This is a genomic window from Halobacteriovorax marinus SJ (assembly GCF_000210915.2).
Taxonomy (GTDB): Bacteria; Bdellovibrionota; Bacteriovoracia; order Bacteriovoracales; family Bacteriovoracaceae; genus Halobacteriovorax; species Halobacteriovorax marinus.
Map to the genome: position 1 here is coordinate 749,238 of NC_016620.1, position 456,917 is coordinate 1,206,154.

A 456,917-nucleotide genomic window follows, 5' to 3' on the forward strand; every position below is an offset into this window, starting at 1 on the left:
ATTAATTAATTCTTGCTCTGATTGTTCTTAGAATCGGTCTATTTCGATTAAAAGAATTGAAGTTAAATGTGAGGTTTAGATCTCTTTGTTCCGATCTAATCTCACCATCTATAGCTTGACAGTAGATATCGATCCAGAAATTCAGTCTAACTCTCGTTCTCGTTTGAACTTGATGTGGTCTATCCCAGTGTCCGTTAGAGAGATTGAATCCGTAAACAATTTCATCATCACCACATTCGATCTTATTAAAGATGAGTGGGTTGATACTCTTAGTTTCATCTTTATAAGTATATTGAATTTTAGAAGTTGTGTAATTCAACTCACTAGCAAAGAGTTGAACATCAAGTTCTTCTCTTTTCATTTCAATTCTATAAATTGATAGATTATCTTCCCAAAGGTTTCTTACCTTCGCTCCTAGTTGATCAAGGAAGCTATGGCTTGCAACTCCTGCTTGGTGACCTAATTCGTGAACGAGGATTCCTAGCATCGCAGGAATATTATTTGCGATTAAAGTGGCTTCTTCAAGATTAACAAAGATCTTTGTCTCAGGGCTAAAGCCTGTTTTTGCAACTCTTGCTGTTTGGTCATCTTCGCTTTTAAAGAAGTCTCCAGCAATATCTTCGCTAACAAAGAGAATCGGTCGCTCTTGATTAATTTTTTCAATGTAAACTTGATTGATTTCTCTAAGGAGTAATCTCTCTTGTTCTGTATCTACACAACCGTATGAGTTTAAACATACTTGGATGGCCGATTGAATATTATAGTATGCAGACATGAAGTTTTGCTCAATAAGTCCGCCACCGTTTCCAACAATATCTCCAGACCCAAGTCTTTCTACGATCAATGCCGCTTGTCTTTCAAATTCAAGGTTGAGTAGGTCTCTCTCAGGAATTGAGACTCTCGTAAGCTTATTTGCAGAAGCAAGGTTTGGTAAAAGTAAAAATAATAATAGTGTAATGTGCTTCATTCTATTTCCTAGTGTCTTACAACTTCACGTGTATGTTTGAAAAATTGCATATTCAACTGGTAGAGTTCATCTGCTTCAGTCGTAGAAAATTTATTATTAAAGTCTTTGATAAATTCAAAGATAGCTTTTTTGGCAGCGTCTACATCCTCTGGTTTTACTCTCATAGTTACTGAAGTTACCTGTCTCTCTTTCACAGGTTGTTCTTCAATTGCCTCTAGGGCCCTATTGATCATTCCAAAGTGATGTCTTTTAATTGCGGAACTTGGCACGTCATTTGTCGTGAGAAGTCCCTCTTTTAATACTATTAATTTCCCATTCTCGTCACGACCAATGGCTTCCATTTCAGTCATTATATTTAGGGCATTTCGAATTTGAGAAGGTGTTACTTTCTTTCTTAATTTTTTAAAAATCCAGTCCTCATCTTCAATAAAACAAGGCATAGATATCAATTGTTTAATGGCCAAGAAGTACCATTCACTAATGGCAGAGAATTCCTTTAACCCAAGTGCAATAGCCGTTGAGCCAGAGTTGAGTTCAGCAATTTTCTCTAAGATTTCTTTTGTGTCTTTCTTCTTTTTATTGGCCTTCTCCAATTGGACGAGAAGCATAAGATATTGCCTCTCTTTCATATTCATCTCTAGATCTTCAGCTAGAGCGTTAATCATTTCAAAACTAGGGGAGCGTTGTCCCTTGATGACCATTGTTAATGAACTTGGAGATTTGTAGCCTAGGCGGTTAGCCCAAGACTGAAGATTATTTGAAGTATGAGAGTAGAGACCATCAGGCATACCAACTTTAACGAGGTAATCGCGATAATCATCGAAATCGAAAAGTGAAATTCTAGGTTGTTCTACAGTTTCTCTCATAATTCTCTTTTGCTTATACAGAAAAAGGCCCTTCTAAGAAGGACCCTTATTCACACTACTTATTTATTATTCACAATCTTCGATTGAAAGAGTTTTTGTGAAAAGCTTTCTTCCAACTCTATCGTCTCTATCTCTACCGTTTCTTGTAACTTTGTGTACGTCAATCTCGTGAGATAGTGGAAGAGTGTAGTTGTAAGTTTCGTAAGCAACACATACTCTGTCACCTTCTCTTCTTGATCCTCTCCATTCCCACTTAGAACATCTTTCTCTTGTACCTTCGATAGCTGCTACACCGTAGTACTCAACTTCTCTTGTACAAACTCTTGAACCGTCTCTTCCACCTCTGAAGTCCCACTCAACACATTTGCTGATTGCTTTCTTAGTCTTAAGAACGTCACCGTCTTTACATACGAAAAATGCAGAAGTCATTGGACCGTTGTCAAGCTTAACTGATGGCTCTTGGAAAGTTACTCTTGAAAAGTGTCTTCTGATTGTATCCCATGAATCGTTAGCTGTTGGCATGTGCGCAGAAGCTGAAGCTGTCATGATGATTGATGCTGCAAGAATAAAAAGTTTTTTCATTTTGTTCTCCTAATTGAGTTAGTTATTAAGTTCTTTTGAACTGTGTTTCAAATCTGAAATCAAACTAACTTTGGAAGAATGTTCCGTAAATCTAAATTCACAAAATGTTTAACAAATATTTCACAACATGTGAAACGCTTCTGTACTTTTTTTACTATCTTTTAAAATCAAGAGGTTATCTGTTTTTAAGTGAAAAATTAGATAAGTTTCAGATATTTATTTACGTTGCGCTAATGCTCGCAGAGGGATAAATTTCAAAAAAAATTTGGAGCCTATAATGATGAAAGTAATTTCTTTTCTTTTTTTGACAGCATTTATTTGCACGAATTCTCTTGCATCAATTGGAAAGGGAGAATTAATAGAGGCCATTAAGGGGCGCTATATTCTTCAAACAAATGAAGCCGGTGAAATTCACTTTCTCATTCGCTCAAGTGGAAAGTTACAAGTTATTAAATCTGATTGGTATGACTCCAATGAGAGTGCGACAACATACCCTGCAAAGTTCACTATTGAGCAAGGGGATAATGGACTGCTTAGAGGAATGCCTGTTGGACACTTGATTTTCTCTGAGGGATCAGATGAGCAGGCAATTGATTATCATTTGATTTTAACTGCGGAACAAAATTGGAATAGAGAGAATCCTTCAATTCGCTTACTCTCTTCCTTTGCCCTAGAGAATGATGGGCCCAACGAAGTGGCCACTGTGCTTTCAACAAAGCTCTCCCTCTTAAAGTATAGTGTGAAGTATAAGAAATTCATTCTCCTAAAATAATTTAAACCTTCTGCAAAGAAGGTTTTTTTTTATCTTTTTTAGAGCTAAAATATTTAAGAATTTTTCTAAGGAGAGTTTATGGATAAGAAATGGGGTTATATCGGAGCATTTATTCTAGGTGCAATCTTTGCTGGTTCAGCGACTTTTAGTGTGATGGATAATTCTCTTGAGCAAGAGAGAATAAAAATCGTTAAATTAGAAAAAGAAATTCAAGATCTAAATGATGGCATTAATATTCCCAATCCATTTCCGAGTTTGAATAAGCAGTTAAATGCAATGAAAAAACAATTCGACGAAGAGATGGAGGATGAAGAATCTTTCTTTGGTGGAGTTGCTAAAAGTGTTCAGGCCTTTAGTGCTGGAATGAATAGTGGAGAAATCACTGAAAGAGAAGATGATAAGTATCTCTACTATGATATTAAAGTCGGAAGCTCTGAAAAGAACGTCATCAATGTAAATGTTAGAGATGGCCAGCTCATGGTCTCTGGAAATATTGTTAACGAAGTAAATAATGGGGGAGTGAAGAGCTCTTTTAGTTCATCATTTACAAAATCTAGAAGTCTACCAAGCAATGTAGATCAAAATAATTTTAAGTTAGAAGAAAATAAAGAGGATGGAATCCTCACAATTAAGTTTGAGAAAATCTAGAAGGGAGAGGAGAGATCCCCCTTCTAGACTTTACTTTATTTCACTATATAAACTTCCGCTTTGTTTAAATAGTTCAATAATCTTTGGTTAAAATCGTTAGGCACTGAACCTAGCACATAGGGTTGCTCCAAATGTGCTAGGCCCAGTGTATTTAATTTAGGATAGCTTCGTAGAATATCTGTATGGAAGTGATCGTCTAGAAACTTCGTCCTTTGTAGGACTGGGAGTATACAGGTATCGGTGAGAGAGAAACCTGAATGATGGAATGTTGAACGTCCTGTAATACTTTGTTCAAGCCGTCCAAGTTGTGTTTGAAGTAATAAAATATTCTTTTCATAAGTTTCTTTGTCCTTTGCCGTCATGGCGGAATATTGAGTTATTGTAAGGGCGCTACAAAACTCAGACCAGGCTCGAAGTTTAGCCTTTTCTAGAGGATCGTCTGGGAGAAATTCTCCTCCGGTTATCTCATCTAGAAACTCGTTGATGACAGCGCTTTCAAAAATAATCTCATCATCAACTCTTAAGCAGGGTACTTTCCCAAGGGGAGAAATTTTTAGAAACCACTCTGGCTTATCCTTTAAGTCGATGTGTGTGACTTTGTGTTTAATGTCTTTCTTCAAAAGGGTAATAATCGACCTTTGAACAAAAGGGCATAAATCAAAGCTTATGAGTTCTAAGGTTTTCATTTTTTCTCCTCGTGAAAAGCTAAATTTAGTATAGGCGGGTAATTTATTTAGAGTGTTATGTCTAAGTGACCTCTTTGTTAAAATTGTGCAAACTTCTAAGGAGGTGCTATAACCGTTATATGAAAGCACAATTGACGCAAGGAGATATCACTAAGCAACTTGTCTCATTAGCTGGGCCAATGATCTTTGGTGTCTTTTCAATCATTATTTTTAATCTCGTCGATACATACTATATCGGAAAATTGGGACATAGAGAGTTGGCCGCAGTGGCCTTCACGTTTCCTATTCCGCTCATAGTTGGTGCTGTTGCTTTTGGTATTGGGATCGCGGCGACTTCATTCGTTTCGATGGCCCTTGGCTCTGGGCGCTCTCACGAAGTTGCACGCTATGCTACTGACAGTATTTCTATGGTTGTTATCCTTGGGATAATTTTGGCCATTATTGGTGAGCTAACAATTGAGCCGCTCTTTCTCTTTATGGGTGCACCCAAAGATCTCATTCCTCTTATCGCAGAGTATATGCGCGTTTGGTATCTCTCTATTCCTCTCATTGTGATTCCAATGACAGGCAATAGTGTTATTAGAGCAATGGGAAATACAAAGTTTCCTGCCATGGTGATGGCCGTTGCAGGGCTTGGAAATTTTATTTTTGATCCACTTCTCATTTTTGGTATTGGACCGTTTCCGGCCATGGGACTAAAGGGAGCAGCAGTGGCGACAGCCATCTCTCGCTTCTTTACTTTGATTGCGGCCCTCTATGTTTTAAGAAAGAAATACGATGTTCTTACGAATCCTTTTATTCCTTTTAAACAACTCTTAGATAATTGGAGAAAGATTACTCAAGTTGCGTTCCCTGCGTTTTTAAATAATTTAGTTAATCCAATTGCAATGTTTATACTTACAAAACTAGTGGCCTCTCATGGTGAAATTGTTGTGGCCGGCTTTGGAGTGGGGACGAGAATAGAGTCTCTCTTTGCTATTGTTTTAATCGGTGTTGCAGCTTCGCTCTCTCCATTTGTGGGACAGAATTATGGAGCGAAGAAGTACTCGCGAATTAGAAAGGCTATATACTTGGCCAATAAATATTCTGCTCTATGGATTTTTATTTGCGGAATTTTTCTTATGTTCTTAGCTGATGGACTCGTTCGCGTATTTAACGACAACCCAAAAGTTATTGAAGTGGCCAGTACATATTTAAAGATTATGATCTTCTCAATTATTGGTCTTGCTCTCATGCAAAACTCTGTAGCCTCACATAATTCCATTGGAAAATCTAAGACTTCGTTAACGATTAATCTTCTAAGAATTTTTGTGATCCACCTTCCACTGGCCATTGTGCTTGGAAATCTCTTCTCGTATGAGGGAATTTATTGGGCCGGCTTTATCGCCAACTTCCTTGGTGGAATCATTGGCTCTTTCTTTCTCTATAAGCTCTTTCAGAAGTTTCCAGCAGAAGACCCTATCTAAGTGTTTGAATATTAATAGTTTACCTCTCGTGTTGCTGTGCAAAAAATACAGGTTCTAATGCATTAATTTAAGGAGCTGATATAGTGGGCCCATTCAAAAGGAGCCCTTGTGCGCGTAAGCTTAATTCTACTTTCACTACTCATTCTTAGTTCTTGCTCAAAGAGCGAACAGGCCGCTAGTGGTGCTGGGAAAGAGTTGATTGCCTCATCTATTTATGGGGGCGATAGAGTTGAAGAGGGAAAGTGGAAGAGTGTCGTCTCCATTTCAAAACTTAATTATAAAGACGAAGTGACAACAAGCTTTTGTACGGGAACGCTTATTGATAAGAAAACAGTACTAAGTGCTGCTCACTGTTTTAAGCGCGTGAAAGATTACTACCTGCGCTCGGCCGCAATCACTCTAGATAATATAGACGCTAAAGAGAGAAGCTTTATCAGAATTAAGAATGTGAGAATTCATCCTGACTATACGGGAGAGAATTCTGCTAGTGACTTTGCTCTCATTGACCTTGAGAGCGAGGCAAATGTGTCTGACGATGAGATTCTTCCTATCTACACATCTACTGACTATGAAAAAGGTCAAGGTGTAGAGTTAGTTGGTTTTGGAAAAACGGAAGCTGGTACAAATGGAATAAAGTTTGAAGTCTCTACGCAGATTAGAGAAGACTTACAAACTGAGTTCAGTGCTGGTGGGAACGGAAAGGATACTTGTGCTGGCGACTCTGGTGGTCCGCTCTTTATTAAAAATGAAGAGGGTATCTTTGCACTGGCGGGAGTAACTTCAAGAACTCCCGATGATGCTAATTCCTATTGTGGTGATAAAACAATTTATGGAAAAGCTGCTCACGCGATGAAGTGGATTGAAAGTGAGAGGCTTATAGATAAAGCGCTAGCACTGAACTCTAAAGAGTCTATCGACGTTTTAAAGTTGGCAGCGAAATCTTTTCGTAAGTACTATAAAGTCTATCAGCACCTTGGAGAGTATTATCTAAAATTCTCCATGCATGATTTAGCGGAGTCAGCTCTTCTTAAGGCGATTATTCTAAGAAAGGATGACAAGAGATCGCTAGATCTTCTTAGGGAACTCTATTCAGTGACTGGCGATATCGATAAGGAAATTACAATTTTAAAGAGATTACTCTTTCTCTCTCCGGGAGAAGAGTCTTACTTTCTTCGTTTAGATTTCTTTGGTCAGACGAGTGAGGCAGAAATCACTCGAGGGCTTGGTCGCTTTAGAAGTGGTGATATCCACATGGCACTAGCTGATTTAGAACTGCACCGAGATAATAGTAGAGCGGCCTTTGTTCTTTCATTCTGTGAATTTAAGTCTAGAAATTACGAAGAGGCCAAGATCATTTTAAACTCAATAAAAGAAGAAATTCCCTTTGTCGATATCCGCGATAGTAGAGGTGATAGCTTTCTTATGGCCGCTGTGTTTGAAGGGGAAGAAGAGATTGTTCGAGAGCTTCTACGATTTAAACCCAACCTAAAGGTGAAGGATAGTTATGGAAATAACTTGGCCCAAATCGCATGGTGGGCAAAGGAATTCTCTCTTGTAAAATTAATGGTCTCCCTTGGAGTTGAGTGGAATGCCAATGACTACTTCCAACAATTTATCTACTTCATTCAAGGAGAGAGAATTTCCGAAGTTAGATTTTTCTTAGATATGGGAGTTGATATCAATTTAGTAGGGCCAAAGGGTGAAAGAGCGATTAACCTAGCTAGAGAAACCGGAAACCTTGAACTCATAAAGTTGATTGAAAACTATGGCAAAGAATAGAGAACAATATAAATCAAAAATCCTAAAAACAGAATTAATCACACCTAACCTCAGAAGACTGACAGTTGATATTGCTGGGCTTGAACATATTGATTCAAATGCTAGAGGTGGTTATATAAAGCTAGCGGTCATGAGAGACGGTGAGGAACTAAAGAGAAGTATCTCTATCGCTGAAGTAGACACTGAAAAGAAAGTCATGGCGCTCGATTTTGTTAATCACGGCGGAGCTGGTCCAGCAGCGCAATTTGCTAGAGAGGCCACGGTAAATAGTGAGATCACTTTCTACGGGCCAGGACCTAGAAGAGATGTGGACACAACATGTTCTGAGTATATTTTCGTAGGAGATATGACAGCGTTTCCCGCTCTTAAAGCTCAACTTGAATTAATGAAAGAGAGAAATGAAGCAAAGAAATGTCACGTTATCGTAGAGGCGAAATCTAGTGAGGACTTCTCATACTTTTCTAAACTAGAGGATTATGAGCACTTTGATTTTACATTCATTGAAGGGAATTTCACGGCACTTTCGCTACTTGAAAACTTAAAGAAGACTTCCATCGATACTTCTAAGAACCTCTCTCTTTGGTGCGCCGGTGAGCGCTTGGCGATCAATGAAATTCGCGGCTATCTAAGAGAGAATAGTGAGCTAAATTTTGAAGATAAGTATACGAGTAGCTATTGGCAATGTGGCCTAGATCAGAGTGAGCATTCAAAATTAAAGAAAACGGATGTTATTTAAAACTCTATAAGTTATTGGTATTAAAGACCTTTTAGGGCCGATGATTCTTTGTACGGCCCGTGTAATTTCTACACTTAGAGCTTCCCTGTGCGCGTTTCACCTTATTCTAAGGTATGCAAAATTTTAAGCGTCTACCTTCATTTATTCTTCTATTGGCCATGAGTCTCGCTCCTTTGAGTACGCTTTCGGCAGAGATCGATTCCTATAGAAATGCTCGCTTTTCGGGAGAGGGTTCAAGTTATATTGACTCTGTTATTAACGAAAGAATGAAGAGCGCAGTCCTAGAGTTAAATGATTTAGAAGTTGCTTGTCCAGTTAACGCACGAGAGGGGGATGATGTCTATGATGTGATGAAGTCACATATTTCTTCTCCTTTTATTGGTCACGCCATTGCAGTTGAATTTGATGAAACACTTCCTGAGGGAAGAATTGTAAGAACGAATTTTGATTACTCAGTCTACTCAACCATTAACTGGCTAGAAGGTGTCTCTTTAAACTTAAAAGGACTCTTAGGCGTAACAAAGATTGGTGGAAGAAGAGTTGGCGTTGATAAACTTGGACACTTCTTTGTAGAGGGCTTTGGCTTCTTTAGAAGGGCCTACGTAAAGAAAGAGGGAAGTGTTGCTAACGCTATTCGCTGGGGGAAGTTCACTGAGAACTCTTACTTTGGACTGACGACGACAGGTGTTTACTCCAATGCCGATCTCGTGGCGAACTTCAATGGTATGAGATTTTGGAACATGCTCTTTCTCTTTGAAAAGGATGCAGCTTTCAACTCTAAGAACCGCTATAGTGAAACACCATTTTTAAGTTGTGATAATGCCAAGTGGAAGTTGAATAAGAAATTTAGTATTCGCTACTTTGTTGATGATAGTTGGGATGAGAGTTTAAATTGTAATTACTATGATTCAGAAAAGATTCAAGATGCTGTCGTCAATGCACAGGCCATCCAAATGGGGTATAGCGAACTCTCTAAGAATGATGGAATGGTTTGTCCAAGAGTGAAGAGAGATTGCTCTTACGAAAAATATAAGTATGGAAAATTCGCAAGAGACCTTCTGCACGAATCATGCTTTGATGAAAAGAAAGCGTATAGAGTGAATCCTGAACTATATAATTATGCCAACTTCCCAAGCTTCTACGATGGAGGAGCTGTCTATGAATGGAGCGAGTGGAGCACCACTTCCGAGAATATCTTCAACTAAGAGCTAGTCCCTAGAGACCGTTGTTACAGGTCTCTAAAGTCTTATCGGCCTCTTCATCAAAGCAGACATGGATATGATTATCGTGACCGCGCATATGTGTGGCCGCAGTCTCTCTTTTAATTGTCGGATCGTTGAAGTAAATCGGCGAACCTCCGGCCCTTTCAAGGAGTTCGATAAAGCGCTGAGTTTTATCGCGAGAATATCTCTCCCATCCATACTTAAGTCCATTCGTCGTATCATCGTCATTCTTTCTAAAAGGTCTTAGATCGATACAATCTCCAGAGCCGTGAGTACTGTGACTTCTCCACGATCTTGGGTGATAGAGATCTCCAAACATGGCCTTACAACCTGGCTCACTACATTCTTGTTGCCACTTCTTTAGTACTTGTGTGAAAGCACAAAGAGCATTGGGCTTTAAGTAGGCATCGGAATTTGCCTTATCATCACCTCGGTAGTGGATACTTCCAAAAGGACCTGCACCGTTGCTATCAATTGGAACTTTTACGAGTTCTTTTCTTCTTTCAATTGGAGTATTTCCTCTCCAGTCTTGGTGAGAGGGAACGACTTCAAGATCTGAAAGTCTAAAGTTTGGATCGTCACTCGAGAAATTCTTTAAGATGCTTCTAAAGGCATCGAATTGATTATCTTTAATTGGCATTGATCCTTCAAAGAAATTACACTCTCTAAAATTTACGTAATTAGATTGAAGCTCATTGCTATCGTCGTCGATAACAGTCATTTCATAGCTTGAGAAACAAGTTTCAGCTTCACCTTCTGGAAGTTCTTCATCTGGTATACAGCAATTTCTTACTTTGAATTTTCCATTCTCCATATTGAGTTTAATATAGTAATTTCTATCGTCTTCAATTCCTGGAGTATCGTAGAGGGGAGAGTCCTTCTCTACGGCAAAAGTATATTGATCGACGGAGCGAAGACTTTTAATACTCATCCAGCCTTTGTCGTTCTTTTGAACTCTCGTTTGTCGTCCCGTTCCTAGGGCAACACTCTTAATATTGTCGGCCGAGCGACCTCTCGTTCTATGTTTAAGTTCATTCTCTGCTTTTTCAGAAGGAGTGGTAAGAACCTTTACAGGCACGCGACCATTTTCAGATCCTTCAAATTGTTCATAGACTTGTGGGTCGATGAAGACAATAGAGCCTCTTGGAATATACTTGTCTTTAATATTGGCGTTTTCAAGGTTTCTAAAATTCTCGTACATTTTATCACCTTGTCTATACTCATCACTAACATAGAACGGAGGGAAGTCCACAAGATCTTCGTAGCATTCATAGCTTGCAAAAACTGAAGTTGAAAGAAGTAGAAGAAGGAGTGTTTTCATTTTAATCGCCACCGGTAATTTCCATGTTCTGAGTACAAAGTATTTTCTTATTTTTTAAAATCTTAAATTCGAGAGTCCCTCCGTGAAAGGTTTGGACTTCTTCAAACCATTTCATCAATTCAATATCTGCTATTCCTTCTTCTGATATTGGCGCCTCGAGAGTTTTTGAAAATTTCATATTCTCAAGGTCTTTACCAGTATAGGTCAATTTCAGTTGGTCACCGTCTTTAAACTTAAGGCGTCCGTATTCACCATCATGAATGGAAAGAGATTTAGGGAGTTTAGACCACTTCTTTACAGGGATGGCCTTCTTGCCAACGAAATTCATACCACTTAGCTCAGCAGAAATTTCGCTGCTATCACAGGGGCCAGCAGCGTGGGCCTGCAACAAAAGTAGGCAGAATGTAGAAAAAATTAGTCCTCTCACAAAGGACTTATCGGGCATTTAGACCCAATTCTTTAAAAAAAGCTCTTTATGTGACTAGCTACTGTATCTGGGTAAAAGTACGTGAGAAGAAGGGCAATAAGCGCCGGAAGTGACTGAATAAAGAAGATTTTCCTTGAGGCCGTAAGGGCACCGTAGACTCCCGCAACGACGACGCAAATGAGGAAGAAGACCTGAAATTGGTGACCAATTTGTCCGCCTTTATAAAGTCCGTAAACGAGGCTAGCACTCAAGAATCCGTTATAGAGCCCTTGATTGGCGGCCAAGACCTTTGAGCTTCTAGCCGCTTCAAGCTTGTGTCCAAAGACTTTCAACCCAAGTGGCCTATCCCAGTGAAACATCTCTAGGATGAGAAAGAAGAAGTGCAGTAGGGCAACGAGTGCGGTGAAAATCTTTGCAGTTAGAATCATGGTGGTCCTTATTCTTTAAGTTATTCTAGTTTACTTAAGTATAGTTTATGAAGGTACTTTGCTGAAGTATTTATTTTTGGCGCGAAAGTATGTTCTATTCCTAGAACATAATTTTATAAAATGTTGAAATTTCTTCTTCCTATTTTGGCATGTGCTTTGCATTAGATACTGGGCGAATTAGGGAAAGGAGAAAAAATGAATAAGCAAATCTTAATTATAATGTTATTACTTACAGCTTCAGCTTTTGCGGAGACTACAGCTGGGAATCTTCAACTATTTAATGTGGGTTCAGGTAATTCTCGTGGAGAGTATCTAGAGTTCAATGAGTCAAAGCCAAGTTTAAAAAGAGAGATTTCTGCTCTTAGATATTTTAGCGCTGATCTTGAGATGGATAAGGATATTGCGATAAGGGGTATTAAGCAAGTTGCCTTGGTAATTAATCATACGTCTAATGGTGAAGTATCTTTTCAAGCTGCATTCCACTCTATTAAAGAGAGTGTAGTGAAGAGCGGTGTACATGATGGTTTAATTATTCCAGCTTTAAATTTGATTGATTCATATATAGTTAATGGTCGTAAGGATCTCGTTGCAAATTTAAGTCCCGTTATTTCAGGACTTAATCCTAAGATTGGTTCACTTCTAAGGTCTAACTTAAACTTAGAAACAGAATTTGATATTAGGTCTGAGCTTCAGCAAAAATTGAGCTTAGTTGATAGTGCTGACTTTTCTGATATGGAATCAGAGGAAGAGTTTTCTAGAAACTTTGGACTGACTTCAACAGTGAATCCAGATTTTAACGAAGTGAATATTGAGTTTTTCAGAACTGAAACAGTAAGAACATTAGGTGAAAATACGAGGGGACCAAGAGAGTTTGAAGGGGATAATAATACTGATATCGAAGTTTTTGCTAATCCATCAGGTCGTGGCCCTATTATGGGGGAGAGGGTTTCAAGCGGAAATGCTTGTATGAGAGGTTGTATTGGAGGATTTGTTGGAGGTGGTTTTGCTGGAATTCCTGCAGGCATTCCAGGTATTGTTTTTGGTGGTATTGGTGGAGGTATTGCTGGTTGCGTATCTTCTTGTGGGGGAGGCTCTCCAGAAGAGACTCCGCCTGTATCTACTCCACACATTGATAATCCTCCTACTATTGTAGAGCCACCAGTTGAAGATACTCCAGATGACGAAGTGCCTGAGGACGAAACACCTGATGAAGAACCTGAGGATGATGATAATCCAGATGATGATGGTGACGAGGATAGTAGGGGCTTTGGGTTATTTTCTCTAAGAGAATTTGAGGAGAATAACTTTATGAACAATGTTAGAATTAGAAATAATATAAGATTTAATGAACAAGGGTTATAAGAAATGAATAAGAATATAGTAATCGCATCTCTACTTTTTAGTATCTACGGTTCAATTGTGGGGCACTTTCTAGGGGCCCAAGAGGGACAAGCAATGGTAAGTTTCGTAGGGTTCTTTATTTCAGGATTGATTTTTTCTAAGATCACAAAGAGGGTGTTTAACTTTCCATTAGAGATCATTGTGATGGTGGTACTATTTCCTGTGGGAATACTTCTAGGGTATTCAAGTCTTTTAATCTTCAATATTCTATTGATTGTCGCACTTCAAGTGGTGGTAAAGCATCTCAGAGAAAATCAGGTGTAAAATAGACTTAAATCCCGACTTGTGGTAAATTCAAGTTTCGCATTACTTCAATGGGGGTGCCCTGGTTTCGACGGGTTGCTAGAAGTTTTGTGGGCGTGTCCAGGCTGGTGTCCAAGGTCCTGGTTAAAAGGAGACCAAACCATAATTGCAGAATCTAATTTTGCTCCAGCTATGGCCGCTTAATTTAATTAACGCCGCCGCTTTAAGTAGCTTGAGGGGTTAGCATCCAATAAACAGAAGCTAACATCCCAGTGGTAACAACTGGCTAACTTGTTACGCAGCAACTGCCATGCAATGCTGTTGAAAAAACAAGTGGGGTTTGTCGAGTTCGCGTAATTCGAACAGTCTTGTCTTCTGACGATAAATGAAGACTACGCACGTAGTCCGCACTATGGAAATCAACTCGGACGCGGGTTCGATTCCCGCCACCTCCACCAATCTTCTCTTATGTAATATTAGTTACTTAACTTTTCTTCCCGTCTTTTCCCTTTAGTTCCTTTTTCATTATTTAAGTCCATGATTTTATTCGATAATTCCTCTGGCTCGCTTCCTTTTATTTCCCATTTTTTCATTTTAAAACTCAAATCTTGGTGTACCTTGTGGTGGGCTAGGTGGTGTACTACTACGCAGTGACTACGCACTTGATAAAGATTTTCTGAAATTAGCCGAAAAATAACTACACGCTTAGTTAGGTAGTTATTAGTGAAAAAAGTTAGAAGACACCATAAGGTCATCATCACTCCCCAAGCAAAGGTCTTAAAATCTTTGCGTGAGAAGAAGAAACTCTCAACGAGGGAGGTAGCCGAGGCCCTTGGACTTTCGGGGTCATATATCTCACAGATTGAAAATGGACGAACTAATGTTCCTAGTGGAGAGCGAATGCTTTCTCTCTTAGAGCTATACGGGATAAAGCCAAAATACTTTAAACAGCTTGTTAAAGAATGGAAGGATGGGCCAAATGAATTGGTAAAGGCCCAAGAGCTTCTCTCGTCACTTCAAGAGAGTGAGTTAAAGATAGCTATAAATTTACTTGATTTATTAGCATCAAAGAAAATTGACTCAAAACAGATTGAGCTACTTGAAACTATGTTGAGTCATTTTAGTTAGAGCTTTTCTTTGTCGTGGGAAAGCTAATAACATTTTCCTGAATTTGTTCAGAGTCATCAAAGATATTGATGTCCATTTCAATCTTGTCAGTACACCCCTGAAGGTCACTTCCATCAAGCCTTATATAGCCCATTGTTGTCTTTAACTCTTTATGACCAACCATCTCTTGAACCGAAATGATGTCTTGGCCCTTTCTAAGAAGGTGCGTAATAAAGCTTGCTCTTAGTGAGTGATAGTTTGTTAGTTTGATTCCAATATGTCTCTGAATCTCTTTTAATACCTCAGCACCTTTCCCGCCTTCCCATTTCTTTATTCTTGGTAGGATAAATTCATCTTCATGCTTTCCTTTATAAAGCTTTAATAGATACTCTCTAACCTGTGAGTTCATTGGAACGAACCTTGATGTTCCGTTCTTTGGAGGCCCCCATATCTTCTCTTTCTTTTTCCATGCTCTTTGGATGAAAAGATGGTTTCTTTCCCAATCAATATCAGAGAACTTTATTCCTAGAGCTTCTCCATGTCTTAAGCCAAATTGATAGGTGACATAAAATATGGAGAACCAAGAATGGTCGACTTCTTTCATATATGTGAGAAGCTTAGTTATTTCTCCAACCGTCATAGCCTGTAGTTTACGGTCAGTCTTTTTTGGAAAAGTAATTTTAGAAGCAGGGTTGCTTGGAATTGTTCTCATGTCTACCTGCAAGTTGAACACTTGTTTTATGTATTTTAGAACTTCGTGCTTGTTGGACTCCAAGGTTGTAATAAGTCCTAAAACATCATTATAAGATATAGTCTCAATAGGTCTATCATCCCATTGTTTAGTATGTTTTTCTAAAACACACTTTCTATTGTAAAGGGTTTCAAGTGAGTTCTCTTTGTTCATGTATCCATAGTATTGCTTTTTAGCTTCTTTCCAAATGTTTGAAGGTGGATTGAGATAGGCTTGATAAAGTTCTTCTAGTTCTTCTTGTAACTCCTTCTTCATAGCCCTCCGCTGGCCCTGAGTGGAAGATAGTGGAAGGGTTCTCTTTCTTTCCACTTGTCTTCCACCAATCCTTTTTTTTACTCTAATTTTATGACTTAACTTTTTCATATAGAACCTTAAACTTGGGTATGTGCTTGATTGATATATCTATCAATCGTTTGTGATGACTTAAAGCCCATAGTTCTCATTAACTCTTTCTTATCGACACCATCTTGATAAAGATGAATGATGCGAGAAGTTCTAAGAGTCGCCAAGTTAGCCTGTGGAAAGTGCTCTTTGAACTTTTGCCTCATTTGCCTTATGAGAAGGAGTCTCTTATCTCCTATAACGGCAAAAAAACTAAAGAGTGTTCTATGGATAAAGAAAGGTAGTATTTGGGGTGGGATTAAGATTTTTCTTGGAGAAGAAGCTTCTTCACATGAGTCTATTATAGAACCATTAGGACAAGTTCTTGTATCCAACTCTCTGAAGACATCAAATTCGTTAGTTTCAGGTAAAAAAGAGTCCTCTCTTAGACCTAGGGTCTCTCTTGTCCTTAACCCTAGATAATATTGTGTTGAGAACAAGGGAAAGAGGTGAGAACCTTCTTCTTTTAAAGTAGATAGAAAGGCTTGAATCTTCTCTTGTGAGATGGCCTGAGTAGATTTGTGAGTTATTTTTTCTTTGGTTTGCATTTTTTACTCCTGTGATTAGTTTTGTTGTACTCTTCAAGGTCTTTCTGAGTAAACCTATATGGGCCTCTGTTAGAGAAAAGCCTACTTGGTTCAAGCTCTCCCTCATAAACCTTGTTATATAGAGTTTTAACTGAAACCCTGATTATCTTAGCAAACTCTTTTGCAGTGAAGTATTGAGTATCAGATGTATTATTCATTGTGAGCTCCTTTTAGAATGGTGGGTTGATAATTATTCTTTCTTCAACCCCTGTAATCTTTTTGCCTTCAAAGCGAATAGATAGCTCTCCCCATGAATGGGCTTCAATTGTCTCGTTGAGCATCTCATTAAAAACCTTTAAGGTTGCGTTTACCCTCAAGCTACTACGAAAATCTTTGAGCATCTCCTTCTCTTTTAACTTCACTTTTGTAAAAAACTGTTCTTTTGATAATTCCATCATGATGGTTCTCCTAGTTATTTTGTGCAGTCGTTTGCACGGTTTTATTAGTATTTTCTGGTTATGGTCTGCGGGAAGTGATTTGAACCTTCTTCCCCATATAGGTGGTAGCTTATAAAAAACTAAAATAATAAAGTGATGAACTGTGGTTTTTAGCGAAGCTAAGAAACACAGTAGTCCATTTCTAATTCTTGTAATAGGGTAGCTCTTGAATACAAGTAATTCTTTATTGAGGGACATTTTTGACCTCAGGGGTAGGGAAGTGATCGAACTGAGTGAAGGGGCAAGTCTGGTCTAGGGGAGGTACAAAATTGTCCTGAGTATAAGAATTAACCTGACTTCTTAAATACTCTTCACCTTCAGCATAGTTTTTTTCAAAATAGTCCAGACTCTTTTGGTAGTATTCTTGAATGGTCTTATTTTTGACCATTTCTCGCCAATCGTTCCAATGTATATGACTTGCAAGTTTACCTTTGTATGGGAGATAACGAAGGTCTGGGTCTACAACAAGATAGTGATTTGTACTGCCAGAGCCTCTACTGAAAGTGTAGATATACTTCTTCTCTCTTAGACTACGAACAGCTCTTTTAAATGTCGCTCTAGTTTTTGCGGTAAGACTTGCCATGTAATTTAGACTAGAGAAATTTCCATCTTCAAGGTTATCGGACATTCCTTTAATTTGAATGAGGGCCCTGAGTTCTCCATCTGAAATGTTGGGGTCATGGAAAGGTGGTAAATGGACTTTGTTAAAATACTTTGTTATTTCTTCTTGGCTATCATCATCCTCTTCAAGTTGTAGCTTTTGTCGCTCTCCTTTAGGTATTGAAGAGTGATAAACTGGATTGATGGTGTATAGCCATTTGCTTCTTAGAGCATCTATCTCATTGTTCATATTATCCTTCTCACTTTTATATCCTTATGAACCTTAAAAGGTTATAGGCTGATAATATGACCTGAGGTGAATATTTAATACATATTTAAAAGGGACTAAATTTACGCTTTATTTTTTAGCATAGAGTTGAGTAAGGCCAATAATTTAGGGGGAGCTTTTTCTCCTGAAGGAGTCTCGACGTAGATTTGGTCTAGCCATTTCTCAAAACAAGCTTGATAATTTGTTGTTCTTATTAATTTATATTTTGCTTTGTCTAGGCAGTAGTTAAATTCCCCAAAGGCTCCGTACTGAGAATTAATTAAGTTACTACGTTGTGGATGCTCTCGATGGTTCTTTGGGTTTCGACCTTTTTTCCTAGCGATGCCATATATCTCATCATACTTTTTGATGTTCTTTTCAAATGCCTCCCAACTTAAAGTAACCAATTCTTTATTTCTAAGCACTTCATAGGCTATTTTTCGAGGGGAATTTTCTTGTTCTATTTTATGTTTAAACTCATCTTCACTAAGTTTTATATTATATATTTCTTGGAGCTTGGACTTATCATTTAATTCTATAATCTCATTGTAAAGCAAGGGATAGTTTAGATAACAAATCATATCTTTTAGAGTCTTTGTCCCGATAGAACTCCAAGGAGATAGATTATACTTTTCGACAATACCATCTTCAATAATTAACTCTTGAACATCCTTGTTAGATAGATAATCTTTTGAAAAGAATAATAGCTCCTGTAAATATTCACTTTGCTTAGTAAACAAGAATAGTAATTCGTACAGTGCTAGTTTTGCCCTAACAAATTCACTCAGGCCCATATCGTATGAATAGCTTGATGAAAGGCGATGACCACCAACACATTGTTTTATTTCTAAAATATTTGACGGCTTAATATAATCTTTGATTGGGAAGACCTCTTCAACCTTGAACTCTTGTAACCTTAGTTCATCATTTTCGTTTAGGAGGTGAGTGACTCTAGTAAAATAACAATAGAAAATATCAATTTCAGTAATAGGAAGTGTTTCAATTAGAAGAGGTTGTACAATTTCTACTTCACCCTTATATACTTGGTAAACTAATTCAAAAAAATCATCACCAAATTCATGCCAAATTAAATGTAGTCGATAGGCAATACCAACAAAATCTTCTTTTTCAGGAATTCCAAGCTTGTATATGTCTTTGGGATAGATAAAATAGTTATCCCCCAATTCTCCATTATCTACTTTTTTTACTTTCATATTTCAGTTTAAGTGTTGCAAAAACCTTCGTTTCTAATAACTAGACTCGTGTGCAAAATACGGCCCTTTAATCACTTTATCGGATTTTTTCAGATTTATTTAAATTTCAATGGTTTATCGAATAAAGAGGGGATAAAGGATAGAAACTGAGAAAAGCTATTGGGTAAAGAGATGCTGAAAGTCTTTCCATGTTTTTTTGGGAACTGATTTGATTAAGAACTTTGTGACTCCCTGAGTGTCAAGAACAAGGTCATTGTTAATTATGCCAATTAGGAAATGGTCATCACAAGACTTTAAGACGTTGCCACGAACTTTTGCTATCGGTTTTAAATTTATGTCAAAGACAATATTATTCACACGCCAACCAATCAACTTTTTGTCCTTGTCATAGAATAGATGATGATGGTTTGAGCTTTCATTGTTCTGCATATAAAAATTGTAATACAACACTAACCTGAATTCTAGCTCCAGAGAGTAGTATTAAACTGCTCTATTATTTAATCTATAAGTATCTAAGAATTACACCTGAATCAGAGTATAGAGGACTTTGCCGTTTATATCTAAAACTCGATTATCACTTAGCTGGCCAATTATTTCTCCATCCTCTAGGGACAAAATGTTTTTTCCTACTATATACATAATTAACCTGAAGGAGGTATCGAAAATATCAGTACCTAAGCTCCAAGCAATAGGTTCATCATTTAGGTTAAAGAAGAGAAGACCTGAATTGTTCTCATTAATCAGGTCTAACTTTTCAAAGAGTGTTTCAATTTCAGATTTTTTAAAAATTGCAGAGGCCAAACTAAACCTACCTGTAATCAAGCATTCTCTTTAGGTCATCTTTGTGAGTATAAATAAACTGACGATGCTGTTCACAGTTATCGAGCTTTCCATCCTTTTCCTTTGATAATAGATGTGTATATCTTTGAATATCGCTCTCCGCATTTTGGACTTCAATACCATAAGCTTTCTTTGTGCGTTCAGGTCTTCTTCGCCCGTGTTTGGTTTTTAGAGCAATCCCATAATTATGATGAATAACTTTAAGGTTATGCTTGCTGTCTTCAAGCAAACTTTTTGCTAGGCATTTACGAAAGTTAGCATCGGACATATTTCTTTTGAGGGTTCTTCTAAGAGCGTCTTGTCTTTTTGCTCTTCTAGTATCGGATTGCTTTCTAATAATCGCATCTGTCCTTGTCTTGTAGTTTGATAGCATCTCTCTATAATTATATTTTTTTGTGCTCTTCCAACTTGAACTCCCGTCATTAATGTCACCATCAAAGATACTCATGTCTGTTTTTTTGTGAAAGTGAGAACTATCTAGTCCCAAATGAGGAGAACCTGTATAAAAATATTTCGCTGAAGACCATCCTAGTTTCTCAAAACAGGTATGCTTTCCTCTACATTGCTCTAGGCTTTTTTGAATTTTGTTTAGGCCATCAATGACAATAGACTTTTTAATCCCTGTAAACTTCACTGGTTTATTATATCTTTCCGTTATGACGTAAAAATCAAATGTATTGTAGGGACTTTCTTTGATACTTTGCACAGCCTTAGGAATATCACCCTGTCTCAAATAGGTGAGCATTTTTTCGTAGCTAGATTGCTTTCCCTTATCTACCGTCGCACAGCTAATTAATGTCATTATCAATATAAGACTAGGCCACTTCATCTTTTATCTCCTTGCTGTCATCATTTTCGTTCTTGTTAGATGGTTTATCCTTTTTATCTTCATCAAGAGGTGAGAAAGCATACCAATTCACAGCGAAAATAATTGTAAATGCAATAAGACCAACGATAATTGCACCACCCCATTCTCCTTTCTCAATGAAGCCTGAAGTAATCATATAGGTTGCATACGATGCAATTAAGAAGGCCGAGGTTGCGTAAAGTTGAGGAATAGAAATAGTTATGAGCATTGATAGTAACGTTAAACCAACTCCCCACCAACTCTCTATTCCGTGGATATTATGAATGATTAGAAAATATTCTATTAATACAATTAATTGAATGAATGAGCGTCCAATAGAATCAATAGTGTTAAGTTTCTGTGCCATTTCATTCTCCAATCTTATATGATGCAAACGCTTGCACTCTTTTTCCTACTCGTCTTCAAAGCTTGGTTTTTTTACAATTGGCCTACCCGAAGCAATTTTCTCTACTGAAATTTTGACCCAACCTTCAAAAATCTTTTCAGTGAGAATATCTTCAAGATTAATAAGCTCGTTATTACTTTTTCCAAAGAGTAGATATTCAATATCTACACCAAAAAAATCAGCAACGACTTTGAGTTGAGTCCAAGACTTAGGGTTAGCATTTGCAGACCAACTTTTTAAATTGGAGCTAGATACACCTGTGGCATCTGAAAGTTTATTGAAGGTGATACCTTTCTTCTTCATAAGTGCTGTGAGCACTTTACCAATTTTAAGTTCATCGTCATTCATACTGCCCTTAACGGTACTTAACTAATTTAATTCACTAATGGTTGGCCAACTGACTAGCTAGTTAGGTAGCCGACCAGTTATTTTTCTTCAGCTTCTCTCTTGTGTTTAGATAAAATACGACTCACAGATGATGGTGAGCATCCATGTAATTTTGCAATTGCTCTAACTGAGAGGTCTGTCATTGTTGCGGTTTGAATTATTTTTTCGTGTGAGAGTGAGCGCTTGCGACCTAATTGAATACCTTTTTCTCTGCAAGCTTGAAGGCCAATTCGGGTGCGTTCCCCGCAGATTTCAGATTCGAGAGTTGATACAGCACCCAAAATCGACATTACAAGTCGGCCATGAATGCTATTAATATTAAACGATTCTGTGAGGCTTTCAAACTCGCAATCGTTATCTTGAAGTTTTTGAATGATTGATAAAAGGTCTTTAAGTGAACGACTGACTCTTGAAAGCGACACAGTAACGATTTTACTGACAAGACCCTCTTGAACTTCAGACATCAATTTATCTAGTGAGGGCCTTTTGTTTACCGCTAATCGACCAGAGAAATTCTCATCTGAGTAGATTTTGTAATTCTCTATCCCGTTTTGTTTGCAGTAGCGTTCAAGGTACATTCTTTGCGAGACGTTACCTTTCGCTTGGTGCTTAGTTGAAGTCCTGACATAGAGTGCTACATATCTTTGTTCTTTCATATTTGTATTATAACACAATGTGCAATACATTTGTAGTGCATTTGCAACACATTGAAATATGGTTTATTCTGTCTGTATATCTTTTTCTAAAGTGAGGAAATATGGCAAAAAAGAAAGGCAACAACCCTAAAAAAGTGAAGGATTATAACATCCCTGAGTCAGGTGATAAGTTAGATGCAACCCTGAGTATTAGGCTTTCTTCAGAGCTAAAGGATAGACTTCAAAGCTACTGTAAAAAGAATGGGTTTACTACTAATTACATAGTTAATCACATCTTCAATGAGTTTCTCGACACACAAGGTGCTTAAAAATGTCTTTCTTTCAGTCTATTTCAATTGCTTCTCAGGAAAGGATTCACAGTCAGGTTTTTAGTTGGTTTTTTTCTCCTGATTGTAAAGCAACAAATGAACATAACAAAATATCCTTATTGGAGAAAATTGTTGGCCAAGGTTTCAGCTCTGAAAAAATTATTAAAGTGACAACTGAAGAAGAAAACATCGACATCATAATCTATAAGGATAAGGCAATTGTTGCATTTGAGAACAAAATCAAGTCCACCACTCATAGTAATCAGCTTGAAAAGTATGATTCGATATTATCAAAGAAGCCTATTAATCAAGTTTATAAAATTTATCTCTCGCTATTTGATGAAGATATTAATAATACCAACTGGAAACTTATTACACACCGTGATGTCTCCAAGATTTTTCAATCCATTTCTTATAATACCTCCTCAAATGACTCTGTAATTTTTCAGGATTACCTTGAGTTCTATACAACACTAGGAGATTCTGCTTTTGAATTTTTAAAAACTCCCTCAGGATTTGAAAGGGTGTTCAAAGATGGTTCATTAAAAAAGCATGAAAAAAGCATTTCTAGCTACGCTTCATCACTAGAAAGCTTTATTTGCATTAATCAACTTGAGACAATTTTTCAAAAGATGTTCTATAAAAAGCTTGCTCAAGATTTAGGTTTCTCAAGTCAGGATTATCTCATAGAAGAAACTAGGGGTAATGCTCTCATAAATCTTTATGTATCGGATTTCATCAAAGAAGAGGTTGTCTATCAACTAGGCGTTCAACTACAAAGAAACAGTATAAAAGTTATTTTTCAAGATAAGGCCTACAACAAATCCAGTCACAAAAATCTTCCCGAAAGAGTAGTCAAGTTCTTTAAGGAGAATTTGTTCTTTAAGAATAAGAGCGAGTCATTTAATCCACCTCGCTCCAAGTGTTATTTCTCCAAATCAGCAACATTTGTATGGGGAAGCCAACTTGATGAGTTAAGAAAAAGGGAAATCAGTGAATTGATTGCATCTTTGAAAGGCGATATTACCCCTAAACTAAATGGACTTATTTAAAGGTTATTTTTCCTTGGTTTCGTGGAGGAATGATGTGGAAATCATGGTGCAATCGTTCTGTAAAAACTCTATAACTAACTAAAACTTCGTTCAAAAATAGCCTATTTTTACACAGTCATTTTCTATTTGCGGTAAATTTTATGTCGTTTCTCCAAATTTTTATGTCGTTTCTTTGCGAAACAGGTGCTTTTTGGACATTTAAATTTTTAGGAAGAATAAGGATTTTATCAGTAACATCAAATAGTTATACTCGAAAAGACCGAATCTAAATATTGAAACCTTATTTTTCTTTATTAGTGAGCTTTCACGATTCCGTAATGATTTATAAACAATATCGGTTTTAGATAGCAAGGCTTCTAGTGGTCATGTCAAAAGAAACCTTGTCCTAATTTAGTGCTGAAGTTCGATAGCTTTCTGATTATGAGGTTAGCCTAAAGTCATTTGGCATTGTTGCAAAATTACCGTCTTTTAAAAACACCATTTTAAAAATTTCGAGTCTATCTACGCTAGAAAAGGTTATATTGTTTTTGTATTCGGCCTCTGAGATGTACCACTCCCAATCATCAAGAGATAGCTTATGTTGGTTATCAAATAAAAGCTTCGCTAACTCAAGCTCAGATTCTGAAGCTTTTATCAATTCATTCCATTTCTTAAATCCCACGAGCTGAGAAATAAAGTGCTGAGCATTCATTAAAGTGAAGTTTTTGTCTTCATCAAGGTCGTATGTAACGACAATGTTGTCGATGTCAAAAAAAAATGGGTTGTATCGGTGCAGGTCGCAATCTGCTACCTCGTCGTAATACTTTTCTTTAGTTTTAAAATCTTTGAGAAGGTTTTTGGCTTGTCGTTTGAAAAAGTTAATGTGATTCATAATATAATCCTTTTGATTAACCAATCTCATTATCTTGTGATGCACTCGTAATCTGTTTCGATAATAATCTTGGTCAAAGGTTATATTATCTAGGTATTGGTTGATGAAATCTTTGCACGAGTGAGCAGGCTTACCAATCAGCACAAAACCATCCTATTTTCAATCATGCAAACTGTCAATAACACAAGGTGTTAAGTGCCAGTTTAAGGTAGTTTATAGTCCCTAGTAGAGCTAAGGTGAGTTTATTAATTAACACTTATACTAAACTCCTAACTGAAAGTTCTAAACCCTACCAATATAAGTGTTCCATTAATCACCCCTTATTGCATCAAGCCTTATTCCTATCTATTATCAGATATGAAGCTTTTAAAGTTGGACATTACTATTTCTCTGCTTAGAAGCTATAAGTGTGTTTAAATGCGGAATAAAGGCCATAAAAGATAGGAGTGAGAATCGTCTTAAAGTTTATAGTTATGCTTGCTGAACTTTTCTTCCCAACGCTTGAAGTTTTTATCACCTATTTTCATATTGATACCAAGAGGGATGTTCTTGTTTCCTTTGGATGCCTTTTCGCTAAGATTGTATTTTTTCGCAAGGCCGTACTTCTTGGACTCAATATCTAAGTCCTTGCGTGAAATATAAAATATATAGTCATTTATTTTACCGCTCTCGAAGTTGCGATAATCAATGATGACAAAACAATAATAGTCTATATCTTCCCACTCCCTCATTCCTCTAAGAGTTATAGAAGAGTTTTTTAAGGGAGTTATGATTGAGGATTTTATCTCAATAAAACGATTTTGGTTCTTAGCATCTCCTTGCTCCTTTTTTCCCGAAACAGATTCCCACTTATTAACCTTGATGACTCTCTTTTCAATATCAACTCCACGAGAGCGAAGGTTTCTCATGGAAACGGCCATCAAAAAATCCTTTTTGGATAAATTATTAAGGTATTCACTTCCTTGCACATCAATCATCTCTTGCAATGACCAATGCTCTTTAAAAGTCTTTTCTAGGTTAGGTAGGGACATTATCTTTTCCTGCTTTTTCCAAAAACTCTAATACTTGACGGAAATAGCTTCTTTGGTTTCCTCGTTTCATTTTTCCGTTAGTTATTATAACAATATGTCCAAGGTCATGAGCTTTATCATATTGAGGGTAGCCATTCATATTTGCAGGAATGTTCAACATTCCGACAAATTCTCCTAAGATACCTACTGTAATACCAATATTTCTTGGGCCCGGTGTAAAGGCTACTAAACTACCTTTTAAAACTCTGCACATTGCCCTTTGAAGTTCATAGGCTTGCTTTTGATTTTCGGGTTCTCCACCTCTTAGAAAGTCATAGACTCTTGTTTCTACAGCTTTAAGTTCTTCCTCAGAACAATTACTCGGCCCTCTCATTATTGTTCTTAGGTCTTCGTGTTTAACCTTGTTTCTAAACCAATCCCCATAAACAAAGTAGCCCGCAGATAGAGCAATTTTTGAAGCTAGTTGGAGGTGAATATCTATATCCATCTTTAGAGACATTCCAATAGTTTCACCTCCAATTGCAGGTTTTATGGTTTTAGTCTTAGGGTCAAATACTTCGATATGTCTTTTGGCCTTATCCAAATTTACTTGAACAGGGCTACCATCCTCTAACTTTCCTTTTTTTACAGTTGGTACGGGTCTCTTCTTAGAATGTCCACGAGCATCGTATTCGTTTCTTCTTTGCATAACGAGAAAATCATTAGAATATTTGCCATCTATTTTTGAACCAACCTTAGAGTTAAAGACCTTATCAACGGGTATAGTAAACTCATCACATCCACCAAGAGATAGAGGGATAATATGCTCAGGCGAAGTCTGGTCTTCACTCAGTTCTTGGTTAGTATATGGACACCAAATTGCCATTACTTATTTTTTCCTATTGTTGCCTCAATCCTGTTAGATAGCCTTTCTTTTAATTCTTCATGGTTTGACCAAGTTACTAAGTTCAAATGCTTCACATCAAAGTGACAATTCTTTAGGTCTTCTTTGTTTACAATGTGAATTACTGGTAATCCTCTACCTTTGGCGTAACCGGCCTCATAATAAACACCAGTCTTTTGGTGGGTTAGTTCAGCAATAAGAAATTTCGACTTATTTATAAGAGAAACTACTTTGTCCATGATGCCATCGTTATGCTCTTCTTCGTCTACAATTTTTGTATCCCATCCTAGTCCTTCACAAGCTTCTTTTATTGAGTTTCTCGTTTCAGGCCCAAGCTCTTTCTTCTCATTGTCAGTAAAGGCCATCGCTATGAAAGCAGTATTTGGATTTTGTGAGGTTTCTTTTTCCACGGCTTGCCAACCAGAGGGAGTTAGTGAAACCTGAGGAGAAGTAAACAGTGCATCTGCAAATTGCTTTTCAAACTCTTTATGCTCTTGTTTAAGAAATGCTTCCCCTTGACCAGTCAGTCTAACGTATGACCATTCAAGAAGTGGCTTTAACCAAATGACAAACTCTTGTTTAGATGAAATCTTTAGTCCGTACATATCTCTTAGTGTGAACGGCACGAAATCAAAAGGTGCTCTTTTTTCTAACTTCTTTGCAAGGAGTAATAATATTTCATTTGATTTACTTGAATAATCATTAGGAATATCAGTGTAATCTTCAAAGTATTTTATCACTACATTCTTTTCGTTGAAGGTCTCTACATTTCCGGCCTCTTGCTCACTCCATATCCAGTATGGTGTTAATCCCATCTCATTTAACTTTACTGTCTCTGAGGCACAGTTCAGTTTAGTTTGGCTAGAAAGTTCACTGTTTCCAGTGGACATTAGTGCAGAATGATTATCTAACCAATATCTTCCGCATCCTTGGCTTCTAAAAATGTGGCCATCATAACTTGATAGCATATCAACTTCAGCATCTTCATTTGTAAAAAAACAAGGTTGTTTACCTTCCATTTAGACCTCTTCTTTTTGCTTTTCTATTCTCTCTATCTATCATATAACGTGACGTATTAGAATAAAGATTTGTTTAATTAACCTTTTATAAGCGATTGGGCTAGATGTCATACAACGAGATGGTTAGAGAAGTATTTATGAGTAAACCTTGGGAGCTTCAGTATGACGGTTCTAAGCTAATTATCAACGTAGCAAAGCTATCTGTTCAACACAATGTCAGGTGTTTTTTCTCTCATCCTAAAACAGAACACGATGCTCATGAGAGCTTATTTAGATTTTTTAATGAAGTATCGTGGTTTCAAAAAACATCAATCTCTAACATTAATGGATGTATTGTTCACGGCTCTAATGTTTATTATAACTACAACATAAACCAAGAGTCATACCTCTTAGAGTTCGAGCAGAGAGTCTTTGATAAGAAACAGCACCTTGGCCTTGGTTTTTTTAGAGAAGCCATATCGAATGAGAGTCCTTTTTATCGGTTACTATGTTTCTACAAAATCCTTGAAGTCCCTTTTGAGAAATCTAAGCACAAAGACAAAGTTGAGTGGATAAAAGAATGTATAACAACGCTAGAATCTGAGCTTGCTTGTTCGTTTAGAGACCGCAAGGTTCATTACCTTGGAGGAAAAAGTCTTGATGAATGGCTTTACATTGATGGGCGACATGGAGTGGCCCATGCCCACCTCAATCACCCAGTTAGAGACCCAAATAACTATCAAGATTGGGAAGACATCAAGTGGGCCAATACAGTCCTAGAAGAATTAGCAAAAAAGACCATAGTGCAAAAGCTAAGTGTTCAGGAATCCCTTTAATAATTCATCTCTCTTATGTTCAAGCTCATTAAGCTTTATGTCTATTTCAAGTCTCTTTTCATCCAAATTGAAGTCGAGTAACTCCTGCTCTTTATCCTTTAACTTTTTTTGAAGCTCATCTATTGATAGATGAAAAAAGTGTTCGCTATCACTTCTAAGCTCGAAACTGTATTTTAACGCTTCTTCTTGAGTGACATCTGGAATGAGGTCAATGAAGTAATAATATCTATTTATAACCTCTTTAATTGCGTGAATATCTTTTTCTATCTCACTAACTTTTTCGCTCAGTTCATTTTGGGAGTCAACAATAGATGGGATTAGTACTTCTTCGATTTCCCTATACTCGGCTTTTTGAGAAGGCGACAACTGTGCAATCGCTTGCATTACTCTTTCTTTTAAGGTCATTTCGTGTGGTTGAGTTGCAGGACTATTGAATTCTTTAAGCAATTCGACTTCTTCCCAATAGGCCTCAGTATCCATTATACCTTTTATCTTCCTAAGCTTATCCTCTTGGTTCATTTTCCAAAGTTTGAAATCAAGTTGAAAGAACCCATACTTATAAAGACTTTCTGAGTTATTTATCGCAAAGTACATCATTTGCATGAAGTGGATAAACCCGAAAGTTTGAATCATTTTCTTAATATTAGAAATATTATGAATATAGCTTTGAGATGGCCTTCGAGGTCTAGCAACATCACTTATAAATCTAGGGTTCCTTTTTTCCATTTCGGCTTCGTAGTAATCTTTAGTCGCATACCAGGCCCAATCTTTGTTCCAGTCGTTAGAAATACTATGCTTTAGCATTTGTGCAATGAACTCGCAGAATTTACCTTTTGTACTTAGCTTCCTCGTATTTATATCAAGAGCAATTTGAGCCTTGATGCGAATTGAGGTATCTCGAACTTTTAAGCCAAGTCCTCTATAGCTTCTTTTGTGATTTGATAGTGTAATTGTAGATAGTATGTATCCATGCTGAATATTCTTTAGTGGGTTATTACTTTCTTGGTTCATTAAATCTCTGTCCTTCATACAAGCTCTCCATTGTCTTAATTGTTGAGCTTTTGTTTTTCATGCGAGTTCTCCAATGTCTACTTCATCTAAGTTCCTTAGATTTCACTTTCAGTTTATATAAAAATTTGAGAGAATGGTGTGCGGGGTGGTGTACTGCGATTAAGAAATGCAGTAAAAACTTTGAGTTACACTCGAAGAATTACCTCCACCAGATCAAGCTAAGTGCTTAATAAAAAAGGGAAACTTTGGTTTCCCTTTTTTGATTGTGGCAGAAATGTGGCAAATTATGGAAATAATTGGTGAGGCATTGTTCTTCTGAGAAACTCTAAGCACTTTTCATTTTTTACTTGGTTAGTATTCTTAATTGCATCAAACCGATTAAGGTCTTCAATTAATGTATTTTCAAGACCGTATGAAGTATACATAATTCTCTTGGTAGTATCTTCAAGTAACCTTTGATCTTGAAAAAGTATTTTGTTGTTATACATATCAAAGCCATAGCCTAGAATAAATATATTATCTGCTTCTTTTATGATTTCATGAATCCTTGAGAGTTTTGCAAGATAAAAAGGGTTGTTATTGTTAGAGTCAATATTTCCTCTAATAAAGCCTACTTGTTTTGAGTTATCATAGATTGTTTTAAAGTCAATCTCTTGTTGAACATATGCTCCAGGTTGAGTGAGAATTTGCTTATTTGATTGTCTGTAGGGCTGATTGTTTAGTTTTCCATAAACATGAGTTATAAAGTCTCTGGTATTTAAAACACTCTTAGCGTCCTTTATTCCATGTTCTTTTTCTAAATGATGAATCAACTTATTCTCAAAAAACGAGTCATAGTTAAAACTTATAACCTTAGGCAAATTTTCAAAGAAGTCTTTTGTTTGGAATGATATTTTCCTGTTGAAATAGTAGTCTATCCAATTGTCGGTATGATCCATTTCCATTCGATCAAGGTCTTCGTAGTATGAAATAATAGAACTGACTATATACTTACCAAATTCTTTTTCTTCGTCACTTCTATGCGGAGAAGACAAGTATGTATCTATTGTGAATGATCCAGCAGTTCTAAAGTCTTTCTTAAACTTTTCTTTATCAAAATTAGGATTTATTTTTTTTGTAAAGTATTCGATACAAGAATTATAATAACTGTTAAAATTGTCATCATCTTCGTAAAACTTAGGGTCTTCATGTCTATAAACATCTGGATGTATTTCTATACCATCGTTGATAATGATCTTTTTTAGCTGTTCCCCTGTTGGGAAACCGTAACTTGCTGATGAGCCAGCACCCAATATAAATACGTCATTTTTCATAAATACTCCATCGTTTCGGTTAAATGTTCGGGGTTTTTTACGCAAACTTAATCGGCATAAGAGAGTCAAATATTACTTAAGAAAAACTGTAATACTTCTTATGTATAAAACCTCTTCCTTTTACAGAAGAGGTAATAGTTATTTAAAGCTAACAACCTCAGCCGCCTCTCTTAAGAAATCTTGATCTAGATGAGCGTAAATCATCGTAGTCTTAATATCTGTATGGCCGAGAAGTTTTTGAAGTGTGTATATGTTTCCACCATTCATCATGAAGTGACTGGCGAAAGTGTGACGTAAGTCGTGAAATCGGATTATATTTTCTAATCCGGCTTCACGTTGTGATTTTTTAAAGTGTCTTTGTGTAACATGGTCATAGGGAAGTGGTTTTCCTGTTTGTGTTGAAAAAACGAACTTCGAAATACGTGTTCTAAGGCGTTTTTGAAGTATATCCCTAACGATTGTATTCATTGGAACGTAACGTCCTCTATGGGTCTTTGTAGTGTTTCTAATACCATCTCTTGTTAGAGAGCGATTTATCACTAAGTTGTTAGTAGTGAAGTCAACTCTATCCCAACATAGACCACAGATCTCTCCAAGTCTTAGTCCAGTATTTAAAGCAACTATGTATAAGTCCAATAGGGGATTAGCTTTATTAAAATCTATAAAGACTCTAATTTCTTCTTTGCTCCAAAAAGTTAAATGTCTTGGCTCTTCTTGAAGTTCTGGATAGCCACGAACAGGACTCTTTAGAAGATATTCTAACTTAACAGCATCATTTAAAATTGTTTTGAACTCCATCATTACTTTATTAACAGTTCTTGCTGATTTTCCAGTTTCAATAATAGAGTTTTCTAACAAACGAGCGTGTTGGTATCGAATATGTTTAAGTTGAATTTCTCCAAGGATAGGTAAAATGTGATTTCTTAAATCACTTACGTAGGCTTGTTGAGTTTTCTTAGCCTTTCGACCTTTTACTTGTGTCTCAAACCAAGTTGCAACAAAGTCTTTAAATTTTACGTCATTTTTGATGTATATGCCGGTGTCTTGTATACCAGTCTTTTCTAGAAGCAGTTCAGCTTTAAATTTGTCAGCGTCATATTTTCTAGAGAAGGACTTTGTTATTCTTCTACCATCTGGCATTCTAACATCAATGCGGTATTTCTTTGCAGGAGGTTGCTTCGTTAGTGGTTTCTTGTGAGTTCGAGTAGATTTCTTTTTACCCGAAAATACATCATTATCACCGTTTTTTCCTGTTAAAATACCGTTTTTTTTCTCGTCTAGTTTTGGCATAAATGCTCCTTTCTTGATGAAAAGGGCTTGTTGCCTGTTACTGTCCACATTATTTGAATGTTAAAGAACAGTAGGCTTATATCAAATTGAATAAAAAATAGAAGTGTTTTCATTGTAGTTAATTCCTAAAAGGCTTAGTTTCGGCCACTTAGTCTTCGTCTAGAATTCTCTACAAAATACCTTTTAGCTGTTTGTTCAGTAATTTCCATGTTTTTACTATAAAAACCCTGTCTTTTTACTTTTTTATAAGTAAGTTCGAAGTATTTATCTATCGCTTCACTATACTTTCTAGACTTAAGAATCTTTAGTATTCGAAGAGACTTATCTAGATTGTAAAAATCATTTATTGCATAAATAAATGAGGAGATATTCATAAAAGCTGAATTTGATCTAATATCAATTAATGATAGTTCTTTATCTGGAGAGACAGACTTTGCTTGGTGAATTGCTCCAAAGACAGGTATTAAGTATCTTTGTGCAGTTCTGTTTAATATTTGAATTAGATTCGCTTGTACTTCTGGAGCGGAATCACCGTAAGAAGAGGTCGAAAAGTTATCAATATATAAAATATCTATTTTCTGTTCATTTATAACTTTAAAAAGATCTTTAACCCAAATTCTAGGACAATAGGAAGCCTCATCAGATATATCATTTCGATCAATCAAAAGAATTCTTTCTAAAAGCTCTTGTTTATCCTTCTCAGACCTTGCTTTAATATCTAGAACAGGCTCTATGGCTTCTTTAATGTCTGACTTGTTACCTTCTGAGAGAAAAAGTAATACTCTATACCCATTTAAAGAATTTTCGGCCATAAGGCTATGAATTAGAGTTGATTTTCCTTTATTGGTTCTTCCTAGAAGAAGATGTATATGGCCAGCTTGTAAACCGTTGTGAGCCTTTAGGAATTTATACTTCGTTTTAAATTCTTTATTATTTTCTGATATTTTAATTGTATTAAGGGAGTATTTATTTGGAGCTTCTTTATGTTGTTTTACTTCTTCTGGAATTTCTAACATGAATCTAATATCTTTTACTTCTTTGAACTTCCTGTTCTTCATGGTTAATCCTTATTTTTTAATGCTATTTCTTTTCTTATATTATTATTGCCTCAGTTAATGAGCCTATATAGGCTCATTATTTAAGAAGAGTTATCTCCGCATTTTTTTGGTACGAGGAGCTTATATTGACTATTTCCTGTGTATATTGAGCCTTTTTTTACTGTTAAGAAGTCATTTTCTACCAATTCTGTAATGAGCTTTCTTAAAGTATTATCACTGCCTATTTTAAGATCTTTCATAATACCTTTCTGGCTAGGAAAGAGTCTTTGGCCATTTCCACAATATGACTTATATTTGAGGTAAGCGTATATTCCTATTGCTTTTAGACTAAGAGTCTTTGATTGGAAAATCTCGTTAGGTATCTGTGTAAAGTTCTTTTTTAGAGCCATAACTGCTCCTTAGGTTCTTCATCATGTGTTAATGATTCTATCCAGTTCAATAGGTGTTCTTCGTGAAACCTTACTAAGCGTCCTATTTTAATATAGGGAATTTCTTTTCTAAAAACAGCTGTTCTTAGTCTGGATACTTTGAGTGAGAGAAGCTGTGCAGCTTCTTCAATTGTTAATAATCTTTTGTTTGGGTTGTCCATCTTGGAGCCTCCGTAAAATAAGTCAGCATCATTGCTGAGTTACTTACAAAGGTAGAGTATGTTTTGAATGGGGAGAATCCAGCAGAATTTAAAATTTAAAATAATTTATTCTGCAGTAGCTTAAAGTGAGTAATTTTCAGTGGTTATCTTGTTGTAAGTTTTTATGTATCTGTTGATTCTATCTCTATTCTCTTTTACATATTCTGATGAAAAATTGAATTTTTTGCTAAATAATTCTGGAAAGTTCTTATGGCATAAGTTGAGAAAATCAAAGTATAAGTGCCAATAGTTGGTAAGTTGGTTTTGAAAAATACCTTTGAAGGCTGTATAAAACATATATTCTGGAAAATTCTTATTCTGTGTAAATAGTGGGAGAAAACTCTCAGCCTTAGAGGTGTATGTTTTCATTTTATCATAATCAAATTGTGTCGGTATCTCTTTGATTATGTTCTCTTTTACTTCTTCACTAATTCCAAGTGATGACAGTTTTTTATCCGCTATTTCATGCTGTACTTCTTCTGCCGTAGGAAAATTTTCAATATTTTTTCTGACTTTTAAGTTGGATAGGGAATTGAAGAGAAAAGTTATTCCAAGTATTGAATGGATATTAAGCAGAATAATATTTTTTAATTCATTATGTTGTTCTAGTAGTGTGCTAACTTGATGCTCTAGCTCTGAAAGACTTTCTTTATTAAATGTAGGAAGCTCCGAGCATATGGATCTAAGCTCTTCTTCAATATCGTGATCATCAATATTCAATTCATCTTCATTTAAGAATGATTTTAAAATATTGAAGAAGTATTCAGGGTTAAGAATATCATTAAGATCTAATTCTTCTGTTTGTATTTCTTCTTTTTTCATAACTTTACTTATCATATTATTTTTTATTCAAGTTTTGTATTTTTATAGAATATTTTTTTTCGTCATTCATGCCAACCAATGAAACATCAAGAAATCTTAAGTTGTAATTGTTAAAGTACATTATAAAGCCTCGTTTGAGGAGTGTTCATTTTTTTACTAGAAAAAATGATCATCTGTACTATTTATAAATTTCAACTAGAATTATTAATGTGTAGGTGATCTAGCGTAAAAGCATATGCTTTTGGGACTTGGTATAAAGTCTTGTTTGAATTTTTAGTTTTCACGCCAAATGAAAATTACCCTGCCAAATGCGGTCGCTTTGTCCGGCTAATTTTATTTGGCTTTTATAAAAGTAGTGATCCTACACTTTTAATTATAATGATAAGCAATATTAGATATGGAAATCCTTATTCGTGTTCGTTAGTGGAAGAGTTAAATAAGCTAAAGAAATATTTGGAAAACAATCCTACACTTAGAATAGAAAAAAATGCTCCAAGAATGGTAATGATTTGCGGTGCAAATCTGTTTACTGAAGATGGAGAGTTCGTAGGACTCTCAAAGAGAAGAGAAGCATTAAAAAGTTTTATTCTTAATAAGTATAAGAATATTGTTCCTATTTTTGCCGAAGAAGTATTTGATGTTCTAGATAATCAAAACCTCTTAAATATTGAGCAGTATATGCTTGAATTTTGTGACTATATTGTAATTGTTCTTGAGAGCTATAGTAGCTTATGTGAGCTTGGTGCGTTTTCACATAATGAAAAACTTAGGAAGAAGTTAATAATCATCAATGATTCAAGGTTTAAAAATGCTAATTCATATATTAATGAGGGCCCTCTTAGAGCTGTACGAGAAGAGAATGATGGAAAATCGAGACTACTCTGGTATAAAATGATAAACCCTTCTGATCAATTAGATTCAATTAGTGATATTTATAAAGAGTTTGATAGTTTACTTTCTAAAATTGAGAGAAAGAAGTCATCAGATATTAAACAATTTGATTTAGATTTATTTACTGATATTAGACCTGATAAAGCTAATCGCACTTATCTATTCTTGGTTCACGATATGATCCTCCTCTTAGAGCCAATTACACATAAGGAGTTAATAGATCTTTTTAAATTTTGCTTTGGAGAGAGATCTTTTGATTTCCTAAAGTTTTATCTTGGAATGTTAAATGCTATGGGGACTATAAAGTATGTAGAGAAAGAAGGTAAAAAATATTATAGGGCATTAGATAGTCATGAGTATATAAAGCATAGTTACGACTACAAAAGAAGTCGCACCATTTTTAGAGTCTTTTCTCATAGATATAGGTTGAACGATGATTTATAGAGAAATTTCAAAATTTTACAATATTCCTCAAGAAGAAGTTCAAGATTTTATATCTTCCAATAAAACGAAGTATTTCAGGTTTGAAATACCTAAGCGAAATGGAAAGTTTCGTACGATAACCCATCCTAGACACGAATTAAAAATAGTACAATATTGGCTTGTGGAGAAAGTGTTTTCTCGTATGAACTATGTGTCATGTTCTTCTTATGCTTATATCAAAGAGAGAGATATATTAAAGAATGCTAGAAAACATCAAAGGAATAGTCATTTTTTGAGTGTAGATTTTAGTAATTTCTTTGAATCAATTACATTTAAATTGTTAGAGCCTTTTTTAGAAAAGTTTTATCATTCAACCGAAGTAGAGTACTCGCTAGAAGAGTTAAAAAATGTTGTTAAAAGGTCTTGTTTCGATTCATATGGTCGTTTACCGGTTGGATTTGTTACTTCTTCAATCATTTCAAATATCGTTATGTTTGATTTTGATTTAAGAATAAACGTCCTACTTATGTCGAGGAAAATGCTCGGAAGGGTAGTATATACTCGTTATGCAGACGATGTAACGATATCTACTAATAAGGAAGGTGCTATAAGAGAAATATACGAGTTATTTTGCAAAGGACTTATTTCTGAATTTAATAGTGAAATCACTCTTAATGCTAGCAAGACAAAAGTAAGGCATAAAAGATGTGGAAATGTTTTAGTTACTGGACTGAGAATAACTAAAGATAGCCGAATAACGATCCATAAGAACTATAAAGAGCGTGTGAAGAAATTAATTCATGATAACTATAAATCTGAAGACCTCTCTGTTGTTTCTCGGATTATAGGTCATCTTAATTTCATAAAATATGTAGATGCAAACTATTCTCATAAGCTGAATATTAAATATTTTAGCGAGATAAATGAGCTCAAACTTAGGTATCAAGCATTGTTTAGTGCGAAGTCTTATATCTAGATTTTCAATCTATCAGTAAAAATTTTGTTAAATCTCCTACGAAACTCCACCACTTTCTTTGTGGCAGAAATGTGGCAATCCGTAAAATTACCCTCTAATTTCAAATATTGTGGACAATAACTAACAACAAGCCCAAGTTTGTTAAGACGATAAAACTATTATGTTTTATCGTGGTTTATATTGGATTACTTACATTTGGTGTAGTTGGTAGAAATAGCACCTCCGCCGTCCCGCCACCTCCACCAACTGCAACGCTGAACGAACACCAGTTAAGCAGTTGGATGTACATTTGAAATTCTTCGATTTTCCCCAAAGTTCGCCTAGCATTCGCGGTAAAACAGGTGTGACCACTTGGGTGATCGAATTCCTTCACTTAAGAAATCTTAATCGAAAAACATTTATTGCATTTGGAATATGTTCCGATATAGGAAATTACTAATTTATATTTGGAGAATATTCAATGTCTGAAGCTGAAGAGAGGAAGCCTCGTTTAAAGAATTTAAAAATTAAAAACTTTCGTTCAATAGGAAAGACTGAAGTTTCAATTGATTTAGATGATATCGTTGTTCTAATAGGACCCAACAATGTAGGAAAATCATCTATATTGAACGCTTATGAGCTGATTATGAAAGATGGCTCTAAAGAGTGTTCTGTAAAACTGGAAGATTTTCATTTGAAGAAAGAGCCTGAAAGTGAAGAAGAATACTTAGAGATTACACTTGAAACGATTGTATATGACAATTCTCCTGGAGATGATTGGGTAGAAGAGATTGAAGATGAAAATGTTGTAAAAGAAAAGTGGATTGCTACAAAACCTGGGAAACTTGTGCGAGTGGGCTACAATGTGAAAGACAATAAATGGGCAAGTGTTGATCAGAAAAAAGACAAGGTTCCTTGGGGAGCTGCAAACGTAGCAAACTCTAGGAGACCATTACCTCATAAAATTAGTCCTTTTGATACTCCTGAAAAGCAAACAAAGGAAATCACCGATTTAGTTTCAGAAATTCTTGATGAAAAACTCAGAGAAGATAAAGAGGTTGATGGGGAAGTTGTAGAGTCAGAATATTCAAAATTATTAGAATCTATTAAATCAACCAAAGATAAAATTATTAATGAAAATAAAGAGGTTATTGAAGAACTTGAGAAAGAGTTTACAGAGTTAATAGGAAAAGTTTTTCCAAAAAATATAGTGAAATTGACTCAGAACTTAGAAAATATGTCGGAATTGAAATTGGATATTTTTAAAGAGCATTTAAGTGTTTTAATGGGGCCAGAAAATGGTTTCCTTTCGGAAATTGCTCGACAAGGAAGCGGTGCTCGAAGAACTGTTATGTGGACCGCTTTAAAAATTTTAGCTGAGAAGAAAAAGAGTGAATTGAAGAGTGAGAGGCCACACGTTTTGATTATTGATGAACCTGAAATCTGCTTACATCCCTCAGCGATTAGAGAGTCATGTAATGTCTTGTATGAAATACCAGAACAAAAAAATTGGCAAGTAATGTTAACTACTCACTCACCAGTTTTTGTAGATCTATCAAAGGACAACACTTCAATTGTGAAAGTTTACAAAGATGTTGAAAATGAAGTGATAAAATCTACAACCGTCTTTAGAACCAGTGAAGTGAACCTTTCAGCAGATGATAAAACAAACCTCAAGTTGTTAAATATATGTGACTCTTATTTTACTGAATTTTTTTTTAGTCGAAAAATTATAGTTGTAGAGGGAGATACTGAATATACAGCATTTCAATGTATAAAAAATAAAAATACAGACCTATTTAAAGATGTTCATATAATTAGAGCTAGAGGAAAAGCAGTAATTGTTTCAATTTGTAAAATCTTAAATAAATTTAATGCTCCTTATAGTGTTCTGCATGATGCAGATACAGAGTTGACGCAAAATAGTAAGAAAAATCCTATGTGGGCGATTAATGAGAAGATATATAATGAGGCGAAGAAGTCTCCAAAAAGTAAGGTGATTGCATCCTTAAGTGACTTTGAAGAGGCGATGTTTAATGAGTCAGTAACAAAAGATAAACCATTTTTTACTTACTCTAAGTTGGAAAGCTCAGTTGAATTAACAAGTAAGTGTCATTCTTTATTAAGTTACCTTATTGGAGGTGATGAGAAAATCCCAGAAGGGTTTGTTGAGTGGAATGAAATTGAGGAACTGAAGCAAAAATGATTTTTTTGGAACATTTTCAATCCCCTTAGCCTTTTTGTAGTAACCGAATGTAATTTACAAGATAGGATATTACAAAACGTGTGGTATCGCTTTTTATGAGTGAGTTGAAGTTTACATGGTTATATGCGGTATGCAAATGATCACTTAGAAGCTTAAAAAGGGGATTACTAAGGGGAGAGAGGAATGACAAGTTTAAAAGTGAAGCGTGAGATTGTTGAGAGACGAATCAACAGAATCAAAGAGTATGTTTTTGAATCTAATGAACTAGAGCAGGTATATATTGATGACCAAAAAATGATTAGTAGATTATGTGATGACACTAATTCTTTAAAAATTGCTTTATATGATTACTTCGCTAGGATTAGCTGGATTGAAATTGATAACCAATTAAATAAAAGTGAACAACTTTTTCGTAGGAGTATTTTCGGTGATATTCATATTATGGTTGAAGATATTAATTTAGGTGAGGAGTCTTCTTTAAAGGTCTATAAAACTCTGTTTGATGAAGAGCTTGAAGAGGGAATAATTCACTTTTTGCCACTCCTTGGGAAGAATAATAGAAACTTAAAGGCTGGAGTTGCTACCGAAAATCATGGTTTTGGGTATCATTATCATTATTGTAAAGGAAAAAATATTGCTCGTCATGATCGAACGACATTGCAATTTACTAATGATGTAAAAGACATTGGAAAAAATGATTTTACCATGTACTCCGGTCAGCATGGATCAGGGATAAAAGTAGTTGCAGATGAAGTTAATGGTAAAATAAGAACGTCTTTAATTAGTAAAAATAAGGATTTGGTAAAAAAGTATAAAAAAAATTGGTTAAAGGTTTCTAAGGACTTTGAGGAATTTAAATTGTTCTCGTAGTTAGAAATTGAAAAAATGGTGAAATATTTTGTTTAAGATATCTACAAAAGTAACAGGTGACTTTGATTTGGGAATTGATAAGCAATGGGTAGAAATTTCATGCCCTCAGTGTTTATTGGAAGAGTCTGTTCAAATCAAAGATTTATTAAATGAAAAGCTAATAATATGTAGAGGATGTAAAATCTTGATTCGGCCAGTTGATGAATGGGATGACGCCAAAAGACAGATCAAAAAAATAAATGAACAGTTTAAGAATATATTCAAAGGATTCTAGATGGACTATCAAATAGCTCAAAGAACAAGATACTTACTACAGACGAGAGTTAGGAGAGTTAAAAATGCTGGAGAAAACCAGTATCAAGAACAATTAAAATTTTTCTTACAATTCCTGAACTCAAACATAGTATTTTCTTCCGTTTTAAAAGAGCTTGAGGGGACAAGCACATTAGAAAAAGAGAGCTTTTTGGAAGCATTAAATAATGGGGAAGGGTATAACTTTGAATGTGAGTTAGATTATATCTTTGCCTCTTATCTTGGGTTGAAGTTCCTTGTTGATGTAGACATGAATAGATTTACAAGCTCTTTGATCGCTGCGTTTAGTACAGCGAATGGAGGAGGTAGACATCAAAGTAATATTGATGAAATGCTAGAGGATGTAAATACCTATTGGTTGAATTATTTGTATGAGTTCTTGGACGAATCAATTGATAATCGAAATAGTATCTTGTTTGTTTTGAAAAAGTATAAACAAAATGCTGAATGGTTTAGAAAAAAGCGGTTGTTGAATATTGCAAACGATGGTGCTGTCTATGGGAAAAAAGGAGAGAAAGGGCTTGCCTTAGATCTTTACGAATCAATACATAATGATGGGATAGATTTTACTATAGAACCTTCTTCAGCTTCTGGTGAGGTAGACTTAATTGCCAATCAGTCAGGAGAAGAAAGAGTCGTTCTCGATGCGAAGTATATAGGGGAAGGTGAAAGCTCTTCGCAAATAAAAACTAAGGTCGTTAAGGCTTTTAGACAGGTTCATGATTATTGTAATGATTATAATACCTCTAATGGTTATATATTATTTTATATAAATGCAGAGGTTGCATTAGATATTGAATCAGATGAGTTAGATGGTTTCAGAGTTGTGAACCTTAATGGAAGGGCTTTATTTTTTATTAATGTTGATATTTATGAGAATGAAAAGTCCGCATCACAAAGAAAAGCACTTGAGCGTGTTTCTATAGTTAAGACTGACTTGATAAAAGACAATTAAATCAAGGAATGTTTTTTATCAGTTAGTCGTTGTGTGAATTTTTCTAGAGAAGGTAGCCCCTTTTGAACTTTTATAAGAGCTTCTTTCTTGATGACCTTACTCGAAAAATTCAAAACACTAGCTCCTGTAATTATCGTAAAAATTATCGCAAGAAATATCTCAATTATTGCACGCATACTATTTTTCCTTTTTAAGTTCTCTTAATATGATGGCGCGGACAGAAGGCCCATGCCATTTGCCTTTGGTTTTGGTTAATCGTTTTTTATCATTTAAGTAATTGGCGATATTTGCATATCCCCATCCCTCGGCTCGAAGTTTAAGCATGAGTTGAAGTGTGGCCCGCTCGCCTTTGTGGGGAACGAGTTTGTTTTTCTGAACTTTTCAGCCAAATCTTGGAATGGGAGGTTTGCGAACTTCTTTTTTGATTCCAAGAAGTCTTATGGCATCACTAATGGCAGCTCGTGACCATCTTGATTTAGTTACCTTGTGAATTTGATTACTGGAAAGGTCTTTTTCAAGGTACAAAGTCCGCAAAAGCTCAGGATTTTGAATGGGCTTATTGAAGAAATGTGTTATAAAAATAGGAACATATAGATTTGCGTTATAGAGTTCGCTTAGCTCTTCGCAAGGTCCACCAGATCAAGCTAAGCGCTTAATAAAAAAGGGAAATTTTGGTTTCCCTTTTTTGATTGTGGCAGAAGTGTGGTAATTTTTTTGATAGCATCTACGTCATCCTTTATAGTCTCCTATCTGTATTATTTAAAATTTCTTGTTGAATTTTCTAAAAGCCTGTAAAGATTGAAAAAGTATTGCAGAGTTTAATGCTGAATGAAATATATATAATCCTTTGATGTTAATAGTATCGTCTTTTAAAAATTGGAAGGTTACTAGGTATTTATAGAAATCAGTAAAAATACCTAAAAAAGGTTCACTTTTTAAAAGTAGAAAACCTTTATCCCAATTTGAAAAAAGTAGACTAAAAAATAATGATAAAAATATTGGTCTTATGATGCTGAATCCATTTCCAGTTAGCTCATTAAAATTTAATATAAGTAAGTTCGTAAGTTTCTTGTATATTGGTAGCGTGGAATAGCTTATTTGTTTAACTTGATAGTGTCTTTCTATATCAAAGAAAAGTTCAGTATTTAAGATGTCCCTGTGTCGGAAGTATATATTCTTTAGATCACGATAAATATTTACTTTCGCTTCGTAAGACTCAGATTTGTCTTCTCTCGAATAAATTCGAGGGTGAGACCCCCATTCAACAAGGTCTAGATTCATCTCTTTTATATTGGAGTTAATAAAGAAAACATCTGTATTTTCTAGGTTAGTGTTACCAAATTCGGTATTAGATAAATTTGAATTAAAGAACTTTATTGAGCTTTCAGGCTCTAAGTATATTTTCCTGATATTGAGTTCATTGTTCTTCTTCTTATTAATGAAACTAAGCTCCATCTTTATTTTAATCGAACTGATTGAAAGTTCTTTGAAAGAGTTAATTGTAATTTTACTATATCCTGTTCCAAATAAATGCTCATAGTAGAGGTCCTCAGGAATGTCATCTTGAGTTAGAGATTCAAAGTGAACGATTGATCTTGGAAGCGCTAAGTCTAAAGATTTAATCGAGTTGTCAGTTAACTCTAGTTCCGTCTCGGAGGGGATGAATAACTGTAGGTCATCGCTATCAAGGTTTCTTATGTAAATATAAATTTTTTTAAGTTCTGTTTCATATGTTCGTATTTTAACGTTATCTATTCTATTGTTTGATATAGTCAGGTTACTTGAAATTCTATTTTCTATTTTTAGAGACTTGATCTTATTATTGTTTACGATGAAGACTTCTTCGTTGATAGATGTAAAATCTAAGTCAGATAGATCACATGATTCTATTATTATTTTCATATGTAAATCTATAAAGCTTAGGTTGTTTTTAAACGTACATTGATTGAACTCTAGTTTATTCTCTTCATTGCTCGAGTTATCATCTCTGATCTCAATTAAGGGTTCAAAGTGGACAGAGGAAAATTTAATATTATATTTAGAACTCTTTAGAAATAATAATCCTTTATTTTTTTCAAATGTGTGGCCAGTAATTACACAGTTTTTAAGTATAACAGTATTTTTATTTCCATTTAGTTCTAAGTGAGAAGAGCCATTAATAAAGTTAATCAAATCACTGCCTAGTGTCTGTTGTCTTTGAATATAATTTAAGTCTTCCTGTATTTTTGAAAATGGTAACGTTAGCATAGTTAGCAATATATCACTAATAGGAATAATATCTAGCTGGAAACTTGAGCAGATGCTTTTATATTCTTTAAGAAATCTTGATTTATCTATACTAATTTAAAGTCAAGAAAACTTAATTTTGTAATCCCATGCTGTGGGATTAAAATATGGTGTGTATTTACTAAAGGAAGGTTATGTCAAAAATTAAAGTCGGAACTTATTTTTTAGGTCGAGTAGTAAAATATGGAGTTCTTGATAATGAGAAATTAGTTGAGGCAATTACCAAAGGGAGTAAAGTCAGTTCGAGAAGCTATAACTGGTTAATCACTAATGTTAAACATGTAAAAAAAACTAATATTGAATATGTTTTTGGAAACCTTTCTAAATATACACCTGAAGGAGAGACAGTTATTGTTGATGAGGGAACTAGGAGGACTCACGACGACCATACTGAAAACCTTGCTCTTGCATCCGTACCGTTTGTATATTTACCTAAGTACTCTGGAATTTGCTATTTAAGACTATGGAATCAAATAGATATAAACTCCTTTAAGGGGAGAGTTGGAGACATAATTGAAAATTATTTTAGTAATTTTTTTGTAGGTGTAGAAATTAATGATATCTCAGAGAACTATGCGTTCCTAAAAAAAGCCAAAAAGTTTTCAACAATTAATAAAATAGACTGTTCAATTCAACAACCAAATCCACTATATGGTGATATCTGGAAGCATTTGAAAGAGTATCTAATTTCTAGAAACTCGAAAGAGTTAAGTATTTCAGAGGAGTCTAAAGATCAGTATGGAATAGTTACAAATCTAAATGGTGGTCATAGTGATATTGAACTCAGTTTAACAGATGCTGCAATTCGTATGGCCCTGGCGGGATATGGAAAAGGAAGTGTTACCGGGATTTTGGATGGTGTTCCTGAAACAATAAAAACTAAAGATGATGTAATTAAAATTAAATTCCCTAAAGAACCAGATCCTGAAGAATTAGCTTTAGAGGCGCAAAAGAATTTTATGAGAATTAATAAAGTGCGTGGTTTAAAGCATTGAAGCTAAAAAAAGTATGTGACAAATTTTTAGTATCACCAGAACTTCTAATTTATTTAGCTTGGACTTTTTTTCCTTCTGATCATGAGCTATTTAATCTTGTTAACAAAAAAATAATAGAACATAACGATAAATTACTAGGAATTTCATCATCATCATTTATTTTAATTCAAATTGGAGTTCTTTTTCCATTTAAAGATGGAGCAAATCTGATGAAAGGGTTTCCAAAAAAACAAGAACTATATGAAACCTGTCTAGCTGGTGCTCTCCATTATATATTATTCAGTTTACTATTAGTAGCATCATTTTTTCATGAAGTGATTGTTAAAATAGGAGTCAATAAATACTATCCTATTGTTTCAGTCTTTGGTCTTTTGGTATTGATTATTACTACAGGTATGGCATTTATACATGTAAATATTCTTCTAAGAGATAGTGGTTGAAGAGTTATTTTTTTCTAGCATTTCATTGTCATTGGTTGTCACTTGTAGTCTAATATATGAGTAAAATATTAATTATTTAGGAGTCACTTTATGAGTGAACGGTGGTTGTCTGTTGTTGAAATAGCAGAGCATCTAGGGGTTTCTAAGGAAACAATTTATCGCTGGCTTGAGAAAGGAAAGATTCCTGCTCATCGAGTTGGGAAGCTGTGGAAGTTTAAGGCCACTGAAGTTGATAAATGGATCACTGCTGGTGGAGCAGAAGAGAATTAGGGCCCGAATTGAATTGGTAATGGAATTGGAGAATTAAATGACTCAAAAAGTAACGCAAGCTGAAATTAATAAAATCCTATGGGATGCCTGTGACACCTTCAGAGGTGTTGTCGATGCAGGAGAGTACAAGAATTACATCCTAACGATGTTGTTCATTAAATACCTATCAGATACCTACGAAGAGAAGTACGAAGCCTATAGCGAGCAATTTAAGGGCAATGAGACCAGAATTAAAAGGGCCTTAGAGAAAGAAAACTTTGTACTGCCTGATGGTTGTCACTTCAATGATATTTATAAGCAAAAAGAAGAGAAGAATATCGGTGAGATTATCGATGTTGCTCTTGAGAAGATTGAAAATGCTAACAAGGAAAAACTTGAGAACGTATTTAGAAACGTAAGTTTTAACTCTGAAGCTAATCTAGGAAAAACTAAGAGTAGGAACGCTAGACTTAAGCACCTTCTAGATGACTTCAATAGTCCTAAACTAAATATGAGAAAGTCTCACATTGGGAATATGGATGTTATTGGTAATGCCTATGAGTACTTGATCGCAAATTTTGCTGCTGGGGCAGGAAAGAAGGCTGGAGAGTTCTATACTCCTTCAGAAGTATCTCAATTACTTGCGATGCTTGTTAAACCAGAGAAGGGATCGAGAATATATGACCCGACTTGTGGTTCAGGATCTCTATTAATTCGTTGTGCAGAACAGTTAACAAAAAATGGAATTAATGATTTTCAAATTTATGGTCAGGAGATTACTGGAGCTACTTGGGCTTTAGCGAAGATGAATATGTTCCTTCATGGTTTTGATCGCTCAGTCATTGAAAATGGCGATACTATTAGAAACCCAATTCATTTAGAGAATGATGAGCTAATGACTTTTGATGTGGTTGTGGCCAATCCTCCTTTTAGTTTAGATAAGTGGGGAATTGATGAAGCTAAGAGTGATTCTTATGGAAGATTTAATTACGGTATTCCTCCAAAGAGTTATGGAGAGTTGGCCTTTGTTCAACACATGGTCGCATCTTTAAACGAGAATGGGCGATGTGCAGTGGTGCTTCCTCATGGTGTTCTTTTTAGAGGTTCGGCAGAAAAGAGAATTAGAGAAGGTTTAATTAATGATGACCTTTTAGAAGCAGTTATTGGCCTACCATCAGGTTTATTCTTTGGAACAGGTATTCCAGCCTCAATCATGGTTTTTAATAAGAAAAAGTCAGCCGATAGAAAAGACAAGGTCTTATTTATTAATGGTGATCTTGAATATCAAGAAGGAAAAAATCAAAACAAGTTAAGAGACCAGGATATAAATCATATCGTCGCAAATTATGTCGAGTTTAAAACAGAAGGTCTTTATAGACATGAGGACAAGCATTACTCAAGGGTAGTTGAATTAGATGAGATTAAAGAGAATGACTATAACCTAAATATTCGTCGTTACGCTGATACATCAGCACCTCCTGAAATATTTGATGTAAAGGCGATCCTTAATGGCGGAATCCCTAAATATGAAATTGAGGATGGTTATATCCAAGATATTATTGATGGCTTTGATGTTTCAGTAGTCTTTGATGAAAGAGATAAAGAATATTATGTCTTTAAAAATGAAATAGACTCAAAAGAAAAAATTCGTGAAGTCATGGGGGATGTTGATCAAGCAATTATTTCTCAAGTAGAGAGGTGGTGGGAAAAATACTCAACTGCTTTAAGAGGTATTGAGTCTCAATGTGTTGAAGCCGAAAAAGAAATGAACTCTTTTCTTAAGGAATTGAGTTATGAGTAAAGTGAAGTTAGGGAATCACATCAAAAGCTATGCAGGTGGAACTCCTTCGAGAGGTAACATGGATTATTATCGAAATGGAACGATTCCTTGGGTAAAGTCTGGAGAGGTTTGTAGAAAGTATATCACCTCTGTTGAAGAAAAAATTACTGAGGAAGCGGTTCAAGGTTCTTCAGCGAAATGGTTTCCTGAAAATTCTGTTTTAGTAGCTTTGTATGGAGCGACAGCAGGCCAAGTATCGATAACGAAAATAAAAGGAACCTCTAACCAAGCGGTGTTATCAGTAAATGGTTTAGATGATTTTGATAATGAATATTTATACTATCTACTAACTCACTCTACTCCAGAATTGTTAGTTAAAGTGCAAGGATCGGGGCAACCAAATTTAAGTAAAAAAATTATTGATGAATTACAAGTCGAGTTAAAAGAGTTAGCTGAGCAAAAGAAAATCGCAGAAATTCTCACATCAGTAGATAAAGTCATTGAGTTAACTGAGATTGAAATAGAAAAACTTAAAAACCTTAAAAAAGGGATGATGCAAGACCTTTTAACTAAAGGGATTCGGCATACTAAGTTTAAAGATACTCCCATTGGGAAGATTCCTGAGAGTTGGGAGTGTTCTCAAATTAAAGATTTAATTAAAAATGGATTCATTGAAAAAGTACAAGATGGAAACCACGGGGGAGCATACCCTAGAGTTTCGGATTTTACAGAGAAAGGCATCCCGTTTGTTTCTGCTAAGAATTTACATGAGCATGGATATGTAAAATTTAATGAATGTCCCAAGTTGCCTGAGAGTTATCTACCAAAGCTGAGAATTGGTTTTGGTAAGCCTGGAGATGTTATTTTTGCTCATAATGCTACAGTTGGTCCAACAGCTTATGTTCCAAACTCTGGACAAGATTTTATTGTAAGCACATCTACAACCTTATATAGAAGCAATTCTGAAAAACTAGATAATTATTATCTTTATGCAAGTTTATTATCACCGCTTTTTCAGACGCAAATTTCTAAAGTAATGGGGCAAACAACTAGAAACCAGGTTCCAATTACAGCACAGAAAGAGATGTATTTGACGGTGCCACCTTTAAATGAACAAAACGAAATTAATAATGCTGTTAAAGCAATTTTGGGTACTTTAATAAGTAAAGAAGAGAAACTACAGAAGTTAGTTAGTTTAAAAAAAGGTTTGATGCAAGACCTCCTTACTGGAAAAGTAAGAGTGAAAGTCTAAACGGAGATAAATATGAACTCGATTCTATTCAAGGAAAGAATAGCCTCGCAAATACCAGCAGTGAAGCTACTAATTAATAGTGGATATAACTATTTAACTCCAAACGATTGCATTGAACAGCGGGGTGATACAAATACAGTCATCCTGAAAGATACGCTTAAAAAGTCACTTTTAAAGATCAATTCATTTTCTCATAATGGTGAAAAATTACCACTTCCTGAAGGTCTTATTGATGATGCAATTAAAGAGATTGTTGATTGGAATAACAATAATCTCAGGCAAGATAACAAAGACCTCTACTATCACCTAATAAATGGTAAAGGGCTAACTTTTCTACATGAAGGTGATCGAAAGAGTGCTCATCTTCACTTCTTTGATTTTAAAGAAATTGCTAATAACACTTTTCAAGTAACTGAAGAGTTTAAGGTTCAAAGAAATGGCCGTAAACAACACTATATCCCTGATGTTGTGATTCTTGTAAATGGGATGCCCTTTGCATCTATCGAGTGTAAGAAGCCTGGTCTGAACGACGCAGTTTTAAAAGGGATTGAGCAGCATATAAGAAACCAAAATCGAGAAGGAATAACTAAGTTCTACCTTTTTCAGCAAATTCTTGGATCAATGGCTGGAAGTACAGGGGCTAGGTATGGATCAGTCGGAACACCTGAAGAGTTCTGGGGAACTTGGAAAGAAGATAACTTTGATAATATTGAAGATGAACTTAAAGATCTTGTTAATAAGAATATTGAATCAAGTGTTAAAGATAAGGTATTCGAGTTTCGCCATCCTGCAGATAGAGCAATTATGGAACAAAAGTGGAATGAGGGAGCGAGAGAGGTTACTGCTCAAGATCAGCTTCTTTATTTCGTCTTTAGACCTGAAAGACTTCTAGATATTATTCACCACTATATAATCTATGAAAATGAAACAAAGATTGCTCCTCGTCACCAGCAATACTTTGCAGTAGGTCAAGCCCTTAAAAGAGTTAAGAAGATTAAAGATAATTCAGCAAGAGAAGGTGGGGTTATCTGGCATACTACAGGTTCAGGTAAGTCCTACACTATGGTTATGCTGGCTAAGGCCTTAAGTGCCGACCCTGAGATAGATAATCCTAAGATTGTCGTTATTACAGATAGAAAGAGTCTTGATAAGCAAATATCAGATACATTTAGAGATTGTGGAGAAGAACCTCACAAGGCTAAGAATGGAGAAGATTTAAAAGAACGTATAGAAAAGCGAGACTATACAGTTCTCACAACAATTATTGATAAATTTGAAACAGCAGCTAAGAAGTACAAGGTTAAAGATGAATCACAAAATATCTTTGTTCTTGTAGATGAGGGACATAGATCACAGTTTGGTGAGAACCATGCCTTGATGAAGAATACTTTTAAGAACGCAGCTTTCATCGCTTTTACAGGTACTCCAATTAGAAAGATGGTTAAAAGTGAAGTTGATCAAGCAACTGAAGTTCAGTTCGGTGACTTTATTCATAAGTACACAATGGAAAATGCTCTTGATGATGGAGCTGTTTGTCCAATTGTATATGAAGGGCGAATGGGAGAGTTAACAGGTGATCGTGAAAAACTAGATCGCTGGTTTGATCGTGTAACGAGAGATCTCAATGATGATCAGAAGGCCGCACTCAAGAAACGATTCTCAATGGAGCAGGAAGTTTTAAAAGCTGAAGATCGAATTAGGGCCATCTCACTAGATATAAAGAATCACTATCGCGAAAATTTCAGGTCTGAAGGTGAACCAACCAAAGACTTTATGAAAGGCCAGCTTGCAACTAACTCTAAAGGTGAGGCCTTAAACTATAAGAAGTTTCTTGAAGAGTTTGGAATGAAAGTTGAGCTAGTTATATCTCCTCCAGATATGCGTGAGGGTGCTAAGTCTATTGATGAGGATGATCGCTCAGACATTGTTAAGTTCTGGGATGAAGCAATGGTTAAATACGGTGGAGAGAGAAAGTATCTGGAAACCATAGTTAAGAACTTTAAGAAAGAAGATGAACCAGAGATTCTAATCGTTGTTGATAAACTACTTACGGGCTTTGATGCTCCAAGAAATGCCGTTCTATACGTTGATAAGAGACTTAAAGAGCATAATGTACTCCAAGCTATTGCAAGGGTTAATAGACTCTGTCCAAGAAAGTCTGAGGGGCTTGTAATCGATTATAGAGGTATCTTTGATGATATGAATGATGCCATCGACTTCTATCGACAAATGGAAGGAGCCGATTACGATCCAGAAGATATTAAGGGAACATTATTTGATAAGGCTAAAGAGGTCGCAAAATTAGACGAGATGCTTAAAGCCCTTAAAGATCATTTCTCGTCAATTAGTAATATGACTGATGATGAAGAGATTGGTCGCTATTTGGCTGATGAGAATCGTCGAGCTGAGTTCTATCAGAAGTTCAGAAACTTCCACAATATCTATAAGTTGGCACTTGGTTTTGCTGAATGGACTTATGAGACCAGTGAAGCTGATAAGAAGAAGTACAAAGATGAGTATAAGTACTTTGCTGAACTTAGAACTGTAATTAAAGAACGTTATCCTGATGGGATCAACTATAAAGACTACGTTGATGATATTAAACGTCTCGTAGATGTAAATCTTAAGTCTGATCCTCCAAAAGTGATCGTTGAGCAATTCAATATCTTCGAAAAAGAGAAATTTGAAGAAGAGACGAAGAAGAAGTCTGAGGGGGCTAGGGCCGATATTATTAGAAGTCTTGCTTCATCTCATATCACAGAGCACTTTGATGAGGACCCAATCTTCTATAAGAAATTATCAGAGGTAATTGAAGAGGCTTACGAGAAATATCGCGATCGTCGTATTTCAGAAGCGGAATACCTAGAGATGATGCAAGATGTTCGTGATCGAATTGAAATTGACCTAGAAACTGATGTTCCATCAAAAGTTGCAGAACATCAGACAACAAAGGCCTATTACAGAGTTATCGAAACTCTAATCAGCAAATTAGGTGAAATTGGCAAAGATGAAATTGCAAACTTTGCATTGAAGGTCGATGAGATCGTTAAGAGTCAAGCAGTTAAAGATTGGCACCTTGGCACAGACATTGAAAAGAAAATAATTGGTTCGATCGAAGTCGAAATTTTTTATCCATTAGAAGATAAGTTCGAAGTTACATTTACTGATGATGAGATGAAAGAAATTACGGACAATTTAATGCTGATCGCAAAAAGGCTGGATTATAGATAATGGAAAGTATTGATTTAGGTAAAAGGAAAGTTAATTACAGTTTGAAGAGGTCTAAAAGAAAGACCCTGGGGATAACAGTAAATGCTAAAGGCCAGGTCATTGTTACTGCTCCTGACTATATTCCGATGGATAAGATAGAAGAAGTAATTCAAAAGAGAAAGAACTGGATTATCGAGAAGGTTCAAGAAAAAGAGAGTAATCTTCAAATACAGCCTAAGCGTAAGTTTCTATCTGGTGAGTCTGTGTATCTTTTTGGCAGGCAGTACTATCTAAAGGTCATCAAATCCAATGATTACCATATTGAGATGGGCCATAATCGCATTACTTTCTATGTCAGAGACCTGGATGAAGCAGAAGCTAAGGTATCTGAATACCTCGGTAATGAGTTCAGGGAACTGATTGCTTATAAAACGGCTGAATGTCTTGAAGTATTCAGGGATAGATACTCAATCCCAGTAGTTCCTGAGTTCAAGATCAGAAAAATGGCTAAAAGATGGGGAAGTTGTACTAAAGATGGAGTTATCAACCTTAATCCTATGTTGGTCGCGGCTTCTGCCGAATGTATTGAGTATGTCATCTTTCATGAGCTAACACATTTGTTACATGATGATCATGATGATGAGTTTTTTAGAACGTTAAAAAGTGTTTGTCCTAAGTATAAATATTTGAAAGAAAAGTTAGAGAAAGAAACAGTATTGTTTGAGGAGTAAAAGGTGAGTAATTTTGAAGTTTGGGCCCATGTTCAGCAGCAACAAATGAGATTCTTCTATTCTCTCACAGCACTTAGTTTTACTATTTTAGGCCTTAGTGTTCAATTCTCTCCGAAGTACGGAAATGTATGTCCTTACTTATTAGTTATCTCATGGTTCGTCTTGCTTAAAAGTGGTTTGGTTGGTGGCTGGCGTTTATTAATGATACCTAACCTCCACAGACTAGATATGGAGAGCCAAGATTCTAGGAAGTTTATTAAAGATGTTGAAAAGGCAGAGTCTTGGCCGGGACCTGTTATTGGTACACCTCCAAGCAGAGAGAGTGTGCAACAAGCAAAAGATAACATTGAAAAAGCTGATAGTTATAAAGAAAAGCAAGAGAAGAAAGTATCTTGGACATACTATATCCAAGTGTATGGGTTTGTTCTTGGAGTATTTTTAAACTTGATTTTTGTTACGGTAAACTATTTAGATTAAAAAGGTAATAAATGAGTAATGCAGAGGGAATATTCAAGGATTTAATTGATAAAGAGAGTTTGAAAGAACTAATTAATGAAGTTGGTAAAGAAGATTTATATATAGACTTCAAGAGAGTACCCAATGCTTCCGAGGGGAAGTTCTGTGATTCTTGCAGAAAGAATTTAGGAAAAGGTCTTAGCGGATTTGCAAACTCAGCAGGTGGAGTACTCGTTTTTGGCGTTAAAGAAGAAGGTGATGATCTTTTGCTTGATCCAATTAATGAGGTTCGAAGTTTCGATCAAAAAATTCAAGAGAATATAAATAGGCTGACTAGTTATAATGTTCCTGAAGTCATTTCAAAAATAATAACTGAGGGGGAAAATTCTGGTTACGTTGCTGTCTTGATTCCTAAATCAGACTTAGCTCCCCACCAGCTAATTCAAGACAAGAAGTATTATCGTAGAAGTGGTGAGTCATTTAAACCAATGGAGCACTATGAACTTGAGAATATGTTTGGCAGGGCACCAAAGCCTGTACTTGTTCCAGATATTATTATTGAGAGGAATGGAGGTTCTTCTACACATCATGACTATAAGTTGATTTTTGGTATTAGAAATAATGGCAGGTTAGCAGGTACATATCCTTTTTTGGGGATAAATTTGAATAATGGTTATTCAATTGATTCTTATGAACTAGATGGCAATAGAAACCCTGGACTACCGAAGCTGAGAAACTCTAATACTGGAGGGAACAGATTCGTTGAATACGGACAAGCTGGCGATACTATAGTATTTCCAGGTCATTTCTTAAAAGTAACTTGTGCCAAGATCAAGGAAGATAAAAGAACTAATACATTTAACTTGGGCGACTTTTCTGCTGATTTTAAAGTAGCATCTAAAGAATCACTATTAAGCGAGAGAACAATTACAACTTCAATTGATGAAATTAAGGAAATGATTGCTTCAGGAAAGTCTTATTTTGAACTTTCAGAAGATAATTAAAAAATTTGTAGTACTTTGTAGTGTGCTGCACACCTAAACATTAATCAAATCAAATAGATAAGGTACCCTTCACCACCTCCACTATCGGATTCCGGTGGTGGAAGCCCTCTTTCCTTAAACATTACTAAAATCAGCTACTTAATTACAGTAACTTGCGTTTGAATCGGACGTTGAGACCTGTCTGAACTTGTCTCAAACTGTCCCGATGTGGCTATTTGTGGCTCGGAGTTTATTTACGCTTTGCGGGAATTGATGAGAGAGGGGTAACTGAGGGGCTTAACTTCTTGCCAAGTAGTAATGGGAATAAGGAAATACTTAGTTTAATTTAAGTTCAATTTGTCGCCCCTTGGTCGACATTTTGTACCTTAATTAAACCAAAAATGAAATAATAAGGACTACCAATGTGTAGTCCCTTGCGAAAAGTACTTAACTAGGTGAATGTATTAATAAATGATGTCTAAATACATAATTTTGTATTTTTATGTGGTAAGTTGTTGTAAATATTGTCGTTTGAAATGAGGTTACAAAATTTTGTAATTTTTTTATGGTGTATTGTCGATAGGGAGTTATAATGGCTAAAAAGAAGCCAGACTACGATAGAGGAAGAATTGAAACAATCGAGCTAAAAAGGTCAATTGTTTTCAATGGTAATACTATTAAAAAAGCTGTTATTGAAATTGATCATATAAATTATGGACTTAACAGCAAGACGAGAGCTTTAAATACAAAGAAACGTACGAGTTTCACTGTAAAAGATGTTGAGAAGTTCATTATGCTTCTTGATGGAGAAGACATCATCCCAGATGACTACAAAGGGAAGAAGTCTCAGTTTAGCTTAAGAATCAACTGTCCAATAGATGGAAAGTTTTTTGATAAAGAATTCATAATGATTTTTGATACGCATTATGACAAAGAAGAAGAGATTCATACAATTACATTAATTCCAGGGTGGTAATATGAACTATACAAATGATGACATTTTAAAAAGAATTGAGAATGCTAAAAAGAACAAAAAGAAGCTTACTCATGTTACCGATAAAAGCTCTCTTTCAGTAGAAGACAAAGTTAAAATGAGTCTATGTAAGCACTTTGTTCAGTTTGCTAATGAGAAAAAAATGAAGTCTAAGGACTTAAGTGATTTAACTGGAATTCCTGCTAGTCGCATATCTGAAATTACAAATTACAAAATAAAAAAGTTCTCAGTCGATCAATTGTTAAAGAACTTAACTGTCCTTGGGGAACACTCGCCACGAATTAGGGAGTACTTAATCTTTATAGAGAAGGCCATTGAAGTTCCTGCGCTTAAAGTTACTGAGACTAGGAAGCTGACTAAAGGAATTAAGACCTTTATGGAGGCAGGTGGGGGAGAAGGATTCCTTCACGCTTAAAAACAAGACCTTAAAGAATTTGTTATTTATACAGGGGAATTTGCCCCCTTCTTTTATCTACTTGTTAATTGTGTTACGAAAAATGTTGCTGGCGAATGTCGTACGAGACTTGCTGTTACAATGATGATTTAAAGTCAAATTTAAGTTGTAAAAGTTATTTACTCTGCAAAAAATTCATCATAATCGAAATCTTCTCGTTCATCAAAGTCGCTTTCTTCAAGTGCATTTACATCAACTGAGTAGATTCTTTTGTCTATTACTATCTGAACGCCTTGAAATGCAGGATCGTTATATTGTGGAAAGTTATTTTCATCCATTTGAATTTTTCTTACGTTTAAGTACGGTAGATTATTTGGATTGTACTCATAGATTTCATAGTCATAATCAGACTCATGTGTACCCATTGGAATTGCTCCAAGCCAATCTTTAAATATTTGTGTTTGAGTTTTTGGTTTTATATTTTCACAATATTTAACGATCTTTTTTATACCATTGTAGTTAATCTTTTTAGGTGGTGAATTTTTACCATCCTTATTCCGCTTCATGAAACGATCGTGCCCTGATACTTTATACGGGCCAATTAACTCAGGCATTTTTAAGTATTTATCTAGGTCAAAAGGGGCGAGTTTAAGGAAATTAAGTTCGTCTAGAAGTTGCATGTAGAATCTAAGTAGCGTGTGTCTTTTTGTTTTTCTCGTATAATACAAGTCCTCAGGCTTGTTTGGTATATTAAATTCATTAAATTCACTTCTCAATCTTTGGTTTGGACCGACTATCCCTTCATCTAGTGTAATAATAAAATCAGGGCGATATTTAATACTATCTAATTCCCCATCAAGGGTTTTCAATTGATCAGCGATAACTTTTAGTTCCCTAGAAGCCTCAAATGCTACAACTAGTCCAACTATATTAGGGGCACCTAAGCCTGTTTTCATGCCCATATTGTCATCATGAGTAAATCCTTGTTTTGGAATAATCTTTTTTAGGCTCTCTATGTTTTTGTATGCACTTTTCAGTTCCGTACTATTAAGAGATGTTTTAACTTGAATTACACAGTAGACTATTTCTATAGGGAAAAGTGCATGGCCATCTTCGTAGATAAGCTTAGGGCATTTGTCTTTATCATAGATAATAATGTCCATTTCACCGCTATGCTCATTATTTGACGTTACAACCTCACCTTTACCAAAACCATATTTACTTGGAAGCACAGTTTCTAAGAAAGACTTTATAATATCCTCTCTGTTTGTACCTCTCCCAAGTTTATGATGAGCCTCTTTTGTGCTTTCAAAGTCTACTTTCATTTTTTGAGCTACGCTCATGAATTTTTTTCTTATATTCATAGAATATTCCCTGCATGATTTTTATATAACTATAGACAAATATATTTTATATGAGAATAGGTTTTAAAATATCAGAGCATACCAAAATGAATGGATTTGAATTAACTGGCAGACAGGTTGCCTCACTCTTTATTGAATATGGATGAATGGGGAGAGGGTCAAGATATTCTAGTTTTTGTGACAACAAATGATAAAATTGATATGTTTAGGTGTGGAATACTGCTTCCATGAAGTTGCGTGATTTCAGGTGGATGGAGTCTTTTTACATGTATGACGTATTAGAATGCTTTATTTCCTTACAGTAAAATTTCATCTTTAAAAAAAAGATTTAAGCGGATTAGAAAGCGATGGAGAATTTATGAACTATTCTGACATATCAGAGATAAATGAGGCTGAAATAAGAGCACTTATCGAAAATGAAGTGATTGAAAATGCACATTTGGAATACAAAAAAGATATCCATTTTAATAATGATAAAGAAAAAAAAGAACTCCTTGCTGATATTTGCTCATTCTGCAATATCGGTGGTGGGGTAATTCTTTATGGTATCGATGAAAAAAGGGATGAAGGAAAGACTACAGGATTACCTTCTTCTGTATGCGGTTTAAGTGTTAATCTTGATGAGGTTATTCGCAAAATTGACGAATCTGTAAGACATAGTATTGAGCCAAGAGTGATTGGTTTAAAAATGGCACAGCTTGAGGTCGATGAGAAGATTGTACTTGTAATATTTATTCCCCGAAGTATTAATCCTCCCCACATGGTTACCTTTAAAGGAAGTAGTAGGTTTTGGAGAAGAGCAAATGCTAGTAAATATCAGATGGGAATGGAAGAGATAAGAGAATCTATATTAGGTGGAAATAATTTAAGAACTAAAATCAAAGAATTTAGGAATCAACGTATTGGAAGTATCCTGTCTAATGATACACCTGTTGAACTTGTAAGTAGCCCAAAAATTATTCTTCACATAATTCCAATAGATAATTTTTTAAATCCAAAGATCGACCTGTCAAAAATAAATCAGAATGATCGATTAGGTTACTTTCCAGTAACAGGAGCTTCTTGTAATGAAAGATTAAATTACGATGGGTTTTATACATATTGGGCTAGTTCTTATGAAAGTGGAGGAGAAAATTATTCATATACTCAGGTATATAGGAATGGTGTGATCGAAAGTGTCGATGCGTTTTCGATAGGAGAGAGGGGGGAAGACAAACAAAAGTTAATTCCAAGCGTTTCGTATGAAGAAGATTTGATTAAGTTCACTGATAGAGTTTTGGGCTACCTTGCTAGAGATGGAGTTTCAGGTCCTGCAATTCTATACTTAAGCCTTTTAGGAGTGAGAGGTTATGAAATGGCTATAGGATCTGGCTTTCTTCCACGTTTTAATAAAACGACCATTGATAAGGATGACTTGATTTTGCCCGAAATATATATAGAAGATATTGAAAACTTTTCAGCTTTGTCAGTATTGAAATCTTCTTTCGATCTTATATGGAATGCTTGTGGGTTCGAGCGAAGCTTTAACTTTGATGAAAATGGAAATTGGAAAAGACGATAAGAGTTTTGCTATGAGTAATTATAAAAGCTTAAGTTATATATCTAAGATCTTTTGGCACTTTCTTGGGCCTAAACCTGTAGACTATGTAGATGCGAAAGATAGACTTAGTTCATATCGGGAAATCCTGACTAGACTTGAATCTATGATCAATGACTCAGAAGAAGTTGTTTTAGAACGATATATTGGGAATGGTAAGTTTTATGAGAGACAATTTGACTTTGCCGAAGATAATTTTATGGCAAACTGGGGGACATTGAATTCAATCTCTACTCTTGATGAGAATAAAACATACTTGATCGAAGAACCTAAAGCTCTATGTTTTTGTGATATACCCATAAATCATTTACCTGAACATATGAAAAAGTATGGTGATATTGGGATTGGAGTAAGAAAAGATGTTCTTCAATCAAAAGTAAATGACTTTTTACCTGTACACTACAGGCCAATTAGAAATAAGAGTGACTTCTTAAACATGAAGGATCATTTCTCAAAGAAAGATCCAAAAGAACGTAAGTTTCGCTTAAAGAGATACTCTAAGATACCTACAGAGTTTAGTGAGTATGATGATGGTTATACTTCTAAGTCAAATACAGAAACTTTCAGCCAGATATATGAGGAGAGAGAATGGAGGACTTTTGAGAAGGTAAAGCTAAAACGAAGCGATATTAGTTTTGTTCTTTTACCTGATCGTAATATATTAAAGGGAAAAACTGAATTCAGAAAAATACAAGAATTAATAAACTCCGAAATTGGAGTTATTTATGCAGAAGAGTTGTACGGAGAATAAGTGAAAAGAAAAAATATATTAAAAGGTTTACATAAATTTCTTGCAAAACAAGATAGTGTTGGAGAGTTATTAGAGATTTTAGTGTTACCCCAGGTGGTAAACAATAGTGATCTGGACCTTCGTAGAAGTATTGTTTTTACAAACGTAGATAACCCAGAACAGCTTCTAGATAAGATAAATGATGCAGGCATTTTAATCGAAGATCGTAATCATAGAACATATCAAGACGTAGATCAAATTTTGGAAAGTGATCTCATTGACCTAGGGGATTACTCTTTAGAGAATAATTGGAGGTGTCGGATTCTTAGGGAGGGGACTGATTTCACCTTGAATACACCAAATGATGAGCTTTCTAACCTCTTGCTCAAGTCATATTGGAGGTTGGTAATAACGCGGCACGAAGATCGCTATTTTCCAAAATATAATTTACAGCCTGTCTTTTATTACCCTGGGGACAGTGTTGGTGAGATGGAGGACTTCAAGAAAGGTATATCCCAATTTGTTGAGTATATTTTAAAGTCTAAAAAACTCGACGTTAATTTTGACTATGTTAAATTCTTTTCAATTGATAGAGGAAATGAAATTGAGACATCAGAACTTAATCCATTTGGAGACGAAGATTTCTTAATGACAGATTTCCTTAGTCGAATTACTGCAGAAAAATCTCAAACGATTGATACTATATATAGTGCCTATCAAGATATTTGGAGCTAGAGCTAATAGTAGTTTTATTAACTAACTTTTGTTCTTTTTTCTCATCTTTTTAACTCTACTTCTTGAACCACAAGTTTTAGAACACCACTTTACATTAGATCGACCGATAAAGAATTTCTTGCATTCGGGACTTTGGCATCTCTTGAGCCCATCAAGCCAGCCAAGTGAGGTCATGCTTGAAAATAAGTAGCATGCAAATACAGCAGGCTCGGGATGATGTTGAAGATGTGCAATATGAGTCGTAATAAGTTTTTTATTTTCTCTACCGACAAAGCATTGGTGCCTTACCGGGTGACTTGCCTACACTTTTGATTAGTATTAAAATGAATTCACCCAAACGTTACACAAAAGAGTAGTGATAACGTTTATCGAAAGAATGGGCCGTCGTGGCTATTTTGGCTACACTTCGCTTTGTGCTCTTTATGAAAACAGAGCGTCGCTAGTCTGTCGCACCTCCACCACTTAATTTACATCCAAAACCTCTCTAGTTAGACTATAGACCTAGTATTCAAATATCGAACTGAGGTCACATGATTTACAATCCAGAAAGACATGAAGAATTAACCACTGTTAATTGGGATGAAAGAAAAGTCATTGATTGTATAGAGTCTATATATGAGGACTCTCAGAAAAACTTTGATAGTATTGAAAAGCAAACAATGTACTTTGGAAAAGCTGGAGCTTTATTTGGTCTTTTAGAAATATCGAAATTCTTAAATAGGCCTTTGTCTCTAGATCCTAAGAAAGTTATTTCTGAAGTTTATGCGGCTTACTTAAAAAATCCAGATACAGAAAGTGTTGTCCCATCTCTATATTTAGGAGAAGTAGGAATATTACTCGTCGAATACTTGGTAAATCCGTCTAAGAATTTAGAGAATAAATTATTTCACTTAGTTAAAAGCAATATAGAAAATCCAACTCTTGAGGCCCTGTGGGCAGCTCCTGGGACAATGATTGCTGCGAGTTGGTTTTATGACAAAACTAAGAAAGATGAATGGAGAGAGCTATTCGTTGAGAATGCTGAGTACCTTATTACTAAGCTAAAAGAACAGAGTGATGAAAACTTAATCTGGCAGCAGGACCTGTATGGAAAGAAAGTTCGATATACTGGAGCTGGGCATGGTTACTTTGGTAATATGTTTGGAATTTTAAAGAATATTGATTTGTTAAAATCTGACGATAAAGAGTATGTCCTATCGCATATAAAATTGGTGTTAGACGAATTAGCAATTGAAGAAGATGGCGCAGTTAATTGGGCGCCAGTATTTCCTTCGAACCCTGAACTTAAACCATTAACTCAATGGTGTCATGGAGCTCCGGGAATTATAAATAGTCTAAAGCGGTACCCTCAAAATGACCCTGTAGTAGAGAGCTTACTCGTAAAGGCCGGCGAACTCATATGGAGAGCTGGACCACTCACAAAGGGTGTTGGCATTTGTCATGGAACTGATGGAAATGGATTTTCATTCCTACAATTGAATAAAAGAACAGGGAATGAAATGTGGCTAGAAAGGGCGAGGAAGTTTGCCATGCATTGCCTTTCACAACGTAAGAACGAGTACACACTATTTACAGGTGATATTGGCTTGGCCTTATATCTAATTGCGTGCATAGAAAAGACAGATAACTTTCCATTTCTTGATGATTTCTAATCGTTTATTTGAAGACTCTGACGGACTTAATGTTTAAATGTCTACTCAAGTAGACTTTTGTTGAGAAAATCATGAAAAGGTATGTAATGTATACTGGAGTATACATATGAGTGGTGAAGTATCGCTACTCTTATGAGCCAATTTCTATATCTGCCTAACTATTTAATATTATTATAGGTAATGCTTTTGTATTTCATATTTTCTGTAATAACTTTATGTCGTGTATTATAATTGACATATATAAGTTACACTTTCTTGGTAAAGTAGTGTAATATATTGATGTCATCATATTTTTTTGACATAGGTAAGTTACATGAGTGAAAACAAAATAAAAGAGCTTAGAGACATAATTGGGAATAGAAGTTTCCAAACAAAAGATGCATTAGAGCACGGAGTGAGTTCTCGAATGCTTTCTTTTTATACAAATAGAGGTGATATTGAGCGTATAGGCAGAGGTCTTTACATATTCTCAGATTACGATGTCGAAGTTGATTATGAGTTTCATGAACTTGTACTGACAGCAAAGAGCATAAAGGGTTCTGTAATTTGCCTAGTTTCAGCACTTAGCTATTGGGACATTACTGATGAGATTCAAAAGGATTATTGGCTAGCAATTCCAAATAATCATCCTATTCCAAAAGGTCGAAAGAGAACTAGATTTATTCGACCAAGGGATCTTGTTACTGGAGTAATAAGTAAAAACATTGCTGGAGTTAAGGTGAAGATAACGACGCCTGAAAGAAGTGTCTGTGATGCTTTTAAATATCTCGACGAGGAAGCCGCGATCACTTCACTTCGCTCTTACATGAGTCAGGAAAAAGTAAATATTCCTGCACTTCTTAATACAGCAAAAAAACTTAAAGTAAAAAAGGTTCTAGAGATAATGAGAGAGATTGCTGAGGCAAGGGGCAAAGACTATCCTACAATTGATAGAGATAAGTTTAGAGACTATGTATCATGGCTCACTGATCAAAAGGAAAATACTAAATGAGTGTTGAATCAATAAGGGCCAAGCTTAAAACAATCGCAAGAGACACTGAAATTCAGCTCATAGAAGATTTTAGTATAGAGCTTAGTTCAAATTGGGAGTTATTTATGAAGAAGCTTGATAATTGTCCTGAGACTATTGGTGAGGTCATTAAAGGTATAAATAATTATCTAGGTTCAAATAGAATACTTTAAATTTTCTTACGAATATTTAGCACTTGTTGCTTTAATCTCAATGTCAAAAAACATTCACTTAAAGCAACTCACCAATTCGATGAATGAAGAGGTTCATAATTGACCAGCTTTCTTTTTGCAGTTCAAAGTAGCGCTCGTATTTATAGTCTGGCTCGTCCCTAAGAAGGTCTAGTCCCATTTCATCGTGTCCTTCGTCGGCATGCATGTGGGAGTTAATATGCTCGCTCTTTTCTTGCAGAGTATTTGCAAAGTGTGAGTAGAATAAGTGGGCGCATTTTTCAAGGACCATTTGCACCATGATGATTCGCTCGCTATTGTCTAGAAGATAATTTCTTTGAACAAACCAAGCACAACTTGACTCTAGAATTGGGTCCCAGATCTTTTCTCTCTTGCGCTCCTTTGCAAGACTTTTGTTATGACCTAGTTCTTCAAGAAAGTGTTCCATAAAGACTTTGCCATGGGCCTTAGAGTCACAAAGCCCCACTCTCAAATACATTAATCTTTGAAAGTGATCGCTCATAACCTGCAGACAATCGAGTAGGGTGTTTTGCTTTTCAAGTGAGTCGATACTTATTTTAAATGTGTGGTTATTATTGTAGAAGTCCTGTGCTATCTGATTATTTCTTTCAATCAGCTGATCAAACTTGCTTAAGAAATTCACTCTTGGAGATTCTTGATTCTCATAAAGACCTGTAGGGTTAAATTGTACTGATAATGCCCAAAATGATTGATTGGCCTCAGTCTTAAAGCCATGGTTTGCACCTTCTGGAACGAAAACAATATCACCTTTCTTTAGCGGGAACTCCTTATCTGCTGCAAAACAACCTTTTCCCTCTGTAAGAATAATCATGCTATCTTCTTGATGACGATGGGGCGCAAGGCTTTGACCATTCTCAAGCTTTACCCAGGAGCAAGAGAAGTTACTTGGAAATAATTCCTGCAAAAGAGTATTACTTGAAAAGTTTTTTAAAGTTCCAAGGTTATGGTGAACACCACCAACGATGGCCTCATGAATACTAGGGAGCTCTTCTCTGGTGATGATTTGAAGTTGTCTCTCTTCTAGAGGCACTGACTCACGATCAAAGTATGTCGTTTCAGGGTTTTCTTCTGATTCAAAAATTGCAGTTTCTTGAAATTGAATAGAGAGCGCTTTAAATCCGTTTTCACCTTTTCCGATAAAGCCGTGTAAATTCCACTCAGGGATATACACTACGTCGCCGGCCTTAATATCCACTTGGCTGTCTCCGGTACTGCGCCCTTGGCCTTCTGTAATGATGAGAACACTGGCACATGGGTGATAGTGCTCCTTTAATGACTCGCCAGATCTAAGAGCGCTCCAGCTGATAGAAATATCCTCAGGAATATGTGTCTTTAAATATGGGTGAGACTTAAAGTTTCTAACTTCACCAAGCTGTGTGACTTCTCCTTCAAGTGTAATTTCCGTCATACAGGCCAGGTCTTGTCTATTTATTGTATGGACAGCAGTTTGATTCATATTCTTCTCCCTTTTGATTAGCTTACACAGGCAGATTAACAAACTAGAAAACTTGCGCATAATTCAAAAGAGATATATAGTGATTCTAAAAAGGAATCATATGCGCCTTCGCGATCATATAGAGAAACTCAATTATTTTGTGGCCTGTGTTGAGCATGGTACTCTTCGAAAGACCTCTGCTGCAATCGGAGTCGGACAACCACAGTTAACTAAAGTCATCAAACAACTTGAAGACCTTCTTGAGACACAATTAATTATTCGCTCCCGTCAGGGAATTACAACCACAAAAGATGGGCAATTACTTTACGATGAAGGTAAACGCATTTTGCAATCTGTGGATAAGTTAGAATTTTCTCTCAATCAAAGTGAAGAAGAGCTACACGGAGAGATCACGATTGGAACTTACGATAGTATCTCTCGATATTTCTTTCCTGACTTTATAAAGTATATGAATTCTCTTTTTCCAAAACTATCTATAAGTCTCTATACTAGTCGTAGTGATGATCTACTAAGTAAGCTTAAAAAAGGAAAAATAGACTTTGCTGTCTTTGTGGGAAAGAATAGAAGTAAAGAGATAGTATCTAAAGTTGTTTATGATGATCACTTCTGCTTTTATCAATCAAATAAACTTGAAAAATCTTTTACTAAATCTCTCATCTACTTCCCATCGCCTCTAGAGGGGGACTCTATGAAGGAGATGACCAAGAATTTCGAAACTTTTCATCATTGCATGAATCTTGAAACAGTTTTGAGTCTCACGAGTTCTGGACTTGGAGTAGGGCTCTTGCCAACGAAAGTGGCGCAGGAACAAATTCTAAGTGGTAAGCTCAAGTATATTTATCCCAGTCAAAAGTTTGCTCCTCATAGTGTTTCGATCGCTAAGTCAAAGAAGACAGACTCTACAGAGGTAAGTATCGTATACGATGAGGTGCTGCGCTTTCTCAATATTTGGCTTGGGCATTAAGGGAATGTAATGAGTAAGATAATTTTAAGACATTTAAAAATTTCAGATGAAGAACAATTTCACAGGGCCAATAATGCACAATGGGGTGACTTTCCCTTTGCTCACTACTGGGAGACATTGGCTGAAAAAGACTTTTCTAGATACGTTAGAATTTTACCTGAATTTTCAAAAGGTCTTCATCTACCTAAAGGACATGTTCCTTGTACTTTCTTATTTGCCTTCAACGATAAAGGCGAAATTATAGGTCGCACCTCAATTAGGCATGAACTCACAGAGCATTTGCTTCAAGTTGGCGGACACATTGGATATGGTGTTGTTCCTGAGCATCGCCAAAAGGGTTACGCGACTAGTATTCTAGAGGAGTCATTAAAGTACATTAGAAGTAACTTAGCAGGAATTGATAGGGCCCTAGTCACTTGTGATGAGGGGAACCTTGGATCTCAGAGAACTATTGAAAAGAATAATGGTGTGTTAGAGAATATTATCGATACACCCAGTGGAATTAGAAAAATGAGGTATTGGATTTCACTGTAACTACTATGATATGCACTGCTGATTACTTCCGATCTATGTAATAATCTTAACTTTTGGACAAGGAATTGAACATGTCCCAAAAGAGAGGCCCTTTCCCTTGGACGTGTCTTGATAAAAATAAGATTTTAACTCAATAAATTTACGAATAATTTTCCCTTTCCTATAACTCAGTCATCAAACAAATATAAGTTTTTAAAACTTAATAACTAACCTTATAGGAGAGGAAACATGAAAAAATTATTAGCGTTAACTTCAATTTTACTTTCAACTGCTTCATTTGCTTATGTAACTGGAGATAAGATTCACTTTCAAAAAGATTCTACTTATGTTTCTGCGGCCTATAGTAAATCTCTATGCTTTGATGGTGAGAACTTTAAAGCAAATATTAGAAAGTGTACAAGATGGACAACAAATGATGAGAGAAGATGTACTAGATACGGTGTATTTGCAGCGACTCAACCTCAAGAGTCTACAAGAAAGCGTTGTGCAAGATGGGGTGGAAGAGATGATAGCAACTGCCTTAAGTGGGAGACTGTAAGATACTTCCAATCTGAAGTTAGAACAGTAAAGTTTTACGGACAAAATGATGATCTTAGAAAAACGGAAACGATCGTAATCCCAACTTGTATGTAAGAAGATGAGATTGTTTTAGTGTGAAGTGTGAGAGGCGTCCTAGTAAATAGGGCGTCTCGTTCTTTATTTTAAACAAAGTCTGAGGCTTAAGTGCTTGAAATTGTGACTATTTGTCTCGCGTAAATATTACATATTGGGCCATCTGATAATTGTTTAATGCTATATTTCGACTCTATGAATTTTGATACTGAAAATAGTGAGAAAACTCTTAGCGATTCTCACACCTGCTCTGACTACTGTGAGCAAATTCGACTAGACCTTGAGTCTTTTATTTCTAATTTTCCAAATAAGAGTTTTGCAATACGTGTCCTTGCTAAGGAATCTGCTATTAGTGAGAAGACCATCAAGCGTCTCTTAAAGAAAACCAATAGACCGACATACGATACGATCTTTGCTCTCTATGCAGTGATTTTGGAAACTGAGGATGAAGAGTTAATTCTCTCTAAGGTTGCTCCATCTTTAAGTAATTACTTAAATCAAATGACTGCGAGAAAACTTAAGAAGAAAAAGAATCTGGACTATGACTTCTTAGAAATGCTTAAAAAAGATCCAGTCATCTGTGAGCTCTTCGTTCAGGCAGCAACCGGTGGTGTTAATGAGAGCGCAATTGGCTATCGCTACGGTCAATACGGCCTAGAGCTCTTAGAGCGCATGAGTGAACTGAAAATTTTAAGAGCTGTAGATAAGGGAGTTTATGAACTCTCTCCTCATGCTCCTAGTGTTGAAGGGGAAGTTCTTAAGTTTATTGGACTTCGATTTAGTGAGGTTTTCTCTAAACCAACAAACTCACAGGAAACAAATAATAACGTCATGTCATTCTATGCAAATTCTCTAAATGAAGAAGGTTATAAAGAATGGCTTCGCATAGATACAGAGGCCTTCTATAAAAAGTTAGAAGTTGCAAAGATGAAAGAGTATAAAGGTGCCATGAGGTATTTTACGTTTAACGCTACAGATAGCATGAGCAAGTAATATGATGAAGTATTTTATTTTTACATTAAGTTTATTAATAGGTCTTAGCTCATTAGCAAAAGATGGTATTGGTGGAATCATTGGTGGAACGGGGAGAACCTGGAAAGAGGAGATGAGTAGTAGGCGCAATTATATAGGTTGGCCAGAGATTCATCACGCCACTAATCCAAGATCATATAAAGTTCATGAATTATGTATTAAAGATAATGAGACCCTAGCTAGTATTAAGACGCGAAAAGAATATGAGTGGAAGGTGAGTAATTGGAGACTTAAGCGAGAGCTCGTTAGAGAGTATCGTATGGAAGTGGAGCGTGTCTTCAATAGTAATAAGAACTGCGAAGCATCTTCTTATTATAATTGTCAGATTCAAGGTCAATATGTAGAGAATGTCGTTCAAGTCCCAATCTATAGAGGGTTTAATGAGAGACAAGATGGTGATAACCGTATCCAATTTCTTCATACTAATGATCCTCAAAGGGTTGAAGAATTTAGAATACCTAAATGTAAAAAGATACAATAAGAAGAGGATTAGGAATTACTACAGATTTGATGTATTTAGTTTTTAATAAGAGTTTTATCTAGAGTGAGGCCATAGACCTCACTCTTTTAATTTAAATATTTTTTTGAATTAATCGAGAAGGTTTTCATAATTTACTTTAACGCATTTTTCTACGAACTCGTTTAACTCTCTCTCTGTAGAGGCGAAACCTTCTTTGTCGGCCCATTCCTTACAGCTCGTTTCAAACTTACTATCTGTACAATCTACCCATGCATCCCACTGGTTTAATTCTTTTGTACAAGCGCTACTTTCTTCTTGAGTATCAACTTCATAACACCAGTCTCCCCAGTTCGCATTTCCATTGTTGAGAGCGAATTGGTTGATAACCATTTCTTTAGTTGTGTAAACTTCAGAGGGAGTTGTACAGTTGAGTGATGCAAGTGTTGAATTCATTGCTAAGAAGATCAGAATTGCACTGATAGATTTCATAAAAATGTCCTTTTTAGAGTTTGATGACGAGAATCTACCTGTGCAATTTTGGGAATACGAGATGGGTGTAAAAATTACTGGACCAATTAGTCTTGGGATTAGAAAAACTAATCCCTCCACCAGAATTCATTAGTAAAGTCATTTGAGAGATTTACAATTTGTCCAATCTTAGGAACGACTAAGTTGACTTCATTATTTTCTGAGAGCTTGAAAATCTCTTGCATAGGTTCATTCCAAGTGTGCATAGATAGAACAAACATTCCCCAGTGAATAGGGAAGTACTTCTTGGCCCTTAAATCTTTATATGCTTGAATGGACTGCTTAGGCAGTAAGTGAACCTCTTCCCACTTTTCATTGTATTGACCATTTTCAATAAATGCGACATCAAATGGGCCATACTTATCTCCAATATCTTTGAAGTGCGTATCATAGCCGGAGTCTCCACTGAAGTAGATATTATGATTTTCTGACTGAAGAACCCACGAGGCCCAAAGAGTTTTACATCTATCCATTAATCCTCGACCTGAGAAGTGTTGTGAAGGAGTGGCAATAAATTTGATACCTTCAAACTCTGCACCTTGCCACCAATCTCTCTCTATGATTTTCTCTTTAGAGATCCCCCAGCCCTCGAGGTGAGCTCCAACTCCAAGAGGGGTAATGAACTTAATATCTTTTTCTTTAAAGAATTTAATAGATTCCATATCTAAGTGATCGTAGTGATCATGGGAAATCAAGATATAGTCTACCTTTGGAAGTTCTTCTAATTTTAAAACCGGTGGTTGAAAGCGTTGAACTGCAAAACTCACAGGGGAAGCGGCCTTTGAAAAGACGGGATCAACTAGAATAATTTTACTATCCATATTGAGAAGAATAGTAGAGTGTCCAAACCAAATGGACTTCAACTCTTTAGAAGGCTCAAGGAAGCTTGCAAGGTCTGGTTTTATTTCTGGTAATAGCTTCTCTGGTTTTCTATTTGGATGACTTTTGAAGAAGTTGAAGATGCTTCCAAAAGTAAAATTTCGATCCATCATTTCATCGACAATATTTGGAAGTCTATTTTCAAATTTCTCTTCTTTTAAATTATAATTCTTAGAAGACTTATACTTGTCTATTCTTTCTTTACTTGGGCTTGTCCCCAGTGCGCTACATCCAACCATGATTGTTCCTAGTCCTAAAAAGCTTAAGATGATTATTGTAAGTTTCACAGCTTTCCTCTTGTTTAAAATTATTTAATACGATATGGTAAACATATGTGTTTACTTTATGTCTATTTGAGATCTGGATCAAGTTAAAAGTAAACATATGTGTGTACTTTGATACGAAAGTCATTTAGTTTCAGTAGGTTATATGGATAGAAAGAAGGTGAAAACAGATCAAATCATTGGTGCGGCCATAGAGGAATTTCTCTTAAAGGGGATGGATGCAGCTTCCATGCATAATATCGCTGAGCAAGCTGAAGTCTCAAAGAGAACTCTTTATAAGTACTTTCCAAGTAAGGAAGAACTCTACGACGCTCTTGTGGATGAGATCTTTAATCGCTTTGAAGACATGAGTCTTGAACTTTATAGCAGTAATGAGTCTGTAGAAGTTCAGATTGAAAAACTTATTTCTAAGAAGATTGAATTACTCCTTACTGAATCTTTTATAAAAATATCGCGTATTGCTATTGGTGAAATGTTTAAGGGAAGACAAATGTCTGTTGAGCAAATGGAGCGAATGACAAAGTCTGAAAGCAATTTCCTACAGTGGATTCAAAAGGCACAACAAGATAAGAAGATACGAAGTGATATTGATAGCGAAATCATTGCCTCGCAGTTCCACTCAATTCTAAAAGGCCAAATCTATTGGCCGGTTCTCATGGGACTAAAGAGTAAAGAGAGCATTGACCGCGAACATGTAAAGAAGATCACAATGAACTTCTTTATGAAAACATTTGTTTTGTAATTGGCTTACTCTAGGAGGTAGCATGTCTTGGTTATATTTAGCTCTTGCAATAATTCTTGAAGTTGCGGGAACGACTTCAATGAAATTTTCGAATGGCTTTACTAAGCTCTTTCCTTCTATTCTAATGTTTGTCTTCTACATCTTATCCTTATCGACATTAACTCTTGCACTGAAGAAAATTGATATGGGAATGGCCTACGCTGTCTGGGCCGGACTAGGGACTGCTTTAATTTCAATTGTAGGAGTACTCTTCTTTAAGGAGTCCATTAATATAATGAAAGTGGCCAGCATCCTTTTGATAATTCTAGGAGTTGTAGGACTTAACCTCTCTGGAATGAAGCACTAAACCATTATTTTACTTGTAACCCACTGTAATCATTTTAGTTTTATGAGTTTGGATAGACACGGGACGTGTTAACCTACTTTTGTTTGACTTGTCAAACAATGTCTCCTAGAGTTTTAAGTGAATCTTTACTTAATTCATAAGGGACTCTCTATGAAGCTTCACTTAATTGCACTGCACTTCTTTCTTTTTCTTAGCATGAATACATTCTCGGCAGAGAAGAGAATTATTGTCTCTGGTGCGGCAGTCGCAGAAGTTGTGAGTCAACTTGGTGAGGCAGCTAATATAATTGCTAGAGATAGAACTTCTGTCGTTGTGGAAGAGATAGCGCATTTAAAAGACTTGGGAATGCCTTCGCAAATGAATGCTGAGGTTATTATTTCCATGAAGCCAGACCTTTTTCTATATGGCTCTAAAAATAAAAATGAGAAATTGGTAGGGCAATTAAATGCAGCGGGAATCAAGTCTTATGAAGTTAGGGAAAGTGATTCTGTTAAAAATATTCTAGAGAAAATTGATTCCGTTTCATCGATTTTAGATATTGATGAAGACAGAGTAAGAAAGCTTAAGAGCGAAGTTGAAAGTAATCTTACTAAGATTTCTAAATTAAATAAAATTAAAAGTAAGTCAGCTGTTTTTATCTATGCGCGTGGAGCAAACCATATATTTATGGCCGGAAAGAAAACTCCTGCTAACGAAATGATGAACTTAATAGGAATTAGTAATGCCTTTAATGAGTTCGATGGTTTTAAACCAATCTCTTTAGAAAGTTTGGTTAAGGCCAATCCTGATTATATCATTATGCTAAAGTCTGGAGTGAGAGGACTTAAGAATATTTGGAATATTCCAGGGTTAAAGCATACTACGGCAGGAAAGAACAAACAGTTAATTGAGACAGACACGTTGCCTTTTCTTGGCTTTGTGCCAGAGACTCTTCCATTAATAATGTCTTTAAATAAATCTCTGAGTAAATGAAAAAAGGTCCTCACAACAGTCTTTCATACGAGATTTACTCTCTTCAACAAAGAAGAGAAGGCTTTATAACAAGCCTTTTTATTTTTATTTCTATAGCTTTAATGATAACTGCAACGTTTTGGGGTCCTATAGAAATTCACTTCTTAGACTTATTCTCAGTTGAGAGTATGGAGTTTGAAATTCTTTCAAATATTAGAATTCCAAGAGTGATCGCTGGATTTTTTATTGGAGGAGCTTTAGCAATTGTTGGAGCGGTTCTACAAATCATCTTCTCAAATCCTCTAGCTGATTCGGGACTGATTGGTATCTCAGCTGGAAGCATGGTTGCAGTAGTTATTGGGATTGTAATTGCACCTGTAATACCTGCACTTGATTACCTCTTTACTCAACTTGGAGTATATACTTTGCCTCTGCTTGCTTTTGCTGGCGGGCTATTTTTGGTGAGCATTGTTTATAAACTCTCTCTTCATCAAGGAAGAGTTGATGTACGAACAATGTTATTGGCCGGAATTGCGATGAATTCATTGGCCGGAGCGGTAACAGGCCTTATTATATACATGGCCGATGATACTGAGATTCGCTCTATCACATTTTGGACAATGGGCTCTCTTGCTGGTGTCACTTGGAATGGTGTCATTCCTATTTTAATTATAATTATAGTTGGAGTCTTCTTTCTCTATCATCTGAGAGAGGATATTCACTGCTATATGGCGGGAGAGAAGCAGGCAATATGTCTTGGTGTAGATGTTGAAAAATTAAAAAGAAGAGTTCTCATCATCTCAGCTCTTATCTCAGGAGCTTCAGTTGCGTTAACTGGTATGATTGGATTTGTTGGTCTGGTTGTTCCACATATTGTCAGGGGACTTTTTGGAGTAAAAGCAAGTGTTGTAATGCTTCTTTCATTTCTAATGGGAGGGAGCTTCTTGGTCTTGGCAGATCTTTTTTCAAAAACAATTGTTCTTCCCGCGGAACTTCCAATTGGTGTAACCACGAGTTTAATTGGAGCGCCATACTTTATCTTTCTTCTTCAAAGAATTAAAAGAGGCTCAAATGCTTAGGGTCGTTGATCTAAATTTCCATCGAGGAAAGAGAAAAATTATAGATAATGTTAGTCTATCTATAAAAGCGGGTGAGTTTGTTGCTATCGTCGGCAAGAACGGAGAGGGGAAGTCTACACTAGTGGATCTTCTTGCAGGTATATCAAAAGGACAGCACAAAGAGATTTCTTATAATGACACTCTCATTGAAGAGATGAGCTTAGAGGAGCTTGGAAGAATAAGGGCCCTCTTGTCTCAAAAAAGTAACTTACAATTTAGTATGACTGTCTATGAGTTTATTCTCTTAGCAAAGAGATCAAAGTCTTCTCTAAAATCAGATGACTTCACTTACTTAGATTTAATTATTGAAGAATTTGACCTAGAGAAATTTATTGATCGTGAGATCTCTTCTCTTTCAGGGGGAGAGTTTCAAAGAGTTATTTTGGCAAAGACAGTTTTTCAACTATATCCGTTTTCGAGTGAGAAGAGTGCCTTTCTATTTTTGGACGAGCCAATGTCTGCGATGGATCTAGAGGTTCAGCAAAAGATGATGAGAATTCTCAAAAGTTTGGTGGCAAAGTATAATCTCAGCATTATTGTCGTTTTACATGACTTAAACCAAGTCTCTCACTATTGTGATAGAGTTTTGATTCTTTCACAGGGAAAGATTTGTATTAACGCAGATCCTGATGAGGCATTTACAGTAAGTAATTTGAAGAAGTTTTTTAATTTAGAAGTAATGATATCTAAGGTTGAAAATAAAAAAGTGATTTTATATTAGGAGGAAAGATGAAATTAGAAGTGAATGAACAAGTGATTACGGATGCGAAGAACTTTATAAGAAGTATAGACGCCGGAGTTCTTTCTACAGTTATGAAAATTGATGAAGATACATATCCATTTGGAGCCATGTGCCCATTCGTCCTTTCTTTAGAGGGAGAGGTTATTGTACTTATCAGTGATATAGCTATGCATACTAAAAATATTAAAGAAAGTAATAAAGTTTCGTTTAGTGTTTTTACTAATCATGCAAAGAATAAGCAGGCATCTTCAAGAATTTGTATCGTAGGGGATGCTCATAAAGTTGAAAAAGAGAGTGATAAGTATAGCCTTGTGAGCAAGAGATACTTGAGATTCTTCCCAGAGGCAAAGAGTTACTTTGAAGCACATAATTTTAACTTCTATACGATAACTCCTGTAAAAGCACATTATGTACAAACATTTGGAAAGATCTATACTTTTGATGGAGCACTTTTAAGTGAAGGTCTTCCAGAGTGGGCCGGAGAAGAAAACTCTGTGATAGAGCATATGAATAACGATCATCAAAACGTTTTTTCAAAATACCTTAGTGACGCTAAGATTGATTATAGTGGTGACGAAGAAAAATTGAAACTTGTAGACTTTGATCAACATGGTTTTCACCTCTCATCGGGAAGAGGAGACTTCAATTATTTAAACTTTCCTAATCAAGCCTTAACTCTTGCAGACCTAAGAAAAGAATTTGTTGATCTAGCGAGAAGATAAAAAACATGCCTATTGAAGAGAATTAAATCCTTCAATAGGCATAATTCATTTTTACTTATGGATGTGTCATATCCTTTGGGACAACTAGCTTGTCGAACTCTTCCTCTTTCATAAGATTTAGTTCAACAATAGACTCTTTGAGAGTAAGTCCTTTCTCAAACGCATTCTTCGCAACCTTTGCTGCGTTATCATAGCCAATGTGTTGGTTTAGAGCTGTCACTAACATAAGAGAGCTATTTAAATGCTTGTCTATATTCTCTCTATTTGCAGTGATTCCTACTGCACAATTCGTATTGAAAGAGTTTAACCCGTCAGCAAGGAGTCTAATAGAGTGTAAGAGGTTGTGTATCATTAGAGGTTTGTAGACATTTAACTCGAAGTTTCCTTGAGAACCTGCAAAAGAGATGGCAGCATCATTTCCCATGACCTGAACGCAGACCATAGAGAGGGCCTCACATTGAGTTGGATTAACTTTTCCAGGCATTATTGAAGAACCAGGTTCATTTGCAGGTAAGTTAAGCTCACCAAGTCCACACCTAGGGCCACTCGCTAGAAATCTGATATCATTCACAATCTTAAGAACTGAGCAGGCCAATCTTTTTAAGGCACCTGACGTACCTACAATTGCATCGTGAGCAGCGAGTGATTCAAACTTATTCTCTGCACTCATAAAACTGTGACCTGAAATTTCTGTAATTTTCTTTGCAACAAGCTCTGCGTATTGTGGATGGGTATTTAATCCTGTGCCGACAGCTGTACCACCTAGAGCAAGCTCTCTTAAGTACTCGAGAGATAACTCTATCCACTTCTTTGCGTTTTTAAGTTGAGTTAAGTAACCTGAGAATTCCTGAGAAAGCGTTAGGGGAGTTGCATCCATAAGATGTGTTCTTCCAATTTTAACAATACCATCAAACTCAGTAATTTTATTTTGAAATGTCTCAATGATTTTAGATAAACTCGGAAGAAGAGTTTTCTCAATTTGTTCAACAGCTGCAATATGCATTGCCGTAGGGAAGGTATCATTTGAAGATTGAGATTTATTTACATCATCATTGGGATGAATTGTTTTATCTTCTCCAATGACTCCTCCAGATAGCTCAATGGCCCTATTGGCGATGACCTCATTGAAGTTCATATTACTTTGCGTTCCTGAGCCTGTTTGCCAAACGACAAGAGGAAATTGATGATCTAATTTTCCTTCAATAATTTCGTCACAAGCTTTTGCGATAAGGTCTCTTTTTGTCTCCGATAATTTATCTAATTCAAAATTTGCTAGAGCAGATGCTTTCTTTAATATTCCAAATGCTCTGATGAATTCTCTATTAAATCTATCTTCGCCAATTTTAAAATTCTCTAAGGACCTCTGAGTTTGGGCCCCCCAGTATTTGTCTGACTCGACTTGTATTTCACCCATTGTGTCTCTTTCAATTCTATAGTTCACCGCATCCTCCATTAATGTATTTACAATATGTTTGTATTTTATTACAAAAGTTTGATAGGTCAAACTTTTTATGGAGAAGTTATGAATGAATTAAGAAAATATATATCTAACCAAAGAAAATCTTTAAAAAATTATCTGAGATCTGGGTACTTTGAGTACGCCTCCCAAATGTACTTCGTCCTGATAAAGTCTATCAAAAATGAAGTCCAAGACAAGGAATATAAAGCTGAAGACTTGCGGGAGGAGCTAGAGGGAATTGGAGAAGAGCTATCTCTCTTGAAAGAAGAGGGCTACGACGATGTTTATAGCTACTACTTCTTTGAGTCTAATCTAATGTCTAAAAACCTTTCGTTAGAAATTGTGAGATCAATACAGATCTAAGCTCATGAATTTGTCCAACAGGGCACGTATGAAATAAATGCAACTAAGTTGCATTTTATGTTTTGCTGTGATATTTCTTTTTTCAATTGATCTATTATGGAGGAAATATGAAAGTTACATTTCTAAGTGCATTTATTTTATCATTATTATCTTTCGGGGCTTCGGCTTCACAAGTAAGCGGGCTAGACTTGGCCAAGGCTTTGAACTCTTCTCTAGAGGAAGCGTCTGTAGAAGTTGATGTAAATTCAATTTATGCCTTTCAATCTATTGTTGAAGATCACGAAATTGAAGTTTCATTTTTAAGCGAAGATCACCTTCACCTAACTTATGGTTGTCACTACCATGGATCAACTATGGCCTGTCACGAAGAGGGACATGATCATAAGAACCAAAGCGTATCAAAGTCTGGAGAAAAGACTTTCTCAAATATTTTAAGTGCTCACGAAAGTGCAGTTGCAAAGCTTACTAAGACTCTTACTAGAAGAGGTGCAGACTTTGGAGCAGTAAGTGCGCTTAAGGTATGGACTCATACAGATGATCACGATCATGGTCACGCACACAAGCTTTCTGATGATCACGATCACGGGCAAGATGTTTGGACAAAATTCAATTACACACTAGCTGGTAAAGATCAGGTTATCTATGTTCTTTGTCATACTCATGGTCACGACACAGAATTTAGCTGTCACTACAGTAAAACTGGTGAAGGTGAACCACAGTTCTAATTAAGCTAGGAGCTCAAATTGAAGAATATAATGAAGCTATTTCCATATATATTTGTTCTCTTATTATCAGTGTCTTGTGGTGAGTTAACTGGGGAGAGTACAGGTGCAAATATTTTAGATAAGACCTCTGATTTAATTGGTGGTTTAAGCTCTGTGTCTGCTGGAGAGAATAAGTATCTTCTAAGTGGTACGGCAAAAAATGGTGGAAATGCAGGTCATTACTTTCGTTTAAAATTTGAGCTTCCTGAATCTGAAAAAATAAGTTTCTACTTCTTTAGTTCAAGATCATTGAACACAGGTGTGAAGTACTCTTTTAAAAGAGAAGCAGGATCTGTCTTACTTACGATGTCTTTAAATGGTTTAGAAGATACTGTTGAACTTCAGTCTTTCTCTGACTCTTTAGAGGTTGATGTTGCCATTGATATTCACAATGATCACACAGACGCTCATATGTTGGTATGGGATTTCAATGGTCCAAGAGGGGACCGTGAAGATTGTAGCTTTGACGGTGGTTGTCTTTATAACACAGAAGATTTTGCATTTGATGTTTGGCTTGGCGTAGGAAAAGCAAGTGGAACTTTCTGGGGATTTGAAGGCGATAGATCATTAATTAAATTATTAGAAGGTCCACTGGATGCTATTTCAGATGTCTAGAAATATAAAAGTCTTAATTACATTTCTTTTTACAATTTATTCTTTAAATTCTCTCGCACTGAAATTTTCTGACGTAGAAATTTCAGCCGCGGGTGACTTTATTTATGAGCACGGTTTAAATCAAGAGAGTGAGGCAGGGGATAGGCTTGTCATGCGAGGAGTTGAACTCTCTGTCTTTGCACCCGTAGATAATAATTTTAGTGGAGTACTTACGGCGGCTGCCCACGATGAACATGGTGAAACAGTTGTAGAGCTACATGAACTCTACCTCTCAAGTTTCTCACTCTTTCCGAGGACAAATATTAGAGTAGGGCAGTACTTCTTGGCTATTGGTCGACTGAATCGCTTTCATCAGCATGATTGGGTTTTCACTAGAGCGCCAAAATTCTTTAGAACTTTCTTTGGAGAAGAAGGAGTTCTCGACTCTGGTGTCGAAGTTGATTATCTTCTTCCGTTTGAGAGCGTCTATAATTTCACTTTTGGTTTCACTAGTGGACATAAGTGGGGACACTCTCATACTGAGGGAAAAAAGCCAAAGACTCCAACTCACTACGCTCGCTTATCAAACTTCATTGAGTTAGATGGAGCGAATGGTGTTGAAATTGGACTCACTTATTTAGGGAGAGTCGATGCCAATGATAATGCAAATAAGTTAATTGGAATTGATACGACAGCGAAATGGAGAAGAGGAAGGCTCACAGAGTTTCTAATTCAAAGTGAGCTTTGGTATAAGAATGAGAAGGATCAAAGTGGAGAGCGAAAGGAGTATCTCGGATGGTATCTCTTTAATGAATATGGTGTTTCTCTCTCTCATAGTTTGGGAGCAAGACTAGATGCCTATAAAGATCTCTCTAAGAGAAATGCAATAACAAATAAGAAGTCCAATAATATAAGTTTGGGCGCTTCTTTACAGCATACCTATACTTCAAGTGAATTTCTAAAGATACGAACAAGTATGGCCCACGAATTTGATAGGGAAGAGGGGCTAACAACGAATAAGGACACTAGGGCCATGTTGCAATTTATCTTTATTCTCGGAAGTCATCCCGCCCACAGTTTTTAGTTCAGTCTAAATGCCTCTTGTCTAATATAAGTTTTACACGTTCATGAGACTATTTCTACGCCTCTATATATAAGTACTTAGAGGTTTTTTATGAAATTTATAATTCTAGCGATGTGCCTAGTGGCACCTGTTCATTTACTTGCCGCAGAGAGCTTTGGCGGGATCTTTCTCGACTCTTCAATTCCAAATTTTCAACTTCATGCCCTAAAGGGAGATTTAACTTATCTCTATAGGAAAGAGAAGGTTGCTGATGACGAGAGTTTTCAAACGTTATTAGAACTTGAATCTATTGATGGACCGACACTTTATAATTGGATCTACAACCGAGTGAAATATATTATCGGTGAAGAGTATCAGATTCGTGGCAGAAATTATGTGACCAGAAGAGATTTTCAATTTCCTTCTACACCTCTTCCTGAAGATGCTTTTGATAGCCACGATGCCTATGGTGGTTCTGTTATTATGAGTAATATTGGAGCAGGACTATATCTAGATGGTAAAAAGAAGAAGATCTTAAAGGGAATCAAGCTTCAGCGCAAAAAAGTTTATGCCACAACTCCAAGGGTTGGAATTCTGCAAATTGGTCAAGGCCTTTTCGCTGATAGAATAATGATCAATGACAATATAAATTCAGAGGCAAATACAATTAAGAGACTTGGTACTCTCTTCCATGAAGCTCGTCACAGTGATGGAAATGGAAATCATATTGGTTTCTACCATCATCGTTGTCCAATTGGGCATAGTCTCTATGGTTTCTCAGCTTGCGAACCATATGCAAACGGATCTTATACAATTGATGCTGTTGCCACTAAGAAATTATTAGAAGACTGCAAGTCATGTTCTTTAGAAGATCGCTCTGCTTTAGAGGCAAAAATAGCAGATTCTTTTGATAGAGTCGTTGTTCTCTCTCACTTAAAAACTGAGCAAGAACTTCTAGAGGAAATGGAGTCGTATAAGAAAGTTATCGACGTTTATACAATGCTTTTAGAAACAAGTCCTTCGACAGCGCAAACATCACAGCAAGAGCTCGAGAGATGGAGTGCTAAGTATCAAGAGTGTGCCGATCAACTTGAAGAGCTAAGAAGTAATCCTCAACCCACTTCAAGAGATTCATCTCCAGAAGGGGACTTCTCTGAGCTCACTGTTGAAGAGTCGTCGAGACTAATAGAAAACTCTCTCAAGCGTTAGTGATGAAAAGAGTTTCTACTGCCATTCTCATTCTAAGCTTTGCCTACTTGTTCAACTTTCTAGTGGGGCAAGATGAGCAATTGCTCATTAGTGAAAAGAAGACTGAATTGTCTAAGGTTGTACAAAGTAGACTCTTACAAGATTCTAGGGTCTCTAGAAAAGATGAGAGTACAGTGGACGAATTTTCTCTTAAGCTACAAGAGTTACCAACATTTTCTGAAGTTCAAAATCTCTCTAATGAAGATGTTCACCATACTCCTGATCTAGTAAAAAGAGCTGGAGTTGTTATCGGAGAGGTTCATCAAAGTGCTCAAGTAAGGCCAGTCCTAAGACCAAGTGCTTTAAAGTTCTTTACTCAGTGTGCAGAAGATGATGAAACAATCCACTCAATTAGAGCGCTCTGCTTAAAGAAAGTTATCTCTCTTATTGCTGAGTGGAAGCTTTCCTCTCCAATATCTCTTTCAAAAATTCCACCAAGAGTTTTCACTCTCGCTTCTAAAATCTAGTCAAACCTCTAGTGTCCTACAAGTTTACATTTTGAATAATTAGAGTCAGAATTTAATCAAATATTTCTATAAGGATTAGTAGGGAGAATTATGATAATTTTGTTAATAGGATTTTTTAGTATTTTCAGCGTAAATGCAGAAATTTGTAGTTTTGATGATAATAGAGTTTCTTCAAGCGATCCAAGAGTTGGAAGACTTTCTGGACTAAAGTCAAACTCTGGTTGTACTGCCACACTAGTAGGGAAGAGTTGTATTATTACATCGTCTGTTTGTGCAAAGTTAGATCGAGTTGTTGAATTTAATATTCCATCATCTGAAGATGGTGTTCCAGCACTTGCAAAAGCAGAGGACACTTACGAAGTTGATCCTTCAAGCTTCTCATATGATAATTCTGGAATTGGAAAGTTTTGGGCAGTTGCTAAGTTAAAGAGAAATGCACTCACAGGTAAGCTTCCAGGTGAAGTACAAGGTTACTTTCCTGTCATTTCTAAAAAGCCAAGAAAGAATGATAAAATTTATATTCTTCAATACGCCAATACTAATCCTGACCGTTATGACGTTATCAGTGGTGAAGTTGGTGCGAATCCAAATGGCTATTCATTAAATTATTCTCAGTCATCTGCTAACGGTGTACTTGTTAAGGCAGGTATTTTTCTAATTCCTGAAATTATATATCACAATGTAGATGTTAGTCATGGTGGGGCAGGGGCTCCTCTAATTAACTCTTCAACACACGAAGTTGTGGGGGTTCACACTCATGGTGGATGTCAGTCTGGACAAGGAAGAGGTAGAACAAATGCAGCCACTTCTATTTGGGGAAATAAGGAATTTAAGAAAGCTATCTATCAATGTTTAAATAACTAATAAAAATCAGGCCCTCTTTATGAGGGCTATTTTATTAATACTTTTCAGATTGTACGTCACGACAGTAGTACGAATCAGCAACTCCTAGATATTGGCACTGCTTATTTACACTTTCTCTTTCAACATTGCTATTAGGCTTGCAGAAGCCATCCATCGACATTTCTGTATAGATTAATTTTGATTTCATATCACCTAGAGCGAGGCTTCGATCTAGAACTATAAAACCCATCTCATAAACAACTTTCTTTGCAGCTTCTACTTGATTTTCAAGGGTGTTTATCGATATGCAATCATCAAGATCTCCTTCGCCACTAAGGCAAAGTCTATTCGCTTGTGAAAGTCTTCTCTCATAATCTTTGAGGGACTTTTTTTCATTTTCAAGTTTAACTTCCATTCTATCTATAGCATTTGACTCTCTTTTGATGAGTCTTTTCTGGTAAGTGTAGTCATCATACTTAACGACACATTCATCAACATTAATATTTGCAAATGCACTTAATGGACTAAGAATTAGGGTCATTAGTAAAATCTTCTTCATATATTTCCTCTTTATTTTTGATTTAGCTCATCATAGCTAAAATGATCTCAGCATTTAAGGGAATTGAATTCTTTTCATTTGAAGTGACTAAACTTTAGACAAAACCACGCAATAGACTAACAGCATTCTTACCAAGGTCTTTAGTGAAGTAGCCACCTTCTTGGAGAACAACGGTTGGAAGATCTAGGGAAGAGATTAACTTTCCAATTTTCTCAAAGTCACTTGTCTCAAGTAGGAAATCTCCAACAGGATCAAGTTTATAGGTGTCAAAGCCTGCGCTTAGAATAAGGTAGTCGGGCTCAAACCTTTTAATTGTTGGAAAGACTGTCTCAAGAAGTGCTTTCTTATATGCAGGGAATTTCGTTTTAGGAGGGAGAATAACATTTAAGTTATAGCCCTCTCCTTTGCCGGCACCAATCTCTGAAGAGAATCCCCAAAAAAATGGGAAGTAATCCCTTGGGTCTCCGTGAATAGAAATTGTGAGTACCTTATCATCTTTGTAAAAAACCTCTTGGGTTCCATTACCGTGATGAAAATCAATGTCTAGTATAACCACGCGCCCTTTTTTCTTTAGTAGCTTGGCCACGATGGCAGCGTTATTAAAATAGCAGTAACCGCCGTAACTATCTTTACTGGCATGATGTCCAGGAGGCCTAGAGATGGCGTAGGCGACAGAAGATCTTCCTTTATAAATTTCTTCTCCAGCAGCGTAGGCACTCGCCGCACTCCAACTGGCCGCAAGCCAAGTCTTACTATCTAGAGGTGTTCCACTGTCAAAGCAGTAGAAACCTGCGTGCTTAATATTAGTCGGGTCGGGCCTGGACTTCTTCTTGTCTGGAAAGACACTGGGGTAGAAGGCCTGTCCGTCTGGCAGAGATGCTGCCGAATTATAGAGAGTGACTAACTCGTAGCTGTGGTTGGCCCTAATGCTAGCGAGGGGAATTCTCTCTGGCTCTTTAAGATCAAAGAGTTCCTTGTGAGACTTGATGGCCTTAAAGATGGATTCCGCGCGCTTAGTGCTCTCCGGGTGTTTAATCCTATTGCCGAGGGCCCATTCATACTTAGGGTGAAATTCCATTTGCTTAGTATGAAAGTAGACGGGAATTTTTGTTTTTTCTTTTTTCACAAACTTATCTTAGCGAGAGTTTAAATTTGGGTAAAGCTCAGTTAGGATTTTATTTGAAATGCTGTGGTGCGAGGCAAGGGGTAAATAAAATAAGTGATAAGAGTATCCTAATAAAAAATATTAGTCTGGCCTGAAAAAGTTCTTGTTTTCGTACCAATTATTAGATAGTTTCCCACCATGAAAAAATTACACTACACTACACTTCTTTTAATTCTATCAATTTCTACTAGCGCTAACTGCGACATTGAAAGCTACTACTCAAAGCTGCCAACACACTTGAGCGGTTACGAGTTTAAGTCAAAGCTCTCAAGCCTCTTGGCCAAGACTCATAAGGGACTTTCTTATAGCGCACTTTTAAAGGCCTATAAAAAGACCGACAAGGATACGACTTACGACGTAGATAACTCAGTTATGGATATGTACTCTGAGCGTCCAGGTGGGAAAGATCCTTATCGCTACATTCACTCACAAAGAGTTTGTGGTTCTTACAAGAATGAAGGGGATTGCTACAATCGTGAGCACCTTTTCCCTCAAGGACTTTTTGATAAGAAGCGTCCGATGAAGACAGATATTTTCCACGTATACCCAACAGATGGAAAAGTAAATGGAATGAGAGGTTCGTACCCATTTGGTGAGGCGAAGGAAGTTCGTTGGAGTTCTAAGAATGGTTCTAAATTAGGTTATAGTAATAACCCTGAATATAAAGGTTTAGTTTTTGAGCCTATCGATGAGTTCAAAGGTGATATTGCTAGAGCAATGCTCTACTTTGCAGTTCGCTACGAAAGTCAAATCCCACGCTTTGGATATACTCCAATGACAGATGGTTCTTATGAGCAAACTTATTCTACTTGGTTTTTAAAGACACTACTTAAGTGGCATAAGGAAGATCCGGTAAGTGAGCACGAAAGAAAGAGAAACGATGCAGCTTGTGGATTCCAAAGAAATAGAAACCCATTTATCGATCACCCTGAGTGGGCCCTCGCAATCTGGGAAGTGCACTAAAATAAAGTGCACTTGATTTGATATTAAAGCTCTTTTGTAAGATCATAGTCTTATGATTAAAAAAACTAAGAATACAAAAGACAGCAAAGAAATAAAACACAAACCATGGATGCTTACTTATGTGGGAGATCATCAAGTCTCTCACGATGTTTCCATAGAGTCCCGCTCTTATGACAGAGCTTCTCTTAGTTTAAAAACTTATTCTAGCTTAGATGAATATACCTCTCATAGTGAAAGTGATACGACGACATGGGTTGAGGTCAATGGAATTCATGATACAACGATTACAAAGTCGGTTTGTGAAAAGGCAGCTGTACACGGTGTAAATATTGAAGATATTCTCAATACAAAGCAAAGGCCAAAGATAGAATCCAATAATGAATATATCTTTGTGACTTTAAAAGCGATTAGCTATAACGAAGAAAAAGAAACGTTCATTAAAGAGCAGATCAGTATTATTTTAAAAGATAATTTAGTGATCTCTTTTAGCCAATTTCCAAATGATATTTTTAAGAGATTAAAGGCCGAACTCAGTGTTGAGGATAGCTTCCTTAGACAGAAGAATGCTGGTTTTCTCTTCTATAGAATTATCGATTTAATTGTCGACGGTTACTTTAAAGTTGGTGATCAAATTGATAGTGAAATCGCCATTATTGAAGATGCCCTAGATAATAGTGATAATGAAATTATTGAAGATGTTTACTGGCTTAAAAAAGAGCTGCTCTACTTAAAGAAAGCGATTTATCCAATCAATGATATCGTTAAGCACTTAGTGAGAACAGAAAAGAAGAACTTTAGCTCTGAGACTATATTCTTTTTCAAAGATACTATGGATCACTGTCTTCAAATAAATGAATCAATAAGTCTTAATCAAGAGCTTGTAACAAGTTTCTATGATCTCTACTTAAGTAATATCAATAAGAAGACAAATGAAGTGATGATGTATCTCACCCTGTTTTCAACGATCTTTATTCCTCTTACTTATATCGTAGGTGTTTATGGAATGAATTTTAAGAATATGCCGGAACTAGATTATAAGTATGGCTATATCGCAATAATGATCGTTCAATTTGTCATTGGTATTGGAATTTATAGTTATTTCAAAAAGAAGAAGTGGCTTAACTCTTCTGAATAAGAATTAAGCCTTATAAGTTCTTCTATCAACAATAATAAGTGCAATGAGTAAAACTACTCCCGTAACAATTCCAATAGGAGTGCTCAAACTCTTATCAAAGTTTAGACCAATAGGTGCTGTGAAAATATAAGAGAGTGTCACCGCTGTTCCTACAATTGCTGGAAGACTTGCGATCCAATGGACTGTTTTCTTAGTGAATAAATACTTTGTAGCTAACCACATAACACTCGTTGAAAGTAACATATTAGAGAATGCGAAGTATCTCCAAATAAGTGAGAAGTCGATCTTCGTCATGAAGTAGGCAATCGTTAAAATTGGAATGGAGACGAGTAATCTATTCTTTATGCTTTGAGAAACTTTAAAGGCATCAATGATAGTAAGTCTTAACGATCTGAAAGCAGTGTCACCTGAAGTAATTGGAAAAACTGCTACTGCTAGAATTGCCATGACCCCACCAATTGTACCTAAGTATGAAGTGGCCACCTTATTGACTACAAGACCTGGACCTCCAAGAGCAATGACACTCTTAAGTTCAACGTATCCACCAGGAAAAGCAGAGATTCCCGCTAGGGCCCAAACCGCTGCAACAACACCTTCTGCCAGCATCGCTCCATAGTAAACAGGTCTAATATATTTTTCGTTAGTTAAGCATCTTGCAATAATCGGTGCCTGTGTCGAGTGAAAACCACTAATGGCACCGCAAGTGATAGTAACAAAGAGTAAGGGCCACACTGGAGGTGCGCCCGGTGCTCTATCAAGTAATTCATGACTGAGGTGTGAGTGCTTTAGAAAAGAGAAGACGCTTCCAACCTCAGGCAAGTGAGGTGCATTGATAAGTAGAGCAACTGCGATTGAAGTTGTCATAACGACCATGAGTAGTCCAAAAATGGGATAGAACTTTGTAATGATTTTATCAATTGGTAGAAGGGTAGCAAGAAGATAGTATCCAAGAATAACTAAGACCCAGAATGTGTTGTTGGCAAAAATAGTTCCCTGAAATGTTTCTAGATTACTTATAAGACCTGCTGGACTCATAATGAAAACAACACCAACAAAGAAGAGAAGCATCGCTGTAAAGATCAGCATGATTCCTTTGAAGTAAATATTAAAGTAGTGCCCGGCAATCTCAGGGAGACTTTGACCATCTTCTTTTATACTTAATACTCCTGAAAAATAATCGTGTACCGAGCCACCAATAATATTTCCAAGTACAATCCAAACTAGTGCCGATGGCCCATAGATTGCTCCAAGTATTGGACCAAAGATAGGTCCTACACCAGCAATGTTTAGAAATTGAATGAGAAACGCTTTTATTGGAGAAACGGCTACGTAATCAACTCCGTCTTCAAACCTTGTACAAGGTGTTTTAACAGAGTGGTCAATCTTGGCCTGCTTCTCCACAAATGGGCTATAGAACCTATAGGCGAGAACAAGGCAAATGATACAGATAAAGAATAAGAACATGTAGTTTTTCCAGAAAAAGATTTTCTTTTATTATAGCTACAATGAAAAAGAATCAGCAATGATTAAAAACCTATTAATTCTAGATATCTATAAGGCTTTCCTGTCTGGCCATAGAGAGTCTAGGCCCTTTAAAGAATACCTTAAATCAAGTATATTGTTTGGAAAGTTGAGGTTATATATGAGCACAATGAATTTTATGAGAAATATTCTCTCCCATCTACCGTCTGATTGGTTGAAATTAACGACTCACAGACTAGATATCTACAATGAAGGTCTTGCTAAAGTTGAGTTCTTACAAAAGCTAGAAGCACTTCAATCCTTTGAAGGACAAGAATTATTTAGTGAATTAGAGAAGCTTCCAACAGCTTTTGATTATATAAGACTAGGCCATCCACTCTCTTGTTTACTTGAGTGGTATATTGCAAAAGAGAAGGGAATATCCAGCGAGTGCGTTGTTTCATTTTCTTCGGGTGCGATGTCAACTCTCGCAGTTCTTAGAAAGAATCTCTTTTTACAAAAATCTACACAGATTATTTATACTGATGAGTTACCAGATTTCTTTGATGAGAAGTCCCTTAGAGAAATCTATGGTTACCAATTTGAATTGAAGAAAGTTTCCAATCTAGATGAGCTAGAAGACTTTAATGGGAGTCGTTTGCTTTTCACATCTCTTGAAAAGGTAAAGTCTGCTAACTTAAATAATTCTGTGGACTTTATTGTAGGACTTGAGCAGGGACTTGGAAGTATTATCGTTATTAATACAGAAAATAATAAAGAATATATTTCAGAAGTTCAGCACGTAAGAAGAAGAGAGTCTATTGCAATGACTCCTAAGAATTGTTTGTCTCTTTTAAAGAGAATTACCAATGAAAATGTAAGTGAAGAGAGTGGAGCTAATAGAGAAGAACTCAGCTCAATCATCAATGAAGTTACGAATACGAAATCAAAAGTCGCACTAGGTTCAAGTGGACTGAGTGTTCAGTACGCAATCATGATGGGACTTGTTGATTACTCAAAGAATACTTTTCCTAATAAAGATATAAAATTCATTGTTCCACCAAATTGCTATGGGGGAACAAATGATCAGGCGAGGAGAGTGGCCGCTTGTATCGATAATGTTGAAATTGTCGATCTTCCTGTGGATAGTGGAAAAGATATGGTTGCAAGTCTTACGCATATCTTGGATGACGTTGCCAGTAAGGATGGGATGGCGTTTATTATCGCTGAGATTCCGACTAATCCAAGAGTTGAAGTACCTGATCTGATTAAACTTAGAGAAACTTTGGCCAAGGAACGTAAGACAAGTGATTCTAAAATTGCTAGTGAAGCAGTGTTTATTTTAGATCAAACTTTTTGCCCCAATGTAAAATTTCTTGGTGCCGGTGATTATCTTCATGATGTGCCTACATTGTCTTATGTAAGTGGTTCTAAATTCCCAAGTGGAGGGCTTTGTACTGCTGGTTATTGTGTTGCAAATGAAAAGGCCTCTTCATTAATGGAGTATGTAAATAAGCACATCGAAATTTGTGATAATGGTGCAACTGATTTTCAGGTGAATACTTTAATTGAACAGATGCCTTCGATGAATAAGAGAATTGAAGATGCTTATCTAAATACGAGAGCGTTTGTTGATCATATAAAGCTAGAACTTCCAGAGGCTAAAATAAACTTTGTCTCACATGAGTTAGCAAGTGATGGGTTTACTCCATCTGTTTTTTCTCTCGACCTTCCTACAAAAGGGGAGACATACGAACAAAGAGAATCTCATAAGAGAGAGCTGAATCTATTATTAATTAATATGATGATAGAGGCCATCGCAGACGAAAGTAAATTCTGTGTGAGTTATGGACAGCTGAAAGGTTGTTACTGGACTATCCCAGCGACTTCTACACAGGGGACAACGAAAGAAGGTGATAAAGATTATATTGTGAGAGTATCTCTCTCCCCAAAATTTGATCTTGAAAAGCACAAGAGTGTCTTCACTGAGTTTTGTAAGAAATATATTAAGAATTAAGAGGGCGTTATGACAGAGAAATATACACCACCTAAAGTTTGGACTTATGAACAAGAAAATGGTGGGCAATTTGCGAGTATAAATAGACCAACATCTGGAGCGAGATTTGAAAAGACTCTTCCCGTTGGTGAAAACCCTCTGCAGCTCTATTCTCTTGGAACTCCCAATGGAGTTAAAGTCACGATAATGTTGGAAGAACTCTTAGAGCTAGGTATTAGTGAAGCAGAGTACGATGCTTTCTTAATTAATATTGGAGAAGCGGATCAATTTGGAAGTGGCTTTGTGGAGATTAATCCAAACTCTAAAATTCCTGCGCTCTTAGATAAGAATAATGGTGATCCGATTAGAGTTTTTGAGTCCGGATCAATTCTTCTCTATCTTGCAAATAAATTTAATAAATTTCTTCCGGCCGATATTTCTAAGAAGACGGAAGTTATGAATTGGCTATTCTGGCAAATGGGAAGCGCTCCATACCTAGGTGGTGGATTTGGTCATTTCTATTCTTATGCTCCAGAGAAGTTTGAATATCCTATCGACCGCTTTGCAATGGAGACTAAGAGACAGTTAGATGTTTTAGACAAGCAGCTCTCTAAGAATCAATTCATTGCTGGCGAGGAATACTCAATTGCAGACATTGCAATTTTTCCTTGGTACGGAGCTTTAGTAAAAGGGAAGCTCTATGATGCAGCAGAGTTCCTCTCAACACATGAGTATAAGAATATTATCCGCTGGGCAGACGAGCTCATTGAGAGAAAGGCCGTCCTACGAGGAAGACTTGTTAATCGCACATGGGGAGATGAAGATCAAAGACTTGCTCAGAGAAACTCTGCTAAAGATTTCGACGGGCTACGACTAGATTTTTAAACTTAGATAATTTTGTGCTATACTAATTTTGGATTTCTTCCCATGACGAGGGATGCCGTACCATGTAAGTAAAGACGGCTCTTACTATTAACTTAATAGAGGAGTCTTTATGTCGACAACAATTGCGTGGTTTATCTTAGTTTTGGCCGGTCTACTTGAAATATGCTGGGCCATCGGTCTTAAGTATACTGAGGGATTCACCAAATTTTACCCAACTATTTTTACCTTACTCACACTTGCGGGCAGTATGTACTTGCTGGCGAAGGCGAGTAATGTTCTGCCCATAGGTACCGCCTATGGTGTATGGGTTGGTATTGGAGCCCTAGGAGCAGCAGTACTTGGAATCTTTCTCTTTGAAGAGTCTGCGGGGCCAATGAGAATTTTCTTTTTGGTATTGCTCTTAATTTCCATCATTGGACTTAAGCTAACTGCTCGCTAGAGTTTCTTTGCGGCCTTGATTAATTTCTCACTAAAGATCTTTATATGATCTTGCTGGTATTCCCATTGGTGTAAGTAGAGCGGAATACTAAAGTCTTTGGAAGGGTTGAGCTGAATGAGCTTCTTTCTCTTTAGTTCAGATTCAATATCTATTAAAGGCAACAGTCCATAGCCAAACCCTCCAAGGATTGCGCGCTTAAAACTTGGCACTGAAGGCATGAGATTAATCTTAGCGAAAGTATCTAGCTTGTAGTGCTCTTTAAGATAGATATGCTGAACCTTATCATACTTGTCAAAGACAACGAGAGGAGCGAGGGAGAGTGTTTTCTTATTTACTCCTTCGCTAAAGTATTTGGCGTAGAACTCATTAGAACAAATAAGAGTGTAGAGCATATCTCCTAGATGTGTTGAAGAATGATTGGGCAGAGCTTTCTTTTGCGAGCTAATACACATATCGACTTGGCCACTCTTTAGATAGCTCAATGTATTTTCTTGATCGTCTGCGATTACTTGTAAAGTCACCGTATTTGCAACTTTTGGATCACTTAAAACATCAAGAAAGTAGAGGTCTAGACTATCTCTATTGATTGCCAATTTGAGAATAGGTCTAATATTTTCTCGCTCCTCAAGCTCTCGCTCAAGGCTTGTCACCTTACGCAGTAAATTTAAATAGGTCTTTCCTGTACCTGTCGCCTTGTAGGGAGCTTTTCTAATAAGTAACTTCTTGCCCAAGTAGGACTCAAAGTTCTGTATTCGCTGGGTAACAGCGGATTGAGATATACCTATTGCCTTAGAGGCGAGTTCAAAACTTTGGTATTCAATAACGGCCTGAAGCGCCCTAAGAGCGTGATAATCAATCATAAGTTTTCCTAATTAATGATTAAGAATATTAATTTAACTTATATCATGTTTTGCCGTAAATTAACATCAGGAGATCATTATGATGGAAGTTTTTACTGAAGGTTTTTTATTGCAGGCAAGTTTAATCTTGGCCTTGGGTGCACAAAACTTATTTATTATTGATGTTGGTATAAAAAAGAATAATCATATCTTGGCCGCAACTATTTGTGCCATTTGTGATGTATGCCTCATTCTTTTAGGTGTTCTTGGTATATCGACACTTCTATCAAGTATTCCGACCTTTAAGATTTTCATTGGAGTATTAGGAGCGTTATTTCTCTTATACTATGCAGTTCTAAAATTGAGAGAATTCTTTGTTGGTTCATTCGATTCAAAGAATAAAGCTCAATTAGTGCTCTCTAAGAAAATTATAATTCTAACGACTCTGAGCTTCACTCTTTTAAATCCACACGTCTATATCGATGCCTTCTTTTTAATTGGCGGGTACTCTACAAAATTCGATTTCATGACGGATAAGTTAAGCTTTGGACTTGGGGCCGGAGTTTTCTCTATAATTTGGTTCTATTTCTTGGCGAGCTTTTCTTCTAAGTTTTCAACTTTTCTCTCTAGTGAAAAGAATATGAGATGTACTTCACTTGCGACAGGACTTATTCTAACGATTTTAGCCTACAAGCTAGGTATGGAATCAATTGGAGAGATCCAGAAGATTCTATAATAATCTTTTTCTATTGAGTGACCATTTTTAAGCTATACTATAATAGTTAAAAATAGGTTAGAGATGATTAATAGTAATTTTCAAGGGTATAGTAAGTCACTAGTGGAGAGAATTGACCTAGGTTCTATTGAGGGACCTAGGGGATTTGATTATCTTCAATGGCTACAATTCTTTAAGGCTGATACTCTTGATGCCTTTATTCAACTACAAAAAACGTATCCACGTATTGCAAGTTTTCCATGGCCTATGAATTCTGTGATTATTTATGATCCTGAACTTATAAATGATTTACTGGTGAAAAATTACCGAGACTTCCAAAAGGGAGATCAAGTCTTAGAAGTAAGTGCTGTCATAGGAAGAGGGATTGCAGTTAATAATAATTTTAAGAGTTGGTCTAGAAAGAGGGCCATAATAGCTAAAGACTTTTCTCGTCCAAATATTGTCACATTTGAAAATGTCATTCGTAGAATAACTCAACAGAAATTTTCGTCTTTTAGCAGTATAGAAGAAGTTGAGATCTTTGATTTCTTTAAAGATATAACCTTTGAGATTTCCTGTGAAACACTACTTGGGAAGAGATTGAGCTCAGAGGAGAGTTCAAGATTCAAAGAAGCTCTTGAAGTGTGTTCAGAGATTTCATTTAAAAGAGTGTTTCAACTACTTCCTCTGCCTTATTGGGTCGCTACCAAAGATAATTTGGACTTTCAACATCACTATAAAATCTTAGAAAGTATTATTATAGAGATCATTGAGAGCTCAAACTCGTCTAACTCTAGTGGAGTGCTTCGAAGCTTACTAGGAAGTGAACATCATCTATCACAAGAAGAGATACGTGATGAACTCTTAACTCTACTTATTGCTGCCCATGAAACCACCGCCTATACATTGGGCTGGGCAATTTGTTTAATGACAAAAGAAGGGGGATTTGAGAGGGAGAATTACGAAGAGATCATCTATGAAACAATGAGGCTCTATCCAGCACTGCCACTCTTTTCTAGAAAGGCCGTCCAAGATACAGAACTTGGAAATATAAAAATACCAAAGAATACAAATATTGTAGTTCCCGCTCATGTCCTGCACCGTATGAATGAATTCTGGGAGAGTCCTGAGAGTTTTATGCCTTCTAGGTTTTCTGATATTACAATAAGCTCTCTATCTCACTACCTTCCCTTTGGTAAGGGAGCTCGAAAGTGCTTAGGTGAGTTTCTTAGTATGAATATAATGAAGGTCATACTAGAAGAGTTCTTCAAAACCTTTGAAATCGACACTCAGATATCGAGATTGCCAAAGGCGAAGATAAGCGTAGCACTATCGCCAAGTGAAGATATCTATCTCAAGCTTAAAAGAAAGTAGGCGAGTAATTTAGTTTAATGATTGATTAGATGAATTAGTCTATAATACTTCTAAGTAAAGAGGTGAATATGGTTTCTTATACAGCAATTGTATGGACATTAATTGCTGGTATTGCCACAGGTCTGGGTGCAATACCTATATATTTTAAAAAAGAATTTTCTAAGAAATCCCTAGATGTGGGGTTAGGCTTTAGCGCTGGAGTTATGCTGGTTGCATCTTTTCTATCTCTAATTATACCGAGTGTGTCTGAAGCAAAAGAAGTCTATACCTATAATGTAGGTCTACCAATAATTTTAATAAGTTTATTCACAGGCTATCTCTTTATTATTTTCATTCACGATATTCTTCCTCATGAACACTTGATAAAGCATACTGATATGAAACATAGAAAGAAGATGAGCCGAGTTGCTTTGATCGTCTTGGCCATCTCTTTACATAATTTTCCAGAGGGGCTCGCCGTTGGAGTGGGATTTGGTTCTGGAGATGAGGGAAGTGGAATAGCTCTCGCTCTGGCCATAGCATTACAAAATATGCCAGAGGGACTTGTTGTTGCCTTTGGTCTTTTAAGCGAGGGAGCTTCTAAGCATAAGGCCTTTGCAATGGCGCTCTTATCTGGATTAGTAGAGCCTGTCGCGGCCGCAATTGGTTTTATTTCTTCTAGTGTGACTCATTATTCTCTTCCAATTGCTCTAAGCTTTGCAGGTGGAACAATGCTCTTTGTAATTTGCCAAGAAATGTTACCTGAGCTTTTTAGAGAGGGACATGAGAAGCATGCCACTCTTGGAGTCATTGTTGGAGTGATGTCCATGCTGGCAATTGATTACTATTTTTAGGAAAGATAATTATGTATGAGAGTACAAGAAGATATAGAAAGAATGATTGGTGGGACCTTGTTGTTGTTATTGATCAAGTCTTAGAGAAAGATAAGAGCTTTGAGAGTTTCTACTATATTGTAGATGAGCTAAAGTGGAGAATTGTAGACTCTGTTTCTGAAGGTGGAAATTTTAAAATTAGAAGTAAGGCAAAGGAAATTAAAAAGAGATATGAAGATACTTGTGAAGAGATTGAGACATTATCTGAGACACAGAAGTGTGATATTGACGCTCTTTTTGACTTTATATTGAGTAGTAAGAATGATTCTTTTTAAGTGGATTATTGATTTATATTTAGCTTTAATTCTATTGTTGGCCTCTAAGAAGAAAGGAATGCTTAAGAGAATTAGAAAAGCACTCGTTTCTCTTAAAGAGGGTCTTTCGCAGGAAGGTGTGGAGACGAGGGAGATGTTCCAAATCTATTCTCGCTACACTCAAGGAAAGGCGACAAAGAAAGAAATGAAAGTTGCTAATGAGCAATTGAGAGATATTGTAAAGAGTCTTGGGCTAGGTGTTTTATTAGTGCTTCCCTTCGCTCCTTTAACTCTTCCTATAATTGTAAAATTAGGAAAGAGATTTGGAGTGGATATTATTCCATCATCTTTCAAGAAGCCCGAAGATGACTAATCACTGAATTGGGTGATAATTCTCTAGGATCCTCTCCCTAGAGAGTAGAGCTAGGTTTGTAATATCATCACTAGGTTCTGTTTCAATAAATTCGCTAGAAGTTACTTCAACTATAAATTCACTTTGAGAAAAGACTGAAATTAGATGAGGAAGAAAGCTCATATCAGCATACCAAAAAGCTAAATCTCTATTTAAGGTAGTTACAGGCAAGGAGTTAATCTTTCTATAATTTAAAGTCAGAGGAATAATCGTGGCACCGCTCTCTATGGCCGCAGCGAAGAGAGGTCTTTTAAAATTCTTTATGCTCTCTCCATTAGTACTTGTTGCCTCGGGAAAAACTACTACATCAATTCCTGCCGCAAGGGCCTTGGTAATATCTTTAATTTCACTAGAGAGGTGAGCTCGACTTCTTCTCTCTACATAGAGACAGCCTGCTGCTTGGCATATTTGCCCCAGAAAGGGAGTGGTCTTCATTTCAATTGAAGTGACGAATGATTTCGGCCCTCTCGCTAAAAGAATAATTGCATCCAAATAAGAGAGGTGGTTTGCTACGATAAGTCTACCTATCGCTTCTTTTTTACTCTTTATCTCTGTATCGTTTCTTATGACTTTTATAGCAAAGAGTTTCAAAGCTATTTTTGCCCAAAGGTGAGCGATGAGTGTTAGCTTTCTTATTGCGAGGTATCTATTAAAGTATCCTAAAACAAAGAAAGGAAGTGCACTAATAAAGTATCCACTAACTATGAGAGCAAATAGAATTAATTTTAAATAAGCCACTTAAAATACCTTTTCTTAAATAGAGAACTAACTTCATCTAAGTCAAGAATGGTAAAGTAATCAATACATTCAAATTCTTTATCCAATGCTGGAAGACCATGAACTTTAGCTCCTGCACAAATATAGCTCATGAGCAGAGAAGGAATATAGTCTCTTACTTCAATAGCAGATTCAGAGATACATCCACTATAATCAATTTGGTACTTCTTAGTAGGTGAGATCTCAAAAGTATCTCTGAGGTAATTCTTATTTCTTAGATAATTTGTAATATTTGATGCCATTTGGGGTTCAATGGTACTTACGCTTGAGCAACCAAATAGATAGCGTGCACCAGTTTCTTCGGCATAAAAGGCAATCCCTTTCCAAAGTAAGTCAATAACATTGCCGTTTCTATGGGACATATCAATACAGGCTCTACCAAGCTCTAGCTTAACGCCATCTAACTTCAAGAATCTCTCTAGTTTAAATTCTCCTTGAGAATAGAATGTGTCGCTATAAAGTGAGCAGATAAGTCGATAGGTTCCAATAATTTCCTGACTTTCTTTACAAATAATGATGAGGTGGTCACAGATATGGTCATATTCATCTAGATCGTAACTTAATTCACTCTCTTGATCGTCTTGTAGAAAATTAATATGTCTTAGTTTAAAAACTTCAAGTAATTCACTTGTACTTGTTGCAGTTTTTAGAAGGTAGCGTCCTGTTTCAATATGAACTCTATGTTTTGGAGTATATGAGAGAAATCTAGGTGAAAACTTTATGGCCATCTCACGTAGGGCGCTTTCAAAGAATTGCGTTTTAAATAAAGTTGTAGTGATCATCTTATTCTCCTTGAATTCTTTTAAGAAATAATTCAATAGATCTTGAGCGAGTAATCAGACTCTCTCTTTCAATATATTCATGAGTAGTGTGCATGCCTCCTCCTATTGGTCCAAGACCATCAATAAGCAAACCTTTGGAAGAGGAAAAGTAGTTTATATCAGCTGCACCGCCAGAGTGTTCACTGAAGATTTTTCTACCTTCTATTTTAGAAATTAAATTTAAGAGGAAATTAACCTCTTGGTTATTTCTTTTATTTTGAGACAGAGGAGGGCAGTCATCCTCTATGGTGAATTGGGTTTCACTCTTCAAGCTTGTATAGGGACATTGTAGATTGGAGTTCTCTATGGCCTCTAGCAGCTTTTGGTGAATCATCTCCCTACATTCTAAGTTTGAAAATCTAGCATCTAATTTAGCGAAGGCGTTATCGCAAATAGTATTAAAACCACCGTTGCCACCTTGTATGCTTCCAACATTTAACCTTCGTAAGCTCTTCTCACAATTTAGAACTTGTAGTTGTGATATGAGTAGACAGAGTGAGTGAGCAGCGTTGATGTGGGGCTGGGAGAATCTTCCAGCGTGAGCGGCCAGACCTTTCACCTCTACGTTGTACCAGCGATTCCCACTTCTAGAAGAAATAATATTGCCAGTATGTAGTGCAGGCTCTAAACCTAGGACGTAATCTGATTGGGTGCCAACTTCTTTAAAATAGTCATGAAATCCTAAGGATCCAGTTTCTTCATTAGGTGATATGATGACATTGATATTAAATTTATTTTTCTCTTTGGTTTGTAGTAGGGACTTTAAAGTACTTAGGCAAACAGCAATGCCACCTTTATCATCAGCACTTCCCGCACCGTAGATTCTCTTTCCATCAACCCTAAAGGGATTATCTTCTAAGTGAGTTACAACATCACTATGGGCAATGAAAGTTATACTTGGAAAATGGGGAGATTTAATGAGACTTGCATGTAAGAGTTTAGGTGTATCCATCAATGAATTACTTATCCATTTGAAATGAAAACCTAGATCTTTTAGTTTATGGGCAACAAATTCTTGAACTAAGCTAATTCCTCTATGATTAGCGATCTGTGAATCTATTTCTATCAATTCTTTGAGGACTTCTTCTGTAGAGTTTAGTGTGAGATCATTCTTCAGTAGATTATGTACTTGCTGCAATTTTATTTCCTGCTAAATTACAACTAAATTTGAACATAGATAAATGAGATAGACTCATTAGTTTTGTGTCAGTTGATTGAGGAAATATTTTGATTCTATGTTTTTTGTTAGAGATCTATTTTCTTAATTAGACTTTGAGGTGCCAAGGTTCAAAGCGGACTCCAAGAGTATTGCTTTGAGTGTAGCGAATATTGATATAGCCAAGGTCTACAAGTCTTTTAAACTCATCAGTTTGGGCAAAGTCTTGATCAAAATTTCTAAGACCCATATTTTTCTTACCTACGTCAAAATCTCCAAGATAGTGGAAAGAATAACCAGGAGGGGCCAGTGACCTTGATGCTTTAGAAAGATTTCCCTTTGTCTCAAGAGCTTTTTCTAGGAAGAGGTGAAATTGCTTAGCAACACCTCTAATTCCCGAAGTGAGAATAAGACTCTCTCCAACATCACGTTGAACTTTCTTAAATAATTCTAGAGATTGTTCTCTCTTTAGGAAATGCCCAGAGTAGGGAACTTTTTCAACTTCTCTCTTTGCAATTGAATCCGTAAGGGCTGGAGCAGTTTTCTCTCCTCTAAATCCATATTTGTGAGCATCGAAGTAGAATAACTCTTCCATAAAGAGCTTCTCTTTCATCGTGACTGCTTCACAATTGGGAGCACTACTGGCAAAGAGATAAAAGTTATCAACGCTAAGAAGGTTAAAATTTCCATGTCCAACATAGCGCTGTACTGCTCTAAACTTCTTAACTAATCCTTGAACTAGTAGATGATTCTCTGCCGATAGGTAAATATCGTCAGGGAAGTTTTGAGAAAAGTATTTACTCTTAACTCTCTCATCTCTCATGAGTTCTTTAACTATTTCTTCATCATTTTTTACAATAGGAGCTGCCGGAGCTTTGGGAGCGGGTGCAGCAAAAGGATCAACACAAGAGCCGCACTTTTCACCGTGAGAGTTCCTGTGAAGGTGCTTTTCAATAAACGCGCATCCGCCAAGACTGCCAGAGGCTGCTAGTAGTGCACTATATTTTAAAAAGTCTCTTCTTTTCAAAGAAATCATCCTATTGATTTTTATGCGCAAAAATACGCAACTAATCTTAATAATACACTTTTACTAATTATATAGGCAAGAGGGTGCTTAGTGACTTTAAATAACAAAGTTCTTTAGTCTGATTTTGTTGAGATTAGGCCTTTTTAACAACTGAGCACTTAAGGTACATCGAGCCATGTCCGTCAATCTTACAAGAGATATCGTGATCGTTGACTGGTTCCTCTAATAGACGAATATTCTTAACTTTTGTCCCTGATTTAATGGTGCTCTTTCCGGCCTTTAGATCTCTAATCACAGTAACTGAATCACCATCTTGTAATTGATTTCCATTAGCATCGAGAAATTTTGCGCTCGCTTCATCAGCTAGAGCATCGAGGCTCCACTCGTGAAAGCATTCTGGACAGACCCAGAGAGTTCCGTCGCTATAACCGTAAGGAGATGTACATTTTGGGCATGTTTGTGAGTCTGTAGTCATTCAAAAATAGTAGCTGCTTCATACACAGATGTAAATATGATAAATGTCTCTAACTGTGGGCAGAAAATGATTGGATATAATCACTTAGTTTAGTCCTATATAAGTGAAGAGTGTCATTATCAAATTCATAAGAGTGATATTTTGTGAGACTCATTCTCTTTGCTAGAAGCTCTCCTCTTCTGGTAACAACTTCTGTAAAAACCATAGAACTAGGATCCACTTGAGAATTATACTTCTTGGCCACTTCAATTGTAGAGGCGATAAGCTTCTTCGTTAATTTTGCAGACTCTGAATAAATTGAATAGACGAAGAGATACATTTTACTATCTTCTTCATCATTGAAGACATCTAAAGTAGAGAGGTCATTTTCTCGGTGGTTGGGGTTAATCATATTTTCGTATCCTCGTTCATTTAAAGGAATAAAGAAAATATGACCAACTTGTATATCAAGTTCATTCTTTGCAATTTGAATAAGGCCTGGATACTTTTTGGCAACAAACTCTATAACTGAGTATGGAAAGTGATCCTGGTCACTATAGAGTGTGTTCATCTGATTATAGATTTCAAAAACTTGCTCTTGAGTAGATATATTTAAAATACTATAAGACATGCTTTGTCCTAAACTTTAAGTAGCCATAGAAGGCGAGAGCTCCCGCAGGAAGTTCTATTGAAGAGAGAAGTAGAATTGGCCATTCATCCAAGACTATTCCATAGTTGATCCAAGTGACTTGGCAACAAATAAGCGAGAGAATCATCAGCATTGAAAAATCATCGGCACTCTTAGTCGTAAACATCTTATAGACTTGGTGATAGAGACCAATGATAAGTAAAATACTTGAGAAGGTAACGACGTATCTTGAGAAATCTATATAATTCATATTAACCTAATGGAATTGATCTATTAGTGGCCTGAAAGGCCGCAAGTGTTCCTACGGCGTAACTAGTCTCAAAGCAAGGATTGGCCCAGTTATCTTGATTCGCAAAGAAGATCTTATTATTTATTGGTTGGTGCGCTCGTTCAAGTAGACCTGAGGCTATATCTCCATGGCCTGCTACTGCAACGGCATGTCCGTAACGAGTGAGTCTGATTCCTTCAACATCATTCCAACTCTTATTTGATTTCTTTAGGAATGGATCGAGCGCTTTTTGAATTCTCTTTGTGTACTTCTCAAGGAGAATTGGACTGAAGAGAAATTGCTGGGCCATAGCGTAGGGAAGCGGAAGGTAGAGAGTGACGGCACTTCTCTGTGCTTGTTCTTTATTTGCCCAGTGAGCATAAGTTATATCACTAAAGACTCTCTTTTTAGAATCTTCATACTCACTTTTAGGAACATCACCTATGAGTGAGTAAATATCGTAGTGCTTAGCTTCGAGTTTATTCTTGAATAAAACATTGGCCACTAAGTAAGCGTGATAAACCATATCATCCATTGCAGAATGTTGTTTCTTATCTAGTCCTTCAATAATATGTTTTGCCACTAACTTTGGCGCAGTCACAATACATTTCTTAGCGTGAACTGCTTTTAGTTTTTGGTTTTGATCGTGATAACAAATATAGACGCCATTCTTATCTTCTCTAATATCAGCAACAAATGAGTTTGAACTAACAGTGAAGTTTGAGTTCTTCATTTTCTCTAGTGTTTTTACAGCGATCATTCCATTTCCACCTGGAAGAGCTTGTATGCCAGCTAGGTCGGCCGTAAAGAAATTTAAAAATTGTGCAGCAGAGATTTCATCGTATCCTGTACTAAAAGAAGACCAGCAGTATTGGTGAAAGTATTCTTCAATATGAGGGTGAATAGTGCCAAACTCTGCGCGTACCCATTCACTTAGTCTTAGGTTATCAAGTTTATCAAGGGCCTTTCTATCGATATCCATACCGGGAATAAGAGGAAGCTCTGGGTATGAGTGTTGATAGATTTCTTTTAGCCTCTTGTAGACTCTTGCAAACTCATCAGCATTTTTCTTATCTGTTGCACCCATCCAAAATGAATCTACAAATTCACCTTTATAAAGAATAGGGTGCTTTCCTTGAGGAACTTTTTTAAACTTTTGATGAACTCCAATATCTTTAAAGTAGCTCTCAATGAGTCCACCTTCTTCGGGAACTGTGACATAAGCAGAACCTAGAGACATATAGGTGTCTCTATACTTTTCAACTCTAGCGTTTCCACCTAGACGAGGATTTCCTTCGAGCATAAGAACTTTCTTATCTTGAAGGTGGTAGGCACTAGCTAATCCTGAAAGTCCTCCACCAACTATAACAACATCGTAAGTTTCAGTGGCCTTTGGTAAACCACCTTTCTTCTTTATAAAGCCCGGTTTATTCCAAAAAACTTCGTGGGCCTCGTCGGGAGTATCGCCACTAATTTCGCTAGTTCCCTTGAAGGCACTTAGTTCAATTAGCGGAGAGTATGAAGAAGAAATACTTTTATTTTTAAGAATCTTTGAAGCGCCAGAGAGTGCGTCCACACCAAAACTCAGATTAGAAAAAATCCCAGAGCTAGATAAGAGTGCAGATTTAATTAGAAAGTCCCGTCTGGAGTTCATTATGATTCCCTGTTATTGAATGGTTTGACTTGGCAAACATTTATATAGTACACAATACATTTATTATCAATAAAAAGGCTTCTATGAATTCTTCCAATAAGTCCCAATGGTTAACTGAGCAGAGCTTAGAAAATACAGTATCTCAATCATTTAAGGTAGTTGAGACTCTCTATGAGGGAAAATCTCCCTATCAAGATATTAAGGTTGTTTTGACAGAGCCCCTAGGAAAAGTCCTGCTCTTGGATGATATGTGCATGATTAGTGATAAAGATGAGTTTATTTATCATGAAGTAATGGCGCATATTCCACTTCTATGTCAGGAGCAGACAAAGAGGGTTCTCGTTATTGGAGCTGGTGATGGAGGAGTGATTAGAGAGCTCGTTCGCTATAAGTGTATTGAAGAGATAACTTTAGTTGAGATTGATGAAATGGTAACTACGACTAGTAGGGAGTTCTTCCCGAATGTGGCCAAGGGGCTCGATGATCCGAGAGTAAAAATCATCTTTGAAGACGCACTAAAGTTTATCGATAGAGAAGTCTTAATTCCAAATAATAAATATGACCTTATCATTTCTGATTCTACTGATCCGGTAGGCTTAGCGGAAAACCTATACAAGAGCGACTTCTATCAAAAGGTTAATTCCCTTTTAACTGATGAGGGAATCTTTATGTGCCAAACCGAATCTCCATTCTATGATGAATACGATATTAGAAGTATCTATCAAAACTTAGAAAGTGAATTCAAAATTGTTCAGCCCATTTGCGCTCCTATTCTCATTTATCCTGGAGTTTATTGGACATTTGCATATTGCTCTAAGAAGTGGCTGGGAACAGATATGAAAGAGAACAAAGTTGAGGACTATAAAAACTTTTCAGAGGATTTAATGTGGCACAACCTCAATTGGCATAGTAGCGCTTTTAATCTTCCTAACTTTGTTCTAAAAAAGCTTAAAGGTTCTTTTTAATTTCTTCTTCTAGTTCTGAGTTAAGGGGAAGAGTTTTTGAGTCGAATCTCTTAATGAATTTTCCCGATTTATCAAAGAGAAACTTTTCAAAATTCCACTTAATATCACCTTGCTTTGATTCACTTATCATATACTCAATAAGAGGATGCTTTTCTTTACCAAGAACTTTGACCTTTGTTGAAATAGGAAAACTTGCTCCATACTTTACTCGGCACATTTCAACTACTTCTTGGTTGGATTCAGGAGTTTGTCCACCAAAGTCATTGGAAGGGATGCCAATGATGACTAGTCCCTTACTTGAGTACTTCTTATAGAGTTTTTCAATATCATCTAGTTGACCTGTGTAACCACATCTCGTCGCTATATTTATAATTAAGAGAGGGCCATCTTTGTATTTCTCTAAGTTAATTTCGCTCTTTCTAGGGGCCTTTAATTTAAAGGCGTGAAGTTCGCTAGATTTAGCGAGAGTCGAAGTGATAGTAAAAAAGGCAATTATTAGCGTAAGAAGTTTCATAAGTCGTTCCCAATTATAAGCATTAAAGCCTCGTAATTTCAGAAGTTTAGTTGATATTACAAGATTAAATAAATTAAAGCTATATCATTATATGAAAATCTTTTAAAATTGAGGAATGAAATATCCAAAATTTGTAAACGATGAAACCTTTTATTCTCTTCACGATGGTTTAAAAGAAATAGATCTTTTAAAGCAATTTGCTTCTAATCTAAAAACTATCCATAACTTAACAACAAAGCACTTTCAGGACTTTGATACTCTTATTAAGGAGTATCTTATCGCTGGGTCTAGAATCTTTAATTTAGAGTTTGGAATTGTTTCAAATATCAATGGAGAAGAGTACATCGTTTGCGATGCCGTCTCTCCAGAGAACGTACTTGAACCGGGAGCGATTTTTGAATTAGAGGGGACGTATTGCCGTGAAGTAATCTACACGAAAAGAGTCATTGGTTTTCCTCATGTTGGATCTATCGAGGAGATGAAGGGGCATCCTGTTTATATAAATATGAAACTTGAGTCCTATATTTCAGCTCCTATTTTTAAGGGAAGTGAAATTTTTGGAACACTTAATTTTTCATCTACAAGCATTAGAAGAAATGGTTTTTCAGAATATGAAAGAGAGCTGATTTCTATGATGGCCAACGCAATTGGATCTTTCTTACTACTTAAAGATAGAGAAGAGAAGCTTGCAAGTGCAAACACAAGAATAAAGAAGCTTACAGGTTTTGTCGCCCATGACCTAAGAACTCCTCTGGGAAATATAATGGGGCTTGCCGCTCTCATTCCAGACTTGAATAAGAGCGAGGCAGGGGAGATGAGTAAAGAAATTATTAAAATTTCTAGTGAATCCATGGAGATGGTTCAAACAATTTTAGAATCCGCAATTCTTGGGGAGGGAAGTCTTCAGCTTGAGAAAGGGCTAGGTCTTCTTGGAGAAGAGTTTAAAAAATCGCTTAATCACCATTCCACAGCGATAGAAGTGGCAAAAATAAATTTTGATATTCAAGATGATCGTACCCAAGTCTCCTTTGATGAAAAGAGAATGTCTCAGGTCTTTAATAATCTTGTCGGTAATTGCTGTAAATATACAAAGAGTGGCACAACTGTAGAGGTTGATATTTCTAAGCAAGGTGAATTTGTCTTTTTTAAGATGAGCAGTATAATCAATAACGAAAATAAACAAGGTGATGAGAATTTCTTAATGCGAAGCTATGGGCTTGGAAATGAAATCATCGATCAGGTTTTGAAGCTTCACTCTAGTCAGTTACAAATTGAAAATGATGGAGAGAGATATATTGCTTCATTTCTAATAAAATAGGTTCTCATGTTAAAGAAGATATTCATAATTCTAAGTTCTGTTGTAATAATTTTACTTCTTACTCTTCTCTTTACTCCTTTTCATCTCTTTCAGAATACCCTCATTGATATTGTTAATAAGAAAGAGTTAGGTGTAGAACTAAGAGCGAGCAAGCCGATTTCTTATCGTCTTCTTAGCGCTAATGAATTACTGGTTGAAGATCTACAGTTAAAAGTAGATGGATTTGAAATCGATATTGAGAAAATTGATCTTGAAATTGATCCCAATTCAATCTTTGAGGATCATTTAAAATTTAGAAAATTTGATTTAATTGTAAAAAGTCTAAAAGAGGTTGAGTCTCAGAAAGAAGGGAAGAAGAAAGAGCTCAAGAAGAGTGATCAAACTCAAAAAGTGAAAGATGAGAAAAACTCACAGGGGCGATGGCAGAAAGTAACTCTTTCTAATGCTGGAATCTCAGTTCATGAAATTCTATTAAAAAAGTACAAGCTAAATGAAATAAGTATTTCCTCTAAAGAAGTTGAGGTTTCACTCAAAGATCTTCTTGTCAGCGGTGAATTAAGTGTGAGCGCTCTAACTAAGAGTATTGTAGGAGAAGTCAATCTTACTAAAAAGACTAATCAATCTGTTAAGGCAACTTTAGATGTAAAGAAATTAGAGGAAGTTCTTAAAATTTTCAAACTAGAGAATGTTAATATTTATGGAGACCTAAGAGTTGATTTCACTTCATCTATTAATAAGAGTAACGCTTTTCTAAAGAACCCAATGAGCTTAGCTGTAAATGGTAAGAAGCTTAAGTGGATTGGAAAAGACTTAGATAAGATTTTAGAAGCCTATATCGACAGTAAGAAGGTTGGGATTCTAGACGCCGCAGGCTTTCTAACTCTTGGGCCAATTGGTATTCTTGTGGCAAAAGGAGCTGATCTTGGCAATACAGGAATACGAGGGATTGTAAAAGGCGAGACTCATATTCGCGAAGTACATGTAGCAGTAAATCTTAAAGATGAGGTTGCAAAGCTTGAAGATGTCGCTCTCGCAACAAAGGAGCATAAAGTCGCCGTTCAGGGAAGTATCGACCTTTCTAAGAAAGTATTTAAAAATTTCTCTATAGCCTCAGTTGACGAGAAGGGTTGTAGTATTTTTGTTCAAAAAATAAGTGGGAGTTTATCTGATCCAGAGATAGGGGCCGTAGGCTCTTTTATGAACGAGGTCTTCTCTCCGGTAACAGATATATTTAATAAAGGACTATCCCTAGTTACAGATAATTGTGACGGTTACTACAAGGGAATTGTTAAATAAGCTTCTCAAGCAGGGGTTTCAATTCTGTCAGTTTTCTTATCTCATAAGTTTGTACTGAGTCTGACTTTGTTTCACCTTTTAAATTTATCCAACAAGAGTCGACTCCATAGTTATGGGCCCCTACGATATCTGCATCGTAGCGATCTCCAATAATAAGAGTCTCTTCTTTGATAATTCCTTTTGCTAACTTCTCACTGTACTCAAAGAAACGAATATCTGGTTTTGAAAATCCACAGTCATCAGATATTGCGATGAAATCAAAATAGGGAAGAAGATTTGAAACTTCTAATCTCTTTCTTTGAATAATTCCAATACCATTAGTAATAAGTCCAAGGCGCCCTTTTGACTTTAACCACTCACAGAGATCAATTGCTCCATCCATTAGCTCTACATTCTTAGGAAGAGCGTCTAGGTAGTAGTCGCTAGCAGTTTGTGGGTCTAGCTTCAGACTAAAATTTTCGAAGAGGAGCTTAAACCTCTCAACTTTCAAAAAATCTTTTGTAACTTTTCCGTACTCTAATTCTCTCCACAGTCCTTCATTTACTTTCTGATAGTAGCTAAAGAGTTCATCAAGTGGTGTCTTCACATCTAGTCTTTGAATGACATCTTTAAAGGCCAATCTTTCGGACTCTCTAAAATTTAATAAGGTATCGTCTAGATCAAAGAGAAATGTCTTATATTGTTTCGTTGTATTTTCCATAGCTAGATTATAATGGAGGCCCTTATAATTGAGAAATACTTTTTATATTTGTCTACGTCATATATAGTAGGGAAATAAGTGAGGAAGAAATGAAAGAGAAATATGATAAGCATGCTTACTATCTTGCTGCAGTTCAGGACCCAATTTCTGATGTGGAAAGAATTTCTAAAATATATAGAGAAATCTTTAAAAAGGATGCACTCTCTCTTAGAGAGGACTTTAGCGGAACATATGCTCTTAGTTGTTGCTGGGTTCAATCATCGAAAAATAGATCGGCTCTAGCAATAGACTTAGATCCTGAGGCAATTGCCTATGGAGATAATAGGTATAGAGCGAATCTTTCGGATGATGAGCAAAGTAGAGTAGAGTCCAGTGTCTCTAATTCTCTTCAGACAACCTCACCAAAAGATATTATTGCAACTTTTAATTTCTCATATTGTCTGCTGACTTCTAGAGCACTCCTGCTTGAGTACTTTAAGCACGCTTACTCTTCTTTAAATGAAGAGGGAATGCTTATTTTAGATATCTTTGGCGGAAGTGATAGTGAAATTCCTGAAATTCAAGAGAGAGAAGTTGATGATCACGATCATCTTGAGAGTTTTCTCTTTGAATTTGAAAGAAAGGACTTTAACCCCATTTCACGTATCGCCAATTACGGAATCCATTTTAAATTCAATAATGGTGACGAGTATCTTGATGCCTTTACCTATTGTTTTAGAATGTGGAGCATTCCTGAAATTAGAGATCTTCTCGCCGAAGCAGGGTTCAGCTCATCAAAGGTTTACTGGGAAGACTTTGATGAAGAAGGACTTGGAAATGGAGAGTTCTATCAAACTGAAAGTGAAGAAAATAGCGTAAATTGGAGCGCCTATATTGTAGGTATTAAGTAGCAGTTACTTTCTAATGCGATCGAAGTATTTAAGAATATCGATACCTAGGTACCTAAGTCCTGCAAAAATTAAGTAGACTGCTGCTCCTTCATCTAAATTACCAATGATAGGAAGAGTGTCTGGGAGTAGTTCGAAGAGTCCCATGGTAGGATTTAAAAGGTATATGAATCCAAACACGACTCCAATAAGAGCTATGACTTTCTTAAAAAATGGCTTCTTTTCTTCTTCCATAGTCCTAGTTTATCACATTTTTTTAGATAATATTTCCAGTAGGTTAGGGAATCCTTGATTGTAATTTGGCATTACTCGGGCTATGGTCTGCGCCACGAGTATATTTATGAAGAGATCATTCTATAATTTAAATTATGACGAGCTAGTGACTTCACTCCAAGAGGAGGGACTGGGGACTAGTGCGGCATCTTTACTTTATAATTGGCACTATAAGAAAAAGCAGAGTTCTCCCTGCACTCATAATATTTCCAAGGCGACTCAAAAATTCTTAAGTGACAATTTTGACTTCTCTCTTCCAGAGATTGATGAAGTCCATATCTCTGATGATAGAACTGTTAAATTTCTCTTCAAATTACATGACTCTTCAAAAGTAGAATCTGTTTTGATTCCTTTTCACAATAAGTACTCTATTTGTCTTTCTTCACAAGTTGGATGTGCAATGAAGTGCTCATTCTGTTTTACCGGTACGCAAGGACTTAAAAGAAATCTCGAAACGAGTGAGATTCTAGGACAATTTCTTGCTGCGTGGAGATGGTTGGCCGAAAATAGACCAGGTGAGGAGAGAATTTTAAATATTGTTTTTATGGGACAAGGTGAACCTCTTCACAATTTTGATGCTGTTAAAAGGGCCTGCGAGATTTTCTTATCAAAGAATGGAGCATCTATTGGAACTCAAAAAATTACAATCTCTACTTCGGGGTACTTACCTGGCCTAAAGAGATGGGAAGAAGAGATTCCAGGAGTTAATCTGGCCCTTTCTCTACATTCTCCCTTTGAAGAAAAGAGAAATGAGCTTATTCCTGTAAATAAAAAGTATTCCCTCCCAGAAGTTCTGAAACATATAGACTCTATTACTCTTCAAAAGAAGCAGTTTATTACCTATGAATATCTATTGATTAAAGATTTCAATGATTCAGTAGAAGATGCAAGGGCCGTAGGGGAGTTACTTAAGGGAAAAGAAGCCTATATCAATATAATTCCTTTTAATCCCTTCCCTGGTTCTAAGTACAAGAGACCTTCTGATAATGAAGTCTTAAGTTTCAAGTCTATTATTGATGAATACAAAATCCCTACATTAGTTCGCATAACTAAAGGTGATGATGTCTTGGCCGCTTGTGGGCAGCTCAATACCAAGAGTTAGAAAATATACTTAAAATTGACACAATCTTGACCAAGTGGTCAAAAACTCTGCTATGATTACTTATGGCAAGAGCAAGTGATTTTGACAGAGATGAAGTAATTTTAAAGGCAATGGAAGTCTTTTGGGAAAAAGGTTTTCATGGGACAAGTATGTCCGACCTTATGGAGGCTACAGACCTACATAAAGGATCTCTTTATAATGCTTTTGAGTCAAAAGAAAACCTCTTCTTACTTGCTTTAGAGAAGTATGGTGATGTTTCTAAGAGTAACTTCTATAAAGATGAATGCCCTATGCTCTATCTTAAGAAGTTCTTCCAAAGACTGGTAAAGCAGGGAAGCACAGATAAGAATTACAAGGGATGTCTTGTGATGAATACTTGTTTAGAGTTTGGTCAAGATAAGTCAAAGGCACAAAAGCTCTCTAAAGTTCTCTATGAGAGAGTAGGAGATAACTTTCTCCGTACTTTAACTATAGCTCAAGAAAGAGAGAAGTTGGAAAAGAAGGCCAACTTAAATGATCTAAGAGAAAGACTCCTCGTAGCAGCTTTTTCAATTAGAGAAATTTCAAAGTTTCAAAAAGATAAAGTGATTTTAAAAAATATCGCAAATAATGCACTAGAGCCTCTGGGGATAAGAGTGTAGATTTTTTTATTTTATATTTGACCGACTGGTCAAGTATTGGAGTTTTAGATGGAAATTAGTTTATATTTAAGTGCATTCATGGCCGGAGCGATCACATTACTGTCTCCGTGCATACTGCCAATAATACCGTTTGTTGCCTCATCTTCTCTTAAGCAGAGTAAGTTTGGGCCAATCTTTCTTGGGTTAGGAGTAGTTCTTAGTTTTAGTGTAACGACTTTCTTTTTGGCGAGAAGTGGACAATTCATTGGTCTCGATCCTTCTCAGATAAAGTACTTCTCTGGAACTCTCTTATTTATATCTTCTTTGCTTTTTATTTTTCCAAAGCTTACAGATTTTATTTCAAAGAGCTTTGCTCCTGTGATGAATAAGTTTCAAAACCTTTCGACACGTTCAAATGAAAAAGAGAATGGAAATGCAGTATGGGGAGAATTTGTTAATGGTCTTATGCTCGGACCGATTTGGACTCCTTGTAGTGGGCCAACTCTCGCTGTAATTATGGGACTATTGGCAGCACAGGAGGACTCTCTAAAAGCTCTAAGTCTTCTTGGATTCTTTGCGGTAGGATCGCTTATTCCAATGATTATTCTTAGCTATGGTGCTTCAAAACTTGTTTCAAAGATTAAGAACTTTAGTTTAAATCACGCTAAGAAGATTAAACTAGGCTCTGGGATTCTATGTCTAATGATGTCGATTATGCTCTTAACTAATTATGACAAGAAAGTAGAAGCCTATCTCTTAAGTGTATTACCAGAATCAATTATCAACTTTACAATTTCAATATAGGAGAATTTATGAAGAAGTTGTTTTTATTATTAAGTATGGCCCTTGGGCTTGTTTCAAATGCGCAGGCAAAGTTTGATCAATCTCGTTTTGATAAGCTCTTATCTGAAGGTAAGAATATTCTCATTCATGTTCATGCCGATTGGTGCCCAACATGTAAAGTTCAGAAAAAAGTTTTAGATAAGCTTGAGCACAAGAACTATACATTACTTGAAGTTGATTTTGATAAAGATAAGAGTTTCTTAAAGAAGTATAAATTATTTCAACAATCGATGCTTTTAAGTTTCTCAAAAGGAGTAGAGGTGAAAAGAGTCTTTGGTAAGACAAAAGAAAAAGATATCGTTGAATTTATAAATACATCTTTCTCTGATGACTCTCTACAAGCTGTATTAGATGAGAGAAAAAATAGCAGACCTCCATCAAAGGAGAGAATGACTATGGCAGAGGCAACTGAGAAGCTAAGAAAGTCAGGAATCTTAGATGGTGCTCATAAGAAAGGTGATTCTATTGTTGACTTCACTCTACCTAGTGCTACAGGAAAGAAAGTGAAATTATCTGATGAGCTTAAGAAGGGCGCAGTTGTACTAACTTTTTATAGAGGAGGATGGTGCCCATACTGCAACTTGCAACTTAAGGCCTACCAAGAAAAACTAGACGAAATTGAAGCGACAGGGGGACAGTTGATTGCAATTTCTCCAGAAAAAATGTCTGAGGCAGATACAACAGTTAAGAAGAATGAACTTAAATTTGAAATTCTATCTGATGAAGATAATAAAATTGCAAGAAAGTATGGACTTGTATTCCATGTTGAAGATGATTTAAAAGAAGTCTATTTAAAATTTGGAATTGATCTAAATAAGAGTCAAGGTAATAGTGCTTGGGAACTTCCAATCCCTGCGACTTATGTTATCTCTAAAGAGGGAAAAATTGTTTATTCATTCTTAAATGTTGATTACGTAAAAAGAGCAGAGCCAAGTGATATTATTAATGCACTAAAGTCTTTAAAATAATTATTCAGGCGTGAGGTCTTCCTCGCGCCTTTTTAATTTCTCTTCTTTCTTTATTTTGGCGGCCAATTCTTTATTTCTTTTTCTTAGCTCTCGGTCCTTTAGCCTTTTGGCCTCTTTCGCCTTTTCGTAGAACTCATTTCCTTTGAATTGCTTTTTAATACTGGAAGTTGTTGAGCTTTCTTTTATTTTTTTTCGAAGTTCTTTATCTCGCTCATTCTTAAGCTTCTTTGCAACCTGATAGTAGTTACTCTCTGTAATACTAACTTTAGGTGTTGCTGGCTTCTCTTTTGGCTTTTGACGTTTAACTTTCTTGATTGGCCTATCAATTTTACTTTCAATAATAGTAATAAGATCAAAGAGAACTTCTTCGTCTGACTTATTATTTATTCCATAGAGGATATCGTAATTTTCAGAAAGATATTTTCTTAGAAAGTAGATAAATATTTTTTTGGAATCAATTTTAAATTGAGCTAGAAAAGTTTCTTCTCCAATAATGTGAAGCGCGCTACTACCAGTTGTGTGATACTCATTTAAAAGTGGAATACAAAAGTAGTCTGAAGGCTTTAGTCCTGTTCCGCCATTTGTTCCAAGTCTAATGTGATGAGCGCATTGGGCCTTCTTTCCAGATACGACACAACTTTGCTCTCTCAGCCAAGCTAGATACTTTTGATTTCTATGAGCGGTGTACTTTGATAAATGCAATGCTTCTTCCAATTAATTCATTTATTTAATCTTAATAACTTTTTAGTCATTTGAAAAGAAAGCGAAGTGCTCTAACTAGCTGATTACATGTTCATATTTACTCTTGTCACTTTGAAAGATGGTTTTTAGAATTTATAGATGAACAAATTAACTATTCTTTTTCTATTTATCTTTTCACTCAATTTACACGCTTTAGAGCTCGTTCAATCAAAGGGAGAAATTCAAATTAATGCTCCTATTGATAAAGTCTTTGACCTTGTTTCGAGCCCAATGAATGACCATCTGTGGAGAAGTGAAGTGAATGATATGACGACCAATAATGAAGAGGTTATTGTTGGAAGTTGGTACCGGGAAGATGCTTGGATTGGTATTAGAAAGAACTTTATTACAACAACTGAAGTTGTTTCCATTAATGCTCCTTATAACGTTACTTTTATTACACCAAAAGAAAGTCCATTCTACTTAAAAAGTAGAAGGTTCTTCGAACACCAAAATGGCATAACTACATTTAAGTATATTGTTGATTTTGATAGAAAGATGATTAAAGAAACATTTGGCCTTAATGTCTCACCAAAGATCGTGATGAAACTCTATTCATTTCAAATGAAACGGTATCTAAAGAAACTCAAGAAAATCTTAGAACACTAATCCTTTTTCTGATAGATAATTCCCTTATTCTTTAGAATAAAGATATCAATCATAGGAAAGGTTAGAAGTGTGAGTATTATCGAGATTGCCGCACTTATAGAAAGTTGTGTGAAGCTTATCTTATCGCTGTAGTGAGCAATAAATCCTAGTGCAATAATTGCATTATTTGAGCTGATAATAGAGATTAGCTTTTTAAAGTAATTAGATAAGAGCAGTGTGAAGACTTGCTCATTCCCTTTAAAAGAACTTGAGACTTGATCAAACTTTGACTGCGAGTTGATATCAGAGCTCTTTTCATTTTGAAAATGAATTAAAAGAATTATTGAAAAGGCAATCGGAACGATACTATAAAGTTGGTAGGTTGAGAAAATGAAGCCTTGCGTTTCATTTTTTGGGATTAAATCCATGTAGGCGAGAAAGAGTACGCCTAAGTTAATAAGTATTGTTGTAAAACAGCCAAGACGTATAATAACTCTGCTAAATGATATAAAGTGGTCTAATTCGCTAGACATTTCTTCTCCTAGGTTTTCCTAGTATAGATTAGCGTTTTTGATTGAAATGACACCTTAAGATATCTCGAGGAGAAAATTGTACAATAGGCTATAAATTGCTAAAAATATTTGCTAAATAGATGAAAAACAAAACAGGATTTATATGGCCCTTACAAATAATGATATTTTAAAAAAGTTGAGAATTGCACTATCTTATAGAGATGATGATATTATTGAAGTTTTAAAGTTGGCCGACTTTGAAGTCAGTAAGTCAGAATTAGGGGCCCTTTTTAGGAATGAAGACCACCCTAAGTATATGGATTGTGGTGACCAACTGCTTAGAAACTTTCTAAATGGACTCATTATAAAGATGCGTGGTCCTCGTCCACCAAAGAGTAAGTAGGGCGAAACTAGCGGCCATAATAGGCCTTTCTTGCCCCTATACACTATTTCAATTCAATTAAATTAAAACTTCTCATAAGGCTCCGAAGAGCCTTTTATGAGAGAAACTAAGAAATTAAAATTTATTTTATTGGCAGTCGCATTACTATCTTTTTCTTGTGTAAAGGAAGATGATACGTGCGGTAATAAGAACTCTGAGACAAAGATTACTAAGTCATCAAATAACTCTTCGCTAGAAGCAGATGAGAAATGTGATGATGATAGCGGAACTCCTGATGATGGAGATAACGATACTGTAACTCCACCTCCATCAAGTGGCGATCCAGATGAGACTGATGAGGCATCTCTAAATAGACCTTGGGAGAGAGAAGACACTTCCATTGTAATTGATGCTTATGAAGGAAATGGTATTGATTGGAATAAAATGGCCACTGACACAAAGGTTATTGGTGTTATTCACAGATCAAGTATTGGCGCTAGAATTGATAAGAAATACTTTGAAAGAAAGAAGATCGCTCTAGAGAGGGGATATCTTTGGGGAGCTTATCACCTTGGAAGAAGAGGGAATACTAAGGCCCAAGCAGATCTCTTTCTCGATTTGATTGGAGAAGATGAAGATACTCTAATGATTTTAGATTTAGAGGATACAGCTTCAAGTAGTTTCATGAGTATTGAAGAGGCCATCGTATTTATGGAATACGTATACGAGAAGACTGGTAAAATTCCAACTGTCTATGCCAATCATACGACGACTAAGAAGTTAAACTCTTTGGTAAAAGATAATCCAATTTTTCAACAGTCAAAGCTTTGGTATGCGAGATTTAAGTCTCATGTCACGGACTATCCGGGATCATTGTGGAAGAATTACTTTCTTTGGCAATTCTCAAGTGAGATCAATTGTTCAAGAACTGGAACATGTCTCTACAATGTACCAGGAACTGAATACGATATGGACGTAAATGTCTTCAATGGTCCTCCAGGTGAGTTAACTGCGAGATGGAATAACGACTAATTATTCTTAATTTAAACCGAATTATAACCCTAAATAAAACGATTATTTAGGGTTTTCTTTTTATAGTACATTCTCATTATTGAGGTCTATGTGCTAAGTGAAATCTGTCTAGAGCTAGAGAATAAAGGGTGGTCCATTGTTGATCACTTTCTAACTGATTCTGAATGTCATCAATTGATGGAACATCTCTTGGTTAAAGAGAACGAGGACTCATTTAGAAGTGCTGGTGTTAGCCGTCATTTAAATAAGCAAGTAAATTCAAGTATAAGAGACTCAAAGATCTTTTGGATTAATAATTTCGAAGAAAATTCTGCGCTACAATGCTACAAGGCGAAGGTCTCAGATCTAATGATTGAACTCAATCAATACTTCTTTCTTTCAATGAAGCGATTTGAATCTCAATTCGCTATTTATGAGAGAGGAGGATTCTATAAAAAACATGTTGATCAACATCCAGAAACTCGTCATAGGCAAGTGAGTTGTGTTCTCTACCTTGAAGATTGTAAAGAAGGTGGAGAATTGGTTATTTATAATAAGTCGAATAGACTTGAAGTCGATAAGTGCGTGACTCCAAGAAGAGGGAGAATGGTTGTGTTTTTCTCTTCTGGTATTTTTCATGAAGTTCTTCGTGCCTGTGAAAAGAGGTTTTCTCTTACTAGTTGGCTTCGAGATGATGAACAACTTCCTTTTACGATTTGAAACAAATTGAAAAGAGATTTGGAACAAGTGGAATATAATATTAAATTATATCGTCCTAAAAATTAGTACAATTACTTAATGAAATTGATCTTCTTACTTTTTATTTCTCTACTTCTAAACTCTTGTGGAGATGATGATAGTCCTGCCGTTGCAAGTGGCTCTTCTCCGTCTACTGATCCTGTGACAATAATCTTAGATAGCGGTGCTTATAAGTACTCCGATCAAAGTGTCGATCGTGCGTGTAGTGATTATTATACTAAAACAAATGTTGATGGAAATTATTGGATAGATCCAAATGGAGGGAGTAGTAGTGATGCGTTCATCGCCTCTTGTGATATGAGCGGAGGTGGGTACACCGTTTTTGAAAAGAGCTTTAACTATACGAGTGCCACAGATCAAACAATAGAATTCTTTAACGCTAGCGAGATAACTCAACTTAACTCCATAAGAAATATTTCCTCTGAAATTGAAGTCACTTCCGATTTGGCCATTACCTTTGAGACAGATTCTACTGCTGGTGGATGTGGAGGCTCTCCCGTGATTGGCGCTTCTCAAATGGGGGCAACGACTCTTAGTTTAACTGATCTTTCTGATAATACTGAGACGACTAGGGAATTTAAGGGAAGTAGTGATTGGGAAGAGATGAATTTTAATAATTCAACCAATGAATTTAGCTATAGTTTTACCTCTGACTGTGGAGCTTCTACTGGTTTTGGTGTGAATGAGAAGATGATCTTTAGAAGTATTCTCCTGCGCACTATTTCACCTAGAGGCTTCTCCAACTTAAGTGGAACTTTCTATAAAATAAAATTGAAATAATTTTTGCTTCGCATATACCAATTGGAATAAGAAAGATTATTCACTCAAAACTCTTCTTGCTAGTATTAAATGCTAAGGAGAGCTCTATGAAAATATTAATCACATTTTTTATTGTTTTTTCAACTTACTCTATGGAGTGTGTAAGCCATTCTTTAAAAGAGATTGGTTTCTCATTTGCCACTAAGAAAGAGTTCTCGGTTATTGAAAGTGATCTGGACAAGTGGATTAAAGAGAATCAAGATGATTTTATCTTAGATTATCAATCGAGAATGTTCTCTAGCGTACATAAGAAATTTGTCTCAGTACTCTCTTTGGATAATATTCAAACTAGTGAAGAAGAAATGTTTGGAGACCTGATTCTTATAAGGGACCTTGCTTCTGGTGATCTACTTGAGGCGAGATGGTATAAGTACGGACTTAAAATTATTGCTTTTGATAGAAAGAAGGCGAATTGCCCTGTGGCAGTAGTACCAATAGCGGTTAATACACTGTTTTAAACTAATTTTCCCTATACTATTTATTTAAATTTCCGATATCATATTAGAAAGTAATTCGAATTAGGAAGTTTAATGGACCAAGAGCTTTTAAAGAAGATGGTATGGGAAAATGATTTTCAGTCTCTCTGTGATTGTATAGAGAGAACCATGGAAAATATTGAAACAATACTTCTCTGGCAAGCTAACTCTAAAAATCCTCGTCTTAAACACGAAGCCTTCATTCAAAAATTTTCTGCTGATAAAGGTGTACTTCAATTGATTGAAGTGGATCAAAAGGCGTTTGATTTCAAAGAGGATGAAGATATTTATATCCGATTCAATGATCGCTCGCTTTTATTTAAGGCCAATATTCGAAAAATGAGCAACTCTAAGATTCAAGTCTTGGTTCCAAAGAAGTTTAGAATAATTGAAAATAGAGATAACTCTAGAAACCTTCTGATAGAGCAAGATATCAAAGTAAAAGTTGAATTGGATATGAATAATAGATCTAGAGCAAACTCATTTGACTTCAGTGTCTTTGATTTAAATACAGATGGAATTGCTGTGGTGATGAGTGTTTCAAAAGTAAATAACTTCAAAAGAGATCAAATTATTTACTTAACTAGTTTCGGGGAAGTCACATTGGATACCCCTGTAAGATGTAAAATTGCTCACATCTCTAAGGTTGATAGGCGTGCAGAGCTTGTAACGAGTAGAGAGTATAAAATGGGGATGAAGTTCCTTGATGATATCCCTTTCTTTATGAATAGTTACGACGCCTAAAATTTCAAGTGACGATTACTAAAATCATTAGTAGAAATAGATTATGTTTCTAGTTCCATTTGTTGTTGCATTTATTTGTCTTCTCTTGTTCTTTATCTATATGAACTACTCTTTAGTGTATAAGAGAACTCGCTATATTAAGAAGATGAGAGGGGAGAGAGAGAATTGGAGAGTGCTTCTATCTAAAGACTTTTCATACCTCTCTAATCTCACTGCTGAACAACTTTCTCTACTCTTAGATAAGATGGCCATCTTCTACTGTGAGAAAGATTGGAGAGAACAAGTGTCAAAAGATCAAAGAGTACTTATTTGTGCTTTGGCCTGTCTTCCTCTTATTAATCGAAATACAAATTTCTATCCAAGTGTGCGCTCAGATTTCGAAGACTTCTCACTCTCAGATTGGGTGAAATTAAATAAGCTACAATTTGAAAAAGAAGTTGGAAAATTGGCCCTCAAAGAATTAAAGGGCCAATTTGTTGAACTCTCTCTTCTTTACCTTGAGTCTCCAAGACGAATGAAGGAGAGTGATCCAAAGAGTTTTAAAATTTTAAATCACTATTACAGATTCTCAGTGTGAGTATTTCTCTAATAGGGTTACCATCTCTTGATTGAGTTGCGTTTTAGCAACATCTACCGCTGACTTACCACTATTGTCTTTGAGCGTCTTACTTGCTCCTTTTCTGATAAGCTCCTTGGCAATTTCTTGTCTATTAAAGAGTGAGGCATACATTAAAGCAGTTTGGTTTGCATTATTCTTTTGGTCTAACTTACAATCTGTCTTCATTAATTTATAGGCGATCTTTAAGTTTCCTTTAAATATTGCACCCATGAGAGCAGTATTGCCTTTATTATCTTTTATGCAAGCATTAGCACCCTCTTTTAGAAGATAGTCTACAGTGCTCTTATGACCGTAGTAGGCGGCAAAGATGAGGGGAGTATATCCCTTCTCATCTTTAACATTTAAGTTTCCTCCGTACTTTCTATATTCTTTTATAAGAGCTAAGTTATTTTCTTTTGCTGCACGTGTAACCATTTTTATGAGCTTCGTTTGATCTTTAGAGCTATCTGCTGAATAAATATTCTGTGCAAAAACTAAGCTAAGTATAAGTAGTGTTATTTGCTTCTTCATGCCTCACTCCTTTTTTAGTCTCTAAGTTTTACTACAACACTCTTTACTTTGTTTAAGTCAGTGTTTGTAAACTTTGCCAACTTCTCACCGTACTCTTTATCTGCTTTGTAAGCGTAGGCAATCATTTGAGTCACAATTAATTTATTTTTAATTTGATTTAGTGTTCCACCAAAGTTCTTAATTAAGTGTTCTTTATCAAAATCACTATAAGATCTATAAGTTTCACCTGCTTGCTTAAAGTTTTGAGTTTTAGCAATCATTTTCTGTTGTGTTGATCCAGAGAGCTTGTGCTGGCTATACTTATATTGTTGATCTTCGTGAAGAGTTCCTCGGTCTCTATTTAAGCTTCCATCAAAGTGGTTTGGTTGATAGTTAATATGCTCTTCATTGGCTACTCTTGTTGAGAGAGAACCGTCTTGAGCGTAAGTATTAATCTCAACTTTAGCTTTATTTACAGGTAAGTATTGGTAGTTAACGCCAAGTCTATACCTCTGTGTATCAGAGTAAGCGAATAACCTTCCTTGAAGTAATCTATCCTCTGATGGCTCGATACCTGGAACAAAAACTGCAGGTGAAAAGGCCGATTGTTCTGTAAATTGAAAGAAGTTTGTTGGAACTTTATTCAATGTCATTAAACCTAGTTTTGTACATTCAATTGAACTCATTTCACACTTCCAATCTTTAGTCACATCGAGCGGGTTGAAGTCATGTTTATCTAATTGGTCTAATTCCATGACAAGAGCTACGAGTTCCCAAGATGGGTAATTTCCTTTTTTAATATTGTCGTAGAGATCAGTTGTTAAATAAGAGAAGTCTTCCCCTTGTACCTTTTGCGCTTCTTTTGCAGTTAGGTTCTTTACTCCTTGCTTAGATACCCATCTAAACTTTACATAGCGAACCTTATTGTCTTTATTTACAAATTTGTAAGCGTGAACTCCGTTTCCATCCATTGTTCTTAAGCTGGCAGGAGTTCCCTTATTAGACATGAGATGTGTCCACATATGAATACTCTCTGGGTGATGGGCCATAAAATCAAAGATTCTATTTGGATCTTGCTTATTCGTTTTTGGATCAGGCTTTAATGAATTCACCATGTCTGGAAATTTAATCGCATCCCTTATAAAGAAGACGGGTAGGTTATTACCAACTAAGTCCCAATTTCCTTGATCAGTATAGAATTTAGTTGCAAACCCTCTAGGATCTCTCAATGACTCTGGAGATCCTTTAGAGTGAATAACTGAAGAGAATCTAACAAAGACAGGAGTCTTCTTATTCTTTCTATTAAAGAGGGAAGCTCTGGTAAGCTTTGAAAAGTCTCCATATGATTTAAAAACTCCATGCGCTCCAGTTCCTCTGGCGTGAACAACTCTCTCAGGAATTCTCATTCTATCAAAGCGTGCTAACTTCTCAATGAGGTGTGCATCTTCAAGAAGAACCCCACCATTTGGACCCGCTGTTTTTGAGTTTTGATTATCTCCGACTGGGGCACCTGTTTCACGAGTAAGTGTTGTTGCATGGGCCGGTAGGGATAAAGTTGAAAGGACTACTAATGTTGTGCTCAATTTCTTTATATTCATATCTTTCTCCATTTCTTTCGAGCATTATTGGTTGATTAATAATCGCAAGAAACGGTGATAGAATAAAATATTACTTTCTTATGTCCTGATAGGATATATCTATCAGGTTTTTTATTCCTGTAGTTTTAGTGGTTTAGCTGAAGAAAATCATCTTAATTGCTACAATAGAAAGAAAAATAGCGAAGCCTTTCTTCATCTTTTGCTGAGGTAGCCTGTGAGAGAGTTTCGCTCCAATATGAGCAAAGAATGAACTAGTAATGATCACACCGATGAAAGCAGGAAGGTATATATAGCCTAGACTATGCTCGGGGAGACCTTGAACTTTTAATCCTGAAACGATGTAGGAGATTGATCCTACTATTGAAATAGGTAGTCCCAGGGCGGCAGATACACCTACAGCTTTCTTCATAGAGAAACCTCTCCATGAGAGAAAGGGAATACTAATTGTACCTCCACCAATACCAAGGATTGCAGACTTAAATCCTATCAATGCTCCAACAAAAGAGTAGAGGATTAGTGAAGTCTCTTTTTGAACTTTATCAACCTTTACATCGAGAAACATTTTTATGGATACGAGTACGACATAGACAGAGAAAACTATTTCTAAAAAGCTTGCTGAGAGCTTACTAGAGATCATCCCTCCGAAATAGGTACCGATAACTAAAGGGAAGAATATTTTCTTAAAGACTTGCCAGTCAATACCTTTTCTCTTTTGGTGTCCATAAACTGAGTTTGTCGCTGTTACTACAATGATTGAGAGGGAAGTTCCAATGGCCATATGGATGGCAATTTCAGGTGAAAATCCTAAGTACTTAAAACAGAAAAGTAAAGTTGGGACAATAACGAGTCCTCCGCCAATACCAAAAAGTCCAGAGAGTGTTCCTGCGAAGACACCGAGAAAGAGATAAATTAAGTATGTCATGATTGCTTACTTCCCATAATTGTAACTTCATTCTTATTGGCATTTAGTTGTTTAAGAATGATATTAAATGTGCATTTCTTCGCTAGGTCTTTGAACTTTGTTAAGATATTGTACCCATCACTTCCTTGAAATTTAATGGTGAAAATGAAGTTGTGGCAAAGCTCTCCAACAACCCAAGTTTCGATCAATTCAATAACTCTCTCAGGTGTGGATATTATATCTGAGACTGCCCAATCGAGTGTTTCCTCTGGTCTATATTTAAAGGCATCGGTTTGTAAGAAAGTTACCTCTGGGTCAAGCATTAAGTCCTCTCGAAGTTCTGAGCGATCTATTGCAATGACACTGGCACCATTTTTTCTCGCAATATAGGTCCAACCTCCAGGGCAGGCCCCAAGGTCAATAAGAGTTTCCCCAGCAGATATTTTCTTGCCCATAATCTCTTGAGCTTCAACAATTTTTTTAAAAGCACGGGATGGAGCTTTCTTGTCGTCTTCAACATTATTGAATCCCCCAATATAGGGAGAGTATAGAGTGCGATAGTTAGAAACTTCCTCTTTTGATTGAATAGAAATAACTGCACTACGATCATCTAAGATCATAACTTGAGCATGGGCCTTACTTGGGTTGAATTCCTTGCGCAAGATTTTAACTCTCTCTTTTCTAAGAGACTTATATATTTTGTCTTTTAAAATTTCTGCTCTACCTGTCTCTATAACACCATATTTCTGGGTCATACTAAAGACATGTAAATTTAAGAACTCTTCACTCTCGACTTTTTCTTTTATAAGTTCAACAATTTGATTGGCCTGCTTAGAGATAGAGTCCTCTGGAATAAGTTTCGTATTGATAAGTGCACTTGTAGAAAAAGCAATATATTTATTTTCTAGATTTACTGTCTCATCAATTGTTACAACAGGCAGACCTCTTAGCTTTTGTGATTGAGTATCAAGGTCTTGGATGAGCTCTCTTTGAAGAGGCTCAATCCACTGAGTATTTTTCGTAAGGATATAGTGCAAGTGAACTCCAATTTTCTTCCTAATAAGCCTAGCATTTAAATTTTAATTTAACGAGGAAGAATGCTAAACTATAGCTATGCAATTAATAGAAAAGGGAAGAACTCTTAAAATTAAAACCTCAATTATAACATTACTTTTTTGTGGAGTGATTTTTATCACAGGACTCTATCAGGTCTATAGATTTATTGATGGCCAAAATTACGATTTACTTGGTCTCTTTCTTTGCCTGAGTTTACCAATATTAGTTCTTGGATTTATTTATCCAAGAGAAATTCTTATAACAAAAGATAGTCATTTAACGATTAAGAGACTTTTTTTATTTAGAAGTGACAAGCACCAGTATGAATTGACTCAAATTGATGGGGTAATGCTCTCAAGAGGTAAAGGGGACGGTGCTGCAAGTAATTATGGTGTCATCGTCATGAAAGGTAATGCTGTTATTAAGTCATTTGGGCTTTTTTCAAAGCTTTCTAAGACAAAAGACAGAGAGACGGTATTTAATTTCTTCTCTGATATCTTGCTGCGTTAACTTTTCGCATGGCAAATACTCTAAAATTGACTTTTGTTTGACTACTCAAACATTGTCATCGTAATCTCAGCCTCCACACACTACACATATTTCTACTGGGAAAGAAGAGATGATCTTTAAAGTTTTACTACTGATTTTTGCCTCCAATTCTATCACTTTGGCCAATACTGTCTTAGATCAAAGATTAAAGTCTTATATTAAAACTTTTCAATTAAAGGCCGTGGAGAAACCGGCAGGTTTAAATGAAGTGAAGTACCTCTTGGGGGAAAAACTTTTTAGTGACAAGCTCCTCTCAGGCAATAGAAATATTAGCTGCTCTACATGCCATTCTCCAGAGCTAGGAAGTGGAGACGGTCTTCCTCTTCCAATTGGAGAAGGTGGTCACGGAGAAGGAAAGAGTAGAGTTGCGAAGAATGCTTCACAAATTATTCCTAGAAATTCACCCCCACTTTATAACTTAGGTCACGATGATATGGAGTTCATGTTTTGGGATGGTCGTGTTCATTATAGAAGTGATTGGGATGTTTATACGACTCCTAGTGAAGTTTTAAATGGAGACTATCCTGAGAGATGGGATATCACCGAAGCACTGGGGAGTGCGCTTGCGGCACAAGCACTCTTTCCACTACTATCACACGAAGAGATGCGCGGGCGAGCTGGAACAAATGAAATTGCAAATGCTAAGACTGACGAGCAGGCATGGAAGTTACTCTTAGAACGTGTTCTTAAAGTAGGTGAGTATAGAAAACTTTTTAAAGACTCCTTTCCAAGGGCCGAGGAAATTAATATTGGTCACCTTGCAAATGCTTTAGCTCACTTTCAAAAACATCGCTTCGCTGTCTATGATACTCCCTGGGATAATTACCTAAGAGGAGATCAAGGGGCCATGAGTGCTAAAGCAAAGCGTGGGGCACTAGTTTTCTTTGAAGGGGGGATGTGTATTCGTTGCCACAATGGAACACTTCTGGGGGGATTTGCATTCGCTGGTGTTGCTGCTCCTCAAACCGGTCCCGGAAAAGATGTCAAACATAATGATGAAGGGCGTTTTTTAATTACGAAAAATGCAATGGATAAATACCAATTTAGAGTACCACCACTTAGAAATATTTCTAAGACAGCTCCATACTTTCACTCGGGGTCTTACCAAACATTGGAAGATGTAATCGAGCACTATAGAAGTGGAATGAAAGGGATAGATAATTACAATGGTCGTTGGTTAGATCAGTACTTGGGAGAGAACTATCCTGAGCGCTTATTTGTTGAAACAAATCGCTATATGAACTTTAAGAAAAAAGAGATGGCCCATCCTGTAATTTCTGGACAGGTTATTAGAATGAGTGAGTCCCAAAAAGCTGAGTTACTACTCTTTTTAAAGGACTCTTTAAACCAAAGAGACTAAGGTGAGATAAAGTCTTCGATATCTTCGAGGACCCTTTTATCATAGGTAATAGCCCCATGGGCCTTCTTTGCATTGTATGAACCTTTGGGGAAGTCAATGTAGCGATTCTTTGCTCCTTGAACCTTTGATCCTAGAATAGGAACAGGGGCTTCTTCACTTAAGCCCACTTGATCTTGTTTTTGATAGAAGTTAATGGCCTTAATATTCTTTCCTTCAACTTTGAAAATACCTCTACCAGAATGATCCCCAATTCTTCCCTCTGTAAATGGATTGAGAATTCTTGCCGCTCCATTGGCAGCAGCTCTCTCCATTGGAATAACAGGGTCAATAGTAATTAACTTGATATAGAGTTTAGGGTAGGACTTAGAGAGTCTATTCGCCATTTGTAGAGCACTATATCCGCCACTACTATGTCCAATGACTGTAATTGTAGGAAGAGGAGATTCACCATAAACTTTCTTATGAAAGATGAAGTAATCCTCTAAGCACTCATTGGCCTTATCTCTGGCCTTCCCTTGAGGTTCAGAAGGAAAGTAGTTCCAGTTAGTAAGAGTGTTGGAATCTCTCTCTCGGTCAATCTCTGTAACGACACTCGCGAGAGGTCCATAAATCATGCCTGGCCAAGTATCTTGTCCCGTAGGGAGAAGGTAGGCCTTATCTTCATGCTGGTTACTATCACTGAGGTAGTCGCTTAGTTTCTTTTTATAGTTTTTACTTTGTTGATATTGAGATTGTGCGTGAAGGAGCTTGAGCTTATGCGCTTTCTTAGGGGAGTATCCGCCTGTTCCTTCAAAGACAATAACGTAATTTCTTGGGGGCTTTGAAATTTCTTTATCTCTAATTTTATCTAAATCATTTTGAGAGTACTTCTCATTTAATGTTTTAAATTCATTTGAATTGAGTAATTTTTGAAGCTCTCTCTTTCGTAGAGGAAGTTCTCTCTTTGCTCTTCTCACTTGATCATCAACTGATTTCTTATAATCGACATAGTGAGAGTAGGATTCTTTAAAAGGGGCGGTCTGAGATTTATTTAAAATATCTAAATGGTAATCTCCTTTCATTTCTTTGAGTACTGCCAAAATATTTTCGATATTATCGTGTACTCGAAGCGAGGGTCTAAGAGGCCCGTCATCTAGGCAGGAGAGTTCAATTAACTCTTGTTCTTTCAAGAGATAGCCTTCCTTTCTGCGCTCTAGCTCGGCATTATTCTGATCGAGAGTCACCATGTCAGAGAGGATTCTAATATCTTGCTCAAGACTTTGCTTCTTCTTTAATAGAGCGCGAGACTTCTTAAATTGCTCGGTTCTATCAAAGGGGATGGTGAATTGGCACCTACTTGTATAGTAGGGTTGATCTTTGGCCAAATTAGTAAAGTAGTTTTGACCCTCTAGGGACTCGGATAATTCACTAGTGGCCAGTGGCATCGCCCCAATATAGAAAGAAAAAATATAAGTTATTAATATAAGTCGAATTTTCATGCTTCCTCTCAATAGAACTTATCGGTACATATGGACTAATACATTAATTATTTAGCACGTAAATCTAACAACTTAGGCCATGGCCAATTGAATAGATCGTCATTATAATTCGCTTTTTTATAGGGAGTTGAATTAATGAATAAGAGTTTAGTTACAAATATTTTCTCAATCGTTTTAATCGCTATTGGTTTTGTCTCACCAGTTTTTGGAGAGGAGATAAAAACAATGGGGCTCTTCTCATTCTCTGGCGCGATCACTAATTGGCTCGCCATTCACATGCTCTTTGAAAAGGTACCAGGTCTCTATGGTTCAGGAATTATAACTGAGAGGTTCGAAGACTTTAAGAGCGCTATTAAAACGATGATGATGGAACAATTTTTTACAAAAGAGAATTTTGAAAAATTCTTAAGTTCCAACTCAAGTAACTTAATCCAAATTGAAGAAGATTCAATAATTCAAACAATTGATTTTGATAAAGTCTTTAATAAGCTCAAAGACGCAATCATGGAGTCACAATTTGGAAGTATGTTGGCCATGTTTGGTGGTGCGGCAGCTTTAGAGCCACTTAAACCACAATTTGAAATTAAGTTTAAAGAAATTATTAAAGAGATAATAGAAGATGAAAACTTTATTTCAAATTTAACAAAGAGTAGTGAGGGGAACTCTTCTTTAGCTGATAATGTTGAGGGAATGGTCGATGGAAGATTGAATGAGCTCACTCCACAAATGGTTAAAGAAATCATTCAAACGATGATTAGAGAGCACCTCGGTTGGCTGGTTGTTTGGGGTGGTGTCTTTGGCGCTGTGTTAGGACTTATTTCAACTCTTCTATAATTCAGGGTTAAAGAAACTAGCGACAGTATCTTTAGTGAGTCCTTGGTCTTTAAAGTGCTCTTTTAAGTAGAGAGCACTTACACCTAACTTTCCGACTTTCACAACACCGCAAATATGATCTTTAATTTTAACTATACGGTAGGAGTCTAGCTGAAACTTGGAGATAGTGTCTTTTTTCTTCGCTCCACCAAAGGCACTTGCAAGTAAGCTAGCACTAACGCTATTCTCTTCTTTAGGGGAATTATCGTCGATAATTCTTTGGGCCTTTGCCATACTCTCTAGCTTCAATTGTTCAAACTCAAGTCCATGCTTATTGAGTGTAAAGTTGTAGGGACAGTGGAGACACGATGTCTTACAGCAACTCCCTCTATTTTTAAGAAATTGACTCGTTTTAACCTGGTCACCAGATTCATTTGTATATATTAGTTCTGACATATTAAGTCCTCAAAATTATGTCTTTTCAATCTACAGTATTGCCTAGAAAGCTTCAATACTTACATCATCGAAATAGGGATTTCATTTTAATGGTGTGCCATTGCTGATTTCATGCTAATGAAGTTTCATAGGAAAGTAGACATGCTCAAAAGAATATATATTGAAATTTCCAATATCTGTAATATACAGTGCTCATTCTGCCCTGTGGTGGAGAGAGATAAGCAGATAATGAGCCTCGCAGAGTTCAATAAAATACTTTCTGAAGCAGCGCCTCTGGCACAAGAAATTTGCCTCCATCTCATGGGAGAGCCACTAGCGCACCCTAAATTTCCTGAGATAATGGAAATAACGGGCGAGTATCAAACTCAAATTCAGTTAACGACTAACGGACTTCTACTAAAGCGCTATCAAGATCTTATTCTCTCTACAAATGTTGTGAGACAAATTAATTTCTCTCTGCAGTCTTTTAAAGATAATTTCCCGCATAAGAGCTTGGATGAGTATCTTCGTCCAATTTTAGACTTTGTTCTTCTTGCCAGTGAGAAGAGACCGGAACTCTACATTAACTTTAGGTTGTGGAATCAGGACTCTGCCTATTCTGATAACTCTGATATCTTCGATTATGTAGAGAGATTCTTTGGAATAGAGATTAATAGAAATGTTGAAGTGGGAGCGATTAAATCTAAGAGAATTTGGAATCGACTCTATCTACACTTTGACTCTCGATTTGAATGGCCGTCATTGGATAATGAATATCAAGGTAAGCAGGGAAGATGTAATGGTATTCTTTCTCATATTGGAATTCATGCTGACGGCTCTGTTGTTCCATGTTGTTTAGATAAAGAAGCCGTCATTAATCTTGGTGACTGTAAGAAGGAATCTCTAACAAGTATTCTCTCTGGAAAGAGAGCGAGTGCTATGCGAGATGGCTTTAAGAATGGAGTACTGGTAGAAGATCTCTGTCAAAAGTGTTCATATATAAATAGGTTCAAGAAATAGGCTAGACAAGAGATCAATTCTCTCAACTATCTCCATAAAATAATTCTTCTTTGATTTCTTATGTTAAAATAATTTAAAAATCTATGGAGAGTTTTATGGACAATATCTTAGCGCCTCTAGCGGGAGGTGCCATTATTGGGATCGGGAGTTCTGTTCTTTTCTTAGGAATTGGGCGCATTTCGGGAATCAGTTCGATCTTTTCTCATCTTTTAAATGACTTTGATCCAAAAGAGTCATGGAAATATTTCTTTATAGTAGGTCTTCTCATTGGCGGTCTATTCTTTAAAATTTTCTTTCCATCAATGTTTAATATCGAGTTATTAAATTCAAAGTTTGAAATAATTATTGCCGGACTCTTAGTTGGGTTTGGAACTAGGCTTGGTAATGGATGCACTTCTGGTCATGGAGTTTGTGGAATCTCAAGATTCTCAATAAGAAGTATCATTGCAACTCTTGTCTTTATGGCCGCAGGAATAGTAACTGTCTTTTTAAAGGGGGCTATCTAGATGATGAACGTTGTCGCTCTATTGTCAGGTTTTCTTTTTGCTATAGGTCTCGTTATTTCAGGAATGACTAACCCAAAGAAAGTCATTGGCTTTTTAGATATCTTTGGAAGTTGGGATTACTCTCTGGCCTTTGTGATGATCGGTGCCATTGCTATTAATGTTTTAACTTTTAACTTTGTTAAGAGAAAGAAGCCGCTCTTTTCTCTAGATTTTATACTCCCACTAAAGAAGAGTATTGATTCACGCTTAATAATTGGAGCCTCTCTCTTTGGTATCGGTTGGGGGTTAGTTGGAATTTGTCCAGGACCAGGTATTGTTAACTTAATGGCCTTGAATTCTTCAGCTGCTCTATTTGTTGTAAGCATGGTGGCAGGAATGTATTTATTTAAGAAATTTGACAATTATAATAGGAGACAAAATTGAGAGCACTACTTTTATTTCTCGTTTCTTTAAGCACCTTATGTGCTCCAACAACTAAAGAAGTTTTTAAGACAAATGATATTATTTGGGGCTTTGACTTTATTAGTAAAGATCGAATCATCATGAGTTTAAAGGGCGGAAAGATTGTTGAATATGATCTGAAGTCTAAGAAGTCTCACTCTGTTGATATTCCCGATGTTAAGGTGACTGGACAAGGTGGTCTTCTCGACATTCGATACTTTGAAGTGAAGGGCACTCCTTATCTCTATTATACGTATGCAAAAGAAGTTGGAGATACAGTAGTTACCGCCCTGGCAAGATCAAAATATTCTTCTTTTAAGACAAGCGGTCACAAACTTTTATTCACTTCAAAAATACATAGCTCAACAGGAAGACACTTTGGCTCAAGAATTGAGAGAGTAGGAGAAGATCTCTTTATGAGTATTGGTGATAGAGGGGAGAGAAAGTACGCTCAAGATTTAAACTATCACAATGGGAAAATACTAAGACTCACTCTAGAAGGTAAAGCTGCTGCAAAGAACCCTTTTGCCTCTACTAAGAATGCCCTTCCTGAAATTTGGAGTTATGGTCATAGAAATCCTCAAGGACTTTATTATGACGAGAGTTCAAAAGCGCTTTACAGTTGTGAATTTGGGCCAAGAGGTGGAGATGAACTGAATCTAATTGAAGAGAAGAAGAATTACGGATGGCCGGTTATTACTTATGGAAAAGAGTATTGGGGTCCAAGTATAGGTGATGAAGCAAAAGAGGGAATGGAGCAACCTTTAACTCATTGGACTCCAAGTATATCGCCATCTGGTATGACAAAGTATACAGGGGATAAGAACTCGAAGTGGAAGGGAAGCTTTTTCCTTGCGACACTAGGGGATACACATCTGCATAGAGTGGAAATAGATAAGAAGAAAGTAGTAAAAGAAGAGAGACTCTTAGATTCTCTAGGTGAGAGAATTAGAAATGTGAGAACTGGATTGGATGGTGAACTCTATATTTCAACAGACAGTGGAAAAATTCTCACTGTCCATCAGTAATTGCTTTATCTTGAAACCCAAGCCTGCCTACAAATGGAAGTTTAAGGGCAGGTCTCCATGGGTCTAAACCAAAATTTAATCCCAGAATATTAACTTCGAATCCTTCTTCAACTCCAAGAGTAAGTCCAAAGAGTCCGTAAGCAGAGAATTGAAATCCTTTATTACTAGGACTTGAAGAAATTATATCGCTTCCCTCTAGATAATCTTTACCAATACCATTTGAAGGTAACTCAAGAGGAAGCTCTTCTATATTTCTAATAATGTGAGAAACAAATGTATTTGAATTTGGTCCAGGCCATAGGCGATAGACTTTCTTATGTGGATAGTCTTCAATCAACTTCTTTGTCTTTGCTATAACTTCTCTCGCTTTTTCACCTTTTATTTCATAGAGAAGTGTAGGATCGTTGTCGTACCACTTTCTATCGGGAAGATCTTTCGCAACTGAGATGGCATTACCACTTCTTCTAATATTCCACGAAGTCACTTGAGCAACAGTATAGCTTTGTTCTTCGGCCAGCTTCCACGAAACCCAAGGGTGAATTCCAAAGTACCCTCTCCAAGAGAATGCTCTAGCATAGTAAACTTGGAAGATATCTTCTTTTTGTAAATGGGCCTTGACGGCAATATTAGCACTTTCTCTCGAAGCACTTCTCCAATCTTTAGAGGAGCAAGAAAAGCTAAGAAATAGTGTTATAATTAAAAATAATACTTTCATAAATAAGATTTTATTGAAAATCTTTGACTAAGTCTAGAAACGCCCTCGTCCTCTTAGACAAATTACTGGTGGCCGTATAAAGAATTTTAATCGTATGCTTTGGACCTCTCCACTTGGGAAAGAGGTGAACCAGTTCTCCTGTTCTAATATATTCTTCACAATAAAAACTTGGAACAATGGAGATACCATTTCCCTCCAGGGCCATATTAAGTAGCATAGGAATACTACTTGTGTTTATTTGATACTTTAGCGCTTCAGGAGAACTCGCTGAGTTTAAATTATTGAAGTCGAAACCTTTAAATGTCAGTAATTTGTGCTGGTGTAAATCCTTTGTAGATTTAGGCAGGCCATATCTTTGAATATATTCTCTAGAGGCGATGGCCACGAAGTGTACATCTTTAAAAGATCTTTGAATTAAATTAGAGTCTTCTAACTTTCCAACTCTGAAGGCCAGATCAATATTGTCCTTGGTAAGGTCTAGGTATTCACCAGTCAAAAGTGTTTGCACTTCTACGTTAGGGTAGAGGTCATTATACTTGGCAATAATATCTAAAAGGATTGATTGGCCTAGATCTTCAGGGGCAGTAATTCTTAAGACACCGCTAATTTCTTTCTTACTATCATTTAGTGAATCAATCTCTTCATCAAGCTGATGAATCAGGTCTTTGATTCTATTATAGAAAGCTTCACCCTCAGTAGTTAGTGAAGTTTGTCTGGTTGTTCTTCTGATTAACTCCAGCCCTATCTCGTCTTCAAGCCTAGAAATGGCCCTACTTACACGAGATTTAGGCTGCTTTAGAACTTCGGCAGCTTTTGTGAAACTGCCTAATTCCGATACCTTAGAGAATGTCTTTAGAAGGTTTAAGTCCATTGTTCCTTTTTTGAAACAGTATATCTCGATTGTGTCTCCTGTTGCAACTAAAGAATTTGATCGATACTAGTTACAAGCTAATCAAAAAGGAGATTAAAAATGAAAACATTATTAATAAGCACTCTAACTTTTCTTTCACTTTCAACTTTTGCTGGAAACGTTGACCTTACTAAAAGTCAATTTACTTGGACGGGAACAAAGGTCACTGGAGAGCATACAGGAGAGTTAAAATTAAAATCTGCTGATTTAAAGTTTGGAGAGAAGAATCTTATTCAATCAGGGGATCTTGTTATTGATATTAATTCACTAACTGTAACTGATCTCTCGGGTGAGTGGGCCACAAAATTTTTAAATCACATGAAGAGCGATGATTTCTTCAATGTAGAGAAATTTCCAGAAGCTAAATTAGTTGTAAAGAAAGATACAGGATCTAAGATTTCAGGTGTTCTTACAATTAAAGGAAAGTCTAATCCAGTAGAGTTTAACTATAAGAAGAATGGAAACTCATACGAGGGAACACTTACTTTTGATAGAACTAAGTTTGATATGATTTATGGTTCTGGAGGCTTCTTTAAGAATTTAGGTGATAAAGCGATTCACAATGAAGTTAATTTAAAATTTAAATTAGTTGTAAAAAAATAATAAGCGGAGAGAAGAATGAAGACGACTAGAGTACGAAAAATCTTAAAGAATAGTCGAAAGCATTGGGTTGGTAATGGTTTCTACGTAAGCACTCTTTGGAGTCCGGGAACTTCTCTCTATGAATATACAAACCCTTTTCTGATGCTTGATTACGCCTCTCCTCTCGAGTTCTCCCCAAGAGAAAAAGAGAGAAGAGGAGTAGGGGTTCACCCTCACCGAGGATTTGAAACTGTTACTTTTTCAATCTTTGGTGAAGTTGAACACCGAGACTCAAGTGGAGGCGGAGGGATCATCTGCCCTGGAGATGTCCAGTGGATGAGTGCTGCAAGTGGAGTTGTTCACGATGAATTTCACTCCGATAACTTTACAAGGAAGGGAGGCCTATTTTCGATGGTTCAGCTGTGGGTAAATCTTCCATCTGAACACAAAATGGGAAAACCTCGTTATCAAAGTATTAAGAGCGAAGAGTTCGAAAGATTTAAAAGCGATGATTTTAATGTAAAGGTTATTGCCGGAAGTTTTGAAGGTTTAGAAGGAAAGTGTGAGACGTATACAAATATGGATGTCTACGATATTTCCTTTAAAAAAGATTCTGTTTTTAAAACTACTTATTTTAAAAACAGAAATTATATTGCTCTCATTTTAGATGGATCTTTAACTATAAATAATGAGACTTATTCTGGAGAAGTGGCCCTAAGTCTTGAGAGCTTAAATGACGAGCTTTCACTGAGTGCAGTCAAGGGCAGTAGAATTCTTCTAATGAGTGGTGAACCCATTAATGAGCCAGTAGCGTCATATGGACCCTTTGTAATGAATACCAAGGAAGAGTTGGTGCAGGCCGTTGAAGACTTTAATGCTGGAAGAATGGGGAATTTGTAATAGGCGATAAATCTAATTTTTGCTAATCTATCTCCCAATGAGAGATAAGCAAATTCATCAGATTTTAAAAGATAAGTTCGGCCACAAGAGCTTTAGGCTATCACAGCACGATATCGTAAATTCCATACTAGATGGGCACGATACAATGGCGATAATGCCAACAGGTGGTGGTAAGTCTATATGCTACCAAGTTCCAGCTCTCTACTTAGAGGGAATTACTCTGGTTGTTTCACCTCTCATTTCATTAATGAGCGATCAAGTCTCTAATTTAGCTGCTAATGGTATTCATGCTGTTTACCTAAATTCTAATCAGAGTCCGGAACAAAGACAGGAAGCTATTTCTGATATTAGATCCAAGAGAGCAAAACTCGTTTATATTTCCCCGGAAGGAATTCTCTCTGGTGGAAACTCAAGTCTCCTAGAGAGTATAGATATATCCCTCATTGCCATAGATGAAGCTCACTGTGTTTCTCAGTGGGGTCATGAGTTTAGACCGGACTACACCCGGCTTGGGCTATTGAAAGAGTTATTTCCAAGCACTCCTCTTATGGCCTTAACGGCGACGGCCGATGAGAAAACGAGAAGAGATATAGCGTACCAATTGAAGATGGAAGAACCTAATATCTATATTTCATCATTCGATAGATCTAATATTAAATATTCAATCTTAGAGAGAGAAGACGAGATAAAGCAGCTAGATGAATTTATCTCTAAAAATCATGCTGGCGATACAGGTATTGTTTATTGCCTTTCAAGAAAGAAGGTTGAGTCCGTATCTAAGAAGTTAAAAGAGAGGGGACATCACTCCTTTGCTTATCATGCAGGTCTCTCCGCTAATGAAAGAGACTTTGTTCAAAAAGCTTTTAATAATGACGATGGAATTATTATTGTCGCAACTGTTGCCTTTGGAATGGGAATAGATCGACCTGATGTACGTTTTGTGGCCCACCTCGATTTACCTAAGAGTGTTGAGAGTTATTATCAGGAAACAGGGCGAGCAGGGAGAGACGGGCAAGCGGCGAATGCGTGGATGGTATACGGTCTGCAGGACGTAATAAAACACTCTCACATGCTTGAGACAACTGAAGCTTCTGAACATTATAAGAAAGTTGCGAGAGAGAAATTAGATTCAATGCTCTCAATTTGTGAGACGACAAAGTGTAGAAGGAACTTTCTACTACAATACTTTGAAGAAGAGAGTTCTCCTAAATGTGATAATTGTGATTCTTGCTTACATCCGGGTGATGTTTGGGATGCAAGAGTTGATGCACAAAAATTATTATCTACTATCTTTAGAACCGGTCAGAGATATGGTGCAAATTATATTGTGGACGTTTTAAGAGGGAGTAAGAACTCAAAGGTTGAAGAGAGAGGGCATCACAATCTATCGGTCTATGGGATTGGAAAAGATGAAACCAAATCTCATTGGAATCTCATCGTTCGTCAATTACTCAATATGAAGTATATCGCAATTAGTAATTGGGAATATAGAACTCTCACCCTAATGAAAAAGAGTGAAGCCCTATTAAAAGGTGAAGAAGAGTTCTTACTTAAAAAGAGAAAAATTACACTAAGAAAAAGCGCTCCAACTGAAAACCAGAATCACCAACGTGATGATCTATTCAATAATTTAAGAAAAATTCGTAAAAGTATTGCTAACGAAAATGGACTTGCTCCCTTTATGATCTTTGGCGATAAGACTCTTCATGATATGTGCCATCTTCTACCTAGAGATAAGAGCGAGTTTCTTATGGTCAATGGAGTGGGGACTAATAAGTGTGAGCGCTATGGTGATGACTTTCTAAAAGAAATCAACTCATATATACAAAGAAATTAGTCCTTAAAAAATTTATTTAGAACGCGAATAAAGTCATTTACCTTTACTGGCTTAGATATAAAGTCTCTCATCCCAGCATCATAACTTGTCTGTATTTCATCTTTCATGGCTGAAGCACTAACTGCAACAATTATTGGTGCATCTTGTTTGTACTTTTCAATGATCTTCCTTGTTGCCTCTAGACCATCCATTTCTGGCATATGACAATCCATTAGGATCAGGTCATACTTCTTTCTCTCAACGGCCTCTAGAACCTCTAGGCCATTTTCAACGAGCTCTGCTTCTATTCCAACTTTTGAGAGCATTTTGGTGATAACAATTTGATTAATCTTATTATCCTCAGCAATTAGAACAGATATTGATTTAGCCCTTTCGCTTACTTCTAGAGTAGCTGTGCTAGCGTTGAAGTTGTTTTCAATTTCACTATCTGTCGCTTTAGTGAGAGAGATACTAAAGGTAAAGGTCGTTCCCTTGCCCTCCTCACTTTCAAAAGTAATATCTCCACCAAAAATTTCAGCAAGGGCCTTACTAATAGATAGACCTAGTCCTGTTCCTCCAAATCTTCTCGTTGTTGAGATATCAGCTTGAGTGAAAGATTTGAAAATATTACTCTGAGATGTTGCAGGAATACCAATCCCATTATCTTTTACAATAATTTGCAAATTAGAGATCTCCTGACTAGAGGAAAGCTCTTTGACTGTGATCTCTATCTTTCCATTCGTTGTGAATTTATTAGCGTTACCAATAAGATTGATTAGAATTTGTCTAATTCTCAGTCGATCGGATGTGTAAACTTTGGTGAGATCGTTGTCCCAAAAGATTTCAATTTTATTTTGAGAAGTACTCGAACTAATCATGAGATTCTTAATATCTTCTAATTCTTTATGAAGATCAAAAGGTAAGCTCTCTAATTCGATACCATCGGACTCTATCTTTGAGAAGTCTAAAATATCGTTAATAATTTGTAAGAGATCTTCACTACTTCTCTTGATAATATTTAGATATTCAATATTTTCTTTCTTCTCCATTCTCTCATAGAGTAGGGAAGAAATACCTAGAATACCATTAAGAGGAGTTCTTATTTCATGACTCATATTCGCCAAAAAGTTTGATTTGACTTCATTGGCGTGAATTAACTTCTTTGTTCTTTCTCTAACCTTAGCCTCTAGCTCTTCATTGGCGAGTTTAAGATCATTTTCTGATTCTTCTAATTTCTTCGTTACTAGCTTTAACCTATTCTCTTTACCCGTCACAATGAGAAGAAAAGAAGAGATAATACTGAGTACAAATAGTCCTCCAGCGAGAACATACCATGCGTACCATGTTTGATGAGTAGTATTGTCATTTCCTGTCTGATTGATAATCAACTTCCAAGATCTATTCTTAAATTTAAGATTATATTCTTTTGTAAAATCCCCATTCACCTGCATGACTGAATTTGAATTGATTTCGGGGTATTTAGATGTGTGGAGTCTATCTACATTCGAATAGATGATATTATAAGTTTGATCTGCGAGATATAGCTCTAATCCGCTAGTATCTAATTCTTTGAAAATTTCATCAATCATTTTCTTATAATTGAAGACTCCTACAACATAGCCATCAACTTCATTTAGACCATACTTCTTATAAACAGGAGTTAGTGTGAGAAATCCTTTTGGGTAGAGCTCATTTCTATCCTGAACTAAAGTAATATCAGCTGTGATAAATGTATCTCTTAGCTTATTGGCCTTAACTAATGTTTCCACTCTCTTTGGAGAATAGGAGATATCAAGACCATGGGCCAATTTATTCTCTTCAAAAGGATAGATATAGGAAACGATGACATGCTCATCTCTAGATCTAGCAGGAATAATTCTATTATCACTATCTTTTTCAGTAACTCTAAAACTCTCGTGCCCACTCTTTCTCTTCATATCTATAAAGGATTCTAGATCTTCCTTTGCGACAACTTTATTCCATGAGATTGCTCTTATTCCAGACTTATTTCTAATGATATTAGAAGTAAATTTTTCAAAGGATTCTTCTTCTACAAATTCGGAACTTTCAAAGAAGCTTTGAGTAGAGTTAATTGTATCTTCATAGTAGTAGATATAATTTCTAAACATTGTGGTGAAGGTATTAAATCTGGAAATAAAGTTATTCTCTAGTCGACTCTTTTCCCACTCTCTAGCATTTAAGAAGAAGAAAACGATAAGTGAAAATAAAAGGATTATAGGAATAGAGAAACTTAAAATTCTACTCTTCCATAGAGTATTTCCTTTTCTTATAAAGGTTAAAAAGAGAGGTGTGAAAACGAGAGCTCCAATCGCATCTCCAACCCACCAATTAAACCAAGAAAAGAGAAATGATTGGCTTGTGATTATTCCAGAAAAAAATAGTGTACTCACTCCAATAGATGAGCTTATTAACGACCCAATAGGGCCAGTGATAAATTGAAATTTTAATATGGATTCTTTTGTATCTAGCTTAAGATTGCTGTTATCAAAGTAGAGTACTGCTCTATAAACGATCAGGGATTGTAAACTCGCTCCAACCGCAATTACAAAGGCTGTTATAAATGGCCTCTGCACTAGAGAGAAGTCTTCTACTGATATATGAGGCCAGAAGTTGGCCAAAAATGATCCCAATAAAATACCAACAACAGCGCTCTCTCTAAAGTAGAAGAGACAGGCCAGCGCAATACCTGCTGGAGGCCAAACAGCACTAGCAAAACCAGGTGGAATTGCTAGTAGTAGTGAGAATCTCGCAGCAATAAAGTAGGCGAGAGCACTAAATAATATACTGATCAGGTATTTAATTTTCATAGCTTATGGAACTATTCGGAAAAAAAGTTAAATGAATTTAGTAAATATATCTTAATGTAGGTGTTTTTTCCCTCTTCTCTAAAATACGTTGCTTCTTTATTCAAATAAGCATAGTTTGTGCTTTTAGGAGAATTCATGGTTGAAATTGGTCAAATAAATAAAATGGTTATTAGTCGTGTTTCTGATGGAGGGTCATTTTTAAAGCTCTCTGATGAGATTGATGAGGTATTTATGCCCAATAACCTAGGGCCGTTAAGTCCAGTTGTGGGTCAAGCAGTTGATGCATTTGTATATGTCGATACTGCCGGAAAACTCGTTGCCACTGATCAGACTCCAAGTGCAGTAGTGGGCGAATATGCCCTTATGAGGGCCATTGAAGTTCAAGAATTCGGCGCTTTCTTTGATTGGGGAATTGATAAAGACCTACTTGTTCCTGGTAACCAACAGAAAATGAGAGTCAGAAAGTTTGAAGATCATATTGTTAGGGTTTGTATTGAAGAGGAGACTGATCGAGTCTTTGGAAGTACAAAGCTTGGGAAGTATATCAGTGAGTCTAACTTTGATATCACTAAAGGTGATGAAGTTGAGATCGTTGTCGCCCATAAGTCAGAACTTGGATATAGAGTGATTATCAATAAGAAGTTTATCGGTATGATCTATGACTCAGAAATTTTTCAAGATATTCAAGTCGGAGGTAAATACTCGGCCAATGTTAAGAAAATTAGAGATGATGGTCTAGTTGATATTTCTCTGCAACCTCTTGGCGTTAAGAATATGCTTGATTCAAAGGAAGTTATTTTAGAGTTTCTTAAGGATCAAGGAGGCTCAAGTCACTTAAATGATAAGAGTTCTCCGGAGGATATTAAACGCAGTCTAAATATGAGTAAGAAGACCTTTAAAGCCGCAATTGGTATGCTCTATAAGGACAAGAAGATAGCCATATCGAAGTCCGGGATCGAGCTTTTAAAAGTCTAACTTGTCTAAGATAAACTTATTCATTCAACTTCATAAATTAGGTTATAATTTAAAAAAAATCTAAATGGAGTTTATATGAAGAAGTTATTATTCGCCTTTCTATTTTCATCGAGTTTATTTGCAATGTCTCCTGGTGATAAAGCACCAGATTTTAAATTACTAGGACAAGACGGTAAGCTCGTCTCTTTATCTAGTCTAAAAAAACCAGTTATGCTTGAGTGGTTTAACGATGGATGTCCGTTTGTAAGAAAGCATTACGACTCTAATAATATGCAAGATACGCAGAAGTTTTTTAAAGAGGAAACTGGTGGAACTTGGGTATCTATTGTTTCTTCCGCAAAAGGAAAGCAGGGTCATCTCTCTTCTAGCTCAGTTGCAAAGGATATGTTGGAAGAGGAGAGTTCTAAGGCCGATCACATGCTATTGGACTTAGATGGAAAAGTTGGACAATTATACGGAGCCAAGACTACGCCTCAAATGGTTTATATTGGTGAAGATGGAATCGTTAAGTATTATGGTGCCATTGATAGTATTGCAAGTGCGGCAAAGAGTGATATCAAGAAAGCTGTGAATTATGTCAAAGAAGCAGTTAAAGATTTAAAGAGCTCTGGCAAAGTAAAAGTTGCGAAGAGCAAGCCTTATGGTTGTGGTGTAAAGTACTAATTAAATCGAATCTTCATAGAGGCAGTTTCTGGAAAAACATTTGTATTGTTTAACCAAAGCTGCCTTCTATTTCTATCAAGCACTAAATTACATCCAATCTCTTTGCGTAAAACTTTAAAGCCCTCGTTATATTCAATGGCCCTCTTATGTTGTTCGTTCTTTGTTGGACAAAAGGCATTCGCAGTATCTTTTACAGACATACACTCTAAGTTTTCGTCTAAGAGTGAGTGAAAGAGCCAGCCTTCAAATTTCATTCCTTTTACTTTGAACCAGTCTCCATTTTTTTCAAGAATGATTAATGGAGTGTACTTAGGGAGTGCACTAACAATTGATGAATGTGTTGTTGCATCTCCACGTAAGTTACTTTTGTACTTGATTGTGCAAGCTGCTTGCGTTTCAAATTGAATTGCAAGGAAACCAAGAATGAGAGCGAAGATTAATTTCTTCATGATCATAATTATCCTATTCTGCCTACTAGGCCAACATCTCTAAGCTGATGAACAATACTCTCTACGATATTGCTTAACTCTGGCTTATCTACTTTACTTGTTTCCTCAATTTTTTGAGAGATTTCATTTATTGAAGTTTCACCGTCAAGTGCTTCCCAGATAAATGCAGACATATAAGTGACCTGAAAGGACTTTCCTTCAGGGTTATTGAGGATTGGATTTGAACGATCTGTCGTTCTTTCTTTATTGTAATGACCTCTTTTAATAAACATTCAAACCTCCATGTTCTTTTCATCATAGGACAAAGATAGATCAATTCAAAGTTAGGAGTTCTCTTATTCGAATAATCCTAATTGCTTGTAACTCATATTGAAGAGTGAAAGGAGTTACGAGATAGTTTATAGGTCTACTTATAAGGAGTTCTATATGAGTATTTTATTAAACGAAGGTAGTGAAAGATTTATTGAATATGGAAATGAAAAACTAACGAGAGAGTTTTTAAAAGAGAGAATTACTGAGCTTAGAACATGTTTAAGCGAAGAGGATGGATGCGACCTTCTCCTTACGAAGAAAAATCTAGAGTTGAATAATCGACTATTTGAGAGCTGTTTTTCCTAACTAAGTAGTTAGAAGTACATAGCTGGTTCGGTAAAATCGAATAGGGTGTATAACATCTTCGGTATTTTGAAATCTTTAGCTATGATAGATTTATGAAAAATTACGAAAAAAAGAAAGACATTGAAAAAGAAAATTTAACAGAAGAAGAGAAGACTGCTCGTGAGAGAGATCTTGAGAATGAAATTCAAATGATGAATTTCAAGAGATCACTCGGTTCTGTGAGAACAGGTCTTAAGACTAAGAAAGATTGCTTATCTAGGTTATAAAATAATTTAAGAAGAGAGATAGTAAAGATGAATTACGACCAGCTAGAAAGCGTCGATGGCTCCCTGACTCAACATGGGAAGTATAATGATCGTCTCTATATTATGAAGCTGGCGAAGTCCGGCGATATCTCAAAAGCAATAAGTAAAATTGAAGGTCTGGCCAAGCGTAAAAACTATGGCAAAATCTTTGCGAAGGTTTCTAACCTAAGTGCAAAGTACTTTGGTGAAGGCAAGTATAGCCTTGAAGCAAAAGTTCCAAATCTATACAACGGAAGTAGGGATGGTTATTTCTTCTCAAAGTATCTCGATGATCAAAGAGAAGAAATTGATGATGAATCTATTGCTAGCGTTGTAAAGCTTGCTGAAAAGAAAAAAAATAGTTCAAAAAATATAGATGAAGAAATGACTTTTGAAGAGTTAAGTGAAGATGACGTAGATGATATTGTAAAAATCTATAAAGTTGTCTTTAAAACTTATCCTTTTCCCATCTTTGATCCAAAGTATGTTCTGGATTCTCTAAAAGAGAACGTCAGGATTTTTGGTGCAAAGGTTAATGGGAAAATCATTGCTGTTTCATCCTGTGAAATTGACTACGATGCAGAGAATGTTGAAATGACTGACTTCGCAACACTCCCAGAGTATCGAGGTAAAGGAATTTCCCATAAACTCCTCTCTTTAATGGATTTAAAGATGAAGCTGGCAGGAATTAAAACAGCTTATACTATTGCTCGTTCAAAATCGTTTGGGATGAATATTACTTTTTCAAGAAGAGATTATTCATTTGCGGGAACGCTAAAGAATAATACGAATATATCAGGCAGCATTGAGAGTATGAATGTCTGGTACAAGCGACTAAGTTTCTAATTAAATAAAACATAATATTAATTTTTAAAAAAAGGATTCAACCTATGGTGGTTTATAGTTTTCTATTTTTTCTACTTCTATTTGTATTGATAGGAGTTTCCTCAACTCTTAAAAGTAAGAAGAATAATTCAGACTACCTAATGGCGGGACAAGATATCAAACCTTGGTTGGCCGCCCTTTCTGCGGTTGCGACTAATAATAGTGGATATATGTTTATTGGTATGATTGGTTATACATATACCAGCGGGTTACAATCTATCTGGCTAATGGTTGGATGGATCTTTGGTGATTACATTGTAAGTAATTTTGTTCACAAGAAACTTAGAGTACAAGCAGAAGAGAAGAATATGCTAAGTTTTGGAGGGGTTCTTTCAAGATGGTATGGTGAAGACTTTAAAAAATTAAGGTTGTTAGCAGGTGTTATAACTGTTCTCTTCCTTGGTGTATATGCTGCCGCTCAGTTTAAGGCCGGAAGTAAGGCTCTCCATGTTCTCTTTGGTTGGGACTATAGTACGGGAGCAATAATTGGAAGTATTATCGTTTTTGCTTACTGCCTATCTGGTGGACTTAGAGCGTCTATCTGGACTGACGCTGCTCAATCTATTGTCATGATTTTTGCGATGGCAATGTTATTCTTTGTTGGTGTGAGCAATACTGGTGGATTCTCATCTTACTTATCAAATTTAAATTCTGTGGCACCAGGGTACCTGAGTGTAATCCCAACTGGACTTGCCATTGATAATTCTATGGGAGTCTTTCTCTTTATTGTTGGTTGGATCTTCGGTGGTTTCGGAATTATCGGTCAACCACATATCATGATTCGATTTATGACTATAAATAATTCTGAAAGTATGAATAAGACACGTGCTTACTACTATGCTTGGTATATTGCTTTTTACGCATTAACAATTGGTGTAGGGCTTACTGCGAGACTGATTTTACCAGAGGCCAGCAACTTTGATGCTGAATTAGCACTTCCTCTAATGAGTCAGGCGCTACTTCCAAAAGTATTAATTGGAGTTGTGTTAGCGGGAATTTTCTCTGCCACTATGTCTACAGCTGACTCACAAATTCTGAGTTGCTCAGCGGCGTTTACAATGGATATTTTTCCAAAAGGAAAATCAAATTTATGGATTACCAAGCTTACAACAGCGTGTGTGACAGTGATGGCACTATTGATTGCACTCTATGGTAGTAAGAATGTTTTTGAACTTGTTCTTATATCATGGTCTGTTTTATCGGCAGCCTTTGGTCCACTCTTACTTCTCTTTGCAATAGGAAAGAGATTAACTGAAGCGAGTGCAATTGCTGTAGTTCTCTCTGGAGTTATAGTTACAGTTATCTGGAGAGCAATTGGGCTTGGAGGAACAATGTTTGAAGTTGCTCCTGGAATGATTGCAGGTTTTCTGACATACTTTGTATTATCTAAACTTACTGAGTATGTACCTAAGGAAAGTGAATGCTAGAAGAGCTCGCCGTATACTCATACCCATTGGGTGTGAGTATAATTTTTATCCTCTTATATCTATATTTTCGTTTAAAGATTAAGAGAGCTGAAAAATTAAAGTTAAAGAATATAAAGAAAAGGGAGATTCATGGAGCTGTAGAAACAGATTCTCCCGTTGAAAATGATGAAAAAGATATTAAAGAGAGGGGGATTCATGCTATTGAAGACCGTTTCTCTTTCATCAGTAAAGCTCTACCCCTTGCGCTCTTTGGAATATGGTCTATCGTTGTCTTTATTCCTTATCTAGGAAGTATTCCCTCTGTTTATATTTCAATAATTGCGGCCATCCTCTCTGTTATAGCGGGTGTGTCTCTAAGACCTTTCTTGGAAAACTTATTCTCTGGAGTTGTGATCTCATTTTTTAAGTTTATTAAGATTGGTGATACCGTCATCATTGACGATCACTACGGCTTAATTGAAGAAATCGGCTTAACTTATTCCATCGTAAAGAAATGGGATTGGAATAGAGTTGTTATTCCAAATTCAAAGTTAATTCAAAAAGAAATTCAAAACCTCACAATTAACGATCAGTATATTTGGGCCCATATCGAGTTCTATGTTTCTCCTGAGACAGATCTAGAGGAGCTTGAGAAATGGGCGAAAGAAAGTCCATTGAAGTCCAAGTATTTTGCAAATACGGAAGAGCCGACGTTTTGGGTAATGGGACTAGAGAAGGATTCAATTAGATGTTGGGTCGCTGCCTGGGCCGATAATCCTAGTGATGCGTGGGAGCTTCGAAATGATATGCGAACAAGCCTTCTGAAGAGGCTGCAGCAAGAAGGGGTTAGCTTTCACCTTAACCATTGGAAAACTAATTTAATTTCAAGTAGTTAAGTCTTGTTGCGTTCGGTTTATCCGAATGGGTCGTTTGGTTATTGTTGTTCGGTATTTCCTCAGTTAGAATAAGATATATTCGTATTTAACTAACTGAGGAAAGTATGCATAAATTAAAAGATATTAATTGGAATCATCTCTACTGCTTTTATGAAGTGGCCAAGGCGCAGTCTTTAAAGAAGGGTGCTAAGAATATTGGAACGGCTTCTTCAACTCTTAGTGAGCAGTTAAAGAAATTAGAAGAAAAATTTAATAAGAAGTTATTTGTTAGAAGTCCCAAAGGGCTTTCTCTCACAACCGATGGCGCTCAGTTATTTGATAAGACTCGAGTTATTTTTGAAGAGGGGAGTAAGATACTTGAGCACTTTTCAGATGATGTGGTTGGCGGATATCCAGTGAATGTTGGTATCGAGGAGACGATTACATATGATCTTGCTTGTGAGTTTGCTTCCCAGTATTGGGACCTCTATACTCCCTACGGTACAGTGAACACCATTAGGCAATCAGAGCACGATATTTTGGTAGAGAATCTTATTCAAGGAAATATTGATTGGGGGATATCTCTTCGAAAGCCTAAGAGAAAGAGTTTGGACTATCAAGAGATCGGCTCGTTCGAAGTTGTCTTTTGTTGTTCGCTGGATCTGTACAATAAATTTAAGAGCGAGAAAGATATTCTTGTGAATATTCCTTTTGCAGAGAATAGCTGGGATAAGAGTTTGAATCGAACGATTTACCAGTACCTTAGAAAGAAGGGGATTATTCCTAAGGAGAAAATCTTCAGTGATCACTCTGACTTTGTAAATAAACTCTGTGATAGAGGTCGTTGTGTGATGTTTATTCCTAAGAATCCTCTAGAGGAATATCCTGGTCTTAAAACTTTCCAACTTGATGAGCCCATTAAGGTTTCTCTCTTTGCAATTTGGAAGAAGAATGATGAGGGATTGATTTCCATAAGAAAGCTTAAAGAGTTAATCCAAACAAAACTCTCATATGTTCCAGAGAGATATGAAGATGTTGATTTACAGATTGAAGTATCAGAAGTTTCAGATGATTTGTTGAAGTGATTTTAGTGTTCTAATCTCTTAAACTCTACGAGTTTTGCTTTGTTCAGTTTTTCAATGATCTCAGAAACCTTCTCTGTTAGATCGACAGAGTTATTCTTAGAATTCGCACGTAGCTCATTACAAAGTTGAGTTACGGAGGATTCTCCTGAGCAGAGTTCCCATATAAGTAAAATGGCAGAGTTTGTAGAGTAGGCCTTCCCCTCGCTATTTAAGAGCATGAAGTTCTCGTCTTTATCCTTGGCCAATTTTCCCTTTTTAACAGGGTAGAGGTTATCAAGTTGTGATTCCATATTTCCTCCTTGTTAGTACTCCCTTATCTTAACACCCCAGCAAAACACACTCACGAAGTAAGTTTTGAGCTTCGATTTAGCCGAATATCTGTAATCAGTGGGTTTTGATGCGTGGCGCGCCACTCCACAGGAGTTCAAATACATAGAAGTGTACTTAATTCATTATTTTTAGGATAAAATTTTCTAAATACTATATTAAGGTGACAAATGAATCTATCAATTACAAATGACCTTGAATATCTAGCAATATTCACACTAGTTCTTATTCTTCCAAAATTACTACTTAGGTTTCGACTCCCATCTGGAATCACGGCCCTCGTTATCGGGATAATGTTCTCGATGATTGATCCTACAATTCAGGATGATCGACTCTTTAGGTTTCTCTCTCAAATTGGCATTACTTCACTCTTTCTCTTCGCTGGACTTGAAGTGGATTTTGGAGAATTAAAGAGTGACGGAAAGTACCTCTCTAAGTATATCGGAAAATCTCTCGTTGTTATTTTGCTAATGGTTTTAGGACTGAGTGAGTTTTTTGATCTCAGCTATCCAAGTGCAACAATTCTCGCTCTGGGGATCTTTACTCCTTCAGCAGGTTTTATCATGAACTCTATGCACTCGTTTAATATGGGAGAAGACCAAGAGTATTGGGTGAAGTCTAAGGCAATTAGTAAGGAGTTGATGTCAGTCGTGCTGCTGTTCATTGCTCTGCAAGGGCACGATATTAAATCAATGTTGATATCATTGATTTTCTTCGCGGCCCTCTTTGCATTTCTTCCGCTTATCTTTAAGCTCTATTTTAAATTTATTTCCCCATATGCTCCAAATTCAGAAATCCCATTCCTAGTTGTTCTCTCCCTCACTGCCGGAGTTATTTCTAAAGAACTAGGAACATACTATCTAGTAGGGGCCTTCATCGTAGGTCTAATTGGTTCAAGATTTAAGCACAAAATTTTTAAAGACGATGAGCAAATGCTCTTTAGCGCTCTCGCTGGATTCTTTAATGTCTTTCTTCCATTCTACTTCTTTCAAGCGGGGCTTAAGATCTCTGTTGGTGAGCTAACGATGGACTCTTTTATTCTAGGTATAATTTTCATCGTGATCTTTGTGCCACTTAGAATTATTCTAACAAGCTCAAGTTTAAAGTATATCTTAAAGGAATTTATCAATAAGCCTTATCAGATTTCTCTCTCTCTCATGCCAACACTTATCTTTGGTTTAGTTGCAGCGGGAGCTCTAAGAAATAGAGGAGAGGTAGATTCAAAACTTATTTATGCACTTATTTTCTATACATTGATTTCAAGCTTACTTCCTTCAATCTTTTTCTCTCTTAGAAAAGGTGAGGCAAAACAGGTAGAGCAACAGGGGTAGAGTATGACAAAAGATCGCTTTAAGTCTGAGATTAAGCAAGTTGGTGGCTACTTAAAAGAAGTCGTTACCTTCTTTGATTCATCAGGAAAACCGATTAGTCATGTTGTAAATCCACTCATGGTTGAATTGAGACCACGAGATATCACTCAGATTTTTGTCGGAGCACTCCTAGTTTCTTCGCCTCTATGTTTTACGGAAGAAGTTTGGGTTCTGAGCATGAATCTTAGAAATGAGAATGTAATCTACCTTGGCATTTGTTCTATCGTAGTTGTGCTTCTCTTTGTCTATTTCAACTTCTACCGAGATAAGCTAAGAGGAAATGTCATTGAATTTATAAAGAGGATTATTGCCATCTATGCCATATCAATTCTAAGTATTGTCTTAGTTCTCTTTCTCATCGATAAGTTTCCAATTATGACAACTCCCTATATCGCTTTAAAGAGGGTTATTATCATCGGGTTCCCATCTATATTTGGAGCTGTGATTACAGACTCTTTAAAGTAATTTTGTTCTAGAGAGCTTTACAAGACCACATAGAAGCGCAAGTAATACGACTTGCGTTGGTGTGGTGCTAAGGTTTTCAAAGTATATGGAAAGAAATAATCCACCCACGGAGGCGAAGATACTTATAATCGCCGTACAAAGAGTATTGATCCTTTGATTTGAAAATCCATTGGCCAGTATGATAGCTCCAAGGGAGAGAAAACTTAGAGTGTAGATCAGTCCAAGACCAAAGACTCCTATGATCACTGGTATAAGTAAGAAGTATTCGTCCTTGGTCTTCTTCTTATTTCTTTGGAAGAAGCTAATTTCAAGGGAGTTCTTAGAGATCACTTTATTATAGAAAAAGAGTAGTATGAGTAAGAGCCCATAGATACTAATCATCCACATATTCTCATAATCGAATGCAGTAACCATACTTCCGAAGAGGCCGTTATTTAGATGGGTTTCTAAATTTGGAAAGAGAGAAATCATTAAGAATTGAATTGAATTTAGAACAAGGTAGATTGTAATCATTCTGGTAGAACGGTCTTTACTATTAATTCTTAGAATATCAAAGAGAGTCTTTCCTAAAACAAAGAAAGCGATACTTGTAATTAGTGGTGTAACTTCTAAATGAATAAAAGGAATAAGTAAGTGACCAACTAAATTACCTATAATGGCAAATTGGCAAAGAGTGAAAAGCTCTAGAAATTTATTTCTCCAAATAAAGTGCTTTCCGATAATAGAAAAACTCGCACTGGAGAGAATTGAAGTGATGAAGCTAAGCTTATAAAAGAGTAGCATCTCTATCATAATTCAAACTCCCTTAGTTCTAAGTCAATTTCTAAGTGAGAGACGATTAGAATGGAAAAATCGGCACTCTTATGCATAAGGGTGAGGAGTAACTCTTCAATTAACTTTCTAGACTCTGCATCTAGGTGGTTAAGAGGCTCATCTAGAATTAAGAGCTTTGTGTGCTGACTAATTCTAGATAATATTAATGTGAGTTGTTTCTCTCCTCCGGAGGCGTTGATCCAGAGCCTATTCTTTAACTCATCACTTAAAATAGAACTAATATCATTAGGGACTTCATAGAGTTCTAGAATTTCTTCAAGCGTAAAGTTGAAGTTCGTAGAGAGAAATCCTGACTGGGGAAGGTAAGAAATCTCTTTGGCCCTAAGATGCCATTTAAAGTTTCCCGACCTCTTGGATATTTCTCCTAAAAGAGTCTTTAAAAGAGTACTTTTTCCAGAGCCGTTTCTTCCTTTTATGTGAAGGATTTCACCACTTTCAATTGCTAGTTCATCTATTTTGCATAAGTCTTTCTTATGGCCGATAACTAGATTTTCAGTGGTGAGGTATTTCATTTTAGCTTCAAGAGTTGATCAATAATATTGTCTTGTAGTTTATTATAAGATTGATCATCGGTATAGTCCTCAATACTTAAAGGAGAGTAAATAATCTTAACTCCTGTTGCAGAGGCAATTTTATCTAAAACAGCTTTAGGAGCATTCGTTGTCGCCAGTATTGCAGAAACTTTATTTTCTTTAATTAAATTAATGACTTTTATAATACGAGAAGCAGAAGGAGGAACACCTGAGATTTCTTCAACACTTTCAATATTTTTCAAGTCATAATCTTTAAGAAAGTAAGTGAATTCCTTGTGGTATTCCATGAAGCTTAAAGATTTAATTCTTTGTAGGGCCCTCTCTTTTTCTTTCTTATATGAGTCTAGAGATGCAGCTAGTTTTTGATAATTTTTCTCAAAGAACTCTTTCTTCTTTGGAGAGAGAGTTGTGAGTTTATCGCGCAGCTCTTTCCCTGCCATAAGCAAGTAGCTAGGTCCTAAGTGGTAGTGAGGATTTCCCGCCGAGTGAACGTCACCATGCGACCTATCGAGTCCATGGTCAAGTTTTCCAAGCACTTCAACTTGCTTACTAAGGTCACAACTTCCCTTTGCAGCGTCTTGAATGTCTTTATTGCCAGACCTCGCTTTTACTTTTTTTGACCAAGCACTCTCAAGCTCAAGCCCTATCTCACAGAATAAATCTGCATTGGCGGCCTTGTGAATAAAGCTTGGGAGCGCCTCAACAAAGTGAGGGTCTTCCGTACCTTTAAGAAGTGCTCTTACTTTCACTTCCTCTTTACCTATTTGATTGGCCAGCCATGCAATATCAGTCGTAGTTGTCACGACATTTAACTTTGCAAAAGCTGAGATAGAGGAGAGCAATGTTAAACAAATAATTACTTTAGAATACATGAGCTGGATGACTCCCTAGGATAAATACGAGTTGTAGCATGGCCTTTGTGTCTTTGCTGACAGTATTTGCAAAGTGTCTTGAAAACTCATGAGTAACACTTGTTCTAATCTTAGCGAACTCACTTGAGTTATAGGTATATTGTCCTGTTATTCCATAATCAACTTGATCGTTACTACTTGTTAGATTCTTTAAGAAGTCTAGTCTTACACCAAGGGCAGAACTTTCAAATACTGAATACTCGTTAAAGAGGTAAGCTCCAAGCTCTTCAGTTTTTACATGATCTTCCTCTGATTCTCTGAACCAAATTTCTGATTGAAGAATAAATGTATTTGTTTTTCCAACTCTATTCTTTAGAAGGTAGTCAATTCCAGCGAAGAGTTGCTCTTCTCCGTGAGCATTTTTCTTTCTTAAGAAATTTATTCCTGTCTCCATTCCCTTTGTGGCAGAGAATTCTTTAAAGTGAGAAAAGCGAAGGTAGTGAGTTGGGTACTTTGCTTTTTCAGAGTCGTGATCGTGACCAGCATCATCTTCATCGTGATCATGTTCGTGACTAAAGTCATCACCAATTGTTAGACCTAGTGTTAGGTTGAAGATGGCTTCAGTAGGAAGAAGGTAATTGTATTCAATACCAGAATCAAAAGCAGCTTCTTCTGCAAAGAAGTTTTCATTCACAATCGGAGCATTAGTAAAGAACCAGTCGTGGCGGTGGAACCTATTAAGGCGACCAATACCCAAGAAGAACTTACCAACTTTAAAAGTTGATCTAGGAATTAGAGAAGTATTTTCAATATAGAGTTCATGGAGCTCGAAATTATTTGAGCCCTCGTGATCGTGAGAGGCAACACTAATCACTCCATTGAAGTTGTGATCAATTGGTGCGTAGAAAGTAAGCTCAGCTGAGCGCATTTCTAGTTTCTCTTTTGCTGTGCTGGACTTATTTATACCTTGCTCGTAGAGCATATCGGCAGCGGCCGAAATTTTAAGGCCACCATTATCTGCGGCCCATGATGTTGCTGTTGTTAGTAGTAAAAGTGAAAGGATTTTAAACATAAACTATCTCCAAATATTTAGAACATAATAGAGATAGTTTATTTGCAACTCAATTGCAATAAAAATGCGTTTGAGTTGCGTTTTGTCGAATATTTTTACGCAATTACAGTATCTTATTAGTCTAGGTGATAGATCTCCATAATACCTTTGAGAATTTCTTGGAAGTTAATTTCAAGATCAATCAACTTTCCAGTTTCCATATCGAAGACCCAACCGTGAACTTTGATGTCACGACTCTTTGAGGCCTGCTGGACACATGCTGTTTTAATTAGGTTAATACATTGCTCTTGAACATTTAGCTCAACCAGCTTTTTGTAGCGATCATGCTCATCTTCAATTGCATTCAATGTGTTTTTGTGAAGGCGGTAAACGTCTCTAATATTTCTTAGCCAAGGATTTAAAATTCCTAAGTCCTTGCTCTCCATTGCGGCCTTAATACCACCACAACCATAGTGTCCACAAACAACGACGTGATTTACTTCAAGATGTGTAACCGCATAGTTGAGTACTGATTGTACGTTAAGATCTAAGCTACTAACCATATTGGCAATATTTCTATGAACAAACGCTTCACCTGGGTTAATCCCCATAAGCTCTTCTGCTGTAACTCTTGAGTCTGAACAACCGATGTAGAGAATCTCTGGAGTTTGCCCTTTAGAGAGTTCTTTGAAGTAATCTTCGTCTATAGCAAGCTTTCCCTTGATCCACTCTTCATTATTTTTAAATATATTTTTAATATCCATCTTTTATATCCTCTTTATACTTCTTAATTAAATACTTCATCAAAGAAGTTATTCATCATAATAAACGATCTCTTAGCAGCAACGGGGTGATACTCTGATCGACCTTTGCGATTAGCCTCTGGGTTTGTAAAAGAGTGAACGGCTCCACTGAAGTTTACAAATTGCCAATCAACCTTTGCCTCATTCATTTCTTTTTCAAAATCTGCAATTTGCTCTTTTGGTACGGCTGGATCAATTGCCCCGTTTAGAACTAGAACACTGGCCTTGATATTTTTAGCGTCTTTAGGATCAGGTGTGTTTAGGTTTCCGTGAAAAGAGACAACGGCCTTTAAATTCTTACCTGAACGTGCAGACTCAAGAACTGCTCCACCACCAAAGCAAAATCCGATTGCGGCAATATTCTCTTGGTTCGCTTTAAGCTTTTTTCCTTCTTCTTTCAAAATGTCGATGGCCTTATTCGTGGCCTTTCTAAGAAGAGGAACATCGCTCCTCATTTTTGTAGCGGCTACCTTGGCCTCATCATTATTCTTCGGCCTTACATTTTCTCCATAAACATCGGCCAGCATGACAATGTACTTATTTGCTGCAACTTTCTTGGCCTTTGTGAGTGAGCCCTCAGTCATACCTCTCCAATTTGGGACCATTAAGACGAGTGGGGCGTTTGTAGGAACTTTATCTGAGAAGACTAATTGGCTTTTGTAATAGGTGTCTCCCATTTTATATCTAACTTCTTTGGTGATCATTTTAGAAAATGAATTGAATGCAAAAAACATTGCAGTAAGTGCAATTAAAATTTTCAAAGGAAACCTCTCTGCTAGTTAAACAAATTGTAACAACTTTCTTCTTAAAAAGTTGTTCAATGCTAACATTACAGATGCACCAAGAGAAGCGCCTATTACCCAAATTAGTGTAAGGTCTAAGTATAGCTTTGCGCCAAAAGTGAGAAAGCCAACTAGGGCGATTCCCGAAATGGCCAAATAGAAGAGTCCATTTGTTCTGCGAATAACTCTCACTTCTTCGAGATCCAAAGTATATGCGGCCACCACAGCACCAGAGCCTAGAAAGATTGCGCCGCAGATCATCATGCAGATATATTCTCCAAAATTGTGATGGAAGTAGTGGAAGAGTTGGTGATTATTGGTCAAGCTCATTTGAAACTGCGGGCAAAAGAGCATGGTGAGAATTCCAACAAATAATTGAAGAAAGAGAAGCTTTGCAAAGACTATACTCTTGTTAGGGTTCAGCTCAGCGGCCACTCGCTCTACAATAGAGTGGGAGAGAGTTCTTGGGGCAGACTCATGGGAGTTTAAGAAATTTCTATAGTCATCCTTATAGTGATTCTCTTGGAGACTAGATTGTTTTTTATCTTTCATGATTCCCCCTTGATGAGAGCTTCTTTTACTTTCTTCAATGCTCTAGAAAAAATCTTTCTAGCATTACTTTGTGAAATATTTAGAGCTTCAGATATCTCACTATAGTCTAGGTCGGAGATGAACTTTAGACTTAAGAGCTCTTTTTCTTTTTCACTCAAGTTCTTGTAGTCTTTGAGCTCTAGCTCTCCATCCACGCTAGTGTCCTCGCTCGCCATTTCTATATACTCTATATGAACAACTTTCTTTTTCTTACAAAAATCAAGTAGCTCAGATCTTGCAATGACGTATAGCCATTGCACAAAGAGGAATTTGGGGTTGTAGTTGTGCCTAGACTTATGGACTTTTAAAAAAGCATTTTGAAAAACTTCTTCCACATTATCGCTATGGGGAAGTCTCTTTTTTAAATAGCTATAAACCTTTGCCTCATGGCGCTTATACAAAACCTCAAAAGCTCTGTGGTCTCCGTTTTGGTACTGAATCATTAACTCTTGGTCGTCTAATTCTTGCATAATTTCCGGTGGAGCCACTCCTCATAACTTATTACGATGGTGACCCTCATTTTGTGACAAATGTTTAACATATTAGAATTTAAGTGTTTATTCTAAATAATTAGAGATATGTCACAAATTCTAAGTCATAATCGTAAATATTCAAGAAAATAAGATTTAATGAGTATGACGAAATATAAGGAGCATTTTATGAAGTCTATTATTTTAATTTTCTCACTACTTACCATTAACCTCAGCTTCGCTAAGGAGAGCATAGAGGAAGGTGCAAAGAATTCAATGTTAAAAGTACTGGAGAGTAACGAGGCTCTGCACGCTTCATTTTTTAAGTACAATCCTAAAGAAGTTGAGCAAAACGCTAAGAAAACTTTAGATGCTTTAAATGCCATTAAAAATCCTGAACTTAAAAAGCTCTTGGCCAAGGCAGGTGAGAAGCTAAAGCTCATTACTGCAACAGCAGAGAGGGAAGCTAATAATGTCAATTATCACCAAGCTTCTATGGCCTTTATTTATATAATTAATAAATACGATTTAGGTGAAAAGTACGCCGGTTACAGATGTCCAATGGTGAAAAAGAAGTGGGTTCAAAATACAAAGAAAATGGGAAGAGTTCACAATCCTTATGACCCATCTATGCCACATTGTGGTGGAAAAATGAATTAGAGCCCTCTGCTTTGTGTCAGAGTCCTCCTAAAAAGGCCGCCGCTTAGTGTTGTTCCCCTCTTTTACAGGGGTTCAACTTTACCTCTAGGCGGCTTTGATATATTCTAGCTCTCGTAAAATAAGACCATTTTTTAGGAGATCTAATGTCAAACAAAACATCAAAGATTATTTATACAAAAACTGATGAAGCTCCAGCTCTTGCTACAGAGTCACTTCTTCCAATTGTTAAAGCATTTACTGCAACAGCGGGAATAGAAGTTGAAACGAGAGATATTTCCCTAGCGGGAAGAGTGCTTGCAAATTTCCCTGAGAATCTTAAAGATGACCAGAAGATCTCTGATGCTTTAACTGAATTAGGTGAGCTTGCTAAGACTCCTGAAGCAAATATTGTAAAGCTTCCAAATATCTCAGCATCTATTCCTCAGCTCAAAGCTTGTATTGCTGAATTACAATCTCAAGGTTTTGATATTCCAAATTATCCTGAGAGCGCGACTACTGATAGTGAAAAAGATATAAAAGCACGTTACGCAAAAGTTCTTGGTTCTGCAGTTAATCCAGTTCTAAGAGAAGGGAACTCTGATAGAAGAGTTGCTGGTCCAGTTAAAGAATACGCAAAGAATAATCCACACTCTATGGGTGCTTGGTCAAAAGATTCTAAGTCTCATGTTTCTCACATGAACGATAAAGACTTCTTTGGATCAGAAAAGTCACACACAATGAGTGGTGCAGGGGATGTTAAAATCCAATTTGTAAGTGACTCTGGTGATACAAAAGTTTTAAAAGAGAAGACGTCACTTTTAGACGGTGAAGTTATCGATTGCTCAGTAATGAATAAGAATGCTCTAAGAGCTTTCTTGGCCGAGCAGGTTAAAGACGCGAAAGAAAAGAATGTACTCTTTTCAATTCACATGAAGGCCACAATGATGAAGGTTTCTGATCCAATCATCTTTGGTCATGCAGTAAGTGTTTTCTTTGCTGACGTTTTTGAAAAATACCAAGCAGAGTTTAATGAGCTAGGAGTAAATCCTAATTTAGGTCTTGGTGATCTTTATAATAAAGTGGCAACTCTTCCAGCTGCTAAGAAAGAAGAAATTGAAGCAGCTCTTAAGGCGGCACTTGATAACGGTCCTAAAATGGCGATGGTTGATTCTGACAAAGGAATTACAAACCTTCATGTTCCAAGTGACGTTATTATTGATGCCTCAATGCCTGCTGCAATTAGAGGATCGGGAATGATGTGGGGGCCAGATGGAAAGCAAGCCGACACTAAGTTTATAATTCCTGATCGTTGTTACGCTGGAATTTATCAACAAACAGTAGACTTCTGTAGAGAGAATGGAGCATTTGATCCAAAGACTATGGGGAATGTTTCTAATGTTGGTCTTATGGCGAAGAAAGCAGAAGAGTACGGTTCTCACGATAAAACTTTTGAGATGGCCGCAAGTGGTAAAGTTCAAGTTGTCGATGCTTCAGGTTCTGTTCTTATGGAACAAAATGTTGAAGAAGGTGATATTTTCAGAATGTGCCAAACTAAAGATGTTGCAATTAAAGACTGGGTAAAGCTTGGTGTAAATAGAGCTAAGGCCACTGGCCAGCCTGCAATTTTCTGGTTAGATGAAAATAGAGCACACGATGCGAGCTTAATTTCTAAAGTGACAACTTATCTAAAAGACCATGATACTTCTGGACTTGAAGTAAAAATTCTCGCTCCAAAAGAAGCAATTCAATATACTCTAGAGAGAGTGAAAAAAGGTGAAGATACTATTTCTGTAACTGGAAATGTTCTAAGAGATTACTTAACTGACCTCTTTCCAATTCTAGAACTTGGAACAAGTGCAAAGATGCTCTCAATTGTTCCTCTTCTTGCTGGTGGTGGATTATTTGAAACAGGTGCAGGTGGATCAGCTCCTAAGCACGTTCAACAATTCGTAGAAGAAAATCACTTACGTTGGGACTCTCTAGGTGAGTTCTTAGCGCTAGGTGTTTCTATTGAAGACCTTGCTCTTAAGACTGGAAATGAAAAGGCAAAGATTCTTGCAAAGGCACTAGATGAAGCCAATGGTGAATTTTTAAGAAATGATAAGTCTCCTTCAAGAAAAGTTGGAGAGCTTGATAATAGAGGAAGTCACTTCTATCTAGCTCTTTACTGGGCGAAGGCCTTAGCTCACCAAAGTGAGAATGAAGAATTAGCAACTCACTTTAAGACTGTTGCCGCTAGACTTACAGAGCAGGAAGGTACGATTGTAAAAGAGCTTAACGATGCTCAAGGTGTAAAAGTTGATATGGGAGGTTACTTCCACCCTGATACAACTAAAGTTTCGATGGCCATGAGACCAAGTGAAACTTTCAATACAATTCTTTCTTCAATTTAATTTTTAGAAATAAAAGAGAGGGCCTTTTACTAGTTACTAGTAGAAGGCCTTTTTTTATAGGGGTAGGTTATGATTAAGATTTCAGATAATTTTGATAGTGGAAATATTAGAGTCCTGGACTTAAGCAATCCACAAGATATTAAGCTTGAGATTAAGAATGACAATGAATCAGAGTTCTTTCAGTGGTTTCACTTTCGTGTTCAAGCACCAAAGGGGACAAAGTTAAAGCTTAACATCCTAAACGCTGGTAAGAGTGCTTACACACCTGGTTGGGAGAATTATAAGGCCTGTGCTAGTTATGAACGCAGTGAGTGGTTTAGAGTTGAAGAGACAAGCTTTGATGGAGAAACTCTCTCAATTGAGATTGAAAATGAATTTAACTCAATCTACTTTGCATACTTTGCTCCTTATTCCCACGAGAGACACTTAGACTTACTCTCACTCTCTCAATTAGATACGAGGACAGAACTTATTTCTCTAGGAGAAACTCTCGATGGAAGAGATATGAGTCTTCTAAAGATTGGCTCAGGAGATAAGAAGGTTTGGATGACTGCGAGACAACATCCTGGTGAATCTATGGCCGAGTGGTTTGTCGAAGGCTTCTTAGAGAGACTATTAGATAATACAGAGAGCTTATCTATGAAAGTATTAGATCAAGCGACTTTCTATATCGTACCAAATATGAACCCAGACGGTTCTATTCGCGGACACCTGAGAACGAATGCTCTAGGAGTAAATCTCAATCGTGAGTGGCAAACTCCGAGCTTAGAGAGGTCCCCTGAGGTTTTCTTAGTGCGCGAGAAAATGGATGAAGTAGGAGTGGACCTCTTTCTAGATATCCATGGCGATGAAAATCTTCCATATAATTTTGTCGCAGGAAGTGAAGGGAATCTCTCTTATACAAGTGAAATTGAAGAGCTTGAAAATATCTTTAAAGATTCATTTTTAGCTGCATCTCCTGACTTTCAAACGAAAGTAGGTTACCCAATCGATGCAAAGGGGGAGGCCAATATGACGGTTGCAACCAACGCTATTGGAGATCGTTTTAATTGTCTTGCTTATACATTAGAAATGCCATTTAAAGATAACTGCGAAATGCCTTGTCCTATCTACGGATGGTCGGCTCCACGCTCAATGGCACTTGGAAGAGATATCCTTCATCCAATTAGTGCGGTTTTAAATAAGCTAGCTCACTAATAAATACAGTTACTTATAGGGGTGTATAGGAAGTTTACACCCTTATAATTTCTTCAAAATCCACCTCTGTACTCCATAAATTTACTATTATCTAAGGTAATATTTTTGGAGAATTTATGCTTTTTACAAGAGATTTAATCTACTGCCTGATGGCGGTTCCTAATTGGATTGGTCACAATCTTCACAATACTTATGGAATTCTAAAAGTATTCTATATTATGTGGCTAAGGCCTTTGCGTGGAGGGCTAATTTCAAGTGAACACCCATATGTTACTGGGAAGAGTCCTGTGGATGGGGAGCTAATTTGGGAAAAGAATATAGTCTATAGCTCGAAGAGAAAGAGAGAGTTTAGTGAAAGTGATTCTCTCATCGTTAAGCGAGTGATGAAGTTTCTCTCTCGTATGGTTGAAAACTCTAGTGCAACTATAAATCATCCAAACGGCAAGAAGAATAGAATGCCACCGGCAGTTAATTATATCCACGGTACAGTTCACTATAATGGTGTTTCTTTGATCTTTGATGATTTCAAAGATGCCTTAGAGCATTTCACTGATCGAAGGTTCTACTTTGATTTTCTAAAAATGGTTATGATTGAAAAGAGAGAGCCAACTATAATTTTTAGGGACCGTGATTATGATCCAGATGAGTTTGCAATCTTCTCTTGTTTTATGAAGACAAGATTTCCTTTCTTTGGAAATCCAAACGGAAATAAGAAGAGGCTTCATTGGGGAACACCTTCACCACAGCCTGCCTTTAATTTAATTATAGGATGGTGGATAACGCCAACTCTAAGGCTTCGTTTCAAAGATAAGCATGATGATATTTTGCGCTCGCCAGTTGCCAAGCAAAAATATCTCCTACGAGATGACTATGGAGTTCTTGGTAGAAGAAAGTATCTCTTTCCTGAACTTCTTTGGTCTAGGTTCACTTACTTTAGAATCAGACTTAGAGGCGATAGAGGGGGAATGTACTTTACTGATAAAAGAAAGATCGACAACGGGTTTCTCTATGATCCGACTAACTTAATTACTCTAAAAGAGAGATTAGTAGAAAAATTCTTTGGAGTAAGTCAGTGAAATATTCCGTCAAAATGGCCACACATTCTTACGGAAAATGGAAGGTGCCTGAGGACTTTAGGGCAGGTGAGGAAGTGCTTATTGCGTTCTCTAGAAAGAATGGTCACGCCTACCTGATTGCTGGTAAGTACGAAGTACACGGTCACTTTATTTTTAAGAAAACATTCTCAAGGGGCTTTTGTGAACTTTCATGTGAGCCCCTTTTGTATATTCGTTTCAAAAATATCACTGGAGAAGATCTTATTTTAATAGAGAATTATATTGAATCCCACGAAGGAGTAAGGGAATCAAGTTGCATTAACTATTGTTTAATAACTCTATTTAACTCTCTTGGTATTCGAATAAATTCCCAGAAGAAAAATATAGTAAATTTAGAGGATTGCCTTCTTAATATTCTTCATAGTGGTGCAAGTCGAAATGAGAGGGAGCAGGAGGTTGAAGTTTACAAAACCCTGCCTTGGTCAATTCTTCAGATTGTAAATCATTTTAATCTTTTGGAGAAACGCTTCTCTCTTACACATATATGTAGTCGCTTCTTAGGAAAAATTCTCTTCTATCTAAGACCTGAGCATAGGGCCTATTACCGAGAGGTGAACTATATAGATACCTCTTACTTAGTGAGACGACTTGGTGAGAGATAGAGTCATTTTTGACATTATTGTGATTGGTGCAGGACCATCTGGTATTGCTCTAGGACATATTCTAAAAGAAAAGAATCTAAACTATCTTATTCTAGAAAAGGGAAGAGTTGCTAATTCATTCTTCAATATGCCAGATAAGCTCTCTCTTATAACACTTTGGCGATCAAATTACCTAAGAGAAGCTGATAGAGAGCTCTTTGATCTCAACTCCACTCAAACTGCTAAAGAGTATGGAGGCTACCTTGTTAAAATAGCGCAAGACTTAGAAATAGAAGAGTCATGTGAAGTTTTTGGTATTGCAAAAGAAGATATCTATACGCTTAAAACAAGCTCTGGTGATTATCAGACTAAGATAGTTGTTGATGCAAGTGGATACTTCTCATCTCCTTATATTCCTAAGTTTCAAAAAAATGATGTAACAGCAAAGATCTATCATTTTAATGACTTTAAAAATGCTGATATGATCCACTCAGATGATCGTATTCTAATTGTTGGTTCTAGACTCTCTGCTGGTCAGCTTATTGGTGAGTTAAGTTCAAGATGCAAAAACATATCCCTTTCATTGAGGAGTGAAGTTAAATACTCATCTAAGGTAGGAGTTCGGAACTTCTTTCTAAGAAATATTAAGCTTTTTGATTTTCTTATTTCTCTTTTTGGGAGGAGAAAGAAGTTAGAAGTGCCTATGGACTATGAGTATAAGCAAATAGTCTCTACACTTTCTCACTATCCAAAGATTGCTTCTATCACACATAAGAGTGTGACCTTTGAAGATTCTAGAGTCGCAGAGTTTGATTATATTTTCTTTGCCACGGGCTATGAGAATGTAGGGCAGTTTACAAAGCACTACAGCACTAAGAATTTCTACAGTATTGGTAGAGAATGTCTTTATAGCTTTAAAAGTCGTTTTCTTAGAGGCATTAGAGAAGATGTTTTTAGACTTTGGAAAGAGATTGAGGTGAATATATGAAGGCCTTATTAAAATATCTCTTTGATAATCCACTTATTACAAAGTTTACCTTCATCATCATCTTAGTAGGTGCTCTTATCGGAATGAAGAACTTAAAGAGAACGAGCTATCCTCAAGTTGATTTGCATAAGGTCATAATAACAACTTTCTACCCAGATGCCTCTCCAAATGATGTTGAGGTCAATATAACTAATAATCTTGAATATGAATTAAAGAAAGTCGAAGGCGTTAAGTACTATACTTCGCGCTCTATGGAAGGGCAGTCCACTATTACAATGGTTCTTGATCAGGAGTACGGTGACTTTCAATCCGTTAAGGATAATATCTATAGAGCATTAGGTAAGGTAAGAAACCTTCCCTCTAGAGTGACTCAAAGGCCCAAGGTTATGGAGATGAAAGTTGATAACTTTCCTATCTATGATGTTGCCTTAATTTCAAATGAGATGTCTGAAGAAGAAGTCATTGAGGTGACTAAGAAACTTAGAAGAAAAATACTACAGATACCTGAGATATATAAAGCAGAGGTAAGTGGCAAAAGGGAGAAGGAATTTCAAATTATTCTAGATCCAAAAAAACTGACTCTCTATGATATATCTTTTGAAGATGTCATTAATGCTGTAAAGGGGAATCAGATTAGAGCGACGGGTGGAACGATTGAATCATTCGTTAATGAAAAGAAGATTATTACGCTCTCTGAAATGGATACTCCTAAGAAGCTACGAAATATCATTGTTCGCTCTAACTATTCGGGAAAGAAGGTTAGAGTGAGCGATCTTGGTGAGGTGAGTTTCTCTTTTAGTAAGAAAAATATTATGACCTCATATAATGGAGATGAAGGTATTGGTCTATGGCTCTACAAAGTTCCAAGCTCAGATATTATTAGAACTATTGATAAGGTTAGAAAGGTTATTGCAGATTTTAAAGAAGAGAATAAGTCTCGTGATTTAAAAATTGTTAATACTCACGATCTCTCAAGTGAGACGAGATCTAGATTAGAGATGGTATACTCTAATATAATCATGGGCCTCATTCTTATCTTGGCCATTCTTATCTTCTTCTTTAATATTAAACTTGCCCTATGGGTCTGTGTTGGAATTCCATTTAGTTTGGCCTTTTTGATGATTGCTATGCCGCTTCTTGGCCTAACACTCAACTCGATTAGCCTCTGTGGTGTTATTGTCGTTCTCGGAATGATTGTAGATGATGCCATAATCGTTTCTGAAGCAATTTACTCTAGAGAGGGCAATAGTGAAGAATCTCTAATTAAAGCTGTTCTTGGTGTGGCACGGCCTATTTCAATTACTATTTTAACGACGATCATATCTTTCATTCCTATTTACTTTATTCCAGGTATGATGGGGCAGTTTACCGCAGAGATTCCTTCTGTTGTTATCATTGTTCTATTGGGAAGCTTCTTTGAGTCTCTTATCTTTCTTCCCATTCACCTTAGAAATATTAAAAGTGGCACTGTCGAAGAGCTGAGAGCAACTCATTTAGGAAAGAGAACGATGAATTTCTTAGAGTCTCAGTACTCAAAATTCTTAAAGAAATTAATCTCTAAAAAAGAGATTGCTCTAGTGTCTCTTATCTCAATTCTTGCTCTATTTCTTTCAATAGGAATTTATAAATTTAAATTTCAAATGTTTCCTGAGTTTCAAGCGCAAAGAATCTACCTCTATGGAGATGTCGAAAGAGGGAAGACTCTTGAGTATACAGCACAAGTTGCTAAGAAAGTTGAGTCTGTCCTTCAGAATGTAGTTGCAGGTGATATAAAATCTTTTCGAACGAGAGTTGGGAGAAACTATGAAGGACAGTATCACTGTGAACAATGTTTTTACACTAAACTCGAACTAACTCATTTTAACTCAAGAGAGCGTAGTGCTCTGGATATAGAGAGTAAAATATTAGAAGAGATTAAAGGTATTAGTGAATTGAAGAGCTTTGGTTCGAGAATAGACTCTGGAGCTCCTCCTAGAGGTAATGATTTAGAATTAGTTATTCTCTCTGATAATGAATCTAAGAGAGTAGATGTCATTAGGTCGCTAGAATCAAAGTTAAAAGAGCTTGGAGAAGTTTCTAATGACTTTATTTTAGGAGATAGTTCACTAGTCCTTCGCCCTCTCTATGAGAAGATGTCGCGAATGGGGACAAATGTTCAAGAGGTGGCCAAGAGTCTTCGCATTGCCTTTAGTGGTGAGTTCATAGGATTTATTAGTAAGGGTGATGAGAGAAATTATATTAAGGTAACATCTAATCTCTCAGATAAAGGCTTTGGTGCTCCTCTAGAAGATTTAAGTGTTTTAAATAATCAGGGGCGTAAGATACCTCTAAAAAAACTGGTGAGTCTTCAAGAAGAAAAAATGCCAGTTGTCCTCACTCACTACAATGGAGAGAACTCAAATACACTTAGTATAAATAAGATTTCGCGAAAAGATGCCAAGGAAGTGATTTCTAAGATAGTAAAAGACGTGAAGAGTGAGTTTAGTGACGTTGATATTATTCTTAAAGGAAGAATGTTTAAAGATAGAGAGGGGAGAGCGAACCTATTTCTTGGAGCGCTAATTACTTGTCTCATTATCTACTTCTCTTTAGTGATTCTCTATAAGTCTTATCTTTTACCGCTTCTTATTTGCTCGTCTGTTCCAGTTGGTCTCATTGGTATACTATTTTCTTTCAAAATCCATGGCGCACCTTTATCAGCTCTTGGCCTTGTTGGTATTATAGGTTTTATTGGAGTCGTTATAAATGACGCCCTCCTTATGGTTGAGGTGATGAAAGAACCAAGGAGTATAGAGTCAATTGATGGGCTAGCAAGAGGGGCGACCAAGCGCTTTGCACCTATTTTTCTAACCACAATAACCACTGTCTTTGGTCTTTTGCCTAGTATTTATGGATTTCTTGGTGGAACAGATGCATTTATCTCTCCAATGGTTCTCTCTATGGGAAGCGGATTGCTCTTTGGAACCATATCCGACTTGATCCTTATTCCACTCGTCTTTGGATTTATCTATAGGGATAAGCATGTTTAGTAGGAGTGTCGATTTACTTAAAAGAGTTCTTGGACTAGCGATCTTGATATACTTATGTATCTTTCTGAGTCAAAACTTCTCTCTTATTAAAAACTTAAACCCGCTCTCTCTTTCGAAATTTGCTCTAGTATTCTTTGGATTCTACTTCTTTTTAAGCATTCCTTTTTGGTTCACTCTGCTAAAGAAAGTTCCTCTCTTAGACTTATATAGCTTAAGCTTCTTAGCCAACTTCTTAAATCTCTTCTTGCCGTTTAGAGGTGGGATTATTGTTCGTGCTAGTGTTCTAAAGAAAAAGTTCTCAATCTCTTTCAAAAGATATACGAGTGTAAGTGTTCTCTTGAGTGTTAGTAGTATATTTAGCTTGGGTCTATTCTCTCTCATTTGTAGTGAGAGTGCTATTATTCGACTTAGTGCCTATTACTATTCTATTAAAACAAGTTCATTTATCTTCTTTCTTTCAGGATTAATTTTCTTTCTATTTAGCCATGTAATTGTGAAGCGATTTAAGAGAGATTATCTTTTAGATGTTTTTAAAATTGAAAATATTGTCGTAACGGTCATTTGTTACTTTGCATGTATCTTTTTATACTTTCTTCGTTATAAAATTCTATTCAATATCTTTAATATTATAATTGATGATTTTTCTCTATTTACTATAACTGTCTTCCACCTTTCTATTGGTTTACTCACAATTCTTCCTGGAAACCTTGGAGTAAAAGAGTTTAGTTTTGTTGGAATCTGCTCACTATTTGGAATTCCCTCTGACATTAGCTTGGCGATGGTGAGTTTAGATAGAGTCTTACAAGTTTTATATCTTAGTTTTGCCAGCTCTTTATATATGAATAGAATTGGTTTAAAATTTTCTAAATTACTTAATTTTAGAAAGGATGGTCTCTTTTGAAGAATGCAATTGTTACTGGTGCAAATATAGGACTTGGTCTTGAAACTGTAAAAGGGCTTGTTAATGAGGGCTATCAAGTGACTCTTGCATGCCGAAGCGAAGAGAAGGCAAGTGCTGCGATTGAAGAGGTGAGAAGGGAGTTTCCTGAATGCCATCTACAATTTCTTGCTCTGGATTTAAATGACTTCTCAAGTGTTAAAAACTTCTGTCATGAGTATGAAAAGAACTTTAAAAAACTTGATCTTCTAGTTAATAATGCTGGAATTATGATGCCTCCATTTTCACTGACGGCAAACGGTTTTGAAAGTCAGTTTGGAGTGAATTACCTCTCACATTTTTTGTTAACAGGACTATTATTAAACTTATTGAAAGAGAGTGAGAGTGCACGAGTTATTAATTTGGCAAGTCTAGCTCATAAATGGGGTGATATATACTTTGATGATATCAACTTTAAGAAGTCTTACAATAAGAAGAAGGCCTATGGGCAGAGTAAGTTGGCCTGTTTAATTTTTTCCTATGAGTTAGACAGAAGGTTGAAAAGTGAGGGGCTTAACATTCGCTCTATTGCTGCTCACCCAGGTGTCTCTAGCACTAACCTTGGACAATTCATGCCTAAATTTATGTCTATCGGGATGTCTCTTATTTCCCAATCTTCAAAAAATGGCGCGGCACCTTCATTATTTGCGGCCCTAAATGAGGATCTTAAAGGGGGAGAATATATCGGTCCATCTGGAATTGGTGAACTATCAGGTGCTCCAAAAATTGTGGATTCAAATGCTCGCTCTAAAGACCTTGCCGTTGCTAAGAAATTATGGGACGTTTCTAAAGATTTAACCGGTATCGATTTCTTATAAGGATTAAATATGAGTGAAAGTTTAAAGGACAATGTAAGTAAGCAAATCATAGCAGCAATGAAGGCCAAGGATAAAGTAAGACTTAATGCCTTGAGATACTTAAAGAAACTCTTTATTGAGAATGAAACATCTAAGAAGCCAGTCTCTGAAATGGATATTGTTATTTCATATGCTAAGAAGATGAAGGACTCAATGGGAATGTACCCTGAGGGGAGTGAGCAGCGAGTAGAGCTTGAAAAAGAAGTCGCTGTATTAAGCGAATTCCTTCCTAAGCAATTAACAACTGAAGAAGTTCAGGCGATGATAGATGAGCTTAAGGCCTCGATTGAGAATCCAAATATGGGTAGTCTTATGGGAGCCCTTAGTGCAAAAACAAAGGGCCGTTTTGATGGTAAGAAATTATCTCAAATGGTTTCGGCCTCTTTAAAGTAGGCCCTTTTCTGAATCGTAAATGATTTTAAAATCTTTAGAGTAGTAAAAGTCATTAGGGGAAATCCCTTCAATACCTTGTGGTGGTCCTAGTCTGAAATGGGCCGCCCAATAATCCCAATTCCTAGTAAAGTCCATTGGTGCAGAGCTTAGGTGCTTAAAGTTTATAAAGCGCGCCATAAACTTATAGAGAAACTCAGAACAATAGAGAGTTTCATCATCCCATCTATAGTCATTGTCAAAAGGAACTTTGTAGTATTCGCTCTTATAGGCTTGCCAATGATATTTTTTAAAATTAGTGAGATTAACTTTTGGTCGAATGACTACGTACTTCTTAGTGTATTTTAAGAATTTTTCAATTGGCATGTGATGAACAAAGCCTAGTGATTGGGCGGCGTAGAGTTCTCTTCCATCGGATATAACAACACCTGAGTGTGAAAATCTTCCCCCGCTCTCGTCTTCAATTATCTGACAACTTCTGCAATCTAGATCGAGTAAGATAACATCGCCGACTCTAAAATCGTTAAATGCATGTGCCTTAAAGGCAAGAAGTAGTAGTGTTAAAATTGTTGTGATTTTCATTTATTCTCTCTTTGAACTCTCGCCATGTGATACATCGCTATCGCACCACAAGTTCCGACGTTAAGGGAGTTCTTCTTCCCATCAAGTCTAATTTTTAAAATCTCATCCGATCTATTTAGGACGCTTTCATTTAGACCATATCTCTCATTACCAAGAACTATCGCACACTCTCTAATTTCTCTTACTTCTTCAAGTGCTTTTGCATTTTTTTCAGTTTCAAAAGCATAGATCGAGGCGCCCCTCTCTTTGAGAGCATCAATACAATCTAGGCTAGATTCCCAATAACTCCACTTGATCCACTTATCGGTACCAAGTGCTGATTTCGCAGTCTTAGAGTTCTCTGGAGTAGGCGTATAGCCACAGAGGTGAACTTCTTTGATTCCTATGGCCTCTGCTGTTCTAAAGAGACTTCCAACGTTGAAGGAGCTTCTCAAATTATCTAGAACGAGATGGATTGGATTTGGCTCATCGTTAATCTTGGCAAAATCATCTTCTGTTGTAATGAGAAAATCGCTATCTTTTAAATCCTTATTTTCAATTCTCTCTAGCTTCATTAAGAGGTCTTGTAGCTTAGGACGAGTGCTTGGGAAGTCTGAGAGAATCTCTTGTCCAAGACCAATTAGCGCTTCGTCTTCATGGGACTTGAGTGCGACGAGATTATTCTCTAATATCTCAAGTGAGTTCAGTCTAAGACTCTCGTTATCCCATTTGTCATCAACTTGCTTGAAGGCCCTATAAAGAGTATTGATGCATTGCTTGTAGCTAAAAGATAGAAAGGCTTTATTTGGTATCTCAATGGCCATAATTTCTCACTGTGTTAATGGCAGAAGTTATAGCAATATTCACTCAATTTTGCTAAGTTTTCTTCTGATTATTTATATTTGGAGCAATTAAATGCAAGAAAAGAAGTACCTCATTACGGCAGCACTCCCATATGCAAATGGACCGATTCACTTTGGCCACATGGCAGGAGCTTATCTCTCCTCAGATGTTTATAATAGACATAGAAAACTACAAGGTCACAAGACATTATTTATAAGTGGTTCAGATGAGCATGGTGTGGCGATTATGTTAAATGCCAAGAAAGTAAGTGAGCCGTATCAGGAGTATGTCAATAAATGGCATAGAGAACATAGTGAACTCTTTAAAGATTTTGGTATCGGTTTTGACTTCTTCGGACAAACATCTGCTGACTACCATAAAGAAGAGGTTATCAAGTGGTTTAAAGTTCTTCATGAAAAAGGATATATTGAGCCAAAAGATTCTCAACAACTCTATTGTAATGACTGTCATAATCATCTTCCTGATCGTTTTGTAGAGGGAACTTGCTACAAGTGTGATTATGAACATGCTAGAGGAGATGAGTGTCCTAATTGTGGTGAGTTCATTGATCCTGTTAAATTAACAAATACAGTTTGTAAGATCTGCGCGAGTCAAAATATTTCTGAGGTAACAGTTACTCAATACTATATTTGTCTCTCTAAGTATCACCCTGAATATAGAAAGTGGCTTGAGACTAAGAGTGATGAGTGGAGAAAGACAGTCTACCCTTACGTTGATAGTTTAACTAAAGAGAATCTACATGATCGTGCCATTACGAGAGATATTGATTGGGGAATAGATGTTCCTCTTCCTAATACTGAAGGAAAGAAACTCTACGTTTGGTTTGATGCTCCTATTGGTTATGTTTCAAATACCAAGAAGTATTTAGAGCAGGTTGAATCTAGTGAAGACTATATCAATGACTGGTGGAATAGCGATGATGTTGAGTTAACTCACTTCATCGGTAAAGATAATATAATTTTTCATACTGTTATCTTTCCAACCATGAGTATGGCCTCTGGAATTTGTAAACCGGCCAATCAAGTGCCTGCAAATCAATTTTTAAATTTAGAAGGAAAGCAATTTTCTAAATCAACAGGTCACTATGTTGATGCGGCGAAGGCCGTTGCTAAGTTTGGACAAAATGCACTGAGATACTATCTACTTTCTATTCTACCTGAGCAGACTGACTCAAGCTTTAGTTGGGAACAACTTCAGGCCAAGGTGAATAACGAGCTTGCCAATAATATTGGAAACTTTCTCAATCGTTGTTTGAAGTTTACGCAGAAGAATTGGAATGAGGGGATGCCTGCTAAGTATTACGAGGGCTTTACTGGCTCAAGTGCTTGTGAGAGTTTGTCCGCCGATATAAAAGCATTAAATGAATTAGTTGATGGTTACAATATTAAAAAGGGTATTGAAAAGGTTATGTTCATTGGTCAAAGTGCCAATAACTTCTTTTCAGACAATGCTCCGTGGGCACAAATAAAAGAGGACAAAGACCTTGCTGGTAAGACCTTGGCCCACTCGTCAATTTACGCTCTATGCTTAGGTGTTATCATGAAGCCGTTTTTACCAGCGCTTTCAGATAGTATTTTAAAGCACTACGAAAATATTTTAACTGAGGAACATCAGAGAAAAATCTATAGTGGAGACTTAAGTGTCATTGATGAGATCTTCTCTAAAGGTCATGTCTTAAGCGAAGAAGTGGTAGCACTAGTTCCAAAGATTGACGATGCTCTTATAAAAGAAGAATTAGAAGCTCTAGAGGCCAAGAAGTAATGGCCTCTTCACCTAAGTTTCCAAGTACAGATTGGGCGTGGCAAATTTCGTCTAAACCAAATGAGACGGCAAAGATTATTCACCCTAGTGGATTTGTATTTGTTTCTCCGGTTAAGCTTAATCGCTTAGATAGATTAGAAGGACATGAGGACTATCTCTATAAGTTAACAGAGAAAGATAGCTTCTTACTTAGTTACACTATTGATTACTTTAGAAGTAAATCTAGAGTAAAAGGTCTATCTGAACACGAGTCTATGATTCTCTCTGCTAATTTAGTTTGTTCATACCGCTTTAGAACACCTCTTGGTACTGAATTCTTCACTGATCAAAAAGCTAAGGATGATGAGTGGAGAAAGTTTGGAGAGCACCTTGTTGTCGTTGAAGGCAAAGAGTATGAAGTCTTTGTGATTGGACATAATAAGGGAACATTGATTGCTGTAACTTTAGATAAGATATCTGATGAAATAAGAAATCTTGAACTTTTAGAATTACCTAGAAGTTACTTCAAGAGAAACTTCTAGGTTTAAATTTCTGACTAAGAGAAGTAGCCAATGAGAGTTTCAACTCCTTGGCCGCTTCCACCTTTTTGCACAAGACTTGGTTTAGAACCATTAGTCCAAGCAAAAATATCTAAGTGGGCCCACTTCGTTTTACCAACAAATTTCTGTAAAAATAGTGCCGCAGTTATGGCCCCACCATGACCACTGGCCGAGTTAACCATATCTGCAAAGTCTGACTTGAGCCCGCTGAAATAAGGGTTATAAAGAGGCATTCTCCATACAAGATCACCCATTTTGTGAGAAGAGCTTAAGAGCTCATCTGCTAGAGCATCGTTATTTGAAAATAAACTTGCGATATCTTGTCCTAGAGCAACTTTTCCAGCTCCAGTTAAAGTTGCAACATCAATCATAACCTCTGGCTTAAGCTCTAGAGCTAAGTCCATAGCATCAGCTAGTGCAAGTCTACCTTCCGCATCAGTGTTGTGAATCTCAACAGTGAGTCCATTTCTTGCTTTATAAATATCACTCGGTCTAGAAGCATTTTCACTGACAGCATTTTCAGCAAGAGCTAGGTAGATATCAACATTCTTTCTTACACCAGAGCTCTCTAGCCATCTAGAGAAACCAACTAAGCAAGCAGATCCACCCATATCTTTTTTCATGTAGCGCATTCCTGCTGCGGGCTTCATATCAAGTCCACCAGAGTCAAATGTGATTCCTTTTCCAATGAGAGCAACTGACTTCTTAGATGCTCCTTTAGGTCTATATTTTAAGTGAACAATTCTTGGTTTATTGTTTGATGACATCCCAACAGAGAGGAGAAGATTACAATTTTCTTTTTGTAACTTCTTCTCATCTAAAATTGTAACTTTCATTGTCTTTGAAGTTTTAAATAAGTCTTTGACTTCGTTTGCATAGCTTACTGGGTTTAAGTCATTTGGCGGAAGATTTACTAAGTGTCTTGCTTGATTTACACCAAGAGCGATGGCCTTGGCCTTATTAACTAGAGAAGTGCTTACTTTCTTATTAAAAGAATTGAATTTAAGTGTTCCAATATTTTCTGATCCATTAAATCTATAGAGGGCTAGCTCTATCCCAACTATTGATCCAATAATCTCTTCTTCACTCTCTGTGTAGAAATTAAAAGTAATCTCTTTTGACTTATCAGCAACTAATGAATTCGTTAGTCTTCCTATTTGTTCTCTTGCACTAGCGTAAAGACTTCTCTCAAGTAGACCGCTGTGAGAGTCAGAACTCTTCGCCTCTAATTTACAAAGGTAGATTGGTCCATTCTTTCCCGTATATGTTGTTTCATTGGAGTTTTTTAGAGCACTCTTTTGCCAAGTCGAAAATTCCTTGGAAACAATACTATGTACATCTTTTTGTGTCTTAGAGTTGTAGATATAAATATTACTCTTAGCAGTGTTTAACTCTTTTGCAGAGGACTTTTTGGATAGGCTTGAACTTACCTTAAATTGCATATTTTCTCCCAATGTAAAATTATTCTAAATTTATACTAGAGTTGTCTTAAAGTGTTAAGGAGTGTTCGTATTTTCTGTCTAATGATGTAGACTAGGGGGACTATGGATAGAAAATTAGATGAATTAGAATTTGAAAATAACTTTGTGAATAACTTTAAGGGAAATGACCAGGTTTCTCGCACACCTAGTGAAACTCTTGACTCCCTTTATACTAGGGCCATGCCAACACCTGTAAGTGGGCCAAGACTCATTGCTTATTCAAGTGAATTGGCCAGCGCTATGGGTATAGATCAGGGCGCTGAAACAAGGGAGAGCGTAGAGATTTTAAGTGGTAATAGGGTCAATAGAACTATGATTCCCTATGCTGCTTGCTATGGTGGTTTTCAATTCGGGCACTGGGCAAATCAGCTGGGAGATGGAAGGGCCATAACTCTTGGTGAAATAAGCAAAGGAAATCAGATCTTTGAACTCCAACTAAAAGGTGCCGGTCAAACAGCTTACTCAAGAAGGGGAGATGGCAGAGCTGTACTTAGATCATCTGTTCGTGAATTCTTGATGAGCGAGGCCATGTTCTACCTTGGCGTTCCCACAACGAGGGCCCTAAGTCTTGTAGATACAGGGGATAAGGTTCTTCGAGACATGTTCTATGATGGCAATAGTGAGTATGAGAATGGAGCCATTGTCTCAAGGGTCGCTCCGAGCTTTCTTAGATTTGGCAATTTTCAAATCCTCTACGCAAGAGGTGAAGTCTCTAATTTAGAGGACCTCCTGAATTGGAGTGTTCAAAAATTCTATCCAGAGATTAAAGAGCAAGGGGATCAAAAGATTATTTCCTTTTTTAGGGAAGTTTCAAAGAGAACATCTCGAATGATTAGCGAGTGGATGCGAGTTGGATTTGTCCACGGAGTAATGAATACAGATAATATGTCCATATTGGGACTAACTATAGATTATGGTCCTTTTTCTTTCTTGGATAATTTTGATCCAAATTTCACTCCAAATACAACGGATCTTCCCGGTAGAAGATATGCCTTCGCTAAGCAACCTTCAATTGCTCTTTGGAATCTCCAGAGATTTGCTGAGAGTCTAATGCCTTTAATGCAGGAGACGAACTTATTAGAAGATGAGGTCTCTAACTTTAAAGAGTATTATACAACTGACTATTATCAGATGATGTCTCGAAAGTACGGTTTAAGTAATTTAAAAACAGAAGAAGGTGAGGAGTTCTTAGATCAGATGAGGTCACTTCTCTATGATTGCAAAGTTGATATGACACTCTTCTTCCAATATCTAATTGATCTTGCAAGAGGTGAGGCAAGTAGAGAAGAGGTGATGAATCACTTTAATGAGTGCTTTTATAGAGAGCTATCAGAGTCTGAACAAAGAGAGTTCTATAATCTTATTAAAGTTTATAAGTCGTTTCTTGAAAAAGACAGTCTAACTACCTCTGAGTCAAGACAGATAATGAGCGAGGCCAACCCTAGATTCATACTTAGAAACTACCTTCTTCAAAAGGCCAGTGAAGAGCTTGAAGCTGGAGACGATACTCTCTTTAATGAACTCTTCACAGCACTTAAGAATCCATACTCTAAGGGGAGTGATAGATTCTTCTGTAAGAGACCTAAGTGGGCGGAAAATAAGGCAGGATCGTCTATGCTTAGCTGTAGTTCCTAAGTAAATTCTACAAGGTTTTCTTATACTCCATAAAATCATGTTAGATTGGGTGGATGCAAAAAGCACTTATCTCTCTATTCATAATTTTGATGTCTCTATCTCTTAGTGCGATGGAGTGTGACCAATTAGAAGATGATTGCGACTACTACTCTTGTATAGAAGAGCAACGTCACTGTGGAAAACGTGGTTATCCTCTAAACTTTGGAAAGAAGTATTGTCTGAAGTTTAATAAAGAAGAGGATAGATTCTCGGAAGAGGGAAAGAGATGGATTCGTGATGTGAGACAATGCCTTATTGATCAGGCACTCGAATCAAAAGATCATTTAAGTTGTAAAGAATTTAAGAAAGAGCAATTTAAGGCCCACGTTCCTTGTTACATAAAAACAGGATACTGTGAGTTGAGTCGAGCTGATCGCTTTGCAGTAAAGAAAGTCATCTATAAATCTATGTGGCGGCCTTATTTAATTTGGTTTGGCATGAAGATTGTCATCAAGTGTAGACTATAGAAATCGATGCTTAATACTCTCATCTAGTAGAAGGCATTGAGTATTATCTTTAAAAAAACGTCTACGATTCACAGCAATGATTTTATAAATAGTATCTCTAAGAATTGGAGGAATAATTATGAATCCAAATAATAGAGAGAGAGGAAATTTCATTTTCCTGAATATTCTAAGGGCCGCGCTGGACTCATAGTAAAGCTCTTCACTTTCTTTTAAAACAACAGAGTCAAGAGTGCGATGACCTAATATTTTTCTTGAGAGATCGGAATCTAGAGGACAGAAGTAGTAATTAGGATTTTTCTCAAACTTTAAGATGAGTTGAATAAATCGACTACATAGCCCGCAATCACCATCATAGAAAACGATATCAATTTCATTTAGGTTCATATTCATTGTAACTCATTGTAATTTGGGCCTTGGCCCACAGAATCTTAATAATCTTAAACTTTAGATTCACGTGCATATGGCCTATAATATCATAGGAGTTCATATGAGAATAGAGACAAGACGCTTGATCATATCCTGCATAGTCTTATTAACGAGTAGATTCTAAGATATGAAATTTCTTATTCTGGTTGATGATTTTGCAATTTCCAAATATCTTTTTCAATTTTAAGTTATATCGCAAGTGTGAGTTTCCAATAACAATGAGCTTTCCACCTCTTTGTAGTTTTTGAAAAGAATTCTTAAACATCTGCCAAGCAATAAAATCTCCAATAGTATTGCCTTGGTGAAAGGGAGGGTTACAGAGAACGAGATCAACTTCACTAAAGTCCTCGTCTTCATAGCAATTAGTCCAATTATAAATGGCGCAATCATCAAAGCTATTTTGATAATTTGCTCTTGCACTCTTAATGGCCATATAAGACTCGTCCACAAAGTGAATTGTTGCACTGGGATTGAGTTGTTTAGCTTTAAGCCCAATGAGTCCATTGGCGCATCCGAGATCGAGAATATTTTTAAAGTCACCACGTGGAATATTTTCTAAAAAGAATCTCGTTCCAATATCTAATTTCTCTCTCGAGAATAAATTACTTTCATTTTGAAGATCTATATCCCACTGTGGAATGCTTATAGAAAGTGGGTATATACTTTGTGCTTCTTCTTTTTCGAGGTTGGCAAAAATGAGTCTCGCTTTCTTCTTTGCCAAGCTAGTAGATGTTTCACCGATATACTTATTGATTAAATCAAAGTGACCATTGGCCATATGTTTAATCATTCCCGAAAAAATAAGTGGTGTAGACTTTGGAAGAAAGCGTGTCAGTTGGATTAATATATCTTCTAAAAAGGACAAGTTCTTAGGTAGTTTTATAACGACTAGATCGTAGTCTCCTTTAAGATCATTTAAATCATTTAGAAGATTTGGAGTGGAGGGCATATTTTGTTCAATGGCCATCTTTGAAACATAGGAGTCGCTATAGCAGTAAATCTCTCTACTCTCAGAGGCCTTGCAAAGTGCTCCAAAGCTATCATTAATTAAGAGCAGCTTTTTACACTCACAATACTTAGGTGTTTTAAGGTATTCTCCTACTAATTCGTCTGAAGCATCCCATGCTTTTAAAGGGTCATTCTTTATAATGGGATAGCGCTTGAGTTTTGAAAAATCTGTCATGGGCCATTTATTAGCATAGCTTAGTGATTTAAGCTATTTAGTTAGATTTTTCTGTATTTATTTCAATATGACCAAGAGGAGAGTTGCTTAATGTTATTTCGGCCGATAACTACTTGAAAGTAAATATTTTGAGGAATGAAATGGCAAAGAAGGCAAAGAGAAGCTATAGCGAAGATATTACTCTAACAGAGTATCGCGACCACACTAAGGCATTTAACTGGTTTCCAGGACATATGGCAAAGGCCATGAAGCAGGTTGGAGAGAAGTTGAAGATGGTGGATATCGTTCTCGAACTTCGTGATGCAAGAATCCCGCTGCTATCGGGAAATGAGGATTTAAAGAAAGTTCTCGGAAATAAGTGTCGTTTAATTGTTCTCAATAAAGTTAATCTCTGTGACCCTGAAAAATTGGCCGACTGGAAGAAGTGGTTTGATGATAATGGCGAGCATCACATCTTTATCAACGTCTTAGATCGAAATGCAGTGAAACTCATTACCGAAAAATCCAGAGAAATTGTCGTTGCTAATCGCATAGCTTCAGGTGGAAGTGGTGAGAAGACAAGAAAGTTTAGAATGATGATGGTAGGGCTTCCAAATACAGGCAAGTCAACTTTAATAAATTCTCTTGGAGGAAGAAAGGCCGCTAAGAGTGGTGATAAACCGGGGCTAACTCAATCTCAACAGTGGATTAAATTAGCTGGTGATATAGAGTTACTAGATACTCCTGGGATTATGCCAAGAAAGATTGAAACACGTGAAGAAGGTATGTGGCTTTGTGCAACTCACGCAATTAAAGATCAGATTCTTGGGCAAGAAGAGGTTGCCTGCTTTGTTGTAGAGTATCTAATGAAGTACTTTCCAAAGAATTTGGAAGAAAAATATAATATTGATAAACTCGCCACTTCTAGTGGTGAAGTTCTTGAGCAAATTTCTCTTAGTCGCGGATTCATTAAAAAGAAAGGGGTGGCAGACTTCGATAGAACATTTGCAACAGTTTTATCTGACTTTCGTAAAGGTGAACTGGGATTAATTACCTTCGAAAATATTCCTATGCTATAATTTCTCTTTATCTTTAGGGAGAAATTATGGACCAAAACTTTTGGCGTAAATGCATTGTTTGTAAAAAAGAAATTAATTTCACTACGAAGTACTATAAATGCTCTGTGAGTTCATGTGATAAGAAGCGTGCTCCAGCGCAGTTTTGTTCAGTTGACTGTTGGGGTGTTCACAGTAGTACTCTCAATCATAAAAGCGCTTGGGCCGAAGAGTTTCATTCTCCGTCAAAAGAGCAGTGGAAAAGCGCTCCTAAGGTGAGAATTGTCTCGTCTTCTAAGAGTAGTACATCAGCTGATGTTGAAGGATTGCCAAAAGATATTCTAGTCGTTGTCTCTAAGCTCAAGGCCTATGTGAAGGCACGCGGAGATTTAAATACTTCGGCAGATGTGAGTGATGTTCTATCAGATATCATTCGAAGAGAATGTGACCGCGCAATTGAAAGGGCCAAGAGCGATGGAAGAAAAACATTAATGGGAAAAGACTTTTAATTCTTGGCCAATTGCATTTTCTTATAAATTTGTAATCCAACCCACGCATCACAAGCGGCATAGTGAATTTGCGCTTGAGTAAGCTTGGGTTGTTCCCAATTTGTGATCTTTGCTCTTTTAGAGAGTCTATAATTTAGAAAGATGGCACAAAGGGCCCTCAGTCCAAAATTTTTCACTCCCAATTCCTTCGCGACATCTTGTAACTCACAAAAGCTCTCTTCTTTAAAAGGATTAAGTTTTTGTAGAGATTTAATATCATCTCTTACCGCCACACCAGCTTTGACAATATTCTCATCGGCCAATAGGTCTACGAGTTCATTAGGAAGTTTCATTTTATTTAATCTAAAGAGATAGGCATCATTTTCTGTCGAAAGTTGAAGAAGGGCCACGTCATAGTTTTCACCCTTTTTAAAACTTGGTCTCGTTTCAGTATCAAAACCTAGAATCTCTTCACTACTTAGTTTCTTTGCAATCTTAATTGCCTCAGCATCATCAGTGATAAGGTGAATATTGCCTTGAAACTTAAGCATTTCAAGTTTGTTAATTTCTTCTTTCTCTATACTCTTTTTAAAACTCATTGGATTAACTTATCATGTGTGAGAGGATTCTTCTATATCTTATATGGAGAGTTAGTTTTGAAAATTCTAGTTACTGGCTTTGAGCCATTCGGTGATATCTCAAGCAATTGTACTCAAATGATAATCGACAAATTTAAGAGTGAAAGCCTAGTAGATACTCTGATTCTTCCTGTTGTCACTACTAAGTGTTTTACTGTTTTAGAAACATTTCTTGCGGGTAAAGAATACGATTTTATTATTCTTCTAGGGCAGGCGAGTAAGAGAGATAGAATATCAATTGAGCGAGTAGCACTTAATGTTTTAGACTTTCCGATTGCAGATAATGATGGAAATCTCATTGCTCATAAGAAGATTATTGAAAATGCGAGCGATGGAATTTTTACGGGCCTTCCCTTAGAGGAGTTACAAAGAACTTGTAAAGAGAAGTCGATACAGGTAGAAGTTTCAAATTGTGCTGGGACTTATATTTGTAATGAAATTTTCTTTAGAACATTATTTAAGTTTAGAAATAGTAGAACTAAAGTTGGCTTTATTCACCTGCCACTTGTTCTTGAGCAAAATATTTCATCGAATAGGGTGAATATTACAATAAATGATTTATATCAGAATTTAAAAATTGTCTTAGGTAGCCTAGTTAAGTAGTTGATTATTCAAGAGAATTCCTAGGGGAATATTTCTTGTCTATCTATTTTGCGTCGCATTTTGTTTTGTGTCTAAATATTGTTTTTTTATCGTTGCTTTATATACGCTATAATACTATAAATATGACTAATAAATTGTTGTTATATTACATAGCGACGCGAATACGTTTAAGGAATATTTATGGAAACAGGTAAAGTTAAATTTTTTGATCAAGAAAAAGGTTTCGGATTCATCACTCCAGAGAATGGTGGAAAGGATATCTTCGTTCACATTACGGGAATTCAGAGTGGACCTCTTAATGAAGGTGACACTGTTGAGTACGAAGTTGGTGAAGGGCTAAAAGGACCTTGTGCTGTAAACGTATCTCGCAAGTAAGACTTTTAATTAAAAGAATTCTTTAAAGGAGATCATCTCGATCTCCTTTTTTTTTATCCGGTTATGAATGACTCAATTTAAAGATCTCAAACTCAGTAGCAAATTATTAAAGACTCTAGCCGATAAAGGCTATTCAACCCCAACAGATATTCAACGAGAGGCCATCCCACTTATTTTAGAGGGAAGGGATATTCAAGGAATTGCACAAACAGGCTCTGGTAAGACGGGAGCTTTTTCAATTCCAATGATCGAAAATCTTTCTCGTTCTAAGCAAGTAGTGAAGGCCAAGAGAGCAAGGGCCCTTATACTTACTCCTACGCGAGAGTTGGCGAATCAAATTAATGGGCAGGTTGAGATTTACTCTAAGGGTATGAATTTGTCTTCAGCTGTGATCTTTGGTGGAGATGGTCCATTAAATCAAGTGAGAAAGCTTGCAACTGGAGTTGATCTTTTGATTGCGACACCGGGACGTTTATTGGACTTTCTACAAAGAGGTCATATTAAGCTAGATGAGTTGGAAACTTTTGTTCTTGATGAAGCAGATAGAATGCTTGATATGGGATTCATCAAAGATATCGAAAAAATTATCGAGAGACTACCAAAGAAGAGGCAGACTCTTTTTTTCTCTGCAACGATGCCAAAGGATATCTCTAAGTTAGCAAGCACGATTCTAACTAGGCCTAAGATTATTGAAGTCTCTCCTCCATCAACTCCGGTAGAATCTATTGCTCAATATTTAATTCATATTGATAGAGTACAGAAGCCAAAACTTTTAAAGAAGATCATTAATGAATCTGTTAGTGAGAGTGTGATTGTTTTTACTAGAACCAAGTACGGTGCTGATAGAGTGTGTAAGCACTTAATGAAAGCAGGAATAGAGTCTAGCTCGATTCACAGCAATAGAAGTCAAGGTGCCAGAGAGAAGGCATTGGCTGCTTTTAGAAATAAGAAAATTAAGGCCCTTGTCGCTACGGATATAGCTGCGAGAGGAATTGATGTAGATGGAATTAGTCATGTGATAAATTATGATGTTCCTCTAGAGGCCGAGAGCTATATTCATAGAATAGGTAGAACTGCCAGAGCAGGTAAGTCTGGTGTGGCCTATACTTTCTGTGATCCTGCAGAGACGAAGTCTTTAAAGGCCGTTGAGAAATTACTAGGCTTTAAAATTAAGGTTAATTCAGACTTTGAAATTACGGAAGAAACTGACACTATTCCTCCAATAAATAATCCGGGACGAAAGCTTCGAAATCCTAACCTTACAAAGAAGAAAGCGAATAAAAAATCTCAAAAGAAAGTGATTAAACCAAAAGCTCCCTCTAAGAAGAGGTTTTCAGGCAAGAAAAAACCTACCAAGTCTTAGTATATTGATTGAAATTTTTCTCCATGCTAAAATTTTAGCATGAGTAAAAAGACCTATTTAATACCAAGCTTCTCTAGAGTGATACCTAGTAAGCAGACTAGAAAACTTGCTAATCAAGCTACTCTTGGAAGATCATTAGAAGACTTCGATAATTATGGAGATTGGTTCTTCTACGGTCACGTTGATCCTGTTCAGAGATATCTTCACTTATTTGGAATGTTGACTGGAACATTGCTCTACCTTCATTCCATAATCACGCTCATAAATCAGCAGTGGTTAATTTTAGTAATTGAACTTATTCTTGCAACTTTCCTCTTTTATGGAACAGGTGTCCTTTCTCATATTATCTACGATAAGGGCGCTTCAAAGTCGGACCCTAAGTTTTGGAGTGTAACTTTTAAGGTTGTCGTCTATATCAACCTACTCACATTGGTAGGTCGCTTTGATAAAGTCTTTAGAGAGTATGTGGAGAAGTATCCCTTTACTAGAGAAGACTATCAACTCATTGAAGTCGATAAGCTTGGAATTTGGAAAACAATTTTTAAATAGGGTAGAGACTATTCAATGGCCCTTTTTGGGTGCCTATCTGGATGAATAATTCTCGAGTATGAGTCCATCTTTGGATTGAAAATAAAATTCAAAAGAACTCTAGTCCACGACTGGTATGATTTTAAATTATCGTAGTACTCAGGAGCTGCTTTTTTAAGCTCTGGTAATCGACTCCAAGGGATGTGCATAAAGTCGTGATGTTCATTGTGGTAGCCCATATTAAATGTAAGCTTATTTAAAATTCCATAGTAGGAGTATGTCTCCTGTCCCTCTTCGGTAATATAGTGTTCTTGAATCCATCTTCCACCAAGCGGGTGAAGTCCTAGAGCAAAGAGAGTTGATAGAGCTAGGTAGATAAGTGCACCTGGCCCAATAAAGAAGTAAATTGCAATATTAACGGCGACAATGACAATCGTATTGATTACAGACCAGCGATCAAGTGGCTTATAGTATTGTACTTTTAGTGGTCGAAGGGCCTGAGAGAGTGAGAATAGCGCCAACCAGAGAGCTTTTTTAAAAGGATTATTACCAATTAAATCAGCTTCTAATCTACTTGTAATATCTGGGTCGTATGAATATTCACCTAAGTGTTTATGATGAATCATATGATACTTTCTAAAACCCATGGCTGATGGAAGAAAGAGTGGTAGATCACAAATAATACCCATAACCTTATTATAAAATGCTTTCTTAAAAACAGTGTTGTGACAACACTCATGAATCATAACGTAGAGAGAGTGATTGGCCACAGCACCGACAGTATAACTGAGAATGAGAATTGCCCACCATGCCTGATCTTTAATTAAGGTCGCAAGAATAAATTGAAGAGTTACAATTAGTGAAATGTACAGAGCAGATAATGGGTTTGTACCATAGAGCTCTTTAACAGCAGGATATTTTTGTAAAATTTCGGCCCTTCTCTTAACGTGACAATTGACATCGTTAACAAGGGTGTAATCTCTCTTTTTTTCCATAGGGGCTCAACTTAATGTTTTAAAAAGCTTGAGTCAATAAAGTGTTACAAACGTGTAAGATTTAGCACAATTTTTAAATTATGATAGACAAGAATTTAATTTTAATATACCCTGTGGGGGTATTGGAGGTTTTATGAAAAAGATAGGATTTATGGTTGAAGGAATGAAATGTGGTGGTTGTAAGAGCAAGATCGAAAATGCGCTCTTAGGCAGTGATATGGCCACAAATGTAACTATAGACTTAGAGGAAAAGACAGTTATTTTAGAGTGTTCTGATGACGCCTCAACAGTTGATACTAAGAACGCAATTGAAGAGCTAGGGTTTTCGATTACAAAGTCGTTAAGAGTGTAGTTTTAAAAATAGGTTAGTCAGTAAACCTTTTGAAGAGAGTATTCTGTGGATTTAAATATTAAAATTAGTGGAATGAGTTGTGCTAGCTGTGCTTCGAGTATTGAGCGCGAAGTTGCAAGAATTGATGGAGTGACTAAGTCCTCAGTCAACTTTGCTACAGAGAGCGGTAAGTTTAATATCCTCTCGAGTGAGGTTCAAAACTTAGTTGAAAGTAAAATCTTAGAATTAGGTTATGAATTAGAGTATGAATCTCAGGGAAAGGAAAGAGGAAGTGAGATTCTCTTCTTTTGGATTGCTTTTATTTTTTCTCTGCTCTTGTTCTCTTTAGAGATGGGACCACTTAAAAATACTTTCTCTACTAAAGTTAATTACTATATTCAATTTGCACTGGCTCTTCCTATTTGGGCCTTTATAGGAAAGAAGTTTCAGCTCTCTCTTATAAATTTTATTCGTACTGGTCGATCAAATATGAATACTCTTATTGGACTCGGGACAAGTGCAGCTTTTATCTACTCATTCTTTATTACATTCTTTAGCTCTTACGCTCTAGAGTTTGGACTGACTCAAAAAGTTTACTTTGAAGCAGTAGGGTTTATTATATCTTTTGTCTTTCTTGGAAATTACTTTGAAGATAAAGCTAAGAGAAAATCAAAAGATGCTCTCAACTCCCTCTTAAGTTTAAGTGCAAAGAGTGCACTCGTTTTGAGAGATGGAGAGTTTGCTGAAATTGATATCTCAAAGGTTAATATTGGAGACACACTTAGAGTCTTACCGGGTGGCAAGTTTCCTGTTGATGGAAAAATTGTAAAAGGTGAGAGCTCTATTGATGAATCAATGCTCTCTGGAGAGCCAATCCCTGTTTTTAAAACAGTAGGAGATCAAGTCTTTAGTGGTACATTAAATGGAGATAGCGCAATTGACTTTACTGCTAAGAAAGTAGGTTCAGATACTTTTTTATCTCACATTGTGGAGTTTGTAGAAAATGCACAAAATAATAAACCAGAAATTCAAAGGTATGCAGATAAGATAAGCTCTTACTTCACTCCCGCGGTTTTAGTATTCTCTATTATGACTCTTGTCGCATGGCTCTTCGTAGGCGGCGAGAATGCTTGGGGAAATGCCATCTCTAATTTTATTGCAGTCTTAGTCATTGCTTGTCCTTGTGCTCTTGGGCTCGCAACTCCAACTGCAGTCGTGGTCGCGACGGGACGTGCTTCACTAAAGGGACAGCTTATTGGTGGAGGAGAAGTTCTTGAGAAGGCCTGTAATATAGATGCTATTATTTTTGATAAGACTGGTACTCTTACCGAGGGAAGACCTGAGATTATTGAAATCAAGATTCACAATAATATTGATGAGAATGAAGTTCTAAGTGATGTGGCATCAATTGAAAAGTTATCAGAACATCCTCTTGCTAAGGCCATTATTTCTAGGGCTAATGAACTAGGGCTTAAGTTCAATGAGCCAGACTTCTTTGAGATTCATAAAGGAATGGGGATAGAAGCAGATATTAACGGATCGACCTATGTTGTAGGTAATAGAAAGCTTTTTGATAAGTTTGAAATTGAAATTAATGAGGAAGATGTCACTAAGCTTGGAAGTTATGTCTTTATTGCGCGAGATAAGCAGTATATTGGTGTTATTACTATTGGAGATAAAATAAAGGCCAACGCTAAAGAGATGATTGAGAATCTTCAAAAGCGAGGTATTGAGACGTGGTTAATCACAGGAGATAATAAGGCAATTGCCAACTCTGTAAGAGATGAGCTTGGAATTGATAAGGTCTTAGGAAACGCCTCTCCACTTGAGAAAGCCTCTAAACTTGAAGAGATTCAAGCAAGTGGAAAGAGAGTGGCCATGATTGGTGATGGTATTAACGATGCTCCAGCACTTGCTAAGGCCGATCTCTCTATGGCAATGGGAACAGGAACAGATATTGCGATCTCTACTGCCGATGTAACAATTGTAAAAGGGGATATTGAAAAAGTTGTAACCTTCTTAGATTTATCAGAAGGGACGATGAAAATAATTAAGCAGAATTTATTTCTTTCTCTGATTTATAATACTCTTTTAATTCCTATAGCTGCTGGTGCACTTGTTATTTTTGGAGGACCATTAATGCCTCCAATCCTAGCAAGTGTTGCGATGGGATTAAGTTCAATATCAGTTGTTAGTAATAGTTTGAGAATAAGGAATTTAATATGAAAATGGAGAGTGAGGCCCACAAGAAGTTAAAGAATCGCATGAGTCGAATTGAGGGGCAAGTTAAAGGAATATCTAATATGATCGCCACTGAGAAGTATTGTATTGATATTCTTACACAGACTAAGGCCATACGAAGTGCTATTAAGAGTGTTGAGTTGGAGATCTTAGAAAATCATTTAAATACTTGTGTCAAAGAGGCGATGGAATCTGGAGACAGTAATAAAAGTAGTGAGAAATTAGACGAGATAATGTTACTATTGAAGAAAACAACTAAGTTATAAGAGTAAGAGATGGATTTAAAAAATATTTTAGGATTTGGTGTCGCAGGTAATTTTGCTGGGCATCTTGAACAAGCAAATGAGGCAAGTGACTTTAAAAATATAGAAGTTAGTGAAGTGAATCAGCCCAAAGCAATTTTCCCTTTCTATATTCCAGAGAAGGAGAACTCTTTTCTCAATGTATTTCCATTTTCATCACATCAAATCAATATGCCCGATACAGACTATGACGTACAAATCGAGCCTGAAGTTGCCCTGCTTTGTAATGTAGAATATAGAGAAGGTAAAATCTCTGCTCTAATACCAAAGAGTTTTGCTGCTTATAATGATTGCTCTATTAGAAGACCTGGAGCAAAGAAGATAAGTGAGAAAAAGAATTGGGGAGAGTGTTCTAAAGGTCTATCCAATAGCTTTATTACCATCGATGAATTTTCTAAGGGTGGAATTCTAGACCACTATAGGATTGCGAGTTTTCATATAAGAGATGAAAAGGTTTATATTTACGGCGAAGATAGTGCAGTAAAGAGCTATTCATATCTATATGAGAAATTAATTAATTGGAGTATAGATAAATTTAATAATCAGGCAGACATAGGTCCTGCAGAAAATATCAGCGAGTATATTGCTCAGGCCGGATATCCTTCTCAATTTATCATCGGAATTGGTGCGACTAGATATACTGACTACGGTGAGAATAATTTCTTATCTCGTGGTGATACAAGTGTTGTTGTTCTCTATGATGAAAGAGTTTATAGCTCTCAAGATATAGCTGTGAAAGTAGAAAAGAGAGACTATAGTGGAGAGTCTCTCTCATTTCTAGTTCAAGAAGTTAAATAAACTTAATTAATAGATTGATACTCATTAAGACTAAAATAAGCCAACCCGCTCCAAAGCTTAGCATTCTTAGGGGAAGCTTATTGGTTGTTATGTGAACGAGAGTGTGAATTATTCTTGATGCTAGAAAAAGCCACGCCAATGTCATCATTAAAGGTGTCACATTCCCTGTGACAAAAGTGATAAGACAAAGAAAGTAAAATAGTGGAGGGGCCTCTTGAAGATTGGAGAAGTTTCTTTGTGCCTGAATTGTTTTAACCGCCTCTGTCTGTCCTGTTGAATATGTCTTAAAGTGACCAGGTGTAATTTCTCCCTTTTTTAGTCCGCGCATACGTCTATTAAACATGATATTTAAAACTAGAAAAGTAAGTAGAATTAAAATTAAACATGGAACAAAAATAATTTGCGGATTTGACATAATTTTCCTTTGGTTAATGTATAATTAATTATCTATTTTTTAACTAGTGATTGCAAATTTTAGCATAAGGTGAATTGTGGAAATAAATGAACGTATTTTAAATGATTCAGAGTTTATCTGTAAGTTAAACCTAAGTGAGTTGAGACTTTTCAAAGATGGAGAGCTCGATTGGTTTATTCTCGTTCCACTTAAAGAGGGACTTATTGAGTGGTGCGATCTAGAGTTGGAAGATCAGTATACTCTAACGGAAGAGATTGATTTACTTTCTAAAGAGTTAAAGAAGTTGGGGTACGATAAAATAAATATTGGCTCCCTTGGCAATATGGTTGCCCAGCTTCACATTCATGTAATTGGTAGAAGAAAAAGTGATAGAGCTTGGCCAGGTGCTATCTGGGGAAGTCAGAGTGAAGCAGAGTTTGACTCAAGCAATATTTCTTTGTGGCAGACTAGAATTAGTAAAGCTCTTTAAGTGAATCTAAGACGGCCTCTCCTTGAAGAAAGAGGTCTTTTAAAGTTCTCGATTCTGATAGAGGAATATCTCTAATTGACTCATGGGTAAGGGAGTTTATGCCATAGTCCCTAACGAGTAGTATTCTTGACATTTTCCTATGTCCATTTGAAATATAGAATTGTCCCGCTTGCCATGGATCTCTCTTTCCAAGAGAATCTATAAAGCTTTGTTGAGTTTCAAAAAAATCTTGCCCATTAAAAGATTTTGAAACTCTGTAGATAAAGTCTTCAGTAAAAGAGCCATGCATATCTAGAGCTATAACTGGTTTCTTATTATCTTGTAGGTAGCTATCTAAATGCTTATGAATCACTTTGACTTCATCATAAGACTTCTCAGGGGTTTTTCCCCAGCTTCTATTTAAGTCTCTATTATTTCTATTATATCTTCTCTTAGCATTTGCACCATCTGGATTTACCATAGGGTAGAGAATCAATTGAAAGTTCTCATTGAAGTGATTGTCTTTAAGAGCTTTACTTAGAAATCCTTCAACGATCCAATTGGCCGTACCTTCATCACCGTGATGTCTCGCGAACATAAGAATGAGCTTTTTCTTTGGATCAATTTCTCTTGGAGTAATTGCAAAGAGGTCTCTTCCTTCAATACTTTTCCCAATTACTTGCGTTTGATAGTTTAATTGTTCTAATTGCTCACGTTGACTCTTAATGAATTCAACCACTCTTTCATACTTATAATATTTAATGTAACGATCATTATAATCTTTTGTAATCGGAGCCTGAAGTTGTTGTATGAGGTAATTACGTTGAGGCTCAATAAGTGAAATACTTTGTAGTTCATTAAAACTCTCGTCTTCCAATTGGTAGAAGGCCTTTGAGTTTTGATAATGAGTAATTTGAGAAAGCAGTTGTGCTCCACTTATAGTTGTTTCATGTACGCAGACGGAGTGTGAATTAAGTGTAAAAAGGAGTGGTAGTAAGATTTTTTTCATAATTAATTATGAAGTAATATCTTAAATTGCTCAAAGGATGTAAGAGGATATGAGAAATAAAAAAGCTCCCTTTCGGGAGCTTGATATTTAATTTAAATTTAAGTAATCGTCGTAGCTTATATACTTATCTTCTACCAGTTTGACATCGATATCAATAATTCTATTGGCCACTGTTTGAATAAATTCATGGTCATGAGAAGTGAAGAGTGTCGTACCAGAGAATTTGATTAATCCCTCGTTAACGGCAGTAATACTTTCTAGGTCAAGGTGGTTTGTTGGACCATCTAGTAGAAGAACGTTGGCACCAGAGAGCATCATCTTAGAAAGCATACATCTAACTTTCTCTCCCCCTGAGAGAACATTTGTTTTCTTTAAGGCCTCTTCTCCTGAAAAGAGCATCTTTCCTAGAAAGCCTCTAATGAAAGACTCATCTTTTTCTTCTGAGTATTGTCTAAGCCAGTCTGTAATAGAATACTTTCCATCATTGAAGTAACTTGAATTGTCGTTAGGGAAGTAGGCCCTTGAAGTTGTAACACCCCATTCAAATGTTCCAGAGTCAGCTTCAATTTCTCCCATAAGAATTTGAAAGAGAGTTGTCTTTGCCACATCGTTCTCTCCAAGAACAACAACTTTATCACCTTTATTAATAGTGAAAGAAATATTGTCTAGGATTTTTTCGCCTTCTATTGTCTTGCTTATTCCATCAACTTTTAGCAGCTCTTTTCCCGCCTCTCTAGTTGGTTGAAAGTGTACATAAGGGTACTTTCTCGAAGAGATTGGAAGATCTTCAATTTTTAATTTTTCTAATTGTTTCTGTCTTGAAGTGGCCTGCTTAGATTTTGAAGCATTGGCAGAGAATCTTTGAATAAAGTTCTTTAACTCTGCGGCCTTCTCTTCAGACTTTCTTCTCTGATCACTTCTAAGTTGGATTGCAAGCTCTGATGCCTTTCTCCAGAAGTCGTAATTACCTGTATAAACTGTAATTTTACCGAAGTCGATATCTGCAATATGAGTACATACTTTATTTAAGAAGTGTCTATCGTGAGAAACTACAATAACTGTATTAGTGAAATCCATTAGGAAGTTTTCTAACCACTGAATGGCCTTAATATCAAGGTGGTTGGTAGGCTCATCCAGAAGAAGAATATCTGGATCACCAATTAGTGCTTGGGCCAGAAGAATCTTAACTTTCTCAGAACCAGTTAAGTCTTTCATTATTTTATCGTGATATTCTGTACCGATACCTAGACCAGAGAGAAGAGTTGCAGCTTCAGACTCTGCTTCCCAACCGTTAAGCTCGGCAAACTCTGATTCAAGTTCAGCGGCTCTAATACCGTCTTCATCTGAGAAGTCTTCCTTCATATAGATGGCGTCTTTCTCTTCCATAATAGCAAAGAGCTTCTGGTTTCCCATAAGTACAGTTTTTAGAACTGCATGTTCGTCGTAGGCAAAGTGATCCTGCTTTAGTACTGAGAGTCTGTCTCCAGGCTTTATTTCAATATTTCCTGTTTGAGCTTCAATATCACCAGATAAGATTTTTAAGAAAGTTGATTTACCTGCTCCGTTGGCTCCAATTAAGCCGTAACAATTTCCCGGAGTAAATTTAATATTAACTTCATCAAAAAGCTTTCTTCCACCAAAAGCTAAACTTACATTATTAGCACTAATCATTCTTACAATTCCTATTTTAAATTTATATTTTACTTACCATATTGCTTCGCAGTAGTCACATACTATTCCGAGATAGTTTTAAGTATCTCGATTCGTATTATTACTAGTTTAGCTCAAGGGAAATAGGGCAGTGGTCACTTCCAAGAATATCTGTGTGGTGTGAACAGCCTTTAATATTTTTAAGCATGTCTTTATTGGTCCAAAAGTAATCTATTCTCCAGCCAATATTTCTCTCTCTACAATTTGATCTATAAGTCCACCAAGTGTAATGACCATTCTCCTCTGGAGTGAAGTGGCGAAAGATATCCACATAGCCAATTTCCTCAAAGTGATCCATCCACTCTCTTTCTAGGGGAAGAAAGCCAGTCGACTTTGTATTGGTTTTTGGATTCGCTAGATCAATGGGATGGTGAGCAGTATTGTAATCACCTGTAATAATAATATCTTTTTTAAATTGTTGGTGTAGTTCTTGCGCCTTCTCTTCAATGGCCTTGCAGTAGCTCATCTTATAGGGAACTCGCGCATGGTCTCTCTGACCATTTGGAAAGTAGCAATTAAAGAGAAAGAAGTTATCAAACTCTGTAATAATAGTTCTTCCCTCATTATCAAATTCTTCAATACCAAGTCCTATAGTATGCTTGTGTTCGATTCCACTTTTTACCCAAGTTGATACTCCTGAATAGCCCTTTTTTACCGCCGGCGCATAAATGGCACTGTGGGACTTTGGGTTTACAAGTTGATCGTTAAGTTGCTCAGGAAGGGCCTTCGTTTCCTGAAAGCAGTAAACCTCTGCTAGTTCTTCTAGGTACCAATCATAGAGACCTTTTTTCTCACAGGCCCTGATACCGGCCACATTCCATGAATATATCTTCATATTAAATCCTTGTTTTTACGTGGAGAGGGTAAACTATCAGATAAATGACCACTTTTGGAGTTATATTTGGCGGAGTTTAGGAAAGAAGAACAGCCACTAAGATACTGAAAAGAGGGGATAGCTTTAAGAGATTAGTCACTTTTCATGGTAGTAGGTGATAATCCTTAGATGAAAAAAGCCAAGCATCAAATAATTCAGTTTAGTCGAAATTATGAATCCTATAGCTATAGAATGACTACGAAAATCATTGCAAAGATGTTGCACGGTTTTTTTCTTTTTAAAAAGAGAAAGTGCGAGATCTTGGCCGGAGCTACGACATTCTTTGCGCTATTAAGTTTCTGTCCTGCAATGCTACTTTCTATCTCTTTAGTGGGATTTTTAACTGGCGATATTGCAAGTGCAAAAGGGATTGTTCTAACTTCTTTAAATGAGAATATTCCAAGCCTTGCTCCATGGATTATGAAAAGTATCTCGGCGATTGTTGATCAACAACTTCATACAACTAAGTCATCAAATGTCTTCAATACACTTTTTCTAGGCTACTCCTTAATAGGCTTAATTTCTGCACTAATGTATGGAGTGAGAACGATCGCTGGCTCTAGGGCGAAGGGTGGTTATCTTGTAGAAGATTTAAAGTCTTTTATGATAGGGGTTTGCATGAGTCTCTTCTTGGGCTTTCTCTTTGTGAGCTCTAATGAGGTGCTCTTTAAGGCCGTCTTTTTTTCAGGACCTGAAAAGCTTCCAGACTTAGCCAAAACAGTTTTCAATTTACAATTACTCCCAATTCTGAGTTCGATAATCTTCTTCACTGGCTTTTATAAGTTTAGTTCTGGAAAGAAAATTGCGCTTAGTCACGCTTTTCTTGGGGCGTGTTCATTTGTAGCACTCTTTGTTCTAGGGAAATCTGGACACTGGATTTATGTAAAACTCTCAGAACAAGAGCTGGCACAAAATTATGGAAACTTTTCTACAATAGTTATGGCCGTCGTTTGGGTTTACTACTTAGTTTGTTCGTTCTTCTATGGAGCTAGTCTTTCAAATATTGAAAAAGAGAATGTCTTTAAAATTGTGATTAAAGACACTCAAAAAAGTCAAAGTGAGAATCTAGAGCTACTGCCTGAGATCCCTGTGGAAGAGGAGCATTTTAAATCTGCTTCTTAGAGTAAATCTCTAAGAAGTATTGAAGGAATCGCAATAGCATTCATAATAAATTTACTCATCTTCGTCGGATTTCCATAAACATCTGCTGGTAGATTATTTTCATCTACTGCTTCATGGTTATCAATAATTCTATAACCGGCCTTAGTTCTTGAGTGAATATTGTCTGCAACTTCTTTTGTTAGCTCTGGATTTCCCTTACAAAAAATGGCCATCTCAGAGTTATAGTAGTTGGATCTATTATCTACGTTATAAGTCCCAATCATTACTTCGTCATTGTCATAGATTTGCGTCTTTGAGTGTGTTCCCCATTTCGCCGTCTTAACACCCTCTGAAATTGTTGGGTGCTCTGGAATCCACTTCCCATTGTGAATATATGGATTAACTCCCTCTGCTTGCCACTTAAAAACATCAGCATAGAAATTTGCCGCAACATAGACAGCATCGGTAGAGCCAAGGCTATTTGTATAAATTTTAATATTAATATTTTTATCTAAGAGGTCATACATCATACCTCTTGTGATTTTATTATTGATAAAGTACGGAGAAGAGATAAGAAGATCAGTTTTGATATCATCTATTTTCTTTCCCATCACTTTTCTTAGAACACGATAAGTGTCACCGTAGTCAATTCTCAATCTTTGAGAGAATCTTGCTCCTGGAAGATCTGTCGCGTAAGTTGTTAGAGGACAGTTGTAACTCTTCTTCTCCTGTAGGATTGGTCTAGAGATAATTTCCACCTTCTCTTTTATTTCTCTATCGGTGTCATTCTCAAGTAGAAAGTGCTTTGCATTTGCTTGTGCCTTTTTAAATTGCTTTAAATCACTCTCATACTTTCTTATGGCGGTGGCCCTTCTTCCTCCACGGTAGAGTGATATCTTTGAACCAGTTGGCTTAATAGGTTCTTTTGGATCTTCAACAATCTTATGCTCAAAGTATTTATCAAATGACTCTCTCATTGTTTTCACAATACTTCCCTTAACATGAATATCTCTATCCAAGAAGTTGAAGTGATCAGAGAGATCAAAATAGTCGTCGCCTATATTTCTTCCACCAGTAATGGCCTCTACATCGTCAATAAGAAAGAGCTTTCTATGAGATCTAAATTGTGTTGTAGAAAGTTCAAGAAGAGTAGCATCATTATAGAATCTTAAATCGACGCCATATTGTCTCAACTCTTTTGCGATATGATTATCCATTGCAAAGATAGGCATAGATTTATCTACTAGAATTCTAACCTTTACCCCTCTCTTTGCGGCTTCAACTAGGGCCTGTGTGAGAATTCTTCCCGCTTGGTCTTGATTATAAATAAAGTACTCAACCTCTATGGACTTCTTGGCCCTTTTAATCATGTCCAATCTAAATTGTAGGGAAGCTATCCCACTATTTAAGACTGTCATTTCATTTTGAATATTTTCTTTTGCACTATCTTGCTCGACGTAAAAGGGAGCAACTAATGGCGAGGCCTTAATGCCTGACATAGAGAGGACAAGAGTGAGAGCAATTGTTGAAAATTTCATAGAGTTTTCCTTAAAAATGTATTTAGTTCATTCTATTACATATAGGAAAAATCTAAGGGCCCATTGAAATATATTTATGGGCCGTCCATTATTTGAACACCTCTGTAATGAGGTGGTAACTATCTGAAATTAATCGGTAGTAACTTCTAGCCCCAGAGTTTTAATGGCAGCTTTTATCTCTTTGATATGAGTATGCCCTTTCGTTTCAAGCGTGAAGTCAACGGTCGTATGTCCCAAAAGGGTGGTTGTGTAAGTTCGATTATGGTGAATATCAATAATATTCGCCCCGTGCTCAGAGACTACTCTAGAGATATCTGAAATAATACCCGGTGTATCTGGAACATAGATTCTAAGCGTAGTTAAACGACCGTCCTCAGAAAGACCTCTTTCAATAACTCGAGAGAGAAAATTTACATCAATATTTCCACCTGAAATAACTATTCCAACCTTCTTTCCTTTTATCCCTGTGATCTTCCCGTGAGAAAGTGCTGCAAAAGCGGCAGCGCCAGCACCTTCTACTAAAATCTTTTCAACTTCCAAGAGCATCATGATCGATTGTGCCATCTCAGCTTCTGTAACAGTAACGACTTCATCTACATATTTGGAAACGATCTCAAAAGTATTCTCTTTAACCGTAGTCACTGCAATTCCGTCGGCAATTGTTTTCGCCTTTGGTACTTCAACAATTTTCTTGGCCCGAAGAGAGCTCTTCATGGCGGCCATTTGCTGTGCTTCAACACCAATGATTTTAATGTTTGGATTAAGTGTTTTCAGGGCAACAGAGACTCCCGATATAAGACCGCCTCCTCCAATAGGAACGATAACAATATCTAGATCAGGCAAGGATTCATGAATCTCTAATCCAATAGTACCTTGTCCTGCAATGATGTCATTATCATTAAAGGGATGAATGAAAGTATATCCATTTTCTTTCTGTATCTCTTGGGCCTTTTGGTAGGCATCATCATAGAAGTTTCCATGGAGAATAACTTGTGCACCAAATTTCTTTGTTCCCTGTATTTTTGAGAGGGGAGTCGTCTCAGGCATAACAATAGTGGCCTTAATGCCTAACTTCTTTGCGGCAAGTGCCACACCCTGAGCGTGGTTTCCAGCGGAAGAGGCGATGACACCATTATCTTTTTCTTTTTGCGATAGGTTCATTAAACGATTAAGGGCTCCTCGTATCTTATAGGCCCCAGTGAATTGAAGGTTCTCTAATTTTAAATAGACGCTACACTGCGTATGTTCACTCAAAGTTGTTGAGTAGGTACATGGTGTTTTGATGAGTTGGTCACCAATAAGCGATTTTGCTCTTTCAATATCTTTAATTGTTATCATAGAAACCTCTTTTGAATATCTATATTAGTCTATTTTTATTGGAGTGCAAATAGGATATACTTTTAGAAATCAGTGAAATAGGAAAGTAAAAAATGGCTAAATTAAAACATAAATTTGGAACAACTTATTACGAGAAAAAGGGACGAAAAGGTAAAACACCGATTGTTTGCCTTCACGGTGGTCCTGGCGGGACTAGTAAGAAGATGACGCCTTTGTTTGAACTATCAGATGAGAGAGCGGTTTATATCTACGATCAAATTGGTGGTGGCCGCAGTAGTGAGCTTGATAAGAAATTTTGGAAAATTGAAACTTTTGTTGAAGAGCTAGATACTCTCGTAAAGCATTGGGGACTAGATGAATTCTACTTAATGGGAGGCTCTTGGGGAACAACATTAGCTCTTGAGTACTATTTAAGAAAAGGTAAGAAAGTAAAAGGGCTTATCTTTCAATCTCCAATGTTCAGCGCTAGAGATTGGCAAGAGGATGCAAACCTTTTAATTGAAAAGTTACCGGCAAAGTATCGAAAGATTATTAACTATTGTCACGAAATAGGTGCAACAGATTCTAAAGTCTATAAAGAGGCAATTATAGAGTACTATTCGAGACACGTTTTTAGAGATAAGGCTAAACTCTTAGAGAACTCCAAGAAGAAAAATACCAATCCTCACGGTGAGCAGGTCTATGAGTATATGTGGGGACCAAGTGAGTTCATGGCCACGGGAACACTTAAGAAATATAATCGTGTAAAAGACCTCTCTAAAATTAAAGTTCCAACTCTCTTTATTTGCGGTCAATACGATGAGGCGACTCCTGTGACCGCAAGTCGCTATAGTGAAAAAATTAAGGATTCTCGTCTAAAGGTCATTCGAGGAGCTTCTCATTCTATTTTAAGTGAGAAACCAAAAGACATGCTTAAAGTCATGAGAGATTTTTTGAAATAAAAAAAGAGCTCCAATTGGAGCTCTCTTTTCTTGGGGGCCATGGGTGTCTTATCTAACTCGTGCTGGTCTTGTTGGACGAGTAGGTCTCGTCGGACGAGTTGGTTGTGTTTGTGCTCCTTTCTTTTCTGCGATTGATACTTGTAATTCACCTCTACTACCAAAGAGGTTTGTAGAGACTGCTGAGATTTCTAAGAACTTAACTTCTTTTGCGAGTTCCTTATTAAACTTAAATGAAGTTGGTCCTTTTACTTTACCTTCGAGTTCATCTAGGAAAACGACTTGTCCATCAGCAAACTTTACTTTAACGCTTGTGATACTTACACTACCTTTCGCTGTTAACTGTACGGCCTTAAAGTCTTTTCCTACATTAATCTTCTTTGTATCTCCTATGATTTTATCTACTTTAAAACTATTTACCATTTTAAAAGATAGGGCATCTACTTTTGAGTATGGGTATGAAGGCTCTAGTTTTGTGACTGCCTTTATAGAGTCGACTTTTATATTACCTTTAAGGTGAACTTTCCAAGGGGCTGCCTCTTGTTGAGCTCTTAAAGGAGCAGAGAGGGTGATCGCATGGAATCCTGATAAATCGCTATCAAATTGCTCTACTGTTCCTGGGATAACTTCTGGTGCTGTTTCAGAGTAGCCGATCGCCAAGTTTGCATCTGCATTTCCTTTCTTTGATTTAGCTTGTAGAACTACTTTTTGAAGTTTATGTCCCTCAATGATTCCTTTTCCAAATTTTCCATTAAGCATTCTTTTAAGATGAAAAGTTTGATCTCCTTTTGAGTGTTGCGCGTTTAAATCAATTTTTAACTTCTGAGTTACGGCAAGTGCTTGTGGCATTGTTAGTGTGGCGGCTGTGGCAAGTAGGCATAACGTTTTCTTCATTTCTTCTCTCTCCCTCAAGATAATGGACGCAATAATAGAGGACCATTTCTGGTTGACTCATACTATTCCTTAGTACTTTTAACGATAAAAATTACTAAGCAAGTGAGATGCCAAAAATAGGAGAGTAAAATAGATGTTTTTGGTGTCAGTTTGGTATAGATGTCAGAAGATGTTTAAAGCATTTTGAGACCAGTTTCACACTGGCCCTATTTTTCTTTGAACTCGGCTTCAAATACACCGGGTTCAACTTCACGATTAGTTCGTTTGCTAAACTGTTCTTGTTCAAATGGGTTGCTCTTAGATTGGTAGCTAAAACCTCCACCAAAGCTAGATGCACCAAATTTGATATTCCCACTCTTTATAGCTTTTTCGAAATAGCCTTTTAGAAAGGCCGTGAGTAGGTGTCTCGTTCCTGGAAAGACCATGCAGATTCCCATGATGTCTGTGAGAAAGCCAGGAGTAAGAAGAAGTAGACCGCCTCCAAAGACGAGAAGTCCATGCATGAGTTGGTTTGTTGGCAGAGAGCCTCTATTGAGATCATTTTGAATCGAAGCTAGAATGGCCAATCCTTGTGATTTAGCTAAGCTGGCCCCGACGATACCTGTTAAAATAACTACCGCTAACGTATTGAGTCCGCCAATCTGGGCACCAATCGAAAATAAGAGATAGATCTCTATGGCCGGAATAACGGTAAATAATAAAACTAATATTGGAAACATTCTTTCTCCTTAGGTATTTTATAGCAAAGTTTGATGAAGAACCCCATCATTCTATTGTAAAATTACTGTCAAATGACCTATTTTTGAGGATCTATATGAATAATGATGACTATGAATTAGTATACGTCAGCGATGGTTCTGGAAAGAATCAACTGGATAAGAATAAGAAGAAGAAAGAGAAATTACCTGAAATTATCCCATCGCAGACGACTTTAAAGATGAGGATTGAGAAAAAGGGAAGGGGCGGTAAGGCCGTTACTGTTTTCTATGAATTTCCACATAATCCCCCATTCTTTAAAAGACTAATGAAAGAGTTAAAGAATTACTGTGCTACAGGTGGAAGCTTTAAAGATGATACATTTGAGATTCAGGGAGATCAGAGAGAAAAGCTGAAGCCCTATCTTGAAGAAAAGGGCTTCACTGTAAAGGGGTAGGAGCTTAGTTTAAGCTAAGCTCTACCTGCTTAAAGCGTCCCTCTCCTATAGAGTTGGACTTAAATTTAGGGTCTTCACTAATATATTGATGAACAATTCTTCTTTGTGCCGGATTCATTGACTTGAGAAGGATCGCCTTTTTAGATTCTAAGACTTTTTTCTTCATCTCATCTACTAATGAGAGAATTTCTTTTTCATTACTCTTATTCTTAGGTCTGTCGTTTTGATTGTCTTCGTTAAAACATCTAAGCGTAAGTTTTACTTCATTTTTCATATGAACTTTTCTTAGTAGAAATTGCTTAATTAAAGTTTCAAATGAAATAAGTAACTCGGCTTTATTTCTTAGCAATAGTCCTAGATCATTTCCTGTGTAAGTCACCTTGAGATGATCGTCTTTAAAAGAAACTTTTACGAATAAATCAAGTTGTGCCTTTCTTAGAATACCTATTAGAAATGGAGTAAGTACTTTTTTAAAGATAGGCTTAAGTGAGTGCTTATATGTATTCTTTCTTGGACCAAAGAAGAAGAAGAGTTTTCTTCCTTCTTTAACTAACTCTGTATTGATTAAGTGAGAGTCTTTTACTGCAAAGTACTTAAGCGCTGCTGCAATAGACTCTTTCTCAGAGCTTGCTGTAGAAATAAAGAATCTTCTATCGTTTTTAAATACTTTTCCAATAAATGGAATAGTACTTGTTCTTGGCTTAACTTCTTTACTTGCTGGCTTCTTCGTATCTTTTGATTTAGAAGTTTTCTTGCTATCTCTGCTTGGTCTCTCAACGACTTGTAGAGACTTCGCATCCAGATATGGTTTAGGACATACATCAGTTGCAAAGTCCTCATCACCTAGGTCCATTTTTGGAATACTACCTCCAATAAATTCAGAGATAGGGTCTAGGTTTTCGCAGTCTTCAAAAGAGCAGAAGCTGATGGCCTGACCATCTTTTCCGGCCCTACCTGTACGTCCAATTCTATGAACATAACTTGCAGCTTCATTTGGAAGGTCAAAGTTGATGACTAAGTTTACATCCTTAATGTCGAGTCCTCTCGCCGCTACATCAGTACAAACAAGAATAGTCGTTTCCTTAGATCTAAACTCTTCCATTAAGCGAGTTCTCTTATTCTGCGGCATGCGCCCTGAAATTGGCTTGGCCTTAAAGTTCATTTTCTTAAGCCACTCTGCAACGAGGTGTGTTTGAAATTGAGTGTTACAGAAAATAATAGCGTAAGCGTCTTCGTGAGTTTGAAGCTGCTTTACTAAGAGTGGCATTTTTTCGTTCTTATCGATCATTGCAATTTTATGATCAATATTATCTACAAGGATAGATTCCTCATTTAATTTTATCTCAAGTGGTTGAGAGCCAAACTTAAATGCAGTGTTGAGAACATCCATATTTGTCGTGGCAGAAACCATGATAAGTTGTCTTGTCTTTGGTATGCCATTTAAAATAAATTCGATATCTTTTTTAAATCCCATATCAAAGAGTCTATCCGCTTCGTCAAAAACAACAGCGAGACAATTTGCAAGATCGATTTCTTTTTGCTTTGTGAGATCGTTTAGCCTTCCTGGAGTAGCCACAAGAACATGAACGCCTTCTTTTAGTTCTTCGATTTGTTTCTCAATCTTCTCTCCACCAATAATGCATGAAGATTTGATTCCTAGTTCTGCACCAACTTGCTCAAAGAACTTATTAGTTTGTTGGGCCAGCTCTCTCGTTGGACTTAAAATAACGATTTGTTGGCTTGGATTATCAAGGGCCTTTTCCTCTAGAAGGATCTCCATAATTGGAATGGCAAATGAACCTGTCTTTCCACTCCCTGTCTCTGCGAGTGCAAAAATATCTTTCTTTTCTAGTATTGGCTTGATTGTTAGGTCTTGAATTTCACTGGCTTCTTTAAAACCGTGTGAGTTAAGAGCTTTGATTAGTTCTGGTTGAAGATTATATTCAACAAATTCTTTGGTTGTTTTCATGTATGCGACTTTCCTTTTAATTATCTTAGTGTTCTACAAGAAAAATCATAAACTTACCAATTTAATTAGGTATTTCCTTAGTGTGAGTAGCGCATCAAGAGGCTGAAATTGTATAATCTCTATAAAATGAAATTAGGAATTCTTAAAAATTATTAACTATAAAGAGATGGCGCACAGCGTGGCTATGAGTCATTTATTTCTTATAACGAGTTGATTAATATGAAGGAAATAATATTTCAAGGTTAGATGGCCAGGCATGGAAAAGAGATTTAACTTCTGGGGCACACTCGAGTCCAAAGAATTAGAAAGAGAATTTTTAAATAGTAAGTGGAACGAAAATAAGAACTATATTTTCTTAACTTATTTTCTTTGTTGTTTCTTCTTTCTCTTGGCCGGAGTTTTTGGGGATTTCCAGAGAGCATTTCACATAGCTAGCGCTAAAGATCTCTTACTTTTTAGAGTTTTTCTATTGATGATATCCATGGTCTTCTTTGTTATCTATGGCAGGGTTCAAACGCGACCAAAGTATTTAGAACTTTGGTTAGATGCGATGAAGTATCTCTCCACCGCCATTATAGTGCTCTTAACTTTTTGTACACAGGGAACAAGCTTAACTCTACTTCCTGGATCAATGATGATGGTCATTGGTTTTTATATGATTCTTCCTGGTCGTATTTTCTCTTCTACCATTTGCGCTCTCGCACTGATGTTGAATTTTTTATTTCTACAAGATGCCAGACTTACTTATGGAGTTGAAGTTCATAGATATATGGCCTTTATGCTCTTTGCGATTGAGGTCCTTCTTTGCACGTTTAAGATTAAGCATGACAAATGGGCGAGAGGAGAGTTTATTTCGCAAAAAGAACTTGATGGTCTTAATAGTGCTAAAGATAAAATCTTAGCAACTATTGGTCACGATGTGAGAAGTCCTCTTGTGATCATGCTCTCTAGAGCAGAGTCGAGTCTTATTAGTCTGGAAAATAATGAGTTAGATAAAGTTAAGAAGTCTCAAGAAATTATCATGAGAACCGTTTTAAAATTAGATGGAATGCTTAGTGATATTGTGAACTGGGCAATATCAGAGCTACAACAAGGAAGAGAATCTAGAAGCTTTCTTAATATTGAAGAGAGTATCAATGAAGCTGTAGAATTTAATTTTGAATTAGCTAAAGAGAAGATGATTAATATAAAGAAGAACACGACTCCTTGTAAGTTTCTCTATGAGCATCGAATGGTCTCTATATGCTTTAGAAATATAATCTCTAATGCCGTAAAGTTCAGTCCTGGTAACTCTACAATTGAAATTAATGGAGAAAGAGTCGGTGATCACTATATTCTTCGAGTTGAAGACGAGGGACCTGGAATGGATGAGGAACTTATTACAAAAATTAAAAGAGGTGAGAACTTCAACCGTCACCCTGGAACAGAGGGAGAGATGGGAACAGGTCTAGGTCTTCGCTTAGTTCGAAATGTTTTAGATAAACACGGCGCAGAGATGGAATTAAGCCCAAGAGAAAATAAAGGAATGTCTTTCATTGTTAAATTTCCTGTTGTTGGAGAAAAGAATGCATAAATCACTCGCTCGCTACAGGGCCCGACATATTTTACTTGAAGATGTAGAGGACGCTCAATATGTCCTAGAGAAGTTACAGCAGGGAGAGGACTTTGGTGAGCTCGCAAAAGAATTATCGGAATGTAATAGCTCTCAAAAGGGTGGAGATTTAGGTCTCTTTGTCTCTGGTCAAGTTGCTCCGGAGGTAGAGCGCGCAATATATCATTTAAAGATTGATGAGATTAGTGAGCCAGTTGAATCTGAATATGGGTTTCACATTATACAGAGATTAGCATTGTAGAAAGCAAGATGTACGAGTTAAGGCCATACCAAAGAGAAGCAGTGGATGCCACTGTTGAACATTTTAAAAAGCGTAAAGATCCTGCGCTTATTGTTCTACCTACTGGAGCAGGAAAGAGCCTCGTTATTGCTGAACTCGCAAGAATTGCAAGGGGAAGAGTGCTCTCCTTGGCCCACGTAAAAGAATTAGTTGAACAAAATCATGATAAGTATGAGAGCTATGGAAATGAAGCAGGGATTTTCTCTGCTGGATTAAATAGAAAAGATCATACGGAAAAAGTTATCTTTGGCTCGATTCAATCAGTGGCCAGAGCACAGGGGAGCTTCTTTAAAGATTTCTCTCTTTTAATTATCGACGAGTGTCACAGAGTTTCAATGGAAGGGGAGACTCAATATCAGAGTGTGATCTCTCTTTTAAAAGAATATAATCCTGATCTTTGTATTCTTGGTCTTACCGCAACTCCTTATCGTCTAGGTCTTGGATGGATTTATAACTACCACTATAGAGGAATGGAAAAGAGTGAGGATGAGCGCTTTTTTAAGAAGTGTATATATGAGCTTCCTCTTAGCTATATGATTAAGAATAAATATTTAACTCCTCCTATAGTTATCGATTCACCGGTGGCGTGCTACGATTTCTCAAGCCTTACTCCAAATCAAAATGGAAACTTCTCCACCTTACAAATAGAAGAAATTTTAGGTGATCAAAAGAGAGTGACTCCAGGAATAATTGGACACATTATTGAGCAGGCAAGTAGTAGGGCAGGCGTGATGATTTTTACTTCATCAGTGAGACATGCTCGAGAAATTTTAGGGCTCTTGCCTAAAGAGATCTCGCAAATAGTCACTGGAGAGACTCCTGACTTTGAAAGAGATAGCATTATAAGTTCTTTCAAAGAAAGAAAAATAAAGTTTCTAGTTAATGTATCAGTTCTAACAACTGGTTTTGATGCTCCTCATGTAGATTTAATAGCACTACTTAGACCAACAGAGTCTGTAAGTCTCTATCAACAAATTATTGGAAGGGGTCTGAGACTTTTTGAAGGAAAGAAAGATTGTCTGGTTCTAGATTATACGGGACAGGGGCATGATCTTTTTTCTCCTGAAGTTGGCAATGAGAAGGTCGATAGTGACAGTGAGGCCGTAAATGTATTATGCCCTGATTGCGGGCACGAAAATATCTTTTGGGGTAAGAAGTCTGAGGACGGGCATATCATTGAACATTATGGACGAAAGTGCCAAGGTGCCTATGAAGATCCTGAGACATTTGAAATTTCTGCCTGTGGCTTTCTTTTTAGATTTAAAATCTGTGAGAGCTGTGGGCTTGAGAATGATATCTCTGCCAGAGAGTGTAGTGGTTGTTCTGAAGTACTTATAGATCCAGACACTAAGCTAAAAGAGGCCATGCAACTTAAAGACGCCCATGTGCTTAGATGTGATACGATGAATTTTGAAGTTGATCACGACAAAAAAGGTAGAGAAAGATTGAGTGTTCGTTACTATGATTATGATGGAGAGCACTTAAGTGAGTATTTCTATCTCGCTAGAGATGATCAGAAAGGGGCCTTCTTTCATAGCTTTGTTAGGCCCCATTTAAAAAACTCTGGTCAGAAGTTTGATATTATCTCACCAGAGCAAGTTGTAAGAATCTCTCCACTTTTTCGTATGCCCAAATATGTTATCGCCAGAAAGGTGAAGAACTTTTGGAAAGTGAGAGAGAAAGTATTCTAGCTCTTACTCTGCTTCTACAACAAAGTGATTGAGTACATAGCAGTTTTCAGGGTTTAGAATAACTGCTTCTTTAAACCAACCTGAGTGATATGAACCTGTGTTGTAAAATACAACAGTATCTATAGAGTAATTTGCCAGAAGTTGCCCTCTTGGAGTCGTGAAGTCTGTATTCGCCTCTAAAAGAATTGGCGCAGACATTTGCATCGGTCTGTCACTTCTATTACCAAAAGATCTTAAGTAGTTGGCAGCATCTAATTCACAATTTGCATGTGCCGAAACAGTTAATAATAGAAATGGAAGTAAAAGTAATTTCATAGTTAGTCCTAGATGATAGATGAATTTTGCCGTAATATAGTATACTTAGGATTTTAGGTCAAAGTATCGTCTGGAGAATTGGGGACTATGAAAAAAATACTACTCTACTTTAAGTTACAGTTAAGATTATTTTTGATTTTAATTTGTACGACTAGTATCCCTTTACTTTTAGTTTACCTTTATTCTCCCTATGAATGGGATAAGTTATACTGGCTCTTTATTACTTTTATCTTTGCTTTGAAGGTCGTTTTTTATAAAGATGCTCCTTATAAAAAGAAAATCACGCCTCTCGTTAGAGAGATGCTTACTAAAGAGTATAAGAGAGTCCCTTCTAAGATGGAGGTTGTCGCTCGTATTGAGGATATGATCAATGCAAGAGATGTGATGCTACTAAGTAGCGCTCTTTTAATCGTAGTTATTACAATTTTATTTTCAAAACTATAGGCAATATATGAATAAAAAGAAGTTACTAGCTAATTTAATAGATCAAATAAAGGTTGAGTTAGAAAAGGCGAAGGCAGCCTATGACACTTCAAAAAGTGCAACCAGAGACCCTGACTTTAAGTCGGAGAGTAAGTGGGACACTAGAAGTATTGAGGCCGGTTATTTGGCCGGAGCGCAAAAGGTTCGTGTTGATGAGTTAGAGATGGATTTAAATGTTATTGAAGAATTAGCAGCGGACTCTCTTTCAAAAAAGCCAACTGTTACTATCGGCTCTCTAGTTGAGATTAAGTTTAATAATCTAGTGAAGAAATACTTTATTACTCCTGCTGCTGGTGGATATATTGTTAACGTAGATGATGAGGTTGCTCTCACTATTTCGGTTTTTTCTCCAATTGGAAATGAAGTTCTAGACCTTGAAGAGGGTGATAGTTTCGAAGTTGAGATGAACGGTGAGTCTAGGGAGTACGAAATTATTTCATTTTGTTAATAGTAGAAGTTGAGGGCCAGACCAATTGAGTTTGTGCTCTCTGCGACTGAATAGCTTGGAACTTGCAGCTCCTTAGCATTTTTAGAATTAGTCCATTTCGTCGATGTCCTCTTAAAAAAGAGCCCCGGTTTAAAAAATGAATTATAGTGATAAGTCACTCCGGCATAGAGACTTTGTTTATAGATAGTCTCCTCACTAAAGTTCATTGGGAGGTAGAGTGCGTACCTAGCATAAATATTTATAATGGGCGCACCACCTTTAAAGAATATATGAGTTACTCCAGGTCTAAGAATAAGGGTGTTATTAGAGTTAGAATTATTTCTCTCTATAGTAGTTCTAAGCTCAAAAATATTGTCTTGGAATATTTTCTTCGCATTTAGATGAACCCCAAAAATATTTTCGCCCCTAGTTTTTGTCTCTTTCCACTTCCAAACTCCATTTTCTTTTACCCAATCATCGTCATGCCTAAGGCCGTAACTTCTCTTAAAGTTTGTCGCTATATGAAAGTTAGAGTGAAGTCTGTAGCGCAGGGAGAGGGATAAGTCTTTATCACTACTTCCTTCTTTTAGCGAAAATGTAATAAGGGATTTAACCTTTGAGTTAAATTTATGAAAGTGTCGAAGAACCAGAGACGGGTCTGTTTTACTGGCTTCTTTTGGAATATTAGAAGACCAGGCCATAGAAGAGAGTAGGAGTAGAAGGATTACTTTCTTAATCATAGTCTTGATCCAAGATATCAGTGTACGCATCTTCAATATTAACTTTATTTTCGAGCTCACTAGAGTTTTCATTGAAGTTCCAATTTAGCTTCTGTGTCCACGCCAGAGGTTTAGGAGTAGAGACCTCTTGCTTACTTTTAATTTGAACACCTTCGCCTTTTTTGACTAAGACTTTTGTCGCTTTACCTTTAGGTCTAACGGCAACTTCTCCTTCATTTACGCACATCCACTCATCTTGACCACTCTTCTTTCCGTAACTCACAAAGAATTGAGTTCCTCTCACTCCTAGGGCAGCATTCTTAGTTTTTACAATGAATTTGTCTTGTTTCATAACCTTGCTTTTTAGAACACTGAAGAATGAACTTCCGTTGAAGAGTCCAACTTGTGGAGGCTCATTCTTTGAGATTGAGACAATTATTTTACTTTCACTATTTAATTTAATTTTAGAACCATCACTGAGAGAGATGATGGCAAGGGAGTCTTTCCCTGATTGAATGATTGATTTATTTTTAAGAGGACTTCCTTTTTCAGCATTCGATACATTCTCACCTGTTTTAACCTTTACAATTCCTTTTACGTAGAGAATTTGTCCTACATCATTAGCTTGAATATTGAATATTATAAAAAGAGTGATGAATATCTTAAACATGGAAGTCGTCCTTTTGATTTTTATTTTTCAAGTTCTTCTTTAATACTTTGAAGAGTATCACTTCTCTTTTGTATGATGTCTGTAACAAATTTTTGTAAGGCCTCTTTTAGATACGGCTCGAAGTCCTTGTCATTGCAGTCTGTCGTACTAAAAAGTTCCATATATATTTTATGTGTTTTCTTTGAAACAGAGAGCGTAATTGTATTTGGATTAAGTTGGTCTTCAAGGGCCTCTCGGATGACTCCACTTAATTTTAAACCTTGTTCCATAATACTTTCGTAATATTCTTTTGGAATATGGACATTAACTCTTTTCATTTCACTCATACTTACTCCTGAGTATAACTTAGAATATTTTACTCACTATCTATTCTAACATACTGAAAATTAATTGCACGCCTCTATAAATTGCCACTTTTTAAGAAAAATGAATGAGTAAGAAAAACACTAATTTGACCCCTTAATGTGTTGAAATTATACAAAATGAGTAAAAAAGTGTATTTTTTGCGCAATCTTGCTCAGAAATACGTCATTATGAACTCAACACAGAAAACAAAGAACAGGAGTTGATTGTGAACCATTTATTTCAAAATATAATTCTTACTCAGGAGTGTTTAACAAAGGCCAGAGAGTGTGGAATTAGCATCAGGAAGATTTTTGAAACAATTACGTTCGCTAGACCCTGTCTCACAGACTTAGGAGGTCTCAGTTTTTTCTATGGTTCGATTGAAGTCATAACTTGCACTAATTTCGAATATGCTATTAATGTCATTGATCACGGGCAAAACTCTACCCACCAAATTGCCTTTGAAGATTTTGATGTTCTTATTCCCCAAAAAGTAGAGCACTTTAGTAGAGTAGAATGTATGTTGAGTTAAAAGTGTTAAAGTTCTCGCTAGGAAAAATGGATCTTTCTTAGCGAGAATTTTTTATAATAAATTTTCGTCGACTAAATTAGGTAGAGTCACTCTCAATAGAGGCTCTTTTTCCATTGCTCTTTTTATTGCAAAAGTAGCACCTTCATTTCTGGCCCAGCTTCTTCTATTTATTCCGTTATTAACGTCCCAAAAGAGCATTGACTTAATTCTTTGATCACACTCCGCGCTTCCGTCGATAACCATTCCAAAGCCTCCGTTAATAACTTCTCCCCAGCCAACGCCTCCACCATTATGTAGAGAGACCCAAGTAGCACCTCTAAATGAGTCTCCTACAAAGTTTTGAACGGCCATGTCGGCAGTGAAGCTTGATCCATCATATATATTCGATGTCTCTCTGTATGGAGAGTCTGTTCCTGAGACGTCGTGGTGATCTCGCCCAAGAACGATAGGTGATTTAATTTTTCCCTCTCTGATTGCCTTATTAAAGGCTAGGGCAATTTCAACTCTTCCATCACTGTCGGCGTAGAGGATTCTTGCTTTTGAGCCAACGACTAAGTTATTTTCTCTCGCGCCTTCAATCCAAGTGATATTATCTTGCATTTGTTGTTGGATCTCTTTTGGAGATTCTTTCATTAAATTCTTTAGAACATCTCTAGCAATTTCATCTGTAGTGTCTAAGTCACTTTGTTCTGAGCTGGTACAAACCCATCTAAAAGGTCCGAAGCCATAGTCAAAACACATTGGTCCCATAATATCTTGAACGTAACTTGGATATTTGAATTTCCCATCATCTTTCATAATATCTGCGCCAGCTCTTGAGGCTTCGAGTAAGAAAGCATTTCCATAATCAAAGAAGTACATTCCCTTTTGCGCTAATTTATTGATGGCAGTTACATGTCTTCTAAGTGTCTCTTGAACTAGTTGTTGAAACTTTTCAGGCTCTTCGGCCATTAAGCGGTTTGATTCTTCAAAGTCGACATCTGCAGGGTAGTATCCACCTGCCCAAGGATTGTGAAGTGAAGTTTGATCTGAACCAAGTTCAACATGAATATTTTCACTCTCAAGTCTCTCCCAAAGATTTACAATATTTCCTTGATAGGCAATAGAGACGACTTCCTTATTTTCTTTGGCCTTTTGAATTCTAGGAATTAATTCATCAAGGGAGCTGTAAACTTCATCTACCCAGCCTTGTTCATATCTTGTTTGTACGGCCTTAGGGTTAATTTCTGCGACCACTCCAATGCATCCAGCGATCACTGCCGCCTTTGGTTGGGCTCCACTCATTCCACCAAGTCCCGCTGTTACGAAGAGTTTTCCCGCAAGGTCTGTATCGCCCTTACTTATTTTTCTACCTGCATTTAAAACAGTAATGGTTGTCCCGTGAACAATTCCCTGAGGACCAATATACATAAATGACCCAGCAGTCATTTGACCGTATTGAGTTACACCTAGAGCATTAAACTTCTCCCAGTCATCTGGCTTTGAATAATTTGGAATCATCATTCCATTTGTGACGATGACTCTAGGAGCACCAGCATGTGAAGGAAAGAGTCCTGCTGGATGACCAGAGTAGAGAGCGAGTGTTTGATCATCAGTCATTGTTGCTAGGTATTGCATCGTTAAAAGATATTGGGCCCAGTTTTGAAAAACGGCACCATTACCTCCATAAGTAATGAGCTCATGTGGATGTTGGGCAACAGCGTAGTCTAAGTTATTTGAAAGCATAAGCATAATGGCCGCAGCTTGCTTAGACTTATAAGGATAGTCCTCAATTGATCTAGCTGAAATTTTATAGTCAGGTCTAAAGCGGTACATATAGATTCTTCCATATGTTTCTAGCTCTTCTTTAAACTCAGGAATTAATTCTGCATGAAAGCTCTTATCGAAATAGCGAAGAGCATTCTTTAGTGCGAGCTTCTTTTCAGACTCATCTAAAATGGCCTTTCTCTTTGGGGCGTGATTGATCTGTGTTTCGTAGGGTTTCTTTGGAGGAAGTACGCTTGGGATTCCTTCAAGAATTCTCTGCTTGAACTCTTCACTGCTCATCATGATTGAATATCCTTTTTACTTATAAAATTTGAGCAGACTATAACTTTAAATAGTTAGAATTTCTAGGATGAACAAAAGGTGCGAGGCACCTTTTGTTATTTAGAAGCGCGTTAAGCGATTGTTTTATTGTTAGAGATTTTCTTTGATTTGATCTTCTAGTTGTTGGTAACCAAAACTTCTAAGTGGCATACCGTTAATAAAGAAAGTTGGCGTCGCTCTTACTCCCAGCTCTCTAGCATCGGCAAAGTCTTGCTCAATAATTTTTGTCCAAGCAGGGTCTTTATAATCTTTCTTTATCTGGTCAACATCTAGACCAACCATTGGTAGATAATTCCAGATAAGCTCAGGTCTTGGTTGATGGTGATTTCCCCATGCTGGTTGATTCTTAAAGAGAATCTCTAAAGTCTCCCAGTACTTTCCTTGCTTTCTTGCGGACTCTAAGATGGCGATCGCAAATTTTGAATTTCCATGAAAAGGGACGTAACGAATAGTGAGTTGAATCTTTCCTTCATATTTCTTCATTAAATTTTTAACAAACGGAAAGAACATTCTACAACTCTCACATTCTGGGTCCATGAACTCAACTAACTTAACGGGAGCATCGTCAGGTCCCATCTGAGGAGAGTGATTTCTTATGAAGAGAGTTTCTTTCTCCTTAGCTGCTTTAGAGTCTTGCTCTTCTTGGTGTGTTTTGTAGAAAATGGCGGCGGATACGAAACCTAAGATAACGAATACAGTTGTGGCCAGAACGATTACTTTATTTTTACTCATCTTAAGTATCTCCTATAAAAGATGGTGAGAATGATTAAAATTATACTAAAGGCAAAGAAGGACATCATCGGAATTGTGATAAAGCCAAGCCAATTGATCCAAATATCTGCACAAGAAACTCCCTCTCTACATGGTGAGGCGCTCTCTGGAACAATGCCGTAGTGAAGTAAATTGTGGTAGAGGGAAGTGATCCATCCAAGAATAACTAGAGGAAGAGAGTATTTAAAGGCACTAGCTTCTAAGTTTATCAAGCTTATGACAAAGAAGATAACAAGCGGATACATGAAAATTCTTTGATACCAGCAAAGCTCACAAGGGGGGAACTCCATTACCTGACTAAAGAATAAGCTTCCAGCTGTTGCAATGAAGGCAATGGCCCAGCAAATAAAAATTAAATACCAAGCGGTTTGGTTCTCTTTTAAATCAATCATTTTTACCTCTTTAAAAAAGATAGCATGCAAATGTATTAGTGTAAAAAGAATTGAGTTAAACAGAAGGTCCGAAGAGATTCTTCGGACCGAGGAAAATTAAAAATTAATATTTTTTAAGCTAGATTCTACTGATACAACTTTTGAATCAACGGTGCTTCTACCTTTTTTAAGAGTGAAAGTATATTTACCCTCATTTAAAACAATGTGGAATGTCCCGTTTGGATTGATTCTATAGTTTTGGAAAATCTCACCCGCTTCAGTTCTCACTTCTATTTGATAAGACTCTGGTGAAGGGTAGGTTGCATCGAGCTGTCCTTTGACTCCCGATTGAGACATTCTATCTAATAGCTTCATCCATGCTGCTCTATTTCTTTGAACGGTCTTATCTCTCCACTTATCGTAATTTGGTTGAAAGCCTTGTGATCTGCTATTGACTTCAATGACATAAGGAATAACTTGATAGGCATTGTACATCCAGTCAATGTCTGAGCCATCTACTGAATAGAGTAGCTCCCAGGCTGTTCCTGCTTCGTATTGAATACTTTCACCGATTTCTTTTCCAATTTTTTCAACAACCTCTTTTGTCTGAGTTCGTGAACCACTACATCCCATAGGGTAGATAACTATTTCGCTATAAGAGTGATAACTGATATTAAAGACAGGTCTAATTGTTTTAACAAGGTTCATTAGGGCCTTAGACTCTGGCTCTGATCCTGCTGTTGGACCTCTGTAAGTACTTGACCATGTCCAACCACTAGAGCCGTTACATGTTCCCCAGAGATATGGATAGTTTCTATTAATATCTACACCGTGTCCGTAGTTCGTGTTCTTTCTCCACATACTTGAACCACTCCAAACTTTCGCGTTACCGTCAACATTTATCATAGGAACAACCCAGATCTCATTAGAGTCTACGTAGTTCTTAATTTTTGCGTCTGTTTTATAGTTGGTAATTAATGACTCTATAATATCTAGAGTAACTTCTGGTGACATCACTTCTCTAGCGTGGTGCATACTATTGAAGAGAATGGCCGATTCTCCATCCTCCTTTAAAGAGACATTATCAGAAATCTTCATAGCATAGATATTTCTTCCTTCAGAGGATTGTCCAATAATATGAAGTTTTGCAATGTCTGAATTTTCTTTCTCCCATTCTTTTAAAATAGCTTCTATTTCATCGGGAGATTTATATTTCTCATCAACCGCCTTGAGTGCTTTAGATGATTTATTTTCAATAATTCTAAAATTCAGCTCTTTTAGGGCCTTGTACTGCTCGGTAGTCACAAAGACATCAGCAATCTTATTCTTCTTATCAACACCTGTAACATCAAGATCAAGTTTTTGAATCGCTTGCATACCTTTAGGGTAGTCCTCAAACTTGATAGAAGCGTAGATACTTCTCTGGGTTTCTTGAAAGTGATTAGCACCTGAATGAGATCTCGCTGATTGAACAAAGGCAACGAGAAGTAGTAGTGCCACAATATTCTTTATCATGGGTTCCTCCTGAACTTAAATATTTGATTGAGACTATTATCGAGCTTAAAAGAGCTAAGTACAATGAATGTCATTTTATATTAGATAAACCGACTAAAACAGTTGGTAGAGTCAGATTAATTTAGTTGCGACTTGGGCGTAGATAGTATTTCATAGAATTATGAAAAAACTTCTTATGACACTTCTATTACTTAGTTCAACTTCATTTGCTTATCACTGTGAAAGCGAAATTGAATTTCTAGATACTATTAAAATTCAACAAGGGCACTGGTCTCAAACAGACACCTGCTATATAAGTATTTCTTCCAGAAAGACTTATAACTTGGAGTATCGAAACTTTCTCATTACCTCTAGAGGAAAAGTTCAGATTTTTAATTCATTTGGTCCTGGACCATCAAGTACATATACAGGGGCCAGAGAATTTCATCTCTTTCCGCGTAACGGGCTCATCTCCTATGATATTTTAGAACATAGTGTTGTTTTAACGATGGCCAATGGGAGAGAGTTTATTTTTGATAAAGAAACGGCAGAGCCTATAGAGCTTAGGGGAGGAGAGTTTTCTTTAGATCCTATTCTTTCTCCAAATAATAATGGGGGTTTTGAAATAGAGAGCTATCCAACTCTTATTCTAGATTCTGGTTTTAAATTAGGTATGTCACCAACTTGGTATCTCGATCGCTATTCAACTTTTAGAGATGCTATGGGTCAGACCTGTCGTGTAAGAAATAGTGAATTATTTGATAAAAAGTCAGACGAGATTTTTTGGATCCATGAAAATGACCGAGAGCTATACAAATATTTACAAAAGAGGTGCCCATCGCTAACCTTAAAGTAAATAAAACTGAAATTAAGGAAAGGCCATGTCACAAATATCTGCACAACATATTCTTGTAGACCACGAATATGAAATCACTGATCTCTTAAAGAAAATTGAAGAGGGAAAGACTTTTGAAGAGCTAGCAAGAGATTACTCGAATTGCCCATCGGGAAAAGATGGTGGAAGTTTGGGATCTTTTGGAAAGGGAATGATGGTCAAGCCATTTGAGCAAGCCGCCTTTGCTTTAAAAGTTGGAGAAGTTTCTGGAGCTGTCCGAACTCAATTTGGATATCATTTAATTAAGCGTACGGCCTAGAAGTATTCATGCTAGATTTTTCAAAAGCACAAAGTGTTCTCAGTAAAATTGAAGAAGATTTAAAAATATTAGGAATCAATCTTGAAGAGTATTTTATAGATCATATTTGCTATAGAGTAAGTTCTAGTATTCGCTACGAAGAGTTGAAGTTAGCACTAGAGAAAGAACACTCTCTCTTGCACGAGGCGATGATTTCAAATCGACCGATTTCAACTTTTAAACTTGCTTCACCACTTCTATATAAGAATCATAAGATTCCACTTCTTGAGTTACCTGCACCCAAGGGAGAGGTCAATTATGAGGAAGGGTTTGAGCATATTGAATGTGTTATCGATGAGAGCTTTGTCGATTTCTCTAATAAGTTCAAAAATATTGAATTCGATTGGAAAGGGGCCCAAAAGTCTCACAACCCTGAGCTTAGAATTAAACTTGGTGGACTAAGTATTAAATTCCATCATCAAAGCCTTGAAGAAGTCATTAAAGAAGAATTAAAAAAATAATTAAATTTTAGAATAGGATTTTTTATGGATTGGAAAATTAAGAGTCTAGAGGAATATGCACTGGCCTATCAAGAGTCGCGAAGTAACCCAGAACTTTACTGGGGAAAGGTGGCCGACACTTTTAAGTGGAATAAGAAGTGGGAGAGTGTCCTTAGCGGAAGTATAGAGGATGCCAATATAAAGTGGTTTGATGGTGCAGAGTTAAATATTACTGAAAACTGCTTAGATAGACACTTAGAAGAGAGAGGCGATAAAGTCGCTCTTATTTATGAGCCTAACGATCCTAATGAGCCAGCACTTGAGTATACATATAAGCAATTACATACTGCAGTTTGCAAGACCGCTAATATGCTTAAAGCACAGGGGGTAGAGAAAGGAGATAGAGTTTGTCTTTATATGTCTATGGTTCCTGAACTTATGATTTCTGTATTGGCCTGTGCACGAATAGGTGCAATTCACTCTGTTGTCTTTGGAGGTTTCTCAGCTCACGCCCTAGCGGGAAGAATTGAAGATTGTGATTGTAAAATTCTTATTACGAATGATGCTGGTCACAGAGGGGAGAAGATAATTCACCTAAAAGACATTGCAGATAAGGCATTGGATGATTTAGATAATTCTCCCGTTCAAAAAGTCATTGTTCACAAAAGAGTGGGAAATGATATTGAAATGAAAGAGGGAAGAGATCTATGGTGGCATGATCTTTATAAAGAGGCTTCTTCAGATTATCCAAGTGAGACTATGCAAGCAGAAGATCCTCTCTTTATTCTTTATACTTCAGGATCTACAGGAAAACCAAAAGGTGTCTTACATACGACTGCTGGATATATGGTCTGGGCAGCATATACTTTTGGAAATGTTTTCCAAATGAATGAGGAAGATCGCTATTGGTGTACAGCAGATATTGGTTGGATTACAGGACATACTTATTTAACCTATGGTCCACTGCTAAACGGTGTTACTACAACAATGTTTGAAGGGATTCCAACTTTCCCAAACCCTGGAAGATTTTGGGAGGTTGTGGATAAGCATAAGATCACTCACTTCTATACTGCTCCAACAGCAGTGAGGGCCCTTATGGCGTGTGACCCATCATTTGTTACCAATAATAATTTAGACTCATTGAAAGTTTTGGGCTCAGTAGGCGAACCTATTAATGCAGAAGCATGGCATTGGTATAATAAGTCTATTGGAAAAGAGAAATGCCCTATCGTTGATACTTGGTGGCAAACAGAGACTGGAGGAATTTTAATCTCCTCTCTGGCAGGAGTCACAGAGGGGAAACCTTGTTTTGCAACTCTACCGCTTCCTGGAGTCTTTCCTGCGCTAATGGATGCCGAAGGAAAAGTTATCGAAGAAAGGGAGTCGGAAGGAAATCTCTGTATTACAAGGCCATGGCCTGGAATGCTTAGAAGTATTTGGGGTGATCATGAGAGATTTAAGCAAACTTATTTAAGTGCTTATCCAGGGAGTTACTTTACTGGAGATGGATGTAAGCGCGACGCTGATGGACTATATAGAATTACTGGACGAGTGGATGATGTCTTAAATGTTTCAGGTCACCGTATTGGAACCGCTGAAGTGGAGAACGCAATTGGACAGCATCCTGATGTTATAGAGTCAGCAATTGTTGGCTTTCCTCATGATATAAAGGGGCAGGGGATTTATGCCTATGTCATAGCCAGTGAGAACCATAGTCCAGAAGAGATGAGAGAGGAGATTCTAAAAGTTATCACAGAAGAAATTGGTCCCATTGCAAAACCAGATAAAATTCAAATTGTTCCAGGTTTACCAAAGACTAGGTCTGGAAAAATTATGAGAAGAATTCTAAGAAAAATTGCTGCCAAAGAATTTGATAATTTTGGTGATACATCAACACTACTTGATCCAAGTATTGTCGATAAAATTAAAGACGGCGCTTTATAGAATAAATTGAGCGAGGCGGATCATGTGTCTAACGGCAATGATTGTATCCTCTTCGCTCTTTTCATAACTTGGACCAATTAGCTTTAGAGTTCTCTCTGGAATCATTAAAGCGTTACAGCTATTAATGCCTCCTTCAATAACTTGCTCTCTTGGGTGTCCAAAGCTATGGGCAAGCTCTCTAAGAAAATCGAGCTCATCTGATCCATCCTTAGCTCCGAAGTGAAAAACACCTTTTCCATCACGCTTTAGAACTGCGGCCATCATATCTGCTAAGTGATTTGTTGCGAGTCTATTTTGAAGAACACCGCGATCAATAGTGAGAGACTCCCCACTTAACATGACTTCTAAGAATAACTCTGTTCTAGACTGTGAGTTGGGTGCCCAACCATGGGTAGCACCAAATCTAAAAATAGAAAAATTATCACCACTTTTTTCAAGTTCAAGCTCACACTTGGCCTTAAACTGACCGTACTCTGTTTGAGAATTAGGCATCTCATCTTCATAGTGTTCACTAGAAACATTTGCATCTAGCGCATTAAATGAAGAGAAGTAATTATAGTGAAAATTTAGTGTTTGAGATTTTTCAATTAAGTATTTATGAAGAGTGAATCCATCATCATCTTCACCCCTTGTCATATTGATCACAATATCTGGAGATAGCGCAATAATTTGTTCATCGATAACTTCAAGCTGATCGTTGGAGGCCTTGAAAGTATCAATTAAATGCTCAGGCTTATTATTTAGAACACTACCGACAATGTGGCACTCACCAAATTCTTTTTTCAGTGACGGTATTAAGTAATGTGCTATCCAACTTGAGCTACCAAGGATTAATATTTTTTTCATGGCCTTGATTATAGTATTTATTACTGTGTAAGGCTAATAATTAAGATATTGTATAGTTCTGCCGGTAAGGTAAAATATGCCTATGAAGTAGGAGAACTCTATCGTTATGAGAACTAGAATTGCACCAACTCCCAATGGACATTTGCACTTGGGGAATATTTTCAACTTTATCTATACTGCTTATATGGCCAATAAGAAAGGTCTTGAGCTGGGACTTCGAATTGATGATCACGACCATATTCGTTGTAAAGATATTTATATTGAGGAAGTCTTTGAGGCGATTAAACTTTTAGAAATAGATATAGACTTTGGCCCAAAAAATCTAAGGGACTTTAAGAACAACTTCTCCCAAGCAAAGAAACATAATGAGTATTGGGATTTTCTAAAGGGGCTAGAGAGAAAGTTTAATTGTGAGTGCTCTAGGAAGAAAATCTTTGAAAATAATGAACAAGGGCTTTATCCTGGGTTTTGTAAGAATAAAGAAATTTCTTTTGTCCAAGATCTTCATGCCATTAGATATAATAGTCCAAATACTTCATACCACTTTGATGGGAAAGAGATTTCAATTCAAAGAGATATAGGAGATATTATACTGTGGCGAAAAGACAATATTCCCTCCTATCAATTAGTAAGTATTTATGAAGACTTCTCAGATAAAGTCACACATATTTTCAGAGGAGAAGACCTCCTAACTTCTTCGGCAATACAAATTGCGCTAGCAAATGACTTTGGTCTTTCGACTTTTCCAAAGATTGAGAACTTCTCTCATCACTCATTAGTTATTGAAAATGGTGAAAAACTCTCAAAGAGTCGCCATAGTGACTCAGTAATGGAGGCGCTGAGAGAGGACCCTAGTATAATTTACTTACTCTTTTCAGAGTTTATGACGCTGCAACCATCTGAAAACTTATCAGAACTCATCTCTAAGAATTAAAACTTTTGACACAAAATGAGAGTTTTTGTCAAAACTAAGGCCTTTTGACAAAAATGAAAAAAATCTGTCAACAGACTTGAGTGTAAATAGATTTTCTCTTTGCTAGTTTTCTCCTGCAAACAAACTTGGAGGAAAAAAATGAAATCACTAAAGCGTACAGTATCTAAAATTCTTTTGAACAATATGTATTTGAAGATATCTCTAGATCAGGAAGGAATGCAGCAAAAGCAAGAGGAAAACTTTGTAGAACTTAAAAAGAAGTTACACTCAACGGATATTTATCGAGATCATGGATTAAATAATATCGAAAGCTATGACAACTTTATTCAAAGAGTGAGCTCTAGTGAGTATGATAAATTTGCACCTTATGTAGAAAGTTTAGTGGGGCAAGAGAGTAGAGTTTTATTTAAGAATCGTGTTCAATGTTTTGGGCTAACTTCTGGAACTAGTGGGCAAGATAGCAAGAGGGTTCCTTATAATAAGGATATGATCGATATTTTTAAAAGAGCACAAAAGTATCAAGCAAGTGTTATCAATCATATTGTTGGAGGCATCGATCTCGTAAATTCACCTAGGTTAAGTTATGGGTCAACTCCAAAGAACTATACTGCCAATGGGGTCGAATATGGATATATCTCAGGAATATTAAGCTCCCAAACACCTAAGATGCTAAAGAAAGTCACTTTCCCTTCTCAGGAGATTCTTGAGATTGAAGATTGGAATGAGAAAATACAAAGAATTGTTGAGCAGAGTACTCTTCAAGATATTCAGATTGCCTCAGCAATTCCTACTTACTTAATTGCCATTTTTGAAGAAGTACTTAAGACAACAGGTAAGAGATATATCAAAGATATTTGGCCTAATCTTGAGACTATTATTTATGGAGCCACGCCAATTGATTCTTATAAAGAAAGAATTAATGAACTTGTAGGAAAGAGACTAAATTACTTTGGAGTTTACGCCTCTACTGAAGCTCCTATTGGAATTGGAATTAATAATGCTAAAGACGATAAGCAGCTCTATGCTTTTAATCCTGACCTCATTTATAGCTTTGAAAGCACTGAGACGAGTGAAGTTCTATCCATTGGAAAAGTTGTAGCTGGTGGAGAGTACCTTCTAAATATCACAACACCAAATGGTTTTTTAAACTATACCATGAAGGATATTGTTCGCATTAAATCTACTTCTCCAATCTTAACGTTTGAAATTTTAGGAAGACAGGGAAGTGGAATTAATTTAGGCGCTGAGAAAACAAGTGATCAGCAAGTTTTAGATACAGTCGTTGAATTAAATAAGAGCCTAGGTAAGAGTGTCGATCACTACTTTCTCTCTCCAGGAACCAGAGACGAGAGGGCCTGTTATAAGTGGACACTTTTTTCAAATCAATTAAATGTAGATGTGAAGTTTTTAGAGAGAATTCTAGATGAAGCTATGTCTCTATCAAACCCTGATTACTTAGATTGTAGAGAACAAGGAATAATCGCTTCACCTGTCGTTGAAGTTGTGACATCAGAAATCTTAGATGAATACTTTAGTCGCTTTAGAGAGAAGGGCCAGTTTAAGATGAAGACGGTCTTCTCATGTGCAGATAGCTTTAATGGATTTATTAAAAGTGTTCTTCCTGAACTTTCTGTTGTGGGGATATCAGCATGATTATAGAGATATTTCTTGTCTCTTTCATAGTGGGAGTGGTGACAACACTCCCTGTGGGTCCTGCTGGGATAAGCATTGTAAACTCTTTCATTAATAGAGGGACAGGTGAAGCCGTAAGATCATTTGGAGGGCTATTTCTAGCAGAAGTAGTTTATCTAACTCTTTCCTTCTCTCTCTATAGAAGTATGAATATCTCAGCAATATTTGATAAGAAGATTCTCTTTGTCGGTATTTTCTCCTTTGTTCTCTTTGTCATAGGTATGAGTTTTCTAAGGTCTAAAGATAAGAAGGAGATTAATTTACCAAGTGGATTTAAGGGAGTCTTTCTATTGGCCATTTTTAATCCAAGTTTAGTGCTCACATATCTCACTTTTATTGGGTTCTATGAGAGAATTTTTGGTCTGAAATTGAATCTTATTAGCTTTCTGTACGCCTCTTCATCTATGGTGATTGGAGTGGGGGCAACTCTATGTGCACTCTCTTTACTGGCACTGGCCAAGAGAGATGTTCTCTTTACAAATATGGTTCTTGTAAAAAGAGGCTTTGGGCTCTTTTTTATTACATCAGCATTATGCTCTCTAGGAGGAGCTTTATGAAATATATTTTATTTTTCTTTATCATATTAAATTTCAATATTAGCGCTTCAGAATGTGACGTCACTCACTCTGAGGGAGTAAATAAATTAACAATTTGTGACATTAAAGGAAAGAAAGTTAATTTCTTAGATATTACAGGATCTATGAACGATCTTGCTTATTACCATGGAAAGTTCTTGGCCAAAGATATTCTCTCTGGAGTTATAGCATCAGTGGCAAAGAGAAGAGATGATTCTTTTAAGGCACTTGCAAAGAAGGAGAGGAATCAATTTAAGGCCATTTATAAGTGTGTTATGAATAAATATAAAAAGTCAGTAGATCCTAAGTTCTTAAGTGAGCTTTCTTACTTAGCAAAAGGTGTGAGAGATGCTGGATATAATCTATCTGGAAGAGAGGTTATTGAAGCAACGTTGATGATTGAAATGTCTGGCTTTGTAGACTCTTTAAATCTTGAAATGGAAGAAGATAGAAGAGGAACTAATTGGAGGTTAATTAAGAGTTGTGGACTTCATATTGCGTCAGCGTCTATAAAGAATATTTTCTCTACTATTGGGGGCGGTTTTAAAAAGATGAAGAAGGGCTGTACTGGATTTAGTGCTTCTTCTGATTTTACGGTCGATGGCTCTCATCTTCATGGAAGAAATTTCGATACTGGTTTTATGGGTGTATTTGAAAAATACCCTGTCGTTATAAATCATAGAAATAGTGAAGGTGTAAATTATATGGGAATGAGTTCCGCTGGTCTTCACTATCCTGGAGGAATTTCAGGAATGAATGAATATGGAATTTCAATTTCAACACATGAGCTTAGAACTAAGAATTATAAGATAAAGTATAAAGATAGAGTTGGTATTGTGGCACCATACGCGGCCAATCTCATTCTCTCTAAAGCAAAAAGTTTAGATGAGGCCATTACTATTGCAAAGAAATTTGGCTACTTTGGTGCATGGAGCTTTCTTGTTTCTGATTCAAAAAGTGGGGAGAGTGCTAGTATTGAAATTTCAGGAGATATTGTAAGAGTCGCTAAGAGGTCTAGTGGATCAATGGGGCAGACAAATCACTTCTTACATCGTGATACAGCAAGATATAATTTTGAGTACAGTCTTAATAAGAGTCTTGAATCTAGAGCAAGGTTAAGTCTTGTTAATGATGAACTGGCGCAATCGAGAGGTCAGATCGATATAAATTGGGGAATAAATCTTCTCTCTGGTCACACTGATTATCTCGTTGGGCAGAGAAGTTTTGGTCGAACCGTATCAAAGGTCTATACATCAATGACTCATATTATGGATACAGGGAGAAATATCTTTTGGTTCTCGCTTGGTGAGAGCTACCCAACAAATCTTTCTACTTTTATTGGTCTTGAAGTCTCCTTTGATCAAGAAGAAAACTTCTTTAGGTTCAAAGGAAGTGAGCGAAATACTAGTTTTGATAACTCATCATGGAAGAAGTCTCTCGAGTATTTCACAAATGCCTACTTCGTTTATGAAGGTGATGGAGATTTGAAGAGTAGACTTACTCAGTCCTATGAACTGCTTAAGAAGGCCAGCGATTTAGCTAAAGCAGATAATATTGTTGAATATCCCTATGAGATGATGAGAGCGAGAGTGGGACTTAAAATAATGAGTGAGTTTCCAAATCTCATAAGTAGTCTTGAGCTAGACTCTGTCTTTGAAACTTTATTAAGTGAAGTAGGTAATCTTCATAACTTTGAAGTGGCACAAGTTTATGAGAGTTATGCGAGATATAACGACTTATTAAATAGAAGAGAGCAGGCATCAAAGTTCTTTGCTAAGGCGGTAAGTGAGTTGGAAAGTTTAAGAGAAGAGTTTAATAATCATTTCTATTTTAATAAACAGTATTGGACTAATTATTGGTTTATTAAACATAGATATTCTAAATATGATAATCGAGTTGAGCAGTTACATTTTGCAACTGTTGAATAACCAAGTTTGTGCATAGGGGAGTATAGAAATATACTCCCCTTATTTTGAATTAAATTGAGCTGATTTTTACTAATTGAGAGAGAACATCTTTCGCTGTGTCTGGGTTCAATTCTTTTGAATAGCTTGTAAGAATCTTTCTTCCAATAATATTACAACCGATGAATCCAAATTGTTCTTGCATCGCAGAGAGCACATGGTTACCACCTCCGCCACTATGAGTGCCTAGCACCATTGGCTTAGTATTAAGCGCATCTCTCCAGTTATCATTTCCTGAGCGACTAATCCAAGCAATTGCGTTGTTAAGAGATGGAGGAACTGATCCATTATACTCTGGAGCGAGGACGACAAATCCTTTCGCATCCATAAACTTTGCAGTGATAAATTTAGCGTCTTCAGGAGTTCCCTTTGATTCTTCTTTTGCAGTGTAGAGTGGAAGGTTTAGGTCAAGTAGATTTACAATCTCGAAATTTGCTTCAAATTCTTTTGAAATATCTAGTAGAGTATTAGCAAGTTTTAAATTATTACCATCACTCGCTGTAACAATAAGTATATTAGGTTTCATTTATCCTCCAAAATTCCTATTAAGTTCTTATATTCTCTTATTTTTTATTCTTTGACTAGTTGGATTATATTCTGTGGAAAGTCGTGAGGTAAGGGGGCGATAAATTCCAATGACTCATCACTTTGTGGATGAGGAAATGATAATTTATAGGCGTGCAGCATAGTTCTTGGGAATTGCTCACTCTTCTGTGAATAAATAGAATCTCCAATGATTGGGAATCCTAACTCCGCTAAGTGAACTCTAATTTGGTGAAATCTTCCCGTTTCTGGTTTGGCCTCTACTAATGTCATTCCCTCTTGATGGGTGATTTCCTTAAAATAGGTTGTGGCCTTCTTTCCTCCATGAGTTGTACTCATCATTTTCATTTTATTTTTAGGGTCTCGCTCTAAGAAATTTTCTACTTTTTGATCCTTGAAACTGTGATCAGGATCTTTAATAAGCGCTAAGTAGGTCTTTTTGACCTTTCTTTGTTCGAAGAGGTCACTAAAGAATTTATTTTGAGACTTCTTCTTGCAAAATATAAGTAGTCCACTTGTTTCAAAATCTATTCGGTGATGTATTGATAGATATTTTTCTTTGTGTCCACCACTTATGTAGCGAGTAAGGATAGCGTGTAGATTGTCCTGCTTGGAATTTGTTGTCGCTGTAGAGGAGAGCATAGCGGGCTTATTTGCCACAAGAAAAAGGTTCTCTTCATGTATAAGCATACTTTCTTTGAATTCTCTTTTATTTTCTATGGGAAGCGACCAGCTCTTTAATTGGGACTTACTTATTGAAATAGAGAAATTTACGCCTTTCTTGATAGATTTTAACTCATGGGAAGGAGGCGCTCCACTAATTCGAATTCTATTTTGTTTTAGCAATTCATCAAATGACTTCTGACTCAAGGAGAGAGAGAAATCTCTTTTAAGGATTTCTCTTGCATTAAAGTAGAGTGATTCCTCTTTAATTGTCGTTAATTTGAAAATCTTGTAAGGATTTTTCAATTTCTTCTCCCATTATATCTTTAAAGTACTGAGGCATTTTTGCATAGAATACTTCAGGTTCTTCTCTTAGAAGAATTTCAAGTCTATATGAATGTAATAGCATTGAATCTAATTGGTACTTATCTTTAATAATCTTTTGATACTTACCTTGGCCATATCTTTTATCACCAAGTATTTCATGTCCATTAAGAGCACAGTGCTTTCTAATTTGATGAGTTCTTCCAGTTTCGATTTTAAATAAAATCAATGTGACGTATTGGTTTGATGAAACCTTCCACCAATTAGTCAGGCAGATCTTTTGATCACTTTTCTTTCCTGCCGGATTCTTATGACCCTCGGCCTTATCTGAAAGAGGTTGTTCCCACTTACCGTTATCGGCCTTAACTTGCCCTCTACAAATTGCAATATAGTACTTAGAGGCGTTTTTTAGTTGTTGTTGATGATTTGATACTTCATTCTTTTCTTTAGTAAGCAACAGTAGCCCAGAAGTTTCTTTGTCAATTCTATGGGGAGGAGTGAGATTGATATTTCTCTGTTTAAAGTATTCGATGACACTTTTACTATCGTTGTGCACACTCATTGCACCAGGTTTATTAATGAGTATCCAACTTTGGTCTTCTGCAATTATTTCTACCATACTTAAATATGTCACAAGCGTCTTCTTTTCGCAATCTTGTGCACCGCTTGTTTTTTGAGGTAAGTAGAAGAAATTTATAAGATTTTCTTGACTTTCATTGCTATCATCTAGAGTCTACTATATCATTTAATAAATAGTTTTAAAGAAGTCGTTCATTGGATAATCGAATTAGCGAGAATATATATTTCACAGATATTTTTAGGCGCCTTGGGTGCTCAAAAGTTTGCTCTAAGTTCAAGCTACGCGAAGATCAATGGGAGTATCTTGCCAAGAGAGGATTTGATACGATCCTGCTTGAGGGAAGAACACTTATAATTAAAATTCTAAGTGAAGAGAACTCTGAACATTCATGTAAAGTGGCCCCAATTAATTCACATCCAATCTTTACTGCGCTTCATGCAACGGGTGCATGTTGCAGAGTCTCCTTAGAGAAGTGGCACAAAATTTCAAAAGATAGAGAATTAAAAGAAAAAGATATTTTCTACATACTCCTTATTGTTAAAGAGTGGATGATTAGGCAGCAAAATCCTAAGAATGAGCTTGTGTCTGAGAAGTCTCAGCTAAATCTCTTTTGCAGTTAAGTGGCATTTGTCTTTTTTTATTAGTATTAAATTTCAATTTTAACTAAGATATTTCTATGTCAGGTTGTCATCATCATCACCACCACCATCATCATCACTCTGGAAGCAAGAATATCTTGATTGCTTTTCTACTCAATTTTTGTTTTGCCATAATTGAGTTCATTGGTGGTTATTTAACAAATTCAATGGCCATCTATTCAGATGCTCTTCATGACCTAGGTGATAGCACTGCTCTGCTTATGTCCTATTTCTTTGAGAAATTTTCTAAGAAGGGAAGTGATCAAAAATATACCTATGGTTATAGAAGGTTTTCTTTATTAAGTGCTCTTTTAAATGCTGTGATTTTATTAATCGGCTCAATCTTTGTTATTAGTGAGTCTTTTGAGAGATTGATGAACCCTGAGCCTGTTGTAAGTGAGGGAATGTTTGCACTAGCAATTCTGGGAATTGTTGTAAATGGTGTTGCTGCTTTTAGAATGTCAAAGGAAAGTGGTATTAACCAGAGAATGGTGATGTTACATCTTATGGAGGATCTTCTTGGATGGTTCGCCGTTTTAATTGTGAGTGTGGTTCTCTACTTTAAACCTTGGTATATTTTAGACTCTATTCTCTCGATTCTCATTTCCCTCTTAGTCTTAAAAGGTGTTTATCAAGGGCTTAAGAGAATCGTGACAATCTTAATGCAGGCCTTTCCGAAAGATTTGAATATTGATGATGTAAAGAGTGAGTTAATTAAAATTGATGGCGTTGAAGATGTTCACTATATTCAAGGCTGGTCGATGGATGAAGAGTCACATTCTTTAACTTTCCATGTCTCTGTTCCTGATGACTTGTTGGTAAAAGATTTAGACTTAATAAAGAAAGTAATAAAAGCAAAATTATTTGATATGAAGGTTTCTAACTCTGTCATAGAGTTTGAGGGCACAGGTCATAATTGCGACCATGTTTCAAATTAAAGGATTTTATTGACTGTAGTGCCTGTCTACAGTTAACTTATTAAAGATGACTAAATTAATTGTAACTCTATTCCTCTCTCTTTCATTCTGCTTTGCTGGAGCAGTTGAGACGATCCAATGTCATGATAAAGAAGAAATAAGTACTCAATTAAGTTCTCAAGTAATTAGTCTATCTAATGCCCATACTCACTCTCACAGTGATGAAGATGATTGTGCTGATGATGCCGGTCATTGTTCTCACCATTGCTCTGGTATTCATAATATTGTTCCAGCGCTTAGATATAAGAGTCTATCTCCATTAATTTCTTATTCTTTAGATAATTGCTGGAGGTTCTTTGATCATTACAATTCTCCCATCTTAGATTCAGCTAAAAAACCACCTCTCTTTTCTTAATTTATTTCATTAATTTTTATGACTACATTAAAAGGTTAGACCTTTTATCTTACTAGGACATTTTATGTTTATTTTTAAAGTAGCAATTATCTTTGCTCTTAACGTACAACTTGTATGGTCAGCGGATGGCTGTAAAATTGAGAATACTGACACTTTATTTTCTAAATTAAAAGAAAATCATCCTCAGATTCAATACAATCAAAGCCTTGAAAAGGCCAAGAGTGAAGATCTAAATATTGCGGCAAAGTATTTAAATCCAGAAGTTGATATTCAATATGCTAAAGGAAAATCTATCGAGGGAGATTCAAGAACAACTTCTCTCTCTTTATCATTTCCTCTTGAAGTCGGGGGGAAGAGATCAGCTAAGAAAGAGGTCGCCAGTGCAAGTACCGAGATGACCCGAGAGTTTCTTAGAAATAATAGTGAACAAGCATTTATCGAGGTGGTTTTAAAATCTTATCGCTTAAGACAAATCAATGAATTACTTCCCATTTATAAAGAAGCAAAAGATTCATTAAATAAAATTCTAAGGGTGAAAAATAAGAGAAAAACCTTATCTCCAGAGGAAGAAGTTGAAAAAGAAACCCTTAGTTTAGCAACAAATGATTATAGGTTAAAGATTTCTAAACTGACCTCAGATAGAGAGAAGTTCATCAAGGAGATCTCTCTGGCGCTAGGTGATAGTTGCACGTTTGTAATAAGTTCTCTTCCAGGTGAGCTCGATTTCTCAAAGGTTGACTTACCTAAAGGAAATCTTGAGCAAGCAGCAGTCATTAAGCAAGCTTCTCAGGAAGTTCTTTTGGCCAAGGCCCAGGGAGATTTAGAGAGTGCTAAAACTTTTTCAAATATCTCTATTGGACCAAAAGTTGAAATAGAAAAAATTGCAGGAAGAAGTTTTAAGACTTATGGACTAAGCCTTAGTATGGATTTACCTATCTTCAATCTTAATAGTTCTTCCAAGAGTAAGAGACTTAAAGAGTATCGTGCCGCTTTACTTAATCAACAACATATAAAGAGACATACTTCAATTGAGCTTGAGTCTCAATTAGAGAAGTTAAATTCTCTTAGGCTTACTCTCGAGTCAATTGCTACAAAAGAGCAATTAGAAAGAAAGCATTTGAAGATCGAGAAACTCTTCTCTAGAGGAATTATTTCCACTGCAATGATTATTGAGTCTCATCGTCAGTTAATAGAATTTGCTAATACAAGAAATGAATTTGAGTTATCTGCAGTTGAGTCTATCTGGAAGATTAGAAAAATTCATGGAAAAGTTTTTTAAGGAGTTTGAAATGTTTAAATATATATTTTTAATGGTAATTCTCTGCTCTCAACCAGCATGGTCAATGGAAAGTGCAGATCATGATCACGGTCATGATCATGGTGTAGAGACACACAAGAAAGAAAAAGGTGGTCATGATCATAGTGATGAACATGATGATGAACATGATGATGAGCACGGAAGTGAGCATAATGATGGAGAACATGGACATGAAGACGAAGGGCATGATCATGGTCATGGTCATGGTCATGGACACGGTCATGGTGGAGGAAAGTCCATTGGTGAAGGGAAGGCCATTTCCGAAGTCGACGAAAAGAGAGGCTTTCGACTTAGTCCTGAAGCCTTTACAACTCTTGGAATAAAGCTTGAGACATATAGTGGAGAGAGTCAGATAAAGATCTCTAAGAAGATACTGGTGAAGTCAAAAGAAGAGAGAGGGATTTATATTATGAGAGATAAGTTTTTTAAATTATATCCCGTCTCTATAGTGAAAGAATTCCCTGAGCAATATCTAGTTAAGGTGAAGGGCTTAAAAGAAAAAGATCAAATAGTGACTTCGGGAGTGAAGCTTCTAAGGGTGAGTGACATTTATTCAACAGATAAGTCTGAATACGGACACGCTCACTAGTAGGTATAAGATGATAAATAAAATAATAGAATTTTCAGTAAATAATAGAATGTTTGTCTTCTTGGCGACTCTTTTGCTCATTATCTATGGAGTGAAGTCTTTTCAAGAGCTCTCTATTGACGCAGTTCCTGATATTACCAATACTCAGGTTCAGATTAATACTCAAGTAAAAGGCCTTGTCCCTGAGGAAGTGGAGAGAATGATTACCTTTCCAATTGAGTATTCGATGAATGGTATTCCTGGTGTTGAGAATATTCGATCTATATCTCGATATGGAATTTCTCAAGTGACAGTGATTTTTAAAGATGGAACCGATATCTATAAGGCAAGACAGCTGGCCGGAGAGAAATTACAAAATGTAGAATTACCAAGTGGTGTAACGCCAGAAATGGGTCCTATAAGTACAGGACTTGGAGAAATCTTTCATTACTCTATTGAAGCGAAGAATGTTGAAAAGGATGAAAGTAAGAGATTGCTTCAACTTATGGAACTTCGATCAATTCAAGATTGGTTTATTAAACCTAGGCTACTCACAGTAAAAGGGGTGACTGAGGTCAATACTATTGGAGGTTATGAGAAGCAATTCTTTATTCAGCCTAATATAGAGTTAATGACTAAATATGGTATTCACTTTGATGATATTGAGGGAGTTATTGAGAACTCCAATTTAAATGTTGGTGGTGGATATATTCAGCAAACAGGGGAGCAATTATTAGTTAGAGGTGTTGGTCTTTTAAAAAGTATCGAAGATATTGAAGATGTTGTTGTTAAAAGGCTTTCTTCATATAGAGTCATAAAAATCAAAGATATTGCCAGTGTTAAATTCGATAAGGAAATTAGAACTGGAGCCGCAACAGTTAACGGAGAAGAGTCCATCATTGGTACTGCTTTTATGCTCTTAGGTGAGAACTCAAGAACAGTTTCTCAAAGAGTCGCAAGCAAATTGGAGGATGTGAAAAAAGACTTGCCTGAATGGGTGGAGTTAAAAGTTCTCTATGATAGATCAAATATGGTTAATGCGACACTTAGTACTGTTGAACATAATCTTGTTATGGGGGCTGGTCTAGTTATAGTCTTTCTACTGCTTCTTGTTGGAAATATTAGGGCGGCGATAATAACTTCTTTAATGATTCCTGTCTCACTTCTTATGACTTTCATTTTAATGAAGTGGCAAAATGTTTCAGGTAACCTCATGAGTTTAGGAGCACTAGACTTTGGAATTATTATTGATGGTGCTGTGATTGTAATCGAAAATTGTGTCCATAGACTTGAGAAGCGCGGAAAGGAGCTTGGGCGAGAGTTAACAAGAAAAGAGGTTAAGCAATTAGTTATTGATTCTGCGATTGAAATTCGATCAGCCGCAGGCTTTGGGGAACTCATTGTTATAACTGTTTTTATTCCTCTCTTTGCTCTAACTGGAGTTGAAGGAAGAATGTTTGGGCCAATGGCCACAACATTTATAATGGCGCTTGGAAGTGCTCTTCTACTTTCGTTTACTGTTGTTCCTGCTCTTGCGGCGACATTTCTCAGTGGTAAGACTAGAGATAAAGTTCCTTTCTTAATGAGAGTTGCGACTAAGGTCTTTAGACCTACTTTAGAGAAGGCACTTGTCTTTAAGAAGTTTGTTTTAGGAATTGGAATTGCTGCTATTGTTGGTGGTGTATTTCTCTTCTCTAGAATGGGAGCAGAGTTTATTCCTCAGCTAGATGAAGGAGACTTTGCGATTCAATTTATTCGACCAGCAAATATTAGTACAGAAAACTCTGTTGAATTACAAAAACTCTCTGAAAGGCTAGTGAGAAGTTTTCCTCAGATAAGAGATGTTTTTGGTAGAACTGGTGCTGCTGAAGTTGCAACTGATCCAATGGGTGTCAATATATCTGACTCTTACGTCATGCTTAAACCTAGAGATCAGTGGCCAATTGACGAACATATTAAAAATAAGAAGGATCTTATAAGAGAGGTTAAAGAAAAATTAGAGCTCCATATTCCTGGACAAGTTTTGATGGTTTCTCAGCCCGTAGAGCTTAGATTTAACGAATTGTTAGAGGGGACGAGAGCGCCACTTTCGGCTAAAGTTTTTGGAGACGACTTAGATAAGTTAATAGAGTACTCCAAAGAAGTTGCAAAGGTTATAAGCTCTATCGAAGGAGCGGGTGAGGCGGAATCAGAGTCTAAAGGAAAGTCTCCCTTACTACAATATATTCCTAAGAAAGAGGCTCTCGCACAACTAGGTGTGACTGCAAGACCTGTTTTAGATGCTATTAATACAGCGATTGGAGGGCGAGAGGTTGGAAATATTTATGAAGGAGTAAAGAGATACCCCATTGTAACTCGTTTATCACAAGAACAAAGAAGCGATGTCTCTACCATTAGAAAACTTCCTGTTGGAATTTCTGAAGGGTACACTGTCCCTATAGAGGAAGTCGCTGAGATATCTTTTGTTGAAACTTTTAGTACTGTGAATAGAGAAAACTCTCAAAGAAGAATAGCCGTTTTAGTTAATCCGAAAACTCGTGATATTGAGAGCTTCGTAAATGAAGCGAAGAGAAGAGTTGAGAGTGAAGTGCAGCTACCAGAAGGATACTTTATTGAGTGGGGCGGAACATTTAAAAATCTTCAAAGTGCTAAGCAGAGGTTAGGAGTTCTTGTACCTGTTGCTTTAATGATGATTCTAGCAATGCTCTATGCTGCTTTTAAAAACTTCTCTCAGGTTCTTTTGATTTTTACGTGTGCACCTTTGGCGCTTATTGGGGGAGTTATCTCTCTTAATATTATGGGAATGCCATTTAGTATTTCTGCTGGAGTAGGTTTCATTGCTCTGTGTGGAATTAGTATCCTCAATGGGGTTGTTCTCGTCACTTACTTTAATAGACTTGTTGATGATGGAAAGTCCCCTGATGATGTGGTTAGAGAAGGTGCTCTCTCAAGACTAAGGCCTGTTTTAATGACGGCGTTAACTGATATCTTTGGTTTCTTGCCGATGATGTTTTCAACAGGACTTGGTGCCGAGGTTCAAAAGCCATTGGCCACAGTTGTAGTTGGTGGAATAATTTCAGCGACAATTCTAACTTTAATTGTTCTTCCCACACTCTATAGACTATTCTTGAAATATATGAGACCAGAGCTTAAAGTGTAATTTTAATTTATGCCAGCAGTTGAATTATTGCTGGCATTTATAAAGGAAGGGAATATGTGGTTGGCGATAGGTAAGACTTTAGTCGCAGCAGTATTAATTAGTTTTGTATCGTGGCTCTCGGGAAAGAAGACTGGACTCGCGGGGTTTTTAACGGCCCTTCCTCTTACGACGCTGCTCGCACTGGCTTTCTCTCACATGGAGTGGGGCGACTCAAACCAATCTGTTGAGTATGCAAAGAGTGTGTTTGTGGCCATCCCGGTTTCCCTATTATTTTTTCTACCTTTTTTATTGGCACAGAAGTTCGAGTTGAATTTTTGGCAGTGCTATAGTTTTGGGATCTGCCTTTTAGGGATAGGCTATTTTGCACATAGTTATCTCACACGTTTTCTCTAACTTGATGGCAAAGTAACTTAATTTCAGTAGCTTACAAGAATAAAAAATCTGACTCAACCCTTGAAAAAGTGCATAAAAACGATTAATTTCTTTAGGTTAGTTTTGTGAACATTTAAACAGGGGTGTCGTAGTGGCAAGTGGTTCTCGTCATAGAAGAAAGCACAATAAAGGAAGAAGAAAAAGAGGTTCTAAATACAGAAAGAACTTACGTCTTCGTAGAAAACAAAAAAGCTAAAAGCTTAAGCTTTCAAATTATAAAAGGCCCCTTCTTAAGAAGGGGTTTTTTATTTCTAAATTTGCTCATTTAAATAAAATTTCTGATAATTGAGCTTCATGAAAAAAGAATTAAAAAAAATCATACAATTAAGTCTGCCGCTAATCTTTGCTCAAATTGGAGTCGTTCTTCTAGGTGTGAGTGATATGGTGATGTTGGGTCACTATAGTGATACCGCTCTCAAGGCTTCTGGTCTGGCCAATGTATGGATCATTGGAACACTCATGTTCGGCATTGGTTGTAGTCTTGGAGTAGACCCCATTATCTCAAAATTAGTAGGGCAAGGTGAGAGTGAAAGAACAAAAGTATCTCTCATCACTGGAAAGGCCTTAGCTGTTGCAATTGCAGTACTAACTGGACTTCTCTGGGCAAATACAGGTGCCATTTTAGGACTCTTCGATCAAAACGCCGAATATGCAGAGCTTGCTCATAGTTATGCTCTTATTCAAATTCCCAGTCTAATTCCTTTCTTTATGTATATGGTCTTTAGACAGTATTTAATTGCTAGAGAGAGCACTATGCCAGTTGCATTGGTACTCTTACTTACTAATTTTATAAATATCTTTTTGAATTGGATTTTTATTTTTGGTGTAGGTCCATTTGAAGAGATGGGTCTCTTTGGAGCAGGTCTTTCAAGCTGCCTGATGAGGGCGGCTCAGTACATACTGCTGTGTTTAATCATTTTAAAGTCAAAGAAGTACCGCTATCATTGGGTTCCTTATAAAGCGAAGTATATTGACTCTGAGATGCTCAAGAAGATTGTTCTAATAGGTCTACCAATTGGTGCTCACTTGATGTTGGAAGCCTTTGGCTTACAGGTGACGGCCTTTATGGCGGGGAAGATTGGTGATGATGATTTAGGTGCACACTCAATCTTATTAAACCTTCAATATCTATTCTTCATTCTACCTATGGCATTCTCACTATGTGCAGCTACTAGAGTAGGAAATGAGATAGGCGCTAGAAGCTCGAATATTTTCAATGTATTCAAAGCGACTTCTCTTTTGTGCCTTATCCTATTTCTATGCTCTTCTCTTGGTATGTTCTACTTTGGGGAGAGTCTTGTAAGGGCCTATGGAACTTCTGAGGCCATCATCTTAAAGGCCAGAGAATCTTTATTTTACAGTTCATTATTTCTATTCTTTTACGGACTACAATTAGTAGGTAGTGGTTTTCTTAGAGGCGCAGGCTTAACTGTTATAACGAGCCTTTCTAATATTCTTTCATTGTATGTTATAGCAATACCCTTGGCCTACTTTCTAGGAGTTTCTAGAGAGTGGGGACTCCAAGGGTTATGGGCAGCGTTGGCCATCGGTATGGTTGTTGCCACTTGTGCAAATGCAATTTTAAATTTGCGCTATCTCTTTCGCGTTAAGTCTGAATTATCTCTTTCTCATTAGTAATAGAGTTGGAAGTATAATCAGATCCACTACAAGCGCCACAAGTAGAACAAGTGCAGTGAAGATACCAAAGTTTTTATTCGGACTAAAATTAGCAAAGATGAGTGCACCAAAGCCTACAGCTAAAATCAATGTTGTCCAAATAAGTGCTGGTCCAGTTGTGGCAAGTACCTTAACAAGAGCTTCTTTGGTGGCCATACCTTTAGACCTTAGAGCATTAAAACTATTCAGAAAGTGAATGGTATCGTCGACAACAATTCCAAGACAAACTGAACTAACAAGTGCTGTTCCAACGTCGATGGGAGTTGAGAGAATTTTCATTAATCCTGCACCAACCATTAATGGAATTATATTTGGTAGCATTGAGAAGACACCTAGCTTTATTGACTTAAAGATAATGATTAATAGTAGAGAAATACCTACGAGCGCTAGTGCAATAGATGAGAAGAATGATTTAACTACAAATGTTGTCATATTTTGGTAGATAGGAATCTTTCCTGTCACTTGTGCATCAAGACCAAACTCCTTTGCCTTTGATTCAATGAGGGCCATTTTCTCAAGGGATTCCTTTGAGCCCTGAAGTGTCCAGAGCACGGCCATTCTAAGGGAGTCTTTTTCTATACTCATTCTATCATTTAAGTCCTTACCTTGTGGTAAGCTCATGGTGTAGAGAAAGAGTAGCTCCGCAATAGTTTTTCTATTTTCTGGAACCCTGTAGTAACTCTCGTCATCTCCATGCATAGACTTATTCATTGCTTTAATAACTTCAACAATGGATGTGACTCTTGAGATATATTCTTTTTCCTCAAGCCAGCTTTGAAATGATTCAACCTTCTTTAGGAAAGCAGGATCTTTAATTCCATCATTTACTCCTGAATCTATGACAACTTGAGGGCCATAGAAACCACCTAGGTTTTTTAGAGTAAAATCATTTGAAATTCTTAGAGGAACATTTTCGGTAAAGTAGGTATAAGGGTTTGAGTTCACCTCATTCTTTAGACCTAAGTAAGTCGAGAAAATGGATACTAGTAAAGTGATGAAGGCAATTGGATACTTGTATTTATCTAGAGTATTTACGATCGACCTTGCTCTTTCCATCGCTCTTGGATCAACATCATCTTGATTGTTTTCTTTAATACCTTTCACCTTTGACTTGAGTAGAATAGGGCACATGAGAAACATGGTGAATATCCATGCCAAGATTGTACCTGCTCCTGCTAAAATTCCTAAGTCTCTTAAGGGAATAAGGTCGGAAGTTGTACAACTAAAGAAACCAATGGCCGTAGAAATTGTCGTTAAAATCGTAGGTTTAAAATTCTTAGTTATTGAAAGTGTGGTTGCCTCTTTTGAGTTATTTCCACTCTTTCTAAATTGAAAATAAGTGACAAGAAGGTGAACGCTATCAGCAATTGCTATTGCGATTAGAATTGTTGGAACCATTGCAATTAGATTATTGAATTTAATTCCTAGATAGCCTGCGAGCCCAAATGTTGCCATGATTGTAACAAGGATTGTTAAAAGAGGAAGAAGCACTAGTGTGATATTTCTAAAGATATAGGTGAGAAATAAAATAATGATGAGAAAAACTATTGGGAATATCGTTGCCACATCATGCTCTGAGACTTCTCTAAAAGTATTGTTAATATCTAAAGATCCGTTGGTGTGAATTGTGTGATCATCATTTGAAGGAAGCTTTTGTTTTATTCTTGAGATCATCTCTCTTGTCTGCGCAATAATTTCCTTATCATTTGGTGCTCCATCAAAGTGAGGTTTAATCTTTGCGTAGATATTTGTAACTGTGGCCTCTCTATTGATGAGATAGTCGGGGAGAGTCTTATCTGCAAGTGCCATTTCTTTTTTTAGCTTTAATGTTTGTGCAGAGTGATCGTTCGAGATGAAGTCTTCAATGATAAGTTCATCTTCATGAGCAGAGGTCCATTGATAATTAGTTAAGGAGTCTACGGAGATGACATCTGATACTTTCCATAGCTCATCTGTTAGCTCTTGAATGAGATCAATGGATTCTTTATCAAAGATACCATTTGGAGAGTGAATAATTATATTTATGAGATCATCATTTCCAAACTTTGCTTGAAAGTTATCGTATCTCTTAATTAATGGTTCAGAATCTCTAAACCAGATTCTATAGCTAAAATCTTGTTCAAGATTACTAAGCCCAGGGAGGAAAATAAAGAGAGTAAGAAGACCTATTAGAATTGATGTCCACGGCCTTTGTACAATGAATTGGGTAAACTTCTTTGAGTAGTTCAATGAGTTCTCCTAAATAAGTATAAATATAATTTTCTTATCGGAGGACTAATTGATTAAAAAAGTTTTTAAAGATAATACTACTAGAGGATACTAATTTTCCTCTTCGTAATCATCGATTTCGATATCATCTAAGTTCAATTGCAATCCATCTTGAGTGGACTTACATTTTGGGCACCATGAACCTTCAGCACTTTTCTTTCCCATGACCTCAAGAGCAGTCGCCTTCCATCTGTGCCCGTTTTTACACTCCCAAAGAAGGTAACTAGTAGAGTTCTTATATTCGTTGGAGAGCAGTCTGCCACCTTTGAGCTCTGCAAACTCATCTAATATATCTAAATCAAAAACTCTTCTCTGCTTACTCATTTTAATTCCTATATGTTGAGTTGGTTAGGAGACTAAACCAAAGTGGTGAGGTAAACTAACTATAATTGTATCGAATAGTACGAATATCCTAAATATGACGCGTTTAAAATAATGTATCAACTATAAATTTCATAAACCTGACAATTACTTAACAATTGATGACCTTCTCGTTGATAGATTAGCTCTATGTTTTGATCTAATTTACCTATACCAGTTGGATTCGGTCAATTACTAATGTATCAACGATGTACTAAACATAAAGAAAGGATTTTCTATGTACAATATTCAATTAGCATCATCTCTCAGTGGAATCAATGTTCACAACCTCCGTGCCTGGGAGAGAAGATATAGTGCTGTATCTCCAAAGAGAGACGAAGTTGGTAGAAGACTATATTCCAAAGAAAATATCGAAAAACTCTTCTTACTCAACCAACTCGTAAAAGAGGGGACAGCAATTAGGCATATTGCAGAGAAAACAAATGAAGAGTTAACTTCACTTGTTGAAGAGAAGGGACTCATCGCTAGTCTAGATTTCGAACAATCAAATACAGAGAAAGAAGAAATCGAGTTAACGTATAAAGCGATGGCCATGGCGATGAACTTTAAGAAGTTTGATATCGTTTCACACGAATTAAGTAAGGCGATTGATCAATACGATTTAAAGAAAGTTGTTTTTGAAATCTTAACGCCGTTTCTCTTTGATCTCAGAGATAAGTTAGATAAGAATAGAATTACTCTTGAAGAAAAGCACACGTTAATAACTTTAACAAAGTACTTTCTAAGAAGAAAAATTTATCAGAATAATTCTAATATCAATAGAAATAGTGTCGTCATTGCAACTCCAGCTGGAGATCAATATGAACTTCAGGCCTTAATTGCAGCACTTCTCCTAAGTGGTCATGGAAGGCAAGTTGTTTATCTTGGCGCCAATGTAGAGGCGAGAACAATTGTCGATACTGTGGAAGCTACAGGGGTAGAGAATATTCTTGTTTGGGGATCATGTCTGTGGAATGAGAAAAGAGGAGCTGAACTTGGTTCTTACTTTAACTCATTAAATGAGCTGGCCCCAAAAGGAACTAAGATAGGAATTGCTTGTAATGGAAAAGCACCCTATGAATTCTTTACGACTGGGACGAATATGAAAGTTCTTCCAAATTATGAGAAGCTTTCGGAAGATTTAGAGAAGCAGAGTATTTTCTAGCCCCTTAATTTAGGGGCATACTTCGTCTAGAAGAATATCAAATGAATTCTCCGTTACGTATTTCTTGAAATTATAGCTAAACGAATTCCACGAAACTTCATTATCTTCTTTAAGGTGACATCCGCTTTTAGAAATCGTTATAAGTTCACTTTCATCTAACTTTAGAGAAGAAATTTTTTGAAAGAAGGCCACGATTGAGTAGGCTTCTGAAGTTTTCAACTCCTTGGCCAAAGAATCAATCAATAGGTCACGCTGGCTTGAGCTAGCGGCCTTAATTAACTTGAAGTAAAATGTTTGCTTCTTCGCTCCTTCTAAGTGAGATGAAGTGGCAATAAAGCTCTCTAAGTCAGTTTGTGATGGATCTGCTTTTAGAAAGAGCTCAGCTGTGCTTTCAATGATACTTTTATTTTCAAGCTTAATAAGTTCACTAAAGTCTAATTCGTTCAACTCAAGCTCTCCAAACTCTAACATTTCATTCAATAGACGTAGTTCTCTAGAGAGTAAGACATGGGCCGGCGTTGAGTGCTCATCAAAGTAGCCATCGGGATCGGCTTTCATTCCACAAAAATCAACCTTTAAGCAATTAAGTAACTTCTTTGACTGCGAAGAGACATATTTTTTTACAAAATCTTTTTTCAGACCTTTTTTTAAATCTTTAATTTCCACTCTGTAGTTATTAAGACCTGTAAAGAGTTGATCCTCACTTATCTTAACTTCTAAGTTCGTTGCTAATTTTTGAACTTGATCATTTATAATTTGATCACCAGTAGGGAGAGACTCTTCTTTTGTAACTCTCTCTGAATCACTTCTCTTTGAGATTCCTTGATCAATAGATTGGTCTGTACTGTAGACGAGATAGAAAATTGCAGAACATGCAATTAGGCCAATGATAAAAACAAATATATTCTTTTTCATTTCATCATTATAGATGAAAAAATGGCCCATACAAAATTATTTATATGGGCCATATTTTCTAATTTAAAATAGCTTCAATTTTGTCTCTATTATTTTCTTCATTCTTGAAGTTGCTTATAATTTGCTCATAAGCTGATCTTGATTCCTCATTCATTTCAAATGAAGTTGAATCAAAAACTCCAATTTTTTCTAGGTTTTCAATATCTAGAACCTTATCGAGGTTTTTAAGAAATCCTTCATCGTGACCTTTGTACGGACTTCCTGAGTCAGCAAAACGACAAGTCTTATTCAGGTTACCTGAATTATACTTCCCGGCCCATGTTCCTCTAATAACTTTCTTGTAGTCAATTGAGTACTTTCTCTTAGAAGGAAAGACGTGCCATTTCTCAAGCTTTCTAAGGCACTCGACTCTTTTTTCCCAAGTCTTAGAAGTACTCTTAAAGTTATAGATAAGAGGCTTGAATCCTTCCATCAGATACTTCAGTCCGTAGGCAAAAGTTTTTCTAAGGGATTTGTGACCATCTTTAGCGAAGTAATTCTCAGTATGCCATCTAATACTTAATTGCATAGCACCCATATCTGTTCCATCACCACCTCGAATAATTTGTCTGATGACGTCGTTGTCTTGAACATTCTTACAGTCAGGGAAGAATGGGTTTTCACCAGTTTTAAAATTTTGAACGAAGTACTTGTAGTTCGTTGATGAAGACTTCTTTTGTTCAAGTTCATCAGCAGTATACTTCTCTTCTAGCTTCTCTTTTGTATAAGCAAAGATAAGATCTCCACTATTGGAGTGATCGTTACAAAGCCCTTTAGAGTCATTAGTCTCTCTAACGTGAAGATAAAGACCTTCTTGAAGAGGAACCGTAAGGGCCAGAGTCATAAAGGCATTATAGGCCTTAACATTTCCTTCATTTAATAGGAACTCAGCTTTCTTGTGGGCTTCTTGAACAAGAATTTTAATATATTCACTACCGTAAGCTTTCTTGGCCTCATCGGTATTTCTAAAAAGAGGAGCATCAATCTCAACATTTGGATTAATAGTACTCATCATTCTATCAAGTGCTGTGACTCTTTGAATTGGACTCTCGGCCTCTAGCGCATTTGTGGCGAGAGTACTTAGCACGGCGAGAGTGCAGATGGACTTCTTTACAAGACTCATATTTTCTCCTTAATCTTAGAATTAAACAGGTGAGTTGTATCGCATTGCGTTATTTTTCTCTACTAAATTCTCATATCTATGTATAATTTTCATTTATAGCAAAGTATTTGTTGTAATATCAGTAGTTTAGAGGGGCGATTGGGGAGAGAAATCACCTGACCCCAAGGATTGGATCAGGTGTGAAATTGATTTTAAAGTAGTGATTGGCAAGATTTATTTCTGTAAGAAAACTCATCTACTTCATCAAGAGGAACAATATCTATATTTTGTTTCTTGGCCTCTTTTATAAAAATCTCTGCGGCTTCAATACTTCTTTCATGAATGTCGTGAAGTAGAGCTACACCACCACCAATTGGGTGATTGATTTTATACTTTTTAATTTCGTACTTAGTATTTCCAAAAATTGTTCTACGAACTTTATGTCTATAAGCTGTTCCCCCTACAACATGGGCAAGAACATTTTGAGCAATTTGCTTCGGACTTAGCTGCACTAACCAGTCTGCAGAATCAATATCCCAGAAGGCGAAGTTAATACAATTCTCACCATAGATTCTATCACTAACGTCCTTCATGATATTGAAGTGGTGGTAGAATTTATTCTGTCCATAGGCACCGTATGGGAACCTATAAAAGCTAGAGATTTGATTAGAGTTATACTTTCTCTTTAGAGATTCAATCATACTTACTGTATCGTAGAGTTCATCTCTAAAGACTTGTTCGCTTTCACCGTTATTATTGTCGTGATCGTGATCGTGACTTGCAAGGATATGTCCCTCTTTTAGTATTCGCTCGATAATATACATATTAGAAGCGTTAACATTCTTAGTGAGAATGAAGAATGTTGCCTTAACATTTTCTCTTTTAAGCATATCTAAAAGCTTTGGAGTTCTCGTATTGTGAGGTCCATCATCAAATGTAAGTACAACTTTATTAGAATTTCTTAAGGACTTAGTTCTATACTGCTCAAAGCCGGTATCGACTTTTGGTCTATAAACATAATTATTCTCTGGAAACTGCTTCTCTACAGCGGCCATCGTATTTACTGTTAGTACTAACGAAGCAGCTGCTAAAATTGGCTTTATCATAATTCAAATCCTTGTTTAAACTTGGCGCGACAATATAACTGAAAAATTCCATTGGCAACGCGGTGTGTAAAAAGGATATTCTCTATAGTACAAGCTCAATCGGGTGAAGAACCTCAATACCTAACTCGTTTAATTTACATTGGTAGACTAGAACTTCGACCCCTTCGCCGTGGGCCAGCTTAAGAAGCTCACTATAGCGAGGGTCAATTTCAGAGGCCGGAGAAAAAGAATCCACATCCTCTCTTTGAACGATATAGAGCATACAGGCCCTGATTCCATTTTTCTTGATCTCTCTCAATTCTTCTAAATGCTTTTGACCTCTCTCGCTTACGCTATCTGGAAAGAGTGCCCTCTTATTTTCACCAAGCAGAGTTACATTCTTTACCTCAACATAGCACTCTTTAATAGGCTCACTTTTCTTTCCATTGTAGAGATAGATATCAATACGGCTTTTGCCAATTTTCTCTTCGCCTTTTATTGTTTCATAGCCTTGCAACTCTTTAATCACACCTGATTCAATAGCTTCCATTGCCAACTTATTGGGAAGGGAAGTGTTGACTCCAATCCAAGTGTCACCATTGTGAGTAAGCTCTAAACTATACTTGAGTTTTCTCTTCGGATTATCATGGTAGCTAATGAGGACATTCCAATTCTCATCCCAGCAGGTTTTCATACTACCCGTATTGGCAGTGTGAGCGACAATAACCTCTCCCTTTTTATGAAGGGGAGTGTCTTCGCTAAGTTTTATATCTGCTAAAAATCTCTTATATCTCTTAAGAATTATTCCTCTATAAATATTTGATTCAAATTTCATTTTAAACTCGACGGTTATACTCAGCTAATAGGTAATCTTAAGACATTATGGAAATATAAGAAACTATAGTCAAGTTATTGAATTAGCTAATGAATCTAATTCAAAATAATGTTAAAATTGGTAGAACTTTTTAACGATAAACTATTATGAGTCAAGCATTAATCATTTCAGATAACGAAGTTCTAAATGATCTCTACACTGTTAACTTAGAGGTCTACACTGGTACAAATGTCACAGTAAAAAGAAATTGTGATGAGGCCATTGAACTCTTAGACCTACATCCAAATATTGATGTAGTGATTACTCTATGTATGTTAGAGGATACTGATAGTGGTGCTGTTATTTATAAGCACCTTATTGAAAATGATATGGACGTACCTCTTATAGTTATTGGAAAGAAGAGTGATGTTCCAAGCGAGGTTCCTCAAGTTAGCGGTTGTTATGACTTTAAGCTTTTAGTGAGAACGGTTGCAAAAGTTTTAGAGATCACAGCTAAAGATATGGCGGTTCTCTCTGTTCCTGAATATTATCCGATTCCCATAAAGCTCTTCTACAATGTTAATGAAGTTCCTTGTGATGTATTTTTTAAAATTAAAAAATCAATGGTTGAAAGTGAATACTTAAAAATCTTCTTTAGAGGAGATGCACCTTCTCCTGGAATTAAGAAGTATATTGATGAAGGAGTCCACTTCCTCTATGTAGACTCATTGAAAAGATTAGAGATGATTAATCTTGCTAGTGAATGTATCTTAACTGAATTAAAAAGACTTAATGGTTCAGATGTTTCCGATGAGAAGAAAGTTGAAGTCATTGAACAAGGTATTGAATTAGTTGCCAATAGACTCTTTGAGACCAAAGAAGTTAATGAGGAGATAATTAAAATCTCTGAAACTTGTATGGAATCAATTAAAGATGTCGTTACTAATAATCCAAAGTTAGAAAATATTTTAAAACTCCTAACTGCAAATAGAGCAAGCTATCTTTATTCTCACTCAATTATTGCAACCTATGTAGCCACTCATATTATTAGAACTATTTCATGGGGTGGGGATAGTCATATTGATAAGATTAATTTTGTCTTCTTCTTTCACGATATGTTCTTAGCGCCAATTTATACTAAATACCCAGAGCTTCGCTATGAAGAAGAAGCTCTCTTTAATAGTAAGTTGACTGAGGAAGAGAAAGAGACTGTTCTCAGTCATGCGAGACTCGCCGCTGATGCCTTAATGAAGTACCCGAGACTACCTCTTGGGGCCGACCAAATTATTCTCCAGCATCACGGAATGACGAACGGGCAAGGCTTTGCCATGAACTTCAAAGATGATATCTCTCCACTAGCAAAAGTTATGATTATAGCTGAGGCCTATACCGAAGAGCTGATGAAAAGCTTAGAGGAAAGTGAAGGAGAGAAGGCCACAAAAGAAGATATTGTCGCCCAGTTAAAGTCTAGATATTCTAAGAGTACTTATATAAAGATCGTTGAGACTCTATCTGAAATCAAGTTCTAACCGTTTTTTCAAGAGCACTTAGAGGCTCTTTGAAGTTTCCAATATTGTAATCAACTTTTAATTGCTCGATGATTCGAATCTTATCGGCTTCACTCTTTCCTGTTATGGCGAGTCTTGATACATATGTACTGGCCAAGATAAATGCACATGAGTGAGCAGTCATCTTATTGGCCGTAACACCGAAAGGAAATCCTGTTCCATTTGGTTTCTCATGTTGTTGAGCAATGATGAAGTCAGCTTCTGAATATCCTTGAAATTGTCTGGCTATCTCTGCGGCTTGAATAGGGTGGGCGAGATATTCGTCTTGTTCTTCTCTAGTAAACATCTGTAAGTTTGGATCATCTGCACCAGTTACTTTAATTAGGTCTTCGTTACTAAGAGTCGTATCTTGTAGGAGAGAGGCCAGTCCTAGCTTCTTTCTAGAGAGGTCTGACTTCCAGCCTAGATTGTGTAGGATTGCTTCACAGTAGTAAGAAGTAAGGATTGCCTGTTCAGCGAAGTCACCATTTTTAAATGGGATTTGTCCTACAACTTCACTAATCGTTTCATGTCTTCTTATGGTCTTATCTGTAGTATCAATAATTAATGAACAAAGAGCTTGAATATCATCACTAACACCAATCGCTCTTATATATTGTTGAATAATAAGAGCACCCCTTATCTGGTTGCCAAAGATGGCCTTAAGTGAGGCTCCTTTTTGAGAGAGTCCCGCTGTCACTTTTTCAATCCCATCTTCTAACATTTTTATAAAGTCATTCTTTCCGAGATAGAGATTTTTTATATTCTTCTTTGCATAGGTTTGTATTTTAGCGTGAGTGTATGGTTGATTTCGTTTTATGATTTTAATAAACTTCGTTTGAGTTAGTTCGAGATAAACATCATAGGGAACAACTTTAAACATATAGAAGTTTCTAATTCTCATAGGAAGTAGTTCTTCTCTATCAATTTCTTCAATGGACTCTTCGAATTCTTCTTTCTTGGCCCACTCAAGAGTTGAGCTAATAACACTTTTAAAATTTTCCACATCGTAGGGTGTGTAGATAATGCCGTTTATAGGATGACCATTATATAAGTCGTTATCAACTCTATCCTTAATGTGAACTTCTGAACCCATGAAAATGATAGGTCTCTCTCCAACAGTTTCTAGAATTTTTTGTCCCAATGTCGTAGGGTTCTCTTCTCTAATAGATGCTTCAATCATAACAATGGCAAATGGTCCCTCATAGGAGAGGTGATCGAGAGCATCATTCCCATTCAAGCAGCAAATGAGTTCTACTTTAGGAAAGTTTCCCGCAAATAATCTATTGAGCGTTGTCCACTCTTCCTTATTGTCGCAAATATATAATGCTTTCATTAGAACCTTTAAAAATAAGTATTTATTAGCCTATAGAGGATAACATATATATATTATCGCGAAGTAATATCTAGTAAAAGGCTGAAAATAGGTATAGTAAATAAGCTATTTTTAGGTAGAAAAGCACCTTTGCAAACACCTGTGGGCGAATTCATGAGTGAGAGAGAAATTAATTTTAAAAGTTTAGAAATAGAGATTGATAGTGCTATTGAAAGAGCAGAAGTGACTCGTATTCTACACGGACGCGGAGGGACATATCCAGGGTTGGAGGAAGTGAATATAGACTTATATCCTCCTGCAATTTTTGTTTCTCAATTTAAAGATGAAGATATCTCAGATTTAAGGTCATTTTTAATTGTTAAATATTCCACAAGGAATACTGTGATTTTTCAGGAGCGTTTTAATAGAGAAAACTCTCTGACAAAGTTTGGTAATGATCTCCCTAATCCTCATAGTGTTAAAGAGCATAGTGCTAAGTATTTAGTGAATTTAGCTAGTAATCAAAATACTGGTCTCTTCCTGGATATGAGAGAAAAGAGAGCAGAGTTAATTGAAAATTGTAGAGGCCTCGATATTCTCAACCTCTTTAGTTATACTTGCTCTCTTTCAGTTGCTGCTATGTTGGGAGGAGCCAATAAAGTAGTAAATATCGATCAAAAGAAATCCTTTCTTAATATAGGAAGAGAGAATCATCGCTTAAATGGTATCGAGGGAAGTGTTATATATAAGAATTGGGATGTATTAAAATCTCATAATCAAATAGGGCGTCTTGGCCCTTTCGACTTGATTATATGTGATCCTCCATCCAACCAAGGAAAAAGTTTCTACTATAAGAAAGATTACGCAAAGATTATTAAAAAGCTTGGAGGCTATCTAAAGCCTGAAGGTCAATTTATGGCCTGCTTAAATTCACCCTTTGAAAGCACTCAATTTTTAAAAGATCTCTTTCTTAGTGATGAGAGAGAGTGGGAATTTTTAAGAGAGGAGTTTTCAGCTGAAGCATTTCGAGAAAAAGACAAAGCTCAGGGCCTTAAAATATGTACTTTTAAACTCTTATAGTACTTGTGCGACAAAGAAATTTGGCGATTTTAAAACTTTCTAACTCTTTTCTTCATTTTGCCTTTTGGCGATAAATTATACTAAAGTTAATAATTATAGTAAGTTGTGATATTGATCAGCGTTTCAATTACTTGTTGTAGTTTAAGATAAGTCTTACATAATTTAACTTAAAGAGAGATGAATGAATTTCTTATCACTTATTAATGAAATGAACAGAGTTTTACTTAATACTTCAGACCTAGAGGTGGGTCTGGATCGTTGTTTAAAGCTCTTGGCCACAGAGTTACGTTTGGACTGTGTTCTCATTGATAAGAATTTTTTAAATGAAGAGACTAATAGAATCTATGTTGAAAATATTTATGAGTGGAAAGTTAGCGACGAAATCAAGCGAGTTGACGATGAGCTACTCTCTAGCTTTAGTTATGAGGATATCTACGAGATCTTTTCAAATACTTTGGCCATAGGAAAACCTCTTTTTAGAAATTCAATGAGCGAAGTTGTTAACCAAACTAAGATAGGTGATTTCTTTATGGACAATGGACTAAAGTCTTTTTTCATTGCTCCTATTTATTTCAATTCTACCCACTGGGGAAATCTCTCTCTCTTTGACTACAAAGAAGAAAGAAATTGGAATGAAATTGAAGATGAACTAATGCTTGCTGTAGGAATTCTATCTTCGTTCTTTAAAAATATGGAGACGAGAGATTTATTTGGTCAGGAGCTCTGCTCAAATCACGCAGCCAAGATGGCCACCCTTGGGGAAATGGCCTCAGGGATCGCGCATGAAATTAATAACCCTCTCTTCGTAATAAATGGCTATGCTTCTAAGATTGACTCCGCTATTGAGAGGGGAATCTTAGATGTTCACGAGTTAAAAAATATCTCTCAAATGATTCAACGCCATTGTAAGAGAGTTACAAGTATTATCTCGGGGCTTCGCTTGATTTCTAGAAAGTCAAAGCTAGATGAATTAGAAGTTCGAAACTTTAAAGAGATTATTGAATCTACTATAGATATATCAAAAGAGAGAATACGCTTAGCGGGTATAGAGCTTATAAATAAGATGGACAATATTGATGATATTTCTATCGAATGTCATCCTGAACAAATTTCTCAAGTCATCGTTAACCTTTTGAATAACTCATATGACTCTCTTAGTACTAGACAAGCAGAGAGGTGGATAAGCTTAGATATGGTGGAGCTTGAAGACCGAGTTATATTTTCCTTAACTGATAGCGGAGAGAGAATTGCTTCCGAAATCGCTAAGAAAATAATGCAGCCGTTTTTTACAACGAAAGATTCAGATAAAGGAACAGGGCTTGGACTTAGTATTTCAAAAGAAATCATTTTAAAACACGGTGGGAATTTCTATTTAGATGAGCACTGTGAGAATATGCGCTTTATAATCGAACTCCCCAAGTTAGATTTTGAGTAAAAAAAAAGGCCTTCATTTAGAAGGCCTTTTACTTTTTTAATTTCTGTAAATCTCTTCTTTTTCTTGGAAGAAGTAATCATAGATCGCATCAGGTGCTTGCTCTAGACTTCCATATAGTGAACTAATCATAGACTCTAATTGATTTAAGTCTTCTGCTAATTCACTTTTTAAATTCTTTATAGTTCTCTTGAAGCTATAAGATTTAGGGAAGAAATCAAAATGTAAGAAAGCAGAGGCTCTCTTTCGAAGAGACTTTTCTCCATTTTTATAGTTGTAATAAGGAGTATAAATTCCTTGAACTAGTTCTTCTTCTGACTTTGTAGAAAAAAGTACTTTTACAAGATTTGAGAAGTCCTTATTAAAGTTATCATCTTTATAATGAAATTCTGTCGTAATATGTGGAAGAGCTTCATAGAGAAAAGATGATTCCATTTCTAGGGCATACTTCTTAGCTGCCTCATTCAACTTCTCTTCAAGCTCTGGAGTTAAGTACTCTTGGTAGTAACTCTTTGAGAGATCTAAGAAGTGAGTGATAAACATTCTATTATAGTCGGAGAGAAGTATTCCTTCTTTCTTCTTTGGTGTAATGAACTCAATAAGGTTATGGCTTAGGCCACCAATTTTAAGAAACTCTGTTTCAAGATTTGATCCACTCTTGATACTCTTCGCGCCTTTCTTCGCTCTAAGGGCTAATTCCTTGAAACGATTCTTGGCCATATAAAGTCCATCAGAAGTACCATTTAAGTAGATAGTATCAAACTTCGAAATCTTTTCTTCATGAGTGAGTTGATCATTACTTAGGAAATTAAAAGTATCTTTTAATAGTCCATGAGCGATATTTTTCATCGATCTTTCACTACCATATTTCTTTTCTTCTAAAACATTATTGAAGGCATCAAATCTGTAACAATCAAAGAATTCACCAGCATGATCATCAGTACAGAAGTGTAGATTGCTATAAGAAGATGCTCCTTTATAGGCAACATCTACTACGTGCTGATCGTAAAGTAGTGCACTCTCTTCTAATCTAATTTTTGCTCCAGCTAGGCTTGAGAAAAACCCTGGAGTGTAATCCATAACAGAACTTCCTGGAATGACTTCACTGTCAACTTCTCCAGTAAGAAGATAGTGCTTAGAGATTTTATCGTAATTTTTAGAATCAATATTTGTATCTAAGCTCGCCGCAAAGTTATGTCTAAAACCAAGAGTATGTCCTACTTCGTGGGCCACAACCTCTCTGATATAATCTGCTACATAGCGAGTATAAATAATCTCTTTTTCTTGCTCGCTAAGCTCTTTCTCTTCCATTGTTTCAACGAGAGCGTTAAATCTCTCAAGATCAGCTTCAGCTCTTTGCTCACTATTTTCACAAGTGATAGCTGATGCAAAACCTTTAAGGCCAAAGACTTTCTTATTTGTGTGGTCTTCTTTCTTGAAGCGCTCAAAGTATGTCTTAGCCGTTTGATATGAACCGATGGCAAAAGAGCTTGTCATAAAGACGTGAGCGTTTTGAACTTCCCCTGTTAGAGGGTCTGAACTCGTGGCCGCATAGGCAAAACCGGCAGTATCCCAATCTAGCCATTGAACAATATTATATCCAGGTTCAAAAATAGAAGCATCCTTTGGAAGTGCTGCTACCTTCAATACCTCTCGGCCAAAGGCCTTGTTCCAGTAAAGAACACCTTCTTCTACAGCAGCTCTCCACTTAGCTGGAGTATTATCTGTAATGTAGTAGGTTACTGGTTTTGAAATATCGAATTTCTTAATATAAGTCGCTGTGTACTCGTTAATATTTCCATCGGCATCCACTGGGTAGATAGGGTGGTTTTCAAAGTAACCAACATTGTAGAAGCCTGGGCTAGGAGTTGGAGTAAAATTTTCATTCTTTGTATATGTAGAGAAGTCGTACTTAATATGCACTGGTGAAATTTCGGCCGGCTCTTTTCCACTGGCCGGAGTTTCAACTCTTAAAAATTGCTCAATGAAGATATGCTTATTAACAAGCTCTACCTTATTTAGAAAACTCTCGTGAACAATATATGAACTCTCTTTTGAAGGGTCACTGCCTTCTCTCGCAATATAGTACGATCCCTTTAAGAAGAGAGTTTTCATTCCTTCTTCAAAGTTAAATGTGATGCTCGTATTTGTTTCATTGAGGATTGGAAACTTTGCTAAGAGAATTTGCGTCTTAACAGAGTCAGTAACAACCTTTCCACTTGTAGATTCAAACATTCCAATAAAAGGTCCACTCTTTTTAAAGAAGATAACCTTGGAGGCCATTGGATTTCCTGTTGGAGCAGGAGGTGTATCGATGAGTGAAGTCTTAAGTAAGAAGAAGTGCCCAAGGGCCTCTTTCTTAAGCGTTAAATTATAATTATCTTCAGTTGATAAATTCTTCTTAGCACTTTTTGTGCCTGCTAGAAGAGGTGAGTTTGCACTATGAGTGAGTTGCGCCCCTGAGGTTGCACTCGCAATCAGCGCTAGTGTCGTAACGATTATCTTAATCATAAAATTCCTTCTTTGATTTATTGACCCTGTGATGGAGCGAAATGTATACTTTTGCTTGAAACATAGTCAATGAATTAGGTAGGGTCTTAACCTATTTACACAAGGGGTCAAAAATGAATTGTGAGTTGGAAGTTGCTGATATTCTATTAAAAAGTGGATGCTTACAACTTAGACCATCTGATCCTTTTCACTATGCATCTGGACTTCGAGGGCCAATTTACTGTGATAATAGACAGTTACTAAGTCTCCCGGCCCACAGAAAGAAAATTGTGAAATATTTTATCGAAAAGCTGAACGAGAGTGGCTGGGGCTTTGATCAATTGGCCGGACTCGCAACTGCGGGGATTCCTCACTGCTCTTTCATTGCTCACGAAATCGACTCCCCAATGATCTATATTCGCTCTAAAGCCAAGGGTCACGGGAAACAGAATCAAGTAGAAGGTAAGTACTCAAGTGGACAGTCTATTGTTTTAATTGAGGACCTAATTAATCAAGGCAAGAGCTTACAAGATGCCCTTGAAGGGGCGATAGCTAGCGGGCTTAAGCCTGTTGGGGTCTTAAGTATTGTGAGCTACGAGATGGAGCAGGCCAAGAAGGTTATAGAGAAGTTCAACATTGAGTCGATTAGTCTAACAAATTTTTCTACAATTACATCTTTGGCCCTTGAGCAAAAACTGATTTCTGCCGAAGAGCATGTAATGTTAAATTCTTGGCAATCTGATCCAGTGGCCTGGTCTAGCTCTCTAAGCTAGACAAATGCTCTTTGGACGCTTTGCGCTCGACATTATACCTACTTACGTGATAGTAAGATGCAGTTAGAGCACTAGATTTCCTTGATTTTCATTCAAAATTCTTTGTATCTAATTTTTTAATTTATTTTTTTAAAGGAGTATATATGGCAGGTAATGCAAAACTTGATTTAGGGGATAAGACTATCGAACTTCCTGTAATAGAAGGGAGTGAGGGCGAAAAGGCGATTGATATTTCTAGACTTAGGGCCGAGACTGGCTTCATTACTTTAGATAATGGTTTTGTAAATACTGGTTCATGTACTTCTGCAGTAACTTTCTTAAATGGTGAGAAGGGGATTCTAAGATATAGAGGATATCCAATCGAGCAATTAGCAGAAAAATCAAATTTCCTAGAAGTCTCTTGGCTACTTTACTACGGTGAGCTTCCAACTAAAGCGCAACTAGAGAACTTTGAAAAGAAAGTTGCTAGTTTCAATAAACTTCCTGAAGGGCTAGAGACAATTATCTCTACATTCCCAAAGACTGCTCATCCAATGGGTGTTCTATCAAGTGCAACGGCAGCTCTATCTGCTTACTACCAAGATCACTTAGGTCCAAACCCTACGGATAATGATAAGGAAGAGCTATTTGCCCAACTACTTGGTCAAGTTAAGTTAATTGTTGCGAGATCATATAGAAACTCTCAAGGACTAGATCCAATTGAATCAGATTCAAGTCTTTCTTATAGTAAAGATTTTTTAAATATGATGTTTGGAGAAGCAGATGATGAAGTTGCGAAAGCACTAGATGTTCTTCTTATTCTTCACGCTGATCACGAACAAAATTGTTCTGCTTCAACAGTGAGAGTAGTTGGTTCTTCTCACGCGAATATCTTTGCAACAATCTCTGGTGGAATTGATGCTCTTTGGGGTCAATTGCACGGTGGTGCTAATCAAGCAGTACTTGAGATGCTAGAAGAAATTAAAAATGCTGGTGGAGATGCTGAGAAAGCTCTTGAAAAAGCGAAAGATAAAGAAGATCCATTCAAGCTAATGGGATTTGGACATAGAGTTTATAAGAACTTTGATCCAAGAGCTAAGATCATCAAAGTTCAATGTGATAAAGTTTTAGAGAAGTTAAATGTTAATGACCCTCTTTTAACAATTGCAAAAGGACTTGAGAAGCAAGCACTAGAAGATGAGTACTTCGTAAAGAGAAAGCTCTATCCAAATGTAGACTTCTACTCAGGAATCATCTACAAGGCACTAGGTATCCCAACGAATATGTTCACAGCAATGTTCGTACTGGGAAGACTTCCTGGTTGGATGTCTCAGTGGAAAGAGCTGAGAGAGGATCCTGCGGCGAAGATTTGTCGTCCAAGACAGATTTATACAGGTGCAACTGAGCGTAATTACAAAGATTTAGGGGAGAGATAATCCTTTAGTAAATCTTAAGTTAAAGTATTTTATATAGGGCCGATAAGTTTAGTGAAAGTGGGAGAAATTCTATTTTCTGGGCTGGATTTAGACTTATTGGGCTTAGTCTGAAAATAGCTATCTTAATGCTGAGGTCGACATTGTCGGCCTCTTCTTTTTTTTAGAGAGAATTCCTGTAGTATAGATCTTATGAAATTTACATTTAAAGAACTTCGAAGTTCACTTCTGGTTCCGTCTATCTCTGATCACAGTGTTGTTCAAAATCTAACGGCGGTTTCAAAAGGCTTTACTTCACAGCGATCAAAAATAAAAGAGTATGTTATGGACCGAGAAATGGTTTCTGCCTACACGCTCTTTTACTTACCTTCGAATATACCAAAATTAGAATTTGTTTTTGATATGCTAAGCGATGACGTTAAAGAGAGTATCAAGTCGTCGACAATTGTTGATCTTGGGACAGGTCCTGGGACATTTGCTTTTGCTCTTGATGAGTACTTTGACGGAGACGTGGAAGTTGTAGGAGTAGATACAAGTGAGCTCATGGTAGAGCAGGCCCAAAAGATTAACGAATGTCTTTATAAGAACCAGAAGATCTCCTTTAGATCAACTATGCCTAAGAGCTTTAAAGGTGAAACTCTGCTTCTTGGTCACTCATTGAATGAGATGGGTATTGAGAAGTTAATGGATTTAGTTAAGCTTCATGCACCAGAGAATTTAATTATCATTGAGCCAGGAACAAGTGCTATGTTCACTGAGGTGCTAAAGCTTAGAGAGCAAATGCGCGAGTTAGGATTTCAATGTGCATTTCCTTGTGCAAATATTGAGTCTAAGTGCCCTGTGCAAAAGAAGATTGAAGAAGGACAGGAAGATTGGTGCCATCAAGTTCTTCGGATGACTCATGAAGTAGATTTTGAAAGACTTTCACAGATTGCTAAGCTTGATCGCAAGACCATGCCTCTCATTGCTCATGTTTATACGAAGACAAACTTGAAAGGGCCTAAACGTGCTCGTATGGTTCGTTTTTTAAGAGAGTCTAAGTTCTCCTTTGATTGGGAAGTTTGCTTTGAGAGTGAAGGGGAGCTTAAGATGGCCACCTTCGAAGTTTTGAAGAAAACTCTGAGTAAGAAAGAAGTAAAATCTTTACAGAAGATTTCTGTCGGAATTGATTTTGATTATGAGATAATGAAAGAAATTAACTCTGGTCACTTTAAAGTGAAATTACTCTAGTGGGGAAAAAGTGTTACCTAGCTCTAATGACATACAATACTTTTTAGAAGTTGCAAAAACATTGAACTTAAGTCGATCGGCCGAAAGACTTGGAGTGACTCAACCAACGCTTACTCTTGCAATAAAGCGCTTAGAGAGCTCTCTTGGGGTTTCTCTCTTAGTTCGTTCAAAAACAGGAGTGACTCTTACAAGACATGGGGAGAGCTTTCAAAGAGAATCAAAGAAGTTCCTTGAAGAGTGGTTTGAATTAAAGTCAAAAATTATTAAAGAGAAAGATGATATTAGGGGAATCTATTCAATTGGAGTTCACCCTTCCGTAGCTCTTTACACAGTTGGAGATTTCCTTCCTGATCTTTATCGTAAGCACCCTCATTTAGAAGTAAGTCTATTTCACGACTCGAGTCGCATTGTCACAGAGCAGGTGATTTCTCATCAATTAGATATGGGAATCGTTGTAAACCCTGTCAATCACCCGGATCTTGTTATCATAAAATTAATCAGTGATGAGGTGACTTTGTGGGAGAGTTTAAATAATAAAAATAATGATGTTCTCTTATGTGATCCAGACTTAACTCAAACATCTAGTCTTATGCAGAAAATTAAGAAGCAGAGAAATGATTTTAAAAGAATTATTCACTCTGATAATTTAGAAGTTTTAAGAGATCTGGTTGAAAGTGGTGCCGGAGTTGGAATTCTTCCTGGTAAAGTAGTAGGAACATCCAATAAGAAATTAGTTAGTCTAGAAAATGCACCTGTGTTTAAAGATAATATCTGTCTTATATATAGAGCTGATAGAGTAAAGACTAGAGCAAGTGAATTACTTATCTCGACGATAAAGAAATTAAAGCAATAAAAAAAGGGCCAAGTAATTGGCCCTCTCATATTTAAGAAAATTAATTTTAAAATTACTTCTTAAGTTTTGAAGCGTATGCTCCACCGAATTTCTTTCTGAATTTTTCGATACGTCCTTCAGAGTCAACGATTTTCTGAGTTCCAGTATAGAATGGGTGAGATTCAGAAGAGATATCTAGTTTTACTAGTGGATACTCTTGACCTTCAAAAGTTTCTGTTAAATCAGTCTGGATAGTAGACTTGATTACAAATTTCTTGTCGCATGATACGTCAAAAAATAAAACGTCTCTGTACTCTGGGTGAATACCTGTTTTCATAATTATTCCTTTGTTTTCCTTGCCTGCTACAAGGTACTTATTTAATTATTTGAGGGTGTAATTTCGCTAATTTTGCCTTTCTTGTCAAGAGAGAGCGTCAAAATCACTATGTTTTTAGTGGGCGCTACAAGATGAGCAACCATCACTCTCTGGAGGATTCTCAGCATCGAAGATGCTCCAATGTCCATACCTTTTATTTATATCAGAGAGGGCATCTTCGAGCACACTGTGGGAGCTTTGAAAGATTTCCTGGTTCTCATTATCGGTAACAGTTACAAAGTATTGAATTTCTTGAGTTTTAGGAGAAGCTCCCATGGAAATGAAGGCCTTGTACTGCTGAGTCTTATAGTGTACAAATGTCCAGTTCTCTAGTGTTAATTCTTTGGCCGCTAACATATAAATTGAATCCTTGGCGTTTTTACTGTTTTTATCAATTATAGGTTGTCATGCCAATGAAAATCTAGTAGTTTTGGCATTCGAAAACTTTTAGAAACTGTATTTTGATATATTTATCCGGAGGAAAACGTGGCTAAAGGACCAAGAGTAGTGATTACACTTGAGTGTACTGAGGCGAGAAAGCTTGGAAAATCTCCATCTCGTTACACAACAACAAAGAACAAGAAAACGACACCAGATCGTCTTGAAATTAAGAAGTATAACCCTTTCTTAAAAAGACACACGATCCACAAAGAAATCAAATAGTAAGTTATTAGAAATTCTTTATATTAAGCCCGCTTTTTAGTGGGCTTTTTATATTTTGTAATATCAAATAGTTAGCCTCAATTCTCTTCTTTTTTTCCTTAATTTTCCCATTCCAATTGCCGATGAGTTTTAAGCAGATTGATTAATTGTTGCGAGGGAACTTTGGCCTTAAAAATACTACTAGCAGATCCAAACGAGACATGGCTTGAAAAAGCTTCAAAAGTTTTGAAGGAACAGTTCTATGAAGTGGTCGCCGTGAGTAGTGGTAAGGATGCGCAACTTGCTCTCTACAATGATAAATTCTTCGCAGTAGTTCTAAACTTTGACTTACAAAATCACAGTGGTCTTCAAGTTCTCAAATTTATCCAAAGAAATCATCCTAATCAAAGAGTGCTTGTTATCTTAGAGAGCCAAAGTATCTTAGATGAAGAACGAGTGACAGAGGATCAGCTTAAGAAGTTTGCGACTGTTGAAATTCTGATTAAGCCATTTGAAGTTGAATATATAAAAGAAGTTCTAGAGGGGCATCAGTCACTCGGAGACTTCATGAAAAACATTCAACGAAGAGAAGGACAGTCAGAAGAAGTTGAAGTTGATAACTCTGATGAAGAGTTCACAAAAGTAAGAATTGATGACTTCTACTCAGCAAAAGCTGTTCTCTTTGATGTCTATATAAAACTTAAGTCTAGTAAATATATAAAGATCCTTCACTCAGGAGATACATTCTCTAAGGAGAGAATTGATAAGTATAGAAATGAAAAGAATGTTGAGCATCTCTATTTTCACAACTCGGATAGAAGAAAGTTTATTCAGTATCATAATCAACTCGCAAGTAAGTTGATTGATAATAAGAAAGTTCCAACAGACTTAAAAGTTAAGATGGTTCGAAATGTCGCTGATAAGTATATTCAAGAAGCATATACTCAGGGAATGAAGCCACAAGTGGTGGAGCAGGGGAAAGAAGTCTGTGAGAATATTTATAATCTCGTAGAACAAGAGAAAGACCTCTATAAAACTCTAAAGAGTTATCAAGAATTTGATCCAACGGCATTCACTCATTCTTTTTTAGTGACGTTATTTTCAACGGCCATTATTAAACAATTTGAATGGCAATCGAAGACAACTATTCAAGCAACCGCTCTGGCCTGTTTATTTCACGATATTGGAAAAATGAAACTTCCAAAAGAGTTGATGGAGAAAAGACCTCTAGAGATGGATGATGATGAATATGCCCTCTATATGACACATCCACAAATTGGTGTTGAGATTATAGAAGAAAATAGAATGATTAATAACTCGGTAAAACAAATTATTCTTCAGCATCATGAGTATTATGATGGAACAGGTTTTCCATATAAGAAGAAAGGATCGAAAATTTTAACCCTCGCCAATATTGTTTGCCTTGCAAATGACTTTGTTCATATTATGATTGATGGTGAATTAGATCCACCAGGTGCCCTTAAGAAAATTCTCTTAGACCAAGACCAGGTGACGAAGTACAACTCTATGATCATTGAGAACTTTATTAAAGTTTTTGTGGACCCAGCTAAGATTGTAAAAGAAACTTCTCTACCTTCAAACTCTAAAGTCGTTAGTAAAAAAGCTTCTTAATTGAAAGCTTCTTAAATGATCTTTGTGACTTACTGAAAGAATTCAAGAATTGCTTTTCTATTACATAGGGATGAGGTCTATTAGAGGCCTTTACGATAAAGGTTTGTCTCTTCTCCATCTTTATGTCTGGTAGAGTGTTAATGAGATATGAGACTTCATAGAAAACTTTCTCACCGGACTTATCAAGAACTTCAACAGTGTAACTTGGGTTGGAGAAGTATCTTGTAAGAGCTTCATCTAATTTTTCAGTTCTCTTATCTAAAATAAGTGAAGACTTTAATGAGAGAAGCTCCATGAGATAATCTTCTACGGCCTTTGGCTCTAGGGTGTTTCCACTATTATCAATCCAACCATCTTTTTCACTACGAATAGAGAGTCTCTGATTTGTTGATGGAATTTTTCCTCTGTAGATTTTAAAATCTTGAATAGACTTAAGGTCTTGCGTAAAAATCTTTGGCTCAATAAAGTTAGAAAGACTGAGCCCCTCCATAGAGTTTTTTAGTGCATCCACATGGTAGATGGCATCTTTATTTGAAAAGGTTACATAAGTAGAGTTATCAATAGGATTTACCAATCCAATATTTAAATAATTCTCTTTCCCTCCAAAATATGAAATTTTTAACTTCATAAGAGGGGAGTCGAGTGAAAAGTTAGAAATATTAATTGTATCCTTTGGCAGGATTTGTCTTATTTTAATTTCTTTTAAGTTATCGAGGATAGACTTTACCGTTGAACTATTACTTGGCAGGTTTCTAGGAGAAGTTAATGACCAAGATTGAGATTTGTCCTTATCAATTTTAAAAGTTCCAAGTCTATTCTCTAATTCAATGGAGTCAATTTGATCAACTTCTTCTGGTTTTAGTAGAAGCTGATATCTGCTTAGGGCAGTATTTTGATTTAAAGGAGCTTGAAAGAATTCACTGGCCAGCCCTCCGATAAAGAGAACGAGAGCAAACATGATAATGAGAAAATTGGCCGACTTTGTGCGATCTGTCGAAATCTTAACAAGCACTTAAACCTCAAAGCTAGAGTATCCTTTTGAATTATTCTAACTTGATAAATTGAGTAAGTATAGAGATGATTAATGCCTTAAATAATAGATTTATCTAGGACACAATATGTTTGAATTATTTAATGCTGGTGGTTTTATAATGTATCCACTACTGCTTTGTTCACTACTCGTTTGGTTTGTTACATTTGAAAAAATTCGCTTCTTAAATAATCTAAAAAAAGATATCGACCTGATGTTTATAAAGGGACAGGCGCTATTAAAAGAAAATAAAATTCATGAGGCCAAGGGGCTTTCTCATAGTATCCATCCGCTTCTTAGTACACCATACTTAACTCTCTTTGAAAGCGAAGAACTTACGAGAGAACAATGGTCCATGAGACTTGGAAGAAGGCTCATAGAAACTCAACAAGGGCTCAAAAGATCTCTTTGGATAATAGGTACTATTGGATCATCTGCTCCATTCATTGGTTTGTTTGGAACTGTTGTGGGGATTATTAAATCTTTTCAATCGATTGCAGCTTCAGGAAAGAGTGGTTTTGCAGTAGTCGCCAGTGGTCTTTCGGAGGCGCTTATTGCTACAGCTGCTGGAATTATCGTCGCTGTTATGGCAGTGATTCTTTATAATTACTTTCAAAATCGACTTACGAGTGTGAATACGGAAATTAAGAATAGAATGCAAGACTTAATGGATCTTATCTAGGGAAGGAATATGTCTCTTAAATTTAATGAAGAGGATCAAGAAGAAATCATTGCTGATATTAATATGACTCCTCTTATCGATATCATGCTTGTTCTACTCATCATTTTTATGGTGACTTCATCTGTTTCGCTAGAGTCTGGACTTGATATTGATATTCCTAAGACTGTTTCTAAAACACAGAAGAAAGAAGGGGCCTCTGTACTTGTGTCCATGAGTGAAGGAGGGGAGATCTCTGTTCAAGGGAAGAAAGTATCTTGGAATGATTTACAGCAAGCTATTTCAGAATCACTTGCTAGTGAAAACTCTAAATTAGTTATCTTTGAAGGGGATAAGAGTTCTAAACTTGGAATGGCCGTTGAAGTTATGGATATTGCCAAGGCCGCTGGAGCTGAAGAGTTCGCAATTGCGGCCGAGTCGGTTAGTCATTAAAGATCGAGATCGTCGAATTCGTCGAAATCTTCCTCATCTTCCTTAGGCTTAGCTTCTATAACAGGAGCTTCTTGAACTTCTGGCTCAATAGAATGAATAAATTGTCTTAGAAGCGTTCTCTCTCCCTCTTTTAAGAAAGAGAAGTCAGCACCAATTCTATAAGGAAGTCTATTTTTAGAAATAATTCTACTTTTCATATTGTATTCACGACAGAAAACAATATTAGCATTCACTACGAACCTCTTAGGAATAACAAATTCGATTACAATACTTTGACCATTGAGAAATGGTTTACTACTGAAGAAGTAGATTCTATCCATTCCTACTTCGGCCAGAATTGTCCTGCCGATAGAGATATCATCATCGCTTAATAGGGGAGTTCTTTGAATGACTTGGACTTCTTCTTGTGGCCCTGTTGAAGAATCATCCTCACTAGGCTGCTCTTCATTGGATTCTTCTTCGCTTGCTTCACCCTCAGATTCAGCTGCTGCAAGTGCTGCCGCCATCTCATCTTCACCCGTGTCGAGATCATCATCTGACTGGAGAGGGATAACATTATCTACAACATCTCTTTTAGTGCAGTATTCTTTCTTTAATTCTTCAATAGTGAGGTGATCATCTTGAGAGTTTTTTATTTTCTCTTGAATAACCGATTTAAGCTCATCTTTTAAAGACCATATCTTTAAGGAAATTTTTTTTATGAATACTGGATCAGTAGAATTGTTATAAATCATAACTAACATTTTCTCACATTTCACGATGGAATGGGAGGTTAGGGTATAATGGTAATTATTACCTCTAGTTTATTCTCAGAGAGCGACTTAATAATTAAATACGTTAATTTATTTAGTTGATAGCTATGTATTTTTGTCAGGTTTAGAAAGAACCTTATACTCCAAGGAGGGAGAATGAAAAAATCGCATATTATGTTAGGTGCAGCTGCATTTGCCATTACTGCTTCAGGTATGGCAGCAAAGTATGTTCCAGGTGAAATGATTGTAAAAATGAAAGCTGGTTCTGAAAAGAGTGCTTTCACTTCTTTCAAGTCATTAGGTGTTGAGTTAGATAGAACAATTGATCTTACTAACGAAACTCTATTTGTTGTAAAGTTTGATGAAACTAAATCAATGAAGAGCATGACAACTCTTCTTGCTGATAATCCAAATATTGAATATGCAGAGCCTAACTTTATCTATGAAATCGTTAAGCCTGTTTCAACATTTAACATCAACCCTTATATTGCTTCTCCACTAACTGTACAGTCAGATGCATATACTCCAATTGATCCTAAGTTTGGTCAACTTTGGGGATTAGCTAATACAGGTTCTAATGATCCTACAGGTGCAGCAGGTGTAGCTGGTGCAGATATTGATGTAATGAAAGCTTGGTCACTTACTCAAGGTGATAAGAGAGTTAGAATTGCAGTTATTGATACTGGTATCGATTATAACCACCCTGACCTTAAAGATCAGATGTGGACAAACCTTGCTGAGCTAAATGGTGAAGAAGGTGTTGATGATGATGGAAATGGATATGTAGATGATATTCATGGATATGACTTTGCAAATAATGACGGAGATCCTAGAGATGGTCACTCACACGGTACTCACTGTGCGGGAACAATTGGTGCTTCTCATAATGATATTGGTGTAGCTGGTGTAATGGCCGACGTAGAATTTGTTGCAATCAAGTTCTTAGCTGACAACGGTTCAGGTTCAACTGAAGGTGCAATTAAGTCGATTGATTATGCTACAAAAATGAATGTAGATATTATGTCAAACTCTTGGGGAGGGGGCGGACGCTCTCAAGCTCTAGAAGATGCAATCCAAAGAGCAGCTGACAAAGGAATTGTTTTCACTGCTGCAGCTGGAAACTCTTCAACTGATAATGATTCAAGACCACATTACCCATCAAACTATGATGTTAAGAACGTAATCTCTGTTGCGGCAACAACTTCTTCTGATTCTTTAGCAAGTTTTTCTTGTTACGGAAGAAATACTGTTCATATTGCAGCTCCAGGGCACAACATTCTTTCAACTGTTAAGAATGGTGGATATGCTTCTTACTCAGGAACTTCAATGGCAACTCCTCACGTTTCTGGTGCAATTGGTTTATTAATTGCTCAAAACGGTAGAATGGATGTTGAAGAGCTAAGAAATAGACTAATGGCAACTTCTGAGCCACTTTCTTCTCTTAGAGGTAAGACTATTAATGCTGGTAGATTAAATGCTTATAACCTACTAACAAATACTATTCCTGTAAGAAATATGCCAAATCCAAGTGAGTGGGAAACTGTATCTCTTGATGAAGTATGGGAATCAGAGCACCCATATGGTCACAACCTTACTGAGTCTAGAACTTATAACTTCCCAGGAGCTAAGTTCATTAGATTAAGAGTAAGAAAATTAGATCTTGAAAAAGGTTATGATGTTCTAGAAGTTTCTGATTCAAGTAGAGCAATCGCTGAAAAAGTTTCTGGAACAAAAGAAGATTACACTTCTGAGTATGTTGAAGGTGAGACTATGACTGTTACATTTAAGTCAGATAGATCAGTTTCAAAATGGGGATTTGTAATCGACTCTGTAGACGTACAATACTAATTTGAATTAACTCCTATAATTTAAATTCCGCCCACAAACCCCACGAAAGTGGGGTTTTTTAATTGTCTTTACTATCAAAACAAATTAAAGTCTTGCCATCGATAGATGAAGTAGGTGTGATTCCTCGCTGTCCCGCAACGGTTATAGTCCGATCTCTATCAAAAACATTTTCCACCCGAGGAGGTATGAGATGACTTCAAATTATGAAGAAAGAGCGCGTATGTCTCAAACGCGTGTTACCAAAGCAGTTTTTCCCAATACTACTAACCACTACGACACTCTCTTTGGCGGAACGGCCATGCAGTGGATGGATGAGGTTGCCTTTATCACAGCAACTCGTTTTACTCGCTTAAAAGTTGTGACTGTTTCAACAGATAGACTGGACTTTAAAAAGCCAATTCCTGCTGGAACTATTGTAGAGTTAGTTGGAAATGTCGTTCAAGTTGGACGCACAAGTATCAAGGTTCAAGTTCAGGTCTTTGTTGAAGCAATGTTAGAAGACTCAAGAGAGCTGGCACTAGAGGGGAGTTTCTCTTTTGTTGCCCTAGGAGAGGACTCTAAACCTACAAAGATTCTTGTTTAGTGATAAATGTGGGCCTATGTAAGGTCCACACTTAGTGAATTGGTAGACAGTGAAGTTTTGCTATTGATAAGATATTCCTATTAAATAGGAGTTTCTATGCTGATAAGGAAGTTAGCTGTCATATCAATTTTGGTTGCTGTTTCAAGTTTTATTGCGAATGGTTGGCCATGGGTGCAAGATACGGTCTCTAAAGTAAGGCTGACATGGTCAGAAAACCCTTCGACAACCATGAAAATTATTTGGGATACCAAGTCTGAAAATGGAAAGGACCAGGTTCTCTTCTACGATACAATAGATCATGGTGATGATTTCTACGCTTATAGAAATAAAGTAAAAGTTCAAAAATTAACTCTCTATAAATCTATGTTCAATGCTGTTGTTCACCTAAGAGAGCTCACACCAAATACAAAGTACTATTTTATTATTAGAGCAACTGATGGAAAGCTCTCTAAGAGATATTGGTTTAAGACAATCGATGATCATGAAGAGACAAGGCTTTCAATTATTGCAGGTGGAGACTCTCGAAACAATCGAACGCCTAGAGTAGCGGCCAATAAATTAGTTTCTAAGCTTAGGGCCGACTTCGTTCTCTTTGGTGGAGATATGACCAGCTTAGACTTATCAGGTCAGTGGAAGAAGTGGTTTATAGATTGGGATCACACTATCGCAGCTGACGGAAGAATTACTCCAGTAATTGTGGCGAGAGGAAATCACGAAGCTCGCAACGAGTCGATCTCTAAATTATTTGATACGGCCAGTGGAGTTTACTATTCCGTCTCCTTTGGAAATGATCTTCTAAAAGTCTTTGTTCTAAATTCAGAAATTTCAATTAACGGAGACCAGCTTGTGTGGCTTCGTGATGAGCTCTCTCAGAGTGAGAGTTCTATTTGGAAGTTTGCTCTCTATCACCGACCAATGCGCCCACATACGGCCAAGAAGAGTGAGAATGATCGCATCTATCAAGCTTGGGCCCCGCTATTCTACGAGCATGGGATGAACTTAGTAGTTGAGTCCGACTCCCATACTGTTAAAACCACTTATCCTGTGAAGCCTAGCCACGAAGATGGACACGATGAAGGCTTTGTTAGAGATGATGAGAGAGGATCAGTCTATACCGGAGAGGGGTGCTGGGGTGCTCCTTTGAGAGATAATAACGACGATAAGTCATGGACTAGGTCATCGGGAAGTTTTAATCAATTTAAGTGGATTCATCTAGATAGAGATAGTGTAGAGATGCGAACTATTGCAGTAGATAATGCTTTTGAAGTGAGCTCTCTTAGTGATGATAACCGCTTTGCCATTCCTTCAAATTTAAAAGTTTGGACTCCTAAAGAAGGAGCAGTCGTAACTCTTAAGAGTAGGAATTAAAATGTTAGAGCAAAGAAATATCCTAGAGACTCTTCTGCGCTTTAGTGCATTCTTTGTACTTATTGGTCGCGGCATTCAGCATCTCTTCTTTGATGTACCCATTCGAATTCTTCTTTGGAATGAATCACTTCTAAGTCCATTATTTAATCTCTTTGGTTGGTCTTGGAGAAGTTATGTTACAAACCCTCTCACTGACTTCTTAATTAATCTCTTTGTTATATTAATTGGCTGCTTTCTTTGCGTTTGCTCTCTCTTTGCTATTTTAAATTTGAGAAAGGGAGAGAAGCTACTCTTACTGAGTGGAGTATATCTCGTCTTTTTGAGTGCTATTTATATGTCGGCAAAGTTCTTTATACCAGCGCAGTTTATTGAGTACTCTGCGCAGATGTTCTCTCCCTTTGCTCTACTTCTTTATTGGAGAAGAGGAGAGAGTGAAAGACTGATACTCTTTATTCGTATAGCGGTGGCATTAACTTTTATCGGTCATGGAGCTTATGCTCTTGGTATCTTTCCTGTACCTGGAAACTTTATTGATATGGTTATTAATATTCTTGGTTGTGATGAGAGCTTTGCGAGAAACTTCTTAAAAGTTATGGGAAGCCTAGACTTTCTTGCGGCCATATTGCTCTTTATTCCAATGCTCTCTCATTGGGCACTGGGGTTCTGTGCAATGTGGGGAGTTCTAACAAGCTTAGCAAGAGTTTCGGAGGCCTCTGTCTTTGGAGTCTCTCATATCTTATCGAGTATGGGTCATGAATTCATTATGCGTGGACCACACTTCATTCTTCCCGTGGTTCTCATTTATTGCGCCCATAAAAAAAGCCTTCAACGAGTGAAGGCTTTTCATATAAATTAAATTTAAAATTTTAATTTAGAACATGTGCTTATATTTCTTTAAGAACTTAGATAAAGATCCAACTTTATCAAGTGTTCTAATTGCACTTGTAGAAAGTCTTAGCTTAATAGTTTGCCCAGACTCAGGATCAAAAACTCTCTTCGTTTGAAGATTTGGCTTTTGAGTCATCTTAGTTCTATTTTTTGCGTGAGAAACTTTGTTCCCAACAAGTCTTCTTTTTCCAGTTAAATCACATACACGTGCCATATTTAAACCCTCGTCTGTACGCCTCAGCATTCAGTTTTTAATAATCATTCGTTACAGGTTCGCTAATATATACTTCAAATTATTAAAATTCAAGGGCCAAATTTAATCTCAGCTTATTTTTTCTAAGAAAAATACTGACCCTATATTGAATATTCAATAGTTTAGACTATTTAATGGCTCCAGTTAGGTGCCACCAAGCTACACCAACCAGCGATAGTTCTCCGTGTTCCGGCCTTCACTCTGTTGACCTTATGCTCATAACCATCTCTACCAGTTAGGAAAATAATGAGAGTTTCCTTTGGGGGAGGAGTGAAAGTGGTGAGTTCCTCCTCGCTTGCTCCCTTTTTTCTAAAGAGGAGTTCACCACCTGCAAGATTTGAGTCGGTGTTGAGTGACCAGGTAAAAGCAATATCTCTGGATCCATCATCGTGCCAGATTCCATTTTCATCTGTTTCACTCTCTCGAATGGCAATAATGTGCTCAGAATGAGAGAAGTCTTGATAGTAGGAAATAACTGAATTTAAAATGCCGCCACAGCATAAGTAGTTAGAAATTAACTGGTCGATTTTGTCCCAGTCTTTAAGTTCTAATGCCTTAGCAAGCTCGCTTGGAAATGGAAGATGAAATTTGAGATAACCGCGCTCTTCTAAGAGCCTTTTAGATGGGAGATTTTGCTCTAAATATGCCTTGTCTAACGTATCCATATTGGGGATGATACCTCAAAATTTTATTAGGTAAATATCGATGAAAGTAATAATCTTGCTACTTCTTAGCATAAATATACATGCAAATCTCTCTGTTTCTGAAACTCTTTTAAAGGCCTATTCTCCACTGTGCCCAAGTATTACGACGGCCCATGTTCAAGGCTCATTAATGCACGCGCAGATTATGGGAAATATTGTTAGGGAGATTAATCAAAACTCTAATTGCTTCCAGGCCATAGAGTTGGAGCGAATGTCTACAGACTATTCTAGGCTCTACGAAAATTATATGACCTATAGTGATGATCGCATGGAGAGATTGGAGCTTGAAAAGAAAATTGCACTTTATACTTCTCTCTCATCTAGCGGATCTTTGAGTCCTGACGAAGAACTCTTTTTGACTAATGAGATTTTGAATTCACAGGCCTCTCTTATTAATGCACAAGCTGGCCTTGGACGCTTTGGTGATTTTAGAAGTCGTTACGCAACAGGAGCGAGACAGGTCGTTAATAGTGTCGATGGTTTTCTGGGGACATGGTCTCAAAATCCACAATGTTTTCAATCTAAAGTTTCTTTAATTTCATCTCTACTTAGTAATTCTCTCTTGGCCACGTCGGCATTCGCTGCTCCTGGAACTAGTTTAGCGCTCTCTTCTGGAGCAATGGTGATTAGATCTCTAGGTCAATTCATCCAGCACTTTAAAGAGAATAATTTATTAGAGGATATTGATGAAGTTCAAATGCCCGCAGCACTTCGTTGTGTATCAAAAGCGTTGAGTGATCAATTCTGCTCGGCCGTTGATACGGAAAAGCTTGTTGATAGTTATAGAAATGATCCTATTACAGATGGCCCTAACTTCGAGGGGCTTACGCTTTTAAAGAATCATGTTTCAGAGTTAGCTCATTGGCTAGATGAAGTTTACGCTGGAAGTGCAATTACTTCTGAAGGGGATCTTGTAAATAGAGAGAAACCTATTTTACAGAGTGAACTTCTAAAGAAGATAAAGCGCTACTTACAAACATATGGAACTCTAAGAACAAAAGTCTTCTCTGAGATTTCAAATGATTCACAGAGAACAGATGCTATTGTTATTGGTATTGATCGTCTGGTTTCAATTATGGCCTCACCAACTCTTACGCCTGATCCAAGTGCTTGGGGAAGTAGTGGAGAGTCCTCGGTTGAGAACCCTATTTTTGTAACGAGAGATAAGTCCTTAATGCCTTTTCAAATTTTTGATCCGAGCATCACATCTATTCCTTATTGTGGAGATGATAAGTGCTCACTGATTGAATATGTGAGAAAGACAGGAGTTGAGCTAAGTATTTCAAAGTGGACTGAGTCTATTACAAATTCTCTTCTAATTGTTGAAGAAGTTTTAGAGTTAGTTAATCAAGAGCGTGCCCGTACAATATCTGTAGATGCCTACTCGGTACTAGTTGGGGCAACTCGAGACATTAGAGGAGAAACCAATGCTCTAGGTGGTCTCATTATGATTTCAGATAATGCTCAAAGAATTATTGAGTTTTTAACTGAGTTAGGATGCCAAGGACGATCAAGAGGTTGTAGCAGAGACGGAAGTATTAGTATTCTTCACCGTTATTATCCGCAAATTACAAATATTCAAAAAACAAAGGCCTTAACTGAAACGGTTATCTCTCTAGTTGAAGAAACATTTAGACCTAGAAGCTTATCTCAAGATCAACTTCCGGGTGAGTGCCGTACGGATGGGGGAAGGCCTGAGTTCTTCGGTTCTGATCCACAAGAAGAAAAGAGCTTTGAGATTACTTCTTGTATTACTAAGATCTTAAAATTGGCCGAGAGAGGGAATAATGTTTATTTCTCTAAAGTAAGAGATATGGTTAGTTATGAGCTTGAAGCTAGGTTGGCCAATAATCTCTTAGATCAGGATATTGAAGAAATTATTTTAAGTACTAAAGCTGATTTAGTAACGACTCTCTTAAATACTTACTCGCCAAATAATGAGATCAATCTTTCAGAATTAGTTCTAGGACTTAAGTCTTCTCAAAATATTGTGAGAAATACGGCCAAGAATTTCTTTGAGAACTTTGAGGACTATTTTATTTCGGCCATTACTGAAACTGAAATTTCTCAAATGGAGAGAAGTGCACTTTGCTTTAGAGTTCTACCATTTATCTACGACACTAAAGATCAGAGAAAGTTTATAACTAAAATTTATGATCGTTGTAAGAAGGCGAAGATGGCCTTCTATATAGATGGGCCAAGTATTGAATGGAAGAATTATTTAGTGCAAACAGATGATGGCAGTGGATTTGGAAAAGAGAAGTATAAATTGATGGGAAGTGCTGAAATTCGCAATTGCGCTTTTAGGAAGTATAATAGAAGAAATAAAATTTATGAGCAAAGAAGAGAGAAAGAATTAAATTCTTATGAAGAGAAACCTTTATAAAATACTTTTTATTTCATCGCTAATTATAATTGTTGCCTCAATTATATATTTCCGAAATGTTGTTAAGCCTACGAACTTAAGAGAGCATTACAATGAAATCGCTACTGAAAACAGAGAGAAGGTAAGCGAGAGAAGGATAGAGATAGAAAAAGAGGAAGAACTCTATCCCAAGAAAGTTGCAGCCAAACCTATTTTTGATAAGCAAGTTAGTGAACTAAATTTTAAATTAAATAAACTAGAAGAACAGGTCCAAGTGCGTGAAGCATATTGCCTTAAGTCTCTCAATGAGACGATTCAAAACGAAAACTATATTGATATCAAAGATTCTATGTATGAAGACTTAGATGATGTTAGATCAAAGTTTTCAACAGTTTTAAATGAGGCCATGTTTCGCCCGGAAGCCGATGAACTATTTGCAGAAGTCTATAAAGCAGTTGAAAGCGATCCAAAGATCGATCCGAGACTTCTCTTTGCCAGACTAGAAAGAATAGATATTTGTAGAGACCCTAAGGCCCTAAACTTCATTGACTCTGTATTAGAGGCCTATAGACTTAGAAAGTGGCCAACAATTGTTCGAGACCAACTAGTAAGTGAAGTCTTTACTCTAGTTAAAGAAACTGTACCTAAGAATAGATCCGTAGAAAACTTACTCTATTTCACAAATGTTCTTCTTATTATGGCCGACAATGGACTTGTTCCACTAAATTTTAGCACTGAGCTTGAAGATCTAAGTCGAAGACTAAATGAGAATCATAGTATGTTTAAAGAGGTCTTTGGTCCAAGGCAGGGTAGAGAGGCCAATTATATTTCACTAAGTGATTACTTAAGAAGAAATGAAGAACTCGGTATTGAACTAAGACAAATATCAAGAGATATAGAAAATAACTTAACTCTTGGCTATTGATTCTAAGTCGTCATCTTCCATGCAGAGATAGATTTTCTCTTGCTTTACTCCTGCCTCTAGGAGAAGTTCTTTAATCGCTGAGAGAATCCATAATCTCATTGGCCTATTATATCGAATCTTTCCATCGAAGGATTTAATCAACTCACTTGAGAGTAGCTCACTTTCAGGATAATTCTTTCTTACTTGATGATAGACATCCTTAGTAAAACGAATGACACCTACAGAGATATACTCTAATTTTTGCACAGGAAGAATTGAGAAGAGATCGTTAATTAAGTCCTGATACTTCTCCTTGAAATCATTGTCATAAACGACTGGGTCAAAGTGTATTCCTACTTTGTGACCTGCTTCGACTAATTTCTTAATTGCCACTAGCCTGGCCTTCAACGAAGGTGTTTTAAGGTCATTTTTTTGAATTTTATCTGCGGGTGATAAAGAGAAACTAGTAATGATATTCTCTTTTGGTGGGAGCTTCAGTAGTTCTTTAACATTGGCAGACTTCGTTCGAAGCTCTAATTTTGCCTGTGGTAGCCTTGAGAAGAGTTCATGATAAATCTCAAGCTCTCCTGTAATATGAGTGAGGGCCAATGAATCAGAGAATTCACCAGCATGGAACCAAGGTGTAAGACCTTTTTTGTCACAATCAAGAGTCACTCTCTCAATCTCATCACAAATCTCTCTATGATTTAGAAAGACCACGATATCTGGAGAATTAAAGTAACCTTGGAGGTAGCAATAATTACACTCGTAAATGCAATTATAAGCGTGGATGAAATAGTAGTGAGGTTCTCCAGAGAGTCCATAGGCATCGGGAGCCTCTTTAACTAATTGACCTTTTTTATTTCCAAGGAATAAGTTTAGAGATTCATTCTTTTGTAGATAAGGCTTTTTTACTCTATTGAAGATATCTTCGATTTTATCAATATACTTTACTCTGGCACTTTTAAATGTGTCGATGATCTCAAGAGCACGCTTATTCTTTTTTAAATCAGTTTCAACAAAGATTGTATCAAACATCAATCTTTCCTCTCATTATAAGTTGGTAGTCCTTATAATTGAAATTCTTCAATGACTTTGAGATCTTCTGTAGTTCAACTTCATTATCAATAGTGGCACTAATTTTAAATTGATCACTTTCTAAGTTTTTAGAGAGGGTAATTTTTAGACCACTTTGTTTTAAAGGGTGGAGAATCGCTTCGATTTGATTATTCAACTTCGTATTAAAGGGCGTAAGTAGTTCTCTGAGCTTCTCTAATAAAAGAGCACTTCTTTGTTTTGGTAGTGCTTCTATATTTAGAAGGGAATCGATATTAATTTCTCTAAGGATTTCTTCTTCTGTTTCAAATTTTGTAAGCAGCTGTGAAATAAGAGTTGTATAGTTTCTGTACTGAGAAACTGTAAAGTATAGCTCTTTATAGTTATTGATAATAAAGTTAGCTTTCTCGTTTTCTTTATATTCTATCTTTAAAAACTCTTTATAAAGCTGATCGCTATAGACCTCTGCTTTCTCTTTAACGATTTCACATATTCCCGCTTCATTTTCCTCTGCGTAGGGAAGATCTGAAATTAACTTTAAGGCCTTAAACTCTACAGAAAAATTACTTGCCGCCTTTGCTACGGCCCATAGCTCACGGTCTACTATGTGAGCAAAGCAAGATAATTTATCAGCTTCCTCTTTTGTAAGAGTTCTACTTGAACTTGTTATGCAATCTATAGTGCTCGTTGAATTTGAGCTATATGATTTAAATTCTAATTTATCGTTGATGATAGAGTAGGCAGTTCTAATTTGATAAATAGCTCCCTTTTCAACTCTTGAGTCTAGTCCTCCGGCCACACCTAGATTGATAACGGAATCAATATTGTCTAAACTTGCTAGGACCGTAGTAGCCCCCTCAAGGGCGTTAAATATTCCCTCCTTTGTTATGAGGAGGTAGGAGTCTTCGTTTTGGTATAGACTTAGACCGTGTAAATCAATGGATTTATACTGTGCTTGTCTTAGAAATGTCTGCGCTTCGGCCCTATGGGCAAAGACGAGTAACTTCATATTAAACCTTGATTTTGATTATGGGCGACTTTATAGTGGGCCTTGTATTTTGTCTAGCATTAGGGTAATGCTTTTAGGGCTCTTGGTGGTGAAATGGAACGTATTTTAAATAGTTTAGGTGATATTCCTCTCGGTTTTGGAGGGGCTTCTATAAGCGGCGAAGGTGCAGGTTATGGCTTTGGAGATATTTCTAAGGACAATGCTATTGCTCTTTTAAACTACGCTTTTGATAGAGGAGTCCGACTCTTTGATACTGCGCCTATCTATGGCTTTGGTGAGTCAGAGCGAAGAATTGGTGAAGCATTTAAATCAAATCGCGACGAAGTTTTCATTATATCTAAGTGTGGAGTTAGTTGGCATCCGTCTATGAGGGTTAATATGACTAATGATCCAAAGACTTCACTTGAGATGCTTCACGCTTCACTAAAGAGATTAAATACAGATTATATTGATCACTATATGATCCATTGGCCAGATGAGAGTGTCGATATTAGAAAGACGATGGAAGTACTCGCTAAGGCCAAGCTTCAAGGGAAGATTAAATCAATTGGTCTTTGTAATACTTTTGAAGAAGATTATATGAAAGCGAGAGAGGTCGACGAGATCACTTCTCTGCAATCAGAATTGAATCTCTTTTCCAGAGAGAGTTTAGAAGGGCCTGTGTCCATTGCTAAGAGAAATAATATTAGTTTTATGAGTTGGGGAACTTTAGATAAGGGAATCCTTACTGGAAGAGTGAATAGCAAGAGAAAGTTTGATAAGAGTGATTGTAGATCGTGGGCTCCATGGTGGAAGGCCATTGACAAAGATTCACGCTATCAAAGAGTAGAAAAGCTAAAAGAGATCTTGAAAGATTATCAATTATCAACTCTAGAGCTTGCCCTAGCTTTTAACTTATCCTTTGATAATGTTGATAAACTTCTTTGTGGTGGACGCTCTATTGAGCAATGGGATGATTTAATTTCCGCAGCTAAAAAAAATATTGATAAGAATACCCTTAGTGAGATCTTAGAGAAATTTGATGAAAATTAGTGTCATCATTCCGACATTTAACCGAGAAAAATTTCTAAGTAGATCGCTTGAGTCAGTTCTTTCACAGTCCTATACAGAGTTTGAAATCATTATTGTTGATGATGGTTCAACAGATCGCACTTATCACGAAGTTAAGAAGTATCTCAAAGATTCGAGAGTTCGCTATCTTTATCAAAGTAATCAAGGTGTAAGTAGTGCCAGGAATCTGGGAGTATTCGTTAGTTCTGGAGAGTGGGTTAGTTTCTTAGACTCTGATGATGAGTGGGATTCTAGAAAATTAGAAGAACAGCTCAGCTTTATCAATGAGCATAGTGAATACTCAATTATTCATTGTCAGGAAAATTGGTTTAGAAATAGTAAGAGAGTGAATCTTCCAAAACAGTATATTAAAAAGGGTGGAGATATTTTTAGAGATTGCCTTTATCTCTGCGCTATTTCTCCTTCTACTGTAATGATTAAAAGGGACTTATTTGAGAGGCTCGGAGGTTTCTCAAAGGACTTCATTGTCTGTGAGGATTATGAGTTGTGGTTGAGAATTTGTGTCGAGCATAGAGTGGGACTTGTTGATAAGGCCCTCGTTAATAAATATGCTGGTCATGGAGATCAATTGAGTGTTACGACGACGGCGATGGACTTATACAGAGTACGAGCACTTGCTCAAATGCTTATGAGTAGAGAATTTGAGTTGAATTTAAAAAATGAAATAATAAGTGTCTTAGTGAAGAAGTGTAAGATCTTACTAAATGGGTTTGAGAAGTATGGTAACTTTAAAAACTATGAAGAGGTGAGGGATTTACTCTCTAGATTCGAGCCTTAATAAACCATCTTTTTCATAACTATCCCCTCTCTTTATAAAGTGTGCCCCTTGAACACCATAGTTATAAAAATCTTCTTTAACTAAGAGTACAATAAACCTATTGAGAGAGATTCTGGTCACAATATAATTTGGAAATTTAGGATTCTTTAAAAAGTTAAGTGGCATACCATCAACTTTCATAGAGTCACTAATTTTATCGATTTCATAGTAGTCTACTTTTGAAACACCAACATAAGAATTCTTCTCTAGCTTGAATTGATTATCAATTTCAACTAGGATACGAAGACCGCTATTTTTATTTCCAATAAATTTATAATTCCCATTAAATTTCTCAAAGGATTTATCTTTAGTGAGTATGGGAAGTGCTTCTTTTAGAAAATCTGAGAGATTGAATTTCTCAAGTGGCACTCTCTTATTCGTTAATTCTTTCTTGATCTTAGGTTTCTCTGTGACTTCTTCTTTATTTGATTGCTCTAAGTAAACAACTTTTTCAACAACCTTCTCAATCACTTCTGGCCTTGAGTTCTCTCTATCATTACTTAGCTTTATATTTATTTTCTGCTCAATATCTCTTAAATCAATGGCAAAGTAGGCAAAGAGAAGTTGAAAGACTTTTGCGTTAATTTCTTCAATGCTTAAATTCTGATCAAAGATTTGATCAATATCTTTTTGAAAACTCGTCTTTCTCTCTACGATCTGATGATTAAAAGCAAAGTAGCTTGCACCAACTCCGATGAGAAAGAATGTTAGAGGAATAAGTATTTTCTTCATTACATTAGTATCTTAGCACTACTTTCTTCATCTGCAATAGATTCATCTAACTCAATATTGTGAGTCTTAGTGTAAAATACTTCAAGGGCCTTATCCCATGGTGTGTCCTCAATATTTCCTTCTAGAAATTCTTTAAAATGAGGTAGTAGTTGAGAGCAGAAGTCTTCACTACTTTCTCTTGGCAGTAGAGAAGGTAAGTGATCAATTGCAGTTAAGTGTAGGTCATCCAGAATTTTAATCGATGGCATATCCATAGTTGTACAATCTTTATAAATTGGAAGTGGGTTGCAAGGACCATTTGGGTCGCAACCTACATCACTTATCACAGTGAGGTTTCTCTGCTTCTTTATAGTTTCAAGATCAAGAAATGGAGCTCTTGGCTCTTTAATGAGAGCACAGTTGATTAAGATATCATAGCCAAGGATATCCTCAATTGGATGCTCACTAGCTGTGTCGGCAGAACCCCATTGAGTTGGTTCTATTCCAAGTGCGCGTAGAAATTTAACAGCGCCTTTTCCCGACCTTCCCTTTGCTCCAATAATAAGGACTCGTGGGCGAGAGATAATCTTATTCAGTCTATCCTGTACATCATTAATTAAATGCATTTGATTTTCGTAAGGAAGAAGTGGTGCCCTACTATTGTAATTCATTCCTAGCTGCGTATGAACCCAGAGGTCTAGACCAAGTGCTGCTCCAGCAAATCCGGCCCAAACGCCAAAGGCAGCAATTCGTTTCTCATCTTTATTTACAAGGTACTCAAGATCAAAGAGCAGTCCATCTCCAGCGACGAACCTTGAAAGCGTCTTTTCAAATCCGTGTTGGTTTTTAAAAACATGTGCGAAGTGAATATGCCTATGGCTTAGAGGAAAGTTTGCATCTTCTAATTCTTTTAGACCGACAATGATCGCGTTAAGAGGAGCGTTCACCCAAGAGTTCGTTTCAACTATTTTACAACCAACTTCACTGTACTCACTGTCTTCATAGACTCTAGTCGCAGAGCTCTCAACAACAACGTCATGACCTAATTCAAGAAGTTCTTTACAAGCACTCGGTGTTAAACAACATCTTTGTTCAAAAGCTTTTGTTTCGTGCCTAAGCCAGATAAGTCGTTGCATGGATTCCCTTTGTCAGTCTTATATTGTTTGATGTCAAAACAAATCATGTTTTTATGCTTTTGGCCATAGGTTGTGCGTAATTTATAGACTCTTAAATTAGTAAGTGCTTGTTTTTACATTAGAAGTGTAGACCTAAATTAAAGGAATGAATCGTTGATGCCCAAATATCATCGTGGGGATTATTGTAAGCGGCCCTCATCTTATAGTTAAAGTAGAAGTGATTCATGCGAAATTCGGGAATGAAAGTTATAAATTGGCTGTTCAGACTTAGAGAAGATCTAAAGGGAAGGTCTCTAAACTTAAGCCATGTTCCAACATAAATTCCATCAAAGAAAGAGTATCTCTTTCTCATATGTGCACCCGCATAGGGCTCTAGCCAAAACTTCTCTCCTTTTGATTTCCACTGGTGAAAGAAATGAAAGAGTGGAAAATTATCATAAGAGTAATCAGCCTTGTCTTTTAGAGTAAAAATCTTGGCCTCTAGAACCTCTGCCTTCCAGAGTCTCTTCTCGCTTTCTCTTTTCCAAATAAAGTCAAAACTCAAGGTTTCATTAGACTGATCTAAATCTTTAAAGTTAAAGATTTTTGAACTTTGTGCCAATTCGGTTTTAGTCTTAGTGATATCTTGGTCAGCACGATCAAACTTATAGAGATTAAACTTTATATGAGTGTCGATGTGTCCAGACTTAGTAATAATTGTACTTGCTCCAATTTTACTTTCTTTCTTTATATAAACACTTACCGACGGGTCCACACTGCTACTTTGATTGTAGATTGTGAAGAGTGTTCCCATATTCATATTGTAAAAAAGTGAAGGAGTGAGTCGATATCTGTAGAGATCAAAGCTTGGAAAGGGAATTCCAATTGTCGCATCTAGATCTACATACCTTTCAGAATTCATATTCTTATTTAAAATTTCTAAAATACTTAATTCTTTCTGGGTTTGTGTAGCACCTGACTGGTTGGCCTTATTCTTTACATCGGAAACTAAGTCTTTGACTCCAGAACTAATTTGTAAGTCTACATCGAAGTACTGCTCGTAGAGCTTATGAGTTAATCTCTTATTGATCAGGGTATGGTCTCTAAGGATAGTATAACGTTTTAAGTTATTTCTAAGTCCTGCTGCATAGACCGAATTGGCCAAAAGTAATGATACTATGATAATTTTCTTCATACTTTAATTATAAACAAAAAAGCAATAAATAGAATAGAAATGATTATTTATAATAAAGAATTTGATTTAAGTTTAGATAAGTTTGGAATTGAAGTACCAATTCTAGACGATCGCTCTAGTCGTTGTTTTTTTGAATTACAGAAATTAGTTCCAAATCTAAAAGAAGTAGAATTAAGTTCCCTAAAAGAAATTACCAAAGAAGATCTCTTGCGCGTCCATACCCGAGAGTTAGTAGATAGGTTATTTACTAGAGATAGAGCGCAGGCAATAATAGATTGTTATGAGCTTATTGATGACGCCGGCGAGTATCATCGATATGATCCAAATAAATCTGAACTAGAACTTGGAAATTTAGTCGATAAATTTATTCTTCAAACAAAAGGGACCTACGCTACACTAGAGGGAGCATTCTCAAATGGTTTTGCCTTTGGGCTATGTGGTGGAATGCACCATGGAATGAGTGATCGCTCAAGAGGCTTCTGTTTAATAAATGATATTATTATCTGCGCTCGTAAGTTTCAGTCCTTAGAAAAGAATTTAAAATTTTCAATTATAGATATCGATGCACATAAAGGATGCGGAAGTGCTGAGCTGACTCACAATGATCCAAGCATAGAGACATTGAGCATTCACATGAAAGATGGATGGCCTCTAAGTGAAGAGTGCGGTGATGGTCCATGGCGAATCCCTTCTACTATCGATATTGGAATCTCGGCGGGTGAAGAGAATTCATACTTAGAGAAACTCCAAGAAGGACTAGAGCAGCTGAAGAATTTAGAAATTGCGATTGTTGTTGCTGGGGCTGACCCTTATGACGGTGATGTTCTTGAAAGTGCTAGGGGAATTCAATTATCAAAAGAGCAAATGCTAGAGAGGGATCTCTTAGTTTATGAATTTCTTAAGAGTCGAAATATTCCCCAAGCCTGGGTTATGGCCGGTGGTTACGGGCCAAAGACTTGGGAGATATATTATCAATTTCTTAAATCAATTCGTGAGGAAGAACTCTCTTAATTGGTCTAAAGTATGTTCTTGGTGAGTTTTCTAAGAGATCAGAAACTCTACCCATGTAAACACAGGCGTACTTCTCAATTTGATCTGCAAAGCGGCTCTCTTCTTGACCTGCTCTCATCAATTCTCCCCAGTGAGGATTAAAGCACTTTCTATAGTTTTCTAATTCTTTTGAAATCGAATTATTTACCTTATCAATTTTCGCATAGATTTTACTTACTTCATCTTTATCGTAAGATTCGCCTCTATACTTACTCATCTCTAAGTCATCAAGATTGTCTTCTAGAACTTCCTTCTCTTGCATTAGAGAGTCAATCTTCTTTTGAGTAGGCTCACTCTTTTTTATGGCCTCAATCTCGTCTTCAAGTGGTTCAACCACGAGCGCAGTTCTCCATCCAAAAGTTTTCTTTAATGAGAGAACATCTCCATAAATATGGTCACCAAGATAGAGAATCTCAGAGCCTTTAAGACCTAAATCTTCTTGAAGCTTTCCAGCGTTTCCACCTTGATAAACCCCTGGAGTAATTGGTCCTTCATGATTCGTCATAAGGGCCGTCTCAGGATCAATTCTTAGGTAGTGATTCTTAAAGTGGAAGAAGCGTGGCTTACTAGAGAGAGTAATTGTAATTTCAAATAAATCTCTCCAGCTTTTGTGCTCTTTTAGGAAAGGATCAATTGTATACTCAAGTAAGTCTTTGCAGTAATAGTACTCAGAGTTGGTAATAATAATTAATTTCTTACCACACTTCTTATACATCTCAAGCTGGGCTACAAGCTTCTCGTCTTGAATAATATACTCACTCATATTGGCCTTTACTTGGCTCTTTAGAGAACCGTCTGAGTGACAAATATCAATGGCCTCTTTGATATGATCTGCTAGGAGGTCATATCTTGGAACTTCAACACCTTTTTCTTTTAGGTCAACAATTTGAGCGTAGAGAATACCATTTGATACAGAGAATGCTGTATCGAGAGATTGAAAACTCTCATCGCTTAGATCAATGACTCTATTGGCGTAAGCTTCATTTTGCTCTTCAAAGGAAATTGGACCAAGTCCGTGTTGCGCTTTTTTAACTTTTCCAAATCTAGAAACATGAAGAAGGTTACCACGTAGTTTATCAATCACTAGACCTTGTTGAACAAGTTGAAAGTCAAATTCTAGATCTAGAATTTCTTTTGGGTAACCTAAGACTTTAACCAAATTCTCTTTTACGAGAGAGTAGGTAAGCCTTTCAAAATTTTCTGTATTATAGCGAACTAATGTATAGTCCATATCAAAACCAATGGCCTTGATCTTTTTCATATTTAATATTCTGTTAACATAAACACTCATCTGTATGACTCCTTTAGTCAAATGAATCATTCTCCCAAGCTAGGGAACTTAAAAGACTATCAAAATGCTTGGAAGTCAGTCAATGATTACCGACTAAACAGCGAATTTGACGACTTTAGCTAGACCAAATAGGCCATAGCCCCTAACATAGATAGGGTAATTTATTTATTTTCAATTAAAAAGGTGAGTCCATGAGTTCTGTATTTAAATTCTGTTTGATTCTTATTTTATCTTTAGGTGCGAGCCATTCTTTAGCTGAAACAACTGAGGAAAAGGGTTTGCGTATCGCTAAAGAAGCTGAAGCAAGAAATAATGGCTTCATTGGTGATGAATCAGATTTAGAGATGATTCTTATTGATGCTTATGGCTCAAAAATTATTAGAAAAATGCAGGGCAAAGTTTTAGAAGTAGAAAATGATGGTGATAAGTCTCTAAATATTTTTCTTAACCCTAAAGATGTTAAGGGAACTAAAATGCTTACTTGGTCACATAAGAAAGATGATGACAATCAATGGCTCTATCTTCCTTCTCTTAAGAGAGTGAAAAAAATCTCATCAAGAAATAAGTCTTCTTCATTTATGGGAAGTGAATTCTCTTATGAAGATATTGGATCTCAAGAAATTGAAAAGTATAAATTTAACTTCATCAAAGATGGTAAATCAGCAGATGGTGAAGACGTTCATATTATTGAAAGAGTACCAGTTGCTAATAGTGGATATTCAAAGCAAGTCGTTCAGATCTCTAAGAAGCATTTAAATGCAGTTCATGTTTCTTATTACGATAGAAAAAATGAACTTTTAAAGACTGCTGATATGAGTGACTTTAAGAAGTACACAGTTGCTGGAAAAGAATTGTGGAGAGCTTCAAATATTCACATGAAGAATGTTCAGACAAAGAAAGAGTCTATCTTTAAGTGGAATAATAGAAAGCTTGGCGTAAAGTTTAAAGAGAACCTCTTCACTAAGAGGGCACTTAAGCGATGATTAAAATTGTTCTACCTGTTTTCTTGTCACTAGGTCTTGCTCTGCCTACTTTTGGGGCCGTTTCTGATCAAGGCGAAATCACTTTTGAAAATAGAACTTTTGAAAGTGATAATAATAATCTTACATACGACGATAACTTCGCTCTCTTCACTAGAGGGCAAGTTAAGTTTATTGAAGGAAACTTCACCGGTGCTCTAAGGGCCTATGCTCGAGCAGATTCTAAAGATAGAGAGAGAAATCACTATGTGATTGAAGATGCCTATGGATCATATCTCTTTGGTGAAGAGGGAAGTTTTAAAATCCTAGCGGGATGGAAGCTATTTAATTGGTCTGCCCTTGAGGCCTTTCACCCAGCGGATGTTGTTAACTCCAAAAACTTTGATGGTGAAATTGAGAACCTTGAGAAGAAAGGGGAGCTGACTCTTGAGACAGAATTTGTCGTAGGAGATGGAACATTAAACTTCTACTATTGGGCAAGAGTTGAAAATCCGATCTATCCATCAACGCGAGCGAGAACTGGTGTCAATTTTGGGATTGAATTTCGCGACCCTGTTTGGGTTAATGGCAAAGATGCGGGAACTAATTCTAAGTGGCAACCTCAGTGGGGGATTCGCTTCAATCAAACTCTTGGGGATATGGACTTTGCTCTTCAATTCCTAGATCACTTTGATAGAGCACACCCTCTTATTGGTTATACTTTTGGAACTTCCGTAGGAGGTACGGAGTTTCCATCAAATCAAAATGACTTAAGGCCTCACTTCTACCGTGTAAGAGAATTGGGTGGAACTCTAAGCTATGCTCTCGGTGATTATTTAATAAAAGTAGAGGGTGGCTATAGAAAGTTTGAGGATGAGTTCAAGACATTAGTTCCTATTACGACAACAACTTTTGAGCGCGCAAATCAAGAAGATCATGGTGAGTTGGCCTTAGGACTAGAGAATACTTTCTCGATTGATTCACTTGATCACGAAGTGACGCTGATCTTTGAGGCCACAAGTATATTTGGTGCAAATAAGGTGGCCAGAAGAAGATTGAGTACTTTTCAGCGCGATGCACTTGTTGCATTGAGATATAACTTCAATGACCTCATGGGTGCTGAGCTTTTCTTTAGTTTTATTCAGGACTTAGAGTATACGGATGAGCGTCTATATAATCTCTCATTCACTAGAAGGCTCTCTGATAATTGGAAGTATAAAGTTGGTGTGAGAGCATACCAGGCCAAGGAGCGTGGGTTCTACGGTCTCCAAGTTTATAAGGGTGACGGACAGGGTTATTTAAATATTTCTAGGTTCTTCTAGCAGACTTTCTATGGCAAGATCCATCTTTTATCTTGCCATAAACCTCTAAAAACCTTATCTTTTATTCACAATTTCTATGGGCCCTTAGCTCAGCTGGGAGAGCGCTTCGCTGGCAGCGAAGAGGTCAGCGGTTCGATCCCGCTAGGGTCCACCAGAAACAAAAAAGCCTCGACATCGTTCGAGGCTTTTTTGTTTCTTATGTACACTTATTGGATTCAAGCACCTAGTTCATGCGGAATGCATATTTCATAATCTTGGCTTACTCATCATCTAATATTATTTTCTTCTCTTTGAGACGGTCATCATATGAGTTCCTATATCCAAAAGGGGCTTTGCCTTGTGCCATACTTCTCGCGGCAGAATTATACATCGCTGATATAACTCTATTTACTAAATCCTTAGAATATTTATTCAGTTTTAAGTCATAAGTAATGAAGTGAAGCTGCATTCCATAATCTTCCACAAGGTTGTTAAGTATTTCCTTCTTATCAACTTTAAGTGCTGGTTCGACTGCTTTATATACTCGTCGAATCTTTAGTCTTTTACTTCTTGCCTACTCTCTTATGGCTTTCTCTTGTTCTTCCAAAGAAGTCCCTCTATCCCCTTGTTTCTGACTTGATACTCTGATCATTACTAAAGTATAACCCGTAGATACAGACTCAGTTTTGAGTTCTCTCTTAACTTTTAACCTCTTAATAATTTTCCTATTCTTGATTAGTAACATCGTTTATTTCCTCAATTACTTTTAAAAAGTGTAGAAAAGTCGTCCTTAACAATTCTAGGTCTTCTGAATCAAATTTGGACTCACATGGGAAAGATGGCGCTTGCAATGATATCTGTTGTAGCAGAGTTAGAAGTATCTATTACAGAAGAAAGACTGGCAGTGACTGGAGATGTGGTCGGCCTCCAATTAAGAAGTTATTTTCTCATTGGTCTAAGTCCGCTGCAAAAATCAAGAAATATTGATTAAAAAAGGTGCTTTAGTTTATTGACGCTTGGTGACTAAATATGAGAACTATAGTTATGAGGTTAATATGAGTAAATTTCACATTATTTCAGTAGGTTTTACCATCCCATTTAGTGATTATGACTATCTAAGGTTTAGTGATCAAAAGTCATTGTCCGATGCAGATATCGTTGTTTTAAGCCCTGCTATAAATGAATTTAATAATAATGAATACTTTATCGGCTCAACTTGTTTTCAAGGGCTAGATAGTTTGTCAAATAATCAAAGCTTTAATCTAAAAAGAGATACTAAGTTTTGGCAAAGAGAAGTTATCGAATATTTAAACTCTGGGAAAACGATCTTTATGGTAATGGATAAGCCTCAAGGTTTATATGTAGCAACAGGTGAGAAAAGAACTTCTGGAACAGGCAGAAATCAGAAAGTAATTAATATCGTTGACTCCTATAAGCAATTTCAAGTTATTCCTGATGAGGTTGGAAGTTTAAGAAGTTCGTCTGGGAATAAAATTATTTTAGATGATAAAAAATCGATTTATAGAAGCTTTTTTGAGAAGTTTAAAGGCTTTATGGATTATGAAGTAATTCTTGAAGACTTTCCTGGAGAGAAGGTTTTCCTCCAGAATACTACAAAGAAGTGTCTTGGTGGTCATTTGAAAGTTGGAAGCGGAAACTTAGTTATTTTACCTAGAGTTTATTTTGATGAAGAAGAATTTACAACATATGAAGGAGTTAATGAACGTTGGTCGGATGATGGAGAAAAGTTATCAAAGATATTCATCAAAGAGCTTATCGGGATTCATAAAACTCTAATTGGAGAAGAGGATCAAGGATCGATACCAGAGTGGTTGTCAAAAAGTCAGTTCTCTTTATCTACAATAGAAAAGACTGAAGATAAGATATCAGTTATAAATAAAAAAATTGAAGAACTCCAAGAAGAGAAAGAACTTCATATGGCTGAATTACACCAACTGAGGCTTCCACAGTTGTTATTATATGGGAAAGGTAAGCTATTAGAGGAAGCTGTGAGAACATCTCTAAGGAGTATGGAGTTTGATGTAACAAATTATGATAATGGGGATTCTGAGTTTGATATTGTGATAGAATCTTCTGAAGGTAGAGCGATTGGGGAAGTTGAGGGGAGAGATAATAAGCAAATTGCAGTAAAGAAATACTCTCAGCTACTTAGAAACATAGGTGAAGACTTCGAACGTGATGAAGTTGAGGTCATGGCTAAAGGAGTATTATTCGGTAATGCTTTTAGAATTACTACACCAGAAGAAAGAGGTATTCAATTTACTGAGAAATGCTTGTCGGGTGCTAAAAGTAAAGATATCGCATTAATAAATACCTCTGACCTATTTTTGATTTATCAATACTTAAGTAATAAAAAAGACAAGGCATTTGCTGCAAAATGTAGAAAAGCCATACTTAATGGAAAAGGATTAGTAAGTTTTCCTAACATCCCCAATAAGAAAAAATGAAGTTAAATGATGTTTTATTAGTTATTGGAGCAGGTGCACATGTTCCTTATGGATTCCCTACTGGTGCACAATTGAGAGAAGATATCTTAGAGCTAGAAGAAGCTGGCTTCAATTATCACACTCGTACAATATCTCATTATGCAGATGATATTAGGAAAGGATACGAATTATTTAATTCTGTAGGAATGATAGTTTATAAAGATGATGAATTCTTTAAAGATGCTGAGCAGAATAGCTCTAACTGGAAAGAAATTTACATCACAAAGCAAGTAAGGGAGTTCGTAAAAGTTTTTAGAGAGTCACAGAATCCATCAATTGACTCTTATCTAGCAACGTTTACAGAAGGTACAGAAGTACTCCCTGAGTACCGGTTGCACATTAAAATTGGAAAAATAATTATTGAAGGTATTATTAAACATTATCTTGGAAAAATCTCAGTTGGACGAAAATATGAATGGATTCAACACTTATTTAACACACACTATCCAGAGTGGACAAATGTAGAATATCATAGCTCTGCACCGTTAAATATTATTACCTTCAATTACGATACCTTTTTTGAAAGTTGCTTAGAGCAATACCTCAAACACAACTTTTTAAAAAACTACAGAAACTTGAAAACTGAACTTGTTAACATAGAGCATGTGTATGGCTCGGTTAAACAAATCGATACCTTAAAGGTAATTGGTGAAGATAGATATGCTGAGAGTTTAGAAGTATCTAATAAATTAGCTAACATCATTAATAGAGTAAAGAAAATTTACTTTCTAGGGTTTGGATTTGATAAATCTAACTTAGAACTTCTTTTTTCAAAAGCTAATCAAAGGCATTTACAAAATATATCTATGTTCTCAACAAACATTGGACTTAATGAGTTTGATACTGTTGATATTGAAAAGATTTGTGATGGAAAGTTTAGTATCGATTTTTATGAGAATGAACTTGATAAGGTTTGTAGCTTCTCATTGATTAAAGACAGAGAACCCCTGTTAAATGAATAAACTTTCAGAAATACTGTATATTCAGTCCCAGAGGCGCTGATTAAGATTTAGAGGAAGAATTATGAAGTTAGGCCTTAATCATCATGATTTACAGATTCTTGGAGAGATTGACTGGGCAGAAGGTGCTTTTGCTTTTGTTAAAACTCTAAAAGGTGTCATTGGACTTAAATATGAGGCAAACTTGCTTGGAAAAGAGATTTCAAGTAATGAACTTCAAAAAATTAAAGCTACTTTTAGCCAAGAGCTAATTGATACTAAAAAAAGAATAAGTGAGAATGGCGTCCCTAATGTCTTCATCGAGTTATTTGAGTTAACTAGAAAAAGAGACGTAAAAAAATACTGTAAAGAATTAAAGATCACTGAAAGAGACCTGTTTTTATTGATTATGAACTCTGAACAGATAGGATTTTCTCATTCTTCAAAGCATAATAGTTTTGTTCCAGAGCATCATATTTATGATAAAGACGAAATGAATAAGTTATCTGACAAAGAATCCTGCTCTAAGACTAGAAAGAAAGTGATGAGTAAAATTTCCGGAACATTTCGAGAAAGAAGAAATGTTAGTTGTCACCTCTTTCATAATGGAGCAATGTGGCATTGTTTTTACTTCAGTTATGAAGACTCTCAAAATATGCCAAATAAAAAGCAACATTGGAAACATGGAACACATATTCATTATATCTCATACATTTGGAATGATGCCAAAGATGATTTATGGCAAGCTCTAGATAAAAGAAAGATTTCTTCCACAAACTTTCATATTAGCTTTGATGGGTCCTTGAATGAGCCTCTACATATTGCATATATATATGGTAGAGCTGTAATACAAATAACTAGAGAAAGGAAGATTTAGTAACGATGGATAACAAGTCATATATTTCGATATATGGAAGGTAAGGTCCACTATTCTTTTTTATCTTCATTTTCATTAACTTGAGTAAGTAAATCGAATGGCTTTTTCCAATGATATCCGATAGCGCGATTATCTTATGCTGAGTTCGATGACATTGATTCAACCAATGTGTGGTTTTAGTAGATTATTCCTTAGTTAAAAGAGATTTTTTTCTTATGGTTAATTTTTGCTGGGTACTTTATTTTTAAAAATAAGGTTCAGCAATTCAGTTATTAATAAACTAATAAGAGAAACGAGTAGCCCAATCAATATGAGACTAAAAATTACTTGGTTTTTAATTAAAAGTCTTACTTCATTAGTTATTGGAGTAATGTCACCGTAACCAGTGGTCGTTGAAGTAACTACACTAAAGTACTCAAAGTCTGAAAGGTTTAGAAGTAGGCCTTTTTTCTCCCTGGAATGTGTTCTATATTTACTAGTGATTATAGTAAGTTTTCGAGCTGTCTCTTCCGCATCTTTTTTCGCTATTGCGTGGAGTTGATTAATATCTCCTGTGATCTTTTCATTATTCAAAATTGTTTTTTTTACACCTTCTATAAATTCTGGAGACGTGGAGTTTTTATGTCGGTCTAGAGCTTTAACTTCTTTCGTTTTTATTGCATGTCTAAGGTCTGAAAGCAGGGATGAGGCAGCTGTCTGGTTCGTGAAGTTGCCCTGTAGCTCTATGACTGTATTTCTTAAAGTAAGTAGTTTGTTTTCGTATTGTAATTTTTTAGCGTTAATTATTGAATCACTAATACTAAAGCCAGATATATCATCAAGGTAGAGGTTGTGGTACTTCTTTGCATAATGACCAATTTGATAGTAATAAGCAGCTGAGAAAATAATGATCAAAAAAGTAATGGAAGAGATTTTTTTCATTTATTTATATTAAGTGAAAATTGTGGAGTTGTCACTTCATGCTTAATTGCACTGGTGAGCGATCAGTTTTTTTATGTACACTTATTGGATTCAAACACCTAGTTGATGCGGTTGCCTACAGGATGAAGATATGTCAATGGCTGTAGAAGAGAAGCAGATCAATATTCGAGATGCTGATGTGAAAATCCATTACATGGAAATGAACTTAGAGGCATAATTTTATTCGAAAAACGCTTAATCCTTTTCGAGTCGTTAATTAGTTTCACTTATTATGTATAAAAATTATTAATTTATGTAATTATTCCCAGTAAGTTAAAGTAGTACCAAAGATTGTATCTATTATAAGCACCAATTTTGAACTGTAATGGATCTTAAAAAAGGAACCCAAAATGTTTAGACCAAAACACTTTAAAGAAGATGAAGAGGGAAAACTATTGAACTTCATTGAAGAATATCCTTTGGGGCTCTTAGTTACAGGTGACTTTGAAGCTAATTTAATTCCGATAACTATTACGAGAGAATCTGGGGATTTATATTTAAATTGTCACGTTGCTAGAGTAAATACTCAGCTTAAAAGCCTTATAAGTAGTAATAATGTCCTTATCGTATTTAGAGGTCCTGAGGGTTATGTTACACCCAACGTATATCAAACGAAGAAAGAACATGGTAAAGCAGTTCCAACTTGGAATTATTCGATGGTCCAAGCTCACGGACAGGCAACGGTTATAGATGAGAAGGACTGGATCTTAGATCAAATTAATAGCTTAACTAATAAAATGGAAGAGGGAGAAGAGCAACCGTGGAAGGTTTCTGATGCTCCTGACGATTACATAGATAAATTAGTGAAAATAGTGGTTGGAATTAAAATTAAAGTTGAAAGATTAGAGGGTGTTTTCAAAACTAGTCAGAATCAACCCATTGAAAATCGTATTGGGGTCAAGAAATACTTTAGTGAACAGGGTAATCTCGCAATGGCCGATCTCGTCTCGATAGACTAAGACCTATACTGTATAAACTATACAAGTCTTATTGTATTTGCATATAGAGTGCTATAGAAAACTCTCTATATGAAAAACTTCTTAACTACATTATTTATATTAATGTCAACTTACGTTAATGGGAAAGTCTTTAATGTAATGGCACCACTAACTGTCGATAATTTCGATCATTTTGCTTATGAGCTAAGGGAGATGAAGAAGCTTGGGGCAACAGGCGTGAGTACTGATGTTTGGTGGGGACTTGTTGAAAAGCAAGATCAACAATTTGATTGGAGCTATTACGATAAGCTAAGTTCATTAATAATTGATAGTGGTCTTAAGTGGGTTCCAATTCTATCATTTCATCAGTGCGGAGGAAATGTCGGCGATACTTGTAATATTCCGATTCCAAGTTGGCTTTGGAGTAAATACGGTCAAGGCGCAATGACAAAGAGTGAACAGGGAAATTTTTCAAAGGAGTTTCTCTCTGTATGGACAACGAAGAAGGCCATCTCTGATTATAGTGATTTTATGTCAGCCTTTAAGAATCACTTCCATAATAAGAAAAATGATATTTATGAAATTAATATAAGTCTAGGTCCAGCTGGTGAGCTACGTTATCCTTCATATAATTCTCACGATCAAAATACAGGGTACCCAACAAGAGGGGCCATACAAGCATATTCATCTTCTGCAATTCAAAGTTTCAAACAATATATAAAAGAGAAGTATAAGACCGTTGGAGCACTTAATAACTCTTGGGGATTTAATTTGAATTCATTTGAATTAGTCATGCCTCCAACACCGTCATTATTTTATAGTAAAGAAGAGCAGGAAACAAAGTACGGACAAGACTTCTATGAGTGGTATTCTAAGAGTCTAAGAGATCATGGTAGAGAATTACTTTCTCTTGCAGTTGATACTTTTAGAAATTATGGAAATGCTCAACTAGGAGTAAAGGTTCCTGGTATACATTGGAGAGTCGCTCCTGGTGGGGATAGGATGGCCGAGTTGAATGCAGGGCTTATCTCTACAGATCAAAATATTTATAGTGATAAAACTGGTCATGGTTATAATCGAATTATTTCTATGATTAGTGATCTAAAGAAAGAGAAAGGTTTTGATTTGATTAACCTTCACTTCACTTGTCTTGAGATGGATAATAACGAAGGGCCAGAGTACGCACAGAGCTACGCTAAGGCACTTGTTTTTTGGGTTGCTCAAGAGGCACAGAGGCAAGGAGTAAGAATTCTTGGTGAAAATGCTCTTGCTGGAACACTTTACTCTCAAAGGGCCTGGGATAATATTGAAAATGCATTACTCTTCGGTGGCTATGATGGAGTTACTTTTTTGAGAATGGGTAATGTACTAGGTAGTTCAACGGGGCGATCTAACTTTAGAAACTTAGTAGAAACTTTCTAGCGCTTTTTTGTATAGCGGTTAAATAGAAAAAATTGTAAGCTCTTTCCCATGGTTAGAGAAAAATTAATTACTGAAATTTGTAAAAAAATTATAAGTCTAAAATTAGATCATCCTATAAAGGTGGCCATCGACGGAGTTACTGCATCTGGCAAGACGACATTCGCTGATGATATCGCTCATGCTCTCACTCAAATGGGCGAAGAAGTACACAGAACTTCTCTTGATGGTTTTCACAATTATCGTAGGATTAGATATCAAAAAGGAAGAAGCTCTCCTGAAGGGTACTATTTCGACGCCTACAACTACACTGCAATTATAGAGCACTTATTAAATCCTCTTGTAGGTAAAGAGGAATTCTTTTTTAGAACACAAGTTTTAGATTTAAAAGAAGATAAAGAGTCACTCTCGCCGAAAGTTAAGATTTCAAAAGATGGTATACTCATTGTAGATGGTTCTTTCTCTCTTAGAGAGGAGCTATTCTCTCATTGGGATTATACTATATATCTTCGAGTTGAAATGAAGTGTGCACAGAAAAGGGCAGGGCAAAGAGATAAAGCTCTCTTTGGTTCTAATGAATTAGCAGAGCAAACAACACGAGACAGGTATCATGCAGCTCACCGTATTCATAATGAACTAGAAAAGCCTTGGGAGAAAGCAGATATTGTAGTGGATAATAATGAACCGAAAAAGGCCTACCTTATCGAGTAAGAAAAAAGTTACATTTTGATGAAACTAAAATATAATTAAGAAATGATTATGATTAAGTTTGTAAAAGTATTTTTTATACTTTTAATTTCGACAGTATTCTTAACTAGTTCTCCTCAGTTATCTGAGATAGGGCAAGTTATCGATTTGCACTTAACTGAGTACTCGGAATTTAACTTATATCATCATGATAATATCGACGACATGCCACATACTCATACACATAAGCATAGTGAAGATGGTGAAGAGCATGAACATGGTCATAATCACTCTAAGGTCACACAGACAGAAGTCAAATTGCTAGTAAATTCAGCTAATATTTCACCAAAAGTAAAATACTTAAGAATTAAGAGATCTTTTCTTGAAAAGAATCTTTTCTCTAAAGCTTATCCTAATGACATCCTTCGTCCTCCAATAGCTTCATAGTTTTTTATTAAAGATTAAATTTAAAATTAACTAGGAGGAACTATGTTTAAATTTTTCATAGGCGCTCTTACTTTTTTCTATAGTGTAAGTTCTATTGCACACGGAATTAGTGAAGACGCAAAACGTGCGATGATTGAAGGGGGATATTTAAAGTATATTATTCTCGGTGTAGAGCACATGATTACTGGATATGACCATTTATTATTTTTATTTGGAGTTATATTCTTTTTAAAAACTTTTAAAGATATCATTAAGTTCATAAGTGTTTTTACGCTTGGACATAGTATCACGTTGATATTTGCTACGTTTATGGGAATCACCGCAAATTATTGGTTGATTGATGCTGTAATTGCCACATCTGTAATCTATAAAGGGTTCGATAATAACAATGGATTTCAAAAATACTTTGGATTAGAAAAATCTCCAAATCTAATTTGGATGGTTTTTATTTTTGGTCTTATTCATGGTTTTGGTCTCTCAACAAGACTTCAGCAGTTGCCACTAGGGGAGAAGGGGTTCTCTATGCTTGTGCGTATTCTTTCATTTAATGTTGGTGTTGAGTTAGGCCAAATAGCTGGACTAATTGTTATGCTCTTAATTATTACTCAGCTTCGAAAGTTGAGTAACTTTAAAGTATTTTCCAGAGTTTTCAATGATGGAATTATTTTTGCCGGCTTTATGCTTCTTTTGATGCAACTACATGGATATCTCCATACATCTAAACCTGATGAGTTTGGATTTAGTGAAGATTATCACATACATCATCACATGAAGATAGAAGAGAAGAATCAACAAGACTATACACACGATAATTTATAGGAGAATTTTATGAAGAATATATTTTTAATAATAACGGTTTGCTTTAGCTTTTCTGTTCTGGCAGGACCTGGACATGGTCACGGGCATTCTCATTCCCATTCTAAGAACGAAGTTTCAAAAGAACGTACTGGAGAATTTGGTCGCCAGCATATACAAAGGCTTGTAAAGAAAGGAAAGCTAGACTCTAGTTGGTTAAAATCTACTTTTAACAAATCAGAGAAGAAAGTATTTGGTAAAAATACAGAATGGGTTGTTACTTTTAATAATAAAAATGGGCTGAAGGGAAAGACATTGTTCATCTTTTTAAGATTAAACGGTGACTTTATTGCGGCTAATTTTACAGGAAAGTAATGATGTGGTTAGCGATAGGTAAAGTAGTTGTCGCGGCAACACTTATAAGTTTTGTTTCGTGGCTTTCTGGAAAGAAAACTAGCTTGGCAGGGTTTATAACGGCTCTGCCTCTTACTACATTACTTGCTTTGGCCTTTTCTCATTTAGAGTGGGGAGACTCAAAGCAATCTGTGGAATATGCAAAGAGTGTATTTGTTGCGATACCTGTATCCTTATTATTTTTTGTACCTTTCCTATTTGCTCAAAAACTAAATTTGAGCTTTTGGGCTTGTTACTCAAGCGGAATTTTTTTGTTGGGGGTGGGTTATTTTGCCCACTCATTTATAACTAAGTTAGTATAGATTAATTAGAAATGGAGAAGTCCTTTCTTTTGAAAGGGCTTCTTTTATTCAATACAAAAAGTAGAAAAGGTGAGAGGAATGAGTGATTTAACAATTGAATACTTTCTATATGATCAGATTAGTTCCGATATTGTTAAGGAGATTGTATCAATGGAGCGAGAAATTTTTCCCAGTCCAATGAAGGAAGAAAAAATAGCTCGTGAATTAAGCTCTAAATTCAATATCACTATTTTGATTGCATATGAAGAAGGAAACCCTATTGGTTATAAAGTTGGCTTTGAGAGGTCTAAGAGAATTTATTATAGCTGGATAGGAGGAGTGATCCCAATCCATCGAGGAAAGGGGATTGCTAGTGAGTTAATGAGGAGACAGCATCAAATAATTACTGAGATGGGTTATAGAGTAGTTTGTACTCAAACAAGTAATTCTTTTAAGCCTATGGTTATCCTAAATTTAAATTCTGGTTTTGATATTAAAGGAGTTATTCAAAGTACAGGTGATGATTATTTAACTATCGTTATGGAAAAGGCACTCTCGTAATAAAGAAGAAATCATAGACAACTTTGTGTTGGAAGAGGCGTGCAGTTAAATACATTTCTTAACTGAGGAGAGGATAGAAAGATTGTATTAAAATCTAGCTCCTTAGTACTCCAGTTGTTTGCGTTTTTACCTTTAATAGAGGCCATACTTACTTCCATTAATGCAAGCTTTTGAGAAGTTGAAATGGGAGGATATTGTTCAACGTACCTGCCGGTTACTTTAGCAGACCATATTTGAGCACCCCTTTCCGAGAAAGTCGTATCCGCGCACATCTCACTTATAGTTGAAGGTATGGGGGATTGGTGAAAGTTTTCTTCTAAGCATTTTTGAGCGCTTGTTAGAGGACTCCTTTCTACAGGTATACCTTGATCAATTTCGTTTACAACACCTTTAGACTTTAGTCCTTCTAAATAGTTTTCAAACGCTTGGATATTTACTCCACCTCTGGAATTGGGAAGGAAGTCTAATTCGTGTCCTCTTGAGTTAGAGCTGAAGAATTCATTTAAACTTAATTGAAAGTTACTAAACGTAGAGTCGACCCTGCTCTGAGATAGATTAGGGTTATCTCTCATAAATTGTTCTCTAATTGTATTTTGTTCCTGTGAGGTAAGTTCTACTTTAGAGTTATGAGTATGGCCGATACATTTGGAGGACATTCCACAAAAATCAACACTATGACCAAGTTCATGTGCGAGTAGTGGAATCATAGCATGTTCAGGTAGTTTTAAAATAGCTGAGCATGCGTTTATATTATAAGTTAGGTTTTCAAAGGCTGCCCACACACCACCTTCACAGAATTCATCATTAATATTAAATTGAACTTTGCTGATCCTCTCAACAAGTAGCTTTTGATCTTCGCTCAATGAATCAGGCTCTGCTCCATTAGTAATTTCTTCTATAAATAATGATCTCACTCTTTCAAAAGTATCGATAGCAGTTTGAGGGGCTCTACCAGAAGTTTTCTTCATTAAGTCTAGGACTTTCATTGTTTCTTTTGTCTCTGGTGAGTAATTACTTTGTCCGCTAAAGAAAACATTCTTTAGTACACTTCCATCTGGAAAGTGAATATATTCTTGATCCTCTGGGAATAGATCTTGATGTTTTCCTAGAATTTCTCTCGTGTTACAAACTGGTCTTTGAACACTTGCTTCCCTAAGTTCAGTACATTCCTGGTTTATATTTGACAGTGGTCCACCTGTTGTGAAGTTGTTTTCACTCATGAAGTTTATGAAGTCTGTATATGGGTTAGCTCTCTTCTTACCTTTTGCGGCCATTGGAGAGTTAATTAATAGAGTGAATAGAAGAATGAATATATTCATAAATTTTCCTCAATTATATAAATAATATCTGAGGTTTTAATTTAAGGATATGAAGAAAAAATAGCTCTAAATTAATATCGAGATTTCAGTAGCTTAGGGTGGTGATGTTAAGAGAAAAGTGTTGCGTCCTTTGCCTTTAAAAGGACGCAGATGATAGGGGGGACTTATTCAACTTCGAAATATGTACAATATGAGTCTTTACTCCAGCTATCGCCTAGAAATTCTCTATAGGATCTATGCATATCTATTTGAAGTCTAATTCCCTCAAATTCAAGCGCCAATCTATTAAATGACTTAGATGTTCCTAGTCTTCCAAACTTTATAGTCTTTTCAACAAAGAACTTATTCAGTCTACTAACTGCTACGTATTCTGTTTTAGATGTCGTTCCATGTGAAGTATTTCTACTTTCTATTACTTGTTCACCTTGATCTATATTCTCAATAAGTAAATCCCCAGCACTTGAGTCTTTATTGAAATAGGCACCAATTTCGCTTGATAGATTCATTCTAATTTCAGTCTCGTTTTCAATAACAGTTATATTTTGTGGACACTCATTATTGTCAGAGTTTGTTAGCTTATAATCAGTAATATAAGTTTGTGCGCTTGCAGATGATGTCATAAGAATTAGTAGAATTAATTTCTTCATTGTTTGTCTCCATGCTGTTTTAGCTTTTCTATCACAACTAACTTCTTCGCTGGAAAAGTATGTAAAAATAACTCGTCTGCTATTCTTTATAAAATCAAAGTGTTATCTAGAGTGAAAACGAGGGGTCTTATGAAGAATTTATTATGTGGCATTTTATGTATATTCTCTTTTTCATCATCTGCAGTGATTTTATCACCAGGGCAAGTCGTAGGCTTTTCTGATTCAAGCTTTAGATACAACTCTAGTGAACAAGCACAAAGCGCAAGGTTTTGTTTTTGGAATGAGTTTAGTTCTATTTGTAATGAGATTAAGGCCGCTGCACAAAATATGAATGGTGGATATGCTGGCGGTAATCACGATAAAATTGAAATTTTAAGTTGTACTCTTAATTATGGTGATTCTCACTATGGAGAAGATAAGGCCGTTGTCTCATATATTCTAAGTGATGATTATGGTAGCGAATATAAGGTTAAAAGAGTTATCAAAAGCTGCGCTGTTAGTTCTCACCTTTAATTTTTAAAACCCAATTAAGATTCTTTCTCTAATTGGGTTAAACGAAACCTTTATAAAGCATAACTCCGCTAAAGAAAATCATAGTCGTTTTGGCAACCACAAGAAAAGATTGATCGCTAAATCTTGTGAGGATTTTCTTACCAAAGAGGCCTCCTAGGAGTGGAGTGATAAGTGCTATAGAGTATAACTCAATAGAAATGTCACTATATTCGAAATTAAATAACTTAATAAAATAGACTGTCTTTAGTGCGTGACCGAAGGCTTGTGTAAATGCTTTTGTGGAGACAATAGAGAACCTTCCAATAGAGCTTGATAGATAAAATAAGTCTAGAACACTTCCAGAAACACCAGCTACCACTTGAGTAGCACTTACAAAAATTCCACATAGAAAAGATCTACCTTTTTTCTCGATATCAAAAAATGATGACGTTCTCTTCATTATTCCAAGTAATGGCATCAGACCAAGAAGGATAAAGATCACTTTCTTATTGGGTTGAAGTTGGAGTAGTTCAAAGACTCCATAAGAGATGATTGCTCCAAGGGCATAGGGAAGTATGATAGAGAAGTTTAAATGTTCTCTATTGATATAGGCCCTAAAGCCATTGGAACTAAATTGAGTAAGTCCGTGAAGAATGAGCGCAATTGGTAACGGAAAGACAAGTAAGAATATGGCCAGGAGAATTGCTCCACCGGCCATCCCAAGGGCACCTGAAAGAGTGCTCGTTAAAAGTATATAAATAAAAGCAGCTATTAAACTCATAAAATCTCCTATTTGTATTATCGTTATAATTGATAGATAATTAAATAGAATAGATGGAATAGAATCTATTCGCGGGAGGAATATGTTAGATGAGTTAGAAACACTTAGTGCTTTGGCTAAACATAAAACGATGGGCAGAGCTGCGACTTCTCTTCGAATTACTCAATCTAGTGTGAGTAAGAGAATTCAGTCTCTAGAACAAATTTCTCATAAAGAATTAATTGTTAAGAATGGTCGATTTGTAGAGCTTACACCGGCCGCATTTGAGCTTTTAGATAAGGCACTGCCTCTTCTTTCTGAGTTGAAGGAAACTGTCCAAGGTGAAGAAGGTTTACATACTCTTAGAATCTCAATTGGATTTTCAGAGTCGATACTTTCTTCTTGGGGGGCACATTTAATAAGTAAGCTCTCTCGAAAATTTCCTGAGAATATATTTGAACCTCATGCTCATAGAACACCTGTGATTGTCGATAAGGTTGTATCCGGAGACTACAATATTGCTATTGTTGGAGGGGAGCCAAAGAATTTTCCAGGGCTTTATTTTGAGAGGATTGGAGAAGAGGAGATGGTTGTTGTTGGAGAGACAGGCGATCTCTTCTGTGCTGAGGTTACAAGTGGCACATGGGCTTCAATTGCAAACGAAACCGCTAAACAAGGTTTGAGAATAGATGAGAGAAGTGAATTTCTCTCTCCCATAGCTAAGATGGCCAAACATGGATTTTGTAGAGGATTAGTTCCATTTGCTGTTGCAAAGAATGCAGGTTTCTCTAAAAGAGAAATGATTTCTACTGGAATCAAACGACCTATATATGCAGTGGGAAGAAAAAGAGCATTTCTAAGAAGTGATATTCTCAAGATTTTAGAATACACAAGCCAGTTTTTAGAGAAGATTTAAGCTAGGAATAGAGAATGAAGAAAAGATTATTACAAAAGCCTGTCTTTCACTTTAGTGGTATTGGAGTAGAGAAAAAAGTTGGATGGCTGGAGCTTTTTTACGATCTAATGTATGTGGCATCGTTTATTCAGCTTGGGAATATTTTTTCTAGGGATATTTCATTATATGGATTTATTAAGATAAGTTTAATTTTTATAACTTTCTGGGTTTCTTGGTCTGGATTTTCTCTTTTTTCAAACCGCTACACTATAGATGATTTTCTACATAGAGTATTAGTCTTCCTTCATATGTTTACTGTTGCTTCTTTAACAGTGTTAGCACCTCGGGTCTTTAATGGTGATTATTCTTATTTTACAATTATTTTTGGTATATCACAGCTACTAGTGGCCTTGCTCTATTTAAGGGCCTCTATTCAAACAGAATTTGGTTCAAAGTATACTAAGTTTTGGTTTGGAGCATTCTCCCTTTCTGGTTTTACATGGTTGAGTGCACCTTTTTTTCCAAATAACTTAACCCCTCTTGTTTGGGCAGTAGGGGTTGCGATTATTCTCATAACGCCAATTCTTAATAAAGCTCGTAATTTATTTAATGAATTCCCATTTGACTATGAGCATTTGTCAGAACGCTATAGCCTTTTAACTATTATAGTAATTGGTGAATCTTTTGTGAAAGTTCTAACAGAGTTAGTTGAAAGAGACTCAGGTATGAATTTAGTTATACAAGCTTGTTTCTCTCTTCTCATAGCATGTTCAATTTGGTGGATTTACTTTGATGATGTTGCCGAGTCGAAGTTAAAGAAAAGTCTTTTAGCTTTTCCTGTGTGGCTTGTTTCCCATTTACCATTGCAAATGGGAATTGTTCTTATGGGTGTTGGAATAAAGAAAGTTGTTAGCTCCAACATGGCCCATTCTCTTCAGTTAAATGATGCTTATCTCTTAAGTTTTTCAATTGCCCTTATATTGGCATTTGTTGGTTTGATTGATCTTGTTACCGTTGGTAAAAGTGGTGAAGAGAATTCTTTTATTAGAGTACAATTGAGATTTTTTATTTCTTTTATTTGTGTGTTACTTGGTATTTTCTCTCAGTCTATGAGTGCTCTTTTATTTGTATCAAGTATTCTAACATTAGGGCTTATTCAAATTATTATTAATATTATTCTAGATCTAAGAGCTAAAGCTGCACAATAGTATTGGAGTACTATTTTTTTCTTAAGTATTTTAGGAAAAATAGTGCTCTCTTATGTTTTTTTGAAAAGTATCTCTGAGATTGGTAGATACCATTGTGTCCTGAAAAGTAGAAACTACTATAACAAGCAATAAAGGCGTACGGAGCAATTTGTATACCAAATGTTTCGATGGCCATAATAATACATGCAATCGGTGCGTTGGATGCTCCTGCAAAAACGGCTACAAAGCCAAGAGCTGCAACAAGTTCAAAAGGGATTGGGCCAAAACCTCCTAGAAAGCTTCCTAGAGTTGCTCCAATAAAAACTAGAGGCGTGAATTCTCCTCCTTTAAATCCAAAAGAGAGAGTAAGGGCAGTAAATATCAATTTTAAAAGAGGTACACTCCAATGCATTGGTTGAACTAGTGATGTTTGAATTGTCTCTAAGCCAAGTCCTGCGTAGAGAAAAGAGCCTTCAATGTTATAAAGGACAATAATAAGCAGTCCTCCTAGAAACGGTCTTAGTGGAGGATATTGAATAAATCTCTTTATAGCTTTAGTTAAAAGGTGAGTAGTTTTAGAGAATAGATTTGCACTGACTCCAAATGCAATTCCAAAGAGAATTAGATAAATTAAGTACTGGAAATGGAAGGTTGGTATTTCAACAGATGGATAAAGTGTGTGGGGAACTTTGAGTAGGTGAGTTGTCTGATAGCCTATGAAAGAAGCAATTAAGCATTGGAAGAAAGCGTAGAGTCTTAACTTTCCAACAGTGATAATTTCCATTCCAAAAATTACACCTGCCCAAGGAGCTGAGACGGCAGCGCCAAGTCCTGCTCCCGAGCCCGCAATTAATAATACTCTTCTTTCATATTTAGAGAGCTTGAAGAAGTGTGAGATTCGATCAGAGAGAGCGCCACTCATTTGTACTGCTGTTCCTTCTCGCCCAGCTGATCCTCCAAATAAGTGAGTCAATATTGTTCCAAAGAGTACAAAGGGAACCATTCGCAGAGGCAGGACTTTCTTTGGAGAGTGAATTTCATCAAGGATTAAATTATTCCCTTTCTCTGCCTCACCAGCGAATTTATAATAGATTAGACCAATAAAGAATCCTGCTATTGGAAGAAAATAGATTAGCTCATGATGATCTTTTCTATAAGCAGTTGCAAGAGATAATAAAGTTAAGAATAGTGCTGAACTTAAACCCGCCATTAATCCTGATAGAGTACTTAAGAATACCCATCTTGAAACTTTATATAAATTAAACTTATTAAACATTCTCTTAGCCTTTTTTCTATTATAAGGGCTAAAATAATAATTCGTCATTTATTGAATAGGATTATTATTAAAAGTATGAAAAGAATTTTGATTATAGGAATTAGTTGTAGTGGTAAAACTACTGTAGGGATGAAGCTCTCTAAAAAATTAAATATTCCTTTCCATGATTTGGACGATCTCTACTGGAATCCCGGGTGGATAGAGACTGATAAAGAAAAATTTAAAAATAGTGTGACATCTTTATGTAAAGAAGAGTCATGGATAATTGTAGGCAATTATAATTCAGTACAGAGTTTAGTCTTAGAGGAATGTGATACTGTTATTTGGCTTAACCTTTCAAGGGCGAGGGTGTGGTATCAGGCAATAGTGAGGTCAATGAGAAGAATTCTCTTTAGTGAAAGGTGTTGTAATGGAAATATTGAAAGCTTTCAAAGAACATTTCTTACTAAGGATTCAATCCTACTTTGGGTTTTAAAAGACTATAAACGCAAATATATTAAATACTCTAATATGAGGGATGATGGGGAGTTTTCTAAGAAAGAGTATATTGAGCTTAGAAATACAACTCAAATCAATAATCTACTAATCAAAGAATAAAGTATTTCTCGAAGCTGTAGTAAAATACTCGGGCAAATCTTTTAAATTAAATTTCTTTTGTATATTTCCGTTAAGTAAGTAATTCATTTGGAGGTTTCATGAAGTATTTATTTTCAATATTTGTTCTACTTTTAGTGAGCTGCAGTTTCTCATTTAAGAATAGAGAATTAGATTGGGAAGAGATTGCTAGAATGAATGGACATCACTACGATGATGATACTCACCATGAAATTAGAACTAGTTCGAGATGGCCATCGGCAACTAAAGAATCTAAAGAAATTGATAAGTGCTTAGATCAAACAGATGAAGAGTTAGAGAATCTAGATGAAATGATTTTGAGATTTGATGGAAAAATAAATTCTCCAGATGATTATGAGCACTCCATGGCAGGGCTTCAGAGATTTATTGAAGATAGTGGTTTGACAAGATATTTCAGTGCAAAAGAGATGGTTTCTCCAAATAACTCTGCTGTGGCGAAGGGCTGTGGATATGAAAAATTACTTCCAAGTCGCTGTCGTTGGAAGTCAGCTGTGGCCCAAGGACTTTTAGCTGTTGAGCTGAGATCTGAAATAAATAGAGGAAAGAAAACTTCTTCGGGTATTAAGATTAGAAATTGGTGGAGACCGTCTTGCTATAACTCAAAAGTCGGAGGAGCGAAGTCTAGTGATCATATGCAAGCGCGTGGTTTTGATTTAGATTTTAATACACCAAAGCAAAGGGCCGTAGCTCAAGCCTATCTCTGTAAGATGTATAAAGAAGGCAAGCCATTGAGTCTGCAGGTCGGAATCGGCTGTCAAACACTTCATATTGGAGTGGGTTCACCAAAGAGGCTTTCAAATTACCCAAAAGATGGTTCAAGGTTCTGGAAATATGGCTCATTAAGCAGGTGTTCGATTAAGAGAATTAGTGAGGATGACTGTTGGAAGCAGGGGCGAGATGGAAAGCTCTATATTCACACTGAAGATGGTGGTTCAGGCGTCCTCTAAACGGATATTTTTTACAACTCTATTTTAAAACTCCCTATAAATTAGTATTTCTTACTTATATTTATAGGGGGAGTCATGAATTCAATACATGGAGCAGTAGCTGCTTTACTCATTATCTTAGCGCCAATTTCAACTATCGCATCAGGCAAGAAATCGACTAGCTGGGTAATTTCTAATCCAGAATGGACTCCAAGTTTTGAAAAGCAGTACTCTGAATTTATAGCTGGAATTGGTAAAGCTAAAAAGAGTGGAGACTGTTCAACAACAGATCAGTGTCTACGCAGTAGAGTGGCCAATCCTCGCTTTTACAATCTTAATCCTTCAAATTTAAAATCTATTTTTGCAGACTGTGCAGATTTACCTTATGTGCTAAGGGCCTACTTTAGTTGGATGAACGGTTTGCCGTTTTCATTTCCTAATGCCTTATTGCCAGCGAAATGGTTCTCTGAAGAGAATCAATTAATATTAGCTGAAATCCAAGAGCTTCAAAGAGAGTTGGCCGATGCTGGCTTCTTTAGACGAAGAATAATTAATTCTAAAATTAAGAAACTAAGAAGACAGCTAAACGGTGGTAGCCGAAAAGTTCCTGACCTTCGCTATAATGCAGATGGAAACGTTATCAAATCTAAGAGAATGATAAAGAATGGGGATGATATTAACGAAGTTTTAACAAGTGTTGTGGGAAGTATTTCAACAGCGTCTTTTAGAACTAATGCATCTGCAAATGGTGAAGGGGAAAAGTTTAGAGATACTTATCCTGTTAAAGTCGATCGCGATGCAATAGTACCTGGAACTATTCTCTATGATCCAAATGGCCATATTGCTGTCGTTTACGAAGTTACAAAGAATGGCAAAATTCACCTTATTGATGCACATCCTGATAATTCTCTTACAGCGATTACTTACGGAGAAAAATTTTCTAGAACTTCAGTGAAGATTGGTGGAGGCTTCTCTAACTGGCGACCTTTCACTTACCAAGATTCAAAGGTAAGATTTAAAAAGAATGAAGAGCTAGATAACTATAGCCTAGAGCAGTTTCAAAAGAGTCAGGACTTTTCTTTTGAAGGTCGTCAAATGAGCTTCTATGAGTTTGTTAGAAATAGACTCTCTCTAGGAAATCTCGTTTACAACCCTGTGCTTGAGTTAAGAGAGTTACTTGGAGAGCTCTGCTATGATTTTAGAGAGAGAAAGCTCTCTGTTGATAAGGCCCTTGATAGTCGAATCAACTTAAAAGATCATCCTGAAAAGCTTCCTGAGAATATCTATGGAACTGATGGAGAATGGGAAACATATTCAACACCATCTAGAGATGCGAGGTTAAAGGCCTCTATTAGAGAGGGGAGAGACTTAGTTAAAAAGATGCTACGTTTGAATTCTGAAGGAAGTTCTTCAGTGGAGTATAGTGGGAGTAATTTAAAGTCCGATCTTCTTTCTGTGTATGAAGAGGAAGTGGCGAAGTGTCGTATTCCATTAACATTATCCGATAACTCAAACCTTGTTTTAGATCTTGATCAAATGCTTGGCAAAATCTATAAGCTTTCTTTCGATCCATATCACTGTGTAGAACTTAGATGGGGTATAGAGGATGAGAGTAGTGCCTATAGATGCCAAGATTCTGAGGAGAAGTTGGAGTGGTACCTTCAAGAGCAAGGACTTAGAAATACAATTGATAGGGATTATTCTCTAAAGATGGACTTTGGTCTTGGTGAGTTAGAAAATGCTGAAATTTCAGATGTTTACCAAGAAGATATCTCAATCTTAGGGGTACTTAGAACAGAGTAAAATCTTTACTTTGGTCTCAATATAATTTATCGTATGGTATGCGAAAAATTATAGTGCTTTCTATTCTATTTATGTTAAATCAATCTTTGGCAACTGAGCTGAAGATTGCTGTGTCAGACACTAATCTTGGCGGTGTTAATCAATCGCATTTGAAGTCTATTCTCTCTTGTACAACGGGAATTTTGGAAGAAAATATCACAATAAAATCTTTCCCAAGTCTAAGGGGAAGGCAAGAATTTCTAAATCGAACTGTCGATGGTTACTATCCAGTAGTCTTTACTTCTGAACTTAAAAATAATGGGCTCTTTCCTCTATATATAGATGAAGTACTAATGATAAAGCTCAAAGATATTCCCGACAAAAATATAAGTCTTGGCCTAGTGAAAGGAGACCACTCTCAATACTTGAAGAAGTTTAAGGATTATACTCTTTCATTTTCTGTTCTTAATTCAAAGACTCTATTTAGAGGGCTAGTGGAAAAAAGAGCGGAGGCCATCATTGTTAAAAGATCTGAAATACCAAATGATTTTTTATTGGATAACTTTGATCTGAAATCTCTAGAGTACGTAGAGTCCGGAATAGAACTCAACACAAGCTTCTATAAGAAAGCTGCTATGGGAAAAATTGAAGTTCGTAAGCGCTATAGTGAATGCTTGGAAAAAGTGAACTTTCTACTTGATCACGATAGAAGAGAGTCCATTGTAAATAAGATCAGAAAAGATATTGAACATATTCAGTCCATTTTTACTATTGAGAGAAAGAACGTAAGTAATATCGCTAAGAAAGAGAAGATGTGGAAAGATGGTTCGAGGGGTTTAGACTTCATCCAGAAAATTCTAAAAAGTGAAGAGAGTATAAAGCTTAAAGAAGTTCTTTCTGGATATAACTTTGTTTCTGAAGCCTTTATCTTTAATCATCAAGGTGCAACTCTAGGTGAAACGATTAAATCTAGCGACTTTGATCAATCTGATGAGCGCAAATATAGTTTAGTAAAAAGCCAGAAAGAATTTAATGAAAATAATATCACTGACCTCTACTATGATGCCTCTTCAGGTGTCTTTCAAATTGGTATTATGATTCGTCTGCAAGATAGAAAAGGAGACTTTTCTGGGGGTATTTATATTGGGGCCAATATTAATAAGATATTGACCCATTATAAAATTAATTAGCGTCTTTACACGACCAGTTTACTGAATGTACTTCGTGTGAAGGGATTCTTGCAAATGCCCAAAAATTTCCATCTGTAGCATTTCTTACTCGGTCAACTCTGATTCTAAAGTTTCCAGTGGTAAATTCTTGAACTCTATCTTGGTACTTTGAGATAAGATTCACTTTCTTGTAGTAGTGAACTGGTCTTCCGTCTTTAAGTGAATTGACTCTTATCTCGTAGAAAACATTCTTACTGCCTAATTTGGACTGGTAGATAATGGCATCGTCCACATTCGCATCGTCTGCTAGGTCTACGCAGCGATATAGCTCTGTTCTCTTAGGAGTTAAGCCAGCATGTGCACTCAAGCTTAAAAGTGTTATTAGACTACTTACAATTAAAGTTTTGATAGGACGCTCCTTTTTTCTTTAATTATACCAGCTTTCCCTATCTCTTTAGGGCAATGAAAAATATGCTCTAATGCAGCTTGTCTTTTACTTAAATTGTTGTTTGCATTTATAAATAAGAACTTTAAAATGGTGAAAAGCTATATATGGAGTTCAAATTGAATTATTTGCTTAAAGTCACTCTAGTACTCGTACTTTCTCTCAATATTCATGCAACTAATAAATGTATAAAAAGTGAAGTCCTGTCTCTTAACGATACGGTTGTAGGAAATATAGAGCACAGAATTGTTGGAATTAAAAATGTTCTCAGTGGTAAAGGGGGAGATAGCTCTCTAATCTGGAATGTCTTTGGAAATGACTTCGACTTTAATAGGTCTGATGAATATATATCTAAACTAGAGACAATAAACTCAAAGTCTAGGGGAATATCTGAGGAGTATGAGTATCTATCAAATTGCTTAAAGGAATTAAAGTTAACTAAGAGAATGGCCCAGCTTGAAAAACTCTCTATAGAATATAATAACTTTAAAGTACAACTCTTTAAAAAGAATAAGGCCCTTAATAATTCAATAAAGCTAAATATTGATTCAAATAGCTCTATTCCTTCATTGGCCAAAGAGATCGATGAAGAGTTTATTGTTCTGGAGAAGAGTAAGAGAGATATAGAAAAGGAGTTGGCACAAAATGAGTCAAAAACCTTAATAGATTCTAACTCAAAAGAAGTCGTATTCTATCAAAACTCTCTGCTTAAATTTAAGTTAGATTTAATTAAGACGAGGATACTCTTTAATAGAAACCTACAACAGAAAATTGAATACTTTAATTTGAAAAGTTTAAAGCTATCAAATCTTTCTTCAAATTATGAAGAAAGAGATACTGAAACTATTGAGGCACAATTTGTTGAAGTTGAAAAGATTTGGAAAGAGGTCACTAAGCAAAACTTCTATGATTTAATTAAAGGATCTTTATTCTTTGATATTCCAAGAGTACCAGGGGTTTTTACTTCAAAAAGAAATGTTGAAAGTGAGATTAGAGCGACCTTAGAGACCGAGAGAAGTAAAGTTAGTACTTTTAGAAAGGAGTCTATCTCTGATCTAACTAAGAAGAAAGAAGAAGAACTAAAGCTATTAAATAATTTATTAATTCAAATAAACTCCCTTCGAAGTAATTATTATAATAAGTTAAGTTTTAGCTTTTTATCTGGTCGATTTTTTACTTCATCTTACTTAAGTTCTTTAAAGAATGAAATATATGCATCTCCTTATCGTTTACTGAACTATGTTTATTCTAAGTATCTCTTCGTGAATGAAAAACTCTCTTTAGGGAGGGATGGAATAACGGATTTAAGTTTATTGCTCTTTAAATATATGATGATCATCTTAGGTGTCTTTAGCTTTAAATTGGTTCTTCATAAAATTTATGATTTCTTAGAGAAAAAGAATAGAGGACTTGTTTCAAAGAGAAAGCGCTCGGAGTTCTTTAGCTACTTAACGACAATTTGGAATAAGCATAGTGATAACTTCTACAGTATTTCATGGCTATTTTTGTTATTTGTACTATCTCATTTTGAACTATTAAATAATATATCAATTATATTGAATATCTTTATAATTCTAATTGTTGCCAAGATCATAAGGTCCCTTGTCATTCTCTTCCTTAGTACAGTTTCATCAATAGACTCTAGAAATTATAGAAGCTTTAAATTGAAGGCCGAGGGAACAGCTGGACGATTCGCAAATATTTACCTTGTATATTCCTTAATCATGGTTCTTTTAAATCTTACAGTTGGTAAGGTTTATATTTATTCAATCGTAAAGTTTGTTGCAATCATCTACTCACTATATCAAGTCATCGAAACATCTTCTGTATGGTCAAAGGAATTTAGTACTTATACGGAAAAGAAGTTTTCTGGAGTCATTGTAGATAAGATTGAGCGCTTTTATAAATTCTTACCATCGAAGATTCAGGGGATCTTTAGTTTTCTCTTTATCTCCATTTTAACAATCGTGAATATTTTTATAAGAATGACGGAAGACTTCGCAATTTCTAAGAAGATTTCTGCAAATCTATTTAGAAAGCAAGTGGAGAGTGTAGAAGTTGAAGAGGGAGCGAGTGAGCAGATTCCTAATGAATATAAGGAGAAGTTTACTTTTAACTCTCTCGATGTAGAAGAGCACTATGTAAATCACACATCTGAAATTGAAGAGTCAATCTGTAATGAGATTGTAGAGTGGATAGATGAGAAGTCCGAGGAGCACTCTGTCGTTGTCTATGGAGACAAGGGAATAGGGAAGACGACGCTTCTTAAAAAAGTTATTAGGGATATGGAGGGGAGATATACTGACGAGTTAAGTTGTGTGTACACCAAAGTTCCTGCTAAAACCATTGATAGAGAGAAGGCCCATACTTTTATCGTTAACGCTCTCGGATTGGAGGAGAATGGCTCCTTTGATCTCTATAAGCTAGATAAGATGCTAGAGAAGAAAACAGTTCTTGTTATAGATGAAGCTCAGAACTTATTTCTATCCCATACGAAGGGTTTCTCTGCCTATAATGGACTTCTTAATATGATTAATCTGAGTACTGAGAATATCTTTTGGGTCCTATCATTTAATAAGTATAGTTGGCTCTATTTAGATCGAGCATTTGGTCGCAGCCAGTTCTTTAGAAATATTTTTCCTCTTAAGGGATGGGATGATACAGCTATAAAAGAACTTATTTTTAAAAGGCATCACAGTTCAGAGTACAAACTCTCATATGATCTTTTAATTAATGCAACGAGATCTCAAGATGAGATGGATCGCTACACAACAGTAGAGTCGAAGTTCTTTAAGCTACTGTGGGAGCTCTCAAGAGGAAATCCTAGGGCAGCTCTCTATCTCTGGTTAACATCACTTTCTAGAAGAAATAGTAAGACATTTAATGTGCATATACCTAAGGATGCTGACTTAGATAGTTTGGACAAATTAGCTGACGATATATTCTTTGTGATTGCCTCTGTTTTAAAACATGAAAATCTTTCTCCCAATGAAATAGAGAGTACTACAAACTTACCGAAGGGAATTGTTAGAAACGCAATCAAGGTTGGACAAGAGAGAAACTTCTTTTTTAAAGATAAACATGGAAGATATATGATTGAGATATCTTCCCAATACGGACTTATTAAGTACTTAAAGTCGAAGAATTTTATATATGGATACTAATATTGGAAATTTGATTTTTACCTTCTTTAAAGTAGATAAGATCTTCTTATTCATTTTTTTGATCGTTCTCATTGTAGTCTTTATCAGAGTTGTAAATCTCTGGTCTGAAAAGTTTCAAGAAAAACTATCTGGAAAGAGACTTCTTATCTTACAAGTGACAACAGTCTTTTCTTTTGCAACTTATCTCTTAGGAACTTTAGGGGCATTTTATTTTGTTTTCAGACCTTCTAAAGAATTACTTCTAACTGTTGGTGGATCTGCTGCTGTTGCTTTTGGTTTCGCTCTAAAGGACTTAGTTGGTTCTGTAATCGCTGGCTTTATTCTTCTCTTTGATCGTCCGTTTCAAGTTGGAGACAGAGTGAGCTATGGCGATAGTTATGGAGAAATTAAGAGCATTGGTCTTAGGTCAGTGAAGTTACAAACACTCAATGATGATACAGTAACCATTCCAAATTCTAAGTTTCTCACAGATACTGTCGCTAGTGGAAATAGTGGGGCTTTAGATATGATGATTGTAACGACTTTCTATGTCTCTATTCATGAAGATCTTGAGCGAGTAAAGAAGCTTCTCCATGAAGTTGTTATAACGAGTCGATTCGTTTTCTTAGAAAAACCTGTAACAATTATTTTTGAAGAAGTTCCACTGTCAAATGACTTTGTCGTAAAAGTAAATGTAAAGGCCTATGTTTTAGATGTTAAATTTGAAAAATTATTTCTAACTGATATCACGATTAGAGGGAATAAAATCCTTAAAGAGAATCATATTCTTAGACCTGGCTCTACTCATATTAATGAAGTAAAAACCACATAAGTGTGGCAAAAAATGAAAATATATTCATAATATCCCTTACCATAAGGCAACCTTAAGTCAGCCTCAATGGATCCTCATGATGGTTTCTCTCCATGATTTAAGAAGGTTGCACACTCTATATTAAGAGTTATTTAATTTAGTTAATTTTCTTAATTTTTTAACCTCAGATTCTTAATTATTCCCCTTAGTATATCCGAAGATTTATTGAGATCAATTCTGATAATTTTATTTAGGAGTTAAAAATGAGTGCTGCCCTCAAAAGCGTTGATGAATATAAGAGTAATTTAAGTGGAGATTTAGTTTCTGCCTTTGACGCTGTAAATAGAGTTCTTGCTGTTGTTGAATTTTTACCAAATGGGGAAATACTTAGTGCAAACGAAAACTTCTTAAACCTCTTAGGTTTTGAGAAGGTTGAAGATTTAATAGGAAAACATCATAGAGTTCTTTGCGAAGATGATTATGTGAGTTCTGAAGTTTATAAGAACTTTTGGGCAGACTTAAGAAGAGGTGAGCCATTTGTTGGAGATGCTCTTTATAAAGGTAGAAATAATAAAGATAAATGGGTTAAGTGTACGTATAGCCCAATCTGTGATGAAAATGGTGAAGTGATAAAAATTCTTTCTTTTGCTAGAGATATTACTAGGGAAAAAGGAATTGTTTCTGAGCTTGAAGGTAAGATGACTGCGATCTCAAAAGCACAAGCAGTTATTGAATTCAACCTTGATGGCACAATTATTAAGGCCAATGATAACTTCTTAAATACTGTAGGTTATTCAATGGATGAAATAGAGGGAAAACATCACAGAATGTTCTGTGTTCCTGATTATATAAATAGTTTTGAGTACGAAGAATTTTGGGCAAAGCTTAGAAGAGGTGAGTTTGATACTGGTGAATACAAGCGTATCGGAAATAATGGAAAAGAGGTTTGGATTCAAGCTTCATATAATCCAATTTTTGGTCATGATGGAAAGCCATATAAAGTCGTAAAGTTTGCGACTGATATTACTGAATCTAAACTAAAGAATTCTGAGTTTGAAGGGAAGATGAATGCTATCTCTAAAGCTCAAGCTGTAATTGAATTTAACTTAGATGGTACTATCATTACTGCGAATGAAAACTTTTTAAAGACACTTAATTATGATTTAGGCGAGATTGAAGGTAACCACCACAGTATGTTCTGTGAGAGTGAATACTCAAGTTCTCCTGAGTATAAGGCATTTTGGGAGAATTTACGAAAAGGTGAGTTCCAGTCTGGTGAATATAAAAGACTTGGGAAAGGTGGAAAAGAAGTCTGGATTCAGGCCTCATATAATCCAATCTTTGATTCTGAAGGAAATCCATTTAAGGTCGTAAAATTTGCTTCAGATACTACAAGTGTAAAGCTTAGAAATGCTGAAACTGAAGGAAAGCTTAATGCCATTTCTAAAGCTCAGGCGGTAATTGAGTTTAATCTTGATGGAACAATTATCACTGCAAATGATAACTTTCTTCAAACGCTTGGTTATGACATGTCTGAAATTGAGGGAAAGCATCACCGAATTTTCTGTGAAGGGAATTATTCTTCAAGTGCTGAATATGCAGCATTTTGGGATAAGTTAAATAGAGGAGAGTTCGAATCTGGTGAGTATAAGCGTGTAGCGAAAGGTGGAAGAGAAGTTTGGATTCAAGCCTCTTACAATCCAATCTTAGATATGGATGGCAGACCATTTAAAGTCGTTAAGTATGCTTCAAATATTACGTCAGAAAAATTAAAAGCCGAGGCGATTAGTAAGTCACAGGCCGTAATTGAATTCGATCTAAATGGAAATATTAAATATGCTAATGAAAATTTCTTAAAAACTGTAGGTTACTCTCTTGATGAAATCGTAGGTAAGCATCATAGAATTTTCTGTGACGGTGACTATGTTAAAACTTCTGAATATGAGAATTTCTGGGCAGATCTTAGAAAAGGAAATCCATGTAGTGGTAGATTTAAAAGATTTGATAAAGATCATAACACTATTTGGTTACAAGCAACATATAATCCAAATTTCGATAATATGGGTGTTCCTTGTGGTGTAACAAAATTTGGTGCAGATATTAGTACTCAGGTTGAAGTTGAGGAAACAGTAACGAAGCTCTCTGAGGAGTTTACAAATAATACTAGAGATATATCTTCTAAGGCCACAGATGTTGCGACAGGAGCTCAGGCCCTAGGTGCTACAACAGAGGAGATGAATGCTTCTATCGAAGAGTTGACTGCTTCAATTAACGCTATTGCCGAAAACTCTAAGAATACAGATGCTGTAGCAAAGACGACACATCATGAAGCTGAAACTGGCGCTCAAGCAATTGCTAAGGCCATTGAGTCAATGGATTTAATTAGTAAATCTTCAGAAGATATTAGCGAAATTGTAAAAGTTATAAGTGAGATTGCTAATCAAACGAACTTACTCGCATTCAATGCTGCAATTGAGGCGGCGAGAGCTGGGGAGCATGGTTTAGGTTTTTCAGTTGTTGCGGATGAGGTGAGAAAGCTTGCTGAGAGATCTTCACAAGCTACAAAGGAAATATCAAAACTAATTAACGAAAGTGTTAAAAGAATATCTCAGGGGAGTGAAATCTCTAAGCAAGCAGGTGTTGCTTTTGGAAAAATTGTTGAAGGTGTTAATAAGACAACTCAGGCCATCTCAGAAGTATCTTGTGCCGCTGAGGAGCAATTGGTTGCGGCCAGAGAGATAAGCTCTGCAATTCAAGAAGTTGCTGAACAGACTGAAACATCAGCCTCGGCATCAGATTCAATTGCAAGTGCTACAAGAGAGCTCTCAGAAGGTGCTATTGAGTTGAAGAGAACTGTAGATAAGTTCAAGGTTGCGTAAGTATGATGTCTTTACCGATAGAAGACCTCACTGATTCCAATTTAAAGAGTGTCATCTCCTTCGTTCATAGTGCTACTGGGATTACTATCCCAGAGCACAAAAAGACAATGATACAAAGAAGATTATCTCCTAGATTAAAGTTTCATTCTTTAACAAGTTATAGTGATTACTTAAAGCTTGTTAAATCTGATTCTGAAGAAATGGTTCAATTTATTAATATGGTTACAACAAACGAGACAAACTTCTTTAGAACTGAAAGAGTTTGGGAATATTTTGAATGTACCTTTCTTCCTAGCTTTCTTGAAATGAATCCCGGAAAGACTTTAAAAGTTTGGTCTGCAGCCGCTTCTACGGGCGAAGAAGGGTATAGTATTGGTATGTGCTGCGAGGACTTTAAAAGGAGACAGTCAACTTCATTTGATTACTCTGTTCTTGGAACTGATATTTCTAGTCGTGTGATTGATTTGGCCACTAGTGGTCGCTATAGTGGTCGAAATATTGATAATATTAAAAAGAAGTCTATAGACCGCTTTAATCGGTTTTTTAATAAAGTCGGAGATCAACACATTGTATCTTCGATATTAAGATCTAAGGTTTCTTTTGCTACTCATAATTTATTCAATACTCTAAAGAGTGATGAGTTATTTGATATCGTCTTTTTAAGAAATGTATTAATTTATTTTTCTACTGAAGACCAAAAGAAAGTTATCCATCATCTGATTAAAAAGATGGCACCTGGTGCGATCCTAGTTGTTGGAGAGTCTGAATCATTATCAAACTTAAATACCGAACTTGAGTTCATTTCACCTCTTATTTATAGGAAGAGAGTTTAATTTGGCACTGAAGATTGTACACGTGAAAATTGGAGAAGTTAAAGTCGCGAGAGGTGAAGAGCTTCTCAAGGCAACGCTTGGTTCTTGCGTAGGAATCTCATTCTTCGATACGAAGACTTCAAGATGTGCATTGGCCCATTGTTTACTTCCAACTTCAAATGGGGGCTACGGCATTGGTGCAAAGTATGTAAATCAAGCGATGGATTCATTAGTGGCGTTAATGAAAGTGAGAGGCAGAGAGCAGAGTGACTTTATTGTTTCATATGCTGGTGGTGCCAATATGATGAACCAAATTGCTCACAATAGAGATAATGAAATTGGTTATAAGAATTTAATGAAATTAAAAGAAATATTGTCTAGCTATGATTTTAAAGTGAAAGAGCTTGATTGTGGAGATCATTGTGGAAGACAGATGAGTATATTAAGTCCAACTGGTGAAGTTCAGGTTATGAGACTTGACGAGGGTTAAGCTATGGAAGCTCTTAGTAGTAATGAAATAATTGAAAACTATATTGAAAAATTAATTTACGGCTCATTTAAAGTTGGCTCGATGGAAGTTGCTCTAGATGTAAAATTAGTTCAAGAAGTCGTTAATTATCCTGAGACTGTGACTAAGATGCCTCTGCCAACACCATATCTAGAAGGTATTTTTAATTTAAGAGGGGCGATTATTCCTATCGTTAATTTAAGAGAACTCTTAGGTCTTGGGGAAATTGAAATTACAGGAACAGAGAAAGTTGCCATCGTTGAATGTCAAGGTGCGAAGATAGGTCTAGTCTTTGATTCTACAAGTGAAATCTTACGAATTTCAAAAGAAGATATAGTTCCTCACTCAAAAGAGAATGCTCAAGATGCATTTATGTCTGGCTGTATAAAGTTACATGAAGACTCGAGAATGTTGCATGTTCTGAATATAGATTCACTTGTCAAAATTTCAAATATTTCTGACTTACTAACAAAGCAAAAAATAAGCACAGGAGTTCTAACACATAAGGATTTCCAGAGAAATATGAAGAAATGTATTTCTTTCTCTGTTGGAAGCTTGCAAATGAGTTTTGAGATAACTGGAATTAATGAAGTCATTAAAGTTACTGAGTTAAAAGAGAGCCATGTCCAGTGTGATTTATGTCTTGGGGTGGTTGAGTTAAGAGGCCTAGTGATACCTATTATAGATATTAACTTCTATCTCGAAGGGACGGGTTATAGATTATCAGATGTTGTAGATCAAAAAATCATTATTTTAAGAAATCAAGAGATTTGCATTGGTCTTCTTGTAGACTCTGTGGAGAGCATTCTCTCTTTTTCAGAAAACGATCTTATGCCAATCCCTATTTTTAGAGAGAAATATAAAGAGCTATTTGCTGGATGTATTTCCAAAGAAGGCGAAGGGGATATTGTCTTATTAGATCATCGAGTTATTCTAGATAATCCTGAAATTATAGAAATCTCTAAAGGTCATGATCTTATCTATAATAAAGATTATAAAGATGAAAACTCACAGAGAAAGCAAGTTATCAATCAGTCTTTCATTTCATTTACTCTGGGTGATATGTATGGATTTGAAATAGGAGATATTAGAGAGATCATTAGTTATCCCAAAGAAATTTCTCCAAGCCCTGGGGCATCCTCTTACATAAAAGGCGTTTTAAATCTTCGAGGAGATGCCGTTACTATTGTAGATACTAGAAAGCTATACTCTATGAATAGTGTTGAAATTGACTACGAAAAATCTAAGATTTTAATTTTTGAGGCCGGCGAGAAATTAGTAGGGCTTATTGTTGATTCTCTAGAGAGTATTGTAACGATAGATATAAACTCTAAAATTATTTTGCCAAAGATTGTAACTAGGGATCTTGAATCTAAGTTTGGAAAAGACCTTAAAGAAGTGATTACTTACAACGCCGGGGAAGAGAAGGACCGTGTGTTAACAGTTTTAAATGTCGAAAATATTGCTTTGCGTTTTTAGTTTGATGTATCAAACTTTATTAACTCTATGATATGAACTCTCTAATTAGAGGAGAGTTCAATGTCTAAATTTCTATACCTATTATTATTAATACCATCTTTAATAAATGCTGCGGCGATTCCTGAGAATGGCCTCTTAAGACCTGTAAGTGCAAAATCTAACAGCGAAGAGAAAATCTTCAATACTTTAATTGATAAAGTAGAGAAGGCCTATAGACCCTATATAGAATCTTACTCCAAGGAATTTAATGTAGAGAGATATTGGGATGACCCTAAGGTTAATGCTGCTGCTTGGATTAAGGGAGATTCCTACAACTTTAAAATCTATGGTGGCCTATTTAGGTTTGAGACTATTTCTCATGATGCCTTTCTCTTAGTTGCTTGCCATGAAGTAGGGCATCTGATTGGAGGAGCCCCTACGTATAAACCTTTTAATGATGGGAGTTCAGAAGGACAGGCCGATTATTTTTCTATTACTAAATGCTTTAGAAAAGTGGTCAGAGGAGAAGACCACAAGAAGACTTTAAGAGGGAAGAGTTTAGAACCTCTTGCTATAAAGGAGTGCGAGTTAAGTTTTTCTAAGAAGAGTGAAGACTATCAAATATGTCTAAGATCATCTGTTGCAATAAAAGATATGGCAAAAACGCTAAAGGCCATTTCAAATATATCTGAAGTGCCAAGTATCAATACTCCAGATCCTTATGAGAGAATGTTTATTATTTTCAATGGCTACCCAAATCCACAGTGCCGTATCGACACACTCTTTGCTGGAAGTTTATGTAATGTTTCAGAGGAAGAGGAGAACGATTTCTATTTAAAACTCTATAATAAAGGAAATTGTGCAGTGGCCAATGGGGATCAGAGAGGACTGCGTCCGAAGTGTTGGTACGTACCTAGAGAGGAAGATAAGGTTTGAAAGCGTATTTGACGCGTTAGGTTGGTCTATAATCTAGGCTTTTCTGTAAGTTTTAGCGTGGCTTCCTTGGCATTATTACTTAAGTTGTGGGAGAATTTTAGTAATATTAATTGATTAAAGGATTAACAATGGCAGAAGAAAAAGGATTAAAGAAACCTGTAAAGTTAAAAGCTGATCTTGCAGCAATGCTTAATGCTACAGAGTTACCAAGAACTGAAATTACAAAGAAGTTATGGGACTATATTAAAGCTAATAAATTACAAACTAAAACTGAAAATGGTGCTCCAGAGAATGCTGGAAAGTTCATTGTAGCTGATGCAACTCTTCTACCAATTTTCAAAAATACTAAGTCTACAAGTAAGTCAGGGAAGTTAACTGATTTAACAAATATGAAAGAAGGCGAGACAATCAACATGATGCAAATGGCTGCTGTTGTTGGTGCCAATATCGAAAAGTAATTTTCTAGCGCCGTTTAGGCGCTATTTTTCTATCCCGTATTTTTTCCAGATTTGATTTAATATACCTTCGCTCTTCATCTTTGTAATGAGTGAGTTCAACTCGTTTAGACTAGGTGATACATCTTTTCTAAGAAGAATAGTGTGGCGATAAATTTGATCAAACTTCTTACTTTGTAGGATTCTCTCTCTTAGTTCAGGGTTCTTGTTAAGAAAGAGATTTAGAAATGACTCCGTTACAATTGCCATTGATTCAGTATCACTTTTAAGAACTGACATGATATTTTCTTCATGAGAGTTTCCTAGCTTCATACCAAAGTACTTTTCTAGGTAACCCTTATTCGATACGAAATTAGCAAACTTATAATGAAAACCATTTATGCCATAGATAGTTTTTCCTTTTAAGGAGTCGAAGAAGCTTTGATCTCTTCCTTTTTCAACCCTGGCTATAAAGACTTCTCCTCCATTTAAAATAACTTGTGATGGTTGAATCGGCTCTTCTTGCCAGCCCCAAATAATATTCTCAAAGAAAATCATATCGTACTTTTTAGAATTAAAGTCTCTATATCTGTTCTTGGCAGTTGTTAGGACAAATTCAAATTTGTAATTACTTTGAGATTGATTGATGGTCTCAATAAGATCTAGTGTCATACCAGTTGGAATATTATTTTTGACAATGACAAAGGGCGGGAATTCATATCCTCCGACTTTTACAACTTGTCTTGCTTGCACTACTAATGAGAGAAGGAATAAAAATATAATGAATACATTTTTTATCATAAATATATTATATCAGAATTCTCTTTATTCTCACTAGTATTCTTGTGGCTTAGTAGTGCTTAGAATATAATATTCTGATGATAATTTTAACAAAGGGATGCTATGAACTTTTTAGATGAGAGAATTTTGAATTATTCAATAGATAAGTCTAGTTGTCCTAGTAAGCACTGTGATGATCTAGAGTTATTTACTAAGGAAAATCACCCTCTACACCGAATGCTTTGTGGGAAGTTGGAGGCGTCTTTATTGAAGTTTTTAATTCACCTATCAGGGGCCAAAAGTGTTCTCGAATTAGGGACATTTACAGGCTATTCCGCTTTGTCCATGGCCGAAGCACTACCAATAGATGGACGAGTTACAACTATTGATAAGAATAAGAAAATAAATGAAATAGCCTCAAAGTTTTGGAAAGAATCTAAGGATGGGGATAAAATCCGTGCTCTCTTTGGAGATGGGCTAGAGGTTTTAGAAACTTTAGATGAAGAGTTTGATCTCATTTTTATAGACGCTGACAAGAGAAATTATAAGGCCTATTTTGATAAGTGCTTATCTCTTCTTTCTAAGAGCGGTTTCATTGTTGTAGATAATGTTCTTTGGTCGGGGAGAGTAGTAGAAGAGATTGGCAAAGAGCTTGAACAAGATAAGAGTACAGAGTACCTGGTTGAGTTCAATAATTATATTTCTTCTAGAGATGATCTTGTTAAAACACTTCTTCCTATTAGAGATGGTATCTATCTGATCAAGAGAGATTCTAATGCCTAAAACTATAATAAGAAATGATGAAAGAATAATTGATAACCATAGCAAGTTGATTGGCTACCTCTTATGGTTCTTTGGCTTTCTTGGAGTTCATAGATTTTATTATGGGAAGCAGATCTCGGGAACAATTTGGCTCTTTACTGGAGGTCTTGCAGGGATTGGGTGGATTGTAGATTTCTTTTTGATTCCAAGTATGGATGATGAGACTGATATAGCTTACTGGGATGGAGATATTCAATATAACGTTGCATGGGTGCTTTTAGTTCTAGTAGGCTATTTAGGCTTTCATAGACTTTATATGGGAAAAATAGGAACAGGCATTCTCTATTTATGTACGGGTGGCTTATTTGGAATTGGGATTATTTATGATTTTTGGACTCTTAATGATCAAATAAATGAAATTAATGTGACTCGTACTAAGAGTCACATAGGTTAATATGATTGCCAGGCTTAAATACACCGTAGAGCCCGGCTTTCTTTATTTTATTACACCAGTAATTATCTTTGTCTTTAAATGTCTTTTTGAATTTGGAGCGAAAACCTAGGAAGCCTACTCTAAAAGGCATATCATACTTTCTTTCAAAAATTATATCTGCTTGATCCATATAATCTTCTCTAAACTCTTTGAGCATTCTTATTATTCTCTCTTTCACATTCTTTGAGTAGATATATTTGATTTCGACAGACATTGGCTTTTGTAATCCTAAGTCTTTGGAAAGCTCTAAGAACTCCTCTAAGGTAGGTATTTTTTGATCTGGATGATCAGTTAGATGTAGTGTTTGAAGTTGCTCATAAGTTAAGTCATGAATCCTAATGAGGTTTAACTTTCTCTTTAGATATGGAATATCATTTTCCTCGGCAATGATATCTAGAGCTTCTTTGTTCTGTTTTTTATTGATCATTCTACGAATAGTTTTGTCATGAAAGACGACAACTTCTCCGTCTTTGGTCTCTTGAATATCAAATTCTAAGTAGAGAAAGTCTTCTTCAAATTGAAGTTCATGGAGTGAATTCTCTAGAGCGATTAGAGAGTTCTCGGGCAAGTGACTATAGTATTCCTTCTTCCCTCCACCTGCGCGGTGACCAAGGTTCTTTGCAAAAATATTTGTGGATAATAGTAGAAATACTAATATGACTTTCTTCACGATAAACTCCTTCTTATAGAGGGTTTATCGGTTGAAAAAAATATTTATTTAAATAATACGACCACTACCTAATTTTAGGGGGAGAGATAAAGTAGTGGCCGTATTAATTATAATTCAGAAGTGTAAAGAGTATGAATACTCTCAACTAACTTCCCAAATTGAACTGCTGATATTTCGCCACTTCTAGCTTCATCTCCATACTCTAAGGACTCAATTGATTGAACTCTTGAGCAGACGTCTTTTCCTAGATCAGTTATGATTTCACTTGCTGCGAATCTAATGAAACTATCTTCTGAATGAATATTTGTGATTTCAAAGCAAGATAAGTCTTGGTAGAACGAAAGTGATTTCTCAGTCTTAATTTCTGCACCATGAATTGAAGAAAGACTCATCACAGTTGCAACTAATAGCATTAGCTTTTTCATATCCGATTCCTTTGCTTGGTTATTTGATAGTGGCACTTAAAAGAGCAAGTTTAGGGCCAAGTTTTAGAATATGATTTGAGAGAGTTACGCGGGTTGGTTTTAATATGAATAAACAGCTGTCTAAAGTTTAGTCATTTTCAATTAATTTGCGTCTATAGTGTTGACGAAAACACGGGTCTAAAAATAGAATATATCTTTAAACATTAACTTTACATGAGGTAAGAAAATGGCAAAGAAAAAAGCGACTAAAAAAGCTGCAACTAAGAAGAAAGCAACAAAGACAACTAAAGCATCTAAGAAAAAAGAAATGCTATTAGTTGGATCAAAGACTAAAGAAGCTCTTAAAGGGAAGGGATACAATGTATCTTCAGACACTCTAGAAGCTATGAATAACTACGTTTACTGGCTTATTGAGCAAGCTCAAAAGAAGTGTACAGCTAACGGTAGAAAGACAATCAGACCTTACGATATCTTAGCGTAATTTCAATACATTATGGGGAGTCTTTCTCCCCATAAATTTTATATCCTTTCCTTAATATAATCTCAATTTCTAACACAATCTTCATATTTGAATTCATGTTATCTGTTAAAATCCGAAGGTATACCTATAAGGAGAATCTATATGAATTTAAAGATACGACTCATCCTCTGCTTTTTAGCAGTAGGTATCATTCCTTTTGCAATCTCTAGTTACATCGCGGTTGATAAGAGTTCTGAAGCTATAGTAAGTGAAGTTCATGAAAAAATTAAAGCAACAAAGAGCTTAAAAGAGCAACAATTAGAAAATCTCTTTTCTAGGTGGTACTCAAATGCTGAATTGTTATCAGCTTCAAGAAAGTTACAAGATATTTTTGTAAGAGCGGATGAAGAGTCATGGGCGTCAGTATCTAAGTATCAAGAGTACTTTGAGAGTGTTGCTAAGAATTCTCTCTTTGATGACTTTGCTCTTGTGACTAATGAAGGAAGAATTTTAGGAGCAGCCAAGAATGAAGCTCTAAGAAATTTGAATATGAATGAATTTGAAGGGACTCCATTATTTAAAGTATGGAATGAAGTTAAGCAGCACGAAGAGAATGAATATGTTGGTTATGCTTCATTGGAAAAGTATCCACTTTTTGAAAATACCTTTCATTCATTCTTAGTTGTGAAGTTTGCTAAGAATTCTTCTGATAGAGGAAGGTGGCTAAAGGGAGAGAGTATTGGAACACTGATCTTAATGATTCCAAATTCTCAGATTGATAAAGTTGCTAATAATAGAATTGGTATGGGAGATACGGGAGAAACGTACCTTGTCTCTAAGAAAGAGAGTGGTGAGACCATTTATGCCTCAAATAGAGTTGTTAAAAATGGACCTATTGGAGATTCTAAGAAAGGTTCTACTATAACAAGAATTTTCAAAGAGAAGACTGAGTTTAATGTTACAAAAGTTGGTTCAACAGGAGTGACAGAGATTGCTTATGCTTCTCTTTTTAAATTTAGAAATACTGAGCTTGCAATGTTTTCAACTCAGTCTCAAGACGAAGCTTTAACTTCAGTAGCTGAGTTTAAGAAATTAATAGGTGTTTTATCGATTGTCTTCTGTGTTGCAATCTTCATTGTAGCGGCAGGAATTGGGAATATGATCTCTAAGCCAATTTTGGCCATTAGTGATAGGTTATTTAGAAATGCAGAAGATGTTTCAAATGCTTCAAAGGAAATTGCGAGCTCAAGCTCAAGACTTTCATCTGCTACTACAGAGCAGGCGGCAGGTCTACAGGAAACCGTTTCATCGGTAGATGAAATAAGTGCAATGATTGATAGAAATACTGATGCTTCTAATGAGTCGAAGAAAGCTTCTGAGGAGAGTCGACAAGTTGCAGTTGAAGGTAAGCAGACAATTTCAGAAATGATTGAGGCCATTAATGATATTAACGAAAGTAACTCTCAAATTACTGGAGAGATGAGTGAATCAAATAAGAGAATTTCAGATATTGTTGTTCTCATAAAAGAGATAGGTGAAAAAACAAATGTAATTAATGATATTGTTTTTCAAACGAAGCTTCTCTCCTTCAATGCTTCAGTTGAAGCGGCAAGAGCAGGAGAGCATGGAAAAGGTTTTGCTGTTGTGGCCGAAGAAGTTGGAAACCTTGCTAATATGTCGGGGAAGGCAGCTGAAGAGATCTCTGAGATGTTAGAGGGAAGTGTAAAGACTGTTGAGGAGATTATCAGCTCGACTTCTCAAAAAGTTGATGGACTTATTACTAAGGGAAGAACGACTGTTGAAAGAGGAGCAAGTCTCGCTAATAAGTGTGGTGATGCCCTAGATAGAATTGTTGATAATGTTTCTCGAGTTAACGCTCAGGTAACGGAAATAGCAAACGCTTCAGTAGAGCAATCTCAAGGTGTTCAAGAAATTAATGTTGCCATGAAGCAACTTGATGAAGTGACTCATTTGAATAATCAAATCTCAAATGAAGCTAATACACAAGCAGATGCTCTAGAAGGGCAATCAAGAATTCTCTTTGAAGAAGTTGTTAAGTTGATGAGTGTTGTTAATGGTAACAAGAAACAAATTGAAAGTAGTGATCAGATGAACTCAGGAGAGTCGAAACCTCCGAGTGAATTCGATATGGTTTCATAGAGATTCTTGTTCATTCGCTTCTTTCGAAGTTTCATTGACGAGTGTTTTGTGAGTTCCTATAATATTTATAATTAGGAGCTCACATTGAAAAAGTTAATTTATATATTAGTATTCATCATCACATCATGTTCTACTTCCCAAAAAGTCACTCAATTGAGTGAGCAGGAAAAAGAGCTAGAGTCGATTAAATTTCCAAAGCCTTTACATACAACTATTGAAAACGGTGCTGTAAAAAAAGCGCAGTTTATTTATCCGTTTCAAAGAATTAAGGCTTCTCTCTTTTGTGGTGGACATGAGATTGCACTGGGGACACCTAAGGATGGACTAGCAACAGTCTATATCTCTTCATCAAGACATAAGACAGAGGGAAATATTTGGTGTGAGTACCGCTTTAACTTAGGGAAAGTTGAAAAGAAAATCCCTGTTGCCAAGTATTCAATTGTAAATGCGAATTACCCTTTAAGAAAGTTAACGGTACCTAAAAAGTACGCCAAGCTTAGCGATGAAGCTATTGAGAGATGGAAGAGAGAAAGTGCGCATATGGAGAAGGTGTATGCAGAAGTTATAACTGACCACGCTCTCTTTGATTCTCCCTTTAAGAAGCCTCTAAACTCTAAGATCACGGCTAAGTATGGCTCCAAAAGACTTTTCAATGATATGAAGCACTCTTGGCACTCTGGAATTGATTTTAGGGCCCGTATTGGAACTAAGATTCCATCAGCAAATAGAGGTAAAGTAATATTGGCCAGAGATCATTTCTTTACAGGTAAAACAGTGATTATCGATCACGGTATGGGAATTCTCACTATGTACTGTCATTTAAGTAAGTTTAAAGTGGTTGAGGGAGATATTATACCAAAGGGTGGAATCATTGCCCTGTCTGGAAATACAGGGCGCTCAAGCGGTCCTCATCTACATTGGGGAGTGAGAGTGAATGGCCATTGGGTTAATGGATTCACTCTACTCAATGAGGGAATTTAGTATTTTACAACTAGAAATGTTCCTGCAAATAAAAGGACTGCTCCACCAAGTCGGTATAGATTTATTGGCTTAATTGGCAGTCCTAGAACTCCATAATGATCTAGAATTAAACTCATTAATAATTGACCAGCAATAATAAGTGAAATCCAAGCTGTTGATCCAATCTTTGGAACTGCGATAATCGCGGCAAAGACAAAGCAACTTCCAAGTAGCCCCCCTGTAAGTAGAAAGGGGTTTACAGACGCTAGGTTTGCAATAGATGGAAACTTCACTGGGCCAAAGAGCATAAATAATAGAAAGACTAAAAAACCACCAGTAAAAGAAATGAAGGCCGCAATAAGTGGGTGACCAATTTCTGATGAAAGCTTAGAGTTAATGATGGCCTGAAAGGGAACTAAGAGTCCTGCACAGATACCAAGAATTGAAAAATATACTTTATACATTTGTTATCCTTTTTTATTGATTCTTTTTGAGTTTGGAAGCTAGAGATACAATACTTCTTGCTTCTAGTAAAAGTTATGAGAAAATATAGTTATAATTTTCCGGAGTTTAAATGTCTATTAATCTAATTCTACTCTCACTAATAATTATTGCACTAGGAATTATTATTCATAAGCTTTACTTTAAACATGACTCGTTTGATGTCAGAGAGAGCCTCTATCAATTTAAAGAGCAGTTAATTGAAAAATTCAGTAACGATACTTTAGAGAGACAAGCTGGTCTCGATAGATTTAAAGATGACTTATTAGAAAAACAGCAAAAGAGTATGCTGGAGTTGAGTAAGGTTATTGAGTCGAGGTTAGATGCAATTTCGTCAAAGGTTCAAGAGAATTTAGAAAAAGGCTTTAAGAAATCAAATGAAACTTTTCAAGGCGTAATTGAAAGACTTGCTAAAATAGATGAAGCCCAAAAGAAAATAGAGTCACTATCAACGAATGTTGTTTCTCTACAAGATGTACTGACGGATAAGAAGAGTCGTGGGATTTTTGGTGAAGTTCAACTAGGGAATCTTTTGAGTTCAGTCTTTGGTGAGAGAAATGAAAAAGTTTATAAGACTCAGTACTCTCTTAGTAATGGAAAGATTGTTGATGCTGCTCTATTTCTTCCCGAGCCAATTGGTTTAATTTGTGTAGATTCTAAGTTTCCTCTAGAAAATTATAAGAGACTTGTAGATGCTACGAACGATGAAGCTTCTAAAGCTCTCTATGCTAAAGAGTTTTCAAAGAATGTTAAAAAGCATATCGATGATATTGCGAATAAATATATTATTACAAATGAAACAGCAGATCAGGCTATTCTCTTTCTTCCTGCAGAGGCCATCTTCGCAGAGATTCACGCCTATCACAGCGATATTGTAGAATATGCAAATCAAAAGAAAATCTGGCTCTCGTCTCCGACAACTTTCTTAGCGACTCTTACTACAGTTCAAAGTGTCTTATTAAACCTTGAGAGAAATAAGTATATGTCGGTCATGCATGAAGAGATTAATAAGTTAGGAGAAGAGTTTGGGCGCTATGAGCAGAGATGGAATAAGCTCGCAAAACATCTTGGAACAGTGAATAAGGATGTAGAGGATATCCATATTACAACTGGGAAGATAAGCGGTCGCTTTCAAAAAATTATGACTGTAGATATTGAGAATAACGAATTTTTGCCAGGCAGGGACTAGTCTGGCCATAAATTTTAGGCTATACTGATCGCAATTCTATAAAATTTGGAGAAAAAAATGAGCTTTGAAGTATTTGTTGCGATATGTCTAGTAGGTTGTTGGGCAATGTTTCCAATTTCACTAATTATAGCTTCTAAGACTTTTGACGATGATATCATTGGTGGTGGACACCACGATCACGACGACGCTCACTAAGACTCATACATAAATTTAATTTTATTGGCCCACTTTACTAGTGGGCTTTTTATTTTGCTGAATTCAATATTTTAGCAACCAGGGCCGGAAGTATTTTTGGATTAAATGGCTTAGGTAAAAGCATAATATTCTTGAGGGACTTGAGCTTTATATCGTAATTTTCAAGCTCTCCAGTCATTAAGAGCACAGGAGGACCTCCTGCACTAATAATTTCATTCGCAAGTTTTATCCCATCTTTCTTAGGCATATTTAAATCGGTAATTACGAGACTGAAATTTTGATTCTTCATCTTTAGACTTGCTTCAAGGCCATCGGCGGCCTCTACAACACTATAGCCGTCTGAACTCAATAGCTCGGCCATTGATGATCTTATTCCTCTATCATCATCAACTAGAAGTATTTGTAGAGAGTCTTTTTTCTTTGTATTCATATTAAAACCTTTGGCCACTCAGTTGAGTAAGCCCTTAATATAAATGATCGGTGATAACCAGATTAAAGAATACTTAATTAAAACTTATGTCATTAAATATTCTTTAAATACAGATACTTAGCTGCTAATAAAAAACAAATTTGAGAGTGTAAAATTAGAGGAAATTAACCCAGATAATACCTAAAAGTGCCAACTTTAAAGTCTTTCATTGAGCCATTTTGCGAGGTCTCTAATTTCTGAGATATCTATTTCATGTCCCATGTCATACTCATTAAATTCAATATTTAAAGAGTGGGATTTAAGCCTCGTTACCTGATCCTGAACTTCATTAAAATCAATGGCCTGGTCATGAATCCCATGAGCTATGAAAATTGGTGTTTCACGGTGGATTTCTTTTTCTTGGACACCCATCTTATCGAGATAGATTCTAGGGCTTAGGCCTATGACGCCTGCGAACTTTCTCTCCATTGATAGGAAGGTATGGAGTGCAATACACCCGCCTTGTGAGAAACCACAAATGAAAATATCTTCATCTTGATATCCCTTTGCTTGAAGTTCATCAATTAGTCGCTCAAGCATCTCAATAGAGTTTAGAATTCCATCTCTTGGCTCAGCTGGTGGTAAGTCGTACCAAGAAAATCCAAAGTAGTAAGGAGTAGGGGCATTGATCAGGAGATAGTCTAGTCCTGTGAGATTTACTTCTAGAGCAAAGTCTTTATAGGAAGCCTTATGGTCTCCAAGTCCATGCATAACAATCATGATCTTGCTTGAGGACTTTGGTCCATTAAATTTAGCAGGCAAAAATGTACTTTCAAAAATTTTAGATGAAATCATATTTAGATTTTTACCAATTTAGGCGAAGAGATACAAGTCACGGGGGGACAGTGTTGCCTCGTGGCGTTAAAAATGAAATTTAGTTATAATTACTACGTGTCCGTTTAAATAGGATCAATACAATCATGGAGGTACTAGAGTGTACGAATTACTAAAAACTGAATGGAGAGAAGAACCTGTAAAAGCAATTAGAAAAGAAGGTTACGTTCCAGGTGTAGTATACGGAAAAGGGATTGAGTCAGTGAACTTTAAAGTTCCATCAATTGCTATTAGAAAGTTTCTACATCATTCAGGAAAAGTTTTTGAAGTAGAAGTAGCAGGAAGAGGGAAGCACCTTGTTTCTCTTGATAATGTTCAGTGGGATCATATGGGAGATAGAATGCTTCACGTATCATTCCATAAGATTTCTGCAAATGAGAAAACTACAGTTACACTTCCAATTCACTTTGAAGGTGAAGCTGCTGGTAAGAAAGAAGGTGGAGTTGTTCACCACGTACTTCACGAAGTTGAAGTTACAGGACTACCAGGAGATATCCCTGAATTTATTTCTGTAGATATTACTGCTCTTGGAATGCATGGACACTTTTCACTAAAAGATATTCCATGTCCAAAAGGATTAGAGTGGGCACATGATGTAGAAGCAAACGTTGTTTCATGTCATCCACCTAAAGTTGAAGTTGTTGCAGAGGAAACAACAGATGTTACAGAAGAAGTTGTGGCAGAAGTTGAATCTGAAGAGCAAGAAGCTGCTTAATCAATTTTTAAAAATTAATAATTGGCCCAAGTATTCATTACTTGGGCTTCTTTTTATCTACTCATTTAATATTCATTCAAACTTAATAAATAGAAACGTAACTAAGTTTAGTTGGGTTCCAGACACTGAGAAGCCTTTTTCTGGAAAGTGTTACGAGTACGATATCGAAACAGGTGGAAAGTCGTTCCAAGCAGTAGTGAGTAAGAGTAAGTGCAAGCCGGAGCAAACGACTTATCATTGGGTTCCTAGTGAGCGCGGTGTAGGAGGGAAGTGCTTTGAGGTTGATTTAGAAACAAAGGGGTCTAAGTATGCTTCTATAAGCTCTGCCAGTAATTGTGTTACTGAGAATGTGTCCTACGTATGGGAGCAAACATCACAGATGAGTGGTGAGTGTTATCAAATTGATGGCAACTTAAAAAAGAAAACGAGTAAGAATCTTTGCTCAAAGAATAAAGTCGATCATTACTGGGTTGCAAGAGAGAATGGTTGGGGTGGAAAGTGTTACGCTGTAGATAGTGTGAATGGTCCCGCTGGATATATAGAAAGTGTTAAGGCCCAGAACTGTAGACCTGAGCAAGTTTTCTATAAATTAAATATGAAGAAAGAGGGAACTCAGGGCTATTGCTATGAAGTTGCTCTCGATGGTGGGGAGAGAGCTTATTCCAGAAGAGTGAGCCGAGAAGAATGTTTTACGAATCGATCTCCAGAATATATGTGGCAACGAGATGAGAGTGGAGTTGGTGGAGAGTGCCTTGAGGTAAGAAAGTCTGTTAATGCGAGAGTTTCAAGTAGACGAGTAGATTTTAAGAATTGCATTGATTTTAAAACGGAATACTCCTTTAGAAGAAGCTCTAAAGTAGAGGGGGTTTGCTTATTGGTAGACTCTCTCACTCAAGGTGAGAAGTTCTCGGTAGGAGTGGTTAAAAGAAATTGTAGAGAGCAAGTAAAAGATCTTCAAACGACCCTTATGCAAGGCCCAGACGGATCACCAATTTGTGTTGAAAGTGATGTGCAAACTGGTGGGAATAAGTACGTAAGTAGAGTCGCAAATAAATTCTGTGAGGATGTTCAGAAGAAGCCAACCTGGATCTTAGATGAATCAGGGTGGAGTGGTAAGTGTGTTGAGAGAAGAGTCTTAGGAAGTATTGAAAGAGATAAGTTGATTAATAAAGAGTTATGTCGACCAAAGTCTACTAAAGCTGTCTGGCATAACTTTAGTAAGCTAAAGGGCAGATGTTTTGATGTCGATTCCAAACAAGGACCCAGTGGTTTTGTAAAAGAGACCTCGCTAAAGCATTGTGCACCTAAGAGGTATAAGTATATTTTCTATAGGCATAAAGAAGAGGCCGCAGGGAATTGTTACCTTGTTGATAGGGAAACTTCTGGCGAGAAGTTTAATAAGGTTGTAGGACTCAAGAAATGTAGGGAGAACCTTTATAAGGTTCCCGACTAGATTCCGAATCCACTTATGAGTGGAGATTTATCGTAGAGGAAAAGCTCTGTTAGATAGGCGTTCTTTTGTGAAACATAATCTGCTGAGCTAGGAATAACAGGATTCATAATTGATAATTTATAAGTATGAGTTCCTTTTGCTCTTTTTTCAGTATCGTGATCTCTTCCAAGACGACAATGTCCTAGTTCATGGAAGATCATAATTTCTTTTTGTCTTGAATCAGTAGATTGCCACCAACTCTTTTTAATAAATATTTCTTTTGTTCCATCACTATAAGTATTGCAAACACCATCATATTCTTCATTCGTAGTGTCTCCAAAATTAATTGGAATATCTCCAACTTTAAAATTCTCTTCACCTAAGTTCTTTGCTGCTTCTTCTTCAAATTTCTTTATATATGAATCAAAAACGCTCGCGCTAACAGCATACTGTTTTGTACCCTCAAGGTATTGTGCGTGCTTAGAATTTTTCTTTACTCCACAGCTCGTCATTAATAAGACAAGCGAGAATAGTGTGATAACTCTCATTTCATATCCCCTAAAAATTTGAATACTATTTAAGAAGCAAGATCGTGGCCAAAATATACTGAGTAATATTAGAAGGTTAGAGGTCTATAAGTGTCTAAAAAGTAGACATAGTGAAGTATTTGTACATTGGGAAAGTGAATTGAAATGAGAGATTAAGACAGAGGTGATTAATACTTTGTAGTATAAATGTGTCTGACAATTGATTTTACTCTTTGTCAGACACACTCTTTTTGGTGATATATTAGGTATTAGTTTTTGTCTAAAACTCTATTGAACTCTCTACTCAATCTACGTAACTCACTTCTCATATCTACTACAATAGATGCACATGGAGTAGGGTGACTTTCAAAGTTAGACCCAGTATAATCAAGCCTCTTGTAAGCTAGGTTCTTATTTGCCTTAATCTCTTCAACAGTATTTAATAGGAAAGAAAACTCATCTTGTATTTCGTAATCTGCTTTATAAAGTCTCAAGTGACTCTTTATAACTTCTCTAACACTTTGTAACCATTCTGTAGTCTCAGTTTCAACTCTGTTTGCATCACTACAAGCTAGGCTATTTTTGAGAAAGTGTTTTCTAAGATCGTCGTTAAATGGAAGACCTTTAGTAAAGTCTAGAATTCTTACTCTATCTCTTTCTATCGCAGAGGCATAGCGTTTAGAGTCTACTGTAAAATTATCATTACCTTCTGTAGAGCTTAGATACTTAAGAAGTCTTTCGTTTGTATCTTCTAATATACTTAGAACTTCACTTTTTTCTTTATCATAGTTAGTGAAAATTGCACCTGCTAGTAATTGTGGGTTTAGTTTAAAAAAGTCTGGAGTCGCTCTTACAACAGCTCTTAAGATTCTTTTTTCTTTAACACATTTTACATCGCGCTTTACATGATAATATCTATATTCCGATCTACTTTCTTCCTCTGTATTGAAGAAGAAAGAATAAACACCTTCTAGAGAAAAGCTACTAGCATAACTTTTCTTAACCCAGTATTTCTCAATTTCTTCTGTTTCTTCAGTGTTTACAATAGCAAGTTCAGTACATAGCTTATCTTCTTCATATGACACAGAAGAGGAGAGAGCATCGAATGATTTAGTATTTTCTATAAAGTATTTATATGATGAAAGAGCCTGGTCCTTTAACTTTTCTTTATCAGAATCACTAAATCCAAAGAATGGACGCTCCATCCAAGATGAAGAGGCTACAATATTATTGTTTTTAGAAAGTATGCTTCTAATTAGGTCTGTATCATTTAGAGCACTCTCGATTGTTTCACTTAAAACATCTTTGTAAGAGTCGCTGATTGGTGCAGACATAGTATTACTCATTAGAACTAGGGCAGTAGCAATTTTAAAAAAATTCTTCACAATTATTCTCCTATTGTTGAATTGCTTTTTGGTTTGTTTGAAAATGAATTGGGATGATCTTAAGCTATTTCATAAAAAAAAATAGAGCTCGGGAAATGATTATAGAGCGTAAAGAAAAGTGATTAAATTTTAGACATAGGACATTTTTACCATAGTACTCATTTAGTAAGGTATAATGTAAAAAAATATTCTTTAATAAGAGGTAAGGGTGAAGAGTTTAAATGATTGGCTAGATGAGTATGCACAGAATCACAAAAATAAAACAAATCAGATTATTCATAAGGTCTGTGTTCCTGCCATTGAGTTTTCTATCTTAGGAATTCTATGGCTTCTACCAACACCTGAAATATTTTGGAATATTCCTTACTTAAATTGGGCAACTATTTTTTGCTCTCTTTCTCTTATCTTTTATATTTCTCTTGGAAGTATTCTCTATCTTATGGGATCTCTACTAATGCTTATGCCAATGCTTTTAATTATTCATTTTCTAAAGGAGAGCTTTGGTGGAGTGGTGATCTATAGTTATTTTCTTATATTTGTCATTGCTTGGATTGGACAATTTATTGGGCATAAAATAGAGGGACAGAAGCCCTCATTTTTTAAGGACCTATTATTTCTTTTAATAGGCCCACTTTGGGTTCTAAAGTCTATCTTTAAAAAGATAGGTCTTAAGACCACTTAATAACATTCTCTACAACGCCACTAATCCCTTCCATAACAAGGTTTAACTTTGTTTCATCAAACATATAAGCTGGAGTCGTCGCAATTTTATTACTTTGATCAAGATGAAATTCATTTCTTTCGCAGTTAATATGTTTTGCTCCAGTTTTTTCTATTTCACTTGCTGTCGATTCATCAGTACCTATTGTCACTTCAATTCCTTTATGTCCAAGAACAAGAGATATGAGTGCAGGAGCAATACAGATCGCTCCAATTGGTTTTTGTTGGTCATTAAAGTTGGTAATGACTTCTGTTACTTTTGCTGTGGCCTTAGCGCTTGCTCCATCAAAGGCGAAAGTACATAGGTTCTTAGCAACCCCAAATCCGCCAGGAATCAGAAGACCAGCGTAGTCGTTAGTATTTAATTGATTAAGGTCTATAACTTTACCTCTGGCAATACGGGCAGACTCCAGAAGGATATTCCTCTGCTCTTTTTCTTCACTCATTTCCATATGGTTAATCGTGTGAAATTGATTTTCGTTGGGAGCAAAGATGTCATAATTTGCATTTGCACTATCTAGCGCTAGTAACGTGAGAACGGCTTCTCTAATTTCGGCTCCATCTAAATATCCACATCCAGATAGAATTACTGCAAACTTCTTACTCATATGCTCTTCTCCTTTTTAAATATGAAATCATGAATCTCTTGGCCTCTCTCTAAGTATTTTCTCTCAAAGTGAGTACGACCTATGAAATTATCATCTTTTGTTATCATTCTATGCTCAACACACTTAAGTTTCCAGACATTCGTCATAAAATCTAAGCATTCTTCTGCATAAAAAGACTCATTTGTTGCCATATGAACTGTTCCATCTAGCTTTAGGCACTCAATGACTTTTTCCATAAAAGGCATGGCATGGAATCTCTTATTTTGCTGTGAGGGTTTAGGATTTGGATTGGGAAAGAGGAAGAAGAATCTATCCACACTTTCTTTTTCAAGTAGGTGGGCCACCCAAGATATACCATTTTCATGGACGGGCAGTAAGTTCTTAGGACATCCGTGTTTCTCGAATCTTCTCTTAAATTTTTCAAATTTCTCAGTGGTGTGTTCTATAGCAACTAAGTACCTATCTGGATTGGCCATAGAGTACTGAATAGGGTGTAGTCCAACTCCGCAGCCAATTTCAATATCTAGTGGCATATTCGGTAAATTAAATTCCCCGAACTTAGGAGTAGGGATGTTCTGTGGATTAAATTTTCTCATACTCATATCTATCATATTTTACTTAGGGATAAAATAAACTCGTGCTATAAATAACAAGTGAAAGAAGTCTATCTCTATGGTTTGGGAGCAAATTTAACTTTTGCTATTGGTTCTCAGATCTTTACTATTTACTCGAGGCAAATTTCATCTAGTTGGATGAACTGCTTTAAGGCCATTATTGGGGCCTTGGCCTTCGGTATATTTGTTTCACTCTTTGGCTCTTGGCACTCTATTGAGCCTAAGTACTTTGCCCTCTTCTTTTTTTCTGGCTTTATGGGATTAGGAATCGGGGATATTTTTCTTTTAAAATCGTTTTCGCTTATGGGTCCTGGGCGAACATTAATGATTTTTGGGTTTCAACCTTTATTAATTGGGACTCTTTCGTACTTTGTCTTTGATCAGGCCCTCGATCCAAAGAAGTTCTTGGCCATTTTCTTTTGCATTCTCTGTCTTGCAACTTTCTCTCTTGAATCTTTTAAAAAGTCTGGAACTTGGGACTTTAGGGCCATTTCGATTGCTTTTATTGGTGTCTTATTGGACGGCATTGGGGTTATTATCACTCGCTATAGTTTTGACTTTAACCCTGAGCTTACGGCCATGGAGGGAAATTTTCATCGCTGCTTGGGAGCAATCTTTGCTTTTATTCTTTTATCTTTTTGGAAGCCATTTAATTTCTTTTCTAAATGGAAAGAGCAGAATATTAAAGCGAGAAGTATTCTTATATTTGGAAGTTTAATGGGGACTTTTTTAAGTCTTGCTCTCTATTTAAAGGCCATTCAAACAGCACATCTCGCTACACTTTCAGGAATTGCTATTACGGGAACAATCTTTTCAAGTCTATTAGAGTGTTTAGTCGAGAAAAAATGGCCTAGTAGGTACTTAGTAGTATCTTTTATATTCTTCCTCGGCGGAATGTATATATTAAGCTTTTAATCTTTCCAGAAATCTACGTGATAATCGAATCGACAATCCCTTTTTACTCTTTGAAGGTATTGATGAATTTTATCTGAAAATTGAAACTCCGGATAGATATACATTCCCCACAAGTGTGAGGCGATCATAATATCAAAAATACTTAGAGAATCACTCATATAATATTCTTCAATACTCTCTTCAAGTGTTGAGAGTATTTGGGAAAGCTCGCTTAAGAATTTCTCTCTCTTGTGAACAAGTTGATTGAAGGGACCTCTTTTAACCTCTTTCTTCTTTTGAAAGTAGTTTCTAGACTCATCGTTAAACTCTGGTGTCCAGATCCAATAAGGCATGCAAAGAGAGTGAACATTTGAACCAATGGCACTAAGCAGCTCTTCAACTAGTACTCTTTGATCGCTGTCTAACTTCTCATTTTGAAGAATATTGTCAGAGTCAAGTTTAGCAATAATATCTAAGCTCTCATTAAAGTTCCCTTCATCTCCAAAGTCCATTATAGGAAGCATCTTTACTCCAGTTAAATTTACGGGAGTACTTTCGTCATTATATGGAAGAACGATAGAATCAAATGGTTTATTGAGTAAACCAAGGACCATTCTAACGCGTATACAAAAAGGGCAGTGAACATAGTGATATAATTTCATATTTTCACTTTAATGGAGTGATCTATTAGAGGCAATACTTTTAAAAAAAATATTAACATAGTGTAGGAAACTCCTTAATATTATTCTATCAGGAGTTAAATGTGTCATATAAATTGATTACCAGTGATAAGAGGTTTTTCCCATTATTTTGGACAATGTTCTTAGGGGCATTAAATGACAACTTTTTTAAAAATGCTCTGGTAATCATTATCGCCTATAAAAGTGTCTCTTTGATGGGTTTAAACTCACATGCTCTTGTTGCTATGGCCGGTGGAATTTTTATTCTTCCGTTCTTTCTTTTTTCAGCAACTGCTGGACAATTATCTGACAAGCTCTCTAAGTCGACACTCGTAAAGTATACTAAAGTGACAGAGTTTATCATTATGCTTGTCGCGGGACTCGGGTTTCTAACAGATAATTTCTATATTCTCATGGTCACACTTTTTCTAATGGGAACACAGTCAAGCTTCTTTGGTCCTTTGAAGTACGGAATTATTCCTCAATTATTGAATAGAGACGAACTCGTTGCAGGGAATGCTGTCGTTGGTGGTGGTACGTTTCTGGCAATTTTATTGGGGACAATCGTAGGCGGTGTTGCCGTATCATCTAATAGCAGTAGTATTGTTATTGCTGTCGGGATCGTTATAGTTTCTATTCTAGGCTTTATAAGCTCACTCTTTATCAAGAAAGTTGAGCCTGTTGATCCCTCTGTTAAGCCGGACTTCACTTTCTTTAAACCGACTTTAGATATAATTAAAATAACTATGAGAGATAAGAAGATCTTCCATACTTGTATGGGGATTTCTTGGTTCTGGTTTTTGGGAGCAGCGATTCTCTCTATTCTTCCAAATCTATGTAAAGATGTCTTCAATAGTTCCGAGTCTGTTGGGACTCTCTTCTTAGCATCTTTTACAATAGGGATGGGGATAGGTTCTTTTGTAGCAGAGAAGTTATCGCAGAGAAGACCTGAAATGGGAATGGTTCCAATTGCTGCTCTTGGAATGAGTATTTTCCTCTTGGATCTCGCCTATACTTCAATGAACTTTTCAAGCACAAGCTCTGAGCTTATGGGGTTGAGCGAATTCTTCGCTAGTGAAAATTCACTTAGAAGCTTAATTGATCTCTTTATCGTTTCTATTTTCGGAGGAATGTTTATCATTCCACAATTTACTTTTCTACAGGATTACGCACCTAGAAATATACTATCGCGAATCATTGCAGGAAATAATATTTGGAACGCTATTTTCATGGTTAGTGCTGCTGTTGCAATAATGGTCTTGTCTGGTGCTGGGGTTTCACTTCCGTGGATGATTGCAATCTTGGCCACTATTAATATTGGTTACTTCTTCTATATTTATTTTCAAAACTCTGCCGTAACTTTGCGCTTTATTTTTTGGGGTCTCTCAAAGATTTTCTACAATGTTGAAATTGAGGGGCGTGAGAATATTCCCGACAAGGGCGCTGTTGTCATTGCTTCAAATCATGTGAGTTTTGTTGACTGGATTATGGTCATGGCCGCAAGTCCAAGACCAGTAAGATTTGTAATCGATCATATCTATTACTATAAGACAGGTTTTACTTTTTGGCTTAAGCAAGCTCATCTTATTCCAATTGCGACTAAGAAAGATAATCCGGAGATTCTAGGAAAGGCCTTTGAGAATATTAGTGAGGCGCTTTCAAAAGAAGAAGTTATTGGAATATTTCCAGAGGGCTGGATCACTCGTGACGGAAGACTTAGAAAGTTTCAACCGGGAATTAAGAAAATTGTTTCTATGCAACCAACAGTTGTTGTTCCAATGGTCATCGATGGACTCTGGGGATCTTTCTTTTCATTTGAAGGGAAGGGAGTAATGAAAGGGTTTAAGGTTAAGAGAAGAAAAGTGAAATTAAAAATCTTACCACCCGTTTGCTCAACAGAATTTGACTTCAAAGAGTTAGAACAAATATTTAGAAAGGAATTAAAGCAATGAAATATGTTAAAGAGGGAAATCTAGTTTTCGTCGTAATTGATAAGGGAGAAGATCTCTTTTCTTCACTCTATAAAGTTCAAAGTGAACTTGGTTTCTTAGGAGCACAAGTTTCGGGTATTGGGGCCTTAAAAGATATTGAAATCGGTTTTTTTCACTGTGATGAAAAAAATTACGATCGAACCACTATTGAAAGTGAAAAAGAGCTCTTGGCCTTAAATGGAAATTTCACTTTCAATGAAGGTAAGCCCTTCTATCATCTACATACGGTTCTAGGAAATGAGGATTATACAACAAGTGGAGGACACCTCTTTAGTGCAACTGTTGCAGTAACTTGCGAAGTCTACTTACAAGTACACAATATAAGAATTGAAAGAAAGCCAAATACGGAAATAGGTTTGAATCTCTGTGAACTCTGCTAAAGATCAATGCATTATTGTCGATTTAGACGGAACCTTGGCCAATTGTGACCACCGTGTTCACTATGTGCAATCTAATCCTAAAGACTGGGACTCATTTAATAGTGAAATGGGAAAGGACCAGCTCAATGCTTGGTGTGCTCAACTAATAGAGGCCATGCATTCAAGAGGAATACAAATTATTCTTCTAACAGGAAGAGACGATAATCATGAAAAGAGTACTATCGAATGGTTGAACTCTCATCAAATTGAATATCACCAACTTTTTATGCGTAAAGCCAATGATGAGAGAGAAGATCATATTATTAAAAGAGAGATTTTTTTAGAAAAAATAGCACCTCAATTTAAGACATTATTTGTTGTAGAGGATAGACTAAGTGTAGTAAAGATGTGGAGAGAAATGAATATAACTTGCCTTCAGTGTGACTGGGGCGACTTCTAAGTAGGTATGACCATGATTCCAAGAATGCAAATCGTCAAAAAAGATGATTCAATCACCCTCTTTGGTGATTTTGGTGAAGATGGAATGGGGATTGAAGAGGTTAAGGATTACTTCGCAAATTGGCTTCAGTCCTATCCTCAAGAAGATATCGAAGAAAAGAAACTCTATATCAGCTCCCTCGACGGTAAAAAAGAAGAATTAAAACTACACTAATAAATTAACCAAGGATGGTTTATGAAATTAATTATTGGCCTTATGGCCTGTTCACTACTTTTTATCTCTTGTAATAAGGAAGAGAAAAAAGAGAATGCAAACTCAGATGAAAGATTTATCTTCGGTAAAGAAATTTCTAAAGAGAGGGTTCTAAGTGATGGTGAATTCTCAGTGGCCAAACAAGCGTGTCAATCGCTCCAAAACAAGAGAGAATTCTTTGAAACTCGTGGTGACCGTGAGTTGAGTTTTATCTTTTCACTCTCTGATAAATCTTGTGTTTCCCCTGATTACTCTGCTGCTAGAGATTATAGTGCTAACCTAAGAGTTCCACGTGTGGGAGAGCTAACTTTTGAAGGTCCTAGAGGAACAAGTTTTGTTGAGGATATCTTGACTGATGTTCACCCTAATCTTACTTCAATTTGTAATAACGTCTTAAATGATATCAATGTTACCAATGTTGAAACAAGTGGCGCTATTAAGTATCAGTATCGATTCCTAAGAGCATCAAATGGTTATATCGTAGAAGTTGGTAAGTTTGCTCAGAATGTAAACGGTAAGTATATGCCAACATTCATAGAATCATTCTCTATTTTCTCAGCAGCCGCTGGCAATAGAGAGGGGATGGTTCAAAACCGTACAAGAGTTACTTCTTGCTCCAACGGTCTTGTTCAAAGTTCACGTCAGATTTTAAAGTAACCTGTTTAATTTGACCGCTGTTATGGCGGTCAAAGTTCTTTGTTTTCGCTTTGTCATAAATCACACTTGCCATTAATGTTATTGCTAAAATTAAGTAGGGAAGTGTCTCTACTAATTTCAACTTCCAGTCGCCCTTCATTAACCATCCTTGGTTAAAAGTCCCTAACACTATTAAAGCAAAACGTAGGCCAATATTTTCAAACATTTCATGTCATAATCGTGTCATTTAGGCACTAAATAGCCCCAATTAGTCACCGACGAATTTACTTCCTTAATGGATTCTTGACACATGAGAAGTGTTGGCACAATGACTTTATGAGTTCATAATATCTTGATGGATAACTCTTTAAAGAAAAATATTTCAAAAATATTCGCGCTCAATAGTGCCTGGATGTTTTTAATTATTCTTCCCATCATTGTTCCATTCTATCGTTCGAAAGGTCTCTCTATGCAGGAGGTTTTCGAATTGCAATCTTTCTTTTCTTTAATTGTTCTCATCTTTGAGCTTCCCTCTGGTTACGTGGCAGATTTAATTGGAAGAAAGAACACACTTATTAGTGCAAGTTTATTTCAAGGTGTAGGCTTTTCACTACTCCCATTCTTTGATCACTACTGGGGACTAATCTTTGTTCAATTACTTTTAGGTATTGGTGTATCTCTATTCTCTGGTACGGATATTTCAATAATCTATGACTCATTACATGCGATGAAGAATAGAATCTTCAACGGAAGTGAAGCTAAGTTAATTGGAAAGAAAATATTTTATACGCAAACCTCTGAGGCCATTGCTGCTCTGGTAGGAGGGGCCCTCGTTGTAAGTAGCTTGGATACTCCTGTAAAAGTTCAGGCCTTTATTTGTTGGATTCCTTTTCTTATTTCTTTAACAGTTACAGAGCCTCCTAGAGAGAAATTAAGCTCTAGTGCTCATGGGGATAATTGGAGAGAGATTTCAAAGAAGCTCTTTAAGAGCGGACCTCTAATTAAGTTTATTCTCTTCAATAATATTATCTATAGTGCTGCTACCTTATTGGCGGTTTGGACCTTCCAAGATTATTGGCACTCCCTTGGAGTGGATTATAAATACTTTGGCTATCTATGGTGCTTAACAAACTTCTCTGTTGGTTTAGTTGCAAGGTATGCACATGACCTAGAAAAGAAGATAGGTAGTGTGAATATACTATTATTGATTGGCTCACTTCCTATTATTGGTTTCTTTGGTATGGGAAAGAGTGCTGGTCTAGTTGGAATCATCTTCTGTTTTAGTTTCCAACTCTGTAGAGGTCTCAATCAGGTCATACTTAAGGATGCTCTCAATGCTAGAGTGGAGTCTCAAATGAGGGCCACAGCAAATTCAATAATAGGTCTTGGGATGAGAGTTGTCTTTATTATCTTTGGGCCAATTCTTGGTTGGTTAATTGATAATAAAGGTTATGAAATTAGTTTAAATATTTTTGGAGCAATTTTTATAGTAAGCTTCTTTATTATTTTATTGCCATTGATAAAACTAAGAGGCGAGTTTAGAAAATAAGTTGGGCCCATCTAAGGGCCCAAAGTATTTATAGTGATAGACACGCTTCAATAATGTGATTCTCACTCATCCCGTGTAGAGAGTATAGCTCATCTGCAAGATAGGCCGACTGACCAAACTTACCATTATTTGCAAGTGACTTTACTTTTAGTTCAACACCATTAGTTGCTAGAGCATGGACTAGCATTGAACCCATACCACCAATTAATTGATGATCTTCAAGTGTTACTAATTTTCCATTTGTTTTAGCAAGAGCACTTTTGAAAGTTTCAAGATCAACTTTATTAGCAAATGGGTTATTGATAACTGTAGCGCTTTTACCTTGCTTTTCTAATTCATCAGCAGCGTTAAGAGCTTTTTGAACGAGAGGACCATTTGTAACGATAGTAACGTCACTACCTTCTCTAAGAACTTGGGCCTTACCCCATTCATAGTTTAAGTCTTCTCTGTAGTGCTCTGGGTGATTTTCTCTACCATAGAAGAAGAGAACTGAGTCAGCTTCTTTACCAGCTTCTCTGGCCGATTTAATATTCTCTATTGCTTGTGTCATATAGCTTTTTGCTTCACTAGAGCAAGAGCATACCACTGTTGTTACGTGTGGAATTGCCGCTGTTGCTGCTAGGTAAGTTGTTGCTTGGTGAGAAGCACCATCTGCCGCATCTTGAAAACCTGCATGACTAAAGAGACCAATCATTGGGGCCTGTGAGAGCGAAGACATGATAAGTGGAAGATTCCCTTTTGTAATAGCAAATTGTGCAAAGGTATCTACTACTGGAATAAGTCCCTGCTTTGAGAGCCCAATCGCCGTGTTGATCATATTTGATTCTGCAATACCTACGTCTACAAAGTTATTTGGAAATGCAGTTTGAAAGTCTTTGATACCAGTCGATCCTTGGAGGTCTGATGAAACAGAAAATACTGGGAGACCTTTTTCGGCCGCTTCAATCGCAGCGCGAGCAAAACCTGGTTGAACTTTCTCTTTTTTCACAGTGCTTTCTTTGCTTGCTTCTTTAGGAGCTGGTTTGCTGGCAAGAATCTCTTCTGCCCATTCAGTTAGCTCACTTGGAGTATTATCTTCAAAAATTTCATCTAAAAATGGAATGAGTTTTTCATCATAGGCCTTTAGTGGATAACCGTGACCACCCGATGCACTTTCTTCGGTAGATTTAACTCCAAACCCTTTTACTGTTTTTACTATTACGCAAACAGGCTTGTTGGATTCTTTTTGGGCCTCTTGGATTGCCTTCTCCATTGTGTTGTGAACAGCTTGAAGGTCATTACCATTCTCTTCGTGGATAACATTCCAACCTAGAGCACTCATGGCCTCAAAGCTAGGGTTCATAGAGAATGAGTCGGCTTCAATTCTACCAGAGAGCTTTGTATTATTATCAGAAATGATAAGAACAAATGGATTCATCTTTCCTTTAGAGGCAAGTCCTGGAATAGCACTGAAGGCTTCTTTTGTTTCACCTTCCATACTTCCACCATCACTTAGAAGACAGATTGTCGTTCTATCGTTACCAATAATTTTATCAGCAAGAGCTAGTCCTTGTGCTTGAGGAACTCCTGAACCAAGTGGACCATTTGATAGATAAACACCTTCTGGGTTTAGATGTGATTCTCCGTGACCAGTTAGCTTACTTTCAATTGATCTAAACTTTCTAAGATCATCAAATGTTAAATTATCAAAACCGTAATTTGCTCTAATGGCATAGATACCGTTCTCAGCGTGACCTGCGTCGTTTACAAAATTATATGTGTCGAACCAATTCTTCGATTTATCTTTGAACATGATTGCATGTAGTGAAGAGCTCATCTCTGCAAATGCTGCTGGGCCACCCCAGTGACAGGCTGCTCCTCCGATTACTGCATGTTGATTCATAAGAGCAACAAGTCCACGAGTTACCTTTGGACAAGCGACGACTAATTCGCTTCCATCGAGTGACTTAACTGTGCTCGTATACTTAGGTTCGTTCTTAGGTGTTGCTGCTAATTTATTCTCTATTTTTAGAGGTTTCATGGTCGGTGTCTCCAGTCTGATTTTTATGCATTAAGGGTAAACGCTTTTTTATCAAGTGTTAAGGAATAGCTAGGGGTTGGCGCGCTATTTCTTTGTTAACTTAAGGGCAATATCAGCTATTTAAGTTGGCAGTCTAACTTATTGAATTCTGTGGTTAGTTAAATATAGAGTTAATTCATGAGCGAGATTCTGACCTCTAACTTATTGTAAATAGAGAATGTTAAAGAAAAAGGTTAAAAAATCTTTAGGGTTTGGTGCGCTGTGGCGATAAGATAGAGAAGAGAGAATCTTTAAATAAGGGAGGCTTTTGAATGTGTGATGTTTGTAAAGCAGAGGGAATGGACGCAGAATTTAGAAATGGTGAGCGATTCAGAGTTTCTGCATCAAAACTCTATAGAGTCTTTAAGGGGCAAACCGCAGTTATAAAAGTATGTCCTTTACACGACATTCAACTCTTCATGCTCGGTGAGCAGAAGTTTCTTTTGGAGAATCTAGGTTTTTTAAAGCACCTAAATCAGAACCGAAGAAATTTTGTCTCCAAGAGTTTCTAGTAGATAAGTATTTCTCCATCTATAATGAATTTAGATAGGAGAATACATGCTAGAGACGAGTTCATTTATAAATGGTAAATTTACCAATTCATCCGATAAAAAATTAGACATAAAAAATAAATACACCCTCGAGACTATTGCACGAGTTGGACTGGCATCTGCTCATGAAATAGAGGAGGCCATTACTTCAAGTGAGAGTGCATTTCATACTTACTCGAAATTCACTTCGGGAAAGAGATATGATCTTCTATCAAAATTTCTAGATTTATTTATAGCAAAGAGAGAAGAACTTATAACTCTTCTTATAAGTGAAGCAGGTAAGCCGAGAGATTACGCTGCTGGAGAGTTTGATCGCTGTGTAGAGACAATTAGATTTGCTTTAGAAGAGACTCGAAGAATTGGAGGAGAAGTTGTTCCAATGGATTTTTCTAACGGAAGTGGAAAAATGGCCATGACTTCTCGCTTTGCAATTGGACCAGTCCTTGGGATTTCTCCGTTTAACTTTCCTTTGAATTTAACACTCCATAAATTAGCTCCAGCGCTGGCCAGTGGTTGTTCTATTATTATTAAGCCATCTCCGTATACTCCGCAGTGTAATCTATTACTGGGGAAACTTGTTCAAGAGGCAGGCTTTCCTGACGGTTTGGTAAATATTGTTATTTGTGAAAATAAAGAAAGTGAATTACTTGTAAGGGACGAGAGAATAAAGCTCTTAAGCTTTACCGGAAGCCCTAAGATAGGATGGATGCTTAAGAGTATTGCCGGAAAGAAGAAAGTTATTTTGGAATTGGGTGGTAATGCTGCAGTAATAGTAGATGAAACATCTGATATTGATAGAGCGGCCAAAGAAATTGCTATTGGCTCATTTCTCTATGCGGGACAGATTTGTATCTCAACCCAAAGAATTTTCGTAGCAGAGAAAGTTTATAAAGAATTTAAAGAGAAGCTTATAAGTGAGACTTCAAAATTAGAATGTGGAGACCCTTCTAAGAGCGGTGTTATGGTTGGGCCTATTATTGATAAGGTTCATGTTGAAAGAATAGGTCAGTGGATTGAAGAGGCAAAGCAAGGGGGAGCAAAACTTCTTCTTGATGGAAGAAGTGCTGATGTTGATCACAATATTCTACAGCCAACATTGATAGAAAATTATAAGAGTGAAGATAAGGTTTGCTTCGAAGAAGTTTTTGGCCCGGTAGCAATATTGAAAGAGTTTAATACTGAGCGTGAGGCAATTGATCTTGTTAATGATTCTCGCTTTGGCCTACAGGTTGGAGTGTATTCAAATAAGCTAGACTTTATTAAGCAATGCTTTAAAGAGATTGAAGTTGGCGCACTCATTGTTAACTCTATCCCTGGTTTTCGTATAGATAATATGCCATACGGAGGAGTGAAGGACTCAGGCCTTGGCAGAGAGGGAATTAAGTATGCTATCGATGATATGACAGACGAGCGCTTACTTATTATCTAGTTAGAACAATATTCCAATCAATAATATTATAATTATTTAAAAGCTTTTGAAGCTTTCCAGACTTTCTATAATTATTAATAAAACGCTTTAGGTCGCTCTCAATTAAGTTCTTTATTGGAAGATTCTTTTTACTCGCAAACTTGATCGGGCTATAGCCAGAGATGGAGCTTGGAGTAAGAAGAGTTTTATCTCTAAAGTCACTCGTAGAGTAGAAGTATTTTAAAACGTTGTAGTCATCAATGGCATAGTCAGCGCGTCCAAGAGCGATGAGCTCAATAAGTCGATCGTGTATTCTTGAACCAGTAATGAATTGAACCATGGATTTTCCCTGATTAATCTTATTGATTCTATCTAATAGCAGTTCATTGACCTTACTCCCAGGCATTAGGAAGATGGACTTTCCTTTAAGGTCAATAATATCTAGGATAACTGGGTCGGTACCTGTCTTAGAGATAATTCCTGCTGAGCTAACTCCAAGAGTAACGTCATAGATTTCAAATTCTTTTGAGTTTCTTAAATCAAAGGAAGTAAAGAGAGCAATGTCATTGTCTCCTCTAAGAACAGAGTCTTCTAATCTCGCATAGGGAGTCGTTACAAACTTTACTTCAATTTTCTTTTGCTTAAAAAACTCTTGTAGTAAATCAACAATATATCCCTGCTTTCCTCCCTCTGTACAATAGTAAGGACAACCTGAAGAGAGTGCGATTTTATACTCTCTTTGAGCAAAACATGAAGATGAAATAAGAAAGAAAAGAATAAAGAGCTTCATCATTATTCAAATCTCTTTATTTGGTTTTGCCATCTCTTCTTGGACCAAGGAAGCTTTATGGCCTTTGGAAGTTCTCCCTCCATTCCTGAAAATGAGCTAAGGGTTTTAGCCGTAACTGGAAATGTTGGAATGAGCATCCTCTTAGAGACTTTTTTATTCTTAAGAAAGTCATAGCCCGCTTGCATACTCTCTCTACCCATTTGTGAACAAAATTGAGCACTATTTATGACTGTGAGTTTCTTATCCCTAATATTCTGTATTGAGCGAGGATCACCATCAATAGTTGCAACTTTGATCTCATTTCTTTTGGCCTTGGCGAGAACTTCTACAATTGGAAGTCCTCCACCATCGTTAATAGTAAAGATGACATCAACTGAGTTCTTATCTGGAAAGTCTTTAAGAATCTCTTCTCCAACTTTCTTTCCACCAACTGGTTCAACAGCAGAATAGGATTTTAATATTTTAAAATTTTGGTGAACTTTCTTAAAGGTATCGATAAACCCTTCAACTCTATCTATTGTACTTGTGACCCTAGGATACTCTACGAGAATCAATTTTATTTCGTAGTCATTTGGGTAGAGCTTTTCGATATATTGAGCATTGAGTTTACCCGCTTGGTAGTTATTCGAAGTGATAAAGCTGGTAAGCTCACCACCAAGAATATATTGATCATAAGCAATAACAGGTATCTTTAATTTATTGGCCAATTGAAGAGGACCGATAAGAGCAGAGTTATCTGTTGGCTGAATAATAATGAGATCGACCGGAGTTCTATCTTTTAAAACTGAATAGAATTGCTCAATTTGTCTCTTTGCACCCTCACGTCCATTACCTGCAACATAGGGCTCTATGAGAATTTTATCTTCAGTAGTTTTAGTGATTTGTTGGGCCCTTTGCTCGACGCCCTTTCTCATGGCAACTTGACCCTCTATATCCATAGACCAATAAAGGGCGGCAACTCTATAATCCTTTGCATTTGCAAAGATAGAAGTGGCCAGTAGAGAAATCATGATAGCAGCTTTCATAAGTTCTAACTCTGTTTTAAGGTTGTAGATCTAATATTAACCCTTATAGGACTTTTGGTCTATATAAAGATTTCTTAAGAATTACATGATTTTAGTGGGTTATGTGTTTTGGGAGGCTATTTATTTTTTTCATTCCCTTGGTCAAATGGTGAAAAATTTGATGTAATTCGTGCAGTTAAGGAGAGATTTTGTGAAGAATGCTATCTTAGTTGCAATAGTGACAACTTTATCAATACCATTTGCCCTTGGTTCAACTCGCTCGTGGGACAATGCTGATTGGTCTAGAAATTTTAAACTTCCCCTAGGTGAGACTAGAGAAAATATCTATAGCGCAAATATTGAAGAGTTCTCAAAGCTCAAGCACAACGGCTATCTTCACGCCTTAGAGTATCCCGTAACTGTAACGGGGCTTTTGATTCCAATCGATCCTCTTCATGACTTTTTAGAAGCCGATGAAAAAAATCCTCTTAGAAGATTAGTGACAAAGATTGCGAAGAGAAGAGTTGGCTTTAGCACAATTCAAGAAATGTATGACTGGGTTGGACTCAATCCATATAACGACAATGAAGTTGAAACAGGGATTTATCAAATCCCTTACCCGAGAGGGGAGAAGCCCGACTTTCCAATGGGCGCAACAATAATGAATACAAAGCGTGGTAAGGGGCTGACGTTTAGCTGTGCCACTTGTCACACATCAAGTCTCTTTGGGAAGACAGTTATGGGTCTAACCAATAAGAGAGTAAGAGCAAATAAGTTCTTTCATATGGCCAAGCAAACAGTTCCTTTCATTCCAAGTAAAGTCTTTCAAGTGGGGACGAGGGCCAATGAAGAGGAAAGGCAACAGTTTAGAAGAACAAAGTATAATTTAAACTCAGTTGGAGCAGTCGTTCCTCAAGTTTTAGGTCTAGACACTTCTCTTCCACAAGTTGCTCTTAGCTTGGCGAGAAGAAAGAATGATGAGTACGCTTCCAAGAGTAAACGACTTGAACTCTTTCCAAGACCTAATGTCTTAGATCACTATGTCGCCGACTCAAAGCCAGCAGTATGGTGGAATTTAAAGTATAAAACGAGATGGCTCTCCGATGGGTCAATCGTTGAAGGGAATCCAATCTTTACAAATTTTTTATGGAATGAACTCGGCAGAGGAACTGACCTAAGAGAGTTAGAGAAGTGGATGCAAAATAATACACAAACTGTACGCGAGCTAACAGCGGCGGCCTTCTCAACTAAGGCTCCTCGTTGGACAGACTTCTTTGACGCTTCAACTATTAACCTCGCTTCGGCCAAGAGGGGAGAGAAGATCTTTGAAAAGAGCTGTGCTAAATGTCACGGTAGTTACGAGAAGGCATGGAATCAAGAATATTCAGAAGAGCTTAGTGAAGTCGATATTTTGGCCACAACTAAAGTGGTCTATCATGAAAAAACTCCTGTTAAAGACGTTGGGACAGACCCACAGAGATACGAGGGCATGAAGTACTTTGCGCAGAGACTGAATGAATTAAAAATTTCTAAGTGGATGAAGACAACTGTCGAGCCGCAAAAAGGTTATGTTCCACCACCGCTAGTTGGGATCTGGGCGAGATACCCATACTTTCACAATAATTCTGTACCATCTCTTTGTGCTCTTTTAAGTAAAGTCGAACAAAGACCAAAGACTTTCTACCAAGGTCCTGCTAATGATCCTGAAACTGATTTTGATAGCGAGTGTGTTGGTTATCCGGTAGGAAAGAATATTCCAAGTGAGTGGAAAAAAGATAGAGATGCTTTCTTTAATACTGCTAAAGCTGGTTTAAGAAATACTGGGCATACGAAAATGTTCCTCGATGAGAAGGGCAATGAACTCTATTCTCCGGCGCAGAAGAAAGATCTTATAAATTTCTTAAAGACTTTGTAATGGAAGAAATTAGCTACAAAGATATAGTTAAAGAAGATATTGCTGATCTCTTAAATTTTACCGATAGATGGATTGGGAAGAATTACTTTTGCAGCAAAGAATTAGAAGAAATTCTTGATTACTCAAGTGTAAACGAAATAAATACATCTCTAAAAGCTGTTTCTAAGAGTGGTGAAATTGCAGGAGTTCGACTTACTCTTGCTCCGGGGGAGTGGGTCTCTACTATGAGAGGCCTCTCGACTGATCTGTGGAGAGTCCGTCCCAATGAAGTCGGCTACTTTAAAAGCTTATTCATAAGCGAGTCTTTTCAAAAGATGGGAATAGGTAAAGAGCTTTCAAAGAGATCAATTGAAAAGCTTAAGGAGCTTGGGGCTAAAGCGGTAATATGTCACTCGTGGCTTGAGTCACCTAATAATAGTTCTCAGAGGTACTTACTTTCAATGGGTTTTGAGGCAGTTAAGGAATACCGAGAGTTTTGGTCAGAGATTGATTATCACTGCACTAAGTGTGGACCGGCAAAATGTAGGTGTACTGCCATAGAGATGATTAAGTATATATAAAAATAGCTCCCTCTTCCGATAAGTTGAGTGTGAAATCGCGCTTAATAATAATTAATCTATTCATCTTTTTTGGATTCCTAGCAAGTTCTTGCTCTATGACAGGACTCCGTTCACCATCTTCATTAAGTGAAACATCAAGTTGTCTTAGCACAATTAAAAAATTCTTTGCCACTGATGAGCCTCTCTATGTAGAGGCCAAAGATCTGAATCAACTAGAGAGTATCGATGAGGAGCTTTTTGAGCGCTTAAAGCTTAAGAGACTCGAAGATCTTAAAGAGGGAAGAGTGAGGAAGAGCTACGATGGAGCACTCGATAAGATTGCTCACCTAGAGGCAATCGTTGAACATAGAATGAAGTATCCAATACACTCGGGCTTTCAAGAAAATTATAGAAAATTAAGTGAGAAGAAAATTAAACGACTTACCAAAGTATTGGAGGGCGTTGATCTAAACTCAGATTGGACCTATAGCAAGTATCGCAAATTCATCTTTAAGTATTACTCAATTATGAATACAGAGAAAGGTGTTGCGCTAAATTATGATGCCTTCAGTGTTGCAACTAAGGACTTCATTATAAAACGTACGGAGCAGCAAATCTTAATGAATCATATTGCTCCTCATATCTCTGTTGTTTCTAGATTGAAGAATAGAACAAAGCTTATTCTCAGTCTTCTCTCAAATATAACAATGCTCCACAATGTTGGGACATTTTACACTTTCTATGAACTCCGTATCTTCACTCCTTCAGATGAAATTATAGAAAAGATTTATAAAGAGGGACTACTTCCAAATATTGATGAACTTATGCAAGCTTATAAAACAAGAAGTGCTGTAGAGCTAACTTATAATCAGATGAGACCATACTTAGTTGTTACTGGTCTTGCTACTACAGCGATTGCCATTGGAAATGCTTATCAAAACGGAGAGAGGATTGTAGAGAATACAATTGATCAATACGAGAAGCTAATAGAGAGTATTATTGAAAAGTTCACAGATATTTTAACTCCTGAACAGCGAAAGAAACTCTTGGCCTCTTTAGAGAAGGAAGCCAGATCTGACAATAGATTAGATACAAGAGATTATGAGCTTATTCTAAAGGCCCTTTCTGAATAAACAATTTCTTCTAACTACTCTTTCACGTATACTAGAGCTATGCTAACCTTAAAGGATTGAGGGGTAAATATGAGTGTTTCACTTTGGCAGGATCGTTCCAAAACGACAAATCCAAAAGTCCAAGATTTTGATGTCGTTATTATAGGTGGAGGAATCGCAGGACTCTCTACGGCCTATTGGCTTTTAAAGGAAGAAGCCGGATTAAAGATTGCCCTTCTTGAAAAAGGTGAACTGGCAAGTGGAGCAACAGGAAGAAATGCTGGCTTTATAACTTGTGGCTCTGTTGAGCACTTTAATCGTCTCGTTGGAAAACACGGACAAGATGAAGCTCTAGAGATTTGGAATTTCTCTGAAAAAAACCTCGAACTCTTAGAAGAAGAAATTATAAGAGATAATAAAGAAGCTCTTCAGTTTGAAAAGAAGGGAAGTTTTTCTTTGGCCTCAACAGAGGAAGAGTTTGAAGAATTAAAGAAGTCATATTCTTTGATGAAGGACTTAGGCATAGAAGTTGAGATCCTTGAAAAGGATCAAATTCAAGAGCGCTTAAATGCTGAAGGATTTGTTGGGGGCATAAAGTATGTAAAAGATGCTTCCGTTCATCCAGTTCTTTTATTAGATGAGATCTATAAGAAAATTAAAGATAATGAGAATTTCTGTGTCCTAGAAAATAGCGAAGTCTTTAATATCGAATCTAGTGGCGAGCTCAAAGTTATTCATTCTAGATCGGGAAAATATCAGGCCCAATTAGTTGTTATGGCCACAAATGGTTATAGCGCTCAACTCCATCCTTTCTTTGAAGATAAAATCTATCCCACAAGAGGGCAGATTCTTGCGACAGAATCTCTACCAAAGCTCTTGGAGGGACCTTGCTATGCTAATTTTGTCTTAGATTACTTTAGACAAACGCCAAGCGGTGAAATTGTAATTGGTGGCTTTAGACAACTTAAGAAAGATACAGAAGTTGGGTATAGTGACGAAGTCACTGATATTATCCAGGATGCTTTAGAAGAGTTTTTAAATAAACATATTCCAAAAATAAAAGGTTGTTCTATAACTCATCGCTGGTCGGGAATTATGGGATTTTCTAGTGATGGGCAACCAATGGTTGGGGCCATTCCAAGTGATCCTCAAATATACTTTGTGGGTGGTTTTACGGCCCATGGATTAGGACTGGCTTTTCACTGTGGGAAGTGTTTAGCTGATGTTCTATTTGAAAGAGAGATACCTTCTTTTATTTCCGCGAAGAGGTTTGCATGAGTTTAGATATTCTTTTAGAAGATTTGTGGAGTGACTATATAAGTATTGCTCCTATTGCAAAAGAGATTCACGATATCTTACTCGAACAAGGCGAAGAGATTAATAATGATCATATCGCATTTCGAACCTTTAGCTCTAAAGGAATGGGGATTGAGGAGATGGAGGTCTTCTTTAGCGCATTTGGTTACGCTAGGAAGGGAGATTATTCTTTTTCAGAGAAGAAATTAAATGCCATTCATTTGGAACACCAATCAGATGCTACTTATCCTAAGATCTTTCTAAGTGAGCTTCGTTATAAAGAGCTTAGCGCAAGGGCCCAAGAGATTATCGAGAGAGAAATCACTAAGGTAAAAGATCTTTCAATTTCAGAATTATTTAAGAAGAAGGATGTCTTCTCAATTTCTAGCTCTGAATATAGAGAATTACTTGATGAGTCTGAGTATGGAGCTTGGCTATGTGCCTTGGGCTTTAGGGCAAATCACTTTACAATTTTAGTAAATACTTTAAAGAAATTTAATAATTTAAACGAACTTAATGACCTTCTCATCTCAAAGGGAATTTCTTTGAATAGAGCAGGAGGTTTAATAAAAGGTAATCCAGATGTTTACTTGGAACAATCCAGTACAATGGCGAGTCGTATCGAAGTTAAATTCACTGATAAGAGCGAGACTGTGCCGAGCTGCTACTATGAGTTTGCTCTTCGCTATTCCTTGTCTTCAGGTGAGTTGTACCAAGGCTTCGTCACCAACTCCGCCGATAAAATCTTCGAAAGTACAAATGATGAATTGGCTAAGTAAGACTCCAATCACTCACAGAGGTTTTCACAATAATGAGTTTCCAGAAAATTCTCTGGGAGCATTTGAGTATGCAATTAAAAATGATTATGCAATTGAATTTGATATACGCCTAACTAAAGATAAGAAAATAGTTGTCTTTCATGACCTTGATACTTCACGAGTGACTAGGACTAATCTCTTGGTTAAAAACTCAACTCTAAGTGAGTTAGAGAAAATAAAGTTAGAGGAGTCTACATATACAATACCTTCTTTAGTGGATGTCTTAAAATTAGTGAATGGAAGAGTCCCGCTTCTTATTGAAATAAAGAATGAAGGGGGAGTTGGAGATTTAGAAGAAGAGCTAATTAGAATTTTAGATAATTATAAAGGTCAATTCGCTATTCAGTCTTTCAATCCTCTCTCTCTTAAATATATTTCAGATAAGAGAGAGAACTTTAGCATTGGATTATTAGTCGGCTCCTTTAAGAAATCAAAGATTTCATTTTTAAAGAAATTTCTTCTTAAAAATATGCTTCTGACTCCGATTCTTAGGCCTGATTTCTTTTCTGTGGAATATGGTGTGGATATATGGTCTCAGCAGACGATGTTAAAAATATTTAGCAGTAAGCAGATCATATACTGGACTATAAGAAATGAATCTGTAGCAAATGATCTTTTGACCTCCGGCAAAGGAGTCATCTTTGAAGGGTTTAATATAAAATGAAGAAGATTTCTCTCGTCACATTTATCCTACTTGCTCTCTCTATTGCTATCTATTTAATCTTTGGAAGTAAAACAAAGGAGTATGAACTCACTCTCGGTGAGAAGAGGCCAACTCCAATTGCTAGAAAAGCTGGGCCTCCAAAGGTAGAGAAGAAAGTGGAGAGTGAAGAGGTTACGACTAAAGTCGTTGAAGAATTTGATTCTGCTGAATTTGATAAATACTTAGATGAAGTGGAAGAGGGGTGGAATAAGAGTATTGAAGCCCTCTTCTTAGATAACTCTACTCACGCAAATAGAAATTTAATCGAATATAGAAAGCTTAAAAATGGTTATGAGCAAGAGAGAGAAAGACGCTATGAGGAGTTCCACAAAATGATGGAAGCTAAGCATGGTGAAAATTATTCTTATTCTCCTTCTGCTGATGAAGAAATGTTCAATGAGAAATTAGTGAAAATCTATGAAGGGCAGCTGGCCAAAATTATTGGTGACAAGAAAATGATTGAATATCTTCGAGTTAAAGATGAGTTCAATCAAAAACTTGAGTCTAGGGCCCTAGACGACAATTCATATATACAAATCGAGTTTTAAATGTTGAAGAAATGGAAGACGCTTGAGTACCGACAAATCTTAAAGAGCTTTGTATTTAGCTATTACACTGCTAAGAGAGAAAGTGGTGAGATGAGAGGAGACTTTGATGTTCTAGAGTGTAGAAACTGGATTAATGTCATTGCCCTTGATCAAAGCGGTAACTTCATTCTAGTAAAACAATACCGCCATGGTATTGATGATCTTACTCTTGAGAGTGTTGGTGGAGTTGTCGAGTCAGGAGAGGACCCTCTTGTGGCCGCTAAGAGAGAGCTCCTTGAAGAAACTGGTCACGAAAGTGAAGACTGGACTCACCTTGGAAGGGCGTCTGCTAATCCTGCTTTTATGAATAATTACTGTGATTACTATCTCGCAAAGAATTGTCAAAAGACTTCAGAGCAAAACCTTGATCCTCTTGAAGAAATAGAAGTTATAAAAATGAATGAAGTGGAATTATTTGAAAAGATAAAGAGTGGCGAAATTCACCACTCTCTATTTCTTGCCGGCTTAGGGCTTCTTAAGATTTCTTAGTCGGTGCTTTCTTTGTAGTTCTCTTAGTAGTCTTCTTCTTTGATGAAGATGCAGTAGGCTTCTTGGCCCTCTTATTACTTGGCAACTTTAGAGTGAACCAATCGTCGCTCGTAATAGGGTGAAAGTAATCTGCTTCCTCAATTAGTAAATGTGAAGTCGTAGACTCTATCGCAGCGATCTCAACTCTAACACCTTCTGATTTTAAGTGATTCACTAACTCAATATAATCAGAGTCTCCAGACATGATAATAATTGTATCAACCTTCTGGGCAAGCTGTGTTGCTTTAATTGAAAGTGGGATATCTGCACTTTTATGGCATGGTCTTACTGAACCGTGATACTTGTCGTGAAGTCTCTCAGCTAGCTTAGAAGAAATATTCTTTCCCTCTCTAAAATAGATAAGTCTATTTAGGCCTCTGTTAACTAAGAGCTTAGGGATTAATGTATCAAAGTTAAGCATTGTAGAGTGACGTTCTGATTCAGCGTGAATACTTCTCTCTATATTATTTCCATCCACTAGGACGGCGACTTGTTGACTAATTTGAACTTCGTTGTTCATTGTTACTCCTTTAATTTTTACTGACGATACTGTAGTAAATTATAGAGTAAAGCTCCGATATTCAGTCTCTTGGCCCTAATGTTTTCTTTATACATAGGATTAAAGTGGAGTTGAAAGTGGTATTTTAATACATCCGATGTCGATGGGATTTTCATATTTTTAACCATGTAATAAAATACTGTCTTGGTTAGAACTTTCTTCCAACCATTTAATTCCGCCATTTTTTGGACTGATACTTGATAGATCTTAAAAGCTTCATCTAATTCTTTCGTATCGATAATATTATCATTATTTTTATCGAATCTAACAAATGTTGATTCAATATTTAACATTGCTCCTATTAGGAGGGTAAAATCTCTCTTTGCCATTGGGATTGTGACGTCATCAACGTCTCTTGCAAATCCCTCTGTCTTTCTAATAAAGTCTAGCACTGAAGAGCGCTCTTCATTTTCATAGTAGCGAACTAGTTTAGGGAACATATTCCCGTAATTTAATTTCTCAAGCCAAATTTCAAATAGACTCTTTCTATAGCAAGACGTTTCAAACGCTGGTAGCTCTTCTGTTCCTTGATTGTCACAGTACTGGTGTAGATCACTCATAATTTCATCTGTAAGTGAAGAAGCGATAAGTACAATTGTTACGAATTCAACACCTTCATCTAGTCCAAGGGCATTGTCACCATTTGAAGTATTCTGAAAGAGGTCTGACAGCAGAATAACGTTCTCACCAAAAGTCTTAAAGTTACTAGTCCAAAGACCAAACTCTTCTAGAACTGGCTTTAGATCAATAAAGAGCATATTGATTCTCGGTATATCTACAACATCTAAATTGTCCTGCTTGATGGTATAACCTTCTAGCGCAATATTAAAAACATACTTGATGATGGAAGTAAGAACGTGACCAAATCTAGTTCTTCTATACTCTGTCCCTAGGTACTGGATGTAGCGCGTGACTTCGTTATTATTTTGATCAAGCTTCGTTACCTTGTGAGTGTAGTGACGATACTTCTTAATACTATCTAAGAAATCGAGTCTGAGAGCGTTGATATTCTCTTTTCTAACTCCAGGATATTCTTTAATCTTTCCTACGTTGATCCACTTAAGAGGAGCTCTATTTTCTAACTCTTTACTTAGGCCTTTATAAGTTCTTTCGTTAAAGTAAGTAACCTCAAGTCCCTTGTGTACGTACTCTAGGATCTTTGTAATATCATTTGCACTAAAATTCTTAGCTACGTGAAAATCGTTTGGATTAAGAGAAGGATCTTTAAGTCCGTGTAGAATACGTCCTTTTACATTAACTAAACTTGTAGTGAATTCTTTAAAGTTGATTTTATCAGCTTCATTATCTTTATTTAGATTAAGGGCCCAATCAACAGCGGTCATTAACTCGCTTGCTTCAAAGTAATTTAACTTTTGATCAAGAGATAAATTTCCTTTGATTGTGATAAAGTTATGTAGCAAGTTCTTATAGAACATCTCATTGTCTTTTTGATCGCTGAAGTCTGAACTTGTTAATTTGAAAACAGCACTGGCGTAGCTAGGTAGCTTTGTCGCAAAGTCTAATAACTCATTTAGAGTAATAACTTCTCTTGTACCATTTAAAAGTAGAGTCTTAAGAGGAGAAACCTTCTTTGCTATATCTACAATACTCTCTTTATCGTCATCAGTTGATAAGAAGATACTCAGACCATCTAGGATATCTATATAATTTAAATTTGTATTAATAGACTTAAGAGTAGGAAGATCTCTTTGAATCAGGTTATTTAAGTTCTCTGCCTTTATTTCAATTTCTCTTGCGAAGAGATCAACAGATTGAGGGTCTTCTTTAGCAAGATCCATTTTATCTGAATAAAAATTAAAGAATTCAATAAGAGAGAAACCAACTGTTGCTAACTTTATTGTTGATTGAATCTCTTGGATGTTTATAGACTCAGGATTTGTCGTAAGTAAGTGCTCTTTTAATACCTGTACAAAGGCATTAATCTCTTCTTCTGTGAGCTTAACTGATTCTACTCTAGAGTGGTGATTATCATCTTCTTGAAAGAATTCTTTTAAGATGATGGCAATATCATTCATTTCTAGTGCTTCTAGGTTTAAATCTTGAACTAGTAGAGGAGATATCTTCTCTAGTGTTTCTGCTAGAAAGCTCCATTTCTTAGAACTACTACTATCAAATGAACTATTAATGAATCTTAGATCAAAATAGATTGAGGCCATTAACGGTAGTTTTTTGAGGGTCTCATACATTTCTTCATTAGTTAGAAGATTCTTCTGGCCACCAGCAATGGCAATCTTAAGTCCAAAGATCGCGTCAATGAAATCCACATTTAAATTAAGTGAATCTATTTCTGAAGTGAGAGTTTTTACAAAGTTTAAGATATCTACATTGGCAGGAATTCCTCCATGCTCAATCATATCTTTAGTTGCATGTCTTGAAATTCTATTCACGTAAGCAGTAAACTCTTCGCGAATTTCAATCTTCTCTTCAAGAGTTCTTGCGTCGATACCTTTACTAAGGATCTGATGTTTTTCATATGTTCTAAGTCCATCGACAAAGATACTTACATAATTTAGTAGATATTTAATCTCACGGTAGTTGAATTGCTCAGGGTCTCCACCAATGAGGTCTTTCTTAATACTAGTGAAGATCTTCTCATAGTCTCTGATATTGAAATCATCATCACCCGTACCAATCTTTTCAAAGAGAGTGTAGAGGTCTTCGAAATCAAAAACGATTTCGTCTTCTTTTAAAGGGAAGATGATATTTCTAAATCTACTAAGGATATTAGATTGAAAACCGTAGTAGTCGGTATTGTCAGTGAAGTGATAATCTTTGATTAGTACAAAGTCTGTGGCCATCGTGATTAGACGAGGCAGCTTTTCTACAGCAAGTTCTATCTCTTTAGATGTTAAATACTGCTTATTTCCTCCAAAGAATAATCTCTTTAAGAAAATGATGGCATCGGCCAAGTTCTCATCAATGAGATCATCTCCTAAGTTCAAACGAGTATTTAGCTCTAGAAGAAATTTCTTTAATTCAATCTTCTTAGAAAGAGTATCTGGTCTTTTGATTATTTCTAGAGATGTTTCTGCAAATCTACTAAGGGCCTTAGAAAGTAGCTCTCTTTGCTCGAAGATCTTAGAGCTATCTTTTTCCTTCTCCATCATTCTTAAAAGCTTAGTGATAGAGATGGCCTCTTTATTTACAGTGACCAATAATTTAAAGAGAGGAGTGATATTATCTCTATTAATAGAATCGGCCTCATCTTTAAGTAGTAACATATTTAATTCAAAGATCAGCTTAAGACCTTGAATAATTGTATCTGTATTTTCTTTGAAGAATCTTCTTACAAAATCAGAGAGTTCGCCCTCTGAAATTGTGGTTCTATCGTTTGAGCGAACGTAGCGACTAAATTGAATAAAGTTATTTTCTAGGCATTGAATCTGGGCCTCAATATTTGTATCGAGAATATCGCCGAAACTATCGGGGTCTAACTCGCATGAGGCGTTCAGCTCATCTGAAACGAAGAGATCTTGATCTTTTACTGGCTCATCATTTAAGAATCCACACGAAGCCGTGAAAGAAAAAAATAAGGTGAATAGTAGTATTTTTAGACTCTTCATAATATCTTTAATAAAAGTTAACTTTCTTAAAATTTAGTGGATATAGGAGCAAAATACTAGGTTTCTATAGCTTTTAGGTGATATTTACACGGTGCATTATGAGTTGTGGCTAATATCATTTTTATTTGAGATATTGCACATAACCAGGAGAAATTACGAGTGAATTATCGTAAAATCAGCTTGTTAGCACTTTATATTTTTAGCTCTCTGAGCATCTTCGCCGATATTGAAGGTGAATTCTCCTATGAAAAGTTTGTCAGACTCAATTCACCTCAAAAGAAGACAGAGGCAGTGGATTGGATAGGCTTTAGTTCGGCCTATAAACAAAAATCGAGAGACACAGAAGTCTTCGCCGAGGCCAACCTGAAGTACTATTTCAATGGGCCACAATCACTAAATTACTCTCTACCGGAATTCTACTACACCAGTGAAACAGATGACTCAACTTGGACGTTTGGAAGAAAAACTCTCAATTGGAGTTTAAATGAAAAGTATTGGCTTCTTGGCAACCTCAACGGTCGACAAGGTTTCACTCTTCTTTCTTCAAAACAAGAGGGCTTAACAGGTCTTCATTACACGAAACAGATGACGAGTACTATGGAGCTTGGAATCTTCTTCTCATACTTTCATATTCCAGTTCTAAATCCAGGAATGAAAATTGAAAATGGCAAGTTTAGCAGTAACTCTGAGTGGATAAGAAGACCGCCTGAGAGAACTCAAATTCTTGGTACAACGGTTCCAATTGAATATCGCATGAATGAACCTTCAATTGGAGATGTGGTTTTAAAGAAGAGTTTGGGTATCAATGCGAGCTATAAGTGGAAGAGTGGGGCGATTTCATCCTACGCCATCTATAAGCCAGAAAATAGCCTGCGCTCAAATGCAGAAGCTTCCTTGGCCACAGATGGAAGTAAAGTCATCGCTATTGCAAATCCTATTGTGAATCATCATTTAATGTATGGTGTTCAAGGGAAGCAGTATTTTGGAGATGTTCTTGGTGTGGTGTCGTTTGATGTCACTGACCCAAATGCGAAGCTGGGTGATGACTTTGAAGTATTAAATCCACTTCAACTTGAAGATAATGATCGAATTTTTGAGTCAGAGTATTTCACGATTAAGCCCAATTACGATAAGGAAAGTTACCTCTCGGCATCAGCAAGTGTTGAAAGAGAGAGATATATTCTCTCACTAAATTATATACTTCTAATGAGTGATAACTCGCGCGGAAGTGATGACTTCTTCTCTGAAACAGTTAAGTGGAAAAATACAATAGGTGCCATGGGAAGAGTAATGTGGACAGAAGGACTCTTCACTTTAATTGACTATCGCTACGACTTTGAAAGAAAAGATCAGATCGTTAGAATTGAAGGGGACTATGTCATAGCAAATGCTCTTAGTTTAAGAGTAGGGGCAGAGCTTATAAAGTCTCCAGACAATACTTCTTACTGGAGTGCCTATAGAGCGAACGATATTGTCTACGCTTCTATTAATTACTTATTCTGATGCCAATTCTTAGAGCTTAAATTCTTCCAATTTACTAAGGCCTCCTTGGCCTTTTCTTCTAGATCATTTAGAGAACTTTCTAATTCCACTTGATAGCTTTCGAAGTTTTCTGAACTACTTGCAACGATTGGCTTACCGTATAGTACAACAATTCGGCTAAAGGGTTTTGGAAGTCTAAATTTATCCCAACTATTAAAGCTCCAATAACTCTCTGGAATAGGGAGATAGGGAATAATCACAGTTTCAGACTTTAAGGCCATATCGACAATTCCAGGCTTCACTTTCTTAGCAGGTCCCTTTGGGCCATCAACTGTCACGGCACCTGGGTAGCCTTCTTTGAGTTTTTCAATCATCTCAAGCTTGGCCTCTTTGCCGTTCTTATCAACACCTTGAGCATTACGAGAGCTTCCTCTCACGACAATGGTACCTATCTTGCGACAAGTGAAGGCAACCGGATCGGCGTCTTTAGATTTAGATACGATTACAATATGGGGATTTCCTACTTGAGCAAGAATACCGTGAAGAAGGTTCTGGTGCCAGATTCCAAGTAGGTAATTCTTATGCTTACTCTGAGACTGAGCATTCGCAATATTTTCAAGTCCAAGGTACTTATAGCGATAGCTTGCGCTAAATGCCTTAGCGATAAAATAAATTATATAGGAAAGAAACATTGAAACTCCGAGTTGCTTTTCTAGTATAGTAAAGCAACCGAAGTAAGCTTGAAACTATTTATTTCTTAAATGGTTAAAAAGGTGGTGAAGACCTTCTTTACTATTTGTCGACTTTTCTTTTTTGATTTTAGCTTTGATTTCGTTCTTTGATGTCGCTACTTGTGGACGTTTCATTATCGCGTGCTCAGGATGAATTCTATCTTCAGCAATACTAACTTTGATCGTTCTTCCATCAACAAGTGTGCCGTTAAGCCCTTTTACAGCGTCTTTGGCGGCCTTAATTGTTTGCATCTCTACAAAGGCAATACCTTTACTTCTATCAAGCTTTTCGTCTTGAATTAAATTCACTTTTACCACATAACCAAATGGCTTAAATAATTTTAATATACCGTAGTCATTTCTCTTGTAGCTAAGATTGCCAATATAAACAACTGGCTTTTGGATATCTTCATTTATATGAAGAGTTTTCGGTTTGTTAAAGGATTTCGTAGTTTTTCCGTTAACTGGTCTCATAATGCGCTCCTTGAATTTAAGTAGCGCTGAAACTAACATCAATTGGTAAACATTACTAGTAAAAGGGTAGTAATTTCACCATTAATAAAATGACTTCATATATCTCTTTGAAATGATCTTAAAGAGGTCTGCCTCTTCATTAGTATTGATATCAAAATTCATCGTACTTGGGTTTCCACTTGTACCAGAAGAGGAGTCCGACGACTTCTGACTCGCTAGAGAGCGGTGATTGTTAAAGAGTCTGCTCCTCCCTTCCTTTTCTAACTCTTGTCTTCTTTGTTGGAGTAGATCGGCTTCACCGATATATCCCCCTGATAGACCTTTGGGGACAGAGCGAGTGTTCTTACCTTTAAAGTTAAGAGTATTGGAATTAGCGCCTCTCTTGTTCTTTGAGTTTTTAAGAAGAGAGTTAAAGCGAGAATTAAATGAGTTTGAAGAACTTGAATTTCTAGAGTTTGAATTTGCAAAGCTCTTAAGTCCATTGCCACCACTAAACTTAACTTTGTCAGCACTTACTTTGCTCTTTGATTTAGACCAATTGATAGCGGCCATTTCACTAGACTCATTTTCGTTTTCTGAGTCAGTATCAAAGCTTCCAATGTTGATAGAGTCAAAGCTACTTGAGCTCACACCATCTAGGTCCGATCGCTGTGCTTTAAATCTTAGAGCTTTTTTAAAGTAGTCTTTAGATTTATCTCCATACTTTATGATGATGTCATTTGCTTGGTGAGCGGCCTTTCTATTTTGAATAAGGTTTGCTCCAGAGGCCTCAATTGCTCGCGTACAAGGTGCTTGAATTTCTAGATCAATTGCCTGTGAGGAATCTATTTTAAATTGGTCAGTGAATGCTTGAAAATCTTCAGAAGACTTTGACTTCACTCGACTCATTTTTTGTTGGCACTCTGAGAGTAGAGATTCCTTAGTGGGAAGAGCATCTCTAAGTTCACTGAGTCTCTCCATTTTAGCATCTAAGAGTGCAGCCCTATCGCTAGACATTGTTTGCAATGTCGTCTGCGCATCTTTAAAAGATTGTTGAGCAGCATCTTGTATATTCACATCATTTTTAACTTGTTCAATTCTATCTTTAGAAAGTTGATCGTATGTTTCTTCTTGTTGTTCTTTTTGTACAATCTCAGCAACTTCCATCTGGTTGTATTCATCTACCATCTTTACACAATCTGGAAAGTCTTGCGCCTCCGCTCCGTTGTACTCACATTCAATAGCACCATCATTTGAAGCAATGGTCTTACTACTTCCTGGATCAGCCTTAAAAAGATTTAAAAGATTTGCGAGAAAATTTCCTGGAGCAGATAGAATTTTACCTAGAAGAGATTTTGCACCATCTCCTCCAGGCATAAGATCAGCAGTTCTTGAATTTAAAAAAGAAGTGGCGGTACAATCTTGAATCTCTTGTGCTCTCTCTTTTGCCATATCAACTGCAACGTCATTTGTAATATTATCTCCAGCTCTTCCTTCGATATCTTCTTGAAGATCTAGGTAAGAGGCCCTAAAGGAATCTGATGCCTGGTCAGCACCACTACCATTAGAGTCCTTAACTTGTTGGGCCCAAGGTTTATTAGAGAGTTGCTGACATTTTTGATAGAGCTGTGATCCATCTTGAACTTCACCACCTTGAGCGCCGATAGACTGTGTAGAGATATTAGAAAATTGTGGATTATCTTGTGCTCTCATTGATTGAAAGTCTTCATCACTAATCATAGGTAGTGGAACTGAAGAGAAATTAGATTGCTCATAACCGAGCATGGCCTTTTCTTTGTCGATCCACTGTGATTGTAATTGATCGTGGTGGGCATAGATGATTGTAGGACTCCCATCGGCCATGAGTTTTAATAATTTCTCTGGCAGAGTTCCATTGGGAACTGCAAAGCAGCCATGACTTCTTCCGTTTCTTGTGCCTTCGGGGAGATTGAATCTCACATACGCTGAATTGTGAAATATAATAAGTCTTTCGTAAGCATTATCATTTTCACCAGGATCTAGCCCGTAGAGGAACATTGCTTTTGAAAACTTACTCCAGTTTTTCCTTGTTCCTGTTTTATAAAAACCTAGTGAAGACTTTTTAGTTCCATTTGTATTTGAAAAGTATTGTGACATCAACTCCCCAGTTCTCGCACCATGGGAAACAGGAACATTGTATAGAAATCTTCCCTGCGAAAGATCGAAGAAGTACCATCTATGTCGATTACTAGGTTCGTTGAAATCAATTATAGAAAAAATAGGAGAGTCACTAGTTTTTCCTTGAGCTGCGAGGCTGTAGTAACCAGTGATTCCTTTTGAGAATGCATCAAAGTCTATTCCAGAGTTCTTCCCAAATTGACTATACATTTGTGACAATGTCATATCCCAATCTTGTTGGGCGTGGGCCATTGAAAATAATAGCGAAAATAAGAGAAAAACTTTTTTTAAATACATAGCTATATCCTAGCTTATGTATCGGTTTTTCCCCTATAAAGTTTAGTTATATTGGGAGGTTAGTTATTGATATTACGTGATATCAAGAGCTTCACTAGATTAAGGTAAGAGATCTTAAAGCATGCCTTAGGACTTAAAAAATGGGCATTCTACTTCTGGCACTTAGGACAGTAGTAAGTTCCTCTCTGAGCAAGGTAGAGCTTCTTCACTGGAGTCTCATGGCAGAGTTGGCAAATCTTTTGATAGAAGACGACTAGGTGACCGACACCATTTCCTTTTGATCCCGTCGTATCAGCGTAGCCACCTTGAAAAGTTGTCCCACCTGTTTGCGTGGCCCCATCAATAACTACGGCAGTGGCCTTATGCATTTTTATGATTTCATCTTTAGTGAGAGACTTATTTCTTCTAGTTGGTCTTACGCCGGCTCGAGCGCAAATTTCATTGACGATATAATTTCCCGTTCCTGCGTAGAGTTTCTGATCGAGTAGGTGAACTTTGATTTGTCGATTGGGATACTTCTTAATTGTTGTGCTTAAATACTCTGGAGTATAGGCCTTATCTTTTAGATCAACTCCAAGCTCATCGAGTTTTTCCTGAGTTTGCAATTTATCTAATTGATACATATGACCAAAGCGGCGCGGATCAACGTAGCTTAAATATCCACCTTTATGTTTAATGCATAGGTGATTATGTTTTACACCATTAGGATCAGTGGGTTTCTCTTTTCCTATTCTCCATCCACCAGTCATACCCAAGTGACTCAAGAGAAATTCATTCTTATCCAACTCAAAGTAGAGTAGCTTACCCTTTCTGTGAACAGCAATAATCTTTCTACCACTCAATTCAATCGGCGTATGTGCAATCCCCGAAATCACTTTCGACTGAGTACACTCCAGCACCTTAATCGGCATGATCTCGTTTAATTGATTCTTAATTGTTTCGACTTCGGGTAGTTCGGGCATACATCCACCTTAATTAATTTGATAACTATTTTACCCATTTTAGATTAGGAATAAAAGATACATCTTAAGAATAAGTATTCGATTTATATAGAATATTTTCGTAATACTTTCATTATTGCCTCTTGTAGTTGGTAAATTTACCAACTGTGTGGTATATTGGAGGTAGCTTTGATTGAAAGACCTAGTGCTTTAGAAATTGTTGAAGCTAGTATTGAGTTTAATTTTCTAAACTATACAAAGTTAGAAATTGATTTAGCTCATGTAAATAAAGATGGTAGGTCTTCTTACACTTGTGAAGATGTTGCTGAGATTGTTTCACATTTGTTAAATGATCTTAGACTAGAGGCCAGTGATGAGAAGAGTTTTGGTGAAGAAATCTGCTCGTACTTTGTTAGAAGTGGTGAGTTTAAAGATAAGAGATATAAACTGGTATTTTGTGTATGTAGCGATAGACCAGAATCAATTGGAGTAATAACACTCCATAGAGTGAGGTAAGTATGAATCCTTATGAAGTAGACATTGATAAGTTACAAGAGTCTAAGGAAGTTAAAGATGAAAAAGAGCTTTTAAAATTAAAGCTTGTTTCAGCTTTTTTAAAGGCAAGTTCAAAAATGTCATCAGAAGAGATTATTTCTCTTACAGGCCTTCACAAGTCTGATCTTTCAAGACTTCGTTCGATGAACGTTAAGAGATTTACGATTGATAAGATTGTAGGGTTACTTGATGATTTAGGTTTTTCTACTAAGATCGATGTTGCTAGGAAAGAGGCTTCTTAGATTGATTGGGACACCAAATATAGAGAAGTTTTGGTCAACTTTAAGCATTCTTTCGTATAAAGTTAAGTATATGGAAATTAGAACAATAGATGAAAGTGAATATTCAAATGCAAAAGCACTCCTTTTAAAATGTTATAAAAAGCAAGCTCCGATGCATATAATTGAAAAAGAAGAAACTCTTGCATGTGTCAAGGATGAAAGAGTTATTGGTATAGCTTCATTATGGAGGAATCAATTACCTTAGACCAGTCAGGTGGTAGGTTAATATACACAGTTATTAAAGATGCTATTGTAATTAAAGTAATTAAGATTACATCTGATCACGATTATTCATAGGAGGCCAGTATTATGAGTTTTAAAACTGGAAAATTGACAACAGGTAAAATTCTAAAGGCATTTCGTAATAGATTTGGCCTTACTCAAAAAGAGGTTGCAAGTGCTGTTGGTGTATCTATCTCTAATCTGTCGGCACTAGAAAATGATAAAAGAAATATAGGTGCTGAATTAGCTGGAAGATTTTCTGTCATTTATGGAGTCAGAGTTGAAAGACTTCTATTTCCTAATGGGCTTAAAGAGTTAAAGGGCTATAAGAAGTTAGAAAGACTTAAAAGTAAGTTACAGGATGCAGCCTAATTATCAAGAAACGCAAAAACAGAAATTGGAATTAAAGACAATTGACTTTGTTGGCTTATTTGTTGTTTTTTGTTCCGTAGTTTCTATATTTGATGAACGTTATTATCTCTCTGATTTATTAAGCTCTTTTCGCTTTCAATATCTGAATTTTCTAGTTGCTTGGTTACTGTATACTTTAGTTATTCGAAAAAAAATCTTTATTGTTAGCGCATTAATTCCTATTGCTTTAAATCTTTTTTACCTTGCTCCAACATGGATTGTGGACAAAATTGATAAAGCTGATCTGAAGATTTATTTTGCGAATTTATTAAGTAGTAATGATAAGTATGACCTTGTTATAAATGATATTCTTAAGAAAAGTCCCAACCTAGTTGTTTTACAAGAAGTTACTCAAGCTTGGGAAAAAGAATTAAGTAAATTATCAAAAAAGTATCCTTACAAAGTTGTAGTGTCTCGTGAAGATAACTTTGGAATCGCAGTCTATTCAAGTATTGAGTTTAAATCTTATAGGACATTTATAAGTTCTGCAGGGTTAGAATCATTATTGGTAGCGCTAAAAGTGTCCAATGAAAATATAACAATGTAAAAGTGAATTCTTCTTTTCTGCTCTTCAATTTCCTTAAAGCGTTGGTCATTGATTGGCCTATTCACATGAAGCCATACTCTTTTTACTTTTAAAGATATTGATTTTAAAAAAGATGAAATATTGAATTTTAATAAAACCATTTAATCCCCCTGATTAATTTCAGTTCGTTTCTGGTTTTATATATTGCGGATTACGTGCCAAGTTTTGAAAATTGGTATGCTTGAATGATTTTGATAGCTTATGGAAATAGAGGGTAAATTATGAGAAATAAACTATCGCACTAAAGTATCGCGCGATAGTTTAAAGTATTGCATGGTTGCGATAGTTTTTTGGTTGTCTGTTTTTGAATGGATGACCAATACTTAACAGGGGGAGCTAAATCAAGTAATGTTGTACTTTAATAAAAAAAGAGCACCCAAATATTTGGGTGCCCTAAATTATATATCTTGTTTTTAATTTAATATAATTCAATTATCTAGATTCTTCCTTTCCCTTTGACAGAAATATCAGCTTCACATGAATCTTGTCCTTGGAAATCTCTTATACTACGCTTATCAACAATTTCACAGCTCTTAAAATATTCTGAACATAAAGTTTTTGCTTGTTGAGTGGCCGCACGCAATGCTCTTTCACAGTTTTCATCAATATTAAGAAATTCATCATTTGAAGTAAAATTAGCAAAGAATTTCTTAGGTTTATACCAAGTTGATTCAAATTCTAAATAATAGGAATTAGAAAACTTAATATCTTCATAGTCTTCATTGCCTCTAAAAACTGTTTTTTCTTGCCCATCTATTTTATTCGTCAAATAAATCTTTTGCTCAGAAGGATTCAAAGAAATAGAAGTACTGAAGTAGCCACTAAAATATCTTGACGTTGAAAACCAAGAACTATGTAGACTCGCTTCTGAAAAAGACTTTTTATCTTCATCGCATAAAATCATCCCTTGATCCACATTGTTACAATTTTTATAGTAAATACTATTTTTGGATGTTTTATTCAAAATTTTGTTGGAATTATAGAAGAACTGAGAACTTAACCAAAAAGGCTGATGAATAACACTTGGTACACGCTCAATTTCGCGACAATAATTATCGCGATGTAATGGAGTCAAAAAGTGAACTTTAACACTTTCTTTTGAAAAACTTAGATATAAATTACAAGGAGAATGTGAACCTTTTAAAGTATAAAATCCATCGTCAAAATGATCATTTAGGCTACTGGCATAAGCAGTAAGTGAAAAAAGCGAGAATATTATTGGAATTAGTTTAGATCTCATATGGGTGTCTCCTTCTATATTTTTTGAAATTTATATAAAATAAATATAAATCTGGCAAAATAATAACCTAGAGCCCCACCTTAAATACAGGAAAGAACATACATATTTGACTAAAATATCTACTTTTTTAGATGTCCCAATTGATAGTGCACTGTGGTGGAGTTATGCCAGAACCTTGTTCTCAGCCTTAATTCTAATCAAAAATAGGGACATACTTAAGAGGTAAAGGTAAATATTCGACGTATTCAGCACTAACCACCCAACCTGAGCAATAGCATAGCCAAGATACATAGGGTGGCTCACAAAGCGATATAAGCCTTTAGTGATTTTCTCCCCACGCTTGGCAGGAGATACCCCTAACTTTGTTCCAAGGTCAATTGTGGCCAAAGTGACAATTAGAAAACCTACAATAGTAAATAGGTTTGCTATTAGGGAATGAAGTCTTGTTTCCATCCCTAGAGGGGCAGATAAATATAGTAGAGGTAGACCGCTGGATAGGTAAGCTACTGTGGCCATGATTTTACTTGTAAAACTAAGTGATTGTTAGTACTGATGTAGATGCCCATTGGAACGCTTCCTTCGGGTGCAGACCACGCTGAAGCACCCTTTAATACTACTATCTCATTGATTTAATTAGTTGTTCAATAAGTCGGGTCTATTCATCGGGTAGTTCGGGCATATTTATACTTTGTTAGGCTGAATTTAAACTAGTTCGTTCTACTGTCGTGTTCTTGTTGTCTTTTCTCATCATTCACCATAGTGGTAATCATATATTTAACTTCTAGTTAATTGCTCTTATATAATCAAATGTAACAGTTTATAATAGTTACTATACATTCTTAGTACTTCAAAAGTAGACGAAGAATTTTTAAGGGTCATTTTATGAGCAAACAATTTTGGATAGATCAATTCGCACCAACTGACTCTGAGTTACAATCTAGCTTTCTTAATCTAAATATTACTGACTGTAAGAGTACTGTTGAAGAGATTGGGTTTTCTTCTGCTAGTGGAGTGTCGTACGACAGTGCTGAGAATAGAGTATTTGGATTTGATGAGATTGTTGTTAAGTTTTATCGTCCGGGTAGATGGTCTAAAGAGGCCATAGAAGAAGAGTTTGTATTTTTAAAGGACCTACAAGATCATGGTGTGTCCTTTGTTAGGCCAATTGGTGAGGTCGGCACGTGGAAAGGTTTAAACTATATTGTATATGAAAGAGTGGCAAGGCCCTATGTGGATGATCGATCTATTCTTGATGAAGAGTCAGTTAAGAGAATGGTTCATACTGTCGCGCAAATTCACAAAGTCGGCGCAAAGAGAGAAGCATCTCATCGACCATTCTTTAACCCTAAAGATATGGGTGAAGGTTGTTTTGAAGTAATTCAAAGAGCTGGTTTTTTACCTACTTCGCAATTTAAACGTTATGAAGACGTAATCAGTGAGTTAGTTAGGAAAGTCGCTTCATTTGGAGATATTCCTATTCAAAGGATTCATGGGGATACTTATAGTGGCAATGTCTTATGGAAGGGGAGTCATCCCATCTTTATGGATCTCGATGACTTTCAAGTCGGGCCTGTTGCCATTGATGTTAAATTACTTAGCTTTCCATGGAGATTGGATTCATTATCAGAACAGATGGATAGGCGTGAGAGACGTGCCATTCAAAATGAAATGGTTCTAAAATTTTATAGAGAAGTGAATGACTTTCCTAAAGAGTGGGAGAAACTCTTTCCACTTTTAAGTGTCTATAGAGATATTCAATTTGATGCTTGGTTTTCTGCCAGATGGAATGAGCCGGGCTTTGCTAAGAACTACGAAGATGATGATATAACCCAAGAGAGTTGGTGGCTTGAGAACCTAGAGGGGCTTGAGGATTTACTCAATAGCTAGAGTGCTGAATTGTAATTTTTTAATCATTAAACAATGACCGAATAAAGCTCTCAGCATCCATTCTATGGGGAATGCGATTACTTCCTGACCATAGAGACATAAACTCTGTGCTACCTGATTCCTCTGTAACTTTCTTAAGTGGTGCGACCAAAGTCGATGCGTAGGGAAATTCTGGTACGTCTTTAGCTATTGGACCGACCTCATTTATAAATCTATTTCTAATTCCTCGTGCGGGTCTTCCACTGAAAATATTTGTTACAACTGTTTCTCCGTTTCCATGTAGGGATTCTCTATATAGGGGAGAGAGTGGAACTTCTGGACAAAAGAGAAAGGCGGTTCCTAGTTGTACAGCGCTTGCGCCACTTTTTAGAGCTTGCTCTACATCACTTGCACTTGCTATTCCACCGGCGGCTATAATAGGTAATGTGATTTTAGATCTCATTGCGCTTATAAGGGAGTTTGTAGGCAGTTGCTCATCAGTGTCTGTTAGAAAGGTCGCACGGTGACCACCGGCCTGTGTGCCTTGAGCAATAATAATATCGCAGCCTCTTTCTTCAAGCCATAGGGCTTCGGAAACAGTTGTCGCTGAGGAGAGTATGATGGCACCAGTGTTTTTCACTCGCTCTAAAAGTCTTGGTTCAGGAAGTCCAAAGTGAAAACTAACTACAGTTGGTCTTAGTTCTTCAACGAGTTCACAAAATGTGTCGTTGAACGGAGCACGTGTTGCACTTACTCTTTTCTTATCGGGATCTAATCCAAACTCTTGGTAGTATGGGAGTAGGCGCTCTTTCCAACGCTCTTGTTGTTCACTACTTTCTTCTCTTTGTTGATGGGCAAAGAAGTTTAGATTTATTGATCCAGAAGTTTCTGATTTAATTCTTTCGTATGCGCTGCGAATTTCATCAGGAGTTAGCATGGCACAGGCAATAGACCCTAGTCCACCAGCTCTTATGACTGCCGAGGCCAGTTCAATGGTATTAATTCCGGCCATAGGGGCCTGTATAATTGGTTTTTCTATTTTTAAAATTTTCATGAGATGAGTATTCAAGTCATTCATAAAGTGTCCTCAATGAGTTTTATAAGTACGATCAGTCTTTGGATTTCTACTGACTAAGTAGGTACTTAATTATGCTCTTAAATACACCGGGGAATCTGTTCTCTAATTCTTCAGTTCTTAGGGTATTATAATGTTCTTTTCCTTCTATTTGAGTTTGAACAATTCCAGAGCTTCTAAGGATTTTAAAGTGGTGAGACATGCTAGATTTAGGTCTATCTAATTGAAGATCGCCACAAGTCATAGCTTCATTAGTACTTGCCATGAGTCGTATAATCTCAACTCTTGCAGGATCAGACAGTGCATACATTACATCTGTAATATCTATGTCTTCAATATTGGGTAGTTTCATGAGTCTCATACTTCCACTATAACACGCAGGTTGACTTAATTCCAATGTTCGAATATATTCGTACTATCGAACCATTTGGGAGCTATATCTATTCCTAAAAGGGGGAGATTTGAATCTCTACAATAGGAATTTATGAAAAATAAAACTGCGCTAAGTCTATTCTCTCTGGCCATAGGAGCCTTTGGAATTGGTTTTACTGAATTTGTCATAATGGGGCTACTTCCTGAAATCGCTTCATCAATGAATGTCACCATACCTGAGGCTGGTTACTATATTTCTTCTTATGCTTTAGGAGTTGTCATTGGCGCTCCACTGCTAACAATATTTGGAAGAACATTACCGCCTAGAAAGATGCTCATCTATCTAATGGCCATCTTCGCTGTCTTTAATGGAGTTTCCGCTCTCGCGCCTAATTCAATTTCTTTAATCTTATTAAGATTTTGTTCAGGTCTTCCTCACGGAGCTTTCTTTGGAGTAGGTGCTGTCGTCGCAGGAAAGATTTCCGCTCCTGGAAAAGAAGCTTCTTCTTTTGCAGCAATGATGTCAGGTCTAACTATCAGTAATATCATCGGTGTTCCATTTGGGACTTACCTTGGTCAAGCAACGAGTTGGAGATTCTCTTTCGCGTTAGTTGGATTGATTGGTTTACTCGCTATTCTTTGTATTTATATCTGGGTTCCAAAGATCAAGCATGAGGCTCCAAAAGATCTTTCTCATGACTTCAAAATTTTTAAAAACCCAAGGCTTTGGTATATTATCGCAGTAATGTCTATTGGATTCGGTGCTTTCTTTGCTTGGTTTAGCTATATTACGCCAATACTTCTTAAAGTTACTAATGTGTCTCAGGGTCATATTCCTTATGTTCTAGCTTTTGCTGGTGTTGGAATGACGTTTGGAAATTGGCTAGGAGGTAAATTAGGAGATACGCTCTCACCAATTAAAGCGGGGATATTTTTACTGGTTTCTATGATTATTATACTAACTCTCGACGCTTCGTTGGCCCAGTATAAAATACCAACATATATTCTCACTTTCTTAACGGGAGCAAATGCTATGGCCCTTGTTGCTCCTCTACAACTTCTTCTCATCAATAATGCTAAGGAGTCACCATTTCTTGGGGCATCTCTTGGGCAAGCTGCTTTTAATGTCGGAAACTCAATAGGAGCACTGCTTGGTGGATTGCCAATTGCTGCGGGCTATATTCTATCATCCTCATGGTGGGTAGGGGTTGTTCTCGCATTTCTTGGTTTATTAATTATTTTAAAATTAAAGTCATTTCGTATAAACGATATACAAGAAGAGGTCTTAGAAGTTGTGAATTAGAATTTGGAACTATCACGCTTAAAGCTTTAAATATTTACAAAGCATTCATATCGTACGGCCCTTCTACCGTTTGAATATGCTGTTTTATAAGAGGGGAGATTGTGAGCATCTATAGTTCCCCAAACAAAGTTTAAGTCCGAGCAGAAGTCCTTTATAAATTTCTGCTGGACGACTTTTGCCAGACCTCTTCCTTTCCATTTCTTAGAAATAAAGATCTCGTGAAAATAGACAGCACTAGAGCCTAGAAAGTCACTTCTCTCTCCTGCAATAAGTCCAATGCGCTCATCATTTAAGTAAACGAATTTAAGAAGACCCTGCTCTAATGAATCTTCCATCGAGCTACAGCTATTGACTGTAACTTTACTTTTAAGATCGGGCGCATCGAGGTGGAATTGGTCATAACCATCCTTATACCAGTCATAGTAGGAATTATCTTTAATAGCTTCGAAAGTTATTTTGCCTTCGTTTGACCAGTTGGGACACTCTATAATTTCTTTGGTACTAGCAACCATGTATATAGACCCATAGAAATCAGCATCGACTTTTATGGCATTATGAAAGTTTATGTAAAGAGGCTTAAAGACTTCAAACTCATGTCTTACTTTTTGATAAATCTCAAGGGCATCGGCCTTAGAAGTGATGGAAAAATTTGCTTTTAATTGTACGAAGGGAAGATCTGGGTTTGCGCCCTTATGTCTTATTCCATAGATTACTTTCTTATTATCTTCTAGTTCAAGAATCTTTTCGGCGTAATCATCTGACTTTGTATCATTAACTTTAAAGTAGTCTAGTCTCGCTCTCTTTGTATCTTCAGAGTTTAAATCTCTATATTCATCTAGAATTTCTTCTTCTATTTCTTTGAGCGCTTTATTGTTATCAATACTTAATGAACTCAGTAGATAAGTATTTAATTCTGCCGTAGCAAATGATTTTAATTCTGCTGCATTTAATTCCATTTAATTAACCTTTGTCCTATTTCTTTATTATTGTATAGGCATCATCTAAAAGATATGAGTTAATTATAGAAATTTTACAGAGATGATTAAAGTTAATTATGAAAAAGAATTTATTAGTTTTTGGTGCAGGTAATCTCGGAGAGAGGGTAGGATGTCTTTGGAAAGAGCGCTATCCTGAAGCTTCAGTATTTGCTATCACACATTCAAAGAGTAAACACTCTGCCTTAATGGATAAAGGTCTTATTCCACTTCTTGGAAGTGATGAACTACCAAAGGCATCTCATATTATTTTTTCAATACCACCAAAAGACGATTATTTAGATCTGATAAAGAGGGCCCTAGAGTGTTGGGATAGAGTAGGGAACTTCTTATTTATTTCTTCCTCGTCGATATTCTTAGAGAATAATTCTGGGATTGTGAATGAAGAGTCTCCAATAGATCATGAGCATCGCTTGGCAGGGCCTGAAAATCTTGTCGTTAATAACTCTGGAATTATTCTAAGGCTTTCAGGTCTCTATGACCAAGTGAGAGGTCCCCATATTTATTTAAAAAATAAAATGAAGCTCAATTCTTCAAGAGATTCATTTTTAAATTTAATACACACTCTCGATGCAGCAAAGCTTGCTGTTAACGTCCTCGTAAATGGACAAAGAGGATTTCGTTATCTTGGGTGTGACTCAAACCCTATTACTAAGGATGAATTTTCTAAGATCGTTCTCGGAGAAGAGTCTAAAAATGTAGTATTTGCTAATGAATCATCTACAGGTAAGAGATGTGATAATAGTTGGACTAGAGATGTTTTGAGCTGGCAGCCGATGTGGCCAAGCTTTAAGACATGGTTTCAGTCTTAGTTGGAGAAAGTATGGAAAGTATTAAAAATGGATCTTGTCTGTGTAAAGAAGTTCACTATCAACTTGAAGGTGACTTTGACTGCTTTTATCTGTGTCACTGTAGCTATTGTCAAAAAGATACGGGCTCAGCTCATTCTGCAAATTTATTCTCAAGTAATTCTCGTCTCAAATGGACTAAAGGGGAGAGTTACGTAAGAACTTTTACACTACCAAGTACTCGACATGTTAAAAGCTTTTGCTCTAAGTGTGGATCAGCACTTCCTAGTATTCAAAATAATGGAGAGCTTTTAGTTATTCCCGCTGGCAGTTTAGATACTCCAATTACTATTAAGCCTAATGCTCACCTCTTTACGGATAGTAGGGCCGATTGGGATAATAAGCTTGAGGCCCTCGATAGTTTTACTGGTTTGCCTAGTTAGTTTTTGGAATTTGGTTTATGAGTGATTGAATAGTTATTTTCGATAACTTTTTCGCTAAAAGAATTTCCGCTTCGTCTAGAAATTCATCCATCGTTGAACATATCTCTTTCATAATCAAGCAGTTCTCTCCCTCATCTAGTTCTATAGGAGAAGGTAGTAAGCTGTCATTTAGCGCCATGAAAATATCTTGAAAAGTTATTGCTTTAGGTGACTTTAAGAGTATCCATCCACCGCCGTGGCCTTTCTCTGAATCAACAATCTCTGCTTTCTTTAAATCACCAAGAATTCTTCTGATCATCACAGGGTTCGTATTTTGGCATTGTCCAAGCTCTTCTGAGGTGACGGGCCTATCCATCATGGAAAGGTGAAGAACTGAGTGAATCGCAACAGAGGTTCGGCTATTTTTTTTCATGTAATTATTATAGTTGCATGAAGAACGAATGTCATGTAATAATAAAAGTTACATGATTGTGGCTTTTCAGTCTTTAGAAGGGAGTTTTTTATGAAAGAGGTAGAAGTATTAATTATAGGAGGCAGCCATGCAGGTCTAAGTGCCGCGATGTCACTAGGTAGGCTTAGAAGAACTGCTCTCATTGTCGACTCTGGAAACCCAAGAAATAAAGTCTCTAAACATGCAAATAATATTGCAGGACTAGATGGAATTAACCCTAATGAACTCAGGAGTCGTTCCCTTAGAGACTTAGAGAAATATAATACAATTGAGTTTCTAAAGGGAAGTGTGTCAAACCTTTTAAAGGAAGGTTCTAAATTTATAGCAACTCTCAGTGACAGTACTTGTATTAGAGCAAGAAAAGTAATTCTCTCATTTGGAGTTAAGGATAAGATGCCTAATATATCTGGTTTGAGTGAGCAGTGGGGAAAGAATGTCTTTCACTGTCCTTATTGTCACGGACATGAGTTTCAAGATCGAGAAATTGGCTTTATTGGCAATGGCCAGTTTGCTGAGCACATTGTTCCAATGCTCTTTAGTCTTTCTCCTCATATAACTATTTTTACAATGGGTCCTGCTGAATTTTCGAAAGATTTTAAAGAAAAGTTAGAAGAAAAGAATATCTCGGTAATTGAATGGCCAATAGATTCTCTAGGGATAGAAGGAGAGTTTTTAAAATCTATTATTTTAAATAATGGTGAAGAATTTGAGCTCGATGCTCTCTTCAGTGGTCCAATTCTTCCCCTTGAATTGAAATCTACTCTTGCAGATTCTCTTGGATGTGAAAAAGATGAAATGGGATTTATAAAAGTAGATAAAATGGGAAAGACAAATGTTGATGGAGTATTCGCTGCAGGTGATATTGTTACTATGCAACACTCTGTTGTTAGGGCCACTTCAACGGGGCAGATTGCAGGAAGTGGTGTTGTAGCTGAATTAGTAAGAGAGAATTTTTAGGGAGAGGATATGAGTAGTAATAAATTTGTTGAGCTCTTCGAAGAAATGGGTGGAGAGAACTATGATAATAGTAATAAGAGGTTTAAACCTATTTCAGATAATCTTCACTTTTTAAATAACTTAATACTAAGGGATCTTCCAAATGATGCTGTCATTCTTTGTGTCGGGGTAGGTACTGGAGCAGATATTATTCATCTGGCAAAGGAAAATGAGGGATGGCAATTTGTTGGTATCGATCCTTCATCCGCAATGTTAGAAAGATGTGTGGCAAACCTTAAGTCTGAAGGGCTTGAGCATCGGTGTGAATTATTTCATGGTCATCTATCGGATTATAAAGATAATGAAAAGTTTGATGCTGTTTTAAGTTTATTTGTAATGCATTTTATAGAGAAACTGTCTTTAAGAGAGAAAGTCTATGAAGATATATATTCATTATTAAAGCTTGGAGGGAGATTAATAGTTTCAGAGATCAGCGCTGATTTTTCTTCGAATGACTATCCATCTCTATTAGAAGATTGGTGTCGTCTTCAATATACTTCAGGCCCAAAGAATGAGAGTGCTCAAAGGGTAAAGGATGTAGTCGAAAATACTCTTGAGGTCCTTTCATCAAAAGAGACAAAGGATATGATGAAGAGATGTGGCTTTAATGATGTTACTGAATTCTTTCAGTCCTTTTTAATAAAGGCTTGGCACGCGACAAAGTGAATACTAATAAGACAGTATTAAACAACTTTTATATCTTTATCTTAATACAATATTAATTTCCTTTAGAACTCTTCAGATTTCTTAAGAAATATACATAGTCTACCGATATTATTGACAAGAGTAATCATTTATTCCCAATGGAATTAAACCGGACTAGTTATGAAGACTATTTTAAATACAGCTATTTTTCTTCTTATTTCACAGCTCTTTCTAAGTTGCTCTGATGGAGAGTTTGGAAATAATGTTAGGAGTTCAGATAGTGAAGAAGGTAGTAGTGCTGCAAGTGCGCTCTCTTCCATTGGACTTTATGGACAAACGGCACTAAGCGGCTCTACTGTAGACTTTGGAACAACCCAAAGCGATGCATGTCTCTCTACTATAACTGACTCTGATCGAAATATTTATTGCGCTGGAAATACAAATGGTGCCATCGATTCAAGTGAAGCTGCAGATGCTACTGGTGATGCTTTTATTATGAAGATGGATAAGGACGGAAATCTTTTGTGGGTAACTCAATTAGGTTCAAATAAGGCGGCTGTCTTAGATAGCTCTAGTAGTGATGTTTGTTATAGTATCACTCTAGATGATGACGGTAACGTTTACTGCGCTGGAGAAACTTCGAGTGGTTTAAGTGAAACAAATGGCGGTGGAAGTGATGCCTTTGTCGCTAAACTTGATACAAATGGAAATATTATTTGGATTTCACAATTAGGTGGAGATACTGATGATGGTGTCATTGTTCAAAATGCTTCAGGTAATGAGCAGTGCTATGGTGTAAAAGTCGATAGTGATGGAAATGTTTACTGTGCTGGAAATACCTCAGGTGCTTTAGGTGAAGCAAATGCAGGGATAACAGATATCTTTTTTACAAAGTTAAATTCATCTGGAGCTGTTCAATGGGTAAAGCAATTTGGTAGTGCGACTGTTAATGTCGGTGGAAAAGCTGTAGATGCTAGTGCTCAGGACTCGTGCTATGGTTTGGATATAGATAGCAGTGGAAATTTATATTGTGCTGGTAGAACATCGGGAGATTTTGCAGAACCAATAAGCGGAGTATTTGGAGATGCAGATATTATTTTCGCTATGGTTGATTCAACAGGAGCTCCACAGTGGGTTGCTCAATTAGGAACTGTAACAGGATCAGGTGACAATTCTGCAACGGATGAATGCTATTCTATAACTGTTTCTAATGATGGAAATCATGTCTACTGCGTAGGGCATACTGCAGGTACCCCTGGTGAGACGAATGCCGGTGGCAATGATATTGTCGCTGTGAAGTTAGATGGAAGTGGAAATCTTTTATGGATTTCTCAATTAGGTGATGTAAAAGAAGTGCTTCTTTCAAGTGATTTTTCCCAATCAGAGTCCTGCGCTGGAGCTGTAGGGGTTTCAAATAATGGAACCTTTGTTGATGTTGATAGTGATGGAAACCTTTATGCTACTTGTGCGACAGCTGGCGGAGCTGTGGCCGATACAAATGGTGGAGGTTTTGGTATAGATGTTTTTATTTTTAAAATGAAAGAAGCCGACGGATCTGTTGAATGGATGACTCAGTTAGGAAGTTCAATTCCTGGATCTAATGGGCATGAGATCCCATTCTCTCTTCATGTTGATAATGGCGTAAACTTAATTGTCTCTGGACTACTCATTCATAATTCCGGTGGATTTATGGGGGGAGTTGACCTAGGAGCGGCCGGCTCTATTTATAATCCATTTCTGTTTAGAATGGGATTAGATGGTTCATTCTCTCTATAATATTGTGAAACTCTGATTTGGCAGTATTGAAGAAAGAGATTGTCATTCATTCTTTTAAATCAAAAAGAGATTTTAAGTTATTCTTTATAACCATATTTCTCATTTTTGAATCGACAACTGCATCAGAGCTAAAGAATGAATAAGTCATGGCCATTCTATCTTGTATCGATTTATTATCGTCACTCCCATGTATAGTGTAGAAATCATGAATGATAATATCTCCTGCAGATACATCGGGATAGACCTTCTCAAGTGACAGGTATTTTTCCTTTTCCTTATCAGATACTTCCCATGTTCCTGGCGTGATATTTTGGTGAGTAAGAAGTTTGAGACGATGAGAATTCTGATAATAGTAAATTCCACCTTTATTCTTATCTGAGTCAGTAAGGGCTATCCAAATATTAATACCTCTGCCTCCAATGATAGAGAAGTAAAATCCGTCTTGGTGTTCTGGAACATTAGTATTATCTTCGGGAGATTTTACAAATGCTTCTATTGTACTTTGGATGAAGTTTTCACCAAGAATATTTATAATGATTTCTTTTAGGTTTTTAACTTCTTTAATATAATTGAAGTCACATATTGTAGATTGATCAATTTTATGTAGGGAAAAGATTTTATTATTTCTTTTAGATATATTAACTTTGTCTGGAATTTTTTTATTGGTGATTGAGTCGATTAAAGTTTCGAGTTTTCCTTTTAGTTGTTCTACCTCATTTCTTGAAAAAACATTCCTTACAACAGTAAACCCATCTTTATCTAAATTATCTTTATAATTTTGCATGATAATATATTACTATATATGTGAGATCTATTGAATATATATTTAGGAAGCTATGGACGATTGTATTTTTTGTAAAATTTTAAAAGGTGAATCACCTGCAAGTTTTGTTTATCGAAATGATAAGGTATCTGCCTTTATGGATTTAAATCCAATTAATAAGGGTCATGTTTTAGTCATTCCCAATGAGCATCATAAGAGATTTGCTGGAGTCGACAACGATACTGTAGGAGAGATGTTCAAAGTCGCTCAGAAAATTCTTAAATCAATCGAGAGCTCCAGTATCGCTTGTGAAGGAGCAAACCTCTTTGTTTCTGACGGAGAGGTTGCAGGTCAAGAGCCGCCTCATACTCATTTACATATAACTCCGAGATTTAAAGGTGATGGATATAGAATGGGGTTCTCAGGAACTGATGCTGATGAATCGAGTAGAGAGAAATTAGATGAAACAGCTGAAATAATTAAGAGTGCTCTCTGAGGTGATAGAATTAGAGTCCCCACTTATTTTTTAAATAAGTCTCTACTTTTGTTCTTTCTTCGTCGCTGAGTATCTTATCGAATATTAGAAATTCTCCAATATATCCATTAAGTCGATCACCACCAGTTTTATCATCACCGAGTACGTAGACACCATTACCTAGGAAGTCAGTACGAGGAAAGTAATTATTTCTATCAGTGTAGAGATTCACTCCATTTTCCCACTGACTTGATTGTGTTCCACTATCAGTGGCCGTCCAAATATTAAAAGATGTATCATCAAGATTTGCATTAATACCTGCTGAGTTGTAACCATAGGTAAAAAAGAATCCTCGTCTAGCGTCGTTACCACTATTAGCAGAGCCCTCTTGATAGAACTCAAAGAAGCACTTTCTAGAAGTATTAGTATCCATCTTTCCAACAGTAATTAGAGTGAGCCCTCCGTTATTTGTTCTTACAAATGTACCTTCAAGTCCTCGATCTAAGTCATCAAAGCGTACGGCCGGCAGCCCATTAAAAACATTCTCATGAAAGACTGGCTGTTTCGCAACATTGGTTTCCGTTGCAGCTGTGGCAAGTCCTGTGAGATCTTCCCACTGATCAATCTTATCTCCGTGAGACGGTTGTGCACCTCCATTTGATATATCTGTTGCACTTAACCAAGCAATTGGATTCAAGGAGAGTATGTCAAAGATCTCAGTTGTAACTATCGTAGAGTAGGCGCCTAAGACACCATTACTTGCAGCAACTCTAATTTCGTATGTCGTACCAGAGCTAAGTCCTGTGAGTGTTTTTGAATTTGTTGAAGAACTTGTATTTGTCCAATTCGATGTGCCAGCTTCTCTGTACTGGATAGAGTAGGCGGAGATATCTATTCCGTTATCATTTGGAACTGTCCATGCAACACCTAAAGAGGTATTAGATGTTGTTGGTGCTGTCGTCACTCCAGTAACTTTATCGGGTGGAGAATTTGTTGTATCGACTAAGACGGAGTTTAAGCTATCTATATCAGAGCTTAAATCAAGTTGTGCATTATCCCCATCTGAGTTTTTCATCTCTCCACTATTTAAATCAATACTCGAAGAGTTTAGAGAAATTCCATCAATATCATTGTCTCCACTTGAGATCGTGTATTTAAACTCAATTCCATTTGTTCCGCTTCCGCTCACATAAGTGGCATAGCTACTCACTCCTCCAATATTCAAACTTATTCGAGGTGTACCTGTGACTTGAATTATTTCTTCATAGATAATTTGAAAAATTAATTCACCACCCTCGCCGTATGTTCCATTTATTGGTTCATTAATAGAGGCAATGGCCACACTTACTTCAGGTGAAGTGTTGATAGGATTACTTTGAGAATTCTCAAGAATATCTTCTTGTTCCTTCTTAGCACACGAGATGGCCAGAAGGAGAAAAAGTAATATGAATGTGAATTTACTTTCTTTACTTTTCATAGATATTAACCACTTGTCGGTATTGTAGAATAGATATTTGAGTAGAAAAATTAACTTTCTTAATTTTCCTTTAATATTAAGTGTTTGTGTTGATTTGTGATAACGGTGGCTTAGTAAAGAATAGGCCAATTTCTACTTAGAAAATTGGCACTAGTACTAAAAAGTGTTGAGAACTCTAGAAAGAGAGGGCGGCAGATAGCTTGAGCTTATGATCCTTAAAGTCACTCCCATCACTATTGGTGCTGTCGCCGTGAATATACTCAGCGGCTAAATTAAGACTTTTAATATCGATCATGTAAGATGCGTAGTAGTAGAGAAGTTTAAAGTCTCCCGACTCTGATCTCGACTGTCTATTAATTCCAGTCATGACTTTTGAACTCAGAGTTAAGTTATAACCAAGAATGGCCTCTATTCCATCGGAGTGAACAAATCGATTATCATCAGTAAGTTCTAAATCTTTCGCACGAGTGTACACACCGTTTAAGAAGACATCCTTATATTTAGTTTTGAATCCATAGGATACAGAGAGCTGGGATTCATCATTTCCATTATTATCAAAAGTTAGGTTAATGGCCGACACTCCTAGAGTGATCCATTTCCCAATATATTGAATAGAACCAGCTTGTACTTGCTTGTAGACTAGTGTTGATTCTGCGGTCCCATCTTCATCAAAGTCGTATTGAATCGCTTCTTTACCAGTCAGCTTTGTTTGTAGGCCAAAGCGAAAGTCTTTAAATCGATAGCGTACTTGAATAATTTCAGAGGCGCGGTAAGTTCCATCAACTTCACCCGTTCTAGTATAAACTGAAGAGGCCCTTGCTCCATCGGTAGCAAGAATATCTGTGTACTCTGGAATATCATAGAAGACAGACCACATCTTTCCAGCAGAGATTTCAAAGTTCCCATTACTTAATTGAAGATAGCCGAGTCTATTTCCAAATGGGCCATCATTTGAAACAACATCGTATTGCTTTCCTCTAAAATTGCTTGATCCAAAACCACTATTATTTCTATTTGTGCTAACTGACCATTCACCCCTAAGTGAGGCGTTCCAATTAGGAATGATTTCTTTTTGAGTATATTTGATGCCGATCCTAGAGGAGTTGTCCCCTAGGGCCTGAGAGCCATGATCTAAATCCACTGAGGAGAGGAGGGCAATCTTTCCATATAGATTTATCTTCTCTATTTCTAGCGCATGAATAGATGGGATGGTAAAAGTTAGTAATATAAGTGATTTAGAAATCCATTTCATAATATCTCTCAAGTAAAAATTCTCTTTATAAAATTCTATTATTTAATAAATGTTTTTTCTAGAGATAACTTCTTTAAAGAAGAATTAAAGTTTATTTAGTTTATACCCGATAGGAATACACGGTTTATTAATGTTAATGAGGAGATACTATGAGTAGTCTGAGACAATTGCCTGATCTGGGACAATTAAAGAAGTGGGGCTCGCTAGATGCAAGTTCATTTAAAGAGATCAGGGCCGCATTAGAGAAGAACCAGAAAATTCTAATTTTGGCACCAAAGGATTCTGGAAAGAATACAGTTCAGCATGCCATCGTAAATTATCTACATCGTATGCATAAAGAGCCGATGGTTCTTCCTTCTATTGAAGGTGTGTCCGCTAAGAAATTTAAATCTAATTTAAAACTTAAAAGTATGAAGAAGCATTTGAGGAACTTCAAATCTTACGTTGCCGCAATTCAATATACTGGCTCTAGTAAAACAGATATCTCAGATCTGACTTCTTATCTTTTAGAAGATTTTGATCTAATTGTTGATCTTAGAAATATCTCGGGTAGTAGAGTTGTGTGTAACCTCATTAAAGGTAGAAAGAATATTAATCTCATCTATACGAATCCAAAATTTGAAAAATATATAGCAGCATAGATACTTGTGTTGTTAATTCTTAGGCAGATTGGATGAACCAAGTTTCATCTTGTCTGCCTGGTTATAAAGTTCAAAATTTATTTACGCAGTAACCGAATGTTTTAGTAAGGTTTTTATCCTTAAATACCGATGAATATAGATATGAGAGAGAGAGCTCAGTTTTTAATCACTATTGTTCTAGTATTGTCTTTCAATATCCATGCAGATATTGAGGGGATTTGCTCGTCTGAAAAAGTAAAAGAAAACCAATGCTTGGGTGAGGGTGTAGAGAGTTCTCTTCCCGATGTCTTAAATATCGATAGTTTTAAGCGTTGGAGATGGTTGCAGGAAATGGCGGCTAAGAAGAGAGACTTTCTTCAGGCCGAAATAGATAATAATAAAGGGATGCTTAGATTTCTCAGAGATAGTTTTGTAGAAGATACTGAAAATAGAGATTGGTATCAAAGTGAATTCTCGCAGATTAAAGAAGATTATAAAACTTTAAGATCAATTTCAAAACAGATCGATATTGTTTCTAAGAAATTGAATATGTGCTTTAAGGTTTGTACTCCTAGTATGCAAATTGAAAATGAAGAGCACCTAAGAAGACTTCAAGAGTTAAAAATGACTCTCTTAAGTGCAAGGCCAATTCTGGCGGGACCTGAGATAGAGGAAATGGTTCTAGAGCCAGACTTTAATGAAGATAAATTCAATGAAAAACTCATTTCCACCTATGTAGATTATCTCTCAGCGACGCAAGAGAGTATAAAAGAGATCAATGATAATTTCTCTGTGTCTATGCGAAATTTTGATTTTACAAATGAGTCGAGAGATGAGATTCGAGAAGAGCGTCTAGAGAATTTTGTAAAGAATCTAAATGGCGAGTTTGAGCTAAACGAGGTGAGTTCAGATCTCCTCTCAAGTGTTGATTGGGATACCGAGGTCAATGATAGTGACAACACTAATGAAGCGTGTTTCTTTTTCAATGAGAACAAGAACTATATACGAAATAAGAGAAATACAGATCTTGCTGTAGAGGTTGCAATGTTTACAGCTCCCTTTGTTGTTGGTCCAATGTTTAGACTAGGCGTTTGGGGACTAAAAGGGGCAAAACTACTTAAGTGGGGAATGCGAGAAGAGCTCTATGCCAATATCACAAAGGCATCAGCTGGGGCCATTAGTGGAGCATACTTCGTCAAAGATGGGCTCAATATCTCTGAGAAAAAAGAGGAGTGTCGAGAGCAGTTGGGTCAATTCGTGGCCAGTAAAAATAGAACTCACTACCAGAAATATATCGAGTGTAACGAGGACTTAAATAGAGACATACTTCTCTTAAGTGCAGAGACGTCATTGGTTGGATTTAGTTCTGCTAAGAGTATTGTAGAGGCGATTAAAGTTAACAAAGGATTTCAGCGAAATTCATCTCTCTATCATGTAAAAGATATGGAGGAGTTAAATTTTATAGCTTCTAGTAAAAAGATGGATAATGAAACCTTTGGTGAGGCGGGCTTTAAGCTCTCTGTAGATAAGGGTGACTACTATATCTTAAACCTTAATGGACCAAAGAAAGAAGTTTCAGACTTAAGTTCAAGTTACTGGGGATTTGTCTCAGACACTTATCGAAAGAGACTTAACTTAACTGATCAAGAAGTGAAGGATTTTATTAAGAGTAGTAAAGAAATGGAAAATAGAACGACTCTCTTAGTGAGTACAGAGAAAGGGAAGAAAGAAAATCTAAGAGGAGGACTAGCATTTGTTGATTCAAAAAATACAAGTGAATTACTTCCCTTTGAGAAGGCAACAGGAATTACTGTCAAAAGAGAGAAAGGAAAGAAGGTCGGAGAAATTGTCCGCTTTACTGTAGATGAAAAGCTAGGGGATAGAAAACTTAGCGATGAGTTAATAGGACAACTGACTTCATATTTTCAGTCACAAGATAAGCTAGATAAGGTTTATATTTATACATCAAAATCACATTACCGACTCTACCAGAGACTCTTAAAGAAGATGGGGCTAGAGCATAAGATGACTCATGATCTTGAAAGAGATGTAGTTTTAGAAATTGATAATTTAGATTAATTTAATATATTTGGAGAGAACATGAAGAGTTTAATTTTAACATTATTGTTAGTGAGTGCTAATGCGTACTCAATTGATGTTAAAATCCCTAAAGAGCAATGCTCGGATGTTGATATTAGAGATAAGATGTCTCCAGAACTAAAGGCACACTTCTCTGAGCCTCAAAATCAAGATGGAGTAGGCTGGTGTTATGCTTTTGCAGCAGCAGATCTAATGAGTGCAGAAACTAATAAACCACTTTCTTCAACTCATGTCTCTGCCATCTTCAATAAAGGAGTCGATGAGAATTTCTTTTTAAGAACTGGATATAAGATTGGGAAATTATTCACTGGTGGAGCATTTGATACCTCGTATGAAGGTGGTTGGATTGATTGGGCCATCGAAGATTCTTCTGACGCAGTCTATGTGTGTACTGAAGAAGCTCTACCTTTTGATCGCAATAGATACGGTGAAACGGCGAGAATTATAAATGCCTTAGAAGATATTAAAAAAGATATTGATAATGAAGAGATGACAAATATTTGTTCTAGAATTGAAGTTATTAGAAATAAGTCATTTGAAAACTTAAAGGTAGAAGAGATCTATCGCATCTTAGAGGAAGATAATCTAAATCGAGCGCTAAGTGATATTATCAAAAAGAATTGTAAAGGCCATATGGTTAAAGTTGATGAATATGATGTGAAAACAATTCGAAGACCAAGTATTAGAAATCGAAAGAATGAATCTCCCTTTTCGGCGCGCAGGAGAGCTAAGAAGAAAGTTCTCAAGAACTTTGAGAAAATTGATGAAGTTCTTAAAAAAGGTAGACCATTGGGCGTAAGTTATAATGTGAAGCATGTGATGAAGCAAAAAGGGCTTCACGCAAGTGTTGTAACTGCGAGAAGATGGAAGAATGGTAAATGTCAGTTCAAAATAAGAAATTCGTGGGGTAGAAGTTGTGCTTCCTATGATAGAAAAGAGATTGAGGAATGTAATTATGAAGAAGGTTCATTTTGGGTTAGTGATCAAAAGTTTATTGATCTGGCAGATACTTTGGACTACATCAGCAACTGATATCAAAGAAGCTAAAGACATTCTTGTAATAGATGATATCAAGCTTAACGTTATAGTTAAGGGAAGAGATATTTATAGCCAAGATTGTAAGAATTTAGAAAAGTGTTTTAAACTTCCTACTAAAATGCGCTTCTATCCAAATCAGAATCCTCTATTTTCTCTCTGCTATCAAAGTGAGGGGACTCCTAGATTTGCGATAGTTAAGAGCTCTAAAGAGAAGGTTCAAGTTTGTACGAAAGAGGCTAAGGTCGTAGAGTTGGACAAAATGATGAGCTTCTATAATCTGAAAACTGCTAATCCTTAGCTATTGTCTTTAAAAGGTGAGGGTATGCTTTTTCGAGTTCTTTATTGATAGAGAGATATTTTCTTACGCCTTCAACTCGTTCACAGAGTATTTGGGCCTCTTTTAAAATCTTAATATGGTGGGAGAAAGTTGCTTTTTGAACACAGTAGTCGAATTCCCCACATGTGATTTCATGATTCTTTTCTTTGAGCAACTGCTTCACAACACTGAGCCTTATAGGATCTCCTAGTGCTTTTAAAATTTTGTCTAAGGTAATTTCTTTTTTTTCTTTCATTGTTAGATATATTTCTAACAATAAACTTGTGTTTACTCAAGAATAATATTATTGTTAGATGAATATCAAACAATGGAGTAGTTTAATGAGTGCACTATTTAATCCCCTAAAGCTTGGGAGTATTACCTTGGCCAATAGAATAATCATGGCCCCTTTGACTCGTGCTAGGGCTACTGAGACGAGAATTCCTAATGATTTAATGGCCAGTTATTATAGAGAGAGGGCCCGCGCTGGTCTGATTCTTACTGAAGCAACTTCTGTGACACCTATGGGAATAGGGTACGCAGACACACCTGGAATTTGGTCTAAAAAGCAAGTTGAGGGATGGAAGAAAATTACAAAGGCCGTTCACGATGAAGGCGGGAAAATCTTTATGCAACTTTGGCATGTTGGAAGAATTTCTCACTCAAGCTTCTTAAACGGAGAAAAGCCTGTAGCACCTTCTGCCATAAAGGCGAATGGACATGTTTCTCTAGTAAGACCGATTACTGAGTACGAAACACCGAGGGCGCTTGAGATTGATGAAATTAAAGAAATTGTTGAGGCCTATAAGCAAGGTGCTATCAATGCTAAAGAAGCTGGCTTTGATGGAGTTGAGATCCATGCCGCCAATGGATATCTCATTGATCAATTCTTACAAGATTCAACAAATAATAGAGAAGATTCCTATGGTGGTTCAATTGAAAATCGCTCACGCTTTCTCTTAGAAGTTACCGATGCTGCCATAAGCGTTTGGGGTGCAGATCGCGTTGGAATTCACCTCGCTCCAAGGGCCGATGCTCACGATATGGGTGACTCTGATCTTCTAGGTTTATTTGGCCATGTTGTTAAGGAGTTGGATAAGAGAGAAGTTGCCTTTATTTTCACACGTGAATATCAGGCAGAAGATAGCTTAACTCCAAAACTTCGAGAGCTCTTTAGTGGAGTCTTTATTGGAAATGAGAAATATACTCGTGAGATGGCAGATCAAGCAATTGAGAGCGGCCTCGTCGATGCAGTTTCTTTTGGACTACCTTTTATCGCGAACCCTGATCTTGTAAAGAGATTTGAGATAGGGGCTCCTCTTAATGAGGTAAACCCTGAGACCCTCTATGCAAAAGGCGAAGAAGGTTATACAGATTACCCACACTTATAGATGAACTAAGGGAATTGCCATGCGCACAATTTGACACGGTGGCAATTCTCCTTCTCTAGATATTGACTACTGGTCTAGTCCATGAAAAAAAGTCTTTTTACTTCAATTGAGACTCCAGAGGTCAACTTGAATACTTTAGTCGACTCCTATGGGCGAAAGATTCGAAAATTACGCATATCTTTGACCGATAAATGCAATTTACGTTGTCATTATTGTATGCCCCTAGATGCAACCTTCATGGATGAGCAGAGATACTTATCTGTTGATGAGTACGCGCAGGTGGTTGAAGATCTCTGTAAATTTGGTCTTGAGGAAGTCAGAATCACTGGAGGAGAGCCACTACTTCGAAAGTCGTTTAAGTCTTTAGTAGAAAAAATTGGAAGTTTGCCACTAAAGAAAATAGGGCTGACGACAAATGCAGTTCTTCTACATAAGTATATTGAGGATCTTTGTGAATATAGAGTTCATCATATCAATATAAGTCTCGACTCTCTTAATGAGGATCGCTTTAATAAGATTACTCGCTCAAAGAACTTCAAGAAAGTTCTCGAAAATATTAGTCTCGCAAAGTCCGCGGGATTAAATATTAAAATTAATACTGTTCTTATGAAAGGTGTTAATGATGATGAGATTTTTGATTTTATAGAGTTTTCTAGAGAGTTGGAAATTCCAATTCGCTTTCTAGAATTTATGCGCATTGGCCACGGCAGACAAGAGCAAGAAGATCAATTTATTTCTGCCCCTGAGATTATAAAGAATATAAAAAAGAAATATGAAATGAACTTGATCTCAAGTGAAATCGATTCTACCTCAGTTAATTACAGATTATGTAATGGTGCAGAGATTGGATTTATCGCTTCAGAGTCTATGCCATTTTGCGGACATTGCTCTCGCTGGAGACTTTCCTGCGATGGAATTATTAAGGCCTGTCTTTTAAAGAGTGAGGGCCTATCTATTAAGGGACTTGAGAGTAAAGAGAGAGAAGAAGTTTACTATGAACTTCTAGGTATGAAACCCTTTCTAAGACCAAAGGAAGTTTCACATCAAATGAATTCCATTGGAGGATAGTAAGTGCTAACACATATTGATAAAAGTAATCTTCCTTCTATGGTTGATGTATCAGAAAAAGAGAACTCAATAAGAGTTGCCAGTGCTATAAGTTCAATTCAATTACCTGAGCAAATGAGAGATTACTTTACAGGTGATGATTTTAAACTAAAGAAAGGTCCCGTTTTTCAAACGGCGATTATTGCGGCGACTATGGCCGTAAAGAAGACACACGAAACAATTCCTCTATGCCATCAAGTTCCTATTGAAAGTTGTAAGGTGAATATTGAAGTTAATGACGACCTAAGAGTTGATGTTACTTGTAAAGTTCGAACAAGCTACAAGACTGGAATTGAGATGGAGGCCCTTCACGGGGCCATGGTCGCATGTCTGACTATTTATGATATGTGCAAAGCCGTTTCTCATAATATGGTTATTGGTGAGACGAAACTTCTCTCTAAAAGTGGAGGCAAGAGTCCTGTGCTCAATAATGTAAAAGGGCTTATTCTCACTGGTGGAAAGAGTTCTCGGATGAATAGAGATAAGGCCCTAATTGAATATAAGAATAGGCCACATGCTCTCTATCTAAAGTCTCTATTAGAGAAGTATTGCGACGAAGTTTTTATTTCGAGTCGAAAAGGACAATGGGATGGAACTCCACTAGAGAGTGAGAAGCTTCTCTTTGATGATGAGAAGATGACTGGTCCAGTGGCAGGAATGCTTGCGGCCTTTAATCGCGACCCAAGTGCTAATTGGATTGTGATTGCTTGTGATCTGCCTTATATCAACGAGAGTACGATTGAGACTCTCATTGAAAATTATGATCCTAGCAAAGTCGCAGTATCTTTTAAAAATAAGGAAAAAGGTTTTGCCGAGCCTCTGTGTACACTCTACACCAATAAGGCTAGAGAAGTTTTTGAGAAGGCCTATCTTGAAGATACAAGATGTCCAGTAAAGGTACTTAAGTCGGTGGAAACTATCGCGCTAGAGCAGAGAGGGAAAATCAACCTCTCTAATATTAATACTCCTACAGAATACCAAGAAGCAAAAGAATTCTTGGCAAAAGGAGAGTCGATTTGAAGAATATATCGATACACTACTTTGCTATCTTAAGAGAGAAGAGAGGTGAGTCAAGTGAGAGTCTTCAAACCGAGTGTCAAACTTATCGCGATCTCTTTATAGAGCTTGATAAGAGCTATAGCTTTGATCTACCTATTTCTATTATTCAAGTGGCCGTGAACGATGAGTACTCTCTAATGGAGAGAGAAATTGTTGACGGTGATAAGGTCGTCTTTATTCCACCTGTGGCGGGAGGGTAATTTGTTCTCTTTAAGTGAAGTTGCCATTGATAGAGATCGCTGTTCGAAAGAGCTTGCTGATCAATCCGCAGGTGCCCTTGTTAGTTTCGAAGGTTGGGTGAGAGATAATAATCAAGGTCATGAAGTAAAGTCTCTTGAGTACCAAGTCTATGAAGAATTGGCCCTTAGTGAAGGGCAAAAGATTATTACTGAGGCTAAGGAAAAATTTAATATTAAAGATGCTCTTTGCTACCATCGCCATGGCCATCTTCACCTTGGAGAGATCGCAATTTGGATCGGAACAACTGCCACTCACCGTGATGACGCCTATAAAGCTTCTCGCTATATTATTGATGAAATTAAGCTTCGCCTTCCCATGTGGAAGAAAGAACATTATTTAAAAAGAGAGGCCAAATGGGTCTTTTGTAGAGATCACCACACTCATGTTCATTTTGAAGAGTCTGACTATTATTTTCGACAAGAGAAACTCGTTGATCAATCGAAACTAAAGAATGCGAAAGTCGTAGTCATTGGAGCAGGAGGTCTAGGATCTGCAGCACTACAGGCCTTAGCCGGTGCAGGTGTTGGAAGTCTCAGCATTTATGATCACGATAAAGTCTCTATTAGTAATCTTCAAAGACAATTCTTATACGGAACTAGTGATGTTGGAGAATTTAAAGTTGATATCGCTCTAAAAAAACTTAGAGAACTCAATCCCTTTATTAATCTCAACGCTATAAATAAAGCTGTCAGTGAAGAAAATATTCTAGATATTATTGCTGAGGGTGAGTTGATCTTGGATTGCACTGATAACTTAAGGACAAAGTTCTTAATTCATGATGCTTGCTTTAAGCTCTCTAAGACATTAGTGAGTGCAAGTATCTATAGAGGTGACGCCATATTAAGGGCCTTTGACCCTAAAAGAAGTCTTGGTTGTTTGCGCTGTCAATATGAGGAAACACCAAGTGATTCACATATTGGAAATTGTAATGACTACGGTGTTCTAGGGGCCAATGTTGCAACTATCGGTATGATGATGAGCTCTGTGGCCATTGATCTTTTAAATAAAGGTGAGAGCCATGCCCTAGAGAATTCTCTTCTCATCAACTTGGGAGAGCTGAGTATTCAAAAAGTTGTTAACTTTAAAAAGTTTGATTGTCCCGTTTGTCTTGGTGATGTTGAAATTGTGAATCTTGGGCTTGAAGTTAGTGGTGATGAGATTCTAGATAGAGCTATGACAACTCTTGATATTAGAGAATTAAATGAAATTGAAGATATTAAAGTTGAAATAGAAAAGTGTGATGGAGAAGTCGCCCTTTATTGCCACAGAGGATTTCGCTCTCTAGAGGTCGTAAAAGGACTTAGAGAGCAAGGTGTGAAAAGAGTTTACTCTTTAAGAGGTGGCGCCAGTACTTTGGTGAAACCGACTTCTTGCCACCTGTAATTTATTATAGCTCTCAACTAATCGCTGATGTTTATCAATATTGGTAAGTTCTATACTTGTTTCTTCAAGCCCAAAGAATTTAACCTCAGCGCTCACAGTTTCTAGTGCTTCTCTTACAAGTACTTCACCATACATCTTAGTTAAATTCTCAGTATAGTCTTCCATATCGAGTTCTTCATCAATTGCTATATCTAAGACTATATTAAGAATTTGATAATACTTCTTTCTATCTGGCGCATATTCATTAAATTGGTTGAGAATATCTACATTGAACTTTGCCTCTTCTAGATTTTGAAGAGCAAGATTAATCATAGCTTTTAATTCTCCAACCACAAGTTGTCCCCAGTTGGAGACTTCATCAAATGCAACGCCTATAAGTTCACTTACTGGTTGATGATCATCTAATTCATACTCTTCTAAATCTTCTAATAACTCTTGAAGTTTTTCTTCACTTAGTGAGTGTACACTTAGGATTCTCTCTCTAAAGTCGTTACCTTTATTATGATTATCCCAAACCAGGTCTTCTGCTTGATAAATTTCAGAATAGTCAGGTACGAGAATTCTACATGCACAGGCACCAAGTTCTTGGTAGTCAGCGATATAAACTTCTTTATCTAGATCCTTTAGAATAGACATGAGGTAGTGATATTCTTCCTCTGTTGACCCTTTTAAGTCCCAGTGAACAAATTCAAAGTCTGATTTCGAACTAAAGAATTTCCATGAGACAACCCCAGTAGAATCTATAAAGTGATCGACAAGGTTATTGTGCTCTTTGACTGCAAATTCATTGAATGTCGGAAGCGCGATATCGTTCATTCCTTCAAAACTTCTTCCTTGTAGAAGCTCTGTTAAACTTCTCTCTAGTGCCACTTCAAATTTAGGGTGTGCTCCAAAAGAGGCAAAGACTCCGCCTGTTCTTGGATTCATTAGAGTGACACACATGACTGGAAACTTTCCTCCTAGAGAGGCGTCTTTTACGAGAATAGGGAAGCCTTGCTCCTCTAGTTTCTTAATTCCTTCCAAAATTGTTGGGTACTTTTCAATGATCTCCATTGGAACATCTGGTAGGGCCATTTCATTGGAGATAATATCGTTCTTAACTGCTCTCTCAAATATTTCAGATAAGCATTGAACTCTTGCTTCATAAATCGTATTTCCAGCACTCATCCCATTACTTACAAAGAGATTACCAATGAGGTTTACGGGAATATATACTGTCTCTTTGTCCGAGTTTCTAGTGAATGGAATGGCGCAGACACCGCGCTCTTTATTTCCAGTATTAGTATCAACGAGGTGATGAGCTCTAAGTTCACCGTCTACTGAGTAAATATCTTTAAGGTAATCATCCATCAGACCTTCGGGCATTTGTCCATTGGCCTGAAGCTTGAACCATTTTTCATCAGGGTAGTGAGCAAATTCTGCTTGTGCATTATCGGCACCAAGGTAGTAATCGTTGTAGAAGTAGTTATTACTAATTCTCTCTAAGTATTCACCAAGAGCTGAGCAGAGGGCCGAGTCCTTGGTTGAACCCTTACCATTGGTGTAGCATATTGGTGAGTCCGCATCTCTAATATGAACTGACCATACATGGGGAACAGGATTTCTCCACGACACAATTTCTATATTAATACCTAAGTCTTTTAGAAGAGCAGTCATATTTTCAATAGTCTCTTCTAGTGAGCAGTCCTTACCAAGGATCATTGTCTGAGTTCCGGCTGCACTTTCAGTTTCGTAGTTTAGGGAATTATCTTTAGAGAGAGAGTCAGTAACTTCAATTTTAAAATCGATTTCATTTTGGATGACTCGCTTAACAGTACAGCGATCCATAGAGCGAATAATTCCCTCTCTATCTTTTTCACTAATACCAGGAGGAAGTTCAGCTTGGATTACAAAACTCTGCTTATATCTATTCTCAGGATCAACAATATTTTGCTGACTAATTCTAATATCTTCTGTTGGGATAGATCTCGCTTTACAGTAGACTTTTACAAAGTAGGCTGCACACATGGCCGAGGATGCCAGAAAATAATCAAAGGGTCCTGGAGCAAGTCCGTCACCTTTGTAGCGAACAGGCTGGTCAGAAATGATTTTATAGTCATCGAAGCTCGCTTCGAGTTTTAGATTGTCTAGGTAGATTACATTTACTTTCATGGGCAAGATATAGCAGTAAGTAGCGAGAAATAGAAGAGTTTAAGGTGGTCGTGAAAAAACTATCTGTGAAGTTAGTTAGCACACCGAATAGCTTACTCTCATTACTATAAGTAATTGAATTTAGGGTTTAAAAAGCGTTAGAAATAAAGCAAAATATATTGATAAATCTTTTTAAAATTATGAACTAGGGCATAAATTGAAAACTGTTCTCATATTATCTTTTTTTCTTATTCTCTTATCTAACTCGGCACACGCCAAAACAGCGATTACGACTTCTGGTGGAGTATCACTTGGATCGTATAAAGGCGGATTTCTCTACTATTTAACAGAGTTTATTAAGAGCAACCCAAAACATGTTCAGATCTCTCATATGGCCGGAGCCAGTGCCGGTGGTATCAATGCAATTTTCGCTGTGGATACACTTTGCTCTAAGAAGTCTTTTTCTAAGGAAGAGAGCCTCTTTTGGAAAGTTTGGGTAAATACTGGAGTCAATCAATTATTTGACCCTGAAAAGGTGACTCCCTTAAGTGTCTTTCACCGAGAGGGGATGGACCCCTATATAAATGAACTTAAGGAGAGGTTTAAAAATGGATACTCCAAAGATTGTAATCTTACGATAGGTATACCTGTAACTAGTAAGCATCCATTTAATATGATTGACCACGAGAAGGTTTACTTTCCAAGCTTAAGAAACTTCTTTGTCTTCACTATTTCAGGAAACGGAGAAGGCAAGCCTGTGAGTTTTAGAAATAGAATTATTAAGGGCACTACTAAGAATCAATTACAGCTTCCATTTTCAGATGACTTTAATCAAAATTATGACCTAATAAAGAAAGTCATGTATGCCACGAGTGCTTTTCCTGTCGCCTTTGCTCCTGTTAAGATCCCCACGTGTAAGAAGTCTGAATCAAATTGTAGCGCAGAAAACTCACAGGAGAGTACTTTCTTTGATGGTGGGGTTTTTGATAATAACCCCTTTAGCTTAACGAATCAGATATCAGAATTACTGTATCCTAAAACTTATAAGAAGTTTGAATACTATTATCTAAATTCATCGAACCACGCTTTTAAGGAGCTAGACACCTCAAGTATCAATGTAGAGGAGAAAGAAAATCTCTCGAGCATGATTGCAAACTCCCTAAGCGATTTAATAGCAGTATCTAGAATGTCTGAAGAGGCGACCTTCTTAAAAGATAATCTCGATGTGATTGAGCGCTCAATTGTCCCTACAACTCTTTTGCCTCCAATGAGCTCTCCTTTATATGCTTTTATGGGGTTCTACGATATAGACTTTAGAAAGTTTGACTATGAGCTGGGTATGAATGATGCCCACGAATTTGTGAAGAAGAAATATAAGAGCAAAGATATTCGATTCCCATCATTAAATAATACGGCCCTTCACAATTGCTTTGAAATGATTCGAAAGAGCAGTAAGGAGGCCATCGATAAATGTGAAGAAAACTTCCCTGAGCTTGATGAAAATCTTCAAAAGATTTTTCAACTCGAAATATTTAGGGCCCATAGATTTTGTAAGAACCTAAATGATAAAGAAGGACGTTTTAAAGATCTATGTAAGTTCTATGGACTAAGTGATCAGGCATATACAATTATTCCAAATCTTCCTAAAGGACTTGATACACCAACAAAGAATAGCGAAGGCGAAGAAAGTGAGGTTAATTACATTCTTCGTGTCTTAGATACTCTGAAATTTAAATATACAGATCTAAACTTAAATTCAAGCTTTCATGTAGATGGAGTAGAGAAAGTTTATCTCTCTCAGCGAAGAATGCTCAACGCTTTTAAGAGAAAACAACCCTCTCAGGAAGCTGCTATGATTGGTGTTATAGAAACTTATCTTCTTCAGAACCTAGACTATATTCCACCTAGTGATTTACTGTATTTCAACTTTGGTAATACACTTGAAGTTGGAATAAAGAAGAATTATCCAACTTTTTCAAAGAGCGTGAACTTTCAAGCTTCTTTTTACTTCTTAGATTATTATACATTTCTTGGATCGGAAGCTGATAATATTGCTATATCTCCCACTATCGGAGTGAGCATCTCTCCTCGAATTTTTCACCATGATAATTATCGTTTGAGTTTAGGTATTCAATTAGGATATCAATTTTCTTCCCGTGATGGGTATGGTGGAGAGGATTGTCGAATTTCTGATTATAGAGTTAAGGGCTCTTATTGTAGTGGTGATTTAGCAATTCTCTATGTCGCGGCAGGGATTTTTGATCGTGTTAATTTAAAATTTGGATATATGATTCACAAAGAAATAGGACCTGTCTTAGATGCTAAGACAGGCTTTCTTATGATTGGTTATAATTTCTTTTAGAATTAATTACAGATTTCTTTAACTAGGTTTAGCTCTTCTTTGGCCTGAAAGAGTTCTTCTTGAGTCGTCATACCGTATTCATATGATCTCTTTGCGTAGTCGTAAAGATCCTGCTTTAATCCAATCTTTGTATTACACATAGACTTTTTAGAAAGTTCTTTATTCAGGTTACAATCAACGGCCTTCGCTACGTCTATCTGGCTCGCAAGTCCAACTCTGTATTCGTTAATTTTCTGATCAACGCTTTCACAAGCTAAGATATTTGAAGTTGAAATTAGAGCAATCGATAGTGCAAGAAGTGTATTTTTCATTTTGAATCCTTATTTAATTTATTTAAGGAATAAATATAGAATTAGATGCCTTAAAGATAGGTATATTGAAATAAATACAAAGGATAAGCTTATACAAGTACAAACTCATTTTTGAATGTTATCTGGAAGTTATGAAAATTATTATCTTTTATCTTTGTTTTTTATTTAGTTTCAACTCACTAAGTGCTTCTACAGGTGAAGTTCTCTACTTCAACTATAGTGAATACTATCAGGATGCTCCATACGAAGTTAATTACTGCCATAAGAATCACGCTAAATTACTTCGTTATCTAAAGAAGAAAGGAGCAGATTTAGCGGAGATTAAAGTTCTCATAATCCAGCAGGATAGAACAAGAACTCGTCTTGAGCCTCAAAATGGCCGCTTCGATAATTCCTATGCTTGGCATGTAGTCCTTTTACACGATGGTATTATTTATGATTTAAATGCCGCCTATAGTGATGAAGGAATAGAGCTTGCTGACTACTTCTCTTATACTTTAGGTTACGATACTTTGGACTCAGATATTCTTCTAAGAGTATATGAGGGTGACTTCTTCTTTTCTTATTTCTACTATCCAGATGGTAGAGAGAGAATCTATAATCCAGGTGACTTTGTTAAAAAGTTCTTATCAACAGAGGCCCTTAGTCCTCTCATTCAGGCATCAATGCTAAAGTGGTTTTAATTTGGATTTAACACTCTTAGATTCATTCCTTATATTTATCTTTGTGAGTTTTGCTGGCTTTGTTGATTCAATTGCTGGAGGTGGTGGTCTGATTACGATTCCTACCTATATGGCGCTTGGAGTTCCAAGTCATCTAATTCTTGGAACTAATAAATTAGTGAGCACTAGTGGATCTACAGTTGCTGTTTTTAGATATATTAAAAGTGGAGTTGTTGATTTTAAAGTCATTGGTTACGGTATTTTTCTCGGTTTGATTGGTTCAAGTATTGGAGCTAATCTTGCTTCATATTTAGATAAAAAGAATATGACGTATATTCTTATTGCAGTTGTTCCCATTATATTTATCCTTAATAACTTTAAAGATAGAATTCTAAAGCATGATGATTTCTCTCTTACAAATAAGCAGCTCATTATCCGCTGTTCTTTAATTGGATTTATTATTGGTGGTTATGATGGTTTCTTTGGGCCTGGAACAGGGACATTTTTGATCGTGGCGATGGTGCTATTTCTAAATTATGGACTCCACCAAGCTTCTGCCAGTGCTAGAATGATTAATTATACCAGTAATATATCCGCTTTTATTATTTTCCTCTCAAAAGGTCTAATAGCATGGGAAGTTGCCACTATCGCAATCTTTGCCAGCATGTGCGGAAACTTCTTAGGTAGTAGTTTTGTAGTGAAAGGAAACGTAAAAGTTATTAAAACTGTCTTTAATTTTGTACTGTTAGGGCTTCTTGCAAAATCAATTCTAGATTTATTCTCATAATCCCTTTTATCAAATTGGTAGAGCTGTTAAAATATTCTCTAATATCGGGAGGATAAATGCTTAAAAATGAAGGTGGATTTTCACTTGCACAAGTTATTGTTGCGGCAGGACTTTTAGGAGTTCTCTCTCTTGCTTTTATGCAATTAACAAAGAATATGGGCCAACAGCAGAACTTTGCGCAGTCAAAGAATGATGAGCTAGAGTTAGCGACTAATATTAGAATGCTTTTAAACGATGAGCGCTATTGTAGAGTGAGTCTTGCTGGAAACGGAGAAAAGGGAGCACCAGATTCGCCGGTCACTTTTAGAAAGTCATCAAATGATGAAGATGGTGAAGGCCTTGATATAGCGCTTTATACTTCTAATGTTGATGGAACTACAAGAGTTCAAAAGAAATTTAATGGCCAAAATAATCCTGGTAGTGACGATAAGAGTAAGTATGGAAAGGTCACTATTAAATCTATAAAACTTATTTTTAATAATCCCAATGGAGACGGAAATCTTAATTGGGACTATGAAGATTCTGCTTCTACTAATGATGTTGCCATCGTTCGAGTTGTGACAGAGAAGAAAATTTCGGCGACTAAGACGCGAACAATGACTGATGATTACGATATTGTCGTAAATACTGCCACTGGGCAGACTCCCGAATCTACAGGGGTGAGCCGAATTATCTCTTGTAATAGTGAAGCTCTCTCAAAAGTGAATGAAGATTATTACTATCCGATAAATTGCTCTATGACACTTGCCCATAGTGATAGTGGAGGCTCTTATCGAAGTGCTACTTTAGATATGAGTAGTGGTGGTTTTATTGGAGTAAGGCTAAGAGGTGATGTTAATAGTGATGACCGCTTTAGGTTGGCGGCCAATTGTGGCAGTGGTGGAGATCTTACAGATTACTTTAAAAGCTGTCAGGTTGGATTTGGTTGGAGAGATGCCACTGATAATGGTTCATCGGCCAATAGCTCTCCACTAGGCTCTAGGCAATACAATTTTAACTTTGGCTCTTCCGCAACTTTACAGACTGGTGGAGATGTTAATGAAGATGATTCTTTCTATTACAGAATGCGCTGTCCTGATGGATCTAATGAAGAAGTAAACTCTTATGTAAAACAGAAATGCCTTATTTGTATGGGTCATACGGATAAGTGGTATTCCTCTCCTGAGAAAGCATCTTGTAAGAAAATTCAAAATATGGGTGACAATAGTTGGGGGAGGATTATGACCTCTGGTGATGTTGGTGCAGATGACGCTCTCTTCTTAGGATTTTTCTGTGACGGAGAGTTCGCACCTATTATTAAAAATTGGGGAATTTAATTTAAGACCTCATCAGAGATTTCCTGATCTAGGGCCCAGTCAATGACATTATGAAATTCGTCGATTGACTTGGCCTTCTTTATTTTCTTGTACACCTTTCTTTCATCAACAAATATGTCTTTAAAATAGAGCCAGTGCTCTCTCATTCTCTGTAGATAATCGGATTTAGCATTTTCTCGACTGAGGTACTCTTCACTCATCAACTTATGCATTTTTATAAATAGTGCTCTATATTTTTGTTCATTATATTCTTCACCTCTAATTTGTGACAAAAGTGCTGGGTTGGAAAGGGCAGCACGGCCGATCATCCATCTCTTAATTTGAGGGAAGCGCTTAGAAATATTTTCAAAATCACTAGGGGTCTTGATATCTCCATTATAACAAGGAGTGTACTTCAGCAGGGGAAGGCACTCTTCAAATCCATCGAGGTCAACAACTCCTTTGTAGAGTTGCTTTCCTAGTCTAGCGTGAATTGTGAAATCTTTAATATCTAGAGCATTGATAATTGGGATAATCTCTTTGATTTCATCTTTTGACTCTCTTCCGAGCCTAATTTTCACACTTAGCTCTAGTGGACACCTTTCTTTTATCTCTGTCAGGAGCTTTTCTACACGCCCAGGGTGTAGCAGAAGTCCTGATCCCTTTGTTCTATTGGCCACCATTGGATAGGGACAGCCCATATTGAGATTGACCTTTTGTACGCCTAAGTCCTTAAAGTGCTTTGCTGCATGTATGAATTGATCAACTTCTTTAGTGAGGATCTGAGCGGTTGTAGGAATGAGGTTCTTAGTAAAGAGGGAGTCTTCCAATTGTCTCTTATTAAGCTCACCACTTTCCTTAGTCACAATATAAGGAGAAATAGAGGAGTCTGCTCCTCCAAAGGTCTGCTCGAGAGCATTTCTCAAAATATAATTTGTGACGCCCCTTATGGGAGCAAGCACTAGGTGGTGGTCTGCTTGATACATAGAGAAGAGCTATAATTAAAGTGATTCTAAGTCAATTGACTTAGTGAGTAATGTAAGATTAGTTTTTGTGAATAAAATTTTTACCAACGCAGCGTTTCAGCCCTGTATAAATAATGCAGACTAAATTATCTTCTGCTAACATTTTAATATAGTTAATTTTTTCAATGGATTAGACAAATGAGAATGATTCTTACTTTACTTTTTGCCCTATCTTTTATGAGCCCTGCTATGGGGATCACTGAGTCTCTTTACCATAAAGTTTCAGATGGAAAGTATCATAAAGATGGAAATTTAGAGATTAAAAAGCACGAAGCATTTAACGACGGATTTCTTGTAAATATTGATTATAAATTAAAGCCTAAAGGTTTAATTGGAAGAATCCTTAAGAAGTATATGCAAGGTTCTTATATACTCTCATTTCCAAGCATGATGTCTACTGAGCAAGGTTACTACGACCTTAAAGACTTTGGGCCAATTGATATTGCCAATGAAGATAAGGTGGCAACAATTAAGTATATTAAGCAGATGGACAAAGATGGATATAAGGATGCTCACGTTGTTGAGATCAGATCTAAGTCCACAGTGAGTAGAGATTATCCAGAAGGTAAGTGGCACATGCTTCTTTACTATCATCCTTCTATTCACTCTCTAGGAGTGTTTAGAACAGAGATCTTCTATCACGGTAAATATAGCTACGAAATTGTTTCAAAGCTCAAATAGTTAAGGTGCCTTCGGCACCTTTTTTTATTTCAATTTTTCTACTTTCAAAGAAATCATGACATCATCACTTGATAAGTACATTGAATCATCTTCAATAGTACAGCTAAGTTGCATGCTCTTCTTACATAGAGAGTCCAACTCGATATTGGATTCATTGGAAATATAGTATATGGCGAGATTTTTAAAAGAGAGTTTTGCTTTAAGCTTTTCGAACCACTCTTGATAAGTATTGGTATTGAAAGTATAGACACTAACTTGGCGAGCTTTGCCTTGGGCCTGCTTAATTCGCTTTAGCGTTGGCTCTCCCATCTCTATCCAATGGAGAATTTCTCCCGTTAAGGACCTCTCCCAGATCTCAGGCTCTTCTGTGGTACTTAAGCCTCTAGTAAACTCTAAGTTCTCTGAAGCATTTAAAAGGAAGCAGAGAAGTCTTTTCATCATTCTCTGCTCATTTTCTGAAGGGTGCATGGCCATAGTTAGTGAGTAGTCCTCATAATGATTATGACTCAGATTTGATAGGCTTATATTTGCTTTATATATAGTCGCACTAAGGGCCATGGGCACACTTCCTAATTAAAGTACTTTTGACATTCAACGATAGACTCTCTCTTTGAGATCATATCTCTCCATTTTAGAGTATTTGGGAATTCGCTAAGATCCATTTCAAGAGCAATCGTTTGTTCAATATAAGCGTAGGCGTAAATATCGGCTATACTCAATTCATTGGAAGCTATAAACTCTCTCTTTGAAAGCTCTCCTTCTAGGACTTTCATTTGCTGTGAAATAAACTTCTCTGCTTCTTCGCAAGTTTCTTTAACAGGGCTACCAATACCAAGAAATGGTCTGAGGATCTTTTCAAAGAAGAGTGTATTAAGCCATCTTCCGAGGTGGTTCGTGAAAAATTCCATCCACTGATCGACTTGGGCATATTCAAATTTTTCTTTTGGGGCAAGGGGTGTATCAACGAGTGTTGCGATATATCTACATATTGCGCCTGATTCAAAGAGATACTTTCCATCGTGCTCTAGAACAGGAACCTTTCCAACAGGGTTCATCTTTAGGAACTCTGGGCTACGATTTTCTCTCTTCATTAAATCGACTTTAACGAATTCAAAGTCTAGACCTAGTTCTTTGGCCAGGTAGACAACTTTCTTATTATTTTGGGAATTGAAACCATAGATTTTCAGCATATAAAACTCCTTTTGAGGAATTCTATAGCTGAAAAATGATAAGGGCCAGTTCTACATGCAATATGAATAGTCTAGTTCTTTAACATCCTTAGACCATCCTCTAAATCCAAGCTTAGTATTAAACATTTTTTCGAGGGCCTCTTCAATTAAGTCTAGATCTGTTCTTCTTAGAAGGTGAAATCTACTCTCATAACATGAAATATTATATTTTTGCTTTTCTCTTTTAATGAGGTCGTAATGGGTTTGAACACTAGCATTTAATATGTCACTAGTTCTAAATCTTACATATTCTCCATCTAGAATAAATTCATCTAGATATAGTGAGTCTAGTAGTCTGACTTCTGTCGAGCTCATTTGATCACATAACTCAGCTTCAGGATTCTCTTCTTTAATTTCTTGAATTCTTTCATTTACAGCTTTCTTATAACAACTAATAAATTTCTCTGGAGTTAATTCGAAAGCATAGATTGATGTTGAAGTCATAAAGATAGAAGCAAGAATCAGTGCTTTTTTGATATTCATAGTCGTCCTCTGGTTTTTAGTTTTTATTCATATTAGCAGAGGATTTGATAGAGGTGATTTTCTTTGAAAGTATTTTAGAGGCCGTCAAGATTCTAGACGGCCATCCGTTATTTCAGTAGCTTATCTCTTGAGACGATAAGGCATCTGAGTTTTTGAATTAATCGCAGCGCTTGTAGAGAGTAGGTTTGAAATCTTCTCTCCATCGGCCATTAGGAAGATCGTCACTTGCGAAGGATATGGGTAGTATTTGAAGCTAAAGACAATATTTTCAACTTGTCTCTCAAACTTACTAATATTAAAGCTAGTATCTCCACCTCTAAAATTACCAAGATCCCAGATCTTAAATGAGATGGCCCTCTTAAATTGGTTGGCCCAACCCACGCTATACTTAGCGTCTTTAATCTCAAAAACTATCTCACTCATACACTCTTTAGTTGGCTTAAATAGTCCTTTAACCTCTAGGTACTTAGTATTTTTAAGTTCTAGCGTATGCCTTGTAAGACCATTACTTAGCTTTTTATTCTTAATAGGAAGGTCATATTTCTTATAATTTGTCTTATATTCAGCTGAGTCACTCCAGTTTGGAACTTCATAGCGACATGCCTGTTGGAGAGTAGCGCTAAAGTTAAGATCACCACTATTAGAGTAGAATTCAGTCTTGAATGGATGAACAATTGTCGAGGCGGCAAATGTATTAAATCCAATAAAGATTGTAGCAATTAAGATTATGGCCTTCATATAATTTCCTTTTTTTGGTATATAAGCATTTATAATTGACTTCGTTAATACTTAATTAAGCCCATGAAAAAAAAACAATGATATTAAGAAAGCTTTTCAGATAATGTATGAATGCTTCAGGAGTTAAATGTGCAAGATATCTTGGATAGAGTAGAGAAGAATATTCAGCAGTACTTTGGTATGGGTGAAGTCGCTAATTATATACCAGAGTTGGCAAAAATAGACCCTAAGCAATTTGCTATGACTGTCGCTACGGTTGATGGGCGTATTTACTCGTGCGGAAGTAGTGATAAGCTTTTCTCAATTCAAAGTATTTCCAAGGTCTTTGTACTCACTATGGCAATGAATGTCCTACAAGATGAGTTGTGGGAGAGAGTCGGTAAGGAGCCCTCTGGCTCTGCATTCAATTCGCTCGTTCAATTAGAGACGGAGCAAGGTATTCCTAGAAACCCTTTTATTAACGCTGGAGCTCTAGTCACAACAGATGCCATCATTCAAAGATTTACCAATGCTTATGATGAAATCTTAAACTTTGTCAGAGACTTGAGCCAAAATGAGAGTATTGAATTTGATAAGAATGTAGCACTATCTGAGTTTCAGCATAGTGAGAGAAACTCAGCTCTTGCATACTTTATGAAGAGTTTTGGAAATATTGAGTCGGACCCAATTCAACTCTTAGATGTATACTTTCATCACTGCTCTATTGCGATGAACACTGTTGACCTAGCTAAGGCCTTTCTTTTCTTGGCCAATGGAGGAGTCAATCCTGCGACTGGGAAGAGAGTAGTGACAAGTTTAAAGGCGAAGAGGGTTAACTCTTTAATGCTCACTTGTGGACTCTATGACAACGTTGGGGATTTTGCTTACAGGGTTGGTCTACCAGCGAAGAGTGGTGTTGGCGGTGGAATAGTAGCGGTTCTTCCAGGAGAGTTCTCCGTTGCGGTTTGGTCTCCTGAGCTTAATCTATCAGGTAATTCGCTCATAGGGACTAAGGCCCTAGAGCTATTTACCAATTATACAGAAAAATCTATTTTCTAGATAATATCTTCAAATCTATCATCATCAGCAGAAGGGATACCGTTGATTAAAGCAGTGTTAGAAGTTGATTCTTTTGGAGCACTCTTTGAAATTGGTGCAATATTCTCTTCCTTTCTTTCAACGACTTTTCTCTCTTCTACTTTTTCTACTTTTCTTGAAGAAGTGTCTACACTCTTTTTAAGAAGCTTTAAGTCTGGTTTCTTCTTTTCTTCTCTCTTAGAAGGTCTAGACTTTTCTTTTCTCTTATCGATGATTTTTGTATCTCTAGTACCATGAACAATCTCTTCCATATCTAGTACAATATTAGATAGGATATCTGACTGAGCTCTAAGCTCTTCGGCCCTTACTGATGATTGTCCTGCCACTTCAGAGTTCTGCTGTGTAGCCGTATCAATTTCTTGAATCGCTTGAGTGATTTCATGAACACCTTGAGCCTGCTCTCCAGAAGAGCGTGCAATTTCTGTAACGGATTGATCAACAACTTCAAAGCTATTGAGTACTTCATCTAGGATTGACTCACACTCACTAGATTTTTCGATCCCATCCTCTACATTCTTCTTTGCAGAAACGAGGATTCTCTCCATTTGCTCTTTAGAGCTTTGAACAATATGGCTTACTTTTTGAGTACTATCTTCTAGTAGGAGACCGATATCAGCTGCAGCTTTACCAGACATTGAAGCGAGGTTACCTACTTCTTCTGCGACAACTGCAAATCCTTTCCCTTGTTCACCAGCTCTTGCCGCTTCTACTGAGGCATTGAAAGAGAGGAGTTTTGTTTGAAAAACGATGTCGTTAATAACTTTCGTCTTATCTGCAATCTCTTGAATCACTTTATTAATATCTTCAATCTTTTCATTATTAGTATCAACACCTTTAACGACATCTTCGTTACTTTGGTGAATGAGCTCAATGATTCTCTTCACTTCTGCTACAGACATCTTTCCTTGGTTTGCTTTTTCTCTACTTTCTTGACTAAGCTTAGAGGCCTTTTGTGCAGATTCAGAACTTCTTGTCACCATAGCAGAGATTTCACTGATAGAAGATGAGGTTTCTTGAACACTTGCTGCCAGTTGATCTGTAGTTGTTGAAAGTTCTGTAGAACCTTCTGCAATACTAGTACTACTTCCAAGTACATTTGATGCGCCATCTTTGAGTTTAACTCCAATTGCTGTAATCTTATTAGCAAGAGTAGTTGAGAGAGTGAGTGAAAATAAAATAATGACAACAGCTGATACACCTACAATTGTTAGCATTAAATTTCTAAGTAAGACCACTGATTCATAGGCCTCTTCTTTTGATATTTTACTAATAACAAACCAAGAGAGTTCATCAACATTAATTTTTTGAACTGCTGCGATTTGCTCTTTATTAAACATATCAGTGTAATATAGTACTGCTGGCGTTGCTGCTTTTACTGCGTTAGAAATATTCTCACTTCCCATCTTGTAGGCAAGGGCAGTTGTTCCCTGAGTTTCAATAAATTGAAGGTCATCTTTATTGTAGTTAATTGATGCAAGTTTTTTAGAAAAGCCTAACTTATCTTCGTGTAGACTTCTTGAGATTGATCTCTCGACTAAGTCACTTCCTAGGATAACATTTTCACCAGTCATTCCTAGTCCATGGTTTTTCCAGTTGAAATTTCCTGTCGTGATAGTGTTGTACTTATCAACTGGAACTTGGAAAATGAGTGAACCAACAATTTGACCATCTAGCTTTATACTGTGAGCAACAAATTGTGCTGGAGCATTAAAGCTTGGCCAGTATTTTTGAATATCTGTAATAATGGCCTTGTCATGGTTTTTTAGTGAAGCAAAGTACGCCTTAGAGATAGGTGAGTTCTTGTATAACTCATTACTAAGATTTGCTGCAAAATCACCTTCCTTATATGTTGAGTAAATAATTGTATTCGTCTCGGCATCTACAATGAAAATATCGTAGTAATTATAATTCTTAGAATACTTTAAGAAGTCAGCGTGAAACTTACTATGGGCCTTTGAATAGCTTGATTCTCCAGCGGACATTTGCTTATATTTCTCTCCAATAGGGTGAGAGTTTCTAAGAACAAAGTCTCTTTGTAGAAGAAGAGAGTTATCAGATAGAGTACCAGATATTTTCTTTGCATCTAATTGATAAGTATTCTTGGCATTAAAATCTTTTATAAAACCTTTGGTGTAGTAAGACTCTAGATCCAACTTCGCTTGGTAGGCGTCAGCATCATAGACTTCTTGTGAGTAGAGATTGTATCCCTCTTTTAAGTTGATGTAGGCACCAGTTGTGAGTCCACTTTCAGCTAGATCTTTAACTTGAGTCTTCATAATGGTAATCATATCTTCAACTTGAAATGACTTTGACTCTCTAATTGCCACTAACTTCTCTTTAATTTCCACTTCAAGACTCTTAGATGAGTTCTTAAATGATAAAACTCCGATAATTGTTGCTGGAACAAGTCCTGCAATTAAGAAGCTTAGAATGAGTTTATTCTTTAAAGAGAGTTTTTTCACATTGAATTCCTAGTTGAAAATATCTGTACTAAATTTTATCGTCACAACTTGAACAAAGTTTTAATATTTGTGGAGGAAATTATGTATTTCTTAAGGAAGACTAACTTGCAGTAATTTCAATACTTTCTGGAGCAGTTTTGTCGAATTTAAAGTGAGTCATAGAGCTTTCTAGCTCATCCTTTTCAGACGTCACCATGAGAATCTTATCTTTTGCTTTAAATGATGTTGAGCCATCCGGAATGATGAATCCACCACTTCTTTTTATAAAAAGTATGACCGTCCCCTTAGGGAGTCCCAGGTCCACAACACGCTTTTCTACAGCAAAGTCTGTGTCCTCAATCATAAACTCTCTAATACCATTCTTTGTTTTCTCTATAACTTCTAGATCAATAGGAAAGTCAGGGTCAATAATAGACTCAATAAGTAGGTTTAACTTCTTAGCAAGTAGCTTTACTGTGGAGCCTTGAACTAGAGCAGAGATAATGACCGTAAAGAAGACTAAGTCAAAAATGAAGTTCGCTTCTTTTCCAACATTCATTGCCACTAAACTGGCGAAGACAATAGGAGTCGCTCCTTTTAGTCCCGCCCATGAAATGAGGAGCTTTTCTCTATAGTCAAAACGAGAGAACATTAAACAAATAAATACAATGGCCGGTCTGGCAATAATAATACTAAATACTGCGAGCATGGCCCCACTGGAAGCGATCTCTAAGAGTCTTGAAGGGAAGACTAGTAATCCTAAAAGAATGAAGAGACCAATTTGAAAGAGCCACGAAATTCCATCAAAGAATGAAGTAAGTATTTGCTTGTGGATGATTCTCTCATTACCAACTTTTAGTCCAAAGATGTAAACAGCGAGGAAGCCGTTTCCATGAAAGGAAGTGACGAGTGAGTAATTTAAAAAGAGAAAACCAAGGGCAAGGGCAGGGTAGAGACCTTGAAAGTCGAGTTCAACTTTATCATTAATCAATTTGAATATTTTAAAGAAGGCATAGCCTCCAATAATACCAAAGAGTGGATTTACAATAAAAGAGATGAGTGAGTTCATCTGGCTGGTTTCGATATCTGCCTGGTAGAGACCAAGAAAGATTGTAACGAGTAGGTAGGCCATAGGATCGTTACTTCCCGATTCAAGTTCTAGAAGTGACTTTACTCTTTTTGGAACCTGAGCATTTCTATCTCTTAGAACTGTAAATACGGCCGCGGCATCTGTGGAAGAGAGAATCGCACCAATAAGAAAGGACTCGAAGAGATTAATGTGGAAGAGATAGTGACAAAAGACACCGATCATACCTGTGGTTAAGAGAATTCCAAGAGTCGAGAGTACGACTCCAGACTTCATAACTGGCCTAATATCTGAAATTTTTGTTAAGAGTCCACCTGTAAAGATAATAAGACAGATGGCCACGAGAGAGAGGGAGTGGGTGAGCTCATAATTCTCGTAATCAATTCCTCCAATACCCTCACTACCTGAGATCATTCCTACAAAAAGGAAGAGAACTAGAATTGGAAGTCCAAATTTACTTAAAGATTTACTCATCACTACACTTAGCAGTAATAATATTGATCCAATAAGTAATGTATTATTTAAAACGACTTCCACAATTTTCCTGTCGGTAAATTCTGGAAAATATTAACATATTTTATGCAATGGTGCTCTTTTTAAGAGCACCATTCGTTATTTATTCAAGAGACTAAGGTGATGATTAATGTGATCAGGTAGAAAACTTGCGATAAAGTAGTAGCTATGATCAAAATCTTTTCTAAAGTTTAACTTTAAAGATTGATCAACTTTATCACATGCCTGAATGAAATTGTCGGATAAGAGTTCTTTCTCTAGGAATTCGTCATCAAGACCCTGATCAATAAGAATTGTATCCGATCGATTGTGACCACTTTTTACGAGAAGAGTGGCATCATATCTACCTCCCTCAGTCTCTGGGTTTTCAAGATAGCCAGAGAAGGCCTTTTGTCCCCAAGGGCACTTTGTTGGATTTACAATAGGTGAGAAGGCCGAAACACTTGTGAATAACTCTTTTTCATTCAGAGAAAGAACTAGCGCTCCATGACCACCCATTGAGTGACCCATTATTGAAATCTTCTTTATATTAAAACTAGCTTTTAAAATTTGAACGATTTCAACACTGATATAATCATACATTTTATAATGATCTTTATATCCTGGAGTCGTGGCATTTAAATAGAAGCCAGCACCTGATCCAAAGTCATAACTCTCGTGTTCGCCCTCTAAATTAAGCCCTCTAGGGGAAGTATCTGGGCAAATAATCATTGTATTAGTATCAGATAGAAGAGGCTGAACTCCTGCCTTTGTAATAAAGTTTTCTTCATTACAAGTAAGGCCCGAGAGCCAAATAATAGCATTTTCAATTTTATTATCTGGCTCATAAGTTGAGAAATTCATCTCAGTTCCTGTTACAACAGAATTATGACTATAGAATTTAGTAAATCCTTTAAAGCTTCTATGTTTCTTCTTTAAGTTTACAATCATAGCTTGTTTCCTACTTATTCAAAATCAATTACTGTTCTAATACTCTTTCCTTCGTGCATAAGATCGAAGGCTTTATTTATTTCTTCTAGTGGAAGCTTGAATGTGACTAAGTCATCGAGGTTAATTTCTCCACTCATATACTTATCAACATAGCCTGGAAGCTCTGTTCTACCTTTAACTCCACCAAAAGCCGTTCCTCTCCATACTCGACCTGTTACAAGTTGGAATGGTCTTGTACTAATTTCTTTACCAGCTCCTGCAACACCGATAATAATTGATTCTCCCCATCCTTTGTGACAACACTCAAGAGCGGCCCTCATGAGGTCAACATTACCAATACATTCAAATGAGTAATCAACTCCACCTTCTGTGAGCTCTACGATAACTTCTTGAATCGGTTTGTCGTACTTCTTTGGATTAATAAAGTCTGTTGCACCAAATTTCTTGGCCATCTCAAATTTATCTTCATTGATATCAATACAGATAATCTTTGATGCTTTAGCCATTTTTGCACCTTGTACAACAGAGAGTCCAATTCCACCAAGTCCAAAGACAGCAATAGTCGCTCCCTCTTCAACTTTAGCAGTATTTAATACAGCGCCAATTCCCGTCGTGACTCCACAACCGAGAAGACAAACCTTATCAAGAGGTGCAGACTTGTCGATTTTTGCTAGGGCAATTTCTGGAACGACTGTGTACTCTGCAAATGTTGATGTACCCATGTAATGAAAAATTGGTTTTCCATCTTTAGAAAAACGACTTGTTCCATCTGGCATAAGTCCTCGCCCTTGAGTCTCTCTAATTCTTTGGCAGAGGTTTGTTTTTCCTGAAGTACAGAATTTACACTCACCACACTCTGGTGTGTAAAGTGGGATAACGTGATCACCAACAGCTAGAGTTGTCACACCTTCTCCAACTTCTGTGACAATTCCGCCACCTTCGTGTCCAAGAATCACAGGGAATAATCCTTCTGGATCTTCTCCTGAGAGAGTATAAGCGTCAGTGTGACAAACACCTGAGGCGATAACTTTAATAAGAACTTCACCTTTTTTTGGTCCTTCTAGATCAACTTCTTCGATACTGAGAGGTTGCTTTGGTCCCCAAGCTACTGCTGCTTTAACTTTCATATTTTTCTCCTGTGATTAAATTCAACTAAATTATACTATCACTTAGTTGACATTAGTTTACTATGGTGACAGAGTGTTTCCATATGGAAACAATGCGAGTTATATCTTCACTTTCAGTCTTTGAGAAAGTGGCCAAGAATCAAAGTTATTCCCTTGCTGCCAAAGAGATGGGAGTCTCTAAGGCCTATGTGAGTAAAATAATCACCAGTTTAGAAGAGGAATTTGGTGAGAAGCTCTTTATAAGATCTACTAGAAAGGTGAAACTTTCCTATTTGGGAGAAGAGTTACTTGCAAAGTGCTCAAGCCCGTTGAATATTCTGGAATCAATCAGTGAGAGCTTGGCCAACAGATCTCCAACGCCTAAGGGTGTATTCAAGGTTTCCCTCGCCGGAGCATATGGAGAGGATTATATCGCTCCTGTTCTCTTTAAAATGGCCAAAGAATATCCAGATCTAAAGGTAGATATCTCATTTTCAACTCGAAACGTAGACTTACTCGATGAAAACGTAGATGTGGCCATTAGAGTGGGAGATCTCGCTGACTCAAATCTCTATGCTAGGAAAATATCCTTTAGAAGAGAGTATATTTGTGCCACGAAGAAGTACGTTAAACTAAATGGTGAACCAAAATCCCCTAAGGAGTTAAAGGAATTTAATTGCTTGATGGGAGTAGGTGACTATTGGTCCTTTATTATCAAAAAGAAAGTAGAGAGGATAAAGCTCAGTGGAAATATTCGCTCTGATAATGGTAGAGTGCTTCTAAAAGCCGCACTAGATAGTATTGGTTTAGTGAAACTTCCCGATGTCTACGTGAAAGAGTATATTGATAGTGGTAAGCTTCTTAGCGTCTTAGACTCGTATCTCGCAAAAGAGATACCAATTTGGGCAGTAACCCATACGAGAAAGAAAGACTCTGTGAACTTGCAGCACTTTCTTGATCTATTAGAAGAATTTTTAAAACGAGAGAAGAGTTTATGAATGTTAAAGAATACCATGCACACCTATATTACAGTGAAGAGAATTTAGAAGTCGCCAAGCAGGTTGTAGAGAAGGCCAGAGAGTTTGGTCTATTTTCAATCGGAAGAATTCACGAAAGGCTTGTTGGTCCACATCCTATGTGGAGTTGCCAGCTACTTTTTAAAAATGATGAACTTCCAAAGGCGATGCCTTGGATATTAGAGAATAGAGAGGGGCTGATTATATTCATGCACCCAGATACTGGAAATGATCTAGAAGATCATACCGATCATGCTATTTGGATTGGTGGTAAAGTCGATCTTAATTTAGAAGTATTTAAGAGAGGAAATTAGTGTTTCACTTTTTAAGTCGACTTCTACCAAAAGAAGAAATTAATAAATTAATGAAAAGTGTAATGAGTAATGAAGTTTACTCATACAATGGTACATCTGAATATTTTAATGAGTTAAAGAATCTTCCTAAATTTTCATCGGTGACAAATTTTCTAGACCACTGGACTGGGGAAGTAGATGTTCACTTACTTGATCTAAAAGATGAAGCGAGTACTAAGAAAGTCTCTACCCATGAGGCCATGAGTTACTATGATCAAGGGATGGGCCTTCTCTTTAATGACCTCAATCTCTTTGATGAGAAAATGCAAGATGACTTGAACCGCTTATGTGGAGACTTTGGTGTTTCAAGAGCAACGATGTCTAGAAACCTAGTCTATGCTACACCTAAGGGTGGGGGGACAGCGACTCACTTTGATCAAAATATAAATTTAGTCCTACAATTAAAAGGTCGAAAGTCATGGTGGCTAAAAGAAAATGAATGTGTAAGAAACCCTCTTACAAGACATACTCTAGGAACAATTTCTGATCCTGAACTCTCAAGTTATATTGATTCTCCTTTTCCTGATTCAATTAAGTACGATGAGGAATACGAACTCAGCGAGGGGAGTCTTCTCTTCGTTCCAAAGGGACATTGGCATAAGACCCATGCTCATGACGATTCTCTGGCCTTGAACTTTACATTCTCACTACCTTCGTGGGTTGATATTCTCTCTATGGCCCTTAGGGCAAGGTTGATTCAATCTGAATATTGGAGAGATTCAGTCATTGGCCTAAATAGTGAAACTAGTGCAAAGGAAAAACTCTCACTCTTTGAGACTCTACTCGATTCTCTAAAGAGTGATATTCAATCTTGGGACGCTGGAGAGATTCTTTCTTTTATCGAGTTTTCCGAAGGCGAAGAGAGCAATGAGTAAAGAAGTTCATATTGTTGGAGCAGGTCCAAGTGGGCTCTACTGCGCTTATTTATTACTTGAGAATGGCTTTGAAGTACACCTCTACGATCAAAAAAGTGGAGTAGGGAAGAAGTTTCTCGTGGCCGGAAATGGTGGGCTAAACCTTACTCACAGTGAAGATCTTGAAAAATTTGTAGAAAAGTATGGTGAGAATACAGCAGTCTTTACAAGACTTATAAGCGAGTTCTCTCCAGAGGACTTAAGAGCATGGTGTAAAGGTCTTGGGGTTGAGACCTTCATTGGTAGTAGTGGTCGAGTGTTTCCAAAAACTCTTAAGGCCGCTCAATTACTTTCTCTATGGCTTGAAAAATTAAAATCATCACCAAAATTTCATCTACACTTAAAACATAAACTCACTTCAATCACTAAAGATGGAGAGTTAAGTTTTTATGTTGATGAGAAAAGTATAGATATTAAAACCACTGATACTATTCTCTGTCTTGGTGGAGGAAGTTGGAAGAAGACAGGATCTGATGGACTTTGGGTTAATTTTATAGAAAAGTTAGGAGTCCAGGTAAAAGAGTTTCGCTCTATGAATTGTGGATTTAGCACAGATTGGTCGAAGGAGTTCTTAACTGGTTTTGAAGATGATTACTTAAAGAATATCGCTATTGAGTTTTCGAATCAATCCATACGTGGGGAATTAATGCTCACTTCCTATGGTATTGAAGGGGGTGGGATCTATGCTCATAGCTCTAATATTCAAAAATATCTCCTCGAAAATGGGGAGGCGCAAATATTTTTGGATTTAAAACCTTCTCTATCAAGAGAAGATGTTCTAAAGAAGCTTTCTAAACCTAGAGGAAAGAACTCTCTTAGTAATTTTCTTAGAAAGAGTCTAAATCTCTCAAAGCTTTCAATTAAGTTAATCAGAGAGCTTGTATCTAAAGAAGAATGCCAAGATCAAAATCTCTTAGCAGATAAGATTAAACGTCTTCCTATTACTTTAAGAGAAGCCCGTCCAATTGATGAATCTATCTCCACTGGTGGAGGAGTCATCTTTGATGGACTTGATGAGGATTTTAAAGTTCACGGAACTCATTCTATTTATCTCATAGGTGAGATGTTAGATTGGGAAGCTCCGACAGGTGGTTATCTCTTGCAAGGCTGCTTTTCAATGGCCCACCACACTTCAAAGAGTATTATTTCTAAGTATTCTTAATAAACTCTCTAGCAACAATAGTGGCATAACTTCCTGCAGGTAGAGAAAAAGAGAGTTGAATTGAATCTTCACTTGAATCTATGATTTCTAAGTCATGAAGAGGAAGTCTTGCGATCCTTCTCGTTCCTTGTAACCTAGATTTCTTAAAATCTTCTAATGATACTTCCTCTCTTTTTAGAATTTCTTCTTCTATTTCTTGTGGTGTTCCACTAGGAGAAAGGGCCTTATTTCCAAAGATTGGTCCAGTGTAAGATATAATGAAGTTGTTAAACTCCTCTACACTTTGATTGAAGTCATTAATTTGAAATGTCCTACCTCCTTCAATATTTTGAAGTAAATCACCCTCTAAGATTGTAGAAAAGTCTCCAGATTGAACTCTGTGACTAAGCCATTCATTGAAGAGCTTTGATTGATAGGCCGAGAGATACATTTTCCCCAGCCATCTCTTTTTAACTTTCTTCTTCCCAAGAAGAACTTCCTTTCCTATTAGGGCATTATCTCCTTTCGAACCAAAGCGCTGACTCCCATAGAAATTAGGAATACCTTGCTGTTTTAGCTCTTGGATAATTTTATTAGAGATACTAAGTGGGGAAGAAATTGTATTGGAAATCTTTAGTGTAAATTTATTTCCTTTTAGGTGTCCAATTTTTAATTTATTGCTGTGTCTACCAAGTTCAAGAACTTCAACACCTTCTATTCTTTCTTCGATTAGGTTTTTAATTTCATCTATTGGATAGTTCGCACCTAAAGAAAGTGAGAACCACTGAGTTGTTATGGCCAACTTATCTTTTAATCCAGCATAACCAATATCTTTATCTGATATGTTAAATATTGAAGTTAACTCTCTTTCAATATCTGCAGTTGTGAGCTCTCTTTTTCTTATTAAGAGATAGATATGTTGTCCTTCTCCTGAGGGAAGGTAGAGTGGAATCTCTTCGACAATAAAGTCTTCAGCACTCTCTTTAATCTCTCCACCAATTTTGAGATTTAAGTCACTTATATAGGGAAGGTCTGTCATTAGAATTTAATTCCCGTTACCGGACACTGGAATTCATCGAGAGCTTTAATATACTCAGCTTCAAATTCTTCAAGAGGTCTCATAGCAATTTCACTAAATTTTGAATTCTTTAATTCGTGAACCAGGTCAAAGGCCATAAATGGAGTTAGATCGTCTAGACCATTTTCTAATTCTCTAATCATGGCTCCATGTGCTCTACAATAGCCAAAGGCCTGATCCTGCCTCTTGTATCCATCAAAGAAGGCACAAGCAATCTCGGCCTTTTCTTCTAAAGTTAGCTTTTGACTCTTTCCAAGAGTCTCTCCCCACTGATCCATGAATGGTCCAACTGGGATGAGAAAGTCTGAAGATTTTCTAAGACACTTAGGTTGTCTCATAGACATATGCCTGTGATTCTCTTTAGAGCTAAAGGCCTTATTCACTTTCCCCGTATAAACGAGAATAGGGTCGTATGAATCATTGAGTTCATGACCTAGCTTAAAGATCTTCTTACAAAATGGATCGTCTATATTCATTTCCCATTGAACCATCACTCTGTCGAGATCTCCAAAGTTATGGGCCATAAGAGGAGCTGCTCTTAAGAAGTTTATATGATCTCTATCTTCTCTAAGTTGAAGCATGAGCTTTTCTTCTTTTTCTATCTCGGCCAATATGACTTCTGCGACTTCTTTGGCCAGCTTCTCTTCTTTATATTTTGTTAGAGCACAGAAAGCACCAATGGCAACGCTCAACCAAGTTCCTTCATGTGTACTCATAACTTGATCGTTTACTCTATTGTACGACTTTCTATTGGTAACCTGAGAGTAATCCCAACTCCAAGACTCAATAGTGAGTCTTGCCATTTTTTCGATATGCTTCTTTATGTCCTTGTGTCGCCAAAGACCTTCTCTAATTTGATTGTCCACATCTGTTGGAACAAAGGTTCCCGCAGTACTCCAGTGGGCCGCAAGGCAGATGTGAAAGTACTCAGTGAGATTTATATTTGAGAGTTGCTTTAAATTCTTTTTATAAAATCTCAGCTTTTCTAAATAGGACCTCTCTTTTCCAGAAGTATCTAATTCTCCCTTAAAGAGAAAGGGTGCCGTATTTTCAACGTGCTTGAGTAATATATTGGGAGCAATCCCATCTAATTGAAAACCTGATTTTAATTTTTTCTTTGCCATGGCATCTTCTAACATAGTGATATTAATAAGACACTATCATTGTTCAATTTACACAATCCCTATCTCTTTTTTCTAAACTCTATATAATTGGGCCTATGAAAAGATACTTTTTGGCCATTATTATGCTTATAAGCTTTAGCTCAATCGCTAAGGATTTAAGCTCTTTCTATTTAGAGAGTCGTACTCGAATCCTATTAGCGGGGGAGAGGCACATAAATGATCAAGCACGAGATATCTTTTCAGAGTCCCTAGAGGACTTTAAGCGCAGAGGTGGAGATACCCTAGGGCTTGAAATGGTCGAAAGCCATAAGCAATTTCTTCTTGATAACTTTTTGCAAAAACGCGAGAACTCAGAGTTTAAACTCTATGAATATCTTAGAGTGCGATGGCAATATAATACCGAAAATTATATGAAATTAATTACCAGAGCGAGATCTCTTGATCTTAAACTCTTAGCAATAGACTTGGATAAGAGAAAGAGACCTGCTGAGACAGCTCTATATCCAGTGCCACCTGAAATATCAAAAGTTCGTGCTGCAAGAGAGGCCCATATGGCCAAAGTTCTATGCCAAGCAGAGTTTCAAAGAATAGTTATTATTATTGGTTCATTTCACGCTCTAGATAAATTTCTTCCAACAGCTCTTAGAAAAGAGTGCTACGCTGAATCGGAGAGTATTAATCTCTCAAAGTTATAAACTTTGGAAAGAAGTAGATAAGATAGAGAATAAAAGAAAGCGTCCAAAATCCCATTGAAATATGAAGTAGCGTTCCATCTAGACCGCCCATAAATATAGGGTGGAGAACTCGTACAAAAGCACCAACAAGAATAGAAGTAAATGAGAAGGTGATAAGCTTAGTTGCTTTCATTTCTAAACCTGAGTGTCCTAGTGAAACTCTCGACATCATTCCAATAGCAAATATTCCAAGAGCCCCTGCATAGAGAGCGTGAAAAACGGCCCTCGCCTCAGCTAAATTCTCCATATAAAGAGCAAGGGAATTTAAGAGAAAGTAAAATATAAGCCACAAATGTCCAAGAAAGAGAATCCACAGCATTGGTACTCTAAGTATCTTCTTTGAAAAGTAGAGTTTAAAGCGAATACACAGAAGGAGAAAGCAGATAAAAGAGAGCGTCGTCGTGGCAAACTTTACTCCTAAAATTGTGAGTACTAGCATGGCAAATGAAACTGCTACAATTGTTAAATCTAGCTTCTTATTTTGATGAATGAGTTGAGTTTGAAATTTAGAGTTTACGAAGAAGGGAATAAGTCTTCCTGAGAATATAATTAGAAGAGCAGCAATAATGAATGCCATTAGATGGTAAGCACTTTCTAATAGAAGCTCATGTTCATTAATGGCTCCATAGATAGATAGTAGTTCACTTATAAGTAGCGCCAATAAGAGAGGAAGTGCTATGAAAGCATTTTGAGTTCTTCCAAGAATTAAAAATAATTTTATGATTAGAAAAATAAGTGGAAGAGCACAGAAGAAGTAGATCGAAAGCTCTGATGGTTGAGAAACCATAATCACTCGAGCAAAAATCCACGAAGTAACAAGAAGTAAAGTCCAACCACTGCTAACGGGCTTCACTTGACGCCACTTAGGAGCTGCCGTTAAGAGAAAACCACTAAGGAGTGCACTTGTGAATCCAAATATCATCTCGTGTGCATGCCAAAAGCTCGAGCTTAAGTAGGCTTCGTTTATATAGTAGCCATTAACAAGAATCCCCACGAAATACATGGGGATGAATATTGCTGCTAATGCAGTTAATGTGAAAAAAGGTCTAAAGGGTGCTTGGAGGAAGTACATTGTAATTATCTTTGATTACAGAGTTCTACAATAAAGTCCTCTAGATTATATCATAACCCTTTTAACTATTTCTAGATGATCTCTAGTCCTTGACAGTTAAGGAGTGACTTTTCTCCTCTATTTTCTTTTTTACTACTTAATACAAAAGAAACTGGGATTCCTTCTTCATCAAAATCAACAACTAAAATATATGTCTTAGGCTTTGAACCAAATAACCAACCTCTTAGGTTTCGAGATTCAGAGGGGAGGTTAGATGTATAAAGTCTACCTTCGATAACACCTTCTCTATAAGTCGATGGATGTGTTGTGAACGAGTAATTTGGATTTATCTCAGCACGGAGGTTTTCACTAACTGCAATATTAGTCGTATACTTGGAAGCATTTTCAATAATGAGAAAGCAAGAATCTCCTTTGTCACGACCTTCTAGTATAGTCGTTGAGGCAAAGACTTGAGGTAAGAATGTGAGAGATAAAATGAATACGAAAACTTTCATAATAAGGTTCCTTTAAGGCAAACTTCTTAATTTATTTACTTCTTAGCATCAGGAAAAATTTTATGTAAGCATATGTGTAATATTTGGAGTGGTGGTGATGAGTGTGCATATAATTAACTCTTTATTACAGTGTCAAAACTTTTTATTTGTCTAATTTTTATACGGTCAGTATAAGCAATTATTAGATACTTAGGGCATAAAGTATGGCCCGCATTTTGCTTATTAAGAGATATTGGAGATTTTATGAGAACTATATTAGCACTAGTGGCTTCGAGCTTTTTATTTATTCCTCTTGCTCTTGCTGAGCAAGGTAGTATTAGAGGAACCCTAAAGAAAGTTGGGGATGAAATACATCTAAAGAGCCATGATAAATCAAGAGTGGTGGATATAAGTAAGGATTTTGCTTTTACATTAGACTCTAAGGTTTTGAATTCTCCAAATTATGTCTTCGAATTTATAGGCGATATCACTGATTCAAAAATTGTAACTAAGCAAGCACCAACAATTGTTGCGGGTGATGATGAGCTGGTAGGAATGTTGGAGAAGAAGTCAGACGGCTCTCTTTATATCGGCGATCAAAAAGTTAAATTTGGTAGAACAAAAGAGATTTATAAAATAAGCTTTGATCAGAAATCGAAAGATTCATTTCTTGGGAAGAATATTATTGCTCAGGGAAGTTACACTGATGGCGTTTTTGAAATGAATGCTATTATTCTAGATGATTTAATTTCAGCTAATACTCAAGTTCAATTTGATATCCCACAGGGATTTGAAAGCGACCCTAGAGAGTTTATAGTTGAGGAAATGGCGAAGAATATTCATTCACAATCACCAGTTCCATTTAGAGCGCCAATCTATAATACAAAGAAGGAAATTTATCCTGGAGAGACTGTACTTGTTATCACTTTAAGTGGAAGACAGGGAGATTCTCCAAGTGCGGCAGGGGGACACTTCACTGTTGGTAATGGAATTGTACAAGATGATCTTTCTATAAGAGGAGAAGTTTCAAACTTTTACTTTGAAGGTCCAAAAGAAGTTCTTGCAGGGAATACTGACCTGATAAGTTACTTTGGTCACTTTATTCAAGGGCAACAAAACTATAGACCAACATACACTTTATTTATCTATGGAATTTCAAAAGATAAATTAAAATATGTTAGAGATTACTTAGAGGTTGAAAATCATAAAGTTAGAACTGAGAAAGGCCTAGAGATCACTCCAGGCTATAACTGTACAACAACTTCTAACGACGCTCTTAGAGAGGTTGGAATAAAGGGAGATCATAGAAACTTTTTTAGAACTATCTTTGATGTTCAAAATCTCTCACTTGTTAATCCTCTAAGATACGGTTCAAGACACGCGGGAACAGAGGGAACATTAAATACTCTTAGAACAATTAGTTATGCTCTAAGTGAAGATCCTGAGCACTATGTTCCTAGAGCAGCCTTCAACTCTTACGTAAAAAACTTTACCAAGAAGAAGCGAAATAAAAAGTTAGGAGTAAAGAGAGTTGATTATCTCTTTATGCCACAAACTCCATCGGCTAGACAGATTGGTGGTATGTCTTATGATCAACCTATTAAAGAGGGTAAGAAGGTCATTGACTATGACAAGAAGCGTGAAGCGAGAATCGCTAAAGAAAATAAGGCAAAAGAAATTATGGCCGATGACCAGTCCACACAAGAGCAGAGAGAGTGGGCAGTTGAAGTGCTAGAGAATGAAGTTTCTTTTGCAGAGGATATGAGAAGAGTTAAAGAATTCCTCAACAAAACCATCGATTAGACAATGAAGCGCTCATAATCTATGATGCCCCTTTATTTTATAGGGAGAAATTATGAGCGTAGATTGGAATAAGGTCAGTTACGTACTAGGCCAACAAATTGGAAGTGACTTCAAAGCACAAGGTATTACTGTAGAGCTTGAAGCATTCTTCGATTCTTTTAAAAGTGCATTCAATGGTGAGCCTTCAAACCTCACTGGTCCTGAGATGCAAGAAATCATGCAAAGTTTTCAACAATATATGCAAGCGCAACAAGCTGAGAAGATGCAGGCCGAAGCTAAGATCAACCTTGAAGAAGGCGAAGCATTTCTAGCGAAAAACGCTAAAGAAGACGGAGTTAAGACTCTAGAGAGTGGTCTTCAGTACAGAGTTATTAATGAAGGTTCTGGAAAGTCTCCTTCAAATACTGACACTGTTGAAGCACATTACGAAGGTAAGTTAATTAACGGTAGCGTTTTTGATTCTTCTTACCAAAGAGGACAGACTATCGATTTCCCAGTTAACGGAGTCATTCCTGGTTGGACAGAAGCTCTACAGTTAATGAGCGAAGGGGCCAAGTGGCAACTTTTTATCCCTGCTAAGCTTGCTTACGGTGAAGCCGGTTCTCCTCCAGTAATTCCACCAAACTCTACGCTTCTATTTGATGTAGAGCTTGTTTCAGTAAAATAGTCTTGTACCACTACCCTGAGAATCTTGGGGTAGTGTAACTTTTTCAAATATAACTATCCGAAAATATTGATAAATCTTTTTTTGTTTAGATCCTCTTACATTTTAGACTTCTAGCTGATAGGATGCGTTAATTTTAATCACAACCTTCATAGAGAGAGCTGAGATGAAGATTACCAATCTATTATTCATGAGCGTGCTCCTATTGGGATGCGGGCAAGAAAATGAAATTGCTCCAATTCCAAGTGGACCGCAGAAGAATCAAACCCTAGAGGAATTCGTTGAGGTGAAGGTTCCCATTGATGAGAGTATCAAGGTTGGAAATTACATTTCTTATGAAGAGCCTAAGATTTTACAAATCTCAGGGGATAAGAAGTGTAGCTACTTTATCAAGACTAGAATTGATATTACTGTTGTCGATGTTCCAAATGACAGTATCGAGATTATGCTTACTAAGTCTGAAAGGGCCAACAATAGAAATAACCGAAAATGTCCACCTCACTACGGAGTGAGCGAGTCATTACTTAAGAAGTACTCATTGAATAAATTGATTTCTACTTACCAGCAAAGAGCACTTGAGGCGAGTGATGCAAATATTTTTTGTGAGCACTTAAGTGGTTGCAAGAGTGCACTTTTAAAGAGTTCAAGAGCGGGTAACTACAAGGGAATTAATGCGACCTATAACGTTATTGAGTTTAAAATGAACTCTGGTGAGGAATTTATTAGAAGCTCATGGGTTGCTGAGGATAACTTATTCTTAAATAATTTTTCTTTCAACCTCAAGAAACTTGGCGGTAGACGAATTGTTGATTTTCGTAGAGCGCTAGACTTTTCCATGTCGAATGCTAGGCGAAAATAAGAGAAATTCCCTCGTTCGACTGGTCAAACATATGGATTGAGTGTAAAATTTTTAGATTGTTAATCAATCTTTTATTAGATATAACTTTCTCACTGCATCATTAGGAAGGGAATAGTGTTTAGTATAACTAGAGATAAATCGTTTCAAATAAGTCTTTGCTTGGCTTTAGCGGTTCATGCCCTAGTTCTATTCCAATCAAAACCAAATCCATTGATCATTCAATCTGAAATATCCCTTCACAATATGGACTCAAAGCTTAAGTTAAACCTTGAGAAGAGGGTCGTTAAAAAGCCTGTGACTAAGAAGAAAATAGTTAAAAAGGCGAAGAAGCCTGTGGCCAAGAAAGAGCCAATTATTGAGCAAGAAGTTGTAAAGGCCCAATCGGCCATAATGAAAACGAAAATCAATAAGGCCAGCATGCATGCTCCAAAGCCTCGTTACCCTCGAATGGCCATTAAGCGCGGTATTGAGGGGAGTGTTGTTGTTAAGATTCTTATAGATGAGAAAGGTCTTCCATATGATGTGAGCGTTCTTAAGAGCTCTGGTCACAAATTATTGGATGAAGCCGCTAAGAAGACTGCTATGCAGTGGAAGTTCTCTCCGGCCTTCGTAGATGGAAAGCCTGTTAAATCGCAGAATCATCAGCCATTTGTTTTCTCACTTCAAAATATCTAGAAGTCCCATTAAATCTTAATTTTTTGCCTATTTTGCCTATAAAAGGTAACTGACACCCTTTGCTTTTTTCGTTATAATCGGGACTTATAAATTTTAATTAGAGGGTGAGTGCCATGGCCGAAGAAATTAAAGAAGTGGTCAAAACAAACTTCATTAGAAGTATTATTGAAAAAGACCTTGAGACAGGTAAGAATGGACCAAGAGTCATTACAAGATTTCCACCTGAACCAAATGGATATCTCCATATTGGTCACGCAAAATCAATTTGTTTAAATTTTGGATTAGCAAAGTCTTATAATAAAAATGGTGTAGAGGCCCAGTGTCACCTGCGCTTCGATGATACAAATCCTGAGAAGGAAGATGTTGAGTATATTGAGTCGATTCAAGAAGACGTGAAGTGGCTTGGTTATGATTGGGGTGAGAATCTCTTCTACGCCTCGGACTACTTCGACAAGATGTATGAGTACGCTGTTAAATTAATTAATATGGATAAGGCCTATATTTGTGAACTCTCTCCCGACGAGGCTAGAGAGTACCGAGGGACTTTAACTGAACCTGGTAAAGATAGCCCTTATAGAAATAGAGACTCCAAAGAGAGTTTAGAATTATTTGAAAAGATGAAGAATGGAGAGATCGAACAAGGGAAGATGGTTCTTCGCTTAAAGATTGATATGAGTTCTCCAAATATTAATCTTAGAGATCCAATTATCTATAGAATTAAAAAGGCCCATCATCCAAAAACTGGTGATAAGTGGAATATTTATCCAATTTATGACTTCGCTCACTGTATTGAAGACTCAATTGAAAATATCACTCACTCCATTTGTACTCTAGAGTTTGAAGATAGAAGACCTCTCTATGATTGGGTTTTAGAAACTCTTGGAACTGAGTCACATCCTCAGCAAATTGAATTCTCTCGTCTTAATCTTGAGTATACAATTATGTCTAAGAGATACTTAAAACAATTGGTTGATGAATCTCATGTCTCTGGTTGGGACGATCCTCGAATGCCTACGATCTCTGGAATGAGAAGAAGAGGTTATATGCCGGAGAGTTTGAGAAACTTCTGTGAGCAAATTGGTGTTACTAAGAAAGATGGAACGATTGCAATGTCCACTCTTGAAACAAATGTGAGAGACACTCTTGGTCCTGTTACTGCGAGAGTCTTCGGTGTCATTGATCCACTGAAAGTTGTGATAACAAATTGGGACGAAGGTGTTCAAGAGATCGACTGTGCTTACCATCCACAAGACGAGAGTTACGGAAATAGAAAAGTTCCTTTCACTAAAGAAATTTACATTGAGCGTGATGACTTTAAAGAGGAAGCAAATAGAAAGTTTTTTAGATTAAAAACTGGTGGGTCGGTAAGACTAAAATTTGCTTATGTTATTACGTGTGATGAAGTGATTAAAGATGAGAACGGTGAAATTATAGAACTTCGTTGTACTTATCACAAAGATACTTTTGGTGGTGTTACACCAGAAGGAATGAAGAAGGTTAAAGGAATTATTAACTGGGTTTCGGCCACTGATAATTTAGAAATCGAATGTAGACTTTATGACAGACTCTTCACTGTACCTAATCCTATGAGTAATAAGGATAAGTCATTTGTTGAGAGCATTAATCCAGACTCACTCAAAGTCGTTAAGACATTTGTAGAAAAGAGTTTGAGTACAGCTAAGGTTGGTGAAAGATTTCAATTTGAAAGACAGGGGTATTTTATTGTCGATAAAGACTCAACTGATGATTTAAAAGTCTTTAATCGAATTATTACGTTAAAAGATACTTGGGCCAAGATAGATGAGGCCAACGCAGAAAAATAGAATAAGTTAAAAGGAAGAATTTATGACAGTAAGAGTACGTTTTGCTCCATCCCCAACTGGTTACCTACATATTGGTGGCGCTCGTACAGCGCTTTATAGCTATCTCTTCGCCAAGGCGAGAGGTGGTAAGTACATTCTTAGAGTAGAGGATACTGACCTCGAAAGATCTAAGCGCGAGTATGAAGAAGCTCAGATTGCAGATCTTCTATGGTTAGGAATTGAGCACGATGAAGGACCTGATAAAGGTGGAGAGTTTGGCCCTTATAGACAGTCTGAAAGAATGCAGATTTATAAAGACATCGCTTGGGACTTCGTTGAAAGAGGATTGGCCTACCCATGTTTTCTTACGAGCGACGAGCTAGAGGAATTAACTAATAAAGCTAATGAAGAGAAGGTTGCTCCTCATGCCTATCACGGAAAGTATAGAGATTATGATCTCGCGAAGGCAAAAGAGAGAATTGAATCTGGCGAAGAGCACGTTATTAGATTTAAGAACCCTGGTAAGAAGTGGACATTTACTGACCTTGTAAGAGGTGAGGTGACTTTCCCTGAAGATATGGTGGGTGACTTTGTTATTATTCGTTCAAATGGGATGCCTGTATATAACTTCTGCTGTGTTGTTGATGACTATAAAATGGGAATGACTCATGTCTTTAGAGCAGAAGAGCACTTAAATAATACATGTAGACAGTTACAAATTTATGAAGCACTTGGTGCAACTCCTCCTGAGTTTGCTCACGTTTCTCTTCTTGTTGGTGAAGATAGACAAAAACTCTCTAAGAGACATGGAGCAACTTCGGTAACTCAATATAAAGAAATGGGTTACCTTCCTAAGGCGGTTACAAATTACTTAACACTTCTAGGTTGGTCTCACCCTGAAGAGAAAGATATCTTTGATGTCTTAGAGCTAGGTGACGCTTTTGATTACACAAGATTTTCAAAGTCATCGGCCATGTATGATATTAAGAAATTAAATTACTTCAATGAGCAGTGGTTAAGAAAGTTGAGTGATCAAGAGATTGCCAGTGGGTTTGAGCATGCACTTGGAAGTGAGAGTGAGTTCTCGTCTATGACTGCTCAGTGGAAAGAGAAGTTTGCAGGACTGATGAAAGAGAAAGTTCAACTATTCAGTGATATCAAAGAATTTATGCCTATCTTTTTTGATGCTGGAGCAGATGAAGATGAACAATACACTGAAGCCATTTCTTGGGAAACGACTCCTCAAGTAAAAGAATATTTAAAGTCGCAAGTTGATGCTTTAAGCTCAGATTTTATCACTGAAGATCAAGTTGGCGAGTGGATGAATTACTTAAAGAAAGATTTAAAGATAAAAGGGAAGCCACTATTTATGGGAATGAGAGTTTGCTTAACGGGTAGAGCTCATGGACCAGATTTAAAAACAGTTGTTTCTTTAACTCCAATTTCTATTGTGAAAGAAAGGTTAAATTAGAATGAAATTTTTTGATGAATTAAAAGCTAGAGGAATTATTGATGCTCTCTCAAACGAAGAGGAGCTTGAGAAGAAATTTAATGAAGGGGGAATGTCTTTCTACTGTGGTTATGATCCTACAGCAAGATCACTCCAACTTGGAAATCTCTTTACAATAATTACTTGTATGCGCTTTCAAAAGGCAGGACATAAGCCTTATATGCTCGTTGGTGGAGCTACGGGAATGATTGGTGATCCATCAGGTAAGAGTGAGGAGAGAAATCTTCTGGACATGGAGACTCTCAAAGAGAATATTGATGCGATTAGAAAGCAGCTAGGTCTCTTTGTTGACTTTGAATGTGGTGATAACGCTGCTGTACTAGTTAATAATGCTGATTGGTGGCAAGGGCTAGGTTTCCTAGAGTTCTTAAGAACAATAGGAAAGAGATTTCGTGTAAATGAAATGCTTAATAAAGATTCAGTAAAGTCTAGAATTGAAAGTGACTCAGGAATATCTCTTACTGAGTTTTCTTATCAAGTACTTCAGGCCTATGACTTTGTAACGTTAAATAAACTTCATAATGTTTCTCTACAAATCGGTGGTTCTGATCAGTGGGGAAATATGACTGCTGGTACAGATCTTACGAGAAAGATGAATCAGAACCAAGTCTACTGTATGACGATGCCATTAGTTACTGACCAAAATGGTAAGAAGTTTGGTAAGTCTGCGGGCAATGCAGTCTTTTTAGATGGCTCTATGACATCACCATATAAGATGTATCAATTCCTACTTAATCAAGATGACGCTATCATTGATGCTCTCTTGAAGTATTATACATTCTTATCACTTGATGAGATTGCTGAGCTTGATTCTAAGACAAAGAATGAGCCTCATTTAAGGCTTGCACAGAAGTCCCTAGCTCAAGAGGTGACTAAACTTGTTCACGGTCAAGAGGGATTAGATGCGGCCCTTAGAGCGACTCAATTCTTCTTTGGTGAGAAGATTGAGAATGTATCTGATGCAGATGTGGCTTCAATTTTTGAAGACACTCCATCAGTAGAGCTTTCAAGTGAAATGCTCAATGAAGGGGGAGTAATAGATATGCTATCTGAAACTCCGCTCTTTAAGAGTAAGAAGGAAGTAAGAAGAGCGATTGATCAAAAAGGTATTTACATTAATAATGTTGCCATTGAGGGTCCAACTCAAACACTTTCTAAAGCAGACCTCGCCAGTGAAACGGCACTTGTTCTTCGAAAGGGGAAGAAGAATTACTGCGTAGTAAAATTCAAGTAAAAATAAGGCCACATCAGTGGCCTTTTTCTTAAGTTAAATTTCAATTTTCCGATATGTTAATAAAATAAATTTAGGTGATTTTATGGCCAGTTTTGATCAAAAATTATTAGAAGAGAACTTTGGTGATGATAGAGATATTCTTGGTGAATTATTTCTTGTTTTTGCTGAAGAAGCTCCAAAAATGATGACTAATATTAGTACTTCTATAAGCGATAATGACAGTGATAGTTTACGACTTCACGCTCATACATTTAAAGGCGCTGTCGGTAATTTCTTTGCAACAGATTGCGTGGAAACTTCTTTTGAATTAGAAACAATGGGAAGAAGTGGAGATGTGGATCAAGAGAGAGCTAAAGAGCTCTATAATGCTCTAGAGAGCCATTTAGAGGCGTTTTCGAAAGATTTTAAGGGATACTTAGGATAGGAAAAGTGGGCAAAAAAAATCGACGATTGCAGATCATCCTGTTGCCATCGTCGACTTAAAGTGCTCATTAATTTTTTGTCTCTGCCTATTAAATATTCTAACCTCGGCCTCGATTTTTTTAAAGGAAAATTTTCATTCTTTTTTTCTTTTTCACTGAATGATTTTTATCGACTTAAGGTAAGTGTTCGTTATTAAAAACTTACCATTTTTTCTATTGATTATTGGTTAAAAACACTCGGTTTATTTTCTTTGCTCAGAAGAAAGACTTTGTATGATTTCTTGGTAAGCATTCTTGCCATTCAATGAATCTGTGATGATATCAGTGTATTTCTTAAGTAGTTTTTGGTCTTCTTTTTTTACTCTTTGAGTTTCTGTTTGAACGGATTTAATTGAAGCGAGTGTATCTTCAATCATCGAACTCTTTACTAGACCTGCAAGAAATGACTTTGGTTTTACAAAGCTGTGGTATCCCATGAGTGTCTTGCCTTTGTACTGTTTAAAGCTCGCTGATCCATTAACAGACTCCGCACTCTCTGAAGTAACCATCCACCAACTAGCTTCGAATTCATTATCATTTACTTTTTTAAAGTCACTGGCATGGGTGTAGTGCGAATTGGACAGTGGCCATGGTAGCTCGAGTTCATATTTTGTATAAACTTGTGTTGGACTCATATGCTTAACAGGATCTGACTTTAAGAGATTTGGTAAATAGTTCTTTTGATGGTCAAGTGCTAGGAAGATGGCAAGTGACTCAAGTGGTGTGGCATCTATGAGTTGGTAGATATGCAACTTTGGCCACGGACTAGCATTTACATTTTCTTTATAGATAACTTGCTTTCCAGCTTCTACTTTTGGGAGGTCTTCATTTTTTATGCTGTCCTGCGCAAATGTGAGGTTGATAAAAAGGCATAAAGTGAGAAATATTTTCATTATTTTCTTCCAATAAGTAGATTAATTTTGAACATCTACATTTCAAAGTCTGAACAATTTTACAAGCTGAATATTTTCTGGCAATTAAAATATACATATTCCAATAGATTAAGGTCACCTATGAAGAAGTACGATTCTATACGAATTTTTAAAAATCCTGTGCTTGAGGCTTGTACTCACGTTCATCCTATAATTCCTCTCATCCTTTGGACTCCTGTAGCAATTTACTGGGGTGTTCATGGTCAGAGCTCGTATAATCTCTCATGGAGCGAAATGCTTCTATGGTACTTTATTGGACTCTTAGTTTGGACTTTTACAGAGTATATTCTTCACCGTTACATGTTTCACTTTCCTGGTAAGAGTGCTCTGGCCAAGAGATTTGTCTTTCTCTTTCATGGTCTTCACCACGATGATCCAAACGATCCAACAAGACTTGTAATGCCACCAGTTCCCGCCATAATCATAATGGCCATGCTATATGGACTTTTCTCTCTAGTAGTCCCTGGAAGATACTTAGAAGTATTTATGTCGGCATTTGTAATTGGTTACCTTTGCTACGATTATATTCACTACGCCACTCACCACTTTAAAATGACAGGGAAGGTGGGAAGATATCTTAAGAAGTTTCACCTTCAACACCACTTTAGACATGAGAAAGCAAAGTACGGTGTAAGTTCTCCATTATGGGATATTATCTTTAGAACAATGACTGGTCCAAAAGAAGAAGGTCATTAGAAATGATTAGAAAGTCTATTGCGCTTGTGTGCGCAATCTTTATTTGCAATCAAGGTTTTGCTAGCACAGCTATCGGTGAGTCAGTCTGGAAGGATCTGAGGACCTCTGTGAATTGGCTAATCGATGGATCTGTAGAGCAGTTTAGAACAAAGAATAATCTCTACTATCTAGGAGCGGGAATTCCGGCGACATGGTATGCCTTTGAAAAGGACGAAGACAATCTTCAAAGTGCAAGAAAGAAGGGGAAGGCTCCTAGGCATATTCGCCTTGCTGGAGACTTTGGTGTTGTTCTCGGGTTTCCTGTGCTTCAATCATCATTTTATCTCTACGGGAGAAAATATAAGAACGAGAGGGCCATGCAATTTGCGATGGAGTATCTCTCTTCAATGTACTTGGCCATGGCAGAGTCTGGTGTTTTGAGCTTTATTCAAGTTCATGAAAGACCTGATAAAACGAACCTAAGCAAGTGGGAAACTGGCTTTAGAGGGAATTCTTCTTTTCCTAGCGGCCACGTTATTCCATACTATGGTCTCTTCTTTAAAACTCTTCAATTCTATGGACCATATTGGGCAATTGCGCCGGGGGTTCTTTCGGTGTGGGCCGCTCAGCAAAGAGTGAGATCTGCGAGACACTATACCTCTGACGTTGTCGGATCATTCTTCTTAATGGCCTTCGCCTCTGAGGGAGTTCGAAAAGTTGCAAAGTACAAAGATAATCACCCTTTCTATAAGTGGGCATTTGAGCACGAAGCAGCGCTTTCATTGATTAGGCATGAGGACGCCTACGGACCTGCGGTGGTTTGGAACTTTTAGTTAATCCAATTTCTTTCTTTATAGTCTTTCGCTGTAGCAGCAATCGTCTTATCAAGATCCCACTCATAACTTTGAGAGAGAGTCTCTGTGGACTTAGTACTTTGGCAACACCAAGCACTTGCGAGTAGTTCATTGGCCTTATCAGGAGTAAGGCGAATATCTATTTTCATAAACTTTGAGAAGAAGCCAATGAGTGTGGCCACAACCCTAATAAGCGTAGATGGGATTGGTAGGTTAATCAGTCTTTTCTTTCCAAGATTTCTTTGAATACTCTTGTAGAGCTCTTGTGTTGTAATGATCTGTGGATGAGCACTAAAGAAAATTTCAGGGCCTTCGAAATCTTTTTCCACTGCTGACTTTATAGTTTGAATAAGATCGTAAACACATACGAAACTATATTCATTATTCACACCGTCCATTCCTGCAGTCACGACGAAGGAGTCGTTAATCATTTTAAAAATATCTAAGACTGCTGGATCCCTTGGCCCTATAACCATTGGTGGACGTATGATTGATACACTCCAGTTCTCTGGACAAAGCTCTTTGGTAAACCTCTCGGCCAACTTCTTGGATTTTCCATAATCACTAACTGGATTTGGTATATCTACTTCGCTAAGAGGCTCTCCTCGTTTAGAGGGTCCACAGCTGGCAAGTGATGAGATAAGTACAAACTTTAATTGACCGTATTTTTCTTTTAAATCGAGAATGAGTCTTTGAGTGGCAATAGAATTGATCTTATAGAAGTCTTCACTATTCATTGAGTGAACAATTCCAGCAGTGTGAATGACTGCATCGAGTTTCTCAGGTAGCTCAGAAATCCACTCGTTTTGTTTATTGCTCGCAAGAGAGCCAAGAACATGAGTTCCAGGAGTATTGAATTCCTTTGCTTTCTTTGCGTTTCGAACCAAAGAGAAGACATTGTGTCCGCTCTTTTCTAGGAGTTCACTAAGATGAGAGCCGACGAATCCTGTTGCACCTGTTATAAGAATATTCATTATAAATTCTTAGAGAAGATTCTATAGGTCTTATATGGCTTCGCTCCCATTCTTAAAAGGGGCTTATTCATATTGAGGTTATCTTCTAGAATCCAGCTCATTTCGACTTCGTTATAACCAGCATCTAAGCCTAGTTTCTTTGTCTTAGTGTAGAGAATGGACTCTAGTCCTAACTTTCTATACTTCGATTTAACTCCCATAGTGAGTACTCTCATTCTGGTCATATATTTCTTAGCATTTAGTAATTTGAAAATACCAAAAGGAAGAAGCTTTCCATTAGGAACTTGCTTAAAGGCTTGATTGATATCTGGAAGGGCCACGATAAATCCAGCAGGCTCTCCAGCGACTTCACAGATAAGAATGAGGTTAGGGTCGAGAATGGACTTCATATCTTTACATGTATGTTCCCATTCTTCTCGTAGCATTGGAATGAAGCCCCAATTCTTTTCCCAGGCATCATTGTAGATATCCCAGAGAATTTCAGTTTCATTCTTCCAGTCTTTCATATTTACTTTTCTGTAAGTTATTTTATTTGATTTCTCCGCCCTCGCTGAAATCTTCTCGATAATTTCTGGCATTTGAAAGTTTAAATCTAGTTGGTAGGCGAGGAGGTCTTTACTCTTTGAGTATCCAAGAGACTCTGTGAGCTTTTGATGGTACGGATTATTGTAGGTCATCATAATTTGAGGGTCGTCGCTAAAACCATCAATGAGTGTTCCTACTGTATAGTTGGTAGAAGGGTTTGCTGGCCCTCTAATTTCACTCTTACCTTGCGCCTTGATATATTCTTCCGCAGCTTGAAATAAGCTCTTAAAAACTTCTTCATCCTCAATAGATTCGAAGAATCCGTAGAAACCGATATTTTCATCGTGGAATTCATTGTGCTTGTGATTTATGATGGCCTGTATTCTTCCGACATCTTTACCATCTTTAACCGCCATCCATGATTTTATTTCAGCGGTTTTATAAAATGGATGTTTAGGGCTGAATTGTTCGTTGAGTGAGAGTTTGAGTTGAGGGACCCAGACTGGATCCCCTTTATATAATTTCCATTGAAGGTCTATAAAACGTTTTCTATCCTTTTTATTTCTTAGGACATCTACTTCTTCAATTTGAACACTCATTCTCTTTCCTAGTGGTGTATTCCCGGTATATCAAATTCTTTCTTGGCCATTTTAAAGACCTCAAGTACTTTTGTTAGCTCTTCGATTGAATGGCTTGCCATATAACTTGTTCTAATTAATGCTTCACCTTGTGGTACAGCTGGAGCAAGTACAGGAGTTGCAAATACTCCCATATCTCCTAGGAACTTAGTTACTTGCATGGCCTTGAGATCATCGCCGATAAATACTGGGATGATTGGCGTTTCTGATTCATATGTGTAGAAACCGATTTCTTTAAATCCGTTTCTAATAAATTCGACATTCTTCCATAGTCTTGGGTGAATAGTATCGTCAGACATGATGACATCTACACAAGCACCAACTGTGGCAACCGCTGATGGAGGCATAGATGCTGAGAACATAAATGATCTCGCTGTATGTTTAACGTAGTCGATACTTTCTTTTGTTCCTGAAAGTACTCCACCAATTGAAGCAAAAGACTTAGAGAATGTTCCCATGTTGAAGTCAACTTTCTCAGTTACTCCAAAATGGTTCATTGTTCCACGACCTTTTTCTCCCATAACTCCTATACCGTGAGCGTCGTCAACGTAAACGATTGCTCCGTACTTGTCGGCAAGCTCAATAACTTTATCTAACTTAAGAATCTTTCCTGTCATTGAGAAAACACCGTCAGCAACAATCACAACATTCTTAAAACGATTTACGTTTGCTGCCAATTGCTCTTCAAGAGACTCCATATCGTTGTGCTTATATTTAAATGTAGCACCTAGTGCGAGTCTTGAAGCATCGATAAGTGAAGCGTGGTTTTCAGAATCAAAGATCATGCAATCTCTAGGACCACAAATCGCTGATAGTGCACCAAGGTTTGTTTGCATACCTGTTGAAAAACAAAGCGCAGCTTCATGTCCTAAGTAATTCGCTAACTTCTCTTCTAGCTCTTCGTGAATACTTAAGTTACCATTTAGAAATCTTGAACCAGTACAACCTGTACCATACTTTTCTATCGCCTTAATGGAAGCTTCAACCACGTGAGGGTGATGAGTTAATCCTAAGTAGTTATTTGAGCCAATCATGATTTGATCTTTATTATCAAATGTAATTACTGAACCTTCTGAGGCCTCAATTGCTCTAAAGAACGGATAGAGGTTATTAGATTTCAGTAGATTTGCTTTTTCGAGGATTTTCGAGTTACTTCCAACAAATTTAGACGTCATGTATTTTCCAATTCAAGTGTGTTTATCTATTTTAATTTGAGATCATATTTTCTAGCCCTTACTGGGGTGCTAGTCAACGATTTCTTTGATGCAGTGAAAGAACTATATATCAATAAAATTAGACAAGATTTCTATAACTTACCGAAATAATAATAAACCTCATAATATCTTGATTTTAGAGCTAGAAAACATTACTTAAGGAGGGTGAAAAATAAATTAATCCTCCTAACTTCTATTGCTCTTTTCCTTGGCGGTGCCTTTGGCCTTTATTGGACTAAGTCTGGGCGTGGAGTTCAGCAGCACAAAGTCGTTAAGAAATTTGACCCCCTTCTCGCCAATGAAAGTGATGTCTATTCTAGAGTTGAAAGTGCACATGGAGATAGGATTTCTTCACTTCTTCGCGAATCTAAAAAAAAGAAACCGGCCATTGCCACTTGGATATTTGAAAATTTTGATAAAGAGAAGACTATAGTTCAAGAAGCGATGTTAATTGCACTTGGAAATTATAGAACTCAGGAGGCACTTGATTTCTTGATCTCTAAAGTTGTGAAGCAAGATAATGAGAATCTCTCGATTTATGCTCTTAAAGGCCTCTCCCTACATGAAGATGAAAAGAGAGTTGCCGCCTTAAAGCAAGTTGAGGTGAGTGGGAGAAGCGATTACTTACAAATTAATTATCACTTCACACTATTTAAAACGAAGAGCTTTTTTAGAGATAAAAAGGAAGATCTAAATTGGTTAGTCGATAAAGGAATGAAGCTAGGGGACTCTAAAGAGCTTGTGGCCATTGTTATGGGACTATCGCAATTCGTTCCAAATTTTGAGAAACTCCACGATCTACTTAAGCATATTCTCTTTCACTCTAAGAGTGAGCTTCTAATTAATAGGGCGGTTATTCATCTCTCTGTCTACAGTTCTGGTTGGCTTAAGATACAAACGAAGAAAGTACTTAGCTCAAATAATAGAATCTTATTAAGAGAGTTTCTCTCTCGCTCAGGAGCATTTTGTCCTTTAAATATTTGGAAGGCCTTTGATGAGTACGCCATTAGGTACGACAAATTGGGTGCAGTAGAAATGGCATCAAGGGTGAATATGGTTAAAGCGAAAGAGTTAGGTCAGAGGGTAGGTGTAGATTCTGCTAAATTAGAAGGCATTTTAAAGGAAGAAAATACGACACTTTGTTACTAAGCTTTTAGTTTGCCTTCTTTCATTTTCTTTCTAATTTCCTCTGCTCTAGCTTCACCATTTATTGATTTGAATAGATCTTCTTCTGTATTCTTTGGAACGTCAATGAAAGCAATTCCCACTTTAAAAACTCCAGTAGGCTTTTCTTCCGTGTCTTTTACTGGCCAAGTTTTGGCAATCTTTGCTTGAGGAATTTCAAATTTGTCCACGTTTAGTCTTAGTAGACAGTCTTTGAAAATTTCGCCCTCTGGATATTTAACTAAATCTGTTTCATCTATAGAAAATGAAGTTCCACCAGCTGAAATATCGTGAGCATCATAAACTGTTTCATTGATTTTAAATTGAATTTTTACAAAGTTATTTGCTGATAGTCTGTAATTAGATCTCTGCTGAGATCTATAGACCTCTTTTGTTATATGAATGAAGTAGTCTTTCTCTTCTGGGTCGTAGCGAAGGATACCATAAGTAAAATATTGGAACTTATTATAGTTAACTTTTAGAAAAATCTCTTTATCAGTGAGCTTTGACTTTGAAAGCATAGAAAGAAATCCACCCTTAGATTTTAGGGTTAACTTTTGGGCCTCATTGAAAGTAGTAAGGTCATATTCCTCTACTTCTTTGTCAGATTGACCTTGGGACCAGATATAGCAAACGAGTTTCTCTTTACTGGCAGAGCTGAATACTTCTTTAACTTCGTCTAACTCAACGATCGAAAAGTAATGTTTTTTATTTGCGTCTTTTTTGCTCATAGCTAAAATACTGTTTTTATATCCTTTATAATATTTTAAACAAAATCTTAATTTTTATAAAGTAGAGTGTAACTAGGGAATAATTTTCAACTAGTTACTTGTTTTATTGCTATATTTTTATCCGTTCTCCCCATGACAAATGCCAAAAATGGGGTATATTGATCCCCTCAATGAAAATTCTATAAAAAGGACTATATATGAAGGACGCATCACCCCAAACTATCTTTCTTAAAGACTACACTCCATCTGACTATTTGATCTCTAAAATTCATCTAACTTTTGATTTAGATGATACAAATACTCAGGTAATTTCTAAGATGAATGTTTCAGCTAATTACGATTTTAAATCACTAAAGAGAGACCTCGTTTTAAATGGTGAAGAGCTTACATTGAACAAAATCTTTGTTGATGGTGTAGAGCTTGGAGCTGATCAATATGAGTTGATTGAAGATGGTCTCGTCATTAAAGAAGTAAAAGAAGAGTTTATTCTTGAGATTCATAATACGATTAATCCTCTGGCCAATAAAGCGCTAGACGGACTTTATAAGTCTGGATCAATTTTTTGTACTCAAAATGAACCTGAAGGTTTTAGAAGAATTACTTACTTTATAGATAGACCAGATATTATGGCCGTTTATACAACTAAGGTCATTGCTGATAAGGCAAAGTATCCAGTTCTCTTATCAAACGGAAATCCAATCGACTCTGGTGACCTAGAGGGTGGTAAGCACTTTGTTGAGTGGTTAGATCCATTTGTAAAGCCATCTTATCTCTACGCTCTTGTCGCTGGAGACTTAGGACTAGTTCAAGATGAATTTACAACTATGAGTGGAAGAAAAATCGATCTTAGAATCTACGTTGATAAGGGTAATGAGTCCAAATGTGATCATGCCATGGAGAGTTTAAAGAATTCTATGCGTTGGGATGAAGAAGTTTATGGACGTGAATATGATCTCGATATCTATATGATTGTTGCGGTAGATGCATTTAATATGGGAGCGATGGAAAATAAGGGATTAAATATCTTCAACTCTGCCTACGTTCTTGCAGATCCAAAAACAGCAACGGATTCAAATTTCTTTGGTGTGGAAGGCGTTATTGGACATGAGTACTTTCACAATTGGACAGGTAATAGAATAACTTGTAGAGATTGGTTTCAGTTAACTCTTAAAGAGGGACTCACAGTTTTTAGAGATCAAGAGTTCTCTTCTGATATGAATTCTAGAGTTGTAAATAGAATCGCAAATATTAAGACTCTTAAATCTAGACAATTTGTAGAAGACGCAGGACCAACAGCTCACCCAATTAAGCCTAGTAGCTATATTGAAATTAATAATTTCTACACAATGACAATTTATGAGAAAGGCTCTGAAGTTATTCGTATGATTCATACTCTCTTAGGTGCTGATGGATTCAGAAAAGGGACAGATAAGTACTTTGAACTCTTTGATGGACAAGCAGTAACGACAGAGGACTTCATTCATGCAATGAGTGTGGCCAATGACAATTACGACTTTACTCAATTTAAGAATTGGTATCATCAAGCGGGAACACCTATGCTTGATATCAAAACTTCTTATAACGAAGCGGCAAAAGAGTACTCAATTACAGTAACTCAAAGCTGTAAGCCAACTCCTGGTCAAGATGAGAAGAAACCTTATCATATGCCATTTGGTCTTGGGTTAGTAAGTAAAGATGGAGCGGACTTTCCTCTTAAATTAAAAGAAGTCTTCACGGCGCAACCACAAATTGAAGAAAATATTCTGCACTTAACTCAAGAGAGCGAGACGTTCACATTTACTGGGATTGATCATGAGCCGGTACCTTCATTCAATAGAGGTTTCAGTGCGCCAGTAAACTTAAAGTCCGATAGACCACTAAGTGATTTTGTTTTTCTTATGGCCAATGATAACGATGAGTATAATCGATATGAATCGGCTCAGGCCCTTGCTATTGAATTGATGTCATGTCTTGTTAAAGATGCGGCCAATGGAGTCCCGCTTAAACTTGATGCTCCTTTTATCAAAGCTTATGGAGAGCTAATAAAAGATGAATCTTTAGATAATTCTTTCAAGGCCCTTATCTTAGATATTCCATCAGAGGGAATTCTACATCAGGCACAAGATGTTGTAGATTTTGAGAATACATTCAAGGTTCGCAAATTTGTTAAAGAGACTCTTGCAAAGACATATGAGCAAGAGCTTAGTGCTATCTACGATAGTCTCAATGTAGATAAGGAATACTCACTTTCTCCTGAAGCAATGGGTGAGAGAGAACTGAAGAATCTAGTTCTTGGTTTATTATTAAGCACAGGAAACTCAAAATATGATGACCTTGCTTATGAGCAATTTGTAAAAGCAACAAATATGACTGACGAATTCGCAGCACTAACTATGATTATTCATAGTGACTCTAAATACGCAGATGAAGTTATTGAAAAGTTCTTCATTAAGTGGAAGCATGAGACTTTAGTTATGCAAAAGTGGTTAACCGCTCAAGCTAGTGCAAGAGGTGAGAAAACTCTTGGAAGAGTGAAAGAGTTACTGAGTAATGAAGTGTATGACAAGTCTGTTCCAAACCTTGTTAGATCTTTGATTGGAACTTTTACGGCAAACTATACAGAGTTCCACAATACTTCAGGTGTTGGTTATGAGTTTATTACAAATCAAATTATTGATATTGATAAATTAAATCCACAGATGGCCTCAAGACTTGCTGGAAGCTTTAAAGATTACAAACGTCTTCCAAGTGACTTGAAAGCACTAGTAAAGACATCTTTAGAGAGAATACTTGCAGAGAAGGACATCTCTAGAAATGTCTATGAAATCGTATCTAAAACCCACGCGGATAGCTAGATAAGTGATTTGGAGAGTTTATGTATAAGAGAGTAATGAGTATCTTTATTATTTTTTTTATTTCTTTGACTTCATTTGCTGAAGTTAAAAGTGAAGCTAAAGAGAAAGTTACTCTATATACATTTTTAATTCCTCGCTATGTTGAATCGAAAGAGAAAGGCGAGTTCATAGTTCTAGCTAAAAAGTTAGCAGAACTCGCTGGTTTTGATTTAACCATTGAGGTTTACCCTGCCAAGAGAGCTCTCCAGAAGTTTTCCGAAGGATCAGCAGACGGTTACTTTCCTGCATTAGATACTTTAAATCCATTTAGTGTTTATAAAACTTCAGACTTCTATATAAAAGAAGATTTTGTATTTCAGATGAAGGGGAAGAATTATTTAACTCATAAGAGTCCTAAGGCGTGTCTAACTAGTGGTTATCCATATACGAAGTCGGTGCTCGAAAATAAGAAGTGGGAAGTTATCTACGCAAAGTCTGATGAGAAGTGTTTAGAGCTTCTTAGTATTGATAGGGCCCAAGTCTTTGTAGGGGAAGAGTATACGGCCATTGCAGCACTTAAAAGTCTTAAAATAATTGATAGCGTTGCTTACGATAGATTTAGACCTATCTCTACTCAGAATGTTTACTTTGCCTTTAGTGAGAATAAGAGAGGCAAGATTTTGAGTCAAAAGTTCGATCAGGCCCTAAAGAAGTTAGTTATGAATGGATTTTATGATTCGCTTTTTCCTGAGAAGCAGAGGTAAAGTTTTTATCTTTACTTCTTTTTGTTTTTAATAGTTTAGAAAAGTTGTCTAGGTTAATTTCTTAACTTTTGGCTCCAATTCACTATCGTCAAGGAAACTTGAGTTTTCTGTCTTTTTAAATCCTCTTAAACTATTTTCATGATGAAGATATTTCTAATTTTTATATTGTGGTTACCTTTGGTGATGGGTCACTCTACTGAGAAGATCAAGATAGGGACTTTTATTATTCCAAAGTATGTAAGATCAAACTCTGAAGGTGAGTTTGTTCAATTGGTAAAGGCCCTAGCTAAGAAGTCAGGTGTTGAAGTAGAAATTGTATTGATACCACCAAAGAGGGCCTATCAAGAGCTTGAACTTGGAACAATCCAAGGACTCTTTCCTGTGGTTGAATCTCGTGACTTTAGTCGATTTGAAACGATTACTGATTTCTATACTAAGGAAATGTACATCTTTGAGAAGGCCGGAGTTGACTATAAGAAGCTGAAAACTCCCAAGGTTTGTACAACTGAGGGCTACACTTATCCCGAAGGTTATATTCAATCTCAGGGCTGGAAGAAAGTCGTCACAGACTCAGATGAAACATGTCTAAAGCTCTTAGATAAGAAGAGAGTTGATATCTTCATTGGTGAAGTGGTCACAGTAAATGATGCGATAAGAACTCTTGGACTGGATAAGAAGATCGTTTACGATAAATTTAGTCCAATTACTTCTGAAAAGGTGACTCTCGCTTTTAAGAAGTCCACCCATGGAAAAAAATTAAGTGATTTATTTGATAAGGCCTTAAAAGAGATTATGATAGATAGAAGCTATGATAAGATTTTTTCAACAGGGGCCATCAAAATTGAAGGAAAGAAGTAAGGAATTTGAACAATTAAGAATAGATCAGGAGAATAAGGCCAGAGAAGAACTGCAAGGAAGTGGGCTCGATCAACTCATCTGTTTTACTCTAGATAATTTTGCTTTTCGCTATTTAGAGACCTCTCATACTAAGAATATTCAAACAGAGTTCCTTGGTGAAGGGATTTATAGTGTTCATAGCTTTGAGCTAGAGCCAATGTCAGCATTAAAAATTCAAGACCAAAAGGCAAAGAAGGGAATCGTGACTCTTGCTAAAAGGTTTTCGTCTACAAAAGGAGTAGGCCTTAAAGTTAAGCTTGAGCTGCTTTGCGATACTTCTAAGGTTGTGAATGGAAGTGGGACTATTCAATGCCATGCTGTCATTAACTGGAATATGGATAATGACTTTGAAGATGATATTGACTTTACATCAAAAAAATCAGTTAGTTATGACTTTTCAGATATATTGGATCTTAGGAATAAATTGGCCCTTCTATTAGAAGATGTCTGTACTATTTTTTAAGTTTGACTAGTGAAACTTAAGTTTGTATAAGCTCCATATTGGAGATTTTTATGAAGAAAAAGAGTTTTGCTATAGTATCAATTTTCGCCATTTCGGCCGTAGCTTTTGCTGCTTCACCTTTAGTTGAAGAGTATAAAAGAAGAAAGTCCGTCGTTCATACTCAACAGATGAAAGATGCCTATGATTTTTTAAAGTCATTTGATAGAGCGCCAGAAGATATTGTAGAGCTAGAAGTCTTTGGTAGAACTGGAAAATTTGTAGCTAAGAATAAGAACAATGAGATTTGTTTCGGTGATATTCTAACTGCTTCTATAGAATGCTATAATGCTATAGGGTATAGAACATTCTTCGAAGCAGGTGATAGCGATTAATATTAAAGAATGGGCCACCAGCTCATTCTTTCTCTTTAGCAGTCCTTCAAATAGACTCTATTATTTATATCTTATCTCTTTCATTATTCTCGCACTTCTCTTTGCTAAGAATAAGAAAGAGATTTTTACAAAGTCATATTGGTTTAACCCTTCTGCCATCTTTGATTATAAAGTCTATGGGTTTAATTCATTATTAAAAGTTCTTTTAATTACTCCAGTTATCTTTTCAGTTTTTACAGTAACAAAGAGTGTGTTAGGGATTCTCTACTTCTTCTTTCCAAACTTTAGCGCATTCTCATTAAGTGATGGGAGCTTGTTATGGGTTTTTACATTCTACTCTTTTATCATTAACGATTTTTTTAGATTCTTCCTTCATTTTCTTATGCACAAGATCCCTTTTCTTTGGAAGTTTCATAGGACTCACCATACAGCAACAATGTTAACTCCTTTCACTCTTCACAGAAATCACCCTGTGGAAGTACTCTTGGCCCAGTGTAGAAATGTTATTAGTCTTGGAGTTATCTCTGGGAGCTTTATGTTTCTCTTTAATAAGCAGGTGGGAGGAGTAGATATTTTAGGTGTTAACTTTATTGGGTTTCTTTTTAACTTGCTTGGAAGTAATTTAAGACATTCTCATATCTTCTTAGGGTATGGGCCTATGGAGTATTTATTTCTAAGTCCAGCTCAGCACCAAATTCATCACGCAAAAGATGTAGAACTTTATAATAAAAATTATGGAATTGTTCTTTCTGTGTGGGATATTCTCTTTAAAAGTTTTAGAATTTCTAGGGATGTAAAAATCAGTGGATTTGGTACAGGTGAGAAGAGCGTTGAGCACACTTTTAAATCTCAAATTCTAAGCGCTTTTAAGCCTTAGATTTCAGCTATTTATGATAAATATCATCATCAATTTTTCTTAAGTTTTTCAAAGAGAATTTCCGATAAGTTAACTATGAATCCTGGGAAGTTCCTACTAACTTTATTTATTTTTATATTCAGCTGTGAAGTTTTCGCAACGGCTCCTCGTATGCAAAGAGCAAAAGTCTTCGCAGATAGAAGAAAGTATAGAGTTCAAGGACACGATCAATATAGATTTAAAGGATGTGAGGCCTTTAATGAGGATAGGGATTCCTATTATATCTTTTCTTGTAATGAGGAAACCTTTGAAGGTCCTCTAGATAATTTAGAGAAGCAGCAATATAGAATTAGCAAGAAAGTCTTCGGAGATAATTTTCTAAGAGGGTTAAGAGACTATACCTTGTCTTCTCTCAAAGAGAATGAAGATAACTTAACTAAGACCTTAAACTGTATCAATTCTACAGACCCTGAGTGTAAAGAGAAGGTAGAGAACCTTCTTCAATACTTTAAGTCAAATCTTCCTAGCTATAGAAAAATAATTTCACTATCTAAGTTACACCATGTGGGTGGAAGAGGCTTTTCATTCTTCAATATCGTTAAAGATATTGAGCACGATGACTTAGACTATGAAATTCCTGAAATGAGTGATGAAGAGTATTTGGAAGCAAGGGAATTGAAGGATGAAATTCTCTACAATATTAAACAAGACTCTCTCTCGCAAATTGATGAGCCTTGTATCAAGTATGATTTTGAGTTTAAGAAGAAGCTATGTCCGCGCAATATCGAAAATAAAATAAAGAATGAAGTTCAAAAAGGTGTTGAAAGAGTAAAGGAGCAATATATACGCGAGTATAATAGAGTGACTAACTCAGATCCTTTGCTTGCTAGAGTAAATCTTCGTGGAAATGAAAGTGATGAAGAGATTCTTAAAGAAGTAAGGAAGCAACTGATCGATTCGATTGCTGCCAATAAGAAGTCATTTGAGGATATTAAAGAATTAGAAGACGATGATGATCTTATAGATCTCGTTAAGAATAAAGCCGCTGTCGATGGATATTTAAGTTCACTTGGACATTCTCGGGCCCTATGTGATGTATCACAGGATCTATACGAGGATGTTGAAACTAGTAAACTTATGACTTCACTCTACATAGGTGGTGCTGCCATTGTTGGTGGAGGTGTCTGTTTAGGTACTTTTGGATTTGGTTGTGCTCTTGGGGTGGCCATAGCCGCTGAATCAGTTGATCTATACTTGCAACAAAGTGAATTAAATGAAAGTCGTCAATCATTTGCTTCTGGAATTGGTTCTCTCGATAGAGTAGAAAGTGCAAGAAGTGATAGAGATATGGCGCTTGCTTTTGTTGCAATTGGAAGTAGTGGGCATTTACTAAAGCCTGTTGCAAGAGTAGCGAGAGGGAGTTATAGAGCGTCGAGGCAATCAGTCGATACTGTTTATGAAGACTTTAAGGCCACTAAAGAGCTAGCAGACTTAAGAAACTACCGCGCAAGTTATCCAGATAGCTTTGATAATATTTCATCACTTAAATCAAAGTACTCTGAATTCTCTCTTACAACTCCTAGAGTTAACTCAAGATGGATTGGCAACGCGAGAAATTCGAATTCTTCCTTATATTTGGATATTGAAAATGCTGCCTTAAAAAGGCTCAATGATACTCTCGGTGATAAGGAATTAGTAACATCACTTACAAATCTTCATAAAGATGTTCTGTATAAGAATATAAATGAATTAGTAAAAAAGTATCCGCAGATTAATTTTGATATTTACTCCGATTTTAAATCTCTAAGATTTGCTTTTTCTCCAAAGAATATCCCCAAGGATATAGAAGCAAAGTTTTTAAAGGATTTAGATAAAACTTATAAAGAAGCAAATTTTGAATTCGCAAAAATGGTCAAGAACTTAGATGGTCTGGGGGCCGAGAAGCCTGCGATGTGGTTTGAAGCCGGTATTTCAAATACTGCTGATGCTGCTGGACAAGCAGCGAAGAGAGCGAGAAGAATCACAAGAGATGGGCCACAAATTGTCTCATTTAACTCTGTTCGCTCTATGATGGATGACGATATTATTGCCATTAATAAATTCAATGATGGACTCTCTAGTGGGGTTCTTTCTAATACTGATCTCGTTCAAAACCTTCCTAGTGGAAAGAAGATACTTTCTTTAAATGCTATAGAAACTATTAGAAAATCTATTGGAAAGTATAAACAGGATATGGTTGATGAAATATCAAAGAAATCCAATGGCCTTTCTCATTCGGCGGTAAAGGATTCTCTGGACGCAAAAGAGGTGCAAGCTCAATTCGCCAAAAAGTTTGGCGTAGAGCTAGATACATCTGAAAGTATTAGGCTTGTTCAGCATGTGAATCAGCTAGACGGACTTACACCAGGACTTTGGCAAGAGAGTCGTGTTATTGCGAGTCTTGATCGTGCGACCTTCGGAGGGTTCTCTGGTGATGTCACAGGAATGGGGGCTAGAAATATTCAACAGGTCGCTGTTGATATAGCAGAGTCCACTAGTCAAAGTGCAGATGATATTCTTGCTGCCACAAGAAGAGGTGAGCAGAGAGTAACTGAAACATTTAATGAAATTAAAGACAATTTTACAAATACAGTCAAAGAGGCACTAGATAAGAGGTCTATACCATACTCTTCAAAGTGTTCAGGAGATGATTGTGTTGTTATTCCAAAAGTCGCACTATCTAAGAAAGATGAATTAGAAATTATAGAGGCATTTAGAAAACAGGATAATCCCTCTCAGTATAGACTTAGCTTCATTCCTCCAGGAATTGATGAGTCTAAGAGAACTCTGATGGCCACGCATGGAGAGCTTGTTGAAAAAGAATTTAGAAAGGAAGTTGTCGGCGTAGGTGTTGGAAAAATTAGTCAGCAAAAGCTCTCTAATATTACTCTTGGAACTAGAATGCCGTCATCTTCAGATGGGAATATTGATTTATATGTTGGTCTTGGACGAGAAGTGAGACTCTCTGAAAGTGAGTTACAGATTTTAAGGGAAGCTCATAAGAAGGCCATCGATAAAGTTAACCGTGAACTCTCTTCAGAGGGAAGGGACGCCATCTCTTATAAAGGTGGCGCCACAGAAATCATTGAGTAAGCAATTGCGACGCTATATCGTCAGGGATATCTTCTAAGAAAGAGAAATCCTTACTTTGAAATCTCTTGTCAGTTAGAGCATTTTCTAGAAAGTCGAGTAGGTTCTCTTTTTCTATCTCAGTGAGATTCAGCCCTTTTCTCAGCTCTCCAATACTCATAAGTTGAAAGCGAAATTTATTTCTTTTCTCGTCTTTATCAACAATCAATTCGTCCTCGTAGAATATTTGAATTTCATCTTTCATTTTAAAATTATAGAGAGTGTCTTTTACATTGTCGTAGTGGTCTATTACTTCTCTCAAAGTTTTAAAAACTCCTGAGTGCATATACGGTCCAGTTAAGGCCACATTTCTAAGAGTAGGAGTTTTAAATTTATAGAGATCTCTTTTCACTCCTGTGACTTCAAAGCGACCCTTGTCATCAATTTGATTACTTCCCGGAACTCCAATTTGTGGTGTTCCCGTAGTTTTAAATTCAAAGTTAGATAAGTGCTTTCCAGCGTGACAATTGATACATTGTCCTCGTCCAGCAAAGACTTTCAGTCCTTTTTTCTGAGAGAGTGTCATCGCATTTAAATCACCCTTTAAATATCTATCATAGGGCGTATCTACAAATGTAAAGTTCCCACTCATAAAGGCACTAAGAGCAGTTCCAACGTGGCCGATATTATATTTTTTTTCATTTGGGTAGGCCGATTTAAAAAGACCTGTATAAAGCTCTTGTCTCTTTCCTGTTAGAAGTCTCTTCATCACTCCTTGCCAAACTTTTAGGTTCGAATCAAGCTTAACAAGTTCATTATCACTAAGGGAGCTATCCTTTCTTCCTAACATTTCTTCTGGGCTTAGAATTGGAAAAAGAGCTTGAGCAGAGAGGGCTCCACTTAAGCTCTTTGTGATTTCTTTTGCCTTCGGGTTTTCTCCATTTAGTGCAGGCTCTGGAGTTCTATAGGATTTTGTTTTTGGAAAGTATTCTACTCTTCCATCTTGGAACATGACTGTAACTTCATCCTTATAACCTAAGTTAAATAGGGCCGGAGAGTTTCTACGAATAATGAGTCCTACGCCTCGTTGCTCTCTATTTGTTCCGATTCCAACTCCGCCTTCTCCAATTGAAAATGGAAGAGCATCACTTGTTCCAAGTCTTGGATGGTGGCAATGCATACAGGTCATATTTTTATTTCCACTTAGTAACGGTTCCATGAAGAGTCGTGAGCCAAGTTTAATCAATTCTCTTGAGTGCACCTCAGGTCTTTCAAGAGGCAGTAGGTTGCCATCTCTAATAATCTTGGCCAATTCTTGATCGATATTTGCCTGTGCAAAATTACACAGGTTGAGTAGGGCGATGAGAAATATTATTTTCATAAACTTAAAATCACTAGTTGCTTTATGGTTGTGGTTTATATATATGTACATTAGTTTTATTAGTCAAACAAAAGTACGCAGGAGGATACATGCGAAATCTACTACTTACGTCTGCCGTTGTCGCTTTTTCACTTCAGGCCCACGCCGTAAAAGCTCCTTATAAGAATAATGAGTCTTTAAATAGAGAGGTTATCTCAAATTATAGTGATTTAGCTCTACTAAACTATAATGATTCACTTCAAGGTGCAAGAGCACTTAAGAGTGAAATTGCAAAATTCGTTAAGCTTGCTAAGAAAGGTAGCAAATTAGCGAGTAAGCAATATGATATCGTTAAAAAGACTTGGTCATTAGAGGCGAGAATGCCTTACGGTCAATCTGAAATTTTTAGATTTTATAATGGTCCAATCGACTTTGAACCAATTGATGATGGCGTAACAACTTACCTTGAGTCAATTAACTTTGAAGGTGTTGAAGGACTTATGAATGCATGGCCACTTGATGAGATCTATATTGATTATGTTAAAGAAGATTCAACTGCTGGTCTTGTTAATAATAGAAATATTAAATTAACAAAAGACGTTCTTGTTTCAATGAATGAGAGAGAGGGAGAGAAGAATATCTCTACTGGTTATCACGCGATTGAATTCCTTCTATGGGGACAAGATAGATCAATTGATACTGCTGGACAAAGACCATATACAGACTATGTTGATGGTGGAACTGCAAAAAACCAAGATAGAAGAAGAGAGTACCTCTCACTACTAATTGACTTATTAGATGATCACTTATCAACTGTTACTAATCAGTGGCAAGTTGGTGAGAAGAATTATAGAACAGAATTTTTAAAGAGAGATTCTAATTCAGTTCTTACTGATATTTTCACTTCTATGATTTCAATGGCAGGTGATGAACTTAAGAGTGAGAGAATTGAAAACGCGTTTCTACTTGAAGATCAAGAAGAAGAGCACTCTTGTTTCTCTGATCAAACGATCAACGATATTTATACAAATGCTTTAGGTGTAAAGAATATTTACTTCGGTGACTATGTAGCTCATAACTCATCAAAGTCAATCAATGGAAAGGGAATCAACGATCTAGTTGCTTTCGTTAATCCTGAGCTAGACCAAGCGATTACTAAGAAGTTTGATTCACTTTTTAACAATATTAACTTCTTCTATAAGAAGTCTAGAAATGGTCAAGTTCAAATTGGAAGTATCGAAACTCCATTTGATAGAGCTCTGACTACTAATAAAGTTGAAATTCAAAACATCATTGATGACTTAGGTTCAATCGATGAGCTTCTAAGAGAAGCTGCGAGTGAGTTAGGTTTAGAGATTGAATAAATCTTTATACCTTCTCAAAATCTTTCCACTACTTATTGTTTTTCTGATAAGTAGTGGAACTACAGCTAGGACCTTGAGCTTTTCTGGTCCTAAAGATTACGCTCGCCTTATTGAGGGCTTAAGTTCTAAAGAGCTTGCTGAATTAAAGGCAGGCTTTTCGCTTTTTTCAAAACCTTGGGTGGCCGCGCCTTCTTCAACTAGAGTTCGTGATGGACTAGGTCCACACTTCAATGCCACTAGCTGCATGAGTTGTCACGCAAGGATGGGAAGAGGAAACCCTTATTCAGAAGAAGGTTCTGTTAATCATCCAATTCTCTTTAGAGTTTCTACATCCAATGATTTGTTCTCAGGCCCAGTGCCAGATCCTAATTATGGTTTACAGCTTCAAATAAATTCGTTGGCAAAGGTTCAGAGAGAATCACAGGTGAGTGCACGCTTTGAGTACTTTACAGGTAGCTTTTCGGATGGAGAAGTATATGAACTTCGACGAGCGAAGTTTCATTTTACGAAGTTAAACTACGGATCACTAGATAGTAAAACTCATTTCTCTCCTAGGACATCTCCCCATTTGGCGGGGCTTGGTCTGATTGATCAAATAGATGAAGAAGATATTCTCGCACTAGAAGATCCTGAGGATTTAAATAAAGATGGCATCAGTGGGAAGGCCAATTTCTCTTGGAGTCCATCACAAAAGAAATTACTCGTAGGACGCTTTGGTCATAAAGCAAATGTTCCAACTTTACTCGATCAAATAGCCGGTGCTTTCCAAGGAGATATGGGAATTACGAGTACACTCTTTCCAAGCGAAAATTGCTCTGAACTTCAGGCCGACTGTCATGGAATTTTAAATGGTGGTGACCCTGAAATTAGTGATAGGCACCTAGGTTTCGTACACCTGTTACTTAGCTCTATTGACGCCCCAAAAGTAACTCGCTTAAAGGGCTTTAATAAGGGAAGAGAACACTTCTCAAAAATTGGATGCACAAGCTGTCATAGAGCAGAGTTTAAAGTGAAAGATAGAGTGATTAATCCTTACTCTGATTTTCTTCTTCACGACATGGGAGAAGAGCTGGCCGATAATAGAGAAGACTTTAGTGCTTCAGGTAGAGAGTGGAAGACGCCACCTCTATGGGGGATTGGAAGTCTTAGAAAGGTTAATGGTCACACTAACTTACTCCACGATGGTAGGGCCCGCTCAGTCGAAGAGGCGATTCTCTGGCATGGGGGAGAGGCCAAGAAATCACGAGAGAGGTACCGCTCTCTATCTAAAGAAGAGCGCCGCGAACTTCTAAGTTTCATCAATTCGCTCTAGTAATGAAAATTTAAATTTATAAGTGATTCAAAGAAGTGCCCACTAGAGTCGTGAGCACTTAATGGTAATTATAAAAGAATTGATTTAGCGTCAGACTTCAGATCTTTACAGGCCTGCTCAATTCTTGCCGTCATACTTTTTTCTCCGGCCTTCATCCATGCTCTTGGGTCATAGAATTTCTTATTTCCTACTTCTCCCTCAATTTTTAACATGGCATCGTAATTCTTAAACATGTGGTCTACGATTGATCTAGAGTAGGCGTATTGAGTATCAGTATCGATATTCATTTTTACAACTCCATATCCAAGAGTTTCGTGAATCTCACTCAGCTCAGAACCTGAACCACCGTGGAATACTAGCCAATTTGTCGACTCTTCTCCAAGCTCTTTAGCGATGGCCGCTTGACCGTCTCTTAGAACTTCTGGTCTTAGCTTTACGTTTCCTGGCTTATAGACACCGTGAACATTTCCAAATGTTGCCGCGTACATAAATTTTCCTATTGGAAGAAGGGCCTTTGTTACTTCAACCATTTCTTCAGGAGTCGTGTAGAGTTTATCCGCAGGGGCATCTTCATTATTTACTCCGTCTTCTTCTCCACCAACTACACCAGTTTCAATTTCTAAAATGATCTCCGACTTCGCACATCTTTCGTGTAGCTTCTTACTCATTTCGATATTCTCATTCGTAGGAAGAACTGATCCATCAAACATATGAGAGTTAAAGAGGTTAGGTAGTCCCTGAGCTCTTCTCTTTTCCGTCTCCTCGATTAGAGGAATGAGAAATGAGTCTACTTTCTCTGGGTGGCAGTGGTCTGTGTGAAGTGCAATACAGACATCATATTTCTGGGCCATTAGGTGAACGTGTTGGGCAATTGAGATGGCACCTAAAACTTCGTCACCAACCGATTGACCTGAAGCAAACTTTCCACCACCTGTTGATACTTGGATAATTCCATCAGACTTCATCTGGGCAAAAGCGGCTAGGGCCGCATTGGCAGTAGATGTTGAAGTCACATTGATCGCAGGGAAGGCGTAACCCTCTTTCTTTGCTTTATCTAGCATTGCGCAATATTGTTCGTGGGTTGCGATTGGCATATATTCTCCTAAGTAAATTCAGTTTTATAAGATTGGTCTAACATTTAACCTTAAAATTACTAATCTTTCACCATGCAATGTGTATAAAAACCGCCTCTTTGTGCATGGCGCATGGTGGACAAGAGTTTTCAAATCAATGGAAATATGATTAAGTAGCGAGTTCCAAATACATGTAAATATTTATAAATCCCTAGAGGAAATAGTTATGCTTAAGAAAACTGAACAAACTTATTCATTGAAGAAAACTGACAAGGCCACTCTCAAGCAGTGGTACACGTTAATGACTGTGGGAAGACTTATTGATCTTCGCGCGCCTAATTACTTAAAGCAGGCCATCGGTTGGTCTTATCACGCTCCATACGCTGGACACGATGCTATTCAACTGGCAATCGGACAAGTTTTTACTTTAAATGAAGATCATCTCTTTCCTTACTATAGAGATATGCTAACAGCTCTCTCTGCTGGTTGTACTGCTGAAGAGCTGATTTTAAATGGTATTTCTAAGGCCACTGACCTTGCCTCTGGTGGGCGTCACATGTCTAACCACTTTGCTAAGCCTGAGTGGAATATTCACAACGTTTCTTCTTGTACAGGAAATCACACTCTACACGCAGTTGGTGTGGCAAGAGCGATGAAAAAGTATGATCACAAAGGTGTTGCGATCTCTTCTCAAGGTGAGTCTTCGGTTTCAGAAGGTTATTGCTATGAGGCCATTAACGGTGCTTCTAGAGAGAAGCTTCCAGTTGTATTTGTATTTCAAGACAATGGTTACGGTATTTCTGTTCCAAAAGAAGTTCAATGTGCCAATGAGTTTGTAGCAGACAACTTCACAGGGCTTAAGAACCTAAGAATTATTCACTGTGATGGAAAAGATGTATTTGATTCAATGAATGCGATGAAAGCAGCGAGACAACATGCTCTTGAAAACTCTGAACCAGTTATCGTACACGCTGAGTGTGTGAGAATGGGATCACACTCTAACTCTGATAAGCACGAGCTTTATAGAGATGAGAAAGAGCGTGAAGAAGCAATCGCTAAAGATCCATATGCAGCATTTAGAAAATTACTTATTAAAGAGAAGATCTTCACAGATAAAGAATTAACTGAAATTGATGACGAATCAAAGAAGACAGTTCTTGAAGCTCACTCTGCTGCTATGAAAGCACCAAATCCAGATCCAGCGAGTATCTATGACTTTGTTCTTCCTCCTGCTCACACATGTGAGAAGTTTCCTGAGGGAACGCATGAGCACAATGGAGAGCCGGTTAAGTTTATTGATGCACTAAATGGAACTTTAAAAGAAGAGTTTAGAGCAAACCCAGATACTTTTATTTGGGGACAAGATATGGCCAATAAAGACAAGGGTGGTATCTTCAACGTATCTAAAGGTATGCAACAAGAATTCGGTGAAGAGAGAGTTTTCAATGCTCCAATCGCTGAAGATTATATTATGGGAACGGCAAATGGTTTCTCTAGATTCGATAAGAAGATTAGAGTTGTTGTTGAAGGTGCCGAGTTTGCTGATTACTTCTGGCCAGCAATGGAACAATTTGTTGAGTCAACTCACGACTACTGGAGATCAAATGGTGCCTTCGCTCCAAATGTTCTCGTAAGACTAGCTTCTGGTGGTTACATTGGTGGTGGTCTGTACCACTCTCAAAACGTTGAAGCTTCTCTCGCTCCACTTCCAGGTGTAAGAATTGTATCTCCATCTTTCGCTGATGATGCTGCAGGTTTAATTAGAACTGCTATGAGAAGTGAAGGGATGACTCTATTCCTAGAGCCTAAGGCCCTATACAATGCTAAACAAGCAATGACTCCAATTCCAGAGGACTTTGAAGTTCCATTTGGTAAGTGTCGTGTAAGAAGAGAGGGAAGTGATATCACAATTCTTACTTACGGTAATACAACTCACCACTGTCTTGAAGCAGCCGAGAGAATTGCTAATGAAGAAGGTAAGAGTGTTGAAGTTGTCGATTTAAGATCTCTAAGTCCTCTGGATGAAGAAGGGATTATTAAGTCAGTTTCTAAAACAAATAGATGTCTCGTTGTTCACGAAGATAAAGTTTTCGCAGGGTTTGGTGGAGAGCTTGTAGCTCTTATTAATGAAAAGTGTTTTGAGTCTCTAGATGCTCCTGTTAAAAGGGTAGGATCAGAGTTTACTCCTGTTGGATTTAACAGAATCCTTGAAAAAGCAGTTCTACCAAATACTGATAAAGTAGTTGCTGCACTTAAAGAAATTTTAGCTTACTAAAAAAGAAAGAGGGCAGAAGAGAAATTCTGCCCTCTATATTCAAATTATGCGGCTCTCTTGCCGTTTACTAATTCCCTAACTTCTTCCACTACATAAATAAGATCATCTGCTTCTTTTTGAAGCTCCTTAGAAGAGGCTTCAGTACTGATGACTACGTCATTATTCTTGTGAGAAACTTGATCTAGTAGCTCCATTGCTCTAGAGATTTCATCAACACCTTGAGATTGTTCCTTAGAGGCACTTGCAATCTCTGCAACCTTTCTATTGACGTTATCTACGTTATTAATAATTTCATCTAAAACAACTTTACACTCTTGTGCTCTTTCTTTGCCTTTAGATACAGCTCTCTTACCGTCTTCAATCATTTTTTCCATCACTGAGGTTGTACTTGAAACGATACCTTCAACTTTGGCCATACTATTTTCGATAAGCTCTCTAATTTCTTCAGAGGCATTCCCCGACATATTAGCGAGTGCACCAACTTCTTCTGCAACAACTGCGAATCCTTTTCCTGATTCTCCAGCTCTTGCCGCTTCAACTGAAGCATTGAAAGAGAGAAGCTTCGTTTGAAAAACAATATCATTAATGACTTTAGTCTTATCGTTAATATTTTTAATGATATTTAAAATCTCTGTTACTTCGTCATTTGTTTGCTGCATTCTCTTAATAACATTATCATTATTGCTCGCAATCTCATCTATTGTCGTAACCATTTCGTCGACTCTATTTTTTCCATTGCTGGCAGATCTTTGAGACTCAAGAGAAGTCGTCTTTGACTCTTCAGCTGAAGTCGCATTTCGAGAGATCATGGCATTTATTTCTTCTACTGAAGAAACTGTCTCCTGAAGACTCGCTGCTTGTTCTTGACTTGAACTGGCAAGGTGCTCACAATTTCTCAAGCTATCCTTTGCTCCTTTTGCAACCTCTTCTGATGTTGAGAATAATTTATTGGCAATATTTAAAAGAGGCTCACGAATATTCTTTCTAACGATTAATGTTACTGCAATAACCAAAATGACCATCGCAATTGTAACTTTAATTGAGTCTTCAATTAGGATAGAGGTAATTGTTGCCTGAACGTCTTGAATGTAGATACCTGTTCCAAGAACCCAGTCCCATTCCTTATTGTATTGAACGTAAGATAGTTTAGGGACAAATTTATTCTTATCCTTCTTGTCATTCCAAATATATTGAACGAATCCTGAGCCGTTTGCTTTTGCAATATCACTAAATTGAACAAAGATATGAGACCCTGCTTTATCTTTGAACTCTGCCATATTCTTTCCAACCAGTGCAGCACTAGGGTGAGAGACCATGACAGGAGTAGTATCATTTATCCAAAGATAGTCATCTCCGTCTTGTCCGTAGCGAATTTTTGAAATAGATTTTGCTGCAAGCTCTTTTGCTCTTGCTTCAGTAAGTTCTCCACTTTTAACTTTCTCTTGGTACTCTTTAATAACATCCATTGCCGTTTGAGTAACAAATTGAATTGATAATCTCTTTTCGCGCATTAAATTTTTAGATGTATTTTCATAAGAAGAGTAGATCGAAAAACCAGCAAAGAGAATAAACGGTACTACTACGATGAGTAGAATTTTTTGTCCTATATTTAATTTCATGAAGAACCTCCATGAATCTTTTCGGAAATGATTTATCTCATGTAACTCAATTTAATCTAAAGATATTAATAAAAGATTAATGAAAGGCACTATTTGGGTCATAGTGCCTAGAATTCATTATTTTGATGTTAGTGTGAAGACTCCATCCCAATTCGGAGGAGGTGGAAGTTCCTTAAATTGTTCACATCTTTCAATATAAATCTTGGAAGGATTTGTTTTTTCTTTTAAGAGAGGAAAGCGCTCAAGTTCTAGCTCAAGTGACTCCTTAAAGCAGGCGAGGGCCTGATCCCACTCCTGCGCCTTGTAGTGAGAGATACCTTTACTAAAGATTTCTTGAAGTTTAATCAAGAGATCACTCGCGTCTTCTTTGATCTCTAGTATTTCGTAAGTTGTAACTGGCTCTGACTTCCCAACAACTCTAATCGTATCAAGTTCTCTATAGAGAAATTGCTCGCTTTGACAATCTTCCATTGTAAACTTTGATGTCTGTGTGAAGATACCATATTGCTTGGCTGCCTCTTCAAGTCTAGCGGCCAGGTTCACAGAGTCTCCCATCATTGTGTAATTCATTCTAGATGCTGAACCCATATTACCCGTAACGATTTCACCGGTATTAATACCGATTCTCATTCTCATTTCATGCACGATCTGTGGCCACTTATCTCCCTCTGAAACCCACTTTTCTCTAAGAACTAGAAGAGCTCTCTGCATTTTAACAGCAACTCTCAGGGCCCTTGTAGAGTGGTCCTCTAGAGGCATTGGTGCACCAAAGAAGGCTATGATGGCATCTCCCTCATACTTGTCGAGCGTTCCTTTCTCTTCAAGGAGAATGTCAGTCATCGCAGTAAGATATTCATTGAGAAGTTCAACGAGTTGTGTGGCGCTAAGCTTTTCTGAGAAAGTAGAGAAACTTTGGATATCAGTAAAGAAGGCCGTTCTTGTTCCACTATCTCCACCAAGAGAAGGGTGCTGTCCTGTAGAGTACATTTCGTCGATGAGTTCAGGTGAGATATAGGAACCAAATGCATTCTTTAAGAACGCCTTATCTTTATTTGCGAGGTAGAAGTGGAGGAAAGTATTCCACGAGTAACTACAAATAATAGAGAAGAAACAGAAGAAGAGTTTTACTTCATATCCCTGTGGTATGAGATGGTAAGTATCGTAATAATAAATTCCTCCAATAATGAAAATAGTTGAGAGTAAATCAAGTATTGGATTACCAAAGAATTGAATAATGAGAATGATTAGTGATCCACCTATGAGGATCGCCCATGAAAGAAAGGTTGAGTTTTGCTGAGGTTTATAGAAATGACCATTTAACAGCATGTGAGTCATATTCATGTGAAAGTAAACCCCTGGTAACATCGGATCAACAGGAGTGTGTCTAAGGTCGTAAGCACCATAGGCACTGGCCCCTACAAAGACGATCGTATTATTGAAGATCTCTTTCATATTCTCATCTTCGGGATAGGCCTTCACAATATCAGCAATACTAACTCTTGGAAATTGTCTCTCATTTCCAAACCAGCGAACATTTGCTTCACCTTTGTAATTGAGTTCAATATTTCCTGAAGCCAATTTAAATTTATAATCTCCTATATTGAGCATTTCTAGAACAGGACTATCTCCCGTATAATCGATATAGGCCTGGAGCCCATAAGATGGCATATATAGAGTGTCTATATTTCCAACTAATTGGTAGTGCCTCATGATCCCATCACTATCGGCCTCTACTTGAATATGTCCTAGACTAACGTCTGTGTTTAGAAGTGTTTCTATTGGCCATACGGCTTTTGATACCTTCTTAGGCTTAAGTTCTATTCCTTCACTATTCTTTGTATCTAAGACAAAGTTATAAAGCTGATCGGGCATCTCTTCAAAGTGATCAGCTCCCTGAGTATCTAGGGAGTAGGGAAGAATAACTTTATTACCTGGAATCGATTGAAAGTTAACAATCGATTGGGCCATGATGTCATCAACAGAAGTTTCTCCACAGCTCATACTATTTTCAGCAAAGAAAACGTCGAAGGCTATAACTTTTGCTCCATAGATTCTTAGCTTATCAATGACGTTGGCCCAAGTTTGTCTTCCTACTGGCCATTGTCCAAGTTCTTTCAGTGAGTAATCATCAATATCTGCCATGACAAGTTTCTTATCAAACTTCTTAGGATCTAGGGTCTGTCTCATTCTGAAGTCGAAGAAACGATTCTCAAAGAAAGTAGTATAAGAAATTTTCTCTTTTATTCTAGGGTCTTCAATATCTCTCTCTGTAAGTGAGAAGAAAACACTTAGCGCAGAGAAAGATATAATAATAATGAAGCCTAGGTATTTTATGATTTTTGACAGCATAAAAAACCTTTCACCTATTTAGAAGGTGTATTTAAGTGATGAAGATGTTACGTGCTTTGTATAGTCGTAATCAGCTTTTAGTGAAGTGTTCTTTGTATAATTATAACCAACAGAGAATTTCAATTTATCATTGATTTTCTTAGTGAGTTTTATACTTGGAGTTATTGTTTTCTCTGTTCCTCTTACTGAACTTTCATTTGCATCAGTATAGCTAACAAAAGTTACAGATGCTCCCACATGGAGAGTGATTTTTGGAAGAATATTTGGCTTGATATAATCAACTCTAAGCAGTGTCGAGTTGGTTGCGTTCTTCGGGTTATTATAAGTATCTAATGAGTCATAAGAGAGGAGAAACATATAAATTGATGAACTCGAAGTTAAATAGAGTTGATCAACTGAAAAAGACTTCGTCTTACTAAAGAGTGTACTTGTATGAGAGCTTAAATCTTTATATTTAAATTTTAGCGATGTATCACCCTTAGAGAAGAACTTAAACTTCTCACCAATTGTATAAGTCGTAGAACGTGAGTAGAAGGCCTTCCTCTGCATCGCCGTATTATACTTACTATTGTAGTTGTAATCGATATTAAAGAATAACGATGCTGGCTTATTAAATGCCTTGTGCTCAAAAGAAGTATTTAGCGATGGTGAGATATCATAATTATCTTCCGACTTTACAGTCTCAGCATCTCTATTGGTATGGCTCTTAAGACTCATATTGAGCTCAGGGTTTATAATAAACCTCTTATTTACTATAAAGTCATAACCTGCACGCATTTTAGTTTTAAAAACAAAAGACTCCTCTCTAGACGCTGCTGAAGAGGGGAGATCATTTGTAAGAGAAATATTACTATCGTGATTTAAGTCCTGAGTGAAAGAAAGGTTCCATCTCTTTGATGAAATTCTCTTACCGTTATATAGAATATTTGGATCTAGCCCAAATTCTCTTTCGATTTCTTTCTTTCTAGATTTAATCTCTCTAGCAAGAGAAGAAGTCGTATCGACTTCATAGGCCTTATCCATCTGAGGAAGAACGAATTGCTTTACGAGCCTCTGCGTATCTTCATTCTCTCTGGCCATTCCCAGTAAGACTTCACCAATTTGAAAACGTGCAACTTGCTTAAGTGCAGTATCGGCCGTGTCTGAGTTTAGTATTTGAGTATAATAGGCCTTAGCTGTTTTATTCTCTTCTAGGATTTGTGATACGTGAGCGACATAGTAAATAGAAGAGTCTTTCTTATAGTTAAGATCTGCTGATTTTTTAAAAGCGATTCTTGCTTTGGTTAAATCATTATTGGCATAGAGTGCTTGTCCGTACTCATAGTAAATATCTTCGGCTACACTTTTGGCCTTGATGGCCTCAATAAAGTAGGGGATTGCCTTATCATAATTTTGTAATCGATTGTGGGAAAGTGCCATAAGATAATTTCTCGTGGCACGATTGGATTTTGTTTCTTTTAAAGTTGAAAGGCCCTCTAAGACTTGAGCGTAGGAGCCCTTTTGAAATAATTCTAATGATGATTTTATAACTCTACTTTCTTTTGCAGAAATATTAGAAGTTAAAATAAAAGTAGATAATATAAGTGCACAGCTCTTTTTCATTGGGCCAAATCCATTTAACCTAAATTATTAATATTAGTGACTTATATTATAACTAAATTTCCTCTAATTAGAATTATTAATATTAAATCTTACCCGAGTACTATTGTTGAGTACTTCGTTTCTTTCATCTTCTGCATCTTCAATTGTCTCTTCAATTGTATCTTGCGCATCTTCAACGATCTCATCTAATTCTGACTGATCTACACCTGCAAAGTCTGCAGGGGAGTCAGAAGGTGCATCACTACCGCCAAAGTCGTCACCTCCACCAATATCATCAGCAATCTCTGGTTCAATTGGCTTATCAAGTGGCGCTAGTTCTGGGGGAGCATTTCCTCCTCCATCTACACCACCTTCAGATGGTGCAGGTCCTGATCCATCAACACTTGCAGGTGCTCTGTCTGGACTTTCTGTAGGAACAAATTTCCCATCATCAGTCAGAGTGTAATTTGTATTTTCATAGGCACCAGTGTCTGGATTGAATCCTCCAAAATCCGCTGGTGGAATATAAGTCTCTGTTGCGGCATCAAATACTGATCCTGCTGGAGGAGCAATATATTGTGCTGTTGCAACGTCAATATATCCACCTGCTGGAGGAGCAATTTCACCCGTTGAAGCATTTACCGAACCTTCAGGTGGAGGAGCATTCTCAGCACTAGCAGCTTTTTCTTTTTCTACTTTATCTACAACAGCAATTGTTGCACTTTTTCCTAGTACCTTTTCAACTTGCTCTGCAACTTTTGCTTTATTTGAGAAACCTTTTGCATCTACCCCTGGAGGGATAACACTTCTAAATTTCTTCTTCGGTGCTTTCGTTGCAGCAGCTTGGTCTGGAGCTTCTTTAGAACCATCGTTTGACTTCATTGACTCTAATTGACCAGGGTTGATCTTTACAGGAGTCGTTGCTCTTGATGTTTTCCCTGGAGATACACCTGAGAATTGACCCTTTGTCACAATAACGGCTTTATCACTTGAAACAACTTTTTCAAGAGCTGCCTGTGAAACTTGGATATTTCTAATATTCTCTGTGATCTGTGCCATAGCAACTGCACCAGAGAATGTTACAAGAGCAGTATTTTCGTTTACCGGGTTAAAGGTAACCATAAAGTCTGTCCCTCTAACACCCATGGCAGCTGTTTTCGTTTTAATGAATAGCTTTGATTTATCTTTATTTTTATTGTCGAGGTAGTTCTTAGTCACCTTAGATCTAAGAGAACCTTTCATAAGAGTAATAATACCTGCGTCTTTCTTTGGGAATTTACTAATGGCCATTTCTGATTTTGGACCTAAGTTCATTTGTGATTTATCTATAAAGAGAAATTTTACAAAAGACTTTGGCTCAGTCTTAACTACAAAACCTTCTTGTACCCAAGAGCCTTTCTTTAGCTTTGTTTCTTCTTTTGTCTTTGGGTTAACGGCAGTAACACTTCCTTTTAGAATGATTGCCTTAGCGACACCGTCACTTGCATGTGCCGGAATGCTCATGGAGATTACAATAGCTGTTGTTAGTAGAAGTTTTCTCAAAAAGTTCATTTTAAATTCCTAAGTCCTAAATAAGTTAAGCTGATGGCCCTCTTACTATTCGTCTATTATATCGTTAAACTTGAGAGAGTTTATTTAGATGGGAAAAGTGAATTTAACTTCTTGAAAATACTTAGGCACAAAAAAAGCATTGCGAATTTTTTGTGCCATATGATTGGTAATTAGATGATTTTATTGAGGTCTTCTGGTGGTCTGCCGATGATGGCCTTCTTCTTATTTACAAGAATCGGTCTCTCTAAGAGAGCAGGATTTTCAGAAATAATTTTGGCCCAATCTTTTTTAGATTTTTCATCAGTTTTAGAAAGACCTAATTCTTTGAAAAGACTATCTTTTATTCTGATTAGACCTTGAAGTGGCTCAACACTTAATTTTTCCATAAGATCTAGAATCTCTTTTTGAGTAAGCCCTTCTTTTAAGTATTCTTTAATAGTTGGTTCAATGCCTTGTTCGTTTAATAATTGTAGCCCTTGTCGTGATTTACTACATCTTGGGTTGTGGTAATAAAGCATAGATTTTCTCCTTAAAATAAAACTATTCCCATACTAAAGATAAGTGCTTCAGAGGCCACATCTTTCTTGGCCTCGGCTGTACTGAGAATATTTGTCTTTGTACTATCTGTAGTATCTACTAGGTAAGATTTAACTGAGTAGAGTCGCACATAGGTAATATCAAAGTAAACAGGATGCATATCTTTTGTCGGAAGATGTTCTTCGATACCAATTCCAACTCCGAAACCTACCGTATCATAAGTGAGTTTAAACTTTTTTCCGGCATAAGGAGTGCTGGAAGTGAAGTCTTTTAAGCGTATTGTTTGCTGGGACCAAATAGGCCCAAGTCCAACGGCAAATCTCCAACTCTTTAAAGGCGACCATGGTATGAAGTATCTAACGTTGGGGCTTACCATTAAGTTTTGATAGTTACCACTTCCAAGAAAATCATTTTGGTTAACGACGAAAGCAAGTTTTTCAACTTTTCCAAATGATATGGAAGAGCTTGCTGTGAGCTCAAATCTTTTCCAGCGATAGCCAAAGTGCGTATTAAACCCAAAGCCTCCAAAGTAGTTATGGCCTTGAATTTCTTTTTCATCATCGTCATCATCATCGTCTTTTTCAAAAACTCCAATGCGATTAATTGAAAGGTTAAGTCCTGACTTTAAAAAGAATTCATTTTCAAAAGCAAATGTGCCCCTGAGGGAAGAGATGAATACGAGGATTGCTATTAATACTCTCATCTTAAAAATCCATAGAGAAGTGTAGGCCTACTCTATCTCTTCCATTATAAGTAGGCATAAGTTGAATTTTTCCTTCATAGAACCAAAATAGAGTTGAAGGGTTGATGAGGTGACCAAGAACTTTTCCAAAAATATTTCCAGTATTAAGTAAGTAGAGAGACAGGTTCTCAATACCGACACCCATAACGGATCCTAAAATAGGTGTTTGATAGAGATCCTGTATACTGGCAGGCTCGGTGTAGATTTCAACTGTAAACTCAAAGAGCGTACTAGATATAAAGGCCATCGTAAGTGAGTCTATTCGGCTGTAGCCATTAGCGCGATAATAGAGAAAGAGTTGTGAACCAGAGAGAGGGTGTACGATCCAATTCCAAAAAGGCTCATCTTGATCAAAGACCAATCGTCCAAAATTTCTCTTATACTTTCTAAAACTACCATCGTTAAAAAATGTATCTGGCTGAGTTAGGGGATAGACAAGCCACGTAATTCCATAGACTACAGAGAGATGCATAAGGTTTTCACTCTGGGTATGATCTCTATCAATATATGTATATTGATATTTCTTTTGTCTGCTAAGTGAGTAGTCTGTGTTATCAACAGAGGGAGCTTCACTGGCGTAGAGTGACTGTATTAAAAATATAGTAATGAGTATGAACTTCATCAATTTGCTACTTTATTTGGTTTGTTGCTTTTGATACCATGTGAAGCCCATTTTAAAAACATATTAAGGTAAATTTTATGCTTGAAAATCTTAAACAAAACTTTGTGGACCATGTGCGTCACTTGCAGAATCTAATAACTGAGGAAATTAAGAAAATTGATCCTTCAATTGAGATTATAGAGGACAATTGGAAGAGAAAAGACTTCAACGATAACGATGGTGGGGGCGGTATTACAAGGGCCTTTCAAGGTGAAGTCATAGAGAATGCCGGTGTTAATACTTCTGTTGTATACGGTGCAATCGCTCCAGACTTTGCAAAGAAGATTGGCAGTACAAATGAGACTATGTGGGCAACGGGAATCTCACTTATTATTCATCCTAGAAATCCTAAGGTTCCTACTACGCATGCCAATTTTAGAATGATTCAAGCTGGCGATAAATTCTGGTTCGGTGGTGGTGCTGACTTAACTCCTTACTATCCTCATACTGAGGACTTTAAGTACTTTCACCAAGTTTGGGCCGATGCTTGTAAACCTTATGGGAATTATGAAGAGTTTAAAGTTAAGTGTGATAATTACTTTGTAAATAAACATAGAGAAAATGAAATGAGAGGAGTGGGAGGAATTTTCTTTGACCACTTCAACACTGGAGATACGGAGAGTGATTTGGCGATGGTTAAAGATCTTTCAAATTACTTTATAAAGTCTTTCTTTCCAATTGTTGAAAAGAGAGTAAACGAAGACTTCACTGCTGAGGACGAAGACTTTCAACTTCATAGACGTGGTCGTTATGTTGAGTTCAACCTTCTTCACGATAGAGGAACAATGTTCGGTCTCCAAAGTAATGGTAGAACTGACTCTATTCTTATTTCGCTTCCAGGGCGTGTGAAGTACAGCTATAAGTATGCGCCAAAAGATGGATCTCCCCATGCGGAAATGATGAAGTATTACTACCCAATGAACTGGGTTTAATCTCTCTTAAAGAATCAGGGTGTTCTTGTCTTAGAGCACTCTTTTTAACCTTTCCAGTGAATCGCTGCCAGAGTGTCGTCTTCTGGCATATATTATAAAACCTCCTAAAATTATTTACTAAATACGCCAATAAATTGTGGGTATATATTTATACTTTTTTTATGTAATTTTGATATCTTAGAAATATTCTTATGAATACCCTATAGTTTTGCTTAGAATTGCCGATATATAAATGTAATTAAATAAGGTGAACTGTGAGAAATTTACTAGCATTATTTTTAACTCTTTTTCTTTTCTCAGCTTCGGGACAAGAGAACTTCGGTATCAAGGGAAAAGTCGATAGACTTGTGAGTAGAAAGATAACAGAGATTTACTCTAAAGAAGTTATCAATAGAGTTGAGAGCTATAATAAACTAAGACATACACCTGCAAAGTATTTTGAACAAATCGGAATGGGACCTGCTGCCGTAGAGTCCTTTCTTAAGGCCTTTCCAGAATCTAAAACAAGAAGTTTACCTGAGTTGATCATTAGAGAGTCGGGAATTCTTATTTTAAGAGATAGAGGAAATGTTGTGAAGTTCTCTTTTAAGAGTTTGTCCAAGAGAGAGGTCTATATCAATGGTGTAAAAGTAAATACACCTAAAATGGTCAACTCTGACTTAGATCAATTCTTTAAAGAATTTAATCAAAATATGTACGAAGCCTTTCACAAGAAAGTAAGTTTTATAGATGTATTATCTAATATCTTTATTCAAAGCGTTTATGCTCAAGAGTCAGATTACTTACAACTTCCTGATGGAAAGGAAGTTCCTCACTACCGCAGAAAAGGCTATGATAAAACTAAAAAACCTCTTCTAAGTCTCTATAAAAATGACAATTTAGATTATAATGTCAATCAAACAAATCAAGTTCTACTAGCTTCTATTATGGCAATCTCTGCTGACTTAGAACTAAATGATATGGCCAATTATAGAAATAAGAAGGTGAACCTACCTGCTAACTTAAAGAAGCTTTATAAGAAAATTGAGAGTCTCGCAAATACATGTCACTCTGAAAGCGTTTCTACAAAAGGTAAGTTTGTAGAGGGTAGTGAAGCGACAAAAATGCTTACTGCTCTTGATAGAGTAAATGAAAGAATTAATCGCTTAGAAAATATGTCAACTCTTTGGTGGCAAGAACTCGATGAGCTGGTTTGGAATAGAACATCATTCCACTTTGATCCAGATTCCAAATCGTATGAGATTTGTAAAGTTGAGAGGATTAAAGAGATTCATTACGATAGAAATCTTTGCGAAAATATGGATAAGATTACAGATTGTCTTGTGGCCTTTAGAAGTAGTGGACGTGTAAACGAGAAAACGCTTACAGACGATCAAATGGACTTATTGCTAGAGAACCCTGCCGGTCGTGACTATGGTCAAGACGATGTCCTAAGATGGATTCAAAAATAATAAAGAAAAATTAATTAATGTATATTTTAGTTCTTTCGATAAGTTAGGTAAACTTATCGGGAGAGTTCAATGAAGTTTCTAATAACTCTTTTTCTTCTAGTGTCACAAGTCAATGCACAAGAAAACTTTGGAATAGAAGAGAAAGTAAATTCAGTGGCCAAGAGAGGGGTTCGAAGAATCCTTGTTCAAGATTTTATCGCTAAGCTTGAGAAGTTTAGAAGCCATGAAAATAAACCAAAAGAATACTATGAGTCTCTTGGTTTAAATAAAAGAGAACTCGGTTTACTTCTTGGGTCTACTCCTAGTGTACTCAAGAATAGTTTGCCGAAAATGTCTTTAACAAAAAGTGGAATTATCACGTTTACATATAAGAATAAGACAGCTTCTTTTTCTATTGATGATTTAAATAAACATCAAATTCGTATAGAGGGGAGAGTTGTCGCTCTTCCAAGTTATGAGATAAAAGAATTTGATAAGTATATTCTTGCTTTTCATAAGAATATTGCAAAGGCTTTTCCTAAGAAAGTTTCGCTCTTGAATCTCTTTAATGAATTATTTTTGATTCAATCTGCTAGTGCCCAATATTATTCAGCTGAAGAAATGTCGGGAGAGGAATATTTAAATCTTCCCGATGGAAAAGAAGTTCCACATTTCCCAAGAAAAGGTTGGGAGAAGGATAAGCCAGAGATAAGATCATTGTATGAGAATAGTAATTTAGATTACAATGTAAATCAAACACTTCAAGTCCTTACCGTTGCGATAATGGCCATTTCTGTTGATTTAGGACTAAACGATATGGCAAATTATAGAAATAAGAAGAAAAACTTACCGGAAAATCTTAAAAAATTTTATAAGAGAATTGATGAGATGGCGACGACTTGTGATAAGGAGAAGCTAGAGACTAATGGGAAATTTAGAGAGGGAAGTGATGCGACCAATATGCTTATTGCTCTTGATCGAGTAAATGAGCGAATTAATCGCTTAGAGAATATGTCAACTCTTTGGTGGAATGAACTCAATCCACTTTTGTGGAATCATACTTCATTTAGATTTGATCCTGATTCAAAATCTTATAATATTTGTCTTGTGAAGAGAATTAAAGAAATTTATCACGATCCAAAACTATGTGATAATTTAGATAAGATTACTAAGTGCCTGATCGCCTTTAGAAGTAGTGGAAGAGTGATAGATAAAACTCTCACAGACGATCAAATGGATCTCTTACTTGAAAATTACGGTGGGAGAGACTATGGTGAGAAAGATATTCTTAGATGGATGAATGAAAAATAACTTTAAATTCTAGGCCAGATTTCTTCTGGCCTTTTTTTGCCTCAAATTTGTGGCTATAAACTGATCTCTATATAATCACAATTTTAATTACTTATCTAATGCTTTAAGAATTAGTTTAGAGTCAGCTCCAGTGTCATCTAATATATACTAAAGAGATATACTCAAGTATCCGAGAAGCATAGAAAGTATTTTTAAAATAGGTAATGAATGAAAATAATTATGAAAAACACGCTGCTCTTTCTTGCTTTTATTCTTAGCTTAGATTCAACTCTAGCGCTGCCATATTCTACAGAACGTGGAATACAACTCTACACTGAAGTTCCAGAAAATTTCTATAGCTCTAACGCTAAGAGATGTCTTGAAGAGGCCAATAAGAAAGGCACAATGAGTGAATTAGATCAAAAACTAGGATGCTCTAATCACGAAACTGCGGAGAAGATTTGTTCATGTGTTGATATGCTCTTTGACGAGGATCAGGTTAAGCAGTACCTAGAGAGTCCAGGCGTTGCAAATCTATCAAATATGATTGAAGGGAGTAAGAGCTTTGAATTAGAAAGGCTGACGCCGCATAGTTTAATGGTTAGTGACGTGAATGATATAAATATGATCTATGAAGAGATGGGTGTTGGAGCATGCTCTTTTGGATCAAATGATCCTTTCTTTGAAAAAGTAGGAAATAAGTTCATTGGTCATAGAGACAGCCTCAAGAAGCAAGCTCTCGCTAGAGAAGATTTAAATAGACAGCATCAAATTTTCAATAGGGAGCTAAAAAGACTTGGAAAGAGTAATCCTTCAAGAGATGAAATCTTTGAACTCTCTAAGATTGTAAGCGCGGAAAGTGGAAAAGACTTCTTCTTAGAGAGAAGAATTAATGAGCTTAGAAGTTTTGATGTTCACGATGAAGATACAACTGCTAAGAATGATATTAGACTTCAAATTATTAATGAGTATATCTCTTTTCACCAACATGAAATAACGAGAGGAGTTGACTCTGATGAATTTCAAATTGATAAAGTGTCTAGAAATGTAACTAAGGAGAGTGGACGAGAAGGTTGTAGAAATCTTCTATCCTATGTTTCGGTTAAAAAAGAAGAAGATCAAGAAAAGAAGATCTTAGAGTTTTTCTCAAACTTTTTTCCAGATAGCTACTTAGATAAGGCCGTAGATGAACAAGATAGAGCGGAGAGGCTTAATGATATTCAAACGCGAAATAATGGATTAGATGCAATTCTATCTATGCGCCAGACTCCAGAGTTTAAAAAAGATATTCTTTATTGCAGTAAGTATAATCAATTTAAAGAGAAAATGAGAGAGATCTCAGAGAATGAAGAATTAAAGAAAGCGCTAGTTGAACTTGAATCTTTAAAAGATAACACTCTACTTAATATTCTCTCCAGAGCTTCTTCATCTGAAGATCAAGAAATTAAAGATGTACTTGAGAAAATTGAAAATCTAGAAAATGAAATCATGGCAAAATTTAATATGCCAAATAAAGAAGAGCTTCAAAAAGCACTTATGGCCTTTAAGTTTTGGAAAGTTGATAAAGGTGTAAAAACTGTTGTCTCTGAAGATGGTACACTCGCTCTAGAGACTAGCTCTAGACCAAATGGGGGGCGCCGCTCATTATCTGATAGAATGAATGATCGTACACGTACCATTAGAAACTCTAAAAGAGTTGCGAGATATGTTGCAAATCCATCATCTTTATCGGTAGCTGGTTCAAATAATAATAGCAGTAATACAGCAGTCGGTAGCCGTAAAAGCCCTAGACCAAGTTCTAGTAGAGGAAATAATGTAAGAGGGGCAACGGCTCAGGTCAATAGTGATATGAGAAATTCTACAAGAAGTGATAACTATTTTAATAGAGGGCAGAATACTTCTCAGGGCCGATCGATGCAAAACTCTCTATCTCGTAGCGAGGAGAGAAGTGGAAGAAGCTTTTCAAATGGTGAGAGCGAAGATCAGTCATATGAAGATTTTCTTGCCAATAGAATTGAGAAGCTTAAAAGAGATAAACTTTCAACAGAGAAAGAACTCAGTGATGAGCTAGCAAGTACAAAAGAGAGTCTTGAATTAGCAAAGCTTAGAGAAGAGTTAAGAAAACAAAGTGAAGAGATTGCTAAATTAACTAAGAAAAAAGAAGAGGTTTCTAATTCTATTGTAGAAGCTCCTTCTACGATTTCTAGACCTGACCCATCTTCATTTAAGTCACCTCTAGCGTCAGCACTTGATAAAGCCTATGGGGCAAAATCGAATCCTGAAGATATTGTCGCTAGAGGAGGAGATAGTGCAGCCTCAAGAGCAACAGCTGCTAATGCAAGCTATTCAGCGCCTGTAGAGGGAGCATCTCAAGGAAGCTCTTCTAGTAGTTCTTCTTCTAACTCTAGTTCTGCTTCACAGTCCGATGATGGTTCCTCAGTTTCTGGAATCAGTCTTTCTTCTCTTAGAAGTATTGGTGAGGATGTACAGGTAATCGATAATACAAGTCTTGGTGAGATTAGACCTATTATGGTCGATGCTTCTTTTGCTGAATTATCAGAGGAAGAGAAGAGATTAAAAATTGAAGAACTTCTAGAAACTACACCTGAAGATGAAGTTTATATAGAATTTCCAGATGGGAAAGTTTTAAAGTTTTCGAAAAAAGATGAAGAGAATAGAGCAAAGAAAGTAGATAAGAAAAATGAAGCTATTGCTAAAGAATTACTTAGAAATCAAAGAAGAGAGAAGTTCTCTTACGATAGATTAAAAGAAATTATTGACGGAAGTAAGGAATAAATAAAAAAGCCCTCATGAAAATGAGGGCCCTTTGAGATTATAAAATATTTATTAATATCTTTCTGCTCTTTTCATTAGCTTCTTCTTCATTTTACCTTTCATATTTAAAAGTAAAAGAATACCACCATGCTCACCGTTGCTATCATTTCCAACAACCGAAACATTTCCAGCTTTCTTTTCATTCATATAGTAACTAAATGTTGCAATTGCTCCATCAATTCCTAAATCAGCTGGTACGAAAATTCCAAATACTTCTGGTCCAACATAGAGGCTCATATTGTGAAACTTTTCAATAGAGAATGCTACCGCTGGTAATTGTCCACCTGCAACACCTGGAAGAGCTCTACCACCTGGAAGTCTTTGTGGATCTAAATTTCCAAGTCTATCATCGAATACATCGTCAAGAGACACTGAAACAGAGAGAAGTGTACCTGAACTTTGTAAGTCCGGAGAAATCTCAATATATGAGTTTGGATACTTAGGAATGTTATATCTAAGTCCACCGTCAAGAACAACATTTTCAAGAACCATAGAAATCATTAGGTTGTCTTGTAAAAGTTGTACGTGTGGTCCATCAACACCTTCTATTTCAATATTAGAAGTGTCAGATTTACATGATGTAAAAGAAAGTAGCCCCAAAAGTGTTAGAAATAGAAACGAGTGTTTCTTTGCTCGAATTAATGCGTTCATTTGTCCTCCAATGAATTTAAATTGCCGTGCTTAAAATCATTGTCGGAAAAAAATTCCTAGCACTTAAAAAAAAGAAAGCAATTTATGTTTATGTCGGGGACAAATACTCGGGTAAAGAAAAGAGTGGAGGCACTTTCATGCCTCCACCCAAAACTGATAAGAAAGGAAAGAGTGGTTATATTTGCTATAACGCTCTTTGTTTGGAAATGAATTGAAGAAGTAACTCTTCGCAATCTACCTCAACACCAAGTTGCTCTAAGAGTTCTTGCTTTTCCTGTACTTTAGTCTCTAATTCGGCCAGTTCAGAAAGAAGTTCAAAGCAGTTGCGAATAATCATAGTCACCTCGAATCAATAAGTTTGATAGGTAAAACTATTG

General features: G+C 36.6%; 472 protein-coding genes, 1 tRNA gene, 1 other RNA gene and 2 pseudogenes. 286 read left to right on the top strand and 190 right to left on the bottom strand.

Translation table 11 applies throughout. From position 1 onward, the window contains the following. Position 1: 1 nt before the first annotated feature. The 3 genes from BMS_RS03575 to BMS_RS03585 form a co-directional block, all read right to left on the bottom strand. Positions 2 to 967, bottom strand: a complete 966-nt coding sequence (locus BMS_RS03575; protein WP_014243423.1) for a hypothetical protein — start codon at positions 965 to 967, stop codon at positions 2 to 4. A gap of 8 nt (positions 968 to 975) precedes the next feature. After that, a complete protein-coding gene (locus BMS_RS03580) occupies positions 976 to 1,833 on the bottom strand; it encodes a DUF4423 domain-containing protein (protein ID WP_014243424.1) in 858 nt (285 codons plus the stop codon). 66 nt (positions 1,834 to 1,899) lie between these two features. Beyond that, on the bottom strand, positions 1,900 to 2,415 hold the full coding sequence (locus tag BMS_RS03585) for a hypothetical protein (protein ID WP_014243425.1): 516 nt from the start codon (positions 2,413 to 2,415) through the stop codon (positions 1,900 to 1,902). Positions 2,416 to 2,692: 277 nt separating this feature from the next. Here BMS_RS03585 and BMS_RS03590 point away from each other — a divergent pair, with 277 nt between their 5' ends. Further along, entirely contained in the window at positions 2,693 to 3,187 is a 495-nt protein-coding gene (locus BMS_RS03590; protein WP_044557250.1) for a hypothetical protein, read from the top strand. A 78-nt stretch (positions 3,188 to 3,265) separates the two neighbouring features. Continuing rightward, positions 3,266 to 3,835, top strand: coding sequence for an Hsp20 family protein (locus tag BMS_RS03595; protein ID WP_014243427.1), 570 nt, complete (start codon positions 3,266 to 3,268; stop codon positions 3,833 to 3,835). Positions 3,836 to 3,870: 35 nt separating this feature from the next. Here the strand turns inward: BMS_RS03595 and BMS_RS03600 are convergent, their stop codons facing one another. Next, complete coding sequence (locus BMS_RS03600; RefSeq protein WP_014243428.1) at positions 3,871 to 4,521, bottom strand: glutathione S-transferase family protein; 651 nt, start codon at positions 4,519 to 4,521, stop codon at positions 3,871 to 3,873. Positions 4,522 to 4,640: 119 nt separating this feature from the next. Here BMS_RS03600 and BMS_RS03605 point away from each other — a divergent pair, with 119 nt between their 5' ends. The 4 genes from BMS_RS03605 (at position 4,641) to BMS_RS03620 (ending at position 9,707) form a co-directional block, all read left to right on the top strand. Then, positions 4,641 to 5,987, top strand: coding sequence for an MATE family efflux transporter (locus BMS_RS03605; RefSeq protein ID WP_044557251.1), 1,347 nt, complete (start codon positions 4,641 to 4,643; stop codon positions 5,985 to 5,987). Between the two features lie 108 nt (positions 5,988 to 6,095). Then, on the top strand, positions 6,096 to 7,766 hold the full coding sequence (locus BMS_RS03610; RefSeq protein ID WP_014243430.1) for a trypsin-like serine protease: 1,671 nt from the start codon (positions 6,096 to 6,098) through the stop codon (positions 7,764 to 7,766). Beyond that, positions 7,753 to 8,502, top strand: a complete 750-nt coding sequence (locus BMS_RS03615) for a siderophore-interacting protein (RefSeq protein WP_044557252.1) — start codon at positions 7,753 to 7,755, stop codon at positions 8,500 to 8,502. The genes BMS_RS03610 and BMS_RS03615 overlap by 14 nt, the downstream gene beginning before the upstream one ends. A 113-nt stretch (positions 8,503 to 8,615) precedes the next feature. After that, positions 8,616 to 9,707 (top strand): hypothetical protein, encoded by a 1,092-nt coding sequence (locus BMS_RS03620; protein WP_014243432.1) that lies wholly within the window; start codon positions 8,616 to 8,618, stop codon positions 9,705 to 9,707. A gap of 10 nt (positions 9,708 to 9,717) precedes the next feature. Here the strand turns inward: BMS_RS03620 and BMS_RS03625 are convergent, their stop codons facing one another. From BMS_RS03625 to BMS_RS03635, 3 genes are read right to left on the bottom strand one after another with little or no spacing between them, the layout of a single operon-like run. Beyond that, positions 9,718 to 11,046, bottom strand: coding sequence for a hypothetical protein (locus tag BMS_RS03625; RefSeq protein ID WP_044557253.1), 1,329 nt, complete (start codon positions 11,044 to 11,046; stop codon positions 9,718 to 9,720). Position 11,047: 1 nt separating this feature from the next. Continuing rightward, complete coding sequence (locus BMS_RS03630; protein WP_157868230.1) at positions 11,048 to 11,473, bottom strand: hypothetical protein; 426 nt, start codon at positions 11,471 to 11,473, stop codon at positions 11,048 to 11,050. A 32-nt stretch (positions 11,474 to 11,505) separates the two neighbouring features. Beyond that, positions 11,506 to 11,901, bottom strand: coding sequence for a DUF1304 domain-containing protein (locus BMS_RS03635; protein WP_014243435.1), 396 nt, complete (start codon positions 11,899 to 11,901; stop codon positions 11,506 to 11,508). A 195-nt stretch (positions 11,902 to 12,096) separates the two neighbouring features. On the opposite strand from BMS_RS03635, the gene BMS_RS17555 reads away from it, so the two are divergent. The 4 genes from BMS_RS17555 to BMS_RS03655 all read left to right on the top strand — a co-directional run bounded on the left by BMS_RS17555 (position 12,097) and on the right by BMS_RS03655 (position 14,673). Beyond that, positions 12,097 to 13,263 (top strand): hypothetical protein, encoded by a 1,167-nt coding sequence (locus tag BMS_RS17555; protein WP_014243436.1) that lies wholly within the window; start codon positions 12,097 to 12,099, stop codon positions 13,261 to 13,263. Between the two features lie 3 nt (positions 13,264 to 13,266). Beyond that, positions 13,267 to 13,566, top strand: a complete 300-nt coding sequence (locus BMS_RS03645; RefSeq protein WP_014243437.1) for a hypothetical protein — start codon at positions 13,267 to 13,269, stop codon at positions 13,564 to 13,566. Positions 13,567 to 13,618: 52 nt separating this feature from the next. Beyond that, positions 13,619 to 14,003, top strand: a transfer-messenger RNA (tmRNA) gene (ssrA, locus tag BMS_RS17335). 265 nt (positions 14,004 to 14,268) lie between these two features. Then, a complete protein-coding gene (locus BMS_RS03655) occupies positions 14,269 to 14,673 on the top strand; it encodes a helix-turn-helix domain-containing protein (RefSeq protein WP_014243438.1) in 405 nt (134 codons plus the stop codon). Here the strand turns inward: BMS_RS03655 and BMS_RS17895 are convergent. The 11 genes from BMS_RS17895 to BMS_RS03715 all read right to left on the bottom strand — a co-directional run bounded on the left by BMS_RS17895 (position 14,666) and on the right by BMS_RS03715 (position 22,026). Next, on the bottom strand, positions 14,666 to 15,658 hold the full coding sequence (locus tag BMS_RS17895; protein ID WP_157868231.1) for a tyrosine-type recombinase/integrase: 993 nt from the start codon (positions 15,656 to 15,658) through the stop codon (positions 14,666 to 14,668). The genes BMS_RS03655 and BMS_RS17895 overlap by 8 nt on opposite strands. 116 nt (positions 15,659 to 15,774) lie before the next feature. Further along, positions 15,775 to 16,332 (bottom strand): site-specific integrase, encoded by a 558-nt coding sequence (locus tag BMS_RS03665; RefSeq protein WP_044557255.1) that lies wholly within the window; start codon positions 16,330 to 16,332, stop codon positions 15,775 to 15,777. Then, a complete protein-coding gene (locus BMS_RS03670) occupies positions 16,311 to 16,529 on the bottom strand; it encodes a helix-turn-helix domain-containing protein (protein WP_014243440.1) in 219 nt (72 codons plus the stop codon). The genes BMS_RS03665 and BMS_RS03670 overlap by 22 nt, the downstream gene beginning before the upstream one ends. A gap of 12 nt (positions 16,530 to 16,541) precedes the next feature. Further along, positions 16,542 to 16,769, bottom strand: coding sequence for a hypothetical protein (locus BMS_RS03675; protein ID WP_044557256.1), 228 nt, complete (start codon positions 16,767 to 16,769; stop codon positions 16,542 to 16,544). 223 nt (positions 16,770 to 16,992) lie between these two features. After that, complete coding sequence (locus tag BMS_RS03680) at positions 16,993 to 17,658, bottom strand: hypothetical protein (protein ID WP_014243442.1); 666 nt, start codon at positions 17,656 to 17,658, stop codon at positions 16,993 to 16,995. Positions 17,659 to 17,759: 101 nt separating this feature from the next. After that, positions 17,760 to 18,890, bottom strand: a complete 1,131-nt coding sequence (locus BMS_RS03685; RefSeq protein ID WP_014243443.1) for a hypothetical protein — start codon at positions 18,888 to 18,890, stop codon at positions 17,760 to 17,762. Between the two features lie 519 nt (positions 18,891 to 19,409). Then, on the bottom strand, positions 19,410 to 19,691 hold the full coding sequence (locus BMS_RS03695; protein ID WP_157868232.1) for a hypothetical protein: 282 nt from the start codon (positions 19,689 to 19,691) through the stop codon (positions 19,410 to 19,412). 7 nt (positions 19,692 to 19,698) lie between these two features. Further along, entirely contained in the window at positions 19,699 to 20,559 is an 861-nt protein-coding gene (locus tag BMS_RS03700; protein ID WP_014243446.1) for a hypothetical protein, read from the bottom strand. Continuing rightward, the gene (locus BMS_RS03705) at positions 20,546 to 20,944 is read right to left on the bottom strand and encodes a hypothetical protein (protein ID WP_044557258.1); all 399 of its coding nucleotides are present in this window, start codon (positions 20,942 to 20,944) and stop codon (positions 20,546 to 20,548) included. Before BMS_RS03705 ends, BMS_RS03700 begins: the two co-directional genes overlap by 14 nt. Positions 20,945 to 20,989: 45 nt before the next feature. After that, entirely contained in the window at positions 20,990 to 21,331 is a 342-nt protein-coding gene (locus BMS_RS16680) for a helix-turn-helix domain-containing protein (RefSeq protein WP_014243448.1), read from the bottom strand. A gap of 77 nt (positions 21,332 to 21,408) precedes the next feature. Then, the gene (locus tag BMS_RS03715) at positions 21,409 to 22,026 is read right to left on the bottom strand and encodes a recombinase family protein (RefSeq protein ID WP_157868233.1); all 618 of its coding nucleotides are present in this window, start codon (positions 22,024 to 22,026) and stop codon (positions 21,409 to 21,411) included. Positions 22,027 to 22,127: 101 nt separating this feature from the next. On the opposite strand from BMS_RS03715, the gene BMS_RS03720 reads away from it, so the two are divergent. After that, positions 22,128 to 22,334 (top strand): ribbon-helix-helix domain-containing protein, encoded by a 207-nt coding sequence (locus BMS_RS03720; RefSeq protein WP_014243450.1) that lies wholly within the window; start codon positions 22,128 to 22,130, stop codon positions 22,332 to 22,334. Positions 22,335 to 22,336: 2 nt separating this feature from the next. Next, the gene (locus tag BMS_RS03725) at positions 22,337 to 23,386 is read left to right on the top strand and encodes a PD-(D/E)XK nuclease family protein (RefSeq protein WP_014243451.1); all 1,050 of its coding nucleotides are present in this window, start codon (positions 22,337 to 22,339) and stop codon (positions 23,384 to 23,386) included. A gap of 418 nt (positions 23,387 to 23,804) precedes the next feature. Here BMS_RS03725 and BMS_RS03730 read toward each other — a convergent pair whose 3' ends face one another. From BMS_RS03730 to BMS_RS03745, 4 genes are all read right to left on the bottom strand, one after another. After that, positions 23,805 to 24,401 carry a hypothetical protein gene (locus BMS_RS03730; RefSeq protein WP_014243452.1) on the bottom strand — a complete coding sequence of 199 codons (597 nt, stop codon included), beginning with the start codon at positions 24,399 to 24,401 and terminating at the stop codon, positions 23,805 to 23,807. Between the two features lie 314 nt (positions 24,402 to 24,715). Beyond that, positions 24,716 to 25,288 carry a hypothetical protein gene (locus BMS_RS03735; RefSeq protein WP_014243453.1) on the bottom strand — a complete coding sequence of 191 codons (573 nt, stop codon included), beginning with the start codon at positions 25,286 to 25,288 and terminating at the stop codon, positions 24,716 to 24,718. Then, positions 25,275 to 26,153 (bottom strand): hypothetical protein, encoded by an 879-nt coding sequence (locus tag BMS_RS03740; protein ID WP_014243454.1) that lies wholly within the window; start codon positions 26,151 to 26,153, stop codon positions 25,275 to 25,277. Before BMS_RS03740 ends, BMS_RS03735 begins: the two co-directional genes overlap by 14 nt. Next, the gene (locus tag BMS_RS03745; RefSeq protein ID WP_014243455.1) at positions 26,153 to 27,190 is read right to left on the bottom strand and encodes a hypothetical protein; all 1,038 of its coding nucleotides are present in this window, start codon (positions 27,188 to 27,190) and stop codon (positions 26,153 to 26,155) included. Before BMS_RS03745 ends, BMS_RS03740 begins: the two co-directional genes overlap by 1 nt. Positions 27,191 to 27,327: 137 nt before the next feature. On the opposite strand from BMS_RS03745, the gene mauJ reads away from it, so the two are divergent. Next, positions 27,328 to 28,005, top strand: coding sequence for a methylamine utilization protein MauJ (mauJ, locus tag BMS_RS03750; RefSeq protein WP_044557260.1), 678 nt, complete (start codon positions 27,328 to 27,330; stop codon positions 28,003 to 28,005). On the opposite strand, the gene BMS_RS03755 is transcribed toward mauJ, so the two are convergent. The 7 genes from BMS_RS03755 to BMS_RS03785 all read right to left on the bottom strand — a co-directional run bounded on the left by BMS_RS03755 (position 27,982) and on the right by BMS_RS03785 (position 34,127). Next, on the bottom strand, positions 27,982 to 29,034 hold the full coding sequence (locus BMS_RS03755) for a hypothetical protein (RefSeq protein ID WP_014243457.1): 1,053 nt from the start codon (positions 29,032 to 29,034) through the stop codon (positions 27,982 to 27,984). The two genes, mauJ and BMS_RS03755, sit on opposite strands and share 24 nt — an antisense overlap. 266 nt (positions 29,035 to 29,300) lie before the next feature. Beyond that, entirely contained in the window at positions 29,301 to 30,329 is a 1,029-nt protein-coding gene (locus BMS_RS03760; RefSeq protein WP_044557261.1) for a hypothetical protein, read from the bottom strand. A gap of 138 nt (positions 30,330 to 30,467) precedes the next feature. Continuing rightward, positions 30,468 to 31,619, bottom strand: a complete 1,152-nt coding sequence (locus BMS_RS03765) for a tyrosine-type recombinase/integrase (protein WP_044557262.1) — start codon at positions 31,617 to 31,619, stop codon at positions 30,468 to 30,470. Positions 31,620 to 31,753: 134 nt separating this feature from the next. Continuing rightward, positions 31,754 to 32,677 carry a P-loop NTPase family protein gene (locus BMS_RS03770; RefSeq protein ID WP_014243460.1) on the bottom strand — a complete coding sequence of 308 codons (924 nt, stop codon included), beginning with the start codon at positions 32,675 to 32,677 and terminating at the stop codon, positions 31,754 to 31,756. Between the two features lie 80 nt (positions 32,678 to 32,757). Next, positions 32,758 to 33,066, bottom strand: a complete 309-nt coding sequence (locus tag BMS_RS03775; RefSeq protein WP_014243461.1) for a helix-turn-helix domain-containing protein — start codon at positions 33,064 to 33,066, stop codon at positions 32,758 to 32,760. Then, on the bottom strand, positions 33,057 to 33,266 hold the full coding sequence (locus BMS_RS03780; protein ID WP_014243462.1) for a helix-turn-helix domain-containing protein: 210 nt from the start codon (positions 33,264 to 33,266) through the stop codon (positions 33,057 to 33,059). Before BMS_RS03780 ends, BMS_RS03775 begins: the two co-directional genes overlap by 10 nt. 120 nt (positions 33,267 to 33,386) lie before the next feature. Further along, a complete protein-coding gene (locus BMS_RS03785; RefSeq protein ID WP_044557263.1) occupies positions 33,387 to 34,127 on the bottom strand; it encodes a hypothetical protein in 741 nt (246 codons plus the stop codon). 423 nt (positions 34,128 to 34,550) lie between these two features. On the opposite strand from BMS_RS03785, the gene BMS_RS03790 reads away from it, so the two are divergent. The 6 genes from BMS_RS03790 (at position 34,551) to BMS_RS03815 (ending at position 40,739) form a co-directional block, all read left to right on the top strand. Continuing rightward, positions 34,551 to 35,462, top strand: a complete 912-nt coding sequence (locus BMS_RS03790; RefSeq protein WP_044557264.1) for a retron St85 family effector protein — start codon at positions 34,551 to 34,553, stop codon at positions 35,460 to 35,462. Continuing rightward, entirely contained in the window at positions 35,452 to 36,417 is a 966-nt protein-coding gene (locus BMS_RS03795; protein WP_014243465.1) for a retron St85 family RNA-directed DNA polymerase, read from the top strand. The genes BMS_RS03790 and BMS_RS03795 overlap by 11 nt, the downstream gene beginning before the upstream one ends. 460 nt (positions 36,418 to 36,877) lie before the next feature. After that, complete coding sequence (locus BMS_RS03800; RefSeq protein WP_014243466.1) at positions 36,878 to 38,602, top strand: ATP-dependent nuclease; 1,725 nt, start codon at positions 36,878 to 36,880, stop codon at positions 38,600 to 38,602. A gap of 183 nt (positions 38,603 to 38,785) precedes the next feature. After that, positions 38,786 to 39,472, top strand: coding sequence for a hypothetical protein (locus BMS_RS03805; protein ID WP_014243467.1), 687 nt, complete (start codon positions 38,786 to 38,788; stop codon positions 39,470 to 39,472). A 28-nt stretch (positions 39,473 to 39,500) separates the two neighbouring features. Beyond that, a complete protein-coding gene (locus BMS_RS03810; RefSeq protein WP_014243468.1) occupies positions 39,501 to 39,746 on the top strand; it encodes a hypothetical protein in 246 nt (81 codons plus the stop codon). Then, positions 39,747 to 40,739, top strand: coding sequence for a hypothetical protein (locus BMS_RS03815; RefSeq protein ID WP_014243469.1), 993 nt, complete (start codon positions 39,747 to 39,749; stop codon positions 40,737 to 40,739). A gap of 177 nt (positions 40,740 to 40,916) precedes the next feature. Here BMS_RS03815 and BMS_RS17975 read toward each other — a convergent pair. Both BMS_RS17975 and BMS_RS03825 read right to left on the bottom strand, forming a co-directional pair. Beyond that, positions 40,917 to 41,069: pseudogene (locus tag BMS_RS17975) on the bottom strand (recombinase family protein); the annotation flags it as partial. Positions 41,070 to 41,498: 429 nt separating this feature from the next. Further along, positions 41,499 to 42,986, bottom strand: coding sequence for a hypothetical protein (locus BMS_RS03825; RefSeq protein ID WP_157868234.1), 1,488 nt, complete (start codon positions 42,984 to 42,986; stop codon positions 41,499 to 41,501). Positions 42,987 to 43,159: 173 nt separating this feature from the next. Here BMS_RS03825 and BMS_RS03830 point away from each other — a divergent pair, with 173 nt between their 5' ends. The 11 genes from BMS_RS03830 (at position 43,160) to BMS_RS03880 (ending at position 54,530) form a co-directional block, all read left to right on the top strand. Next, entirely contained in the window at positions 43,160 to 44,020 is an 861-nt protein-coding gene (locus BMS_RS03830) for a hypothetical protein (protein ID WP_014243472.1), read from the top strand. Next, the gene (locus tag BMS_RS03835) at positions 44,017 to 44,460 is read left to right on the top strand and encodes a hypothetical protein (protein ID WP_014243473.1); all 444 of its coding nucleotides are present in this window, start codon (positions 44,017 to 44,019) and stop codon (positions 44,458 to 44,460) included. The genes BMS_RS03830 and BMS_RS03835 overlap by 4 nt, the downstream gene beginning before the upstream one ends. 90 nt (positions 44,461 to 44,550) lie before the next feature. Continuing rightward, the gene (locus tag BMS_RS03840) at positions 44,551 to 44,730 is read left to right on the top strand and encodes a helix-turn-helix domain-containing protein (RefSeq protein ID WP_014243474.1); all 180 of its coding nucleotides are present in this window, start codon (positions 44,551 to 44,553) and stop codon (positions 44,728 to 44,730) included. Positions 44,731 to 44,767: 37 nt separating this feature from the next. After that, on the top strand, positions 44,768 to 46,510 hold the full coding sequence (locus BMS_RS03845; RefSeq protein WP_014243475.1) for a type I restriction-modification system subunit M: 1,743 nt from the start codon (positions 44,768 to 44,770) through the stop codon (positions 46,508 to 46,510). Beyond that, positions 46,503 to 47,741: a restriction endonuclease subunit S gene (locus BMS_RS16685; protein ID WP_014243476.1), complete on the top strand. Its 1,239-nt coding sequence runs from the start codon at positions 46,503 to 46,505 to the stop codon at positions 47,739 to 47,741. Before BMS_RS03845 ends, BMS_RS16685 begins: the two co-directional genes overlap by 8 nt. 12 nt (positions 47,742 to 47,753) lie before the next feature. Further along, the gene (locus BMS_RS03855) at positions 47,754 to 50,972 is read left to right on the top strand and encodes a type I restriction endonuclease subunit R (RefSeq protein WP_014243477.1); all 3,219 of its coding nucleotides are present in this window, start codon (positions 47,754 to 47,756) and stop codon (positions 50,970 to 50,972) included. Between the two features lie 41 nt (positions 50,973 to 51,013). Next, positions 51,014 to 51,682, top strand: coding sequence for a M48 family metallopeptidase (locus tag BMS_RS03860; protein ID WP_157868235.1), 669 nt, complete (start codon positions 51,014 to 51,016; stop codon positions 51,680 to 51,682). A 3-nt stretch (positions 51,683 to 51,685) separates the two neighbouring features. Beyond that, on the top strand, positions 51,686 to 52,159 hold the full coding sequence (locus BMS_RS03865) for a hypothetical protein (RefSeq protein WP_014243479.1): 474 nt from the start codon (positions 51,686 to 51,688) through the stop codon (positions 52,157 to 52,159). 11 nt (positions 52,160 to 52,170) lie between these two features. Next, complete coding sequence (locus BMS_RS03870) at positions 52,171 to 53,142, top strand: AlbA family DNA-binding domain-containing protein (protein ID WP_014243480.1); 972 nt, start codon at positions 52,171 to 52,173, stop codon at positions 53,140 to 53,142. A 571-nt stretch (positions 53,143 to 53,713) separates the two neighbouring features. Beyond that, positions 53,714 to 54,097 (top strand): hypothetical protein, encoded by a 384-nt coding sequence (locus BMS_RS03875; RefSeq protein WP_014243481.1) that lies wholly within the window; start codon positions 53,714 to 53,716, stop codon positions 54,095 to 54,097. A gap of 1 nt (position 54,098) precedes the next feature. Beyond that, a complete protein-coding gene (locus tag BMS_RS03880; RefSeq protein ID WP_014243482.1) occupies positions 54,099 to 54,530 on the top strand; it encodes an XRE family transcriptional regulator in 432 nt (143 codons plus the stop codon). A 158-nt stretch (positions 54,531 to 54,688) separates the two neighbouring features. On the opposite strand, the gene BMS_RS03885 is transcribed toward BMS_RS03880, so the two are convergent. Next, the gene (locus tag BMS_RS03885; RefSeq protein WP_044557266.1) at positions 54,689 to 55,873 is read right to left on the bottom strand and encodes a DUF6602 domain-containing protein; all 1,185 of its coding nucleotides are present in this window, start codon (positions 55,871 to 55,873) and stop codon (positions 54,689 to 54,691) included. A 358-nt stretch (positions 55,874 to 56,231) separates the two neighbouring features. Between BMS_RS03885 and BMS_RS03890 the strand changes: the two genes are divergently transcribed. From BMS_RS03890 to BMS_RS03900, 3 genes are read left to right on the top strand one after another with little or no spacing between them, the layout of a single operon-like run. Continuing rightward, on the top strand, positions 56,232 to 57,434 hold the full coding sequence (locus BMS_RS03890; protein ID WP_014243484.1) for an AlbA family DNA-binding domain-containing protein: 1,203 nt from the start codon (positions 56,232 to 56,234) through the stop codon (positions 57,432 to 57,434). Positions 57,435 to 57,444: 10 nt separating this feature from the next. Beyond that, positions 57,445 to 58,221 carry an abortive infection system antitoxin AbiGi family protein gene (locus tag BMS_RS03895; protein WP_157868236.1) on the top strand — a complete coding sequence of 259 codons (777 nt, stop codon included), beginning with the start codon at positions 57,445 to 57,447 and terminating at the stop codon, positions 58,219 to 58,221. After that, on the top strand, positions 58,222 to 58,935 hold the full coding sequence (locus tag BMS_RS03900) for a hypothetical protein (RefSeq protein WP_014243486.1): 714 nt from the start codon (positions 58,222 to 58,224) through the stop codon (positions 58,933 to 58,935). It begins immediately after the preceding gene. 21 nt (positions 58,936 to 58,956) lie between these two features. On the opposite strand, the gene BMS_RS17980 is transcribed toward BMS_RS03900, so the two are convergent. Next, positions 58,957 to 59,109 (bottom strand): CGNR zinc finger domain-containing protein, encoded by a 153-nt coding sequence (locus BMS_RS17980; RefSeq protein ID WP_083885943.1) that lies wholly within the window; start codon positions 59,107 to 59,109, stop codon positions 58,957 to 58,959. A gap of 356 nt (positions 59,110 to 59,465) precedes the next feature. Here BMS_RS17980 and BMS_RS03905 point away from each other — a divergent pair, with 356 nt between their 5' ends. The 3 genes from BMS_RS03905 to BMS_RS03915 all read left to right on the top strand — a co-directional run bounded on the left by BMS_RS03905 (position 59,466) and on the right by BMS_RS03915 (position 61,769). Beyond that, the gene (locus BMS_RS03905) at positions 59,466 to 60,587 is read left to right on the top strand and encodes a lanthionine synthetase C family protein (protein WP_014243487.1); all 1,122 of its coding nucleotides are present in this window, start codon (positions 59,466 to 59,468) and stop codon (positions 60,585 to 60,587) included. Positions 60,588 to 60,900: 313 nt separating this feature from the next. Beyond that, complete coding sequence (locus tag BMS_RS16690; RefSeq protein WP_014243488.1) at positions 60,901 to 61,578, top strand: type IV toxin-antitoxin system AbiEi family antitoxin domain-containing protein; 678 nt, start codon at positions 60,901 to 60,903, stop codon at positions 61,576 to 61,578. After that, entirely contained in the window at positions 61,575 to 61,769 is a 195-nt protein-coding gene (locus BMS_RS03915; RefSeq protein ID WP_014243489.1) for a hypothetical protein, read from the top strand. The genes BMS_RS16690 and BMS_RS03915 overlap by 4 nt, the downstream gene beginning before the upstream one ends. Positions 61,770 to 61,827: 58 nt before the next feature. Here the strand turns inward: BMS_RS03915 and BMS_RS16695 are convergent, their stop codons facing one another. Further along, positions 61,828 to 63,264 carry a cupin domain-containing protein gene (locus BMS_RS16695; protein WP_052590570.1) on the bottom strand — a complete coding sequence of 479 codons (1,437 nt, stop codon included), beginning with the start codon at positions 63,262 to 63,264 and terminating at the stop codon, positions 61,828 to 61,830. A gap of 100 nt (positions 63,265 to 63,364) precedes the next feature. Here BMS_RS16695 and BMS_RS03925 point away from each other — a divergent pair, with 100 nt between their 5' ends. From BMS_RS03925 to BMS_RS03945, 5 genes are all read left to right on the top strand, one after another. Next, complete coding sequence (locus BMS_RS03925; protein ID WP_014243491.1) at positions 63,365 to 64,228, top strand: LysR family transcriptional regulator; 864 nt, start codon at positions 63,365 to 63,367, stop codon at positions 64,226 to 64,228. Positions 64,229 to 64,237: 9 nt separating this feature from the next. Next, positions 64,238 to 64,762, top strand: a complete 525-nt coding sequence (locus BMS_RS03930) for a GNAT family N-acetyltransferase (protein WP_014243492.1) — start codon at positions 64,238 to 64,240, stop codon at positions 64,760 to 64,762. A gap of 228 nt (positions 64,763 to 64,990) precedes the next feature. Next, entirely contained in the window at positions 64,991 to 65,395 is a 405-nt protein-coding gene (locus BMS_RS03935) for a hypothetical protein (protein ID WP_014243493.1), read from the top strand. 156 nt (positions 65,396 to 65,551) lie between these two features. Further along, positions 65,552 to 66,367, top strand: a complete 816-nt coding sequence (locus tag BMS_RS03940) for a hypothetical protein (protein WP_014243494.1) — start codon at positions 65,552 to 65,554, stop codon at positions 66,365 to 66,367. 1 nt (position 66,368) lies between these two features. Continuing rightward, complete coding sequence (locus tag BMS_RS03945; protein ID WP_014243495.1) at positions 66,369 to 66,887, top strand: hypothetical protein; 519 nt, start codon at positions 66,369 to 66,371, stop codon at positions 66,885 to 66,887. A 108-nt stretch (positions 66,888 to 66,995) separates the two neighbouring features. On the opposite strand, the gene BMS_RS03950 is transcribed toward BMS_RS03945, so the two are convergent. Both BMS_RS03950 and BMS_RS03955 read right to left on the bottom strand, forming a co-directional pair. Next, on the bottom strand, positions 66,996 to 67,355 hold the full coding sequence (locus BMS_RS03950; RefSeq protein ID WP_044557268.1) for a hypothetical protein: 360 nt from the start codon (positions 67,353 to 67,355) through the stop codon (positions 66,996 to 66,998). 107 nt (positions 67,356 to 67,462) lie between these two features. After that, positions 67,463 to 68,560, bottom strand: coding sequence for an MBL fold metallo-hydrolase (locus BMS_RS03955; RefSeq protein ID WP_014243497.1), 1,098 nt, complete (start codon positions 68,558 to 68,560; stop codon positions 67,463 to 67,465). A 142-nt stretch (positions 68,561 to 68,702) separates the two neighbouring features. Between BMS_RS03955 and BMS_RS03960 the strand changes: the two genes are divergently transcribed. From BMS_RS03960 to BMS_RS03985, 6 genes are all read left to right on the top strand, one after another. After that, the gene (locus tag BMS_RS03960; RefSeq protein ID WP_014243498.1) at positions 68,703 to 69,299 is read left to right on the top strand and encodes a TetR/AcrR family transcriptional regulator; all 597 of its coding nucleotides are present in this window, start codon (positions 68,703 to 68,705) and stop codon (positions 69,297 to 69,299) included. A gap of 22 nt (positions 69,300 to 69,321) precedes the next feature. Further along, positions 69,322 to 69,645, top strand: a complete 324-nt coding sequence (locus BMS_RS03965) for a DMT family transporter (RefSeq protein ID WP_044557269.1) — start codon at positions 69,322 to 69,324, stop codon at positions 69,643 to 69,645. A 117-nt stretch (positions 69,646 to 69,762) separates the two neighbouring features. Further along, on the top strand, positions 69,763 to 70,617 hold the full coding sequence (locus BMS_RS03970) for a heme/hemin ABC transporter substrate-binding protein (RefSeq protein ID WP_014243500.1): 855 nt from the start codon (positions 69,763 to 69,765) through the stop codon (positions 70,615 to 70,617). Between the two features lie 101 nt (positions 70,618 to 70,718). Continuing rightward, entirely contained in the window at positions 70,719 to 71,675 is a 957-nt protein-coding gene (locus tag BMS_RS03975) for a FecCD family ABC transporter permease (RefSeq protein ID WP_044557861.1), read from the top strand. Then, on the top strand, positions 71,668 to 72,435 hold the full coding sequence (locus BMS_RS03980; RefSeq protein ID WP_014243502.1) for an ATP-binding cassette domain-containing protein: 768 nt from the start codon (positions 71,668 to 71,670) through the stop codon (positions 72,433 to 72,435). The genes BMS_RS03975 and BMS_RS03980 overlap by 8 nt, the downstream gene beginning before the upstream one ends. A gap of 8 nt (positions 72,436 to 72,443) precedes the next feature. Continuing rightward, complete coding sequence (locus BMS_RS03985) at positions 72,444 to 73,178, top strand: HugZ family pyridoxamine 5'-phosphate oxidase (RefSeq protein ID WP_014243503.1); 735 nt, start codon at positions 72,444 to 72,446, stop codon at positions 73,176 to 73,178. Between the two features lie 55 nt (positions 73,179 to 73,233). On the opposite strand, the gene fumC is transcribed toward BMS_RS03985, so the two are convergent. After that, positions 73,234 to 74,619 (bottom strand): class II fumarate hydratase, encoded by a 1,386-nt coding sequence (fumC, locus tag BMS_RS03990; protein WP_157868238.1) that lies wholly within the window; start codon positions 74,617 to 74,619, stop codon positions 73,234 to 73,236. 81 nt (positions 74,620 to 74,700) lie between these two features. Between fumC and BMS_RS03995 the strand changes: the two genes are divergently transcribed. From BMS_RS03995 to BMS_RS04025, 7 genes are all read left to right on the top strand, one after another. After that, on the top strand, positions 74,701 to 75,000 hold the full coding sequence (locus BMS_RS03995; protein WP_044557270.1) for a hypothetical protein: 300 nt from the start codon (positions 74,701 to 74,703) through the stop codon (positions 74,998 to 75,000). Positions 75,001 to 75,107: 107 nt separating this feature from the next. Next, on the top strand, positions 75,108 to 75,725 hold the full coding sequence (locus tag BMS_RS04000) for a hypothetical protein (protein ID WP_014243506.1): 618 nt from the start codon (positions 75,108 to 75,110) through the stop codon (positions 75,723 to 75,725). 18 nt (positions 75,726 to 75,743) lie between these two features. Then, positions 75,744 to 76,379 carry a hypothetical protein gene (locus BMS_RS04005; RefSeq protein WP_044557271.1) on the top strand — a complete coding sequence of 212 codons (636 nt, stop codon included), beginning with the start codon at positions 75,744 to 75,746 and terminating at the stop codon, positions 76,377 to 76,379. Continuing rightward, on the top strand, positions 76,372 to 77,442 hold the full coding sequence (locus BMS_RS04010; protein WP_157868239.1) for a hypothetical protein: 1,071 nt from the start codon (positions 76,372 to 76,374) through the stop codon (positions 77,440 to 77,442). The genes BMS_RS04005 and BMS_RS04010 overlap by 8 nt, the downstream gene beginning before the upstream one ends. A gap of 90 nt (positions 77,443 to 77,532) precedes the next feature. Continuing rightward, positions 77,533 to 78,630 carry a hypothetical protein gene (locus BMS_RS04015; protein WP_014243509.1) on the top strand — a complete coding sequence of 366 codons (1,098 nt, stop codon included), beginning with the start codon at positions 77,533 to 77,535 and terminating at the stop codon, positions 78,628 to 78,630. Between the two features lie 2 nt (positions 78,631 to 78,632). Then, entirely contained in the window at positions 78,633 to 79,136 is a 504-nt protein-coding gene (locus BMS_RS04020) for a hypothetical protein (RefSeq protein WP_014243510.1), read from the top strand. Positions 79,137 to 79,226: 90 nt separating this feature from the next. Then, positions 79,227 to 80,000 (top strand): trypsin-like serine peptidase, encoded by a 774-nt coding sequence (locus BMS_RS04025; RefSeq protein ID WP_014243511.1) that lies wholly within the window; start codon positions 79,227 to 79,229, stop codon positions 79,998 to 80,000. Between the two features lie 34 nt (positions 80,001 to 80,034). Here BMS_RS04025 and BMS_RS04030 read toward each other — a convergent pair whose 3' ends face one another. Both BMS_RS04030 and BMS_RS04035 read right to left on the bottom strand, forming a co-directional pair. Beyond that, entirely contained in the window at positions 80,035 to 80,538 is a 504-nt protein-coding gene (locus tag BMS_RS04030; RefSeq protein ID WP_014243512.1) for a hypothetical protein, read from the bottom strand. 94 nt (positions 80,539 to 80,632) lie between these two features. Then, positions 80,633 to 81,664: a histone deacetylase family protein gene (locus BMS_RS04035; RefSeq protein WP_014243513.1), complete on the bottom strand. Its 1,032-nt coding sequence runs from the start codon at positions 81,662 to 81,664 to the stop codon at positions 80,633 to 80,635. Positions 81,665 to 81,841: 177 nt separating this feature from the next. Between BMS_RS04035 and BMS_RS04040 the strand changes: the two genes are divergently transcribed. Continuing rightward, on the top strand, positions 81,842 to 82,666 hold the full coding sequence (locus BMS_RS04040; RefSeq protein ID WP_014243514.1) for an HNH endonuclease signature motif containing protein: 825 nt from the start codon (positions 81,842 to 81,844) through the stop codon (positions 82,664 to 82,666). A 52-nt stretch (positions 82,667 to 82,718) separates the two neighbouring features. Continuing rightward, positions 82,719 to 83,801 carry a magnesium/cobalt transporter CorA gene (corA, locus tag BMS_RS04045; protein WP_014243515.1) on the top strand — a complete coding sequence of 361 codons (1,083 nt, stop codon included), beginning with the start codon at positions 82,719 to 82,721 and terminating at the stop codon, positions 83,799 to 83,801. Between the two features lie 3 nt (positions 83,802 to 83,804). Here the strand turns inward: corA and BMS_RS04050 are convergent, their stop codons facing one another. After that, positions 83,805 to 85,265, bottom strand: a complete 1,461-nt coding sequence (locus BMS_RS04050) for a carbon starvation CstA family protein (protein ID WP_014243516.1) — start codon at positions 85,263 to 85,265, stop codon at positions 83,805 to 83,807. A 178-nt stretch (positions 85,266 to 85,443) separates the two neighbouring features. On the opposite strand from BMS_RS04050, the gene BMS_RS04055 reads away from it, so the two are divergent. From BMS_RS04055 to BMS_RS04065, 3 genes are all read left to right on the top strand, one after another. Further along, positions 85,444 to 87,279, top strand: coding sequence for a PLP-dependent aminotransferase family protein (locus BMS_RS04055; RefSeq protein ID WP_014243517.1), 1,836 nt, complete (start codon positions 85,444 to 85,446; stop codon positions 87,277 to 87,279). A 9-nt stretch (positions 87,280 to 87,288) separates the two neighbouring features. Next, entirely contained in the window at positions 87,289 to 88,143 is an 855-nt protein-coding gene (yghU, locus tag BMS_RS04060) for a glutathione-dependent disulfide-bond oxidoreductase (protein ID WP_014243518.1), read from the top strand. Between the two features lie 109 nt (positions 88,144 to 88,252). After that, positions 88,253 to 88,582 (top strand): DMT family transporter, encoded by a 330-nt coding sequence (locus BMS_RS04065; RefSeq protein ID WP_014243519.1) that lies wholly within the window; start codon positions 88,253 to 88,255, stop codon positions 88,580 to 88,582. On the opposite strand, the gene BMS_RS04070 is transcribed toward BMS_RS04065, so the two are convergent. Next, positions 88,579 to 89,442, bottom strand: coding sequence for an ArgP/LysG family DNA-binding transcriptional regulator (locus tag BMS_RS04070; RefSeq protein ID WP_014243520.1), 864 nt, complete (start codon positions 89,440 to 89,442; stop codon positions 88,579 to 88,581). The genes BMS_RS04065 and BMS_RS04070 overlap by 4 nt on opposite strands. 79 nt (positions 89,443 to 89,521) lie before the next feature. Between BMS_RS04070 and BMS_RS04075 the strand changes: the two genes are divergently transcribed. The 5 genes from BMS_RS04075 to BMS_RS04095 all read left to right on the top strand — a co-directional run bounded on the left by BMS_RS04075 (position 89,522) and on the right by BMS_RS04095 (position 93,009). Further along, positions 89,522 to 90,157 carry a LysE/ArgO family amino acid transporter gene (locus BMS_RS04075; RefSeq protein ID WP_014243521.1) on the top strand — a complete coding sequence of 212 codons (636 nt, stop codon included), beginning with the start codon at positions 89,522 to 89,524 and terminating at the stop codon, positions 90,155 to 90,157. Between the two features lie 63 nt (positions 90,158 to 90,220). Then, positions 90,221 to 91,510 carry a cytochrome P450 gene (locus tag BMS_RS04080; protein ID WP_014243522.1) on the top strand — a complete coding sequence of 430 codons (1,290 nt, stop codon included), beginning with the start codon at positions 90,221 to 90,223 and terminating at the stop codon, positions 91,508 to 91,510. Between the two features lie 68 nt (positions 91,511 to 91,578). Then, complete coding sequence (locus BMS_RS04085) at positions 91,579 to 92,343, top strand: ZIP family metal transporter (protein WP_044557272.1); 765 nt, start codon at positions 91,579 to 91,581, stop codon at positions 92,341 to 92,343. Positions 92,344 to 92,354: 11 nt separating this feature from the next. Next, the gene (locus tag BMS_RS04090; RefSeq protein ID WP_014243524.1) at positions 92,355 to 92,657 is read left to right on the top strand and encodes a hypothetical protein; all 303 of its coding nucleotides are present in this window, start codon (positions 92,355 to 92,357) and stop codon (positions 92,655 to 92,657) included. Continuing rightward, positions 92,644 to 93,009: an LETM1 domain-containing protein gene (locus BMS_RS04095; RefSeq protein WP_014243525.1), complete on the top strand. Its 366-nt coding sequence runs from the start codon at positions 92,644 to 92,646 to the stop codon at positions 93,007 to 93,009. Before BMS_RS04090 ends, BMS_RS04095 begins: the two co-directional genes overlap by 14 nt. Here the strand turns inward: BMS_RS04095 and BMS_RS16700 are convergent, their stop codons facing one another. From BMS_RS16700 to BMS_RS04135, 8 genes are all read right to left on the bottom strand, one after another. Continuing rightward, on the bottom strand, positions 93,010 to 93,786 hold the full coding sequence (locus tag BMS_RS16700) for a lysophospholipid acyltransferase family protein (protein ID WP_014243526.1): 777 nt from the start codon (positions 93,784 to 93,786) through the stop codon (positions 93,010 to 93,012). Then, on the bottom strand, positions 93,774 to 94,607 hold the full coding sequence (locus BMS_RS04105) for a GNAT family N-acetyltransferase (protein WP_014243527.1): 834 nt from the start codon (positions 94,605 to 94,607) through the stop codon (positions 93,774 to 93,776). Before BMS_RS04105 ends, BMS_RS16700 begins: the two co-directional genes overlap by 13 nt. Before the next feature lies 1 nt (position 94,608). After that, positions 94,609 to 95,784, bottom strand: a complete 1,176-nt coding sequence (locus tag BMS_RS04110; RefSeq protein ID WP_014243528.1) for a M20/M25/M40 family metallo-hydrolase — start codon at positions 95,782 to 95,784, stop codon at positions 94,609 to 94,611. 127 nt (positions 95,785 to 95,911) lie between these two features. After that, on the bottom strand, positions 95,912 to 96,838 hold the full coding sequence (locus tag BMS_RS04115; RefSeq protein ID WP_407635789.1) for a D-alanyl-D-alanine carboxypeptidase family protein: 927 nt from the start codon (positions 96,836 to 96,838) through the stop codon (positions 95,912 to 95,914). A 124-nt stretch (positions 96,839 to 96,962) separates the two neighbouring features. Continuing rightward, a complete protein-coding gene (locus BMS_RS04120) occupies positions 96,963 to 97,304 on the bottom strand; it encodes a zinc ribbon domain-containing protein YjdM (RefSeq protein WP_014243530.1) in 342 nt (113 codons plus the stop codon). 49 nt (positions 97,305 to 97,353) lie between these two features. Beyond that, positions 97,354 to 97,914: a hypothetical protein gene (locus BMS_RS04125; RefSeq protein WP_014243531.1), complete on the bottom strand. Its 561-nt coding sequence runs from the start codon at positions 97,912 to 97,914 to the stop codon at positions 97,354 to 97,356. Further along, a complete protein-coding gene (locus tag BMS_RS04130) occupies positions 97,904 to 98,182 on the bottom strand; it encodes a SemiSWEET family transporter (protein WP_014243532.1) in 279 nt (92 codons plus the stop codon). Before BMS_RS04130 ends, BMS_RS04125 begins: the two co-directional genes overlap by 11 nt. A gap of 1 nt (position 98,183) precedes the next feature. Next, positions 98,184 to 99,854, bottom strand: coding sequence for an FAD-dependent oxidoreductase (locus tag BMS_RS04135; RefSeq protein WP_044557273.1), 1,671 nt, complete (start codon positions 99,852 to 99,854; stop codon positions 98,184 to 98,186). Positions 99,855 to 99,937: 83 nt separating this feature from the next. On the opposite strand from BMS_RS04135, the gene speE reads away from it, so the two are divergent. Continuing rightward, on the top strand, positions 99,938 to 100,819 hold the full coding sequence (gene speE / locus BMS_RS04140) for a polyamine aminopropyltransferase (protein WP_044557274.1): 882 nt from the start codon (positions 99,938 to 99,940) through the stop codon (positions 100,817 to 100,819). Here the strand turns inward: speE and BMS_RS04145 are convergent. Continuing rightward, positions 100,803 to 101,333: a glutathione peroxidase gene (locus tag BMS_RS04145; protein ID WP_014243535.1), complete on the bottom strand. Its 531-nt coding sequence runs from the start codon at positions 101,331 to 101,333 to the stop codon at positions 100,803 to 100,805. The two genes, speE and BMS_RS04145, sit on opposite strands and share 17 nt — an antisense overlap. A gap of 115 nt (positions 101,334 to 101,448) precedes the next feature. Between BMS_RS04145 and BMS_RS04150 the strand changes: the two genes are divergently transcribed. Next, a complete protein-coding gene (locus BMS_RS04150; protein WP_014243536.1) occupies positions 101,449 to 102,651 on the top strand; it encodes a GAF domain-containing sensor histidine kinase in 1,203 nt (400 codons plus the stop codon). Positions 102,652 to 102,657: 6 nt separating this feature from the next. After that, on the top strand, positions 102,658 to 103,947 hold the full coding sequence (locus tag BMS_RS04155; RefSeq protein WP_014243537.1) for a hypothetical protein: 1,290 nt from the start codon (positions 102,658 to 102,660) through the stop codon (positions 103,945 to 103,947). Here BMS_RS04155 and BMS_RS04160 read toward each other — a convergent pair. Further along, positions 103,940 to 104,647: a YjjG family noncanonical pyrimidine nucleotidase gene (locus BMS_RS04160; protein ID WP_014243538.1), complete on the bottom strand. Its 708-nt coding sequence runs from the start codon at positions 104,645 to 104,647 to the stop codon at positions 103,940 to 103,942. The two genes, BMS_RS04155 and BMS_RS04160, sit on opposite strands and share 8 nt — an antisense overlap. An 89-nt stretch (positions 104,648 to 104,736) precedes the next feature. Between BMS_RS04160 and BMS_RS04165 the strand changes: the two genes are divergently transcribed. Next, positions 104,737 to 105,537, top strand: a complete 801-nt coding sequence (locus BMS_RS04165; RefSeq protein WP_014243539.1) for a hypothetical protein — start codon at positions 104,737 to 104,739, stop codon at positions 105,535 to 105,537. A gap of 3 nt (positions 105,538 to 105,540) precedes the next feature. On the opposite strand, the gene BMS_RS04170 is transcribed toward BMS_RS04165, so the two are convergent. Then, positions 105,541 to 105,768: a DUF1232 domain-containing protein gene (locus tag BMS_RS04170; RefSeq protein ID WP_014243540.1), complete on the bottom strand. Its 228-nt coding sequence runs from the start codon at positions 105,766 to 105,768 to the stop codon at positions 105,541 to 105,543. Positions 105,769 to 105,874: 106 nt separating this feature from the next. On the opposite strand from BMS_RS04170, the gene rlmN reads away from it, so the two are divergent. From rlmN to BMS_RS04195, 4 genes are all read left to right on the top strand, one after another. Further along, complete coding sequence (gene rlmN / locus BMS_RS04175; protein ID WP_044557275.1) at positions 105,875 to 106,909, top strand: 23S rRNA (adenine(2503)-C(2))-methyltransferase RlmN; 1,035 nt, start codon at positions 105,875 to 105,877, stop codon at positions 106,907 to 106,909. Positions 106,910 to 106,971: 62 nt separating this feature from the next. After that, positions 106,972 to 107,550, top strand: a complete 579-nt coding sequence (locus tag BMS_RS16705) for a TetR/AcrR family transcriptional regulator (protein ID WP_014243542.1) — start codon at positions 106,972 to 106,974, stop codon at positions 107,548 to 107,550. 48 nt (positions 107,551 to 107,598) lie between these two features. Continuing rightward, positions 107,599 to 108,333, top strand: a complete 735-nt coding sequence (locus BMS_RS04190) for a cytochrome c biogenesis CcdA family protein (RefSeq protein WP_014243543.1) — start codon at positions 107,599 to 107,601, stop codon at positions 108,331 to 108,333. Between the two features lie 8 nt (positions 108,334 to 108,341). Further along, positions 108,342 to 109,340 carry a redoxin domain-containing protein gene (locus BMS_RS04195; protein ID WP_014243544.1) on the top strand — a complete coding sequence of 333 codons (999 nt, stop codon included), beginning with the start codon at positions 108,342 to 108,344 and terminating at the stop codon, positions 109,338 to 109,340. Here BMS_RS04195 and BMS_RS04200 read toward each other — a convergent pair whose 3' ends face one another. Beyond that, positions 109,341 to 110,054, bottom strand: a complete 714-nt coding sequence (locus BMS_RS04200; protein ID WP_014243545.1) for a DUF968 domain-containing protein — start codon at positions 110,052 to 110,054, stop codon at positions 109,341 to 109,343. It lies immediately after the preceding gene. 126 nt (positions 110,055 to 110,180) lie between these two features. Between BMS_RS04200 and BMS_RS04205 the strand changes: the two genes are divergently transcribed. After that, positions 110,181 to 110,690, top strand: coding sequence for an SRPBCC family protein (locus BMS_RS04205; protein WP_014243546.1), 510 nt, complete (start codon positions 110,181 to 110,183; stop codon positions 110,688 to 110,690). Here the strand turns inward: BMS_RS04205 and BMS_RS04210 are convergent. Next, positions 110,687 to 111,202, bottom strand: coding sequence for a hypothetical protein (locus BMS_RS04210; RefSeq protein WP_014243547.1), 516 nt, complete (start codon positions 111,200 to 111,202; stop codon positions 110,687 to 110,689). The two genes, BMS_RS04205 and BMS_RS04210, sit on opposite strands and share 4 nt — an antisense overlap. Positions 111,203 to 111,344: 142 nt before the next feature. Here BMS_RS04210 and BMS_RS04215 point away from each other — a divergent pair, with 142 nt between their 5' ends. From BMS_RS04215 to BMS_RS04245, 7 genes are all read left to right on the top strand, one after another. Beyond that, positions 111,345 to 111,584 (top strand): DUF1456 family protein, encoded by a 240-nt coding sequence (locus BMS_RS04215; protein ID WP_014243548.1) that lies wholly within the window; start codon positions 111,345 to 111,347, stop codon positions 111,582 to 111,584. 96 nt (positions 111,585 to 111,680) lie between these two features. Further along, positions 111,681 to 112,595, top strand: coding sequence for a glycoside hydrolase family 25 protein (locus BMS_RS04220; RefSeq protein ID WP_014243549.1), 915 nt, complete (start codon positions 111,681 to 111,683; stop codon positions 112,593 to 112,595). Between the two features lie 90 nt (positions 112,596 to 112,685). Beyond that, positions 112,686 to 113,294: a 2OG-Fe(II) oxygenase gene (locus BMS_RS04225; protein ID WP_014243550.1), complete on the top strand. Its 609-nt coding sequence runs from the start codon at positions 112,686 to 112,688 to the stop codon at positions 113,292 to 113,294. A gap of 78 nt (positions 113,295 to 113,372) precedes the next feature. Next, a complete protein-coding gene (locus BMS_RS04230; protein WP_014243551.1) occupies positions 113,373 to 114,113 on the top strand; it encodes a hypothetical protein in 741 nt (246 codons plus the stop codon). A gap of 86 nt (positions 114,114 to 114,199) precedes the next feature. Next, positions 114,200 to 114,610, top strand: a complete 411-nt coding sequence (locus BMS_RS04235; RefSeq protein WP_044557279.1) for a hypothetical protein — start codon at positions 114,200 to 114,202, stop codon at positions 114,608 to 114,610. Between the two features lie 72 nt (positions 114,611 to 114,682). Beyond that, on the top strand, positions 114,683 to 115,372 hold the full coding sequence (locus BMS_RS04240) for a hypothetical protein (RefSeq protein WP_014243553.1): 690 nt from the start codon (positions 114,683 to 114,685) through the stop codon (positions 115,370 to 115,372). Positions 115,373 to 115,415: 43 nt separating this feature from the next. Beyond that, entirely contained in the window at positions 115,416 to 115,949 is a 534-nt protein-coding gene (locus tag BMS_RS04245) for a zinc-dependent peptidase (protein ID WP_014243554.1), read from the top strand. On the opposite strand, the gene BMS_RS04250 is transcribed toward BMS_RS04245, so the two are convergent. The 4 genes from BMS_RS04250 to BMS_RS16710 form a co-directional block, all read right to left on the bottom strand. Continuing rightward, positions 115,941 to 116,501, bottom strand: a complete 561-nt coding sequence (locus tag BMS_RS04250; protein WP_014243555.1) for an ankyrin repeat domain-containing protein — start codon at positions 116,499 to 116,501, stop codon at positions 115,941 to 115,943. The genes BMS_RS04245 and BMS_RS04250 overlap by 9 nt on opposite strands. 14 nt (positions 116,502 to 116,515) lie before the next feature. Continuing rightward, on the bottom strand, positions 116,516 to 118,090 hold the full coding sequence (locus BMS_RS04255) for a catalase (protein WP_407635790.1): 1,575 nt from the start codon (positions 118,088 to 118,090) through the stop codon (positions 116,516 to 116,518). A 121-nt stretch (positions 118,091 to 118,211) separates the two neighbouring features. Then, positions 118,212 to 119,000, bottom strand: a complete 789-nt coding sequence (locus BMS_RS04260; RefSeq protein WP_014243557.1) for a sulfite exporter TauE/SafE family protein — start codon at positions 118,998 to 119,000, stop codon at positions 118,212 to 118,214. Next, the gene (locus tag BMS_RS16710) at positions 118,997 to 120,016 is read right to left on the bottom strand and encodes an SAM-dependent methyltransferase (protein ID WP_014243558.1); all 1,020 of its coding nucleotides are present in this window, start codon (positions 120,014 to 120,016) and stop codon (positions 118,997 to 118,999) included. Before BMS_RS16710 ends, BMS_RS04260 begins: the two co-directional genes overlap by 4 nt. Positions 120,017 to 120,092: 76 nt before the next feature. Between BMS_RS16710 and BMS_RS04270 the strand changes: the two genes are divergently transcribed. Further along, positions 120,093 to 120,545, top strand: a complete 453-nt coding sequence (locus tag BMS_RS04270; RefSeq protein WP_014243559.1) for a hypothetical protein — start codon at positions 120,093 to 120,095, stop codon at positions 120,543 to 120,545. Between the two features lie 109 nt (positions 120,546 to 120,654). Beyond that, positions 120,655 to 121,944: a cytochrome-c peroxidase gene (locus BMS_RS04275; RefSeq protein WP_014243560.1), complete on the top strand. Its 1,290-nt coding sequence runs from the start codon at positions 120,655 to 120,657 to the stop codon at positions 121,942 to 121,944. Here the strand turns inward: BMS_RS04275 and BMS_RS04280 are convergent. Continuing rightward, complete coding sequence (locus tag BMS_RS04280) at positions 121,941 to 123,422, bottom strand: hypothetical protein (RefSeq protein WP_044557280.1); 1,482 nt, start codon at positions 123,420 to 123,422, stop codon at positions 121,941 to 121,943. The two genes, BMS_RS04275 and BMS_RS04280, sit on opposite strands and share 4 nt — an antisense overlap. Positions 123,423 to 123,647: 225 nt before the next feature. Here BMS_RS04280 and BMS_RS04285 point away from each other — a divergent pair. Further along, positions 123,648 to 124,256, top strand: a pseudogene (locus tag BMS_RS04285) (DUF445 domain-containing protein); the annotation flags it as partial. Here the strand turns inward: BMS_RS04285 and BMS_RS04290 are convergent. Further along, complete coding sequence (locus BMS_RS04290) at positions 124,251 to 124,691, bottom strand: DUF5522 domain-containing protein (protein WP_014243563.1); 441 nt, start codon at positions 124,689 to 124,691, stop codon at positions 124,251 to 124,253. The pseudogene BMS_RS04285 and the gene BMS_RS04290 overlap by 6 nt on opposite strands. A gap of 141 nt (positions 124,692 to 124,832) precedes the next feature. Between BMS_RS04290 and BMS_RS04295 the strand changes: the two genes are divergently transcribed. From BMS_RS04295 to BMS_RS04310, 4 genes are all read left to right on the top strand, one after another. Then, positions 124,833 to 125,690: a radical SAM/SPASM domain-containing protein gene (locus tag BMS_RS04295; protein ID WP_014243564.1), complete on the top strand. Its 858-nt coding sequence runs from the start codon at positions 124,833 to 124,835 to the stop codon at positions 125,688 to 125,690. Between the two features lie 95 nt (positions 125,691 to 125,785). After that, entirely contained in the window at positions 125,786 to 126,196 is a 411-nt protein-coding gene (locus tag BMS_RS04300; protein WP_044557281.1) for a YeeE/YedE family protein, read from the top strand. Beyond that, a complete protein-coding gene (locus tag BMS_RS04305; RefSeq protein ID WP_014243566.1) occupies positions 126,197 to 126,619 on the top strand; it encodes a DUF6691 family protein in 423 nt (140 codons plus the stop codon). It begins immediately after the preceding gene. After that, entirely contained in the window at positions 126,616 to 127,665 is a 1,050-nt protein-coding gene (locus BMS_RS04310; protein WP_014243567.1) for a PQQ-dependent sugar dehydrogenase, read from the top strand. Before BMS_RS04305 ends, BMS_RS04310 begins: the two co-directional genes overlap by 4 nt. Here BMS_RS04310 and BMS_RS04315 read toward each other — a convergent pair. Both BMS_RS04315 and BMS_RS04320 read right to left on the bottom strand, forming a co-directional pair. Continuing rightward, the gene (locus BMS_RS04315) at positions 127,649 to 128,380 is read right to left on the bottom strand and encodes a DUF3750 domain-containing protein (protein WP_014243568.1); all 732 of its coding nucleotides are present in this window, start codon (positions 128,378 to 128,380) and stop codon (positions 127,649 to 127,651) included. The genes BMS_RS04310 and BMS_RS04315 overlap by 17 nt on opposite strands. Before the next feature lie 10 nt (positions 128,381 to 128,390). Then, a complete protein-coding gene (locus BMS_RS04320) occupies positions 128,391 to 129,251 on the bottom strand; it encodes a LysR family transcriptional regulator (RefSeq protein WP_014243569.1) in 861 nt (286 codons plus the stop codon). A 99-nt stretch (positions 129,252 to 129,350) separates the two neighbouring features. Between BMS_RS04320 and BMS_RS04325 the strand changes: the two genes are divergently transcribed. Genes BMS_RS04325 through recQ form a run of 3 tightly spaced genes read left to right on the top strand, consistent with a single transcriptional unit; the run spans position 129,351 to position 132,609 of the window. Next, a complete protein-coding gene (locus BMS_RS04325) occupies positions 129,351 to 129,893 on the top strand; it encodes a YceI family protein (protein ID WP_014243570.1) in 543 nt (180 codons plus the stop codon). Between the two features lie 15 nt (positions 129,894 to 129,908). Further along, positions 129,909 to 130,772, top strand: coding sequence for a pirin family protein (locus tag BMS_RS04330; protein WP_014243571.1), 864 nt, complete (start codon positions 129,909 to 129,911; stop codon positions 130,770 to 130,772). Between the two features lie 37 nt (positions 130,773 to 130,809). Next, on the top strand, positions 130,810 to 132,609 hold the full coding sequence (gene recQ / locus BMS_RS04335) for a DNA helicase RecQ (RefSeq protein ID WP_044557872.1): 1,800 nt from the start codon (positions 130,810 to 130,812) through the stop codon (positions 132,607 to 132,609). Here the strand turns inward: recQ and BMS_RS04340 are convergent. Next, complete coding sequence (locus tag BMS_RS04340) at positions 132,606 to 135,416, bottom strand: CHASE domain-containing protein (protein ID WP_014243573.1); 2,811 nt, start codon at positions 135,414 to 135,416, stop codon at positions 132,606 to 132,608. The two genes, recQ and BMS_RS04340, sit on opposite strands and share 4 nt — an antisense overlap. Before the next feature lie 135 nt (positions 135,417 to 135,551). On the opposite strand from BMS_RS04340, the gene BMS_RS04345 reads away from it, so the two are divergent. Together BMS_RS04345 and BMS_RS04350 are read left to right on the top strand one after the other, a co-directional pair. Beyond that, positions 135,552 to 136,391, top strand: coding sequence for a CvfB family protein (locus BMS_RS04345; protein WP_044557282.1), 840 nt, complete (start codon positions 135,552 to 135,554; stop codon positions 136,389 to 136,391). A gap of 75 nt (positions 136,392 to 136,466) precedes the next feature. Beyond that, entirely contained in the window at positions 136,467 to 137,054 is a 588-nt protein-coding gene (locus BMS_RS04350; protein ID WP_014243575.1) for a redoxin family protein, read from the top strand. Here the strand turns inward: BMS_RS04350 and BMS_RS04355 are convergent. Together BMS_RS04355 and BMS_RS04360 are read right to left on the bottom strand one after the other, a co-directional pair. Beyond that, a complete protein-coding gene (locus tag BMS_RS04355) occupies positions 137,051 to 137,503 on the bottom strand; it encodes an SH3 domain-containing protein (protein ID WP_157868241.1) in 453 nt (150 codons plus the stop codon). The genes BMS_RS04350 and BMS_RS04355 overlap by 4 nt on opposite strands. A gap of 8 nt (positions 137,504 to 137,511) precedes the next feature. Continuing rightward, entirely contained in the window at positions 137,512 to 137,775 is a 264-nt protein-coding gene (locus BMS_RS04360) for a PqqD family protein (RefSeq protein WP_014243577.1), read from the bottom strand. A 154-nt stretch (positions 137,776 to 137,929) separates the two neighbouring features. On the opposite strand from BMS_RS04360, the gene BMS_RS04365 reads away from it, so the two are divergent. The 6 genes from BMS_RS04365 (at position 137,930) to BMS_RS04385 (ending at position 142,656) form a co-directional block, all read left to right on the top strand. Next, the gene (locus BMS_RS04365) at positions 137,930 to 138,121 is read left to right on the top strand and encodes a hypothetical protein (RefSeq protein ID WP_014243578.1); all 192 of its coding nucleotides are present in this window, start codon (positions 137,930 to 137,932) and stop codon (positions 138,119 to 138,121) included. A 92-nt stretch (positions 138,122 to 138,213) separates the two neighbouring features. Further along, entirely contained in the window at positions 138,214 to 138,387 is a 174-nt protein-coding gene (locus BMS_RS17560) for a hypothetical protein (protein WP_014243579.1), read from the top strand. A 27-nt stretch (positions 138,388 to 138,414) separates the two neighbouring features. Next, positions 138,415 to 139,251: a putative beta-lysine N-acetyltransferase gene (ablB, locus tag BMS_RS04370; protein ID WP_014243580.1), complete on the top strand. Its 837-nt coding sequence runs from the start codon at positions 138,415 to 138,417 to the stop codon at positions 139,249 to 139,251. 44 nt (positions 139,252 to 139,295) lie between these two features. Further along, positions 139,296 to 140,717: a sodium/proline symporter gene (locus BMS_RS04375; protein ID WP_014243581.1), complete on the top strand. Its 1,422-nt coding sequence runs from the start codon at positions 139,296 to 139,298 to the stop codon at positions 140,715 to 140,717. Then, on the top strand, positions 140,711 to 141,592 hold the full coding sequence (locus tag BMS_RS04380) for a mechanosensitive ion channel family protein (RefSeq protein WP_014243582.1): 882 nt from the start codon (positions 140,711 to 140,713) through the stop codon (positions 141,590 to 141,592). Before BMS_RS04375 ends, BMS_RS04380 begins: the two co-directional genes overlap by 7 nt. A 104-nt stretch (positions 141,593 to 141,696) precedes the next feature. Next, positions 141,697 to 142,656 carry a LysR family transcriptional regulator gene (locus BMS_RS04385; protein WP_014243583.1) on the top strand — a complete coding sequence of 320 codons (960 nt, stop codon included), beginning with the start codon at positions 141,697 to 141,699 and terminating at the stop codon, positions 142,654 to 142,656. A gap of 2 nt (positions 142,657 to 142,658) precedes the next feature. Here the strand turns inward: BMS_RS04385 and BMS_RS04390 are convergent, their stop codons facing one another. Next, entirely contained in the window at positions 142,659 to 142,946 is a 288-nt protein-coding gene (locus tag BMS_RS04390) for a PqqD family protein (protein ID WP_014243584.1), read from the bottom strand. 207 nt (positions 142,947 to 143,153) lie between these two features. Between BMS_RS04390 and BMS_RS04395 the strand changes: the two genes are divergently transcribed. Both BMS_RS04395 and BMS_RS04400 read left to right on the top strand, forming a co-directional pair. After that, entirely contained in the window at positions 143,154 to 144,314 is a 1,161-nt protein-coding gene (locus tag BMS_RS04395; protein ID WP_014243585.1) for a cation:proton antiporter, read from the top strand. A gap of 3 nt (positions 144,315 to 144,317) precedes the next feature. After that, the gene (locus BMS_RS04400; protein WP_014243586.1) at positions 144,318 to 144,818 is read left to right on the top strand and encodes a DUF2391 family protein; all 501 of its coding nucleotides are present in this window, start codon (positions 144,318 to 144,320) and stop codon (positions 144,816 to 144,818) included. Here the strand turns inward: BMS_RS04400 and BMS_RS04405 are convergent. The 8 genes from BMS_RS04405 to BMS_RS04440 all read right to left on the bottom strand — a co-directional run bounded on the left by BMS_RS04405 (position 144,810) and on the right by BMS_RS04440 (position 150,733). Next, positions 144,810 to 145,610 carry a metal ABC transporter permease gene (locus BMS_RS04405; RefSeq protein ID WP_014243587.1) on the bottom strand — a complete coding sequence of 267 codons (801 nt, stop codon included), beginning with the start codon at positions 145,608 to 145,610 and terminating at the stop codon, positions 144,810 to 144,812. The genes BMS_RS04400 and BMS_RS04405 overlap by 9 nt on opposite strands. Next, a complete protein-coding gene (locus BMS_RS04410; RefSeq protein WP_014243588.1) occupies positions 145,607 to 146,164 on the bottom strand; it encodes an ATP-binding cassette domain-containing protein in 558 nt (185 codons plus the stop codon). The genes BMS_RS04405 and BMS_RS04410 overlap by 4 nt, the downstream gene beginning before the upstream one ends. After that, the gene (locus BMS_RS04415) at positions 146,161 to 147,057 is read right to left on the bottom strand and encodes a metal ABC transporter substrate-binding protein (RefSeq protein WP_014243589.1); all 897 of its coding nucleotides are present in this window, start codon (positions 147,055 to 147,057) and stop codon (positions 146,161 to 146,163) included. Before BMS_RS04415 ends, BMS_RS04410 begins: the two co-directional genes overlap by 4 nt. Beyond that, positions 147,047 to 148,108: a hypothetical protein gene (locus BMS_RS04420; protein WP_014243590.1), complete on the bottom strand. Its 1,062-nt coding sequence runs from the start codon at positions 148,106 to 148,108 to the stop codon at positions 147,047 to 147,049. Before BMS_RS04420 ends, BMS_RS04415 begins: the two co-directional genes overlap by 11 nt. Before the next feature lie 116 nt (positions 148,109 to 148,224). Beyond that, positions 148,225 to 148,851 carry a carbonic anhydrase gene (locus BMS_RS04425; protein ID WP_014243591.1) on the bottom strand — a complete coding sequence of 209 codons (627 nt, stop codon included), beginning with the start codon at positions 148,849 to 148,851 and terminating at the stop codon, positions 148,225 to 148,227. A 23-nt stretch (positions 148,852 to 148,874) separates the two neighbouring features. Next, a complete protein-coding gene (locus BMS_RS04430; protein WP_014243592.1) occupies positions 148,875 to 149,651 on the bottom strand; it encodes a dienelactone hydrolase family protein in 777 nt (258 codons plus the stop codon). An 18-nt stretch (positions 149,652 to 149,669) separates the two neighbouring features. Further along, on the bottom strand, positions 149,670 to 150,224 hold the full coding sequence (locus BMS_RS04435) for a hypothetical protein (protein ID WP_014243593.1): 555 nt from the start codon (positions 150,222 to 150,224) through the stop codon (positions 149,670 to 149,672). Continuing rightward, on the bottom strand, positions 150,221 to 150,733 hold the full coding sequence (locus BMS_RS04440) for an RNA polymerase sigma factor (protein ID WP_044557283.1): 513 nt from the start codon (positions 150,731 to 150,733) through the stop codon (positions 150,221 to 150,223). Before BMS_RS04440 ends, BMS_RS04435 begins: the two co-directional genes overlap by 4 nt. A 189-nt stretch (positions 150,734 to 150,922) precedes the next feature. Here BMS_RS04440 and BMS_RS04445 point away from each other — a divergent pair, with 189 nt between their 5' ends. From BMS_RS04445 to BMS_RS04490, 10 genes are all read left to right on the top strand, one after another. Then, positions 150,923 to 151,393 carry a DUF3347 domain-containing protein gene (locus tag BMS_RS04445; RefSeq protein WP_044557284.1) on the top strand — a complete coding sequence of 157 codons (471 nt, stop codon included), beginning with the start codon at positions 150,923 to 150,925 and terminating at the stop codon, positions 151,391 to 151,393. A 143-nt stretch (positions 151,394 to 151,536) separates the two neighbouring features. Then, positions 151,537 to 153,765: an NADP-dependent isocitrate dehydrogenase gene (locus BMS_RS04450; protein WP_014243596.1), complete on the top strand. Its 2,229-nt coding sequence runs from the start codon at positions 151,537 to 151,539 to the stop codon at positions 153,763 to 153,765. A gap of 72 nt (positions 153,766 to 153,837) precedes the next feature. Further along, entirely contained in the window at positions 153,838 to 154,962 is a 1,125-nt protein-coding gene (locus BMS_RS04455) for a M14 family metallopeptidase (protein ID WP_044557875.1), read from the top strand. Between the two features lie 116 nt (positions 154,963 to 155,078). Beyond that, the gene (locus BMS_RS04460) at positions 155,079 to 156,038 is read left to right on the top strand and encodes a hypothetical protein (RefSeq protein ID WP_014243598.1); all 960 of its coding nucleotides are present in this window, start codon (positions 155,079 to 155,081) and stop codon (positions 156,036 to 156,038) included. After that, positions 156,035 to 156,679: a hypothetical protein gene (locus BMS_RS04465; RefSeq protein WP_014243599.1), complete on the top strand. Its 645-nt coding sequence runs from the start codon at positions 156,035 to 156,037 to the stop codon at positions 156,677 to 156,679. The genes BMS_RS04460 and BMS_RS04465 overlap by 4 nt, the downstream gene beginning before the upstream one ends. Beyond that, positions 156,669 to 157,646 (top strand): NAD(P)-binding domain-containing protein, encoded by a 978-nt coding sequence (locus BMS_RS04470; RefSeq protein ID WP_014243600.1) that lies wholly within the window; start codon positions 156,669 to 156,671, stop codon positions 157,644 to 157,646. Before BMS_RS04465 ends, BMS_RS04470 begins: the two co-directional genes overlap by 11 nt. Further along, positions 157,643 to 160,675: an efflux RND transporter permease subunit gene (locus tag BMS_RS04475; protein ID WP_014243601.1), complete on the top strand. Its 3,033-nt coding sequence runs from the start codon at positions 157,643 to 157,645 to the stop codon at positions 160,673 to 160,675. Before BMS_RS04470 ends, BMS_RS04475 begins: the two co-directional genes overlap by 4 nt. Then, positions 160,668 to 161,576, top strand: coding sequence for a lysylphosphatidylglycerol synthase domain-containing protein (locus BMS_RS04480; RefSeq protein ID WP_014243602.1), 909 nt, complete (start codon positions 160,668 to 160,670; stop codon positions 161,574 to 161,576). The genes BMS_RS04475 and BMS_RS04480 overlap by 8 nt, the downstream gene beginning before the upstream one ends. Next, positions 161,573 to 162,430 carry an oxidoreductase gene (locus BMS_RS04485; RefSeq protein ID WP_014243603.1) on the top strand — a complete coding sequence of 286 codons (858 nt, stop codon included), beginning with the start codon at positions 161,573 to 161,575 and terminating at the stop codon, positions 162,428 to 162,430. The genes BMS_RS04480 and BMS_RS04485 overlap by 4 nt, the downstream gene beginning before the upstream one ends. A 9-nt stretch (positions 162,431 to 162,439) precedes the next feature. Continuing rightward, positions 162,440 to 162,862: a GatB/YqeY domain-containing protein gene (locus tag BMS_RS04490; RefSeq protein ID WP_014243604.1), complete on the top strand. Its 423-nt coding sequence runs from the start codon at positions 162,440 to 162,442 to the stop codon at positions 162,860 to 162,862. On the opposite strand, the gene BMS_RS04495 is transcribed toward BMS_RS04490, so the two are convergent. Together BMS_RS04495 and BMS_RS04500 are read right to left on the bottom strand one after the other, a co-directional pair. Next, entirely contained in the window at positions 162,854 to 163,441 is a 588-nt protein-coding gene (locus BMS_RS04495) for a YiiX/YebB-like N1pC/P60 family cysteine hydrolase (protein ID WP_014243605.1), read from the bottom strand. The genes BMS_RS04490 and BMS_RS04495 overlap by 9 nt on opposite strands. Continuing rightward, positions 163,438 to 164,244, bottom strand: coding sequence for an RNA methyltransferase (locus tag BMS_RS04500; RefSeq protein ID WP_014243606.1), 807 nt, complete (start codon positions 164,242 to 164,244; stop codon positions 163,438 to 163,440). Before BMS_RS04500 ends, BMS_RS04495 begins: the two co-directional genes overlap by 4 nt. Before the next feature lie 91 nt (positions 164,245 to 164,335). Between BMS_RS04500 and metG the strand changes: the two genes are divergently transcribed. Together metG and BMS_RS04510 are read left to right on the top strand one after the other, a co-directional pair. Then, positions 164,336 to 166,045 (top strand): methionine--tRNA ligase, encoded by a 1,710-nt coding sequence (metG, locus tag BMS_RS04505; RefSeq protein ID WP_014243607.1) that lies wholly within the window; start codon positions 164,336 to 164,338, stop codon positions 166,043 to 166,045. Beyond that, positions 166,045 to 166,566 carry a hypothetical protein gene (locus BMS_RS04510; RefSeq protein ID WP_014243608.1) on the top strand — a complete coding sequence of 174 codons (522 nt, stop codon included), beginning with the start codon at positions 166,045 to 166,047 and terminating at the stop codon, positions 166,564 to 166,566. The genes metG and BMS_RS04510 overlap by 1 nt, the downstream gene beginning before the upstream one ends. A 14-nt stretch (positions 166,567 to 166,580) precedes the next feature. On the opposite strand, the gene BMS_RS04515 is transcribed toward BMS_RS04510, so the two are convergent. Then, positions 166,581 to 168,026: a leucyl aminopeptidase family protein gene (locus tag BMS_RS04515; protein ID WP_052590572.1), complete on the bottom strand. Its 1,446-nt coding sequence runs from the start codon at positions 168,024 to 168,026 to the stop codon at positions 166,581 to 166,583. Positions 168,027 to 168,128: 102 nt separating this feature from the next. On the opposite strand from BMS_RS04515, the gene BMS_RS04520 reads away from it, so the two are divergent. Together BMS_RS04520 and BMS_RS04525 are read left to right on the top strand one after the other, a co-directional pair. Further along, on the top strand, positions 168,129 to 169,700 hold the full coding sequence (locus BMS_RS04520; protein ID WP_014243610.1) for a protein adenylyltransferase SelO: 1,572 nt from the start codon (positions 168,129 to 168,131) through the stop codon (positions 169,698 to 169,700). A 53-nt stretch (positions 169,701 to 169,753) separates the two neighbouring features. Further along, positions 169,754 to 170,206 carry a hypothetical protein gene (locus BMS_RS04525; RefSeq protein WP_014243611.1) on the top strand — a complete coding sequence of 151 codons (453 nt, stop codon included), beginning with the start codon at positions 169,754 to 169,756 and terminating at the stop codon, positions 170,204 to 170,206. On the opposite strand, the gene BMS_RS04530 is transcribed toward BMS_RS04525, so the two are convergent. Then, positions 170,201 to 170,596, bottom strand: a complete 396-nt coding sequence (locus BMS_RS04530) for a thiol-disulfide oxidoreductase DCC family protein (RefSeq protein WP_014243612.1) — start codon at positions 170,594 to 170,596, stop codon at positions 170,201 to 170,203. The two genes, BMS_RS04525 and BMS_RS04530, sit on opposite strands and share 6 nt — an antisense overlap. Before the next feature lie 142 nt (positions 170,597 to 170,738). Further along, the gene (locus BMS_RS04535) at positions 170,739 to 171,815 is read right to left on the bottom strand and encodes a methyltransferase (RefSeq protein WP_014243613.1); all 1,077 of its coding nucleotides are present in this window, start codon (positions 171,813 to 171,815) and stop codon (positions 170,739 to 170,741) included. Positions 171,816 to 171,898: 83 nt separating this feature from the next. Here BMS_RS04535 and ylqF point away from each other — a divergent pair, with 83 nt between their 5' ends. Together ylqF and BMS_RS17725 are read left to right on the top strand one after the other, a co-directional pair. After that, complete coding sequence (ylqF, locus tag BMS_RS04540) at positions 171,899 to 172,873, top strand: ribosome biogenesis GTPase YlqF (RefSeq protein ID WP_014243614.1); 975 nt, start codon at positions 171,899 to 171,901, stop codon at positions 172,871 to 172,873. A gap of 26 nt (positions 172,874 to 172,899) precedes the next feature. Beyond that, positions 172,900 to 173,358, top strand: a complete 459-nt coding sequence (locus tag BMS_RS17725; protein WP_014243615.1) for a hypothetical protein — start codon at positions 172,900 to 172,902, stop codon at positions 173,356 to 173,358. On the opposite strand, the gene BMS_RS04550 is transcribed toward BMS_RS17725, so the two are convergent. Next, complete coding sequence (locus BMS_RS04550; protein ID WP_014243616.1) at positions 173,355 to 173,936, bottom strand: 3'-5' exonuclease; 582 nt, start codon at positions 173,934 to 173,936, stop codon at positions 173,355 to 173,357. The genes BMS_RS17725 and BMS_RS04550 overlap by 4 nt on opposite strands. Before the next feature lie 57 nt (positions 173,937 to 173,993). On the opposite strand from BMS_RS04550, the gene BMS_RS04555 reads away from it, so the two are divergent. From BMS_RS04555 to BMS_RS04570, 4 genes are all read left to right on the top strand, one after another. Continuing rightward, positions 173,994 to 174,578 carry a pyroglutamyl-peptidase I family protein gene (locus BMS_RS04555; RefSeq protein ID WP_014243617.1) on the top strand — a complete coding sequence of 195 codons (585 nt, stop codon included), beginning with the start codon at positions 173,994 to 173,996 and terminating at the stop codon, positions 174,576 to 174,578. 180 nt (positions 174,579 to 174,758) lie between these two features. After that, complete coding sequence (locus BMS_RS04560) at positions 174,759 to 174,953, top strand: cold-shock protein (RefSeq protein WP_014243618.1); 195 nt, start codon at positions 174,759 to 174,761, stop codon at positions 174,951 to 174,953. A 67-nt stretch (positions 174,954 to 175,020) separates the two neighbouring features. After that, positions 175,021 to 176,316 (top strand): DEAD/DEAH box helicase, encoded by a 1,296-nt coding sequence (locus tag BMS_RS04565; protein WP_014243619.1) that lies wholly within the window; start codon positions 175,021 to 175,023, stop codon positions 176,314 to 176,316. A 39-nt stretch (positions 176,317 to 176,355) separates the two neighbouring features. Next, complete coding sequence (locus BMS_RS04570; RefSeq protein ID WP_014243620.1) at positions 176,356 to 176,865, top strand: hypothetical protein; 510 nt, start codon at positions 176,356 to 176,358, stop codon at positions 176,863 to 176,865. An 8-nt stretch (positions 176,866 to 176,873) separates the two neighbouring features. Here BMS_RS04570 and BMS_RS04575 read toward each other — a convergent pair whose 3' ends face one another. Next, positions 176,874 to 177,839, bottom strand: a complete 966-nt coding sequence (locus BMS_RS04575) for a fatty acid desaturase (protein ID WP_014243621.1) — start codon at positions 177,837 to 177,839, stop codon at positions 176,874 to 176,876. A 133-nt stretch (positions 177,840 to 177,972) separates the two neighbouring features. On the opposite strand from BMS_RS04575, the gene BMS_RS04580 reads away from it, so the two are divergent. Genes BMS_RS04580 through BMS_RS04595 form a run of 4 tightly spaced genes read left to right on the top strand, consistent with a single transcriptional unit; the run spans position 177,973 to position 181,511 of the window. Next, positions 177,973 to 178,191: a heavy-metal-associated domain-containing protein gene (locus BMS_RS04580; RefSeq protein ID WP_014243622.1), complete on the top strand. Its 219-nt coding sequence runs from the start codon at positions 177,973 to 177,975 to the stop codon at positions 178,189 to 178,191. Between the two features lie 45 nt (positions 178,192 to 178,236). Continuing rightward, entirely contained in the window at positions 178,237 to 180,396 is a 2,160-nt protein-coding gene (locus tag BMS_RS04585; protein WP_014243623.1) for a heavy metal translocating P-type ATPase, read from the top strand. Continuing rightward, positions 180,393 to 180,677: a metal-sensitive transcriptional regulator gene (locus BMS_RS04590; RefSeq protein ID WP_014243624.1), complete on the top strand. Its 285-nt coding sequence runs from the start codon at positions 180,393 to 180,395 to the stop codon at positions 180,675 to 180,677. The genes BMS_RS04585 and BMS_RS04590 overlap by 4 nt, the downstream gene beginning before the upstream one ends. A gap of 9 nt (positions 180,678 to 180,686) precedes the next feature. Continuing rightward, complete coding sequence (locus tag BMS_RS04595; protein WP_014243625.1) at positions 180,687 to 181,511, top strand: DUF5718 family protein; 825 nt, start codon at positions 180,687 to 180,689, stop codon at positions 181,509 to 181,511. Here BMS_RS04595 and BMS_RS04600 read toward each other — a convergent pair. Continuing rightward, entirely contained in the window at positions 181,504 to 181,926 is a 423-nt protein-coding gene (locus BMS_RS04600; protein WP_014243626.1) for an MAPEG family protein, read from the bottom strand. The genes BMS_RS04595 and BMS_RS04600 overlap by 8 nt on opposite strands. Before the next feature lie 76 nt (positions 181,927 to 182,002). Here BMS_RS04600 and BMS_RS04605 point away from each other — a divergent pair, with 76 nt between their 5' ends. Continuing rightward, positions 182,003 to 182,395 carry an HIT domain-containing protein gene (locus tag BMS_RS04605; protein WP_014243627.1) on the top strand — a complete coding sequence of 131 codons (393 nt, stop codon included), beginning with the start codon at positions 182,003 to 182,005 and terminating at the stop codon, positions 182,393 to 182,395. Here BMS_RS04605 and BMS_RS04610 read toward each other — a convergent pair. The 3 genes from BMS_RS04610 to BMS_RS04620 form a co-directional block, all read right to left on the bottom strand. Further along, positions 182,379 to 183,383, bottom strand: a complete 1,005-nt coding sequence (locus tag BMS_RS04610) for a M14 family zinc carboxypeptidase (RefSeq protein ID WP_014243628.1) — start codon at positions 183,381 to 183,383, stop codon at positions 182,379 to 182,381. The two genes, BMS_RS04605 and BMS_RS04610, sit on opposite strands and share 17 nt — an antisense overlap. A gap of 87 nt (positions 183,384 to 183,470) precedes the next feature. After that, complete coding sequence (locus BMS_RS04615) at positions 183,471 to 185,054, bottom strand: ABC-F family ATP-binding cassette domain-containing protein (protein ID WP_014243629.1); 1,584 nt, start codon at positions 185,052 to 185,054, stop codon at positions 183,471 to 183,473. Between the two features lie 103 nt (positions 185,055 to 185,157). Beyond that, a complete protein-coding gene (locus BMS_RS04620) occupies positions 185,158 to 185,928 on the bottom strand; it encodes an exodeoxyribonuclease III (RefSeq protein ID WP_014243630.1) in 771 nt (256 codons plus the stop codon). 168 nt (positions 185,929 to 186,096) lie between these two features. Between BMS_RS04620 and BMS_RS04625 the strand changes: the two genes are divergently transcribed. Continuing rightward, on the top strand, positions 186,097 to 187,089 hold the full coding sequence (locus BMS_RS04625; protein ID WP_014243631.1) for a YihY/virulence factor BrkB family protein: 993 nt from the start codon (positions 186,097 to 186,099) through the stop codon (positions 187,087 to 187,089). Here the strand turns inward: BMS_RS04625 and BMS_RS04630 are convergent. Both BMS_RS04630 and ilvA read right to left on the bottom strand, forming a co-directional pair. Further along, positions 187,086 to 188,606, bottom strand: coding sequence for a phospholipase D-like domain-containing protein (locus BMS_RS04630; protein WP_014243632.1), 1,521 nt, complete (start codon positions 188,604 to 188,606; stop codon positions 187,086 to 187,088). The genes BMS_RS04625 and BMS_RS04630 overlap by 4 nt on opposite strands. A gap of 129 nt (positions 188,607 to 188,735) precedes the next feature. Next, on the bottom strand, positions 188,736 to 189,944 hold the full coding sequence (ilvA, locus tag BMS_RS04635; RefSeq protein ID WP_014243633.1) for a threonine ammonia-lyase: 1,209 nt from the start codon (positions 189,942 to 189,944) through the stop codon (positions 188,736 to 188,738). Positions 189,945 to 190,036: 92 nt separating this feature from the next. On the opposite strand from ilvA, the gene BMS_RS04640 reads away from it, so the two are divergent. Then, a complete protein-coding gene (locus BMS_RS04640) occupies positions 190,037 to 190,885 on the top strand; it encodes a proline iminopeptidase-family hydrolase (RefSeq protein WP_014243634.1) in 849 nt (282 codons plus the stop codon). Between the two features lie 48 nt (positions 190,886 to 190,933). On the opposite strand, the gene BMS_RS04645 is transcribed toward BMS_RS04640, so the two are convergent. Beyond that, positions 190,934 to 191,776: a hypothetical protein gene (locus BMS_RS04645; RefSeq protein ID WP_044557291.1), complete on the bottom strand. Its 843-nt coding sequence runs from the start codon at positions 191,774 to 191,776 to the stop codon at positions 190,934 to 190,936. 206 nt (positions 191,777 to 191,982) lie between these two features. Continuing rightward, positions 191,983 to 192,495, bottom strand: a complete 513-nt coding sequence (locus tag BMS_RS04650) for an FxsA family protein (RefSeq protein WP_014243636.1) — start codon at positions 192,493 to 192,495, stop codon at positions 191,983 to 191,985. A gap of 95 nt (positions 192,496 to 192,590) precedes the next feature. On the opposite strand from BMS_RS04650, the gene BMS_RS04655 reads away from it, so the two are divergent. Beyond that, positions 192,591 to 192,929: a translation initiation factor gene (locus BMS_RS04655; protein ID WP_052590573.1), complete on the top strand. Its 339-nt coding sequence runs from the start codon at positions 192,591 to 192,593 to the stop codon at positions 192,927 to 192,929. 4 nt (positions 192,930 to 192,933) lie between these two features. Here BMS_RS04655 and BMS_RS16715 read toward each other — a convergent pair whose 3' ends face one another. Beyond that, complete coding sequence (locus BMS_RS16715) at positions 192,934 to 194,898, bottom strand: DEAD/DEAH box helicase (protein ID WP_014243638.1); 1,965 nt, start codon at positions 194,896 to 194,898, stop codon at positions 192,934 to 192,936. 256 nt (positions 194,899 to 195,154) lie between these two features. On the opposite strand from BMS_RS16715, the gene BMS_RS04665 reads away from it, so the two are divergent. Genes BMS_RS04665 through BMS_RS04675 form a run of 3 tightly spaced genes read left to right on the top strand, consistent with a single transcriptional unit; the run spans position 195,155 to position 198,481 of the window. After that, positions 195,155 to 196,471, top strand: a complete 1,317-nt coding sequence (locus BMS_RS04665) for a sensor histidine kinase (RefSeq protein ID WP_014243639.1) — start codon at positions 195,155 to 195,157, stop codon at positions 196,469 to 196,471. Then, the gene (locus BMS_RS04670) at positions 196,464 to 196,751 is read left to right on the top strand and encodes a peptidylprolyl isomerase (protein ID WP_052590574.1); all 288 of its coding nucleotides are present in this window, start codon (positions 196,464 to 196,466) and stop codon (positions 196,749 to 196,751) included. Before BMS_RS04665 ends, BMS_RS04670 begins: the two co-directional genes overlap by 8 nt. An 8-nt stretch (positions 196,752 to 196,759) precedes the next feature. Further along, entirely contained in the window at positions 196,760 to 198,481 is a 1,722-nt protein-coding gene (locus BMS_RS04675; protein WP_014243641.1) for a DEAD/DEAH box helicase, read from the top strand. Positions 198,482 to 198,484: 3 nt separating this feature from the next. Here BMS_RS04675 and BMS_RS04680 read toward each other — a convergent pair whose 3' ends face one another. Further along, positions 198,485 to 198,796, bottom strand: a complete 312-nt coding sequence (locus tag BMS_RS04680) for a hypothetical protein (protein ID WP_014243642.1) — start codon at positions 198,794 to 198,796, stop codon at positions 198,485 to 198,487. An 87-nt stretch (positions 198,797 to 198,883) separates the two neighbouring features. Here BMS_RS04680 and BMS_RS04685 point away from each other — a divergent pair, with 87 nt between their 5' ends. Together BMS_RS04685 and BMS_RS04690 are read left to right on the top strand one after the other, a co-directional pair. Further along, positions 198,884 to 199,240, top strand: coding sequence for a hypothetical protein (locus BMS_RS04685; protein WP_044557292.1), 357 nt, complete (start codon positions 198,884 to 198,886; stop codon positions 199,238 to 199,240). 7 nt (positions 199,241 to 199,247) lie between these two features. Continuing rightward, a complete protein-coding gene (locus BMS_RS04690) occupies positions 199,248 to 199,727 on the top strand; it encodes a GreA/GreB family elongation factor (RefSeq protein ID WP_014243644.1) in 480 nt (159 codons plus the stop codon). On the opposite strand, the gene BMS_RS04695 is transcribed toward BMS_RS04690, so the two are convergent. Genes BMS_RS04695 through BMS_RS04705 form a run of 3 tightly spaced genes read right to left on the bottom strand, consistent with a single transcriptional unit; the run spans position 199,724 to position 201,421 of the window. Next, the gene (locus tag BMS_RS04695; protein WP_014243645.1) at positions 199,724 to 200,446 is read right to left on the bottom strand and encodes a hypothetical protein; all 723 of its coding nucleotides are present in this window, start codon (positions 200,444 to 200,446) and stop codon (positions 199,724 to 199,726) included. The two genes, BMS_RS04690 and BMS_RS04695, sit on opposite strands and share 4 nt — an antisense overlap. Further along, positions 200,439 to 201,095 carry a FecR family protein gene (locus BMS_RS04700; protein WP_014243646.1) on the bottom strand — a complete coding sequence of 219 codons (657 nt, stop codon included), beginning with the start codon at positions 201,093 to 201,095 and terminating at the stop codon, positions 200,439 to 200,441. The genes BMS_RS04695 and BMS_RS04700 overlap by 8 nt, the downstream gene beginning before the upstream one ends. Positions 201,096 to 201,115: 20 nt before the next feature. Continuing rightward, on the bottom strand, positions 201,116 to 201,421 hold the full coding sequence (locus BMS_RS04705) for a hypothetical protein (protein ID WP_014243647.1): 306 nt from the start codon (positions 201,419 to 201,421) through the stop codon (positions 201,116 to 201,118). 245 nt (positions 201,422 to 201,666) lie between these two features. Here BMS_RS04705 and BMS_RS04710 point away from each other — a divergent pair, with 245 nt between their 5' ends. Then, positions 201,667 to 201,972 carry a hypothetical protein gene (locus tag BMS_RS04710; protein ID WP_044557293.1) on the top strand — a complete coding sequence of 102 codons (306 nt, stop codon included), beginning with the start codon at positions 201,667 to 201,669 and terminating at the stop codon, positions 201,970 to 201,972. 51 nt (positions 201,973 to 202,023) lie between these two features. On the opposite strand, the gene BMS_RS04715 is transcribed toward BMS_RS04710, so the two are convergent. From BMS_RS04715 to BMS_RS04730, 4 genes are all read right to left on the bottom strand, one after another. Continuing rightward, the gene (locus tag BMS_RS04715) at positions 202,024 to 204,018 is read right to left on the bottom strand and encodes a urocanate hydratase (RefSeq protein ID WP_044557889.1); all 1,995 of its coding nucleotides are present in this window, start codon (positions 204,016 to 204,018) and stop codon (positions 202,024 to 202,026) included. Positions 204,019 to 204,150: 132 nt separating this feature from the next. Beyond that, positions 204,151 to 204,792: a DsbA family protein gene (locus BMS_RS04720; RefSeq protein ID WP_044557294.1), complete on the bottom strand. Its 642-nt coding sequence runs from the start codon at positions 204,790 to 204,792 to the stop codon at positions 204,151 to 204,153. Then, positions 204,789 to 205,223 (bottom strand): disulfide oxidoreductase, encoded by a 435-nt coding sequence (locus BMS_RS04725; protein ID WP_044557295.1) that lies wholly within the window; start codon positions 205,221 to 205,223, stop codon positions 204,789 to 204,791. The genes BMS_RS04720 and BMS_RS04725 overlap by 4 nt, the downstream gene beginning before the upstream one ends. Before the next feature lie 96 nt (positions 205,224 to 205,319). Continuing rightward, positions 205,320 to 206,717, bottom strand: coding sequence for a M14 family metallopeptidase (locus BMS_RS04730; RefSeq protein ID WP_014243652.1), 1,398 nt, complete (start codon positions 206,715 to 206,717; stop codon positions 205,320 to 205,322). Between the two features lie 160 nt (positions 206,718 to 206,877). On the opposite strand from BMS_RS04730, the gene BMS_RS04735 reads away from it, so the two are divergent. From BMS_RS04735 to acs, 4 genes are read left to right on the top strand one after another with little or no spacing between them, the layout of a single operon-like run. Continuing rightward, the gene (locus BMS_RS04735; RefSeq protein WP_014243653.1) at positions 206,878 to 207,552 is read left to right on the top strand and encodes a hypothetical protein; all 675 of its coding nucleotides are present in this window, start codon (positions 206,878 to 206,880) and stop codon (positions 207,550 to 207,552) included. A gap of 25 nt (positions 207,553 to 207,577) precedes the next feature. Further along, positions 207,578 to 207,850: a peptidylprolyl isomerase gene (locus BMS_RS04740; RefSeq protein ID WP_014243654.1), complete on the top strand. Its 273-nt coding sequence runs from the start codon at positions 207,578 to 207,580 to the stop codon at positions 207,848 to 207,850. Between the two features lie 8 nt (positions 207,851 to 207,858). Then, complete coding sequence (locus BMS_RS04745; protein ID WP_014243655.1) at positions 207,859 to 208,350, top strand: VOC family protein; 492 nt, start codon at positions 207,859 to 207,861, stop codon at positions 208,348 to 208,350. A 24-nt stretch (positions 208,351 to 208,374) separates the two neighbouring features. Further along, positions 208,375 to 210,273 (top strand): acetate--CoA ligase, encoded by a 1,899-nt coding sequence (gene acs, locus BMS_RS04750; RefSeq protein ID WP_014243656.1) that lies wholly within the window; start codon positions 208,375 to 208,377, stop codon positions 210,271 to 210,273. On the opposite strand, the gene BMS_RS04755 is transcribed toward acs, so the two are convergent. Next, positions 210,268 to 211,119, bottom strand: a complete 852-nt coding sequence (locus tag BMS_RS04755; protein WP_014243657.1) for a sugar nucleotide-binding protein — start codon at positions 211,117 to 211,119, stop codon at positions 210,268 to 210,270. The two genes, acs and BMS_RS04755, sit on opposite strands and share 6 nt — an antisense overlap. 106 nt (positions 211,120 to 211,225) lie before the next feature. Here BMS_RS04755 and BMS_RS04760 point away from each other — a divergent pair, with 106 nt between their 5' ends. The 4 genes from BMS_RS04760 (at position 211,226) to BMS_RS04775 (ending at position 216,248) form a co-directional block, all read left to right on the top strand. Beyond that, positions 211,226 to 212,053: a glutamate--tRNA ligase family protein gene (locus BMS_RS04760; protein WP_052590575.1), complete on the top strand. Its 828-nt coding sequence runs from the start codon at positions 211,226 to 211,228 to the stop codon at positions 212,051 to 212,053. Between the two features lie 138 nt (positions 212,054 to 212,191). Continuing rightward, positions 212,192 to 213,706, top strand: coding sequence for a GH3 family domain-containing protein (locus BMS_RS04765; RefSeq protein ID WP_044557296.1), 1,515 nt, complete (start codon positions 212,192 to 212,194; stop codon positions 213,704 to 213,706). Then, positions 213,703 to 214,302 carry a hypothetical protein gene (locus tag BMS_RS17565; RefSeq protein ID WP_014243659.1) on the top strand — a complete coding sequence of 200 codons (600 nt, stop codon included), beginning with the start codon at positions 213,703 to 213,705 and terminating at the stop codon, positions 214,300 to 214,302. The genes BMS_RS04765 and BMS_RS17565 overlap by 4 nt, the downstream gene beginning before the upstream one ends. Next, positions 214,299 to 216,248 (top strand): C45 family autoproteolytic acyltransferase/hydolase, encoded by a 1,950-nt coding sequence (locus tag BMS_RS04775; protein WP_044557297.1) that lies wholly within the window; start codon positions 214,299 to 214,301, stop codon positions 216,246 to 216,248. The genes BMS_RS17565 and BMS_RS04775 overlap by 4 nt, the downstream gene beginning before the upstream one ends. Positions 216,249 to 216,297: 49 nt before the next feature. Here BMS_RS04775 and BMS_RS04780 read toward each other — a convergent pair whose 3' ends face one another. The 3 genes from BMS_RS04780 to BMS_RS04790 are packed head-to-tail and all read right to left on the bottom strand — an operon-like array spanning position 216,298 to position 218,448. After that, positions 216,298 to 216,810, bottom strand: coding sequence for an NADPH-dependent FMN reductase (locus BMS_RS04780; protein ID WP_014243661.1), 513 nt, complete (start codon positions 216,808 to 216,810; stop codon positions 216,298 to 216,300). Positions 216,811 to 216,854: 44 nt separating this feature from the next. Then, positions 216,855 to 217,796, bottom strand: coding sequence for an RluA family pseudouridine synthase (locus BMS_RS04785; protein ID WP_014243662.1), 942 nt, complete (start codon positions 217,794 to 217,796; stop codon positions 216,855 to 216,857). After that, positions 217,756 to 218,448 carry an RluA family pseudouridine synthase gene (locus tag BMS_RS04790; RefSeq protein ID WP_014243663.1) on the bottom strand — a complete coding sequence of 231 codons (693 nt, stop codon included), beginning with the start codon at positions 218,446 to 218,448 and terminating at the stop codon, positions 217,756 to 217,758. Before BMS_RS04790 ends, BMS_RS04785 begins: the two co-directional genes overlap by 41 nt. Before the next feature lie 140 nt (positions 218,449 to 218,588). On the opposite strand from BMS_RS04790, the gene BMS_RS04795 reads away from it, so the two are divergent. From BMS_RS04795 to BMS_RS04830, 8 genes are all read left to right on the top strand, one after another. Beyond that, entirely contained in the window at positions 218,589 to 219,014 is a 426-nt protein-coding gene (locus BMS_RS04795) for a DUF4186 domain-containing protein (protein WP_014243664.1), read from the top strand. Between the two features lie 56 nt (positions 219,015 to 219,070). Then, the gene (locus tag BMS_RS04800) at positions 219,071 to 219,970 is read left to right on the top strand and encodes a cation diffusion facilitator family transporter (protein ID WP_014243665.1); all 900 of its coding nucleotides are present in this window, start codon (positions 219,071 to 219,073) and stop codon (positions 219,968 to 219,970) included. 46 nt (positions 219,971 to 220,016) lie between these two features. Continuing rightward, entirely contained in the window at positions 220,017 to 220,364 is a 348-nt protein-coding gene (locus BMS_RS04805; RefSeq protein WP_014243666.1) for a hypothetical protein, read from the top strand. Between the two features lie 64 nt (positions 220,365 to 220,428). Further along, positions 220,429 to 221,643 (top strand): TolC family protein, encoded by a 1,215-nt coding sequence (locus BMS_RS04810; RefSeq protein WP_014243667.1) that lies wholly within the window; start codon positions 220,429 to 220,431, stop codon positions 221,641 to 221,643. 10 nt (positions 221,644 to 221,653) lie between these two features. Further along, positions 221,654 to 222,271: an efflux RND transporter periplasmic adaptor subunit gene (locus BMS_RS04815; protein WP_014243668.1), complete on the top strand. Its 618-nt coding sequence runs from the start codon at positions 221,654 to 221,656 to the stop codon at positions 222,269 to 222,271. Positions 222,272 to 222,281: 10 nt separating this feature from the next. Next, positions 222,282 to 225,410, top strand: a complete 3,129-nt coding sequence (locus BMS_RS04820; RefSeq protein WP_044557300.1) for an efflux RND transporter permease subunit — start codon at positions 222,282 to 222,284, stop codon at positions 225,408 to 225,410. Between the two features lie 9 nt (positions 225,411 to 225,419). Then, a complete protein-coding gene (locus BMS_RS04825) occupies positions 225,420 to 225,803 on the top strand; it encodes a hypothetical protein (RefSeq protein ID WP_014243670.1) in 384 nt (127 codons plus the stop codon). 333 nt (positions 225,804 to 226,136) lie between these two features. Then, complete coding sequence (locus tag BMS_RS04830) at positions 226,137 to 227,477, top strand: MATE family efflux transporter (protein WP_044557302.1); 1,341 nt, start codon at positions 226,137 to 226,139, stop codon at positions 227,475 to 227,477. Here the strand turns inward: BMS_RS04830 and BMS_RS04835 are convergent. Next, positions 227,460 to 229,748: an efflux RND transporter permease subunit gene (locus BMS_RS04835; protein ID WP_014243673.1), complete on the bottom strand. Its 2,289-nt coding sequence runs from the start codon at positions 229,746 to 229,748 to the stop codon at positions 227,460 to 227,462. The two genes, BMS_RS04830 and BMS_RS04835, sit on opposite strands and share 18 nt — an antisense overlap. 90 nt (positions 229,749 to 229,838) lie before the next feature. Further along, entirely contained in the window at positions 229,839 to 230,111 is a 273-nt protein-coding gene (locus BMS_RS04840) for a zinc-ribbon domain-containing protein (RefSeq protein ID WP_014243674.1), read from the bottom strand. Between the two features lie 274 nt (positions 230,112 to 230,385). Here BMS_RS04840 and BMS_RS04845 point away from each other — a divergent pair, with 274 nt between their 5' ends. Then, positions 230,386 to 231,312, top strand: a complete 927-nt coding sequence (locus BMS_RS04845) for a MerR family transcriptional regulator (RefSeq protein WP_014243675.1) — start codon at positions 230,386 to 230,388, stop codon at positions 231,310 to 231,312. 9 nt (positions 231,313 to 231,321) lie between these two features. Here the strand turns inward: BMS_RS04845 and BMS_RS04850 are convergent, their stop codons facing one another. The 4 genes from BMS_RS04850 to sfsA form a co-directional block, all read right to left on the bottom strand. Continuing rightward, positions 231,322 to 232,227 carry a hypothetical protein gene (locus BMS_RS04850; RefSeq protein WP_157765661.1) on the bottom strand — a complete coding sequence of 302 codons (906 nt, stop codon included), beginning with the start codon at positions 232,225 to 232,227 and terminating at the stop codon, positions 231,322 to 231,324. A gap of 58 nt (positions 232,228 to 232,285) precedes the next feature. Beyond that, positions 232,286 to 233,389 (bottom strand): hypothetical protein, encoded by a 1,104-nt coding sequence (locus BMS_RS04855; RefSeq protein ID WP_014243677.1) that lies wholly within the window; start codon positions 233,387 to 233,389, stop codon positions 232,286 to 232,288. A gap of 191 nt (positions 233,390 to 233,580) precedes the next feature. Beyond that, positions 233,581 to 234,474, bottom strand: coding sequence for a polysaccharide deacetylase family protein (locus BMS_RS04860; protein ID WP_014243678.1), 894 nt, complete (start codon positions 234,472 to 234,474; stop codon positions 233,581 to 233,583). A gap of 82 nt (positions 234,475 to 234,556) precedes the next feature. Next, a complete protein-coding gene (sfsA, locus tag BMS_RS04865) occupies positions 234,557 to 235,288 on the bottom strand; it encodes a DNA/RNA nuclease SfsA (protein WP_014243679.1) in 732 nt (243 codons plus the stop codon). Positions 235,289 to 235,434: 146 nt separating this feature from the next. Here sfsA and BMS_RS04870 point away from each other — a divergent pair, with 146 nt between their 5' ends. Beyond that, entirely contained in the window at positions 235,435 to 236,796 is a 1,362-nt protein-coding gene (locus BMS_RS04870) for an HD domain-containing phosphohydrolase (RefSeq protein WP_014243680.1), read from the top strand. Here BMS_RS04870 and BMS_RS04875 read toward each other — a convergent pair. Continuing rightward, the gene (locus BMS_RS04875) at positions 236,786 to 238,150 is read right to left on the bottom strand and encodes an HD-GYP domain-containing protein (RefSeq protein WP_014243681.1); all 1,365 of its coding nucleotides are present in this window, start codon (positions 238,148 to 238,150) and stop codon (positions 236,786 to 236,788) included. The genes BMS_RS04870 and BMS_RS04875 overlap by 11 nt on opposite strands. 153 nt (positions 238,151 to 238,303) lie before the next feature. Between BMS_RS04875 and BMS_RS04880 the strand changes: the two genes are divergently transcribed. Together BMS_RS04880 and BMS_RS16720 are read left to right on the top strand one after the other, a co-directional pair. Further along, a complete protein-coding gene (locus tag BMS_RS04880) occupies positions 238,304 to 239,209 on the top strand; it encodes a class I SAM-dependent methyltransferase (RefSeq protein WP_052590577.1) in 906 nt (301 codons plus the stop codon). A gap of 181 nt (positions 239,210 to 239,390) precedes the next feature. Next, positions 239,391 to 240,644, top strand: a complete 1,254-nt coding sequence (locus BMS_RS16720; RefSeq protein ID WP_014243683.1) for a GAF domain-containing sensor histidine kinase — start codon at positions 239,391 to 239,393, stop codon at positions 240,642 to 240,644. Between the two features lie 36 nt (positions 240,645 to 240,680). Here the strand turns inward: BMS_RS16720 and BMS_RS04890 are convergent, their stop codons facing one another. Continuing rightward, complete coding sequence (locus tag BMS_RS04890) at positions 240,681 to 243,152, bottom strand: zinc-dependent metalloprotease (protein WP_014243684.1); 2,472 nt, start codon at positions 243,150 to 243,152, stop codon at positions 240,681 to 240,683. A gap of 113 nt (positions 243,153 to 243,265) precedes the next feature. On the opposite strand from BMS_RS04890, the gene BMS_RS04895 reads away from it, so the two are divergent. From BMS_RS04895 to BMS_RS04910, 4 genes are all read left to right on the top strand, one after another. Next, positions 243,266 to 243,904: an orotate phosphoribosyltransferase gene (locus BMS_RS04895; RefSeq protein WP_014243685.1), complete on the top strand. Its 639-nt coding sequence runs from the start codon at positions 243,266 to 243,268 to the stop codon at positions 243,902 to 243,904. A gap of 143 nt (positions 243,905 to 244,047) precedes the next feature. After that, on the top strand, positions 244,048 to 245,319 hold the full coding sequence (locus tag BMS_RS04900; RefSeq protein ID WP_014243686.1) for a citrate synthase: 1,272 nt from the start codon (positions 244,048 to 244,050) through the stop codon (positions 245,317 to 245,319). Between the two features lie 189 nt (positions 245,320 to 245,508). Beyond that, the gene (locus tag BMS_RS04905) at positions 245,509 to 246,546 is read left to right on the top strand and encodes a small ribosomal subunit Rsm22 family protein (RefSeq protein ID WP_014243687.1); all 1,038 of its coding nucleotides are present in this window, start codon (positions 245,509 to 245,511) and stop codon (positions 246,544 to 246,546) included. Positions 246,547 to 246,556: 10 nt separating this feature from the next. Continuing rightward, entirely contained in the window at positions 246,557 to 247,399 is an 843-nt protein-coding gene (locus BMS_RS04910; protein WP_044557303.1) for a LysR family transcriptional regulator, read from the top strand. 52 nt (positions 247,400 to 247,451) lie between these two features. Here the strand turns inward: BMS_RS04910 and BMS_RS04915 are convergent, their stop codons facing one another. Together BMS_RS04915 and BMS_RS04920 are read right to left on the bottom strand one after the other, a co-directional pair. Beyond that, complete coding sequence (locus BMS_RS04915; RefSeq protein ID WP_014243689.1) at positions 247,452 to 247,715, bottom strand: type B 50S ribosomal protein L31; 264 nt, start codon at positions 247,713 to 247,715, stop codon at positions 247,452 to 247,454. 114 nt (positions 247,716 to 247,829) lie between these two features. Then, a complete protein-coding gene (locus BMS_RS04920) occupies positions 247,830 to 248,111 on the bottom strand; it encodes a hypothetical protein (RefSeq protein WP_014243690.1) in 282 nt (93 codons plus the stop codon). Positions 248,112 to 248,240: 129 nt separating this feature from the next. Here BMS_RS04920 and rpmG point away from each other — a divergent pair, with 129 nt between their 5' ends. Together rpmG and BMS_RS04930 are read left to right on the top strand one after the other, a co-directional pair. Next, positions 248,241 to 248,417, top strand: coding sequence for a 50S ribosomal protein L33 (gene rpmG / locus BMS_RS04925; protein ID WP_014243691.1), 177 nt, complete (start codon positions 248,241 to 248,243; stop codon positions 248,415 to 248,417). Between the two features lie 162 nt (positions 248,418 to 248,579). Further along, positions 248,580 to 250,028: an HD domain-containing phosphohydrolase gene (locus BMS_RS04930; RefSeq protein ID WP_044557304.1), complete on the top strand. Its 1,449-nt coding sequence runs from the start codon at positions 248,580 to 248,582 to the stop codon at positions 250,026 to 250,028. On the opposite strand, the gene BMS_RS04935 is transcribed toward BMS_RS04930, so the two are convergent. After that, positions 250,009 to 251,040 carry a DUF4340 domain-containing protein gene (locus BMS_RS04935; protein ID WP_014243693.1) on the bottom strand — a complete coding sequence of 344 codons (1,032 nt, stop codon included), beginning with the start codon at positions 251,038 to 251,040 and terminating at the stop codon, positions 250,009 to 250,011. The genes BMS_RS04930 and BMS_RS04935 overlap by 20 nt on opposite strands. Before the next feature lie 106 nt (positions 251,041 to 251,146). Here BMS_RS04935 and BMS_RS16725 point away from each other — a divergent pair, with 106 nt between their 5' ends. Both BMS_RS16725 and BMS_RS04945 read left to right on the top strand, forming a co-directional pair. Further along, positions 251,147 to 251,740, top strand: a complete 594-nt coding sequence (locus tag BMS_RS16725) for a MotA/TolQ/ExbB proton channel family protein (RefSeq protein WP_014243694.1) — start codon at positions 251,147 to 251,149, stop codon at positions 251,738 to 251,740. A gap of 9 nt (positions 251,741 to 251,749) precedes the next feature. Next, on the top strand, positions 251,750 to 252,169 hold the full coding sequence (locus BMS_RS04945) for an ExbD/TolR family protein (protein ID WP_014243695.1): 420 nt from the start codon (positions 251,750 to 251,752) through the stop codon (positions 252,167 to 252,169). Here the strand turns inward: BMS_RS04945 and BMS_RS04950 are convergent. After that, the gene (locus BMS_RS04950; protein ID WP_014243696.1) at positions 252,166 to 252,903 is read right to left on the bottom strand and encodes a PilZ domain-containing protein; all 738 of its coding nucleotides are present in this window, start codon (positions 252,901 to 252,903) and stop codon (positions 252,166 to 252,168) included. The two genes, BMS_RS04945 and BMS_RS04950, sit on opposite strands and share 4 nt — an antisense overlap. Positions 252,904 to 253,077: 174 nt before the next feature. Here BMS_RS04950 and BMS_RS04955 point away from each other — a divergent pair, with 174 nt between their 5' ends. From BMS_RS04955 to BMS_RS04970, 4 genes are all read left to right on the top strand, one after another. After that, the gene (locus BMS_RS04955) at positions 253,078 to 254,769 is read left to right on the top strand and encodes a S8 family serine peptidase (protein WP_014243697.1); all 1,692 of its coding nucleotides are present in this window, start codon (positions 253,078 to 253,080) and stop codon (positions 254,767 to 254,769) included. A 190-nt stretch (positions 254,770 to 254,959) separates the two neighbouring features. Further along, complete coding sequence (locus BMS_RS04960) at positions 254,960 to 255,352, top strand: acyl-CoA thioesterase (protein WP_014243698.1); 393 nt, start codon at positions 254,960 to 254,962, stop codon at positions 255,350 to 255,352. A gap of 96 nt (positions 255,353 to 255,448) precedes the next feature. Then, positions 255,449 to 256,720 carry a purple acid phosphatase family protein gene (locus tag BMS_RS04965; RefSeq protein ID WP_014243699.1) on the top strand — a complete coding sequence of 424 codons (1,272 nt, stop codon included), beginning with the start codon at positions 255,449 to 255,451 and terminating at the stop codon, positions 256,718 to 256,720. 1 nt (position 256,721) lies between these two features. Continuing rightward, positions 256,722 to 257,576, top strand: coding sequence for a hypothetical protein (locus tag BMS_RS04970; RefSeq protein WP_014243700.1), 855 nt, complete (start codon positions 256,722 to 256,724; stop codon positions 257,574 to 257,576). A 15-nt stretch (positions 257,577 to 257,591) separates the two neighbouring features. Here the strand turns inward: BMS_RS04970 and rpmB are convergent, their stop codons facing one another. Next, a complete protein-coding gene (gene rpmB / locus BMS_RS04975; protein ID WP_014243701.1) occupies positions 257,592 to 257,822 on the bottom strand; it encodes a 50S ribosomal protein L28 in 231 nt (76 codons plus the stop codon). Positions 257,823 to 257,992: 170 nt separating this feature from the next. Next, positions 257,993 to 258,526, bottom strand: coding sequence for a 2OG-Fe(II) oxygenase (locus BMS_RS04980; RefSeq protein ID WP_014243702.1), 534 nt, complete (start codon positions 258,524 to 258,526; stop codon positions 257,993 to 257,995). Between the two features lie 40 nt (positions 258,527 to 258,566). Here BMS_RS04980 and BMS_RS04985 point away from each other — a divergent pair, with 40 nt between their 5' ends. Further along, the gene (locus tag BMS_RS04985) at positions 258,567 to 260,951 is read left to right on the top strand and encodes a hypothetical protein (protein WP_014243703.1); all 2,385 of its coding nucleotides are present in this window, start codon (positions 258,567 to 258,569) and stop codon (positions 260,949 to 260,951) included. Next, complete coding sequence (locus BMS_RS04990) at positions 260,932 to 261,855, top strand: hypothetical protein (protein WP_014243704.1); 924 nt, start codon at positions 260,932 to 260,934, stop codon at positions 261,853 to 261,855. The genes BMS_RS04985 and BMS_RS04990 overlap by 20 nt, the downstream gene beginning before the upstream one ends. On the opposite strand, the gene BMS_RS04995 is transcribed toward BMS_RS04990, so the two are convergent. Together BMS_RS04995 and BMS_RS05000 are read right to left on the bottom strand one after the other, a co-directional pair. Beyond that, on the bottom strand, positions 261,838 to 262,872 hold the full coding sequence (locus BMS_RS04995; RefSeq protein ID WP_014243705.1) for an SPL family radical SAM protein: 1,035 nt from the start codon (positions 262,870 to 262,872) through the stop codon (positions 261,838 to 261,840). The genes BMS_RS04990 and BMS_RS04995 overlap by 18 nt on opposite strands. Next, positions 262,865 to 263,899 (bottom strand): hypothetical protein, encoded by a 1,035-nt coding sequence (locus tag BMS_RS05000; RefSeq protein WP_014243706.1) that lies wholly within the window; start codon positions 263,897 to 263,899, stop codon positions 262,865 to 262,867. The genes BMS_RS04995 and BMS_RS05000 overlap by 8 nt, the downstream gene beginning before the upstream one ends. A 93-nt stretch (positions 263,900 to 263,992) precedes the next feature. Between BMS_RS05000 and BMS_RS16730 the strand changes: the two genes are divergently transcribed. Together BMS_RS16730 and BMS_RS05010 are read left to right on the top strand one after the other, a co-directional pair. Continuing rightward, entirely contained in the window at positions 263,993 to 264,931 is a 939-nt protein-coding gene (locus tag BMS_RS16730; protein ID WP_014243707.1) for an aldo/keto reductase, read from the top strand. Beyond that, positions 264,921 to 265,748, top strand: coding sequence for a glycosyltransferase family 2 protein (locus BMS_RS05010; protein ID WP_044557306.1), 828 nt, complete (start codon positions 264,921 to 264,923; stop codon positions 265,746 to 265,748). The genes BMS_RS16730 and BMS_RS05010 overlap by 11 nt, the downstream gene beginning before the upstream one ends. Here BMS_RS05010 and BMS_RS05015 read toward each other — a convergent pair. From BMS_RS05015 to BMS_RS05025, 3 genes are all read right to left on the bottom strand, one after another. Beyond that, entirely contained in the window at positions 265,725 to 266,519 is a 795-nt protein-coding gene (locus tag BMS_RS05015) for a hypothetical protein (RefSeq protein WP_014243709.1), read from the bottom strand. The genes BMS_RS05010 and BMS_RS05015 overlap by 24 nt on opposite strands. Then, entirely contained in the window at positions 266,519 to 267,634 is a 1,116-nt protein-coding gene (locus tag BMS_RS05020; protein ID WP_014243710.1) for a saccharopine dehydrogenase, read from the bottom strand. Before BMS_RS05020 ends, BMS_RS05015 begins: the two co-directional genes overlap by 1 nt. A gap of 118 nt (positions 267,635 to 267,752) precedes the next feature. Next, positions 267,753 to 268,808: a hypothetical protein gene (locus BMS_RS05025; RefSeq protein ID WP_014243711.1), complete on the bottom strand. Its 1,056-nt coding sequence runs from the start codon at positions 268,806 to 268,808 to the stop codon at positions 267,753 to 267,755. A 39-nt stretch (positions 268,809 to 268,847) separates the two neighbouring features. Between BMS_RS05025 and BMS_RS05030 the strand changes: the two genes are divergently transcribed. After that, a complete protein-coding gene (locus tag BMS_RS05030; protein WP_014243712.1) occupies positions 268,848 to 269,819 on the top strand; it encodes an arginase family protein in 972 nt (323 codons plus the stop codon). Here the strand turns inward: BMS_RS05030 and BMS_RS05035 are convergent. Beyond that, positions 269,788 to 271,179, bottom strand: a complete 1,392-nt coding sequence (locus BMS_RS05035; RefSeq protein WP_014243713.1) for an HAD-IG family 5'-nucleotidase — start codon at positions 271,177 to 271,179, stop codon at positions 269,788 to 269,790. The two genes, BMS_RS05030 and BMS_RS05035, sit on opposite strands and share 32 nt — an antisense overlap. A gap of 161 nt (positions 271,180 to 271,340) precedes the next feature. Here BMS_RS05035 and BMS_RS05040 point away from each other — a divergent pair, with 161 nt between their 5' ends. The 3 genes from BMS_RS05040 to BMS_RS05050 all read left to right on the top strand — a co-directional run bounded on the left by BMS_RS05040 (position 271,341) and on the right by BMS_RS05050 (position 273,584). After that, on the top strand, positions 271,341 to 272,132 hold the full coding sequence (locus BMS_RS05040; RefSeq protein ID WP_014243714.1) for an outer membrane lipoprotein-sorting protein: 792 nt from the start codon (positions 271,341 to 271,343) through the stop codon (positions 272,130 to 272,132). Next, positions 272,129 to 273,430 carry a hypothetical protein gene (locus BMS_RS05045; RefSeq protein WP_014243715.1) on the top strand — a complete coding sequence of 434 codons (1,302 nt, stop codon included), beginning with the start codon at positions 272,129 to 272,131 and terminating at the stop codon, positions 273,428 to 273,430. Before BMS_RS05040 ends, BMS_RS05045 begins: the two co-directional genes overlap by 4 nt. A 78-nt stretch (positions 273,431 to 273,508) precedes the next feature. Beyond that, positions 273,509 to 273,584, top strand: a tRNA-Ala gene (locus BMS_RS05050). A gap of 399 nt (positions 273,585 to 273,983) precedes the next feature. On the opposite strand, the gene BMS_RS17570 is transcribed toward BMS_RS05050, so the two are convergent. Continuing rightward, a complete protein-coding gene (locus tag BMS_RS17570) occupies positions 273,984 to 274,154 on the bottom strand; it encodes a hypothetical protein (RefSeq protein WP_014243717.1) in 171 nt (56 codons plus the stop codon). 84 nt (positions 274,155 to 274,238) lie between these two features. Here BMS_RS17570 and BMS_RS17575 point away from each other — a divergent pair, with 84 nt between their 5' ends. The 4 genes from BMS_RS17575 to BMS_RS05070 all read left to right on the top strand — a co-directional run bounded on the left by BMS_RS17575 (position 274,239) and on the right by BMS_RS05070 (position 277,731). After that, a complete protein-coding gene (locus tag BMS_RS17575) occupies positions 274,239 to 274,400 on the top strand; it encodes a hypothetical protein (protein ID WP_014243718.1) in 162 nt (53 codons plus the stop codon). Positions 274,401 to 274,464: 64 nt separating this feature from the next. Next, complete coding sequence (locus BMS_RS16735; RefSeq protein ID WP_014243719.1) at positions 274,465 to 275,877, top strand: hypothetical protein; 1,413 nt, start codon at positions 274,465 to 274,467, stop codon at positions 275,875 to 275,877. Next, positions 275,874 to 276,878 (top strand): SIR2 family protein, encoded by a 1,005-nt coding sequence (locus BMS_RS05065; protein ID WP_014243720.1) that lies wholly within the window; start codon positions 275,874 to 275,876, stop codon positions 276,876 to 276,878. Before BMS_RS16735 ends, BMS_RS05065 begins: the two co-directional genes overlap by 4 nt. Before the next feature lie 61 nt (positions 276,879 to 276,939). Next, the gene (locus BMS_RS05070; protein WP_014243721.1) at positions 276,940 to 277,731 is read left to right on the top strand and encodes a hypothetical protein; all 792 of its coding nucleotides are present in this window, start codon (positions 276,940 to 276,942) and stop codon (positions 277,729 to 277,731) included. 219 nt (positions 277,732 to 277,950) lie between these two features. Here the strand turns inward: BMS_RS05070 and BMS_RS05075 are convergent, their stop codons facing one another. Beyond that, complete coding sequence (locus BMS_RS05075) at positions 277,951 to 278,652, bottom strand: potassium channel family protein (protein ID WP_014243722.1); 702 nt, start codon at positions 278,650 to 278,652, stop codon at positions 277,951 to 277,953. 389 nt (positions 278,653 to 279,041) lie between these two features. Here BMS_RS05075 and BMS_RS05080 point away from each other — a divergent pair, with 389 nt between their 5' ends. The 7 genes from BMS_RS05080 to BMS_RS05115 all read left to right on the top strand — a co-directional run bounded on the left by BMS_RS05080 (position 279,042) and on the right by BMS_RS05115 (position 284,233). Further along, on the top strand, positions 279,042 to 279,650 hold the full coding sequence (locus BMS_RS05080; RefSeq protein ID WP_014243723.1) for an FMN-binding negative transcriptional regulator: 609 nt from the start codon (positions 279,042 to 279,044) through the stop codon (positions 279,648 to 279,650). 102 nt (positions 279,651 to 279,752) lie between these two features. After that, positions 279,753 to 281,051: a family 14 glycosylhydrolase gene (locus tag BMS_RS05085; RefSeq protein ID WP_044557900.1), complete on the top strand. Its 1,299-nt coding sequence runs from the start codon at positions 279,753 to 279,755 to the stop codon at positions 281,049 to 281,051. 48 nt (positions 281,052 to 281,099) lie between these two features. After that, positions 281,100 to 281,759 carry a nucleoside/nucleotide kinase family protein gene (locus BMS_RS05090; protein WP_014243725.1) on the top strand — a complete coding sequence of 220 codons (660 nt, stop codon included), beginning with the start codon at positions 281,100 to 281,102 and terminating at the stop codon, positions 281,757 to 281,759. A 42-nt stretch (positions 281,760 to 281,801) separates the two neighbouring features. Continuing rightward, positions 281,802 to 282,182 (top strand): hypothetical protein, encoded by a 381-nt coding sequence (locus BMS_RS05095; RefSeq protein ID WP_014243726.1) that lies wholly within the window; start codon positions 281,802 to 281,804, stop codon positions 282,180 to 282,182. Between the two features lie 42 nt (positions 282,183 to 282,224). Then, on the top strand, positions 282,225 to 283,001 hold the full coding sequence (locus tag BMS_RS05100; protein ID WP_014243727.1) for a HupE/UreJ family protein: 777 nt from the start codon (positions 282,225 to 282,227) through the stop codon (positions 282,999 to 283,001). 9 nt (positions 283,002 to 283,010) lie between these two features. Continuing rightward, positions 283,011 to 283,352 (top strand): DUF6488 family protein, encoded by a 342-nt coding sequence (locus BMS_RS16740; protein ID WP_014243728.1) that lies wholly within the window; start codon positions 283,011 to 283,013, stop codon positions 283,350 to 283,352. Positions 283,353 to 283,771: 419 nt separating this feature from the next. Then, on the top strand, positions 283,772 to 284,233 hold the full coding sequence (locus BMS_RS05115; protein WP_044557309.1) for a GNAT family N-acetyltransferase: 462 nt from the start codon (positions 283,772 to 283,774) through the stop codon (positions 284,231 to 284,233). Between the two features lie 11 nt (positions 284,234 to 284,244). Here BMS_RS05115 and BMS_RS05120 read toward each other — a convergent pair whose 3' ends face one another. Together BMS_RS05120 and BMS_RS05125 are read right to left on the bottom strand one after the other, a co-directional pair. After that, a complete protein-coding gene (locus tag BMS_RS05120) occupies positions 284,245 to 285,552 on the bottom strand; it encodes a hypothetical protein (RefSeq protein ID WP_014243731.1) in 1,308 nt (435 codons plus the stop codon). 164 nt (positions 285,553 to 285,716) lie between these two features. Continuing rightward, positions 285,717 to 286,199, bottom strand: a complete 483-nt coding sequence (locus BMS_RS05125; RefSeq protein WP_014243732.1) for a hypothetical protein — start codon at positions 286,197 to 286,199, stop codon at positions 285,717 to 285,719. A 129-nt stretch (positions 286,200 to 286,328) separates the two neighbouring features. Between BMS_RS05125 and BMS_RS05130 the strand changes: the two genes are divergently transcribed. Continuing rightward, the gene (locus BMS_RS05130) at positions 286,329 to 286,712 is read left to right on the top strand and encodes a hypothetical protein (protein ID WP_044557310.1); all 384 of its coding nucleotides are present in this window, start codon (positions 286,329 to 286,331) and stop codon (positions 286,710 to 286,712) included. Between the two features lie 37 nt (positions 286,713 to 286,749). Here BMS_RS05130 and BMS_RS05135 read toward each other — a convergent pair whose 3' ends face one another. Beyond that, positions 286,750 to 287,472: a TSUP family transporter gene (locus tag BMS_RS05135; protein WP_014243734.1), complete on the bottom strand. Its 723-nt coding sequence runs from the start codon at positions 287,470 to 287,472 to the stop codon at positions 286,750 to 286,752. Between the two features lie 82 nt (positions 287,473 to 287,554). Between BMS_RS05135 and BMS_RS05140 the strand changes: the two genes are divergently transcribed. Both BMS_RS05140 and BMS_RS05145 read left to right on the top strand, forming a co-directional pair. After that, positions 287,555 to 288,367 (top strand): LysR family transcriptional regulator, encoded by an 813-nt coding sequence (locus tag BMS_RS05140; RefSeq protein ID WP_014243735.1) that lies wholly within the window; start codon positions 287,555 to 287,557, stop codon positions 288,365 to 288,367. Between the two features lie 14 nt (positions 288,368 to 288,381). Continuing rightward, positions 288,382 to 289,554 (top strand): low temperature requirement protein A, encoded by a 1,173-nt coding sequence (locus tag BMS_RS05145; protein WP_014243736.1) that lies wholly within the window; start codon positions 288,382 to 288,384, stop codon positions 289,552 to 289,554. A 10-nt stretch (positions 289,555 to 289,564) separates the two neighbouring features. Here the strand turns inward: BMS_RS05145 and BMS_RS05150 are convergent, their stop codons facing one another. Further along, complete coding sequence (locus BMS_RS05150; protein ID WP_044557311.1) at positions 289,565 to 290,809, bottom strand: chloride channel protein; 1,245 nt, start codon at positions 290,807 to 290,809, stop codon at positions 289,565 to 289,567. 75 nt (positions 290,810 to 290,884) lie between these two features. Between BMS_RS05150 and BMS_RS05155 the strand changes: the two genes are divergently transcribed. The 4 genes from BMS_RS05155 (at position 290,885) to BMS_RS05170 (ending at position 295,343) form a co-directional block, all read left to right on the top strand. Beyond that, a complete protein-coding gene (locus tag BMS_RS05155; RefSeq protein ID WP_014243738.1) occupies positions 290,885 to 291,406 on the top strand; it encodes a shikimate kinase in 522 nt (173 codons plus the stop codon). Positions 291,407 to 291,504: 98 nt separating this feature from the next. Beyond that, the gene (locus BMS_RS05160) at positions 291,505 to 292,392 is read left to right on the top strand and encodes a D-Ala-D-Ala carboxypeptidase family metallohydrolase (protein WP_014243739.1); all 888 of its coding nucleotides are present in this window, start codon (positions 291,505 to 291,507) and stop codon (positions 292,390 to 292,392) included. A gap of 75 nt (positions 292,393 to 292,467) precedes the next feature. Beyond that, the gene (locus BMS_RS05165) at positions 292,468 to 294,174 is read left to right on the top strand and encodes a PH domain-containing protein (protein ID WP_014243740.1); all 1,707 of its coding nucleotides are present in this window, start codon (positions 292,468 to 292,470) and stop codon (positions 294,172 to 294,174) included. 71 nt (positions 294,175 to 294,245) lie between these two features. Continuing rightward, positions 294,246 to 295,343: a PDC sensor domain-containing protein gene (locus BMS_RS05170; protein WP_044557312.1), complete on the top strand. Its 1,098-nt coding sequence runs from the start codon at positions 294,246 to 294,248 to the stop codon at positions 295,341 to 295,343. Here the strand turns inward: BMS_RS05170 and BMS_RS05175 are convergent. Further along, positions 295,336 to 295,689: a hypothetical protein gene (locus tag BMS_RS05175; protein ID WP_044557313.1), complete on the bottom strand. Its 354-nt coding sequence runs from the start codon at positions 295,687 to 295,689 to the stop codon at positions 295,336 to 295,338. The two genes, BMS_RS05170 and BMS_RS05175, sit on opposite strands and share 8 nt — an antisense overlap. A gap of 197 nt (positions 295,690 to 295,886) precedes the next feature. Between BMS_RS05175 and BMS_RS05180 the strand changes: the two genes are divergently transcribed. The 8 genes from BMS_RS05180 to BMS_RS16745 all read left to right on the top strand — a co-directional run bounded on the left by BMS_RS05180 (position 295,887) and on the right by BMS_RS16745 (position 306,772). Then, a complete protein-coding gene (locus BMS_RS05180; protein ID WP_044557314.1) occupies positions 295,887 to 298,931 on the top strand; it encodes an AAA family ATPase in 3,045 nt (1,014 codons plus the stop codon). Beyond that, positions 298,921 to 299,742, top strand: coding sequence for a mechanosensitive ion channel family protein (locus BMS_RS05185; RefSeq protein ID WP_014243743.1), 822 nt, complete (start codon positions 298,921 to 298,923; stop codon positions 299,740 to 299,742). Before BMS_RS05180 ends, BMS_RS05185 begins: the two co-directional genes overlap by 11 nt. 242 nt (positions 299,743 to 299,984) lie before the next feature. After that, positions 299,985 to 302,600: a methyl-accepting chemotaxis protein gene (locus BMS_RS05190; protein WP_014243744.1), complete on the top strand. Its 2,616-nt coding sequence runs from the start codon at positions 299,985 to 299,987 to the stop codon at positions 302,598 to 302,600. Between the two features lie 2 nt (positions 302,601 to 302,602). Continuing rightward, positions 302,603 to 303,433 (top strand): CheR family methyltransferase, encoded by an 831-nt coding sequence (locus BMS_RS05195; protein WP_014243745.1) that lies wholly within the window; start codon positions 302,603 to 302,605, stop codon positions 303,431 to 303,433. Position 303,434: 1 nt separating this feature from the next. Beyond that, positions 303,435 to 303,902, top strand: coding sequence for a chemotaxis protein CheD (locus BMS_RS05200; RefSeq protein WP_014243746.1), 468 nt, complete (start codon positions 303,435 to 303,437; stop codon positions 303,900 to 303,902). 3 nt (positions 303,903 to 303,905) lie between these two features. Further along, positions 303,906 to 305,399: a chemotaxis protein CheW gene (locus BMS_RS05205; protein ID WP_014243747.1), complete on the top strand. Its 1,494-nt coding sequence runs from the start codon at positions 303,906 to 303,908 to the stop codon at positions 305,397 to 305,399. Between the two features lie 60 nt (positions 305,400 to 305,459). Further along, on the top strand, positions 305,460 to 306,314 hold the full coding sequence (locus BMS_RS05210; RefSeq protein WP_014243748.1) for a hypothetical protein: 855 nt from the start codon (positions 305,460 to 305,462) through the stop codon (positions 306,312 to 306,314). A 128-nt stretch (positions 306,315 to 306,442) separates the two neighbouring features. Continuing rightward, a complete protein-coding gene (locus BMS_RS16745; RefSeq protein WP_052590579.1) occupies positions 306,443 to 306,772 on the top strand; it encodes an SWIB/MDM2 domain-containing protein in 330 nt (109 codons plus the stop codon). Positions 306,773 to 306,793: 21 nt separating this feature from the next. Here BMS_RS16745 and BMS_RS05220 read toward each other — a convergent pair whose 3' ends face one another. After that, positions 306,794 to 307,549 carry a substrate-binding periplasmic protein gene (locus BMS_RS05220; RefSeq protein ID WP_014243750.1) on the bottom strand — a complete coding sequence of 252 codons (756 nt, stop codon included), beginning with the start codon at positions 307,547 to 307,549 and terminating at the stop codon, positions 306,794 to 306,796. A 102-nt stretch (positions 307,550 to 307,651) separates the two neighbouring features. On the opposite strand from BMS_RS05220, the gene BMS_RS05225 reads away from it, so the two are divergent. Continuing rightward, on the top strand, positions 307,652 to 308,311 hold the full coding sequence (locus BMS_RS05225) for an O-methyltransferase (RefSeq protein WP_014243751.1): 660 nt from the start codon (positions 307,652 to 307,654) through the stop codon (positions 308,309 to 308,311). Next, positions 308,304 to 308,744, top strand: coding sequence for an NINE protein (locus BMS_RS05230; protein WP_014243752.1), 441 nt, complete (start codon positions 308,304 to 308,306; stop codon positions 308,742 to 308,744). Before BMS_RS05225 ends, BMS_RS05230 begins: the two co-directional genes overlap by 8 nt. On the opposite strand, the gene BMS_RS05235 is transcribed toward BMS_RS05230, so the two are convergent. Both BMS_RS05235 and BMS_RS05240 read right to left on the bottom strand, forming a co-directional pair. Further along, positions 308,725 to 309,453, bottom strand: coding sequence for a glycerophosphodiester phosphodiesterase (locus BMS_RS05235; protein ID WP_014243753.1), 729 nt, complete (start codon positions 309,451 to 309,453; stop codon positions 308,725 to 308,727). The two genes, BMS_RS05230 and BMS_RS05235, sit on opposite strands and share 20 nt — an antisense overlap. 107 nt (positions 309,454 to 309,560) lie before the next feature. Continuing rightward, the gene (locus tag BMS_RS05240) at positions 309,561 to 309,878 is read right to left on the bottom strand and encodes a hypothetical protein (RefSeq protein WP_044557316.1); all 318 of its coding nucleotides are present in this window, start codon (positions 309,876 to 309,878) and stop codon (positions 309,561 to 309,563) included. Between the two features lie 226 nt (positions 309,879 to 310,104). Here BMS_RS05240 and BMS_RS05245 point away from each other — a divergent pair, with 226 nt between their 5' ends. The 3 genes from BMS_RS05245 to BMS_RS16750 all read left to right on the top strand — a co-directional run bounded on the left by BMS_RS05245 (position 310,105) and on the right by BMS_RS16750 (position 313,479). Beyond that, entirely contained in the window at positions 310,105 to 310,359 is a 255-nt protein-coding gene (locus BMS_RS05245) for a hypothetical protein (RefSeq protein ID WP_014243755.1), read from the top strand. 141 nt (positions 310,360 to 310,500) lie between these two features. Beyond that, complete coding sequence (locus BMS_RS05250; RefSeq protein WP_044557317.1) at positions 310,501 to 312,498, top strand: methyl-accepting chemotaxis protein; 1,998 nt, start codon at positions 310,501 to 310,503, stop codon at positions 312,496 to 312,498. Positions 312,499 to 312,582: 84 nt separating this feature from the next. Further along, positions 312,583 to 313,479 (top strand): M23 family metallopeptidase, encoded by an 897-nt coding sequence (locus BMS_RS16750; protein WP_014243757.1) that lies wholly within the window; start codon positions 312,583 to 312,585, stop codon positions 313,477 to 313,479. On the opposite strand, the gene BMS_RS05260 is transcribed toward BMS_RS16750, so the two are convergent. After that, positions 313,476 to 313,922: a DMT family transporter gene (locus tag BMS_RS05260; RefSeq protein ID WP_014243758.1), complete on the bottom strand. Its 447-nt coding sequence runs from the start codon at positions 313,920 to 313,922 to the stop codon at positions 313,476 to 313,478. The genes BMS_RS16750 and BMS_RS05260 overlap by 4 nt on opposite strands. 110 nt (positions 313,923 to 314,032) lie before the next feature. Here BMS_RS05260 and BMS_RS05265 point away from each other — a divergent pair, with 110 nt between their 5' ends. Together BMS_RS05265 and BMS_RS17580 are read left to right on the top strand one after the other, a co-directional pair. Further along, the gene (locus tag BMS_RS05265; RefSeq protein ID WP_014243759.1) at positions 314,033 to 315,148 is read left to right on the top strand and encodes a DNA recombination protein RmuC; all 1,116 of its coding nucleotides are present in this window, start codon (positions 314,033 to 314,035) and stop codon (positions 315,146 to 315,148) included. 57 nt (positions 315,149 to 315,205) lie between these two features. Further along, entirely contained in the window at positions 315,206 to 315,343 is a 138-nt protein-coding gene (locus tag BMS_RS17580) for a hypothetical protein (RefSeq protein ID WP_157765673.1), read from the top strand. A 49-nt stretch (positions 315,344 to 315,392) separates the two neighbouring features. On the opposite strand, the gene BMS_RS05270 is transcribed toward BMS_RS17580, so the two are convergent. Continuing rightward, positions 315,393 to 315,773 (bottom strand): response regulator, encoded by a 381-nt coding sequence (locus BMS_RS05270; protein WP_044557318.1) that lies wholly within the window; start codon positions 315,771 to 315,773, stop codon positions 315,393 to 315,395. A 195-nt stretch (positions 315,774 to 315,968) separates the two neighbouring features. Beyond that, positions 315,969 to 316,607 (bottom strand): alpha/beta hydrolase, encoded by a 639-nt coding sequence (locus BMS_RS16755; RefSeq protein ID WP_014243762.1) that lies wholly within the window; start codon positions 316,605 to 316,607, stop codon positions 315,969 to 315,971. A gap of 139 nt (positions 316,608 to 316,746) precedes the next feature. On the opposite strand from BMS_RS16755, the gene BMS_RS05280 reads away from it, so the two are divergent. Next, positions 316,747 to 317,361, top strand: coding sequence for a 50S ribosomal protein L25 (locus BMS_RS05280; protein WP_014243763.1), 615 nt, complete (start codon positions 316,747 to 316,749; stop codon positions 317,359 to 317,361). Continuing rightward, positions 317,306 to 318,814, top strand: coding sequence for a hypothetical protein (locus BMS_RS05285; protein ID WP_044557319.1), 1,509 nt, complete (start codon positions 317,306 to 317,308; stop codon positions 318,812 to 318,814). The genes BMS_RS05280 and BMS_RS05285 overlap by 56 nt, the downstream gene beginning before the upstream one ends. Here BMS_RS05285 and BMS_RS05290 read toward each other — a convergent pair. Further along, entirely contained in the window at positions 318,811 to 319,341 is a 531-nt protein-coding gene (locus BMS_RS05290) for a putative metallopeptidase (RefSeq protein ID WP_014243765.1), read from the bottom strand. The two genes, BMS_RS05285 and BMS_RS05290, sit on opposite strands and share 4 nt — an antisense overlap. Before the next feature lie 248 nt (positions 319,342 to 319,589). Further along, positions 319,590 to 320,705, bottom strand: coding sequence for a hypothetical protein (locus BMS_RS05295; RefSeq protein ID WP_014243766.1), 1,116 nt, complete (start codon positions 320,703 to 320,705; stop codon positions 319,590 to 319,592). 208 nt (positions 320,706 to 320,913) lie between these two features. Between BMS_RS05295 and BMS_RS05300 the strand changes: the two genes are divergently transcribed. Further along, positions 320,914 to 321,387 carry an Mpo1 family 2-hydroxy fatty acid dioxygenase gene (locus BMS_RS05300; RefSeq protein WP_014243767.1) on the top strand — a complete coding sequence of 158 codons (474 nt, stop codon included), beginning with the start codon at positions 320,914 to 320,916 and terminating at the stop codon, positions 321,385 to 321,387. On the opposite strand, the gene elbB is transcribed toward BMS_RS05300, so the two are convergent. Continuing rightward, a complete protein-coding gene (gene elbB, locus BMS_RS05305; RefSeq protein WP_014243768.1) occupies positions 321,374 to 322,033 on the bottom strand; it encodes an isoprenoid biosynthesis glyoxalase ElbB in 660 nt (219 codons plus the stop codon). The two genes, BMS_RS05300 and elbB, sit on opposite strands and share 14 nt — an antisense overlap. Beyond that, the gene (gene trmB / locus BMS_RS05310) at positions 322,030 to 322,635 is read right to left on the bottom strand and encodes a tRNA (guanine(46)-N(7))-methyltransferase TrmB (RefSeq protein WP_044557910.1); all 606 of its coding nucleotides are present in this window, start codon (positions 322,633 to 322,635) and stop codon (positions 322,030 to 322,032) included. Before trmB ends, elbB begins: the two co-directional genes overlap by 4 nt. 51 nt (positions 322,636 to 322,686) lie before the next feature. Between trmB and BMS_RS05315 the strand changes: the two genes are divergently transcribed. Then, positions 322,687 to 323,562 (top strand): DMT family transporter, encoded by an 876-nt coding sequence (locus BMS_RS05315; protein WP_014243770.1) that lies wholly within the window; start codon positions 322,687 to 322,689, stop codon positions 323,560 to 323,562. On the opposite strand, the gene grxB is transcribed toward BMS_RS05315, so the two are convergent. Further along, complete coding sequence (gene grxB / locus BMS_RS05320) at positions 323,559 to 324,203, bottom strand: glutaredoxin 2 (RefSeq protein ID WP_014243771.1); 645 nt, start codon at positions 324,201 to 324,203, stop codon at positions 323,559 to 323,561. The two genes, BMS_RS05315 and grxB, sit on opposite strands and share 4 nt — an antisense overlap. Positions 324,204 to 324,304: 101 nt before the next feature. Between grxB and BMS_RS05325 the strand changes: the two genes are divergently transcribed. The 6 genes from BMS_RS05325 to BMS_RS05350 all read left to right on the top strand — a co-directional run bounded on the left by BMS_RS05325 (position 324,305) and on the right by BMS_RS05350 (position 329,468). Further along, the gene (locus BMS_RS05325; RefSeq protein ID WP_014243772.1) at positions 324,305 to 326,173 is read left to right on the top strand and encodes an MFS transporter; all 1,869 of its coding nucleotides are present in this window, start codon (positions 324,305 to 324,307) and stop codon (positions 326,171 to 326,173) included. Next, on the top strand, positions 326,170 to 326,592 hold the full coding sequence (locus BMS_RS05330; RefSeq protein ID WP_014243773.1) for a PPC domain-containing DNA-binding protein: 423 nt from the start codon (positions 326,170 to 326,172) through the stop codon (positions 326,590 to 326,592). The genes BMS_RS05325 and BMS_RS05330 overlap by 4 nt, the downstream gene beginning before the upstream one ends. Beyond that, positions 326,579 to 327,031: a phosphatase domain-containing protein gene (locus BMS_RS16760; protein ID WP_014243774.1), complete on the top strand. Its 453-nt coding sequence runs from the start codon at positions 326,579 to 326,581 to the stop codon at positions 327,029 to 327,031. The genes BMS_RS05330 and BMS_RS16760 overlap by 14 nt, the downstream gene beginning before the upstream one ends. Positions 327,032 to 327,043: 12 nt before the next feature. Further along, on the top strand, positions 327,044 to 327,244 hold the full coding sequence (locus BMS_RS05340) for a hypothetical protein (RefSeq protein ID WP_044557320.1): 201 nt from the start codon (positions 327,044 to 327,046) through the stop codon (positions 327,242 to 327,244). 21 nt (positions 327,245 to 327,265) lie between these two features. Continuing rightward, positions 327,266 to 327,940, top strand: coding sequence for a hypothetical protein (locus BMS_RS05345; RefSeq protein WP_014243776.1), 675 nt, complete (start codon positions 327,266 to 327,268; stop codon positions 327,938 to 327,940). A 334-nt stretch (positions 327,941 to 328,274) separates the two neighbouring features. After that, complete coding sequence (locus BMS_RS05350; protein WP_044557321.1) at positions 328,275 to 329,468, top strand: MFS transporter; 1,194 nt, start codon at positions 328,275 to 328,277, stop codon at positions 329,466 to 329,468. A gap of 28 nt (positions 329,469 to 329,496) precedes the next feature. On the opposite strand, the gene BMS_RS05355 is transcribed toward BMS_RS05350, so the two are convergent. Beyond that, positions 329,497 to 331,488 (bottom strand): transketolase C-terminal domain-containing protein, encoded by a 1,992-nt coding sequence (locus tag BMS_RS05355; RefSeq protein WP_014243778.1) that lies wholly within the window; start codon positions 331,486 to 331,488, stop codon positions 329,497 to 329,499. Positions 331,489 to 331,799: 311 nt separating this feature from the next. Here BMS_RS05355 and BMS_RS05360 point away from each other — a divergent pair, with 311 nt between their 5' ends. Beyond that, a complete protein-coding gene (locus tag BMS_RS05360; protein ID WP_014243779.1) occupies positions 331,800 to 332,039 on the top strand; it encodes a hypothetical protein in 240 nt (79 codons plus the stop codon). Positions 332,040 to 332,085: 46 nt separating this feature from the next. Continuing rightward, the gene (locus BMS_RS05365; protein ID WP_014243780.1) at positions 332,086 to 333,507 is read left to right on the top strand and encodes an aldehyde dehydrogenase family protein; all 1,422 of its coding nucleotides are present in this window, start codon (positions 332,086 to 332,088) and stop codon (positions 333,505 to 333,507) included. Here the strand turns inward: BMS_RS05365 and BMS_RS05370 are convergent. Continuing rightward, positions 333,500 to 334,279, bottom strand: coding sequence for a substrate-binding periplasmic protein (locus BMS_RS05370; protein WP_014243781.1), 780 nt, complete (start codon positions 334,277 to 334,279; stop codon positions 333,500 to 333,502). The two genes, BMS_RS05365 and BMS_RS05370, sit on opposite strands and share 8 nt — an antisense overlap. Continuing rightward, positions 334,279 to 335,301, bottom strand: coding sequence for a sugar ABC transporter substrate-binding protein (locus BMS_RS05375; RefSeq protein WP_014243782.1), 1,023 nt, complete (start codon positions 335,299 to 335,301; stop codon positions 334,279 to 334,281). The genes BMS_RS05370 and BMS_RS05375 overlap by 1 nt, the downstream gene beginning before the upstream one ends. Before the next feature lie 190 nt (positions 335,302 to 335,491). Between BMS_RS05375 and BMS_RS17900 the strand changes: the two genes are divergently transcribed. The 8 genes from BMS_RS17900 (at position 335,492) to BMS_RS05415 (ending at position 342,739) form a co-directional block, all read left to right on the top strand. Then, positions 335,492 to 337,195 carry a c-type cytochrome gene (locus tag BMS_RS17900; RefSeq protein WP_052590585.1) on the top strand — a complete coding sequence of 568 codons (1,704 nt, stop codon included), beginning with the start codon at positions 335,492 to 335,494 and terminating at the stop codon, positions 337,193 to 337,195. Next, a complete protein-coding gene (locus tag BMS_RS05385) occupies positions 337,195 to 337,755 on the top strand; it encodes a GNAT family N-acetyltransferase (protein ID WP_014243784.1) in 561 nt (186 codons plus the stop codon). Before BMS_RS17900 ends, BMS_RS05385 begins: the two co-directional genes overlap by 1 nt. Before the next feature lie 29 nt (positions 337,756 to 337,784). Further along, positions 337,785 to 338,867 carry a hypothetical protein gene (locus tag BMS_RS05390; RefSeq protein ID WP_157868243.1) on the top strand — a complete coding sequence of 361 codons (1,083 nt, stop codon included), beginning with the start codon at positions 337,785 to 337,787 and terminating at the stop codon, positions 338,865 to 338,867. Between the two features lie 69 nt (positions 338,868 to 338,936). Then, on the top strand, positions 338,937 to 340,124 hold the full coding sequence (locus BMS_RS05395; protein WP_014243786.1) for an NAD(P)/FAD-dependent oxidoreductase: 1,188 nt from the start codon (positions 338,937 to 338,939) through the stop codon (positions 340,122 to 340,124). Next, positions 340,121 to 340,921 (top strand): DUF1338 domain-containing protein, encoded by an 801-nt coding sequence (locus BMS_RS05400; protein ID WP_014243787.1) that lies wholly within the window; start codon positions 340,121 to 340,123, stop codon positions 340,919 to 340,921. Before BMS_RS05395 ends, BMS_RS05400 begins: the two co-directional genes overlap by 4 nt. Continuing rightward, entirely contained in the window at positions 340,902 to 341,624 is a 723-nt protein-coding gene (locus BMS_RS05405) for a glycerophosphodiester phosphodiesterase family protein (protein ID WP_044557322.1), read from the top strand. The genes BMS_RS05400 and BMS_RS05405 overlap by 20 nt, the downstream gene beginning before the upstream one ends. After that, entirely contained in the window at positions 341,621 to 342,211 is a 591-nt protein-coding gene (locus BMS_RS05410) for a hypothetical protein (RefSeq protein WP_014243789.1), read from the top strand. The genes BMS_RS05405 and BMS_RS05410 overlap by 4 nt, the downstream gene beginning before the upstream one ends. Then, complete coding sequence (locus BMS_RS05415; RefSeq protein WP_014243790.1) at positions 342,212 to 342,739, top strand: NUDIX hydrolase; 528 nt, start codon at positions 342,212 to 342,214, stop codon at positions 342,737 to 342,739. Here the strand turns inward: BMS_RS05415 and BMS_RS16765 are convergent. Then, positions 342,726 to 343,298, bottom strand: coding sequence for an NYN domain-containing protein (locus BMS_RS16765; RefSeq protein WP_014243791.1), 573 nt, complete (start codon positions 343,296 to 343,298; stop codon positions 342,726 to 342,728). The genes BMS_RS05415 and BMS_RS16765 overlap by 14 nt on opposite strands. Before the next feature lie 17 nt (positions 343,299 to 343,315). After that, positions 343,316 to 346,921 carry a hypothetical protein gene (locus tag BMS_RS05425; RefSeq protein ID WP_014243792.1) on the bottom strand — a complete coding sequence of 1,202 codons (3,606 nt, stop codon included), beginning with the start codon at positions 346,919 to 346,921 and terminating at the stop codon, positions 343,316 to 343,318. A 159-nt stretch (positions 346,922 to 347,080) separates the two neighbouring features. Between BMS_RS05425 and BMS_RS05430 the strand changes: the two genes are divergently transcribed. Further along, positions 347,081 to 348,424, top strand: a complete 1,344-nt coding sequence (locus tag BMS_RS05430; RefSeq protein ID WP_014243793.1) for a hypothetical protein — start codon at positions 347,081 to 347,083, stop codon at positions 348,422 to 348,424. On the opposite strand, the gene BMS_RS05435 is transcribed toward BMS_RS05430, so the two are convergent. The 4 genes from BMS_RS05435 to BMS_RS16775 all read right to left on the bottom strand — a co-directional run bounded on the left by BMS_RS05435 (position 348,412) and on the right by BMS_RS16775 (position 353,003). Then, positions 348,412 to 349,095, bottom strand: coding sequence for a lysophospholipid acyltransferase family protein (locus tag BMS_RS05435; protein ID WP_014243794.1), 684 nt, complete (start codon positions 349,093 to 349,095; stop codon positions 348,412 to 348,414). The genes BMS_RS05430 and BMS_RS05435 overlap by 13 nt on opposite strands. Before the next feature lie 54 nt (positions 349,096 to 349,149). After that, complete coding sequence (locus BMS_RS17350) at positions 349,150 to 349,608, bottom strand: RNA recognition motif domain-containing protein (RefSeq protein WP_075053417.1); 459 nt, start codon at positions 349,606 to 349,608, stop codon at positions 349,150 to 349,152. Between the two features lie 81 nt (positions 349,609 to 349,689). Further along, entirely contained in the window at positions 349,690 to 352,041 is a 2,352-nt protein-coding gene (locus BMS_RS16770; protein ID WP_014243796.1) for a murein L,D-transpeptidase catalytic domain-containing protein, read from the bottom strand. A gap of 149 nt (positions 352,042 to 352,190) precedes the next feature. Further along, positions 352,191 to 353,003, bottom strand: a complete 813-nt coding sequence (locus tag BMS_RS16775; protein WP_014243797.1) for an Fpg/Nei family DNA glycosylase — start codon at positions 353,001 to 353,003, stop codon at positions 352,191 to 352,193. Positions 353,004 to 353,171: 168 nt separating this feature from the next. On the opposite strand from BMS_RS16775, the gene BMS_RS05455 reads away from it, so the two are divergent. From BMS_RS05455 to BMS_RS05475, 5 genes are all read left to right on the top strand, one after another. Then, a complete protein-coding gene (locus BMS_RS05455) occupies positions 353,172 to 353,498 on the top strand; it encodes a hypothetical protein (protein ID WP_014243798.1) in 327 nt (108 codons plus the stop codon). A 2-nt stretch (positions 353,499 to 353,500) separates the two neighbouring features. Then, positions 353,501 to 353,779, top strand: coding sequence for an XRE family transcriptional regulator (locus tag BMS_RS05460; RefSeq protein WP_014243799.1), 279 nt, complete (start codon positions 353,501 to 353,503; stop codon positions 353,777 to 353,779). A gap of 70 nt (positions 353,780 to 353,849) precedes the next feature. Next, a complete protein-coding gene (locus BMS_RS05465; protein ID WP_157868244.1) occupies positions 353,850 to 354,023 on the top strand; it encodes a hypothetical protein in 174 nt (57 codons plus the stop codon). A 104-nt stretch (positions 354,024 to 354,127) separates the two neighbouring features. After that, positions 354,128 to 354,412, top strand: coding sequence for a helix-turn-helix transcriptional regulator (locus BMS_RS05470; protein WP_014243801.1), 285 nt, complete (start codon positions 354,128 to 354,130; stop codon positions 354,410 to 354,412). A 25-nt stretch (positions 354,413 to 354,437) separates the two neighbouring features. Then, the gene (locus BMS_RS05475) at positions 354,438 to 354,998 is read left to right on the top strand and encodes an endonuclease/exonuclease/phosphatase family protein (RefSeq protein ID WP_157868245.1); all 561 of its coding nucleotides are present in this window, start codon (positions 354,438 to 354,440) and stop codon (positions 354,996 to 354,998) included. A 475-nt stretch (positions 354,999 to 355,473) separates the two neighbouring features. Here the strand turns inward: BMS_RS05475 and BMS_RS05480 are convergent, their stop codons facing one another. After that, positions 355,474 to 356,277 (bottom strand): hypothetical protein, encoded by an 804-nt coding sequence (locus tag BMS_RS05480; protein WP_014243803.1) that lies wholly within the window; start codon positions 356,275 to 356,277, stop codon positions 355,474 to 355,476. A 162-nt stretch (positions 356,278 to 356,439) separates the two neighbouring features. After that, positions 356,440 to 356,793: a methyltransferase family protein gene (locus BMS_RS16780; protein ID WP_014243804.1), complete on the bottom strand. Its 354-nt coding sequence runs from the start codon at positions 356,791 to 356,793 to the stop codon at positions 356,440 to 356,442. 366 nt (positions 356,794 to 357,159) lie between these two features. Here BMS_RS16780 and BMS_RS05490 point away from each other — a divergent pair, with 366 nt between their 5' ends. Then, complete coding sequence (locus tag BMS_RS05490; protein WP_014243805.1) at positions 357,160 to 358,164, top strand: phosphotransferase; 1,005 nt, start codon at positions 357,160 to 357,162, stop codon at positions 358,162 to 358,164. A gap of 19 nt (positions 358,165 to 358,183) precedes the next feature. Here the strand turns inward: BMS_RS05490 and BMS_RS05495 are convergent, their stop codons facing one another. Both BMS_RS05495 and BMS_RS05500 read right to left on the bottom strand, forming a co-directional pair. Continuing rightward, the gene (locus BMS_RS05495) at positions 358,184 to 359,221 is read right to left on the bottom strand and encodes an NAD(P)H-dependent flavin oxidoreductase (protein WP_014243806.1); all 1,038 of its coding nucleotides are present in this window, start codon (positions 359,219 to 359,221) and stop codon (positions 358,184 to 358,186) included. Positions 359,222 to 359,267: 46 nt separating this feature from the next. After that, the gene (locus BMS_RS05500) at positions 359,268 to 359,579 is read right to left on the bottom strand and encodes an ArsR/SmtB family transcription factor (protein ID WP_044557325.1); all 312 of its coding nucleotides are present in this window, start codon (positions 359,577 to 359,579) and stop codon (positions 359,268 to 359,270) included. A gap of 123 nt (positions 359,580 to 359,702) precedes the next feature. Between BMS_RS05500 and BMS_RS05505 the strand changes: the two genes are divergently transcribed. Then, positions 359,703 to 360,893 carry an MFS transporter gene (locus tag BMS_RS05505; RefSeq protein WP_044557326.1) on the top strand — a complete coding sequence of 397 codons (1,191 nt, stop codon included), beginning with the start codon at positions 359,703 to 359,705 and terminating at the stop codon, positions 360,891 to 360,893. A 26-nt stretch (positions 360,894 to 360,919) separates the two neighbouring features. On the opposite strand, the gene BMS_RS05510 is transcribed toward BMS_RS05505, so the two are convergent. Next, positions 360,920 to 361,849 carry a hypothetical protein gene (locus BMS_RS05510; protein ID WP_014243810.1) on the bottom strand — a complete coding sequence of 310 codons (930 nt, stop codon included), beginning with the start codon at positions 361,847 to 361,849 and terminating at the stop codon, positions 360,920 to 360,922. A 98-nt stretch (positions 361,850 to 361,947) separates the two neighbouring features. Here BMS_RS05510 and BMS_RS05515 point away from each other — a divergent pair, with 98 nt between their 5' ends. Together BMS_RS05515 and BMS_RS05520 are read left to right on the top strand one after the other, a co-directional pair. Then, positions 361,948 to 362,700 (top strand): Rossmann-fold NAD(P)-binding domain-containing protein, encoded by a 753-nt coding sequence (locus BMS_RS05515; protein ID WP_014243811.1) that lies wholly within the window; start codon positions 361,948 to 361,950, stop codon positions 362,698 to 362,700. Between the two features lie 11 nt (positions 362,701 to 362,711). Further along, positions 362,712 to 363,119 carry a GFA family protein gene (locus tag BMS_RS05520; protein WP_014243812.1) on the top strand — a complete coding sequence of 136 codons (408 nt, stop codon included), beginning with the start codon at positions 362,712 to 362,714 and terminating at the stop codon, positions 363,117 to 363,119. On the opposite strand, the gene BMS_RS05525 is transcribed toward BMS_RS05520, so the two are convergent. Continuing rightward, on the bottom strand, positions 363,112 to 363,531 hold the full coding sequence (locus BMS_RS05525) for an RrF2 family transcriptional regulator (protein WP_014243813.1): 420 nt from the start codon (positions 363,529 to 363,531) through the stop codon (positions 363,112 to 363,114). The two genes, BMS_RS05520 and BMS_RS05525, sit on opposite strands and share 8 nt — an antisense overlap. Positions 363,532 to 363,621: 90 nt before the next feature. Here BMS_RS05525 and BMS_RS05530 point away from each other — a divergent pair, with 90 nt between their 5' ends. The 3 genes from BMS_RS05530 (at position 363,622) to BMS_RS05540 (ending at position 366,987) form a co-directional block, all read left to right on the top strand. Then, positions 363,622 to 364,527 (top strand): NAD(P)/FAD-dependent oxidoreductase, encoded by a 906-nt coding sequence (locus tag BMS_RS05530; protein WP_014243814.1) that lies wholly within the window; start codon positions 363,622 to 363,624, stop codon positions 364,525 to 364,527. Positions 364,528 to 364,536: 9 nt separating this feature from the next. Then, entirely contained in the window at positions 364,537 to 365,232 is a 696-nt protein-coding gene (locus tag BMS_RS05535) for a class I SAM-dependent methyltransferase (protein WP_014243815.1), read from the top strand. A 159-nt stretch (positions 365,233 to 365,391) separates the two neighbouring features. Next, complete coding sequence (locus BMS_RS05540) at positions 365,392 to 366,987, top strand: SBBP repeat-containing protein (protein WP_014243816.1); 1,596 nt, start codon at positions 365,392 to 365,394, stop codon at positions 366,985 to 366,987. A 46-nt stretch (positions 366,988 to 367,033) separates the two neighbouring features. Here the strand turns inward: BMS_RS05540 and BMS_RS05545 are convergent, their stop codons facing one another. After that, positions 367,034 to 367,771 carry a phytanoyl-CoA dioxygenase family protein gene (locus BMS_RS05545; protein ID WP_014243817.1) on the bottom strand — a complete coding sequence of 246 codons (738 nt, stop codon included), beginning with the start codon at positions 367,769 to 367,771 and terminating at the stop codon, positions 367,034 to 367,036. Positions 367,772 to 367,823: 52 nt separating this feature from the next. On the opposite strand from BMS_RS05545, the gene BMS_RS05550 reads away from it, so the two are divergent. Next, complete coding sequence (locus tag BMS_RS05550; protein ID WP_014243818.1) at positions 367,824 to 368,246, top strand: HIT family protein; 423 nt, start codon at positions 367,824 to 367,826, stop codon at positions 368,244 to 368,246. A 10-nt stretch (positions 368,247 to 368,256) separates the two neighbouring features. Here BMS_RS05550 and BMS_RS05555 read toward each other — a convergent pair whose 3' ends face one another. Together BMS_RS05555 and BMS_RS05560 are read right to left on the bottom strand one after the other, a co-directional pair. Next, the gene (locus BMS_RS05555; RefSeq protein WP_044557327.1) at positions 368,257 to 369,702 is read right to left on the bottom strand and encodes a fibronectin type III domain-containing protein; all 1,446 of its coding nucleotides are present in this window, start codon (positions 369,700 to 369,702) and stop codon (positions 368,257 to 368,259) included. 175 nt (positions 369,703 to 369,877) lie between these two features. Then, complete coding sequence (locus BMS_RS05560; protein ID WP_157868246.1) at positions 369,878 to 370,954, bottom strand: porin; 1,077 nt, start codon at positions 370,952 to 370,954, stop codon at positions 369,878 to 369,880. Positions 370,955 to 371,103: 149 nt separating this feature from the next. Here BMS_RS05560 and BMS_RS05565 point away from each other — a divergent pair, with 149 nt between their 5' ends. The 4 genes from BMS_RS05565 (at position 371,104) to BMS_RS05580 (ending at position 375,010) form a co-directional block, all read left to right on the top strand. Next, entirely contained in the window at positions 371,104 to 371,595 is a 492-nt protein-coding gene (locus BMS_RS05565; protein ID WP_014243821.1) for a hypothetical protein, read from the top strand. Between the two features lie 129 nt (positions 371,596 to 371,724). After that, positions 371,725 to 373,653, top strand: a complete 1,929-nt coding sequence (locus tag BMS_RS05570; protein WP_014243822.1) for a hypothetical protein — start codon at positions 371,725 to 371,727, stop codon at positions 373,651 to 373,653. Positions 373,654 to 373,674: 21 nt separating this feature from the next. After that, positions 373,675 to 374,706, top strand: a complete 1,032-nt coding sequence (locus BMS_RS05575; protein WP_014243823.1) for a hypothetical protein — start codon at positions 373,675 to 373,677, stop codon at positions 374,704 to 374,706. After that, positions 374,669 to 375,010, top strand: coding sequence for a hypothetical protein (locus BMS_RS05580; RefSeq protein WP_014243824.1), 342 nt, complete (start codon positions 374,669 to 374,671; stop codon positions 375,008 to 375,010). The genes BMS_RS05575 and BMS_RS05580 overlap by 38 nt, the downstream gene beginning before the upstream one ends. Here the strand turns inward: BMS_RS05580 and BMS_RS05585 are convergent. Further along, entirely contained in the window at positions 375,000 to 375,284 is a 285-nt protein-coding gene (locus BMS_RS05585) for an ArsR/SmtB family transcription factor (RefSeq protein WP_044557328.1), read from the bottom strand. The two genes, BMS_RS05580 and BMS_RS05585, sit on opposite strands and share 11 nt — an antisense overlap. Before the next feature lie 85 nt (positions 375,285 to 375,369). Between BMS_RS05585 and BMS_RS05590 the strand changes: the two genes are divergently transcribed. From BMS_RS05590 to BMS_RS17585, 5 genes are all read left to right on the top strand, one after another. Further along, positions 375,370 to 376,419: an alkene reductase gene (locus tag BMS_RS05590; RefSeq protein WP_014243826.1), complete on the top strand. Its 1,050-nt coding sequence runs from the start codon at positions 375,370 to 375,372 to the stop codon at positions 376,417 to 376,419. 81 nt (positions 376,420 to 376,500) lie between these two features. Continuing rightward, a complete protein-coding gene (gene moaA / locus BMS_RS05595) occupies positions 376,501 to 377,487 on the top strand; it encodes a GTP 3',8-cyclase MoaA (RefSeq protein WP_014243827.1) in 987 nt (328 codons plus the stop codon). A 3-nt stretch (positions 377,488 to 377,490) separates the two neighbouring features. Then, complete coding sequence (gene moaC / locus BMS_RS05600; protein ID WP_014243828.1) at positions 377,491 to 378,546, top strand: cyclic pyranopterin monophosphate synthase MoaC; 1,056 nt, start codon at positions 377,491 to 377,493, stop codon at positions 378,544 to 378,546. Continuing rightward, the gene (locus tag BMS_RS05605) at positions 378,543 to 378,785 is read left to right on the top strand and encodes a MoaD/ThiS family protein (protein ID WP_014243829.1); all 243 of its coding nucleotides are present in this window, start codon (positions 378,543 to 378,545) and stop codon (positions 378,783 to 378,785) included. Before moaC ends, BMS_RS05605 begins: the two co-directional genes overlap by 4 nt. Position 378,786: 1 nt before the next feature. After that, positions 378,787 to 380,208, top strand: coding sequence for a ThiF family adenylyltransferase (locus BMS_RS17585; RefSeq protein ID WP_014243830.1), 1,422 nt, complete (start codon positions 378,787 to 378,789; stop codon positions 380,206 to 380,208). On the opposite strand, the gene BMS_RS05615 is transcribed toward BMS_RS17585, so the two are convergent. Then, the gene (locus BMS_RS05615) at positions 380,158 to 382,359 is read right to left on the bottom strand and encodes an OsmC domain/YcaO domain-containing protein (RefSeq protein ID WP_044557329.1); all 2,202 of its coding nucleotides are present in this window, start codon (positions 382,357 to 382,359) and stop codon (positions 380,158 to 380,160) included. The two genes, BMS_RS17585 and BMS_RS05615, sit on opposite strands and share 51 nt — an antisense overlap. A 196-nt stretch (positions 382,360 to 382,555) precedes the next feature. On the opposite strand from BMS_RS05615, the gene BMS_RS05620 reads away from it, so the two are divergent. Then, on the top strand, positions 382,556 to 384,700 hold the full coding sequence (locus tag BMS_RS05620) for a patatin-like phospholipase family protein (RefSeq protein ID WP_014243832.1): 2,145 nt from the start codon (positions 382,556 to 382,558) through the stop codon (positions 384,698 to 384,700). Between the two features lie 2 nt (positions 384,701 to 384,702). Here the strand turns inward: BMS_RS05620 and BMS_RS05625 are convergent, their stop codons facing one another. After that, entirely contained in the window at positions 384,703 to 385,011 is a 309-nt protein-coding gene (locus tag BMS_RS05625; protein ID WP_014243833.1) for a hypothetical protein, read from the bottom strand. A gap of 131 nt (positions 385,012 to 385,142) precedes the next feature. Here BMS_RS05625 and BMS_RS05630 point away from each other — a divergent pair, with 131 nt between their 5' ends. From BMS_RS05630 to BMS_RS05640, 3 genes are read left to right on the top strand one after another with little or no spacing between them, the layout of a single operon-like run. Next, positions 385,143 to 385,694, top strand: a complete 552-nt coding sequence (locus BMS_RS05630; RefSeq protein WP_014243834.1) for a hypothetical protein — start codon at positions 385,143 to 385,145, stop codon at positions 385,692 to 385,694. Position 385,695: 1 nt separating this feature from the next. Further along, positions 385,696 to 386,460, top strand: coding sequence for a sulfite exporter TauE/SafE family protein (locus tag BMS_RS05635; RefSeq protein WP_014243835.1), 765 nt, complete (start codon positions 385,696 to 385,698; stop codon positions 386,458 to 386,460). Positions 386,461 to 386,516: 56 nt separating this feature from the next. Next, entirely contained in the window at positions 386,517 to 387,776 is a 1,260-nt protein-coding gene (locus BMS_RS05640) for a type II secretion system protein (RefSeq protein WP_014243836.1), read from the top strand. Here BMS_RS05640 and BMS_RS05645 read toward each other — a convergent pair. Then, a complete protein-coding gene (locus BMS_RS05645; RefSeq protein WP_014243837.1) occupies positions 387,773 to 388,741 on the bottom strand; it encodes a tRNA dihydrouridine synthase in 969 nt (322 codons plus the stop codon). The genes BMS_RS05640 and BMS_RS05645 overlap by 4 nt on opposite strands. Positions 388,742 to 388,918: 177 nt before the next feature. On the opposite strand from BMS_RS05645, the gene BMS_RS05650 reads away from it, so the two are divergent. After that, positions 388,919 to 389,461 carry a hypothetical protein gene (locus BMS_RS05650; protein ID WP_014243838.1) on the top strand — a complete coding sequence of 181 codons (543 nt, stop codon included), beginning with the start codon at positions 388,919 to 388,921 and terminating at the stop codon, positions 389,459 to 389,461. Between the two features lie 24 nt (positions 389,462 to 389,485). Here BMS_RS05650 and BMS_RS05655 read toward each other — a convergent pair whose 3' ends face one another. From BMS_RS05655 to BMS_RS05670, 4 genes are all read right to left on the bottom strand, one after another. Next, positions 389,486 to 390,019: a YaeQ family protein gene (locus tag BMS_RS05655; RefSeq protein WP_044557331.1), complete on the bottom strand. Its 534-nt coding sequence runs from the start codon at positions 390,017 to 390,019 to the stop codon at positions 389,486 to 389,488. An 11-nt stretch (positions 390,020 to 390,030) separates the two neighbouring features. Continuing rightward, positions 390,031 to 390,651: a glutathione S-transferase family protein gene (locus BMS_RS05660; RefSeq protein WP_014243840.1), complete on the bottom strand. Its 621-nt coding sequence runs from the start codon at positions 390,649 to 390,651 to the stop codon at positions 390,031 to 390,033. Between the two features lie 51 nt (positions 390,652 to 390,702). Beyond that, positions 390,703 to 391,173, bottom strand: coding sequence for a hypothetical protein (locus BMS_RS05665; RefSeq protein ID WP_014243841.1), 471 nt, complete (start codon positions 391,171 to 391,173; stop codon positions 390,703 to 390,705). Positions 391,174 to 391,293: 120 nt separating this feature from the next. Beyond that, entirely contained in the window at positions 391,294 to 391,911 is a 618-nt protein-coding gene (locus BMS_RS05670) for a hypothetical protein (RefSeq protein ID WP_014243842.1), read from the bottom strand. A 111-nt stretch (positions 391,912 to 392,022) separates the two neighbouring features. On the opposite strand from BMS_RS05670, the gene BMS_RS05675 reads away from it, so the two are divergent. Then, positions 392,023 to 392,949: a glutaminase gene (locus tag BMS_RS05675; RefSeq protein ID WP_014243843.1), complete on the top strand. Its 927-nt coding sequence runs from the start codon at positions 392,023 to 392,025 to the stop codon at positions 392,947 to 392,949. Here BMS_RS05675 and BMS_RS05680 read toward each other — a convergent pair. From BMS_RS05680 to BMS_RS05695, 4 genes are all read right to left on the bottom strand, one after another. Further along, complete coding sequence (locus tag BMS_RS05680) at positions 392,946 to 395,450, bottom strand: methyl-accepting chemotaxis protein (RefSeq protein WP_014243844.1); 2,505 nt, start codon at positions 395,448 to 395,450, stop codon at positions 392,946 to 392,948. The genes BMS_RS05675 and BMS_RS05680 overlap by 4 nt on opposite strands. 100 nt (positions 395,451 to 395,550) lie before the next feature. After that, positions 395,551 to 397,053, bottom strand: a complete 1,503-nt coding sequence (locus tag BMS_RS05685) for a potassium/proton antiporter (RefSeq protein ID WP_044557332.1) — start codon at positions 397,051 to 397,053, stop codon at positions 395,551 to 395,553. Between the two features lie 75 nt (positions 397,054 to 397,128). Then, a complete protein-coding gene (gene fghA / locus BMS_RS05690) occupies positions 397,129 to 397,959 on the bottom strand; it encodes an S-formylglutathione hydrolase (protein ID WP_014243846.1) in 831 nt (276 codons plus the stop codon). Positions 397,960 to 397,973: 14 nt separating this feature from the next. Continuing rightward, positions 397,974 to 399,086 (bottom strand): S-(hydroxymethyl)glutathione dehydrogenase/class III alcohol dehydrogenase, encoded by a 1,113-nt coding sequence (locus BMS_RS05695; RefSeq protein WP_014243847.1) that lies wholly within the window; start codon positions 399,084 to 399,086, stop codon positions 397,974 to 397,976. An 83-nt stretch (positions 399,087 to 399,169) separates the two neighbouring features. Here BMS_RS05695 and BMS_RS05700 point away from each other — a divergent pair, with 83 nt between their 5' ends. Genes BMS_RS05700 through BMS_RS05715 form a run of 4 tightly spaced genes read left to right on the top strand, consistent with a single transcriptional unit; the run spans position 399,170 to position 402,510 of the window. After that, on the top strand, positions 399,170 to 400,063 hold the full coding sequence (locus BMS_RS05700) for a LysR substrate-binding domain-containing protein (RefSeq protein WP_044557333.1): 894 nt from the start codon (positions 399,170 to 399,172) through the stop codon (positions 400,061 to 400,063). Then, on the top strand, positions 400,060 to 400,395 hold the full coding sequence (locus BMS_RS05705) for a DOPA 4,5-dioxygenase family protein (RefSeq protein WP_014243849.1): 336 nt from the start codon (positions 400,060 to 400,062) through the stop codon (positions 400,393 to 400,395). The genes BMS_RS05700 and BMS_RS05705 overlap by 4 nt, the downstream gene beginning before the upstream one ends. After that, positions 400,395 to 401,309, top strand: a complete 915-nt coding sequence (locus BMS_RS05710; RefSeq protein WP_014243850.1) for a JmjC domain-containing protein — start codon at positions 400,395 to 400,397, stop codon at positions 401,307 to 401,309. The genes BMS_RS05705 and BMS_RS05710 overlap by 1 nt, the downstream gene beginning before the upstream one ends. Next, positions 401,302 to 402,510, top strand: a complete 1,209-nt coding sequence (locus BMS_RS05715; protein WP_014243851.1) for a BaiN/RdsA family NAD(P)/FAD-dependent oxidoreductase — start codon at positions 401,302 to 401,304, stop codon at positions 402,508 to 402,510. Before BMS_RS05710 ends, BMS_RS05715 begins: the two co-directional genes overlap by 8 nt. On the opposite strand, the gene truD is transcribed toward BMS_RS05715, so the two are convergent. Both truD and BMS_RS05725 read right to left on the bottom strand, forming a co-directional pair. After that, positions 402,497 to 403,528, bottom strand: a complete 1,032-nt coding sequence (gene truD, locus BMS_RS05720) for a tRNA pseudouridine(13) synthase TruD (RefSeq protein ID WP_014243852.1) — start codon at positions 403,526 to 403,528, stop codon at positions 402,497 to 402,499. The genes BMS_RS05715 and truD overlap by 14 nt on opposite strands. Next, positions 403,528 to 404,691 (bottom strand): hypothetical protein, encoded by a 1,164-nt coding sequence (locus BMS_RS05725; protein ID WP_157868247.1) that lies wholly within the window; start codon positions 404,689 to 404,691, stop codon positions 403,528 to 403,530. Before BMS_RS05725 ends, truD begins: the two co-directional genes overlap by 1 nt. Before the next feature lie 95 nt (positions 404,692 to 404,786). Here BMS_RS05725 and BMS_RS05730 point away from each other — a divergent pair, with 95 nt between their 5' ends. After that, positions 404,787 to 405,386, top strand: a complete 600-nt coding sequence (locus BMS_RS05730; RefSeq protein ID WP_014243854.1) for a ChaN family lipoprotein — start codon at positions 404,787 to 404,789, stop codon at positions 405,384 to 405,386. On the opposite strand, the gene BMS_RS05735 is transcribed toward BMS_RS05730, so the two are convergent. Together BMS_RS05735 and BMS_RS05740 are read right to left on the bottom strand one after the other, a co-directional pair. Beyond that, a complete protein-coding gene (locus BMS_RS05735) occupies positions 405,367 to 406,497 on the bottom strand; it encodes an NnrS family protein (protein ID WP_044557335.1) in 1,131 nt (376 codons plus the stop codon). The genes BMS_RS05730 and BMS_RS05735 overlap by 20 nt on opposite strands. A 71-nt stretch (positions 406,498 to 406,568) precedes the next feature. Further along, on the bottom strand, positions 406,569 to 406,991 hold the full coding sequence (locus BMS_RS05740; RefSeq protein ID WP_014243856.1) for a hypothetical protein: 423 nt from the start codon (positions 406,989 to 406,991) through the stop codon (positions 406,569 to 406,571). Between the two features lie 243 nt (positions 406,992 to 407,234). Between BMS_RS05740 and BMS_RS05745 the strand changes: the two genes are divergently transcribed. The 8 genes from BMS_RS05745 to BMS_RS05780 all read left to right on the top strand — a co-directional run bounded on the left by BMS_RS05745 (position 407,235) and on the right by BMS_RS05780 (position 415,941). Continuing rightward, the gene (locus tag BMS_RS05745) at positions 407,235 to 408,773 is read left to right on the top strand and encodes a hypothetical protein (RefSeq protein ID WP_014243857.1); all 1,539 of its coding nucleotides are present in this window, start codon (positions 407,235 to 407,237) and stop codon (positions 408,771 to 408,773) included. 52 nt (positions 408,774 to 408,825) lie between these two features. Further along, positions 408,826 to 409,440, top strand: a complete 615-nt coding sequence (locus BMS_RS17905) for an FKBP-type peptidyl-prolyl cis-trans isomerase (RefSeq protein ID WP_014243858.1) — start codon at positions 408,826 to 408,828, stop codon at positions 409,438 to 409,440. A gap of 163 nt (positions 409,441 to 409,603) precedes the next feature. Further along, positions 409,604 to 410,296, top strand: coding sequence for a hypothetical protein (locus tag BMS_RS05755; protein ID WP_014243859.1), 693 nt, complete (start codon positions 409,604 to 409,606; stop codon positions 410,294 to 410,296). 114 nt (positions 410,297 to 410,410) lie between these two features. Next, positions 410,411 to 410,971: an energy transducer TonB gene (locus BMS_RS16785; protein ID WP_014243860.1), complete on the top strand. Its 561-nt coding sequence runs from the start codon at positions 410,411 to 410,413 to the stop codon at positions 410,969 to 410,971. Between the two features lie 113 nt (positions 410,972 to 411,084). Then, positions 411,085 to 412,794: a glutamine--tRNA ligase/YqeY domain fusion protein gene (locus BMS_RS05765; protein ID WP_044557337.1), complete on the top strand. Its 1,710-nt coding sequence runs from the start codon at positions 411,085 to 411,087 to the stop codon at positions 412,792 to 412,794. Positions 412,795 to 412,816: 22 nt separating this feature from the next. After that, complete coding sequence (gene gltX / locus BMS_RS05770) at positions 412,817 to 414,244, top strand: glutamate--tRNA ligase (protein WP_014243862.1); 1,428 nt, start codon at positions 412,817 to 412,819, stop codon at positions 414,242 to 414,244. Between the two features lies 1 nt (position 414,245). Then, positions 414,246 to 415,517, top strand: coding sequence for a tyrosine--tRNA ligase (tyrS, locus tag BMS_RS05775; protein WP_014243863.1), 1,272 nt, complete (start codon positions 414,246 to 414,248; stop codon positions 415,515 to 415,517). An 82-nt stretch (positions 415,518 to 415,599) separates the two neighbouring features. Then, positions 415,600 to 415,941, top strand: a complete 342-nt coding sequence (locus BMS_RS05780) for an Hpt domain-containing protein (protein ID WP_014243864.1) — start codon at positions 415,600 to 415,602, stop codon at positions 415,939 to 415,941. Positions 415,942 to 416,181: 240 nt separating this feature from the next. Here BMS_RS05780 and BMS_RS05785 read toward each other — a convergent pair whose 3' ends face one another. Then, a complete protein-coding gene (locus tag BMS_RS05785; RefSeq protein WP_014243865.1) occupies positions 416,182 to 416,871 on the bottom strand; it encodes an SRPBCC family protein in 690 nt (229 codons plus the stop codon). A 120-nt stretch (positions 416,872 to 416,991) separates the two neighbouring features. Between BMS_RS05785 and BMS_RS05790 the strand changes: the two genes are divergently transcribed. Together BMS_RS05790 and BMS_RS05795 are read left to right on the top strand one after the other, a co-directional pair. Next, positions 416,992 to 417,606, top strand: a complete 615-nt coding sequence (locus BMS_RS05790; RefSeq protein ID WP_014243866.1) for a sterol desaturase family protein — start codon at positions 416,992 to 416,994, stop codon at positions 417,604 to 417,606. Positions 417,607 to 417,713: 107 nt separating this feature from the next. Further along, positions 417,714 to 418,418 carry a phosphatase PAP2 family protein gene (locus tag BMS_RS05795; RefSeq protein WP_157868248.1) on the top strand — a complete coding sequence of 235 codons (705 nt, stop codon included), beginning with the start codon at positions 417,714 to 417,716 and terminating at the stop codon, positions 418,416 to 418,418. Here BMS_RS05795 and BMS_RS05800 read toward each other — a convergent pair. From BMS_RS05800 to spt, 3 genes are read right to left on the bottom strand one after another with little or no spacing between them, the layout of a single operon-like run. Then, positions 418,415 to 419,413: an NAD-dependent epimerase/dehydratase family protein gene (locus BMS_RS05800; protein WP_014243868.1), complete on the bottom strand. Its 999-nt coding sequence runs from the start codon at positions 419,411 to 419,413 to the stop codon at positions 418,415 to 418,417. The genes BMS_RS05795 and BMS_RS05800 overlap by 4 nt on opposite strands. Continuing rightward, positions 419,413 to 420,537: a hypothetical protein gene (locus tag BMS_RS05805; protein WP_014243869.1), complete on the bottom strand. Its 1,125-nt coding sequence runs from the start codon at positions 420,535 to 420,537 to the stop codon at positions 419,413 to 419,415. The genes BMS_RS05800 and BMS_RS05805 overlap by 1 nt, the downstream gene beginning before the upstream one ends. 8 nt (positions 420,538 to 420,545) lie before the next feature. Next, positions 420,546 to 421,751: a serine palmitoyltransferase gene (gene spt, locus BMS_RS05810; protein ID WP_014243870.1), complete on the bottom strand. Its 1,206-nt coding sequence runs from the start codon at positions 421,749 to 421,751 to the stop codon at positions 420,546 to 420,548. 204 nt (positions 421,752 to 421,955) lie between these two features. Here spt and BMS_RS05815 point away from each other — a divergent pair, with 204 nt between their 5' ends. Beyond that, positions 421,956 to 422,939 carry a hypothetical protein gene (locus BMS_RS05815; protein WP_014243871.1) on the top strand — a complete coding sequence of 328 codons (984 nt, stop codon included), beginning with the start codon at positions 421,956 to 421,958 and terminating at the stop codon, positions 422,937 to 422,939. Here the strand turns inward: BMS_RS05815 and BMS_RS05820 are convergent. Continuing rightward, positions 422,936 to 423,685 carry a PilZ domain-containing protein gene (locus BMS_RS05820; RefSeq protein WP_014243872.1) on the bottom strand — a complete coding sequence of 250 codons (750 nt, stop codon included), beginning with the start codon at positions 423,683 to 423,685 and terminating at the stop codon, positions 422,936 to 422,938. The two genes, BMS_RS05815 and BMS_RS05820, sit on opposite strands and share 4 nt — an antisense overlap. Before the next feature lie 197 nt (positions 423,686 to 423,882). On the opposite strand from BMS_RS05820, the gene pepN reads away from it, so the two are divergent. The 7 genes from pepN to BMS_RS05855 all read left to right on the top strand — a co-directional run bounded on the left by pepN (position 423,883) and on the right by BMS_RS05855 (position 433,002). Then, on the top strand, positions 423,883 to 426,540 hold the full coding sequence (gene pepN, locus BMS_RS05825; protein ID WP_014243873.1) for an aminopeptidase N: 2,658 nt from the start codon (positions 423,883 to 423,885) through the stop codon (positions 426,538 to 426,540). A gap of 20 nt (positions 426,541 to 426,560) precedes the next feature. After that, positions 426,561 to 427,283 (top strand): substrate-binding periplasmic protein, encoded by a 723-nt coding sequence (locus BMS_RS05830; protein WP_014243874.1) that lies wholly within the window; start codon positions 426,561 to 426,563, stop codon positions 427,281 to 427,283. 138 nt (positions 427,284 to 427,421) lie between these two features. Beyond that, a complete protein-coding gene (locus BMS_RS05835; RefSeq protein ID WP_014243875.1) occupies positions 427,422 to 428,141 on the top strand; it encodes a substrate-binding periplasmic protein in 720 nt (239 codons plus the stop codon). Further along, the gene (locus BMS_RS05840) at positions 428,125 to 428,643 is read left to right on the top strand and encodes a hypothetical protein (RefSeq protein WP_044557339.1); all 519 of its coding nucleotides are present in this window, start codon (positions 428,125 to 428,127) and stop codon (positions 428,641 to 428,643) included. The genes BMS_RS05835 and BMS_RS05840 overlap by 17 nt, the downstream gene beginning before the upstream one ends. Before the next feature lie 50 nt (positions 428,644 to 428,693). Beyond that, positions 428,694 to 429,014 (top strand): hypothetical protein, encoded by a 321-nt coding sequence (locus tag BMS_RS05845; RefSeq protein WP_044557340.1) that lies wholly within the window; start codon positions 428,694 to 428,696, stop codon positions 429,012 to 429,014. Continuing rightward, positions 429,001 to 429,891 carry a sterol desaturase family protein gene (locus BMS_RS05850; RefSeq protein ID WP_014243878.1) on the top strand — a complete coding sequence of 297 codons (891 nt, stop codon included), beginning with the start codon at positions 429,001 to 429,003 and terminating at the stop codon, positions 429,889 to 429,891. The genes BMS_RS05845 and BMS_RS05850 overlap by 14 nt, the downstream gene beginning before the upstream one ends. 75 nt (positions 429,892 to 429,966) lie before the next feature. After that, positions 429,967 to 433,002, top strand: a complete 3,036-nt coding sequence (locus BMS_RS05855) for a hypothetical protein (RefSeq protein WP_014243879.1) — start codon at positions 429,967 to 429,969, stop codon at positions 433,000 to 433,002. Here the strand turns inward: BMS_RS05855 and BMS_RS05860 are convergent. Beyond that, positions 432,992 to 434,359 carry a cytochrome-c peroxidase gene (locus BMS_RS05860; protein WP_044557341.1) on the bottom strand — a complete coding sequence of 456 codons (1,368 nt, stop codon included), beginning with the start codon at positions 434,357 to 434,359 and terminating at the stop codon, positions 432,992 to 432,994. The two genes, BMS_RS05855 and BMS_RS05860, sit on opposite strands and share 11 nt — an antisense overlap. Before the next feature lie 89 nt (positions 434,360 to 434,448). Between BMS_RS05860 and BMS_RS05865 the strand changes: the two genes are divergently transcribed. Next, positions 434,449 to 435,702 (top strand): imelysin family protein, encoded by a 1,254-nt coding sequence (locus tag BMS_RS05865; RefSeq protein ID WP_052590594.1) that lies wholly within the window; start codon positions 434,449 to 434,451, stop codon positions 435,700 to 435,702. After that, entirely contained in the window at positions 435,695 to 437,014 is a 1,320-nt protein-coding gene (locus tag BMS_RS05870) for a di-heme oxidoreductase family protein (RefSeq protein ID WP_014243882.1), read from the top strand. The genes BMS_RS05865 and BMS_RS05870 overlap by 8 nt, the downstream gene beginning before the upstream one ends. 68 nt (positions 437,015 to 437,082) lie before the next feature. On the opposite strand, the gene fbaA is transcribed toward BMS_RS05870, so the two are convergent. Then, positions 437,083 to 438,108, bottom strand: coding sequence for a class II fructose-bisphosphate aldolase (gene fbaA, locus BMS_RS05875; RefSeq protein ID WP_014243883.1), 1,026 nt, complete (start codon positions 438,106 to 438,108; stop codon positions 437,083 to 437,085). A gap of 205 nt (positions 438,109 to 438,313) precedes the next feature. On the opposite strand from fbaA, the gene BMS_RS05880 reads away from it, so the two are divergent. Further along, positions 438,314 to 440,362 carry an alpha-ketoacid dehydrogenase subunit alpha/beta gene (locus BMS_RS05880; protein WP_014243884.1) on the top strand — a complete coding sequence of 683 codons (2,049 nt, stop codon included), beginning with the start codon at positions 438,314 to 438,316 and terminating at the stop codon, positions 440,360 to 440,362. 44 nt (positions 440,363 to 440,406) lie between these two features. Here the strand turns inward: BMS_RS05880 and BMS_RS05885 are convergent, their stop codons facing one another. From BMS_RS05885 to BMS_RS16795, 7 genes are all read right to left on the bottom strand, one after another. Further along, a complete protein-coding gene (locus BMS_RS05885) occupies positions 440,407 to 441,981 on the bottom strand; it encodes a methyl-accepting chemotaxis protein (RefSeq protein ID WP_014243885.1) in 1,575 nt (524 codons plus the stop codon). 117 nt (positions 441,982 to 442,098) lie between these two features. Beyond that, a complete protein-coding gene (locus BMS_RS16790; protein ID WP_014243886.1) occupies positions 442,099 to 444,330 on the bottom strand; it encodes a CHASE2 domain-containing protein in 2,232 nt (743 codons plus the stop codon). 18 nt (positions 444,331 to 444,348) lie between these two features. Beyond that, entirely contained in the window at positions 444,349 to 445,932 is a 1,584-nt protein-coding gene (locus BMS_RS05895) for a tetratricopeptide repeat protein (protein WP_014243887.1), read from the bottom strand. 63 nt (positions 445,933 to 445,995) lie between these two features. Further along, positions 445,996 to 447,462, bottom strand: a complete 1,467-nt coding sequence (locus BMS_RS05900) for a FecR family protein (protein ID WP_014243888.1) — start codon at positions 447,460 to 447,462, stop codon at positions 445,996 to 445,998. A gap of 170 nt (positions 447,463 to 447,632) precedes the next feature. Beyond that, positions 447,633 to 447,980, bottom strand: coding sequence for an arsenate reductase (glutaredoxin) (arsC, locus tag BMS_RS05905; protein ID WP_014243889.1), 348 nt, complete (start codon positions 447,978 to 447,980; stop codon positions 447,633 to 447,635). An 11-nt stretch (positions 447,981 to 447,991) separates the two neighbouring features. Further along, a complete protein-coding gene (locus BMS_RS05910) occupies positions 447,992 to 448,702 on the bottom strand; it encodes a hypothetical protein (protein WP_014243890.1) in 711 nt (236 codons plus the stop codon). A gap of 1 nt (position 448,703) precedes the next feature. Next, positions 448,704 to 449,363, bottom strand: a complete 660-nt coding sequence (locus BMS_RS16795; RefSeq protein WP_052590595.1) for a DUF3943 domain-containing protein — start codon at positions 449,361 to 449,363, stop codon at positions 448,704 to 448,706. Positions 449,364 to 449,440: 77 nt separating this feature from the next. Here BMS_RS16795 and hemF point away from each other — a divergent pair, with 77 nt between their 5' ends. From hemF to BMS_RS05935, 4 genes are all read left to right on the top strand, one after another. Further along, entirely contained in the window at positions 449,441 to 450,334 is an 894-nt protein-coding gene (hemF, locus tag BMS_RS05920) for an oxygen-dependent coproporphyrinogen oxidase (protein WP_014243892.1), read from the top strand. Positions 450,335 to 450,588: 254 nt separating this feature from the next. Further along, positions 450,589 to 451,785: a hypothetical protein gene (locus BMS_RS05925; RefSeq protein WP_014243893.1), complete on the top strand. Its 1,197-nt coding sequence runs from the start codon at positions 450,589 to 450,591 to the stop codon at positions 451,783 to 451,785. Positions 451,786 to 451,854: 69 nt separating this feature from the next. Beyond that, positions 451,855 to 453,075, top strand: a complete 1,221-nt coding sequence (locus tag BMS_RS05930; protein WP_014243894.1) for a hypothetical protein — start codon at positions 451,855 to 451,857, stop codon at positions 453,073 to 453,075. Positions 453,076 to 453,294: 219 nt separating this feature from the next. Next, the gene (locus BMS_RS05935; protein WP_157868249.1) at positions 453,295 to 455,850 is read left to right on the top strand and encodes a hypothetical protein; all 2,556 of its coding nucleotides are present in this window, start codon (positions 453,295 to 453,297) and stop codon (positions 455,848 to 455,850) included. A 51-nt stretch (positions 455,851 to 455,901) separates the two neighbouring features. On the opposite strand, the gene BMS_RS05940 is transcribed toward BMS_RS05935, so the two are convergent. Both BMS_RS05940 and BMS_RS17590 read right to left on the bottom strand, forming a co-directional pair. Beyond that, a complete protein-coding gene (locus tag BMS_RS05940; protein WP_014243896.1) occupies positions 455,902 to 456,540 on the bottom strand; it encodes a hypothetical protein in 639 nt (212 codons plus the stop codon). 184 nt (positions 456,541 to 456,724) lie between these two features. Then, positions 456,725 to 456,877: a hypothetical protein gene (locus BMS_RS17590; protein ID WP_157765690.1), complete on the bottom strand. Its 153-nt coding sequence runs from the start codon at positions 456,875 to 456,877 to the stop codon at positions 456,725 to 456,727. Positions 456,878 to 456,917 lie beyond the last annotated feature (40 nt).

What these genes read in the sequence shown, in the direction of transcription:
- BMS_RS05035 (WP_014243713.1), bottom strand. Translation starts at nt 271,179, where the DNA reads ATGATTCATTTGACTAAAGGAGTCATACAGATGAGTGTTTATGTTAAC.
- BMS_RS16730 (WP_014243707.1), top strand. Translation starts at nt 263,993, where the DNA reads ATGGAACGTATTTTAAATAGTTTAGGTGATATTCCTCTCGGTTTTGGA.
- BMS_RS17565 (WP_014243659.1), top strand. Translation starts at nt 213,703, where the DNA reads ATGATTATAGAGATATTTCTTGTCTCTTTCATAGTGGGAGTGGTGACA.
- BMS_RS04820 (WP_044557300.1), top strand. Translation starts at nt 222,282, where the DNA reads ATGATAAATAAAATAATAGAATTTTCAGTAAATAATAGAATGTTTGTC.
- BMS_RS04580 (WP_014243622.1), top strand. Translation starts at nt 177,973, where the DNA reads ATGAAAAAGATAGGATTTATGGTTGAAGGAATGAAATGTGGTGGTTGT.
- BMS_RS04860 (WP_014243678.1), bottom strand. Translation starts at nt 234,474, where the DNA reads ATGATAAAGCCAATTTTAGCAGCTGCTTCGTTAGTACTAACAGTAAAT.
- BMS_RS04960 (WP_014243698.1), top strand. Translation starts at nt 254,960, where the DNA reads ATGACTTCAAATTATGAAGAAAGAGCGCGTATGTCTCAAACGCGTGTT.
- BMS_RS05615 (WP_044557329.1), bottom strand. Translation starts at nt 382,359, where the DNA reads ATGAAAGTAAATGTAATCTACCTAGACAATCTAAAACTCGAAGCGAGC.
- BMS_RS03620 (WP_014243432.1), top strand. Translation starts at nt 8,616, where the DNA reads ATGCAAAATTTTAAGCGTCTACCTTCATTTATTCTTCTATTGGCCATG.
- BMS_RS04810 (WP_014243667.1), top strand. Translation starts at nt 220,429, where the DNA reads ATGTTTATTTTTAAAGTAGCAATTATCTTTGCTCTTAACGTACAACTT.
- BMS_RS16685 (WP_014243476.1), top strand. Translation starts at nt 46,503, where the DNA reads ATGAGTAAAGTGAAGTTAGGGAATCACATCAAAAGCTATGCAGGTGGA.
- BMS_RS04040 (WP_014243514.1), top strand. Translation starts at nt 81,842, where the DNA reads ATGAAAAAATTACACTACACTACACTTCTTTTAATTCTATCAATTTCT.
- BMS_RS05830 (WP_014243874.1), top strand. Translation starts at nt 426,561, where the DNA reads ATGTATAAGAGAGTAATGAGTATCTTTATTATTTTTTTTATTTCTTTG.
- BMS_RS05340 (WP_044557320.1), top strand. Translation starts at nt 327,044, where the DNA reads ATGATTCCAAGAATGCAAATCGTCAAAAAAGATGATTCAATCACCCTC.
- BMS_RS05880 (WP_014243884.1), top strand. Translation starts at nt 438,314, where the DNA reads ATGCTTAAGAAAACTGAACAAACTTATTCATTGAAGAAAACTGACAAG.
- BMS_RS03800 (WP_014243466.1), top strand. Translation starts at nt 36,878, where the DNA reads ATGTCTGAAGCTGAAGAGAGGAAGCCTCGTTTAAAGAATTTAAAAATT.
- BMS_RS03785 (WP_044557263.1), bottom strand. Translation starts at nt 34,127, where the DNA reads ATGAAAAAAGAAGAAATACAAACAGAAGAATTAGATCTTAATGATATT.
- yghU (WP_014243518.1), top strand. Translation starts at nt 87,289, where the DNA reads ATGACAGAGAAATATACACCACCTAAAGTTTGGACTTATGAACAAGAA.
- BMS_RS05765 (WP_044557337.1), top strand. Translation starts at nt 411,085, where the DNA reads ATGGCCGAAGAAATTAAAGAAGTGGTCAAAACAAACTTCATTAGAAGT.
- BMS_RS05370 (WP_014243781.1), bottom strand. Translation starts at nt 334,279, where the DNA reads ATGATGAAGCTCTTTATTCTTTTCTTTCTTATTTCATCTTCATGTTTT.
- BMS_RS05895 (WP_014243887.1), bottom strand. Translation starts at nt 445,932, where the DNA reads ATGAAAAAGAGCTGTGCACTTATATTATCTACTTTTATTTTAACTTCT.
- BMS_RS04105 (WP_014243527.1), bottom strand. Translation starts at nt 94,607, where the DNA reads ATGATCACTACAACTTTATTTAAAACGCAATTCTTTGAAAGCGCCCTA.
- BMS_RS03815 (WP_014243469.1), top strand. Translation starts at nt 39,747, where the DNA reads ATGGACTATCAAATAGCTCAAAGAACAAGATACTTACTACAGACGAGA.
- BMS_RS05715 (WP_014243851.1), top strand. Translation starts at nt 401,302, where the DNA reads ATGAGTAAAGAAGTTCATATTGTTGGAGCAGGTCCAAGTGGGCTCTAC.
- BMS_RS04070 (WP_014243520.1), bottom strand. Translation starts at nt 89,442, where the DNA reads ATGATTGATTATCACGCTCTTAGGGCGCTTCAGGCCGTTATTGAATAC.
- BMS_RS05290 (WP_014243765.1), bottom strand. Translation starts at nt 319,341, where the DNA reads ATGAGAGTTATCACACTATTCTCGCTTGTCTTATTAATGACGAGCTGT.
- BMS_RS16775 (WP_014243797.1), bottom strand. Translation starts at nt 353,003, where the DNA reads ATGCCCGAACTACCCGAAGTCGAAACAATTAAGAATCAATTAAACGAG.
- BMS_RS05560 (WP_157868246.1), bottom strand. Translation starts at nt 370,954, where the DNA reads ATGAAATGGATTTCTAAATCACTTATATTACTAACTTTTACCATCCCA.
- BMS_RS03935 (WP_014243493.1), top strand. Translation starts at nt 64,991, where the DNA reads ATGAAAAAATTATTAGCGTTAACTTCAATTTTACTTTCAACTGCTTCA.
- BMS_RS05865 (WP_052590594.1), top strand. Translation starts at nt 434,449, where the DNA reads ATGCGAAATCTACTACTTACGTCTGCCGTTGTCGCTTTTTCACTTCAG.
- sfsA (WP_014243679.1), bottom strand. Translation starts at nt 235,288, where the DNA reads ATGAAATTTGAATCAAATATTTATAGAGGAATAATTCTTAAGAGATAT.
- BMS_RS04530 (WP_014243612.1), bottom strand. Translation starts at nt 170,596, where the DNA reads ATGAATATGAACCTAAATGAAATTGATATCGTTTTCTATGATGGTGAT.
- rpmB (WP_014243701.1), bottom strand. Translation starts at nt 257,822, where the DNA reads ATGGCACGTGTATGTGATTTAACTGGAAAAAGAAGACTTGTTGGGAAC.
- BMS_RS04415 (WP_014243589.1), bottom strand. Translation starts at nt 147,057, where the DNA reads ATGTATTCTAAAGTAATTATTTGTTTAACATTGCTCTCCTCTATCTCA.
- BMS_RS05070 (WP_014243721.1), top strand. Translation starts at nt 276,940, where the DNA reads ATGAAGTTAGGCCTTAATCATCATGATTTACAGATTCTTGGAGAGATT.
- BMS_RS04480 (WP_014243602.1), top strand. Translation starts at nt 160,668, where the DNA reads ATGTTTAGTAGGAGTGTCGATTTACTTAAAAGAGTTCTTGGACTAGCG.
- BMS_RS04650 (WP_014243636.1), bottom strand. Translation starts at nt 192,495, where the DNA reads ATGTTTCCAATATTAGTTTTATTATTTACCGTTATTCCGGCCATAGAG.
- BMS_RS05565 (WP_014243821.1), top strand. Translation starts at nt 371,104, where the DNA reads ATGAGTAGTCTGAGACAATTGCCTGATCTGGGACAATTAAAGAAGTGG.
- BMS_RS05755 (WP_014243859.1), top strand. Translation starts at nt 409,604, where the DNA reads ATGAAGATTACCAATCTATTATTCATGAGCGTGCTCCTATTGGGATGC.
- BMS_RS04490 (WP_014243604.1), top strand. Translation starts at nt 162,440, where the DNA reads ATGAGTGAAAGTTTAAAGGACAATGTAAGTAAGCAAATCATAGCAGCA.
- BMS_RS05150 (WP_044557311.1), bottom strand. Translation starts at nt 290,809, where the DNA reads ATGTTTAATAAGTTTAATTTATATAAAGTTTCAAGATGGGTATTCTTA.
- arsC (WP_014243889.1), bottom strand. Translation starts at nt 447,980, where the DNA reads ATGCTTTATTACCACAACCCAAGATGTAGTAAATCACGACAAGGGCTA.
- BMS_RS05040 (WP_014243714.1), top strand. Translation starts at nt 271,341, where the DNA reads ATGAGTTCTGTATTTAAATTCTGTTTGATTCTTATTTTATCTTTAGGT.
- BMS_RS03600 (WP_014243428.1), bottom strand. Translation starts at nt 4,521, where the DNA reads ATGAAAACCTTAGAACTCATAAGCTTTGATTTATGCCCTTTTGTTCAA.
- BMS_RS05435 (WP_014243794.1), bottom strand. Translation starts at nt 349,095, where the DNA reads ATGTTTCTTTCCTATATAATTTATTTTATCGCTAAGGCATTTAGCGCA.
- BMS_RS16680 (WP_014243448.1), bottom strand. Translation starts at nt 21,331, where the DNA reads ATGAATGACGATGAACTTAAAATTGGTAAAGTGCTCACAGCACTTATG.
- BMS_RS04755 (WP_014243657.1), bottom strand. Translation starts at nt 211,119, where the DNA reads ATGAAAAAAATATTAATCCTTGGTAGCTCAAGTTGGATAGCACATTAC.
- BMS_RS04890 (WP_014243684.1), bottom strand. Translation starts at nt 243,152, where the DNA reads ATGATTAAGATAATCGTTACGACACTAGCGCTGATTGCGAGTGCAACC.
- BMS_RS04745 (WP_014243655.1), top strand. Translation starts at nt 207,859, where the DNA reads ATGCTAGATTTTTCAAAAGCACAAAGTGTTCTCAGTAAAATTGAAGAA.
- BMS_RS04240 (WP_014243553.1), top strand. Translation starts at nt 114,683, where the DNA reads ATGGACCAAGAGCTTTTAAAGAAGATGGTATGGGAAAATGATTTTCAG.
- BMS_RS05115 (WP_044557309.1), top strand. Translation starts at nt 283,772, where the DNA reads ATGAGTGATTTAACAATTGAATACTTTCTATATGATCAGATTAGTTCC.
- BMS_RS04850 (WP_157765661.1), bottom strand. Translation starts at nt 232,227, where the DNA reads ATGAAAAAGAATATATTTGTTTTTATCATTGGCCTAATTGCATGTTCT.
- BMS_RS17590 (WP_157765690.1), bottom strand. Translation starts at nt 456,877, where the DNA reads ATGATTATTCGCAACTGCTTTGAACTTCTTTCTGAACTGGCCGAATTA.
- BMS_RS16740 (WP_014243728.1), top strand. Translation starts at nt 283,011, where the DNA reads ATGAAGAATATATTTTTAATAATAACGGTTTGCTTTAGCTTTTCTGTT.
- BMS_RS04320 (WP_014243569.1), bottom strand. Translation starts at nt 129,251, where the DNA reads ATGGACTTAAACCTTCTAAAGACATTCTCTAAGGTATCGGAATTAGGC.
- BMS_RS17575 (WP_014243718.1), top strand. Translation starts at nt 274,239, where the DNA reads ATGGGAAAGATGGCGCTTGCAATGATATCTGTTGTAGCAGAGTTAGAA.
- BMS_RS03765 (WP_044557262.1), bottom strand. Translation starts at nt 31,619, where the DNA reads ATGCCAAAACTAGACGAGAAAAAAAACGGTATTTTAACAGGAAAAAAC.
- BMS_RS16790 (WP_014243886.1), bottom strand. Translation starts at nt 444,330, where the DNA reads ATGCTGTCAAAAATCATAAAATACCTAGGCTTCATTATTATTATATCT.
- BMS_RS04445 (WP_044557284.1), top strand. Translation starts at nt 150,923, where the DNA reads ATGAAGTCTATTATTTTAATTTTCTCACTACTTACCATTAACCTCAGC.
- BMS_RS05125 (WP_014243732.1), bottom strand. Translation starts at nt 286,199, where the DNA reads ATGAAGAAATTAATTCTACTAATTCTTATGACATCATCTGCAAGCGCA.
- BMS_RS04760 (WP_052590575.1), top strand. Translation starts at nt 211,226, where the DNA reads ATGAGAACTAGAATTGCACCAACTCCCAATGGACATTTGCACTTGGGG.
- BMS_RS03945 (WP_014243495.1), top strand. Translation starts at nt 66,369, where the DNA reads ATGATGAAGTATTTTATTTTTACATTAAGTTTATTAATAGGTCTTAGC.
- BMS_RS04255 (WP_407635790.1), bottom strand. Translation starts at nt 118,090, where the DNA reads ATGGAGAAAGATATGAATATAAAGAAATTGAGCACAACATTAGTAGTC.
- BMS_RS05640 (WP_014243836.1), top strand. Translation starts at nt 386,517, where the DNA reads ATGCTTAAAAATGAAGGTGGATTTTCACTTGCACAAGTTATTGTTGCG.
- BMS_RS05490 (WP_014243805.1), top strand. Translation starts at nt 357,160, where the DNA reads ATGAGCAAACAATTTTGGATAGATCAATTCGCACCAACTGACTCTGAG.
- BMS_RS04215 (WP_014243548.1), top strand. Translation starts at nt 111,345, where the DNA reads ATGGCCCTTACAAATAATGATATTTTAAAAAAGTTGAGAATTGCACTA.
- BMS_RS04420 (WP_014243590.1), bottom strand. Translation starts at nt 148,108, where the DNA reads ATGTTTAAAATCCTTTCACTTTTACTACTAACAACAGCAACATCATGG.
- BMS_RS05805 (WP_014243869.1), bottom strand. Translation starts at nt 420,537, where the DNA reads ATGAGTGTTCAAATTGAAGAAGTAGATGTCCTAAGAAATAAAAAGGAT.
- BMS_RS05885 (WP_014243885.1), bottom strand. Translation starts at nt 441,981, where the DNA reads ATGAAATTAAATATAGGACAAAAAATTCTACTCATCGTAGTAGTACCG.
- BMS_RS05630 (WP_014243834.1), top strand. Translation starts at nt 385,143, where the DNA reads ATGAAAATTATTATCTTTTATCTTTGTTTTTTATTTAGTTTCAACTCA.
- BMS_RS05500 (WP_044557325.1), bottom strand. Translation starts at nt 359,579, where the DNA reads ATGAGACTCATGAAACTACCCAATATTGAAGACATAGATATTACAGAT.
- BMS_RS04315 (WP_014243568.1), bottom strand. Translation starts at nt 128,380, where the DNA reads ATGAAAGTATTATTTTTAATTATAACACTATTTCTTAGCTTTTCTTGC.
- BMS_RS04475 (WP_014243601.1), top strand. Translation starts at nt 157,643, where the DNA reads ATGAAGGCCTTATTAAAATATCTCTTTGATAATCCACTTATTACAAAG.
- BMS_RS16695 (WP_052590570.1), bottom strand. Translation starts at nt 63,264, where the DNA reads ATGAATCAAACTGCTGTCCATACAATAAATAGACAAGACCTGGCCTGT.
- BMS_RS03985 (WP_014243503.1), top strand. Translation starts at nt 72,444, where the DNA reads ATGAAATTAGAAGTGAATGAACAAGTGATTACGGATGCGAAGAACTTT.
- BMS_RS04390 (WP_014243584.1), bottom strand. Translation starts at nt 142,946, where the DNA reads ATGGAATCACAACTTGATAACCTCTACCCTGTTAAAAAGGGAAAATTG.
- BMS_RS03760 (WP_044557261.1), bottom strand. Translation starts at nt 30,329, where the DNA reads ATGAAAAATGACGTATTTATATTGGGTGCTGGCTCATCAGCAAGTTAC.
- BMS_RS05140 (WP_014243735.1), top strand. Translation starts at nt 287,555, where the DNA reads ATGTTAGATGAGTTAGAAACACTTAGTGCTTTGGCTAAACATAAAACG.
- BMS_RS05085 (WP_044557900.1), top strand. Translation starts at nt 279,753, where the DNA reads ATGTCAACTTACGTTAATGGGAAAGTCTTTAATGTAATGGCACCACTA.
- BMS_RS04595 (WP_014243625.1), top strand. Translation starts at nt 180,687, where the DNA reads ATGGATTTAAAAAATATTTTAGGATTTGGTGTCGCAGGTAATTTTGCT.
- BMS_RS03705 (WP_044557258.1), bottom strand. Translation starts at nt 20,944, where the DNA reads ATGGCACAGAAACTTAACACTATTGATTCTATTGGACGCTCATTCATT.
- BMS_RS03875 (WP_014243481.1), top strand. Translation starts at nt 53,714, where the DNA reads ATGGCTAAAAAGAAGCCAGACTACGATAGAGGAAGAATTGAAACAATC.
- BMS_RS04350 (WP_014243575.1), top strand. Translation starts at nt 136,467, where the DNA reads ATGAAGAAGTTATTATTCGCCTTTCTATTTTCATCGAGTTTATTTGCA.
- BMS_RS04245 (WP_014243554.1), top strand. Translation starts at nt 115,416, where the DNA reads ATGTTTCTAGTTCCATTTGTTGTTGCATTTATTTGTCTTCTCTTGTTC.
- BMS_RS04460 (WP_014243598.1), top strand. Translation starts at nt 155,079, where the DNA reads ATGCTTTTTACAAGAGATTTAATCTACTGCCTGATGGCGGTTCCTAAT.
- BMS_RS03770 (WP_014243460.1), bottom strand. Translation starts at nt 32,677, where the DNA reads ATGAAGAACAGGAAGTTCAAAGAAGTAAAAGATATTAGATTCATGTTA.
- BMS_RS05835 (WP_014243875.1), top strand. Translation starts at nt 427,422, where the DNA reads ATGATGAAGATATTTCTAATTTTTATATTGTGGTTACCTTTGGTGATG.
- BMS_RS04010 (WP_157868239.1), top strand. Translation starts at nt 76,372, where the DNA reads ATGTCTAGAAATATAAAAGTCTTAATTACATTTCTTTTTACAATTTAT.
- BMS_RS04735 (WP_014243653.1), top strand. Translation starts at nt 206,878, where the DNA reads ATGAAAAAACTTCTTATGACACTTCTATTACTTAGTTCAACTTCATTT.
- BMS_RS05935 (WP_157868249.1), top strand. Translation starts at nt 453,295, where the DNA reads ATGAAAAACACGCTGCTCTTTCTTGCTTTTATTCTTAGCTTAGATTCA.
- BMS_RS03930 (WP_014243492.1), top strand. Translation starts at nt 64,238, where the DNA reads ATGAGTAAGATAATTTTAAGACATTTAAAAATTTCAGATGAAGAACAA.
- BMS_RS05480 (WP_014243803.1), bottom strand. Translation starts at nt 356,277, where the DNA reads ATGAGATCTAAACTAATTCCAATAATATTCTCGCTTTTTTCACTTACT.
- fghA (WP_014243846.1), bottom strand. Translation starts at nt 397,959, where the DNA reads ATGATTGTAAACTTAAAGAAGAAACATAGAAGCTTTAAAGGATTTACT.
- BMS_RS03740 (WP_014243454.1), bottom strand. Translation starts at nt 26,153, where the DNA reads ATGGCAATTTGGTGTCCATATACTAACCAAGAACTGAGTGAAGACCAG.
- BMS_RS04325 (WP_014243570.1), top strand. Translation starts at nt 129,351, where the DNA reads ATGAAAACATTATTAATAAGCACTCTAACTTTTCTTTCACTTTCAACT.
- tyrS (WP_014243863.1), top strand. Translation starts at nt 414,246, where the DNA reads ATGAAATTTTTTGATGAATTAAAAGCTAGAGGAATTATTGATGCTCTC.
- BMS_RS04675 (WP_014243641.1), top strand. Translation starts at nt 196,760, where the DNA reads ATGTACGAGTTAAGGCCATACCAAAGAGAAGCAGTGGATGCCACTGTT.
- BMS_RS16715 (WP_014243638.1), bottom strand. Translation starts at nt 194,898, where the DNA reads ATGAAAACAACCAAAGAATTTGTTGAATATAATCTTCAACCAGAACTA.
- BMS_RS05785 (WP_014243865.1), bottom strand. Translation starts at nt 416,871, where the DNA reads ATGAAAATATTTCTCACTTTATGCCTTTTTATCAACCTCACATTTGCG.
- BMS_RS05095 (WP_014243726.1), top strand. Translation starts at nt 281,802, where the DNA reads ATGATTATGATTAAGTTTGTAAAAGTATTTTTTATACTTTTAATTTCG.
- BMS_RS05460 (WP_014243799.1), top strand. Translation starts at nt 353,501, where the DNA reads ATGAATCCTTATGAAGTAGACATTGATAAGTTACAAGAGTCTAAGGAA.
- recQ (WP_044557872.1), top strand. Translation starts at nt 130,810, where the DNA reads ATGAGAGATAAGCAAATTCATCAGATTTTAAAAGATAAGTTCGGCCAC.
- BMS_RS04230 (WP_014243551.1), top strand. Translation starts at nt 113,373, where the DNA reads ATGAAATTGATCTTCTTACTTTTTATTTCTCTACTTCTAAACTCTTGT.
- BMS_RS04355 (WP_157868241.1), bottom strand. Translation starts at nt 137,503, where the DNA reads ATGAAGAAATTAATCTTCGCTCTCATTCTTGGTTTCCTTGCAATTCAA.
- BMS_RS05120 (WP_014243731.1), bottom strand. Translation starts at nt 285,552, where the DNA reads ATGAATATATTCATTCTTCTATTCACTCTATTAATTAACTCTCCAATG.
- BMS_RS04510 (WP_014243608.1), top strand. Translation starts at nt 166,045, where the DNA reads ATGGCCTCTTCACCTAAGTTTCCAAGTACAGATTGGGCGTGGCAAATT.
- BMS_RS03880 (WP_014243482.1), top strand. Translation starts at nt 54,099, where the DNA reads ATGAACTATACAAATGATGACATTTTAAAAAGAATTGAGAATGCTAAA.
- BMS_RS05820 (WP_014243872.1), bottom strand. Translation starts at nt 423,685, where the DNA reads ATGAGCAAAAAAGACGCAAATAAAAAACATTACTTTTCGATCGTTGAG.
- BMS_RS03795 (WP_014243465.1), top strand. Translation starts at nt 35,452, where the DNA reads ATGATTTATAGAGAAATTTCAAAATTTTACAATATTCCTCAAGAAGAA.
- BMS_RS05185 (WP_014243743.1), top strand. Translation starts at nt 298,921, where the DNA reads ATGGATACTAATATTGGAAATTTGATTTTTACCTTCTTTAAAGTAGAT.
- BMS_RS04780 (WP_014243661.1), bottom strand. Translation starts at nt 216,810, where the DNA reads ATGAAACCTAATATACTTATTGTTACAGCGAGTGATGGTAATAATTTA.
- BMS_RS03585 (WP_014243425.1), bottom strand. Translation starts at nt 2,415, where the DNA reads ATGAAAAAACTTTTTATTCTTGCAGCATCAATCATCATGACAGCTTCA.
- elbB (WP_014243768.1), bottom strand. Translation starts at nt 322,033, where the DNA reads ATGAGTAAGAAGTTTGCAGTAATTCTATCTGGATGTGGATATTTAGAT.
- BMS_RS03960 (WP_014243498.1), top strand. Translation starts at nt 68,703, where the DNA reads ATGGATAGAAAGAAGGTGAAAACAGATCAAATCATTGGTGCGGCCATA.
- truD (WP_014243852.1), bottom strand. Translation starts at nt 403,528, where the DNA reads ATGACAGACCTTCCCTATATAAGTGACTTAAATCTCAAAATTGGTGGA.
- BMS_RS04700 (WP_014243646.1), bottom strand. Translation starts at nt 201,095, where the DNA reads ATGTTTAAGATATTCATCACTCTTTTTATAATATTCAATATTCAAGCT.
- ablB (WP_014243580.1), top strand. Translation starts at nt 138,415, where the DNA reads ATGAATTACGACCAGCTAGAAAGCGTCGATGGCTCCCTGACTCAACAT.
- BMS_RS04150 (WP_014243536.1), top strand. Translation starts at nt 101,449, where the DNA reads ATGAAATATCCAAAATTTGTAAACGATGAAACCTTTTATTCTCTTCAC.
- BMS_RS05135 (WP_014243734.1), bottom strand. Translation starts at nt 287,472, where the DNA reads ATGAGTTTAATAGCTGCTTTTATTTATATACTTTTAACGAGCACTCTT.
- BMS_RS05780 (WP_014243864.1), top strand. Translation starts at nt 415,600, where the DNA reads ATGGCCAGTTTTGATCAAAAATTATTAGAAGAGAACTTTGGTGATGAT.
- BMS_RS05400 (WP_014243787.1), top strand. Translation starts at nt 340,121, where the DNA reads ATGAGTTTAGATATTCTTTTAGAAGATTTGTGGAGTGACTATATAAGT.
- BMS_RS05155 (WP_014243738.1), top strand. Translation starts at nt 290,885, where the DNA reads ATGAAAAGAATTTTGATTATAGGAATTAGTTGTAGTGGTAAAACTACT.
- BMS_RS04130 (WP_014243532.1), bottom strand. Translation starts at nt 98,182, where the DNA reads ATGAATTATATAGATTTCTCAAGATACGTCGTTACCTTCTCAAGTATT.
- BMS_RS04515 (WP_052590572.1), bottom strand. Translation starts at nt 168,026, where the DNA reads ATGCAATTTAAGGTAAGTTCAAGCCTATCCAAAAAGTCCTCTGCAAAA.
- BMS_RS04905 (WP_014243687.1), top strand. Translation starts at nt 245,509, where the DNA reads ATGAAATTTACATTTAAAGAACTTCGAAGTTCACTTCTGGTTCCGTCT.
- BMS_RS04080 (WP_014243522.1), top strand. Translation starts at nt 90,221, where the DNA reads ATGATTAATAGTAATTTTCAAGGGTATAGTAAGTCACTAGTGGAGAGA.
- BMS_RS04435 (WP_014243593.1), bottom strand. Translation starts at nt 150,224, where the DNA reads ATGAAAGATAAAAAACAATCTAGTCTCCAAGAGAATCACTATAAGGAT.
- BMS_RS04250 (WP_014243555.1), bottom strand. Translation starts at nt 116,501, where the DNA reads ATGAAGAAGCAAATAACACTACTTATACTTAGCTTAGTTTTTGCACAG.
- pepN (WP_014243873.1), top strand. Translation starts at nt 423,883, where the DNA reads ATGAAGGACGCATCACCCCAAACTATCTTTCTTAAAGACTACACTCCA.
- BMS_RS04260 (WP_014243557.1), bottom strand. Translation starts at nt 119,000, where the DNA reads ATGACATACTTAATTTATCTCTTTCTCGGTGTCTTCGCAGGAACACTC.
- BMS_RS03685 (WP_014243443.1), bottom strand. Translation starts at nt 18,890, where the DNA reads ATGAAAGTAAAAAAAGTAGATAATGGAGAATTGGGGGATAACTATTTT.
- BMS_RS04560 (WP_014243618.1), top strand. Translation starts at nt 174,759, where the DNA reads ATGGAAACAGGTAAAGTTAAATTTTTTGATCAAGAAAAAGGTTTCGGA.
- BMS_RS16745 (WP_052590579.1), top strand. Translation starts at nt 306,443, where the DNA reads ATGGCAGAAGAAAAAGGATTAAAGAAACCTGTAAAGTTAAAAGCTGAT.
- BMS_RS17580 (WP_157765673.1), top strand. Translation starts at nt 315,206, where the DNA reads ATGAGCTTTGAAGTATTTGTTGCGATATGTCTAGTAGGTTGTTGGGCA.
- BMS_RS04950 (WP_014243696.1), bottom strand. Translation starts at nt 252,903, where the DNA reads ATGATTTATAACAATTCTACTGATCCAGTATTCATAAAAAAAATTTCC.
- BMS_RS04030 (WP_014243512.1), bottom strand. Translation starts at nt 80,538, where the DNA reads ATGAAGAAGATTTTACTAATGACCCTAATTCTTAGTCCATTAAGTGCA.
- BMS_RS03940 (WP_014243494.1), top strand. Translation starts at nt 65,552, where the DNA reads ATGCTATATTTCGACTCTATGAATTTTGATACTGAAAATAGTGAGAAA.
- BMS_RS04395 (WP_014243585.1), top strand. Translation starts at nt 143,154, where the DNA reads ATGAATCTATCAATTACAAATGACCTTGAATATCTAGCAATATTCACA.
- BMS_RS04170 (WP_014243540.1), bottom strand. Translation starts at nt 105,768, where the DNA reads ATGGAAGAAGAAAAGAAGCCATTTTTTAAGAAAGTCATAGCTCTTATT.
- BMS_RS17980 (WP_083885943.1), bottom strand. Translation starts at nt 59,109, where the DNA reads ATGACCTCACTTGGCTGGCTTGATGGGCTCAAGAGATGCCAAAGTCCC.
- BMS_RS05540 (WP_014243816.1), top strand. Translation starts at nt 365,392, where the DNA reads ATGAAGACTATTTTAAATACAGCTATTTTTCTTCTTATTTCACAGCTC.
- BMS_RS05210 (WP_014243748.1), top strand. Translation starts at nt 305,460, where the DNA reads ATGTCTAAATTTCTATACCTATTATTATTAATACCATCTTTAATAAAT.
- BMS_RS05660 (WP_014243840.1), bottom strand. Translation starts at nt 390,651, where the DNA reads ATGCTGAAAATCTATGGTTTCAATTCCCAAAATAATAAGAAAGTTGTC.
- BMS_RS05695 (WP_014243847.1), bottom strand. Translation starts at nt 399,086, where the DNA reads ATGAAAGTTAAAGCAGCAGTAGCTTGGGGACCAAAGCAACCTCTCAGT.
- BMS_RS05165 (WP_014243740.1), top strand. Translation starts at nt 292,468, where the DNA reads ATGAATTCAATACATGGAGCAGTAGCTGCTTTACTCATTATCTTAGCG.
- BMS_RS05145 (WP_014243736.1), top strand. Translation starts at nt 288,382, where the DNA reads ATGAAGAAAAGATTATTACAAAAGCCTGTCTTTCACTTTAGTGGTATT.
- BMS_RS04120 (WP_014243530.1), bottom strand. Translation starts at nt 97,304, where the DNA reads ATGACTACAGACTCACAAACATGCCCAAAATGTACATCTCCTTACGGT.
- BMS_RS05745 (WP_014243857.1), top strand. Translation starts at nt 407,235, where the DNA reads ATGAGAACTATATTAGCACTAGTGGCTTCGAGCTTTTTATTTATTCCT.
- BMS_RS03715 (WP_157868233.1), bottom strand. Translation starts at nt 22,026, where the DNA reads ATGAAAGAACAAAGATATGTAGCACTCTATGTCAGGACTTCAACTAAG.
- BMS_RS04290 (WP_014243563.1), bottom strand. Translation starts at nt 124,691, where the DNA reads ATGTCAGAACTAATATATACAAATGAATCTGGTGACCAGGTTAAAACG.
- BMS_RS04620 (WP_014243630.1), bottom strand. Translation starts at nt 185,928, where the DNA reads ATGAAGATATATTCATGGAATGTGGCCGGTATCAGGGCCTGTGAGAAA.
- BMS_RS04380 (WP_014243582.1), top strand. Translation starts at nt 140,711, where the DNA reads ATGCTAGAAGAGCTCGCCGTATACTCATACCCATTGGGTGTGAGTATA.
- hemF (WP_014243892.1), top strand. Translation starts at nt 449,441, where the DNA reads ATGCTTGAAAATCTTAAACAAAACTTTGTGGACCATGTGCGTCACTTG.
- BMS_RS05230 (WP_014243752.1), top strand. Translation starts at nt 308,304, where the DNA reads ATGCCTAAAACTATAATAAGAAATGATGAAAGAATAATTGATAACCAT.
- BMS_RS04065 (WP_014243519.1), top strand. Translation starts at nt 88,253, where the DNA reads ATGTCGACAACAATTGCGTGGTTTATCTTAGTTTTGGCCGGTCTACTT.
- grxB (WP_014243771.1), bottom strand. Translation starts at nt 324,203, where the DNA reads ATGAAATTATATCACTATGTTCACTGCCCTTTTTGTATACGCGTTAGA.
- BMS_RS04965 (WP_014243699.1), top strand. Translation starts at nt 255,449, where the DNA reads ATGCTGATAAGGAAGTTAGCTGTCATATCAATTTTGGTTGCTGTTTCA.
- BMS_RS04720 (WP_044557294.1), bottom strand. Translation starts at nt 204,792, where the DNA reads ATGAGTAAAAATAAAGTAATCGTTCTGGCCACAACTGTATTCGTTATC.
- metG (WP_014243607.1), top strand. Translation starts at nt 164,336, where the DNA reads ATGCAAGAAAAGAAGTACCTCATTACGGCAGCACTCCCATATGCAAAT.
- BMS_RS05345 (WP_014243776.1), top strand. Translation starts at nt 327,266, where the DNA reads ATGAAATTAATTATTGGCCTTATGGCCTGTTCACTACTTTTTATCTCT.
- BMS_RS05220 (WP_014243750.1), bottom strand. Translation starts at nt 307,549, where the DNA reads ATGATAAAAAATGTATTCATTATATTTTTATTCCTTCTCTCATTAGTA.
- BMS_RS03680 (WP_014243442.1), bottom strand. Translation starts at nt 17,658, where the DNA reads ATGAACAATGAGATAGATGCTCTAAGAAGCAAATGGCTATACACCATC.
- BMS_RS17895 (WP_157868231.1), bottom strand. Translation starts at nt 15,658, where the DNA reads ATGAAGAAGGAGTTACAAGAAGAACTAGAAGAACTTTATCAAGCCTAT.
- BMS_RS04155 (WP_014243537.1), top strand. Translation starts at nt 102,658, where the DNA reads ATGTTAAAGAAGATATTCATAATTCTAAGTTCTGTTGTAATAATTTTA.
- BMS_RS04570 (WP_014243620.1), top strand. Translation starts at nt 176,356, where the DNA reads ATGAGTAAAAAGACCTATTTAATACCAAGCTTCTCTAGAGTGATACCT.
- BMS_RS04695 (WP_014243645.1), bottom strand. Translation starts at nt 200,446, where the DNA reads ATGATTAAGAAAGTAATCCTTCTACTCCTACTCTCTTCTATGGCCTGG.
- BMS_RS04115 (WP_407635789.1), bottom strand. Translation starts at nt 96,838, where the DNA reads ATGATTTCTTTGAAAAGAAGAGACTTTTTAAAATATAGTGCACTACTA.
- BMS_RS03895 (WP_157868236.1), top strand. Translation starts at nt 57,445, where the DNA reads ATGAGTAATTATAAAAGCTTAAGTTATATATCTAAGATCTTTTGGCAC.
- BMS_RS04895 (WP_014243685.1), top strand. Translation starts at nt 243,266, where the DNA reads ATGAATTGTGAGTTGGAAGTTGCTGATATTCTATTAAAAAGTGGATGC.
- BMS_RS04875 (WP_014243681.1), bottom strand. Translation starts at nt 238,150, where the DNA reads ATGAAAGCATTATATATTTGCGACAATAAGGAAGAGTGGACAACGCTC.
- BMS_RS03905 (WP_014243487.1), top strand. Translation starts at nt 59,466, where the DNA reads ATGATTTACAATCCAGAAAGACATGAAGAATTAACCACTGTTAATTGG.
- BMS_RS04740 (WP_014243654.1), top strand. Translation starts at nt 207,578, where the DNA reads ATGTCACAAATATCTGCACAACATATTCTTGTAGACCACGAATATGAA.
- BMS_RS05245 (WP_014243755.1), top strand. Translation starts at nt 310,105, where the DNA reads ATGGCAAAGAAAAAAGCGACTAAAAAAGCTGCAACTAAGAAGAAAGCA.
- BMS_RS03965 (WP_044557269.1), top strand. Translation starts at nt 69,322, where the DNA reads ATGTCTTGGTTATATTTAGCTCTTGCAATAATTCTTGAAGTTGCGGGA.
- BMS_RS05265 (WP_014243759.1), top strand. Translation starts at nt 314,033, where the DNA reads ATGTCTATTAATCTAATTCTACTCTCACTAATAATTATTGCACTAGGA.
- BMS_RS16795 (WP_052590595.1), bottom strand. Translation starts at nt 449,363, where the DNA reads ATGAAGTTCATACTCATTACTATATTTTTAATACAGTCACTCTACGCC.
- BMS_RS05665 (WP_014243841.1), bottom strand. Translation starts at nt 391,173, where the DNA reads ATGAATATCAAAAAAGCACTGATTCTTGCTTCTATCTTTATGACTTCA.
- BMS_RS03675 (WP_044557256.1), bottom strand. Translation starts at nt 16,769, where the DNA reads ATGATGGAATTATCAAAAGAACAGTTTTTTACAAAAGTGAAGTTAAAA.
- BMS_RS04440 (WP_044557283.1), bottom strand. Translation starts at nt 150,733, where the DNA reads ATGCAAGAATTAGACGACCAAGAGTTAATGATTCAGTACCAAAACGGA.
- BMS_RS04805 (WP_014243666.1), top strand. Translation starts at nt 220,017, where the DNA reads ATGACTAAATTAATTGTAACTCTATTCCTCTCTCTTTCATTCTGCTTT.
- BMS_RS04800 (WP_014243665.1), top strand. Translation starts at nt 219,071, where the DNA reads ATGTCAGGTTGTCATCATCATCACCACCACCATCATCATCACTCTGGA.
- BMS_RS04385 (WP_014243583.1), top strand. Translation starts at nt 141,697, where the DNA reads ATGCATAAATTAAAAGATATTAATTGGAATCATCTCTACTGCTTTTAT.
- mauJ (WP_044557260.1), top strand. Translation starts at nt 27,328, where the DNA reads ATGAGTAAACCTTGGGAGCTTCAGTATGACGGTTCTAAGCTAATTATC.
- BMS_RS04410 (WP_014243588.1), bottom strand. Translation starts at nt 146,164, where the DNA reads ATGAAATACCTCACCACTGAAAATCTAGTTATCGGCCATAAGAAAGAC.
- BMS_RS03720 (WP_014243450.1), top strand. Translation starts at nt 22,128, where the DNA reads ATGGCAAAAAAGAAAGGCAACAACCCTAAAAAAGTGAAGGATTATAAC.
- BMS_RS04630 (WP_014243632.1), bottom strand. Translation starts at nt 188,606, where the DNA reads ATGAAATTTTCAACAATTGCTCTCACTCTTGTCCTCTCTATGTCAGGC.
- BMS_RS05740 (WP_014243856.1), bottom strand. Translation starts at nt 406,991, where the DNA reads ATGAAAGTTTTCGTATTCATTTTATCTCTCACATTCTTACCTCAAGTC.
- BMS_RS04920 (WP_014243690.1), bottom strand. Translation starts at nt 248,111, where the DNA reads ATGTTAGCGGCCAAAGAATTAACACTAGAGAACTGGACATTTGTACAC.
- moaA (WP_014243827.1), top strand. Translation starts at nt 376,501, where the DNA reads ATGAAAAAAAGTCTTTTTACTTCAATTGAGACTCCAGAGGTCAACTTG.
- BMS_RS05355 (WP_014243778.1), bottom strand. Translation starts at nt 331,488, where the DNA reads ATGAAACCTCTAAAAATAGAGAATAAATTAGCAGCAACACCTAAGAAC.
- BMS_RS04360 (WP_014243577.1), bottom strand. Translation starts at nt 137,775, where the DNA reads ATGTTTATTAAAAGAGGTCATTACAATAAAGAAAGAACGACAGATCGT.
- BMS_RS05590 (WP_014243826.1), top strand. Translation starts at nt 375,370, where the DNA reads ATGAGTGCACTATTTAATCCCCTAAAGCTTGGGAGTATTACCTTGGCC.
- BMS_RS04915 (WP_014243689.1), bottom strand. Translation starts at nt 247,715, where the DNA reads ATGAAAACAGGTATTCACCCAGAGTACAGAGACGTTTTATTTTTTGAC.
- BMS_RS04830 (WP_044557302.1), top strand. Translation starts at nt 226,137, where the DNA reads ATGAAAAAAGAATTAAAAAAAATCATACAATTAAGTCTGCCGCTAATC.
- BMS_RS03590 (WP_044557250.1), top strand. Translation starts at nt 2,693, where the DNA reads ATGATGAAAGTAATTTCTTTTCTTTTTTTGACAGCATTTATTTGCACG.
- BMS_RS05855 (WP_014243879.1), top strand. Translation starts at nt 429,967, where the DNA reads ATGAATCCTGGGAAGTTCCTACTAACTTTATTTATTTTTATATTCAGC.
- BMS_RS03645 (WP_014243437.1), top strand. Translation starts at nt 13,267, where the DNA reads ATGAATAAGAATATAGTAATCGCATCTCTACTTTTTAGTATCTACGGT.
- BMS_RS04995 (WP_014243705.1), bottom strand. Translation starts at nt 262,872, where the DNA reads ATGTTTGATACAATCTTTGTTGAAACTGATTTAAAAAAGAATAAGCGT.
- BMS_RS05530 (WP_014243814.1), top strand. Translation starts at nt 363,622, where the DNA reads ATGAAAGAGGTAGAAGTATTAATTATAGGAGGCAGCCATGCAGGTCTA.
- BMS_RS05250 (WP_044557317.1), top strand. Translation starts at nt 310,501, where the DNA reads ATGAATTTAAAGATACGACTCATCCTCTGCTTTTTAGCAGTAGGTATC.
- BMS_RS03670 (WP_014243440.1), bottom strand. Translation starts at nt 16,529, where the DNA reads ATGAATAATACATCTGATACTCAATACTTCACTGCAAAAGAGTTTGCT.
- BMS_RS04025 (WP_014243511.1), top strand. Translation starts at nt 79,227, where the DNA reads ATGATAATTTTGTTAATAGGATTTTTTAGTATTTTCAGCGTAAATGCA.
- BMS_RS05535 (WP_014243815.1), top strand. Translation starts at nt 364,537, where the DNA reads ATGAGTAGTAATAAATTTGTTGAGCTCTTCGAAGAAATGGGTGGAGAG.
- trmB (WP_044557910.1), bottom strand. Translation starts at nt 322,635, where the DNA reads ATGAGTATGAGAAAATTTAATCCACAGAACATCCCTACTCCTAAGTTC.
- BMS_RS04980 (WP_014243702.1), bottom strand. Translation starts at nt 258,526, where the DNA reads ATGGATACGTTAGACAAGGCATATTTAGAGCAAAATCTCCCATCTAAA.
- BMS_RS04730 (WP_014243652.1), bottom strand. Translation starts at nt 206,717, where the DNA reads ATGATAAAGAATATTGTGGCACTACTACTTCTCGTTGCCTTTGTTCAA.
- BMS_RS03700 (WP_014243446.1), bottom strand. Translation starts at nt 20,559, where the DNA reads ATGAAGTGGCCTAGTCTTATATTGATAATGACATTAATTAGCTGTGCG.
- BMS_RS05020 (WP_014243710.1), bottom strand. Translation starts at nt 267,634, where the DNA reads ATGCAACGACTTATCTGGCTTAGGCACGAAACAAAAGCTTTTGAACAA.
- BMS_RS05415 (WP_014243790.1), top strand. Translation starts at nt 342,212, where the DNA reads ATGTTGAAGAAATGGAAGACGCTTGAGTACCGACAAATCTTAAAGAGC.
- BMS_RS05075 (WP_014243722.1), bottom strand. Translation starts at nt 278,652, where the DNA reads ATGAAAAAAATCTCTTCCATTACTTTTTTGATCATTATTTTCTCAGCT.
- BMS_RS05800 (WP_014243868.1), bottom strand. Translation starts at nt 419,413, where the DNA reads ATGAATATTCTTATAACAGGTGCAACAGGATTCGTCGGCTCTCATCTT.
- BMS_RS05375 (WP_014243782.1), bottom strand. Translation starts at nt 335,301, where the DNA reads ATGAAAGCTGCTATCATGATTTCTCTACTGGCCACTTCTATCTTTGCA.
- BMS_RS04205 (WP_014243546.1), top strand. Translation starts at nt 110,181, where the DNA reads ATGAACAAATTAACTATTCTTTTTCTATTTATCTTTTCACTCAATTTA.
- speE (WP_044557274.1), top strand. Translation starts at nt 99,938, where the DNA reads ATGAATTCTTCCAATAAGTCCCAATGGTTAACTGAGCAGAGCTTAGAA.
- BMS_RS04235 (WP_044557279.1), top strand. Translation starts at nt 114,200, where the DNA reads ATGAAAATATTAATCACATTTTTTATTGTTTTTTCAACTTACTCTATG.
- BMS_RS04535 (WP_014243613.1), bottom strand. Translation starts at nt 171,815, where the DNA reads ATGACAGATTTTTCAAAACTCAAGCGCTATCCCATTATAAAGAATGAC.
- BMS_RS03775 (WP_014243461.1), bottom strand. Translation starts at nt 33,066, where the DNA reads ATGGCTCTAAAAAAGAACTTTACACAGATACCTAACGAGATTTTCCAA.
- BMS_RS04345 (WP_044557282.1), top strand. Translation starts at nt 135,552, where the DNA reads ATGGTTGAAATTGGTCAAATAAATAAAATGGTTATTAGTCGTGTTTCT.
- acs (WP_014243656.1), top strand. Translation starts at nt 208,375, where the DNA reads ATGGATTGGAAAATTAAGAGTCTAGAGGAATATGCACTGGCCTATCAA.
- BMS_RS03580 (WP_014243424.1), bottom strand. Translation starts at nt 1,833, where the DNA reads ATGAGAGAAACTGTAGAACAACCTAGAATTTCACTTTTCGATTTCGAT.
- BMS_RS04405 (WP_014243587.1), bottom strand. Translation starts at nt 145,610, where the DNA reads ATGATAGAGATGCTACTCTTTTATAAGCTTAGCTTCATCACTTCAATT.
- BMS_RS03995 (WP_044557270.1), top strand. Translation starts at nt 74,701, where the DNA reads ATGAATGAATTAAGAAAATATATATCTAACCAAAGAAAATCTTTAAAA.
- BMS_RS05405 (WP_044557322.1), top strand. Translation starts at nt 340,902, where the DNA reads ATGATGAATTGGCTAAGTAAGACTCCAATCACTCACAGAGGTTTTCAC.
- BMS_RS05260 (WP_014243758.1), bottom strand. Translation starts at nt 313,922, where the DNA reads ATGTATAAAGTATATTTTTCAATTCTTGGTATCTGTGCAGGACTCTTA.
- BMS_RS04665 (WP_014243639.1), top strand. Translation starts at nt 195,155, where the DNA reads ATGGAAAAGAGATTTAACTTCTGGGGCACACTCGAGTCCAAAGAATTA.
- BMS_RS04340 (WP_014243573.1), bottom strand. Translation starts at nt 135,416, where the DNA reads ATGAAAATTAAATACCTGATCAGTATATTATTTAGTGCTCTCGCCTAC.
- BMS_RS17350 (WP_075053417.1), bottom strand. Translation starts at nt 349,608, where the DNA reads ATGAGACCAGTTAACGGAAAAACTACGAAATCCTTTAACAAACCGAAA.
- BMS_RS04655 (WP_052590573.1), top strand. Translation starts at nt 192,591, where the DNA reads ATGAATAATGATGACTATGAATTAGTATACGTCAGCGATGGTTCTGGA.
- BMS_RS05225 (WP_014243751.1), top strand. Translation starts at nt 307,652, where the DNA reads ATGAACTTTTTAGATGAGAGAATTTTGAATTATTCAATAGATAAGTCT.
- BMS_RS03925 (WP_014243491.1), top strand. Translation starts at nt 63,365, where the DNA reads ATGCGCCTTCGCGATCATATAGAGAAACTCAATTATTTTGTGGCCTGT.
- BMS_RS04565 (WP_014243619.1), top strand. Translation starts at nt 175,021, where the DNA reads ATGACTCAATTTAAAGATCTCAAACTCAGTAGCAAATTATTAAAGACT.
- BMS_RS04305 (WP_014243566.1), top strand. Translation starts at nt 126,197, where the DNA reads ATGATGAACGTTGTCGCTCTATTGTCAGGTTTTCTTTTTGCTATAGGT.
- BMS_RS04160 (WP_014243538.1), bottom strand. Translation starts at nt 104,647, where the DNA reads ATGGAAAATACAACGAAACAATATAAGACATTTCTCTTTGATCTAGAC.
- BMS_RS16690 (WP_014243488.1), top strand. Translation starts at nt 60,901, where the DNA reads ATGAGTGAAAACAAAATAAAAGAGCTTAGAGACATAATTGGGAATAGA.
- BMS_RS05625 (WP_014243833.1), bottom strand. Translation starts at nt 385,011, where the DNA reads ATGAAAAATACACTTCTTGCACTATCGATTGCTCTAATTTCAACTTCA.
- spt (WP_014243870.1), bottom strand. Translation starts at nt 421,751, where the DNA reads ATGACGTCTAAATTTGTTGGAAGTAACTCGAAAATCCTCGAAAAAGCA.
- BMS_RS05090 (WP_014243725.1), top strand. Translation starts at nt 281,100, where the DNA reads ATGGTTAGAGAAAAATTAATTACTGAAATTTGTAAAAAAATTATAAGT.
- BMS_RS16765 (WP_014243791.1), bottom strand. Translation starts at nt 343,298, where the DNA reads ATGAACAACGAAGTTCAAATTAGTCAACAAGTCGCCGTCCTAGTGGAT.
- BMS_RS04615 (WP_014243629.1), bottom strand. Translation starts at nt 185,054, where the DNA reads ATGATTAGTGCTAATAATGTAAGTTTAGCTTTTGGTGGAAGAAAGCTT.
- BMS_RS04680 (WP_014243642.1), bottom strand. Translation starts at nt 198,796, where the DNA reads ATGAAATTACTTTTACTTCCATTTCTATTATTAACTGTTTCGGCACAT.
- BMS_RS04085 (WP_044557272.1), top strand. Translation starts at nt 91,579, where the DNA reads ATGGTTTCTTATACAGCAATTGTATGGACATTAATTGCTGGTATTGCC.
- BMS_RS04400 (WP_014243586.1), top strand. Translation starts at nt 144,318, where the DNA reads ATGACAAAAGATCGCTTTAAGTCTGAGATTAAGCAAGTTGGTGGCTAC.
- BMS_RS04195 (WP_014243544.1), top strand. Translation starts at nt 108,342, where the DNA reads ATGAAGAAGTTGTTTTTATTATTAAGTATGGCCCTTGGGCTTGTTTCA.
- BMS_RS05700 (WP_044557333.1), top strand. Translation starts at nt 399,170, where the DNA reads ATGGAAACAATGCGAGTTATATCTTCACTTTCAGTCTTTGAGAAAGTG.
- BMS_RS05385 (WP_014243784.1), top strand. Translation starts at nt 337,195, where the DNA reads ATGGAAGAAATTAGCTACAAAGATATAGTTAAAGAAGATATTGCTGAT.
- BMS_RS05735 (WP_044557335.1), bottom strand. Translation starts at nt 406,497, where the DNA reads ATGTACTTCCTCCAAGCACCCTTTAGACCTTTTTTCACATTAACTGCA.
- BMS_RS03745 (WP_014243455.1), bottom strand. Translation starts at nt 27,190, where the DNA reads ATGGAAGGTAAACAACCTTGTTTTTTTACAAATGAAGATGCTGAAGTT.
- BMS_RS05160 (WP_014243739.1), top strand. Translation starts at nt 291,505, where the DNA reads ATGAAGTATTTATTTTCAATATTTGTTCTACTTTTAGTGAGCTGCAGT.
- BMS_RS05645 (WP_014243837.1), bottom strand. Translation starts at nt 388,741, where the DNA reads ATGTATCAAGCAGACCACCACCTAGTGCTTGCTCCCATAAGGGGCGTC.
- BMS_RS04520 (WP_014243610.1), top strand. Translation starts at nt 168,129, where the DNA reads ATGGATAGAAAATTAGATGAATTAGAATTTGAAAATAACTTTGTGAAT.
- BMS_RS03575 (WP_014243423.1), bottom strand. Translation starts at nt 967, where the DNA reads ATGAAGCACATTACACTATTATTATTTTTACTTTTACCAAACCTTGCT.
- BMS_RS04990 (WP_014243704.1), top strand. Translation starts at nt 260,932, where the DNA reads ATGAAGAGAAACCTTTATAAAATACTTTTTATTTCATCGCTAATTATA.
- BMS_RS04330 (WP_014243571.1), top strand. Translation starts at nt 129,909, where the DNA reads ATGAAGACGACTAGAGTACGAAAAATCTTAAAGAATAGTCGAAAGCAT.
- BMS_RS05465 (WP_157868244.1), top strand. Translation starts at nt 353,850, where the DNA reads ATGGAAATTAGAACAATAGATGAAAGTGAATATTCAAATGCAAAAGCA.
- BMS_RS05270 (WP_044557318.1), bottom strand. Translation starts at nt 315,773, where the DNA reads ATGAATACAAAGAAAAAAGACTCTCTACAAATACTTCTAGTTGATGAT.
- BMS_RS05365 (WP_014243780.1), top strand. Translation starts at nt 332,086, where the DNA reads ATGCTAGAGACGAGTTCATTTATAAATGGTAAATTTACCAATTCATCC.
- BMS_RS17555 (WP_014243436.1), top strand. Translation starts at nt 12,097, where the DNA reads ATGAATAAGCAAATCTTAATTATAATGTTATTACTTACAGCTTCAGCT.
- BMS_RS04135 (WP_044557273.1), bottom strand. Translation starts at nt 99,854, where the DNA reads ATGAACTCCAGACGGGACTTTCTAATTAAATCTGCACTCTTATCTAGC.
- BMS_RS05570 (WP_014243822.1), top strand. Translation starts at nt 371,725, where the DNA reads ATGAATATAGATATGAGAGAGAGAGCTCAGTTTTTAATCACTATTGTT.
- BMS_RS03870 (WP_014243480.1), top strand. Translation starts at nt 52,171, where the DNA reads ATGAGTAATGCAGAGGGAATATTCAAGGATTTAATTGATAAAGAGAGT.
- BMS_RS16720 (WP_014243683.1), top strand. Translation starts at nt 239,391, where the DNA reads ATGAATTTCTTATCACTTATTAATGAAATGAACAGAGTTTTACTTAAT.
- BMS_RS04125 (WP_014243531.1), bottom strand. Translation starts at nt 97,914, where the DNA reads ATGTCTTATAGTATTTTAAATATATCTACTCAAGAGCAAGTTTTTGAA.
- BMS_RS16770 (WP_014243796.1), bottom strand. Translation starts at nt 352,041, where the DNA reads ATGTATTTAAAAAAAGTTTTTCTCTTATTTTCGCTATTATTTTCAATG.
- BMS_RS05240 (WP_044557316.1), bottom strand. Translation starts at nt 309,878, where the DNA reads ATGAAAAAGCTAATGCTATTAGTTGCAACTGTGATGAGTCTTTCTTCA.
- BMS_RS04985 (WP_014243703.1), top strand. Translation starts at nt 258,567, where the DNA reads ATGAAAGTAATAATCTTGCTACTTCTTAGCATAAATATACATGCAAAT.
- BMS_RS04825 (WP_014243670.1), top strand. Translation starts at nt 225,420, where the DNA reads ATGCCAGCAGTTGAATTATTGCTGGCATTTATAAAGGAAGGGAATATG.
- BMS_RS17560 (WP_014243579.1), top strand. Translation starts at nt 138,214, where the DNA reads ATGAAAAATTACGAAAAAAAGAAAGACATTGAAAAAGAAAATTTAACA.
- BMS_RS04590 (WP_014243624.1), top strand. Translation starts at nt 180,393, where the DNA reads ATGAAAATGGAGAGTGAGGCCCACAAGAAGTTAAAGAATCGCATGAGT.
- BMS_RS04610 (WP_014243628.1), bottom strand. Translation starts at nt 183,383, where the DNA reads ATGAAAAAAATCTTACTACCACTCCTTTTTACACTTAATTCACACTCC.
- BMS_RS03755 (WP_014243457.1), bottom strand. Translation starts at nt 29,034, where the DNA reads ATGAAGGACAGAGATTTAATGAACCAAGAAAGTAATAACCCACTAAAG.
- BMS_RS04425 (WP_014243591.1), bottom strand. Translation starts at nt 148,851, where the DNA reads ATGGATATTAAAAATATATTTAAAAATAATGAAGAGTGGATCAAGGGA.
- BMS_RS05515 (WP_014243811.1), top strand. Translation starts at nt 361,948, where the DNA reads ATGAAAAAGAATTTATTAGTTTTTGGTGCAGGTAATCTCGGAGAGAGG.
- BMS_RS04090 (WP_014243524.1), top strand. Translation starts at nt 92,355, where the DNA reads ATGTATGAGAGTACAAGAAGATATAGAAAGAATGATTGGTGGGACCTT.
- BMS_RS04600 (WP_014243626.1), bottom strand. Translation starts at nt 181,926, where the DNA reads ATGTCAAATCCGCAAATTATTTTTGTTCCATGTTTAATTTTAATTCTA.
- BMS_RS04295 (WP_014243564.1), top strand. Translation starts at nt 124,833, where the DNA reads ATGCTCAAAAGAATATATATTGAAATTTCCAATATCTGTAATATACAG.
- BMS_RS04845 (WP_014243675.1), top strand. Translation starts at nt 230,386, where the DNA reads ATGTACAATATTCAATTAGCATCATCTCTCAGTGGAATCAATGTTCAC.
- rlmN (WP_044557275.1), top strand. Translation starts at nt 105,875, where the DNA reads ATGAAGAGATCATTCTATAATTTAAATTATGACGAGCTAGTGACTTCA.
- BMS_RS04525 (WP_014243611.1), top strand. Translation starts at nt 169,754, where the DNA reads ATGCAAAAAGCACTTATCTCTCTATTCATAATTTTGATGTCTCTATCT.
- BMS_RS04280 (WP_044557280.1), bottom strand. Translation starts at nt 123,422, where the DNA reads ATGAAAATTCGACTTATATTAATAACTTATATTTTTTCTTTCTATATT.
- BMS_RS05065 (WP_014243720.1), top strand. Translation starts at nt 275,874, where the DNA reads ATGAAGTTAAATGATGTTTTATTAGTTATTGGAGCAGGTGCACATGTT.
- BMS_RS05010 (WP_044557306.1), top strand. Translation starts at nt 264,921, where the DNA reads ATGAAAATTAGTGTCATCATTCCGACATTTAACCGAGAAAAATTTCTA.
- BMS_RS05900 (WP_014243888.1), bottom strand. Translation starts at nt 447,462, where the DNA reads ATGAACTTTTTGAGAAAACTTCTACTAACAACAGCTATTGTAATCTCC.
- BMS_RS04685 (WP_044557292.1), top strand. Translation starts at nt 198,884, where the DNA reads ATGAAAAAAATACTACTCTACTTTAAGTTACAGTTAAGATTATTTTTG.
- BMS_RS05195 (WP_014243745.1), top strand. Translation starts at nt 302,603, where the DNA reads ATGATGTCTTTACCGATAGAAGACCTCACTGATTCCAATTTAAAGAGT.
- BMS_RS05425 (WP_014243792.1), bottom strand. Translation starts at nt 346,921, where the DNA reads ATGAAGAGTCTAAAAATACTACTATTCACCTTATTTTTTTCTTTCACG.
- BMS_RS05930 (WP_014243894.1), top strand. Translation starts at nt 451,855, where the DNA reads ATGAAGTTTCTAATAACTCTTTTTCTTCTAGTGTCACAAGTCAATGCA.
- BMS_RS04275 (WP_014243560.1), top strand. Translation starts at nt 120,655, where the DNA reads ATGATCTTTAAAGTTTTACTACTGATTTTTGCCTCCAATTCTATCACT.
- BMS_RS17570 (WP_014243717.1), bottom strand. Translation starts at nt 274,154, where the DNA reads ATGTTACTAATCAAGAATAGGAAAATTATTAAGAGGTTAAAAGTTAAG.
- BMS_RS05470 (WP_014243801.1), top strand. Translation starts at nt 354,128, where the DNA reads ATGAGTTTTAAAACTGGAAAATTGACAACAGGTAAAATTCTAAAGGCA.
- BMS_RS05025 (WP_014243711.1), bottom strand. Translation starts at nt 268,808, where the DNA reads ATGAAGAAAATTATCATAGTATCATTACTTTTGGCCAATTCGGTCTAT.
- BMS_RS04165 (WP_014243539.1), top strand. Translation starts at nt 104,737, where the DNA reads ATGAAAGAGAAATATGATAAGCATGCTTACTATCTTGCTGCAGTTCAG.
- BMS_RS05575 (WP_014243823.1), top strand. Translation starts at nt 373,675, where the DNA reads ATGAAGAGTTTAATTTTAACATTATTGTTAGTGAGTGCTAATGCGTAC.
- BMS_RS05495 (WP_014243806.1), bottom strand. Translation starts at nt 359,221, where the DNA reads ATGAATGACTTGAATACTCATCTCATGAAAATTTTAAAAATAGAAAAA.
- BMS_RS04450 (WP_014243596.1), top strand. Translation starts at nt 151,537, where the DNA reads ATGTCAAACAAAACATCAAAGATTATTTATACAAAAACTGATGAAGCT.
- BMS_RS03635 (WP_014243435.1), bottom strand. Translation starts at nt 11,901, where the DNA reads ATGATTCTAACTGCAAAGATTTTCACCGCACTCGTTGCCCTACTGCAC.
- BMS_RS05670 (WP_014243842.1), bottom strand. Translation starts at nt 391,911, where the DNA reads ATGAAGGCCATAATCTTAATTGCTACAATCTTTATTGGATTTAATACA.
- BMS_RS04210 (WP_014243547.1), bottom strand. Translation starts at nt 111,202, where the DNA reads ATGTCTAGCGAATTAGACCACTTTATATCATTTAGCAGAGTTATTATA.
- BMS_RS05790 (WP_014243866.1), top strand. Translation starts at nt 416,992, where the DNA reads ATGAAGAAGTACGATTCTATACGAATTTTTAAAAATCCTGTGCTTGAG.
- BMS_RS04145 (WP_014243535.1), bottom strand. Translation starts at nt 101,333, where the DNA reads ATGAAACTTCTTACGCTAATAATTGCCTTTTTTACTATCACTTCGACT.
- BMS_RS04500 (WP_014243606.1), bottom strand. Translation starts at nt 164,244, where the DNA reads ATGGCCATTGAGATACCAAATAAAGCCTTTCTATCTTTTAGCTACAAG.
- BMS_RS04220 (WP_014243549.1), top strand. Translation starts at nt 111,681, where the DNA reads ATGAGAGAAACTAAGAAATTAAAATTTATTTTATTGGCAGTCGCATTA.
- corA (WP_014243515.1), top strand. Translation starts at nt 82,719, where the DNA reads ATGATTAAAAAAACTAAGAATACAAAAGACAGCAAAGAAATAAAACAC.
- BMS_RS05015 (WP_014243709.1), bottom strand. Translation starts at nt 266,519, where the DNA reads ATGAAGAAAATACTTATTCCTCTAACATTCTTTCTCATCGGAGTTGGT.
- BMS_RS05350 (WP_044557321.1), top strand. Translation starts at nt 328,275, where the DNA reads ATGGATAACTCTTTAAAGAAAAATATTTCAAAAATATTCGCGCTCAAT.
- BMS_RS05860 (WP_044557341.1), bottom strand. Translation starts at nt 434,359, where the DNA reads ATGAAAATAATATTTCTCATCGCCCTACTCAACCTGTGTAATTTTGCA.
- BMS_RS05170 (WP_044557312.1), top strand. Translation starts at nt 294,246, where the DNA reads ATGTTAAATCAATCTTTGGCAACTGAGCTGAAGATTGCTGTGTCAGAC.
- BMS_RS03735 (WP_014243453.1), bottom strand. Translation starts at nt 25,288, where the DNA reads ATGTCCCTACCTAACCTAGAAAAGACTTTTAAAGAGCATTGGTCATTG.
- BMS_RS04095 (WP_014243525.1), top strand. Translation starts at nt 92,644, where the DNA reads ATGATTCTTTTTAAGTGGATTATTGATTTATATTTAGCTTTAATTCTA.
- BMS_RS04055 (WP_014243517.1), top strand. Translation starts at nt 85,444, where the DNA reads ATGAGCACAATGAATTTTATGAGAAATATTCTCTCCCATCTACCGTCT.
- BMS_RS03980 (WP_014243502.1), top strand. Translation starts at nt 71,668, where the DNA reads ATGCTTAGGGTCGTTGATCTAAATTTCCATCGAGGAAAGAGAAAAATT.
- BMS_RS05510 (WP_014243810.1), bottom strand. Translation starts at nt 361,849, where the DNA reads ATGGAATTAAATGCAGCAGAATTAAAATCATTTGCTACGGCAGAATTA.
- BMS_RS05330 (WP_014243773.1), top strand. Translation starts at nt 326,170, where the DNA reads ATGAAATATGTTAAAGAGGGAAATCTAGTTTTCGTCGTAATTGATAAG.
- BMS_RS03605 (WP_044557251.1), top strand. Translation starts at nt 4,641, where the DNA reads ATGAAAGCACAATTGACGCAAGGAGATATCACTAAGCAACTTGTCTCA.
- BMS_RS04880 (WP_052590577.1), top strand. Translation starts at nt 238,304, where the DNA reads ATGAGTGAGAGAGAAATTAATTTTAAAAGTTTAGAAATAGAGATTGAT.
- BMS_RS05940 (WP_014243896.1), bottom strand. Translation starts at nt 456,540, where the DNA reads ATGAACGCATTAATTCGAGCAAAGAAACACTCGTTTCTATTTCTAACA.
- BMS_RS04955 (WP_014243697.1), top strand. Translation starts at nt 253,078, where the DNA reads ATGAAAAAATCGCATATTATGTTAGGTGCAGCTGCATTTGCCATTACT.
- BMS_RS03615 (WP_044557252.1), top strand. Translation starts at nt 7,753, where the DNA reads ATGGCAAAGAATAGAGAACAATATAAATCAAAAATCCTAAAAACAGAA.
- BMS_RS04690 (WP_014243644.1), top strand. Translation starts at nt 199,248, where the DNA reads ATGAATAAAAAGAAGTTACTAGCTAATTTAATAGATCAAATAAAGGTT.
- BMS_RS05080 (WP_014243723.1), top strand. Translation starts at nt 279,042, where the DNA reads ATGTTTAGACCAAAACACTTTAAAGAAGATGAAGAGGGAAAACTATTG.
- BMS_RS05285 (WP_044557319.1), top strand. Translation starts at nt 317,306, where the DNA reads ATGTTACAGAAGAAGTTGTGGCAGAAGTTGAATCTGAAGAGCAAGAAG.
- BMS_RS05845 (WP_044557340.1), top strand. Translation starts at nt 428,694, where the DNA reads ATGAAGAAAAAGAGTTTTGCTATAGTATCAATTTTCGCCATTTCGGCC.
- BMS_RS16780 (WP_014243804.1), bottom strand. Translation starts at nt 356,793, where the DNA reads ATGGCCACAGTAGCTTACCTATCCAGCGGTCTACCTCTACTATATTTA.
- BMS_RS04870 (WP_014243680.1), top strand. Translation starts at nt 235,435, where the DNA reads ATGAGTCAAGCATTAATCATTTCAGATAACGAAGTTCTAAATGATCTC.
- BMS_RS04300 (WP_044557281.1), top strand. Translation starts at nt 125,786, where the DNA reads ATGGACAATATCTTAGCGCCTCTAGCGGGAGGTGCCATTATTGGGATC.
- BMS_RS04815 (WP_014243668.1), top strand. Translation starts at nt 221,654, where the DNA reads ATGTTTAAATATATATTTTTAATGGTAATTCTCTGCTCTCAACCAGCA.
- BMS_RS05410 (WP_014243789.1), top strand. Translation starts at nt 341,621, where the DNA reads ATGAAGAAGATTTCTCTCGTCACATTTATCCTACTTGCTCTCTCTATT.
- BMS_RS05705 (WP_014243849.1), top strand. Translation starts at nt 400,060, where the DNA reads ATGAATGTTAAAGAATACCATGCACACCTATATTACAGTGAAGAGAAT.
- BMS_RS04365 (WP_014243578.1), top strand. Translation starts at nt 137,930, where the DNA reads ATGAGTATTTTATTAAACGAAGGTAGTGAAAGATTTATTGAATATGGA.
- BMS_RS04840 (WP_014243674.1), bottom strand. Translation starts at nt 230,111, where the DNA reads ATGAGTAAGCAGAGAAGAGTTTTTGATTTAGATATATTAGATGAGTTT.
- BMS_RS03855 (WP_014243477.1), top strand. Translation starts at nt 47,754, where the DNA reads ATGAACTCGATTCTATTCAAGGAAAGAATAGCCTCGCAAATACCAGCA.
- BMS_RS05675 (WP_014243843.1), top strand. Translation starts at nt 392,023, where the DNA reads ATGCTTCAGGAGTTAAATGTGCAAGATATCTTGGATAGAGTAGAGAAG.
- BMS_RS05130 (WP_044557310.1), top strand. Translation starts at nt 286,329, where the DNA reads ATGAAGAATTTATTATGTGGCATTTTATGTATATTCTCTTTTTCATCA.
- BMS_RS03825 (WP_157868234.1), bottom strand. Translation starts at nt 42,986, where the DNA reads ATGCTAACGTTACCATTTTCAAAAATACAGGAAGACTTAAATTATATT.
- BMS_RS04020 (WP_014243510.1), top strand. Translation starts at nt 78,633, where the DNA reads ATGAAAAGAGTTTCTACTGCCATTCTCATTCTAAGCTTTGCCTACTTG.
- BMS_RS05395 (WP_014243786.1), top strand. Translation starts at nt 338,937, where the DNA reads ATGAGTGTTTCACTTTGGCAGGATCGTTCCAAAACGACAAATCCAAAA.
- BMS_RS03780 (WP_014243462.1), bottom strand. Translation starts at nt 33,266, where the DNA reads ATGGACAACCCAAACAAAAGATTATTAACAATTGAAGAAGCTGCACAG.
- BMS_RS04550 (WP_014243616.1), bottom strand. Translation starts at nt 173,936, where the DNA reads ATGAGTTTTAAAAAGAGTATAGAGAAAGAAGAAATTAACAAACTTGAA.
- BMS_RS05520 (WP_014243812.1), top strand. Translation starts at nt 362,712, where the DNA reads ATGGAAAGTATTAAAAATGGATCTTGTCTGTGTAAAGAAGTTCACTAT.
- BMS_RS04625 (WP_014243631.1), top strand. Translation starts at nt 186,097, where the DNA reads ATGAAAAAAGCCAAGCATCAAATAATTCAGTTTAGTCGAAATTATGAA.
- BMS_RS03975 (WP_044557861.1), top strand. Translation starts at nt 70,719, where the DNA reads ATGATAACTGCAACGTTTTGGGGTCCTATAGAAATTCACTTCTTAGAC.
- BMS_RS03625 (WP_044557253.1), bottom strand. Translation starts at nt 11,046, where the DNA reads ATGAAAACACTCCTTCTTCTACTTCTTTCAACTTCAGTTTTTGCAAGC.
- BMS_RS05725 (WP_157868247.1), bottom strand. Translation starts at nt 404,691, where the DNA reads ATGGCAAAGAAAAAATTAAAATCAGGTTTTCAATTAGATGGGATTGCT.
- BMS_RS05360 (WP_014243779.1), top strand. Translation starts at nt 331,800, where the DNA reads ATGTGTGATGTTTGTAAAGCAGAGGGAATGGACGCAGAATTTAGAAAT.
- BMS_RS05030 (WP_014243712.1), top strand. Translation starts at nt 268,848, where the DNA reads ATGATTATTTATAATAAAGAATTTGATTTAAGTTTAGATAAGTTTGGA.
- BMS_RS05505 (WP_044557326.1), top strand. Translation starts at nt 359,703, where the DNA reads ATGAAAAATAAAACTGCGCTAAGTCTATTCTCTCTGGCCATAGGAGCC.
- BMS_RS03805 (WP_014243467.1), top strand. Translation starts at nt 38,786, where the DNA reads ATGACAAGTTTAAAAGTGAAGCGTGAGATTGTTGAGAGACGAATCAAC.
- BMS_RS04765 (WP_044557296.1), top strand. Translation starts at nt 212,192, where the DNA reads ATGAAATCACTAAAGCGTACAGTATCTAAAATTCTTTTGAACAATATG.
- BMS_RS04015 (WP_014243509.1), top strand. Translation starts at nt 77,533, where the DNA reads ATGAAATTTATAATTCTAGCGATGTGCCTAGTGGCACCTGTTCATTTA.
- BMS_RS16705 (WP_014243542.1), top strand. Translation starts at nt 106,972, where the DNA reads ATGGCAAGAGCAAGTGATTTTGACAGAGATGAAGTAATTTTAAAGGCA.
- BMS_RS04670 (WP_052590574.1), top strand. Translation starts at nt 196,464, where the DNA reads ATGCATAAATCACTCGCTCGCTACAGGGCCCGACATATTTTACTTGAA.
- BMS_RS04575 (WP_014243621.1), bottom strand. Translation starts at nt 177,839, where the DNA reads ATGGAAAAAAAGAGAGATTACACCCTTGTTAACGATGTCAATTGTCAC.
- BMS_RS17905 (WP_014243858.1), top strand. Translation starts at nt 408,826, where the DNA reads ATGAGCGTAGATTGGAATAAGGTCAGTTACGTACTAGGCCAACAAATT.
- BMS_RS03665 (WP_044557255.1), bottom strand. Translation starts at nt 16,332, where the DNA reads ATGCAAACCAAAGAAAAAATAACTCACAAATCTACTCAGGCCATCTCA.
- BMS_RS04970 (WP_014243700.1), top strand. Translation starts at nt 256,722, where the DNA reads ATGTTAGAGCAAAGAAATATCCTAGAGACTCTTCTGCGCTTTAGTGCA.
- BMS_RS05650 (WP_014243838.1), top strand. Translation starts at nt 388,919, where the DNA reads ATGAGAATGATTCTTACTTTACTTTTTGCCCTATCTTTTATGAGCCCT.
- BMS_RS05190 (WP_014243744.1), top strand. Translation starts at nt 299,985, where the DNA reads ATGAGTGCTGCCCTCAAAAGCGTTGATGAATATAAGAGTAATTTAAGT.
- BMS_RS04190 (WP_014243543.1), top strand. Translation starts at nt 107,599, where the DNA reads ATGGAAATTAGTTTATATTTAAGTGCATTCATGGCCGGAGCGATCACA.
- ilvA (WP_014243633.1), bottom strand. Translation starts at nt 189,944, where the DNA reads ATGATAACAATTAAAGATATTGAAAGAGCAAAATCGCTTATTGGTGAC.
- BMS_RS17725 (WP_014243615.1), top strand. Translation starts at nt 172,900, where the DNA reads ATGGACCAAAACTTTTGGCGTAAATGCATTGTTTGTAAAAAAGAAATT.
- BMS_RS05100 (WP_014243727.1), top strand. Translation starts at nt 282,225, where the DNA reads ATGTTTAAATTTTTCATAGGCGCTCTTACTTTTTTCTATAGTGTAAGT.
- BMS_RS04050 (WP_014243516.1), bottom strand. Translation starts at nt 85,265, where the DNA reads ATGTTCTTATTCTTTATCTGTATCATTTGCCTTGTTCTCGCCTATAGG.
- BMS_RS04855 (WP_014243677.1), bottom strand. Translation starts at nt 233,389, where the DNA reads ATGAGTCTTGTAAAGAAGTCCATCTGCACTCTCGCCGTGCTAAGTACT.
- fbaA (WP_014243883.1), bottom strand. Translation starts at nt 438,108, where the DNA reads ATGCCAATCGCAACCCACGAACAATATTGCGCAATGCTAGATAAAGCA.
- BMS_RS16735 (WP_014243719.1), top strand. Translation starts at nt 274,465, where the DNA reads ATGAGTAAATTTCACATTATTTCAGTAGGTTTTACCATCCCATTTAGT.
- BMS_RS03885 (WP_044557266.1), bottom strand. Translation starts at nt 55,873, where the DNA reads ATGAATATAAGAAAAAAATTCATGAGCGTAGCTCAAAAAATGAAAGTA.
- BMS_RS03915 (WP_014243489.1), top strand. Translation starts at nt 61,575, where the DNA reads ATGAGTGTTGAATCAATAAGGGCCAAGCTTAAAACAATCGCAAGAGAC.
- BMS_RS04000 (WP_014243506.1), top strand. Translation starts at nt 75,108, where the DNA reads ATGAAAGTTACATTTCTAAGTGCATTTATTTTATCATTATTATCTTTC.
- BMS_RS04270 (WP_014243559.1), top strand. Translation starts at nt 120,093, where the DNA reads ATGCAATTAATAGAAAAGGGAAGAACTCTTAAAATTAAAACCTCAATT.
- BMS_RS16725 (WP_014243694.1), top strand. Translation starts at nt 251,147, where the DNA reads ATGTTTGAATTATTTAATGCTGGTGGTTTTATAATGTATCCACTACTG.
- BMS_RS05655 (WP_044557331.1), bottom strand. Translation starts at nt 390,019, where the DNA reads ATGGCCCTTAGTGCGACTATATATAAAGCAAATATAAGCCTATCAAAT.
- BMS_RS03595 (WP_014243427.1), top strand. Translation starts at nt 3,266, where the DNA reads ATGGATAAGAAATGGGGTTATATCGGAGCATTTATTCTAGGTGCAATC.
- BMS_RS03845 (WP_014243475.1), top strand. Translation starts at nt 44,768, where the DNA reads ATGACTCAAAAAGTAACGCAAGCTGAAATTAATAAAATCCTATGGGAT.
- BMS_RS04775 (WP_044557297.1), top strand. Translation starts at nt 214,299, where the DNA reads ATGAAATATATTTTATTTTTCTTTATCATATTAAATTTCAATATTAGC.
- BMS_RS05000 (WP_014243706.1), bottom strand. Translation starts at nt 263,899, where the DNA reads ATGAAGTTACTCGTCTTTGCCCATAGGGCCGAAGCGCAGACATTTCTA.
- BMS_RS03840 (WP_014243474.1), top strand. Translation starts at nt 44,551, where the DNA reads ATGAGTGAACGGTGGTTGTCTGTTGTTGAAATAGCAGAGCATCTAGGG.
- BMS_RS04495 (WP_014243605.1), bottom strand. Translation starts at nt 163,441, where the DNA reads ATGAAAATCACAACAATTTTAACACTACTACTTCTTGCCTTTAAGGCA.
- gltX (WP_014243862.1), top strand. Translation starts at nt 412,817, where the DNA reads ATGACAGTAAGAGTACGTTTTGCTCCATCCCCAACTGGTTACCTACAT.
- BMS_RS04075 (WP_014243521.1), top strand. Translation starts at nt 89,522, where the DNA reads ATGATGGAAGTTTTTACTGAAGGTTTTTTATTGCAGGCAAGTTTAATC.
- BMS_RS05545 (WP_014243817.1), bottom strand. Translation starts at nt 367,771, where the DNA reads ATGCAAAATTATAAAGATAATTTAGATAAAGATGGGTTTACTGTTGTA.
- BMS_RS04725 (WP_044557295.1), bottom strand. Translation starts at nt 205,223, where the DNA reads ATGATTGATTTAAAAGAGAACCAAACCGCTTGGTATTTAATTTTTATT.
- BMS_RS04645 (WP_044557291.1), bottom strand. Translation starts at nt 191,776, where the DNA reads ATGAAGAAAACGTTATGCCTACTTGCCACAGCCGCCACACTAACAATG.
- BMS_RS03725 (WP_014243451.1), top strand. Translation starts at nt 22,337, where the DNA reads ATGTCTTTCTTTCAGTCTATTTCAATTGCTTCTCAGGAAAGGATTCAC.
- BMS_RS05555 (WP_044557327.1), bottom strand. Translation starts at nt 369,702, where the DNA reads ATGAAAAGTAAAGAAAGTAAATTCACATTCATATTACTTTTTCTCCTT.
- BMS_RS16755 (WP_014243762.1), bottom strand. Translation starts at nt 316,607, where the DNA reads ATGATTTCATCTAAAATTTTTGAAAGTACATTTTTGCCTGCTAAATTT.
- BMS_RS04900 (WP_014243686.1), top strand. Translation starts at nt 244,048, where the DNA reads ATGGCAGGTAATGCAAAACTTGATTTAGGGGATAAGACTATCGAACTT.
- BMS_RS04375 (WP_014243581.1), top strand. Translation starts at nt 139,296, where the DNA reads ATGGTGGTTTATAGTTTTCTATTTTTTCTACTTCTATTTGTATTGATA.
- BMS_RS05585 (WP_044557328.1), bottom strand. Translation starts at nt 375,284, where the DNA reads ATGAAAGAAAAAAAAGAAATTACCTTAGACAAAATTTTAAAAGCACTA.
- BMS_RS05045 (WP_014243715.1), top strand. Translation starts at nt 272,129, where the DNA reads ATGATTAAAATTGTTCTACCTGTTTTCTTGTCACTAGGTCTTGCTCTG.
- BMS_RS03830 (WP_014243472.1), top strand. Translation starts at nt 43,160, where the DNA reads ATGTCAAAAATTAAAGTCGGAACTTATTTTTTAGGTCGAGTAGTAAAA.
- BMS_RS03890 (WP_014243484.1), top strand. Translation starts at nt 56,232, where the DNA reads ATGAACTATTCTGACATATCAGAGATAAATGAGGCTGAAATAAGAGCA.
- BMS_RS03950 (WP_044557268.1), bottom strand. Translation starts at nt 67,355, where the DNA reads ATGAAATCTATCAGTGCAATTCTGATCTTCTTAGCAATGAATTCAACA.
- BMS_RS04715 (WP_044557889.1), bottom strand. Translation starts at nt 204,018, where the DNA reads ATGAGCAGTGAAGAGTTCAAGCAGAGAATTCTTGAAGGAATCCCAAGC.
- BMS_RS05550 (WP_014243818.1), top strand. Translation starts at nt 367,824, where the DNA reads ATGGACGATTGTATTTTTTGTAAAATTTTAAAAGGTGAATCACCTGCA.
- BMS_RS04945 (WP_014243695.1), top strand. Translation starts at nt 251,750, where the DNA reads ATGTCTCTTAAATTTAATGAAGAGGATCAAGAAGAAATCATTGCTGAT.
- BMS_RS04705 (WP_014243647.1), bottom strand. Translation starts at nt 201,421, where the DNA reads ATGAGTGAAATGAAAAGAGTTAATGTCCATATTCCAAAAGAATATTAC.
- BMS_RS04640 (WP_014243634.1), top strand. Translation starts at nt 190,037, where the DNA reads ATGGCTAAATTAAAACATAAATTTGGAACAACTTATTACGAGAAAAAG.
- BMS_RS05525 (WP_014243813.1), bottom strand. Translation starts at nt 363,531, where the DNA reads ATGAAAAAAAATAGCCGAACCTCTGTTGCGATTCACTCAGTTCTTCAC.
- BMS_RS05730 (WP_014243854.1), top strand. Translation starts at nt 404,787, where the DNA reads ATGAAAAGATACTTTTTGGCCATTATTATGCTTATAAGCTTTAGCTCA.
- BMS_RS05205 (WP_014243747.1), top strand. Translation starts at nt 303,906, where the DNA reads ATGGAAGCTCTTAGTAGTAATGAAATAATTGAAAACTATATTGAAAAA.
- BMS_RS05910 (WP_014243890.1), bottom strand. Translation starts at nt 448,702, where the DNA reads ATGAGAGTATTAATAGCAATCCTCGTATTCATCTCTTCCCTCAGGGGC.